At 52.0% G+C, this 461,373-nt stretch carries 424 protein-coding genes, 6 tRNA genes, 1 other RNA gene, 16 pseudogenes and 1 riboswitch (1 of these 448 cut by a window edge); of the genes and pseudogenes, 246 read left to right on the top strand and 201 right to left on the bottom strand.

Going from position 1 to position 461,373, the window contains the following annotated elements:
* From ygjK to ebgR, 6 genes are all read right to left on the bottom strand, one after another.
* Positions 1-674, bottom strand: partial view of an alpha-glucosidase gene (gene ygjK / locus C2U41_RS19060; RefSeq protein ID WP_103848563.1) — the 5' portion only. 1,678 nt of this gene lie to the left of the window's left edge; only the first 674 of its 2,352 coding nucleotides appear in the window; the start codon lies at positions 672-674; its stop codon lies off the left edge, out of view.
* Positions 675-689: 15 nt separating this feature from the next.
* Entirely contained in the window at positions 690-1,751 is a 1,062-nt protein-coding gene (gene ygjJ, locus C2U41_RS19055; protein ID WP_032937326.1) for a protein YgjJ, read from the bottom strand.
* A gap of 207 nt (positions 1,752-1,958) precedes the next feature.
* Positions 1,959-3,392, bottom strand: coding sequence for an amino acid permease (locus C2U41_RS19050; protein WP_016151017.1), 1,434 nt, complete (start codon positions 3,390-3,392; stop codon positions 1,959-1,961).
* A gap of 66 nt (positions 3,393-3,458) precedes the next feature.
* Positions 3,459-3,908 carry a beta-galactosidase subunit beta gene (locus C2U41_RS19045; RefSeq protein ID WP_032937328.1) on the bottom strand — a complete coding sequence of 150 codons (450 nt, stop codon included), beginning with the start codon at positions 3,906-3,908 and terminating at the stop codon, positions 3,459-3,461.
* Positions 3,905-6,997 carry a beta-galactosidase subunit alpha gene (gene ebgA, locus C2U41_RS19040; protein WP_103848564.1) on the bottom strand — a complete coding sequence of 1,031 codons (3,093 nt, stop codon included), beginning with the start codon at positions 6,995-6,997 and terminating at the stop codon, positions 3,905-3,907. The genes C2U41_RS19045 and ebgA overlap by 4 nt, the downstream gene beginning before the upstream one ends.
* A 207-nt stretch (positions 6,998-7,204) precedes the next feature.
* Positions 7,205-8,188 carry a transcriptional regulator EbgR gene (ebgR, locus tag C2U41_RS19035; protein WP_003024771.1) on the bottom strand — a complete coding sequence of 328 codons (984 nt, stop codon included), beginning with the start codon at positions 8,186-8,188 and terminating at the stop codon, positions 7,205-7,207.
* Between the two features lie 209 nt (positions 8,189-8,397).
* Here ebgR and C2U41_RS19030 point away from each other — a divergent pair, with 209 nt between their 5' ends.
* Complete coding sequence (locus C2U41_RS19030; RefSeq protein ID WP_003024768.1) at positions 8,398-8,730, top strand: tRNA-binding protein; 333 nt, start codon at positions 8,398-8,400, stop codon at positions 8,728-8,730.
* Between the two features lie 73 nt (positions 8,731-8,803).
* Here the strand turns inward: C2U41_RS19030 and ygjG are convergent, their stop codons facing one another.
* Positions 8,804-10,183 carry a putrescine aminotransferase gene (gene ygjG / locus C2U41_RS19025; protein ID WP_168150126.1) on the bottom strand — a complete coding sequence of 460 codons (1,380 nt, stop codon included), beginning with the start codon at positions 10,181-10,183 and terminating at the stop codon, positions 8,804-8,806.
* 429 nt (positions 10,184-10,612) lie between these two features.
* Here ygjG and C2U41_RS19020 point away from each other — a divergent pair, with 429 nt between their 5' ends.
* On the top strand, positions 10,613-12,133 hold the full coding sequence (locus C2U41_RS19020) for a methyl-accepting chemotaxis protein (RefSeq protein ID WP_003841468.1): 1,521 nt from the start codon (positions 10,613-10,615) through the stop codon (positions 12,131-12,133).
* Positions 12,134-12,186: 53 nt separating this feature from the next.
* Here the strand turns inward: C2U41_RS19020 and C2U41_RS19015 are convergent, their stop codons facing one another.
* A complete protein-coding gene (locus tag C2U41_RS19015; protein ID WP_162906142.1) occupies positions 12,187-12,864 on the bottom strand; it encodes a PadR family transcriptional regulator in 678 nt (225 codons plus the stop codon).
* 237 nt (positions 12,865-13,101) lie between these two features.
* On the opposite strand from C2U41_RS19015, the gene C2U41_RS19010 reads away from it, so the two are divergent.
* Positions 13,102-13,884, top strand: coding sequence for a siderophore-interacting protein (locus tag C2U41_RS19010; protein WP_103848566.1), 783 nt, complete (start codon positions 13,102-13,104; stop codon positions 13,882-13,884).
* On the opposite strand, the gene C2U41_RS19005 is transcribed toward C2U41_RS19010, so the two are convergent.
* Positions 13,881-14,729, bottom strand: a complete 849-nt coding sequence (locus tag C2U41_RS19005) for a helix-turn-helix domain-containing protein (RefSeq protein ID WP_032941143.1) — start codon at positions 14,727-14,729, stop codon at positions 13,881-13,883. The genes C2U41_RS19010 and C2U41_RS19005 overlap by 4 nt on opposite strands.
* A 67-nt stretch (positions 14,730-14,796) precedes the next feature.
* Here C2U41_RS19005 and cfa point away from each other — a divergent pair, with 67 nt between their 5' ends.
* Complete coding sequence (gene cfa / locus C2U41_RS19000; RefSeq protein WP_003846231.1) at positions 14,797-15,951, top strand: cyclopropane fatty acyl phospholipid synthase; 1,155 nt, start codon at positions 14,797-14,799, stop codon at positions 15,949-15,951.
* Positions 15,952-16,040: 89 nt separating this feature from the next.
* Here the strand turns inward: cfa and C2U41_RS18995 are convergent, their stop codons facing one another.
* The gene (locus C2U41_RS18995; protein WP_003024748.1) at positions 16,041-17,699 is read right to left on the bottom strand and encodes a glycerone kinase; all 1,659 of its coding nucleotides are present in this window, start codon (positions 17,697-17,699) and stop codon (positions 16,041-16,043) included.
* A gap of 108 nt (positions 17,700-17,807) precedes the next feature.
* Between C2U41_RS18995 and C2U41_RS29790 the strand changes: the two genes are divergently transcribed.
* The 3 genes from C2U41_RS29790 to dhaR all read left to right on the top strand — a co-directional run bounded on the left by C2U41_RS29790 (position 17,808) and on the right by dhaR (position 21,374).
* Positions 17,808-18,230 (top strand): hypothetical protein, encoded by a 423-nt coding sequence (locus C2U41_RS29790; RefSeq protein WP_231385724.1) that lies wholly within the window; start codon positions 17,808-17,810, stop codon positions 18,228-18,230.
* Positions 18,231-18,259: 29 nt separating this feature from the next.
* Entirely contained in the window at positions 18,260-19,357 is a 1,098-nt protein-coding gene (locus C2U41_RS18985) for a glycerol dehydrogenase (protein WP_003024745.1), read from the top strand.
* A 91-nt stretch (positions 19,358-19,448) separates the two neighbouring features.
* Positions 19,449-21,374 carry a dihydroxyacetone kinase operon transcriptional regulator DhaR gene (gene dhaR / locus C2U41_RS18980; protein WP_003841455.1) on the top strand — a complete coding sequence of 642 codons (1,926 nt, stop codon included), beginning with the start codon at positions 19,449-19,451 and terminating at the stop codon, positions 21,372-21,374.
* Here the strand turns inward: dhaR and C2U41_RS18975 are convergent.
* From C2U41_RS18975 to C2U41_RS18960, 4 genes are read right to left on the bottom strand one after another with little or no spacing between them, the layout of a single operon-like run.
* Entirely contained in the window at positions 21,352-21,882 is a 531-nt protein-coding gene (locus C2U41_RS18975; protein WP_103848567.1) for a cob(I)yrinic acid a,c-diamide adenosyltransferase, read from the bottom strand. The two genes, dhaR and C2U41_RS18975, sit on opposite strands and share 23 nt — an antisense overlap.
* Positions 21,883-22,236, bottom strand: coding sequence for a glycerol dehydratase reactivase beta/small subunit family protein (locus C2U41_RS18970; RefSeq protein ID WP_003841450.1), 354 nt, complete (start codon positions 22,234-22,236; stop codon positions 21,883-21,885). It lies immediately after the preceding gene.
* Positions 22,237-22,252: 16 nt separating this feature from the next.
* Entirely contained in the window at positions 22,253-23,416 is a 1,164-nt protein-coding gene (gene dhaT / locus C2U41_RS18965; protein ID WP_003024734.1) for a 1,3-propanediol dehydrogenase, read from the bottom strand.
* Positions 23,417-23,438: 22 nt separating this feature from the next.
* Positions 23,439-23,867: a GlcG/HbpS family heme-binding protein gene (locus tag C2U41_RS18960; protein WP_003846242.1), complete on the bottom strand. Its 429-nt coding sequence runs from the start codon at positions 23,865-23,867 to the stop codon at positions 23,439-23,441.
* Between the two features lie 393 nt (positions 23,868-24,260).
* On the opposite strand from C2U41_RS18960, the gene C2U41_RS18955 reads away from it, so the two are divergent.
* The 5 genes from C2U41_RS18955 (at position 24,261) to C2U41_RS18935 (ending at position 29,213) form a co-directional block, all read left to right on the top strand.
* Positions 24,261-25,928 carry a propanediol/glycerol family dehydratase large subunit gene (locus C2U41_RS18955; RefSeq protein ID WP_103848568.1) on the top strand — a complete coding sequence of 556 codons (1,668 nt, stop codon included), beginning with the start codon at positions 24,261-24,263 and terminating at the stop codon, positions 25,926-25,928.
* A gap of 11 nt (positions 25,929-25,939) precedes the next feature.
* The gene (locus C2U41_RS18950; RefSeq protein WP_003024724.1) at positions 25,940-26,524 is read left to right on the top strand and encodes a propanediol/glycerol family dehydratase medium subunit; all 585 of its coding nucleotides are present in this window, start codon (positions 25,940-25,942) and stop codon (positions 26,522-26,524) included.
* A gap of 2 nt (positions 26,525-26,526) precedes the next feature.
* Positions 26,527-26,955: a diol dehydratase small subunit gene (locus tag C2U41_RS18945; protein WP_016151007.1), complete on the top strand. Its 429-nt coding sequence runs from the start codon at positions 26,527-26,529 to the stop codon at positions 26,953-26,955.
* Between the two features lie 10 nt (positions 26,956-26,965).
* The gene (locus C2U41_RS18940) at positions 26,966-28,780 is read left to right on the top strand and encodes a diol dehydratase reactivase subunit alpha (RefSeq protein WP_044700926.1); all 1,815 of its coding nucleotides are present in this window, start codon (positions 26,966-26,968) and stop codon (positions 28,778-28,780) included.
* Between the two features lie 109 nt (positions 28,781-28,889).
* Positions 28,890-29,213 carry a DUF1889 family protein gene (locus C2U41_RS18935; RefSeq protein ID WP_001573898.1) on the top strand — a complete coding sequence of 108 codons (324 nt, stop codon included), beginning with the start codon at positions 28,890-28,892 and terminating at the stop codon, positions 29,211-29,213.
* A gap of 220 nt (positions 29,214-29,433) precedes the next feature.
* On the opposite strand, the gene C2U41_RS18930 is transcribed toward C2U41_RS18935, so the two are convergent.
* Positions 29,434-29,509: transfer RNA gene (locus C2U41_RS18930), tRNA-Ile, on the bottom strand.
* Positions 29,510-29,634: 125 nt separating this feature from the next.
* Here C2U41_RS18930 and mug point away from each other — a divergent pair.
* Positions 29,635-30,141, top strand: a complete 507-nt coding sequence (gene mug / locus C2U41_RS18925) for a G/U mismatch-specific DNA glycosylase (RefSeq protein WP_044700923.1) — start codon at positions 29,635-29,637, stop codon at positions 30,139-30,141.
* Positions 30,142-30,171: 30 nt separating this feature from the next.
* Here mug and C2U41_RS18920 read toward each other — a convergent pair whose 3' ends face one another.
* The 5 genes from C2U41_RS18920 to rpsU all read right to left on the bottom strand — a co-directional run bounded on the left by C2U41_RS18920 (position 30,172) and on the right by rpsU (position 37,792).
* Positions 30,172-32,169: a TonB-dependent receptor domain-containing protein gene (locus C2U41_RS18920; RefSeq protein WP_103848569.1), complete on the bottom strand. Its 1,998-nt coding sequence runs from the start codon at positions 32,167-32,169 to the stop codon at positions 30,172-30,174.
* A 10-nt stretch (positions 32,170-32,179) separates the two neighbouring features.
* Positions 32,180-33,229, bottom strand: coding sequence for a 7-bladed beta-propeller protein YncE (gene yncE, locus C2U41_RS18915; protein ID WP_003846277.1), 1,050 nt, complete (start codon positions 33,227-33,229; stop codon positions 32,180-32,182).
* 160 nt (positions 33,230-33,389) lie between these two features.
* Positions 33,390-35,237 (bottom strand): RNA polymerase sigma factor RpoD, encoded by a 1,848-nt coding sequence (rpoD, locus tag C2U41_RS18910; protein ID WP_003024699.1) that lies wholly within the window; start codon positions 35,235-35,237, stop codon positions 33,390-33,392.
* 359 nt (positions 35,238-35,596) lie between these two features.
* Positions 35,597-37,342: a DNA primase gene (gene dnaG, locus C2U41_RS18905; protein ID WP_103848570.1), complete on the bottom strand. Its 1,746-nt coding sequence runs from the start codon at positions 37,340-37,342 to the stop codon at positions 35,597-35,599.
* A gap of 234 nt (positions 37,343-37,576) precedes the next feature.
* A complete protein-coding gene (gene rpsU / locus C2U41_RS18900; protein WP_001144069.1) occupies positions 37,577-37,792 on the bottom strand; it encodes a 30S ribosomal protein S21 in 216 nt (71 codons plus the stop codon).
* Positions 37,793-38,028: 236 nt separating this feature from the next.
* Here rpsU and tsaD point away from each other — a divergent pair, with 236 nt between their 5' ends.
* A complete protein-coding gene (gene tsaD / locus C2U41_RS18890; protein WP_003024694.1) occupies positions 38,029-39,042 on the top strand; it encodes a tRNA (adenosine(37)-N6)-threonylcarbamoyltransferase complex transferase subunit TsaD in 1,014 nt (337 codons plus the stop codon).
* A gap of 37 nt (positions 39,043-39,079) precedes the next feature.
* Here tsaD and ureG read toward each other — a convergent pair whose 3' ends face one another.
* The 10 genes from ureG to ttdA all read right to left on the bottom strand — a co-directional run bounded on the left by ureG (position 39,080) and on the right by ttdA (position 47,153).
* A complete protein-coding gene (gene ureG, locus C2U41_RS18885) occupies positions 39,080-39,697 on the bottom strand; it encodes an urease accessory protein UreG (RefSeq protein ID WP_003838095.1) in 618 nt (205 codons plus the stop codon).
* 9 nt (positions 39,698-39,706) lie between these two features.
* Positions 39,707-40,378: an urease accessory protein UreF gene (locus C2U41_RS18880; protein ID WP_044700918.1), complete on the bottom strand. Its 672-nt coding sequence runs from the start codon at positions 40,376-40,378 to the stop codon at positions 39,707-39,709.
* Positions 40,378-40,836 (bottom strand): urease accessory protein UreE, encoded by a 459-nt coding sequence (ureE, locus tag C2U41_RS18875; protein WP_044700915.1) that lies wholly within the window; start codon positions 40,834-40,836, stop codon positions 40,378-40,380. The genes C2U41_RS18880 and ureE overlap by 1 nt, the downstream gene beginning before the upstream one ends.
* Positions 40,837-40,845: 9 nt before the next feature.
* Positions 40,846-42,549 (bottom strand): urease subunit alpha, encoded by a 1,704-nt coding sequence (gene ureC / locus C2U41_RS18870; protein WP_003838102.1) that lies wholly within the window; start codon positions 42,547-42,549, stop codon positions 40,846-40,848.
* Positions 42,542-42,862: an urease subunit beta gene (locus C2U41_RS18865; protein WP_103848571.1), complete on the bottom strand. Its 321-nt coding sequence runs from the start codon at positions 42,860-42,862 to the stop codon at positions 42,542-42,544. Before C2U41_RS18865 ends, ureC begins: the two co-directional genes overlap by 8 nt.
* A 9-nt stretch (positions 42,863-42,871) precedes the next feature.
* Positions 42,872-43,174, bottom strand: a complete 303-nt coding sequence (locus C2U41_RS18860; protein ID WP_044700911.1) for an urease subunit gamma — start codon at positions 43,172-43,174, stop codon at positions 42,872-42,874.
* A gap of 10 nt (positions 43,175-43,184) precedes the next feature.
* The gene (locus C2U41_RS18855; RefSeq protein ID WP_197731389.1) at positions 43,185-44,009 is read right to left on the bottom strand and encodes an urease accessory protein UreD; all 825 of its coding nucleotides are present in this window, start codon (positions 44,007-44,009) and stop codon (positions 43,185-43,187) included.
* Positions 44,010-44,130: 121 nt separating this feature from the next.
* Positions 44,131-45,594 (bottom strand): anion permease, encoded by a 1,464-nt coding sequence (locus tag C2U41_RS18850; RefSeq protein WP_032937357.1) that lies wholly within the window; start codon positions 45,592-45,594, stop codon positions 44,131-44,133.
* 48 nt (positions 45,595-45,642) lie between these two features.
* On the bottom strand, positions 45,643-46,248 hold the full coding sequence (gene ttdB / locus C2U41_RS18845; RefSeq protein WP_044700904.1) for a L(+)-tartrate dehydratase subunit beta: 606 nt from the start codon (positions 46,246-46,248) through the stop codon (positions 45,643-45,645).
* Entirely contained in the window at positions 46,245-47,153 is a 909-nt protein-coding gene (ttdA, locus tag C2U41_RS18840) for a L(+)-tartrate dehydratase subunit alpha (protein WP_016150995.1), read from the bottom strand. Before ttdA ends, ttdB begins: the two co-directional genes overlap by 4 nt.
* 212 nt (positions 47,154-47,365) lie before the next feature.
* Here ttdA and ttdR point away from each other — a divergent pair, with 212 nt between their 5' ends.
* Complete coding sequence (ttdR, locus tag C2U41_RS18835; RefSeq protein ID WP_016150994.1) at positions 47,366-48,307, top strand: L-tartrate utilization transcriptional activator TtdR; 942 nt, start codon at positions 47,366-47,368, stop codon at positions 48,305-48,307.
* Positions 48,308-48,338: 31 nt separating this feature from the next.
* On the opposite strand, the gene plsY is transcribed toward ttdR, so the two are convergent.
* Entirely contained in the window at positions 48,339-48,956 is a 618-nt protein-coding gene (plsY, locus tag C2U41_RS18830) for a glycerol-3-phosphate 1-O-acyltransferase PlsY (protein WP_032937472.1), read from the bottom strand.
* 106 nt (positions 48,957-49,062) lie between these two features.
* Between plsY and folB the strand changes: the two genes are divergently transcribed.
* Together folB and bacA are read left to right on the top strand one after the other, a co-directional pair.
* Positions 49,063-49,431 (top strand): bifunctional dihydroneopterin aldolase/7,8-dihydroneopterin epimerase, encoded by a 369-nt coding sequence (gene folB, locus C2U41_RS18825; protein ID WP_003838117.1) that lies wholly within the window; start codon positions 49,063-49,065, stop codon positions 49,429-49,431.
* 86 nt (positions 49,432-49,517) lie between these two features.
* A complete protein-coding gene (gene bacA, locus C2U41_RS18820; RefSeq protein ID WP_003838118.1) occupies positions 49,518-50,336 on the top strand; it encodes an undecaprenyl-diphosphate phosphatase in 819 nt (272 codons plus the stop codon).
* Positions 50,337-50,433: 97 nt separating this feature from the next.
* On the opposite strand, the gene C2U41_RS18815 is transcribed toward bacA, so the two are convergent.
* Both C2U41_RS18815 and C2U41_RS18810 read right to left on the bottom strand, forming a co-directional pair.
* Positions 50,434-51,675 (bottom strand): multifunctional CCA addition/repair protein, encoded by a 1,242-nt coding sequence (locus tag C2U41_RS18815; protein ID WP_016150993.1) that lies wholly within the window; start codon positions 51,673-51,675, stop codon positions 50,434-50,436.
* A 61-nt stretch (positions 51,676-51,736) separates the two neighbouring features.
* Positions 51,737-52,357, bottom strand: a complete 621-nt coding sequence (locus tag C2U41_RS18810) for a TIGR04211 family SH3 domain-containing protein (RefSeq protein WP_103848572.1) — start codon at positions 52,355-52,357, stop codon at positions 51,737-51,739.
* 241 nt (positions 52,358-52,598) lie between these two features.
* On the opposite strand from C2U41_RS18810, the gene C2U41_RS18800 reads away from it, so the two are divergent.
* The 3 genes from C2U41_RS18800 to hldE all read left to right on the top strand — a co-directional run bounded on the left by C2U41_RS18800 (position 52,599) and on the right by hldE (position 58,359).
* Complete coding sequence (locus tag C2U41_RS18800) at positions 52,599-53,900, top strand: CYTH domain-containing protein (protein WP_044700902.1); 1,302 nt, start codon at positions 52,599-52,601, stop codon at positions 53,898-53,900.
* Between the two features lie 125 nt (positions 53,901-54,025).
* Positions 54,026-56,866: a bifunctional [glutamate--ammonia ligase]-adenylyl-L-tyrosine phosphorylase/[glutamate--ammonia-ligase] adenylyltransferase gene (glnE, locus tag C2U41_RS18795; protein ID WP_044700901.1), complete on the top strand. Its 2,841-nt coding sequence runs from the start codon at positions 54,026-54,028 to the stop codon at positions 56,864-56,866.
* 59 nt (positions 56,867-56,925) lie between these two features.
* Positions 56,926-58,359, top strand: coding sequence for a bifunctional D-glycero-beta-D-manno-heptose-7-phosphate kinase/D-glycero-beta-D-manno-heptose 1-phosphate adenylyltransferase HldE (gene hldE, locus C2U41_RS18790; protein ID WP_044700899.1), 1,434 nt, complete (start codon positions 56,926-56,928; stop codon positions 58,357-58,359).
* 92 nt (positions 58,360-58,451) lie between these two features.
* Here hldE and C2U41_RS18785 read toward each other — a convergent pair whose 3' ends face one another.
* A complete protein-coding gene (locus tag C2U41_RS18785; RefSeq protein ID WP_046155099.1) occupies positions 58,452-60,119 on the bottom strand; it encodes a flotillin family protein in 1,668 nt (555 codons plus the stop codon).
* A 23-nt stretch (positions 60,120-60,142) separates the two neighbouring features.
* The gene (locus C2U41_RS18780) at positions 60,143-60,772 is read right to left on the bottom strand and encodes an OB-fold-containig protein (protein WP_044700883.1); all 630 of its coding nucleotides are present in this window, start codon (positions 60,770-60,772) and stop codon (positions 60,143-60,145) included.
* Positions 60,773-61,032: 260 nt separating this feature from the next.
* Here C2U41_RS18780 and glgS point away from each other — a divergent pair, with 260 nt between their 5' ends.
* Positions 61,033-61,239: a cell surface composition regulator GlgS gene (gene glgS, locus C2U41_RS18775; RefSeq protein ID WP_019077704.1), complete on the top strand. Its 207-nt coding sequence runs from the start codon at positions 61,033-61,035 to the stop codon at positions 61,237-61,239.
* Positions 61,240-61,271: 32 nt separating this feature from the next.
* On the opposite strand, the gene ubiK is transcribed toward glgS, so the two are convergent.
* Positions 61,272-61,568, bottom strand: a complete 297-nt coding sequence (ubiK, locus tag C2U41_RS18770) for a ubiquinone biosynthesis accessory factor UbiK (RefSeq protein WP_003024618.1) — start codon at positions 61,566-61,568, stop codon at positions 61,272-61,274.
* Between the two features lie 132 nt (positions 61,569-61,700).
* Positions 61,701-61,850: riboswitch (FMN riboswitch) on the top strand.
* Between the two features lie 106 nt (positions 61,851-61,956).
* On the opposite strand from ubiK, the gene ribB reads away from it, so the two are divergent.
* Positions 61,957-62,610, top strand: coding sequence for a 3,4-dihydroxy-2-butanone-4-phosphate synthase (ribB, locus tag C2U41_RS18765; RefSeq protein ID WP_003838130.1), 654 nt, complete (start codon positions 61,957-61,959; stop codon positions 62,608-62,610).
* Between the two features lie 82 nt (positions 62,611-62,692).
* Here ribB and dsbI read toward each other — a convergent pair whose 3' ends face one another.
* From dsbI to zupT, 4 genes are all read right to left on the bottom strand, one after another.
* Positions 62,693-63,364, bottom strand: coding sequence for a protein-disulfide oxidoreductase DsbI (gene dsbI / locus C2U41_RS18760; RefSeq protein WP_003838131.1), 672 nt, complete (start codon positions 63,362-63,364; stop codon positions 62,693-62,695).
* A 14-nt stretch (positions 63,365-63,378) separates the two neighbouring features.
* On the bottom strand, positions 63,379-64,047 hold the full coding sequence (locus tag C2U41_RS18755) for a thiol:disulfide interchange protein DsbA/DsbL (protein ID WP_003838133.1): 669 nt from the start codon (positions 64,045-64,047) through the stop codon (positions 63,379-63,381).
* 23 nt (positions 64,048-64,070) lie between these two features.
* On the bottom strand, positions 64,071-65,867 hold the full coding sequence (locus C2U41_RS18750) for an aryl-sulfate sulfotransferase (RefSeq protein WP_044700879.1): 1,797 nt from the start codon (positions 65,865-65,867) through the stop codon (positions 64,071-64,073).
* 639 nt (positions 65,868-66,506) lie between these two features.
* The gene (gene zupT / locus C2U41_RS18740; protein ID WP_003024600.1) at positions 66,507-67,280 is read right to left on the bottom strand and encodes a zinc transporter ZupT; all 774 of its coding nucleotides are present in this window, start codon (positions 67,278-67,280) and stop codon (positions 66,507-66,509) included.
* A 147-nt stretch (positions 67,281-67,427) separates the two neighbouring features.
* Here zupT and ygiD point away from each other — a divergent pair, with 147 nt between their 5' ends.
* Positions 67,428-68,216: a 4,5-DOPA dioxygenase extradiol gene (gene ygiD, locus C2U41_RS18735; RefSeq protein WP_044700878.1), complete on the top strand. Its 789-nt coding sequence runs from the start codon at positions 67,428-67,430 to the stop codon at positions 68,214-68,216.
* Positions 68,217-68,301: 85 nt separating this feature from the next.
* Here the strand turns inward: ygiD and C2U41_RS18730 are convergent, their stop codons facing one another.
* The 3 genes from C2U41_RS18730 to tolC form a co-directional block, all read right to left on the bottom strand.
* Positions 68,302-69,462: a glutathionylspermidine synthase family protein gene (locus tag C2U41_RS18730; protein WP_003024594.1), complete on the bottom strand. Its 1,161-nt coding sequence runs from the start codon at positions 69,460-69,462 to the stop codon at positions 68,302-68,304.
* 5 nt (positions 69,463-69,467) lie between these two features.
* The gene (locus C2U41_RS18725) at positions 69,468-70,145 is read right to left on the bottom strand and encodes a DUF1190 family protein (RefSeq protein WP_003024591.1); all 678 of its coding nucleotides are present in this window, start codon (positions 70,143-70,145) and stop codon (positions 69,468-69,470) included.
* Between the two features lie 157 nt (positions 70,146-70,302).
* Positions 70,303-71,781: an outer membrane channel protein TolC gene (gene tolC, locus C2U41_RS18715; protein ID WP_085951568.1), complete on the bottom strand. Its 1,479-nt coding sequence runs from the start codon at positions 71,779-71,781 to the stop codon at positions 70,303-70,305.
* 199 nt (positions 71,782-71,980) lie between these two features.
* On the opposite strand from tolC, the gene nudF reads away from it, so the two are divergent.
* Genes nudF through parE form a run of 5 tightly spaced genes read left to right on the top strand, consistent with a single transcriptional unit; the run spans position 71,981 to position 76,386 of the window.
* A complete protein-coding gene (nudF, locus tag C2U41_RS18710) occupies positions 71,981-72,613 on the top strand; it encodes an ADP-ribose diphosphatase (protein ID WP_003024585.1) in 633 nt (210 codons plus the stop codon).
* A complete protein-coding gene (locus C2U41_RS18705; protein WP_003024582.1) occupies positions 72,610-73,032 on the top strand; it encodes a DUF1249 family protein in 423 nt (140 codons plus the stop codon). The genes nudF and C2U41_RS18705 overlap by 4 nt, the downstream gene beginning before the upstream one ends.
* Before the next feature lie 24 nt (positions 73,033-73,056).
* Complete coding sequence (gene cpdA / locus C2U41_RS18700; protein WP_003838143.1) at positions 73,057-73,884, top strand: 3',5'-cyclic-AMP phosphodiesterase; 828 nt, start codon at positions 73,057-73,059, stop codon at positions 73,882-73,884.
* Entirely contained in the window at positions 73,884-74,465 is a 582-nt protein-coding gene (gene yqiA, locus C2U41_RS18695; RefSeq protein WP_003846314.1) for an esterase YqiA, read from the top strand. Before cpdA ends, yqiA begins: the two co-directional genes overlap by 1 nt.
* 28 nt (positions 74,466-74,493) lie before the next feature.
* Complete coding sequence (parE, locus tag C2U41_RS18690; RefSeq protein WP_003024571.1) at positions 74,494-76,386, top strand: DNA topoisomerase IV subunit B; 1,893 nt, start codon at positions 74,494-74,496, stop codon at positions 76,384-76,386.
* Positions 76,387-76,426: 40 nt separating this feature from the next.
* Here the strand turns inward: parE and C2U41_RS18685 are convergent, their stop codons facing one another.
* On the bottom strand, positions 76,427-77,278 hold the full coding sequence (locus tag C2U41_RS18685) for a helix-turn-helix transcriptional regulator (RefSeq protein WP_044700874.1): 852 nt from the start codon (positions 77,276-77,278) through the stop codon (positions 76,427-76,429).
* Positions 77,279-77,443: 165 nt separating this feature from the next.
* Here C2U41_RS18685 and C2U41_RS18680 point away from each other — a divergent pair, with 165 nt between their 5' ends.
* The 3 genes from C2U41_RS18680 to C2U41_RS18670 are packed head-to-tail and all read left to right on the top strand — an operon-like array spanning position 77,444 to position 81,757.
* Positions 77,444-79,264 carry a DUF2264 domain-containing protein gene (locus C2U41_RS18680; protein ID WP_103848573.1) on the top strand — a complete coding sequence of 607 codons (1,821 nt, stop codon included), beginning with the start codon at positions 77,444-77,446 and terminating at the stop codon, positions 79,262-79,264.
* Between the two features lie 10 nt (positions 79,265-79,274).
* Positions 79,275-80,543 (top strand): oligosaccharide MFS transporter, encoded by a 1,269-nt coding sequence (locus C2U41_RS18675; RefSeq protein WP_103848581.1) that lies wholly within the window; start codon positions 79,275-79,277, stop codon positions 80,541-80,543.
* A 23-nt stretch (positions 80,544-80,566) separates the two neighbouring features.
* Positions 80,567-81,757, top strand: coding sequence for a glycoside hydrolase family 88 protein (locus tag C2U41_RS18670; RefSeq protein WP_003846324.1), 1,191 nt, complete (start codon positions 80,567-80,569; stop codon positions 81,755-81,757).
* A 72-nt stretch (positions 81,758-81,829) separates the two neighbouring features.
* On the opposite strand, the gene C2U41_RS18665 is transcribed toward C2U41_RS18670, so the two are convergent.
* The 4 genes from C2U41_RS18665 to qseB form a co-directional block, all read right to left on the bottom strand.
* The gene (locus C2U41_RS18665) at positions 81,830-82,144 is read right to left on the bottom strand and encodes a putative quinol monooxygenase (protein WP_003024557.1); all 315 of its coding nucleotides are present in this window, start codon (positions 82,142-82,144) and stop codon (positions 81,830-81,832) included.
* 30 nt (positions 82,145-82,174) lie between these two features.
* Complete coding sequence (locus C2U41_RS18660; RefSeq protein ID WP_003838153.1) at positions 82,175-82,756, bottom strand: NAD(P)H-dependent oxidoreductase; 582 nt, start codon at positions 82,754-82,756, stop codon at positions 82,175-82,177.
* Between the two features lie 109 nt (positions 82,757-82,865).
* On the bottom strand, positions 82,866-84,215 hold the full coding sequence (qseC, locus tag C2U41_RS18655; protein ID WP_103848574.1) for a quorum sensing histidine kinase QseC: 1,350 nt from the start codon (positions 84,213-84,215) through the stop codon (positions 82,866-82,868).
* Entirely contained in the window at positions 84,212-84,871 is a 660-nt protein-coding gene (qseB, locus tag C2U41_RS18650; protein WP_032937384.1) for a quorum sensing response regulator transcription factor QseB, read from the bottom strand. Before qseB ends, qseC begins: the two co-directional genes overlap by 4 nt.
* Positions 84,872-85,021: 150 nt before the next feature.
* Here qseB and C2U41_RS18645 point away from each other — a divergent pair, with 150 nt between their 5' ends.
* The 4 genes from C2U41_RS18645 to ftsP all read left to right on the top strand — a co-directional run bounded on the left by C2U41_RS18645 (position 85,022) and on the right by ftsP (position 90,214).
* The gene (locus C2U41_RS18645) at positions 85,022-85,420 is read left to right on the top strand and encodes a YgiW/YdeI family stress tolerance OB fold protein (protein ID WP_103848575.1); all 399 of its coding nucleotides are present in this window, start codon (positions 85,022-85,024) and stop codon (positions 85,418-85,420) included.
* 118 nt (positions 85,421-85,538) lie between these two features.
* The gene (gene parC / locus C2U41_RS18640) at positions 85,539-87,797 is read left to right on the top strand and encodes a DNA topoisomerase IV subunit A (RefSeq protein WP_003024543.1); all 2,259 of its coding nucleotides are present in this window, start codon (positions 85,539-85,541) and stop codon (positions 87,795-87,797) included.
* 195 nt (positions 87,798-87,992) lie between these two features.
* The gene (gene plsC, locus C2U41_RS18635) at positions 87,993-88,730 is read left to right on the top strand and encodes a 1-acylglycerol-3-phosphate O-acyltransferase (RefSeq protein WP_003024540.1); all 738 of its coding nucleotides are present in this window, start codon (positions 87,993-87,995) and stop codon (positions 88,728-88,730) included.
* Between the two features lie 71 nt (positions 88,731-88,801).
* A complete protein-coding gene (gene ftsP, locus C2U41_RS18630; protein ID WP_003024538.1) occupies positions 88,802-90,214 on the top strand; it encodes a cell division protein FtsP in 1,413 nt (470 codons plus the stop codon).
* A gap of 16 nt (positions 90,215-90,230) precedes the next feature.
* Here the strand turns inward: ftsP and C2U41_RS18625 are convergent, their stop codons facing one another.
* Positions 90,231-91,706 (bottom strand): TrkH family potassium uptake protein, encoded by a 1,476-nt coding sequence (locus C2U41_RS18625; RefSeq protein WP_016150983.1) that lies wholly within the window; start codon positions 91,704-91,706, stop codon positions 90,231-90,233.
* Between the two features lie 199 nt (positions 91,707-91,905).
* Here C2U41_RS18625 and C2U41_RS18620 point away from each other — a divergent pair, with 199 nt between their 5' ends.
* Complete coding sequence (locus C2U41_RS18620; RefSeq protein ID WP_003024532.1) at positions 91,906-94,077, top strand: YgiQ family radical SAM protein; 2,172 nt, start codon at positions 91,906-91,908, stop codon at positions 94,075-94,077.
* 103 nt (positions 94,078-94,180) lie between these two features.
* On the opposite strand, the gene C2U41_RS18615 is transcribed toward C2U41_RS18620, so the two are convergent.
* The 4 genes from C2U41_RS18615 to yqhD all read right to left on the bottom strand — a co-directional run bounded on the left by C2U41_RS18615 (position 94,181) and on the right by yqhD (position 98,418).
* The gene (locus C2U41_RS18615) at positions 94,181-94,636 is read right to left on the bottom strand and encodes an HIT family protein (protein WP_003024529.1); all 456 of its coding nucleotides are present in this window, start codon (positions 94,634-94,636) and stop codon (positions 94,181-94,183) included.
* A gap of 43 nt (positions 94,637-94,679) precedes the next feature.
* Positions 94,680-96,134: a DASS family sodium-coupled anion symporter gene (locus C2U41_RS18610; RefSeq protein WP_103848576.1), complete on the bottom strand. Its 1,455-nt coding sequence runs from the start codon at positions 96,132-96,134 to the stop codon at positions 94,680-94,682.
* Positions 96,135-96,322: 188 nt separating this feature from the next.
* Entirely contained in the window at positions 96,323-97,150 is an 828-nt protein-coding gene (dkgA, locus tag C2U41_RS18605) for a 2,5-didehydrogluconate reductase DkgA (RefSeq protein WP_003024520.1), read from the bottom strand.
* A 104-nt stretch (positions 97,151-97,254) separates the two neighbouring features.
* On the bottom strand, positions 97,255-98,418 hold the full coding sequence (gene yqhD, locus C2U41_RS18600; protein WP_003838168.1) for an alcohol dehydrogenase: 1,164 nt from the start codon (positions 98,416-98,418) through the stop codon (positions 97,255-97,257).
* Between the two features lie 194 nt (positions 98,419-98,612).
* On the opposite strand from yqhD, the gene C2U41_RS18595 reads away from it, so the two are divergent.
* A complete protein-coding gene (locus tag C2U41_RS18595; protein ID WP_103848577.1) occupies positions 98,613-99,512 on the top strand; it encodes an AraC family transcriptional regulator in 900 nt (299 codons plus the stop codon).
* Positions 99,513-99,585: 73 nt separating this feature from the next.
* Here the strand turns inward: C2U41_RS18595 and yghB are convergent, their stop codons facing one another.
* Both yghB and metC read right to left on the bottom strand, forming a co-directional pair.
* The gene (gene yghB / locus C2U41_RS18590; protein ID WP_103848578.1) at positions 99,586-100,245 is read right to left on the bottom strand and encodes a DedA family general envelope maintenance protein YghB; all 660 of its coding nucleotides are present in this window, start codon (positions 100,243-100,245) and stop codon (positions 99,586-99,588) included.
* Between the two features lie 131 nt (positions 100,246-100,376).
* Entirely contained in the window at positions 100,377-101,564 is a 1,188-nt protein-coding gene (gene metC / locus C2U41_RS18585) for a cystathionine beta-lyase (RefSeq protein ID WP_003024509.1), read from the bottom strand.
* A gap of 250 nt (positions 101,565-101,814) precedes the next feature.
* Here metC and exbB point away from each other — a divergent pair, with 250 nt between their 5' ends.
* Positions 101,815-102,549 carry a tol-pal system-associated acyl-CoA thioesterase gene (gene exbB, locus C2U41_RS18575; RefSeq protein WP_103848579.1) on the top strand — a complete coding sequence of 245 codons (735 nt, stop codon included), beginning with the start codon at positions 101,815-101,817 and terminating at the stop codon, positions 102,547-102,549.
* A 6-nt stretch (positions 102,550-102,555) separates the two neighbouring features.
* Complete coding sequence (gene exbD, locus C2U41_RS18570; protein WP_003024505.1) at positions 102,556-102,981, top strand: TonB system transport protein ExbD; 426 nt, start codon at positions 102,556-102,558, stop codon at positions 102,979-102,981.
* Positions 102,982-103,058: 77 nt separating this feature from the next.
* On the opposite strand, the gene C2U41_RS18565 is transcribed toward exbD, so the two are convergent.
* From C2U41_RS18565 to C2U41_RS18445, 23 genes are all read right to left on the bottom strand, one after another.
* On the bottom strand, positions 103,059-103,415 hold the full coding sequence (locus C2U41_RS18565; RefSeq protein WP_103848580.1) for a cytoplasmic protein: 357 nt from the start codon (positions 103,413-103,415) through the stop codon (positions 103,059-103,061).
* Positions 103,416-103,424: 9 nt separating this feature from the next.
* Positions 103,425-104,122, bottom strand: a protein-coding gene (locus tag C2U41_RS18560) for an IS1-like element IS1B family transposase (RefSeq protein ID WP_095033700.1) whose coding sequence is annotated in 2 segments (ribosomal slippage) — positions 103,425-103,873 and positions 103,873-104,122 — 699 coding nt in all. Because the reading frame shifts where the segments join, the coding sequence is not laid out codon by codon here.
* 321 nt (positions 104,123-104,443) lie between these two features.
* Positions 104,444-105,688 (bottom strand): capsule biosynthesis protein, encoded by a 1,245-nt coding sequence (locus C2U41_RS18550; protein WP_032170153.1) that lies wholly within the window; start codon positions 105,686-105,688, stop codon positions 104,444-104,446.
* Between the two features lie 86 nt (positions 105,689-105,774).
* Positions 105,775-107,778 (bottom strand): capsular polysaccharide biosynthesis protein, encoded by a 2,004-nt coding sequence (locus C2U41_RS18545; RefSeq protein ID WP_032170154.1) that lies wholly within the window; start codon positions 107,776-107,778, stop codon positions 105,775-105,777.
* Between the two features lie 50 nt (positions 107,779-107,828).
* Entirely contained in the window at positions 107,829-108,377 is a 549-nt protein-coding gene (gene rfbC, locus C2U41_RS18540; RefSeq protein ID WP_016236887.1) for a dTDP-4-dehydrorhamnose 3,5-epimerase, read from the bottom strand.
* Positions 108,378-108,429: 52 nt separating this feature from the next.
* Positions 108,430-109,302 (bottom strand): glucose-1-phosphate thymidylyltransferase RfbA, encoded by an 873-nt coding sequence (gene rfbA, locus C2U41_RS18535; RefSeq protein ID WP_032170155.1) that lies wholly within the window; start codon positions 109,300-109,302, stop codon positions 108,430-108,432.
* Positions 109,303-109,453: 151 nt separating this feature from the next.
* On the bottom strand, positions 109,454-110,341 hold the full coding sequence (gene rfbD / locus C2U41_RS18530) for a dTDP-4-dehydrorhamnose reductase (protein ID WP_032170156.1): 888 nt from the start codon (positions 110,339-110,341) through the stop codon (positions 109,454-109,456).
* Positions 110,341-111,426, bottom strand: coding sequence for a dTDP-glucose 4,6-dehydratase (gene rfbB / locus C2U41_RS18525; RefSeq protein ID WP_016240570.1), 1,086 nt, complete (start codon positions 111,424-111,426; stop codon positions 110,341-110,343). Before rfbB ends, rfbD begins: the two co-directional genes overlap by 1 nt.
* Before the next feature lie 66 nt (positions 111,427-111,492).
* Complete coding sequence (locus C2U41_RS18520; protein WP_032170157.1) at positions 111,493-112,518, bottom strand: glycosyl transferase group 1 family protein; 1,026 nt, start codon at positions 112,516-112,518, stop codon at positions 111,493-111,495.
* Complete coding sequence (locus C2U41_RS18515) at positions 112,506-114,515, bottom strand: glycosyltransferase family 2 protein (protein WP_103849186.1); 2,010 nt, start codon at positions 114,513-114,515, stop codon at positions 112,506-112,508. The genes C2U41_RS18520 and C2U41_RS18515 overlap by 13 nt, the downstream gene beginning before the upstream one ends.
* Positions 114,516-114,585: 70 nt before the next feature.
* The gene (locus tag C2U41_RS18510) at positions 114,586-115,494 is read right to left on the bottom strand and encodes a glycosyltransferase family 92 protein (protein ID WP_032170180.1); all 909 of its coding nucleotides are present in this window, start codon (positions 115,492-115,494) and stop codon (positions 114,586-114,588) included.
* 79 nt (positions 115,495-115,573) lie between these two features.
* Positions 115,574-115,951 carry a hypothetical protein gene (locus C2U41_RS18505; RefSeq protein WP_032170159.1) on the bottom strand — a complete coding sequence of 126 codons (378 nt, stop codon included), beginning with the start codon at positions 115,949-115,951 and terminating at the stop codon, positions 115,574-115,576.
* A 225-nt stretch (positions 115,952-116,176) separates the two neighbouring features.
* The gene (locus C2U41_RS18500) at positions 116,177-117,343 is read right to left on the bottom strand and encodes a nucleotide sugar dehydrogenase (RefSeq protein ID WP_032170160.1); all 1,167 of its coding nucleotides are present in this window, start codon (positions 117,341-117,343) and stop codon (positions 116,177-116,179) included.
* Positions 117,344-117,417: 74 nt separating this feature from the next.
* Positions 117,418-118,197, bottom strand: coding sequence for a glycosyltransferase family A protein (locus C2U41_RS18495; RefSeq protein ID WP_032170161.1), 780 nt, complete (start codon positions 118,195-118,197; stop codon positions 117,418-117,420).
* Entirely contained in the window at positions 118,194-119,501 is a 1,308-nt protein-coding gene (locus C2U41_RS18490) for an alginate O-acetyltransferase AlgX-related protein (protein ID WP_032170162.1), read from the bottom strand. The genes C2U41_RS18495 and C2U41_RS18490 overlap by 4 nt, the downstream gene beginning before the upstream one ends.
* Positions 119,502-119,503: 2 nt before the next feature.
* On the bottom strand, positions 119,504-121,927 hold the full coding sequence (locus C2U41_RS18485) for a glycosyltransferase family 2 protein (protein ID WP_032170163.1): 2,424 nt from the start codon (positions 121,925-121,927) through the stop codon (positions 119,504-119,506).
* A gap of 2 nt (positions 121,928-121,929) precedes the next feature.
* Positions 121,930-124,452: a class I SAM-dependent methyltransferase gene (locus C2U41_RS18480; RefSeq protein WP_103849187.1), complete on the bottom strand. Its 2,523-nt coding sequence runs from the start codon at positions 124,450-124,452 to the stop codon at positions 121,930-121,932.
* A gap of 128 nt (positions 124,453-124,580) precedes the next feature.
* Positions 124,581-125,783, bottom strand: coding sequence for a sugar transporter (locus tag C2U41_RS18475; protein WP_103849188.1), 1,203 nt, complete (start codon positions 125,781-125,783; stop codon positions 124,581-124,583).
* A 14-nt stretch (positions 125,784-125,797) separates the two neighbouring features.
* Entirely contained in the window at positions 125,798-126,448 is a 651-nt protein-coding gene (locus C2U41_RS18470; protein ID WP_032170166.1) for an ABC transporter ATP-binding protein, read from the bottom strand.
* 10 nt (positions 126,449-126,458) lie between these two features.
* Complete coding sequence (locus tag C2U41_RS18465) at positions 126,459-127,259, bottom strand: ABC transporter permease (protein ID WP_032170167.1); 801 nt, start codon at positions 127,257-127,259, stop codon at positions 126,459-126,461.
* A 54-nt stretch (positions 127,260-127,313) separates the two neighbouring features.
* Positions 127,314-129,077 carry a polysaccharide biosynthesis/export family protein gene (locus C2U41_RS18460; RefSeq protein ID WP_032170168.1) on the bottom strand — a complete coding sequence of 588 codons (1,764 nt, stop codon included), beginning with the start codon at positions 129,075-129,077 and terminating at the stop codon, positions 127,314-127,316.
* Positions 129,078-129,094: 17 nt separating this feature from the next.
* Complete coding sequence (locus tag C2U41_RS18455) at positions 129,095-129,469, bottom strand: hypothetical protein (protein ID WP_032170169.1); 375 nt, start codon at positions 129,467-129,469, stop codon at positions 129,095-129,097.
* Positions 129,470-130,132: 663 nt separating this feature from the next.
* Positions 130,133-131,113 carry an IS5-like element ISKpn26 family transposase gene (locus C2U41_RS18445; protein WP_032170067.1) on the bottom strand — a complete coding sequence of 327 codons (981 nt, stop codon included), beginning with the start codon at positions 131,111-131,113 and terminating at the stop codon, positions 130,133-130,135.
* A gap of 167 nt (positions 131,114-131,280) precedes the next feature.
* Here C2U41_RS18445 and C2U41_RS18440 point away from each other — a divergent pair, with 167 nt between their 5' ends.
* The 15 genes from C2U41_RS18440 to C2U41_RS18370 all read left to right on the top strand — a co-directional run bounded on the left by C2U41_RS18440 (position 131,281) and on the right by C2U41_RS18370 (position 139,213).
* On the top strand, positions 131,281-132,144 hold the full coding sequence (locus C2U41_RS18440) for a GTPase family protein (RefSeq protein WP_103849193.1): 864 nt from the start codon (positions 131,281-131,283) through the stop codon (positions 132,142-132,144).
* A 91-nt stretch (positions 132,145-132,235) separates the two neighbouring features.
* Complete coding sequence (locus C2U41_RS18435) at positions 132,236-133,057, top strand: DUF932 domain-containing protein (protein ID WP_103849192.1); 822 nt, start codon at positions 132,236-132,238, stop codon at positions 133,055-133,057.
* Between the two features lie 217 nt (positions 133,058-133,274).
* Positions 133,275-133,976, top strand: a complete 702-nt coding sequence (locus C2U41_RS18430; RefSeq protein WP_001581462.1) for a DeoR family transcriptional regulator — start codon at positions 133,275-133,277, stop codon at positions 133,974-133,976.
* Between the two features lie 40 nt (positions 133,977-134,016).
* Positions 134,017-134,253: a protein YpjK gene (gene ypjK / locus C2U41_RS18425; RefSeq protein WP_001144031.1), complete on the top strand. Its 237-nt coding sequence runs from the start codon at positions 134,017-134,019 to the stop codon at positions 134,251-134,253.
* Complete coding sequence (locus tag C2U41_RS18420) at positions 134,253-134,696, top strand: YfjS/YafY family lipoprotein (protein WP_001547764.1); 444 nt, start codon at positions 134,253-134,255, stop codon at positions 134,694-134,696. Before ypjK ends, C2U41_RS18420 begins: the two co-directional genes overlap by 1 nt.
* 22 nt (positions 134,697-134,718) lie before the next feature.
* Positions 134,719-135,186 (top strand): protein YkfB, encoded by a 468-nt coding sequence (ykfB, locus tag C2U41_RS18415; protein ID WP_001547765.1) that lies wholly within the window; start codon positions 134,719-134,721, stop codon positions 135,184-135,186.
* Positions 135,187-135,262: 76 nt separating this feature from the next.
* Positions 135,263-135,502, top strand: a complete 240-nt coding sequence (locus C2U41_RS18410; protein WP_000194654.1) for a DUF905 domain-containing protein — start codon at positions 135,263-135,265, stop codon at positions 135,500-135,502.
* Between the two features lie 97 nt (positions 135,503-135,599).
* The gene (locus C2U41_RS18405) at positions 135,600-136,058 is read left to right on the top strand and encodes an antirestriction protein (RefSeq protein WP_000211838.1); all 459 of its coding nucleotides are present in this window, start codon (positions 135,600-135,602) and stop codon (positions 136,056-136,058) included.
* Between the two features lie 15 nt (positions 136,059-136,073).
* Entirely contained in the window at positions 136,074-136,550 is a 477-nt protein-coding gene (locus C2U41_RS18400) for a JAB domain-containing protein (RefSeq protein WP_000811693.1), read from the top strand.
* An 8-nt stretch (positions 136,551-136,558) separates the two neighbouring features.
* The gene (locus C2U41_RS18395; RefSeq protein WP_000691994.1) at positions 136,559-136,780 is read left to right on the top strand and encodes a DUF987 domain-containing protein; all 222 of its coding nucleotides are present in this window, start codon (positions 136,559-136,561) and stop codon (positions 136,778-136,780) included.
* An 18-nt stretch (positions 136,781-136,798) separates the two neighbouring features.
* Positions 136,799-137,125 carry a type IV toxin-antitoxin system antitoxin YafW gene (yafW, locus tag C2U41_RS18390; RefSeq protein WP_001548930.1) on the top strand — a complete coding sequence of 109 codons (327 nt, stop codon included), beginning with the start codon at positions 136,799-136,801 and terminating at the stop codon, positions 137,123-137,125.
* 89 nt (positions 137,126-137,214) lie between these two features.
* Positions 137,215-137,592 (top strand): TA system toxin CbtA family protein, encoded by a 378-nt coding sequence (locus tag C2U41_RS18385; RefSeq protein WP_000854726.1) that lies wholly within the window; start codon positions 137,215-137,217, stop codon positions 137,590-137,592.
* The gene (locus C2U41_RS18380) at positions 137,589-138,077 is read left to right on the top strand and encodes a DUF5983 family protein (RefSeq protein WP_001547769.1); all 489 of its coding nucleotides are present in this window, start codon (positions 137,589-137,591) and stop codon (positions 138,075-138,077) included. Before C2U41_RS18385 ends, C2U41_RS18380 begins: the two co-directional genes overlap by 4 nt.
* Before the next feature lie 11 nt (positions 138,078-138,088).
* Positions 138,089-138,286 carry a DUF957 domain-containing protein gene (locus C2U41_RS18375; protein WP_000839269.1) on the top strand — a complete coding sequence of 66 codons (198 nt, stop codon included), beginning with the start codon at positions 138,089-138,091 and terminating at the stop codon, positions 138,284-138,286.
* Between the two features lie 84 nt (positions 138,287-138,370).
* Entirely contained in the window at positions 138,371-139,213 is an 843-nt protein-coding gene (locus C2U41_RS18370; protein ID WP_001548928.1) for a DUF4942 domain-containing protein, read from the top strand.
* Positions 139,214-139,454: 241 nt separating this feature from the next.
* Here C2U41_RS18370 and gss read toward each other — a convergent pair whose 3' ends face one another.
* Positions 139,455-141,314, bottom strand: coding sequence for a bifunctional glutathionylspermidine amidase/synthase (gene gss / locus C2U41_RS18365; protein ID WP_003838200.1), 1,860 nt, complete (start codon positions 141,312-141,314; stop codon positions 139,455-139,457).
* A gap of 153 nt (positions 141,315-141,467) precedes the next feature.
* The gene (locus C2U41_RS18360; protein WP_103849191.1) at positions 141,468-143,756 is read right to left on the bottom strand and encodes an FdhF/YdeP family oxidoreductase; all 2,289 of its coding nucleotides are present in this window, start codon (positions 143,754-143,756) and stop codon (positions 141,468-141,470) included.
* A 217-nt stretch (positions 143,757-143,973) separates the two neighbouring features.
* On the opposite strand from C2U41_RS18360, the gene yghU reads away from it, so the two are divergent.
* A complete protein-coding gene (gene yghU, locus C2U41_RS18355) occupies positions 143,974-144,840 on the top strand; it encodes a glutathione-dependent disulfide-bond oxidoreductase (protein ID WP_003846344.1) in 867 nt (288 codons plus the stop codon).
* A 95-nt stretch (positions 144,841-144,935) separates the two neighbouring features.
* On the opposite strand, the gene hybG is transcribed toward yghU, so the two are convergent.
* From hybG to yghX, 11 genes are all read right to left on the bottom strand, one after another.
* Positions 144,936-145,184 (bottom strand): hydrogenase maturation factor HybG, encoded by a 249-nt coding sequence (hybG, locus tag C2U41_RS18350; protein ID WP_003024459.1) that lies wholly within the window; start codon positions 145,182-145,184, stop codon positions 144,936-144,938.
* A 30-nt stretch (positions 145,185-145,214) separates the two neighbouring features.
* Entirely contained in the window at positions 145,215-145,556 is a 342-nt protein-coding gene (gene hypA / locus C2U41_RS18345) for a hydrogenase maturation nickel metallochaperone HypA (RefSeq protein WP_003024462.1), read from the bottom strand.
* Entirely contained in the window at positions 145,549-146,037 is a 489-nt protein-coding gene (gene hybE / locus C2U41_RS18340; protein ID WP_003024465.1) for a hydrogenase-2 assembly chaperone, read from the bottom strand. The genes hypA and hybE overlap by 8 nt, the downstream gene beginning before the upstream one ends.
* The gene (locus C2U41_RS18335) at positions 146,030-146,524 is read right to left on the bottom strand and encodes a HyaD/HybD family hydrogenase maturation endopeptidase (RefSeq protein ID WP_003024473.1); all 495 of its coding nucleotides are present in this window, start codon (positions 146,522-146,524) and stop codon (positions 146,030-146,032) included. Before C2U41_RS18335 ends, hybE begins: the two co-directional genes overlap by 8 nt.
* Positions 146,524-148,227 (bottom strand): hydrogenase 2 large subunit, encoded by a 1,704-nt coding sequence (hybC, locus tag C2U41_RS18330; RefSeq protein WP_003024476.1) that lies wholly within the window; start codon positions 148,225-148,227, stop codon positions 146,524-146,526. The genes C2U41_RS18335 and hybC overlap by 1 nt, the downstream gene beginning before the upstream one ends.
* Entirely contained in the window at positions 148,224-149,402 is a 1,179-nt protein-coding gene (hybB, locus tag C2U41_RS18325; protein WP_003024479.1) for a Ni/Fe-hydrogenase cytochrome b subunit, read from the bottom strand. Before hybB ends, hybC begins: the two co-directional genes overlap by 4 nt.
* The gene (hybA, locus tag C2U41_RS18320) at positions 149,392-150,378 is read right to left on the bottom strand and encodes a hydrogenase 2 operon protein HybA (RefSeq protein ID WP_003828357.1); all 987 of its coding nucleotides are present in this window, start codon (positions 150,376-150,378) and stop codon (positions 149,392-149,394) included. The genes hybB and hybA overlap by 11 nt, the downstream gene beginning before the upstream one ends.
* Before the next feature lie 2 nt (positions 150,379-150,380).
* Complete coding sequence (gene hybO / locus C2U41_RS18315; RefSeq protein ID WP_003024486.1) at positions 150,381-151,499, bottom strand: hydrogenase 2 small subunit; 1,119 nt, start codon at positions 151,497-151,499, stop codon at positions 150,381-150,383.
* Between the two features lie 188 nt (positions 151,500-151,687).
* Positions 151,688-151,975, bottom strand: coding sequence for a DUF2623 family protein (locus C2U41_RS18310; RefSeq protein ID WP_003838189.1), 288 nt, complete (start codon positions 151,973-151,975; stop codon positions 151,688-151,690).
* An 84-nt stretch (positions 151,976-152,059) separates the two neighbouring features.
* Positions 152,060-153,700, bottom strand: a complete 1,641-nt coding sequence (locus tag C2U41_RS18305) for a methyl-accepting chemotaxis protein (RefSeq protein WP_044713738.1) — start codon at positions 153,698-153,700, stop codon at positions 152,060-152,062.
* Between the two features lie 215 nt (positions 153,701-153,915).
* Complete coding sequence (gene yghX / locus C2U41_RS18300) at positions 153,916-154,803, bottom strand: YghX family hydrolase (RefSeq protein WP_032937394.1); 888 nt, start codon at positions 154,801-154,803, stop codon at positions 153,916-153,918.
* Positions 154,804-154,958: 155 nt separating this feature from the next.
* Here yghX and C2U41_RS18295 point away from each other — a divergent pair, with 155 nt between their 5' ends.
* A complete protein-coding gene (locus tag C2U41_RS18295) occupies positions 154,959-155,999 on the top strand; it encodes an aldo/keto reductase (protein WP_003024497.1) in 1,041 nt (346 codons plus the stop codon).
* A 70-nt stretch (positions 156,000-156,069) separates the two neighbouring features.
* Here the strand turns inward: C2U41_RS18295 and C2U41_RS18290 are convergent, their stop codons facing one another.
* Positions 156,070-156,573 carry an ESA_00282 family adhesion-associated protein gene (locus C2U41_RS18290; RefSeq protein ID WP_003024499.1) on the bottom strand — a complete coding sequence of 168 codons (504 nt, stop codon included), beginning with the start codon at positions 156,571-156,573 and terminating at the stop codon, positions 156,070-156,072.
* Between the two features lie 104 nt (positions 156,574-156,677).
* On the opposite strand from C2U41_RS18290, the gene C2U41_RS18285 reads away from it, so the two are divergent.
* From C2U41_RS18285 to C2U41_RS18270, 3 genes and pseudogenes are all read left to right on the top strand, one after another.
* Positions 156,678-157,082, top strand: a complete 405-nt coding sequence (locus C2U41_RS18285) for a hypothetical protein (protein WP_003024501.1) — start codon at positions 156,678-156,680, stop codon at positions 157,080-157,082.
* A 1-nt stretch (position 157,083) separates the two neighbouring features.
* Positions 157,084-157,149 (top strand): annotated as a pseudogene (locus tag C2U41_RS18280) (cytoplasmic protein); the annotation flags it as partial.
* Between the two features lie 55 nt (positions 157,150-157,204).
* Positions 157,205-157,902, top strand: a protein-coding gene (locus C2U41_RS18270) for an IS1-like element IS1B family transposase (RefSeq protein ID WP_095033700.1) whose coding sequence is annotated in 2 segments (ribosomal slippage) — positions 157,205-157,454 and positions 157,454-157,902 — 699 coding nt in all. Because the reading frame shifts where the segments join, the coding sequence is not laid out codon by codon here.
* A gap of 14 nt (positions 157,903-157,916) precedes the next feature.
* On the opposite strand, the pseudogene C2U41_RS29785 reads toward C2U41_RS18270, so the two are convergent.
* The 4 genes and pseudogenes from C2U41_RS29785 to C2U41_RS18255 form a co-directional block, all read right to left on the bottom strand.
* Positions 157,917-158,144 (bottom strand): annotated as a pseudogene (locus C2U41_RS29785) (tetratricopeptide repeat protein); the annotation flags it as partial.
* A 46-nt stretch (positions 158,145-158,190) separates the two neighbouring features.
* A complete protein-coding gene (locus C2U41_RS18265) occupies positions 158,191-159,456 on the bottom strand; it encodes a tyrosine-type recombinase/integrase (protein WP_103848976.1) in 1,266 nt (421 codons plus the stop codon).
* A gap of 196 nt (positions 159,457-159,652) precedes the next feature.
* Positions 159,653-159,728: transfer RNA gene (locus C2U41_RS18260), tRNA-Phe, on the bottom strand.
* A 105-nt stretch (positions 159,729-159,833) separates the two neighbouring features.
* Complete coding sequence (locus C2U41_RS18255; RefSeq protein WP_003838201.1) at positions 159,834-160,541, bottom strand: DUF554 domain-containing protein; 708 nt, start codon at positions 160,539-160,541, stop codon at positions 159,834-159,836.
* Between the two features lie 468 nt (positions 160,542-161,009).
* Between C2U41_RS18255 and C2U41_RS18250 the strand changes: the two genes are divergently transcribed.
* The gene (locus C2U41_RS18250; protein WP_103848975.1) at positions 161,010-163,145 is read left to right on the top strand and encodes an ornithine decarboxylase; all 2,136 of its coding nucleotides are present in this window, start codon (positions 161,010-161,012) and stop codon (positions 163,143-163,145) included.
* 53 nt (positions 163,146-163,198) lie between these two features.
* Here C2U41_RS18250 and C2U41_RS18245 read toward each other — a convergent pair whose 3' ends face one another.
* The 4 genes from C2U41_RS18245 to mutY form a co-directional block, all read right to left on the bottom strand.
* Positions 163,199-164,455, bottom strand: coding sequence for a nucleoside permease (locus C2U41_RS18245; protein ID WP_003027130.1), 1,257 nt, complete (start codon positions 164,453-164,455; stop codon positions 163,199-163,201).
* Between the two features lie 211 nt (positions 164,456-164,666).
* Positions 164,667-165,752: a membrane-bound lytic murein transglycosylase MltC gene (gene mltC / locus C2U41_RS18240; RefSeq protein ID WP_049001609.1), complete on the bottom strand. Its 1,086-nt coding sequence runs from the start codon at positions 165,750-165,752 to the stop codon at positions 164,667-164,669.
* A gap of 86 nt (positions 165,753-165,838) precedes the next feature.
* Positions 165,839-166,108, bottom strand: coding sequence for an oxidative damage protection protein (locus C2U41_RS18235; RefSeq protein ID WP_003027126.1), 270 nt, complete (start codon positions 166,106-166,108; stop codon positions 165,839-165,841).
* A 27-nt stretch (positions 166,109-166,135) separates the two neighbouring features.
* Complete coding sequence (mutY, locus tag C2U41_RS18230) at positions 166,136-167,188, bottom strand: A/G-specific adenine glycosylase (protein WP_049001615.1); 1,053 nt, start codon at positions 167,186-167,188, stop codon at positions 166,136-166,138.
* Positions 167,189-167,348: 160 nt separating this feature from the next.
* Here mutY and trmB point away from each other — a divergent pair, with 160 nt between their 5' ends.
* From trmB to ansB, 4 genes are all read left to right on the top strand, one after another.
* Positions 167,349-168,068, top strand: a complete 720-nt coding sequence (trmB, locus tag C2U41_RS18225) for a tRNA (guanosine(46)-N7)-methyltransferase TrmB (protein WP_003027117.1) — start codon at positions 167,349-167,351, stop codon at positions 168,066-168,068.
* Positions 168,068-168,394: a YggL family protein gene (locus C2U41_RS18220; RefSeq protein WP_003027115.1), complete on the top strand. Its 327-nt coding sequence runs from the start codon at positions 168,068-168,070 to the stop codon at positions 168,392-168,394. Before trmB ends, C2U41_RS18220 begins: the two co-directional genes overlap by 1 nt.
* 49 nt (positions 168,395-168,443) lie before the next feature.
* Positions 168,444-169,163 (top strand): DUF2884 domain-containing protein, encoded by a 720-nt coding sequence (locus tag C2U41_RS18215; protein WP_003838208.1) that lies wholly within the window; start codon positions 168,444-168,446, stop codon positions 169,161-169,163.
* Between the two features lie 188 nt (positions 169,164-169,351).
* The gene (ansB, locus tag C2U41_RS18210; protein ID WP_003027108.1) at positions 169,352-170,398 is read left to right on the top strand and encodes an L-asparaginase 2; all 1,047 of its coding nucleotides are present in this window, start codon (positions 169,352-169,354) and stop codon (positions 170,396-170,398) included.
* A gap of 115 nt (positions 170,399-170,513) precedes the next feature.
* Here the strand turns inward: ansB and hemW are convergent, their stop codons facing one another.
* Genes hemW through C2U41_RS18185 form a run of 5 tightly spaced genes read right to left on the bottom strand, consistent with a single transcriptional unit; the run spans position 170,514 to position 173,820 of the window.
* Positions 170,514-171,650 (bottom strand): radical SAM family heme chaperone HemW, encoded by a 1,137-nt coding sequence (gene hemW / locus C2U41_RS18205; RefSeq protein WP_103848974.1) that lies wholly within the window; start codon positions 171,648-171,650, stop codon positions 170,514-170,516.
* Entirely contained in the window at positions 171,643-172,236 is a 594-nt protein-coding gene (locus tag C2U41_RS18200) for an XTP/dITP diphosphatase (protein WP_003027104.1), read from the bottom strand. Before C2U41_RS18200 ends, hemW begins: the two co-directional genes overlap by 8 nt.
* A gap of 7 nt (positions 172,237-172,243) precedes the next feature.
* Positions 172,244-172,534: a DUF167 family protein YggU gene (yggU, locus tag C2U41_RS18195; protein WP_003027101.1), complete on the bottom strand. Its 291-nt coding sequence runs from the start codon at positions 172,532-172,534 to the stop codon at positions 172,244-172,246.
* Entirely contained in the window at positions 172,531-173,097 is a 567-nt protein-coding gene (locus C2U41_RS18190; protein WP_003825417.1) for a YggT family protein, read from the bottom strand. The genes yggU and C2U41_RS18190 overlap by 4 nt, the downstream gene beginning before the upstream one ends.
* An 18-nt stretch (positions 173,098-173,115) precedes the next feature.
* Complete coding sequence (locus C2U41_RS18185) at positions 173,116-173,820, bottom strand: YggS family pyridoxal phosphate-dependent enzyme (RefSeq protein ID WP_103848973.1); 705 nt, start codon at positions 173,818-173,820, stop codon at positions 173,116-173,118.
* 17 nt (positions 173,821-173,837) lie between these two features.
* On the opposite strand from C2U41_RS18185, the gene C2U41_RS18180 reads away from it, so the two are divergent.
* Positions 173,838-174,818, top strand: coding sequence for a type IV pilus twitching motility protein PilT (locus C2U41_RS18180; RefSeq protein ID WP_103848972.1), 981 nt, complete (start codon positions 173,838-173,840; stop codon positions 174,816-174,818).
* Here the strand turns inward: C2U41_RS18180 and ruvX are convergent.
* The 8 genes from ruvX to metK form a co-directional block, all read right to left on the bottom strand.
* Positions 174,815-175,231, bottom strand: a complete 417-nt coding sequence (gene ruvX, locus C2U41_RS18175) for a Holliday junction resolvase RuvX (protein ID WP_003027087.1) — start codon at positions 175,229-175,231, stop codon at positions 174,815-174,817. The two genes, C2U41_RS18180 and ruvX, sit on opposite strands and share 4 nt — an antisense overlap.
* A complete protein-coding gene (locus C2U41_RS18170; protein WP_003027086.1) occupies positions 175,231-175,794 on the bottom strand; it encodes a YqgE/AlgH family protein in 564 nt (187 codons plus the stop codon). The genes ruvX and C2U41_RS18170 overlap by 1 nt, the downstream gene beginning before the upstream one ends.
* A 175-nt stretch (positions 175,795-175,969) precedes the next feature.
* Positions 175,970-176,917, bottom strand: a complete 948-nt coding sequence (gene gshB / locus C2U41_RS18165) for a glutathione synthase (protein ID WP_003027083.1) — start codon at positions 176,915-176,917, stop codon at positions 175,970-175,972.
* 19 nt (positions 176,918-176,936) lie between these two features.
* Positions 176,937-177,668, bottom strand: a complete 732-nt coding sequence (gene rsmE, locus C2U41_RS18160) for a 16S rRNA (uracil(1498)-N(3))-methyltransferase (RefSeq protein WP_003027080.1) — start codon at positions 177,666-177,668, stop codon at positions 176,937-176,939.
* A 74-nt stretch (positions 177,669-177,742) separates the two neighbouring features.
* Positions 177,743-178,450, bottom strand: coding sequence for a deoxyribonuclease I (gene endA / locus C2U41_RS18155; protein WP_103848971.1), 708 nt, complete (start codon positions 178,448-178,450; stop codon positions 177,743-177,745).
* A 94-nt stretch (positions 178,451-178,544) separates the two neighbouring features.
* Entirely contained in the window at positions 178,545-179,042 is a 498-nt protein-coding gene (locus tag C2U41_RS18150; RefSeq protein ID WP_003838223.1) for a SprT family zinc-dependent metalloprotease, read from the bottom strand.
* A 77-nt stretch (positions 179,043-179,119) separates the two neighbouring features.
* The gene (galP, locus tag C2U41_RS18145; RefSeq protein ID WP_003027074.1) at positions 179,120-180,514 is read right to left on the bottom strand and encodes a galactose/proton symporter; all 1,395 of its coding nucleotides are present in this window, start codon (positions 180,512-180,514) and stop codon (positions 179,120-179,122) included.
* A 399-nt stretch (positions 180,515-180,913) separates the two neighbouring features.
* The gene (gene metK, locus C2U41_RS18140) at positions 180,914-182,068 is read right to left on the bottom strand and encodes a methionine adenosyltransferase (RefSeq protein ID WP_103848970.1); all 1,155 of its coding nucleotides are present in this window, start codon (positions 182,066-182,068) and stop codon (positions 180,914-180,916) included.
* Between the two features lie 418 nt (positions 182,069-182,486).
* Here metK and C2U41_RS30005 point away from each other — a divergent pair, with 418 nt between their 5' ends.
* From C2U41_RS30005 to speB, 4 genes are all read left to right on the top strand, one after another.
* Entirely contained in the window at positions 182,487-182,624 is a 138-nt protein-coding gene (locus tag C2U41_RS30005) for a hypothetical protein (protein WP_269147429.1), read from the top strand.
* A gap of 91 nt (positions 182,625-182,715) precedes the next feature.
* The gene (gene yqgB, locus C2U41_RS18125) at positions 182,716-182,847 is read left to right on the top strand and encodes an acid stress response protein YqgB (RefSeq protein WP_003027062.1); all 132 of its coding nucleotides are present in this window, start codon (positions 182,716-182,718) and stop codon (positions 182,845-182,847) included.
* Between the two features lie 8 nt (positions 182,848-182,855).
* Entirely contained in the window at positions 182,856-184,832 is a 1,977-nt protein-coding gene (speA, locus tag C2U41_RS18120) for a biosynthetic arginine decarboxylase (protein WP_003027059.1), read from the top strand.
* Between the two features lie 237 nt (positions 184,833-185,069).
* Positions 185,070-185,990, top strand: a complete 921-nt coding sequence (gene speB / locus C2U41_RS18110; RefSeq protein WP_003027056.1) for an agmatinase — start codon at positions 185,070-185,072, stop codon at positions 185,988-185,990.
* 196 nt (positions 185,991-186,186) lie between these two features.
* Here speB and C2U41_RS18100 read toward each other — a convergent pair whose 3' ends face one another.
* Positions 186,187-186,945, bottom strand: a complete 759-nt coding sequence (locus C2U41_RS18100; RefSeq protein ID WP_003027053.1) for a M48 family metallopeptidase — start codon at positions 186,943-186,945, stop codon at positions 186,187-186,189.
* 279 nt (positions 186,946-187,224) lie between these two features.
* Between C2U41_RS18100 and tkt the strand changes: the two genes are divergently transcribed.
* The gene (gene tkt / locus C2U41_RS18095) at positions 187,225-189,216 is read left to right on the top strand and encodes a transketolase (protein ID WP_003027049.1); all 1,992 of its coding nucleotides are present in this window, start codon (positions 187,225-187,227) and stop codon (positions 189,214-189,216) included.
* 59 nt (positions 189,217-189,275) lie between these two features.
* On the opposite strand, the gene C2U41_RS18090 is transcribed toward tkt, so the two are convergent.
* From C2U41_RS18090 to C2U41_RS18070, 5 genes are read right to left on the bottom strand one after another with little or no spacing between them, the layout of a single operon-like run.
* Positions 189,276-189,926, bottom strand: a complete 651-nt coding sequence (locus tag C2U41_RS18090) for an ABC transporter ATP-binding protein (protein WP_103848969.1) — start codon at positions 189,924-189,926, stop codon at positions 189,276-189,278.
* The gene (locus C2U41_RS18085) at positions 189,920-190,597 is read right to left on the bottom strand and encodes an ABC transporter ATP-binding protein (RefSeq protein ID WP_103848968.1); all 678 of its coding nucleotides are present in this window, start codon (positions 190,595-190,597) and stop codon (positions 189,920-189,922) included. The genes C2U41_RS18090 and C2U41_RS18085 overlap by 7 nt, the downstream gene beginning before the upstream one ends.
* Positions 190,585-191,292 (bottom strand): energy-coupling factor transporter transmembrane component T, encoded by a 708-nt coding sequence (locus C2U41_RS18080; protein WP_046670309.1) that lies wholly within the window; start codon positions 191,290-191,292, stop codon positions 190,585-190,587. The genes C2U41_RS18085 and C2U41_RS18080 overlap by 13 nt, the downstream gene beginning before the upstream one ends.
* On the bottom strand, positions 191,293-191,871 hold the full coding sequence (locus C2U41_RS18075; RefSeq protein WP_003027040.1) for an ECF transporter S component: 579 nt from the start codon (positions 191,869-191,871) through the stop codon (positions 191,293-191,295).
* 25 nt (positions 191,872-191,896) lie between these two features.
* Complete coding sequence (locus C2U41_RS18070; protein ID WP_003027037.1) at positions 191,897-192,322, bottom strand: PPC domain-containing DNA-binding protein; 426 nt, start codon at positions 192,320-192,322, stop codon at positions 191,897-191,899.
* 374 nt (positions 192,323-192,696) lie between these two features.
* Between C2U41_RS18070 and epd the strand changes: the two genes are divergently transcribed.
* The 7 genes from epd to srsR all read left to right on the top strand — a co-directional run bounded on the left by epd (position 192,697) and on the right by srsR (position 199,794).
* Complete coding sequence (epd, locus tag C2U41_RS18060; protein ID WP_103848967.1) at positions 192,697-193,725, top strand: erythrose-4-phosphate dehydrogenase; 1,029 nt, start codon at positions 192,697-192,699, stop codon at positions 193,723-193,725.
* A 39-nt stretch (positions 193,726-193,764) separates the two neighbouring features.
* Positions 193,765-194,928, top strand: coding sequence for a phosphoglycerate kinase (gene pgk / locus C2U41_RS18055; RefSeq protein ID WP_103848966.1), 1,164 nt, complete (start codon positions 193,765-193,767; stop codon positions 194,926-194,928).
* A gap of 88 nt (positions 194,929-195,016) precedes the next feature.
* Entirely contained in the window at positions 195,017-196,096 is a 1,080-nt protein-coding gene (gene fbaA, locus C2U41_RS18050) for a class II fructose-bisphosphate aldolase (RefSeq protein ID WP_103848965.1), read from the top strand.
* Between the two features lie 191 nt (positions 196,097-196,287).
* Entirely contained in the window at positions 196,288-197,148 is an 861-nt protein-coding gene (locus C2U41_RS18045) for a small-conductance mechanosensitive channel MscS (protein WP_032937416.1), read from the top strand.
* Between the two features lie 150 nt (positions 197,149-197,298).
* Positions 197,299-197,934, top strand: coding sequence for an arginine exporter ArgO (argO, locus tag C2U41_RS18040; RefSeq protein WP_003027005.1), 636 nt, complete (start codon positions 197,299-197,301; stop codon positions 197,932-197,934).
* Between the two features lie 93 nt (positions 197,935-198,027).
* Positions 198,028-198,774 carry an oxidative stress defense protein gene (locus C2U41_RS18035; protein ID WP_103848964.1) on the top strand — a complete coding sequence of 249 codons (747 nt, stop codon included), beginning with the start codon at positions 198,028-198,030 and terminating at the stop codon, positions 198,772-198,774.
* Between the two features lie 123 nt (positions 198,775-198,897).
* The gene (srsR, locus tag C2U41_RS18030) at positions 198,898-199,794 is read left to right on the top strand and encodes a LysR family transcriptional regulator SrsR (RefSeq protein ID WP_003026999.1); all 897 of its coding nucleotides are present in this window, start codon (positions 198,898-198,900) and stop codon (positions 199,792-199,794) included.
* On the opposite strand, the gene C2U41_RS18025 is transcribed toward srsR, so the two are convergent.
* The 5 genes from C2U41_RS18025 to argP form a co-directional block, all read right to left on the bottom strand.
* Entirely contained in the window at positions 199,791-201,257 is a 1,467-nt protein-coding gene (locus tag C2U41_RS18025; protein WP_003026996.1) for an acetyl-CoA hydrolase/transferase family protein, read from the bottom strand. The genes srsR and C2U41_RS18025 overlap by 4 nt on opposite strands.
* Before the next feature lie 24 nt (positions 201,258-201,281).
* Entirely contained in the window at positions 201,282-202,067 is a 786-nt protein-coding gene (scpB, locus tag C2U41_RS18020; protein ID WP_003026994.1) for a methylmalonyl-CoA decarboxylase, read from the bottom strand.
* 10 nt (positions 202,068-202,077) lie between these two features.
* On the bottom strand, positions 202,078-203,073 hold the full coding sequence (gene meaB / locus C2U41_RS18015; RefSeq protein WP_058842378.1) for a methylmalonyl Co-A mutase-associated GTPase MeaB: 996 nt from the start codon (positions 203,071-203,073) through the stop codon (positions 202,078-202,080).
* Positions 203,066-205,210, bottom strand: a complete 2,145-nt coding sequence (scpA, locus tag C2U41_RS18010) for a methylmalonyl-CoA mutase (protein ID WP_103848963.1) — start codon at positions 205,208-205,210, stop codon at positions 203,066-203,068. Before scpA ends, meaB begins: the two co-directional genes overlap by 8 nt.
* A gap of 232 nt (positions 205,211-205,442) precedes the next feature.
* On the bottom strand, positions 205,443-206,336 hold the full coding sequence (gene argP, locus C2U41_RS18005) for a DNA-binding transcriptional regulator ArgP (RefSeq protein WP_003026988.1): 894 nt from the start codon (positions 206,334-206,336) through the stop codon (positions 205,443-205,445).
* Between the two features lie 170 nt (positions 206,337-206,506).
* On the opposite strand from argP, the gene rpiA reads away from it, so the two are divergent.
* Together rpiA and serA are read left to right on the top strand one after the other, a co-directional pair.
* Complete coding sequence (gene rpiA / locus C2U41_RS18000) at positions 206,507-207,166, top strand: ribose-5-phosphate isomerase RpiA (RefSeq protein ID WP_003026986.1); 660 nt, start codon at positions 206,507-206,509, stop codon at positions 207,164-207,166.
* 271 nt (positions 207,167-207,437) lie between these two features.
* On the top strand, positions 207,438-208,670 hold the full coding sequence (serA, locus tag C2U41_RS17995; protein ID WP_003026984.1) for a phosphoglycerate dehydrogenase: 1,233 nt from the start codon (positions 207,438-207,440) through the stop codon (positions 208,668-208,670).
* A gap of 379 nt (positions 208,671-209,049) precedes the next feature.
* Here serA and C2U41_RS17990 read toward each other — a convergent pair whose 3' ends face one another.
* From C2U41_RS17990 to zapA, 3 genes are all read right to left on the bottom strand, one after another.
* A complete protein-coding gene (locus C2U41_RS17990; RefSeq protein WP_103848962.1) occupies positions 209,050-209,646 on the bottom strand; it encodes a 5-formyltetrahydrofolate cyclo-ligase in 597 nt (198 codons plus the stop codon).
* 19 nt (positions 209,647-209,665) lie between these two features.
* A non-coding RNA gene (gene ssrS / locus C2U41_RS17985) (6S RNA) lies at positions 209,666-209,849 on the bottom strand.
* Between the two features lie 41 nt (positions 209,850-209,890).
* A complete protein-coding gene (gene zapA, locus C2U41_RS17980) occupies positions 209,891-210,220 on the bottom strand; it encodes a cell division protein ZapA (RefSeq protein WP_003026980.1) in 330 nt (109 codons plus the stop codon).
* Positions 210,221-210,387: 167 nt separating this feature from the next.
* Here zapA and C2U41_RS17970 point away from each other — a divergent pair, with 167 nt between their 5' ends.
* From C2U41_RS17970 to C2U41_RS17930, 8 genes are all read left to right on the top strand, one after another.
* On the top strand, positions 210,388-210,966 hold the full coding sequence (locus C2U41_RS17970) for a YecA/YgfB family protein (protein ID WP_003026978.1): 579 nt from the start codon (positions 210,388-210,390) through the stop codon (positions 210,964-210,966).
* A gap of 24 nt (positions 210,967-210,990) precedes the next feature.
* A complete protein-coding gene (pepP, locus tag C2U41_RS17965) occupies positions 210,991-212,316 on the top strand; it encodes a Xaa-Pro aminopeptidase (RefSeq protein ID WP_003026976.1) in 1,326 nt (441 codons plus the stop codon).
* Entirely contained in the window at positions 212,313-213,491 is a 1,179-nt protein-coding gene (gene ubiH, locus C2U41_RS17960) for a 2-octaprenyl-6-methoxyphenyl hydroxylase (RefSeq protein ID WP_103848961.1), read from the top strand. Before pepP ends, ubiH begins: the two co-directional genes overlap by 4 nt.
* Positions 213,492-213,630: 139 nt before the next feature.
* Positions 213,631-214,833: an FAD-dependent 2-octaprenylphenol hydroxylase gene (gene ubiI, locus C2U41_RS17955; protein ID WP_103848960.1), complete on the top strand. Its 1,203-nt coding sequence runs from the start codon at positions 213,631-213,633 to the stop codon at positions 214,831-214,833.
* 452 nt (positions 214,834-215,285) lie between these two features.
* On the top strand, positions 215,286-216,380 hold the full coding sequence (gene gcvT, locus C2U41_RS17945; RefSeq protein WP_003026967.1) for a glycine cleavage system aminomethyltransferase GcvT: 1,095 nt from the start codon (positions 215,286-215,288) through the stop codon (positions 216,378-216,380).
* 25 nt (positions 216,381-216,405) lie between these two features.
* Positions 216,406-216,795, top strand: coding sequence for a glycine cleavage system protein GcvH (gene gcvH / locus C2U41_RS17940; protein WP_003026965.1), 390 nt, complete (start codon positions 216,406-216,408; stop codon positions 216,793-216,795).
* Between the two features lie 131 nt (positions 216,796-216,926).
* Positions 216,927-219,800 carry an aminomethyl-transferring glycine dehydrogenase gene (gene gcvP / locus C2U41_RS17935; protein ID WP_044713822.1) on the top strand — a complete coding sequence of 958 codons (2,874 nt, stop codon included), beginning with the start codon at positions 216,927-216,929 and terminating at the stop codon, positions 219,798-219,800.
* Positions 219,801-219,861: 61 nt separating this feature from the next.
* Complete coding sequence (locus C2U41_RS17930; protein ID WP_016150949.1) at positions 219,862-220,605, top strand: SDR family oxidoreductase; 744 nt, start codon at positions 219,862-219,864, stop codon at positions 220,603-220,605.
* A gap of 94 nt (positions 220,606-220,699) precedes the next feature.
* Here the strand turns inward: C2U41_RS17930 and bglA are convergent, their stop codons facing one another.
* Together bglA and C2U41_RS17920 are read right to left on the bottom strand one after the other, a co-directional pair.
* Positions 220,700-222,133, bottom strand: coding sequence for a 6-phospho-beta-glucosidase BglA (gene bglA / locus C2U41_RS17925; RefSeq protein WP_103848959.1), 1,434 nt, complete (start codon positions 222,131-222,133; stop codon positions 220,700-220,702).
* A 120-nt stretch (positions 222,134-222,253) separates the two neighbouring features.
* On the bottom strand, positions 222,254-222,982 hold the full coding sequence (locus tag C2U41_RS17920; RefSeq protein WP_003838265.1) for a MurR/RpiR family transcriptional regulator: 729 nt from the start codon (positions 222,980-222,982) through the stop codon (positions 222,254-222,256).
* Between the two features lie 52 nt (positions 222,983-223,034).
* On the opposite strand from C2U41_RS17920, the gene yqfB reads away from it, so the two are divergent.
* Both yqfB and trhA read left to right on the top strand, forming a co-directional pair.
* The gene (yqfB, locus tag C2U41_RS17915; protein WP_103848958.1) at positions 223,035-223,346 is read left to right on the top strand and encodes a N(4)-acetylcytidine aminohydrolase; all 312 of its coding nucleotides are present in this window, start codon (positions 223,035-223,037) and stop codon (positions 223,344-223,346) included.
* A gap of 162 nt (positions 223,347-223,508) precedes the next feature.
* Positions 223,509-224,168, top strand: coding sequence for a PAQR family membrane homeostasis protein TrhA (gene trhA, locus C2U41_RS17910; RefSeq protein ID WP_003026947.1), 660 nt, complete (start codon positions 223,509-223,511; stop codon positions 224,166-224,168).
* Positions 224,169-224,261: 93 nt separating this feature from the next.
* Here the strand turns inward: trhA and ygfZ are convergent, their stop codons facing one another.
* Positions 224,262-225,242 carry a tRNA-modifying protein YgfZ gene (gene ygfZ, locus C2U41_RS17905; RefSeq protein WP_103848957.1) on the bottom strand — a complete coding sequence of 327 codons (981 nt, stop codon included), beginning with the start codon at positions 225,240-225,242 and terminating at the stop codon, positions 224,262-224,264.
* Between the two features lie 256 nt (positions 225,243-225,498).
* Between ygfZ and sdhE the strand changes: the two genes are divergently transcribed.
* Entirely contained in the window at positions 225,499-225,765 is a 267-nt protein-coding gene (gene sdhE, locus C2U41_RS17895) for an FAD assembly factor SdhE (RefSeq protein WP_003026938.1), read from the top strand.
* The gene (locus tag C2U41_RS17890; protein WP_003026936.1) at positions 225,746-226,153 is read left to right on the top strand and encodes a protein YgfX; all 408 of its coding nucleotides are present in this window, start codon (positions 225,746-225,748) and stop codon (positions 226,151-226,153) included. Before sdhE ends, C2U41_RS17890 begins: the two co-directional genes overlap by 20 nt.
* A gap of 44 nt (positions 226,154-226,197) precedes the next feature.
* On the opposite strand, the gene fldB is transcribed toward C2U41_RS17890, so the two are convergent.
* A complete protein-coding gene (gene fldB / locus C2U41_RS17885; protein ID WP_003026933.1) occupies positions 226,198-226,719 on the bottom strand; it encodes a flavodoxin FldB in 522 nt (173 codons plus the stop codon).
* Between the two features lie 113 nt (positions 226,720-226,832).
* Here fldB and xerD point away from each other — a divergent pair, with 113 nt between their 5' ends.
* The 5 genes from xerD to lysS all read left to right on the top strand — a co-directional run bounded on the left by xerD (position 226,833) and on the right by lysS (position 232,922).
* Complete coding sequence (gene xerD, locus C2U41_RS17880; protein WP_003026928.1) at positions 226,833-227,729, top strand: site-specific tyrosine recombinase XerD; 897 nt, start codon at positions 226,833-226,835, stop codon at positions 227,727-227,729.
* A gap of 23 nt (positions 227,730-227,752) precedes the next feature.
* Positions 227,753-228,466, top strand: coding sequence for a bifunctional protein-disulfide isomerase/oxidoreductase DsbC (gene dsbC, locus C2U41_RS17875; protein ID WP_003825520.1), 714 nt, complete (start codon positions 227,753-227,755; stop codon positions 228,464-228,466).
* A 5-nt stretch (positions 228,467-228,471) separates the two neighbouring features.
* Positions 228,472-230,205: a single-stranded-DNA-specific exonuclease RecJ gene (gene recJ, locus C2U41_RS17870; RefSeq protein ID WP_016150943.1), complete on the top strand. Its 1,734-nt coding sequence runs from the start codon at positions 228,472-228,474 to the stop codon at positions 230,203-230,205.
* A 91-nt stretch (positions 230,206-230,296) separates the two neighbouring features.
* A protein-coding gene (gene prfB, locus C2U41_RS17865; RefSeq protein ID WP_096878465.1) for a peptide chain release factor 2 occupies positions 230,297-231,395 on the top strand; the annotation gives its coding sequence in 2 pieces (ribosomal slippage) (positions 230,297-230,371 and positions 230,373-231,395; 1,098 coding nt in all).
* 9 nt (positions 231,396-231,404) lie between these two features.
* Entirely contained in the window at positions 231,405-232,922 is a 1,518-nt protein-coding gene (gene lysS, locus C2U41_RS17860) for a lysine--tRNA ligase (RefSeq protein WP_003026911.1), read from the top strand.
* Between the two features lie 77 nt (positions 232,923-232,999).
* Here the strand turns inward: lysS and idi are convergent, their stop codons facing one another.
* Positions 233,000-233,554, bottom strand: a complete 555-nt coding sequence (idi, locus tag C2U41_RS17855; protein WP_032948043.1) for an isopentenyl-diphosphate Delta-isomerase — start codon at positions 233,552-233,554, stop codon at positions 233,000-233,002.
* A 166-nt stretch (positions 233,555-233,720) separates the two neighbouring features.
* Here idi and actS point away from each other — a divergent pair, with 166 nt between their 5' ends.
* The 6 genes from actS to C2U41_RS17825 all read left to right on the top strand — a co-directional run bounded on the left by actS (position 233,721) and on the right by C2U41_RS17825 (position 238,402).
* Positions 233,721-234,479, top strand: a complete 759-nt coding sequence (gene actS, locus C2U41_RS17850) for an amidase activator ActS (protein ID WP_003026902.1) — start codon at positions 233,721-233,723, stop codon at positions 234,477-234,479.
* A 79-nt stretch (positions 234,480-234,558) separates the two neighbouring features.
* Positions 234,559-234,632, top strand: a tRNA-Gly gene (locus C2U41_RS17845).
* A gap of 195 nt (positions 234,633-234,827) precedes the next feature.
* Positions 234,828-236,006 carry a tyrosine-type recombinase/integrase gene (locus tag C2U41_RS17840; protein ID WP_049239070.1) on the top strand — a complete coding sequence of 393 codons (1,179 nt, stop codon included), beginning with the start codon at positions 234,828-234,830 and terminating at the stop codon, positions 236,004-236,006.
* An 825-nt stretch (positions 236,007-236,831) separates the two neighbouring features.
* The gene (locus C2U41_RS29355; RefSeq protein WP_040216727.1) at positions 236,832-236,993 is read left to right on the top strand and encodes a hypothetical protein; all 162 of its coding nucleotides are present in this window, start codon (positions 236,832-236,834) and stop codon (positions 236,991-236,993) included.
* A gap of 234 nt (positions 236,994-237,227) precedes the next feature.
* Complete coding sequence (locus C2U41_RS17830) at positions 237,228-238,007, top strand: hypothetical protein (protein WP_049239072.1); 780 nt, start codon at positions 237,228-237,230, stop codon at positions 238,005-238,007.
* Between the two features lie 77 nt (positions 238,008-238,084).
* On the top strand, positions 238,085-238,402 hold the full coding sequence (locus tag C2U41_RS17825; RefSeq protein WP_103848956.1) for a hypothetical protein: 318 nt from the start codon (positions 238,085-238,087) through the stop codon (positions 238,400-238,402).
* A 41-nt stretch (positions 238,403-238,443) separates the two neighbouring features.
* Here the strand turns inward: C2U41_RS17825 and C2U41_RS17820 are convergent, their stop codons facing one another.
* On the bottom strand, positions 238,444-239,367 hold the full coding sequence (locus C2U41_RS17820; protein ID WP_001118619.1) for an IS5-like element IS903B family transposase: 924 nt from the start codon (positions 239,365-239,367) through the stop codon (positions 238,444-238,446).
* A gap of 297 nt (positions 239,368-239,664) precedes the next feature.
* Between C2U41_RS17820 and C2U41_RS17810 the strand changes: the two are divergent.
* Positions 239,665-239,974: pseudogene (locus C2U41_RS17810) on the top strand (transposase); the annotation flags it as partial.
* 1,251 nt (positions 239,975-241,225) lie between these two features.
* Here C2U41_RS17810 and C2U41_RS17800 read toward each other — a convergent pair.
* The 3 genes and pseudogenes from C2U41_RS17800 to C2U41_RS17790 form a co-directional block, all read right to left on the bottom strand.
* Positions 241,226-241,522: pseudogene (locus tag C2U41_RS17800) on the bottom strand (IS6 family transposase); the annotation flags it as partial.
* Between the two features lie 219 nt (positions 241,523-241,741).
* Entirely contained in the window at positions 241,742-242,959 is a 1,218-nt protein-coding gene (locus tag C2U41_RS17795; RefSeq protein ID WP_074075385.1) for a M24 family metallopeptidase, read from the bottom strand.
* Positions 242,960-243,045: 86 nt separating this feature from the next.
* Positions 243,046-243,999: a LysR substrate-binding domain-containing protein gene (locus C2U41_RS17790; RefSeq protein WP_014837246.1), complete on the bottom strand. Its 954-nt coding sequence runs from the start codon at positions 243,997-243,999 to the stop codon at positions 243,046-243,048.
* Between the two features lie 156 nt (positions 244,000-244,155).
* Between C2U41_RS17790 and C2U41_RS17785 the strand changes: the two genes are divergently transcribed.
* Genes C2U41_RS17785 through C2U41_RS17765 form a run of 5 tightly spaced genes read left to right on the top strand, consistent with a single transcriptional unit; the run spans position 244,156 to position 248,122 of the window.
* On the top strand, positions 244,156-245,004 hold the full coding sequence (locus tag C2U41_RS17785; protein WP_074075384.1) for a transporter substrate-binding domain-containing protein: 849 nt from the start codon (positions 244,156-244,158) through the stop codon (positions 245,002-245,004).
* 23 nt (positions 245,005-245,027) lie between these two features.
* On the top strand, positions 245,028-245,699 hold the full coding sequence (locus C2U41_RS17780) for an amino acid ABC transporter permease (protein WP_042933959.1): 672 nt from the start codon (positions 245,028-245,030) through the stop codon (positions 245,697-245,699).
* Positions 245,696-246,358, top strand: coding sequence for an amino acid ABC transporter permease (locus C2U41_RS17775; protein ID WP_074075383.1), 663 nt, complete (start codon positions 245,696-245,698; stop codon positions 246,356-246,358). Before C2U41_RS17780 ends, C2U41_RS17775 begins: the two co-directional genes overlap by 4 nt.
* Positions 246,359-246,362: 4 nt before the next feature.
* Complete coding sequence (locus tag C2U41_RS17770) at positions 246,363-247,181, top strand: amino acid ABC transporter ATP-binding protein (protein WP_014837252.1); 819 nt, start codon at positions 246,363-246,365, stop codon at positions 247,179-247,181.
* The gene (locus C2U41_RS17765; RefSeq protein WP_014837253.1) at positions 247,178-248,122 is read left to right on the top strand and encodes a DMT family transporter; all 945 of its coding nucleotides are present in this window, start codon (positions 247,178-247,180) and stop codon (positions 248,120-248,122) included. Before C2U41_RS17770 ends, C2U41_RS17765 begins: the two co-directional genes overlap by 4 nt.
* A gap of 580 nt (positions 248,123-248,702) precedes the next feature.
* Here the strand turns inward: C2U41_RS17765 and tnpC are convergent.
* Genes tnpC through tnpA form a run of 3 tightly spaced genes read right to left on the bottom strand, consistent with a single transcriptional unit; the run spans position 248,703 to position 251,022 of the window.
* Positions 248,703-250,280 carry an IS66 family transposase gene (gene tnpC / locus C2U41_RS17755; RefSeq protein WP_042934256.1) on the bottom strand — a complete coding sequence of 526 codons (1,578 nt, stop codon included), beginning with the start codon at positions 250,278-250,280 and terminating at the stop codon, positions 248,703-248,705.
* A gap of 42 nt (positions 250,281-250,322) precedes the next feature.
* Positions 250,323-250,703, bottom strand: a complete 381-nt coding sequence (gene tnpB / locus C2U41_RS17750; RefSeq protein ID WP_014837255.1) for an IS66 family insertion sequence element accessory protein TnpB — start codon at positions 250,701-250,703, stop codon at positions 250,323-250,325.
* Positions 250,690-251,022 carry an IS66 family insertion sequence element accessory protein TnpA gene (gene tnpA, locus C2U41_RS17745; protein ID WP_071886350.1) on the bottom strand — a complete coding sequence of 111 codons (333 nt, stop codon included), beginning with the start codon at positions 251,020-251,022 and terminating at the stop codon, positions 250,690-250,692. Before tnpA ends, tnpB begins: the two co-directional genes overlap by 14 nt.
* A gap of 83 nt (positions 251,023-251,105) precedes the next feature.
* Here tnpA and C2U41_RS17740 point away from each other — a divergent pair.
* Positions 251,106-251,435, top strand: a pseudogene (locus C2U41_RS17740) (IS66 family transposase); the annotation flags it as partial.
* Positions 251,436-251,517: 82 nt separating this feature from the next.
* On the opposite strand, the pseudogene C2U41_RS17735 reads toward C2U41_RS17740, so the two are convergent.
* Positions 251,518-252,218 (bottom strand): annotated as a pseudogene (locus C2U41_RS17735) (IS5 family transposase).
* Positions 252,219-252,427: 209 nt separating this feature from the next.
* Between C2U41_RS17735 and C2U41_RS17730 the strand changes: the two are divergent.
* Complete coding sequence (locus tag C2U41_RS17730) at positions 252,428-252,745, top strand: hypothetical protein (protein WP_014837258.1); 318 nt, start codon at positions 252,428-252,430, stop codon at positions 252,743-252,745.
* A 247-nt stretch (positions 252,746-252,992) separates the two neighbouring features.
* Here the strand turns inward: C2U41_RS17730 and C2U41_RS17725 are convergent.
* Positions 252,993-253,178: pseudogene (locus C2U41_RS17725) on the bottom strand (fructuronate reductase); the annotation flags it as partial.
* On the opposite strand from C2U41_RS17725, the pseudogene istA reads away from it, so the two are divergent.
* Positions 253,177-253,923, top strand: a pseudogene (gene istA, locus C2U41_RS17720) (IS21 family transposase); the annotation flags it as partial. The pseudogenes C2U41_RS17725 and istA overlap by 2 nt on opposite strands.
* Positions 253,924-254,010: 87 nt before the next feature.
* Here the strand turns inward: istA and C2U41_RS17715 are convergent.
* Entirely contained in the window at positions 254,011-254,667 is a 657-nt protein-coding gene (locus C2U41_RS17715) for a hypothetical protein (RefSeq protein ID WP_125295935.1), read from the bottom strand.
* Positions 254,668-254,808: 141 nt separating this feature from the next.
* Between C2U41_RS17715 and C2U41_RS17710 the strand changes: the two are divergent.
* Positions 254,809-255,013: pseudogene (locus C2U41_RS17710) on the top strand (IS630 family transposase); the annotation flags it as partial.
* Between the two features lie 33 nt (positions 255,014-255,046).
* On the opposite strand, the pseudogene C2U41_RS17705 reads toward C2U41_RS17710, so the two are convergent.
* The 4 genes and pseudogenes from C2U41_RS17705 to C2U41_RS17685 form a co-directional block, all read right to left on the bottom strand.
* Positions 255,047-255,520, bottom strand: a pseudogene (locus C2U41_RS17705) (IS66 family transposase); the annotation flags it as partial.
* A gap of 1 nt (position 255,521) precedes the next feature.
* Positions 255,522-255,584 (bottom strand): MbeD/MobD family mobilization/exclusion protein, encoded by a 63-nt coding sequence (locus tag C2U41_RS30185; protein ID WP_071846184.1) that lies wholly within the window; start codon positions 255,582-255,584, stop codon positions 255,522-255,524.
* A 675-nt stretch (positions 255,585-256,259) separates the two neighbouring features.
* Positions 256,260-257,240, bottom strand: coding sequence for an IS5-like element ISKpn26 family transposase (locus tag C2U41_RS17690; RefSeq protein ID WP_032170067.1), 981 nt, complete (start codon positions 257,238-257,240; stop codon positions 256,260-256,262).
* 128 nt (positions 257,241-257,368) lie between these two features.
* Positions 257,369-258,292 carry an IS5-like element IS903B family transposase gene (locus C2U41_RS17685; protein ID WP_001118619.1) on the bottom strand — a complete coding sequence of 308 codons (924 nt, stop codon included), beginning with the start codon at positions 258,290-258,292 and terminating at the stop codon, positions 257,369-257,371.
* A 242-nt stretch (positions 258,293-258,534) separates the two neighbouring features.
* On the opposite strand from C2U41_RS17685, the gene C2U41_RS17675 reads away from it, so the two are divergent.
* The 5 genes and pseudogenes from C2U41_RS17675 to C2U41_RS30180 form a co-directional block, all read left to right on the top strand.
* Entirely contained in the window at positions 258,535-259,092 is a 558-nt protein-coding gene (locus tag C2U41_RS17675) for a fimbrial protein (protein ID WP_044349215.1), read from the top strand.
* A gap of 81 nt (positions 259,093-259,173) precedes the next feature.
* The gene (locus tag C2U41_RS17670) at positions 259,174-259,902 is read left to right on the top strand and encodes a fimbrial biogenesis chaperone (protein WP_042933963.1); all 729 of its coding nucleotides are present in this window, start codon (positions 259,174-259,176) and stop codon (positions 259,900-259,902) included.
* Between the two features lie 75 nt (positions 259,903-259,977).
* Positions 259,978-262,539: a fimbria/pilus outer membrane usher protein gene (locus C2U41_RS17665; RefSeq protein ID WP_103849238.1), complete on the top strand. Its 2,562-nt coding sequence runs from the start codon at positions 259,978-259,980 to the stop codon at positions 262,537-262,539.
* The gene (locus tag C2U41_RS17660) at positions 262,536-263,573 is read left to right on the top strand and encodes a fimbrial protein (protein ID WP_042933965.1); all 1,038 of its coding nucleotides are present in this window, start codon (positions 262,536-262,538) and stop codon (positions 263,571-263,573) included. The genes C2U41_RS17665 and C2U41_RS17660 overlap by 4 nt, the downstream gene beginning before the upstream one ends.
* A gap of 331 nt (positions 263,574-263,904) precedes the next feature.
* Positions 263,905-263,997 (top strand): annotated as a pseudogene (locus tag C2U41_RS30180) (IS5/IS1182 family transposase); the annotation flags it as partial.
* 4 nt (positions 263,998-264,001) lie between these two features.
* Here the strand turns inward: C2U41_RS30180 and C2U41_RS17650 are convergent.
* The 4 genes and pseudogenes from C2U41_RS17650 to C2U41_RS17635 all read right to left on the bottom strand — a co-directional run.
* Complete coding sequence (locus C2U41_RS17650) at positions 264,002-264,589, bottom strand: LuxR C-terminal-related transcriptional regulator (protein ID WP_047683733.1); 588 nt, start codon at positions 264,587-264,589, stop codon at positions 264,002-264,004.
* A gap of 222 nt (positions 264,590-264,811) precedes the next feature.
* Positions 264,812-265,525 carry an EAL domain-containing protein gene (locus C2U41_RS17645; protein WP_042933967.1) on the bottom strand — a complete coding sequence of 238 codons (714 nt, stop codon included), beginning with the start codon at positions 265,523-265,525 and terminating at the stop codon, positions 264,812-264,814.
* Positions 265,526-265,540: 15 nt separating this feature from the next.
* Positions 265,541-265,687 (bottom strand): hypothetical protein, encoded by a 147-nt coding sequence (locus tag C2U41_RS29770; protein WP_014837269.1) that lies wholly within the window; start codon positions 265,685-265,687, stop codon positions 265,541-265,543.
* Between the two features lie 439 nt (positions 265,688-266,126).
* Positions 266,127-266,399, bottom strand: a pseudogene (locus tag C2U41_RS17635) (transposase domain-containing protein); the annotation flags it as partial.
* 24 nt (positions 266,400-266,423) lie between these two features.
* On the opposite strand from C2U41_RS17635, the gene C2U41_RS17630 reads away from it, so the two are divergent.
* Positions 266,424-266,729 carry a HigA family addiction module antitoxin gene (locus tag C2U41_RS17630; RefSeq protein ID WP_042933968.1) on the top strand — a complete coding sequence of 102 codons (306 nt, stop codon included), beginning with the start codon at positions 266,424-266,426 and terminating at the stop codon, positions 266,727-266,729.
* A gap of 106 nt (positions 266,730-266,835) precedes the next feature.
* Positions 266,836-267,162: pseudogene (locus tag C2U41_RS17625) on the top strand (transposase domain-containing protein); the annotation flags it as partial.
* A 118-nt stretch (positions 267,163-267,280) separates the two neighbouring features.
* On the opposite strand, the gene C2U41_RS17620 reads toward C2U41_RS17625, so the two are convergent.
* Complete coding sequence (locus tag C2U41_RS17620) at positions 267,281-267,487, bottom strand: helix-turn-helix transcriptional regulator (RefSeq protein WP_047725194.1); 207 nt, start codon at positions 267,485-267,487, stop codon at positions 267,281-267,283.
* Positions 267,488-267,789: 302 nt separating this feature from the next.
* Positions 267,790-268,032, bottom strand: a complete 243-nt coding sequence (locus C2U41_RS17615; protein ID WP_044350487.1) for a helix-turn-helix transcriptional regulator — start codon at positions 268,030-268,032, stop codon at positions 267,790-267,792.
* Between the two features lie 112 nt (positions 268,033-268,144).
* Between C2U41_RS17615 and C2U41_RS17610 the strand changes: the two genes are divergently transcribed.
* Positions 268,145-269,011, top strand: coding sequence for a hypothetical protein (locus C2U41_RS17610; protein WP_044350485.1), 867 nt, complete (start codon positions 268,145-268,147; stop codon positions 269,009-269,011).
* 342 nt (positions 269,012-269,353) lie between these two features.
* On the opposite strand, the gene C2U41_RS17605 is transcribed toward C2U41_RS17610, so the two are convergent.
* From C2U41_RS17605 to C2U41_RS17585, 4 genes are all read right to left on the bottom strand, one after another.
* Positions 269,354-270,811 carry a YfjI family protein gene (locus C2U41_RS17605; protein WP_014837274.1) on the bottom strand — a complete coding sequence of 486 codons (1,458 nt, stop codon included), beginning with the start codon at positions 270,809-270,811 and terminating at the stop codon, positions 269,354-269,356.
* A 234-nt stretch (positions 270,812-271,045) separates the two neighbouring features.
* Entirely contained in the window at positions 271,046-271,678 is a 633-nt protein-coding gene (locus C2U41_RS17600; protein WP_049238458.1) for an inovirus Gp2 family protein, read from the bottom strand.
* A 629-nt stretch (positions 271,679-272,307) separates the two neighbouring features.
* On the bottom strand, positions 272,308-272,538 hold the full coding sequence (locus tag C2U41_RS30000) for a hypothetical protein (protein ID WP_308457706.1): 231 nt from the start codon (positions 272,536-272,538) through the stop codon (positions 272,308-272,310).
* Positions 272,520-273,500: an IS5-like element ISKpn26 family transposase gene (locus C2U41_RS17585; protein WP_032170067.1), complete on the bottom strand. Its 981-nt coding sequence runs from the start codon at positions 273,498-273,500 to the stop codon at positions 272,520-272,522. The genes C2U41_RS30000 and C2U41_RS17585 overlap by 19 nt, the downstream gene beginning before the upstream one ends.
* 53 nt (positions 273,501-273,553) lie before the next feature.
* On the opposite strand from C2U41_RS17585, the gene C2U41_RS17580 reads away from it, so the two are divergent.
* From C2U41_RS17580 to C2U41_RS17540, 9 genes are all read left to right on the top strand, one after another.
* Positions 273,554-274,387: a DUF932 domain-containing protein gene (locus C2U41_RS17580; protein WP_103849254.1), complete on the top strand. Its 834-nt coding sequence runs from the start codon at positions 273,554-273,556 to the stop codon at positions 274,385-274,387.
* Between the two features lie 23 nt (positions 274,388-274,410).
* The gene (locus C2U41_RS17575; protein ID WP_103849255.1) at positions 274,411-274,641 is read left to right on the top strand and encodes a DUF905 domain-containing protein; all 231 of its coding nucleotides are present in this window, start codon (positions 274,411-274,413) and stop codon (positions 274,639-274,641) included.
* A 79-nt stretch (positions 274,642-274,720) separates the two neighbouring features.
* Positions 274,721-275,164, top strand: a complete 444-nt coding sequence (locus tag C2U41_RS17570; protein WP_049238643.1) for an antirestriction protein — start codon at positions 274,721-274,723, stop codon at positions 275,162-275,164.
* An 11-nt stretch (positions 275,165-275,175) separates the two neighbouring features.
* Positions 275,176-275,655, top strand: coding sequence for a RadC family protein (gene radC, locus C2U41_RS17565; protein WP_049238640.1), 480 nt, complete (start codon positions 275,176-275,178; stop codon positions 275,653-275,655).
* A 13-nt stretch (positions 275,656-275,668) separates the two neighbouring features.
* The gene (locus tag C2U41_RS17560; RefSeq protein WP_049238638.1) at positions 275,669-275,890 is read left to right on the top strand and encodes a DUF987 domain-containing protein; all 222 of its coding nucleotides are present in this window, start codon (positions 275,669-275,671) and stop codon (positions 275,888-275,890) included.
* Positions 275,891-275,914: 24 nt separating this feature from the next.
* Positions 275,915-276,274, top strand: a complete 360-nt coding sequence (locus C2U41_RS17555) for a type IV toxin-antitoxin system YeeU family antitoxin (protein WP_049238636.1) — start codon at positions 275,915-275,917, stop codon at positions 276,272-276,274.
* Positions 276,275-276,330: 56 nt separating this feature from the next.
* Complete coding sequence (locus tag C2U41_RS17550) at positions 276,331-276,720, top strand: TA system toxin CbtA family protein (protein ID WP_049238634.1); 390 nt, start codon at positions 276,331-276,333, stop codon at positions 276,718-276,720.
* 86 nt (positions 276,721-276,806) lie between these two features.
* The gene (locus C2U41_RS17545) at positions 276,807-277,646 is read left to right on the top strand and encodes a DUF4942 domain-containing protein (RefSeq protein WP_049238632.1); all 840 of its coding nucleotides are present in this window, start codon (positions 276,807-276,809) and stop codon (positions 277,644-277,646) included.
* Between the two features lie 337 nt (positions 277,647-277,983).
* On the top strand, positions 277,984-279,174 hold the full coding sequence (locus C2U41_RS17540) for a tyrosine-type recombinase/integrase (protein ID WP_048998164.1): 1,191 nt from the start codon (positions 277,984-277,986) through the stop codon (positions 279,172-279,174).
* A 26-nt stretch (positions 279,175-279,200) separates the two neighbouring features.
* Here C2U41_RS17540 and C2U41_RS17535 read toward each other — a convergent pair.
* The 4 genes from C2U41_RS17535 to silR form a co-directional block, all read right to left on the bottom strand.
* Positions 279,201-280,321 (bottom strand): IS3-like element ISSen4 family transposase gene (locus tag C2U41_RS17535; protein WP_085950818.1). Its coding sequence is split into 2 segments (ribosomal slippage): positions 279,201-280,063 and positions 280,063-280,321, totalling 1,122 coding nucleotides; the frame shifts between segments, so codons are not numbered across the junction.
* Between the two features lie 537 nt (positions 280,322-280,858).
* Positions 280,859-281,290, bottom strand: a complete 432-nt coding sequence (gene silE, locus C2U41_RS17530) for a silver-binding protein SilE (RefSeq protein WP_000790483.1) — start codon at positions 281,288-281,290, stop codon at positions 280,859-280,861.
* A 250-nt stretch (positions 281,291-281,540) separates the two neighbouring features.
* Complete coding sequence (gene silS / locus C2U41_RS17525) at positions 281,541-283,016, bottom strand: copper/silver sensor histidine kinase SilS (protein WP_032433718.1); 1,476 nt, start codon at positions 283,014-283,016, stop codon at positions 281,541-281,543.
* Entirely contained in the window at positions 283,009-283,689 is a 681-nt protein-coding gene (silR, locus tag C2U41_RS17520) for a copper/silver response regulator transcription factor SilR (protein ID WP_038633715.1), read from the bottom strand. The genes silS and silR overlap by 8 nt, the downstream gene beginning before the upstream one ends.
* Positions 283,690-283,878: 189 nt before the next feature.
* Here silR and silC point away from each other — a divergent pair, with 189 nt between their 5' ends.
* The 7 genes from silC to C2U41_RS17480 all read left to right on the top strand — a co-directional run bounded on the left by silC (position 283,879) and on the right by C2U41_RS17480 (position 293,554).
* Complete coding sequence (silC, locus tag C2U41_RS17510) at positions 283,879-285,264, top strand: Cu(+)/Ag(+) efflux RND transporter outer membrane channel SilC (protein ID WP_038633711.1); 1,386 nt, start codon at positions 283,879-283,881, stop codon at positions 285,262-285,264.
* A gap of 28 nt (positions 285,265-285,292) precedes the next feature.
* Positions 285,293-285,646 carry a cation efflux system protein CusF gene (gene cusF, locus C2U41_RS17505; protein ID WP_043016711.1) on the top strand — a complete coding sequence of 118 codons (354 nt, stop codon included), beginning with the start codon at positions 285,293-285,295 and terminating at the stop codon, positions 285,644-285,646.
* Positions 285,647-285,759: 113 nt separating this feature from the next.
* Positions 285,760-287,052 carry a Cu(+)/Ag(+) efflux RND transporter periplasmic adaptor subunit SilB gene (gene silB / locus C2U41_RS17500; RefSeq protein WP_000157620.1) on the top strand — a complete coding sequence of 431 codons (1,293 nt, stop codon included), beginning with the start codon at positions 285,760-285,762 and terminating at the stop codon, positions 287,050-287,052.
* Between the two features lie 10 nt (positions 287,053-287,062).
* On the top strand, positions 287,063-290,209 hold the full coding sequence (gene silA, locus C2U41_RS17495) for a Cu(+)/Ag(+) efflux RND transporter permease subunit SilA (RefSeq protein ID WP_103849176.1): 3,147 nt from the start codon (positions 287,063-287,065) through the stop codon (positions 290,207-290,209).
* A gap of 86 nt (positions 290,210-290,295) precedes the next feature.
* A complete protein-coding gene (locus C2U41_RS17490) occupies positions 290,296-290,736 on the top strand; it encodes a DUF411 domain-containing protein (RefSeq protein WP_000758228.1) in 441 nt (146 codons plus the stop codon).
* A 126-nt stretch (positions 290,737-290,862) separates the two neighbouring features.
* Positions 290,863-293,316 carry an Ag(+)-translocating P-type ATPase SilP gene (silP, locus tag C2U41_RS17485; protein WP_038633697.1) on the top strand — a complete coding sequence of 818 codons (2,454 nt, stop codon included), beginning with the start codon at positions 290,863-290,865 and terminating at the stop codon, positions 293,314-293,316.
* A 40-nt stretch (positions 293,317-293,356) separates the two neighbouring features.
* Entirely contained in the window at positions 293,357-293,554 is a 198-nt protein-coding gene (locus tag C2U41_RS17480; protein WP_043016712.1) for a DUF2933 domain-containing protein, read from the top strand.
* Positions 293,555-293,587: 33 nt separating this feature from the next.
* Here C2U41_RS17480 and C2U41_RS17475 read toward each other — a convergent pair whose 3' ends face one another.
* The gene (locus C2U41_RS17475) at positions 293,588-294,325 is read right to left on the bottom strand and encodes a peptidoglycan DD-metalloendopeptidase family protein (RefSeq protein WP_103849175.1); all 738 of its coding nucleotides are present in this window, start codon (positions 294,323-294,325) and stop codon (positions 293,588-293,590) included.
* 288 nt (positions 294,326-294,613) lie between these two features.
* Positions 294,614-295,063, bottom strand: coding sequence for a hypothetical protein (locus C2U41_RS17470; protein ID WP_004118342.1), 450 nt, complete (start codon positions 295,061-295,063; stop codon positions 294,614-294,616).
* A gap of 234 nt (positions 295,064-295,297) precedes the next feature.
* Here C2U41_RS17470 and pcoA point away from each other — a divergent pair, with 234 nt between their 5' ends.
* The 14 genes and pseudogenes from pcoA to arsC all read left to right on the top strand — a co-directional run bounded on the left by pcoA (position 295,298) and on the right by arsC (position 307,994).
* Positions 295,298-297,115, top strand: a complete 1,818-nt coding sequence (pcoA, locus tag C2U41_RS17465; protein ID WP_049002685.1) for a multicopper oxidase PcoA — start codon at positions 295,298-295,300, stop codon at positions 297,113-297,115.
* Positions 297,116-297,120: 5 nt separating this feature from the next.
* Entirely contained in the window at positions 297,121-298,011 is an 891-nt protein-coding gene (gene pcoB / locus C2U41_RS17460) for a copper resistance outer membrane transporter PcoB (protein ID WP_171861965.1), read from the top strand.
* A gap of 39 nt (positions 298,012-298,050) precedes the next feature.
* A complete protein-coding gene (gene pcoC, locus C2U41_RS17455) occupies positions 298,051-298,431 on the top strand; it encodes a copper resistance system metallochaperone PcoC (protein WP_000025662.1) in 381 nt (126 codons plus the stop codon).
* 55 nt (positions 298,432-298,486) lie between these two features.
* Positions 298,487-299,365 (top strand): copper resistance inner membrane protein PcoD, encoded by an 879-nt coding sequence (pcoD, locus tag C2U41_RS17450; protein ID WP_229692861.1) that lies wholly within the window; start codon positions 298,487-298,489, stop codon positions 299,363-299,365.
* 54 nt (positions 299,366-299,419) lie between these two features.
* Positions 299,420-300,100 carry a copper response regulator transcription factor PcoR gene (pcoR, locus tag C2U41_RS17445; protein WP_001188930.1) on the top strand — a complete coding sequence of 227 codons (681 nt, stop codon included), beginning with the start codon at positions 299,420-299,422 and terminating at the stop codon, positions 300,098-300,100.
* The gene (pcoS, locus tag C2U41_RS17440; RefSeq protein ID WP_009654301.1) at positions 300,097-301,497 is read left to right on the top strand and encodes a copper resistance membrane spanning protein PcoS; all 1,401 of its coding nucleotides are present in this window, start codon (positions 300,097-300,099) and stop codon (positions 301,495-301,497) included. Before pcoR ends, pcoS begins: the two co-directional genes overlap by 4 nt.
* Before the next feature lie 215 nt (positions 301,498-301,712).
* Positions 301,713-302,147, top strand: coding sequence for a copper resistance system metallochaperone PcoE (gene pcoE / locus C2U41_RS17435; RefSeq protein ID WP_038633679.1), 435 nt, complete (start codon positions 301,713-301,715; stop codon positions 302,145-302,147).
* Between the two features lie 96 nt (positions 302,148-302,243).
* A pseudogene (locus tag C2U41_RS17430) lies at positions 302,244-302,483 on the top strand (IS30 family transposase); the annotation flags it as partial.
* A gap of 12 nt (positions 302,484-302,495) precedes the next feature.
* Positions 302,496-303,389: pseudogene (locus C2U41_RS17425) on the top strand (IS3 family transposase); the annotation flags it as partial.
* Between the two features lie 301 nt (positions 303,390-303,690).
* On the top strand, positions 303,691-304,041 hold the full coding sequence (arsR, locus tag C2U41_RS17420; RefSeq protein ID WP_049025755.1) for an As(III)-sensing metalloregulatory transcriptional repressor ArsR: 351 nt from the start codon (positions 303,691-303,693) through the stop codon (positions 304,039-304,041).
* Positions 304,042-304,088: 47 nt separating this feature from the next.
* Positions 304,089-304,451, top strand: coding sequence for an arsenite efflux transporter metallochaperone ArsD (gene arsD, locus C2U41_RS17415; protein WP_048998181.1), 363 nt, complete (start codon positions 304,089-304,091; stop codon positions 304,449-304,451).
* A gap of 16 nt (positions 304,452-304,467) precedes the next feature.
* Positions 304,468-306,219, top strand: a complete 1,752-nt coding sequence (gene arsA / locus C2U41_RS17410; RefSeq protein ID WP_049014748.1) for an arsenite efflux transporter ATPase subunit ArsA — start codon at positions 304,468-304,470, stop codon at positions 306,217-306,219.
* 47 nt (positions 306,220-306,266) lie between these two features.
* Positions 306,267-307,556: an arsenite efflux transporter membrane subunit ArsB gene (gene arsB / locus C2U41_RS17405; protein WP_049014746.1), complete on the top strand. Its 1,290-nt coding sequence runs from the start codon at positions 306,267-306,269 to the stop codon at positions 307,554-307,556.
* 12 nt (positions 307,557-307,568) lie between these two features.
* Positions 307,569-307,994: a glutaredoxin-dependent arsenate reductase gene (gene arsC / locus C2U41_RS17400; protein WP_048998205.1), complete on the top strand. Its 426-nt coding sequence runs from the start codon at positions 307,569-307,571 to the stop codon at positions 307,992-307,994.
* 125 nt (positions 307,995-308,119) lie between these two features.
* Here the strand turns inward: arsC and C2U41_RS29995 are convergent, their stop codons facing one another.
* Both C2U41_RS29995 and C2U41_RS17390 read right to left on the bottom strand, forming a co-directional pair.
* Positions 308,120-308,452, bottom strand: a complete 333-nt coding sequence (locus C2U41_RS29995) for a GNAT family N-acetyltransferase (protein ID WP_326929924.1) — start codon at positions 308,450-308,452, stop codon at positions 308,120-308,122.
* A protein-coding gene (locus tag C2U41_RS17390; protein WP_100216202.1) for an IS3 family transposase occupies positions 308,370-309,538 on the bottom strand; the annotation gives its coding sequence in 2 pieces (ribosomal slippage) (positions 308,370-309,289 and positions 309,289-309,538; 1,170 coding nt in all). Before C2U41_RS17390 ends, C2U41_RS29995 begins: the two co-directional genes overlap by 83 nt.
* A gap of 46 nt (positions 309,539-309,584) precedes the next feature.
* Between C2U41_RS17390 and C2U41_RS17385 the strand changes: the two genes are divergently transcribed.
* Positions 309,585-310,148 carry a hypothetical protein gene (locus C2U41_RS17385; RefSeq protein WP_233901272.1) on the top strand — a complete coding sequence of 188 codons (564 nt, stop codon included), beginning with the start codon at positions 309,585-309,587 and terminating at the stop codon, positions 310,146-310,148.
* A 27-nt stretch (positions 310,149-310,175) separates the two neighbouring features.
* Here C2U41_RS17385 and C2U41_RS17380 read toward each other — a convergent pair whose 3' ends face one another.
* From C2U41_RS17380 to C2U41_RS17370, 3 genes are all read right to left on the bottom strand, one after another.
* A complete protein-coding gene (locus C2U41_RS17380) occupies positions 310,176-310,847 on the bottom strand; it encodes an EAL domain-containing protein (RefSeq protein WP_003033848.1) in 672 nt (223 codons plus the stop codon).
* Positions 310,848-311,099: 252 nt separating this feature from the next.
* Positions 311,100-312,335, bottom strand: coding sequence for a tyrosine-type recombinase/integrase (locus C2U41_RS17375; RefSeq protein ID WP_003033850.1), 1,236 nt, complete (start codon positions 312,333-312,335; stop codon positions 311,100-311,102).
* 149 nt (positions 312,336-312,484) lie between these two features.
* The gene (locus C2U41_RS17370) at positions 312,485-313,021 is read right to left on the bottom strand and encodes a GNAT family N-acetyltransferase (RefSeq protein ID WP_086529874.1); all 537 of its coding nucleotides are present in this window, start codon (positions 313,019-313,021) and stop codon (positions 312,485-312,487) included.
* 136 nt (positions 313,022-313,157) lie between these two features.
* Here C2U41_RS17370 and C2U41_RS17360 point away from each other — a divergent pair, with 136 nt between their 5' ends.
* From C2U41_RS17360 to C2U41_RS17330, 7 genes and pseudogenes are all read left to right on the top strand, one after another.
* The gene (locus C2U41_RS17360) at positions 313,158-314,081 is read left to right on the top strand and encodes an IS5-like element IS903B family transposase (protein ID WP_001118619.1); all 924 of its coding nucleotides are present in this window, start codon (positions 313,158-313,160) and stop codon (positions 314,079-314,081) included.
* A gap of 822 nt (positions 314,082-314,903) precedes the next feature.
* A pseudogene (pgaA, locus tag C2U41_RS17355) lies at positions 314,904-317,367 on the top strand (poly-beta-1,6 N-acetyl-D-glucosamine export porin PgaA).
* Between the two features lie 9 nt (positions 317,368-317,376).
* Positions 317,377-319,398, top strand: coding sequence for a poly-beta-1,6-N-acetyl-D-glucosamine N-deacetylase PgaB (gene pgaB / locus C2U41_RS17350; RefSeq protein WP_103848272.1), 2,022 nt, complete (start codon positions 317,377-317,379; stop codon positions 319,396-319,398).
* Positions 319,395-320,729, top strand: coding sequence for a poly-beta-1,6-N-acetyl-D-glucosamine synthase (gene pgaC, locus C2U41_RS17345; protein ID WP_003033859.1), 1,335 nt, complete (start codon positions 319,395-319,397; stop codon positions 320,727-320,729). The genes pgaB and pgaC overlap by 4 nt, the downstream gene beginning before the upstream one ends.
* A complete protein-coding gene (pgaD, locus tag C2U41_RS17340) occupies positions 320,726-321,232 on the top strand; it encodes a poly-beta-1,6-N-acetyl-D-glucosamine biosynthesis protein PgaD (protein ID WP_003840995.1) in 507 nt (168 codons plus the stop codon). Before pgaC ends, pgaD begins: the two co-directional genes overlap by 4 nt.
* An 82-nt stretch (positions 321,233-321,314) precedes the next feature.
* Positions 321,315-321,545 carry a 4Fe-4S mono-cluster protein YjdI gene (yjdI, locus tag C2U41_RS17335; RefSeq protein ID WP_103848273.1) on the top strand — a complete coding sequence of 77 codons (231 nt, stop codon included), beginning with the start codon at positions 321,315-321,317 and terminating at the stop codon, positions 321,543-321,545.
* Between the two features lie 11 nt (positions 321,546-321,556).
* On the top strand, positions 321,557-321,829 hold the full coding sequence (locus C2U41_RS17330; RefSeq protein ID WP_003033869.1) for a GNAT family N-acetyltransferase: 273 nt from the start codon (positions 321,557-321,559) through the stop codon (positions 321,827-321,829).
* Positions 321,830-321,871: 42 nt separating this feature from the next.
* Here C2U41_RS17330 and C2U41_RS17325 read toward each other — a convergent pair whose 3' ends face one another.
* Positions 321,872-322,801: a LysR substrate-binding domain-containing protein gene (locus C2U41_RS17325; RefSeq protein WP_003033874.1), complete on the bottom strand. Its 930-nt coding sequence runs from the start codon at positions 322,799-322,801 to the stop codon at positions 321,872-321,874.
* A 390-nt stretch (positions 322,802-323,191) separates the two neighbouring features.
* Between C2U41_RS17325 and C2U41_RS17320 the strand changes: the two genes are divergently transcribed.
* The 7 genes from C2U41_RS17320 (at position 323,192) to C2U41_RS17290 (ending at position 331,695) form a co-directional block, all read left to right on the top strand.
* Positions 323,192-323,797 (top strand): ankyrin repeat domain-containing protein, encoded by a 606-nt coding sequence (locus C2U41_RS17320; protein ID WP_003033877.1) that lies wholly within the window; start codon positions 323,192-323,194, stop codon positions 323,795-323,797.
* 126 nt (positions 323,798-323,923) lie between these two features.
* A complete protein-coding gene (locus tag C2U41_RS17315) occupies positions 323,924-324,712 on the top strand; it encodes a DUF2877 domain-containing protein (RefSeq protein WP_103848274.1) in 789 nt (262 codons plus the stop codon).
* A complete protein-coding gene (gene fdrA, locus C2U41_RS17310; RefSeq protein ID WP_103848275.1) occupies positions 324,690-326,237 on the top strand; it encodes an acyl-CoA synthetase FdrA in 1,548 nt (515 codons plus the stop codon). Before C2U41_RS17315 ends, fdrA begins: the two co-directional genes overlap by 23 nt.
* Positions 326,237-327,655 carry a DUF1116 domain-containing protein gene (locus C2U41_RS17305; RefSeq protein ID WP_003033887.1) on the top strand — a complete coding sequence of 473 codons (1,419 nt, stop codon included), beginning with the start codon at positions 326,237-326,239 and terminating at the stop codon, positions 327,653-327,655. The genes fdrA and C2U41_RS17305 overlap by 1 nt, the downstream gene beginning before the upstream one ends.
* A 117-nt stretch (positions 327,656-327,772) precedes the next feature.
* On the top strand, positions 327,773-329,323 hold the full coding sequence (locus C2U41_RS17300; RefSeq protein WP_003840986.1) for a hypothetical protein: 1,551 nt from the start codon (positions 327,773-327,775) through the stop codon (positions 329,321-329,323).
* A gap of 26 nt (positions 329,324-329,349) precedes the next feature.
* The gene (locus C2U41_RS17295) at positions 329,350-330,300 is read left to right on the top strand and encodes a carbamate kinase family protein (protein WP_044713445.1); all 951 of its coding nucleotides are present in this window, start codon (positions 329,350-329,352) and stop codon (positions 330,298-330,300) included.
* Positions 330,301-330,312: 12 nt separating this feature from the next.
* On the top strand, positions 330,313-331,695 hold the full coding sequence (locus tag C2U41_RS17290; RefSeq protein ID WP_103848276.1) for an amidohydrolase family protein: 1,383 nt from the start codon (positions 330,313-330,315) through the stop codon (positions 331,693-331,695).
* A 44-nt stretch (positions 331,696-331,739) separates the two neighbouring features.
* On the opposite strand, the gene C2U41_RS17285 is transcribed toward C2U41_RS17290, so the two are convergent.
* On the bottom strand, positions 331,740-332,630 hold the full coding sequence (locus C2U41_RS17285; RefSeq protein WP_003840982.1) for a nickel/cobalt efflux protein RcnA: 891 nt from the start codon (positions 332,628-332,630) through the stop codon (positions 331,740-331,742).
* A gap of 120 nt (positions 332,631-332,750) precedes the next feature.
* Here C2U41_RS17285 and rcnR point away from each other — a divergent pair, with 120 nt between their 5' ends.
* Positions 332,751-333,023, top strand: a complete 273-nt coding sequence (gene rcnR / locus C2U41_RS17280) for a Ni(II)/Co(II)-binding transcriptional repressor RcnR (RefSeq protein ID WP_003033900.1) — start codon at positions 332,751-332,753, stop codon at positions 333,021-333,023.
* Between the two features lie 751 nt (positions 333,024-333,774).
* Here rcnR and C2U41_RS17265 read toward each other — a convergent pair.
* Both C2U41_RS17265 and C2U41_RS17260 read right to left on the bottom strand, forming a co-directional pair.
* Positions 333,775-335,004, bottom strand: a complete 1,230-nt coding sequence (locus tag C2U41_RS17265) for an amino acid permease (protein ID WP_003840979.1) — start codon at positions 335,002-335,004, stop codon at positions 333,775-333,777.
* Between the two features lie 142 nt (positions 335,005-335,146).
* Complete coding sequence (locus C2U41_RS17260; protein WP_003846445.1) at positions 335,147-335,602, bottom strand: multidrug/biocide efflux PACE transporter; 456 nt, start codon at positions 335,600-335,602, stop codon at positions 335,147-335,149.
* A 101-nt stretch (positions 335,603-335,703) separates the two neighbouring features.
* Here C2U41_RS17260 and C2U41_RS17255 point away from each other — a divergent pair, with 101 nt between their 5' ends.
* The 5 genes from C2U41_RS17255 (at position 335,704) to araE (ending at position 341,729) form a co-directional block, all read left to right on the top strand.
* Positions 335,704-336,588 carry a LysR family transcriptional regulator gene (locus C2U41_RS17255; protein ID WP_003846446.1) on the top strand — a complete coding sequence of 295 codons (885 nt, stop codon included), beginning with the start codon at positions 335,704-335,706 and terminating at the stop codon, positions 336,586-336,588.
* 102 nt (positions 336,589-336,690) lie between these two features.
* Complete coding sequence (locus tag C2U41_RS17250; RefSeq protein ID WP_003033912.1) at positions 336,691-337,869, top strand: acetyl-CoA C-acetyltransferase; 1,179 nt, start codon at positions 336,691-336,693, stop codon at positions 337,867-337,869.
* Between the two features lie 471 nt (positions 337,870-338,340).
* Complete coding sequence (gene kduI / locus C2U41_RS17245) at positions 338,341-339,177, top strand: 5-dehydro-4-deoxy-D-glucuronate isomerase (RefSeq protein WP_003840972.1); 837 nt, start codon at positions 338,341-338,343, stop codon at positions 339,175-339,177.
* A gap of 57 nt (positions 339,178-339,234) precedes the next feature.
* A complete protein-coding gene (gene kduD / locus C2U41_RS17240; protein ID WP_003033923.1) occupies positions 339,235-339,996 on the top strand; it encodes a 2-dehydro-3-deoxy-D-gluconate 5-dehydrogenase KduD in 762 nt (253 codons plus the stop codon).
* A 314-nt stretch (positions 339,997-340,310) separates the two neighbouring features.
* A complete protein-coding gene (gene araE, locus C2U41_RS17235) occupies positions 340,311-341,729 on the top strand; it encodes an arabinose-proton symporter AraE (protein ID WP_003033926.1) in 1,419 nt (472 codons plus the stop codon).
* A gap of 55 nt (positions 341,730-341,784) precedes the next feature.
* Here the strand turns inward: araE and C2U41_RS17230 are convergent, their stop codons facing one another.
* Together C2U41_RS17230 and C2U41_RS17225 are read right to left on the bottom strand one after the other, a co-directional pair.
* Positions 341,785-342,672 (bottom strand): Rpn family recombination-promoting nuclease/putative transposase, encoded by an 888-nt coding sequence (locus C2U41_RS17230; RefSeq protein ID WP_003033929.1) that lies wholly within the window; start codon positions 342,670-342,672, stop codon positions 341,785-341,787.
* A gap of 196 nt (positions 342,673-342,868) precedes the next feature.
* Positions 342,869-343,195 carry a cupin domain-containing protein gene (locus C2U41_RS17225; protein WP_032937452.1) on the bottom strand — a complete coding sequence of 109 codons (327 nt, stop codon included), beginning with the start codon at positions 343,193-343,195 and terminating at the stop codon, positions 342,869-342,871.
* Between the two features lie 141 nt (positions 343,196-343,336).
* Between C2U41_RS17225 and C2U41_RS17220 the strand changes: the two genes are divergently transcribed.
* A complete protein-coding gene (locus C2U41_RS17220) occupies positions 343,337-344,044 on the top strand; it encodes an aspartate/glutamate racemase (protein WP_032937454.1) in 708 nt (235 codons plus the stop codon).
* On the opposite strand, the gene C2U41_RS17215 is transcribed toward C2U41_RS17220, so the two are convergent.
* Positions 344,016-344,951 (bottom strand): LysR family transcriptional regulator, encoded by a 936-nt coding sequence (locus tag C2U41_RS17215; RefSeq protein ID WP_003033937.1) that lies wholly within the window; start codon positions 344,949-344,951, stop codon positions 344,016-344,018. The genes C2U41_RS17220 and C2U41_RS17215 overlap by 29 nt on opposite strands.
* A gap of 118 nt (positions 344,952-345,069) precedes the next feature.
* Between C2U41_RS17215 and lysA the strand changes: the two genes are divergently transcribed.
* Positions 345,070-346,326: a diaminopimelate decarboxylase gene (lysA, locus tag C2U41_RS17210; RefSeq protein ID WP_032937456.1), complete on the top strand. Its 1,257-nt coding sequence runs from the start codon at positions 345,070-345,072 to the stop codon at positions 346,324-346,326.
* A 107-nt stretch (positions 346,327-346,433) separates the two neighbouring features.
* Here the strand turns inward: lysA and C2U41_RS17205 are convergent, their stop codons facing one another.
* Together C2U41_RS17205 and galR are read right to left on the bottom strand one after the other, a co-directional pair.
* Entirely contained in the window at positions 346,434-347,444 is a 1,011-nt protein-coding gene (locus C2U41_RS17205; RefSeq protein WP_032937458.1) for a LacI family DNA-binding transcriptional regulator, read from the bottom strand.
* Between the two features lie 13 nt (positions 347,445-347,457).
* On the bottom strand, positions 347,458-348,486 hold the full coding sequence (galR, locus tag C2U41_RS17200) for an HTH-type transcriptional regulator GalR (protein WP_003033945.1): 1,029 nt from the start codon (positions 348,484-348,486) through the stop codon (positions 347,458-347,460).
* 597 nt (positions 348,487-349,083) lie between these two features.
* Between galR and aas the strand changes: the two genes are divergently transcribed.
* Positions 349,084-351,243, top strand: coding sequence for a bifunctional acyl-ACP--phospholipid O-acyltransferase/long-chain-fatty-acid--ACP ligase (gene aas / locus C2U41_RS17190; protein WP_048217190.1), 2,160 nt, complete (start codon positions 349,084-349,086; stop codon positions 351,241-351,243).
* Positions 351,236-352,429 (top strand): lysophospholipid transporter LplT, encoded by a 1,194-nt coding sequence (lplT, locus tag C2U41_RS17185; protein ID WP_003033951.1) that lies wholly within the window; start codon positions 351,236-351,238, stop codon positions 352,427-352,429. The genes aas and lplT overlap by 8 nt, the downstream gene beginning before the upstream one ends.
* Before the next feature lie 82 nt (positions 352,430-352,511).
* Here lplT and C2U41_RS17180 read toward each other — a convergent pair whose 3' ends face one another.
* The 4 genes from C2U41_RS17180 to mutH all read right to left on the bottom strand — a co-directional run bounded on the left by C2U41_RS17180 (position 352,512) and on the right by mutH (position 355,506).
* The gene (locus tag C2U41_RS17180) at positions 352,512-353,552 is read right to left on the bottom strand and encodes an NADP(H)-dependent aldo-keto reductase (protein WP_003033954.1); all 1,041 of its coding nucleotides are present in this window, start codon (positions 353,550-353,552) and stop codon (positions 352,512-352,514) included.
* 106 nt (positions 353,553-353,658) lie between these two features.
* Positions 353,659-353,877: a lipoprotein YgdR gene (ygdR, locus tag C2U41_RS17175; RefSeq protein ID WP_000758660.1), complete on the bottom strand. Its 219-nt coding sequence runs from the start codon at positions 353,875-353,877 to the stop codon at positions 353,659-353,661.
* 144 nt (positions 353,878-354,021) lie between these two features.
* Positions 354,022-354,735 carry a TerC family protein gene (locus C2U41_RS17170; protein WP_003033961.1) on the bottom strand — a complete coding sequence of 238 codons (714 nt, stop codon included), beginning with the start codon at positions 354,733-354,735 and terminating at the stop codon, positions 354,022-354,024.
* A gap of 75 nt (positions 354,736-354,810) precedes the next feature.
* A complete protein-coding gene (gene mutH / locus C2U41_RS17165; protein WP_003033965.1) occupies positions 354,811-355,506 on the bottom strand; it encodes a DNA mismatch repair endonuclease MutH in 696 nt (231 codons plus the stop codon).
* Between the two features lie 684 nt (positions 355,507-356,190).
* Between mutH and rppH the strand changes: the two genes are divergently transcribed.
* The 12 genes from rppH (at position 356,191) to recD (ending at position 374,578) form a co-directional block, all read left to right on the top strand.
* Entirely contained in the window at positions 356,191-356,721 is a 531-nt protein-coding gene (gene rppH / locus C2U41_RS17160; protein ID WP_003033982.1) for an RNA pyrophosphohydrolase, read from the top strand.
* A gap of 12 nt (positions 356,722-356,733) precedes the next feature.
* Complete coding sequence (gene ptsP / locus C2U41_RS17155; protein WP_003033984.1) at positions 356,734-358,980, top strand: phosphoenolpyruvate--protein phosphotransferase; 2,247 nt, start codon at positions 356,734-356,736, stop codon at positions 358,978-358,980.
* Positions 358,981-359,168: 188 nt separating this feature from the next.
* The gene (gene lgt, locus C2U41_RS17150) at positions 359,169-360,044 is read left to right on the top strand and encodes a prolipoprotein diacylglyceryl transferase (protein ID WP_003033987.1); all 876 of its coding nucleotides are present in this window, start codon (positions 359,169-359,171) and stop codon (positions 360,042-360,044) included.
* A gap of 6 nt (positions 360,045-360,050) precedes the next feature.
* Positions 360,051-360,845 (top strand): thymidylate synthase, encoded by a 795-nt coding sequence (gene thyA / locus C2U41_RS17145; protein WP_003033990.1) that lies wholly within the window; start codon positions 360,051-360,053, stop codon positions 360,843-360,845.
* 183 nt (positions 360,846-361,028) lie between these two features.
* Positions 361,029-361,499 carry a prepilin peptidase-dependent protein gene (locus tag C2U41_RS17140; protein ID WP_003033993.1) on the top strand — a complete coding sequence of 157 codons (471 nt, stop codon included), beginning with the start codon at positions 361,029-361,031 and terminating at the stop codon, positions 361,497-361,499.
* Positions 361,490-362,053 carry a prepilin peptidase-dependent protein gene (locus tag C2U41_RS17135; RefSeq protein WP_032937461.1) on the top strand — a complete coding sequence of 188 codons (564 nt, stop codon included), beginning with the start codon at positions 361,490-361,492 and terminating at the stop codon, positions 362,051-362,053. Before C2U41_RS17140 ends, C2U41_RS17135 begins: the two co-directional genes overlap by 10 nt.
* Entirely contained in the window at positions 362,050-362,457 is a 408-nt protein-coding gene (locus C2U41_RS17130) for a DUF2509 family protein (RefSeq protein ID WP_032937462.1), read from the top strand. Before C2U41_RS17135 ends, C2U41_RS17130 begins: the two co-directional genes overlap by 4 nt.
* Positions 362,442-362,765 carry a prepilin-type N-terminal cleavage/methylation domain-containing protein gene (locus tag C2U41_RS17125; RefSeq protein ID WP_003846470.1) on the top strand — a complete coding sequence of 108 codons (324 nt, stop codon included), beginning with the start codon at positions 362,442-362,444 and terminating at the stop codon, positions 362,763-362,765. The genes C2U41_RS17130 and C2U41_RS17125 overlap by 16 nt, the downstream gene beginning before the upstream one ends.
* A gap of 12 nt (positions 362,766-362,777) precedes the next feature.
* Positions 362,778-366,146, top strand: coding sequence for an exodeoxyribonuclease V subunit gamma (gene recC, locus C2U41_RS17120; protein WP_032937463.1), 3,369 nt, complete (start codon positions 362,778-362,780; stop codon positions 366,144-366,146).
* Between the two features lie 179 nt (positions 366,147-366,325).
* Complete coding sequence (gene ptrA, locus C2U41_RS17115; protein ID WP_048217192.1) at positions 366,326-369,214, top strand: pitrilysin; 2,889 nt, start codon at positions 366,326-366,328, stop codon at positions 369,212-369,214.
* Positions 369,207-372,752 carry an exodeoxyribonuclease V subunit beta gene (gene recB / locus C2U41_RS17110; protein WP_103848278.1) on the top strand — a complete coding sequence of 1,182 codons (3,546 nt, stop codon included), beginning with the start codon at positions 369,207-369,209 and terminating at the stop codon, positions 372,750-372,752. The genes ptrA and recB overlap by 8 nt, the downstream gene beginning before the upstream one ends.
* Positions 372,749-374,578, top strand: a complete 1,830-nt coding sequence (recD, locus tag C2U41_RS17105) for an exodeoxyribonuclease V subunit alpha (RefSeq protein WP_003846475.1) — start codon at positions 372,749-372,751, stop codon at positions 374,576-374,578. Before recB ends, recD begins: the two co-directional genes overlap by 4 nt.
* Positions 374,579-374,702: 124 nt before the next feature.
* Here recD and argA read toward each other — a convergent pair whose 3' ends face one another.
* A complete protein-coding gene (gene argA, locus C2U41_RS17100; protein WP_003034012.1) occupies positions 374,703-376,034 on the bottom strand; it encodes an amino-acid N-acetyltransferase in 1,332 nt (443 codons plus the stop codon).
* A gap of 233 nt (positions 376,035-376,267) precedes the next feature.
* On the opposite strand from argA, the gene amiC reads away from it, so the two are divergent.
* The 10 genes from amiC to C2U41_RS17045 all read left to right on the top strand — a co-directional run bounded on the left by amiC (position 376,268) and on the right by C2U41_RS17045 (position 385,956).
* Entirely contained in the window at positions 376,268-377,521 is a 1,254-nt protein-coding gene (amiC, locus tag C2U41_RS17090) for an N-acetylmuramoyl-L-alanine amidase AmiC (protein WP_032937467.1), read from the top strand.
* A gap of 373 nt (positions 377,522-377,894) precedes the next feature.
* On the top strand, positions 377,895-378,464 hold the full coding sequence (locus tag C2U41_RS17085; protein ID WP_232051974.1) for a fimbrial protein: 570 nt from the start codon (positions 377,895-377,897) through the stop codon (positions 378,462-378,464).
* A 61-nt stretch (positions 378,465-378,525) separates the two neighbouring features.
* The gene (locus C2U41_RS17080) at positions 378,526-379,083 is read left to right on the top strand and encodes a fimbrial protein (protein WP_003840934.1); all 558 of its coding nucleotides are present in this window, start codon (positions 378,526-378,528) and stop codon (positions 379,081-379,083) included.
* A gap of 10 nt (positions 379,084-379,093) precedes the next feature.
* Positions 379,094-379,642: a fimbrial protein gene (locus C2U41_RS17075; protein WP_032937468.1), complete on the top strand. Its 549-nt coding sequence runs from the start codon at positions 379,094-379,096 to the stop codon at positions 379,640-379,642.
* Between the two features lie 12 nt (positions 379,643-379,654).
* Positions 379,655-380,251, top strand: a complete 597-nt coding sequence (locus C2U41_RS17070; RefSeq protein WP_003840930.1) for a fimbrial protein — start codon at positions 379,655-379,657, stop codon at positions 380,249-380,251.
* A gap of 118 nt (positions 380,252-380,369) precedes the next feature.
* Positions 380,370-381,056, top strand: a complete 687-nt coding sequence (locus tag C2U41_RS17065) for a fimbria/pilus periplasmic chaperone (RefSeq protein ID WP_103848280.1) — start codon at positions 380,370-380,372, stop codon at positions 381,054-381,056.
* Between the two features lie 41 nt (positions 381,057-381,097).
* Entirely contained in the window at positions 381,098-383,710 is a 2,613-nt protein-coding gene (locus C2U41_RS17060) for an outer membrane usher protein (RefSeq protein ID WP_032937469.1), read from the top strand.
* Entirely contained in the window at positions 383,707-384,300 is a 594-nt protein-coding gene (locus C2U41_RS17055) for a fimbrial protein (protein WP_003840923.1), read from the top strand. Before C2U41_RS17060 ends, C2U41_RS17055 begins: the two co-directional genes overlap by 4 nt.
* Before the next feature lie 15 nt (positions 384,301-384,315).
* The gene (locus C2U41_RS17050) at positions 384,316-384,900 is read left to right on the top strand and encodes a fimbrial protein (RefSeq protein WP_003840921.1); all 585 of its coding nucleotides are present in this window, start codon (positions 384,316-384,318) and stop codon (positions 384,898-384,900) included.
* Positions 384,901-384,912: 12 nt separating this feature from the next.
* Positions 384,913-385,956: a fimbrial protein gene (locus C2U41_RS17045; protein WP_032937470.1), complete on the top strand. Its 1,044-nt coding sequence runs from the start codon at positions 384,913-384,915 to the stop codon at positions 385,954-385,956.
* Between the two features lie 141 nt (positions 385,957-386,097).
* Here C2U41_RS17045 and C2U41_RS17040 read toward each other — a convergent pair.
* The 3 genes from C2U41_RS17040 to C2U41_RS17030 all read right to left on the bottom strand — a co-directional run bounded on the left by C2U41_RS17040 (position 386,098) and on the right by C2U41_RS17030 (position 386,528).
* Positions 386,098-386,174, bottom strand: a tRNA-Met gene (locus tag C2U41_RS17040).
* A 152-nt stretch (positions 386,175-386,326) separates the two neighbouring features.
* Positions 386,327-386,403 (bottom strand) — tRNA-Met (locus C2U41_RS17035).
* Between the two features lie 48 nt (positions 386,404-386,451).
* Positions 386,452-386,528, bottom strand: a tRNA-Met gene (locus C2U41_RS17030).
* Between the two features lie 205 nt (positions 386,529-386,733).
* Here C2U41_RS17030 and mltA point away from each other — a divergent pair.
* Both mltA and tcdA read left to right on the top strand, forming a co-directional pair.
* Entirely contained in the window at positions 386,734-387,831 is a 1,098-nt protein-coding gene (gene mltA, locus C2U41_RS17025) for a murein transglycosylase A (protein WP_003034021.1), read from the top strand.
* A gap of 134 nt (positions 387,832-387,965) precedes the next feature.
* Complete coding sequence (tcdA, locus tag C2U41_RS17020) at positions 387,966-388,772, top strand: tRNA cyclic N6-threonylcarbamoyladenosine(37) synthase TcdA (protein ID WP_003846496.1); 807 nt, start codon at positions 387,966-387,968, stop codon at positions 388,770-388,772.
* A 77-nt stretch (positions 388,773-388,849) separates the two neighbouring features.
* On the opposite strand, the gene csdE is transcribed toward tcdA, so the two are convergent.
* Both csdE and csdA read right to left on the bottom strand, forming a co-directional pair.
* The gene (gene csdE / locus C2U41_RS17015) at positions 388,850-389,296 is read right to left on the bottom strand and encodes a cysteine desulfurase sulfur acceptor subunit CsdE (RefSeq protein ID WP_032938380.1); all 447 of its coding nucleotides are present in this window, start codon (positions 389,294-389,296) and stop codon (positions 388,850-388,852) included.
* Positions 389,296-390,501: a cysteine desulfurase CsdA gene (gene csdA / locus C2U41_RS17010; RefSeq protein ID WP_103848281.1), complete on the bottom strand. Its 1,206-nt coding sequence runs from the start codon at positions 390,499-390,501 to the stop codon at positions 389,296-389,298. Before csdA ends, csdE begins: the two co-directional genes overlap by 1 nt.
* A 192-nt stretch (positions 390,502-390,693) precedes the next feature.
* Between csdA and C2U41_RS17005 the strand changes: the two genes are divergently transcribed.
* The 4 genes from C2U41_RS17005 to rlmM all read left to right on the top strand — a co-directional run bounded on the left by C2U41_RS17005 (position 390,694) and on the right by rlmM (position 393,709).
* A complete protein-coding gene (locus C2U41_RS17005; RefSeq protein ID WP_003034032.1) occupies positions 390,694-390,921 on the top strand; it encodes a YgdI/YgdR family lipoprotein in 228 nt (75 codons plus the stop codon).
* A 363-nt stretch (positions 390,922-391,284) separates the two neighbouring features.
* Positions 391,285-392,202 (top strand): glycine cleavage system transcriptional regulator GcvA, encoded by a 918-nt coding sequence (gcvA, locus tag C2U41_RS17000; RefSeq protein WP_003034035.1) that lies wholly within the window; start codon positions 391,285-391,287, stop codon positions 392,200-392,202.
* 18 nt (positions 392,203-392,220) lie between these two features.
* Entirely contained in the window at positions 392,221-392,616 is a 396-nt protein-coding gene (locus tag C2U41_RS16995) for a DUF423 domain-containing protein (protein ID WP_003034037.1), read from the top strand.
* A complete protein-coding gene (gene rlmM / locus C2U41_RS16990; protein WP_003034040.1) occupies positions 392,609-393,709 on the top strand; it encodes a 23S rRNA (cytidine(2498)-2'-O)-methyltransferase RlmM in 1,101 nt (366 codons plus the stop codon). The genes C2U41_RS16995 and rlmM overlap by 8 nt, the downstream gene beginning before the upstream one ends.
* A gap of 35 nt (positions 393,710-393,744) precedes the next feature.
* Here the strand turns inward: rlmM and fucR are convergent, their stop codons facing one another.
* The 4 genes from fucR to fucI form a co-directional block, all read right to left on the bottom strand.
* Positions 393,745-394,473: an L-fucose operon activator gene (gene fucR / locus C2U41_RS16985; protein WP_003034043.1), complete on the bottom strand. Its 729-nt coding sequence runs from the start codon at positions 394,471-394,473 to the stop codon at positions 393,745-393,747.
* Positions 394,474-394,530: 57 nt separating this feature from the next.
* Positions 394,531-394,953 carry an L-fucose mutarotase gene (gene fucU, locus C2U41_RS16980; protein ID WP_003840383.1) on the bottom strand — a complete coding sequence of 141 codons (423 nt, stop codon included), beginning with the start codon at positions 394,951-394,953 and terminating at the stop codon, positions 394,531-394,533.
* 1 nt (position 394,954) lies between these two features.
* A complete protein-coding gene (gene fucK, locus C2U41_RS16975) occupies positions 394,955-396,373 on the bottom strand; it encodes an L-fuculokinase (protein WP_103848282.1) in 1,419 nt (472 codons plus the stop codon).
* A gap of 122 nt (positions 396,374-396,495) precedes the next feature.
* A complete protein-coding gene (gene fucI, locus C2U41_RS16970) occupies positions 396,496-398,271 on the bottom strand; it encodes an L-fucose isomerase (protein WP_003034050.1) in 1,776 nt (591 codons plus the stop codon).
* Between the two features lie 464 nt (positions 398,272-398,735).
* On the opposite strand from fucI, the gene C2U41_RS16965 reads away from it, so the two are divergent.
* From C2U41_RS16965 to fucO, 7 genes are all read left to right on the top strand, one after another.
* A complete protein-coding gene (locus tag C2U41_RS16965; RefSeq protein WP_003034052.1) occupies positions 398,736-400,235 on the top strand; it encodes a sugar ABC transporter ATP-binding protein in 1,500 nt (499 codons plus the stop codon).
* Positions 400,236-400,238: 3 nt separating this feature from the next.
* On the top strand, positions 400,239-401,222 hold the full coding sequence (locus tag C2U41_RS16960) for an ABC transporter permease (RefSeq protein ID WP_003034055.1): 984 nt from the start codon (positions 400,239-400,241) through the stop codon (positions 401,220-401,222).
* Positions 401,223-401,295: 73 nt separating this feature from the next.
* The gene (locus tag C2U41_RS16955; protein WP_003034057.1) at positions 401,296-402,246 is read left to right on the top strand and encodes an ABC transporter substrate-binding protein; all 951 of its coding nucleotides are present in this window, start codon (positions 401,296-401,298) and stop codon (positions 402,244-402,246) included.
* A gap of 53 nt (positions 402,247-402,299) precedes the next feature.
* The gene (locus tag C2U41_RS16950) at positions 402,300-403,880 is read left to right on the top strand and encodes an FGGY-family carbohydrate kinase (RefSeq protein WP_103848283.1); all 1,581 of its coding nucleotides are present in this window, start codon (positions 402,300-402,302) and stop codon (positions 403,878-403,880) included.
* A gap of 66 nt (positions 403,881-403,946) precedes the next feature.
* Positions 403,947-404,945, top strand: coding sequence for a LacI family DNA-binding transcriptional regulator (locus tag C2U41_RS16945; protein ID WP_003034060.1), 999 nt, complete (start codon positions 403,947-403,949; stop codon positions 404,943-404,945).
* A gap of 141 nt (positions 404,946-405,086) precedes the next feature.
* Positions 405,087-405,734 (top strand): L-fuculose-phosphate aldolase, encoded by a 648-nt coding sequence (gene fucA, locus C2U41_RS16940; RefSeq protein ID WP_003034062.1) that lies wholly within the window; start codon positions 405,087-405,089, stop codon positions 405,732-405,734.
* 27 nt (positions 405,735-405,761) lie between these two features.
* Complete coding sequence (gene fucO / locus C2U41_RS16935) at positions 405,762-406,910, top strand: lactaldehyde reductase (RefSeq protein WP_032938365.1); 1,149 nt, start codon at positions 405,762-405,764, stop codon at positions 406,908-406,910.
* A gap of 76 nt (positions 406,911-406,986) precedes the next feature.
* Here the strand turns inward: fucO and xni are convergent, their stop codons facing one another.
* From xni to queF, 5 genes are all read right to left on the bottom strand, one after another.
* Positions 406,987-407,742, bottom strand: coding sequence for a flap endonuclease Xni (gene xni / locus C2U41_RS16930; RefSeq protein ID WP_003840372.1), 756 nt, complete (start codon positions 407,740-407,742; stop codon positions 406,987-406,989).
* A 166-nt stretch (positions 407,743-407,908) separates the two neighbouring features.
* Positions 407,909-409,276 carry an L-serine ammonia-lyase gene (locus tag C2U41_RS16925; RefSeq protein WP_003034070.1) on the bottom strand — a complete coding sequence of 456 codons (1,368 nt, stop codon included), beginning with the start codon at positions 409,274-409,276 and terminating at the stop codon, positions 407,909-407,911.
* A gap of 53 nt (positions 409,277-409,329) precedes the next feature.
* Positions 409,330-410,619: an HAAAP family serine/threonine permease gene (locus tag C2U41_RS16920; protein WP_003034073.1), complete on the bottom strand. Its 1,290-nt coding sequence runs from the start codon at positions 410,617-410,619 to the stop codon at positions 409,330-409,332.
* 559 nt (positions 410,620-411,178) lie between these two features.
* Positions 411,179-412,543 carry a nucleotide 5'-monophosphate nucleosidase PpnN gene (gene ppnN, locus C2U41_RS16915; RefSeq protein ID WP_003034076.1) on the bottom strand — a complete coding sequence of 455 codons (1,365 nt, stop codon included), beginning with the start codon at positions 412,541-412,543 and terminating at the stop codon, positions 411,179-411,181.
* Between the two features lie 112 nt (positions 412,544-412,655).
* Positions 412,656-413,504, bottom strand: coding sequence for an NADPH-dependent 7-cyano-7-deazaguanine reductase QueF (gene queF / locus C2U41_RS16910; RefSeq protein WP_048217199.1), 849 nt, complete (start codon positions 413,502-413,504; stop codon positions 412,656-412,658).
* A gap of 68 nt (positions 413,505-413,572) precedes the next feature.
* Here queF and syd point away from each other — a divergent pair, with 68 nt between their 5' ends.
* The 8 genes from syd (at position 413,573) to C2U41_RS16870 (ending at position 421,955) form a co-directional block, all read left to right on the top strand.
* Positions 413,573-414,118, top strand: a complete 546-nt coding sequence (gene syd / locus C2U41_RS16905; RefSeq protein WP_103848284.1) for a SecY-interacting protein — start codon at positions 413,573-413,575, stop codon at positions 414,116-414,118.
* A 633-nt stretch (positions 414,119-414,751) separates the two neighbouring features.
* A complete protein-coding gene (locus C2U41_RS16900; protein ID WP_003034091.1) occupies positions 414,752-415,081 on the top strand; it encodes a YqcC family protein in 330 nt (109 codons plus the stop codon).
* On the top strand, positions 415,081-415,863 hold the full coding sequence (truC, locus tag C2U41_RS16895; protein WP_048217200.1) for a tRNA pseudouridine(65) synthase TruC: 783 nt from the start codon (positions 415,081-415,083) through the stop codon (positions 415,861-415,863). The genes C2U41_RS16900 and truC overlap by 1 nt, the downstream gene beginning before the upstream one ends.
* 19 nt (positions 415,864-415,882) lie before the next feature.
* A complete protein-coding gene (locus C2U41_RS16890; protein WP_003846536.1) occupies positions 415,883-416,332 on the top strand; it encodes a flavodoxin in 450 nt (149 codons plus the stop codon).
* 342 nt (positions 416,333-416,674) lie between these two features.
* A complete protein-coding gene (gudP, locus tag C2U41_RS16885; RefSeq protein ID WP_003034105.1) occupies positions 416,675-418,027 on the top strand; it encodes a galactarate/glucarate/glycerate transporter GudP in 1,353 nt (450 codons plus the stop codon).
* Positions 418,028-418,029: 2 nt separating this feature from the next.
* Positions 418,030-419,370 carry an enolase C-terminal domain-like protein gene (locus C2U41_RS16880; protein WP_003846538.1) on the top strand — a complete coding sequence of 447 codons (1,341 nt, stop codon included), beginning with the start codon at positions 418,030-418,032 and terminating at the stop codon, positions 419,368-419,370.
* A gap of 20 nt (positions 419,371-419,390) precedes the next feature.
* Positions 419,391-420,731, top strand: coding sequence for a glucarate dehydratase (gene gudD, locus C2U41_RS16875; protein WP_048217201.1), 1,341 nt, complete (start codon positions 419,391-419,393; stop codon positions 420,729-420,731).
* Between the two features lie 81 nt (positions 420,732-420,812).
* Positions 420,813-421,955 (top strand): glycerate kinase, encoded by a 1,143-nt coding sequence (locus tag C2U41_RS16870; protein ID WP_016150912.1) that lies wholly within the window; start codon positions 420,813-420,815, stop codon positions 421,953-421,955.
* A 43-nt stretch (positions 421,956-421,998) separates the two neighbouring features.
* On the opposite strand, the gene barA is transcribed toward C2U41_RS16870, so the two are convergent.
* Entirely contained in the window at positions 421,999-424,755 is a 2,757-nt protein-coding gene (gene barA / locus C2U41_RS16865) for a two-component sensor histidine kinase BarA (protein WP_048217203.1), read from the bottom strand.
* Positions 424,756-424,812: 57 nt separating this feature from the next.
* Between barA and rlmD the strand changes: the two genes are divergently transcribed.
* The 5 genes from rlmD (at position 424,813) to eno (ending at position 432,609) form a co-directional block, all read left to right on the top strand.
* Positions 424,813-426,111, top strand: coding sequence for a 23S rRNA (uracil(1939)-C(5))-methyltransferase RlmD (gene rlmD / locus C2U41_RS16860; protein WP_103848285.1), 1,299 nt, complete (start codon positions 424,813-424,815; stop codon positions 426,109-426,111).
* 100 nt (positions 426,112-426,211) lie between these two features.
* The gene (relA, locus tag C2U41_RS16855; protein WP_003034123.1) at positions 426,212-428,446 is read left to right on the top strand and encodes a GTP diphosphokinase; all 2,235 of its coding nucleotides are present in this window, start codon (positions 426,212-426,214) and stop codon (positions 428,444-428,446) included.
* Positions 428,447-428,569: 123 nt separating this feature from the next.
* On the top strand, positions 428,570-429,361 hold the full coding sequence (gene mazG / locus C2U41_RS16850) for a nucleoside triphosphate pyrophosphohydrolase (protein WP_003840346.1): 792 nt from the start codon (positions 428,570-428,572) through the stop codon (positions 429,359-429,361).
* Positions 429,362-429,585: 224 nt separating this feature from the next.
* Positions 429,586-431,223, top strand: a complete 1,638-nt coding sequence (gene pyrG / locus C2U41_RS16845; protein WP_003034127.1) for a glutamine hydrolyzing CTP synthase — start codon at positions 429,586-429,588, stop codon at positions 431,221-431,223.
* Between the two features lie 87 nt (positions 431,224-431,310).
* On the top strand, positions 431,311-432,609 hold the full coding sequence (gene eno, locus C2U41_RS16840; RefSeq protein WP_003034129.1) for a phosphopyruvate hydratase: 1,299 nt from the start codon (positions 431,311-431,313) through the stop codon (positions 432,607-432,609).
* 55 nt (positions 432,610-432,664) lie between these two features.
* Here the strand turns inward: eno and C2U41_RS16835 are convergent, their stop codons facing one another.
* Positions 432,665-433,489 carry a MurR/RpiR family transcriptional regulator gene (locus C2U41_RS16835; RefSeq protein ID WP_003034131.1) on the bottom strand — a complete coding sequence of 275 codons (825 nt, stop codon included), beginning with the start codon at positions 433,487-433,489 and terminating at the stop codon, positions 432,665-432,667.
* A 165-nt stretch (positions 433,490-433,654) separates the two neighbouring features.
* Between C2U41_RS16835 and C2U41_RS16830 the strand changes: the two genes are divergently transcribed.
* The 3 genes from C2U41_RS16830 (at position 433,655) to queE (ending at position 436,643) form a co-directional block, all read left to right on the top strand.
* Positions 433,655-435,211, top strand: a complete 1,557-nt coding sequence (locus tag C2U41_RS16830) for a maltose/glucose-specific PTS transporter subunit IIC (RefSeq protein ID WP_003034134.1) — start codon at positions 433,655-433,657, stop codon at positions 435,209-435,211.
* Entirely contained in the window at positions 435,211-435,900 is a 690-nt protein-coding gene (locus C2U41_RS16825; RefSeq protein WP_003846548.1) for an N-acetylmannosamine-6-phosphate 2-epimerase, read from the top strand. Before C2U41_RS16830 ends, C2U41_RS16825 begins: the two co-directional genes overlap by 1 nt.
* Positions 435,901-435,971: 71 nt before the next feature.
* On the top strand, positions 435,972-436,643 hold the full coding sequence (gene queE / locus C2U41_RS16820; RefSeq protein ID WP_003034139.1) for a 7-carboxy-7-deazaguanine synthase QueE: 672 nt from the start codon (positions 435,972-435,974) through the stop codon (positions 436,641-436,643).
* 91 nt (positions 436,644-436,734) lie between these two features.
* On the opposite strand, the gene queD is transcribed toward queE, so the two are convergent.
* A complete protein-coding gene (gene queD, locus C2U41_RS16815) occupies positions 436,735-437,097 on the bottom strand; it encodes a 6-carboxytetrahydropterin synthase QueD (protein WP_003034142.1) in 363 nt (120 codons plus the stop codon).
* A gap of 305 nt (positions 437,098-437,402) precedes the next feature.
* On the opposite strand from queD, the gene cysJ reads away from it, so the two are divergent.
* The 3 genes from cysJ (at position 437,403) to cysH (ending at position 441,732) form a co-directional block, all read left to right on the top strand.
* Entirely contained in the window at positions 437,403-439,202 is a 1,800-nt protein-coding gene (gene cysJ / locus C2U41_RS16810) for an NADPH-dependent assimilatory sulfite reductase flavoprotein subunit (RefSeq protein ID WP_032938358.1), read from the top strand.
* Positions 439,202-440,914, top strand: a complete 1,713-nt coding sequence (gene cysI / locus C2U41_RS16805) for an assimilatory sulfite reductase (NADPH) hemoprotein subunit (protein WP_032938357.1) — start codon at positions 439,202-439,204, stop codon at positions 440,912-440,914. Before cysJ ends, cysI begins: the two co-directional genes overlap by 1 nt.
* Positions 440,915-440,997: 83 nt before the next feature.
* Positions 440,998-441,732: a phosphoadenosine phosphosulfate reductase gene (gene cysH / locus C2U41_RS16795; RefSeq protein ID WP_103848302.1), complete on the top strand. Its 735-nt coding sequence runs from the start codon at positions 440,998-441,000 to the stop codon at positions 441,730-441,732.
* A gap of 44 nt (positions 441,733-441,776) precedes the next feature.
* On the opposite strand, the gene C2U41_RS16790 is transcribed toward cysH, so the two are convergent.
* Complete coding sequence (locus C2U41_RS16790) at positions 441,777-442,820, bottom strand: aminopeptidase (protein WP_032938348.1); 1,044 nt, start codon at positions 442,818-442,820, stop codon at positions 441,777-441,779.
* 254 nt (positions 442,821-443,074) lie between these two features.
* On the opposite strand from C2U41_RS16790, the gene cysD reads away from it, so the two are divergent.
* From cysD to rpoS, 12 genes are all read left to right on the top strand, one after another.
* Positions 443,075-443,983, top strand: a complete 909-nt coding sequence (cysD, locus tag C2U41_RS16785) for a sulfate adenylyltransferase subunit CysD (protein ID WP_003034152.1) — start codon at positions 443,075-443,077, stop codon at positions 443,981-443,983.
* A 9-nt stretch (positions 443,984-443,992) separates the two neighbouring features.
* A complete protein-coding gene (cysN, locus tag C2U41_RS16780) occupies positions 443,993-445,420 on the top strand; it encodes a sulfate adenylyltransferase subunit CysN (RefSeq protein WP_103848286.1) in 1,428 nt (475 codons plus the stop codon).
* Complete coding sequence (gene cysC / locus C2U41_RS16775) at positions 445,420-446,025, top strand: adenylyl-sulfate kinase (RefSeq protein WP_103848287.1); 606 nt, start codon at positions 445,420-445,422, stop codon at positions 446,023-446,025. Before cysN ends, cysC begins: the two co-directional genes overlap by 1 nt.
* 47 nt (positions 446,026-446,072) lie before the next feature.
* On the top strand, positions 446,073-446,396 hold the full coding sequence (locus C2U41_RS16770) for a DUF3561 family protein (protein WP_003034160.1): 324 nt from the start codon (positions 446,073-446,075) through the stop codon (positions 446,394-446,396).
* Positions 446,397-446,611: 215 nt separating this feature from the next.
* The gene (gene ftsB / locus C2U41_RS16760) at positions 446,612-446,923 is read left to right on the top strand and encodes a cell division protein FtsB (protein ID WP_003034163.1); all 312 of its coding nucleotides are present in this window, start codon (positions 446,612-446,614) and stop codon (positions 446,921-446,923) included.
* Positions 446,924-446,941: 18 nt separating this feature from the next.
* Positions 446,942-447,637, top strand: a complete 696-nt coding sequence (gene ispD / locus C2U41_RS16755) for a 2-C-methyl-D-erythritol 4-phosphate cytidylyltransferase (protein WP_003840328.1) — start codon at positions 446,942-446,944, stop codon at positions 447,635-447,637.
* 55 nt (positions 447,638-447,692) lie between these two features.
* A complete protein-coding gene (gene ispF, locus C2U41_RS16750) occupies positions 447,693-448,172 on the top strand; it encodes a 2-C-methyl-D-erythritol 2,4-cyclodiphosphate synthase (RefSeq protein WP_003034167.1) in 480 nt (159 codons plus the stop codon).
* A complete protein-coding gene (truD, locus tag C2U41_RS16745) occupies positions 448,169-449,218 on the top strand; it encodes a tRNA pseudouridine(13) synthase TruD (RefSeq protein WP_103848288.1) in 1,050 nt (349 codons plus the stop codon). Before ispF ends, truD begins: the two co-directional genes overlap by 4 nt.
* On the top strand, positions 449,199-449,960 hold the full coding sequence (surE, locus tag C2U41_RS16740) for a 5'/3'-nucleotidase SurE (protein WP_003825728.1): 762 nt from the start codon (positions 449,199-449,201) through the stop codon (positions 449,958-449,960). Before truD ends, surE begins: the two co-directional genes overlap by 20 nt.
* Entirely contained in the window at positions 449,954-450,580 is a 627-nt protein-coding gene (locus C2U41_RS16735; RefSeq protein ID WP_003034172.1) for a protein-L-isoaspartate(D-aspartate) O-methyltransferase, read from the top strand. Before surE ends, C2U41_RS16735 begins: the two co-directional genes overlap by 7 nt.
* A 184-nt stretch (positions 450,581-450,764) precedes the next feature.
* On the top strand, positions 450,765-451,847 hold the full coding sequence (gene nlpD, locus C2U41_RS16730; RefSeq protein ID WP_223232897.1) for a murein hydrolase activator NlpD: 1,083 nt from the start codon (positions 450,765-450,767) through the stop codon (positions 451,845-451,847).
* Positions 451,848-451,909: 62 nt separating this feature from the next.
* On the top strand, positions 451,910-452,902 hold the full coding sequence (gene rpoS / locus C2U41_RS16725) for an RNA polymerase sigma factor RpoS (protein ID WP_000081498.1): 993 nt from the start codon (positions 451,910-451,912) through the stop codon (positions 452,900-452,902).
* A 142-nt stretch (positions 452,903-453,044) separates the two neighbouring features.
* Here rpoS and C2U41_RS16720 read toward each other — a convergent pair whose 3' ends face one another.
* Positions 453,045-453,449, bottom strand: coding sequence for a MarR family winged helix-turn-helix transcriptional regulator (locus tag C2U41_RS16720; RefSeq protein ID WP_003034194.1), 405 nt, complete (start codon positions 453,447-453,449; stop codon positions 453,045-453,047).
* Between the two features lie 157 nt (positions 453,450-453,606).
* Between C2U41_RS16720 and C2U41_RS16715 the strand changes: the two genes are divergently transcribed.
* From C2U41_RS16715 to C2U41_RS16700, 4 genes are all read left to right on the top strand, one after another.
* Positions 453,607-454,200 carry a non-oxidative hydroxyarylic acid decarboxylases subunit B gene (locus tag C2U41_RS16715; protein ID WP_103848289.1) on the top strand — a complete coding sequence of 198 codons (594 nt, stop codon included), beginning with the start codon at positions 453,607-453,609 and terminating at the stop codon, positions 454,198-454,200.
* Positions 454,200-455,627 (top strand): non-oxidative hydroxyarylic acid decarboxylases subunit C, encoded by a 1,428-nt coding sequence (locus C2U41_RS16710; protein WP_103848290.1) that lies wholly within the window; start codon positions 454,200-454,202, stop codon positions 455,625-455,627. Before C2U41_RS16715 ends, C2U41_RS16710 begins: the two co-directional genes overlap by 1 nt.
* A 10-nt stretch (positions 455,628-455,637) precedes the next feature.
* Positions 455,638-455,874, top strand: coding sequence for a non-oxidative hydroxyarylic acid decarboxylases subunit D (locus tag C2U41_RS16705; protein ID WP_003840317.1), 237 nt, complete (start codon positions 455,638-455,640; stop codon positions 455,872-455,874).
* Between the two features lie 240 nt (positions 455,875-456,114).
* A complete protein-coding gene (locus tag C2U41_RS16700) occupies positions 456,115-456,267 on the top strand; it encodes a Hok/Gef family protein (RefSeq protein WP_003034202.1) in 153 nt (50 codons plus the stop codon).
* Positions 456,268-456,377: 110 nt separating this feature from the next.
* On the opposite strand, the gene mutS is transcribed toward C2U41_RS16700, so the two are convergent.
* Entirely contained in the window at positions 456,378-458,939 is a 2,562-nt protein-coding gene (gene mutS / locus C2U41_RS16695) for a DNA mismatch repair protein MutS (protein ID WP_032949913.1), read from the bottom strand.
* Between the two features lie 217 nt (positions 458,940-459,156).
* Here mutS and C2U41_RS16690 point away from each other — a divergent pair, with 217 nt between their 5' ends.
* Positions 459,157-460,440 (top strand): tyrosine-type recombinase/integrase, encoded by a 1,284-nt coding sequence (locus C2U41_RS16690; RefSeq protein ID WP_032333284.1) that lies wholly within the window; start codon positions 459,157-459,159, stop codon positions 460,438-460,440.
* The last annotated feature ends 933 nt before the right edge of the window (positions 460,441-461,373 follow it).

Genomic DNA, 461,373 nt, shown 5'->3' with positions numbered 1-461,373 from the left:
GTGACAGATTTATGCACCTGATACTCCGACTCGCCGGAGGTGAGCAGATCCCAGGTTGAACGCACTTGGCCGAAGGTGACTTTCAGGCCGTCGTGCGTGGCGGTGATTTTGCGCTGATAGCCAGGGAATTCGCCATCAATGGTTTTATCCGACAGGGCTGTTCCCTCTTTTGCCTCCAGTTTTTCCAGCAGTTCGCCGTCCCACACCAGATCCAGCGGCGAGTTGCTAGTGATTTTGGTTTCCAGCAGCGAAGTGCGCGGACTGGCGAAGCGTAGCGTCATCTCTACCTGTACATCTTTTGATGACAATTTCTGTACCAGCGCCCCGGGAATGCTGTAAGCCTCAAGGGTGAAATCGACCTTTTTACCGTGCTGATACACCGTCAGTCGGTCAAAATTATTGGCCATAAAGTTGATGTACTCTTCGGTCAGCAGTGCGACGCCAGGAAAGCCGCCCATTGTTGCGGGGCCATCTGGCAACAGATGCCCGTGCCATGAGCCGAGGTCGAAAAATGGATTAAAACGCTGGTGGTCGTCGTGATCGTAGTCATGCATGTAGTCCGGCGCACCGGTGCGATTAATGATGTTTTTGAAGTCATTAACGCTGGCGGCATGCGCAGAGACGTTCATCAGCAGGAGGTAGGCCAGCGGCGTAAGAAGAGGTTTGATATTCATGGGTTCCGGTCCTTGTTACCAATAGAAATATTGCATCAGGAAGATTTGGTCGCTCGGGTCACCAGATGCATTCTGCATATAGAACCGGCTGTCGAAGGCGGTAGCGAAACGTCCGCCGCCGTATTCATACCAGATACCGAACTGCATAAAGGACGTGGTTTCTTCCTCAGCGCGATCCGGTCGGTGTCTGGCGTAGCTATATGCGGTGGAGAGGTAAACGCCTTTTAGCGCTTCATACATCGCGCTGACCATATAGCCGGTCTCGGTGCCGGATACATCCAGCCCGTCGGCGCGACCCGTGTGGTGCCACGCGCGGGCGGCAAAGTTGGGCGAGAGGATGCCGGTCAGGAACAGCTGTCCGGTACCGTCCGTTATCTCCAGACCGTTCATCCAGGTTACGCCTTCAGTCAGGTCGTACTGGATGTAACCGTTCATCATGGCCGGATAGGTATATTTATCGTCGTAGCGATCGTATTTACCAAAGTGCAACCAGGCTTTGCTTTCATCGTGATGTCCGGCGGGTGTAGCGGTCACGCTATAGCGCAGATGGCCGGTCAGGTTTTGCACCTTAATGGCGGTCATGATGTCTCGGGTATTCGGAATAACGTAGCCCAGGTCTGGCGTGAAATCCCCCCACCATTGCAGGTCATCCAGCGAGGAGTCCTGGCGCAGGCTGAGCATCACCTCTGTTCCAGCATCGGTACGGTAACCACCGTAAAAGCGGTTGATCCCGCCTTCGAATCCGCCCCAGCTATGGTCAGGAACCCAGGCATTGCCTTGATGGTCGGCCTGCACGGTCCAGCCCTCGCCGTAGATCAGACCAAACCATGAACCGTGTTTTATCTCCAGGCCACCTTCAATGTAAGTACCGTCGCTGTATTTATGCTTATCTTTTCCTTCTAAATCCATATATCCACCCATGCCCAATTCGCCATAAAAACGAAAAGAGGGGGAGGTTATAGCAGGTGTTTTCGTATCGTCGTGTTCAGCAGGGCGAACTTCTTCTGCACCCACAGAAGAGACGCAGAAAAAGGGCAGGGCAATAATTGCCCTGCAACAATGGCTAATGTTATTCATGCTTCGATCCTAAGCAAATAAAATATAATTTTTATTGTTATATACCCTTCATACTTCAAGCTGCATGTGCGTTAGCTACGTTCGTTCACCCCAGTCACATAGTTATCTATGCTCCTGGGAATTCACTCACTTGCCGCCTTCATGCAACTCGAATTATTTTGGTTATAGCCTTGGAGAATATTGTTTATTGTTATTATGTTTTAGTCATTAATTGATATCTGAAGCGGGAGCAGCCTCAATAGCTTTTTCTTCTTTGGTTAGCCCTTTGATGTATTTACTGTATTTCCACCAGGCAAAACCGAGGAAAATAACAATCCCACCGACGTTATAGAAAATAATGGTTATGATATTCCCGCCGGTCGGGAAGGTAGAGGCAATAAATCCGATGGTGAACAGGACGATCAGCATTGATACCACGATAATGCCAGTTTTTTGCGAACCCATACGGAAGTCGCGCGGTAAGTGGTCCAGTTTTGCGCGCAGATTCAGGTAGGCCAGCATAATAAACAGCGGCGGCAGCATCGATGCGGCGGCGGTCATGTTGATGATGGTGTTCATTAAGTCTTGCACGGTATTGGAACCGAGCGTTGGGATAATCATCAGCGGGATAACGATCAGAAACTGGATCCACGCTGCGCGGGCCGGTACGCCGTTTTCATTCAGTTCGACGGTTTTTTTACCGAAAATACCCGCCGGAATTTCAGAGAAGAAGATCTTCACCGGCGTTGCGGTCCACATCAACAGAGAGCCGAACATCGCGGTAAAGGAGACCAGGCCGACAAAGCGGTTAACGATCAGTTCCGGCAGACCAAAGTATGCCGCCAGACCGTGGAATACCTGCACCGATCCACCGGTAAACTTCAGCTCTTTGCTGCTGACGAAGACGTTGATCAGCACCGAGGAGATGGAATAAAGCACGCCGATAAAAATCCCGGCAATGATAATGACCTTCACGAACGATTTTGACCCGCCCTTGACGTCGTTGACATATACCGCCACGGACTCCGCGCCGCCTGCCGCCATGAATATCCAGGTGGTAATACCGAGGAACGCCCAGTTAAAATTCGGGATCATTGCATCAACGGTGATGGGGTCAGCAGGCTGCACGCCGCCCACCAACGCAGTACCCGCCAGTAAAATGTAAGACAGCGTCAGCAGCAGCATTAACGTGGAGGTGACGGAGGTAATCGGCCCCAGCATTTTTGCGCCGTTGGTCGAAACCCAGGTCGAGAAGGCAAACAGCACCATACTTAACACGGTTGTGGCGAACGGCGTCAGAATGTATTCGTAGCCTAAAAATGCGTACGAGGCATAGGCGATAACGCGCGGGAGTAACGAGGTAAAAAAGAACAGGTTAACGAACCAGTAGGTGTAGGCGGTAATAAAGGCCCAGCGCCCGCCCAGCGAGCTTTTCACCCATGCGTAGACACCGGCTTCGGAGTTTTTATTCAGCGAAACAAATTCGGCGATGATTAAGCAGAATGGAATAAAGTAGAAAATTGTCGCGAGGAAAAACATCGGTGCGGATGCCAGACCAAGCTCAATATTATTGTTGATAACGTTATTAAAACTATAAACCGCGGCAAAGGTGAGAGAAAGTAAGCCGAACTTGCCGATGGTATTACGTTTGGTATCAGACATAGCACATCTCCGATTCCTGATTATTATAGGGTGCTGGCGGCGCAACGTCGGCGCCGCCTGTGTTTTTTATTTATTATGAAAATAACCATCTTCGATGGTGACTTTGAGTACGACTTTCTTCACTACGCTATTACAGATAAAACGATAGGCTTCATGGTTGTCACAAATAACCATTTGTCCTTCGTGCACTTCTACGGTTTTTCCGCAGCCTTTCAAATATTCGCGGTCGGTTTCATCGCGATAATATTCAACCACCTGGAGATCCTCTTTGGCGGCATACTCTATTTTTTGCTGTCCTTGCAGGTAGTAATGGATCTCAAAATAACGACGATGGCCGGTAAACAGCGCATCGGTTGCAGAGTCTGTCTCTACACGGTAGCTCAGAGAATCACCGATAGAGTGAGCGACGCCTGGCTTAATATTGTCAATATTTTCAATGGCCTCGACGCAGCGTTGCCATTTCCGACCCGAAGAATAGCGTTGCTGGAACTGCTCTAAGTTGTCGATGATCCTCATTTTGTATTCTCGCTGTGCATATTCGTGGAAAAGAACCCGGTGCCAAAGGCACGGTTGGCGGTGGTTTGAGCGCCAGACTCACTGCCGGAAACCGGCAACAACGTGAAGCCGTAGCTGAATGACGTAAACCAGACGCGCCAGGAATCAAGTACCTCGCTTCCCCACGAGTTAGAACCTAAGCCCAGTAGCTGATGGTCCAGATTGAGGGTGATGTCATCGCTGTGCTGCAGCTCATTACAGTGCTGTGCGGCAAAGATATTTTCTGGCGTATAGCGCCAGGCGCTCAGGTTGACAGGGCGCTGCGGAATCACTAGCAGACCGTTACCGTGACGATTGGTTAGCGTTGCCCAACGTACGTCCTGACGATTGCCGTTGTTTTGCGGGAACGGATAATTCTCGAACATCTCATCCACGCTGCTGCGCCAAATGTCGATGATGTTGGCCTGCTGACTATCGGCATAGTTTTCACCAGGACCACGTCCGTACCAGGCCACCTGTCCCAAATCACCGCTGATGCCCATCGTGAAGCCGATGCACGGAATAATGTCCCGGTACTCGCCGTAAGGCTGGCCGGAAAGCTCCACATTCAACTGACCGTCTGCGGCAATCCGCCAGCGATAGGTGCAGCGCATACCGAAATCAAATACCGGCGGGGCGATAATCGTCTGGCTGGTTATCAGCAGCGCATCTTCGGTTTGCTCAAAGGTAAAGTCGCGCAGATGCTCCTGCATTATCTGTATATGATTTGGCTGCCAGAGGCCTTCGAACTCTTGCTTGTGGTTATCTATGGTTGGTTTGAAGAAATTAATCTTCGGCTCGCGGGTAATCAGCTCTTCACCATTGACGTTCCAGCTAATGGGTTTACCGGTCAGCTTTGAGAAGATCAGATGGAAGTTATAACCGCGAACGGTGCAGCTCTGGCGGTTCTCTTCCAGCGTCAAAGGGGTGGCGTTTTGCAGACTGAACGGTACGGCAGTCGCCGTTCTGGCCTTCAGCGGGAACTGATAAGTCGCGATGTGATGCCCGGCTTCGCTGTATAACGTGCGGGAATCTTTCGTCACGGTGACGTTGAGGAACGCCTCGCGCGCATCCAGCTCCGGCAGCGTGCATTGCAGCAGCGTATCGCTGTTGGGAGGAACGTCGCGCAGTTTTATCTGCTGAGCAGAAAGCGTATCTCCTTCGGCGCGAACCTCAATATGCAAGGTGTAGTCGTCAAGCGTGGTGAACCACAGTTTGTTTTCTACCCGCAGCTCGCCGCGAGCCAGATCCTGCGCGCGCACTTTCACTGGTGCAATTACCTGCTTGTACTCTTGCAGACCCGGGCCTGGGGTTTGATCGGAATAAATTAGGCCATCAAGGCAGAAGTTGTAGTTGTTCGGGTAGTCGCCGTAGTCACCGCCATAGTTGTACCAGACGTTACCGTCTTCATCTTTGGCCTGAATCCCGTGATCGCACCACTCCCAGACATAGTGTCCCTGAATGCAATCATGCTGATAGAAGACGTTCTGATATTCCGTTAGCCCGCCGGGGCCGTTGCCCATGGCGTGAGCATATTCGCAGATGATGCGCGGTTTAGGATGTGGGTATTCACCAAACTCATTCATCAACGGTACGCGGGTGTACATGGTGGAAATGATATCCACCACTTCGGCGTCACGATCTTCTTCGTAGTGGATCAGACGCGTGTCATCCAGCGCTTTTGCCGCGTGGTACATGGCGCGAATATTACAGCCGTAGCCGGATTCATTGCCGAGCGACCAGATGACGATCGACGGGTGGTTTTTCTGCGCGTGGACGTGGCGTACGATGCGCTCAACGTAGACATTTTCCCACCGCGGATCGTCGGTGATCCGGCTGATATCGCCGATATTAGCGAAGCCGTGAGATTCAACGTCGGTTTCGGCCATGACGAACAAACCGTAGATATCGCACAATTCATAGAAACGTGGATCGTTCGGGTAATGGGCGGTGCGTACGGAGTTGATGTTGTGCTGCTTCATTAACAGCAGATCTTTTTCTACGCGATCCATACCAACCGCGCGGCCCTTGAGATGATCGTTGTCATGACGGTTGACGCCATGCAACATGACATAGCGGTTATTGATGTAAAACAGACCGTTGCGAACGTTGATATCGCGGAATCCGACGCGCTGCGGCACAACCTCAAGGATGTTGCCGCTGGCATCTTTCAGGGTCATCACCAGATGATAGAGATACGGCGATTCCGCTGACCACTGCTGTGGTGCGCTGACCTTGAAATTGAACGCGGTGCGGGTGAGTTTATCCACTGTCAGAGCGTTAATCACGCCGCTATGCAGCGTCTGCTCACCGTCAAACAAAGTGTATTCGAGCGATGCCATCGTTGGCGTGGAGGCGATGTTTTCCAGCACGATGTCGCAGGAGAGGGTGGCATCGCGATAGTCATCATCGAAATCGGTACGAACAGTAAAATCCTGGATATGGGTCGCCTGTTTGCCGACCAGATAGACGTCGCGGAAAATTCCCGCCGACCACCACATATCCTGGTCTTCAACGTAGGTGGAATCAGCCCATTGCATGACGCGAACGCACAGCAGGTTGTCACCTGTTTTCACCACCGCGCTGATATCAAACTCGGCCGTCAGGCGACTGCCTTTGCTGAAGCCAACGTACTGACCATTCACGTAAACTTCGAAGTAGGTTTCTACGCCATCAAATTTAATCAGCGTCTGTTTACCCTGCCAGCCTTCGCTGAGAGAGAAAATACGCTGGTAGGCTCCGGTGGGGTTATTGGTCGGTACGTAGGGGACATCAATCGGGAAAGGAAAACCTTCGTCGGTATACTGCAGCTTGCCGTGCCCTTCCATCTGCCACATACCGGGTACGGTGATGTTGCCCCAGTCGCTCATAAACTGCGACGTAAAGGCTTCCGGCACCTGCAGCGGATGCTCAAAGAACTGGAAATTCCACTGACCGCTCAGCAACTGAAAGAGGCTGCTGGTTTCGCGGGCAAACGAGCGAGCTTGCGCAACGGAGTCGTAAGAGAAAAAATATGCGCGTGGCGCCAGTCGATTTTCGTGGGTGAGCTGAATGTTTTCCCAGCGATTCATAAGGCCTCCCGGTGGAGAAAAATCGGAACCATTCATTTTAATGGTGAGTAAGTGTAATTGATGGTGATTTTAGTAAAAATTTTACTAAAATATAGCGAGTGAGGTGATTTACTTTAACTGGATCACGAAAATAATTCGGGCGCAGAAAAGAATGCATGACAATGCGCGCCCGGCTTCAGCAGAAACCGGACGGATTAACGGGGGATTTTAGCGGGTGGTACCGCGAAGTTTCAGCTTGCTGGGAACAAAAACCAGCAGGGGAAGTGCACGTCCGTCGCGGGCTTTCTCAAACAGCAGGTTGACGCCCTGACTGCCCATCATTTCTGAATGGATGCGTACGGTGGAAAGCGGAGGAAAGGTGAAGCGCGCCGTCGGGATATCATTAACGCTAATCAGCGAAATATCCTGCGGAATGTTCAGTCCACGCTCGTGAATGGCGCGCAGAACGCCAATAGCAATCGAGTCAGAAGCTACAAACAGGGCGCTGGGATAGTCGGCTTTCGCCAGCATTTTTTTGGCCAGTTCATAGCCTGATGAACTGGAGAAGCCGCCGCGATAAATATCCTGTTCTGAAACGACCTGCTGCAGGCGACCGTATTCGACAAACGCGGCTTCGCGGATATCAGCCTTGCCAGGCTGATCTTCGCCGCCGATGAAGCCAATGCGGGTCACGCCCTGGGCGATGAAGTAGTCGATGCTCTCTTTACTGATGCGGGCCAGATCGATATCGACAGCGTCATATTCACTGCCGGGTTCATGAAAATCGATAAAGCAGATGTTGTCGGTAAGCGCTGTTGCCGCCTCGCGCAGCGCAGGAGAAGGCTTGCCGACAATAAGAATGCCGGTAATGTTTTTGCTCTCCGGCAACCCACTGTGCTCATAGCAGTTGGTCAGTTCAATCCCCAGCTTCTCGCACTGGGTTTCAATCCCATGGCGGATCGCGAGATAGTAAGGATCGTTGATTTCCAAATCCTGCTGATAGCTGTAGAGCGCCAGAATATGCTGGGGGCCGAGTGCGCTGGTCTGGTTCTTACGGGCGCTGCTGGTTTTGTACTCCAGCTTTTCCGCGATCTCCAGAATGCGATGCTTGGTCTCTTCTTTTACATTCAGCGTGGGGTCATCGTTTAAAACCCGGGACACTGTCGCCAGGGACACGCCAGCTTCGATTGCGATGTCTTTAAGTGTTGCCATGTTTGCCTTTTCCCTGAGTTACCTGCGCATTGTAAATGAAGTGCTTATCTATTCATCTGTTTTCAGTAAAAAAAGCACGTTTAATTGACATGCTCGGGGTAAAACTGGGCTTGCAGAGTGTGATGGATACGTCATTTCCCCGCTTTTGAGAACAATGCCCGGAAAATAGTTTGCTAGTATTTAGTAAAATTTTACCAAAGGAGAAAACAATGGATACTGTCGCATTTGCTGATTTTGCCCGCATGGAAATACGTGTTGGAAAAATCGCACAGGTTAAGCGCCATGACAATGCCGATAAGCTGTATATCGTACAGGTTGATGTGGGAGAGCGTACGCTGCAAACCGTGACCAGCCTGGTGCCTTATTACAGCGAAGAGGAGCTGATGGGGAAAACGGTGGTGGTGCTGTGTAATCTGCAAAAGGCCAAAATGCGCGGTGAAACATCAGAGTGTATGCTGCTGTGCGCTGAGACGGACGATGGCAGCGAAAGCGTGCTGTTAACGCCAGAACGGGTGATGCCTGCAGGCGTGCGGATTGTTTAAATTGTGCTGATGCCGGATGGCGGCTACGCCTTATCCGGCCTACGTTTGCTCACGCAGGCCGGACAGACATCTGTTACATCTGCTCCACGCTCACCCGTAATGCTGCCAGGGCTTTGCGTGTTGATCGCAACACCAGATCGCATTGCTCGATCGTTAACGTTAGCGGCGGTTCGATGCGGATCGTCTTGGCATTGTTCAGCGTCCCAGCGACCAGCACCCGCTGGCGGAACATCTCACTGGCAAAGTTATAGCCGATTTCATTATCGACAAACTCAATCGCCATCAGCATGCCTTTGCCGCGTACATCATGTACCAGGTCCGGGTATTCCCGCGCAAGCTGACGGAAACCATCCAGCAACATATCGCCTTTCTGCTCCGCCTGAGCCGGTAAATTTTGCTCCAGCAGGACGTTAATGGTGGCCAGCGCAGCCGCACAAGCGAGCGGGTTGCCACCAAACGTGGTGGTATGCAGGAAAGGATTGTCGAACAGGACGGAGAACACCTCTTCGGTGGCAATGGTTGCGCCAATGGGCATCACGCCGCCGCCTAACGCTTTGGCCAGACACATAATGTCGGGCTGCACATTTTCGTGCTCACAGGCGAACATCTTGCCGGTACGCCCCATCCCGGTCTGCACTTCGTCAAGGATCATCAGTGCGCCGAACTCATCGCAAAGTTTACGAACAGCGGTTAAATAGCCTTGTGGCGGCAGGATCACCCCCCCTTCACCCTGGATGGGTTCGAGGATCACGGCTGCGACATCGTCACCGGTCTTTTTACACTCGCTGAGCATGGTGCGCATCGCGTTAACATCGCCAAACGGCACATGACGGAAGCCCGGCAGCAGCGGCATAAAGGGTTTGCGGAAGGTAGATTTAGCCGTGGCGGACAGCGCGCCCAGTGATTTACCGTGGAATGCGCCGCTGGTGGCAATAAACGTAAATTTACCGCGCGGTGATTGATACGCTTTCGCCAGCTTCAGAGCGGCTTCAACCGACTCGGTCCCGCTGTTACAGAAGAAACTGTATTTCAGTTTACCGGGCGCCAGTGCGGCGAGAGTTTTTGCCAACATGGCCCGCAGAGGGTCAAGTAACTCCTGGCTGTGCAGAGGTTGTTTCGCGAGTTGATTCTGTACGGCGGAAACCACGACTGGATTACGGTGCCCCACGTTGAAAATTCCAAAACCACCCAGGCAATCGACGAACTCCTGCCCCTGGGTGTCGACAAGCGTATTCAGGCTTCCCGCTTGCCACTCTACGGCTCCGTAATCCCCGCCTGCAGTTACAGATTTTCGATACTCTAAGAACCCCGGATTGACATGCTCCTTGAAGTACTCAATCACCTCTCGGTTTAACGATTTCATTTCCTCATGATCAAGCGTGCGCTTTTCGATGAGATTCAGTGCGTGTGCGCTGCAGGCCAGGGCCGATGCGCTGGAAGGTAACCTGTTCAAAATATGCTCCCGGAGCTCGCGTATCACATGATACTGATTTAAGTATTGCAGGGATTGCGCCATTCCGGCGCGCTTAGCAAAAATCGGGATAAACACCAGGAAACATCTTATTTACGCAACATTTAATGCCATTATTTAACATTTGCTGGCATTTTGCCCAGACCAGGAGCCTGAAAACAGATCGAATAAACGCAAATTTGCTCTAAAAATGGGCAATATTTGCACTGTGACAGTGCGCTGGTAGAAGTGATATTGAATAGTTACTGGATGAAAGTATTTTAAATCAATGGATTAGAATGCGTACAGTTTTTGAGGTTTAATCGCAAATTGCGATCTAAATCAAATTTAACAACTAAAGATAAAAAATTATCGCCGAAATAACATAAGCCGAAAGAGTTAACAACCAGATAACCTGCACAGGACGCAATCATGTCTTCTCATCCCTACGTTAGTCAGCAAAATACACCGCTGGATGATGATATCACCCTCATGTCGACCACCGATTTGCAAAGCTATATCACCCATGCGAACGACACCTTCGTTCAGGTCAGCGGCTATCAACTGAATGAGTTGCTCGAAAAGCCGCACAATCTGGTTCGTCATCCGGACATGCCAAAAGCGGCGTTTGCGGATATGTGGTACACCCTGAAGCAGGGCGAGCCATGGAGCGGGATTGTGAAAAACCGGCGTAAGAATGGCGATCACTACTGGGTGAGGGCCAATGCGGTGCCGATGGTGCGGGAAGGACGCGTGACCGGGTATATGTCGATTCGTACCCGGGCAACTGACGAGGAAATTGCAGCGGTAGAGCCTTTATATAAAGCGCTGAACGAAGGACGTTGCAACCGGCGTATCCATAAGGGGTTGGTGGTACGCAAAGGCTGGCTGGGTAAACTGCCGGCGATGCCGATTCGCTGGCGGGTACGCAGCGTGATGGCATTCATGTTTGTCCTGCTAGCGGTCGCATTGCAGCAAATGGGTGCTGAATGGCCGTTACTGTTGATGAGTGCATTGGTGATGCTTTTAGGAACGGCTATTTTCGAATGGCAGATTGTGCGTCCTATTGAGAATGTCACCCGTCAGGCGCTGAAAGTGGCGACCGGTGAGCGGAACAGCGTGTCGCATCTTAACCGCAGCGATGAACTGGGACTGATGCTGCGAGCAGTGGGCCAACTGGGATTAATGTGTCGCTGGCTTATTCATGACGTCTCCAGCCAGGTGAGTTGCGTGCGCAGCGACAGCGAAACGCTGGCAAAAGGTAGCGATGATTTAAATAAGCATACGCAGCAGACCGTTGAGAACGTGCAGGAAACGGTGACCACCATGAATCAGATGGCGGCATCGGTAAAACAAAACTCAGAGACCGCCGCGGCGGCTGATAAGCTCTCTATTGCCGCCAGCAGCGCGGCAACGCACGGCGGTGAGGCGATGGATACCGTCATCAAAACCATGGACGATATCGCCAACAGCACCCAGCGGATCGGCACCATTACCACGCTGATTAACGATATTGCCTTCCAGACCAACATTCTGGCTTTGAACGCCGCTGTTGAAGCCGCGCGGGCGGGCGAGCAGGGGAAAGGGTTCGCCGTGGTGGCGGGAGAAGTGCGTCATCTTGCCAGCCGCAGCGCCAGTGCGGCCAATGATATCCGCAAGCTGATTGATGCCAGCGCCGACAAAGTGCAGTCCGGATCCGACCAGGTTCACGCCGCAGGACGCACGATGGACGATATTGTGGCGCAGGTGCAAAACGTCACTCAGCTGATCGCCCAAATCAGCCACTCAACGCTGGAACAGTCAGATGGTCTTTCCAGCCTGACCCGCGCGGTGAATGAGCTGAGCAACATTACGCAGAAAAACGCCGAACTGGTTGAAGAGAGTGCGCAGATTTCCGCAATGGTGAAACATCGCGCGGGTCGTCTGGAAGATGCGGTCACGGTGCTGCATTAATACTAATAATACAGGCGGAACGTCGGGCAAACGGGTTCCGCCTGCTGTGCAGATTAATCCAGCTGAGTAATATCCAGCGCAGCGCGATCGATAATACCGATGATTTTTTTGATCTGCGCATCGCTGGTATCACCATGATTAACGCGTAGATCCAACACGGCTTTGAAATTTTCCAGCGCGCGTTTCATCTGTGGATTTTTGCGTAATTCAAAACCCACGCAGCGGGCTTTGATCCGTTCGTGGATATGGCCCAGATGCTCACGGTTTTCATCCAGCCATTGCTGGCCCTGAGTCGTGATCGCAATCTGTTTACGCCCACCTTCCTCGTCGCTGACGGTGATCAGTGCCTGATCCTGCAAGAAATCCAGCGTCGGATAGATAACGCCCGGGCTCGGGGTATAGTTACCCTGAGTCAGGGTTTCAATCGCTTTTATCAGCTCATAGCCGTGGCTGGCGTCGCGGGTCAAGATATCCAGAATGACCAGGCGTAATTCTCCGTGACCGAAGAAGCGTTGGCGACGACCACCGCCGCCGCGACCATGGCGGTGCCCGCAGCCGTGCTCGTGGTGGTGATCTTTGTTACAGCCTTCATGGCGATCTTCTTCACCTTTGCAGCAGCCTGCATGGTGCTCGTTGTGGCGGCCTTCGTGGTGATGTCCTTCACCCTTGCAGCAGCCTTCGTGTTGGTGCTCTGTATTTTTGCAGCAACCTTCATGATGGTTTTGCATCATCGTATCCTTATGTAGTTTAGATATATCTAATTTATATCTAAAGATTGTCATTTTGCAAGTCTACAAAATAGATGTTGTTTAAGATTATGATTATTTAGTGTTTTTGTTGGTTTTTGATAGCTGTTTAATCAGACGGTGACTATATCAAAAAAGTGCTTGCAATCTTCTTTATTAGCAATCATTATCATTTAAAAAATGAATTTAGATATATCTTATTATTTTCACGAAGGCGATAACATGACAAAAAACACCTCACGCTACCCGCAGCGCGTTCGTAATGAACTGCGTTTTCGAGAACTTACCGTCCTGCGCGTAGAGCGTATTAGCGCGGGCTTTCAGCGCATTGTACTGGGCGGTGACGCTCTGGACGGTTTTAGCTCACACGGCTTTGACGACCATACCAAGGTCTTTTTCCCTGAACCGGGCAGCCACTTTGTGCCGCCTGTCGTCACCGATGAAGGCATTGTCTGGGCTGACGGTGTGCGTCCGCTTTCCCGTGACTACACGCCGTTGTATGACGAAGCGCGCCATGAGCTGGCGCTGGATTTCTATATTCATGATGGCGGCGTGGCGAGTACATGGGCGATGAATGCCCGCGAGGGCGACAAGCTGACAATCGGCGGGCCGCGCGGTTCTTTGGTGGTGCCAGAGGATTATGCGTATCAGGTTTATGTGTGCGATGAGTCGGGAATGCCCGCGCTACGCCGACGCCTGGAGTCGCTCAGCCGTTTAGCGGTACGTCCAAACGTCACGGCGCTGGTCAGCGTGCAGGATGCGGCGTACCAGGATTATCTTGCCCATCTCGACAGGTTTACTATTGAGTGGTTTATCGGCCATGACGCGCAGGCGGTGAATGAACGCTTATCGCGACTAACTGTGCCCGCAGATGATTATTACGTCTGGATTACTGGCGAAGGCAAGGTGGTAAAAAACCTGAGTGCTCGCTTTGAAACCGAGGCGTTTGACCCTCAACGGGTGCGTGCGGCAGCCTACTGGCATCAGCGTAAAGCGGCAGATTAATAATTAGATGGCGGAACGCCAAACGCCTGGCGGAAGGCATAGCTAAATGCCGCGGTGCTTGAATATCCTACGTCGAGCGCCACGGCGGTCACGCTTTTATTTTTTTTCAGCATTAATACGGATTCCAGAATACGCATTTTTTGCTTCCAGACGCTGAAAGGCAATCCGGTTTCTTTTTTGAAATGGCGTGAAAAGGTACGGGCAGACATACCCAGATGATGCGCCCAGTATTCAACTGAATGCTCCAGGGCGGGGGATTCTTGTATGGTTCGGCATACTTTGGTTAATTCGCGATCCTGCGGCCAGGGTAATACAAAGGCGACTTCCGGGAGTTGCAGAATAATATCGACCAGTACGCTAACCAGTTTGCCCTCTTTTGACTGGCTATCATAATGACCTGAAATTGAATTCGTGGCGTAATGAATAAACTCTCTTGCGAAATCACTGATAGCCACAACTTTGCATTCATTGATGTTCTCTTCAAGAAAGCCCGGTTTAATATCCAGATTTTCTAAATACACATCATCCAATGCCCAAACTGCATGCTCAGTATTATTTGGGATCCAGATGCCATAATGCGCCGGGATTATCCAGCACTTACCAGCAACATCAATGCGCATGCTGCCTTTGCGGGCGAAATGAAATTGCATAAAAGAGTGTGAATGCTGCGGTACATGGTGGTTGGCTTCCAGGACATAAGAGCGAAAGAATACGTCCTGCGGCAGTTCGGTCATGGAGTTATCCGGGAAGGAGTTCCACTGTTTTTGCGCCAGAGTTTCCATAAATGAATCGTCAATACTCCCGATGATGTGTCCGCTGCTCGATAGATCTTGTCCGCGGATCATAATACATACACTCTTTTTTCCATAATAATCTTGCGTAATAATTTTTAGCCCACTTTTGGTAAATACCATGAACTCGCTTTGTTCAGATGCTGTCATCGTCAATGAAACAAATGATAACTGGACCCGAATGGGAAAAGAGCTGCTTTCACAAGCGGATATCAGAATTAATGGCTCACGCGCCTGGGACATTCAACTTCATCATACCGGTTTCTTTAAACGAGTATTGCAGCAAGGCTCATTAGGGCTTGGCGAAAGCTATATGGAAGGCTGGTGGGACTGCGAACGGCTCGATATTCTGTTCTGCAAAATCCTGAAAGCAAAACTCGACCAGCAGATGCCAGGTAATCTGAAAGATATTTTACGCATTGCCAGCGCGCGCCTGTTTAATTTGCAGTCACGTAGCCGTGCATGGATCGTCGGTAAAGAGCATTATGATATTGGTAACGATCTCTTTGCGCTGATGCTTGATCCGCATATGCAATATTCCTGCGGTTACTGGAAAGATGCAACCACATTAAACGATGCGCAAAATGCCAAATTAAAAATGATCTGCGAGAAGCTGCAGCTTAAACCGGGTATGCGTTTACTCGATATCGGTTGTGGCTGGGGCGGGTTGGCGGAATATGCGGCGCGTCATTATGGCGTGGCAGTAGAAGGCGTTACCATTTCCAAAGAGCAGCAGAAAATGGCGCAGCAGCGCTGTGAAGGGTTGGACGTTAACATTCTGCTGCAGGATTATCGCGATCTTAATAAACACTACGATCGCATTGTCTCCGTGGGGATGTTTGAACATGTCGGGCCGAAAAACTACGACACCTATTTCAGTATCGCCGACCGTTGTTTAAAACCAGACGGACTGTTCCTGCTGCATACCATTGGTAGCAATAAAAAAGGGATGAGCGTCGATCCGTGGATCAATAAATACATTTTCCCAAATGGCTGCTTACCGGCGATTTCCCATATTGCCGAGGCCAGCGAATCACGGTTTGTGATGGAAGACTGGCATAACTTCGGCAGCGATTACGATAAAACGCTGATGGCCTGGCATGAGCGCTTTAATCAGGCATGGCCGGAGCTGTCATCACGTTATTCCGCCACCTTCAGAAGAATGTTTAATTACTATTTATGCGCGTGCGCAGGGGCTTTCCGCGCCAGAGATATTGAGCTTTGGCAGGTGCTGTTTAGCCGCGGCGTAGAGGGCGGGATCCGCGTTTATCGTTAACGTCCGCCGGATGTCGGCGTTGCCTTATCCGGCCTACAAAGCTTTGCACTCGTAGGCCTGATAAGCGCAGCGCATCAGGCACTTATGGCTTATCCCAGCTCACTCTCTGCCAGCGCTTTAAACACCATCGCTACGGCGTGCGCGCCGGGGTCCATATTTCCGAGCAGGCTTTCGCTGCTGAGATACGATGCGCGACCGGCATTGGCTTTGCTCGACAAACAGGTTCGTTCGGCTCCCGCTTGCGCGGCGTCGAATGCGGCCTGCAGATTTTGCGGCTGCGTGAGCAGCGAAGTCAGGGCCGGTTGCAGCGCATCAATCATGGTGCGATCGCCTTCGTCTGCGCCGCCGTAGAACTTCATCTGCGCCAGTCCCGTATTCAGGGATTCGGCAACGCTAGCTCCCTGTTCCAGTTTCTGCCCCGCAGCGGTAAAGAAAATAGACATCAGTACACCGCTGGAACCGCCCATCACCACGGTCAGACGTTCGCCAATCAGCGCGAACAGCGTGGCAAGGTTATCCAGCGGCAATTGCTGGCGATGCAACAGACTGGCAATTTCACGCGCGCCAGCGGCAAAGGTCGAACCGGTATCGCCATCGCCGACTTTGGCGTCCAGCGCATTAAGATGAGTCTCCAGATCGGAAAGGGTTGTGGTGACTAGTTCCACAATCCCGGCCACCAGGGCGTTCGCCGAAGGCTGGAATTCCACGCGTGCGCTACGCTGAGATGATGGTACACAACTGATTTCACGCGGCGGGACCGGCGTCGGCCAGTTGCTGGTTTCCACCTCGGTGAGTAACGCTTTTTCGATGCTCTCTTCCAGCACGATGGCCGTCAGTGAAAAGCCTTTCATATCCAGCGCGGTGACCAGTGAGGCCGGGCCAATCAGCCAGTCGATACGCGGGTGCAGCGGGCTGCTGGCCAGTTCGCGGGTAATGATGGCCATTTCGGCAACGGAAACGCCGCCAAGATTGTTAACCATCACCGCCAGACGGCCGGTTTCAGGCAGGGCTGCCATCAGTTTATCCACCATCAGGTTCACCACCTGCGCACTGTTCTGGGTGTCGATAACCGATGCGCCTGGTTCGCCGTGAATGCCCATGCCCAGTTCCGCGTGGCCCGGATGATGACGCGGGGCGGCGTCGGCTTCTTGCGGCAGATGACAGCTGGAAAGCGCAACGCCCAGGCTGAAGGTGTTATTGGCCGCGTACTGCGCTTCACGCAGGACGGTGGCGAGGTTGTAGCCGCGTTCGGCAAAATAGCCTGCGATTTTATGCACCAGGATGGTTCCCGCAATGCCGCGTGGGTGTTTGTTATCAGGCAGGGAGATGTCGTCGCCAACAATCAGCATTTCAACGTTGTAACCAAGGCGACGGGCTTTCTCGGCGGCGAGACCGAAATTAAGACGGTCACCGGTGTAATTTTTCACGATCAATAAACAGCCCGCCTCACCGGTTACCGCCTGGATGGCGGTCAGTACCGCATCCACGCTTGGGGAAGCGAAAACGTCGCCGCAAACCGCAGCGGTTAGCATACCTTTACCGATAAACCCAACGTGCGCGGGTTCGTGCCCTGAACCACCGCCGGAAATTACCGCCACGTTATTTTTGTTGAGGTCACGACGGACCACGATGCGAATGGCCGGATCGCTTTCCAGACGCGCCAGGTTATTCCACGGGCTGGCGATAATCGTACCGTCGATGACGTCGCTCACGAGATGGGTGCGTTGATTAAAAAAGAATTGAGACATAACGGCTCCTTGAGGTTGAGTGTAAGACAAACCCCCGGAAGCATGGTCATGGTACGGAGGCGATAGAGAGATTCTGGCGAAGTCAGCGCGGAAAAAAACAACGTTAAAATGAGTTTCATTACGGAACGTTGTCATTGTTTTTTGTTCCATAATGAAACTGAAAAGAACGAGGAACGATCACAATGCGAGCTCGCTCGACTTTTTTCTCTCGCGATGAATGCAGCTGATACGGCACTGTCGGCTTTTTTTGCCGGTTTTTTGGCAAGTGAGTGGGTAAAAAAGAAAGTGAGATTCGTCTGTGCCGGAGATTTGGTGGCAAATGAGCGGATCGGGATCGCAAACCTTATCATTTTTGTGGATAAGCGTTCCAATATGGAACGTACTCCGTTTTTATCTGTTTCATATCAGAACAAAAAGACGAAAGATTTTTTTGTGCACGCCTCGCCATACAGTTATTGCATCGCTCCGGTACCTCCCGTTTTCGCCGTCTGCATCAGGCCAAACAGGTTAACGCCAGGGCTCACCATGTAAAAACATGTACTTATTTGAGGATGAAAGGAATGCTAAAAGTTATTCAATCTCCAGCCAAATATCTCCAGGGTCCTGACGCTTCCACCTTGTTTGGTCAATACGCTAAAAATCTGGCGGACAGCTTTTTTGTGATTGCGGATGACTTCGTGATGAAGCTGGCGGGAGAGAAAGTACTCAACGGCCTGCACAGCCACGACATTAGCTGCCATGCGGAACGCTTTAACGGTGAATGTAGCCATGTTGAAATTAATCGACTGATTGCCATTCTGAAACAGCACGGTTGTCGCGGCGTGGTTGGGATTGGCGGCGGGAAAACGCTGGATACCGCCAAAGCGATTGGTTACTACCAGAAGCTGCCGGTGGTGGTGATCCCGACTATCGCGTCTACCGATGCGCCAACCAGCGCGCTGTCCGTTATCTATACCGAAGCCGGTGAGTTTGAAGAGTATCTGATCTACCCGAAAAACCCGGATATGGTGGTGATGGACACTGCGATCATTGCCAAAGCGCCGGTACGTCTGCTGGTGGCCGGGATGGGCGATGCGCTCTCGACCTGGTTTGAAGCGAAAGCCTGTTATGACGCCAGAGCGACCAGCATGGCGGGCGGACAGTCCACCGTGGCGGCGCTGAGCCTGGCGCGCTTGTGCTATGATACCCTGCTGGCGGAAGGCGAGAAGGCACGCTTTGCTGCGCAGGCTGGCGTGGTGACCGATGCGCTGGAGCGTATTGTCGAAGCTAACACTTACCTCAGCGGCATCGGCTTTGAAAGCAGCGGTCTTGCAGGGGCGCATGCGATCCACAACGGCTTTACGATTCTGGAAGAGTGCCACCATTTGTACCACGGTGAAAAAGTCGCCTTTGGTACGCTGGCGCAACTGGTGCTGCAAAACAGCCCGATGGAAGAGATCGAAACCGTGCTGAATTTCTGTCAGAAAGTAGGCCTGCCGGTAACGTTAGCGGAAATGGGCGTGAAAGAAGACGTTGACGGCAAGATCATGGCCGTGGCGAAAGCGACCTGCGCAGAAGGTGAAACCATCCACAATATGCCGTTCCCGGTAACGCCTGAAAGCGTACATGCCGCTATCTTGACGGCAGATCTGCTGGGACAGCAGTGGTTGGCGCGTTAATCAGTCGTCGGTAGGTTGTTATCCGGCATCTTCTCCCCCTCTGACAGTTTCTGCCGGAGGGGTTGTCTATGGTTAAACAGCGGAAAGGGATATGACGGCGCACACGCATAGCATCGGGAAGGAAGTCTCTTCAGTCATTGCCCAGTCATGGCATCGTTGCAGCAAGTTTATGCAGCGGGAAACCTGGCAGGCGCCGCATCAGGCGCAGGGACTGACCTTTGAGTCGATTTGTCGTCGCAAGACGGCGTTGCTGACGATTGCTCAGGCTGCGCTGGAAGATGCCTGGGAGTTTATGGACGGCCGCCCGTGCGCGCTGCTGATTCTGGATGAATCAGCCTGTATTCTCAGCCGTTGCGGCGATCCGCAGACGGTAGAACAGCTGGCGGAGCTTGGGTTTCGTGACGGCAGCTACTGTGCGGAAAGCATCATTGGCAGTTGTGCCCTGTCGCTGGCGACGATGCCGGGTCAGCCGACAAAAACCTCTGGCGATCAGCATTTTAAACAGGCGCTACATCCGTGGTCGTTCTGCTCGACGCCGGTCTTCGATAACCATGGTCGACTGTTCGGCTCCATTTCGCTGTGTTGTCTGGTGGAACATGAGTGCGTTTCTGATTTATCCCTGACGCTGGCGATTGCCAGAGAAGTCGGCAACTCTTTGCTGACCGACAGCCTGCTGGCTGAATCCAACCGCCATCTGAACCAGATGTACGGGCTGCTGGAGAGTATGGATGATGGTGTGATGGCCTGGAATGAACAGGGCGTATTGCAGTTCCTCAATGCGCGAGCGGCGCTGCTTTTGCATCTCGATGCGCAGGCCAGTCAGGGGAAAAACATTCACGATCTGCTCAATCTCCCCATGCTGCTGCGCCGGGCGATCAAACATGCCCGCGGTCTGAATCACGTCGAAGTTACCTTTGAAAGCCAGCATCAGTTTGTTGATGCAGTCATTACCCTGAAGCCGATTGTTGAGGAGCAGGGCAACAGCTTTATTCTGCTACTGCATCCGGTGGAACAAATGCGCCAGCTGATGACCAGCCAGCTCGGCAAGGTGAGCCACACCTTTGAGCAGATGTCGACTGACGATCCGGAAACCCGCCGCTTGATCCATTTTGGACGCCAGGCAGCGAGGGGGAGTTTCCCGATCCTGCTGTGCGGGGAAGAGGGTGTTGGTAAAGAGCTGCTGAGTCAGGCCATCCACAATGAAAGCGAGCGCGCCAGCGGGCCGTATATCGCCGTGAACTGTCAGCTGTATGCCAACAGCGTACTGGGGCAGGATTTTATGGGCAGTGCGCCCACCGACGATGAAAATGGCCGGTTGAGCCGTCTTGAACTGGCGAACGGCGGCACGCTGTTTCTGGAAAAAATTGAATATCTGGCGCCGGAGCTGCAATCCGCGCTGTTACAGGTGATCAAGCAGGGGGTATTAACCCGCCTGGATGCCCGTCGGCTGATTCCGGTGGATGTCAAAGTGATCGCCACCACCACGGTTGATCTCGCCAATCTGGTGGAGCAAAACCGCTTTAGCCGTCAGCTGTATTATGCGCTGCATTCTTTTGAGATAGTGATCCCACCGCTGCGGGCGCGGCGCAGTAGTATTCCCTCGCTGATTTTTACGCGGCTGAATAGCCTGAAAAAACGCTTTTCATACAGTTTGAAGATCGACGACGACGCGCTGGCGCAACTGGTGGCTTATTCGTGGCCGGGCAATGACTTTGAGCTGAACAGCATTATCGAAAACATCGCCATCAGCAGTGATAACGGCCATATTCGGCTGAGCAATCTACCGGATTATTTGTTTGCCGAACGTCCGGGTCTGGAGACGGCGTCTTCACTGCTGCCTGCTAGTCTGACGTTTACCGCTATTGAAAAAGAGGCGATTATCCATGCTGCCCGCGTCACCAGCGGGCGCGTGCAGGAGATGTCGCAACTGTTGAATATCGGTCGCACTACCTTGTGGCGCAAGATGAAGCAGTACGACATTGATGCCAGCCAGTTTAAGCGCAAGCATCTGGACTAGTTTCTTCAATTCTCGCCATCGAGAACAGCGCGTCTGACAGTCGGTTGATATAACGCCTGGGTTCATCGCGTAACGTTAGCGATCTGCTCATCGCGATGAGGACCCGCTCCAGTCGGCGCGTCAGGGTTCGCGCAACGTGTAGCTGTGCCGATGCGAGATTTTTCCCCGGAATAACAAACTCTTTGAGCGGGCCGCTTTGCGCCATATTACGGTCAATAAGCTGCTCCAGCGCCTGAGTATCCTCTTCACCAATACGCTGTTGTAAGCGAGCGAGTCCTTTCTCATCGCTGGCGAGTTCCGCACCCAGAACAAACAGCATTTTCTGTATGGCGTGCAGATCCTGGCGTAGCCCGGCCTGACGCGTGCTGGCATAGCAGACGCCAAGTTGGGAAATCAGTTCATCCACCGTGCCATTGGCCTCAACGCGGATGTCGTCTTTGTCGATACGGCTGCCGCCAAACAGTGCGGTCGTGCCTTTATCGCCGGTTCGGGTGTAGATGCGGTACATTTATTTTATCTCGCTGAAGGGAAGCACTTTGACCAGTTGACCAGCATTGGCGCCAAGCGTGCGGATCTGCGCAATTCCGGCGGTGATATGACCACGGATCAGCGCCCGATCCTCGGGCAACTGGGCGTGGGTTAAAGCAATATCACCCGTGGCGTTAAGACCCAGACCGACACGTAGCGTTGAGCTTTTGGCCGCAAGTTTGCTCAATGCCAGTGCGCAGTCATGCTCGTTGCAACAGATTGCCCGACAAGGGACGCCTTGCTCTTCCAGTCCCCAGCACAGCTCATCAAGCACGCGAGTATCCTGCCAGCGCGAGTGATAAAACAGATGTACGCCCGGTGATGAAAGTGACATTGCGCCCCCTGTACTATCAGAATGCCTGACGGAAGATCTCGGCAATTTCTTTCTCGTTCCCTTTGCGCGGGTTAGAGAAGGCGTTGCCGTCCTTCAGCGCCATTTCCGCCATGTACGGGAAATCGGCTTCTTTGACACCCAGATCGCGCAGATGCTGCGGAATGCCGATGTCAGCAGAGAGACGAGCAATGGCGTGAATGGCCAGTTCTGCGGCATCCATGGTGGAAAGTCCGTCAGTGTTTTCTCCCATAAACTCTGCAATGTCGGCAAATTTTTCCGGGTTAGCGATCAGGTTATAGCGCGCCACGTGCGGCAGCAGTACGGCATTCGCCACGCCGTGCGGCATGTCGTACAGACCGCCAAGTTGATGCGCCATCGCGTGAACGTAGCCGAGGTTGGCGTTGTTGAAAGCCATACCTGCCAGCAGGGAGGCGTAGGCCATATTCTCGCGAGCTTTCAGGTTGCTGCCCAGCGCTACGGCCTGACGCAAGTTGCGTGCGATCAGGCGAATAGCCTGAATAGCGGCAGCGTCGGTGACCGGGTTGGCATCTTTGGAAATATAGGCTTCTACGGCGTGGGTCAGGGCGTCCATACCCGTCGCGGCGGTCAGCGGGGCGGGTTTGCCGAGCATCAGCAGCGGATCGTTAATGGAGACCGACGGCAGGTTGCGCCAACTGACAATCACAAACTTCACTTTGGTTTTTGTATTGGTCAGCACGCAGTGGCGGGTGACTTCGCTGGCGGTACCGGCAGTGGTATTTACCGCAACGATCGGCGGCAGCGGGTTGGTCAGGGTTTCAATCCCGGCATAGCTGTAGAGATCGCCTTCGTGAGTTGCTGCGATACCGATGCCTTTACCGCAGTCATGCGGGCTACCGCCACCGACGGTAACGATGATATCGCAATGCTCTTTGCGAAAGACTTCCAGACCGTCACGCACGTTGGTGTCTTTGGGGTTAGGTTCAACGCCATCAAAAACCACCACGTCAATGCCCGCTTCACGTAAATGGGCGAGGGTTTTATCTACCGCGCCGTCTTTAATGGCCCGCAGACCTTTATCAGTAACCAGCAGCGCTTTTTTACCGCCTAACAGTTTGCAGCGTTCGCCGACAACGGAAATAGCATTGGGGCCAAAGAAGTTCACATTTGGCACCAGGTAATCAAACATACGATAGCTCATAATATACCTTCTTAGATTTAAATTATAATTCAGAGAAACAATTCAGTGCGGTTTCTGCTAATAATCTGTCTTGTTCCACGGTGCCGCCACTAACGCCAACGGCACCAATTAATTCACCGTTTAATATAACGGGTAAACCGCCGCCGAAAATAACAATGCGCTGTTGGTTGGTAAGCTGCAAACCATATAGCGAAGCACCAGGTTGTACCGCGTCGGTAATTTCATGGGTACCCTGGCGCAGGCAGCAGGCGGTATACGCTTTATTAAGAGAGATATCACAGCTGGTGACAAACGCATCGTCCATGCGTTGCATTAGCAGCGTATTCCCACCGCGATCCACCACGGAAAAGACCACCGGAACGCTGATCTCAAGCGCTTTAGCCTCAACGGCCTGCGCCATTTTTTTTGCAGCCGCCAGCGTAATGGTGGCAATTTGTTGGCTCTTATTCACAGTTTCTCCTGAAAATGTTGTAGGGCTGAGGTCACGAAACATATCGCGCAACAGCTATTTTTATCATTGGCTTTACCTTATTTTCTCGCCGTGCGTTATTAAGTCAATAGGGCGAAAATTTCAAAGATATTAAATTCACCTTCCCGGTTTTGCGTTTATTGATAATGATCATTTAACCTCGTCACAATTCACGATGGATATTCCTGAATTGCGTTTCAATATGAAACGATGCGTTTTTATTAGGTACCAAATTGGAACGAAATTAATTTTATTTTTTTTATTGTTCTGCTCATTTAGAGTTCGACCATTGCTGATGAAAGGCGAATGACGGGTGTTGTGTCCCCGGCAATGCGGCCCGGCGTCCCTATTTTTTATCTTTTGAGTCAATAAATCATGAGAAGATCAAAACGATTCGAAGTACTTGCGAAGCGGCCTGTAAATCAGGATGGGCTGATTGGCGAATGGCCTGAAGAGGGGCTGATCGCCATGGAAAGCCCCTACGATCCAGCGTCGTCGGTGAAGGTGGAAAATGGTCGTATTGTTGAGCTGGACGGTAAGAGCCGCGCCGAGTTCGACATGATTGACCGTTTCATTGCCGACTACGCCATTAACGTGGCTGAGGCCGAGCGCGCCATGCAGCTCGACGCGCTGGAGATCGCCAGAATGCTGGTGGATATCCACGTCAGTCGGGAAGAGATTATTGCCATTACCACCGCCATCACCCCGGCGAAAGCGGTGGAAGTGATGGCGAAAATGAACGTGGTGGAGATGATGATGGCGCTGCAAAAAATGCGTGCCAGACGCACGCCCTCCAACCAGTGCCACGTAACCAACCTGAAAGATAACCCGGTACAGATTGCCGCCGACGCTGCTGAAGCGGGGATCCGTGGCTTTTCCGAGCAAGAAACGACGGTCGGGATCGCCCGCTACGCGCCGTTTAACGCCCTGGCGCTGCTGGTGGGTTCCCAGTGCGGTCGTCCTGGTGTGCTGACGCAATGTTCCGTTGAAGAGGCCACGGAGCTGGAGCTGGGCATGCGTGGGCTAACCAGTTATGCCGAAACGGTGTCGGTGTATGGCACAGAATCGGTGTTTACCGACGGTGATGACACGCCGTGGTCCAAAGCGTTTCTCGCCTCGGCTTATGCATCGCGTGGCCTGAAGATGCGCTACACCTCCGGCACTGGCTCGGAAGCGCTGATGGGCTATTCCGAAAGTAAATCGATGCTATATCTGGAGTCGCGCTGCATTTTTATCACTAAAGGCGCGGGCGTACAGGGGCTGCAAAACGGTGCGGTCAGCTGTATCGGCATGACCGGCGCTGTGCCTTCGGGGATCCGCGCGGTGCTGGCGGAAAACATGATTGCCTCAATGCTCGACCTTGAAGTGGCCTCCGCCAATGACCAGACCTTTTCTCACTCCGATATTCGCCGTACAGCCCGCACCCTGATGCAGATGCTGCCGGGTACCGATTTTATTTTCTCCGGTTACAGCGCGGTACCCAACTACGACAACATGTTTGCCGGGTCGAACTTCGACGCTGAAGACTTCGATGATTACAACATCCTGCAACGCGATCTGATGGTTGACGGCGGTCTGCGTCCGGTGACTGAAGAAGAAACCATCGCTATACGCAATAAGGCTGCACGCGCCATTCAGGCGGTGTTCCGCGAACTGGGCCTGCCGCTGATTAGCGATGAAGAAGTGGAAGCCGCTACTTATGCTCACGGCAGCAAAGATATGCCTGCGCGCAATGTAGTGGAGGATCTGGCGGCCGTGGAAGAGATGATGAAGCGTAATATCACCGGGCTGGATATCGTCGGCGCGTTGAGTTGCATCGGTTTTGAAGATATCGCCAGCAATATCCTCAATATGCTGAGACAGCGTGTTACTGGTGATTACCTGCAAACGTCGGCCATTCTGGATCGCCAGTTCGACGTCGTCAGCGCCGTCAACGACATCAATGATTATCAGGGACCTGGTACCGGATATCGCATCAGTGCCGAACGCTGGGCGGAAATTAAAAATATTGCGGGCGTGGTTCAGCCCGGCTCGATCGAATAAGGCGGAACACTGTGGAATGCACAACTGAACGTAAGCCGGTTTTCACCTTACAGGTGAGCGAAGGCGAGGCGGCTAACGCGGATGAACGCGTGGATGAAGTGGTGATTGGCGTCGGCCCGGCCTTTGGCAAGCACCAGCATAAAACCCTGATTGATATGCCTCACAACGCGATTCTGAAAGAGCTGGTTGCTGGCATCGAAGAAGAGGGATTACATGCGCGGGTAGTAAGGATCCTGCGCACCTCGGATGTTTCTTTTATGGCATGGGATGCGGCAAATCTCAGCGGCTCAGGCATCGGGATTGGCATCCAGTCGAAAGGAACCACGGTGATTCATCAGCGCGATCTGCTGCCGTTAAGCAACCTCGAGCTGTTCTCTCAGGCTCCGCTGCTGACGCTGGAAACCTATCGTCAGATTGGTAAAAACGCCGCGCGATATGCACGCAAAGAGTCGCCTTCGCCGGTGCCAGTGGTCAATGACCAGATGGTGCGCCCTAAATTTATGGCCAAGGCCGCGCTGTTTCATATCAAAGAAACCAAACACGTGGTGCAGGATGCTGCGCCTGTCACGTTGCATATTGCACTGGTAAGGGAATGACCATGAACGACAACATCATGACTGCGCAGGATTACCCATTAGCGACCCGCTGCCCGGAGAAAATCCAGACGCCTACCGGCAAGCCGCTAACCGACATTACTCTTGAGAATGTGCTGGCGGGCCGCGTAGGACCGCAGGATGTGCGTATTTCTCAGCAAACGCTGGAGTACCAGGCGCAGATTGCTGAGCAGATGCAGCGTCATGCCGTGGCGCGCAATTTTCGTCGTGCGGCAGAACTGATTGCGATTCCGGATGCCCGCATTCTGGAGGTCTACAACGCGCTGCGACCGTTTCGTTCTTCGTTCGCCGAGTTGCAGGCCATTGCCGATGAACTGGAACACACATGGCATGCCACGGTGAACGCCGGGTTTGTCCGCGAATCGGCAGAGGTATATCAGCAGAGAAATAAGCTGCGTAAAGGCAGCCAGTGACGGAGGCAGCATGCCGTTAATTGCAGGGATCGATATCGGCAACGCCACCACCGAAGTGGCGTTGGCGCAGGATGGCCGGTTTATCGGCAGCGGGATTGTCGCCACGACCGGTATGAAAGGCACGCGGGATAATATCGCCGGGGTAGTCGCATCCCTGCAGCAGGCGCTGAATAACACGCCGTGGTCGCTGCAGGACGTAGCAAAAATTTGCATCAACGAGGCCGCACCGGTGATTGGCGATGTGGCGATGGAAACCATCACTGAAACCATCATTACCGAATCGACGATGATTGGCCATAACCCGCAAACGCCCGGTGGCGTTGGCGTGGGCATGGGAACCACCATCGCCGTGGAGAAGTTGGCGGCGTTGAGCGAGGATCGATTTGCCCAGGGCTGGATCCCGTTGGTAGGTGAGGAGATGGATTTCCTTGAGGCGGTTTGGTTTATCAATGAAGCGCTGGATCGCGGCGTCAATGTGGTGGCGGCCATCCTGAAAAAAGATGATGGGGTGCTGGTGAATAATCGCCTGCATCGGCCAATGCCGGTGGTTGATGAAGTCACTCTGCTGGAGAAGGTGCCGGAAGGTGTGCTGGCGGCGGTGGAAGTGGCGGCCCCAGGACAGGTGGTGCGGGTGCTGTCGAACCCTTACGGCATTGCGACCTTCTTTGCCCTGACGCCCGAGGAAACGCAAACTATCGTCCCCATCGCCAGAGCGCTGATTGGCAACCGTTCCGCCGTGGTGCTGAAAACCCCGCAGGGCGATGTGCAATCAAGAGTGATCCCGGCGGGTAAGATCTTTATCCGTGGTGAAAAGCGTGGCGGTGAAGCCGACGTAGCGCAAGGCGCGCAGGCCATTATGCAGGCGATGAGCGCCTGCGCGCCCGTGCGCGATATTGCCGGGGAAGCTGGTACGCACGCAGGCGGCATGCTGGAGCGGGTGCGAAAGGTGATGGCCTCGCTGACCGGTCATGACATGAACACGGTGCATATTCAGGATCTGTTGGCGGTCGATACATTTATTCCGCGTAAGGTGCAGGGCGGCATCGCCGGAGAGTGTTCAATGGAGAACGCCGTGGGCATTGCGGCGATGGTGAAAGCCGATCGCTTACAGATGCAGGCCATCGCCAGTGAGCTGAGTGCCCGGTTAAACACGCCGGTTGAAGTTGGTGGCGTGGAGGCTAACATGGCTGTAGCGGGGGCGTTAACAACACCTGGATGCGCTGCGCCGCTGGCAATCCTCGATTTAGGCGCAGGATCTACCGATGCAGCCGTCATCAATAGCGATGGCATAGTGAAAGCGGTACATCTGGCCGGGGCGGGGAATATGGTCAGCCTGTTGATTCAAACAGAGCTGGGCTTAAGCGATGCATTTCTGGCGGAGGAAATTAAAAAATACCCGCTGGCAAAAGTGGAGAGCCTGTTCAGCATTCGCCATGAGAACGGCGCGGTAGAGTTTTTCCGCGAACCGCTCAGCCCGTCGGTGTTTGCCAAAGTTGTGTATTTGAAAGAGGGCGAGCTTATCCCGGTAGATAACCAGACCTCGCTGGAAAAAATACGTCTGGTGCGCCGACAGGCCAAAGAGAAGGTTTTTGTGACCAACTGCCTGCGCGCGTTACGCCAGGTGTCACCTGGTGGATCTATTCGCGATATGACTTTTGTGGTGCTGGTAGGCGGTTCTTCGCTGGATTTCGAAATCCCACAGATGATCACCGATGCGCTGGCGCATTACGGCGTTGTCGCCGGGCAGGGCAATATTCGAGGTACCGAAGGGCCGCGTAATGCGGTGGCAACCGGACTGGTTTTAGCCGGAGATGCAAAAAAATAGCGCAGAAAACAGTCGCGCAAGCGTTTAGCTGCGGGGTAAGTCAAATAAAGGCGATGTTCTCTTTGATATCCCGGCGGAGTTGGGTACATAGTATAAATGTGTCTCTCACGTGGTTAATTTTAAGGATAAGAGCATGCCAACAGCAATTGAGAAAGCATTGGATTTTATTGGTGGTATGAACACTTCGGCGTCAGTACCCCATTCAATGGATGAAAGCACCGCTAAGGGAATCTTAAAGTATTTGCATGACTTAGGTGTGCCAGCGAGTCCGGAAGTTGTGATGGCACGGGGTGAGCAGGAGGGATGGAATCCCGAGTTCACGAAAAAAGTGGCCGGATGGGCAGAAAAAGTTGCCTCCGGTAACCGCATCCTTATCAAGAACCCAGAGTATTTTTCAACCTATATGCAGGAGCAGCTCAAAGAGCTAGTGTGAGCTGACTATCGAATCAAACTCTAACGGACGTTTCCATCTCGGGATGGCGGCGTCCAAATGGAATGCCAGCGATATGGGCTGGCGTATCGCGTGATATATCCTTATTCCCACGCCATCCCCCGCTACGCATCCAGAGCCATCCAATTATTGGCTTTGCCAACAATTGCATATATGTCCAATAACAAAAAGGACCTGCGATTTCTCGCAAGTCCTTGAAATTTGGTGGCCCCTGCTGGACTTGAACCAGCGACCAAGCGATTATGAGTCGCCTGCTCTAACCACTGAGCTAAGGGGCCGTGGCGGTGGATTATAAAGTAACTCCGCGTTGCAATCCAGACATAAGCGTACGGATGCTGTTTTTATAAACAATGTATTTTCAGTCCGTTATACTTGTTCCTCTGATGTATTGTTCGGAGTAATTATGGTTAAGGACATACTGGCACCGGGGCTGCGGGTGGTATTTTGCGGCATCAATCCGGGGTTATCTTCTGCAGGTACAGGATTTCCCTTTGCACACCCCGCTAATCGCTTCTGGAAGGTTATCTATCAGGCGGGGTTCACCGATCGCCAGCTTAAACCTGAAGAGGCACAGCATCTGCTGGATTTCCGCTGCGGCGTGACTAAGTTTGTCGACAGACCAACGGTACAAGCCAATGAAGTGAAGCTACAAGAGATGCGTAGCGGAGGTCGTCTGCTTATTGAGAAAATAGAAGAGTATCAGCCAGCCGCGCTCGCTATCCTCGGGAAGCAGGCATTTGAGCAGGGGCTTAGCCAGCGTGGGGCGCAGTGGGGAAAACAGACGCTGACCATTGGCGCGACGCAAATATGGGTATTGCCGAATCCCAGCGGGTTAAGCCGGATCACGCTGGATAAACTGGTAGAGGCGTATCGGGAAGTGAATGTGGCGTTGAAGGCGCGCGGCCTGTAACTGCCGGAGCCTTAGGCTCCGGCGTCACTGTCAGAACTCGAAGCGTGCGCCCATGTTGTAGCGGCGTCCTTCCAGGATGGAAGACTGGTTATAGGACGTTTTGTAGATTGGGTTCACGTCGAACAGGTTATAAACCCCCGCCATCAATGTGATGCTCTTGTTGAGATGGTAGCGTGCCCCTAAATCGACCAGCGCATAGGCGTCGGTTGACGTTGATTTGCCGATGTCAGGCGTATTGCTGCGCCAGCTGGCTTTGCTCCACAGTTCAAGATCGTTAAGTGCATTCCATGTCAGAGACAGGTTGGCCATGCTCGTCGGGAACTCGTTCAGTGCCTCTCCCTTGTACTGACCACTCTTTTGCTCGCTGTGGGTATAGGTGTAGTTCGCGTTCGCTTTCAGCGCGGTAGTGACCTGCCAGTCGCCGTTCAGCTCCAGGCCATAGATTTCCGCGTCGCTGACGTTGAAATACTGCGAGACTTCTTCCACTTCATACCCGTTGTAAATACACTTCTGCGTGGCCGTTGCGGTACAGATGGTGTAGTCGCTGATCTTGTCCTTGAATTTGGTAAAGAACACGGTTGCATCCAGTGCCAGTGTGTCCTGTTGCCAGTAGACGCCCAGCTCGGTGTTGACGCTCTGCTCAGGTTTCAGGTCATCGTTACCGATCCCAATGAAGGAATACGGATACGAACCGTAGACGCTGGTGAAACCTTCATTGTTCTCACGCAGGTCCGGTTTTTTATAGCCCGCCGATACGCCGCCCTTCAGCGCCCAGCTTTCGTCAATCGTCCAGTTACCGTAGAGTTTTGGCGTGACGTGGTAGCCAAAGTAGCTGTCGTGATCGAGACGCGCCGAGGTGGTGAGGGTGAAGTCCGGAACCATCATCCAGGCATCTTCCGCGAAGATGGCCCAGCCGTCACGGGTGATCTTGCTGACTGGCGTTATGCCCGGCACTTCTTTGTTTTCGATGCCGAAAGTGTCGTCCAGTTCATTACGGGTGAAGTTGATCCCCAGCGTCAGCTTATGGTCGCCCAGCGTAAAGGTGTTCGCGCTGTTGGCTTCATAGTTTTTCTGCTTAATGAACTGCGAACTCATGCCCGGCACACGATACTCGGTTTTAGCGTTTTCGTAGCTGATGAAGTTCTTCACTTCCAGCAGATCGTCGCCGTACCAGGCATGCTGCGCAAGTGAAGCGGCATCGCGGTCAAAGTCCCATTGCCAGGCTTTATCATTGTGTGATTTTACCTGATGCCCTTTGACGACGTTCAAATCCCACAGTTGGGTGTCGGTCGGCGACATGTTGATGGTGGCATCCAGATTGCCAGCCTGGTGCTTCACAAAGCGCTCATCGGAGATGCTGTCGTCATCACGGCGATCAAGATAATCCGCCGCTACGCTCACCCCGAGCTTGCTGGGGATAATTGGCCCCATCAGGAAGACATTAGTCTGGTTGGTGTTACCGTACTCGCTCTTCTCTTGCAGGAAGTAGTTATCTTCCAGCACACCCGTCCATTTATCGAGGTTGTAGCCTTTTTTGGTGATGACGTTGACCACGCCGCCGATGGAGTCAGAGCCATACAGTGAGGACATCGGTCCGCGAATCACCTCTATTCGCTCGATAGCAGCAAGTGGCGGTAAAAAGGCAGCCTCTGTCCCGATATGGTGTCCGTAAGGACGCGATTCGCGGGTGCCTTGTTTGATGCCGTTGACCATGTAGGAGGTATAGGTCGAGTCCATTCCGCGCATCTGCACATCGCCTGTGGCAAGGCTACCGTTGCCATTACCCACCAATACGCCGGGCATCTCGCGAAGGGCTTCGGTGACGTTCTGGTTAGAGCGGGTGTTCAGTTCTTTCTCGCCGACGACGGAGATGGTCGCCGGTGCCTCACGGCGTTCCTGTGCGAAACCGGTGGCGGTGACCACCAGTTGATCTTCATTATCTGGTGTGGTTTCTTCGGCGAAAACGGTCGCCGGGAAGCTGGCAAGGGCGAGCGAAATCGCCAGCGCGGTACGAGTCTGGTTAATCACAACGCATTCCTCAGAACTGGGTTAAATCGAGCTTGAGTACATAGTCAGCCTTGTTGGCTTTTTCATCCTGCTTCACGCTAACGAAGAGCGTTTTGCTGTCAGGAGAAAGCACCATGCTGTTTGGCATTGCTGCCGTTTTGATGGTGTGCTTCAGGCTGTAAGTGTTGGCATCGATAACGCTAATCTGACGGGCATTGCGATGGGTAACATACACTTCGTTGCGGGCAGGGTTATAGACCGCAGCGATAGAGTTTGGCGTGGGAACGCGGTGAACAATTTTACCGCTGTCCAGTTGGACTACCAGCACGTCGGCGGTGTTGGTATCGGCGATAAATCCGATGCCTTTGGCCGTGTTCAACGCGATGTTCAGGAAGTAATGCTTCGGCTCGGAGGGGTCAACCTTCACACGCGACAGAACCTGCGACGTTTTGCCATCCAGGGTAACAAGTTCGCCTTTGCCAGTGACGGCGTAAACTTTATCGCCAGCTTCATCAACGGCGAAACCGACCGGATCCATCCCTTTGAGGGCGTGTAATAGTTTCTGGTTATGCGTGTCGACAACCCACAGCACACCTTTATTTTCACTGCCAATACCGGAGACATACAGACGGTGGTGCTTCTTGTCGAGCACCACTTCACGAACGTGGGCTTTATTTTCTTCGTCTGCAAGCTGAAGCATTTTCACTTCTTTATGGGTGCGGGTATCCAGCAGGGTCAGTGAGCCATCCAGCGCATTACCTAGCCAGAGAATGTGGTTAGGTTCATCCAGTGAGACCGCAAAAGGACGGCGTTCGGTGGCGATCCGCTCATCGACTTTTAATGATTCAGTTGAAAACAGGAACACTTCACCGGCGGTTTTATCTTTGTCGAAAGAGGGGGCAGAGGCTGCATAGATAGCCTGTTGTCCGGCGTCATAAGCCAGTTCGTAAACGCCATGACCAAGCGTCTGAGAGGCGAACTGATCCTCAGTAAAGTCTTTTGCCAGGGCTGAACCGGTATAAAGTGCCAGTGAAATCGCAAGCGCGCAGAGGGACTGATTTTTTAATGTTTTTAAATTCATGTCATTTTTCTTTACAGTTGTTTACGAAAAGAAAATGATAATGAAAATAAATATCATTTGCAATTGCATGTATAGGCAATGCCCCCTACCAATTTTTGTACACTGCGGAAAATCCCAAAAAAAAAGCTCCCCGGAGGGAGCTTCTTAATAACAGAAACGATTAATCGTCGAGGAAGCTACGCAGTACTTCAGAGCGGCTCGGGTGGCGCAGTTTACGCAGCGCTTTCGCTTCGATCTGACGGATACGTTCACGGGTAACGTCGAACTGTTTACCGACTTCTTCCAGCGTGTGGTCGGTGTTCATATCGATACCGAAACGCATACGCAGAACTTTCGCTTCACGGGCGGTCAGGCCAGCCAGAACGTCGTGCGTTGCGGCACGCAGGCTCTCGGTAGTCGCAGAGTCCAGCGGCAGCTCGAGGGTGGTATCCTCGATGAAATCACCCAGATGCGAATCTTCATCGTCGCCGATCGGCGTTTCCATGGAGATAGGCTCTTTAGCGATCTTCAGCACTTTACGGATCTTGTCTTCCGGCATCAGCATGCGTTCAGCCAGTTCTTCCGGCGTAGGCTCGCGGCCCATCTCTTGCAGCATCTGACGGGAGATACGGTTGAGCTTGTTGATAGTCTCAATCATATGTACCGGGATACGGATGGTACGCGCCTGATCCGCGATCGAACGGGTGATCGCCTGACGGATCCACCAGGTTGCATAGGTGGAGAACTTGTAACCACGACGGTATTCAAACTTATCAACCGCTTTCATCAGACCGATGTTACCTTCCTGAATCAGATCCAGGAACTGCAGGCCACGGTTGGTGTATTTTTTAGCGATAGAGATAACCAGACGTAAGTTCGCTTCAACCATCTCTTTTTTCGCACGGCGGGCTTTCGCTTCACCGATGGACATGCGACGGTTGATATCTTTAACCTGCTCGATGGTCAGGCCGGTTTCTTCTTCAATCTGCTGCAGTTTCTGCAGGCCGCGGTGAACGTCATCTGCCACATCGTGCAGTTTTTCAGACCACGGTTTGTTCATCGCGATTGCCGCGTTGAACCAGGTTTCGCTGGTTTCGTTGCCAGTGAACAGGGTGATGAAGTTTTTCTTCGGCATTTTGCACTGCTCAACGCAGAGCTTCATGATCAGACGTTCCTGAGTACGCACGCGGTCCATCATGACGCGCATGCTGTTTACCAGGTAGTCGAACTGCTTCGGCACCAGGCGGAACTGTTTGAACACTTCGGACAGCTTCTGAATTTCTTCCTGCGCGGCAGCATGGCTGCGGCCTTTCGCTTTGATGGTGTCGCGAGTGATTTCGTACTGAGTACGCAGTTCACCGAATTTTTCACGCGCTAACTCAGGGTCGATGCTGTTGTCGTCATCGCTGCTGTCGTCGTCGCCATCTTCTTCATCTTCGTCTTCATCGTCATCCATCTCTTCCTGAGAGAGTTCAGAACCGACGTGGGTCGCCGTGGGCGCCATGTCTTCTTCCGCGTTTGGATCGACAAAGCCAGTGATCAGATCGGAAAGACGTGCTTCTTCAGCTTCTACGCGATCGTACTGCTCAAGCAGGTAGGTGATAGCTTCCGGGTATTCGGCAACGGAGCATTGAACCTGGTTAATCCCGTCTTCGATGCGTTTAGCGATGTCGATTTCGCCTTCGCGGGTTAACAGTTCAACGGTACCCATTTCACGCATGTACATGCGGACCGGGTCAGTTGTACGACCGATTTCGGACTCAACGCTGGACAGAACCTGGGCAGCCGCTTCTTCCGCGTCTTCATCGGTGCTGTTGGAGGTTTCAGCAAGCAGCAGATCATCGGCATCAGGTGCTTCTTCCATCACCTGAATACCCATGTCATTGATCATTTGGATGATGTCTTCGATTTGATCTGAATCGACGATATCTTCCGGCAGATGGTCATTGACCTCGGCATAGGTCAGATAGCCTTGCTCCTTACCACGTTGGACAAGAAGCTTCAGCTGTGACTGCGGGTTTTGCTCCATAAGACGGTATCCACACTTAATTCGTTTGATTGGTGTTGGGCGGTAAAACCGCCAACGGCAAAACGAGGGCATACTTATATTTTGCCGCTGCCTCTCCGTGCGGCTGTCGGGGGCTTCCCGATCGATATTCGGCAGTTAAGCCGTTAAATACTTCATCTTTCACGTTGTCTCTGCGTTAGCTGCGTTCGTTACTCGGCTCATCCTGAGCCTCGCCCCTTACGGGGCCGCCGCAAGCAGCGTTCAAATCCGCTTCCGGCGGATTTGTCATCCTGGTCATGTACTTATGTACACTCCCAGGCGTTCGTTCACTTGCTGCCTTGATACAACGCGAATGATTTTGTCTTTGTTTTGTCTTTCTCTTATTTCTTGGCCAGTTCCTGGTTCAGCGTCCAGAGTTCCCGGCGTTCTTCGCTGCTTAAACCGTGTGTGCGCTCACGAGCTATCAACTCTTCCTGGCGCAGTTCAAGCATCGAATCAAACATATGGTTGAGTGAGTCGGTGAAGGTTTTTTCTGCGATATCTTTATCTGCTATATCGTCCCACATCGACAGTTTTTCAAGGGTCGCAGCATCATTTGTGCCACGGTAGTGTTCTAAAAGTTGCCCGGTGGTCAGACCTGGCTGAGCCAGACAAGTGTTGACCAGTTCTCTGAATAAGCCAAGTCCAGGCAGCTTATTGCTATCCAGTGCGCCTAACGGTGGAACCAGCGGGGCGAGCTCCGGGTTCTGCACCAGCAACCCTATAAGTATACGCATGGTCGTACGTTTTAGCTGTGGAACAGGGCGGGAAGCCCCATTTTCTGCCAGTTTTGGCATTAAACGTTCAAGCTGGCTGTCATCCAGAATGCCGAGCTTGTTTCCCAACTCCTGTCGCAGGTAAATGCGCAACGTTTCGCCTGGTACCTGAGTAATCAGCGGTAATGCCAGCGTGCTGAGCTGTGCGCGTCCGTCTGGGGTACTCAAATCCACCTGCGGCAACAGGCTGTTAAATAAAAACGCAGAGAGCGGCAACGCCTGCTCCATCCGCGCTTCAAAGGCCTCTTTCCCTTCTTTGCGCACCAGCGTATCGGGATCTTCGCCGTCAGGTAAAAACATAAAGCGTAGCTGGCGTCCGTCTGTCATATAGGGCAGTGCGGTTTCCAGCGCGCGCCATGCTGCGTCGCGTCCGGCACGGTCGCCGTCGTAACAGCAAATTACGTTGTTCGTCGCGCGGAACAACAGTTGGATGTGATCGGCGGTGGTCGACGTCCCAAGGGATGCCACGGCGTAGTTAATGCCGTATTGTGCCAGCGCCACCACATCCATATAGCCTTCTACCACTAACAGGCGCTGTGGATCGGCGTTATCCTGCTGGGCTTCATAAAGACCATACAGCTGGCGACCTTTATGGAAAATATCGGTTTCCGGGGAGTTCAGATACTTCGGCAGGGCATCGCCCAGCACGCGTCCACCAAAACCAATGACCCGACCACGTTTGTCGCGGATGGGGAACATCACCCGTTCGCGGAAGCGATCGTAACTGCGTCCCTGATCGTTGGTGACCAACATCCCCGCATCAACCAGCGATTTGCGATTTTCAGCATTGCCGCCAAACCGTTTCAGGACGTTGTCCCAGCCGGGGGGCGCAAAACCAATAGCAAAACGGGTGATAACGTCGCTACTTAATCCTCGCTTTTCCAGGTACTGGCGCGCAGGGGTAGCGGCGGGTTGCATCAAAGACTGTTGATAAAAAGTGTTCAGGCCATCCATCAATTGATAAAGGCTTTGCCGTTGATGGCGCTCTATCTGACTGGTGCCACTGCCTGCTTCATAGGGCACTTCAAGGTTGTGCATTGCGGCCAGTTCTTCGACGGTTTCCACAAACTCGAGCTTGTCGTAGTTCATGAGAAAGTCGACGGCGTTGCCATGCGCGCCACACCCAAAGCAGTGATAAAACTGTTTTTCACCGTTTACGGTGAAAGAGGGGGTTTTTTCGTTATGAAACGGACAGCACGCGTGATAATTTTTGCCCTGCTTTTTCAGCTTTACCCGCGCGTCGATGAGATCGACGATGTCGGTTCTTGCCAGCAGGTCATTGATAAATACACGTGGGATTCGTCCAGCCATATGCCCCGTTATTACACTTCATCCTTCAAACTGTCTCTGCGTTGGCTGCACTCGCTCACCCCTGTCACTTACTTAAGTAAGCTCCGGGGATTCACTCACTTGCCGCCTTGATACAGTGTGAATGATTTTGTGTAATTGCTGATGTATAAACGAAAATAAGCCGCGCATTCCTTCCGGAAGCACGGCCTTACAACTACAACTCAGTCTGAATTGAGAGCTTTGGCTCTCAATGGATTAGTACAGACGAGTACGGCGTGCGTTTTCGCGAGCCAGTTTCTTCGCGTGACGTTTCACAGCAGAAGCTTTAGCGCGCTTACGTTCGGTAGTCGGTTTTTCATAGAACTCACGACGACGAACTTCCGCCAGAACACCTGCTTTTTCGCATGAACGCTTGAAGCGACGCAGTGCTACGTCGAACGGCTCGTTTTCACGTACTTTAATTACCGGCATGTAACTCTCACCTTTAATAAATTCGGTTTGCCGCTGGCATCAACGCCAGCTTATTTCAAAATGGTGCGGAATTTTACTGCAATTGCTGCTGCTTTGTAAAGCACCGACGCGATTTTGAAAGGGACTTTTATAAGGACAAGGAGTATACACGAGCGGAACTCCTGGGGCGAACAAAGTTTTACATCAACCCGCATTGGTCCTACACTGCGCGGTAATAGAGCGAGGTAAAACAAGTCATGCGTGTACTGGGTATTGAAACATCCTGCGATGAAACCGGCATCGCCATTTACGACGATGAAAAAGGTCTTTTAGCCAACCAATTGTATAGTCAGGTGAAATTACACGCTGACTACGGCGGCGTAGTGCCAGAACTGGCCTCGCGCGATCACGTACGTAAAACCGTACCGCTGATCCAGGCCGCGCTGAAAGAGGCGGGACTGACGGCAAAAGAGATCGATGCGGTGGCGTATACCGCAGGTCCTGGTCTGGTTGGCGCGCTGCTGGTTGGCGCAACCGTAGGACGTTCGCTGGCGTTCGCCTGGGGCGTACCGGCAATTCCTGTGCACCACATGGAAGGGCATCTGCTGGCGCCAATGCTGGAAGATAATCCCCCTGCGTTCCCGTTCGTCGCGCTGCTGGTTTCTGGCGGTCACACGCAGCTGATCAGCGTCACCGGTATCGGTCAGTATGAACTGCTGGGCGAATCGATTGATGATGCTGCTGGCGAAGCGTTCGACAAAACCGCCAAGCTGCTGGGGCTGGATTATCCTGGCGGTCCAATGTTGTCAAAGCTGGCCTCGCAAGGCGTTGAAAAACGTTTTGTCTTCCCGCGCCCGATGACCGATCGTCCGGGGCTGGATTTCAGCTTCTCCGGGCTTAAAACCTTTGCCGCGAATACCATTCGTAATAACGAAAATGACGATCAGACGCGCGCAGATATCGCCCGTGCCTTTGAAGATGCGGTAGTTGATACGCTGATGATCAAGTGCAAACGCGCGTTGGATCAAACCGGTTTTAAACGTCTGGTGATGGCGGGGGGGGTGAGCGCGAACCGTACGCTGCGCGCAAAACTGGCCGAGATGATGCAAAAACGTCGTGGCGAAGTATTTTACGCGCGTCCGGAATTTTGTACCGACAACGGGGCGATGATCGCCTACGCGGGCATGGTGCGTTTTAAAGCAGGCGCAACGGCGGATCTTGGCGTAACCGTGCGCCCACGCTGGCCATTGGCGGAATTACCGGCGGCGTGATTTTTTGCCCGGTAGCGCAATGTTACCGGGCAAGACGCTACATCCGCAGCATTCCTTTCTCTTCCAGAAACGCGATAATTTTTTCCAGACCCTCTCCGGATTTTAAATTACTGAACGTCCACGGACGCTCGCCGCGCATACGCAGGGTATCGCGTTCCATCACCTCCAGCGAGGCGCCGACGTAAGGGGCCAGATCGGTTTTATTGATAACCAGAAAATCGGATTTAGTGATCCCCGGACCGCCTTTACGCGGGATCTTCTCGCCTTCGGCAACGTCGATCACATAGATCGTCAGATCCGCTAATTCCGGACTGAAGGTGGCGCTCAGGTTATCGCCACCGCTTTCCACAAAAATCAGATCCAGATTGCCGAATTTCTCGCTCAGCGCCTCTACGGCAGCCAGATTCATCGACGCATCTTCGCGGATGGCGGTATGCGGGCAGCCGCCGGTTTCCACACCGACGATCCTGTCTGGCTCCAGTGCGCCCGCCTCGGTGAGAATGCGCTGATCTTCTTTGGTGTAGATATCGTTGGTGACTACCGCCAGTTGATAGCTACTGCGCATGGCTTTGCATAACGCTTCCAGCAGCGCCGTTTTGCCGGAGCCGACCGGGCCGCCAACGCCCACACGCAGGGGATGCTTGTAGTTACTCATTTTTTTTCCTCAGGAGCGGAATAATCGGGAATATTGGGTTTCATGCCGGGCAGACGCGATAGCGGCCAACGGCGTTGCGGAGCCGAGACTGGCGTCAGGCGTCGCCAGCGCCTGTGCCAGACCCTGCGCATAGCGATCGCAGAGCGCAATAATCAAACGCTGGGCCGCCTGTTGTCCAAAAGGAACCAGCTTGACGCCAGCCATCACAGCGCTCTCAATCCAGCTGTAGCCGAGACTTAACGCCAGTTTGGTCAGGGGAATTCTCCAGCGCACGGCCAGCCAGGCCATGCCGCAGAGTTGGCTGTCGGTGAAGAGAGTGCGCCACTCTCGCGAGCAATCCGCCTCCCAGTCGGTGACCAGCCGCGTAAACGCCGCGCCCCGACTGCGTTCTTCATCCCGCAGTTCGCGAGTTTCCCGGCAGGCCAACAGGTAAGCGCTCCAGCGGCGCGCGGCATCGAGATCGTCCTGCTCGCAGGCGCGATACAGTCTCGCCAGCAGCGGTAGGTCGACGGTAAAAAAGTTCTGCTCCATCTGCTGAATTTGCCAGGCAGAGAAGTCATCGACGCTTTTCACCCAGCCAATCTCCACCGCCCATTCCAGACCCTGGGACCAGGTAAACGACCCCACCGGGAGTGCGCTGCTGGCGAGCTGCATCAGACGCAACTGTTGGGTGTTATGCATCAGTGCGCATGGCCGTGATGATGCCCGTGTGATTCACTGGCATAAGCGCCTGCTTCCGGTTCAAACGGTAGTTGAGCGAACGTCACCTCGAGGTTGAACTGGCGCAGCATGGCGTCCAGCACATGATCGTGGTGGTAGCGCAGTTCATCCGGCAGGATTTGCAGCGGAACGTGGCGATTGCCGAGGTGATAACAGGCTTTGGCGAGTAGGAAAGGATCGGCGCAGCGCACCACGGAAACCGACTCCGGCGCGGCGATCACTTCGATCACCTCGCTGCCATCGTCGGTGGACAGCAGGTCGCCACCGCGTAACAGCAAACCGCGCGGTAGCATCAGCCCGGCTTCGCGACCGTCGTTCAGCGCCACTCTGGCACGACTTTTTACCCGCATATCAATGGGTAGCGTGACGCTTGCGGTGACGCGGTGAGCGTGGTCAAGGCGTTGGGTCAGGTAGATCATCGTCACTCCTCAAAACAGAAAATAGCGTTGTGCCATCGGCAAAACGTTTGCCGGTTCGCTGGTAATCAGTTCGCCATCAATACGCACCTCGTAGGTCTGAGCATCGACGGTGATATTGGGTTGCAGGTCGTTGTGGATCATGTTGGCCTTTTTCACTGTTCTGCAGCCTTTAACGACGGCGATGGCGCTTTGCAGGTTGAGCTGCTGCGCGATGTTTTGCGCATCAGCGGCCTGCGAAATAAAGGTCAGCCGGGTGTGATGCCGCGCTGCGCCAAGTGCGCCGAACATCATGCGGTAATGCACCGGCTGCGGGGTGGGAATCGAGGCATTGATGTCGCCCATCGGCGCACAGACGATCATCCCGCCTTTAACGATCGTCGCCGGTTTTACGCCAAAGAAGGCCGGTGACCACAGCACCAGATCGGCCAGTTTGCCAGGTTCAACGGAGCCGACTTCATGGGCGATACCGTGGGTTAGCGCCGGATTGATGGTGTATTTGGCGACGTAACGTTTAACGCGCAGGTTGTCGTTGTCACCGGTTTCTTCTGCCAACGGGCCACGCTGAACCTTCATGCGGTGCGCCACCTGCCAGGTACGCAGGATCACTTCGCCCACGCGCCCCATTGCCTGCGAATCGGACGAGGTCAGGGAAAAGGCGCCAATGTCATGCAGCACATCTTCGGCAGCGATCGTTTCCCGGCGAATGCGTGATTCGGCAAAGGCCACGTCTTCGGCGATATCCGGATCGAGATGGTGGCAAACCATCAGCATGTCGAGATGCTCGTCGATGGTGTTGATGGTATAGGGCAGCGTCGGGTTCGTAGAGGAGGGCAGGATATTCGGATGCGCGCAGGCGGTGATGATATCCGGCGCATGACCGCCGCCCGCGCCTTCGGTGTGAAAAGTATGAATGGTGCGATCGCCAATCGCCGCCAGCGTATCTTCCACGAAACCGGACTCATTGAGCGTGTCGCTGTGCAGCGCTACCTGGATGTCCATTTCGTCGGCCACGGTCAGCGCGCAGTCGATAGCGGCGGGTGTGGCGCCCCAGTCTTCATGGATTTTCAGGCCAATTGCGCCTGCAGTGATTTGCTCGCGCAAGGCGTCAGGATTTGAGCCGTTACCTTTGCCCAGTAAACCGATGTTAACCGGCAACGCGTCCGCCGCCTGCAGCATGCGTGCGATGTACCACGGACCCGGCGTACAGGTGGTGGCGTGAGTGCCCGCGGCCGGACCGGTGCCGCCGCCGATCATCGTCGTCACGCCGGAAACCAGCGCCTCTTGCGCCTGCTGTGGGCAGATCCAGTGAATATGCGTATCCACGCCGCCTGCGGTGACGATCTTGCCTTCCCCGGCGATGACTTCAGTTCCCACGCCTATCGGGATCGTAACGTTGGGCTGAATATCGGGATTACCTGCCTTTCCGATGGCGAAGATCCTGCCGGCTTTGATACCAATATCCGCTTTCACGATCCCCCAGTGATCGACGATCAGCGCGTTGGTTATCACCAGATCCACACATGCATCGGCGCGCATTTGCCCCTGGCCCATGCCGTCGCGGATCACTTTTCCGCCGCCGAATTTGACCTCTTCACCGTAGGTGGTGAAGTCTTTTTCCACTTCGATCCACAGGTCGGTATCCGCCAGGCGCACTTTATCGCCAGTGGTTGGGCCAAACATGTCGGCGTACGCCTGCCGGGAAATGTCACTCATTATCTGCCTCCAGCGCGCCCATCACTTCGCTGCGAAAACCCACGATCCTTTGTGCGCCAGCAACGCGCACCAGTTCGACATCGCGTTTTTGTCCTGGCTCAAAACGCACCGCTGTGCCCGCAGCAATGTTCAGACGAAAGCCGCGTGCGGCCAGCCTGTCAAAGCGCAGCGCCGGGTTCACTTCGAAAAAGTGATAGTGCGATCCCACCTGGATGGGCCTGTCGCCATGATTTTCCACCACGATCGTGCAGATCTCTCGCCCCTGATTAAGTGCGATACTGCCTTTTACGATCTGATATTCACCTGGGATCATTGTCGCTCCTTAGACGATCGGGTTGTGGACAGTGACCAGCTTCGATCCGTCCGGAAACGTGGCTTCAACCTGAATATCCGGGATCATTTCCGGTACGCCTTCCATCACCTGATCGCGGCGCAGGACGTGACGCCCGTCCTCCATCAGCGCGGCTACAGTTTGCCCGTCGCGCGCCCCTTCCATGATGAAAGCGCTAATCAGCGCCACCGATTCCGGGTAGTTCAGCTTCTGCCCGCGGGCCAGGCGACGTTCCGCCACCAGCGCGGCGGTAAACAGCAACAACTTATCTTTTTCTCTGGGGGTCAGTTCCATAAGGGTTCTCTTAGGTTTGCCAGATTCTCGGTAGTACAGGCGTTTTATGTGTCAGCAGCGGGCGCAAAAATTGCCAGATGTCACGCATAACGCGCTGAACAACCAGGTTGTCGTTAGCAAGAAAACGGATTGTCAGCAGCGAGTCGTTAAGCGTTGCCCCGGCGTAATCGCCAAGCGCCATAAGCCGCTCCCGCGTGCCCTCCAGCATGTGTTCGTTGGCCGGATAACACAGCAACGTGCCGACCCAGGGATGATGCGCGACACCGCTCAGATTCCCCTCCTGCAATATCAAGCGTTCTATCAGCAGCGGCAGCCCATCTCGCCACACTTCCAGGCGATTTTGCAGCATGCCGTGGCTGAAAGTTTCCTGCATAACCGGTCGGCCAAGACACAGCAGATCCCAGGCCAGCAGGCGGCTTGCGGATGTCAGATTAAAGACGGTCTGAATAGCGGCGTTGGCGCCGGGAAAGAGGATCGTATCCTGCGGCAGCCACTCCAGCGTGGCGTGCGAGGCGAGGGTAAAATGCTGGCGCAGCAACGCTTGTGGCCCTCGGCTGCGATAAAACTTGCCCGCGCCGGGCTGGGTGATTAATGTATGGCTGTTTTCGTCGAGCGTGACGGCAATATGAAGCTCATCCCCGCCAACGATCCCCGCAGGTGGATGCAGCAAATAGAGGTGGCAGACGTCCTCTTCCGGGTAAAACGGGCGCTGAACTGTCAATGGACCATGATGACGCGCCGAGGCGAGCACCGTTTTGTGCCCGGTGCAGGAAAAATGCAGTTCCAGTTCGGCCTGCCAGCCTCGTGTGAGTGTCTCGTGCGCAACCGTGTCCAGAGCGTTTCCCCTATCAGCATGAGGGTGTTTGCATACAAAAAAGTATGCCTCAGCGCATCGGGAAATCGATCATATGAGAAGCTTATGGATTAAGGGGCGACAATATGCCGCCCAAGGGAGATTACAGTAAAACGAGGGGCATCCAGATCAGACCGGTGATCACCAGCAGCACGAGGAAAATCAGGCCAAAAATAGCGCCGAGTCGCCAGTAATCCACCGTTGGCAAATAACCGCTGCCGTAGTAGATAGGGCTAGGACCGGTGGCGTACGGGGTCAGAATGCTGCCCAGGCCAATGGCGGCGCCGACCATCAGGCAGAAGACCGGTAGCGGGATTTCCGGCATTGCCAGCGCGGCGGCAATCATCATCGGCGCGAGGGCAGAGGTATACGCCGTGGCGCTGGCAAAGAAGTAGCGCAGCAGATAGAACACCACGATCAGCGCCACCATCACCATCATCGGCGAATAGCCGCTCAGTCCTCCCGCCAGCAGCTTGCCGAACCAGGTAATAAAACCGGTGTTATTGAGCCCGGTGGCGAGCGTTATCAGCGAGGCCAGCCAGAAAAAGACGTTCCATGCGGCTTTATTGCTGACGATGTCATCCCAGCTAATGATGCGTAGTACCAGCATCAACGCCACCACGCTGTATCCGACCATTGCGGCGTCAATGTAGTCGCCGCCGAAGATCCACAGCACTAACGCGCCGACCATCAGTACCAGCATCTTTTTCTCGCGAGCGCAGAGCGGTCCCATCGCTTTTAGCTCTGTATCCGCCCAACGTGGAACCTGATCGCCGGATTTCAGTACCGGTGGATACAGCAGGTACGCCAGCCACGGCACGATCAGCACCAGTAAAATGCTCAGCGGCAGCATGCCTAAGAACCAGTCGCCCCAGCTCAGCGCCGTGTGGGACGCGCCTTTCATCAGGCCGATCAACAGCAGATTCGGTGCCATCGCCGTTAAGAAAATAGCGCTGGTAACGCAGTCAGCGACAATGCCCATCCACATGATGTACGAGCCAATGGAGCGTGAACTGGCGCTATTGGGCTGCGAGTTATACAGCGGCGGCAGGTTGCGGATAATCGGGTAGATTATTCCGGCTCCGCGCGCGGAGTTGGAAGGCGTGACGGGAGCGAGGATAAGTTCGGAGAACATCACCGCATAGCCGAGAAATAACGTCCGGTGCCCCATCTTTTTCACCAGCATCAGCGCGATTCGCCGACCAAGGCCGGTTTTCTCATAGCCAGTACCAAACATAAAGGCCGCGAAGATCAGCCAGATGACCGAGTTTGAGAATCCAGATACCGCCCACGACAGCGATTTGGCAGTAAATTTAAAACCGTCCTGCGCGAGTTGCTCCGGACTGAACAGCAGCCACGGTGAAAGGACGGCGATGATCGAAATGCCAATCATCGCCACCACCGCGCCCGGTACAGGTTCCAGAATAAGCCCGACAATCACACCGGTAAAGACGGCAAAATAGAGCCAGGTGTGACTCTCAAGACCGGTGGGGACGGGCAGAACAGCAATAATGGCGATGACCACCAGCGGAGCCAGGTATCGCCACCAACCAGCTAAAGGTGCCATTGTTGTATCCCTGCAAAGAGGGAGAGGCGTTACGCCCCTCCGGGAGGGTTATTTGATGTAGTGCACGTGCTCGCAGATTTCTTCGACGATAGGATCGCGACGTTCAGCGAACAGCTTTTTGTTTTCGGCGATCAGGTTGTTGCCGTGGGTGTCGATGGACACAATCAGCGGGCCGAACTCTTTGACCCGACACACCCACAGGGATTCCGGCATGCCCAGCTCCGTCCAGTGCACTTCTTCAATCTCTTCAACCTGAGTAGCCGCCAGTACGGCGCAACCTGCCGGGAAGATCACATGCAGTGCTTTAAACTGCTTGCAGCCTTCTTCTGTCAACGGTCCCATACCGCCTTTACCGACCACCAGTTTGACGCCGGTCTGCTCGATGAACTCTTTCTCGAAGGCTTCCATACGCATACTCGTGGTTGGACCGACGGAGACCATCTCCCATTTTTCACCGTTTTTACGGACGATCGGGCCCGCATGGAAAATGGCTTTGCCGTTCAGGTCATAAGGAATCGGGCGCTTCAGTTCGATCAGGCGGCGGTGGCAAACGTCACGGCAGGTCACCAGCGTGCCGGTCAGGTAAATGACATCGCCAACGCGAATGTCTGCCAGATCTTCGGCTTTGATCGGGGTTGTGAGGATCTTTTTCATAACGCGCTCCGGGTGTGAGACAGGTTTTCGAAGGAGAGGTCGGCATGAACCAACAGCGTGCCGCGACGGTGCGCCCAGCAGCCGGTAGAGACGGCAACGCCGATAGTCGACGGGTGGCGCGCGGCGGATTCGATATGCACGCCCATCACTGAGCTATTCCCGGTCAACCCTTGCGGCCCAATGCCCAGACGGTTAAGTCCTTCTTCCAGGCGCAGTTCCAGTTCTGCCGCTTTTGGGTTTGGATGGCGTGATCCGATTGGGCGCAGCACCGCTTTACGAGAAAGCACGGCAGCGGTTTCTACAGAGGTGGCAATACCTACGCCCACCAGCACTGGCGGACAAGCGTTGACTGCCAGCGTGGAGATATTTTCGAAGACAAATTTCACCACGCCTTCGTAGCCTTCAGAAGGCATTAACACTTTCGAGCGCCCCGGCAGCGTACAGCCGCCGCCTGCCATGTAGACTTCGATTTCCGCGTCATCGTTATCAGGGATGATGTCCCATGTGACCCACGGCACACCGGTACCGGTATTTTTTCCGGTATTCACTTCGTCAAAAATCTCAACCGCGTTATGGCGCAGCGGCGCTTTTACCGTGGCATCTTCAACAGCCTGTTTCAGAATGCTTTGCAGTTCGCCAAGTAGCGGAAAACGGGAACCGACCTTCACGAAGAACATAATCTCCCCGGTGTCCTGACAGGCTGGGCGGTTCAGGTCGATAGCTTTCTGCATGTTGTCAAACATGGTGTGGTAGATGATTTTACCCATCGGCGAGGTTTCGCCTTCACGCAGCTGTTTTAATTTATCCACAACATCGTCAGGCATGCGGGTAGAAATCATGGCGGTAAAGTCGGCGACAATGTTCGTCAGCGTAGTTATCGCATGTTGGTTATTTTGATTGCTCATCTTATTAACTCCAGTTCTTTTATTTGTCTGGAAATAAATTCTCCGCCACAAACTACCACTAAAAATGTGGTTTTATATTATTTGGCACTGTGAATATCTAATTAACAGTTCGTGAATGATGTCCAGATAAGGCAATAAAAATTGCGCCAGGGCAGGGTTTAATACGTATGGGAGAATTACACTGCGGTTAATCACATTACGGATTACCGATCATGCTGAATACGTATCCCCTGGCGAAAGACCTACAGGTGCTGGTTGAAATTGTTCATAGCGGCAGCTTTAGCGCCGCCGCTGCGACGCTGGGCCAGACGCCAGCGTTTGTGACGAAGCGCATTCAGATCCTCGAGTCCACGCTAGGGGCTACGTTGCTAAGCCGCTCGGCGCGCGGCGTGGCGCTAACGGAGAGTGGTCAACGTTGCTATGAACACGCGCAGGCGATCCTCGCAGGTTATCAACATCTGGTCGATGACGTTACGCAACTCAAAACGCGTCCGGCAGGGATGATTCGTATCGGCTGTAGCTTTGGTTTTGGGCGCAGTTATATTGCACCGGCAATTACAGAATTGATGCACAGCTATCCTGAATTACAGGTACATTTTGAACTTTACGATCGGCAAATTGATTTGGCGCAGGATAATATCGATTTGGATATTCGTATTAATGATGAAATTCCTGATTATTATATTGCTCATTTGTTAACGAAAAATAAAAGGATATTATGCGCAGCACCGACGTATTTACAAAAATACGGTGAGCCGACGACGTTACAGGAATTAATTCGGCATGATTGTCTGGTCACCAAAGAACGGGATATGACTCACGGGGTGTGGGAACTGGATAACGGTCAGGAGAAAAAGTCGGTTAAGGTGGCGGGACATCTTTCTTCTAACAGCGGTGAGATTGTGCTGCAGTGGGCGCTACAGGGAAAAGGGATCATGCTGCGTTCTGAATGGGACGTACAACCGTTTCTGGCCAGCGGTGAACTGGAGCGGGTGCTGCCGGACTATGCGCAGAGCGCTAATATCTGGGCGGTTTATCAGGAGCCGCTGTATCGCAGCGTGAAGCTTCGCGTGTGCGTGGAGTTTCTGGCGACGTGGTGTCAGAACCGATTAGGCAAACCGGTGGAGGGGTATCACATCCCCGAGGCCGGATAAGACGCCGACGCGTCGCTATCCGACAATAAAATCACTCGGAGTCTTTTTCGCGTTTTTTCTTTAGCTTGGTCCAGATCTTCGGCTCCTGACGACGCCACAGACGCTGAATGTTGTCATGGTGACGAAGCAGAATTAAGCACGACAACATGGACACCGGAAAAGTGAACTGGGGATTGAACCACCAGACGTAAAAAGGGGCGATCAGCGCACTGACGATAGCGCCTAACGACGAATAGCCGCTTAACAGGACGGTTAGTAGCCAGGTTCCGGCCATCACACCAGTTAAGTCCCAGCCAATCGGCGCAATTGCGCCAAAGGCGGTGGCAACGCCTTTTCCACCTTTAAAGCCGAAAAATACCGGCCAAATGTGTCCCAGACAGGCGGCGATTGCGATCAATCCCAGCCAGAAGGGGCTGACGCCTAGCGCATAGGCACCCCAGACGGGTAACATACCTTTCAGGACGTCGAAAATCAGTACCGCGACGGCGGCTCCCTTGCCACCGATGCGCAGCACGTTTGTCGCGCCCGGATTCCCAGAGCCGCTGTCGCGCGGGTCCGGCAATCCAGCAAGGCGGCATACCAGAATAGCACTGGAAATTGAGCCACAGAGGTACGCGAAGATAATCATTCCAGGCGCGATTGCACTCATAAGCTGTTCCGTTTTGAAAATGTCGTGTAAAACGCTACTTCTGTGGATAATACGCATATTTCGCCGGAAGTGGTATCCGGGTTAGCCAAAAAGCAGGCAGGTCGTGATGGATATTGTATTTATAGAGCAACTTTCTGTAATCACCACTATTGGTGTTTACGACTGGGAACAAACGATCGAGCAACGGTTGGTGTTCGATATCGAAATGGCATGGGATAACCGCAAATCAGCTAAAAGCGATGATGTGGCTGATTGCCTGAGCTATGCTGATATTGCTCAAACGGTTGTTAATCATGTGGAAGGTGGGCGTTTTGCGCTGGTAGAACGTGTGGCGGAAGAGGTGGCGGATTTGCTACTTAACCGCTTTAATTCACCGTGGGTGCGGATCAAACTCAGCAAACCTGGCGCGGTAGCCCGTGCGGCAAACGTCGGGGTCGTCATTGAGCGTGGCAATAATCTGAAAGAAAATAATTAATTTAATAATTTCTAAATCAAACGGGTATAAAAGAGTCCTTTCGTCGGCTCTTTTTTGCCGTGTTTTCTCTATCTAGGGGTTTATTAATGAGTGATATGCACTCGCTGCTGGTGGCGGCAATTTTGGGTGTGGTCGAAGGATTGACGGAATTTTTACCCGTTTCCAGTACCGGCCATATGATTATTGTTGGCCACCTGTTGGGTTTTGAGGGTGATACCGCAAAAACATTCGAGGTGGTGATCCAGTTGGGATCTATTCTGGCAGTGGTGGTGATGTTCTGGCGACGTTTGTTTGGCCTGATCGGCATTCACTTCGGCAAGGCCCCGCATGAAGGTACTGGCAAAGGTCGGCTGACGCTGGGGCATATCCTGTTGGGGATGATTCCGGCGGTTGTACTGGGACTGGTGTTCCACGACACTATCAAGTCGCTGTTTAACCCGATCAACGTGATGTATGCGCTGGTGGTGGGTGGTGTACTGCTGATTGCTGCAGAATGCCTGAAGCCGAAAGAGCCGCGCGCGCCGGGTCTGGATGATATGACCTATCGCCAGGCGTTTATGATTGGCTGTTTTCAGTGTCTGGCGCTGTGGCCGGGTTTTTCTCGCTCAGGGGCGACGATTTCTGGCGGCATGCTGATGGGAGTGAGCCGTTACGCGGCCTCTGAGTTTTCATTCCTGCTGGCGGTGCCGATGATGATGGGAGCGACGGCGCTGGATCTCTACAAGAGCTGGTCGTTCCTTAGCGCATCAGATTTACCGATGTTTGCAGTCGGTTTTGTGACGGCGTTTATCGTGGCGCTGGTCGCGATCAAAACCTTCTTGCAGCTGATTAAGCGTATCTCGTTCATTCCGTTTGCGATTTACCGCTTTGTTGTGGCGGCTGCCGTCTATGTGGTTTTTTTCTGATCGCCACTAAATGCCGGATGGCGCTGCGCTTATCCGGCCTACGGGCGTAATATGTAGGCCGGATAAGGCATTTATGCCGCCATCCGGCAACGTCAGTTTAATGGGCAGGTTTAGGACACCGCTTCTCCTTCCAGTTGGCCACCGCCGCAATGCGACGCCGGGTCAGTTCTTCACGAATTGCCTGACCTTTGAATCCCGCTTCCACGACATCTTTCGTGGGAACCGCCTGTGCAACCAGCCAGGCTTCACGCAACAGCCTGCCTTGCGGGTAATCCGCCGCTTCAAAACCGGTTCGCCCACGCACGTCGGCCTCGCTGGTGAGGGCGATTTGCTCCACGCGCTGCGGTTTGCGCCATGCATCGATGGAATCAAACAGCTTAACGATGGTTTTCGGTTGCAGGATCGGGAAGGTATGAATCAGGTCGTGGAACTCGGCCACCAGTTTGGCTAAATCACGGATGTCATTCGGCACGCGCAGGCGCTGACACAGTTGCTCGACCAGCTTAACGCCCGCCGGACCGTGGCCATGATGGCGCGGCCATAGCGCTTTAGGCGTTAATGCTTTGCCAAGATCGTGGCACAGCGTGGCAAAACGCACGTCGACCTCCGGGCTTAACATGGCTGCCATCGACAGCGTCATCAGCGTGTGAATACCGGTATCAATTTCCGGGTGCCACTGCGCGGGCGCGGGAACGCCGAACAGAGCATCCACTTCAGGAAACAGAACGTGCAGTGCGCCGCAGTCGCGCAGGACCTGAAAAAATACCTGTGGGTTGCGGGTGGTTAAGGCGCTTTCCGTTTCTTTCCACACGCGCTCTGGCGTCAAGTGTTCCAGCTCGCCAGCGGCGTTCATATCGCGCATCAGCGTCATGGTTTCGTCGGCAATACGAAAGCCAAGGTGCGCATAGCGGGCAGCAAAGCGCGCTACGCGCAGCACGCGCAGTGGATCTTCGCTAAAAGCCGGGGAAACATGACGCAGCAGGCGGTTTTCCAGATCATCGCGTCCGTTATACGGGTCGATAATCTCCCCGTTGTCATCGCGGGCCATTGCGTTGATGGTCAGGTCGCGCCGCTGAAGATCGGCCTCCAGCGTCACATCTGGCGCGGCGTAGCAGGTGAATCCGGTATATCCCGAACCTGATTTGCGTTCAGTACGCGCCAACGCATACTCTTCCCGGGTTTGCGGATGCAGAAACACGGGAAAATCGCGGCCTACCTGTTGGTAACCCGCGTCGAGCATTCCTTGCGGCGTGGCGCCGACAACGACCCAATCTTTATCTTTAATCGGTAGCCCTAATAACGCATCCCGAACAGCACCACCGACCAGATAAATCTTCACGCCACTTTCCTTTTGAAAAAAACATCCCTTAATCATATGTCAGTGTGGCGGAGAAGGCGATTCAGTTCATCCAGCGATCTTTGCGTTTACGGCTTGGGATCATGTGTGGCAGAACCAGACCGAGCAGCAGACCAAGACCCAGCACGCCGCCGCCATACATAAACCATTGCATGATGATAGTACGCTGCTTGTCATCAAGCTGAAGGTTGGCTGCGCTCACCTTCTTTTGCGCCACGATAAGTTCGTTCTTCAGCTTCTGGTTTTCTTGTTTCAGCCCGTCAATCACGCTGTCGCTCTGCGCTACCTTTTGCTGCATGTTGGCGGTACGCTGATTCCATGTGGTATTGATATTATTGAGCTTATCGGTCAAGATCTTAACCTGGTTTTCCAGGTCGGGAACGCGGGTACGCAGGCTCGGCGTACTGTTCAGCTCTTTCAGTGGGATCCAGGCGGTACGTCCGGTGCTGTCTTTCACCTGGGCGTAGTTGGTGTTGGCATCAGTCTGTAATAGCGTGACTTCCTCGCCGGCGTTAACCGTACCCACGAGGCGATAATTATCTCCCGGACCGCTGCGGACCCAGGTGTTCAGTTCGTCAGAGACATAGCGCTTTTCTTCGGCATGAGAGACTGCAGTGGCGCTAAGTGCGAGTAAAGTTAATCCAATCAGGCGTAATTTTGGCATCAGGCTGTCGTTATTGTCATAGAAAGTGGAACGATAGTAGTGGCATCAGTGTCTCTACGCAAAGCATTCGACATCAATCGGAATCATCTGTGTCCTTTTTGCCACCACTCGAAACTTTTACGCCCGTCAAATTGCTCGTTGCATGGCAATTTGGCGCAAAATACTATCTACTGACCATAAAGAACGAACTTAGTTCGCAGTCAGTTTTCTCAACTGTGACATAACCCATAAGTACAAGACCATGGCCCAGGAAATCGAATTAAAATTTATCGTTAATAGTGACGCTGTCGATGCGCTACGTGAACGTCTGAATACGCTGGGGGGAGAGCATCATGCACCCAGCCAGTTGCTGAATATTTACTACGAAACGCCGGATGCGTGGTTGCGTGGTCACGATATGGGGCTGCGTATTCGCGGTGAAAACGGTCATTACGAAATGACCATGAAAATTGCCGGACGCGTGACGGGCGGCCTGCATCAGCGACCGGAATTTAACGTTGCGCTGGACGCGCCTGAGCTGGATCTCGCCTTGTTCCCAACGGAAGTCTGGCCTGATGGCAAACTGCCCGCTGAACTTGCTTCTCAAGTGCAGCCGTTGTTCAGCACCGATTTTTTCCGTGAGAAATGGTTGGTTGATGTTGATGGCAGCCGGATTGAAATGGCCCTCGATGTGGGGGAAGTGAAAGCGGGCGAGTTTGCAGAACCTATCTGTGAGCTTGAACTTGAACTGCTAAGCGGCGATACCCGTGCGGTACTGAAGCTGGCAAACCAGCTGGTTTCGCAAACCGGTTTACGCCAGGGCAGTTTGAGCAAAGCCGCGCGCGGTTATCATTTGGCCCTGGGGAATGCGCCGCGCGAACTCAAACCGACGCGGATTTTGAAGGTTCCGGCGAAGGCGAGCATTGAGCAGGGGTTGGAAGCGGCGCTGGAGCTGGCATTATCACAGTGGCAGTACCACGAAGAGCTGTGGGTACGCGGCGTTAAAGGGGCGAAAGCCGAGGTGCTGGCGGCAATGGGGCTGGTGCGTCACATTCTGATGTTGTTTGGCGGTAATGTGCCACGAAAAGCGAGCGCTCACTTACGTGATTTGCTGACCCAATCGGAAGCGATCATTGCGTCGGACGTTTCTGCTATTTCGGCGGTTTACAGTACGCAAACGGCAATGGCCAAGCTGGCGCTGACCGAATGGCTGGTGACCAAAGGATGGCAGCCGTTCCTGGATGCGAAGGCGCAGGGCAAAATTGCCGACTCCTTTAAGCGCTTCTCTGATACCCATCTTTCACGCCATGCCGCTGAGCTGAAAACCGCTTTTGCGCAGCCGTTGGGCGATCAGTACGCCGATCAGCTTCCACGTTTGACGCGCAACATTGATAGCATGCTGATGCTGGCGGGATACTACGACGAAAATGTCGCATCAGAATGGATCGCTACTTGGCAGGGCTTACGTCGCGCCATTGCGGCCAACCAATATATTGAAATTGAACACTTCCGCAACGAGGCGATCGCGCTGGAACCGTTCTGGCTGCACAGCGGAAAACGATAATCAGGGCCGAGGCCGGGATGCCTGATGGCGCTGCGCTTATCAGGCCTACGCGATGTGTGTAACTGTCATGTAGGTCGGATAAGGCGAAAAGACGCATCCGGCACCATTCAAAGGATAACCCGTAAATGAAGCAGCTCTCTTCACCGTTACAGCAGTACTGGCCGACCGTTGTTGAGCGGCTGCCAGCAGCAATATCTGAGTCCTCGCTTAGCGTTCAGGCGAAGTCAGTACTTACATTCAGTGATTTTGTCCGTGACAGCATTATTGCCCATCCCGAATGGCTGGCTGAGCTGGAAAGCACTCCACCCCTGGCGGATGAATGGCAACACTATGCCAACTGGTTACAGCAAGCATTGGCTGACGTTAGTGACGAAAACACACTGATGCGTGAGTTACGCCTGTTTCGTCGTCGCATTATGGTGCGTATCGCCTGGGCACAGACGCTGTCGCTGGTGACCGAAGAGAGTATTTTGCAGCAGCTAAGTCATCTGGCTGAAACGTTGATCGTTGCCGCGCGCGACTGGTTGTACGCAGCCTGCTGTCGCGAATGGGGAACGCCGTGTAATCCTAAAGGTGTGGCGCAGCCGCTGCTGATTTTAGGCATGGGGAAACTGGGCGGCGGCGAGCTGAATTTTTCCTCCGATATCGACCTGATTTTTGCCTGGCCGGAACACGGCAGCACACAGGGTGGGCGTCGCGAGCTGGATAACGCGCAGTTCTTTACCCGTATGGGCCAGCGGCTTATCAAAGTGCTGGATCAGCCCACAATGGATGGGTTTGTCTATCGGGTGGATATGCGTTTACGCCCGTTTGGCGACAGCGGCCCGCTGGTGCTGAGCTTCTCCGCGCTGGAGGATTATTACCAGGAACAAGGGCGCGACTGGGAACGCTATGCGATGGTTAAAGCCCGCATTATGGGCGATGCCGACGGTACATACGTCAGCGAGCTTCGTGCCATGCTGAGGCCTTTTGTCTTCCGTCGCTATATTGATTTCAGCGTGATCCAGTCGCTGCGTAACATGAAAGGGATGATTGCGCGTGAAGTACGCCGTCGTGGCCTGAAAGACAACATCAAGCTGGGGGCGGGCGGCATTCGTGAAATCGAATTTATCGTGCAGGTATTCCAGCTGATTCGCGGTGGGCGCGAGCCATCGCTGCAATCCCGCTCGCTGTTACCGACGCTTAGCGCCATCAATGCGCTGCACTTGCTTTCTGATACCGACGCGGAACAACTGCGCGCAGCCTATCTCTATTTACGCCGCCTGGAAAACCTGCTGCAAAGTATCAATGATGAGCAGACCCAGACGCTGCCGGGTGATGAACTGAATCGCGCGCGGCTAGCGTGGGGGATGAACGTTGATGACTGGCAGCAGTTAACCGATGTGCTGACCAATCATATGGACAACGTACGCCGGGTATTTAACGAGCTGATTGGCGATGACGAGGCCGAAACCCAGGAAGAGTCGCTCTCAGAACAGTGGCGCGAATTGTGGCAGGATGCCTTACAGGAAGATGACACCACGCCAGTGCTGACGCATCTGGCGGATGACGATCGGCGGCGCGTGCTGTCTCTGATTGCTGATTTCCGCAAAGAGCTGGATAAACGCACTATTGGCCCACGCGGACGACAGGTGCTGGATCATTTAATGCCGCATCTGCTGAGCGATGTCTGTACGCGTGACGACGCCTCAGTCCCGCTGTCACGCATTACACCGCTGCTGGTGGGTATTGTGACTCGCACGACCTATCTGGAACTGCTGAGCGAATTCCCCGGGGCGCTGAAGCATTTGATTTCGCTCTGTGCGGCTTCGCCGATGGTCGCCAGCCAGCTGGCGCGGTATCCGTTGTTGCTCGATGAACTGTTGGATCCGAATACCCTGTATCAACCTACCGCGACGGACGCCTACCGTGATGAGCTGCGCCAGTATTTGCTGCGCGTGCCGGAAGATGACGAAGAGCAGCAACTGGAGGCACTGCGCCAGTTTAAGCAAACGCAGCTACTGCGTATTGCCGCGGCTGATATCGCCGGCACGCTGCCGGTGATGAAGGTGAGCGACCATTTAACCTGGCTGGCGGAAGCGATTATTGATGCGGTAGTCCAGCAGGCGTGGACGCAGATGGTTGCTCGCTACGGCCAACCTACCCATCTTGGCGAACGTGAGGGGCGCGGTTTTGCCGTCGTCGGCTATGGCAAACTGGGCGGCTGGGAACTGGGTTACAGTTCGGATCTTGATTTGATCTTCCTGCATGATTGTCCGATGGACGTGATGACGGACGGTGAGCGTGAGATTGACGGGCGACAGTTCTATCTGCGTCTGTCGCAGCGCATTATGCACCTTTTCAGCACCCGCACCTCGTCCGGTATTTTGTACGAAGTGGATGCGCGGCTGCGTCCATCCGGCGCGGCGGGAATGCTGGTGACATCAACCGACGCTTTCGACGATTACCAGCGCAACGAAGCCTGGACATGGGAGCATCAGGCGCTGGTGCGTGCTCGTGTGGTATATGGCGACCCGCAGTTGACCTCTCAGTTTGATGCGATTCGTCGCGATATCATGACCCTCGTCCGTGATGGGAAAACCTTGCAGACCGACGTGCGTGAAATGCGTGAGAAAATGCGCGCCCATTTGGGCAATAAGCATCGGGATCGTTTTGATATTAAAGCGGATGAGGGTGGCATCACAGACATTGAGTTTATTACGCAGTATCTGGTGTTGCGCTATGCGCATGAAAAACCGAAGCTGACGCGCTGGTCGGATAATGTGCGCATTCTGGAATTACTGGCGCAAAACGACATTATGGACGAGCAGGAAGCGCTGGCGCTTACCCGTGCTTATACGACGTTGCGTGATGAACTTCACCATCTTGCGTTGCAGGAACTTCCGGGCCATGTGGCGCTGGAGCACTTTGACGCTGAACGTACGCTGGTGCGTGACAGCTGGCAGAAGTGGCTGGTTGCCGAGTGAAGTGTGCTATTATCGCGCGCAAATTTTAAGACCCTCAGAGAATCTCTCAGGAGACAGAAATGAAAGTAACGCTGCCAGAGTTTGAACGTGCAGGAGTCATGGTTGTCGGTGATGTGATGCTGGATCGCTACTGGTACGGCCCTACCAGCCGTATTTCACCTGAAGCGCCGGTTCCGGTGGTGAAGGTCGATACCATCGAAGAACGTCCCGGTGGCGCAGCAAACGTGGCGATGAACATTGCCTCTCTGGGCGCAAATTCCCGTCTGGTGGGTTTGACCGGTATCGACGACGCGGCGCGTGCGCTGAGCAAAACGCTGGCGGATGTGAACGTAAAATGCGACTTCGTGTCCGTGCCGACGCATCCGACAATCACCAAACTGCGCGTGCTTTCCCGCAACCAGCAGTTGATTCGTCTGGATTTTGAAGAAGGTTTTGAAGGCGTAGATCCGCAACCGCTGCACGAGCGTATTAACCAGGCGCTGGGTTCTATCGGCGCTCTGGTGCTCTCTGACTATGCCAAAGGCGCGTTGGCAAGCGTGCAGCAGATGATTGCTTTGGCGCGTAAGGCTGGAGTTCCGGTGCTTATCGATCCGAAAGGGACCGATTTTGAACGTTACCGCGGCGCAACGCTGCTAACGCCGAACCTGTCTGAGTTTGAAGCGGTAGCCGGTAAATGCAAAAGCGAAGATGAACTGGTTGAGCGCGGCATGAAATTGATTGCTGATTTCGACCTTTCCGCACTGCTGATTACCCGTTCAGAACAGGGGATGACGTTGCTGCAACCGGGCAAATCGCCACTGCATATGCCGACGCAGGCGCAGGAAGTGTATGACGTGACCGGTGCGGGCGATACGGTAATTGGCGTGCTGGCGGCGACGCTGGCGGCGGGTAACACACTGGAAGAGGCGTGCTATTTTGCCAACGCTGCAGCCGGTGTTGTGGTCGGTAAACTGGGAACCTCCACCGTTTCCCCGATTGAACTGGAAAACGCGGTGCGTGGTCGGGCTGATACTGGTTTTGGCGTGATGAGCGAATCTGAGCTGAAACAGGCCGTTGCCAGCGCCCGCAAGCGCGGTGAGAAAGTGGTGATGACTAACGGCGTGTTCGACATCCTGCATGCGGGCCACGTTTCCTATCTGGCAAATGCGCGCAAGCTGGGCGATCGCCTGATCGTGGCGGTAAACAGTGATGCGTCGACCAAACGTCTGAAAGGCGAAACGCGTCCGGTCAATCCGCTGGAACAGCGCATGATCGTGCTGGGCGCGCTGGAATCCGTCGACTGGGTGGTCTCTTTTGAAGAAGATACACCGCAGCGTCTGATCGCCGGCATCCTGCCGGATCTGCTGGTCAAAGGCGGTGACTATAAGCCAGAAGATATTGCGGGCAGCAAAGAGGTATGGGCGAACGGCGGTGAAGTGCTGGTGCTGAACTTCGAAGATGGCTGCTCAACGACCAATATCATCAAGAAGATCCAGAAAGACAGCGATAAATAGCAATTGGAATGTTTGTCGGATGGCGGTGTCCGGCCTACGAGGTTGTAGGCCGGATAAAACGCGTAAGCGTTGCCATCCGGTATTTCTGTTTCTTATTCTTCAGTCGTTTTCTCAACAGGCTGTGGACTGTTTTTCAGCGGATCGGCCAGTGCCGACAGCGAACCACCGGACAAACCAATTTCATTTAACAGCGAGTCAATCAGCGGCGCTTGTGTACGATAGGCAAGGGCGGCGGATAATGCCTGCTCAGCCAGATTCCCTCCGGTTACGTTACCTGCGGTCACTTCACCGACGGCGCCGCCACGATTCAGACCATCAACCTGGATAATCTTGATCCCATCGATAGATTTCATTGGCTCAACGGATTTCTCAATGACTGCTGGCAGGGACTGCAGCAGGGCCAGCTTAAATTTCAGACTGGTCTGTTCGTCGGAAAGCACGTTGATGGCATCGTTCAGCGCACGCTGGGCTTCGGCTTCCGCCAGACCTTTTTTTCGCGTGGCTTCGGCCAGTTCCACAATTGCCGCCGCCTGCAATTCTGCGGCTTCTTTTTCCGCTTTTGCCCGGACGGTCAGTTCAACCGCCTGGGTTTCTGCATCCTGCGCTGCGGCAATCAACGCCACCTGTTTGGCACGATCCGCTTCTGCGGTCTGGCGGGTGGTTTCTACGTTCTGCTGGGCGCGAACCGCTTCGGCTAGCGCATCGTTAGCGCGTGCTTCAGCCTGAGACTGCTGTTCAGACTTGGCGGCAATGGCGATGGACTTGGTCTGGTTGGCGATCTCCGTTGCCTGTTGCTGTTCGATCTCTTTGATGCGAACTTCACGCTCGGCCTCGACTTTTCTGGATCGCACCGCCTGTTCGCGCTCGATTTCTGTTTCCTGAATCTGCCGTTCGGCAAGAATGCGCGTCTGCTCAGCTTCACGATGACGTTCGGCTTCGAAGGCGGCAATTTTGGCGTTTTGCTCGGCCGTGCGGGTCTTCACCTGCTGCTCCTGCTCGAGCGTCATGAAGGCTTCCTGCTGTTCGATTTCCAGCTTGCGTGCCAGCGCATCACGGTTTTTCTCACGAACGGCAACTTCTACGTCCTGCTCGACTTCGTTACGTTCGCGACGACGGCGTTCTGTTTCCTGGGTCAGCTTGGTCAGACCCTCGGCATCAAAGGCGTTATTCGGGTTGAAATGGACTTTTTCGGTCTGGTTAAAGTTGGTGAGTGAAACGCTCTCCAGTTCCAGGCCGTTTTTGGACAGGTCTTCCGCGACGGTATTTTGTACGCCCTGAACGAAGTTTTCACGCGTATCCTGCAGTTCATGCATGGTCATCTGCGACGCGGTGGCACGTAGGGCATCAACAAACTTATCTTCTATTAGCACACGTAAATCCTCTGGTGACAGCGTCCGCTGTCCCAGCGTCTGTGCGGCGGTAGCAATCCCTTCAACAGACGGTTTTACACGCACGAAAAAGGCGACGACGACATCCACGCGCATACGGTCTTTGGTGATGAGACTGTCGACAGTTGAACGGCTCACCTCAAGTTTGAGGGTGTTCATGTTGATAGGAATAATTTCGTGGAAGATAGGCATGACAATTGCGCCGCCGCTCATCACCACTTTTTGTCCACCAAGGCCGGTACGCACAAACGCCTGTTCAGCAGATGCGCGGCGATACAGGCGGGCAAAAATAATCCCGATAATTACTAAGACGACCACCGCCACAATGGCGGTAAACATCCATGAAGGTAACATGCCAAAAACATCATCCATCTATAAGATCCCTCTGTATAAAATTATAAAACAGTCGGCCAGGGGTTTAGCTCGGCCAGGTAACGCGTAGCGGAGAGTCGGCAGATAATCAGCACCTTGTCTCCTTTTTTGAATTCTTTGCCAACTTCAGGCTCCAGCAGCACATAGTGAGTCTGCCCGAACTTGTCGGTAAATTTGCCTTCGCAGGGAGTTCCGGCACTTGCGGAATGTCCGGTAATAATCGCCATGCTGCCGATAAATTCATCTTCAGCGAGGGCGGTGGTTTCATCCCGCGGCAGCCAGGGAGCAATGATTTTTCCGCTGTAATGCACGGCGAAGACGGCAAGAATAAAACTCACCGGAGCAAGCAGCAGGTTGCTGAGCGGTGCTTGCCACAGCGTGACCCAGCCATGCTGAAGGAGGATGCCGAAGAGTCCAAAGAAGCCAGCGAGTAAACACAGCACGATCAGTGCCGGGATCCGCCCGATATTGAGATAGTGAAGCGCCTGGCCGATATTGCCGGAAGTCAGGGCATCGTAATGTTCGAGGTGAGCATCAAGCGCACCTGAAAGAAAATGGCCAAAAATAAGAGAGATGATTTCCAGTAGGCCAATCAACAGTACAAATGAAATAGCAAACAGGTAGAGGCTGTTGTAATCCGTGAATAATGCCAAGTTGTTTCCTCCTGTTACTGCGTTCCCTGTCCGTGTCAAAAGTAATGGTTTTACCTCTTACTTTTACATGACGTTACAATAACATGCGTTACCCTGGTCTTTAATCCGAAAAGGGGCTCATCCCCCTCTTAGATTTCGTAGGAAACTGTGAAGCAGGCGGTTTTTTTGCGCACAATATGTACAGAATAACTTCGTATCTAGGGAAATACTGAAATTAGAAAAAGCATATGGCCTTAGCAGATATTCAATAACTGGAGGGTATGCTCATGAACAGCAATATGTATTCAATGAACAATTTCGATTTCCTGGCCCGTAGTTTTGCCAGAATGCAGGCTGAGGGCCATCCCGTTGATATCCAGGCGATAACCGGGAACATGGATGAAGAACATCGAAGCTGGTTTTGCAAACGCTATGCGCTGTACTGCCAGCAGGCGACGGAAGCCAGGAAGCTAGAACTGGAACACTAACAGAAAAACGGGCCTTGCGGCCCGTTGTCGTTTTACTCTTGCGGATCGACTGACGGGATCGCGGGGGCAGGTTTAACTTCTGCCGTTTTTTCACGCGATTCCAGCTCAGTCAGACGTTGCTCAAGCAGCGCCAGCTTTTCACGTGTGCGCAATAAAACCTGAGTCTGTACATCGAATTCTTCACGGCTTACCAGATCCAGACGGGTCAGCTGTGACTGCAGCGTTTGACGAATTTTCTTCTCGACGTCTTCGCCAAACTCGCGGATCCCTTTCGGCATCGACTCGTGAACCTGACGAGCAATCTGCTCAATTTTTTTCGGGTCAATCATTGTGGTTTCCCTGAACTGGTACGTGTTGCTGCCTATTGTAGTGCGAACTGGCACAGGCATAAACCAGAATTGTGTGAAGCTAAGACGAGTAAAGGCGTTGATGAAGGTAATCAATAGCGTTATAGTTAACCCGCTTATTCTCAGGGCGGGGCGAAATTCCCCACCGGCGGTAAATCAACTGATGTTGAAAGCCCGCGAGCGCTTTTTGTTACGGCAAAAAGGTCAGCAGATCCGGTGTAATTCCGGGGCCGACGGTTAGAGTCCGGATGGGAGAGAGTAACGATCCAGTCGGGCATGGACCCGCTCACGTTATTTTTTTGCCGCTTAGACGGTACTCCTAAGACTGCCCTGATTCTGGTAACCATAATTTTAGTGAGGTTTTTTTACCATGAATCAGACGCTACTTTCCTCTTTTGGTACGGCTTTCGAACGTGTTGAACATGCGCTGTCTGCGCTGCGTGAAGGACGCGGTGTGATGGTGCTTGACGATGAAGATCGCGAAAACGAAGGCGATATGATTTTCCCGGCAGAGACCATGACCGTAGAACAGATGGCGCTGACCATCCGTCACGGTAGCGGTATTGTATGCCTGTGCATCACTGAAGACCGACGCAAACAGCTCGATCTGCCAATGATGGTGGAAAATAATACCAGCGCTTACGGCACCGGTTTTACCGTGACCATTGAAGCAGCAGAGGGCGTGACCACCGGTGTTTCCGCTGCGGACCGTGTGACTACGGTGCGTGCGGCAATTAAGGATGGCGCCAAACCTTCCGATCTTAACCGTCCGGGGCACGTTTTCCCGCTGCGTGCTCAGGCTGGCGGCGTGTTGACCCGCGGTGGTCATACTGAAGCGACCATCGACCTGATGACGCTGGCAGGGTTTAAACCGGCAGGCGTGCTGTGCGAACTGACCAACGACGATGGCACCATGGCGCGTGCGCCAGAGTGCATCGAATTTGCCGGCAAGCATAATATGGCGGTGGTGACTATCGAAGACCTGGTGGCTTACCGTCAGGCGCACGAGCGCAAAGCCAGCTAATAGACTATTACCACGTTAGTTGTGGTAAGCATAAAAAACCGAAGCCATCTTCCAGGCTTCGGTTTTTTTATTTTTGCTCAAATTATTTGGCCCTGGCCAGTTTCAATGCCCATGCGCCGCTCATTATCACCAACAGCAATAAACATAAGCCAAAGGCTAGCAGGCATGCCTGCGCCATGTTCATAAATTGCCACGGTGGAAGCAGATACCAGCCTTCAGACTGTTGGTATAGATCGATAAACCACTTTTGCGTACTGCTGAGTGCCACGCCATCAGGCACTATGGGGGCATCATAGCCGCAATCTCCAGTGGGTTTAAACCACTCCGGAGCCCAGTTTGCCAGCGGCAAATTGAAAGGGAATGTCGGATCGGTGGAACACCCCTGGACGCCAAACAGCGAATCCGGGCTATGTACCGCATGATGAATATCATTGAGTTTGAGCGAGAACTTAATGCCCATGATGCTGCCGTAAAATGCCGCAATGCAGCCAATAAGCTTCAGAACAACATTTTTAGGGTTTATTGCCGCGATCAATCCACCGAAAACCATCACAAACATGGCAAAGCGAATGTAGACACACTGCTCGCAGGGGGCCATATAGAGATAGATTTGGAAAAACGAGTGGGCCAATATTATTAACCCGCCCATCGCGCAGGCCATCAGTAGCCACAGAAAGCGCCGTTCCTGCCATCTCACCAGCGTATCAACCGGCGTGGTACGTAAGTCCCGCCACAATCCTTTTATGAAAACCATAGCCTCGTCCCTGTTTATTTTGTTGCCAGCTCTCTGACAAGCTCAGCCATGGAGTCAATGGATTTGATACTCTTGGTGTAGATCAGGTATTTACCGTTAACGACGTAAGCCGGAACCCCCTGAATTTTGGCGACGTCGTATGCCGCTTTCCATTTCTCCAGCGTTTGCTGAACGGTGGGATCTTGCAGCGCGGCGTCAAAATCTGCCTGGCTCATGCCTGCAGCATCCAGGCCTGTTTTAATGAATGCGGCCGGATCTTTACCATCTGACCAGCGCTCTTTCTTGTCGTGGTAAGCAGCGTAATAAGCGAATTTCGCTTTTTTGAACTGTGATTTGGCATCAAATAATGAAATCCCTGCTGCCTGATCTTTAGCAATCATTACTGCAAAAACTTCACTGGCCTGTTTACCATATTCCCCTTTGGTTTCCAGATGAAATGGTGTGAAGGTGACGAGATCGGCAACTTTTTCAGAAACCGGGCCAGTCACGGCTTTATCATATTTGTAACAGAACGGACAGGCGTAGCTGAATACTTTTATTAACGTCTTATCAGCATTAGGAATCGGTTTCTCTAAAACCATATAATCAGTGCCTTCTGTAAAAGCGGAGGCGGCAAACGACGAGGCAAGTGCGGCGGTTAATATCACGCTTTTAAATAATGAAGTAATCCATTTAGATGACATAATTAATCCTTAATCTAACGCGATTATTTAAACATGTGTTGTGGGCGGACCAGTAATGCACGGTAGTGAGTTTGGTTCGGCTTATCTGAAAGAACATCAATCTCAACTTTGACTTCTTTGGTCTTATAATCAATTTCGTTGATCTTGCCGATGGTTGGTTGTCCAACGTCAAATAAATTAATTGAGCCACCAAAGCCAAACATGGTGTCACGGTCTTTCTGATATTCGATAACCGAGGTGATGGGACTATAGAAATCGTAGCCGCGTTCTTTTCCGTATTCCCAAATTTGCTGAACGGTTCCTTTTTTCTCGTCAACTTTATATTCGACGAAACGGGAATATTTCATCGTCGGCAATGCCGGTTGTTCGAGCCCACGACCATCGCCGTTGTCAAAGATGGTTAATGTCCCTTTGCTCGAGAGCCATGCGGTGTGTTGGGTGTAGGTAAAATCGAAATCAGTATTCTCGCACTTACCGTTTTCGTCACATTTTAGCGCGTTGCCCTTATCATCAACCGGTTTTAACAGCTTGCTTGCCAGCGCCTTATTCCAGCCTTTCGACGGTGCCAGAATCCACTTCACCTGTTTATCGCGACCGATTTTGACAACACCCTGATGGCGGGAAGAGATAATAATGGAGTCATCTTTGGCATCATAGGCAATGGAGTTAACGTGCGCCCAGTTACGACCAGCACCCACTCCGAGGGCGTCACCGTAAGGAGTATCTGGCTCCAGTTTCGCCTGTTGACCGGCATGAGCGAGGTCAACGTTGACGCATACCGCGCCTGCGTCCAGTGCACCCAAAAGCGCATCACGCATCGGATCGAGTATCTTTGTCAGATCCCACACATCAACCACACGACCGGACTTGTCTACTTCAATTATCTGATCGCGGATGGTTTGCACATGGATGCCATCTTCTTTGCGATAATCGCGTTTGCCCACGCGAAGCAACACGGTGTCGTTGATTGTTTCGATCGATTCATGCGACGCGTCGAGGAAGCCGCGCGGTAGCTTATGATCGGCCAGAATCTGCCCCATCATATCGAATTCGTACCAATGCTGACCCTGAACGGCTGTGAAGGTGCCGCGCGGCGTTTCCCGGATACCCATCAAGTAACCGCGCTTATTGATATCCATGTCATGGCCATCGTAAAAGGTATCTTGATCCAGCCACCAGCGGTATTCACCTTCCGTATCGACGATAAAGGTGAAGGGGGCAATGTCAAAGGGTAATGCCCCGCCCGCAGGACCCGCATCCAGGATACCGGCATTTTTGTCTTTTTCACCATGCCAGTGGAATTCTGCCCCCTGAGCGGTGAAAGTATGGGTATTCACCAGATAGAGACGGTCTTCAAAGCCAGGCGCTACCTTAATAACTTTCGTTTGCTGTAAATCGGAAATAGAACGGTTATCCATGTAGTGATTAACGATGGCGGATGTTTGCACCACATAATCATCCTTCATGGCTTTGCCATTTTCTTTATATTCAACGGTGACCTTATTGGCAAACTTTTGATAAAGGCCAAAAATAGGTATGCCATCGTAGGTAGCGAGTGACTCTTTGCCCACGGCATATGTCACAGGAATCCCTTTTTCACCTTTACCATGAACGGTGACTTTGACATCTGAAATAACGTGACTATCTAATTCAACCAGTGCGGTAAGCGGGGCGTTTCCATAAGGATCAACGACTATAGCGCCCAGTTTCCCTGCGGGTTGGGCGGGTTGAAAACCCGCGGCAAAGGAATTTCCAACCGTTAATCCAAACGTCAGTGCCAGAGTTCCTGCGAGAAGTGTTTTTCGATATTGTCTAAACATGGATATATCTCCTTATATTGCCTATAAATATAATCTCAATAAATATATTATGTTTTTACGATATGGCTAAAAATGAAAATGGTACTACTGATGTCACTTTTATTGTGGGTATATAAATATTGATGAAGTGTATTATTCTACAAAATCTAATTTTTATTGTTTTCTGGATAGTATGAGTGAGGTATTTTAAGGACAATGTTTATTATTGCTTAGTGTGATCTCGTCGACAGAGTTTTATTTTTTATAACTGTTTTAGCTATTGGCATAGCTGCTGGTTTATATGATCGAAATCATATATTTGTTTCTGAAATATGCCACTATAGGGGTATGTCAGAATAAGTTTATGTAAAATTTTAACGTTAAATGTTTAATGATGTTAAATGTTAAGGGTAAAAGAATGTTTATTGCCTGGTATTGGATCGTATTAATTGCACTCGTTGCATTGGGTTATTATTGCCATATGAAGCGTTATTGTCGGGCATTCCGACAAGACAGAGACGCATTGCTTGAGGCGCGAAACAAACTCTTCCGACGTTCTGGTGAAGATAACAGCGTGATTAAGGAACAGGAATAGTCCTTCACGTTCTGCTATGGATGAGCGGATGCTGTAAAATAGCAGGGTGGCATCCGCCCTCTGGATTATCCGATTCCCATGGACTGGAGGATGACGAGACTTAACCCCATCACCGACATTCCGCACAGGACCCCATAGCTGGGATTATTATTTGGGTCGATCTCTTTTGCCAGTGGCATCAATTCATCGACTGACAGCGCCACCATAATACCCGCGACTGCCGCCATTATTGCCGCCATCACCACAGGCGAGATGAGACTCCCCAGAATTAACCACGCCAGTACGCCGCCCAGTATTTCTGCCATGCCCGAGATCCCGGCCCAGAATATCGCCGTACGTTTGGAGCCCGTTGCTGCATAGACCGGACCTGCAACGGCTAATCCTTCTGGAATATTGTGTAATGCGACGGCAAGCGCAATACCAAAGCCCAGCTCGAGGTTGCTGCTGGCGGTAACAAACGTCGCAATCCCTTCCGGAAAATTGTGCAGGCTGATGCCGAGCGTTAATAAAATCGCGGTGCGTTTAATGGATCCGGGTAGAGGCTGCGTTGTTTTTTGTACCAGATCCTGAGGGTGCGCGTGCGGCAATAGACGGTCCAGGCCAAAGTAGCCCAGCAAGCCGACGATAAACATTCCGTAGCCCAGAACTGGCGACATGCCTTCAGCGGCCAGCGCAGCAGGTAGCATTTCCATTAGAGAGATCAGTAGCATAATCCCGGCAGCGAAGCCTAAAGAAAAGGCGAGAACGCGGTTGGAAGGCTTTTGCCCTAACACGCCGAGAAATGCGCCGATAAACGTGGCGGCACCTGCCAGTAAAGTCAGAAGTAAAGGTACTGACATCGACAAATAAAACTCCTTATCAATCTGCTTTCCGGACTGGATCGTCAAAATAACTGATGATCTTCATCATGGTTATCTGAGTTCTTCATCAACCGAATAAGCGTATTGTAATGGTATCAAAATGACTCCCTCAGTAAGGATATCATCATGTCTTCAACTCGTATGCCAGCATTGTTTTTGGGCCACGGTAGCCCGATGAATGTTCTGGAAGATAACGTTTATACCCGTGCCTGGCAGCAACTGGGGGAAACGTTGCCGCGTCCGAAAGCCATTGTGGTGGTCTCGGCGCACTGGTTCACCCGTGGAACGGGTGTGACAGCGATGGAAGCGCCTAAAACGATCCACGATTTCGGCGGTTTTCCGCAAGCGCTGTATGACACCCATTACCCGGCTCCGGGCTCGCCAGAACTGGCGCAGCACCTGGTTGATTTACTTGCTCCTGTATCCGTCGCGTTAGACAAAGAGGCGTGGGGTTTTGACCACGGTTCCTGGGGCGTACTGATCAAGATGTATCCGAATGCCGACATCCCGATGGTGCAGTTAAGCATCGATAGTACAAAACCGGCGGCCTGGCATTTTGAGATGGGCCGCAAACTGGCGGCACTGCGTGATGAGGGTATTATGCTGGTGGCCAGTGGTAACGTGGTGCATAACCTGCGTACTGCGCGTTGGCACGGTGAGAACACGCCATATCCGTGGGCAACCTCATTCAATGATTATGTTAAGGCTAACCTGACCTGGCAGGGACCGGTTGAGCAGCACCCGCTGGTGAACTATCTCGATCATGAAGGTGGATCGTTGTCGAACCCGACGCCAGATCACTATCTGCCGCTGCTGTATGTTCTCGGGGCATGGGATGGTAAAGAGTCTGTTACGATCCCTGTAGATGGTATCGAGATGGGAAGTTTAAGTATGTTGTCGGTGCAGGTTGGGTGATGAACGCCCGATGGCGCTACGCTTATCGGGCATTAAGTTCGTGCCGTAGGCCGGGTAAGGCGGAGCCGCCACCCGGCACTCTCAATCATTCGACAAAAATATGCGGATAGAAACGTGAAAGATCCTGCGTGATCAACGCACGGTCTTCACGAATGCCGATCCCTGCGGGTTGATCGTTGATCAGCCAACTGCCAATCAGCATATAGCTGTCGCCAAACTTCGGTAGCTGATGGAACTGCTGCACGATCATGCCTTCTTCACCGTACGGTCCTTCCACAGATTCGATCGTTTTACCGTTCTCAATGATGGAGACGTTAGCTCCCTCGCGCGAGAAGATCGGTTTGACAACGAATTTATCCATCTGTGGGTAGTCGTCTTCGGCGAAATACGCTGGCAGCAGGTTCGGATGATTCGGGAACATTTCCCATAACAGCGGTAACAGTGCTTTGTTGGAAATAATGCTCTTCCAGGCGGGTTCCAGCCAGCGAACGCCAGCGTCTTCCAGCTTGGTGGAGAACATTTCACGCAGCATGAATTCCCACGGATAGAGCTTGAACAGGTTAGCGATCACCTGATCCTGCATATCGGTGAATTGGCCTTTTTCACCAAGACCAATATCTTCTACATAGAGGAATTCTGTAGCGATCTCAGCTTCGGCCGCGCAATCCTGCAGATACTGGATCGTGCCGCGATCTTCCACCGTATCACGACAGCAGGTCAGATGTAGCAGTTGAAAACCATACTGTTCACGCAGCTCGGTGAAACGCTCGATAAGCTTTTCCTGCAGACTGTTGAACTGATCGCTGCCTTCCGGCAGGTTGCCCGCATTGAGCTGATCTTCCAGCCAGATCCACTGGAAAAACGCGGCTTCGTACAGCGAGGTTGGCGTATCAGCGTTGTTTTCCAGCAGTTTGGGTTCACCGGTTCCATCCCACGCCAGATCGAGACGTGAATAGAGCGACGGTTGCTGTGTCAGCCAGGACTGGCGGACAAAACCCCAGGTATGCTTCGGAATGCGAAACTTGGTCATCAGCTCATCGCTGGCAATGACCTTTTCCACCACTTTGAGGCACATTTGATGCAGCTCTGCGGTGACCTCTTCCAGCTTTTCAACCTGAGCAAGGGTGAGTTTGTAGTACGCGTCTTCACACCAGTACGGCTCGCCGTACATAGTGTGAAAATTAAAACCGTATTCGGTGGCTTTATCGCGCCAGTCCGGGCGCTCAACAATACTGACTCTTTCCATGACGATCAGCCACCCATTGAACGTGTGGTGGTGCCGCTTGCGCTACGCTGCATGGTGCTCTGTTTGGCCACAGACTCACCAAATCCGCCGCGGGTTACGGTAGAGGTGGTGGCTGGTTTCGGTGCCATAGCGGTTTTCGGTACGGTCATGGTGCGACCCGGCGTTGCTGCGCCGTAGTTTTTACCGCTGGCATCTGTGTATTTGCCGTAAGCCGGGCTGGCCGGGTTTTTCGAGCTAAACAGCGGTTGCTGAGCGCCCATTCCGCCACCCATCAGTCGGCCCATCATGTAGCCTGCCATCAGTGGCATCCAGAAGCTGCCGCTGCTTTGATTCTGCGCCTGAGCCTGACCTTCACCGGTCGGCGCCATACCTGCTTGCGCAGGAGCCTGCTGGCACTGGCCTTCGCCGAATTCAGCGATACAGTCTTCACGAGTGGCGTATTTTGGTGCGGTACGTTCAGCTTCTTTCAGCGCATTGTTAAACGCGGTAGTACATTCGGCGCTTTTACCTGGATTCGCTGCAGAGCAGTCGTCAGCGTTCTGATAAAGCGAAACCGTTTCGTCACTCTTTTCACAGCCCGCGAGCATAAACACTGCGGTAACTGCCAGGGCGACAGGAGTCAGATGGCGCGCGCTCCAGCTTTTGCGGAACGAGGCGTGATGTATAGATTTTGTCCGTTTCATTTTTGTCTTCCAGGACCCAGTGGTAAACACAGTAAATAATGCTCAGGATAGAGGATGACTGGTCGAAATTGAAGCGGGAAGAGGCGAGAATGCGCAGGAAGGGGCGGATCTTTACGTTGTCTTACGTTCAGACGGGGCCGAAGCCCCGTCATCAGCATCAGTTACGGAACGGGTTGTTGCCGTTGCTGCTGGTTGAACGTGCTGCTGTCGGCTGAGCCGCAGGCAAATTGCCAGTGCCGTTAAAGTCATTCACGGCGGCATCTTGTTGTGGATTTTGCGGTGCCACGGTATCCGGCGTTGTGGATACCGGTTTACCCAGCGTATTGTTCAGTGCCACCAAATCCTGCTCGTTCAGCGTACCGAGCGCAGATTTGACGTTTAACTGATTGATAAGATAGGTATAACGCGCATTTGCCAGTTGTTGCTTGGCGTTGTACAGCGTGGTGGTGGCATCCAACACATCCACAATGGTACGTGTACCTACGGAATAACCGGCTTCCATCGCATCCAATGAGCTTTGAGCAGAGACAACCGCTTGTTTGTACGCGTTAATGCTACTAATAGAAGCATTAATGTTGTTGAATGAAGAACGAACGGTCTGCACCACGCTACGGTGTGCGCTTTCCAGTTGTTCACTCGCGCCAACAAAGTTGTACTGCGCTTGTTTCACCTGCGAGTTAACCATCCCGCCCTGGTACAGCGGCAGCGAGAAGCTCAGACCGATTTTGTTCTGGCCCATGTTGCTGTCGTCATACTGGGAGCTGTTGGTTTTAGATCCGCTGTACGAGGTGTCAGATACCCCGGTAGAGGCGGTTAAATCCAGCGTTGGTAAGTGACCATCCTGTGCCTGACGAATCTGCTCACGCGCCAGATCCTGGCTTAAACGCGCCTGCAACAAAGTCAGGTTGCGGTTTTCCGCTTCTTTCAGTAGCGCATTCACCGCCTGCGGTTTGTTGGTTTTGAAACCATCAACGTTCAGCGAAGCCAGTTCCGGGTAATAGTTACCGGTCACCTGACGCAGCTGTTCTACCGCGTTATCCAGATTGTTACGCGCGGTCACTTCGTTCGCCAGCACGGTGTCGTATTGTGAACGGGCGTTCTGCACGTCAGTGATGGCGACCAGACCAACGTTAAAACGCTGAGTGGTCTGATCTAACTGACGATAAACCGCATCTTTCTGTGCCTGGGTGTAAGACAGCACATCAATCGCGTTCAGTACGTTAAAATAGGCCGTAGCGGTATTCAGGATCAGCGTTTGCTGATCGGTCTGATACGTTACGTCCTGGATGCCCGCTGATTTTTCTTGCAGCGTCAGGGCACGCCATTTAGACATGTCGAACAGCGTCTGAGTCAATTGTAATGACGCGCTGGTGGCGTTGGAGTTGACGCCGTTTGCATCACGGTAGCCATTGCTGTAGGTGTAATCGGCACCTAAACCCAGTTGCGGCAGTAATGGACTACGCGCTTCGTTAATTTTTTCGAATGCAGCATCGCGATCGGCGGCGGATTTACGCAATTCCGGGTTGCTCAGGCGTGCTTGCTGATAAACCTGCATCAGGTTTTCTGCCTGGCTCAAAGTACTGAACCCCGACAGGCTCAGGCCGATAAGGATGGGGAGCAATTTCTTCATTTGCATTCCTTGTTGTGAAGCAGTATTTAGCGCTGATCAAATTGTAAAAATATTTGCTGATTCTAGCAGAATCCGCCACTGCAAAAAGTTGGCGTTACGTGCCATACGGCGTTAATTTGCATCAATTTAACACAAGGGCGTTCAAACATCAGTCAAACGACCTTGAAATTCACATTTTAATCACTATTGGTTTCAGGACAGCACAATGCGTAAACCAGACAACTTGCCAATGACTTTCACTAAAAATGATGTAGAAATTATTGCACGAGAAACGCTATACCGCGGTTTTTTTTCACTGGATCTTTATCGGTTCCGCCATCGCTTGTTTAACGGTGGTATGAGCGGTGAGGTAAAGCGCGAAATTTTTGAGCGCGGACACGCGGCAGTCTTGCTACCCTTTGACCCTGAGCGGGACGAAGTTGTACTGGTCGAGCAGATCCGTATCGCGGCGTTTGATACCAGCGAAAGCCCGTGGCTACTGGAAATGGTAGCCGGAATGATCGAAGAGGGCGAAACCGTTGAAGATGTGGCACGTCGTGAAGCGATGGAAGAAGCCGGACTGGACGTTAAACGTACGAAACCCGTTCTGAGCTATCTGGCAAGCCCTGGCGGCACCAGTGAGCGCCTGTCTATTTTAGTTGGCGAAGTGGACGCTACGACCGCGAGCGGAATTCATGGTCTGGCTGATGAAAACGAAGATATTCGTGTTCATGTGGTGAGCCGGGAGCAGGCTTATCAATGGGTAGAAGAGGGGAAAATCGACAACGCGGCTTCTGTCATCGCCTTGCAATGGTTACAGCTGCACTATCAAGAGTTAAAAACTGAGTGGAAAAAATGAAGCGTTACACACCTGACTTCCCTGAAATGATGCGCCTGTGCGAAACCAACTATTCGCAATTGCGCCGCCTGCTGCCACGTAATGATGCAGCCGGTGAAACAGTGAGCTATCAGGTAGCAAACGCACAATATCGGTTAACGATCGTTGAATCGACCCGATACACTACGCTTGTCGCGATCGAACAAACGGCGCCGGCTGTCACATACTGGAGCCTGCCGTCATTGACCGTGCGCCTGTATCATGACGCGAGGGTGGCTGAAGTGTGTTCAAGTCAGCAGATCTTTCGCTTCAAAGCGCGGTATGATTATCCAAATAAAAAGTTGCATCAACGCGACGAAAAGCATCAAATTAATCAGTTTCTGGCCGACTGGCTACGGTACTGTTTAGCACATGGAGCGATGGCGATTCCGGTTTATTAGCGTCGTGAAACCTAAGGACACCATTTGGAAAGCCTGTTAACCCTTCCTTTGGCTGGTGAGGCCAGAGTCAGGATCTTACAAATTACAGACACTCACCTGTTTGCCGAAAAGCATGAAACGCTGCTGGGTGTGAATACCTGGGACAGTTATCAATCCGTACTGGATGCCATACATGCAGAGTCGCCTGAGTACGATCTGATCGTCGCGACGGGTGATTTGGCGCAGGATCAATCCGCTGCGGCCTATCAGCATTTTGCTGAGGGCATCGCAAGCTTTCGTGCGCCCTGCGTTTGGCTACCGGGCAATCACGATTTTCAGCCGGCAATGTACAGCGCGCTGCAGGACGCGGGAATTTCCCCTGCCAAGCGTGTTTTCATCGGTGAACAGTGGCAAATATTGTTGCTCGACAGCCAGGTGTTCGGCGTTCCCCACGGTGAATTAAGTGAATTCCAGCTCGAATGGCTGGAGCGTAAACTTGCTGATGCACCAGAGCGTAATACCTTGCTGCTTCTGCATCATCATCCTCTGCCTGCGGGCTGTAGCTGGCTCGATCAGCATAGCCTGCGCAATGCCGCTGAGCTGGATAACGTGCTGGTGAACTACCCGCGCGTGAAGTATCTGCTGTGCGGGCATATTCATCAGGAACTGGATCTGGACTGGAACGGACGCCGCCTGCTGGCGACGCCGTCGACCTGCGTGCAGTTTAAGCCGCACTGTTCCAACTTCACATTGGATACCATCAGCCCCGGCTGGCGGACGCTGGAGCTTTTTGCTGACGGGACGTTGCAGACTCAGGTACGTCGTCTGCAGGGTAATCGGTTCCACCCTGATACCGCTTCAGAAGGCTACTGATGTCTACGCTTCTCTATCTTCACGGATTTAATAGCTCTCCTCGTTCGGCGAAGGCGTGTTTGCTGAAAAGCTGGCTGGCGGAGCACCATCCGCACGTTGAGATGATCGTACCGCAGCTGCCGCCGTATCCGGCCCAGGCCGCAGAGATGCTGGAATCGATCATTCTTGAACATGGCGGAGAGTCGTTGGGGATTGTCGGCTCCTCATTAGGTGGTTATTACGCCACCTGGCTGTCGCAATGTTTTATGCTGCCGGCAGTGGTGGTGAACCCTGCTGTACGGCCTTATGAACTGCTGGTCGACTATCTCGGTCAAAACGAGAACCCCTACACGGGGCAGCAATATGTGCTAGAGTCACGCCATATTTACGATCTTAAAGTCATGCAGATTGACCCGCTGGAAGCGCCGGATTTGATCTGGCTGCTCCAACAAACGGGCGATGAAGTGTTGGACTACCGCCAGGCGGTGGCGTATTACGCCTCCTGCCGTCAGACAGTTATTGAGGGCGGAAACCACGCATTCACGGGCTTCGAAGATTATTTCAACCCGATTGTCGATTTCCTTGGACTGCACAGTTTCTGACGATCAATTCGAATTGCTTATTTAAACCATGACGCAAACTTATAACGCTGATGCCATTGAGGTACTCACTGGGCTTGAGCCGGTACGCCGTCGCCCTGGGATGTACACCGATACGACCCGTCCGAACCATCTTGGACAGGAAGTGATTGATAACAGTGTGGATGAAGCACTGGCGGGCCACGCGAAACGCGTGGACGTGATCTTACATGCCGACCAGTCTCTGGAAGTCATTGATGACGGACGCGGCATGCCAGTAGACATTCACCCTGAAGAGGGCGTTCCGGCGGTTGAGCTGATCCTCTGTCGTCTGCACGCGGGCGGCAAGTTCTCCAACAAGAACTACCAGTTCTCCGGTGGTCTGCACGGTGTGGGGATCTCCGTTGTTAACGCCCTGTCCAAACGTGTGGAAGTGAACGTACGCCGCGATGGGCAGGTATACAACATCGCGTTTGAGAATGGCGATAAAGTGCAGGATTTACAGGTTGTCGGTACCTGCGGCAAACGCAATACCGGGACCAGCGTGCACTTCTGGCCGGATGAAAGCTTCTTTGACAGCCCGCGTTTTTCTGTTTCGCGCTTAACGCACGTACTGAAAGCCAAAGCGGTACTGTGCCCGGGCGTTGAAATCACCTTCAAGGATGAGGTCAACAACAGCGAACAGCGCTGGTGCTACCAGGATGGTCTGAATGACTATCTGAGCGAAGCGGTGAATGGCCTACCGACGCTGCCGGAAAAACCGTTTATCGGTAATTTCAGCGGTGAGACGGAGACGGTGGACTGGGCGCTGCTCTGGCTGCCGGAAGGCGGTGAGCTGCTGACCGAAAGTTATGTGAACCTGATCCCAACTATGCAGGGCGGGACGCACGTCAACGGTCTGCGTCAGGGTCTGCTGGATGCGATGCGCGAGTTCTGCGAATACCGCAATATTTTGCCGCGCGGCGTGAAGCTGTCGGCGGAAGATATCTGGGATCGCTGTGCTTACGTGCTGTCGGTAAAAATGCAGGATCCGCAGTTTGCCGGACAAACCAAAGAACGCCTCTCTTCGCGTCAGTGTGCGGCGTTTGTTTCTGGCGTGGTGAAAGATGCCTTCAGCCTGTGGCTGAACCAGAACGTACAGTCAGCCGAACTGCTGGCTGAGATGGCGATTTCCAGCGCCCAGCGTCGTCTGCGTGCGGCGAAAAAAGTGGTGCGTAAAAAGCTGACCAGCGGTCCGGCGCTGCCGGGTAAACTGGCGGACTGTACTGCACAGGATCTTAACCGCACCGAACTGTTTCTCGTCGAAGGTGACTCCGCAGGTGGTTCCGCCAAACAGGCGCGCGATCGTGAATATCAGGCGATCATGCCGCTCAAAGGTAAGATCCTCAATACCTGGGAAGTATCTTCTGATGAAGTTCTGGCGTCTCAGGAAGTGCACGATATTTCGGTGGCGATCGGTATCGATCCGGACAGCGACGATCTGAGCCAGTTGCGTTACGGTAAGATCTGTATCCTGGCGGATGCGGACTCCGATGGTCTGCACATCGCCACGCTGCTGTGCGCACTGTTTGTGAAGCACTTCCGCACGTTGGTGAAACACGGTCACGTGTACGTGGCGCTGCCGCCGTTATACCGTATCGACCTCGGTAAAGAGGTGTATTACGCGCTGACGGAAGAAGAGAAAGCGGGCGTACTGGAGCAGTTAAAGCGCAAGAAAGGTAAGCCGAACGTGCAGCGCTTTAAAGGACTGGGTGAAATGAACCCGATGCAGCTTCGTGAAACCACGCTGGATCCGAACACCCGTCGCCTGGTGCAGCTCATTATCGATGATGAAGACGATCAGCGCACCAACGCAATGATGGATATGCTGCTGGCCAAGAAGCGTTCTGAAGACCGTCGTAACTGGTTGCAAGAGAAAGGCGACCTGGCGGATCTCGAAGGCTAATTGACCGTTGAATGCCGGAAAAGCAACGTGCTTTCCGGCGTTATTGTTTATGCCGCTTGCGATACTGCAACGGCGTCTCGCCAATGCCTTTACCGAAGGCGCTGATGAAGTATGTTACCTCTGAAAATCCCACCTTTTGAGCAATCTCCCGCACGCTGATTTCACTGTGTAACAGCGCTTCACAGGCTTTGCGTAACCGCAGCGTATTGAGATAGTCGAGAATGCTCTCGCCCGTTTCCATCTGGAAGCGGCGGGATACATAGCTTTTGGATTTATCCAGTTCCTGCGCCAGCGCCGCCAGACTAAATTTGTGGGTGTAATGCTCATCCAGCCAGAACATCACCTGACTGGCAATTCCGCTGCTAATTTCCGGCATATTGCCATTATCGTCAGGTAACAGGCTGAATAAATTGACTAACAGACAGGCAACCTGCTCAGTGCTCAGCGGTTTCTGAGCGGCCATTTTTTCATAACGGCTGAAGAGAAAATCAACATGTGGATGAACATCCGCCGCGTCGACGACCCATGCTTCACTGCCGCGAATGCTCAGATTTTGCAGATGCTGTTGAGTATGCGGCAAGTCGCGTAGCACCTTCAGTACCGCATGTTGATCGAGATGAATAATGGTACGTCGATAACCATCCCGCGCCTGCTCATCGACCCAGATCTTGTGTAGGGTAAACGGCGGGAAAAAGAACATTCGTCCCGGTCGCATGGTGTATTGCTTATGGTCAACCGTAACCACGCCAAAGCCTTCTTCCACATACAGCACTTCCAGACACTGATGCCAGTGGTGATAACGCACCGTATTGGCGAATAAACGGCTGAACGACGCAACCGCATCATTAAGGGCGATCAGCTCCAGACGTTCTTGCGGTGAGGATAAAGTCATAGTGCAATAAATTTAAATTTTTGCCGCCGAATGGTAATTTATAAACCCTATTTTTAAATTTTCTCAATCACTGTTTTACTTTAATTCTGGTGCTGTGATTGACGTAACATTTCTGCTGCTCTGCGATTCACTATTCTTTAGCCACTTAATTCAGAGGGGCAGATTATGTGGTCAGCAACTGAAGAAAAATCAAATCCATTGTCATCACGCGAAGACGTAACGTGTGCGGTTAACGCCATTTTACGTGCGCTGGATCGGCAGTTTCCGGCGGGACAGGCTCAGTTTTCTCTTGGCAATACCTGTTCTCACTACAGCGCGGATATTGCCTGTATGGAAGGGCTTTCCCGGGCGTTGTGGGGGCTATTTCCTCTGATGGCAGGCGGGGCTAAAGTGCCGTTTGCCGAAAAGTACATTCAGGCGATAAAACTCGGTACTGACCCACAAAGCCCACATTACTGGGGAGACACCGGTCCTTATGATCAGCGTCTGGTTGAGATGGCTGCTTATGGCCTGGGTCTGGCATTGTTACAGACGCAATTAACGCAGCATTTCTCCCTGAGCGAACGCGAGAATCTGCACCGCTGGCTGAATCAGATAACCGACTCGCAAATGCCGGACAGCAACTGGAACTACTTTGCGATTATCGTTCAGCTTGGTTTCAAGCGTGCAGGTCTGCCTTACGATCAGGCAGCTATCGATCGCCGCTTTGAGCTGATGGAAGCCTACTATCTTGGTGACGGTTGGTATTCCGATGGTCCCGGTCGACCGAAAGATTACTACATCTCAATGGCTTTTCACTTCTACGGTCTGTTGTATGCCACCCTCAGCCCGGATGACACCGAACGCGCTGTCGTTCTGCGTGAACGTTCGCGCTTGTTTGCCGAAGATTTTATTTACCTGTCCGCCGCTGACGGCGCATCGGTGCCGTTTGGCCGCAGCCTGACCTACCGCTTTGCCATGGTTGCCTTCTGGAGCGCGGTGGCGTTTGCCGAACTGGATGTTCTTTCGCCAGGCATAATCAAAGGGGTGATCCTGCGTCATTTGCGCTGGTGGCAGAAGCAGCCGATTTTCGATCGTGATGGCATTCTGACGCTGGGGTTTGCCTACCCGAATCTGGCGATGTGTGAAGACTACAACTCGCCGGGATCGCCTTATTGGGCATTGAAGGTTTTTTTGATTCTTGCACTGCCGGAGGATCATCCATTCTGGCAGGCTGAAGAGCTGGCGCTACCGCAACTCGTTGAAAAACGCGTTATCCCCCATGCTGCGCAGATCCTGCAGCATAGTGAGCATTCTGAGCATGTCATGATGTTGACCTCAGGCCAGCTTGAACTGAACAACTACGTTAATACCGAAGCCAAATACACCAAATTTGCCTACTCCAGCCGCTTTGGTTTCACCATTGAGCGCGGCCGTTACGGCATCAAACATGCAGCCTGTGACTCTATGCTGCTGTTGGCGGACGGCGATGGCTACTATCGTGGCCGTCGTCAGTGCGACGAGGTTCGGGTCGATGAGAATTTTATCTGGTCCCGCTGGGCTCCCTGGCATGACGTGATGATTGAGACCTGGCTTGTCCCGTTTGGCGAATGGCATCTTCGCCTGCACCGTATTAACAGTGCGCGAATGCTGCAAACGGTGGAAGGGGGATTTGCGGTGATGAAAGCCGAGCCCCGGTTATGTGAGCGTGGATGCCTCCTCGCGGCATGCAACGGAACCAGCGTTATCGTTGATCTGTCGCCGTCCATAGTTCGCCAGCCAGACAGCGTGGTCACGCCGCCGAACAGTAGCATCATGTTCCCTGAATGTGCGTCGATTCCTGTGTTGACCAGCGAAATCCCGCAGGGCGAAAGCTGGCTTTGCTGCGCCGTGAGTGCCAGCGGGCAGCAAAGACAGTACTCAGCCGTTCCGCAGCTATCCATCAACAATAACCAGGTTGTTATTCAGCAACCTGAAAATGCACGCCAGTTGTCGTTCTTTTTATAGCGAGGGTGGTATGAAAAATAATTCAACGGGAAATCGGACTGAATATTATAAAATAAGCAGTTTTATATTCCTTTATTTCTTTACCTGGTCCGCAAGTATTGGTTTGTTGGCTATCTGGTTGGGGCAAAAAGCGCAGTTGAGCGGTACAGTGATTGGCACCGTATTTGCTGTGAATGGTATTTTCTCGGTTATTCTGAAGCCTATTTATGGTTATATCCTCGATAAAATAGGTATGAGCAAATATCTGCTCTATTTCGTCGTAGTGATGTCAGCGTTAATGGCACCGTTTTTTATTTATGTCTATCAGCCATTATTACTCTCCAATACCATGCTGGGTATTATAGTTGGCGCGATTTACTTGAGCTTTGCGTGGTATGCCGGGGTGGCGGCCTGTGAATCTTATTCTGACCGCTACAGCCGTCTGAACGGCATGGAGTTTGGGCAGATCCGTATGTGGGGGTCGCTTGGCTGGGCGGTGGCGTCATCGTTCTCTGGCCTGCTGTTTAACCTCTCACCGGCCTATAACTTTATGCTCGGCAGCCTGACGTCAGTGGTGATGCTGGTTGTTCTGGTGAGTCTGAAAGTCAATGTCAATGCGGCCAACGCCTCGGAGGTGATAACTAAAGAGAAAATCTCCCCGACGGATGTTTACGCCCTGCTGCGTAATCGCAAATTTTGGGCATTCTGCCTGTACGTTGCGGGCGTGGCGTGGATGATGTTTATCGCGGAGCAGCAGTTCTCCCGCTACTTCGTCACTTTCTTTGCCGATGTACATGAAGGGAACGCCGTCTTTGGTTATCTGGGCACCGTGCAGTCGGGAATGGAATTTGTCATGTACATGGTCATTCCGCTATTCGTCAATTATATTGGCGCGAAGCGTTGTCTGCTGATTGTTGGGGCGCTGGTGGGTGCGCGATTGGTGATATCTGGGCTATGTGACTCTCATTTATTAATTTCTGTGCTGAAGCCGCTATACGGTCTGGAGATCTGTTTATTACTGGTTTCCGTCTTCAAATATATTGCCGAGCATTTTGATAAACGTGTCAATGCGACCATGTATTTACTGGGTTATCAGGCGATGCTGTATGTCGGTAACGTGGTGGTTTCCTCTCCTGCCGGATTAATGTACGACCGGATAGGCTTTGAGAAGACATATATCATTATGGGCATTGTGGCGCTGACCTTTACATTGATATCGGCATTTACTTTATCAGCCTGTCAGAGCAAACGTGGCAAAAATATCGCTCTCGATATTGCTGAAAATACCCCTGCAAAATAATTTACGTCATAAGGAACCGAAATATGTTAAATCATATCGTTGAGGAATCGTTGCGCGTATTTCCTGGCAGTCCGGTTAATCCCGGCAGTTTTCAGGATCAAATAAGTTGCGCCCGAGAAGATGTCCTCGAATTGATTAGCCGTCATTTAACGGAATTCGGTGAACAATTTCCTGCCGAAACCTGTGTGCAAGGTTATTACCCACTGACAGAGAATGTGGAATGGACGACCAGCTTCTGGACCGGGCAATTATGGCTGGCGTGGGAAATGAGTGGTGAGAGCAAATTTCGTGAGATGGCGGAGAAGCATGTGCGTTCGTTTGGTCTGCGTATTGCCGGACGCCACGATACCAACACCCACGACCTGGGATTCCTCTACACGCTTTCCTGTGTGGCGGCCTGGCGATTGACCGGCAATCGCGATGCTCGAGGGTTTTCCCTGATGGCGGCAGAAGCGCTGTTGGAGCGTTTTCATGAAAAGGCGCAGATCATCCAGGCGTGGGGCGATCTTCGCGATCCCGATCAGGCCGGACGGATGATCATTGACTGCAATATGAATCTGCCGCTGCTGTACTGGGCTAGCGAGCAAACGGGCGATCCGCGTTTTGCGAATGCGGCGAAGGCCCACGTTGCGCAGGCAGCCAAATATCTGATCCGCCAGGATGCGTCGACCTTCCACACCTACTATATGGACGTGCAAACCGGAGCACCGCGTTACGGTAATACGCAGCAGGGCTATGCTGATGATTCTTGCTGGTCGCGTGGGCAGGCATGGGGGATCTATGGTTTTCTGCTGAGCTATATTTACACTGGCGATACACAAATGGTGCAGCTGTCGAAAAAGCTGGCCAACTACTTTCTTAATCGCCTGCCGGAAGATGCCGTTTGCCACTGGGATCTGGCATTAGTCGGAACCGATGCGCTGCGCGATTCATCTTCGGCGGCGATTGCCGTCTGTGGTCTGCTGGAGCTGATTAAACATCTGCCGGTGACCGATCCGGATCGCGAGTGCTACCAGCAGTGGGCGATGGGGATCATGTCTTCGCTGACCAGGCATTATCTGATGGGTAAAGATGAACAGGGGAACGGGCTACTGAAACACTCGGTGTATCACCTGTCGAGCAACAAAGGGGTCGATGAGTGTGCAAGTTGGGGGGATTATTTCTACGTTGAAGCGTTAATGCGCTTCACTCAGAGCTGGAAGCTCTACTGGTAAGGAGTGCCCGGTGGCGCTGCGGTTGAATGCCGGATGGTGGCCTAAAACGCCTCATCCGGCAAATCGACAACCTTATATACCCGACTCCAGAATTCGAATATTCATGTCCAGCACGTCACCTTTCACGGCTTCGCTGTAGGCTTTCATATGCGGGGTCTGCAAATGCGCTTCAAGATGCGCGATGCTTTCCCACTGCTCAACCATCACGATTGAATCTGGCGCTGTGGTCTGAAAACTCACACCTGCGGCATGATCCACCATCGGCGCATAGCCGTGGCAGCCTTCTTCTTTCAGTACGGTCGGAACGATTTTAGCAAACTGATCCAGTACCGCCTGGCGGTGATGTTGACCTGGACGTGTACGGATTTCTGCAATAACGGTAAGCATGGTTAACTCCTTCTAATTCCAGGTTACCAGTTAACCAAAAATTTCGGTCAGATGCTTGCGATATTCTGCGATATAGCGCGGGACGTCCGGCATTTTAATCACATCATTGGTGATAAAGGTCGGCAGCGCTTCCATTCCCAGGAACTGGTTTGCTTTATGGAACGGGAGATAGACGCCATCAACACCAACGCCATGGAAGAACTGGTCTTTTTCAGTGAAGGCTTCCATCGGTGCGTTCCAGGTCAGGGACAGCATGTATTTTTTGCCCTGAATCAGCCCGCCGGAGCCATATTTTTTAGAGGCATCTGAACGTGTGCGGCCATCGCTGGCGTACAGCGTGCCGTGACCTTCGGTAAACACGTCATCGATGTATTTTTTCACGGTCCACGGTGCGCCCATCCACCAGCCTGGCATCTGCCAGATAACTGCATCGGCCCAGACGAAATTCTGCACTTCTGTTTTTACGTCATAATCGCTGTCCGCGCGTACGACTTTAACATCATGCCCGAGGTCGCGCAGGATACCGTCCGCGACCTCGGTCAGGGTGTCATTCAGTTGGCCATTAGAATGGCCGAATTTTTTCGCCCCGTTGATAATCAGAATGTTGCTCATTTTGTGTCCTCAAGGAAATACGTTTGAGGACGATTTTACCCCCACCAGCGGTGCGGTGAAATTAGCAAAATGTGCAAAGTCTTTTGCTATTTGAGCAATAATAATGCAGTTACCAACTGACCTTAGCTTCAAACCCGCCTTCCGAAGCGTTGCCAAACGAGGCTGACATTCCATGCAATGTTGCGATACGGCGGACAATTGACAGGCCGAGACCGCTGCCGGTCACGCTTTGTCCCGGTGGACGATAAAAACGTTCACCGATGTGTGTAAGTACCTCCGGCGCAACGCCTGGACCATTATCTTTGACGCTGAAATTGCGGGCGTTGAGCGTCACTTCCACAATGCTCCCCTGCGGACTGTAGCGAATGGCATTATCCAGCAGATTTCGTACCATCAGACTCAGCAACAGCGGCTGTCCTGTGCGCATAATATTGTGTGCGTTAATCTGCAAACGTACGTCAATGTGCGCCTGCTGGGCCGGGTGGTAGATATCCATCACCGCGGATTGCAGTAGCTCCTCCAATGAAATTTCCGCCACATCCTGAAGATTATCGAGGGAGTCGAGGCGCGAAAGCGTCAGGAGCTGATCGACCAGTCGGGTGGCGCGTTCAATTCCCGCATGTAGCTGCGCCAGCGCTTTTTCCCGCGTTTGCGGGTCGTCGTCTGACAGTTGCACCACTTCGGTTTGCACCTTCAGCGCGGTCAACGGACTGCGCAGCTCATGGGCGGCATCAGAAGTGAAGCGGCGTTCACGCACCATCATTGAGTGGATGCGGATAAACAGCTGATTTAGCGATTCAACCAGCGGGCGCACTTCGCTTGGCACACCTTTCGGGTCGAGCGGCTCTTCTGATTCCGGGGCGCGCCAGCGCAGAGCTTGCGCCAGTTTTTTTAGCGGCCTGAGTTCGCGACTCAGCATGACCACCAGGATCAGCAACATCAGCGGCAGCGCAACCAGCCACGGGGTTAATTGTGCAGTAAGGATCGACAGCGCCATATCCTCCCGATATTCCCACTCCTGGCCCACCACAATGCGATATTTCCCATCAGCGGAATTTAGCCACAGGAAGCGCCAGGAATCGCTGTCGCCCCTGAGTTGGCCGTCGCTAAACCCTTCCCGGCTGTAGCTGTAGGGAATATCCTGGCCATTATCGCCATCGTGTAGCACCATTTTGCCGTCGGTGGAGTAGATGGCAAACGCCAGTGCGTCGTCATCAATATGGCCATGCTTCAGTTTCTTTGGCGTGCGGGCCATATTGCTTGAGGTGGTGACATCGCTGATATCCAGCGTGCTAAGCCGCTTGGCGAACAGCATCAGTTGGGTATCAAACAGCTCATCGACATTATCGGTAGTCTGCCTCCAGGCCACAAAACTGGATACGGCCCAGGTGGCTGATGCCAGAATCAGAAAAATAAGCGTTAGCCTGACGCGCAGGCTGAGGCGTTGTGTGAGTTTCATGCGTCACCCAGGGTGTAGCCAATGCCATGCACGGTACGGATAAAGTCGCTGCCGAGCTTACGGCGTAAGTGATGAACGTGGACCTCAACCGCATTGCTGGAGACATTTTCGTCCCAGGTATACAGTTTTTCTTCAATCAGTTTGCGGGGCAGGACGCGACCTTTGTTGCGCATCAGCAGTTCCAGCAGTGCGAACTCTTTAGGTTTGAGTGACAAAGGTTCACCCGCCGCCGTGGCGACCAATGCGCCAGGATCGAGCGTTACCTGGCCATGGCGCAATGTGTTGCTGGCCTGGCCGCTGGCACGACGCACCAGCGCCTCCAGTCTGGCAGCAACTTCGATCAGCGCAAAGGGTTTACACAGATAGTCATCTGCGCCCAGGCGCAGGCCTTCAACGCGTTCCGCCAGCGCGTCGCGAGCGGTCAGAATCAGTACCGGCTCCTGCTTCCCGTTAGCTCGCCATTCTCGCAAAATGTCCCGTCCGTCTATGCCTGGCAGTGTCAGGTCGAGGATTATCGCATCATAAGGTGCGCTGTAGAGTGCTTCTTTCCCCTGGCGGCCTTCGGTAAACCAGTCAATGCTGAAACCCATTTTACTCAGACCTGTTTTCAGGCCATCGCCAATCAACGTGTCATCTTCGATCAGTAAAATACGCATATGTTCTTCCCTGCGATAACTCATTTGCAGTCAGTAAACCTGTGGCTACAGTCTCTGTACAGTAAAAAAAGTATCTTTTTTTGCCTTAAGAAATTGTTAAGGATTAACTTATTTAATAGTCGTAAACCAACATGAAAGGGAGACATGACGATGAAAAAATTAGCTGCAATGGTTGCCGTAATGGCACTGTGTTCCGCACCTGTTCTGGCAGTTCAGCAGGGCGGCTTCTCTGGGCCAACGACAACCACTACGCAGAGCCAAAACGGCGGATTTGTCGGCCCTAACGGTAGCAGCACGACAGTAGAAAGCGCCAAATCACTGCGTGATGACACCTGGGTTACCCTGCGCGGGAACATCGTTGAGCGTATTTCCGACGACCTGTATGTGTTTAAAGATGCGACCGGCACAGTGAATGTGGATATCGACCACAAGCGCTGGAACGGCGTAACCGTCACACCGCAGGATGTGGTTGAAATCCAGGGTGAAGTGGATAAAGACTGGAACTCCGTTGAAATCGACGTGAAACAGATTACCAAAGTTGCTAAGTAATCCCCATCAGGGCCGCATTCGCGGCCCTTTTCTTTGTGACTCAACACGCCAGATAGGGTAGTATCTGCGGCAATATTGCCCTTCAATAGAGGGGTACAAAGTTGAGGAACCACGATTAATGAGCGATATGGCAGAGCGCCTGGCGCTGCATGAATTCACGGAAAACGCCTATCTGAACTATTCCATGTACGTCATCATGGACAGGGCGTTGCCGTTTATTGGCGATGGTTTGAAACCCGTTCAGCGTCGCATCGTGTACGCGATGTCCGAACTGGGGCTGAATGCCAGCGCCAAATTTAAAAAATCCGCCCGTACCGTCGGTGACGTGCTGGGTAAATACCATCCGCACGGCGACAGCGCCTGCTATGAAGCGATGGTGCTGATGGCGCAGCCGTTCTCTTACCGTTATCCGCTGGTTGACGGGCAGGGGAACTGGGGGGCGCCGGACGATCCGAAATCCTTCGCGGCGATGCGTTATACCGAATCCCGCCTGTCTAAATATGCGGAAGTCCTGCTGGGTGAACTCGGTCAGGGCACGTCGGACTGGGTGCCGAACTTCGATGGCACCATGCAGGAGCCGAAGATGCTGCCTGCGCGTCTGCCAAATATTCTGCTCAACGGTACGACCGGTATTGCCGTTGGTATGGCAACGGACATTCCGCCGCACAACCTGCGTGAAGTGGCAAAAGCAGCGATTACTCTGATTGAGCAGCCGAAAACGACGCTGGATCAGTTGCTGGATATCGTGCAGGGGCCGGATTACCCGACCGAAGCGGAGATCATTACCTCGCGCGCGGAGATTCGTAAGATTTACGAAAACGGACGCGGCTCCGTACGTATGCGTGCGGTATGGACGAAAGAAGACGGCGCGGTGGTGATTTCCGCGCTGCCGCATCAGGTTTCTGGGGCAAAAGTGCTTGAGCAGATCGCTGCTCAAATGCGCAATAAAAAGCTGCCGATGGTAGACGACCTGCGCGACGAATCGGATCACGAAAACCCGACTCGTCTGGTGATTGTCCCGCGCTCCAATCGCGTGGATATGGAGCAGGTGATGAACCACCTGTTTGCCACCACCGATCTGGAAAAAAGTTACCGCATCAACCTGAATATGATCGGTCTTGATGGTCGTCCGGCGGTGAAAAACCTGCTGGAGATCCTCACCGAATGGCTGGCGTTCCGCCGCGATACCGTGCGCCGCCGCCTGAATTATCGTCTGGAAAAAGTGCTCAAGCGCCTGCACATCCTTGAAGGCTTACTGGTGGCGTTCCTCAATATTGACGAAGTAATCGAAATTATTCGTCATGAAGATGAACCTAAGCCAGAGCTGATGTCGCGGTTTGGTATTTCTGAAACCCAGGCTGAAGCCATCCTTGAGCTGAAATTGCGCCATCTTGCCAAACTCGAAGAGATGAAAATCCGCGGCGAGCAGGATGAACTGGCGAAAGAGCGCGATCAGTTGCAGGCCATTCTGGCTTCTGAACGTAAAATGAATAACCTGCTGAAGAAAGAGCTGCAGGCTGACGCTGAGGCCTATGGCGACGATCGTCGTTCTCCGTTGCAGGAGCGCGAAGAAGCGAAGGCGATGAGCGAGCACGACATGCTGCCGTCTGAGCCGGTGACTATTGTGTTGTCCCAGAGTGGCTGGGTGCGTAGCGCGAAAGGCCACGACATCGATGCGCCGGGATTAAGCTATAAAGCGGGCGACAGCTTTAAGTCGGCAGTGAAGGGTAAGAGCAATCAGCCGGTGGTGTTCGTGGACTCGACCGGCCGCAGCTATGCCATCGATCCGATTACGCTGCCGTCGGCGCGCGGTCAGGGTGAACCGCTGACCGGGAAGCTCACTCTGCCGCCGGGCGCGACGGTTGAGCACATGCTGATGGAAGGCGATGATCAGAAACTGCTGATGGCATCGGATGCGGGCTATGGTTTTGTCTGCACCTTCAATGACCTGGTAGCACGTAACCGTGCAGGTAAGGCATTGATTACGCTGCCAGAGAATGCGCGTGTCATGCAGCCGGTGGTGATTGAAGATGAAACCGATATGCTGCTGGCGATTACTCAGGCTGGTCGCATGTTGATGTTCCCAGTGAGCGATTTACCGCAGTTGTCGAAAGGCAAAGGGAACAAGATCATTAATATCCCTTCAGCGGAAGCGGCGAAAGGCGAGGATGGTCTGGCGCAACTTTACGTGCTGCCGCCGCAGAGCACGCTGACTATCCACGTCGGTAAGCGCAAAATCAAACTGCGTCCCGAAGAGTTGCAGAAAGTGACCGGCGAGCGTGGCCGTCGCGGCACGCTAATGCGTGGTCTGCAGCGTATCGATAGCATTGAGATTGACTCGCCTCGACGCGCCAGTCACGGCGACAGCGAAGAATAACGCTACCGTCCGGCTCTCCCTGTTAAAGCCCAGGGAGAGCCAACGTTAAAAATTCCCGTGAAACCGTTGTTTATTCGTGCGTTGCGATTAACAATACGCTTTTCCAGAGAGCCGCCCTTAACAAAGCCCTAACCTGATACCGCGTGATGAATCAGGTGACGTAAAATGCCAGGCTCTTAGGCCTTAGAGGTTGTTATGCTATATATTTTTCGTTTAATTATTACTGTTATTTACTGCGTTCTGGTCTGTATTTTCGGTTGCATATACTGTCTGTTCAGCCCGCGAAATCCAAAACACGTTGCAACGTTCGGTCATATGTTTGGCCGCCTGGCTCCCCTTTATGGTCTGAAGGTCGAGTGCCGCATGCCGGCAGACGCGCAGAACTATGGTAATGCTATCTATATTTGTAACCATCAGAACAACTATGACATGGTTACTGCTGCGAATATCGTTCAACCGCCGACGGTGACGGTGGGTAAAAAAAGCCTGCTGTGGATCCCTTTCTTCGGGCAGCTGTACTGGTTAACCGGTAACCTGTTGATTGACAGAAATAACCGCGCAAAAGCGCACAGCACCATTGCTGCCGTGGTGAATCATTTCAAAAAACGCCGCATTTCTATCTGGATGTTCCCGGAAGGAACGCGTAGCCGCGGTCGCGGTCTGCTTCCGTTTAAAACCGGCGCGTTCCATGCAGCGATTGCTGCTGGTGTCCCGGTCATTCCGGTATGCGTTTCCACAACCTCGAACAAGATAAAATTAAACAGACTCAATAATGGTCTGGCGATTGTCGAGATGTTGCCGCCGGTGGATATTAGCCACTTTGGCAAAGATCAGGTTCGTGAACTGGCAGCACATTGCCGCACGTTGATGGAACAAAAAATCGCAGAGCTCGATAAAGAAGTTGCTGAGCGGGAAGCCGCCGGTAAGGTTTAATCCGCGCAATTCGGGTTTTTTACAGGAAATGACTTCCTGCGTGTTAATAGCCAGTTTTTTATGGAGTTTATATGTCATTCAGTCGGCGTCAGTTCATTCAGGCATCGGGGATCGCACTGTGTGCAGGTGCTGTTCCGCTGAAGGCTAATGCTGCCGGTCAGCAACAACCGTTACCTGTGCCTCCGCTGCTGGAATCCCGCCGGGGGCAGCCGCTATTTATGACGCTGCAACGTGCGCACTGGTCCTTTACACAAGGCACGCGCGCACCTGTCTGGGGAATTAACGGCCGCTACCTGGGACCGACAATTCGCGTCTGGAAAGGGGATGACGTCAAGCTTATCTACAGCAACCGTCTGACTGAGAATGTCTCGATGACCGTCGCCGGGTTACAGGTACCAGGCCCGCTGATGGGCGGCCCGGCGCGCATGATGTCCCCGAATGCTGACTGGGCGCCGGTGCTACCGATTCGCCAGAATGCCGCCACGTTGTGGTATCACGCCAATACGCCAAATCGTACTGCTCAGCAGGTCTATAACGGCCTTGCCGGGATGTGGCTGGTTGAAGATGAAGTGAGTAAATCACTGTCTATTCCCAACCACTATGGCGTGGATGATTTTCCGGTCATTATCCAGGACAAGCGGTTGGACAACTTTGGCACGCCGGAATACAGCGAGCCCGGCAGCGGTGGCTTTGTCGGTGATACGCTGCTTGTCAATGGGGCGCAAAGCCCGTATGTCGAAGTCTCCCGCGGCTGGGTGCGCTTGCGTTTACTGAACGCTTCAAACTCGCGTCGTTACCAGTTGCAAATGAGCGATGGCCGTGCGCTGCATGTGATTTCCAGCGATCAGGGCTTTTTACCTGCGCCCGTTTCGGTGAAACAGCTCTCGCTGGCGCCTGGCGAGCGTCGTGAGATCCTGGTGGATATGACGAACGGTAATGAGGTCTCTATCACCTGTGGCGAGGCAGCCAGTATTGTCGACAGGATCCGCGGGTTCTTTGAGCCTTCCAGTATTCTCATCTCCACGCTGGTGCTGACTCTGCGTCCAACGGGGCTTCTGCCGCTGGTGACTGACAGCCTGCCAATGCGCCTGCTGCCAACGGAAATCCTCAGCGGTTCGCCGATTCGCAGCCGTGATATCAGCCTGGACGATGACCCTGGCATCAACGGTCAGCTGTGGGACGTCAATCGTATGGATATTACCGCTCAGCAGGGCTCCTGGGAGCGCTGGACGGTGCGGGCGGATATGCCCCAGTCCTTCCATATTGAAGGCGTCTCGTTCCTGATCCGTAATGTGAATGGCGCGATGCCGTTCCCGGAAGACAGAGGCTGGAAAGATACCGTCTGGGTTGACGGCCAGGTTGAATTACTGGTTTATTACGGACAGCCTTCCTGGGCCCATTTCCCGTTCTACTTTAATAGCCAGACGCTGGAAATGGCAGATCGTGGCTCAATCGGACAGATGTTGGTGAACCCGGCGCCGTAATGCGCCGGGATTTCCGTTATGCCCGCCAGAACATGCGCGAGAACAGGATCAGAATGGGGTAAATCTCCAGACGCCCCATGATCATAGCCGCGCACATCAGTAGCTTTGCTTCCTCATTTAAGGTGCCAAATGTTGTGGCGGTGACGCCAAATCCTAGCCCCATATTGTTGATGCAGGCGGCGACGGTGGCAAAAGAGGAGAAGAGATCGTAGCCCATCAGATTGAGCGCCCAGATAAAAAAGCTGGTGAACAAAACGTAGAGAAAGAAAAAGCTCCATACCGAACGCACCACCCGGTCGCTTACCACGCTATTGCCCACTTTAATGTTCAGCAGGGCACGGGGATGCGCGAGCTGGTGTAACTCCTGACGGCACTGCTTGAACATAATCAAAAAACGCAGCACCTTAATCCCCCCGCAGGTCGATCCCACACAACCGCCGAAGAAACTGGCGCTGAGCAGCATGAAGATCGTGTGCGAAGGCCACTGCGCATAATCCGCCGTCGACAGGCCATTATCTGTCAGCATCGAACTTGCCAGAAAAAAAGCATGCACCAGGCTGTCCGTTAATCCGTACATGCCTGCCCGCCAAACTTGCCAGGTGGCGATCAGAGTGACAACCAACGCAATAAGCAAAAAGAAACGCAGTTCGGCATTACGACGAAAGGGTTTGAAGGTACGTTTCACGATAGCCACGTACCAGAGGGTGAAGTTAAACGCAGACAACAGGGAAAACACCCCAGCGACCAGCTCGATCGCATGGCTGTTATAGAAGCCGATGCTTTCACTGCGAGTGGAAAATCCGCCGAGAGAAACCGTCGACAGCCCGTGGCATAAGGCATCGAAGAACGACATCCCGGCAGCCCAGTAGGCCAGAGTACAGATTAGACCCAGAATGACATAGGTCAGCCACAGCGTACGTGCAGTATCAGCAAGTCTTGGCGTGAGTCGTTCTTCTTTGAAGGGACCCGGCATTTCAGACTGATACAGCTTCATGCCGCCGATACCCAAAAGCGGTAATACCGCCACGGCGAGGACAATAACACCCAGGCCACCAATAAAATTAAGCTGGGCCCGATAGTAGAGATACGACTTCGGCATCGCGCTGACGTCGCCAATTACCGTTGCGCCCGTGGTGGTAATCCCGGAAACCCCTTCAAACAGGGCATCCGCAAAGGAGAGGTTTAAGCCATCGTCCATCCACATCGGCATCGCGCTGATAAACGAAAACAACAGCCAGAACAGGACGATAATAACGAAACCATCTCGTGTTCGCAGTTGAATACCCGCATGTTTGGTTGCCAGCCACGCCCCGCCGCCGAGGGTGAAGAAAGTCATAAATGTGCTGAAAAAAGCGAACAAGCTCCGCTCTTTGTTTAACAAAGCGATGGTCATCGGTGGCAGCATAGAAAAGCTGTAGAGAAGAACCAGAAACCCACACAGGTGAACAACAACCCGTAGCTGGGAAATATGCAGTGAATCGTTGAGTCGCAATGAAAAATCCCCCGCCGAAAAAGAGTTATCTCAGCTGGCCGGCATGGTGTTAATTATGATTGATAAAAATGAGCGTCGTAAAATTTAACAATTTATATAACTTTCTACTGCCCTGGTTCAGACTCCACTTCATTTCTTGTCGACATACAGCGTATAATCCCCGGCCTTTGATTATTTTTTTACCATTTTTGGAAGCATTATGAGCGCAATATCCCTGATCCAGCCGGACAGAGACCTTTTCTCCTGGCCGCAGTACTGGGCTGCCTGTTTTGGCCCGGCACCGTTTTTGCCGATGTCACGCGACGAAATGGACCAACTAGGCTGGGATAGCTGCGACATCATTCTGGTTACCGGCGATGCATACGTCGATCATCCGAGCTTTGGCATGGCAATATGCGGTCGTATGCTGGAAGCGCAGGGCTTTCGTGTAGGGATTATCGCCCAGCCGGAGTGGAACAACAAAGACGATTTTATGCGTTTGGGTAAACCGAACCTGTTCTTTGGTGTGACCGCAGGCAACATGGACTCGATGATCAACCGTTACACCGCCGATCGCCGACTGCGCCATGACGATGCCTACACACCAGACAACGTAGCAGGTAAACGCCCGGACCGCGCCACGCTGGTCTATACCCAGCGTTGTAAAGAAGCATGGAAAGATGTGCCGGTTATTCTCGGCGGCATTGAGGCCAGCCTGCGCCGTACCGCGCACTATGACTACTGGTCTGATACCGTTCGTCGCTCTGTTCTGGTGGATTCCAAAGCCGACATGCTGATGTTCGGCAACGGCGAACGTCCGCTGGTAGAAGTGGCGCATCGTCTGGCGATGGGCGAAACCATCGATCAGATCCGCGACGTGCGTAACACCGCTATTATGGTTAAAGAAGCGCTGCCGGGCTGGAGTGGGGTGGATTCCACGCGTCTCGACACGCCGGGCAAGATTGATCCGATCCCGCATCCGTACGGCGAAGATCTGCCGTGTGCTGACAACAAACCGGTCGCACCGAAAAAGCAGGAAGCGAAAGCGGTAACCGTACAGCCGCCGCGTCCGAAACCGTGGGAAAAAACCTACGTGCTGCTGCCGTCCTTTGAAAAAGTGAAGGGCGATAAAGTGCTGTATGCGCATGCGTCGCGTATCCTGCACCACGAAACCAACCCTGGCTGCGCGCGTGCGCTGATGCAAAAGCACGGCGATCGCTACATCTGGATCAACCCGCCAGCCATTCCGCTGTCTACCGAAGAGATGGATAGCGTCTTTGCGCTGCCGTACAAGCGCGTGCCGCATCCGGCGTATGGCGACAGCCGCATTCCTGCCTATGAGATGATCCGTTTCTCGATCAACATTATGCGTGGCTGCTTTGGCGGCTGTTCGTTCTGTTCGATCACCGAGCACGAAGGCCGCATCATCCAGAGCCGCTCTGAAGACTCGATCATCAATGAAATCGAAGCCATTCGCGACACCGTTCCGGGCTTTACCGGCGTGATTTCCGACCTCGGCGGCCCAACGGCGAACATGTATATGCTGCGCTGTAAGTCACCGCGTGCGGAGCAGACCTGCCGTCGTCTGTCATGCGTCTACCCGGATATCTGTCCGCATATGGACACTAACCACGAACCGACGATTAACCTTTATCGCCGGGCGCGTGATTTGAAAGGCATTAAAAAGATCCTCATTGCTTCCGGTGTGCGCTATGACATCGCGGTTGAAGATCCGCGCTATATCAAAGAGCTGGCGACCCACCACGTTGGCGGCTATCTGAAGATTGCGCCAGAGCATACTGAAGAAGGTCCGCTGTCGAAGATGATGAAGCCGGGGATGGGCAGCTACGATCGCTTTAAGGAGTTGTTCGATACCTACTCTAAACAGGCGGGTAAAGAACAGTACCTAATCCCGTACTTCATCTCCGCGCACCCGGGTACGCGTGACGAGGATATGGTGAATCTGGCGCTGTGGCTGAAACAACGTCGTTTCCGTCTGGATCAGGTGCAGAACTTTTATCCATCGCCGCTGGCGAACTCCACAACCATGTATTACACCGGGAAAAACCCGTTGGGTAAAATTGGTTATAAGAGTGAAGACGTGGTGGTGCCGAAAGGTGATAAGCAGCGCCGTTTGCATAAAGCCCTGCTGCGTTACCACGATCCAGCTAACTGGCCGTTAATCCGCCAGGCGCTGGAAGACATGGGTAAAAAGCATCTGATCGGCGGTCGTCGTGAATGTCTGGTTCCGGCGCCTACGCTGGAAGAGATGCGCGAAGCACGTCGCCAGAATCGTCATACCCGTCCGGCGTTGACCAAGCACACCCCGGTGGCGCACCAGCGCCAGACCCCTGCCGCAAACAAAAAACGCGGGAAAGTAGCGGGACGTTAATTTGCTTTGCCCGGTGGTGAAATGCTTATCAGGCCTACGAATAGCACGATTTTGTAGGCCGGATAAGGTGCTTGCACCGCCATCCGGCAGAAATGCTCAGTATTTATGCCTCACGAATTCTGGCCGCTAATGCGGCCAGTTTTGCATCATCCGCCCGTTCATGATCGTGTGATGACAGATACCCTTCATATTGCTCGAAAAATTTGGTCTGCCGCGACTCAATCGGTTTCCAGTGAGTTAGATCGCCAGTGCCGTGCATGGGGCTTAATTTGCTGTGCACATGGTCTACGCCGAAACCTTCGAAGAACATCCCCGTACGACTGACATCCGGGAAAGCCTTATCCAGTTTCTTAGCCACTTTTTGGGTTGCCATCATCAGGTCAGCCAATGCCTGCGGCGGCATATCGAAGGCATAGCTGGGGTAATGCTTTTTCGGGATCACCACGGTAAAACCGTCGGTGTTCGGGAAAATTGACAGAAAAGCCAGATGGTGCTCGTCTTCCCAGACCTTATGGCAGGGTGCTTTACCTTCAACAATTTGACAGAAAATACAGGTCATTCCTTTTCTCCGTAGGTAAGGTATTCGTCAGGACGCAGTCAGTTTAGTACAGACCCAACACCTTCCACCACATTAGACCCACGGTAATAAAGACCGCCTGATTAAACAGGCTGATGATAAATCCTGTGCGCCACCAGACGCCCGTTGGAACGTACCCGGCACCAAACAGGATTGGACCGCGAGCGTGGGTGTACTGGGTGAGCGAGCAGTACAAACTGCTGGTGAAGGCCAGCATTAACGCCGTGGGGGCTGCGGGGATATTCAGATGCAGTCCGACGCCGAGGAAAACGGCGTACAGCGCGGCAATCTGTGCATTACCGCTGGCAAAAAAGTAGTGGGTATAGAAGTAGGCGGCATTCAGCAGCAACAGGACGATCACCCAACTGGTACCGTGCATAGTACTGCTCAGGCTATCGCCGATCAGATTGCCAAACCAGGTAGTGAAACCTAGTTTTTTCAGCTGGTTCGCCATCATCAGCAGTGCGGCAAACCAAATCAGCGTGTCCCATGCGCCTTTCTCGCTTTTCACATCTTCCCAGCTCAGAACGCCGCTTAGCAATAAAATGGACAGTCCCACGAACGAGGCTGTAGTGGCGTCGACGCCTAACGTATCGCCAAAAATCCACAGCACCAGCAGTACGCCGACGGTAACCAGCATTAGCCATTCGCCGCGAGACATACTGCCCATTTCCGCCAGCTCTTTGCGCGCCAGGTTCGGGGCATCCGGCGTGTGCTTTATTTCCGGGCGCACGATCCAGTAGACCAGCAGTGGAACCAGCAGTAAGGACACAAGGCATGGCAGCAGCGCCGCCATAAACCAGCTGCCCCAGGTCAGCGTGACGCCCGCATTGGCCGCCAACTTCACCGCCAACAGGTTGCCGGTATAACCGGTCATAAAGAGCGCGGCGGTGACGTCGTTGACGTTGCCAATGCAGGTGATAAGAAAGGTACCGATTTTACTGCGGGACTCATCTTCCGGGTTCGAATGGAAACTGCGTGCCAGAGAGTCGGCAATCGGATAGATGACGCCGCCGCAGCGTGCTGTATTACTCGGCATTGCCGGGGAGAGGATCAGATCGGCAAAAGCCAGACCATAGGCGAGTCCCAGCGTGCGCTTGCCGAGCAGACGGATCATCTGCAGCGCAATGCGTCGTCCGAGGCCAGTTTTGATAAAACCGCGGGCAATCATAAAAGCCACGACGATAAGCCAGATAAGTGAACTGTTCAGTTCGCTTAGCGCTGTGGTGATAGCGCCGCTGGCGGTTTTATCCCCGGCCGCATAGGCGAGTGCAAAAACCGTAATCCCAATAATGCCGACCGCGCCGATGGGTAAAACTTTTGCCACGATAGAAGCAATCGTCGCAACGAAGATAATTGCCGAATGCCAGGCTGGCGCACTTAACCCGGATGGAGGGGTAAGTTGCCACAGCCCGGCAGAAATGAATGTTATAAAAATTAATGGGAGCCATTTGACTCCGCTACCTTTTTTCTCAGTCACGGTTACGCACCTATGGATATGGTGAATACATTCATCAAATAAATATATTTATTTGATAATTAACAGGTTATGTTGCGCAATGCTGCTCCAGTGACTGCAAGAAATACAACAATATATGTGCGTGAATTGTTTCCTGATATTTCAAATCAGTAAAGGCCCGACGAGAGTGTCGGGCTGGAGGGAAGGGGTTAACCGCCGAACTGGTCCGGGTCTGGCCCCAGACGCTTGCCCTGATCGAGTTTCGCGATTTCGCCTAATTCATCTTTATCCAGGCGGAAGTCCCAGACGTTAAAGTTTTCTGCGATACGCGCAGGGGTGACCGATTTCGGAATCACCACCAGGCCGCTATCCAGATGCCAGCGGATGACAATCTGCGCCGGTGATTTGCCATATTTCTCTGCGAGGTCACGGATTATCTTTTGATCGAAGACGTCTTTGCCGCCCTGCGCCAGCGGGCTCCAGGATTCGGTCTGGATTTTATGTGTGGCGTTCCAGGCGTGCAGCTGGCGCTGCTGCATGAGCGGGTGAAGTTCTATCTGATTAATCACCGGAGGTACGCCGGTTTCATCCATCAGCCGCTGGAGATGGTTGATCTGAAAGTTGCACACGCCGATGCTCTTAATCAGCCCTTCTTTTTGCAGGTCGATCATGTTTTCCCACGCTTCAACGTAGTGGTCGATCGCCGGAACTGGCCAGTGCATCAGGTACAGATCGAGGTAATCAAGCTGGAGTTTCTCCATGCTTTCGAGCAAGGCTTCCCGGGGGCGTTTCTGGTCATCATTCCACAGCTTGGTGGTAATGAATAACTCTTCCCGTGGCACGCCTGCGTCACGTATTGCTTTGCCGACACCTTCTTCGTTTTTGTACGCTGCCGCGGTATCAATTGAGCGATACCCCACTTCCAGCGCTTTATGAATGGCAGTGATGACTTCTTCGTTGCTTGCCTTCCAGACCCCCAGGCCCAGTTGCGGCATGACATTACCATCCTGTAGTTTGATAATGGTTGGAGTGGTCATAATTCCTCCCCTTAATGACTGTCACCGGAACATACTCCGGTGACATAGGTGTGACTTAAGTCTGGTATAAATACCCAAAAACGAAAGGCGGAGGTTAAAAAACCTTAGCGGGCAGCTTCGTAAATCCGACGGCTGACCTCAAGCGTAATGTCCTGATGTTCGCCCAGTTTCGTACCGCCATGCGCTTGCAGTTTTTCCAGCAGCGCCGGGATGGAGCTACCGTCCAGACCGTAGTCAGACAGGCGAGTCGGTACGCCCATTTGTTCGAAGAAAGCACGGGTTGCGGCAATGGCGGCGTCGATGCGCTGGTCATCGCTTCCTTCGGTGATATTCCAGATACGCTCTGCGTATTGCAGCAGTTTGGCACGCTTGGTATCACGTTTTTCATTCCACAGCGCAGGCAGAACGATGGCCAGTGTTTGAGCATGATCCAGACCGTGCATTGCAGTCAGCTCATGGCCCAGCATATGCGTTGCCCAGTCCTGCGGTACCCCTGCGCCAATCAGACCGTTCAGCGCCTGGGTTGCCGCCCACATGACGTTCGCACGCACGTTGTAGTTTTCCGGTTCCTGCAAGGCTTTCGGACCTTCTTCTACCAGTGTGAGCAGAATGCCTTCGGCAAAGCGATCCTGAATTTTCCCGTCGACCGGATAAGTCACATACTGCTCAACGGTATGAACGAACGCATCCACGACGCCGTTTGCAACCTGACGTGGCGGCAGGGTGTAGGTGTAAACCGGATCCAGTACGGCAAATACTGGCTGCACAAACGGGGTCATAAAGGCCAGTTTATCGCCGGTGGTTTTACGCGAAATTACCGCGCCGGAGTTAGATTCAGAGCCGGTTGCAGGCAGGGTTAATACGGAGCCCATCGGGATGGCACTTGTTACGTCGTTGCCGTGGGTTTCCAGAATACGCCATGGATCGATGCCGTCAGCGTACTGTGCAGCAGCCGCGATGAATTTGGTGCCGTCCAGCACGGAACCGCCGCCTACTGCCAGCAGAAACGTCACTTTCTCATCACGCACGATTTTTACCGCGTTCATCAGCGTTTCATAAGATGGGTTTGGCTCGATACCGCCAAACTCCAGCACGTCCAGACCTTTCAGCGCGTCCTGAACTTGTGCCAGGACACCTGTTTTTTTCACGCTGCCGCCGCCGTAAGTAACCAGTACGCGAGCGTCCTGAGGAATTTGATCGCGCAGCTCAGCAATCGCGCCTTTACCAAACAAAATACGTGTTGGGGTATGGAGATTAAAGTTGTTCATTGCTCGTTCCCTTTGGTGGGTAATAAAAGAGGGCAGGAGAGTGTCTGCCGGATGATGAACATTGTGGTCGCCCGCCGCGCTGCTCTCAATGCTCATTTCTGCCGATGTCTTGCCCATTTCTACAGACTGCTGGAGAAAACGGATAAATCTGCGCATTATGACAGGGTCGAAAAACGATAATGAAATGGTGCCCCATGAACCGTGATGAGATCTGCCTTCTGCTGACAGATAAAATTAAGCATCTGAAAAACAATGAAAATAAACTTAGCGAACTGCTGCCAGATGTCCGCCTGCTACACGGTACGGAGCCGGCGGCGCGTACACCAGTCATGTATCAGCCAGGCATCATATTTCTCTTTTCGGGACATAAAATTGGTTACATTAATGAGCGCGTATTTCGCTATGACGCCAACGAATACCTGCTGCTAACCGTACCTTTACCCTTCGAATGTGAAACGTATGCGACGCCGGAGATTCCTCTGGCCGGTATTTACCTGAATGTCGATATCCTGCAATTGCAGGAGCTGTTGATGGACATTGGGGAAGACGAGCTGTTCCAGCCCGCTATGGCTGCCAGTGGGATTAACTCTGCGATGCTCTCAGACGAAATTCTCTGTGCTGCTGAGCGCCTGCTGGATGTGATGGAGCGACCGCTGGATGCGCGTATTCTGGGTAAACAGATCATTCGCGAAATCCTCTACCATGTGCTGACCGGGCCGCGTGGTGGCGCGTTACTTGCGCTGGTAAGTCGCCAGACGCATTTCAGTTTGATAAGCCGGGTACTCAAGCGGATTGAAACCAAATACACCGAAAACCTCAATGTAGAACAGCTGGCGGCAGAGGCGAACATGAGCGTATCGGCGTTTCATCATAATTTTAAAGCGGTGACCAGTACCTCGCCGCTGCAATATCTGAAGAGCTATCGCCTGCATAAAGCACGGATGATGATGATCCACGATGGAATGAAGGCCAGTGCGGCTGCAATGCGCGTCGGCTATGAGAGCGCATCGCAATTCAGTCGGGAGTTCAAACGTTTCTTTGGCGTAACGCCGGGGGAAGATGCGGCAAGAATTCGTATGATGCAGGGGAGTTGATTTCTTGTCGGCTTTAAAGCTAGCTGTGCGCCATCAATGAAATGCCGGAGTGACTCCGGCATACGGCTAATACTCAGGCGCTACAGTATTTTTTTTTAATCACCACGAACAGCGTTCCCAACAGACCTGCGGTTAACAGGGCAATCGGCAGGATCATTAAAAAGGTCATCACCTGATCTTCATGACGTTTGACGAACGGGATCATACTCAGCGCATAGCCGAAACTGGTAACGACGGTGACCCACAGCAGTCCGCTCAGCCAGTTAAAAAACTGGAACCGACGGTTAGGAAGCCCTGAAATGCCCGCCATCGTTGGCAGCAAGGTACGGACGAACGCCAGGAAACGCCCGGCAAGCAGCGCCATCAACCCGTGTTGGTCAAACATGCAGGTAGCGCGTTGATGGTATTTTTCAGGTAATTGCGCCAGCCAGCCTTTCACCGTGCGCGTGTTGCCCAGCCAGCGTCCCTGAATGTAGCTCAGCCAGCAGCCCAGACTGGCTGCGGCAGTCAGAATAGCTATGGTAGGTAAAAAACTCATCACATCCTGAGCGATCAGCGCTCCTGCCAGTAATAACAGGCTGTCTCCGGGTAAAAAGGAGGCGGGCAGCAGGCCATTTTCTAAAAACAGTGTGGTGAACATGACGAAGTACACCACGCTCACAACGTGCGGATCCGCCAGTGCGGCAAAATCGTGTTGCCAGAGCGCGGAGACAATATCTTGAATGACTACCATGGACTTTCCTGTGGAACAGCGTTTATATGTGGATTGTACTCCTGAATTGCCCGGGATGCCTTGATCCCGGACGCAACAATTGCAGACTTTTCCACCAGAAGTGTCTGCATATATGTCCATCTGTGGCAATTTTACTCGATTCGGGCAAATCCTGCGGCCAAATCGGCAATCAGATCGTCAACATTCTCTAAACCAATATGTAAACGGATGAGCGTTCCGCTGAAGTCAACCTCGCCTTGCGGACGGATTGCCGCAATGTGCTCCGGCTGGTTGGCGAGAATCAGCGACTCAAAACCGCCCCAGGAGTAGGCCATGCTGAACAGGCTGAAGTGATCCAGATACGCGGCCAGCTCCTCATTATTGAGTTTCTTATTCAATACAAAGGAGAACAGGCCGCTGCTGCCGGTGAAATCACGCTTCCAGAATTCATGCCCTTTACTGCCGGGCAGTGCCGGGTGGTTCACGCGGGCGACCTGCGGATGGCTGGCCAGCCACTCGGCGACCTTTAAGCTGCTTTCATGGTGCTGACGCAGGCGCACACTCAGCGTACGCAGCCCACGACTGGTCATATAGGCGGTATCGGCGTCCAGCATTTGCCCCATCAGATACGCATTTTCGCGAAGTTGATCCCAGCAGCGGGCGTTAGATACCGCCGTGCCGACCATGCCGTCGGAATGGCCAATCAGATATTTGGTGCCTGCCTGAATAGAAATATCGATACCAAAATCCAGCGCTTTGAACAGCACCCCGGCAGCCCAGGTGTTATCAATCATGATGATTGCGTCAGGTGCTACGCTTCTGACTGCGGCAACAATAGCCGGAACATCATGCACTTCCATGGTGACAGAACCGGGCGACTCCAGAAATACGACTTTGGTGTTCGGCTGCATGTGCTTCACAATATCGGCGCCAATCAGCGGATCGAACCAGCCGGTGGACACGCCAAGCTTGCCGAGAATTTTGGTGCAGAAATCCTGACTGGGTTCATAGGCGGTATTGGTCATCAACACATGATCGCCTTGCTCCACAAAAGCGAGGATGGTGTTGGCAACGGCAGCCGCACCGCAAGGGAACAAGGCGCAACCCGCGCCGCCTTCCAGTTCGCACATCGCTTCCTGCAGAGAGAAATGCGTCAGGGTTCCGCGACGTCCATAGAAAAGCGCACCGTTGGCACGGTTGTGTGTGGCCTGCTTTTTGGCCTCCACGGTGTCAAACACCAGCGAAGAAGCACGCTGGATCACGCTATTTACCGAGCCCAGCGTGTATTTTTTACTGCGTCCTGCGTGAACGAGCTTGGTTTCAAGTTGCTTATCTGCCATGTTGTCTTACCTGTTTTTATACGTCTGGATGTCTAAACTACCATGAATCAAAGATGACGCATCCTGCAGAACGGTCATACAGTAGAAAATAATCTCAAAATGCTTCTGGTGACTTTTTTACTGCGTAAGCGCAAGGAAAAGAAACCAAAGGTGCGGCAATATGTAAATAGTAATGAGAACGACTATCAATTCGACGTCTTTTTGATATCATTACGCTCAGATTTTGTGATTTGCGTCCTGGAGATACAGAGTGGGTAATAATTTGATGCAGACGGATCTTTCCGTCTGGGGTATGTATCAGCACGCCGATATCGTGGTTAAGTGCGTGATGATTGGGCTGATTTTGGCGTCAGTGGTCACCTGGGCTATCTTCTTTAGTAAGAGCCTTGAGTTCTTTACTCAGAAACGCCGCCTTAAGCGTGAACAGCAACTGCTGGCGGAAGCCCGCTCTTTAGATCTGGCAAGTGAGATTGCCGCAGGATTCGATGGCAAAAGCCTGGGCGCACAGTTGATTAACGAAGCGCAAAACGAGCTGGAACTGTCAGAAGGCAGTGACGATAACGAAGGCATTAAAGAGCGTACCGGCTTCCGTCTGGAGCGTCGTGTGGCGGCGGTAGGTCGTCATATGGGACGTGGTAACGGATACCTGGCCACCATCGGGGCTATCTCTCCATTCGTCGGTCTGTTCGGTACCGTATGGGGCATCATGAATAGCTTCATCGGGATTGCACAAACTCAAACGACCAACCTGGCCGTTGTTGCGCCGGGTATTGCAGAAGCGCTGTTAGCGACCGCAATTGGTCTGGTCGCAGCAATTCCAGCGGTTGTTATCTACAACATTTTCGCACGTCAGATTGGCAGCTATAAAGCGATGCTGGGTGACGTCGCGGCACAGGTGCTGTTACTGCAAAGTCGCGATCTGGACCTGAACGCAAGCGCATCCGCGCATCCGGTACGTGCAGCGCAGAAATTACGTGTAGGATAATGTTCCATGGCAATGAGCTTTAATGAAAACCTGGACGATAACGGTGAAATGCATGAAATCAACGTGACGCCGTTTATCGACGTTATGTTGGTTTTATTGATCATTTTTATGGTGGCCGCACCGTTAGCAACGGTGGATGTGAAAGTGAATCTTCCTGCCTCCACCAGCACGCCGCAGCCGCGTCCGGAAAAACCGGTTTACCTGTCTGTTAAAGCCGATAAAAGTATGTTTATTGGCAACAATCAGGTGACGGATGACACCATGATTAGCGAGTTAAATGCACTGACAGATGGGAAGAAAGACACCACCATTTTCTTCCGGGCAGATAAAACCGTTGATTATGAAACCATGATGAAGGTTATGGATACGCTGCATCAGGCGGGCTTCCTGAAGATTGGTCTGGTTGGCGAAGAGACTGTGAAAGCGAAGTAATCCTCCTCATTGCCGGGTAATGGTTGCCGCCTTACCCGGCGTGCATCTCCTGATTCAACTCTCTCGCATACCTGTTCTTATCTGTTCTCGTCTAACGCGACCGTGGTTATCCTGGTGGGTTCGTAGTTCCCTTCAGACAGCTTTCGTGTCAGGCGTAAGGTGGCTGTTTCCCGCGCGAGTATATGCTGGTAGGTGCTTTCCAGTCGGGCCATGATTTTGTCCCGCAGTTCTGGTTGCTGCTCCATAATGGCTTCGATCGCGGCACCGTAGATCTCTTCTTTAGCCTGTAGCGTGTAAATTTCACGCCGATTTTGCCATTTCATCCGCACCAGTGCAGCGGGAATAGAGACTATCTCCTGAGCAACGCTTTCCAGCGTCGCGTTTTTATTGGCAATTAACACGGCTAGATTTTGCTTTAAGACAAACTCGGTAATGACTCCAACTTATTGATAGTGTTTTATGTTCAGATAATGCCCGATGACTTTGTCATGCAGCTCCACCGATTTTGAGAACGACAGCGACTTCCGTCCCAGCCGTGCCAGGTGCTGCCTCAGATTCAGGTTATGCCGCTCAATTCGCTGCGTATATCGCTTGCTGATTACGTGCAGCTTTCCCTTCAGGCGGGATTCATACAGCGGCCAGCCATCCGTCATCCATATCACCACGTCAAAGGGTGACAGCAGGCTCATAAGACGCCCCAGCGTCGCCATAGTGCGTTCACCGAATACGTGCGCAACAACCGTCTTCCGGAGCCTGTCATACGCGTAAAACAGCCAGCGCTGGCGCGATTTAGCCCCGACGTATCCCCACTGTTCGTCCATTTCCGCGCAGACGATGACGTCACTGCCCGGCTGTATGCGCGAGGTTACCGACTGCGGCCTGAGTTTTTTAAATGGCGGAAAATCGTGTTGAGGCCAACGCCCATAATGCGGGCGGTTGCCCGGCATCCAACGCCATTCATGGCCATATCAATGATTTTCTGGTGCGTACCGGGTTGAGAAGCGGTGTAAGTGAACTGCAGTTGCCATGTTTTACGGCAGTGAGAGCAGAGATAGCGCTGATGTCCGGCGGTGCTTTTGCCGTTACGCACCACCCCGTCAGTAGCTGAACAGGAGGGACAGCTGATAGAAACAGAAGCCACTGGAGCACCTCAAAAACACCATCATACACTAAATCAGTAAGTTGGCAGCATCACCTGAAGCTCCAGCAGAATATCAACCAACCTTTCAGCCGAGCGACTCCTGGTCGGAATTGTCATATTAGCTTTCCTGTTATTTAAGCCATTGCTGTGAATTATGCCGGTGCGGCTGACAAAATATGTCAGTGCAAAATTCGGCATGAAAATTTGTCTTAGGTTATAACGGCAAAATTTGGGATAAACATTAGGGATTTTTACAACGGAGGGATAAAAGCGCGGAGTCGATCGGATCCGCCGGGGTAATTTCCCCGGCGTAGTGAGGCATTATCGTTCGAGTTCAGAATCGGCAAGCGGTGCCGGCAGAGGGACTTCCGTCGGGATGTTGAGCCAGTCGGACTTGCCGTAAAAGACGGCGTTGATCTGCGTGTGATAGAGCAGGTGGGTCCGAAAACGCTGGAATAACTTTTTATCGGGAGCGAAATCCGCCTGCCAGAACTGGTTTAGCGGCCCCTGCCAGGTTAATCCTTCGATGTCGTACAGCGCTTTGCCCATCACCTTGAGCGGCTTGTTGTGGATCAGCGCCGACAGGCCGGCGGTGCTGTTGACGGTGATCACCCCCCGGGTGTGGGTCAGCAGGGCGGGCAGGGAGAGATCGTGGACGTAGATCACCCGGCCCGTAATGCCGTACTTTTCGGTCAGCTTGTTGATCAGGGTGCCGTAATAGCGGTGACCACGATCCATCGGGTGATGCTTGAACACCAGATGGCGCTCTTTTGACGCATGGCGGGCAAAGGAGCGGATCACGGTTTCAATATAGTCACGTACGTCTTTATAGGGGCTGTGGTGAATAATCTGGCTGTCGTTGTAGACCTGCAAAATCGCCAGGTAGTACTCGTTATCCAGCGCGCCGGTAATATGGCTCAGCATATGGCGCTGCTGCCAGCGGTACCACAGTTTACGGCGACCGGCGCGGAACCAGCACTGCATCTCGTACCACGGAGAGAACGACTTGTGGTGACGGTAGCCCCGGTAGCGATGGCGGCCAAACCAGCCCGCCGCATAGTAGAGCATGGCATGGGCGGCACGGTTAAAGGCGCTCGGTTTCCACGGCGTCGGGGTTTTCACCTCCGGCAGCGGCTGTTCGCGATAATACTTCGCATCGATGGGCATCGAGGAGAAGGCGTTCACGCCCCCTTTTTCCAGGGTGATGTAGAACGGCCTGAAATAGCCCTCTTCAAACGCCAGGAAATCGATGGCTTTGCTGCGCGCCCACTTCTTCGCTTCGATGTGCATCGGACGGCAGTCACCAAAGCAGACGATGGTATCGAAGGGGTAGGTTTTGTGTAACTCGCGCAGCCAGAAGGCAAAATTTTTCACTGAGCCGGTGTAATGCAGCGCGGTCTCTTTCGCGGCATACCATGAGTCTCCGGCATTGAAGCAGACCTGCTTCACTTCACGGTGGCTGCTCTGCAGCCAGCTTGCCAGACGTGAAAAGCAGGGGCCCATCGGTCCTTGTAGTAAAAGATATCGACGGCCATTCAGCAGATGGCGAATAGCTTGCTCTTCCATTATTTTTCCCAGATCGATCCGTTGATGAACAGTGAGTTAACGGCTTGATGACCGCTTTTCTTAAATAAATCAGGACAAATAGTTTTCTAGCGAAGTGTCTGCGCGAGATAGCTCAGCTTGAGCTGCCAGCGCTGCCAGCGGCTGGCCTTTTGCGATGAGGAGTTCCCTTGTACCGCCAGCTGGCGAATTAACTGCTCCGGGCTCATCCACAGGCCGCTCTGCCAGTCGATATAACGCGGATAGGCCACCAGCGTCAGGTAGACCAGTGCGGCCAGCGGCAGGGCGCGCTGACGGCGCTCCGCTGGATGAATATCTTCAGTCAGCCCCCAGCCGCTGTAGAACGGCTGGCCCCAGGTGGTGACCTTCACCCCTTGCACCAGCGCCTCGAACCCGCTGAGGGAGGTCATGGTGTGCAGCTCGTCGACATGGGGATAGAGACTGGTCAGGCCGAGATCCAGCACCTGGCTGTCCACGCAGCTCGTCAGACATTCGGCCGAGATCGCCCCGGCCCGGTTGCCCGCCACCACGTCCGGGTGCGGTTTAAACAGGATATGCGCCTCAGACCGGGCGGCGCGTACCGCCCACAGCAGCTGCTCGTTGCTGCGGATCACCGGGCTGCCGGTTAGGATCGAGGCATCGCCATCGACCTGGCCCACCACCAGCACCAGCGTTCGACCGTCACCGGGCGGCGTGAAGGGCTGCACGGTGCCGACGTTGTATTTGCTGACCCCATGCTGGCGGAGCAGATCCACCAGCGCCGCACCGCGTGCCAGTTCTTGTTCGCTGAGCGCCTGCTGATTCAGCAACTGCTCCAGCCCGCTCGGACGGCGGCTGTCGAAGTAGATCCCCACCGGATCGATGGAGAGCGAGGAAGGGCGGCACAGGTTCGATCCCAGCCCCCGGGAGCGGATAAAGCCATCTTCCACCCGGATCGGATTTTTCAGCTCAGGATGGCGGCTGCCCCAGACCAGCACCTGCTCGTCGGCGGCCAGCTGTGCCGGTGGAGTGCGTACAAAACAGAGCTCCGTGGCCAGCGGCTGGCAGAAGGCGCGCATAAAGGCGCGCTTCCACAGCGAGAAGCCCACCATATACAGGCGGCGATAGCGCGGGGCCGGGTTCAGCTGACCTGCGATGACCTCGAGCACCTGCTCCACTTCGCAGCGCTGGCCCAGGACCGGATCCAGATAGCGGGGATAGAGGATCAGCGCCGCGGCTACCAGCTGCGACAGGCTAATTTGTGTCTCGCGACGTGCACACTGTTTGCTGTCGTGGGTCAACCCCCAACCGGCGTAGAACGGCATGCCGAAGCAGTACACCGCCTTGCCCAGCAGCAGGGCTTCAAACCCCATCTGCGAGGAGACGGTATAGACCGCTTCCACTTCCTTCAGCAGGGCATGAGGATGGCAGTGATCGGTGACCAGCTCCACGTCATCCAGCTGCATCTGCGCCAGCACGCCGCGCTTCTTGCCCAGCCGGGTATCCGGATGGGTGCGCAGCAGCAGACGAGCGCCAGGATGGTTACGCCGCGCCGCCGCGACCATCGCCACAAAATCGTCATTGCTGGCGAGCGCGCCGGGAATAGAGAGATCGCCGGCAACCTGGTCGATCAGCAGCACCTTAGGGCGAGCGTCGTGGTGCAGACGAGCGGTCAGCGCCTCGGACAGGCCGCTGTCGGCGGCATAACAGTTGTATTTGGTGATGCCCAGGCGCAGCAGTTCAGAGACGAGTGCCTCAGCGCGCGCCAGCATTCGGGCATCGCACGGCGTGGCGATCAGCTGCTCAAGGCGGCTCGGCTGGCGAGCGTCGTAGTAAATGCCCACAGGGTCGGCGATCAGGGAGACGGCTTTGCCGCCTCTGGCAGGGTGGCCGATATAACCGATAAAGCCATCTTCCAGCTGCCAGTACGGCAGCCCGAGTTCCTGGGCTTTCTGTTTGATCTGTCGGGTATTGGCTTTCTGGCCCCAGCCGACCAGCACGTCGTCCTGCGCCAGTTCCATGCCGCTTTTGAAGGCGTGTAACGGGCGGCCAAGCATTGGCTCGAGCTGGGCTTTTCGGGCCAGGATCCCGGCTGAACCTGTGTAGAATTTCATGTGCGCTCTGTGCATCAGAAAACGCCCCGCGTCACTGCGGGGCGTGTGACTCAGAAGTACTCTGCGTCAGGGAAGGATTTGGCAACGCTGTCTTTGGCAGAGGTGAGGATCTCGCTGTCGATTTCCGGCCAGGTAATCCCAATGGTCTCATCGTTCCAGCGGATGCCGCGATCGCTCTCCGGCGCATAGTAGTTAGTGGTTTTGTACAGGAATTCTGCGGTGTCGCTCAGGGTCATAAAGCCGTGGGCGAAACCTTCCGGGATCCACAGCTGACGCTTGTTCTCGCCGGACAGATGCACGCCGACCCACTGACCAAAGGTCGGGGAGCTTTTACGGATATCCACCGCCACGTCGAACACTTCGCCGGCCACGCAACGCACCAGTTTACCCTGCGCATGCGGCGCCAGCTGGTAGTGCAGGCCACGCAATACGCCCTTAGAGGATTTGGAGTGGTTGTCCTGCACGAAGTTTACGCTGCGGCCAATGGCGGCTTCGAACTGCTGGTGGTTAAAGCTTTCGAAGAAGAAACCACGATCGTCGCCAAACACTTTTGGCTCAAAGATGAATACGTCGGGAATTGCGGTCTGAATTACGTTCATGATGTCGGCCTGATTCATAAATGGGGCTTTACGCCCCAGGAGTTAATAATGATTACTTGAGCATTTTCAGCAGATATTGCCCGTAAGCATTCTTCGCCAGCGGCGCGGCTAACTTGCGCACCTGGTCGGCATCGATAAACTTCAGACGGTAGGCAATCTCTTCAGGACAGGCCACTTTCAGCCCCTGACGGGTTTCGATGGTCTGGATGAAGTTGCTGGCCTCAATCAGGCTCTCATGGGTGCCGGTATCAAGCCAGGCATAACCACGGCCCATCATGGCGACCGAGAGATCACCTTGCTCAAGGTAGATGCGGTTCACGTCGGTGATTTCCAGCTCGCCGCGCGGCGACGGTTTCAGGCTTTTGGCAATCTCAACCACGCGGTTGTCATAGAAGTAGAGGCCGGTTACTGCATAGTTGCTCTTCGGTTCCAGCGGCTTCTCTTCCAGGGAGATCGCGGTGCCTGCATGGTCAAACTCCACCACGCCATAACGCTCAGGATCGTGTACATGATAGGCAAAGACGGTGGCGCCCGCAGGTTTCGCCGCGGCGGCTTCCAGCTGTTTCTGCAGATCGTGGCCGTAGAAGATGTTGTCGCCCAGCACCAGCGCGCAGTCGTCGTCGCCGATAAACTCTTCGCCGAGGATAAAGGCCTGAGCCAGACCGTCCGGGCTTGGCTGCACTTTGTACTGCAGGTTCAGGCCCCACTGGCTGCCGTCGCCCAGCAGCTGCTCAAAGCGCGGTGTGTCCTGCGGGGTGCTGATGATCAGAATATCGCGGATACCGGCCAGCATCAGGGTGCTCAACGGGTAGTAGATCATCGGCTTGTCGTAGATGGGCAGCAGCTGTTTGCTCACCGCCATGGTGACCGGATAGAGACGAGTCCCTGACCCACCGGCCAGAATAATACCTTTACGCTTGTTCATAATCCTTCATTCTTCTGTTTTGCTCTGGAGGGAGGCGAGACGCCACCCTCTGAGATGTGTTTGATTGCTGTAAAAGGGGGGCAAAACGCCGCGCCCTGACAAAAGTCCGTGTCGCGAAAGCAAGGCACGCATAGCATACCTTGGTTTGCATTTACTTCCCGAGAATTTCAGCCAGCATGCGATCGACGCCGATGGTCCAGTCCGGCAGCGTCATCCCGAAGGTACGCTGGAACTTGCTGGTATCGAGGCGTGAGTTATGCGGACGCTTGGCCGGAGTCGGGAAGGCGCTGGTCGGAACGGCATTCACCTGGGTTACGGCCAGCTCAACGCCCGCCGCACGCGCGGTAGCGAACACCCGCTGGGCATAGTCGAACCAGGTGGTGGTGCCGGAGGCGATCAGGTGATACAGCCCGGCAACCTCAGGTTTGTCCTGCGCGATACGGATCGCATGGGCCGTGCAGTCGGCCAGCAGTTCTGCCCCGGTCGGCGCACCAAACTGATCGTTGATCACCGACATCTCGCTGCGCTCTTTACCAAAGCGCAGCATGGTTTTGGCGAAGTTAGCGCCGCGGGCGGCATAGACCCAGCTGGTGCGGAAGATCAGGTGACGGGAGCAGAGCGCGGCGGCCTGTTCGCCCGCCAGCTTGGTTTCGCCGTAGACGTTCAGCGGGGCAGTCTGGTCGGTCTCCACCCACGGCTTTTCGCCGCTGCCGTTGAAGACGTAGTCGGTGGAGTAGTGCACCAGCCACGCGCCCAGCGCTTCGGCTTCTTTGGCGATAGCGGCCACGCTGGTGGCGTTGAGCAGCTCGGCAAAGTCGCGCTCGCTCTCGGCTTTGTCCACCTCGGTATGGGCGGCGGCGTTGACGATCACGTCCGGCTTCAGCAGACGCACGGTCTCGGCCACGCCTTCCGGGTTGCTGAAGTCACCGCAGTAATCGGTAGAGTCAAAATCCACCGCCGTGATACGCCCCAGCGGCAGCAGCGCGCGCTGCAGCTCCCAGCCCACCTGGCCATTTTTGCCGAACAGCAGAATATGCATCAGTTACGCTCCTGATAGTTCTTCGCGATCCAGTCCTGATAACTGCCGCTTTTCACGTTGTTGACCCACTGCTGGTTATCCAGATACCACTGCACGGTTTTGCGGATGCCGGACTCGAAGGTCTCCTGCGGCTGCCAGTTCAGCTCGTGGCTCATTTTGCTGGCATCGATGGCATAGCGGCGGTCGTGGCCCGGGCGGTCAGTCACGTAGGTGATCTGGTCGCGGTAAGAACCGGTTTTCGGCACCATCTCGTCGAGCAGATCGCAGATGGTGTGCACCACGTCCAGGTTCTGCTTCTCGTTGTGGCCGCCGATGTTGTAGGTCTCGCCCACCACGCCGGTGGTGACTACGGTGTAGAGCGCACGGGCGTGATCTTCAACGTACAGCCAGTCGCGGATCTGATCGCCTTTGCCGTAGATTGGCAGCGCTTTGCCGTCCAGCGCATTGAGGATCACCAGCGGGATCAGCTTCTCAGGGAAGTGATACGGGCCGTAGTTGTTGGAGCAGTTGGTGACGATAGTCGGCAGGCCATAGGTACGACGCCATGCGCGCACCAGATGATCGCTGGAGGCTTTCGATGCCGAGTACGGGCTGCTCGGCGCGTACGGGGTGGTCTCGGTGAATAGCGGTAACTCGGTGCCTGCGCTCACTTCATCCGGGTGCGGCAGATCGCCATACACTTCGTCGGTGGAGATGTGGTGGAAACGAAACGCCTGCTTACGGGCTTCATCCAGCTCGCTCCAGTAGGCGCGGGCCGCTTCGAGCAGCGTATAGGTGCCGACAATGTTGGTTTCGATAAAATCGGCCGGGCCGGTAATGGAGCGATCCACGTGGCTTTCGGCAGCCAGATGCATCACTGCATCCGGTTGATGGGTGGCGAAGACGCGATCCAGCTCGGCACGGTTGCAGATGTCCACCTGCTCAAAGGCGTAGCGGTCACTTGCGGCCACGTCGGCCAGCGATTCAAGGTTGCCCGCATAGGTGAGCTTATCAAGGTTGATCACCGCATCCTGAGTGTCACGGATGATATGGCGAACAACAGCAGAACCGATAAAACCGGCTCCACCGGTTACAAGGATTTTCATAAGCGTTTTTTACTTTTTCTATTGGATGAAATGGTCACCAGAACACAGTCTCTGCTCCGTCCTGTGTTAATACATTAACGAATACGTATATTCCTTCGCATTATTCGCCAGCGTTTTACGCTTTTGCCCGGAATTAACCAGCAGCGACAACGCCTCGATCCATTTTTGCGGATCGTTGTTCAGCAGCACGCCATTGACGTTTTGTTCGATAAAGTCGCTGTACGGGGCACAATTGCTGTAGACCCCCACCGCGCCCATGCGCACGAAATCATAAAATTTTACCGGCCCGCGCGCCATATTAAATTCCGACTCCAGTAACGGGGCCAGTCCAATATCAACCCGGTGATGCTGAGTGTAATCCAGATAGTTCTGCCAGGTCATCGGGTGTAATACCGTCACGCGCGGTAAGTTACGGTAAAGCTTATAAATTTCGTGCTCACCAAATATTTCGAAGCTGGCCTGCGGACACTGTTTCAGCACGCCTTCAACCACTTCCCGCAGCCAGTACTTTTCTGCCTGGTGCGAGCTGGAACCGTGATAGGCAATTTTTACCGGCCGGGTGACGGCCAGCAGCCGCGGCGTAGGCTGGGCGGGCACCACATCGGGATTCAGGTGCGCATATTTGTTGGCCAGGTACGGCGTCGAGACCCAGATGGTGTCGCAATGGGTGGTGATCCAGCGGTGCTGGGCCGCAGATCGTCGCATGATCTTCGTCCGGTAGGCCTTGGGCAACGCAGTTAAGGCTGACGGATCGAACAGATCGTCATCCATAAAATAGACCACCTGGGAGAGGTCATCGATATTGCGCACAATCTCGCGCTGCCACTCGGAGGAGATAAAGCGAATGACCACGATGGCGGTGCCTTTATCCACTTCGATAGACGGCGTGGTTAAGGTATCCACCAGCTGGCACACCGCGCCGGGAAAACGGCTTCTGATCGCCGCTTCAAAATAGGCCAGCGTCGGGGAATCTCCCTCATGCAGGATCAACAGCGAGCGGCATTCTGGCCAGCTGTCCTGCGGCGTCTCGCTGCTCTGCTTATTCAACTTCAGATAGGGTTTAAAGAGTGCCTTTCTGATCAGTTCGTCCATGGCAACACCACATTAGGAGTATGACTTAACGAGAAATCGGGTCGGTCGTAGCTCAGGTTGGGATTGTATGCGGGATCGTGCCTGAGCCGCTGGGCCCAGCGTTTTTTCATATAGCGCAGCTCACCTTGGGAGCGCGCCAGCTGTTCTGGCGTGACGTCTTTGCCGCGGGAGACCGACTCATGGTGGTACAGCTCGGCAAAGGGGGTCCAGACAATCCGCCAGCCCGCCTCGCCGACGCGCAGACAGTAATCCACGTCGTTGAAGGCCACCGGCAGATTCACTTCATCTAAGCCGTTCAAAGATAAAAAGAGCTGGCGAGGGGTGAGCAGGCACGCCGCCGTCACCGCCGACAGCTCCTGAGCGCTTACCGCCCGGCGCTGGTAGCCAGGCTCATCGGCGGCCAGCCCGCTGTGAAAGTGATCGGCACAGCCACCCGGTCCGACCGCGTCGCCCGCATGCTGCACCCTGCCATCGCCGTAAAAGAGCCTTGCACCGACGATCCCGACGCCCGGACGCAGCAGGTGCGAGACCATCTCATCCAGCCACAGTGGGTTAATCACCTCGGTGTCGTTATTGAGCAGGCAGATAAGCTCGCCCGTGGCCTCGCGTACCCCGGCGTTGTTGATGGCGGAGTAGTTAAAGGGACGATCCCAGGCGATAACCCGGACCCCGTACGCCTGAGTGATATGTTCAAAATAGGCCAGGGTTTCCGGGTCGTCGCTCTGGTTATCCATCACCATGATTTCGATATTCGGATAACGGGTGTGCTGCACCAGGCTTTCAATGCACGGCCTGAGATGCGCCAGGCCATTGCGGGTGGGAATAATCACCGATACCCGCGGCAACTCTGCCGGGAGCGGCCAACGCCAGCGGCAGATGCCGTGCGGAGCCGACTCCAGCGTCACCCCAACGGGCAGGTCCTGCAGCAAGCTTGCCAGGGTTTCATACCCGTCCTGCTGCGGCAGCGCGTCCGGGACGTGCATCAGCAGGGCAGGGATGTGCGCAATATCCTTCGGGGCGAGCTGGTGGGCCAGCTGCAACCACCCGCGATAGCTGTCGGCCCCATCCTGCGGGATGGCAGAGGTGCCCTGTTCACGCCAGAGGCCACACCAGCCGATATAGTTCTGACTGTGCAGCAGGGTTTCGTTCCAGTCCGGCTTGAAGTCCGGCGAGTGGCGTTTGCCTTTCTCATCCAGCAGATCGTGATCGCCGTAGATCCATTTTGCGTCCGGAGTCTGGCGCAGCTGGTGCGCCAGCCACACTAACGCGGCCGGGGCCAGTTCGGCGCCCACAGGAATGGCCCATTGCCATTCACCCTCAGGCCTGGCAGCGTCAGACGGCTGTTCCAGCACGGTGATATGCGTTGCCGGATAACAGAGCGCCGCGATACTGGCCAGCGTGCGCTGGCGTGCCGCCTCATCGCCGCCGTTCACCAGATGCAGACAGACGCGGGGCAGGTTGCCCCAACGGGCCAGCAGACGATCGATCAGCCGGCGCTCACCGGGCTGCACGGTATCGAAATTCGCCAGCCAGTGTTCATAGGCGTGCAGCGGCCTGTCGTCGCGGATCTTGCCCACCAGATCGTAGGCCTGCTGTAAATCGGTAAACCACAGGTGCCAGGACAGCCCCAGACGCTTGCGCTTTTGCGCATTCAGGCGCTGATAGAAAGGCCACACCCGGCGCAACCGGCGCCAGAGGCTGTTGCCCGCAGACACCTGCGCAAAGCGGGCAATATTCAGTTCGCATTCCGCCCCTTCGCTGCTGGCGAGCAGCCCCACCTGGCTGGCACCCACCGGCAGCCAGATCAGCTCCTGCAGGGTGCCGCGGCGGGTAATCGGGAGGATCTGTTCATGCCAGACGCCCTGACACTGCCAGCGCAGACGGGTTTCACCCCGCGGCTGGCGGGCACGCAGGGTGCCCTGGATCAGGAACCAGCCCGCGCGGGATAAAGAGGTGTCTGGCAGCGCCAGAGGGTGCCAGTGGTAATCGCTATGCATTAGAGGATTCACAACCCGGAAGTGGGGAAGGCCACTTCTGACTCCTGTCGAATATGGGGAAAAACGTCGATTAACCGATTAACTTTTTAACGCGGGTCGCCAGCCAGGAGTCGCTCTTCTGCGGACTCACTTCTTCTGGCAAGGCATCCAGCTGCGCCTGCAACGCTGCCATCTCTGCTTTGACTTTCGGGGCCAGGGCGGCCGCCAGCAGGCAGGTTTCGTCGTTGCGATCGTGGGCTTTGAAATAGGCTTTGTGTTTTACGCGATTTGCCGAGGCGGCGCTGCCGCGCAGATGTTTACCGAGCAAGAACTCTTCCAGCGATTTAACCGCGTAGTGGTTAACCCGCACGCCGTTCCAGACCACTTCGGCACTGACGCCGTGACCATGTTTAGGGTGTAAAACCAGGTCGTTGCCCAGCGCATCGATGTAGCGGCCAAAGCGCAGATCGGCACAGTGTGGATTATGAAAATGGTTCACGCGCTCAGGTTTCACCACGCTTTTGAAGTTGTGGTGAACATTAAATTTTATAGGTGCATGGCGAGTGAAACGTTCTGTGACCAGGCCTTCCTCGGCAAAGAGTTCGCCGCTTGAGCCAAAAATGGCCCAGTTAAGGGCAATGGCGCTGACGCTTTCATCAGTAAACTGTGACGCGAAGAAATCGGCGACATTTAAGTCGGGCGATAAGGGCAATAAAAACTCATCGGCATCGATAAAGGCAAGCAGATCGATGTTGCGATCGCAGCTACGTAAAATGCGCTCGTAGGCCGGAAGCTGCGGTTTTTGATTTACTACATCCGGTTGATCGATAACCGTCACAATCCCCAGACGCGCCAGGGAAGCGAGCAACTCGCGGCTTCCGTCACGACTGCCATTATCTGCAATTACAAATCCATTCACGCCTAAAACCCGGTGATACGCTATCCACTCAAGCAGGCCTGCAAATTCATCTTTAACGATGGCGGCAATATAGAGGTTCAAATTTTTATCCAACCGATTATCAGAACCGTGCCAGCCTCAGTAGAAACGCTGCAGGCTGGGCACGGTGAAGCATTGCTTATCAGGCTGGGGAGAAGTTCAGCTCCGTCAGCCAGGTAATCAAGCCATCAGACTCCAGTCCAATGGTGATTTGAGACGAGAAGGGTACATTAATCCTGAAGCCACAGCCTAAGCGGGAATGATTATCCGCGGGTTCCTGCAGGATGGCAGCTATTACATCAGGGCGTTTGACATTGAACGGATAGCTATAGGTAGCATAATCGTTCTTGATGGCGAGACGTGGAGAGCGTTCGCCATCTGCCAGTAGCCAGCCACAAACTTCAACGCGACCATGAGTCAGCGTTAAGGGCGCCTGGTTGGACGATGTATCAATGTTCCAGCGCAACTGCGCATTGGACGTAATCAGTGGCGTTGCAGAAAGCGTGTAACGGTTTGTCATTCGGTTTAAACACTCAGGTTATTATTAGTATTGTTAGGTTGGACGCACTACTTACATAGTAAGCGACCAAATTATAGAAAACTTTAATAATTCATAAGGCCCGATTAAAGCTCCGTTACTCGCTTAATCATGCGGAACAGCTGTATGCGTTTCCCTGGGACACAAAGAAATTAATGTAACCCAGAGGTTGTAGGTACAGCTTTTTTTTGAAAATTCAAATATAAATCAATCGGATCCAAATAGATCTCTTGTATAGACCTTATCCGCTACGTCACTTAACTCGCTCGCCATCCTGTTGCAAAGTATCACGTCGCTAATGGCTTTAAATTCATTCAGTTCACGAATGACGCGGGAGTTAAAGAAACTGTCTGCTTTGATGGTGGGCTCAAAGACTACCACCTCGATCCCCTTCGCTTTGATGCGCTTCATGATCCCCTGAATCGCTGAGGATCGGAAGTTATCGGAACCCGCTTTCATCACCAGACGGTGGATACCCACAACTTTAGGCTTGCGGGCGATCACGCTGTCGGCAATAAAATCCTTACGGGTGGTATTAGCATCGACAATGGCGCGGATCAGGTTGTTCGGTACTTCCTGGTAGTTAGCCAATAACTGCTTGGTATCTTTCGGCAGGCAGTAGCCGCCATAGCCAAACGAAGGATTGTTATAGTGCGTTCCAATACGCGGATCCAGACCAATACCTTCGATAATCTGACGGCTATCTAACCCATGAGACTGAGCGTAGGTATCCAGCTCGTTGAAATACGCGACGCGCATAGCGAGATAAGTATTAGCAAAAAGCTTAATGGCCTCGGCTTCGGTACTACCGGTTAACAGCACCTGGACATCTTTCTTGATGGCACCTTCTTTCAGCAAATCGGCAAAACGCTGCGCACGTTCGCTGCATTCACCTACCACAATGCGTGATGGATGAAGGTTGTCATACAAAGCACGCCCTTCACGCAGAAACTCAGGTGAGAAAATCAGATTTTCGGTACCAAACTCCTGCCGCATCCGCTCGGTAAAGCCCACTGGAATGGTGGACTTGATGACCATAACGGCATGTGGATTAATACTCATCACATCGCGGATAACGGCTTCGACGGTATTTGTATTGAAGTAATTGGTCTCAGGATCGTAATCAGTTGGTGTAGCAATAATGACAAATTCTGCACTCTCATAGGCTTCGAACTTATCCAGGGTGGCACGAAGATTGAGTGGCTTGTTGGCTAAATACTCTTCGAGTTCTTTATCAGCAATGGGGGAATGTCGTTGGTTAATTTGCTCTACTTTCTCAGGCACGACGTCAAGGGCTATGACTTGATGATGTTGTGCAAGAAGAACGGCATTGGAAAGGCCGACATAGCCGGTTCCAGCGATGGTAATATTCATTTATTTTGCATTATACCATTCTAAACAAAGGAATATGTTGTATATTCCTTTTGGTTAAATATTTATTTTGATTTTTAAGAAATAACATTAGAAAAATGATGTTGTTTTTCTTCTTCATCCTTCCACGGGGTAAGGACTCTATTATCAAAACCACGCTTTAACATCTCATGGAATAGTTGTGAGTTTTTACTAAGCTCATCATTGTTTTTATGAGAGGGAGATGGTGGGGCTACAATCCCACCTCTAATAGCCATATAGTAACCCTCTCCATTGATAAAGTAGCCACCTTGCTTTTTAGCAATTAATCTATTTGTCCATTCAACGTGCCCACATCCAAAGCCAAGGAAACGTGGGTCTAGATAACCTACAGTTTCTTTAATAAGGGATGATTTTACGCTAGAACATTGACCAGTGACCACTTTAAATATATGAGGGGTATTAGAATTACCTTCCCCTGAAACCAAATGATGTTTTAAAGATTCGTGAAGGAACCATGGTGCTGAATAATTCATATGTCCATGTTTTTCTGTTGCATCTACCCATTCTTCTAACCAATCCGCTTTATCAACATAAACATCTTCTTCGAGAAGAATAATGTATTTTTTTGGACTGGTTTCAGTAAAGTAATGAAGAGCTCTGTTTTTATTCCTAACAACACCGCCATTTGACTGAGGACTAACTACCTTGCCATATTTTTTTGCGATAAAAAAACTATTATCTTGACTATGATCATCAAATACAACTACCTCAGCACCATTGATATTAGAGTTATATATGCTTTTTAAACATTTCTCAAGGTATTCAGAGCGGTTGTAAGATATAATACCAATTCCAACATCACTAAAATTTGTCATTCTGAAGTCTCTAGCTCAAAATTTAAAAGGGTTTTATTCAGGAAGAATAAATAGTTATCTGTAGTGCTGTCGATTACATTTTTTATATAATCTTTTTTCTCACTTTCTGGCATACTGTCAATTTTTCTAAAACAATCATCTGAAACTGAGTAATTCAAGTCTGGGGGTTGAATCAAAAATCTAGTCGTTATTTCACTAATAATAATGTCTGGCAATTCCTGCTCAAGAATATCATAGTCTATTCTAGCACCCGATAAAACATGTATCACTTTTTTAAAATTTGTGACTAAATAAGGCACCATATTTACCGAAAATGAATCCCCAAAAATAATTACTTTTTCTTGGTTAGCCGCGCTCTCATTTTCATAAATTTGGATCCAGCCTCTATTGACAATTTTATTGTCGAATTTCTTAAGGTTTTTTGCAGGCGAAAAATCTGCCATCAATATATCTTGTGTAGTAAGTTGAGGTAATTTACTTCCTAGATCACCATTTAATCTTTTAACTTGGAAATGGAAAGGGAATGGATTTTTTTGTGGTTTTTGTAAACGTTCTATTATGTTTTTTACTACTAAGCCTGCACCATAATCAGTCCAGTGTGTATCTAATTTCCAATATGAAATGTCACCGGCTTCGCGTAGGGCATCTAATGGGTAGAATATATTAAATTTATTTAGGTGTACTAAAAATTGTTCAACAGGTGTGACATTGCTTTTTGTATGAGGATATAAATCAGGGAATACAAGTTCCTTAGCTGGAGCTAATGTGAAAAGATATTTTGCATTTCTGTCTTTTGTATATTTATCTATTCTTTCAAAATATTTTGACCATAGTGATAAACACTCTTCTGATATAAGTGTGTGGCCTCTAAATTGTTCAACGCTTTTATTTGTGTCATTATCTAAAAATAAATGACCATTAGAGCCGTATAAGACTTTTGATGCTTGTTTGATTTTAACTGAAGCGACCCAGATAGGCGCGTCGTTTATTAAAAATCCAATTTTGAAATCAATAGGATGTACGATCGGTATAATGAATCCACATCGTGCTTCTGCATCTTTTTTAAGTAATGCAATAACATCGTTTCTAATTACTTTACAGGAATGGACCGATTCATGATCATTGTATTGTAAAATCACATCTAAAGATTTATTTTCATATAAAACCCACCCAGATAACTTTAACATGGATGAGTTAAATATTTTTATTTCTTCTGTTTTGGGAGTGTCTATGGAATGAATTAGATTTGGTATTTTGTGTTGGAGCTTTGTTACTTGAACTTGCCTAGTTATAAAATGCGACACAGTTACACTCCCATTGAAAAGTCTTCTTTACTTAAAGTGAGGTTCTGATTGTAATATGGATCAACTTCAAGTTGCTTGCCCCACTTGCACTTCATGAAATTCACTTCTTGAGCAAAACGGGCAATTTTCTCTGGTGAATCTTCCGCGCCGCGGCTAATTGATTCGTAGTGATATAGCTCCGCATATGGAGTCCAGAGATTCCGATATCCCGCCGCCCTTACTTTTAGACAAAAATCTACATCGTTAAATGCAACTTTGAGGTTTTCTTCATCCAGGCCGGAGACCAGATTAAAGACTTCTTTACGAATAAGAAGGCAGGCAGCAGTGACAGCAGAAAGAGACTGAGTCAGTACAAGACGGCTGAAATATCCAGGGTGATGACGAGTGAAGTATTTATGAGAGTGTCCACCCACACCACCTATTCCCAGAATAACGCCACCATGCTGTACTGTATCGTTGCTGTAATAGAGTTTGGCACCAACACAACCAATCTCAGGTCGTAGGCACTGACTCACCATTTCGGTCAACCAATCCGCATTAATCACTTCAACATCATTATTGACCAGGCCAATAATGGACCCTTTGGCATGTCGCGCACCAAAGTTGTTGATCGCTGAGTAGTTAAATGGGAAGTCGTATGCGAGCACTTTGACGCGACTATCTTCCTGTTGGATCTGCTTGAAAAACTCCAGCGTTTCGGCTTCTACGCTGCCGTTATCTAGGATAAGAATCTCGTAGTTGGTATAGGTGCTTTTCTCAAGAATACTGCGCACAGCAGTTTCGGTCAGTGAACGTCGATCGCGGGTAGGGATCAGCAAGCTAACAAGTGGTGCGGGTTCCGGTATCGGATAACGTACCCGATAGGTATTAGGCACCAACCCGGCAACAACTTCCACGCCTGCTTGCTGGGTAGCAAAATAGTCGCGCAAAGCTTTGATGCCCGCATCGGTGGTATAGCTTTTTTCGCCAGATGCCAGCGCGGTAGAGCCTTCAATGGTGCGCCAATGGTATAGCACGCGGGGGATATGCACAATCTGCTCGGCCTGCACATGAGGCAAGCAGCGCAGCAGCAGATCCTGATCCTGGCTACCTTCAACACCCAGACGGAAGCCACCAATTTGCTGAAGCAGAGTGCGGCGATAGACCCCGAGGTGAGAAACGTAGTTTTGTGAGAAGAATAGATCCGGGTTCCAGTCGCTTTTGAAATGGGGATCAAAACGCTCGCCGCGACCGTTGAGCTTGTCTTCATCGCTGTAGAGAATCTGAATTTCTGGCTGCGCACAAATGGCCTGTGCCATAAACAGCAGGGCATGTTCCGGCAGGGCATCATCGTGATCCAGTAAAGCCACAAAATCGCCCTTGGCAATTTCCAGGGCGCTATTAGACGCTGCCGAAATATGACCATTCTGTGGGCGGTAGACCACGTTAATGCGAGGGTCTCTAGCTTCATATTCACGTAGCACACGCTGAACATGTTCTTTTGGCGATTTGTCATCTGCAATGCACAGTTCCCAGTGCGGGTAACTTTGCGCGATCACAGAATCTAAGCATGCACGTAAGTAGATCTCTGCCGGGTTATATACCGGCATTACTACTGAAATCACGGGAGGTTTAGCCATTGCGGCCAATATCGCGCTAACTTTTTCCCGATCTGGCAGTGAAGGCGTTTCAACGGTTTCGATCCACTCTTCATAGTCCACTGACGGCAATGTGAAGCTAAAGGTCTCGTTATAAAGTGCTACCAGGCGATCCATTAAAAGCGTACCGCTTTCAGCGGCAATGGATTCCTTCATCATCGTTAATTCCATATCACGATAACTTTGGTGTTCCTGCTGAATACGAGCCAGTAATGCGGGTTCTATTTGGCTATCACTAATTGACGTAATTTCAAACTGGGTAACAGAGAATGTGTCCTCTTGCTCCAGTGGATCAAAACGCAATGCCACGAGCGGGGATTCCAAATAGAACAGGCGGCTGGCCGTTACTGCTTTTTTATAGGGTAGGGTAACGGTTTCAAATTCATTGAATCCTTTTCCAGTATCCAGATATAACTTGGCTAACGATTGTTTTCCTGAACATTCCAGCGTCAGATTAAACTGATACCACCCTTTATCTGTTTGCGGCAGATGCTTTAAATCAAGAATAAAGTACGGATCGTTCCCTTCTGATTTCCATCCATGCAAACGGTCAGGATCCACGGAAAGTTGGTTCAAGGTGATCCATGGTAAATGTACCGCTGATGGAACCGGGTTTATCACTGATGTTGTCAGCCAGTCAGCACAGGGTTTACGGCCCAGCAGCGAACCATAGCGTTTAAAATGTTCTTTTGCAGGTAATCCAGTCAGGCTTACGTCCTGATAGGTCTGTAAATACCATTTCTCATCAAAATGCGTGAGCAGTTCGTCTTTGTTGAATTCAACTGTCATTGTTATTTTCTCATGTTGTCCGACAGGCAATGACGCTGTTCTGCCTTTCCGTGCAGTATGTAATGAAGTAATGGATTGATAGAGCCCTGCGCCACATCCGCGTAAGTTTGCAGGTACCAGCGCGTATCAAATAACGCGCTTGGGCTATACCCTTTATCAGCGCCAATCTGGATAAAGTGCTCAATGGCCGACAGGCCGGAGTCCGCAACTTCCGGATAACGGTGCAAATACCACAACTCGTCGAACAGGCCAGACGCAGCGATACGTTCTGCATTGCTCATGGAAAATTTTGGTGTGGTTGCTGGAATGTCTTTAAAAGTGCGTCCCAGTGCGCGCACAGGGGCGGTCAGTTTCCATGAAACGGTCTGCTTCAGGTTCTGCGCACGATCTTTTGCTTTTTGCAGTTGCTGTTCTTTTTGGTGCAGTTCACGAGTTAACTGTTCGGTATGACGAGTCATGATTGCCAGTTCACGGAAACGCTCACTGATGTTGGCTTCCAGTGATTCGTTTAGCTTGGCCAGTTCACTGACACGGTTACCGAGTTGGGTCTGCTCAGCGCGCCATGTTTGCTGATGCAGATGATGTTCTTCAGCCGCTTTTGCCTGGGCTTGTTCACGCTCTTCCAGTTTATGGGTGAGTGTGACGATTTCATTAACCTGTTCACTCAGCTTTTTCTGTTCGTTTGCTGAGGCTTGTTCGCGCTCTTCCAGCCATTGTGTCAGCGTGGCGATTTCAGTAAAACGTTCACTCAGGCTTTGATTCAGCTGACTCAGCTGTTGCTGAGATTCTGCTTGTTCTGCATGGTGCCGCTGAAGCAAAGAAGCCAGTTGGTCACGCGTCTGCTCAAGCTCAATGTTCTGCTTATCAATCTCCTGAGCGCTTTCTGCCAGGGTCTGATTCAGATAAGTAACTTCGCCAGCACGAGCATCTAAGATACTGATCAATTCCTGCTCACGCGTCTGCCAGGTTTGCTGAGCCGATTCATACTGCTCCAGCTTAGCGTGACTTGCCGCGAGGTCTGTGGTTAAGGCATCACACTGAGCCTGGAGCTGAGTCTGGGCTTCAGTCAATGTTTGTTTTTGCTGTTGCCAGTGGCGGGATTCAGTCGCCAGAGTCTGGCTTAATTCATCTTGCTGCTTATGCGCCGTAGTCAATGAGGAGGTCAGCTCATCAACCTGCTGCTGCAACTCGCTGAGCTGTTGTGAATACTCGGTAAGCACTACGTTATTTTTACCGAGAGCGAGGGTTAGCTGCGCGGCACGCTGGGTCTCTTCATTAAGATGCAGCGCTTGCTCATGCAGTTGCTGTTGCAGAGCGCTCTGCTGCTCCTGCGCTTCTGTTTGTTGCTCCAGCAGTGACTGCTTTTCTTGCGCAATCATGTCACGTTCTGCAACCGTCTGGGTAAATTGCTCCTGGGTTTCTGCGAGCAGAGTTTGCAGATTTTGCTGGCATGCCAGACTCTCGTCACGCTGTTGCTCGCAAAAGCTAAGGGTCGTTTGCAGTTCGGAGACGTGTTGAGTGGACTTTGTCAGCTCTACAGTTAACGCGCTAACCTGCTGCTTCTGAAGGCTGAGCTCGGCATTTTGATCGGCGTGTTGTGCAAGTTTACCTTCCAGCTCTTTTATAGCGTGGTGTTGGGCGGTGATCTTCTCTGCCAGGCGACCCCTTTCCAGGGCCTGTTGCTCCATAATATCCTGGGTTTCTGCTTGCTGGTTTTCTTGTAGAGCGACCATCTGGCGCTTTATTTCACTGTTTTCCCAGCTATAACCGCAGTCTTTACCCAGACGAGAGAAGACTTCCTGAACTTGTCTTGTCGCAGAGGCATTACCAGAAAGATCGTACAGGTTCATCATCTCTGGTGATTGCTCGCTGCCTACACCAATCACACCCAACCCGTGACCATGGGCGAACTCAAAGTGAGGATACTGCTGCTTAAGCTCATCCAGAAGCTGGAATACCCCAAAGCCGCGTTCGCGCACATTGGTGTCATGCATGATGACAACGGCTCTGTCAGAAAGCTTCGGCAGCCAGCTTTCAAAATCATGGCGCACGGCTTCGAGGGTATGCAGGCCATCAATATGCAGCAAATCAATACTGCCTTGCGGGAAATGTTCCAGAGCCTGGTCAAATGTGCTGCGCACCAGCGTAGAAAAATCGGAGTAATGCTGCTGGTTGTGTTCAGAGACCTGCCGATAAACCTCTTCACCATACTGGCCTGCATGCTCATCGCCACCCCAAGTATCTACTGCATAGCATTGGGTTTCGAGATCTAACTTCGTTATTGCCTGACAGAAAGAAAAATAGGAGCTGCCGTAATGGGTACCCAGCTCAACAATTTTACGGGGTTGCAGGGTGTCGACTAACCAGAAAGCAAATGGAATATGTTCTAACCAGGCGGATTGTGCAATGTAAGAAGGGCGCCAAAAAATAGAGCGCTTGAAAATGAAATCCAGCTCGGTATTTATTTGTTTCATTGATGCTTGCTTGTTGTTTGCCTGTGAACGGCTGCTTTGCTGAGTGCCCATGGGGAGATCCCTTCAATATGAGAACAATGATTAATTAGCGTGATCGGCAGGGCGACCACTTTATGATTAGGTTGCGAAAGGCCAGAGCCGCAGATAGGCTCTGGTCCGGGTATTAACGCAGGATGTTGTTAGTCCTGATGCTCGCGCAGGGTTGCAAGGCCCATTACGATCAATCCGTATAACAGGCACAGCAAAACGCCGATAGTGGCCAGATTATAAAGACGGCGTGGGTATTCGGCATCTTCAGCCAGCGTCGGCTGGCTAATAACCAGCAGATGCTTAAGTTTGCGGTACGCCTCTATTCTGGCTTGTTCCAGGCTAATAAGACCGGTTTTGTAGAGGTCAGCCGCGAGCGTGGCTTGAGTTTGTACATCCATATAGCTGGCGGTAACTTCGTTCATCGCATTTTTATCCGCACCGGTCAGTCTGGCTTGCTCCTGTGCCAGCTGCTCGGTTAAAGCATCGACTCGGGCTTGTACAGAAACAACAGCAGGTGCGGTTGCTTTCATATAGCTCTGCAGTTGTTTTAATTGGGCCTGTTGTTGTGCCAGTTGACCTTCAATCTGGCTAACCACCCCCATGCGGGCCGTGCTGGTAGATTCTGGACTAATAAGGTGATGGGTGTTTTGAAATTCCAGAACTTTGGCTTTTTCAGCCTGTACACGCTGGTAGGCGCGATCGACTTCTTTCTCGACAAAGACCAGCTGTTCCAGTGCGACCTGATGCCCCAGTTTATTGATAAAACCTTCGGACTCTTTCAGCATCACACCAACCACTTTCTGACCATAGGCAGGGTCAAACGCCTGCAACTCAATCGTCAGTACACCGGAGATATCATCAAGGCGCAGTGTAAGGTGTTCACGGTAATACTTCAGAAACTCTTCCCGGCTGACATTGTCAGGCAAACGGGAGAAGTAATCGACTTTATGGCTCTGATAATGGGCTTTCAGGCCAAGCTCCTTATCCAGCTTGTTGAGCAGATCAGCAGACTTGAGATAGTCCTGAATGAGCAGCACATCCTGATGATTGTTGCCTCCTATTCCCAGCATGGAAAGAGCATCGGGAAGCATTTTAATCTGATCTGCTTGCTTAACCACTAACTCAGCCCGGCTCACATAGCGGTCCGAGGCAATCAGTCCAAAGTAAATGACAGCAATAGCGAAACACGCCACTACCCACTGAAAACTGCCGAGTTTGAGACTTTTTTTCCATGAACGGTGGGCAAGCTTGTAACCACTGGAATCGACAATAAAATGTTTTGGTTTGGTTTTTAATTTGTGCAGCTTGCGCATCAAACCGGAGGATTTGTTAGAGCGGGTTGGCTGGGTCATGATTTTTGGGCTTGTTATAGTTTCTGATAAATACTGATGGCATCTTCGATATTGTCGAATATTTCAAGGGTGCTGTTACGCAGCAAAATACCCATATCGCACTGTTGACGTAAGTTCTTCATATCGTGCGACACCATGATCAGGCTGGCGGTCTCACGTTTTTGGTTGAAGACATCGATGCATTTTTGTTTAAAGCGGGCGTCACCTACGGAGGTGATTTCATCGGTCAGATAGATTTCAAAATCGAAGGCCATACTGACGGCAAAAGAGAACTTTGATTTCATCCCGCTGGAGTAGGCTTTAATCGGCAGTTCGAAATGCTGCCCGATTTCCGAGAACTCTTTTACCCATTCTTCAATAGCCTGCGTATCGCGAACGCCATGGATACGGCAGACAAAGCGAGTGTTTTCCCTTCCGGTCATGCTGCCTTGAAACCCACCCCCTAATGCGAGTGGCCAGGAAACACGACAGTGACGGGTTACTTTTCCTTTGCTTGGTGTATCCATGCCACCCAGCAGGCGCAGCAGGGTTGATTTACCCGCCCCGTTGGCACCCAAAATACCTATGTTGCGATCGCGAGGTAGCGTAATGCTTACGTCACGCAGCACGTAGTTACGGCCAAACTTGGTGGGGTAATACTTTGAGACGTTATCTAAAATGATCATCGTAATTCGCTTAGCTGGCGATCAGGCGGCGATGGCTCAACCGGTAGCAACTCATCGCAAAAGTCAGCAGCACTAATGTGACGCAGAACAAATATACTCCGCTGACATTTGGACTTTCATATCCAGCAATCCACCCTGATCGAATCAACTCAATGGCATGTACCAGAGGGTTCCATAAGAACCACTGCTGAAACTGTGAAGGTACAGTCGCCAAGGGATACATGACGCACGAGATAAACATAAGTGGCATCATCAACAAATCGAGAAACTTATTCGCTTCTTTAAATAAACTGCCCAGTACGCAAAAAACGATCCCTAATGAAAATGAGAAGATCATCAGCAGGAAATAGATAATGATGACTTCTAAAGGATCGCTGGGAATGGCATCAAAACCAAACCACAGTAACCCTAGTACCAGAATGCAGCCCACCACCAGACCAATAATGGCTTCAAGAATAAAACGTGCAATAAAGGTAGCAAATGGAGTCACTTGTCTATAACAAAACAATCCCATATTGGCACCCACTGCTGATTTCAGTTGGCCGACCACTTTGTTAAAAAACATATAAGGCAAATAACCCGCTGTAATGAAAACCTGCACTGGAACGCCGCCAAAACCGCTTTGGCTACGCATCCCAAACACAACACTAAACAGGCTAATCATCAACAACGGATCCAGCAACGCCCAGGCATACCCCAGCCGGTAACTCCCAAATCGTGTTTTCAGTTCACGGATAAGCAGGCCAAAGGTCACATCCCGCAGCACCTGAAACGAGCTGCGGGGCGTTTGGTTGAGAACAGGTTTAAGCATGAGAAGGCCGATATAACAGAACGGGCCCGCCGTTAAGCGAGCCCGCTATGAGGGTTAGTTCAGGACCACGTTGGCCGCCACGGCAACCTGATAGATGACCTGGGTAATGTCTTTGATGGACTGCATCATTTTGCTGTCCACTTTCGGCATGACCAGAATCTGGTCGCCCGGCATCACATCACCGCCGTCTTTAAACTCCATCAGCCCGTTGGCATGCACCACGGCAATACGCTTGTCGTTCGCACGATCTGTATAACCACCTGCCCAGGCCACATAATCCTCCAGGCTGGCGCTTTTGTTGAAGACCACCGCCTGCGGCATCATCACTTCGCCACCCACCTGAATCAGGTCGGTCTTGTTAGGGATCACAATCTGGTCGCCCTGTTCCAGCAGGATGTTGGCAATCACGCCTTTATCCGACACCACCACTTTGCCCAGCGGCTGGATCTTCCGGGCTTTTTCCACGAAGCGCATCACCAGTTCGGCTTCTTTAGTGCGAATGGAGGCCTCACCGTCGGAACTGGCAGGCGCGGTAAACACGCTGCGCTCCAGGCGGTTGAGGGAATCTTCCAGCATCTCTTTCTGCCGCGCGGCCACGCTCTTACGCATGATGTAGATCGAGCCGTAATCCGCCATGTTCGGGTCAATCGGAATGTGGTTCAGCAGATCGTGCAGACGGGTCTCTTTACGCACGGTGAAGTAAGATGGCCCACGGTAGCTGCCCATCACCTGCACGTCGTAAACCTGCGCATGCATATCGTCGTTAAACAGCACTTTGTCGCCGTCGCTCAGCTGAATGCGGTCAAAATCTTTATATGGCATGTAGACCGAGAACGGGCCGTTGGAGCGATCGCCAATCACGCCTACGTGACTCACCTTGGCGAGCGGCAGGGCATAGTCGATCAGCTCCGAGCCGAGCGCGGTGCTGTTTTTTAACTCGAAGCGGAACGGGTTACGCACTTTACCGGCCACGTTGATCATCGGGCCCTGCGGTTCAACCAGGATCACGTCCTGATCCTTCAGCGACAGCTTCGGCATTTTGCCCTGCTGCATAAACTCGTACAGGTCGATCTGTTGGATAACACGGTTCTGGCGTAACACCTTAATATGACGGTAGCTGCCGCGGTCGGAGTCGATGCCGCCTGCGCGTTTCAGGAAATATAAAACGCTATCGGAAGACTGCCCGGCATATTGTCCTGGACGGATCACCGGGCCGGTGACAAATACGCTCACCGGGGTCGCGGTAAGTAAATTAACGTAAACATTAACGTTATTGGTGAATACTTCACTGATGTGGCTGGTGACTAAGTTATTGACTTTACTTGCCGCCACGTTTTTGACATTTATTGGGCCGACATCAGGAATGAAAATATTGCCCTGATTATCAACGGTGACCACGTTGGAGAAATTGACCGCGCCCCAGATCCAGATATTTAGCTTATCGCCGGGGGCGATCAGGTAATTGTCGTTTAACCCGTCGCTGCGCTCGGTTTCATAGCCGCCGGCAAACAGGTTAGCACCGTAAGGAGGGGGCAGGCCGGACTCGGATTGCGGGAGGAGTTTACGCACATCGGACTCGCCCGGCAGTAACATGCCCTGGCGGTTTTGCTGGGCAAAGGTACCGGTGGTAGAGGAGGTGTTCGCCTGGCCGCTCATCGCCTGTTCACCGCCGAGCTGCAGTCGGCCATCGCCGGTATCTGCCGGGGTGTTCATGCCAAAGGCCTGGGCTTCTTCTTTAGTCGGGGCAGCAAAGGCCGCGCAAGAGGCGCAGGCCAGCAACAGAATGGCACTCAATTGCCGAAATTTCGTTATCTTCACAACATTTCTCTTCAAAATTATTGCACGGCAAGCAGATTGCTGGCGGATGCCTGTTCCAGTTGCGGTACCAGATACCAGGTATCACCGTTCTTGCAGGTCACGCCATGCTGCGACTGGTTGTAGTTCCTGTTTCGCAGCAGTTCAATGCATTCCAGACCCAGGGCGGAAACATAACGCTGGCCCAAAATATAGGTATTGCCGTTGGCGCTAAGCGCAGCGCCCTGAGGCAGGGTGTTCAGAGGTTGTTGCAGGTTTGCAGCCATAGCGTGGAGGTCGGTTGAAGCGGCCGGATTAACAAGCGGTCGGGAGGCTTCAACCTGCTTCGGGGAATATGCACAGCCACTCAGGATGAGGGCGAGCGAAATCACCAGAAGGCGAGTTGCGTTCTTCATAGCTCAATATTTTCCAACAATCAGTAACTGGAATGCGAAATAAAATGTCGATGGTAGTCAGCGGTCTTTAATAGATAAGCCACTGAGATGTCGTGCAGGCGCAGGAAAAGCAAAAAAACGCAGAAGTGAAGCAAGGAAAGTCAAAAAAAAGGGTAGGCTACCGCACGGAAATGAACGATTCCGGTTAAAAGATGCGCAGAATTTACTGTAATGTCGCAGGGGGACTATTCAGTAAACAACTAATGTGGTTTTTATTATTCACTAAAATGTTTGTGTGCCGAAGATTACATAATTACGTGGTATCTGTCATCTGAATTTTATTCAAATTTGTCATTAAGCATCATCCGAAAGCGCACAACTATTAACTCTGGTGGGGGTAAGAAAAGCACGGTTAGCTAAAACAGTATTCCTGCTGGTGATTATTTCTAAGTGAAATTAAATCGAATAAAAAAACGCCAGCTGCGGGTGCGACTGGCGTGAGGGAGTTTATTAGGCGGTCACTTCTTGTTCAATTAGGGAAGGTGCGAATAAGCAGGTCATTTCTTCCCAAGCTGACTCGCTGATTAAAATTTCGCGGATCTGGGCCGATTTTTTTCCCGCAAACACATCGAATCAGCCTATTTAGGCTATTTTTTCCACCATTTCTGGCGTTATTTCCGGTTTTTACTGAGATCTCTCCCACTGACGTATCATTTGGTCCACCCGAAACAGGTTGGCCAGGGTGAATAACATCGCCAGTTGGTTATCGTTTTTCAGCAGCCCCTTGTATCTGGCTTTCACGAAGCCGAACTGCCGCTTGATGATGCGAAACGGGTGCTCCACCTTGGCACGGATGCTGGCTTTCATGTATTCGATGTTGATGGCCGTTTTGTTCTTGCGCGGATGCTGCTTCAAGGTTTTTACCTTGCCGGGACGCTCGGCGATCAGCCAGTCAACATCCACCTCGGCCAGCTCCTCGCGCTGTGGCGCTCCTTGGTAGCCGGCATCGGCTGAGACAAATTGCTCCTCTCCATGAAGCAGATTACACAGCTGATTGAGGTCATGCTCGTTGGCCGCGGTGGTAACTAGGCTGTGGGTCAGGCCACTCTTGGCATCGACACCAATGTGGGCCTTCATGCCAAAGTGCCACTGATTGCCTTTCTTGGTCTGATGCATCTCCGGATCGCGTTGCTGCTCTTTGTTCTTGGTAGAGCTGGGTGCCTCAATGATGGTGGCATCCACCAAAGTGCCTTGGGTCATCATGACGCCTGCTTCGGCCAGCCAGCGATTGATGGTCTTGAACAATTGACGGGCCAGTTGATGCTGCTCGAGCAGGTGGCGGAAATTCATGATGGTGGTGCGATCCGGCAGGGCGCTATCCAGGGATAATCGGGCAAACAGGCGCATGGAGGCGATTTCGTACAGGGCATCTTCCATGGCACCGTCGCTCAGGTTGTACCAATGCTGCATGCAGTAAATACGCAGCATGGTCTCCAGCGGATAGGGCCGTCGGCCATTGCCCGCCTTGGGATAAAACGGCTCGATGACAGCGGTCATATTCTGCCATGGCAGAATCTGCTCCATGCGGGAGAGGAAAATCTCTTTTCGGGTCTGACGGCGCTTAGTGCTGAATTCACTATCGGCGAAGGTGAGTTGATGGCTCATGATGTCCCTCTGGGATGCGCTCCGGATGAATATGATGATCTCATATCAGGAACTTGTTCGCACCTTCCTTAATAATTTTCAGATATATATCATCCCTTTGAACATACCAGATTAACGGTGGAATCTCACGATTCTGCCGTTTTTTATTATTTTTCAGAGGAGTAGTGATGAACAATTCTGAAGGATTGAAGCCGTTTCAGCAATCGCTCGCTGGTCTGCCACAGTGGGTGTCTGAACGTATATTGCAGCAGATAAATCAGTTAACCCGCTACGAGCCAGTGATCGGCATTATGGGTAAAACCGGTGTTGGGAAGAGCAGTCTGTGCAATGCCCTGTTTGCCGGAGATATATCACCGGTCAGCGATGTGGCTGCATGTACCCGTGAGCCACTGCGCTTTCGCCTGCAAGTCGGCGACCGCTATATGACGCTGGTGGACCTGCCCGGCGTGGGCGAAAGTGGTGCTCGCGATACCGAGTATGCTGCGATGTACCGCGAACAACTCCCCCGGCTCGACCTGGTTCTGTGGCTGATTAAGGCCGATGACCGGGCGCTGGCGGTGGATGAACATTTTTATCATCAGGTGATTGGAGAGGTATACCGGCATAAGGTGCTGTTTGTTATCAGCCAGTCGGATAAGGCCGAACCCACCAGCGGTGGGGGACCGTTGTCCACGGCGCAGAAGCAGAATATCAGCCGTAAAATCTGTCTGCTGCATGAGCTGTTCCAGCCCGTACATCCGGTGTGTGCCGTGTCGGTCCGTCTTCAGTGGGGACTGCGGGTGATGGCCGAGCGAATGATTAAGTGCCTGCCACATGAGGCCACCAGCCCGGTGGTGTCGCAACTCCAGTCTTCCTTTCGCACGACGGTAGTCCGGGAACAGGCTCGTAGCGATTTTGGTGAAACCGTCGGGGCCGTACTCGATAGCATCAGTGCCTTTCCCCTGATACCCGCCCCGGTACGGGCTGTCATTCAGGCCGTGCGCACCACGGTGGTGTCAGTGGCCCGCGCCGTCTGGGATTTCTTCTTCTGAGTATTTAACCCATCCCTGTTACTTCCCTGCCCCTGTCGCAGATGCGACGGGGATCCCTTTTATTTGTTTTCCCGTTATGAGGAGTCTGCTTATGACCCGTCTGGCTTCGCGCTTTGGCGTAGCAAATCTTATCCGTCGCGACCGCCCGTTAACCCGCGAAGAGCTGTTTCGCGTGGTGCCCAGTGTATTCAGTGAGGACAAACACGCATCCCGTAGTGAGCGTTATACCTATATACCCACCATATCCCTGCTGGACAGCCTGCAGCGCGAAGGCTTCCAGCCGTTCTTTGCCTGTCAGACCCGGGTACGCGACCCGGGTCGACGCGAGCACACAAAACACATGCTACGCCTTCGTCGGGAGGGGCAGATTACCGGTAAACAGGTACCAGAAATTATCCTGCTCAACTCCCATGATGGCACCAGTTCGTACCAGATGTTGCCGGGTTTATTTCGTGCGGTTTGTCAGAACGGGCTCGTCTGCGGTGAGTCATTTGGCGAGGTGCGTGTGCCGCACAAAGGCGATGTAGTGCGTCAGGTGATTGAGGGGGCCTATGAAGTGCTGGGCATTTTTGACCGTGTGGAGGAGAAGCGGGATGCGATGCAGTCGTTGCTGTTGCCACCACCTGCGCAGCAGGCACTGGCAAAAGCCGCGCTGACGTACCGCTTTGGTGAGGACCACCAGCCGGTGACTGAGTCGCAGATCCTCTCCCCGCGCCGCTGGCAAGATGAGAGTAGCGACCTGTGGACCACGTACCAGCGTATTCAGGAGAACCTGATTAAGGGTGGGCTCAGTGGCCGTAATGCCAAAGGAGGACGGTCACATACCCGTGCCGTTCGCGGTATCGACGGGGACGTGAAACTTAACCGGGCACTGTGGGTGATGGCGGAAGCGATGCTCACGCAACTGCAGTGACCGTTTAATGTTGCCGCTTTGTTAATATCGGACACCACCTGTCCGCATCGCACCGTGCTGGCGGTCCTCACTCACTGAGTGAATGGCCTGTAACCCCCGCTGCCTCTGGCTTTTGCAGAAATGAAAAATAGTTTCTGTGATGTCCATACCCTGTCCGACACCCTCTTTAAAGTAATCACATCATTTTCAGTCAGTTAACTTTCACGGAGAACGTCTCATGACACAGGCAGAACGCCGCCATGACCGGCTGGCTGTCAGGCTGTCACTGATAATCAGCCGTCTGGTGGCAGGGGAAACACTGAGTGTGCGTAAGCTGGCCGCTGAGTTTGGTGTGTCGGTGCGCACGCTGCGGCGTGATTTTCGTGAGCGGCTGATGTATCTGGACCTGGAGTATCAGTCCGGATATTGCCGCTTACGTACTGCGGGCAGTGAGACGCAGATGGTGCCCGACGTGCTTATCTTTGCCCACCGCAGCGGGATGGCCGGTCTTTTCCCTGGCTTTGACCGTCGTCTGGTAAACGCACTGCTGATGTGCGATGAGTCTCCCTGCGTAATCGCACCCGCCAGTCCGGCTCCTTCGCCATCAGGCGCATTGTCTTTCTGGCGACTGATTCAGGCCATTACCGGGCGCAGGCGGGTGACGCTGATTGCCGAGGGGCAGCGCTGTGAGCGGCTGGCTCCCTGCCGGTTACTTATCCACCAGCAGGCCTGGTATCTGGTGGCAGAGCACGACGGACATATCGCCGTATTCTCCCTGGATGAAATCCATCTGGTTCAGCCCCTGCAGGAGACTTTCCGGCGTAACGACAGTCTGTGTCGTCTTGTTGAAGACCCGGGCTTTATTCAGTCCTTACCCCATTTTCGCTTTATCCAGCAGTCACTGCTTACGTTTGTTCCGGCCGACAGCCCACCAGAATAGCGTAAGCGTTGTTATCAACCCGGCAACAGGGAGGAGCCCTATGCCCGTTATTGCCATTATCGCCATTGTTGTCATCGTCATCATTCTGAACAAAACCGGGGTGTCCGACAGTCTCGCGGCCCTGACCCTTGCCACTGTTGCCGCACTGCTGACGGGAGGTGGCGCAGCCGGTGCTGCCAGTGTCGCGCTGACACCGTTCGTCGGCGTGCCGGTGGGTATTTTCGTGGGCATTTATGTCTTTGCCAAAGTGGTTCGTCTGATTTCAGGAAAAAAATAATGAAACGTAAAACACTGCCTCTGCTGGCGCTGGTTGCCACCACTCTGTTTCTCATCGCATGCGATGACAGAAGTGATGACCTGAAGGCCATCAGTAAATTTAAGGACCTCACCCCACCGCGTTTCAGTGATGTGGTCAGCCACCAGGATGATGTCAGCGAAGAATGGTCACAGGTTGACTACTTATCCGGTCCCACCTTGCAGGTTTTACGTACCCGCCAGTCGCCCGATGGCTGCGAGGATGGCAGTTACTACTACCTCGTGGATATGCAGGAAAAAACCGTCCAGCCACTGATGAATGCGCTGTGTATTGCCGATAACATCAAACTGGAATACCAGGAGGTGACGGACCCGTATACCAAAGAAAAATACTTTGAGTACGCCCATGACGGCAAACTGATGGGGCGACTGCTGATACCCTCAAACCCTGAGAACCAGGAATAAAACAACGACAAAGGAGACAAGAATGACAATACTTTCACTAAGTCGGTTTATGCTGGCGGGTGTACTGCTCGCGAGCTTTAATGCCTCTGCTATCCCGGGGTTCTGGCAGCAGGGTTACGGTCAGGGCAATACGGAATACAGCGTGACCGAAGCCAGCGGAAAGACGTTTACCATCAACTGCACAGGGAACCCGGACCAGAATGGTTTCTATCAGCATTCAGTCTTTCTTACCCTTGCCGATGACAAGATGGTCAGTTCGCACGATGACGACACTACTATCACCGTAGTGATGGATCACCAGCAGTACATTATTCCGTCCAGCCTGGGCTGGCGTAACGGCGATAACGCCTGGTTTGACTTCATCAGCAATATCTCTGAGGCCGGGCAGTTCGACGTCTACGTCAATGACCACAAAGCAGGGACCTTCACTGCGGACCGGAAGAACGCTGAGAAAGTTCTGTCCACTCTCGGAGACTGCAGCAACGACTGATAGTAGTATCTTCCCCAGCAAATCCACCCCGACAGCTAGCAGGCTGCCGGGGTTTTCTTTTATCAGGAGCCCGAAAATGACCCAATCCGTGTTGCTGCCACCGGGGCCTTTCACCCGGAGACAAGCGCAAGCGGTCACTACCACGTACAGCAATATCACACTCGAAGACGACCAGGGCAGTCACTTCCGTCTGGTGGTTCGTGATACTGAAGGCCGGATGGTCTGGCGGGCATGGAACTTTGAGCCGGATGCCGGTGAAGGTCTTAACCGCTATATCCGCACCTCAGGCATCCGTACAGACACGGCCACCCGCTGATCGCGAAGCATTTACCCGCATTCACCTCCCCGAACACACTTTATATCCCCATACGCCAGCCATCGCCGCTGGCGTTTTTATTGACGGAGACATACCCATGACAACACAGACGCAGCACGACCTCGCACCCGCTAACCAACCCGAATTTGAACTGACCGTCACGCCGGTCCCCGATGAACAGCGTATCGATTTCTGGCCACAGTACTTTGGCGCTATCCCGCAGTGGCTACTCCTGGAGCCGCATATCTTCGCCTGGATGGACCGCTTCTGTGAGGGCTACAGCGGTGGTATCTGGTCGTTCTACACCCTCAGCAATGGCGGCGCATTTATGTCCCCCGAGCCTGACAACGATGAGACATGGCGTCTGTTTAACTGCCTGAACGGTAACGATGCCCAAATGAGTGCAGAAGCAGCAGGTATTGCTGTCTGCCTGATTGCGTATAGCCACCATGCCTGCCGTACAGAATGTGACGCGATGACCGCACACTATTACCGCCTGCGGGAGTATGCCATGCAACATCCAGAGGCTCACGCCATTCTGCGTATTATCGACTGACCGAAGGAGCAACAGATGAAACAGCTTTCCTTTTTACCCGGCGAGATGACGCCACAGGACCGGCGTCTCATTCAGCGGGCGCTCAGGGCTCTGGACCGCCACCTGCATGAGCCCGGCGTAGCCTTCACCTCTACCCACGCCGTACGTGAATGGCTGCGACTGCATATGGCCGCGCTTGAGCGGGAAGAGTTCCGGGTGTTGTATCTGGACAACCAGAATCAGTTGATTGCCCATGAAACGCTCTTCACCGGCACGATTAACCGCACCGAGGTGCATCCCCGGGAGGTGGTCAAACGTGCTCTGCACTTCAACGCGGCGGCGGTGATACTCGCGCATAACCATCCTTCCGGCGAGACGACACCTAGCCAGGCCGACAAAACCCTCACGCAGCGACTGGTTCAGGTGCTTCAGCTGGTGGATATCCGTGTCCCTGACCATCTGATTGTTGGTGGCAGGCAAATCTATTCGTTCGCAGAACACGGTCTGCTTTGAGGTATTACATGAAAATTATCAGTAAACGCAGGGCAATGACGATATACCGCCAGCATCCTGAGTCCCGAATCTTTCGCTACTGCACCGGCAAATACCAGTGGCACGGTAGCGTCTGTCATTACACCGGCAGGGACGTTCCGGATATCGCCGGAGTCCTCGCGGTATACGCCGAACGCCGCCAGGACCGCAATGGGCCCTATACCTGCCTGATGAGCATCACCCTGAACTGACAATAGTGGAGAACTGTAATGAGCAACCCTACCAGGGGCCTGCAGCGGGAGATTACACTGCGCCTGGGAGCCCGTCTGGTGCAGGAAGGCAACCGACTGCATTATCTGGCTGACCGGGCCAGCATCACCGGCAAGTTCAGTGACATCGAATGCCGGAAGCTGGATGAAACATTCCCGCACTTTATCCGCCAGATGGAATCGATGCTGACCACCGGTGAACTCAGCCCCCACCATGCCCACTGCGTTACCCTGTACCACAACGATTTAACCTGCGAAGCCGACACCTTCGGCTCCTGTGGTTACGTTTATCTGGCTGTTTATCCGACGCCCGAAACGAAAAAGTAAATCATCAGAATAATCTTCTGCTCCGGCCTGGTGTTTTCACCACGCCACTTTTCCATTTTTCATCTCTGCATATCAGGAAAATCTTCAGTATGAAAACATTACCCGACACACACGTACGGGAGGCATCGCGCTGCCCGTCTCCCGTCACCATCTGGCAGACACTGCTGTCCCGGTTGCTGGACCAGCATTACGGCCTTACGCTGAATGACACACCGTTCGCCGATGAACGTGTGATTGAGCAGCATATTGAAGCTGGCATTTCACTGTGTGATGCGGTGAACTTTCTCGTTGAAAAATACGCACTGGTACGTACCGACCAGCCGGGATTCAGCGCCTGTACCCGCTCTCAGTTAATAAACAGTATTGATATTCTCCGGGCTCGCAGGGCAACCGGCCTGATGACCCGCGATAACTACAGAACGGTAAATAACATTACCCAGGGGAAGCATCCGGAGGCGAAACAATGAAACTGGCCCTGACGTTGGAAGCCGACAGCATTAATGTGCAGGCACTGAACATGGGGCGAATTGTCGTTGATGTCGATGGTGTTAATCTCACTGAACTGATTAACAAGGTCGCTGAAAACGGTTATTCACTCCGCGTGGTGGAGGAATCCGACCAACAGTCAACCTGCACACTACCACCGTTTGCAACCCTTGCCGGCATACGCTGCAGTACCGCACATATCACGGAAAAGGATAACGCCTGGCTGTACTCGCTGTCACACCAGACCAGTGACTTCGGTGAATCAGAATGGATTCATTTCACAGGTAGCGGATATCTGTTACGTACCGATGCGTGGTCATATCCGGTTCTGCGGCTTAAACGCCTGGGGTTGTCAAAAACGTTCCGTCGTCTGGTTGTCACACTCATCCAACGTTATGGCGTCAGTCTCATTCATCTGGATGCCAGCGCTGAATGTCTGCCGGACCAGCCCACTTTCGATTGGTAACCAGGAACAACATGAAATCATTAACCACGGAAACCGCACTGGATATTCTGATTGCGTGGCTACAGGACAATATCGACTGCGAATCGGGAATTATCTTTGACAACGATGAGGATAGAACGGATTCAGCAGCACTGTTGCCCTGCATCGAACAGGCCCGGAAGGATGTCCGTGCTCTTCGTCATCTGCAGCTTCTGCACCAGAACCGGTGAATATCACTCACCATACTTCATTCCCCTGACGCCAGCCTGAATACAGCTGGCGTTTTCGTTTATAAACCAAAAGGAAAACCGATAATGTCAGACATCACAATCTCCCGTCCGGAAGTGGTCACCGGGCATACGGACGTTATCTGCTCCACCAGTATCCAACACGTTGTGACGGTACGGAATGCAGCACTGCAACAAACCGAAACGCTTATCCGGCAACTGGCAGAAATCTCAGTGCTGACAGCAGGCATTGGCGGCAAAACCGCCCTGGACTGGGCGATGAAACAGAATTTTCGCTGTGGCTGCTGGCTGATGGAAAAACCGGAAGCAGCAATGAAAGCCATCACCCGCAATCTCGATCGAGAAATCTGGCGTGACCTGATGCAACGTTCCGGGATGCTGAGTCTGATGGATGCGCAGGCCCGGGACACATGGTACCGATCACTGGAATATGATAATTTTCCGGAAATCAGTGAAGCGAATATCCTGAGTACATTCGAACAACTGCACCAGAATAAGGATGAGGTGTTTGAGCGAGGGGTGATCAACGTCTTCAGGGGACTGAGCTGGGATTACAAAACCAACTCACCCTGTAAATTTGGCAGTAAAATTATCGTCAACAATCTGGTGAGGTGGGACCGGTGGGGGCTTCATCTGAACAGCGGGCAACAGGCCGATCGACTTGCCGATCTGGAAAGAATGCTACACCTGTTCAGCGGCAAACCGATCCCCGACAACCGGGAAAACATCACTATTCGTCTGGATGGTCACATCCAGTCCGTTCAGGGTAAAGAGCGCTATGAAGACGAGATGTTCATCATTAAATACTTTAAGAAGGGATCTGCACACATCACTTTCAAAAGGCTGGAACTGATTGACAGAATTAACGATATAATAGCCAGGTACTTTCCTTCTGTGCTCTCAGCCTGATCCCGAGTGTGATTCCCTTTCGATATCAAAAGGGACTGCGGGTATAATTGAGGGTACATTTTTAATCAAACCAAATAAATTATATTAATATCAATATGATAAAAGAAATTTTCGATTCCGAGTCCGGCACCACTATTCAAAGAACCCGCCCAAAAGGCGGGTTTTTGCTTTGGAGTATTTCTAAAATTATTCCCATCAAATAACCCCGTGGTAGTAACATCACCACCACAGGGGGTTGCGATTATTCCTTCACCACAATCAGCGGTTCGATATCGCTCTCTTTTTTAATCACCAGTGATTCATCGCCGCGCAGGCAGGTACCGCCGTAGTTACCGCCTACGGTGAAGGTACAAACCTGAATATATTTACCGGCAATGTTTGGCAGACACCAAAGCTGCTGATAAATGTTCTTCTGCTCGGCAAACTTACCGCTGGTTTTATCCAGTAGCTCTTCCTGATGGCTCACCAGATCGATGTTGCTGCCACAACGTCCTGCAATGGGTTTCACCGCATAACCGGTTTGTGCCAGCTCTTCATTAACAGTGAAATCGGTATCAAGCAGATAGCGGTGGTGCGGGAATAGCTGCCAGAGGATTGGCAATATCGCTTTGTTGCCTGGGATCACCGTCCACAGAGGTTCGAAGACCAGCACTTCCGGGCGCAGCAACACGTCGATTAAACGCACTTCCTGATTCGTATGCCCGGTACGAATTGGTACCGCGGCGTACTCTGTTTCGCTGACCTCTCGCACCTGCTCAATCGCGGTTTCCCACGCCCAGGTTTTCCAGACACAGTTCACCAGGCGACCGTCACCGTCAATCAGTTGACCAGCATCATCCCAACGTAGCTCATCGAGGCCACGCAGAATTTTGCTGTCAAACCCGGCCTGACGCAGCGCCTGCTGCATAAACTGCGCGTGATAGTTTTCTTCGATATCCTTATCCTGCATGATGTGGACAAACGGACGTGCGCGGCTGTGCTTCCAGGCACCCGCCAGTTCGTTGATCAACCCTTCAGCCGGATTGTGTCCCTGCCCTGTGTAGCCCCGCTCAGCCCATCTTTCGAGAATCAAGCCAGCTTCGGTATGGCACGAGGCGGAATCGGCGTTGTACTCATACACCTTCAGTCCGCGTTCATCCATACAGAAATCCATACGACCCGTGATCATATGATGCCGGCGACGCTGCCAGGAAAGGCGCAGGCGCGGCCAGAGGATTTTCGGAATATCGAAAAGCGCCAGCAAGTTATCGTCTTTCAGCACCTTGTCGGTCGCGTGCAAGTACATCAGGTGCAGCTCGTTGGTGGCTTTGATCAGCTCCTGCTCGGCACTCTCGGTAATAGTGAAGTACTGATGCGGATCCTGATTAATCACATGCCCATTCGCCAGCACGTAGGCTTTTTGCAGCGGATCCTGTTCATCCAGCCATTTACCGTCAAACTGCCCGTTATCTTCCAGTCGCGCGCCGCCAATTTTCAGCGAGTCACTGGCGATCTCCGGCTGCGGCAGGCTGTAACGAGTATCCTCGGTCTGGATCATCCAGCCAAGGATGGTGGTGTCGTCAAAGGTATCCCGCAGGGTGTAGCAACCGTTTTCAACCACCATCTCCAGCTCGCGGGTCCACTGCTGTCCGGGAGGCAGCGGCGTATGGAGCACGTTCTGTTCGGCAATACGGATTTTGTTTTCCAGCAACTGGGTAACGACCGCCACATGCCCGGTATCTTTAAATTCGCCGCCTTTTTGCCAGATAAGCAACGCGCCTGCTACCGGTGCGCGGGGTGAACCATTGGGAAATGCCTGTAACGGCAGGATATTGTCATTCACCACTTCACGTAGGAAGCGTAAGGAGAAGATCTCCCAGGCCATGCCTACATCGGTGAAGACCACGCCATAGTTAAGGAAGAGAAAGCGGCGTGCGAACTCTACGCACTGCCATTTGTGGCCCATGTATTCGTCGTCGATATAGCTGCGAAATGCCGCATCATCGTCGTAGTCCCGTGGGTCGAGGGAGCTGTAATCTGAAGAGTAGATTGCTACGCCACCTGGGGCGTAGCCCAATAATGTCCCGAATGGGGCATCCTGACTGGTCGTTCCTTTGCTCATGCACCTTACCTCAAAACAATACAGCCTGAGCAGGTTGGCGTGAATTTTTCGCTCTGATTGCCTGCTCTGCGACACTAACCGGACAGAGGTCAACATCATCATACACCTCAACGCAGCGACTGGCGCTCAGAGGCGAAAAATTCACAACAGGAACTACACCTGGGTAAGGATTACCGGCACGCTTTTATAGGCCGGAGTCAAACTTTGTGTATCCACCGCCTCCAACGAGAGCAGGACATTCGCTTCAGGCAGATACGCGCCAATTGAGCCCGCCGCCATGTTGTAAATCACCACCGTTAAGCCGTACATGATGCGATCCGCGCAGGGCTGACCGTTGTCGTCCAGCGCCTGAACGTTGACCACATCACCCTGGCTCAGACCGCGGCTCATCGCTTCTTCGGCGCTTAAAAACACCACATCCCGACGACCGGTAATGCCACGATAGCGATCGTTCATACCATAAATCGTGGTGTTGTACTGATCGTGGCTGCGGAGCGTCGCCAGTATCAGCGTATCGGCAGGCTGATTTTCCCGCTCTACCGCCCGCTGATGGCTGACGATAAAATTGGCTTTGCCATTCTCCGTTCGCCATTCACGGCGCGAAGCAGGCATATCCATACGAAATCCGCCCGGCTCGGCAATACGTGCGTTGTAGTCGTGGAACGCCGGGATCACGGCTTCAATGGCATTACGGATCAGCGCGTAGTCCCCGGTCAACGCTTCCCAGTTTACCGGCGAAAGCGGCAGCGTTGCGCGCGCCATGCCCGCCACAATCGCGGGCTCGGATTTTAGCCAGCGGGAAGCCGGCTTCAGCGCGCCACAGGACGCGTGGACCATCGACATTGAGTCTTCGACGGTCACAGACTGAATGCCCGTAGCTTGCAGATCGCGCTCGGTTCTACCCAACGCGGGGAGCAAATAGTTGTGTTTTGCCAGCAGCAGGTGTGATCTGTTCAGTTTGGTCGCCACATGGACCTGCAGATCCAGATTTTTCATCGCCGCAAAGGTACGCTGCGGCTGGGGCATCGCCACCGCCAGATTGCCACCCATGCAGATGAGTGCTTTTGCATCGCCCCGCTCGATGGCCCGAATACTCTCCACGCTGGAACGACCATGTTTGCGCGGAACACGGATAGAAAAATACGTCTCAAGGCGTTGCAGGAAATCTTCGGACGCCGCTTCGTTGATTCCCACAGAACGATCGCCCTGCACATTAGAATGACCGCGCAACGGGCTGATCCCCGCCCCAGGCTTACCTATATTGCCTTTCAGCAGCAGCAGGTTTACCAGTTGCTGGACGTTCTCAGTGCCGTTTTTATGCTGGGTGATGCCCAGGCCGTAACAAACAATCGTGGCGCGGGATTTACTGTAACTGTGCGCCAGATCTTCCATCTGACTGCGCGTCAGACCCGAGTCCTGTTCCAGCTCCGCCCAGCTACGCTGGCGTAAGTCATCATACAACGCGGCATATCCAGCGGTATGCTCTTCGATAAACGCATGATCAAGCGTCGGCTGCTGATCCAATAAGATCCGCGCTTCGTCCATTTCGATTAGCGCTTTCATGATGCCTTTGAGCAGCGAAGCGTCACCGCCCATTTTTACCTGGTAGTAGTCGTTGCTCAGCGCCGTCGCCTGACCAGTGAACATCTCTTTCGCGCTTTGCGGGAAGCTAAAGCGCTCAAGCCCCCTTTCGTTCAGCGGATTAATGGAGATAATTTTAGCCCCGCGTTTGGCAACGTCGCGTAAGGTGGTCAGCATGCGCGGATGGTTAGTGCCAGGGTTATGCCCGATACAAATCACCAGATCGCAGTGGTCAAAGTCCTCAAGTTCAACGGTTCCTTTTCCAAGGCCAATGGCCGGCGTTAGCCCTGCGCTGGTCGGTCCGTGGCACATGTTTGAGCAATCAGGGAAGTTGCTGCTGCCATATTCGCGGGCAAACAGCTGATACAGGAACGCTGCCTCATTTGACGTTCTGCCGGAGGTGTAAAACTCAACCTGCTGGGCTGAATCATAACTGCGCAGACGCTCCCCGATTTCCTGGAAGGCGATATCCCAATCCACCGCCTGCCAGGTGTCTGTTGAGGCATCGTATTTCATTGGATGCGTCAAACGACCGATATTTTCCAGTTCATAATCGCTGTAATGCCAGAGTGTAGAAACCGGATGACGGCTGAAAAATTCCGGTGACGCTTTCTTGTTGGTTGTCTCCCAGGAAACCGCCTTAACGCCATTTTCGCACAGCTCCATCGGTGCCCGATGGCCAGGGTCCGGCCATGCACAGCCCGGACAGTCGAACCCTTTCACCTGGTTCATTTTAAACATCGCGATAATGTCGCGGGCGACAGCCTTTTGCGAAAACAGCGAAGCAGTGACGGCTTTTACCGCGCCCCACCCACCCGCCGGGCCCTGATAACCGCTTACTCCTGGAACACCCTTTTTCATTATTACTGCTTATTCACCGCCAATTTTTGATGGTGAATACGGTAGCAATTTCCGTGCAACAATGATTTCCTCTTCATGGAGTACGGGCCAGGTACAATGAACGGGTTAGATTTATCTTCCCCTTTCAGCACAAAACGGCATAAAGTCCCAATCTGTTAAATTCAGTTCTACCTGGCTGCTACACTGCATCAAACAACCACTCAGAAGGCAGGTCACTATGTCAGACAATACCTATCAGCCCGCGAAAGTCTGGACGTGGGAAAAATCGAACGGCGGCGCATTCGCCAATATCAACCGCCCTGTTTCCGGCGCTACACACGAGAAAACGCTGCCGGTTGGCAAGCATCCCCTGCAGCTCTATTCGCTGGGTACGCCAAACGGGCAGAAAGTGACGATTATGCTGGAGGAGTTGCTGGCGCAGGGCGTGAAGGGCGCGGAATACGATGCCTGGATTATCCGCATCGGCGATGGAGATCAGTTTTCCAGCGGCTTTGTTGAGGTGAATCCGAACTCGAAGATCCCGGCACTGCGTGACCACTCGCAAAACCCACCGGTTCGCGTATTTGAATCTGGCGCAATCCTACTCTATCTGGCGGAAAAATATGGTTATTTCTTGCCGCAGGATTTGGCAAAACGTACTGAAACGCTAAACTGGTTGTTCTGGTTACAGGGTGCTGCTCCGTTCCTTGGCGGTGGCTTTGGTCACTTCTATAATTATGCGCCGGTTAAAATTGAATACGCGATTAATCGCTTCACCATGGAAGCCAAGCGCTTACTTGACGTGTTGGATAAACAGTTAGCGCAGCATCAGTTTGTCGCCGGAGATGAATACACCATTGCCGATATGGCAGTCTGGCCGTGGTTTGGCAATGTGGTTCTGGGTAACGTGTACGACGCGGCAGAGTTCCTTGATGCAGGAAGCTACAAGCACGTGCAGCGCTGGGCAAAAGAGATTGCGGCGCGTCCGGCGGTTAAGCGTGGTCGTATTGTGAACCGTACCAACGGACCGCTGAACGAGCAGCTTCATGAACGCCATGACGCCAGCGACTTCGATACCAATACCGAAGATAAGCGCCAGGCTTAAAATGCCTGATGGCGACGCCGGGGCGTCTTATCAGGCCTACAAAGATGTCATGCCGTAGGTCGGATAAGGCATTTGCGCCGCCATCCGGCACAAAATCACGCGCTGGTGACGTCGTACTCCATACGGCGAAGTGCGTCTAACGTGGCTTTAGCTTCATCTTCATCAATGATGCTCATGGCGAACCCTACGTGCACCAGCACCCATTGCCCGACCAGCTCAGCCGTATCACCTTCACAAATCAGGGCAATATTGACATCACGTTTGATGCCGCACACTTCAACCTGCGCAAGCTGGTGAATATCTTCACCAACGGCCAGAACCTGACCAGGGACTCCAATACACATATCTGACTCCGCCCCATAGCAACCTATGGGTTATTCGACTTCAATACTTTTCACTTTCAGTGAATCGCCCGCATCAACTCGCAGACGATCCCCCTGACAATGTGGACACTGCGCATCATGCTGGGTGATTTCCACAACCTGACTGCAATCCCAGCACCATGCCTGGGCTGGCTTGTAATCAATATGCAGCTCACACCCTTGCGCCAGCGTCCCCTGACAGACGATGTCGAAACTGAAACGCACGGCGCTCTCTTCAACGCAGGAGAGCGCCCCGATTTCCAGCCAAACGCCGGTTACACGTTTGACACCGTGCTGCTCTGCCTGCTGTTGAACAATCTCAACCGCGCTCTGACAAAGGGACAGCTCATGCATTTTCGCAGTTCCGACGACCCAGCAGCAGCGCGCGGCGATTGAGCTGCGGCGCATTTGGATCGCTCACCGGCAGCGATAACAGCATTCGCGCACAATCGTCAGTCAGGCGCACTCCTTCTTGCGCAGACATGCTGTGCGAAAGCGGCGACATCAGTGAACAGGAAAGGTATTGTGATACGCCCTCCAGTTCACCAACGGTAAAGGTCATCTCGCCATACGGCAGACGCAGCCCGATTTTTTCGCTGACTTTACGTACCGGCCAGACCTGGTCTGGTCCAGGGAAAATCAGTGCGCTGAGCATCCAGGGTGTGATAACACACCCCGTCCACTGCCCTTCAAACAGCGTAAAATCAGAGACATATACCGGCATATTCGGATGCAAGAAAGAGAGATCGTGCATCGAACGCCGGGCAACCTCTTCAAACGCTGCCTGAATCTGCATCTTCGGGGCCGTCTGAAAACCGACAAACTCCTCAGACATGAGCCGCCTCCCGAGGGATCGCTTCAACACCTGATTCGCGAAGCGCAGCAAGAACCTGCTCAAGTGCAGGTTCAATCATCGCTTCGACCGTTGGCGTTAGCCCGATATGCGGCTCCAGTGATTCCGGAATAATGCCGACTAACGTCAGCTTTTTCGGAAACTCGCCGGTGAAACGCAGGGCCGACAAAACGTCGGCCAGGCCAAGCTGGTGCGGTGAGATTTTGTTGGTAAACAGCGCCGGGATCTCTTCATCCCGCAGGACCATCATCGTTCCTGGCGTGTTTTTCTTCGACACAATGGCGTCAGCAATGATCAGATGATCTCTGTTCGCCATATCGCCGAGAAGCTCCATCCCAGCCGTACCGCCGTCCAGAACATCAACAAAGTCTGGCAGGATGTACCGTTGCTCTAATGCCTCAACGATACGTACTCCGATGGCTTCGTCGGTCAGCAAAATATTGCCGACCCCTAAGACTAATATCCGCATTACAGAACCTTAACTGAGACCACTTCGTTCCCGTCAACGTCCACCACATGCACCGCACATGACATACAAGGATCGAAGGAGTGAATGGTACGAACCACTTCCAGCGGTTTGTTTGGATCGGCAATCGGCGTTCCTACCAGCGAGCGCTCATACGGTCCCACTTCATCATTAAAGTTACGTGGGCCAGAGTTCCAGGTTGACGGTACAACCGCCTGGTAGTTGCTGATAATGCCATCTTTAATCACCATCCAGTGAGACAGCATACCGCGCGGCGCTTCGAGGAAACCAACACCTTTGAATTCGCCCGTTGCCGGAATATCCGGTTTCACGAAGGTGGTATGGTCGCCTTTACCGATGTTCACGATCAGCGCGTTGTACTGATCCTGCAGAACATTCTGCAGTTCACAGCAGTGAACGGTACGGCCAATAATACGACCCAGCGTAGAGTGCAGCTGAGACACTTCGATAGTTTTACCGGTCAGCTTGGTGTAAATCGCGATGATTTCATTCAGCTTGGCATGAGTAGACTCGCGTTTGGCCGCCAGTTTACACAGCATGTTGGCCAGCGGACCCACTTCAACCGTTTTACCGTAGAAGGTCGGTGCTTTAACCCAGGAGTACTTGCCGTCATCTGACCAACCGGTGTAATCAGGAACCGTTGTACCTTCCCACGGAGCCTGCGGCGCTTCGTCTTTGTACCACGCGTGTTTCGCGCTCTCCTGAATCCCTTTGATCAGGTACTCATCGGAGTGAGAGGTGATCGGACGATAGGTCGACAGATCTTCATTAGTAATGTAACCACCCGGGAACAGGAAGCTGCCGTTTTTACCGTCAGTCGGGAATTCCGGCGCGCTCAGGTAGTTAACCGCGCCCTGACCACGTTCCAGCCATTCAGGGTAGAATGCAGCAATGACCGCGGTATCAACCTTGTAAACCTGCTCAACGAAGTCGCTCAGCTTATCAATGAAAGACTTGATGTACATCAGGCGTTCAAGGTTCAGCACACCAAGACCGTCGAGGTTAATCGGGTTAGCAACCCCACCTACCGCCAGGTTCTGGATGTGCGGCGTTTTACCACCCAACAGCGCCACAACGCGGTTGGCATCACGCTGGCATTCCAGCGCCTGCAGATAGTGAGCGACCGCAATCAGGTTCACTTCCGGCGGCAGCTGCATTGCCGGGTGCCCCCAGCAACCGTTAGCAAAAATGCCTAACTGACCGCTGGCAACAAGATCTTTGATCTTGTTCTGAACCTTGGTGAACTCTTCTGCGCTGTTCAGGTGCCAGGAGGACACGCCGTTCAACATGGCAGATGCTTTCGCTGGGTCAGCTTTCAGGGCAGAGGTGATATCCACCCAGTCCAGCGCAGACAGCTGATAGAAGTGAACAATATGGTCATGCGTGGTGTGCGCGGCCAGAATGATGTTACGGATATACTGTGCGTTCACCGGAACATCAATATTCAGCGCACTTTCTGCTGCACGAACGGAAGAGATAGCGTGAGTGGTCGTACAAACGCCACAGATACGCTGCACAATCATCCAGGCATCGCGCGGATCGCGGTTTTTCACGATCTCTTCCATGCCGCGCCACATGGTACCGGAAGCCCATGCTTTAGATACCACGCCATTTTCGATTTCGCAGTCGATGCGTAAATGACCCTCAATACGGGTTACCGGATCAATAGTAATTCTCTGGCTCATGCTTTGCTCGCCTCATGACGATTTTGATCGTTTTGTTTTAAAGGAGGAAGTATCGGCAGTAGACGAATGAGTACGATGTATGCACAGATCTCAATAGCCACAAAACCAATAGAAATCAACAGTTCTTCCCAGGTCGGGAAGTAGTGGTAGCCACCACCAGGATTGAACGCCACCAGCGAATAGGACAGACGCCATGTTGCACAACCCAGCAATGCGCTCAGCGCAGACAGATACAGCATGCGCGAGTCATTACGCAGCTTAGTGACGCGCAGCACCACCAGCGGGAAGACCATCAGCACGACCTCAAGCCAGAACATGGCTGAGTAGAAATCGCCTGCAAACGCATACGACAGCTTGTCGCGATAGATCAGTTCGCCAAAGCGCAGAACCACGAAAATCGCCAGCAGCACGCTGATGGTGTTCGTCAGCTTGATGAACAAACTTTTCTCGTCCGGACCGTTACCTTTCAGACCCGCTTGTACCAGTGAGCCTTCAAAGATGACGATCGAGAAGCCCATAATAAAGGCGGTTAATACCGAGAAAAGCGGCAACATTTCATAAGCTTGCCAAAGCGGATGCACCTTATAACCCGCAGAAATCATCAATGAACCCATTGAAGACTGGTGCATGGTTGGCAGCAGCGCGCCGAGGGCAATAACAAAGAACATCACTTTATTCAAACGCTTGAGAGAAACTTTCCACCCCAGACGTTCAAACAGAGCCGGAGCAAATTCCAGCGCCATGATGCCGATATAGATGGTCATACAGACCGCCGTTTCGAACAGTACCGAATTCACGTTGAAGTGACCCGGAATGTAGAAATACGGCAGGTTCCAGTAACGACCGACGTCGATGGTGATTGACAGACCACCCAGCGAGTAGCCAAACAGGCTCGCCAACAGCGCCGGACGTACCAGCGGATGGTATTGTCCTCTGTTGAAAACATACACCGCCCACGCCAGCGCCCAACCGCCGCACGCAAAGCCAGTACCAATCAACAGGTCAAACGCGATCCATACACCCCATGGGAAACCGCCGTTCAGATCGGAGACTGAGCCCAATCCGAAGACCAGACGTTTCACGATCAGGAGCATACACAGGACGATAAGCGGCCCAAAAATAATGACCGGTTTGCTGATTATTTTTCCGCCCAGCGGTTTAGGATCATGACTCATGATCGTCTCCTCCATCGTGATGGTCGTTTTTCGTGTTACGACGAACCAGCACGGTTAAGCCCGCCAGCGCAGCCAGGGGTAATATCATGCCCTTGTACAGGGAATGTTGAACATGTTCGGAACGCGCACCAGTTGAAAGATCATCCAGCTTCGGCAGATCCAAATCCTCGTAAGGAACACCCGTCAGCACCATAACCTGCGTACCACCACCTTCTTTCTCACCGTACAGGTGTGGGTAGTACTTCGGTACCGTATGCAGATAGGTATCGCCTGCTTTCACCGTTTGACGCGGATAGTGGTATTCGCTGCCAGGCTTCAGCGCGAGACGTTTTTTCGCCTCAGCCATCAGCTCTTCACGGGTACCAAAAATCACCGCACCGGCTGGGCACACTTCAACACAACCCGGCAAACCGCCTTTGTCCAGACGCTCAACGCCTTTCTGGTTACACAGTTCACATTTGTGAAGCGCACCAAACGGGTTGTTGTAGTCGTACTTAGGCACGTTGTACGGGCAGGCGACCATGCAGTAACGACAGCCCGTGCAGACGTCTTTGTCATAATGGACGATGCCGGTTTTCGGATCTTTCTTCAGCGCGGAGACCGGGCAAACGGAAACGCAGTTCGGATCAACACAGTGCATGCACTGTTTCTTGATGTATGCGTAGCCATTTTCTTCCTGGTCTTTGTTCACGCCTGTTCCGCTACGCCACACCTGGATGATGTTATTGGTATACGGAGACAGTTTGTCGTTGTTCGACCAGGTTTGCTCGCCTTCCGGGTTACGGGCCGGGAAGTTGATATCCTGACACTTGGTGACACAGGCCTGGCAGCCTACGCACAGCGTCGAGTCATAGAGCATCCCAAGAGAACCCGGGATCGGCGGACGGTTTTCTGCAGCCGCATGACTGATGGACGGCGCTGCGCCCAACAGCAATGCCCCGCTGGAGGCTGCTTTAATAAAGTTACGTCTGTTCACGGTTATTCTCCCCGTGAGTCAGCGTTATCTTTCTTTTGCTGACGCCCCAGTTCACGTACCGCCATCACGCTGACGCCGGCAACCAGTCCTACTACGCCACCCAGCAGTCCAATCGCTCCGGCAGATACATTACCGCCTTCTTTCATATTGACGTCAGGCTTCTCGGAACGCGGCGTTTGGTTTTCCACATGAGCAAGCTGGTGAATACCTTTATGGAAACCGACGCCTTCTTCGTTGCAGCCGTAGCAAGGGTGACCAATAGCCACCGGCCACACGCCGCCAACGTCGCAGAATTGCAGCGTTGAACAGTTGCCGTAGGTTTCTGGCCCTTTACAGCCCAGATGGTAGAGGCACCAACCTTCACGGTGGCCTTCATCGCCAAACTCTTTCGCAAAACGACCAGCATCGAAGTGCGGGCGACGTTCGCAGTGCTCGTGAATCAAACGGCCATAGGCGAATGTCGGACGGTTTTTGGTATCCAGCTTCGGCGGCTTACCGTAAGTGATGATATGGGCGACCGTTGCGAGGAAGTTATGCGGGTTCGGCGGACAGCCGGGGATGTTGATGATGGTTTTGCCTGGCAGAACTTCTTGCAGGCCGACGGCACCCGTTGGGTTAACGCCAGCGGCAGCAACACCACCCCACGCGGCGCAAGAGCCGATGGCAATGATAGCGGCTGCGCCCTCTGCGGCCCGGCGGATGTGATCCACGATCGGCTCACCGGCAACCATGCAGTAAATACCATTATCTTTCAGTGGGATAGATCCATCTACTACCAGAACATATTGCCCTTTGTACTTCTCCAGAGCGTTATGTTTGTTCTCTTCAACCTGATGGCCGAAGGCGGCAGAGAGCACCTCATGGTATTCCAGAGAGATTGTCTCCAGAACGAGGTTTTCCACTGTAGGGTGTGTCGCGCGAAGCAGCGATTCAGTACAACCCGTACACTCCTGGGCACCAATCCAGATAACCGGTGGGCGCTGAGGACGAGAAACTGATTCGGCCATTTCTGCGGCGGCTTTGCTACTGAGCCCCATGGTAGCGGCCAGTGCTGCACAAAGCTTCATGAAATCACGGCGATTAATGCCGCTCGAATTGATGAGAGAGTTATCTCCAGTCATTTTATAGTTATTCCGTTGCGAAGACCTGGCTTTTATTTTGCACCATTCGCATGTTGCATATTGCGATCGGCGCGCCATTACCACACTTTTTATATGGTTATGTGCATTATAATACTTCGACGGAGCAACAAAACGAAGGCGTAGGTCAATAGTGTAATTAATTAAAGCAAGATAATACCCCTTTCGGATCAAGCTTCGAGTCGATAGCCAGCCATGAAAAAACGAATTGTTGTACTGGATTGATTCTCTCTAAAGAAATCCATAACCATCTCTTTATCCAGTCCATAGCGACGCGTGAGGATGCCCGCTTCCCACGCGCTAAGCTGTCGATCGCCCGTTTTTTCAAACATGCGATGTGAAAATCCCAACACAAAACCACGCTTATAATCCGCACAAAAATTCGCCACTGAGCGTGCGCTGTCCGCACTTGAGGCGTTTAATCCGGCCATCAGGCCTTTTCCAAAATGGTTGTCCATGCATAACCTCCAATCGCCATATAATAAATTATATAGCGATTTTTTGAGCAAAGACCAGAGGTATCACGAACTTTTTATGCCAGCTTAAAAGGACACCCATTCATCCGTTTTAGCTGCCGCAGACGTTTTGTTGTCTGCTGAAGGGGAAGCAGTATTAGCAGCGGCGTATTGCACATCATTCGCTGAGAGGCGGAACTGTTGCACCGAGCGTTGCAGTTCCTCTGTTTGTCTTTCCAACGCCACGGCAGCGGCGGAGACTTGCTCTACCAATGCAGCGTTCTGTTGCGTTACGCTGTCCATCTGCGTGATCGCCACGCTCACCTGCGAGATGCCCTTATTCTGTTCTTCCGAGGCTGAGGCAATTTGCTTCATGATGACCGTCACTTCGGTGGCACCGCGCAGAATTGCCTCCATGGTTAATCCCGTTTCTTTAACCAGACGAGCCCCCTGGTCGACACGACGCGATGACTCGCCAATTAGCGTCTCAATCTCTTTCGCCGCTCCGGCGCTGCGACTGGCAAGGTTGCGTACTTCACCGGCAACGACGGCAAAACCGCGCCCCTGCTCGCCTGCCCTGGCAGCTTCAACTGCGGCGTTCAGCGCCAGAATATTGGTCTGGAAAGCAATACTATTAATAACTGACGTGATTTCCGCGATCTGTTTAGAGCTGGCGGCAATACCATCCATCGTCTCAACCACTTCTGAAACCAGCGTGCTCCCTTTACCTGCCGTTTCTGTGGCCGTATCGGCAAGCTGGCTGGCTTCACGCGCATTTTCAGCGTTCAGTTTTACCGTTGCGGTCAGTTGCTCCATGCTGGCAGCGGTCTCTTCCAGCGCCGCGGCCTGCTCTTCAGTACGTGAGGAGAGATCGTTATTACCGGTGGAAATTTCCGTCGCCCCTCGCCAGATGTTGTCACTACCTGAACGGATGGTACTGACGGCTTCGCGCAGGCTGTCCTGCATCGCGCACAGTAACGGCACCAGTTGACCCACACAGTTACGACCAAAATCTTCAATGGGATGGCTGAGATCGCCCTGCGCAATCTGCTGGAACTGCTGACGGATGCGTCCCAGAGGTTTCACCATCATGGCGACGAGGTAACGGTCGGTAAAGAACAGTAGGGCAATACCGAGGATAACAGCAGTAATAATTAACGTTCGGATGATAGACGTTTTGCCATCGACCATCACGCGGGTGGTATCAAGCCGCTCTCCTGCCGTGGCGTTAAAACGCTCGGCACTGGCGCCAAATTCACGGCTCAACGCTGGCGTAACGGTACTGGCATGTTCCGCAAAGGCCGTGAGCGTGCCCTGCTTTGCCAACTGCATTTGCGGGATCACGCCATTGTCCAGCAGCGCCTGCCACTTCGTCAGTACCGCCGCGGCAACTTCCGGATCCATGGGGCCTGGAGACAATGTTTTCATCTCCTGGAGTTTTTTACTCATATTCTCCAGGGACTGCTGCGCCGGCGCAAAATCAGGCGTTCCGCCGCTCATTTTGACATCCATGGCGCGACTTAAGCGCGTTACGAAGCGAAAGTACTGATCGTTACCCTGACTGAGAACCGTCATCTGATGGACAAGATGGCGGTCAATATCATTGCCTTCAGATATTTTTGATAACGAATGAAGACTGAATAAACCCACGCCCGACCAGAGCAGGCAGAAAAGTCCCAGTATTGCCAACATGACAATACGAATAGTGAAGTTTTTCAGCAAACGCATAATAATTTCCTTGCCGTTGATGAGGAATTCGCCATCAGGCGATACTTATCCTTGTTATCGGCAGGCAGTAGAGAAGATATAATGCGTTCTTTATTTTTTTACTTTCTTAAGTACATCCACTATCTCTCCACCCTATATCAATATGAATGCTAATGAAATTAGGTAGCATTATTATTCAGGTAATTAATTAAAAGCATTAAATAATCTATTGTTTTCTATCGCAAATATTTATCAAACCACGCAAGGGTACGTTCCCAGGCTAATTCAGCGGTAGCTTTATCATAACGAGGGGTAGAATCATTGTGAAAGCCATGATTAACACCGGGGTAGATATATGCTTCATAGACTTTCTTATTCGCCTTTAGCGCCGCTTCATATGCAGGCCATCCCTCATTAATTCGGGTATCTAATTGCGCATAGTGCAGTAATAAAGGCGCGCTTATTTTAGGGACATCTGATGCAGGAACCTGACGCCCATAAAAAGGCACCGCGCAGGCCAGTTCAGGGAAAGCCACAGCTGCGGCATTCGACACACCACCACCATAGCAAAATCCGGTGATACCTACCTTTCCCGTCGTCCCTGAATAATGCTGCATAAATTCAATGGCGGCAAAAAAGTCGTTCATTAACTTTACGGGGTCAACCTGCTGCTGCAATTCCCGACCTTTATCATCATTGCCTGGGTATCCCCCTACCGAACTTAACCCATCAGGCGCGAGTGCCATAAAGCCCGCCTTCGCCACCCGTCGCGCCACATCTTCAATATACGGATTCAGCCCACGATTCTCATGCACTACCACCACCGCCGGAACTTTCCGCGTCACCTTCGTTGGTTTAACCAAATACCCCCGCACATCACCATGTCCTTCAGGCGAGGGATAGGTAATATATTCCGCCAGAATATCGGGATCGGTAAATTCTACCTGCATTGCGAGAGCGTAGTTGGGTTTCAATAAATTGAATAAGGCCAATGCCGTCATGCCACCCACTGCATATTTCGCTGCCATATTGAGAAACTCGCGTTTCGTTATTTTGCCATGAGCGTAATAGTCATAGTAGTCGAGCAGTTCTTGCGGAAAATCTTTGGCAGTCAAACGCGGCATCGTCGCACTCCTGATTGATGTTTTTTTAAGCAAAGCACAGTGACCTGTTTTTGCCCAGTTTTTCATCTCAGTGTGACCTGGTGAACGGGATATTCACCGTGAACCCGCTAGAATAGAAACGTTGTTTCGAAATTCACCTGCACTAAGGAGATCTCATGGCCTGGTTTGCCAATCCTGAACGTTACGAACAGATGCTCTATCGCTACTGTGGGCGCAGCGGTTTGCGCTTACCCGCTCTATCGCTGGGTTTATGGCACAGTTTTGGGCACGTTCAGGCGCTGGATTCACAGCGAGCCCTGTTGCGTAAAGCATTTGATTTAGGCATCACGCATTTTGATTTAGCCAATAACTATGGGCCGCCACCAGGCAGCGCAGAAGAGAATTTTGGCCGATTACTGCGCGAGGATTTTGCACACTATCGCGATGAACTGATTATCTCCACCAAGGCAGGCTATGACATGTGGCCAGGGCCATACGGTTCTGGCGGTTCGCGCAAATACCTGCTCGCCAGCCTCGATCAGAGCCTGAAACGCATGGGCCTCGACTATGTCGATATCTTCTACTCGCACCGCGTCGACGAAAATACGCCAATGGAAGAGACCGCCTCAGCCCTGGCCCACGCCGTACAGAGCGGCAAAGCGCTGTATGTCGGCATCTCATCCTATTCGCCAGAGCGTACGCAGAAAATGGCCGAGCTGATGCGGGAATGGAAAATTCCCCTGCTGATCCACCAACCGTCTTACAACCTGCTTAACCGCTGGGTAGACAGCAGCGGCCTGCTGGATACGCTGGAATCCAATGGCATGGGCTGCATCGCCTTTACGCCACTGGCTCAGGGACTGCTGACGGGGAAATACCTCAACGGCATTCCGGAAGGTTCACGCATGCAGCGTGAAGGGAAAAAAGTTCGTGGGCTGACGGAAAATATGCTGACGGAAGAAAATCTTAACAGCCTGCGGTTGCTCAATGAGATGGCGCAACAGCGTGGACAGTCGATGGCACAAATGGCCTTAAGCTGGCTGCTAAAAGACAACCGGGTGACTTCGGTATTAATTGGCGCCAGTCGACCGGAGCAACTGGAGGAAAACGTTCAGGCGTTGGCGAACCTGACGTTCAGCACCGAAGAACTGGCGCAGATCGATAAGCACGTCGCGGACGGTAAGCTGAACCTGTGGCAGGCCTCATCTGACAAATAGCCGTATGTAACATCGTGCCGGGTGACAGCGTTAGCCTCCCCGGCACGTAATACGGGCCAAACAGTCCCCTTCACACCTCTTCCGCTTTGATCTCCGGGCGTTGATACTCCGGCCACACCAGCGCGACAAGCGCGGGATAAGCCTCCAGACTGAACTCCCTGAAACACTGACGCAGGTTGAGCACGTCCAGGTCGGCATGCGGGACCTTCTCACCGCTCAAACAGCGCTTTTTAATATTGTCGTAATATTTATACACCGCAGAGTTGAGATCGCTACAACGCCGCTGCGCATCAAATAATCCAGGTGTCTCATTCAACTCCACCATTGTCATCCGCTTGATCGTGGAGTGGATAAAATCGATATATTCGTGATTAACGCGCCAATACCAGACCGGCGTAATCGAATTCATCAATACCGAGAAATGGTCCTCGCCTTCTTCTTTACTCAGCATTTCCGGCTGGTTTTCAGAGTGCCCATTTTCGGCATGTCGGTTTTTATTTGCACTGCGCATTAACAAAAGTACCCCGCAGGTCAGCAATAGCAGGGTAATAACAGAATAAAATATACTGTTCATATACTGGCTCCATTTTTTTTGATTTTAAAATTACGCCATGCTATTGTCAACGCGGCCTGGTTTATTTAAAACAACATATCATTGGCATCAAAGGATATTTCAACATGCTTCCCGAGCATCTTGTTCCCTCGCACTTTCACTTATCCAGCCCCGCTACCAATACCAATCCCGTAGATAATAGTGAAAATTTGACTCAGGGAAAGAGAACATTAAGCGATTACGAATCCGATATTTTGATTAGCTCAACGGCTACCGGTCAGTCACGAAATATGCTATTTGAAGAGTGCGACCGTCATTTAAAAGAGCGTCTGTTTCGTGCAGCAAAAATTGAGTCATTCTCTCGCCTGCTCAATTCACTACAAGCAGAAGGCGATATTAACGCACAAGAATTAAGTAAAATTTTGACTCAAAAAACAGCCATCATAAATGAACAGGGCAACAAAATTTGGCTTAATTTAATTACGCGTGAAACCAGCGACCCTATTTTTTATTCTCTGGAAGAGAAATAAAATGAAAGATGTTGAGGATAACAATGTTTATTTGGCTTTAGACAACCATAAAAGCGATGAGTTTGTCGGTGATGCTGCCAACTTACTGATTTAGTGTATGATGGTGTTTTTGAGGTGCTCCAGTGGCTTCTGTTTCTATCAGCTGTCCCTCCTGTTCAGCTACTGACGGGGTGGTGCGTAACGGCAAAAGCACCGCCGGACATCAGCGCTATCTCTGCTCTCACTGCCGTAAAACATGGCAACTGCAGTTCACTTACACCGCTTCTCAACCCGGTACGCACCAGAAAATCATTGATATGGCCATGAATGGCGTTGGATGCCGGGCAACCGCCCGCATTATGGGCGTTGGCCTCAACACGATTTTCCGCCATTTAAAAAACTCAGGCCGCAGTCGGTAACCTCGCGCATACAGCCGGGCAGTGACGTCATCGTCTGCGCGGAAATGGACGAACAGTGGGGATACGTCGGGGCTAAATCGCGCCAGCGCTGGCTGTTTTACGCGTATGACAGGCTCCGGAAGACGGTTGTTGCGCACGTATTCGGTGAACGCACTATGGCGACGCTGGGGCGTCTTATGAGCCTGCTGTCACCCTTTGACGTGGTGATATGGATGACGGATGGCTGGCCGCTGTATGAATCCCGCCTGAAGGGAAAGCTGCACGTAATCAGCAAGCGATATACGCAGCGAATTGAGCGGCATAACCTGAATCTGAGGCAGCACCTGGCACGGCTGGGACGGAAGTCGCTGTCGTTCTCAAAATCGGTGGAGCTGCATGACAAAGTCATCGGGCATTATCTGAACATAAAACACTATCAATAAGTTGGAGTCATTACCGATTTTGTGGTAAAACCGTGGCGAAAAGCTATCGCACCTTTAATGTATTCTCCATTCAGAAAATACAGAAGACTAAGTTCATACCAGTAAGGTGAAAATTCAACTACATGCACCATCAGTACATGGACTGCCCCTCATGGTCGCCATGAGCGTAACAATTCCGGTCCTATCAATCAGCGTGCTCCCTGATTATCTTCGGGGTTGTACGCCAGTATTTTATCAATGAGTGCTCTTCCCCTGTGAGGGAAGAGCATGTGTGTGTATGGAGTTCTGTCACCTTCTCAAAGGATTATTAATTTTTGCATAGTCAAAAGGGCTGACACTCTGTTCCCTGTTAGCATCCAGAAAATCAGCCCACCACTGCAACATCAGCTTTCGCTCATCCAGATGTTCCGCTTTATGGATATACGCAGCCCGCACTGTGTTACGTTCCATATGGCTCATCTGACGTTCGACCGCATCTCTGGACCAAAGACCTGACTCAATCAACGAACTACAGGCCATTGCCCGGAAGCCGTGACCACAGACATCGACCTTTGTATCATAGCCCATCAGACGCAGTGCGTTATTTACAGTGTTCTCACTCATGGGTTTCCATGGATTGTGATCGCCGGTGAAAATCAGTTCATGTTCTCCGCTGATAGTGTGGATCTGCTTCAGTATATTCACCGCCTGAGTAGATAGTGGCACAAGATGCTCTGTTCGCATTTTTGAGCCACGATGGGAATACTTGACCCCTTCAATAGGTTTCCGCTCAGGAGGAATGGTCCACATGGCTTTCTTGAAGTCGATCTCAGACCACCTGGCAAAGCGTAGTTCGCTGGAACGGATGAAGATAAGCAGGGTGAGTTTAGTTGCCTGCCGGGTGAGAGGTTGTCCTCTGTAGGCATCCAGTCGTTCAAGAAGCTCTGAAATGCGATTTAAGGCGAGGGCAGGGCGGTGCTGGCGTTTCACTGTGGTTAACGCGCCAGCCATATCCAAGGCAGGGTTATAGGTGATAATGCCTGACTGGGCAGCATAACGCATGATTGCAGTGATACGCTGCTGAAGGCGCGCTGCGATTTCATATATCTCCTTTGCTTCGGCTGCTTTAACGGGAACAAGTAAATCGGGAGTCCTGAGGGTGGTAATGTCACGTGAACCAATAAAGGGGAAAACATGAGTTTCGAGGCTTTTCAGTATCCTCTCATTGTGTGAGGCTGACCATTTTTTGTTGCTCTTATGCCACTGTCTTGCGATGCCTTCAAATGTCTGAGCTGTTTCGGGTACCGACTTTTTGATCCTTTTCTGTTCGCATGGGTCAGTTCCCTCAGCTATCAGCTTTCTCGCCGTATCGCGTTTTTCCCTTGCTTCTGATAACGAGACTTCAGGATAGACCCCCAGAGCGAGCGTTTTCTCTTTGCCCAGAAACCGATAGCGGAGCCGCCAGTAGCGAGAGCTGTTAGGGTGAACGAGCAAGAACATGTTGCCGCTGTCGGCAAGTTTATAAGGTTTTTCATCCGGTTTAGCGGCACGGATTTTAGCGTCAGTGAGCGCCATTGGCGGTATCTCCTGATAGTAAAAAGGGGTATAAATTTTATCGAATCAGACTATACCCTCAGTTGTACCCTCGCAAGGGACTTGATGCGGGTTGAAGTTGATTGAGTTGGGTGGAGTTAAGGGATTGTAGGAATGTTGGTTTTGGCGGGCTTAGAATGCAAAAACGGACCTCCGTGGAGGTCCGTTGATATGAATTTGGTGCCCGGACTCGGAATCGAACCAAGGACACGGGGATTTTCAATCCCCTGCTCTACCGACTGAGCTATCCGGGCAACGAGGCGCATTAAACCCGATTCACTTCGTTTCGTCAACGAAATTTCTTCAAATCAATGCAGACTGCACAATCTATCACCACATTGTTGCTATTGCACGCATTCTCAGGCAAAAAAAGCCGTCCACGCTGCGGAAAGCGGCATTGCCAGTAGAAGGGCAGGAAGCATATTCACCACCGCAAACATTTTAATGCCACAAATCCGCAAACCGGTTGCAAGTAGCAACAGTCCGCCTACAGCGCTGAAATCGGCCATCATGGCTGGGGTTGTCAGCGGTAAAATCAGAGCCGCACAGGTGGCAAGCGTCAACTGAATTGCCAGCATCGGTATGAAAATGGCAGACACGGCGATCCCTAGCGAGCAGGCGAAGATAATAGCGGTGAAGAAATCGAGAAATGACTTGGCGATTAAAATATTAGGATCGCCGGTCATCCCTTCATGGATCGCCCCGAATATCCCGGTCCCGCTGGCGCAAAACAACACGATGATCGCCACATAGCTTTGGATAAAGGATTCGTGTGTTGCATTGGCATCCGATTTGGTGAAAAGCTGTTGCGCTTTGGCAACCGCGGCATTGATTCCTTTTTCCAGATGGCAGAATTCGCCAATTAATGCACCGATCAGTGTCGCCAGAACCATCACCGGCAAGTTAACGCATTTGATAACCAACAAGATACCAATTCCCAACGAGCACAACCCGAATATTGAGGTCATTGAGATCCGAATACGTTCGGGTAAGTGCTGACTGAGCAGCGCGCCGAGAACACCGCCTAATAAAATGGCGCTGGCATTAATAAAGGGTCCGATTACCACGTTTGCTCCTGCATACCCATTATCGTCTTGATGTTAAAGGCAACTGTTTGGGTGAAATTATGTTTCAGATTGCATTATTATGCCGCTATTGTCAGACGAAATGCTTGTTTATCTGTGAGGTTTAAGCACAGGATTTTATCTTGCGCCAGTAGGTGAAAGGTGCCATGATTGCGCGAATTTTCTCCTGTCTGAATGGGGCTGCCTGGGATGACATTACTCCCCCTACATCGCCTTCAACATCGCCTTTTTGCGCGACGTTCGCCCCTTCCTGCGACTTATCTTCACGCTCTCACCATGCGGTGAGGGCAGCGTACGCTCACTGCAGGATAACAGTAAGATCAGAGGCTATCTGCTTTTACTGATGTCTGGCGGTCGGGGCTGGTAACCAGTTTGACCCGTCATTTCGTGGGCAAAGCAATGCGGCTTTGCCCGGGACTTTTGATTTTCCCGAAACGGGTTATTGCGCTTATGAAATCAATGAAAATTGCCGCCAGTGGTGAACTGGCTTCTCGTCTTTCCAGCCATCGCCAGGTGGTTGCGCTGGACAGCACCGATTTTACTGACGTCGCGGCAGTCGTCATTACCGTTGCGGACAGCCGCAGTGGGATCCTGGCTTTGCTGAAACGCACTGGTTTTCATATACCGGTGTTTTTGTTCGCAGAGTCTGATGTCGATGTACCTGCGGGCGTTAACGCGGTGATTTGCGGTCAGGCTCAGGACTGGCTGGAGCTGGAGTCTGCTGCCTGTCAGTATGAGGAAGATTTGCTGCCGCCGTTCTATGACACGCTTACCCAGTATGTCGAAATGGGGAACAGCACGTTTGCCTGCCCGGGGCACCAGCACGGTGAGTTTTTTAAGAAGCATCCGGCGGGCCGACATTTCTATGAGTTCTTTGGCGAGAACCTGTTCCGCGCGGATATGTGTAACGCTGACGTTAAGCTGGGCGATCTGCTGATTCATGAGGGATCAGCGAAACATGCGCAGAAATTTGCCGCGAAAGTTTTTCACGCGGATAAAACCTACTTTGTGCTGAACGGAACCTCTGCGGCGAATAAAGTGGTCACCAACGCGCTGCTGACGCGCGGCGATCTGGTGCTGTTTGACCGCAACAACCATAAGTCCAACCACCACGGTGCGCTGATCCAGGCAGGCGCGACGCCGGTTTATCTGGAAGCGGCGCGTAATCCGTTTGGCTTTATTGGCGGTATTGACGAGCACTGCTTTGATGAGGCGTATCTGCGCCAGCAACTGCGTGACGTTGCGCCGCACAAGGCTGACCAGCCGCGCCCGTTCCGTCTTGCAATCATTCAGCTTGGTACCTATGACGGTACGATCTACAACGCCCGGCAGGTGATCGACAAGATCGGTAGCCTGTGCGATTACATCCTGTTTGATTCTGCCTGGGTTGGCTACGAGCAATTTATTCCGATGATGGCCGATGGGTCACCGCTGCTACTGGAGCTCAATGCTGACGATCCGGGGATCTTTGTCACCCAGTCGGTACACAAACAGCAGGCCGGATTCTCGCAAACCTCGCAGATCCACAAAAAGGATAACCATATTCGCGGTCAGGCGCGGTTCTGTCCGCATAAACGTCTGAACAATGCATTTATGCTGCATGCTTCCACTAGTCCGTTTTACCCGCTGTTTGCGGCGCTGGATGTTAACGCCAAAATCCATGAAGGCGAGAGCGGGCGTCGGCTATGGGCGGAGTGTGTAGCGCTGGGCATTGAGGCCCGTAAAGCGATTCTTACCCACTGTAAGATGATTCAGCCGTTTATTCCTCCGGTAGTTGATGGTAAGCCGTGGGAAAGCTATCCGACGCAGGTGATTGCCAGCGAGCGCCGCTTCTTTAGCTTTGAACCGGGTGCTAAATGGCATGGTTTTTCCGGCTACGCGCGCGACCAGTACTTCGTTGATCCCTGCAAGCTGTTGTTAACTACTCCGGGCATTGATGCGCAAACCGGGCAATATACTGAGTTTGGTATTCCGGCGACGATTCTGGCGCATTACCTGCGTGAAAACGGCATTGTTCCGGAGAAATGCGACCTTAACTCGATTCTGTTCCTGCTGACCCCGGCAGAAAGCACCGAGAAACTGGCGCAACTGGTGGCGATGCTGGCGCAGTTTGAGCAGCATATTGAGGACGATACGCCGCTGGCAGATGTGCTGCCCACCATCTTCAACAAGTATCCGGTACGCTATCGGGATTACACGCTGCGTGAACTGTGTCAGGAGATGCACGATTTATACGTCAGCTTTGATGTGAAGGATCTGCAAAAAGCGATGTTCCGACAGGAGAGTTTGCCTGCCGTGGCGATGAACCCGCAGGATGCCAACAGCGCCTTTATCCGTGGTGATGTCGAACTGGTGCGTATTTGTGATGCCGCAGGTCGCGTTGCGGCAGAAGGTGCGCTGCCTTATCCTCCAGGCGTTCTGTGCGTGGTACCGGGCGAAATCTGGGGCGGGGCGGTGCAACGTTATTTCCTGGCGCTGGAAGAGGGTGTTAACCTGCTGCCGGGCTTCTCGCCGGAGCTGCAAGGTGTTTACAGTGAAACGGATGCAGACGGTATTAAGCGTCTGTATGGATATGTTGTGAAGTAAGCGCAAAAAAAAACGGGTTACCTTTTGGCAACCCGCTTTTCTCTGCGTAAATGTTAGTGCGCGATAGTTTGGGTGCCTGCCGGAACGCGTACGTGTTTGTATTTAAACAGCGCAACGAAGGCAAAAGCCAGAACCAGCGAGTAACCTGCGAAGATCAGCCACACGGTCTGCCAGTCGGTAATACCGTTCAGCGTATAGTGTTCAACTACTTTACCGCTCACCAGTCCGCCCAGAATACAACCGAAGCCGTTGGTCATCATCAGGAACATACCCTGTGCGCTAGCGCGGATTTCAGGGCGAACTTCTTTCTCCACGAATACCGAGCCAGAGATGTTGAAGAAGTCGAAGGCGCAGCCGTAAACAATCATCGACAGAACCAGCAGCACGGTACCGAACGGTGTCGGATCGCCGTAGGCAAACAGGCCGAAACGCAGCATCCACGCCACAATACTGATAAGCATTACATTCTTAATACCGTAACGGCTCAAGAAGAACGGGATGGTCAGGATAAACAGCGTCTCGGAAATCTGCGAGATCGACATCATCACCGAGGCGTGTTCAACGATGAAGCTACCGGAGAACAGTGGGTTGTTATCGAAGCTGTGCAGGAAGGTATTACCGAACATATTGGTAATCTGTAGTTCCGCGCCCAGCATCATTGAGAAGATGAAGAAAATCGCCATGCGCTTGTTTTTAAACAGCGCGAAAGCATCCAGGCCCAGCATGGACGACCAGCTCTGGTTTTTCTGCTGGTTAGCCACCGGAATATGCGGCAGCGTCAGCGTGAACAGCGCCAAAACAACGGACAGCGTTGCACCGATATACAGCTGCATATGACTCAGCTCGAAGCCGGAGAAGCTCACGCCCCACATCGCCATGATAAAGCCGATAGTGCCCCAGATACGGATTGGCGGGAAGTCCGTTACGATATCCATCCCGGCTGACTGCAGGCGATAGTAAGAAATGGTGTTGATTAACCCCAGCGTTGGCATATAGGCCAAAGAGTTAAGCAAGATCACAAAGAACATCGCGCCTGGGGTGGTGACTTCGGCTGCGGCGAACAGCGTTGCTGCACCGACCAGGTGACAAATGGCGTACACCCATTTCGCACTGATCCATTTGTCGGCCACGATCCCTAACAGCGTAGGCATAAACACGGCGGCGATCCCCAGCGAGCTATACACTGCGCCAATGGATGCACCATCGAATTTTAGGGTGACAAACATATAGGAGCCGAGGGTAGTGAGCCAACTACCCCATAAGCAGAACTGCAGAAACGAGAGCACTTTCAGCTGCAGCTTAAGATTCATGTTAATTTCCTCACACCGTAATGCGGATGAATGTTTTAAAAGGCACATTTGCCGGGGCTTGATGATGTGATTCTATCAACGAGGGACACTCTTTTTTTGTTACCTGTGACAAATATTTGCAAACAATTTCTGATTGCAAAGCAAAAGAGTGATGGAGTTAACACTTTACCCTCTTCCGGGCCCCGTTTACCGGGGCAGAAGAGGGGATATATTAGCGGCGTCGATATGATTTTTGTGCGGAATTGACCTTGTAAAGGTATCGGCGTGATTCAGCCGACGGATGTCGGGTAGTCAGCGTTTGATAAACGTCCCCCGGGGTCATGCTGTTGATAATATTCGCGGCCTGGATTTTATCGTTCGAGAAAACGCGCAGCACGCTGCCCGCACCGCCGTTATATGCCGTGATCACCGCGTAGCGACGGGACGTTGGATTATCAATGCCGCCTAAATAGACATTGTTGAGCATAGCCAGATAGGCGGTACCGGTATCAATGTTGCTGGCCGGGTCAAACAGGAAGCTACGGCTCGGTGTGCCGGAGCGCCCTTGCGAGCGAAACACATCTTTCCCGGCGCTGTGCTGTACCACCTGCATCAGTCCCAGCGCATCGGCATGGCTGACCGCATATGGGTTAAATGAGGATTCGGTTTGCATGATGGCCAGAATCAGCGACTCATCGACGCCATACTTACGCGAAGCCTGACGCACCATGCCGACGTATTTATGCGCGCGCTTATCAAGGTGGTTCGGTACCAGGTTGATCGTCACGCTATAGATGATGCGAATACCATTGCTGCGGCTTTTCAGGCGTGTTTTCAGCAGATAGTCAGCGAAATTGGTGGCACGCCCCTCCCAACGAATGGGCTGGCCGGTATTATCGACCACCTGCCCGTACAGGAACGGCTCTTTGGAAATCTTAATGTCGTCGACATCGGAATAGAGATCGATAGAACCCGGATCATCGCCCATCAGCAATGTCTTGATAATCGCCCGACGCAGGTGTCCGGCGGGATCTGTCCCGGCAATGGTCTCGACGGTTATCGTACCGTCATCAAAGTTGATATGGCTGCGGGTTTGATACTGATCGGTATACTTTACGTAGTCCTTTGGACCCGCAATCAGCACTTCCTTAAATCCCCACAAATTCTCAATGTTATGGGCAAATTGCCCCATCAGAATATCAAAACCGTTGGTATCCTTGACCCAGGCTTCGTTATAGGAATCGCCTTTTTTGGTCGAACTGGAACAGGAGATGAGCAACGGCGCAATAACGGCAAGCGCGAGAAATTTTTTCATCATTCCGGGAGTGCGTGTTGTGTTTGTTATTTGCAAGGACCAGAGTAAATCGTAGGCCGGATAAGCGTAGCGCCATCCGGCAACGGTTCTTAAGACTCTGGTGTATAGCCTTCAATATGCACGTCTTTGCCTTCAAACAGGAAGTTGATCATCTCCTGCTCAAGCAGTTTACGATGCTCAACGTTCATCATATTGAGCTTCTTCTCGTTAATCAGCATGGTTTGCTTATGCTGCCATTGCGCCCATGCTTCTTTAGAAATCTCGTTGTAGATGCGTTTCCCCAGATCGCCCGGGTACAGCTGAAAATCCTGGCCTTCTGCTTCGCGTTGCAGGAAAGTGCAAAAAATCGTTCTGCTCATAAAAAATCCTCTCTATCGACCGGTACGTTAAACGTGTGTACCGGCACGTAATTGCTGTAACAAACGCTCCACGGGAGCCGCCAGTCCGACCGACGGCGGTTGCGCTAAGTTATACCAGAGCGCGTTGCCTTCATCCATGCATGAGCCGAATGAAGACACAGGAAGCCACATAGGCACAATGTCTAAGTGGAAATGGCTAAAGGTATGGCGAAACGCATTAAGTTGGGTCAGATTATCTGCGTTAATTTGCCGTTGCGCCAGCCAGTTGCGCAGTCCATCTTCGTCGTCAAACTGTGGAAAACAGTATAAACCACCCCATAAGCCGCTGGGCGGTCGCTGTGCGAGCAGCACTTCGTCATTATGCTGCATCAGTAAAAAATAGCCCGTTCGTTCTGGCAGCGTTTGCTTGGGTTTTTTACCCGGGTACAACGCCCAGCTTGCATTGGCGCTGGCCACACAGCCATTTTCCAACGGACACAGCGAACATTTAGGTTTTGAGCGCGTACAGACCATGGCGCCTAAATCCATCATCGCCTGATTAAAACGTTCAACGCCATGGGCGGGCGTCACCTGCTCGCTCAACTCCCACAGCTTCTTTTCGACCTCTTTTTTACCCGGCCAGCCGTTTACAGCATAACAGCGAGCCAGCACGCGTTTGACGTTACCGTCGAGAATCGGAAAATGCTGACCCAGAGAGAGGGAAAGGATCGCGCCTGCGGTTGAGCGACCGACGCCAGGTAGGGCGGCCACCTCATCAAAAGTTTGCGGAAATATACCGCTATGTAGCGTGACAACCTGCTGCGCGGCTTTATGCAGATTACGCGCTCGGGCGTAATAACCCAGCCCGGTCCACAAATGCAGAACCTCATCCAGCGGCGCATGGGCTAAATCCGTTACCGTTGGGAAGCGCGCCATAAAGCGCTCAAAATAAGGGATAACGGTCGCAACCTGAGTTTGTTGCAGCATTACCTCAGAGAGCCATACTTTGTAAGGCGTCTTATCAATTTGCCAGGGCAGCGTTTTCCGCCCGTATTTGTCGTACCAGCTCAATACCTGAGCCGAGAATTGAGACGCTTGCATGATTACCGTTTCATTATTGCCGGGGGCAAGATTGCAGCACAGCGGCAACAGGGTGTAAACCGGAACTTTCCGCTGCTCACTTTCTTCCTTTACTTGCATCCGGCAACTAACTTTGGATAATGCCCGTTTTCAGAACTCAAACACAGCAGACTAAACTTTTATGAAGAACGACGTCATTTCACCGGAATTTGATGAAAACGGCCGCCCTCTGCGCCGGATTCGTAGTTTTGTTCGTCGCCAGGGGCGACTGACCAAAGGGCAGGAGCACGCGCTGGAAAACTACTGGCCGGTGATGGGCGTTGAGTTCAGCGAAGAGCCTGTAAATTTCGCAGAACTGTTTGGCCGTGATGCGCCAGTCACGCTGGAAATCGGTTTTGGTATGGGAGCGTCGCTGGTCGCAATGGCGAAAGCGCGTCCGGAACAGAATTTCCTTGGCATTGAGGTTCACTCGCCGGGCGTTGGTGCGTGTCTGGCTTCAGCCCATGAAGAGGGTGTCGAGAACCTGCGCGTCATGTGCCATGATGCCGTTGAAGTCCTGCATAAAATGATTCCTGACAATTCTTTATCTATGGTTCAGCTGTTTTTCCCTGACCCGTGGCATAAAGCACGTCATAATAAACGCCGTATCGTTCAGGTACCGTTTGCTGAGCATATCTTAAGTAAGCTGAAGCTGGGCGGCGTATTCCACATGGCAACCGACTGGGAAGCTTATGCGGAACATATGCTGGAAGTGATGTCCTCCATTGACGGGTATAAAAACCAGTCCGAGAGTAACGATTATGTACCGCGCCCACAATCGCGCCCGGTAACCAAATTTGAACAACGTGGTCATCGTCTTGGCCACGGCGTATGGGACTTAATGTTCGAGAGGGTGAAATAATGGCAAAGAACCGTAGCCGTCGTCTGCGTAAAAAGATGCACATCGAAGAATTCCAGGAAGTAGGATTTTCGGTTGCATGGCGTTTCCCGGAAGGTACATCTGGAGAGCAGGTCGATCAAATCGTTGATGACTTTATCAATGAAGTTATCGAACCGAACAAGCTGGCTTTTGACGGCAGCGGCTATCTGGCCTGGGAAGGTCTGATCTGTCTGCAGGAAATCGGCAAATGCACCGAAGAACACCAGGCAATCGTGCGTAAGTGGCTGGAAGAGCACAAACTAGAAGAAGTGCGTACCAGCGAACTTTTCGATATTTGGTGGGACTAAGTAGCACAGGGTCGGCAAATGCCGGCCCGATTTGTCTTGAGGGAAAGATATGATGCGCAAAACGCTGCTGGCGGCAGTCCTAACGTTCACGGCGATGGCCGCACATGCAGATTACCAGTGCAGCGTCACCCCGCGTGACGATGTGATTTTGAGCCCACAAACGGTGCAAGTGAAGGGTGAGAACGGCGACCTGATTATTACCCAGGCCGGCGATGTCACCTTCAACGGTAAACAGTACAGCCTGAACGCCGCACAGCGTGAGCAGGCCAAAGATTATCAGGCGGCGTTGCGTAGCAGCCTGCCGTGGATTGACGAAGGTGCCAGAGCGCGCGTAGAGAAAGGTCGCGTGGCGCTGGATAAAATCATCGCCAAAGAGGTCGGTGAAAGTAGCAACATGCGTGGCCGCTTAACCAAGCTGGATGCGCAATTGAAAGAGCAGATGAACCGTATCATCGAGCATCGAACTGATGGCCTGACCTTCCATTATAAGGCGATTGATCAAGTCCGCGCGGACGGACAACAGCTGGTTAATCAGGCGATGGGCGGTATTTTGCAGGACAGCATCAACGAAATGGGTGCCAAAGCCGTACTCAAAGGCGGTGGTAATCCGTTGCAGGGTGTGCTCGGTAGCCTTGGTGGCTTGCAAACCTCAATTCAAAACGAATGGAAGAATCAGGAACAAGACTTCCAACAGTTTGGCAAAGATGTTTGTGCCCGCGTCGTGACGCTGGAAAACGATCGTAAAACGCTGGTTAGCACTCTGAAATAATCTTCACCTCTTTTTAACGGCGCAGAAACATTCTGCGCCGTTTTATTTTGTATATTTCTGTTTTTTTGATATCCATCTCTAAGAATGGCAATTTGGTGGAGATATAAATCTGGTTAATTGGAACTCGTCACATTATTCATCTGTAGGATAGACATAATGCTGCAAATTCAAGTAACTGGAGAAATAACATGGAGTTTTTCAAGAAAACGGCACTTGCCGCACTGGTTATGGGTTTCAGCGGCGCGGCGCTTGCACTGCCAAACATCACCATTTTAGCGACCGGTGGGACGATTGCCGGCGGTGGTGATTCCGCGACAAAATCTAACTACACGGCAGGCAAGGTTGGCGTAGAAAATCTGGTTGAGGCCGTACCTCAGTTGAAAGATATCGCTGTCGTTAAAGGCGAGCAGGTGGTGAACATCGGCTCCCAGGATATGAATGACGAAGTCTGGTTAACGCTGGCCAAAAAGATTAATACCGAGTGTGATAAAACCGACGGCTTCGTGGTGACACATGGTACGGATACCATGGAAGAAACCGCCTATTTCCTCGACCTGACCGTCAAGTGCAACAAGCCGGTCGTGCTGGTCGGCGCCATGCGTCCATCTACGGGTATGAGCGCTGATGGCCCGTTCAACCTGTATAACGCAGTGGTAACTGCCGCAGACAAAGCCTCTGCCAACCGCGGAGTGCTGGTGGTGATGAACGACACCGTTATGGATGGTCGCGACGTGACTAAAACTAACACTACCGACGTTGCTACCTTCAAATCCGTTAACTACGGCCCGTTGGGTTACATTCATAACGGTAAAATCGACTACCAGCGTACGCCTGCGCGTAAGCACACCACGTCTACTCCGTTCGATGTTTCTAAGCTGACCGAGCTGCCGAAAGTTGGGATTGTTTACAACTATGCTAACGCCTCCGATCTGCCGGCAAAAGCACTGGTAGATGCGGGTTACGCAGGGATCGTTAGTGCAGGTGTAGGTAACGGTAACTTGTATAAAACCATTTTCGATACGCTGGCAACCGCCGCGCATAAAGGTACCGTTGTGGTGCGTTCATCTCGTGTACCAACGGGTGCCACCACGCAGGATGCAGAAGTTGATGATGCAAAATACGGATTTGTGGCTTCAGGTTCCCTGAACCCGCAAAAAGCACGTGTTCTGCTGCAGCTTGCGCTGACTCAAACCAAGGATCCTAAACAGATCCAGGAAATGTTTAATCAGTATTAATGACTGAAGGTGGCTGCGCTCATCGACCTAACCCTGTAGGCCTGATAAGCGCAGCGCCATCAGGCAATTTGCCGGATGCGGCTCAAGGCCTTATCCGGCCTACATCGTTACCGTATTACTCCGCCAGAAACAGCTCCAACAGAGAGTTCAAAAACAGCTTACCGTGTTGAGTAATCTGCCAGTATTCATCGCATTCACTCAGGTAGCCCTGGGAAATAGCCTCATCGATCTGTCGACGAATAACGTCCTCGGTAAGCCCGGTATATTGTCTGAACTCCGCGCGAGGCGCGGCCTCAAGCAACCGGAAACGGTTCATAAAGAACTCGAACGGCTTATCGGCTTCGGCGACATCACGCTGGCTTTCGAGATAACGCCCTTGCATGTAGCCACGCGGATGCCGCGTTTTGGTGGTACGCAGAATGCGCCCGTCCGGGAACGTAATTTTGCCATGCGCGCCGCAGCCAATACCGAGATAGTCGCCAAAACGCCAGTAATTAAGGTTGTGCTGACACTGATAGCCCGGCTTTGCATAGGCTGAGGTTTCGTACTGTTGATACCCGGCGGCGGTCAGCAACTGGTGGCCTTGCTCAAAAATATCCCACAGCGCATCATCGTCTGGTAAAACAGGCGGTCGGGAACCGAACAGCGTGTTGGGTTCGATGGTCAACTGATACCAGGAAAGATGCGGTGGGTTGAGCGCGATGGCCTGCTGTAAATCGCCCAGCGCCTCTTCCAGCGTCTGATCTGGCAAACCATGCATCAGGTCGAGGTTAAAGCTGCGTAGCCCCAGACCGCTCGCCAGGTGTGCTGCTCGGTTGGCTTCTTCCGGCCCGTGAATACGTCCCAGACGCTCGAGTTTGGCGGAGCTAAAGCTCTGTACGCCAATCGAGATACGGTTTACGCCAGCGCGTTGATAATCAACAAAGCGATCGGCTTCCACCGTCCCGGGATTCGCCTCCATTGTGATTTCTGCATCTGCGGCCAGATTCAGCCGTGCACGCACGCCGTCGAGCAGCGTTTGCATTGCCGGGCCAGAAAGCAGGCTCGGCGTACCACCACCGATAAAAATTGTCTTTACTTCCCGCCCCTGGGCGTGGGCCACCTCAGTATCCAGATCGCTCAGCAGGTGCTGAACATAGTCGTCATGAGGAACCTCGCCCTTAAGCGCATGCGAGTTAAAGTCGCAGTACGGGCATTTCTGCACGCACCAGGGGATGTGAATATAAAGACTTAGCGGCGGAAGGTTAACCATTGCGCAGGGCATCCAGCAGCAGCTTCAGTGCCTGTCCGCGGTGAGAAATCGCACTTTTTTCTTCGCGGGTCAGCTCAGCAGCTGTTTTTCCTTCGGACGGCACAAAAAAGATTGGGTCGTAACCAAAACCACCGTTTCCGGCCGGTTCACGGGTAATCACGCCCGGCCAGCTTCCGTGGCACACTAAAGGCGTGGGATCGTCCGCATGGCGCATATACACCAGCACGCAGTGGAATTGCGCCTGACGCTGGTCATCCGGGACATCCCGCAGGGTGTGCAGCAGTTTTTCCAGGTTCTGCTGATCGGTCGCATCTTCGCCGGAATAGCGGGCTGAATAGATACCCGGCGCGCCGCCAAGGGCATTTACTGCCAGGCCGGAGTCATCAGCAATGGCTGGCAAACCCGTAATTTGCGCGGCATGACGCGCCTTCAGAATGGCGTTCTCAATAAACGTCAGTCCGGTCTCTTCTGCAGAATCAACTCCCAGATCCGTTTGGGCAACAACATCAAGACCGAAATCACTCAGAAGAGAGGCGAGTTCACGCACTTTACCGGCATTGCCGGTCGCGAGGACAACTTTTTGCATGGGATACCTAATCAGTTAGCGCCGCAATTTCGGGCGGGATCTGTTGCGGATGAATAATTTTAACCTGTTTGTGACGACCAAGCTCGCCCTTCTCAATAACGACCTGGCTTTTCGCTACGCGGAACTGTTTGCCGAGAAACTTCACCAGATGGCTGTTGGCTTGTCCATCGACCGGCGGGGCGGTAATGGCGACTTTAACTTCGTCGCCATGTAAACCCACAATACTGTCACGGCTGGCTTTCGGCTGAATATAGAGCCGTAAAACCAGACCGTCGTCGCAGGGTGTAACGGCACTCATAGCGCCATCCACAGCCCCGGCAGCAGCATGTTGCCTGTCGCCTGCAACACTTCCGCGATACCCATGTTAATGACATAGAGCAGCAGAACCAGAATCATTGGGGAGAAATCGATCCCGCCCATGCCTGGAAGTATGCGACGGATAGGACGCAACAGCGGATCCGCCAGTTGAATCAGCACGTACTCCACCGGGCTGCGACCCTGGCTGACCCAGCTCATAATCGCCATTACCAGCAGCACCCAGAAAATCAGCAGCCCAATGGTCTTCAGGACAATCAGCACGGCGGCGATCCAGATGATCGGCTGGAACGTGACCACCTTAAATAGCACGATGGCTTTGATAAAGCTGAGAACGAGCGCGACTAATGCTGATGCGCTGTCAATGGGCCCCATTGGCGGAATAATACGGCGTAACGGCCCAATAATGGGCTGAGTGATTTTCACAATAAACTGCGAGAACGGGTTGTAGAAATCGCAGCGAGACCATTGCATCCACACGCGCAGCAGCAGCGCCATGGTATACAGCTCAATTACCGTTGAGAGCAGGAAGGTCAACGTATTCATGGTGTTCCTTAATTTTCCTTATTTTTTAGTGTAATCACGAGCACCAAAAATGGCAGTGCCGATGCGCACCATCGTGCTACCCGCCGCGATAGCGGCATCCATATCATCAGACATCCCCAGCGAGAGCGTATCGATATTTGGATAGCGTGTTTTCAACCCGGCAAATGCTACAGCCATTTGCTGTGCAACTTCAAACTGCCTTACATAATCTGACTCAGGAGCGGGAATAGCCATCAAACCACGCAGGGTAATGCGCGGCAGCGCATCGACTTCAGCGGCCAGGGCATCAAGCTCTGCCAGCGGAATCCCTGACTTACTGTTCTCATCGCTGATATTAATCTGGATCAGCACATTCAGCGGCTGCAGGTCTGCCGGGCGCTGTTCGCTCAGACGGGCAGCGATACGTAGACGGTCGATCGTATGGCACCAGTCAAAGTGCTCGGCGACCAGACGACTTTTGTTGGACTGCAGCGGGCCGATAAAGTGCCACTGCAGATCGTTGACGCCTTTTTCCTGAAAGTAGCGGATTTTATCCACCCCTTCCTGGACATAGTTTTCACCGAAGGCACGCTGCCCTGCGGTAATGGCTTCTTCGATGGCGCTCGCAGGTTTGGTTTTGCTGACTGCAAGCAACATAACTTCTACTGAAGACCGCCCGCAACGCGTCGCGGCGGCTGAGATTTTGTCCCGGACATGTGCCAGGTTATGCGCGATATCGTTCATTTTCCGAGGATGTTCATATGAATATGGAAGAAATAGTGGCCCTTAGTGTAAAGCATAACGTGTCGGATCTACACCTGTGCAATGCATGGCCCGCGCGTTGGCGCAGGCGTGGAAAAGTCGAAAGCGCACCGTTTACCACGCCTGACGTAGAGAATCTGCTGATGTGCTGGCTCAGTGAGCAACAACAGGTACAGTTGCAGGAGCAAGGGCAGATTGATTTTGCCGTTACCCTGACGGACTCCCGGCGGCTGCGCACCAGCGCATTTGTCCATCAGCAGGGAACCTCGCTGGCGCTAAGACTGCTACCGCTGGATTGTCCTCATTTAGACGATCTTCAGCCTCCCGCGGTCATACCTGAACTGCTTCACAGTGAAAATGGGTTGATTCTGGTGACAGGCGCTACCGGCAGCGGTAAATCTACGACCCTGGCGGCGATGGTGGAGTATCTTAATCAGCATATTGAGGGGCACATTCTGACGCTGGAAGATCCTATTGAATATCGCTACACCAGCCGACGTTGTCTGATTCAACAGCGGGAGGTGGGCGCACACTGCGCCTCTTTCGCCGCCGGTTTGCGCGGTGTGCTACGCGAAGATCCCGACGTTATTTTGCTGGGCGAGCTGCGCGACGTGGAAACCATTCGGCTGGCATTAACGGCGGCGGAAACCGGACATCTGGTGCTGGCAACGTTACATACGCGAGGTGCGGCGCAGGCCATCGCGCGGCTGGTGGATTCCTTTGCAGCAACAGAGAAAGATCCTGTGCGTAACCAACTGGCAGACAGCCTGCGGGCGGTTCTTTCGCAAAAACTTGAGGAGGATAAGCAGGGGGGACGCGTGGCGCTATTCGAACTACTCGTCAACACGCCCGCCGTGGGCAATTTGATCCGCGAAGGGAAAACGCATCAGCTACCCGGCGTGATTCAAACCGGGCAGCAGACAGGTATGCAGACATTTGCACAAAGTTTGCAGCAGCGACAGGCGCAGGGGCGGCTTTAATAGCCCTGCTCGAAATAGCTTTCCAGGATAATAACGGCAGAAGCGGAGTCCACTTTGCCTTTATTCAACGCCCGGTAACCGCCTTGCTCAAACAGGCCTGAGCGGGCTTCGACGGTGCTCAAACGTTCATCGTGCAGCGTTACGGTTACGCCAAAGCGACCATGAATGCGATTAGCGAATTTACGTGCGCGTGCGGTAAGGGGCTGCTCGGTGCCATCCATGTTGAGTGGCAGGCCGACAATGATTTCATCCGGTTGCCACTCTTTCAGCAGGCGTTCAATCAAATTCCAGTCTGGCGTACCGTCCTGTGCTTTGATGGCGGGCAATGGCCTTGCCGTACCGGTAATGCGCTGACCCACGGCGACGCCGATACTTTTCGTACCAAAATCAAAAGAGAGTAATGTTCCGTTCATCATGCGTGTCCCGCCACGCCGGGCATGGTCTGAATATCTATCCCGATAAGCTTCGCCGCATCGCGCCAGCGGTCGGCAATCGGTGTTTTGAATAAGATGTTGAGATCGGCAGGGGCCGTAAGCCAGGCGTTATCCAGTAACTCTTGTTCCAGTTGGCCCTTTTCCCATGATGAATAACCCAGCGCAACCAGCACTTCGGACGGTTGTTCCTGCGTACCCAGGGTTTCTAATACATCGCGGGAGGTTGTGATGATGGTGTTATCAGAAATGCGAATACTGGACGCAAAGCGCGACGGTGGGGTATGAAGTATAAATCCACGGTCTTCTGCCAGCGGGCCGCCGAGCATCACGGGCTTATCCAGACGAATGGCCGGATCGCGTTCTTCTGGAGTAATCTTCAGCTTTTCCAGAATCCCTTCAATTTGTAAGTTTTCCAGAGGCTTATTGACGATAATCCCCATTGCTCCGTTCTCATTATGTTCGCAGATATACACCACGGAACGGCGGAAAATTGGATCCTGGAGAGCAGGCATGGCAATTAGAAAGTGATGCTGTAAATTCATTGTCAGAGGTTCTGTTTCCTGGTTCAAAAAAGCAACAGCGCCCAGTATGTGGGCAAAGTGCGAAGATGTCACCCTCTGAAAATAGCTTGCCGGATGTCGGCTTTGCCTAATCCGGCCTACGGGGTGCAATTGTAGGCCGGATTAGACGCGAAATCGTCGCCATCCGGCAACGTATTTACTTCTGCAGACGGGCCTCAATGGCATCCATCAGCATACCGGTAATCGAAACCGGGAACTCCGCTTCAATTTCACGAATACAGGTTGGGCTGGTGACGTTAATTTCCGTCAGACGATCGCCAATGATATCCAGACCGACAAAAATCAAACCTTTCGCTTTCAGCGTTGGCCCAATGCGACGGGCAATTTCCCAGTCACTGTCGGTTAATGGACGCGGCTCGCCACGACCACCTGCGGCCAGGTTGCCACGGGTTTCGCCGCCCTGCGGAATACGCGCCAGGCAGTAAGGAACGGGTTCGCCATCGACCACCAGCACGCGTTTATCGCCGTCTTTAATGGCTGGCAGATAGTTCTGCGCCATGCAGTAGCGGGTACCGTGCTCGGTCAGCGTTTCCGCAATAACGCCGAGGTTCGGATCGCCTTCCTTCACGCGGAAAATAGAGGCCCCGCCCATGCCGTCCAGCGGTTTGAGAATGATGTCGCTGTGTTTTTGCCAGAAGGCTTTCAGCTGCGCTTTATTACGCGTGACCAGAGTTTCCGGCGTCAGATCGGCAAACCATGCGGTGAACAACTTTTCGTTGCAGTCGCGCAGGCTCTGCGGTTTGTTGACGATCAGCGTTCCTTTCTCTTCTGCACGTTCCAGAATATAGGTCGCGTAGATGAACTCGGTATCAAACGGCGGATCCTTACGCATCAGAATAACGTCCAGGTCTGCCAGCGGGAGATCCTGCTCGCTCTTAAATTCATACCATTTGTCGTAGTTCTGCTCTACGCTCAGGGTACGCGTATGGGCGCGGGCTTCACCGTTGATCAGATAAAGATCGGCCATCTCCATATAATGAATTTCGTAACCGCGGCGTTGCGCTTCCAGCAGCATTGCGAAGCTGGAATCTTTCTTGATGTTGATGCTTGCGATGGGATCCATCACGATGCCGAGCTTGATCATGTTCTTCTCCGTTTATGCCTTAGCCCAGATCGCCAAAACGCACCTGAAGCGCGGTAATGGCGGTGAGCGCAGTTGTCTCAGTACGCAGAACGCGAGGTCCTAACAGAATATCAGTAAACTGATACCGTGCAGTCATGGCAATTTCATCTGCCGACAACCCACCTTCCGGGCCAATCAGCAAGCGGATGCGCTCCACCGGGAGCGGCAGCGTGTTAATGCTGGCGCTGGCGCGAGGATGCAGATTGAGCTTCAGTCCTTCGTCCTGTTCTGCGCACCATGCTTCCAGATCCATTGCCGGGCGAATTTCAGGCACCCGATTACGACCGCACTGTTCGCAGGCGGCAATAGCGATTTTCTGCCACTGCTGGAGCTTCTTGTTCAGGCGTTCATTGTCCAGTTTAACGCCGCAACGCTCAGAAAAAAGTGGCGTAATGAGGCTTACACCCAGTTCAATCGATTTCTGGATAGTAAATTCCATTTTTTCACCGCGCGACATTACCTGGCCCAGGTGGATATGCAACGGTGATTCCCGATCGTCGAGTTCAGCGTTAAGCACCTTCACTTCCACACTTTTCTTACTGGCATGGGTAATTTCGGCGTCGAATACCTGATTGCTGCCATCAAACAGCTGTAGCGGCTGGCCTGGCCCCATACGTAGTACGCGGCCGATATGGTTGGCAGCATCTTCACACAGTGAAATTTGGCTACCGGAAGCGAGTGGCTCTGGGTGATAAATGCGAGGAATGCGCATAGTTAAACATCCGCGTCATGGCCCTGGGCTGCAACAGGCCAGGGCATGGTTAAAAATATTGCCGCTAGTGTAGGTTAGCTCTTTTGCGCCTGGCAAGCGCGTTGCACATAGGGGTTATGATTCCCCTGTACCTTCGCGACGCGTTCGTCGCGCTCACACTCCCAGTCGGTGACCGGATACTGCTTATTCCAGGCATTAAAAAGCTGGGTTTGCTGGCGAGAGAGCGTCAGGTTGTATTGGTCGCGCATATAAAAATAGGTACGCGCGATGGCGCCACGGGCGCGGGCAGGCGGCTCGGCAACTTTCTCTTTGAAATCAACCTTCATCGCGCACTGTCCATACTGGCCTTCGCCACCGTTCCACTGGCTGTACATGAAGTTAGCGCGATCGCCATTCACTTCACCTACCGCAGGCTGCAGGTTATGCATATCGCTTTCCATTTTGCGATAGACCGGATCTTTAGCGCAGTTTTTACGCCCTCCGTCCTGCCAGCACTGGCGCTGATGACCAAACTGCCAGGCGGGAACAACGTGCTCCCATTCAATTCGACTGGCGCGGTTTTCGTTTTTTCGCACTTTATAGCCGCAGGATTCGAGGTCCACGACCCCTTTTTTGCCTTGCCAGTTAATTTTACAACCGCAGTAGAAATCGCTTGGTGCATCGGCGTTAACTTTGACGCCCGCCGCTTTTGCCTGAGAAAAACTGTTGATGCCTTCGGCTAAAGCCGGGCCTGAAAATGCTGCGGCTAACAAGGCCGCAGCAAAAGAAAAATTACGGTACATCACGAACTCCGTGTCAAAACGAGCCCGCAACGTAGCGAAAGTCATTCCTGTATGCAATCAGTTAGATCAGAAAAGTTCCTGATAATTCTGAAGATTATTCTGCAATCAGTGGTTCGCCGCAGTGAACGCAGCGGTAGGTGGCTTCGCCGCGTATCACGCGGTTATGGCGGCGTACGGTCAGTTGGTGTTCCTGACACTTGCAGCGGTAAGTAAAGGTCTTACGCTGCACGGATTGCAGTTCGAACTGATGCGTACGTCGGGCTGGCACGCCCAGCACGCTTTCCATCATCCATTTCCACTCTTTGCCGTGCGGCGGCACGCGGCCAAAGTATTTCCACACCAGTAAATGCGCCAGTTCATGGGGCACCACTTCGTTAACGAACGCGTCAACGTTCTCCATCAGCAGGACGGGATTCAGACGAATTTCGTAGGTTTGTAGCCACGCGGTACCCGCGGCGGTTCCGCGCTGTTGGTAAACCAGCTTTGGCTCCGGGTAATTGCGTTCTAGCTTGAGATTGGCCTGAGCGAGTTTTTCCCGCAGGCTGCGCATAACGGCTTGCTGGATGGCGATAGGGAGACGGGAGGTTTTCATAACGCCAGAGGATAGTGCGACAGGGAAGGGACTGCAAGAGGAAGGCTTCCTCCCGCGGGGGAGGAAGCTTTTCGTGATTAGTCGTGTGCGCCAATTTCGCGCAGTTTACGACCTTTCATCAGGTTACGTTCAATGTGTTCCAGAGAGACATTTTTAGTTTCAGGTATCAGCCACAGGGTCAGGAAGATGAACAGGACGTTCAGACCACCGTAGACCCAGAAAGTATTGGCGCTTCCCAGCGAGTTCAGCATCGTCAGGAAGGTTGCACCGACGATCATATTGGCAATCCAGTTGGTTGCGGTAGAGCAGGTGATACCGAAATCGCGGCCTTTCAGCGGTTGGATTTCAGAGCACAGAACCCAAATCAGCGGACCGGCGCTCATGGCAAAGCCAACGATAAACATCAGCAGCATCAGTACAGCGAAGTATTGCGCGGCCGCCGAGTGAATACCCACGTGCATCATCGTACCCAGCACGCCCATACCGACGGCCATGACGATAAAGCCGAGGATCAGCGTAGGCTTGCGGCCCCAACGGTCAACCAGGCCAATGGCGATAAAGGTTGCCAGCACGTTGGTCAGACCGACGATAACAGTCCCCCACATCTGCTCGGTGGTGTTGGTGTAGCCCGCCAGCTCAAAGATTTTCGGTGCGTAATACATAATGACGTTCATCCCGGTGAACTGCTGCATCACCTGTAACAGGACGCCAAGGAATACTGCGCGGCGGAAGTTGCTGTTTTCTTTAAACAGCGCCCAGCCGCTCTGCTTCACCTGCAGACTTTCACGAATTTCATCCAGCTCGCGTTTGGCTTCTGCGCTGGTATCACGCAAACGCAACAGAACACGTTCAGCATCGACAAAACGACGTTTAGCAGCAAACCAGCGTGGGCTGTCCGGCAGGAAGATAACGCCAACCAGCAGCAGCAGGGCAGGGATGATGATCACGCCCAGCATCCAGCGCCATGCGCCGCTGTAGCTAAACGCCGTATCGGAAAGATACGCACCCAAAATACCGATGGTGATCATCAACTGATACATAGAGATCATGCTGCCACGAATTTTTTCCGGGGCAATTTCAGACAGGTAAAGCGGCGCGGTATAAGACGCAACGCCTACCGCAAGGCCGAGCAGCACGCGGGAAACCAACAGCACTTCAACGTTTGGTGCCGCGGCGGAGAACAGTGAACCGGCAACAAACAGGATTGCGCCGATCATCAAACTCTTTTTACGCCCCAGTTTGAAGGAGAGCCAACCGCTGCCGACGGCACCCACGGCTGCACCAAACATCATCGAACTCACCACCCATTCCTGAGTATGGGGGGTAATTTGGAACTCGTCGGTGATGAACGGTAAAGCTCCGGCAATAACACCGATATCCAGGCCAAAAAGTAATCCAGCCAGGGCTGCAAGAAAGCAGACAAAAAATGTCATAGCTTTGTTGGAACGCCCCGTTTTTTTATTGTCAGGCATGATGCCCTCCGGTTGGGTAGCTAGTTTTGTTGATGTTAAGGGTAGGTGAGTACGGGGTAAAAAAATGCGAATCACATCACATTAGTGTAATCGGTTACACTAGCATTCATGTAAGTTATTGGTTATTTTTTTGAAAAATAACGTTATTTATTTCGCATGAATAACATTGATTGTCTGGGTTTAAGATAATGCTGAAATATAATGTAACACTGATGCAATCATAGGGGCGAAGAGAAGTTAATTCAGTTTGGGTTGAGGTGCTGTGGTATGTAATCGCTTTCATTTGTTGTTTACAACAAGGGAGGTTAGCGTAGCTTTGGCTATGGGGTATGGAAGAGAAAAGGACATAAAAAAGACCAGCGCGAGGCTGGTCTTCATAAGCGTTGAACCGTGAGGGAATTACTTCAGACCGGCAGCTTCACGCAGCAGAGCGGCTTTGTCGGTTTTTTCCCATGGGAAATGTTCGCGACCAAAGTGACCGTAAGCAGCGGTTTCTTTGTAAATCGGGTGCAGCAGATCCAGCATCTGAATCAGGCCATACGGGCGCAGGTCGAAGAACTCGCGCACCAGCAGGGTCAGTTGCTCAGAAGGCACTTTTTCAGTACCGAACGTTTCCACCATGATAGAGGTCGGTTCAGCCACGCCGATTGCGTAGGAAACCTGAATCTCACAGCGATCAGCCAGACCAGCGGCAACAATGTTTTTCGCGACGTAACGGGCTGCATAGGCTGCGGAACGGTCAACTTTAGACGGATCCTTACCAGAGAATGCACCGCCGCCGTGACGCGCCATGCCGCCGTAGGTATCAACGATGATTTTACGACCTGTCAGTCCACAGTCGCCCATTGGACCGCCGATTACGAAACGACCGGTTGGGTTGATGAAGAACTTGGTCGAAGCAGTCAGCCATTCAGTCGGCAGTATCGGCTTGATGATCTCTTCCATAACGGCTTCTTGCAGCGATTTCTGATCGATGTCTTCAGAGTGCTGAGTCGACAGAACAACCGCATCAATACCGACGATTTTGCCGTCGTCATACTGGAAGGTAACCTGGCTTTTTGCATCCGGACGCAGCCAGGATAAAGTGCCGTTTTTACGCACTTCAGCCTGACGCTGCACCAGACGGTGAGCATAGGTAATTGGAGCTGGCATCAGCACGTCGGTTTCGTTGGTTGCATAACCAAACATCAGACCCTGGTCGCCTGCACCCTGTTCCAGCGGATCGGCGCGGTCAACACCCTGGTTGATGTCCGGAGACTGTTTACCAATTGCGCTCAGTACCGCACAAGAGTTGGCGTCAAAACCCATGTCGGAATGCACATAGCCAATTTCGCGCACCGTGTTGCGGGTGATCTCTTCGATGTCGACCCATGCGCTGGTGGTGATCTCACCGCCAACTAAAACCATACCGGTTTTGACGTAGGTTTCGCAGGCAACGCGTGCTTTCGGATCCTGCTCGAGGATTGCGTCCAGTACGGCGTCAGAGATTTGGTCAGCGATTTTGTCAGGATGCCCTTCTGATACGGACTCGGACGTAAAAAGGTGTTTTGCCATATTTAATTTCACCTAAGGAGAATTTGGTTAGCTCAAACTGTCGAGTGGAATAGCCATGTGTAGAAGATTCTACCATGAGTCTGCAGATGACGGACACTGGCAGTCTGAGTGTTAATCGGTATAGATGGATTAACATCTGGACGGCTATTTTAGGACAGTTCTTCGCCTGATTTCCAGCTTTTTTTGATTGAGGTCGCATTGTACTGAAAATGTAACTGGAAATTTTTCCTGACGGTGCTGGCAATGCGCGCATTTATCTTTTGCTTTTTGACTTCCTTATGGGTATAAAACGCGGCGCGCGGCTCATACAAAAGCACACGACGTTTTCATCGTGTTGCCACTTCCAGCCGGGTTAAGACTTTAGCTTTGGCTTGTGGGTTCGTTCCGTAAGGAGCAACCGTGGAGGTGATACGAGATAATGAACCGTTGTATTCTGCTGAATCTGTCGCACCGTTCTGGTGTACATATGTTCCCCGCAATCTGCATCTTGCATACCTGCCGATGTTATACCCATCTCGGCGCTTCTCAGGACTCCAGGGCCGGTAACGGTCACTAAGAACTGAACAAGGGCGCTCTTGGTAAACAAGAGTTTTCTCGTGGTTTCGCCGAACCGTCAGCATTAAGTTCGGTTACGTGTTTACATTGATATGAAAAAGAAACCGGTCGCACAGTCGGAGCGTCAGCACTATCTGCTGCAAATTCTGCCTGTATTTGGGTTGTTATCGCGTCTTCGGATTGCGATAGTAGTCAACTGTTTTACACTTGTTAATAAAATTTGAGGTTCGCTATGTCTGACGACATTTCTTTGGGTTCGCCTTCGTCAGCAGGCGAACACGGTGTACTACGCTCCATGCAGGAGGTTGCAATGAGTTCCCAGGAAGCCAGCAAGATGCTGCGTACTTACAATATTGCCTGGTGGGGTAATAACTACTACGACGTCAATGAACTGGGCCACATCAGCGTGTGCCCGGATCCGGACGTACCCGAAGCGCGCGTTGACCTTGCTGAGTTGGTGAAAGCCCGTGAAGCGCAGGGCCAGCGTCTGCCTGCATTGTTCTGCTTCCCGCAGATCCTGCAACATCGTTTGCGTTCGATTAACGCCGCGTTTAAACGCGCCCGTGAATCCTACGGCTACAACGGTGACTATTTCCTCGTTTACCCGATCAAGGTCAACCAGCATCGTCGCGTGATTGAATCGCTGATCCACTCCGGCGAACCGCTGGGGCTGGAAGCTGGTTCCAAAGCTGAATTGATGGCCGTTCTGGCCCATGCCGGAATGACCCGTAGCGTGATCGTGTGTAACGGTTATAAAGACCGCGAATATATCCGTCTGGCGCTGATTGGCGAGAAGATGGGCCATAAGGTCTATCTGGTCATCGAGAAGATGTCTGAAATCGCTATCGTGCTGGATGAAGCTGAACGCCTGAATGTCGTTCCGCGTCTGGGCGTGCGTGCGCGTCTGGCGTCGCAGGGCTCTGGCAAGTGGCAGTCCTCCGGCGGTGAAAAATCAAAATTCGGCCTGGCGGCAAACCAGGTGCTGCAACTGGTAGAAATTCTGCGCGAGCGTGGTCGTCTGGACAGCATCCAGTTGCTGCACTTCCATCTCGGCTCCCAAATGGCGAACATTCGTGATATCGCCACCGGCGTACGTGAGTCGGCGCGTTTCTACGTTGAGCTGCACAAGCTTGGCGTCAATATCCAGTGCTTCGACGTGGGCGGTGGTCTGGGCGTGGATTACGAAGGTACCCGTTCGCAGTCTGACTGTTCCGTAAACTACGGTTTGAACGAATACGCCAACAACATCATCTGGGCTATTGGCGACGCCTGTGAAGAACACGGTCTGCCGCATCCGACGGTAATCACCGAGTCTGGCCGCGCGGTAACCGCGCACCATACCGTGCTGGTATCTAACATTATCGGCGTTGAGCGTAGCGAACACACCGAAGCCACGCCTCCGGCTGACGATGCGCCACGTGCCCTGCAAAGCATGTGGGAAACCTGGCAAGAGATGCATGAACCGGGAACCCGTCGTTCGCTGCGTGAATGGCTGCACGACAGCCAGATGGATCTGCACGATATTCACGTTGGGTACTCTTCAGGCACCTTTAGCCTGCAGGAGCGTGCGTGGGCAGAGCAGCTGTATCTGAACATGTGCCATGAAGTGCAGAAACAACTCGACCCGAGCAACCGTGCGCACCGTCCGATTATCGACGAGCTGCAGGAGCGTATGGCGGATAAGATTTACGTCAACTTCTCGCTGTTCCAGTCGATGCCGGATGCGTGGGGGATCGATCAGCTGTTCCCGGTAATGCCGCTGGAAGGGTTGAATCAGGTGCCTGAACGCCGTGCGGTGCTGTTGGATATCACCTGTGACTCTGATGGCGCTATCGACCACTACGTTGATGGTGATGGCATTGCGACCACCATGCCGATGCCGGAATACGACCCTGAGAACCCGCCGATGCTGGGCTTCTTTATGGTGGGTGCGTACCAGGAGATCCTCGGCAACATGCACAACTTGTTTGGTGATACCGAAGCGGTTGACGTGTTCGTCTTCCCTGACGGCAGCGTAGAAGTTGAGCTGTCCGACGAAGGGGATACCGTGGCGGATATGCTGCAATACGTGCAGCTGGATCCGAACACCCTGCTGACGCAGTTCCGTGACCAGGTGAAAAACACCGATCTGGACGCTGAGCTGCAACAGCAGTTCCTCGAAGAGTTTGAAGCCGGTCTGTACGGTTATACTTATCTGGAAGATGAGTAACGATAAATGCCAGGTGGTGCTGCGCTTACCGTTCCTACGAAAGTAGGCCGGATAAGGCGAAGCCGCCATCCGGCAGTCGGAATCCGCGGGGGCAGCATTTGTGGCACTCACTTGAATCCGTACAAAATAACGGCGATAATTTGCCGTAAATATGCAGTTACCAAATCAATCCCTTCCTCGTCGGGCTTAACGACGCGGAGGGGATTTTTTTTCATCGATTTTTAAAGAGGTCAGTACATGAGCACCTTAGGTCATCAATACGACAACTCCCTGGTTTCTAACGCCTTTGGTTTTTTACGTCTGCCGATGAACTTTATGCCGTACGATAGCGACGCCGACTGGGTGATCACCGGTGTACCGTTTGATATGGCAACGTCTGGTCGTGCGGGCGGGCGTCATGGTCCGGCGGCAATCCGTCAGGTGTCCACCAACCTGGCCTGGGAGCACAACCGATTCCCGTGGAACTTCGATATGCGCGAGCGCCTGAACGTGGTGGACTGCGGCGATCTGGTTTATGCGTTCGGGGATGCGCGTGAAATGAGTGAAAAACTGCAGGCGCATGCTGAGAAGCTGCTGTCTGCCGGTAAGCGCATGCTCTCCTTTGGCGGCGACCACTTCGTCACGCTGCCGCTGCTGCGCGCGCACGCTAAGCACTTTGGTAAAATGGCGCTGGTGCACTTTGATGCCCACACCGACACCTACGCGAACGGCTGCGAATTCGACCACGGCACCATGTTCTACACTGCGCCGAACGAAGGTCTGATCGATCCGAATCACTCTGTGCAGATCGGTATTCGTACCGAGTTCGACAAAGACAACGGCTTTACCGTACTGGATGCGTGCCAGGTTAACGACCGCAGCGTTGATGACATTATCGCTCAGGTTAAGCAGATTGTCGGTGATATGCCGGTATACCTGACTTTTGATATCGACTGTCTGGACCCGGCGTTTGCACCAGGAACCGGTACGCCAGTGATCGGCGGTCTGACTTCCGATCGTGCTATTAAACTGGTACGTGGTCTGAAAGATCTGAACATCGTCGGGATGGATGTTGTTGAAGTGGCTCCGGCCTACGATCAGTCAGAGATCACCGCACTGGCGGCGGCAACGTTAGCATTAGAAATGCTCTATATCCAGGCGGCGAAAAAAGGCGAGTAACGGTTTCGGGCTATTTTACTCGCCATTTTGAACCCGGGCAGTGCTCGCCATCCTCACGTACTACGTGTACGCTCCGGTGGCTGTGCGCTGTCCGGTCTCAAACTGGCTTCGCCAATAACGCCCGATCGCTGGACTAAATTTGTAATTCTGTAGGCCGGATAAGGCGTTCACGCCGCCATCCGGCACTGTTCGAAGATTATTTGATCCCGTCTGCGCTCATGCGATCGCGAATATGTTGCGCACGTTCTGCGGATGCCGGATGATCGTCAAACATTGAGCTTTGACGTCCTGCTTCCAGTTTTGCCAGTTTCTCAAAACTGGTGGCTAAGCCAGCCGGATTGATCCCACGTTTGCGCAACAGATCATACGAGTAATCATCCGCCTCGGATTCCTGACGCTGGGAGAACTGCGAGTTCACCAGTTTCTCGCCAAGATCGCCCAATTGCGATTGCGACAGGCTGCCGACAATCCCGCCAGCGGAAGCCGCAGCTGCCCGCACGGCGTTCGTACCCAGCGCAACCTGCATCCCTTTTTTCACGTGACCCAGCGCAACGTGACCCATTTCGTGGCCGATCACCGCTTCGACTTCGTTGTCGGTCATCATATCCATCAGGCCGCTGTATACGCGGATACAGCCGTTCGCCATGGCAAAGGCATTTACATCTTTCGCCATATAGACTTTGTAGTTCACCGGCTGGCCGTTAATGTTATCGCCAAGCGCGGCGGCGATTTTGCCAAGACGCGTTGCATACTCGCTGCCAGCCGGGGCGATGGTAGCTTTGCTGTCCATATCCTTACAGGCCTGATCGCTCAGCGCTTTTACCTGCGCATCGCTCAGACTGTAGGCCTGGAAAGCCTCTGCGCCTGAGGAAAGCAGTCCGTTTGAGTCCATGTTCTGGCAGCCGGTCAATGCCGCCGCCATGCTCGTAGCAAGCAGTAAAGCGCGAATTTTCATTTTTTCTCTTCCGCACAAAGTCAGGATTATTCTAAAAAATGCGTCGTTTGCAGGTGAACCGACGCTCGGCATAAGTATAAAGAAAAGAACAATAAGCGGGCGAGAAGATTGCGCAACTTGCGCGCATGATCCAGAGATTTCTGAAGCGGTAAAAGGATGCTCCATGTACATGACACGCGGCTTGGGTTACATTGTTGGCACTTTTTTCCGGCGTAGCCCAAAACGCGCTGTCGTCAAGTCGTTTAGGGCGTGGCCTTCATTATCCGATCTGGAGTCAAAATGTCCTCACGTAAAGAGCTTGCCAATGCTATTCGTGCGCTGAGCATGGACGCAGTACAGAAAGCCAAATCCGGTCACCCGGGTGCCCCGATGGGTATGGCTGACATTGCCGAAGTCCTGTGGCGTGATTTCCTGAACCACAACCCGACTAACCCGTCCTGGGCTGACCGTGACCGTTTCGTGCTGTCTAACGGCCACGGTTCAATGCTGATTTACAGCCTGCTGCACCTCACCGGCTATGATCTGCCGATGTCCGAGCTGCAGAACTTCCGTCAGCTGCACTCCAAAACGCCGGGTCACCCGGAAGTGGGTTACACCGCGGGTGTTGAAACCACGACCGGTCCTTTGGGTCAGGGCATTGCGAATGCAGTGGGTATGGCTATCGCTGAAAAAACGCTGGCGGCGCAGTTTAACCGTCCTGGTCACGACATCGTTGACCACTTCACCTATGCTTTCATGGGCGACGGCTGCATGATGGAAGGTATCTCTCACGAGGTATGTTCCCTGGCTGGTACGCTGAAACTGGGTAAACTGGTTGCGTTCTACGATGATAACGGCATCTCTATCGATGGCCACGTTGAAGGCTGGTTCACCGATGACACCGCGAAGCGTTTCGAAGCTTACGGCTGGCACGTGATTCGTGGCGTAGATGGTCACGATGCTGACGCGATTAAACGCGCTGTTGAAGAAGCACGCGCAGTGACCGACAAACCGTCCCTGCTGATGTGCAAAACCATCATCGGTTTCGGTTCTCCGAACAAAGCCGGTACCCACGACTCTCACGGTGCACCGCTGGGCGATGCAGAAATCGCACTGACCCGCGAACAGCTGGGCTGGAAATACGCGCCGTTCGAAATCCCGTCTGAAATCTACGCGCAGTGGGATGCGAAAGAAGCCGGCCAGGCAAAAGAAGCCGCATGGAACGAGAAGTTCGCTGCTTATGCCAAAGCTTTCCCGCAGGAAGCTGCTGAATTCACCCGTCGTATGAAAGGTGAAATGCCGTCTGACTTCGACGCGAAAGCCAACGAGTTCATTGCTAAGCTGCAGGCTAACCCGGCGAAAATCGCCAGTCGTAAAGCGTCTCAGAACGCGATTGAAGCCTTCGGTCCTCTGCTGCCTGAATTCCTCGGCGGCTCTGCTGACCTGGCACCGTCTAACCTGACTCTGTGGTCTGGTTCTAAGGCCATCAACGAAGATACTGCCGGTAACTACATCCATTACGGTGTACGTGAATTCGGTATGACCGCTATCGCAAACGGTATTTCCCTGCATGGTGGTTTCCTGCCGTACACCTCCACCTTCCTGATGTTCGTGGAATATGCCCGTAACGCGGTGCGTATGGCTGCGCTGATGAAACAGCGTCAGGTGATGGTCTATACTCACGACTCCATCGGTCTGGGTGAAGATGGCCCGACTCACCAGCCGGTAGAGCAGGTTGCTTCTCTGCGTGTGACCCCGAACATGAGCACATGGCGTCCGTGTGACCAGGTTGAATCCGCAGTAGCATGGAAATACGGTGTTGAGCGTCAGGACGGCCCGACCGCGCTGATCCTCTCCCGTCAGAACCTGGCGCAGCAGGAACGTACTGCAGAGCAACTGGCGAACATCGCTCGCGGTGGCTACGTGCTGAAAGATTGCGCGGGTCAGCCGGAGTTGATCTTCATCGCCACCGGTTCTGAAGTTGAACTTGCCGTGGCTGCCTGGGACAAACTGACCGCTGAAGGCGTGAAAGCGCGCGTGGTTTCCATGCCGTCTACCGATGCATTCGACAAGCAGGATGCGGCTTACCGTGAATCCGTACTGCCGAAAGCCGTCTCTGCTCGCGTCGCTATCGAAGCTGGCATTGCTGACTACTGGTTCAAATACGTGGGCCTGAACGGCGCTATTGTTGGTATGACTACCTTTGGTGAGTCTGCACCGGCGGAACTGCTGTTTGAAGAATTCGGCTTCACCGTAGACAACGTGGTCGCGAAAGCAAAAGAACTGCTGTAATTTCGATTACAGGTGAAAACGGGTCGCTTAGGCGGCCCGTTTTTTGCTTCTCAGGGTAGTTACGTGCGTAGCTGACCTGCTTCAAGACGTACTATGCGCGAAAAATGGCGCTGCGTAAATGCAGCGTCATGACTGATCGCTACAACGCTGGCGCCACGTGTACGACACACTGCCAGCCAGTTTTCGAAGACGCCAAGCCAGTGTGCATCAAAGTCCCGACTGGGCTCATCCAGCAGTAGAATAGCGGGTTTGAGGGCTTCCAGACTGGCGACGGCAACCATACGTCGTTGTGCCGTATGCAGATCGAGCGGGTGCGCGTCGGCGACATCCTCTAACTGACATAATCGCAGCGCCGCCATCGTGCGTTGCGCAATTTCAGTCGCCGGAAGCTTCTGTAGCCGTAATCCGAAGGCCACTTCCTCTGCAACCTTGCTGTGAAAGATTTGATTCTCCGCCTCCTGAAACAGTACGCCGAGCACCCTGGCGCGCTCCCGGTTTTTCAGTTGCGCAATCGCACGATTTTGAACGGTTATTGTGCCGGATGAGGGCGTCAGTAGCCCGGCCATGATGCGCAACAGCGTGGATTTTCCTGCGCCATTATCGCCCGTTAGCGCCAGCCATTCCCCCTCCTGGAGTTCCAGCGAAATATTGCGTAAACAGTCATCGGCGGCGTTCGGCCAGCGATAGCTGATCTGGTTTAGCGTCAGCATAGTGATGACAATGCTCCGTCGCGCAGCTGCCATGCCTGCTGGCAGTAGCTGAGAAAAGGTGAAGGGTTGCGTTCGAAAAGTATCACCAAAGCATGCTGTTCCTGTGCCCACTGTTGCAGTCGCGCCAGCAGCATTGCCGTGGCTTGCGCCGTCAGGCGACTGAACGCTTCATCCAGAATCAATATTTTCGGCTGCATGGCGAGTGCGCTGGCAATGACTACCCGCTGGGTTTCCCCGCCGGAAAGGGTGCCGGGATGACGATGGCGCAGAGGCTGACATTCCGTCAGCGTAAGGGCGGCATCTATGCGCTGCATAATTTCAGTCTCGGTAAGGCAGAGATTTTCCGGGCCAAACGCCACTTCTTCCTCCACGCTGAAAGTACAACCTGAAAGCTGCAGGTAAGGTGACTGCTGCACAAGCTGGATGGTACTCGACTGCTCGACCAGCGATAGTTGCCCGATGGGATTACCCAGTAGCGTGCCTGTGCCCTCAATTTCTCCCGGAAGGAAGTCGGGGTACCAGCCAGCCATCAGCTGTGCCAGCGTACTTTTCCCGCTGCCGTTCTCACCAAAAATAGCCACCATACCAGGCCCGGCGTAATGGAAATCGTAACAGGCGGATGGCCGCATAGCGTGCGTCGGAATATAGCGAAACTGCTCTAACGTAACCATATCCAGATTCCTGTCTCAACTGCCATCAGAACCACCATACCGTAGCGGGCCAGACGTTGTAAGGTGCTGTCTGGTGGCGCCCACAGCGTGGTGCGAGTGCGATGCAGGCGAAATCCCCGCATATCGAGCGCTGCACCGCGAACGGCCAAGTCATTGAGCGCGTTATGGGTGAGCGGCACAATTAATGCCGGCATAGCGCGTAAACGTTGGTACCAGGACTCATCCAGCGGTACGCCGCGTGCGCGCTGAGCCTCGTGAATAATCGCCAATTGGTGTTTGAGCTGTTCAACCACCAGCAGCGGGCCTGCGAACAGATAGGCAACGCCTGGCGGCAGGCGTGAAGCAAACAGGGCGCGCATAAAGCGCGCAACCGGCACGTACTGCATCCACATCTGCGATGTCGACACAATGGCGAGGATCCGCAGCCAGAGCGTAACGGCATCGGCCCAGCGTTCTGGTGTGCGCGGCTGCCCGCTAATCCACTCGGTAAGCCATCCGCCGTGTACCAGCCATAGCCCCAGTCCTAAGGGGATCATCAGCCAGAGTACGTATTTCGCCCGCGACCGCGTAGCCTTCATACATAGCAAACCGACAAACGTCGCGGCGCTGTACAAGCTGAGCGGCACTCCGGCTGGCAGCAGGAGCGTGGAGCAGGCGGCAAGCACCCACAGAGTTAACGACGTAAACGGATGCATTTAGCGCACGGCAGACATCGTAGGGAAATGGCGCGTTGTGCGCAGCGGAAGTTGTCGCAGCAGCACCCAGACGATGATTGCCGTGAGGATTTTATCGACCAGATTCGCTCCGATGACGGTGATGGCGACGGACTCAACCAGGTTCTGACCGACCGAGTGCATCCAGGCGACAAAAAGATCGGCGCCGCTGCCGGTGACACCCCCGAACAGAGTCGTGCGAATCGGCACGGCAACGAGGGTCACGGCAAGCGTGATAATTACGCCGCTGACCACGACTTTGGGTAAGGTGCGAAACCATCCCGCCCGTGCCAGCCAACCGGCGACCAGTCCAATAACCATGGCGACGGGCGCAAAGGCGGCGGCGATCGGATCGGTCAGCAACCCCCACAACAGGTTAGTGAGTAATCCGGTTAGCATCCCCACAACCGGACCTAACAGCACCGCGCTGATCAACGTGCCAATCGAGTCGAGAAAAATAGGTAATTTTAACATGCTGATAAGCTGCCCACCGACCATGTTGATGGCGATAGCAATGACAATAAGAACCAGAGACTGGCTGGAAAATTGGCGACGCGCCATATAAAGACCTCGTATAAGTGAAGCGTTAGCGGGATGAAATAACCAGTTCGTCATAACCGGAAACGGCGCAGGGCTGACGGCTGAATGCCAGAGACGTCAACTCGCCAATCACCAGTTCCAGCGTAGTTCGCACGGTACAGCCCGGCATCATGTGCCCGCCCAGCATCGCGCCGTGTGGGTCAGCAACCGCCAGATGGAGATGCTCGCCGGTAAGTTCCAGCGTGCCGTTCAGAGAGATAATTTCCCACGTACCCGTAAGTAATGTGGTTTCTTCACGTCCGGCGAAGCGCAGAGCAATGTTGGTCAAACTGCCGGTGCAACCCGCTATCCAGGCTGCCTGTAGTTGATGCTGCTGGATAAAAGCGTGTAGCGCTGAAAAGACTTCCTGGCCCGGTAATAAACGCAGCGCATGAAAGCGAGCTTCAGATGGTTGGGGATAGAATGTTGCCATAGTTGAGGGACTCCGAGACTCGGACGTTGCGCTGATAATATAGACACGGGTTAGGGAGCTTTCTGATATAAATCAGGATTTGTGACATGGCAACGAAATAATCTTGCTACGGTTATTCGTAATTCTGGAATATGGAATAAAAGTCGCGTTGAAGGACGTTAAAATGTGACGTAAGTCAGATAACTGTGTTCTGTTGCTGGACAATCATTCCTTTTATTCCGCGTTTCGCTTATTCTAGCTGAAGCGTTTCAGTCGATTAAATGTTCGACAATTAACCAATTAGTCGCAGTTTGCGACAGGTAAGGTTTCCCTGAGCGATTTGCTGCATTACTCTGTCTGCCACATCGTTTCTGAGAAATCCTTGCAGGAGACCTATGACCGTACGCGTAGCGATTAATGGTTTCGGTCGCATCGGACGCAACGTGGTTCGTGCTTTGTATGAATCCGGGCGTCGGGCGGAAATCACCGTGGTGGCAATCAACGAACTGGCGGATGCTGCAGGCATGGCGCATTTGTTGAAATATGACACCAGCCATGGGCGTTTTGCCTGGGATGTTCGTCAGGAACGAGACCAGCTCATCGTTGGCGATGACGCGATCCGCATTCTGCATGAGCGAACGCTCGATGCGCTTCCGTGGCGCGAACTGGGTGTCGACGTTGTGCTGGATTGTACGGGGGTCTTCGGCAGCCGCGAACACGGCGAGGCGCATATTGCCGCCGGCGCAAAGAAAGTGCTCTTTTCACATCCTGGTAGTCACGACATCGACGCAACCGTTGTGTTTGGCGTTAATCAGGATCAGCTGCGCGCTGAGCACCGGATCGTTTCCAATGCCTCCTGCACCACGAATTGCATAATACCCGTCATTAAATTGCTGGATGATGCTTACGGCATTGAGTCTGGTACCGTCACCACGATCCACTCCGCGATGCACGATCAGCAGGTTATTGATGCTTATCATCCTGACCTGCGTCGCACGCGAGCGGCCAGCCAGTCGATCATTCCGGTTGATACCAAACTGGCGGCGGGCATCACGCGAATTTTCCCGCAGTTTAACGATCGTTTTGAAGCGATAGCGGTGCGTGTACCGACCATAAATGTGACGGCGATCGACTTAAGCGTGACGGTGAAAAAACCAGTAAAAGCCAGTGAAGTCAACCAGTTGCTGCAAAAAGCAGCACAAGGTGCATTTCATGGTATAGTTGACTATACGGAATTACCGTTGGTCTCAATAGATTTTAACCACGACCCGCACAGCGCCATCGTTGATGGTACGCAAACGCGCGTGAGTGGCGCTCACCTGATCAAAACGCTGGTCTGGTGTGATAATGAATGGGGCTTTGCTAACCGTATGCTCGATACGACGTTAGCGATGGCTGCTATTGGTTTCAGGCTCGACGCTTGAGCGTCGACAAAACTTTATGAATCAACGAGAGGATTCACCATGTCTGTAATTAAGATGACCGATCTGGATCTGGCTGGTAAACGCGTTTTTATCCGTGCGGACCTGAACGTACCAGTTAAAGAAGGGAAAGTAACCAGCGATGCGCGTATCCGTGCTTCCCTGCCAACCATCGAACTGGCCCTGAAACAGGGTGCTAAAGTGATGGTAACTTCCCACCTGGGTCGTCCTACCGAAGGCGAGTACAACGAAGAATTCTCTCTGCTGCCGGTTGTTAACTACCTGAAAGACAAACTGTCTGCTCCGGTTCGCCTGGTAAAAGATTACCTGGACGGCGTTGAAATCGCTGCCGGTGAACTGGTTGTTCTGGAAAACGTTCGCTTCAACAAAGGCGAGAAGAAAGACGACGAAGCGCTGTCCAAAAAATATGCTGCTCTGTGCGACGTATTCGTTATGGACGCTTTCGGTACTGCTCACCGTGCGCAGGCGTCCACCCACGGTATCGGTAAATTCGCCGATGTCGCTTGTGCAGGTCCGCTGCTCGCTGCCGAGCTGGATGCACTGGGTAAAGCACTGAAAGAACCTGCTCGTCCGATGGTTGCTATCGTTGGTGGTTCTAAAGTTTCTACCAAACTGACCGTTCTTGATTCTCTGTCAAAAATCGCTGACCAACTGATTGTTGGCGGTGGTATCGCGAACACCTTCGTTGCTGCTCAAGGTCACAACGTGGGTAAATCCCTGTACGAAGCTGACCTGGTTGACGAAGCTAAGCGTCTGCTGACCACTTGCGACATCCCGGTCCCAACCGACGTTCGCGTAGCGACTGAATTCTCTGAAACCGCACCGGCTACCCTGAAATCCGTTAGCGATGTAAAAGAAGACGAGCAGATCCTGGATATCGGCGACACTTCTGCACAGCAGCTGGCTGACATTCTGAAGAATGCGAAAACCATTCTGTGGAACGGCCCGGTTGGCGTGTTCGAATTCCCGAACTTCCGCAAAGGTACTGAAATCGTTGCTAATGCCATCGCAGACAGCGAAGCATTCTCTATCGCAGGCGGCGGTGACACCCTGGCAGCAATCGACCTGTTCGGCATTGCTGACAAAATCTCCTACATCTCTACTGGCGGCGGCGCGTTCCTCGAATTCGTGGAAGGCAAAGTACTGCCAGCAGTAGCCATGCTCGAAGAGCGTGCTAAAAAGTAAGAATTTAATGGGCAGGGAAACCTGCCCTTATTTTAGCGCGCTTTAGGGCGCGCGCCCTTTCCAAGGCCGAAGATACAGGACTCGTAAAATGTCTAAAATTTTTGATTTCGTAAAACCAGGCGTAATCACTGGTGATGACGTACAGAAAGTTTTCCAGGTAGCTAAAGAAAACAACTTTGCTCTGCCAGCTGTTAACTGCGTGGGTACCGACTCCATCAACGCCGTTTTGGAAACTGCTGCAAAAGTTAAAGCGCCAGTAATCGTACAATTCTCCAACGGTGGTGCTTCTTTCATCGCGGGTAAAGGCGTGAAGTCCGACGTTCCTCAGGGCGCTGCAATCCTGGGTGCTATCTCTGGCGCGCATCACGTTCACCAGATGGCTGAACACTACGGTGTTCCGGTTATCCTGCACACTGACCACTGCGCGAAGAAACTGCTGCCGTGGATCGACGGTCTGCTGGACGCGGGCGAAAAACACTTCGCAGCAACCGGCAAACCGCTGTTCTCTTCTCACATGATCGACCTGTCTGAAGAGTCTCTGGAAGAGAACATCGAAATCTGCTCCAAATACCTGGCGCGCATGTCCAAAATGGGCATGACTCTGGAAATCGAACTGGGTTGCACCGGTGGCGAAGAAGATGGCGTGGACAACAGCCACATGGACGCTTCTGCACTGTACACCCAGCCGGAAGACGTTGATTACGCATACACCGAGCTGAGCAAGATCAGCCCGCGTTTCACCATCGCAGCTTCCTTCGGTAACGTACACGGCGTTTACAAGCCGGGTAACGTCGTTCTGACCCCGACCATCCTGCGCGACTCTCAGGACTATGTTTCTAAGAAACATAACCTGCCGCACAACAGCCTGAACTTCGTCTTCCACGGCGGCTCCGGTTCTACTGCTCAGGAAATCAAAGACTCCGTAAGCTACGGCGTAGTGAAAATGAACATCGATACCGATACCCAATGGGCCACCTGGGAAGGCGTTCTGAACTACTACAAAGCAAACGAAGCTTACCTGCAGGGCCAGTTGGGTAACCCGAAAGGCGAAGATCAGCCGAACAAGAAATACTACGATCCGCGCGTATGGCTGCGTGCTGGTCAGGCAAGCATGATCACCCGTCTGGAACAGGCTTTCAAAGAACTGAACGCGGTTGACGTTCTGTAATTTACGCCGTTCCACGTGACATGAGGCCCGCAAATGCGGGCCTTTTTTATTGCTATGTCAACGCTCTGCTGGCAGAGAATTCTGTGATCTGTTTGGCAAAATCCAGGTTTATTGTTTACCCTTGTCAGGTTGCCAGTCCCGTCAGGGCGGCTTTATTTCTCCCGTTTGGGTAAGCAAAAAAGGAATATTGAATGGAAGATTTGAATGTTGTCGACAGCATAAACGGTGCGGGCACCTGGCTGGTGCGCAACCAGGAACTGCTGTTGAGCTATGCCGTCAACATCGTTGCGGCCATCGCGATTGTCATTATCGGTATGATCGTGGCGCGCATTGTATCAAATACCGTTAACCGCCTGATGCTGGCGCGTAAAATTGATGCCACTGTTGCCGACTTCCTCTCTGCACTGGTGCGTTACGGTATTATCGCTTTCACGCTGATTGCCGCTCTGGGCCGTGTTGGGGTGCAAACAGCCTCCGTGATCGCCGTTCTCGGTGCCGCAGGTTTAGCCGTCGGTCTGGCGCTGCAAGGTTCGCTGTCCAACCTCGCCGCAGGTGTCCTGCTGGTAATGTTCCGTCCGTTCCGTGCGGGTGAGTATGTCGATCTCGGCGGCGTGGCTGGAACCGTGCTCAACGTGCAGATTTTCTCCACCACCATGCGTACCGTGGATGGCAAGATTGTTGTGATCCCAAACGGCAAAATCATCGCCGGGAACATCATTAACTTCTCTCGTGAACCGGTTCGACGTAACGAATTTATTATCGGTGTGGCTTACGACTCCGATATCGATCTGGTGAAAAAAATCCTCACCGATATCATTCAGTCGGAAGATCGCATTCTTAAAGACCGTGAAATGACGGTGCGCCTGAATGAGCTGGGGGCTTCCTCAATTAATTTTGTGGTACGCGTCTGGAGCAATAGCAGCGACCTGCAAAGCGTCTACTGGGACGTACTGGAGCGTATTAAGCGCGAGTTCGATGCCAACGGCATCAGCTTCCCTTATCCGCAGATGGATGTGAACTTCAAGCGTGTGAAAGAGCGCGCGGCAGAGTAATTACGCGCCCGGAGGCGCTTTTGCTTTCCGGGCCGATAAAAACTTTCTTTCCATTAATTTCCCTAATCTGCGATTAAAATTATCCATTTCCGCTAATGTTTTCCCCGCGCTATAGTCTCCTCCTAAGAGAAACAGTTCGGGATGATTAACGTGTTATCGTATTACTTTCAAGGGCTTGCACTTGGTGCGGCCATGATTCTTCCGCTTGGTCCGCAAAACGCCTTCGTGATGAACCAGGGCATTCGCCGCCAGTATCACATCATGATTGCTTTACTCTGTGCTATCAGCGATTTAGTGCTGATTTGTGCGGGGATCTTTGGCGGTAGCGCCTTGCTGATGCAGTCACCATGGCTAATGGCGCTGGTCACCTGGGGTGGGGTGGCTTTTTTACTCTGGTACGGTTTCGGGGCGTTAAAAACGGCGATGAGCAGTAATCTGGAACTGGCCAGTGCCGAGGTGATGAAGCAGGGGCGCTGGAAAATCATCGCCACCATGCTGGCGGTGACATGGCTCAATCCCCATGTTTACCTGGATACCTTTGTGGTGCTGGGGAGTCTGGGGGGGCAACTGGACGTTGAGCCGAAGCGCTGGTTTGCGCTGGGAACCGTCAGCGCTTCGTTCCTGTGGTTTTTCGGTCTGGCATTGCTGGCGGCCTGGCTGGCTCCGCGTCTGCGCACTGCTAAAGCGCAGCGCATCATCAATACGTTGGTAGGATTAGTGATGTGGTTTATTGCTTTTCAACTGGCAAAAGAAGGTGTTGCGCACGTTCATGCGTTGTTCAACTAAGTGTTGTCTGATGGACAACGCAGCGAGATCGTCTAAGCTTGCCTGCATGTGCCCTGAGTTTCGGGGTAATTATTGAAACATGGAGGAACGACCGTGAAGTTCAAAATAATGGCCCTGGCGGCATTAGTCGGATTCAGCGCACTATCGGTACAGGCAAATGAGTTGCCAAATGGACCGCACATCGTGACTTCCGGAACAGCAAGCGTGGATGCGACACCAGACATAGCTACGCTGGCAATTGAAGTGAACGTTGCTGCCAAGGATGCGGCTTCAGCGAAGAAGCAGGCCGATGAGCGCGTGGCGCAATATCTGTCCTTCCTTGAACAGAACCAGATAGCGAAGAAAGACATTAGCGCGGCCAACCTGCGTACCCAGCCGGATTACGACTACCAGAACGGTAAAAGTATCCTCAAAGGGTATCGTGCGGTGCGCACCGTTGAAGTCACGCTGCGTCAGCTGGACAAACTTAACGCTCTGCTCGATGGCGCGCTGAAGGCTGGTCTGAATGAGATCCGTTCGGTATCGCTTGGTGTTGCCCAACCGGATGCTTACAAAGATAAAGCGCGTAAAGCGGCAATTGATGATGCTATTCATCAGGCAGAGCAACTGGCTGCGGGCTTCAATAGCAAACTTGGCCCGGTGTATAGCGTGCGCTACCACGTTTCCAATTATCAGCCGAGCCCGATGGTACGGATGATGAAAGCAGATGCCGCACCTGCTGCTTCTGCTCAGGAAACCTACGAACAGCCGGTTATTCAGTTTGACGATCAGGTTGATGTCGTCTTCCAGATTGAGCCGACGGCGGGGCAATCAGCCGCAACGCCAGCCAAAACTCAGTAATTGTTGCAGACCCGGCTTTCCAGCCGGGTTTTTTCTGTGAGCAACTGTAAAAATGAGACTTCACATCCGGTCTTTTTTTTCGCCGTAATGAGGATAGGCCATAGCGATTTTTAAGGGGACGCTATGGATATTTTTATCTCGAAAAAGATGCGTAATTTCATTCTGCTGGCGCAAACCAATAACATCGCCAGAGCGGCAGAAAAAATACATATGACCGCATCGCCCTTCGGTAAAAGCATTGCTGCACTGGAAGATCAAATCGGCTATACGCTGTTTACCCGCAAAGATAACAACATCAGCCTGAATAAAGCAGGACAAGAGCTGTATCAGAAGCTGTTTCCCGTTTATCAGCGCCTCTCTGCCATTGATAACGAAATCCATAACGCCTCTCGCCGCTCGCGGGAAATCGTTATCGGCATCGACAATACCTACCCAACGATTATTTTTGACCAGTTGATTAGCCTTGGTGACAAGTATGACGGTGTGACGGCTCAGGCCGTTGAATTCAGCGAGAATGGGGTGATTGATAACCTGTTCGATCGCAAACTGGATTTTATTATCTCGCCGCAGCACGTTTCCCCCCGCGTGCAGGAGCTGGAAAATCTGGCGATCAGCGAACTGCCTCCGCTGCGTCTGGGGTTTCTCGTTTCCCGGCGCTATGAAGAAAAACAGCCGCAGGATCTGCTGCGCGAGCTGCCCTGGCTGCAAATGCGCTTCCAGAATCGCGCCAACTTTGAGGCGATGCTGGATGCATACATGCGACCCTGCGGGATCAACCCGACGATTATCTATCGTCCGTACAGCTTTATGGCCAAGATTAGCGCGGTGGAGCGCGGGCAGTTTTTGACGGTGATCCCTCACTTCGCCTGGCGGCTGGTGAACCCGTCGACGCTGAAATATTTCGACGCGCCCGGCAGTCCCATGTATATGCAGGAGTTTCTCTATTCGCTGAAAAATCATCGCTATACCGCCACCATGCTCCAGCATATTGCTGAAGATCGTGACGGTAGTGCAAGTTAACCTAGCATCGAGCCTGTTTCGAGAAGGTTGCGATGCAGATCGAACGCATGGCTGAGATCGTGATGGATATGCCCGCCGGGCGCTTTCTCCAGATAGCGGTGCAAGTAATCTCTGTAAAGCGGATGCGCACAGTTATTGATAATTGTGTGCGCCCGCTGCATCGGAGATAACCCACGCAGATCGGCAATCCCTTGTTCGGTCACGATCACTTTAACGCTATGTTCGCTGTGGTCGACATGGCTGCACATCGGTACGATGGTTGAGATTTTCCCGCCTTTGGCAATCGACGGCGCCATAAAGATAGACAGGTAGGCGTTGCGCTCGAAATCTCCGCTGCCGCCGATGCCGTTCATCAGGTTCACCCCCGCAACGTGCGTGGAATTGGCATGACCGTAGATATCAAACTCCAGACCGACGTTGAGCGCAATAACCCCCAGTCGACGGATGATTTCCGGGTTATTGGAGATCTCCTGCGGGCGCAATACAATCCGGCTGGCGAAGAAGTCCATGTTGTCGTAAATCTTCTGTAGCGACGGGGCTGAAATGGTCAGGCTGGAGGCGCTGGCACCGCTTATCTTGCCCGTTTCCAGCAGATGCACCACCGACTCCTGCAACACCTCCGAATACATCATAAAGGGCGGGATATCCGGGTTCTCGCCCAGTCGAGCCATTACCGCGTTGTTGATATTGCCCACCCCGCTTTGTAAGGGCAGAAACTCAGCTGGAATGCGTTTGTGCGCCATTTCTGCCAGCAGAAAAGAGACTACGTTATCGGCAATTTGTTGGCTGACCGGATTGGTTTTATCCGATGCATTTCCTGCATCGGGCAGTTCGGTATCCACCACCGCAACCACCTTTTTGGGGTCTATCTGTACGCACTGACTGCCTACGCGATCCATGGTATGAAAAATGGGTACGCTGTTACGCCGCGGCGGCGCACCGGGTATCACGATGTCGGCAAACTCCGCCACACGCGGATTATGGTAATGATTCAATTCAATGATCACTTTTTTCGCCCGCAGCAGCCAGGTGGGGGCATTACCGATACCGCTGGACAGCCAAATCCGGCCATCCGGCGCGATGGCTGAGGCTTCAATGACGGCAACATCGATCTCGCCAAAAAAGCCGTAATTAACCATTTGCGCCACTTCGCTCAAATGGAGATCGACAAACCTCACCTGGCCCTGATTAATTTTGTCGCGCAGGCCCGATGACGTTTGATAAGGCGCACGCCAGGAAACGGCATCCGCCGCGGATAGTACGTCATCAGCGGCGGCGCCAATTGATGCTCCGGTCAGCAGGCGGATCTGAAAAGGCTGTCCGTTCTGATGCTGTTCGCAGGCACGTTGGGCAATTGCGGTGGGTAACGCTTTTGGCGAACCCGCGGGGGTAAAGCCGCTAAACGCCACCATATCATCGTGCTGGATAATTTCTGCCGCCTGTTCGGCGCTCATCCGTTTCATGGCCGTCTCCTTCCTCAGACGTGATTAATGGCCGACAAAATTAGGTTTACGTTTTTCCATAAACGCGTTCATCCCTTCCTGATAATCCTCGCTGTCGTACACCGCGCGGCGCATGCCCTGAATGCGCTCGAACTCATCGGAATTCATGGTGTGCGCTTCACCCAGCACGCGCAGCTCTTCTTTAATGACGGCGATCGCCAGCGGCGCTTTCTCCGAGATGTGGTGCGCCATTTGCAGAGTGAAATCCTCCAGTTCGTCTACAGGAACCACATGGTTGAGGATCCCGACGGCCATCGCACGCTGAGCGGTAATCGGTGAGGCGGTAAAGATCAGCTCTTTCACGATGTGAAAACCGGCGTCGCGAGTCAGGTTGTGGATGCCGACCAGGTTATACGGCACGCCGAGGTTGACCGGGGTCATCGAGAAGGTGGATGTTTCAGCGGCGATGATCAGATCGGAACTCATGATCATCTCAAATGCGCCGCCCCAGACGCTGCCTTCAACCATAGAGATCACCGGTTTTGGATATTTTTGGATCATGCGGGTTATCTGACGCAGCGGATCGTCATAGGAGAGCGGATCGCGACGTCCGGTCGGGAGTTCATGAATATCATGCCCGGCGGAGAAAACTTTGGCTCCACTCGGAGCGCGCAGAATGATGCAGCGAATGTCCGCACGATTGAGATCGCTCAGCGCCTGCATCAGATCGTCAATAAACACTTTACTCAGGGCATTGAGCTTGCGGGCGTAATTGAACTCAATAACCGCGACTTTCTGGATGATGACCACGTTGACGTATTGATAAGACATAATGTTCTCTTTATTGAAAGTAATGATGCTGGATAAATTCGCTGATGTGCCGCAGACCGGTGCGCGGCGACAGATCGTTATTTTTGACAGCCTGTAGCGTCTGCTGGAAATAGCGGTCGAAATCAGTCCGCGCAAACAGCAGATGTAGGGCTTCTTCTTCAGCCTGCTGGTGTAACCAGTCCACCGCCTGCTGCTGGCGGACTTTTTCCAGTCGACCGCTGGCAGTAAGGCACGTTTTAAAGTCGGTTATCGCCTGCCAGACCTCCTCAATACCGCGTTTTTCCAGAGCGCTACAGGTCAGAACCAGCGGCTGCCACTCGTCATATTTACGGCGCAGAATATGCAGGGCGGATTCGTACATATGGCGGGCGATGGCCACGCTGGCATGGTTCTCACCGTCGTCCTTGTTGATGACGACCAGATCCGCCATTTCCATCAGACCTTTCTTGATGCCTTGCAAATCGTCGCCACCGCCAGCGATTTGCAGGGAGATAAAGCAATCCACCATGCCTGCGACTTCGGTTTCTGACTGCCCAACGCCGACGGTTTCTACAATCACCACGTCAAAGCCAGCCGCCTCGCACAACAGCATTAATTCGCGGGCGCGCTGGCTGGCTCCGCCTAAATGACCGCTGGAAGGGACCGGGCGAATAAACGCATATTCGGCGCGAGACAGCTCCGTCATGCGGGTTTTATCGCCAAGAATGCTGCCGCCGCTGACCGGGCTGCTGGGATCGACGGCGATCACCGCCACCCGTAATCCGTGACGGATTAACAGCATGCCGAATGCTTCCAGAAAGGTGCTTTTGCCCGCGCCCGGCGTACCGGTTATCCCCAAACGCAGGGCGTTACCGGTGAACGGCATAATTGCGTCCAGCAACTGCGTACTCAGCGGCTGGTGGCGCGGGTGGCTGCTTTCGACCAGCGTCATCGCCTGGGCGAGCGTAGCCCGTTCGCCAAGTCGCAAGCGGCGGACGGTATCCTCAAGCGTGGCGGCGTTAATCATGATGCTGACTGATACGGGTTAACACATCGTGGACACTGTCGAGCATTGGCGTGCCGGGGCCATAAATGGCAGCCACACCATGCTCGTGCAGGAAGGCGTAATCCTGTGGCGGAATAATGCCTCCTGCTACCACGCAGATATCTTCACGCCCCCATTTTTTGAGCGCGGTAACCAGTTCCGGGATCAGCGTTTTATGACCTGCCGCCAGTGACGATGCGCCTATTACATGCACATCGTTTTCTACCGCCAGACGGGCAATTTCCTCCGGAGTGGAGAACATCGGACTGAGATCGACATCGAAGCCGAGATCGGAGTAGGCGCTGGCGATCACTTTCGCGCCGCGATCGTGACCATCCTGGCCCATCTTGGCGATCAGGATCCTCGGTCGGCGACCATTTTCCGCGAGGAACTGTTCGGTTTGCGCAACAATGGCGTCGAACTCATCGGCGGATTTGTCGGACTGGTGATAGCTTTGCGCAATCACGCCGGTGACGCACTGGCTGGGAACCAGATAGCGGTCAAAAGCGGTTTCCAGCGCGTCGGAGATCTCACCGAGCGTGGCGCGAACGCGGGCGGCGTTAACGGCGGCGGCCAGCAGATTTTCATTATGCTGCGCGGCGTGGGTCAGCGCCGCGAGCGCGGCATTGACGGCATCTGTGTCACGAGTTGCGCGGATATGCTGCAACGAGGCAATTTGCTCGTTGCGTACCTTCACGTTGTCGATTTCCAGTACCGACGTTTCGTCTTCTTTATCCAGCTTGTATTTGTTCACGCCGACGATAACGCGTTTACCCTGGTCGATCAGCGACTGCTCGCGCGCGGAAGCTTCTTCGATCATCCGTTTAGGGAGCCCGGCTTCGATCGCTTTCGCCATGCCGCCTGCCTCATCAATTTGTTTGATGATCGTGCGCGCCTGCTTCACGATTTGATCGGTGAGCGACTCGACGTAATACGATCCGGCCAGCGGATCGACGGTGCGGCAGATCTCTGACTCTTCCTGAATGATGATCTGTGTATTACGCGCGATGCGGGCGGAGAAATCGGTGGGTAGCCCGAGCGCCTCATCAAAGGCGTTGGTATGCAGAGACTGGGTGCCGCCAAGCGTAGCGCCGAGCGCTTCAATGGTCGTGCGGATCACGTTGTTGTAAGGATCCTGCTCGGTCAGACTCCAGCCGGAGGTCTGGCAGTGGGTACGCAGAGCGAGAGATTTCGGGTTGTTTGCGCCAAAACCGCTGACTGCTTCGCTCCACAAATAGCGAGCCGCGCGCAGCATGGCGACGTTCATAAACAGATCCATGCCGATGCCGAAGAAGAATGACAGGCGCGGCGCGAAGTCATCAATTTTCAGCCCGGCAGACAGCGCGGCTTTGATGTACTCAATGCCGTCAGCCAGCGTAAACGCCACCTGCTGGATGCAGTTCGCCCCGGCTTCCCCCATGTGATAACCACTTATACTGATGGTGTTATAGCGCGGCATATTGGCGGAACACCAGGCGATGATGTCGGCGATGATGCGCATTGAAGGTTTTGGCGGGTAAATGTAGGTATTGCGGCACAGGTACTCTTTCAGAATATCGTTCTGAATGGTCCCGGTGAGTTGCTCCGGCGTTACGCCTTGTTCTTCTGCAGCCACGATATAAAACGCCAGTACCGGCAGCACCGCGCCGTTCATGGTCATTGATACCGACATCTTATCCAGCGGAATTTGGTCGAACAGCACCTTCATATCTTCGACAGTATCGATCGCCACGCCCGCTTTGCCGACGTCACCTGCCACGCGCGGGTTGTCAGAGTCATAGCCGCGATGGGTGGCAAGGTCAAAGGCGACGGAAAGTCCTTTTTGCCCGGCGGCGAGGTTGCGGCGGTAAAAGGCGTTGGACTCTTTAGCGGTAGAGAAACCAGCGTACTGGCGAATGGTCCACGGCTGCGCGGTATACATGGTGGCGCGCGGGCCACGCACGTAAGGCGGTAGGCCGGGAAGAGTGCCCGTGACTTCCAGATTATCGAGGTCCGCTTCAGTGTACAGCGGCTTGATGGCAATTCCTTCCGCCGTCTGTCTTTCCAGCGATTCGACGGTTTTTTCCCGTCGACTGAGTTCTTTATTAGCGAGTGTTTGCCACTCCTGCACGTTTGCCATTTTTTGCTCCGTATTACGCAATAAGTTGAATCTTTGCGGATACGGTGAGCTTTTTCATTTGGCTTGTCGCCAGCAAAAAATAGCCAACAGGGCGTCGTTTTTTGCCGCATGGCGTGTTTGATTTTGTGATTTATTTCAAAGACGTGGCGGGAATAGCATGAATAGAGGGTAAAGGCTTGTCGGCCGGATAAGGCGTTACGCCGCCATCCGGCACTCTGGAGCAATAAACGGTTTAATCCTGACGCAACACCTTGTGCCCGTATTCCAGCAGCGCGTCGGTAACGTTGCGCATCATGCGGCTTTCCGGTGCAAAACGGTGCCAGTACAGCATCCGACGCTGGAACAGACCTGGCGTTAAGTCGATCAGCTCGCCGCTTTCCAGCTCTTTCTCAATCTGTAAGTGCGGGATCATGCAGCAGGTGGTGCCCTGACGCGCCAACTGGACGAAGGCTTCAGACGAGTTAACGATGTGGCACGGCACGCTGCCCGGCGGCAGGTCGAAGTTTTGTTGCAGGAACGCCTGGTGCATATCATCAAGATGGTCAAACGCTACCGCCGGGGCTTTCAGCAGGGCGGAGCGGGTGACGCCGTTAGGGAAATAACGTTCGGCAAAAGGTTTGGAGCCAACAAACAGGTAGTCCAGCGCGCCAAGTTTATCCACCAGACAGCTTGGCAGCGCCTGATGTTGGATACTCACCGCACCGACCACTTCACCACGACGCAGACGTTCCTGGGTGCGCGTTTCATCCTCAACCTGCAGGTTCAGCCGAATCGGTGAATTGGCCAGTACCGGGGCTAACGCCGGAAGCAACCAGGTCGCCAGACTGTCGGCGTTCACTGCCAGTGAGAGCAGCAGCGGCGTCGATCCGGTTTGTTCATCACCCAGCCACTCGTCTTCCAGCAGTTCAACCTGACGCAAAAGTGCCAGTAGTTTCTGCCCCTGTTCGGTTGGGCGTGGTGGTACGGTACGCACCAGCAGCGGTTGTCCGAACATATTCTCAAGCTGTTTTATGCGCTGTGAAACCGCGGATTGCGTGATGCACAGCTTTTGCGCCGCGCGCTCAAATCCTCGTTCACGAATAACCGCATCCAGTGCTTGTAGTGTTCTGTAGTCCGGACGTTTCATTGCTTTGACGCACTCCTGAAAATTTTGCTTGTTCTGCACTATGACACAAATTTAGGTTGGGTAAAGACGAAATCCGCCGCTTGCGAGCGGGTGTGGGGACATTTTTCTGCACAATGTTCTATAATGCGCGTGAATTTTCCCACCATATTCACACCACAGGCGAAACGATCATGACGCAGGATGAACTGAAAAAAGCAGTAGGATGGGCGGCACTTCAGTATGTACAGCCCGGTACCATTGTGGGCGTAGGTACAGGTTCAACAGCCGCACACTTTATTGATGCGCTGGGCACAATGAAAGGTCAGATTGAAGGTGCTGTGTCCAGTTCGGACGCTTCAACCGAAAAACTCAAAAGCCTTGGCATCCACGTGTTCGATCTTAACGAAGTTGATAGTCTCGGCGTATACGTTGACGGCGCGGATGAAATCAACGGCCATATGCAGATGATCAAGGGCGGCGGTGCAGCGTTGACCCGTGAAAAAATCATTGCTTCCGTGGCGAAGAAATTTATCTGCATCGCGGATGCGTCCAAAGAAGTCGACATTCTCGGCAACTTCCCGCTGCCGGTTGAAGTGATCCCAATGGCGCGCAGCGCTGTGGCTCGCCAGTTGGTGAAGCTGGGCGGTCGTCCTGAATACCGTCAGGGCGTAGTGACGGACAACGGCAACGTGATCCTTGATGTACACGGTCTGGAGATCCTTGACGCCGTGGCCATGGAAAACGCCATCAATGCGATTCCGGGCGTGGTAACCGTCGGTCTGTTTGCCAACCGTGGTGCGGATGTCGCGCTGATCGGTACCCCTGACGGCGTGAAAACTATCGTAAAATGATCTGATGGGAGTGTCTTCTCCCGTTAAAAAAATTTTGGCAGGGCAAATTTGGTGACTTGTGTCACGTTTATAATATTGTCCTGCCGATCTCTCCAAAGAAAAAGTTATCGCCAGTATTTTCCTCTGACATTTCTCTCTGAATGACATTTCTTCAGCACGGCGACGCAAACGTTCATATTGCCGCAATATTATTTTTTGATATGTTGAAGAGGCGGATGAAAATCCCACACACAACACATCAGTTTGAACAAAAAAAGACAGGGTCGGGGAAATGGCAAAGGTATCACTGGAGAAAGATAAGATTAAATTTCTGCTGGTAGAAGGCGTGCATCAAAAAGCACTCGAAAGCCTTCGTGCAGCAGGTTATACCAACATCGAGTTTCACAAAGGTGCTCTGGACACTGAACAACTGAAAGAGTCCATCCGTGATGCCCACTTCATTGGCCTGCGATCCCGTACCCATCTGACTGAAGATGTGATTGACGCCGCAGAGAAACTGGTCGCGATTGGCTGCTTCTGTATCGGCACCAACCAGGTTGATCTGACCGCTGCGGCAAAGCGCGGGATCCCCGTGTTTAACGCGCCATTCTCTAACACGCGTTCCGTTGCGGAACTGGTGATTGGCGAACTGCTTCTCCTGCTACGCGGTGTACCCGAAGCGAACGCCAAAGCACACCGCGGCGTGTGGAACAAACTGGCTACCGGCTCCTTTGAAGCGCGTGGCAAAAAACTGGGGATCATCGGCTACGGCCACATTGGTACTCAGCTAGGCATTCTGGCGGAATCGCTGGGGATGCATGTCTATTTCTATGATATAGAAAATAAACTCCCACTCGGCAACGCCACGCAGGTGCAGCATCTTTCCGACCTGCTCAATATGAGCGACGTGGTCAGTTTGCACGTACCGGAAAATGCCTCCACCAAAAATCTGATGGGCGCGCGTGAGATTGCGTTGATGAAACCAGGCGCGCTGCTGATTAACGCCGCACGTGGTACGGTTGTTGATATTCCTGCGCTGTGCGACGCGTTAGCGACCAAGCACCTGGCAGGGGCGGCAATCGACGTATTCCCAACCGAGCCGGCAACCAACAGCGATCCTTTCACTTCGCCGCTGTGTGATTTCGACAACGTGATCCTGACGCCGCACATTGGTGGTTCAACGCTGGAAGCGCAGGAAAACATCGGTCTGGAAGTGGCTGGGAAACTGACCAAGTATTCCGATAACGGCTCTACGCTGTCTGCAGTTAACTTCCCGGAAGTTTCGCTGCCGCTACACGGCGGTCGTCGTCTGATGCACATTCACGAAAACCGTCCGGGCGTACTGACCGCGCTGAACCAGATTTTTGCCGAGCAGGGCGTCAACATTGCCGCACAGTATCTGCAGACTTCCGCACAGGTAGGTTACGTGGTTATTGATATTGAAGCGGATGAAGATGTGGCGGAGAAAGCGTTGCTGGCGATGAAAGCCCTCCCGGGTACTATTCGTGCTCGTCTGCTGTACTGATTTCCTCTACATGGGCAGGCGGTTGACCTGCCCATCTTTCCTCTGATTTTCCTGCCTTACTATCTCTTTGTGTAACGCATGCATTCCGTTTTCGACCCTTGCCGCAATTGGTAATTAAAGGCTGCGCTCTGCGTTGTACATCAATAAAAGGAATTTACGATAGGGGCTCAGCATCGTGCTGAAACGGGAAAGCCCCTACCGAAGCAGGGGCTTTAAAAAGGAAAGGGACGATGATGAGATACGTCATCATGCTGCTGATCCTGTTAATCATCGCTTCGCCAGCATATTAACAGAGAGTACGCAGGAGGGAGGTTCGCCTCCCTCACCCTTCACCGAGAAAGTTAGTTTAAAAAAACGGCGCTGTCAATCGACAAAAAAGTTACCATTCCCATACTTTTGATGGCGTCACCACCGCAGGCAGCGGGATATCCCATTCTTCAACAGGCAGCTTTTCTACTCGCTGACAATCGTGGGCGTAGCCTACGGGCTGGATCTTATGCTGCTGCCAGTTTTGTAGCGTGCGGTCATAAAATCCGCCGCCCATGCCCAGGCGTTGCCCATATTCATCAAACGCCACTAACGGCGTAATCAGTACATCCAGCTGTGGCAGCGGTAATACGTTACGTACATCAAGTCGTGGTTCCTGGATCTTTAAGCGATTGGTTACCAGGTCGCTATGCGGATGATAGTGCAGGAACAGCAAATTACCGGCGCTGAAGGGATGAAGAACCGGAAGATAAACGCGCTTGCCCGCTCGCCACAGCTGATCTATTAGCGGCTGGGTATCGAGTTCGCCATCGAACGAGAGGAATACTGCCACCGTATGAGCGAGTACAACAGGAGGAAAGCTGAGCATTCGGGTCGCGGCTTGCTGACCGTATTGTCGTTGCTGTTCGGAGGTAAGCGCACGACGACGCTGCCGAATCAGTTGACGAATTTCTTGCCGGGATAAAGGGAGTTCAGAAAGTAATGTCATGGCTGTTGCCAGGTAGAAGGGAATCTCCGAGATGCCGCCGCAGGCTGTAACCCTTGAACCCTTGGTTCAAGGTGAATGTGTCGTCACAGTTTTAAGGCTTCTCGGACGGGCCGAGCATGCTCACCAACCGTGGAGCGCCACATTCTTGTGGTATGAAATATCGGCTCAGGGGACTGGCCCGCTTGCAAACATCTCAGAGAAATTTTGTCTTCACGGTCACTCTACCACAGTAAACCGAAAAGTGTTATTCAAAGTTTTGGCCCGTTTTTTCGGTTATGCGACCCTGATCAAGCAACGCCTGTTCGATGGTCTGTTGTAGCATCCGAATACGTTGTTCCATGCTCGCCGCGTACTCACGCGTCTTCGCTTTTTCCTGAGTTAATTCATAGCTGATGTTCAACGCGGCGATGAAAACCAACTGCTCAGTATTTGTGACTCTAGTGCGAACTTTTAGATCTTGCAATCGCTGATTGAGATCGTCCGCAGCCTGATTCAACGCATCCCTTTGTTCAGGCGGGCAATTCACTCGCAGTGAACGGCCAAATATTTGGATATCGACGGGTTGTGCAGACATGCCACCTTCCTGCTGATTGACTGCGCTGCCTTCGTCTCCAGACCGTGGGTCCGCGAAGGGGCGACACTATAGCTACCCTGGTATCAAGATACAAGCCCTTTTCTGGTCCACCAGGGTCCAAAGTGGTAGCATACCATGAATATTCCTCCCTTTGATGACGAATGCTTATGTCTATACAGAACGAAATGCCTGGTTACAACGAAGTTAGCCAGTTTTTGAACCAACAAGGGGCTGGATTAACCCCGGCCGAAATGCACGGCTTGATAAGCGGAATGATTTGCGGTGGAAACAACGACAGCTCATGGCAGCCGCTGTTGCACGACCTGACGAACGAAGGTCTGGCCTTTGGTCACGAGCTGGCTCAGGCGCTGCTGAAAATGCACTCTGCCACCAGCGATGCCCTCGAAGACGACGGCTTCCTTTTTCAGCTTTATCTGCCTGAAGGGGATGACGTCAGCGTGTTCGATCGCGCCGATGCGCTGGCGGGATGGGTAAACCACTTTTTGCTGGGCCTTGGCGTCACGCAGCCGAAGCTCGACAAAGTAACCGGCGAAACCGGGGAAGCGATTGACGACCTGCGCAATATCGCGCAGTTAGGGTATGACGAAGACGAAGATCAGGAAGAGCTGGAAATGTCGCTCGAAGAGATCATCGAATACGTGCGCGTAGCCGCTTTGCTGTGTCATGACACGTTTACGCGTCAGCAGCCGACTGCGCCGGAAGTTCGTAAACCGACTCTGCACTAAGAACGAAACGCAAAGGAGAGTGTGATGAGCGAGATATCTCAGCAAGAATTCCAGCGTCGTCGCCAGGCTTTACTGGCACAAATGCAGCCCGGCAGCGCCGCGCTGATTTTTGCCGCGCCTGAAGCGACGCGCAGCGCGGACAGTGAATACCCGTACCGCCAAAGCAGTGATTTCTGGTACTTCACCGGTTTTAACGAACCTGAAGCCGTGCTGGTGCTGATTAAAAGCGATGACACTCATAACCATAGCGTTTTGTTCAATCGGGTTCGCGATCTGACGGCGGAGATCTGGTTTGGTCGCCGTCTGGGCCAGGATGCTGCCCCGGCAAAACTTGGCGTTGACAGGGCGCTGGCCTTCAGTGAAATCAACCAACAGCTGCACCTGTTGCTCAATGGCCTGGACGCGGTGTACCACGCACAGGGCGAATATGCCTGGGCCGACGAGATTGTGCACACGGCGCTGGATAAACTGCGTAAAGGCTCCAGACAAAATCTGCACGCACCTGCCGCGATTATCGACTGGCGTCCAATGGTGCATGAGATGCGCCTGTTCAAATCACCGGAAGAGATTGCGGTCATGCGTCGTGCCGGAGAAATCACCGCGCTGGCGCATACCCGTGCGATGGAAAAATGCCGTCCGGGAATGTTTGAATACCAGTTAGAAGGGGAGATTCACCACGAATTTACCCGCCATGGTGCGCGTTATCCGTCCTATAACACGATTGTCGGCAGCGGTGAAAACGGCTGTATCCTGCATTACACCGAAAATGAAAGTGAAATGCGCGATGGCGATTTGGTGCTGATCGACGCTGGCTGTGAATACAAAGGCTATGCGGGCGACATTACGCGTACCTTTCCGGTAAATGGTAAATTTACCCCAGCACAGCGTGAAATCTACGATATCGTGCTGGAATCCTTAGAGACCAGCTTGCGTCTGTATCGTCCCGGAACGTCCATTCAGGAAGTCACTGGCGAAGTGGTGCGCATCATGATTACGGGTCTGGTGAAACTCGGTATTTTGCACGGTGATGTCGATCAGTTGATTACCGAAAATGCACATCGCCCATTCTTTATGCATGGTCTAAGCCACTGGCTTGGGCTGGATGTGCACGACGTCGGCGTTTATGGTCAGGACCGCTCACGTATTCTTGAGCCGGGAATGGTGCTCACCGTCGAGCCGGGACTGTATATCGCGCCAGACGCCGATGTACCGCCGGCTTATCGTGGTATCGGCATTCGTATTGAGGATGACATTCTCATCACCGAGGACGGCAATGAAAACCTGACCGCCAGCGTAGTGAAGAAAGCGGATGACATTGAAGCCTTAATGGCTGCGGCGCGACTGCAATGAGCGTGATTATCGTTGGTGGTGGTATGGTTGGCGCGACGCTGGCGTTGGCCATTTCTCAGCTCAGCCATGGGACTCTGCCGGTTCATCTGATAGAAGCGAGCGAACCTGAAACTGACCGCCATCCCGGGTTTGATGCCAGGGCGATCGCTCTGGCGGCAGGAACCTGCCAACAGCTGGCGCGAATTGGCGTATGGCAGGCGATTGCCGATTGCGCAACGGCCATTAAAACGGTTCACGTCAGCGATCGCGGTCATGCCGGATTTGTGACGCTGGATGCGCAGGAATACCGTATTCCGGCTCTGGGCCAGGTGGTAGAACTGCACGACGTCGGGCTGCGTCTGTTTGCGCTGCTGCGCAAAGCGCCGGGCGTCACATTGCACTGCCCCGATCGCGTAGCCAGCGTGTCGCGCACACAGGAGCGCGTAGAAGTTACGCTGGAAAATGGCGAAGTGATTGATGGTCGCCTGCTGGTGGCCGCCGACGGTACGCGCTCCGCACTGGCTACCGCCTGCGGTGTTGACTGGCTGCAACAGCCTTATGAGCAACTGGCGGTAATTGCCAATGTCACGACCTCTGTACCGCACGACGGGCGAGCGTTTGAACGCTTCACGCAATATGGTCCGCTGGCAATGCTGCCGATGTCTGACGGTCGCTGCTCGCTGGTGTGGTGCCATCCGCTGGAGCAGCGTGATGAGATTATGGCCTGGTCCGACGAACAGTTTTGCCGTGAACTACAAACCGCTTTTGGCTGGCGACTGGGACGTATTACCCAGGCCGGTAAACGCAGCGCCTACCCGCTTTCGTTAACTACAGCGCTGAAGGCGATTACCCATCGTACCGTGCTGGTAGGGAACGCCGCCCAGACGCTGCATCCCATTGCCGGGCAAGGTTTCAACCTGGGCCTGCGTGACGTAATGAGCCTGGCTGAGACGTTGACGCAGGCGGAAAACGGCGCGGAAGATGTGGGTGATTATGCGGTGCTGGCACGCTATCAGCAGCGCCGCGAAAGCGATCGTAATACGACGATTGGTGTGACCAATAATTTAGTGTATTTGTTTGCCAATCCCTGGGCCCCGCTGGTTGTTGGGCGTAATGCCGGGCTGATGGCGATGGAATTATTCACCCCTGCGCGCGATGCGCTGGCGGAGCGGACCCTGGGCTGGGTTGCGCGCTAAATATAACCTGTAGGCCGAATTAAAGAAGTAGGCCTGATAAGCGCAGCGCCATCAGGCAATGTCGCAGAATTGATGCCGGATGGCGGCTTTGCCTTATCCGGCCTACGGTTTTTGATTGTCCTATTTTCAGGAGCAAACAGTGCAAAGTGTTGATGTAGCAATTGTTGGTGGCGGCATGGTAGGACTGGCGGTTGCCTGCGGCTTACAGGGCAGCGGGTTGCGCGTTGCTGTATTAGAACAACATGTTCCGCAGCCGTTGGCGGCGGATGCACCTCCTCAGCTTCGTGTTTCGGCCATTAATGCCGCCAGCGAAAAACTGCTTACCCGTCTTGGCGTCTGGTCCGACATTGTTGCCCGTCGCGCTTGCTGCTACCACGGCATGGAAGTCTGGGACAAAGACAGCTTTGGACGTATTGCGTTTGATGACCAGAGCATGGGCTACAGCCATTTGGGGCACATTGTCGAAAACTCAGAGATTCATTATGCGCTGTGGCAAAAGGCGCAGCGTTCAGCGGATATTACGCTGATGGCACCCGCTGAATTACAGCAGGTGGCCTGGGGTGAGAACGAAGCATTTCTGACCCTGAAAGATGGCGCAATGCTGACGGCCCGCCTGGTCGTCGGTGCTGATGGTGCTAACTCCTGGCTGCGCAACAAAGCGGATATTCCGCTCACCTTCTGGGATTATCGTCATCATGCGCTGGTGGCGACTATCCGTACGCAGGAAGCGCACGGTGCGGTTGCGCGTCAGGCGTTTCACGGCGAGGGGATCCTGGCATTCCTGCCGCTCAGCGATCCACACCTGTGTTCTATCGTCTGGTCGCTCTCGCCGCAGGAAGCAGAACGTATGCAGCAGGCAAGCGTTGACGAGTTTAATCAGGCGCTGAATATCGCTTTTGATAATCGTCTGGGGCTGTGCAGCCTTGAAAGCGAACGTCAGGCGTTTCCGCTGACGGGACGTTATGCCCGTCAGTTCGCCGCCCATCGTCTGGCGCTGGTGGGGGATGCGGCGCATACCATCCACCCGCTGGCGGGTCAGGGGGTTAACCTTGGCTTTATGGATGCGGCGGAGCTGATCGATGAACTTAAGCGGCTACAACGTCAGGGTAAAGATATTGGGCATTATCTCTATTTACGCCGCTACGAGCGCAGCCGTAAGCACAGCGCAGCGCTGATGCTGGCAGGGATGCAGGGATTCCGTGAACTGTTTGCAGGCGAGAATCCGGCGAAAAAACTGCTACGCGATATTGGGCTGAAACTGGCCGATACCCTCCCGGGCGTAAAACCACAACTGATCCGTCAGGCGATGGGACTGAACGATCTTCCCGAGTGGTTACGTTAGTGTCCGTAAGGACAATCTTAAGAGTTTGAGACCCGTCACACTTTCCTCTCCCGGCCTGCGCGCCGGGGTGCTTCTCTCATTTGAAATAATCTAATTCCACGCCTTTTTTCGCATTAGTTTTTTTGATATTACGTTTTTTTCATAACGCCATTTTTGACATTTTTCCCACATTTAATGTGGATTAGTGCTGTAAGTTTGCGCTTATCTTTGTTTGTTATTCTGATTTCTTACTACATATATGGAGTTTTATTCTGTTGGCGATCTGGCTGTTTTTCGCCATAAGCTAATGTGATGGTTAATTTTGACTTATGGTTTAGCGTCTGTTTCGGTGGTAAGTTCAGGACAAAGAGAACGTTTGCGTCGTAGCCCCTGGAGCGGCTGCGGTGCTGGGTTTCGTGGCGAAAATTTCACCGCGAAAGAGTTGGTAGCCCCGCTTATTCAACGAGGAAAAGATGGCTCAACAGACTCCTTTGTACGAACAACACACGCTATGTGGCGCGCGCATGGTCGATTTCCATGGCTGGATGATGCCACTGCATTACGGTTCTCAGCTCGATGAACACCATGCTGTTCGCACCGATGCCGGAATGTTTGATGTGTCGCATATGACCATCGTCGACCTGCGCGGTAGCCGCACCCGGGAGTTCTTGCGTTATCTGCTGGCAAACGACGTCGCAAAGCTAACGAAGACGGGTAAAGCCCTCTACTCCGGTATGCTTAACGCTTCGGGCGGCGTGATAGATGACCTGATTGTCTACTACTTCACTGAAGATTTCTTCCGCCTCGTTGTAAACTCCGCCACCCGCGAAAAAGACCTCTCCTGGATTACCCAACACGCTGAACCATACGCTATCGACATCACCGTTCGTGACGACCTGTCGCTGATTGCGGTACAGGGTCCAAACGCTCAGGAAAAAGCAGCTACGTTGTTTACTGACGAGCAGCGTCAGGCGGTAGCAGGCATGAAGCCGTTCTTCGGCGTTCAGGCGGGCGACTTGTTTATCGCAACCACCGGTTATACCGGCGAAGCAGGCTATGAAATTGCCATGCCGAATGAAAAAGCGGCAGATTTCTGGCGTGCGCTGGTACAGGCTGGTGTCAAACCCTGCGGTCTCGGCGCACGTGACACGCTGCGTCTGGAAGCCGGTATGAACCTGTACGGTCAGGAGATGGACGAAGGCATTTCTCCGCTGGCGGCCAACATGGGCTGGACCATCGCATGGGAACCGGCTGACCGCGACTTTATCGGTCGTGAAGCGTTGGAAATGCAGCGTGAAAAAGGCCACGAACAACTGGTCGGGCTGGTGATGACCGAGAAAGGCGTGCTGCGTAATGAACTGCCGGTGCGCTTCACCGATGCTTCCGGCAACCAGCAGGAAGGCATTATCACCAGCGGGACATTCTCTCCAACTCTTGGTTACAGCATCGCGTTGGCGCGAGTCCCTGCGGGTATCGGTGAAACTGCGATCGTGCAGATCCGTAACCGCGAAATGCCGGTAAAAGTGACTAAACCTGTTTTTGTGCGTAACGGCAAAGCCGTCGCGTAATTCATCCTTTTTTGGAGATTGATTGATGAGCAACGTACCTGCAGAACTGAAATACAGCAAAGAACACGAATGGCTGCGCAAAGAAGCTGACGGCTCTTACACCGTTGGTATCACCGAACACGCTCAGGAGCTGTTAGGTGACATGGTTTTCGTTGACCTGCCAGAAGTTGGCGCAACCGTCAGCGCGGGCGATGATTGTGCCGTTGCGGAGTCCGTAAAAGCGGCATCCGATATCTATGCGCCAGTAGGTGGTGAGATTGTGGCGGTTAACGACGCGCTCAGCGACTCCCCGGAACTGGTCAACAGCGAGCCGTATGCGGGCGGCTGGATTTTCAAAATCAAAGCCAGCGATGAAAGCGAAATTGAATCGCTGCTGGATGCGACCGCATATGAAGCATTGTTAGAAGACGAGTAAATACGCTTTTGCCGGATGGCGCTGCGCTTATCCGGCCTACAAAGCATGCGTAGACCCGGTAAGCGCTAGCGCAGCCGGGCTCGTAGACAGAGACAATCACGATTCACTGCACGTTTCAGGAACCATCGCCCATGACACAGACGTTAAGCCAGCTTGAAAACAGCGGCGCTTTCATTGAACGCCACATCGGACCGGACGCCGCGCAGCAGCAAGAGATGCTGAATGCGGTTGGCGCCGAGTCGTTAAACGCGCTGATCGGCCAGATTGTGCCGAAAGACATTCAGCTCGCAACCCCGCCGCAGGTGGGCGAGGCGGCGACCGAATACGCTGCGCTGGCTGAATTAAAAGCCATCGCTGGGCGTAACAAGCGCTTCACGTCCTACATTGGCATGGGCTACACCGCCGTGCAGTTGCCACCGGTTATCCTGCGCAACATGCTGGAAAACCCGGGCTGGTACACTGCGTATACGCCGTATCAGCCAGAAGTTTCTCAGGGGCGCCTGGAAGCGCTGCTCAACTTCCAGCAGGTGACGCTGGATCTGACCGGTCTGGACATGGCCTCCGCCTCTCTGCTGGATGAAGCCACCGCGGCGGCTGAAGCGATGGCGATGGCAAAACGCGTCAGTAAACTGAAAAACGCCAACCGCTTCTTTGTGGCCGCTGATGTCCATCCGCAAACGCTGGATGTTGTGCGTACTCGTGCACAAACCTTTGGTTTTGACGTGATTGTTGATGACGCGGCGAAAGCACTGGATCACCAGGATGTGTTTGGCGTGCTGTTGCAGCAGGTTGGCACCACCGGTGAAGTGCATGACTACAGCAAACTGATTACCGAGCTGAAATCCCGTAAAGTTGTGGTCAGTGTCGCTGCCGACTTTATGGCGCTGGTACTGCTGACTGCTCCGGGCAAACAGGGCGCGGATATCGTTTTCGGTTCTGCACAACGCTTCGGCGTACCGATGGGTTACGGTGGCCCACACGCGGCATTCTTCGCCGCTAAAGACGAATTCAAACGCTCCATGCCAGGCCGTATTATCGGCGTCTCCAAAGATGCGGCGGGCAATACCGCACTGCGCATGGCGATGCAGACTCGTGAGCAGCATATCCGCCGCGAGAAAGCGAACTCCAACATTTGTACCTCGCAGGTCCTGCTGGCCAACATCGCCAGCCTGTATGCCGTTTATCATGGTCCGGTTGGCCTGAAACGCATTGCTAATCGCATCCACCGCCTGACTGATATCCTGGCAGCCGGTCTGCAACAGAAAGGATTGAAGCTGCGTCATGCGCATTACTTCGACACCCTGTGCGTTGAAGTAGCCGATAAGGCCGCAGTGCTGGCGCGTGCCGAAGCGGCAGAAATCAACCTGCGTAGCGATATCCATAACGCGGTAGGTATTACGCTCGATGAAACCACCACCCGTGAAAACGTGGTGCAGTTGTTCAATGTACTGCTGGGCGACAGTCACGCTCTGAACATCGATACGCTGGATAAAGACGTGGCGCTCGACAGCCGTTCTATTCAGGAAAGCATGCTGCGTGACGATGCGATCCTCAGCCATCCGGTGTTCAACCGCTATCACAGCGAAACCGAGATGATGCGCTACATGCACTCACTGGAGCGTAAAGATCTGGCGCTGAATCAGGCAATGATCCCGCTGGGTTCCTGCACCATGAAGCTCAACGCCGCTGCCGAGATGATCCCTATCACCTGGCCTGAATTCGCTGAGCTGCATCCGTTCTGCCCGCCAGAGCAGGCTGAAGGTTATCACCAGATGATCGGCCAGCTTTCCGAGTGGTTGGTTAAACTGACCGGTTATGATGCCGTCTGCATGCAGCCGAACTCCGGTGCGCAGGGCGAGTATGCGGGTCTGCTGGCGATTCGTCATTATCACGAAAGCCGTAACGAAGGTCATCGCGATATCTGCTTGATCCCGGCTTCTGCCCACGGTACCAACCCGGCGTCTGCACAGATGGCGGGTATGCAGGTAGTGGTTGTCGCCTGTGATAAGAACGGCAACATCGACCTGGACGATCTGCGAGCAAAAGCAGAACAACATGCCGACAACCTTTCTTGCATCATGGTGACCTATCCATCCACCCACGGCGTTTATGAAGAAACGATCCGTGAAGTGTGCGACGTTGTGCACCAGTTCGGCGGCCAGGTTTACCTTGATGGCGCGAACATGAACGCTCAGGTTGGGATCACCACGCCGGGCTTTATTGGCGCAGATGTCTCGCACCTCAACCTGCATAAAACATTCTGCATTCCGCACGGCGGCGGCGGCCCAGGTATGGGACCGATCGGCGTGAAATCACATCTGGCGCCGTTTGTACCGGGCCACAGCGTAGTGCAGATTGAAGGGATGCTGACCCGTCAGGGCGCAGTTTCTGCGGCGCCGTTCGGTAGCGCATCCATTCTGCCAATCAGCTGGATGTACATCCGTATGATGGGCGCAGAAGGTCTGAAGCAGGCAAGCCAGGTGGCGATTCTTAACGCTAACTACATTGCCAGCCGTCTGAAAGATGCTTATCCGGTATTGTATACCGGTCGCGATGGTCGCGTGGCGCATGAATGTATTCTCGACATTCGCCCACTGAAAGAAGAGACCGGCATCAGCGAACTGGATATTGCCAAGCGCCTAATCGATTACGGTTTCCATGCGCCGACTATGTCATTCCCGGTCGCGGGTACCCTGATGGTTGAACCGACTGAATCTGAAAGCAAAGTGGAACTGGATCGCTTTATCAATGCGATGCTGGCAATCCGCGCTGAGATCGATCGCGTGAAAGCCGGTGAATGGTCACTGGAAGATAACCCGCTGGTTAACTCACCGCACACGCAAAACGAGCTGGTCGCGGAGTGGAATCACGGTTACAGCCGCGAAATCGCCGTCTTCCCGGCGGGTGTGGCGAACAAATACTGGCCAACCGTGAAACGCCTTGATGACGTTTACGGTGACCGTAACCTGTTCTGCTCCTGCGTACCGATGAGCGAATATCAGTAATCTGCTGATTCAACTATCTTTTAAAGGCGCTTCGGCGCCTTTATTTTTTGGGAGAAACGTTATGGCTATAGCATTGGTGACGGGCGGCAGTCGTGGCATTGGTCGAGCAACCGCGCTGCAACTGGCGCAAGAGGGTTACACGGTCGCCGTGAATTTTCATCACCATATTCGTGCGGCAACCGAGGTGGTGAACAACATCGTCGCTGCAGGCGGTAAAGCATTTGCTTTGCGTGCGGATATCAGTGATGAAAGCCAGGTGGTGGCAATGTTTGAGTCTATTGACCGTGAAGGCGAGCAACTGACTGCCTTGGTGAATAATGCCGGGATCTTGTTTGAGCAAAGCACGGTCGAAAACTTAACCGCCGAACGAATTAATCGCGTACTGGCAACCAACGTTACCGGCTATTTTCTGTGCTGTCGGGAAGCGGTAAAGCGCATGTCGTTCAAGCACGGCGGTCAGGGTGGATCGATTGTAAATGTCTCTTCGGCGGCATCGCGGCTTGGTGCGCCATTCGAATATGTTGATTACGCGGCCTCGAAAGGCGCTGTGGACACGCTCACCACCGGCCTGGCGCTGGAGGTTGCGGCGCAAGGGATCCGCGTAAACTGCGTGCGACCAGGTCTTATCTACACTGAAATGCACGCATCAGGCGGCGAGCCGGGAAGAGTCGATCGCGTGAAATCACTGTTGCCTATGCAGCGTGGCGGGCAGCCGGAAGAAGTCGCGCAGGCAATTACCTGGCTGTTGAGCGAGAAGGCATCTTACGTAACGGGCAGTTTTCTGGAACTGGCAGGCGGGAAGTAGGGATTTAATTGCCGGATAGCGCTGCGTTTATCCAGCCTACGGGAGTATAACCTGTAGGCTGGATAAGGCGTTTACGCCGCCATCCGGCAAAAAATTACAGATTCTCGCCGTTGCTGGCAATCACCGCTTTATACCACTCAAAACTCTTCTTTCGTGAACGCGACATATCGCCGGTGCCGTCGTCATGTTTGTTCACGTAGATAAAGCCGTAACGTTTGCTGTACTGACCGGTGGTAAACGATACGCAGTCGATGCAGCCCCATGGCGTGTAGCCCATTAGGTCTACGCCATCATAGGTCACCGCTTTCATCATTTCTTCGATGTGGGCGCGCAGATAGTCGATGCGATAGTCGTCGTTGATGCTGCCGTCTTCTTCTACTTTGTCATAAGCGCCAAACCCGTTTTCAACGATAAACAGCGGCTTCTGGTAGCGTTCATACAGCTCACATAAGGCATAGCGTAGACCGACGGGGTCAATCTGCCAGCCCCAGTCGGAGGCTTTTACGTGCGGGTTCGGTACGCTGCCCTCAAAACCAGAAATGGCATCGCCGCTGCCGCCTTCCGCTTTTACCGCGTTGGTCATGTAGTAACTGAATCCGAGATAGTCACAGGTGCCTTCACGCAGGATTTGCTCATCGTCGGCCTCCATTCGGATGTTGAATTCGCGGCGTTCCCACTCGTTCAGTACATATGATGGATAGTAGCCGCGCAGCTGAACGTCAGTGAAAACGTAGCGCTCACGCATCGATTCCTGCGCGAACATCACATCCTCAGGCTTACAGGAGAACGGGTACAGTGGCACCATCGCCAGCATGCAGCCGACTTTCATTTCCGGGTTGATGCGACGTGCCGCCTTTACCGCCAGCGCGCTGGCCACGAACTGGTGGTGCAGCACCTGGTACATAGTCTCTTCCGGGTTTTTATGCTCGGTATACACCACGCCGGAGCAGCAATAACCAAACAGCGGTGCGCGCCAGTTACGCTGGTTGTTGATCTCATTGAAGGTCATCCAGTATTTGACCTTGTGCTTATAGCGCTCAAAAACGACTTCAGCAAAACGGACAAAGAAATCGACGACTTTACGATTGGTCCAGCTACCGTACTGTTGAACCAGGTGCAGCGGCATTTCAAAGTGGGAAAGGGTGATGACTGGTTCAATGTTGTACTTCAGCAGTTCATCGAACATGTCGTCGTAGAACTTTAGCCCTTCTTCATTCGGTTGGGTTTCGTCCCCTTTGGGGAAGATACGGGTCCAGGCGATTGAGGTACGGAAGCATTTGAATCCCATCTCGGCAAACAGCTTGATGTCTTCTTTGTAATGACTGTAAAAATCGACAGCTTCGTGGTTGGGGTAGTACTTACCGGACTCAACTTCCTGAGTGATTTCTCGCGGAACGCCGTGTGCCCCTCCGGTCAGTACGTCGCAAATGCTGGGGCCTTTGCCACCTTTGTTCCAGCCGCCTTCAACCTGGTGCGCCGCAACCGCGCCGCCCCATAAAAAATCGTTTGGTAAGGTAAGTTTTTTCATCTGCGCTCAGTCTCAAATTAATACAATCTGATTTTGAGTCTAACAAAGGAAAGATAAATGTCACGATATAACAAAATAGCGTAAATGTGATTTGTTACATCAAAAAAACAGATTGTTTTTTTACGCTATTCTTTTCGCCAGCTTGCGACCGAGTGATTCCAGAATATAAATAACGGGGATCTGCGTGGTTATATCGTATACCCCGGCAATACGTGTTTGTGGAACATGCCAGGAGAGGTTAAAGTCGGCGAGTTTCGCCAGGCGAGAGTGTTCATGGCTGGTGACCGACAGAACCTTACAGTTGTGCAGACTGAACTGGCTGGCAAAGCGCAGGATCTCTTCTGTTTCACCAGATACGGAAAGCACGATCGCCAGCGCGTTTCTGGCCATGTCGTTAGTGACCGGGAAATAAGGATCGTCAATGTGATTACTGAATTTACCGACGTTTGAGAAAAAACGTGCGCCATATTTTGCCAGCGCTCCAGACGTTCCCGCTCCGACGAATATAATACGTTCGGACGATAATATAATATCAACAGCCTGATCGAGCAGTTTATCGAATTCGTCGTTATTGACGCCTTTAAAGAAACTGATAATTTCGCTGGCACCGAAATTAGCCTGTTGCGGTTCATTCTGCTCTAAATATAATTTGAAGCGCACGCGAAATTCTGAGTAACCTTCACATTTAAGCTTGCGGCAAAAGCGCAGTACGGTGGTAGTAGAAACACCCACGGCATCGGCCAGCTCGCGAATGGTCATGTACATGACTTTGTCACGGTTTTTGATGACATAGTTGTAGACCAGCATCTCAAGATTGTTGAGACTGGCGATGGCAGCGTGGGAGAACATACTCACAATGGCAAAACTCACTCATCAGACTTCATCTACAGGGAATAATAACATGCAGCCAAATGACATCACTTTTTTTCAGCGTTTCCAGGATGACATTCTGGCCGGACGCAAGACCATCACCATTCGTGACGAGTCCGAATCACACTTCAAAGCCGGGGACATTTTACGGGTTGGGCGCTTCGAAGATGACGGTTACTTCTGCACGATTGAGGTTGTTGGCACCTCAACCGCCACGCTGGATACGCTAACGGATAAACATGCCCAGCAGGAAAACATGACGCTTGAAGAACTTAAACATGTGATTGCCGAGATTTACCCGAATCAGACGCAATTTTATGTGATTGATTTTAAATGCCTTTGATTTAAAGAAACATCTGTTAGTTGAAAAATCACTTACAACACAATGATTTTAAAGGGTTAATATTAATGTGATATTTATTTTAGCTAACAGGTGTTCACTGGAACCATTCTCAGTTACGCTAGAGGCGCAATAACGAAAGTGTTCGTTTCTGGGGAGTAACTTATGGTTCAGAAGCCATTAATCGCGCAGGGATATTCGTTGGCAGAGGAAATAGCCAATAGCATCAGTCACGGTATCGGGCTGGTGTTTGGGATTGTCGGACTGGTGTTATTACTGGTCCAGGCAGTAGATACCAACGCCAGCGCTATGGCCATTACCAGCTATAGCCTGTACGGCGGCAGCATGATCCTGCTGTTCCTCGCCTCAACCTTGTATCACGCGATCCCCCATCAGAGAGCGAAAGTCTGGCTGAAAAAATTTGACCACTGTGCGATTTATCTGCTGATTGCCGGGACCTACACGCCATTTCTGCTGGTGGGGCTTGATTCGCCGCTGGCACGTGGACTGATGATTGTTATCTGGAGCCTGGCGCTGATCGGTATTTTATTCAAACTGACCATTGCGCACCGATTTAAGGTTCTGTCGCTGGTAACCTACCTGACAATGGGCTGGCTATCGCTGATTGTGGTGTATCAACTGGCGGTTAAGTTGGCAGCGGGAGGCGTGACGTTGCTGGCTGTTGGCGGTGTGGTGTATTCCCTGGGCGTAATTTTCTACGTCTGTAAGCGCATTCCTTATAACCATGCGATCTGGCACGGCTTTGTGCTGGGCGGCAGCGTTTGCCACTTCCTGGCGATCTATCTGTACGTTGGTCAGGCGTAATCACTGACGCCGGATGGAGGCTAGCGCCTTATCCGGCCTACAAAACAAAAGCCAGCATGCCTGATAGACGCATCGCAATCAGGCATTATTCATTTACTCTTCCAGCGAATACGGCAGCGGTACGATTTGCAGCGTTTTTGCGTCGTCACGAACGCGGAACACGCTGTCGGCCTCCATGTCGTTATTCATCACAACCTGCACCAGTACCTGACCATCGGCCAGTTTTACTGCGGCAAGTACGGTACCGGTACGACGCCAGTTCTCGCCCATTTTTAATTCAAGGTCTTCGCCAGCTTCCGGTACTCGACCGGCGGCACCCGCCAAAGTCCACATGGCGCGTTTATTGGCTCCGCGGAATTTTGCACGAGCAACCATTTCCTGACCGGTGTAGCAGCCTTTTTTAAAGCTGATCCCGCCCAGAGCCTGCAGATTGGTAGCCTGTGGAATAAACTGTGCACTGTTGGCTGTATCAATAACGGGGATACCCGCTTCGATATCCAGCGCCAGCCACTGCTGGCTGTTATTTAACTCTGCTTCGCCACGCAGCTTTTCAACCAAGGTTTCTGCTGTGGTGGCATCAACGATCAGCAGAAAACGTTCAGCAGGGTGTTCGAACCACAATATCGTGGAGGCACCTTCGGTAATGACCTGCTTATCACTGTTCGGTAATTCGCTAAAGAGATTGGCCAGCGCTGCACGTGCCTGGAATCCCGCTACGCCCAGCAGGACACGCTCGTCATCCGGGGCAATCGCCACCTTCGAGAAGACCGCGTATTTTTTCAGCTCGGTGAGCTGCGCATCACGCAGGCTACGGCGCTCAAGCCATGCAAAACCGTCACCCTGTCGGAACAGACGCAGGTTGCTCCACATTTTACCTTTGGCGTCACAATGTGCAGCTAACAGGTGCTGATGCTCGGTCATCTGGCTGACATCCGCTGTGACCTGACCCTGAATATACTTATCACTGTCGACACCGGTGATGGTGGCGAGCGCCCAGTCATCGAGCGTCATTAGCGTCAGAGGCAAACGCGTTGACGCGAAAGGCTGGCGAGGAGGAAAAGATGTAAAAGCCATAATAATGTCCTGATTTGCTTAACGCAGTGATAATGACTAATGGTAAAAGAGCTATGGCCCATTGCAAGCGGTTTAAACAGGCTATTTGTGCCATATATTGCGCTTTGCGAGGAAACATCAAAAAATGGTGAATCCTTTGGCTTAATAAGGTTTTATTTAGCGAGCGAGCTTCAGTTTACTGATATTCCCGTAAAAGAGCGGGAAAAACACGTTACAATAGCGGGATACTTCGTTTTCGCGAGACAGGGAGAAGAACATGGATATTAACAACAAAGCACGTATTCATTGGGCATGCCGCCGCGGTATGCGCGAGCTGGACATCTCGATCATGCCGTTTTTCGAACATGAATATGACAGCTTAAGTGACGAAGAAAAACGTATCTTTATCCGTCTGCTAGAATGTGATGATCCAGATTTATTTAACTGGTTGATGAATCATGGGAAACCAGCTGATGCTGAGCTGGAGCAGATGGTGCGACTTATCCAGACACGGAATCGGGAACGTGGTCCAGTGGCAATCTGATTTACGCGTATCATGGCGCGCGCAGTGGCTTTCACTGCTAATTCATGGGCTGGTCGCGGTGTTTATTTTATTGATGCCCTGGCCATTGAGCTACACCCCATTATGGCTGGTTTTGCTCTCTCTGGTGGTATTCGATAGCGTTCGCAGTCAGCGTCGAATCAACGCCTGTCAGGGTGAGATTCGGTTGTTGATGGATGGTCGTCTGCGCTGGCAAGGGCAAGAGTGGTCTATCGTTAGCGCCCCCTGGATGGTTAAAACAGGCATGATGCTGCGTTTGCGCTCTGATGCCGGAAAACGTCAACATTTGTGGCTGGCGGCAGACAGTATGGATGATGCTGAGTGGCGGGATTTACGGCGGTTGATGCTGCAAAAGGCGAAGCAGAAGTAGTACTGACGGTAAGGTTGCGACCTTAGCCGTCAGTCGGCAGAAATTCAGGACCAGTGCTCGGCCATTTCGCCAAGAATTTGCTCGCACCAGGCCTGAATGCGTTCATCGCTGAGATCGTACTGGTTCGTTTCATCCAGCGCCAAACCAACAAACAGCTGTCCATCGGCAATGACGGGTTTATCGCTGGTGAATTCGTAGCCTTCGGTGGGCCAGTAGCCGACAAACTTTACACCTTTGGTGATCAGTTTATCGTGCAACATACCCAGCGCATCCAGGAACCATTCACCGTATCCCAACTGATCGCCCATACCGTAAAGTGCGACAATCTTTCCTTCCAGGTTGAGGTCGTCCAGTTGCTCCCAGACAGCTTCCCAGTCCTCCTGAATTTCACCGAAATCCCAGGTTGGGATGCCCAAAATGAGCACGTCATACTGCTCCATTAGGGTCGGGGAATCGTCTTTGAGGTTGTGCAGTGTCACCAGTTCGGGACCCAGGATATCGCGGATTTTTTCTGCTGCCATTTCGGTGTAGCAGGTGCTGGAACCGTAAAAAAGACCCATGTTCATGACGTAAACATCTCAATTCTGCTGTAGCGTTGCGGGTAGTGTAACAGAATCGCCGCAATCCCGGCACAATGAGGCATAATGCATCAAAAATGAGAGTGGAATAAGGGGCGCGAGTGGAACAGGATCTGGCGCGCATCGAGCAGTTTCTTGATGCCCTGTGGCTGGAACGAAATCTGGCGGAAAACACATTAAGTGCGTATCGTCGCGATCTGACCATGCTTGTGGAATGGTTACATCACCGCGGCGCTTCGCTTGCGACCGCGCAAAGTGATGATCTGCAAGCCTTGCTGGCTGAGCGGATGGATGGAGGGTATAAAGCCACCAGTTCTGCACGTTTGCTCAGTGCGACGCGACGTTTTTTTCAGCATCTGTACCGCGAAAAATATCGCGAAGATGACCCCAGCGCCTCGCTTGCATCACCTAAACTTCCGCAGCGTCTGCCCAAAGATCTCAGCGAAGCGCAGGTAGAACGACTGCTGCAGGCGCCGCTTATCGATCAACCGCTGGAGCTACGCGACAAAGCCATGCTGGAAGTGTTGTATGCAACGGGCCTGCGCGTGTCTGAACTGGTAGGACTGACGATGAGTGACGTCAGCCTGCGTCAGGGCGTGGTACGGGTGATCGGTAAAGGTAACAAAGAGCGCCTTGTCCCGTTGGGTGAGGAGGCAGTGTACTGGCTGGAAACATACCTGGAGCATGGGCGTCCATGGTTGCTCAACGGCGTATCGATTGATGTGCTGTTTCCTAGTCAGCGGGCGCAACAGATGACCCGTCAGACCTTCTGGCATCGTATCAAACACTATGCTGTGTTGGCGGGAATCGACAGCGAAAAGCTGTCACCGCACGTCCTGCGGCACGCATTTGCTACGCATCTGCTCAACCATGGCGCAGATCTGCGCGTGGTGCAGATGCTACTGGGGCATAGCGATCTCTCGACAACGCAAATTTATACTCATGTCGCAACGGAGCGCTTGCGGCAACTACATCAACAGCATCACCCGCGAGCGTGAGTGCTGACAGGATAGGATAGGCTATGAAAAAACGTTTTATGATGTTCACCCTGCTGGCGACGGCGTTTTCCGGCATGGTACATGCAGACGACGCGGCAATTCGCCAGTCATTAGCAAAGCTGGGTGTGCAGAGCACCGAGATTCAACCTGCTCCGGTTGCGGGCATGAAAACCGTACTAACCAATAGCGGTGTGCTGTACGTAACTGAAGACGGTAAACATATTATTCAGGGACCGATGTATGACGTGAGCGGCGCAAGTCCGGTGAACGTCACCAACCAACTGCTGATGAAGCATCTGAACGCGCTGGAAAAAGAGATGATCATCTACAAAGCGCCGCAGGAAAAACACGTCATTACCGTTTTCACCGACATCACTTGTGGTTACTGCCACAAGCTGCATGAAGAGATGAAAGATTACAATGCGTTGGGGATCACCGTACGTTATCTGGCCTTCCCACGTCAGGGGCTGGACAGCCAGGCTGAACAGGACATGAAGTCTATCTGGTGTGCTAAGGACAAAAACAAAGCCTTTGACGACGCGATGACTGGCAAGGGTGTAAAAGCGGCGACCTGTGATGTGGATATCGCTAACCACTATGCGCTGGGCGTACAGTTTGGCGTCAGCGGTACACCGGCGATTGTGCTGAGCAATGGCTATGTCGTACCTGGTTATCAGGGCCCGAAAGAGATGAAAGAATTCCTCGACGCACATGCAAAACAAACCAGCGGTAAATAATTCGCGTGAAACAACAGATACAACTTCGTCGGCGTGAGGCCGACGAGACCGCCGAGCTACCTGCAGACTTGCCGCCACTGCTGCGCCGTTTATACGCCAGCCGTGGTGTACGTAGCGCGCAGGAGCTTGAGCGTAGCGTGAAAGGCATGCTGCCGTGGCAACATTTGAACGGCGTCGAAAAAGCGGTTGAGATCCTCTACAACGCCTTTCGCGAAGGAACCCGAATCATCGTTGTCGGCGATTTTGACGCTGATGGTGCGACCAGCACGGCGCTAAGCATCCTGGCGATGCGCGCGTTGGGCTGCAGTAACGTTGACTACCTGGTGCCAAATCGTTTTGAAGACGGTTATGGTTTAAGCCCGGAAGTCGTTGATCAGGCCCATGCCCGGGGCGCTCAGCTGATTGTCACCGTAGACAACGGCATCTCGTCTCACGCGGGTGTCGAACATGCCAGAACGTTGGGGATCCCGGTCGTTGTGACCGATCACCACCTGCCAGGGGATACGCTGCCGGGCGCAGAGGCAATCATTAATCCTAACCTGCCCGACTGTGAGTTCCCGTCGAAATCGCTGGCAGGCGTTGGTGTAGCCTTCTATCTGATGCTGGCGCTGCGTACTTTCCTGCGTGACAAAGGCTGGTTTGATGAACGCGGCATTGCACCGCCGAACCTGGCAGATTTGCTCGATCTGGTTGCACTTGGCACGGTGGCGGACGTGGTCCCGCTGGATGCCAATAACCGTATTCTGACGTGGCAAGGCTTAAGCCGCATTCGTGCCGGAAAGTGTCGCCCTGGTATTAAAGCGCTGCTGGAGATTTCCAATCGCGACCCCCTAAAGCTGGCAGCCAGTGATTTAGGTTTTGCCCTAGGGCCACGGCTGAATGCGGCGGGCCGTCTGGACGATATGTCCGTTGGTGTGGCGCTGTTGCTGTGCGACAACATTGGCGAAGCGCGTGTGCTGGCCAATGAGCTTGATGCGCTCAACCAGACGCGCAAAGAGATCGAGCAGGGTATGCAGGCCGAAGCACTGACCTTGTGTGAAAAGCTGGAACGCAGTAGTGATACACTACCGGGCGGCTTGGCAATGTATCATCCCGAGTGGCATCAGGGCGTTGTGGGGATTCTGGCATCGCGTATTAAAGAGCGATTCCATCGTCCAGTGATAGCGTTTGCCCCGGCAGGTGACGGTACTCTCAAAGGGTCCGGGCGTTCGATTCAGGGGCTACACATGCGCGATGCGCTGGAGCGCCTGGACACCCTTTATCCGGGCATGATCCTCAAGTTTGGCGGTCACGCCATGGCGGCGGGTTTATCGCTTGAAGAGGCGCAGTTTGAGCGTTTCCAGCAGCGTTTTGGCGAACTGGTAACCGAGTGGCTGGATCCTGCCTTACTGCAAGGTGAAGTGGTGTCGGATGGCCCACTGAGCGCGGCGGAGATGACCATGGAGATCGCACAAATGCTGCGCGATGCCGGACCGTGGGGGCAAATGTTCCCGGAACCGCTGTTTGACGGGCATTTCCGTTTGCTCCAGCAGCGTCTGGTCGGTGAGCGTCATCTGAAGGTGATGGTCGAGCCCGTGGGCGGTGGTCCGCTGCTGGACGGTATTGCGTTTAATGTCGATACCACCTGCTGGCCGGACAACGGCGTGCGCGAAGTTCAGCTTGCCTACAAACTGGATATTAACGAGTTTCGCGGCAACCGCAGCTTGCAGATTATAATCGACAATATCTGGCCACTTTAGCGTCACTAATCGCTATAAAAAAGGGCGTGGATTAGTTACAATCCCGCTCTTATCACCGCATTTTGACTAGTCCAATAAAAGAAATCAGACAATGTTTGAAATTAATCCGGTAAATAACCGCATTCAGGACCTCACGGAGCGCTCTGACGTTCTTAGGGGGTATCTTTGACTATGATGCCAAGAAAGAGCGTCTGGAAGAAGTAAACGCCGAGCTGGAACAGCCGGACGTGTGGAACGAACCCGAACGCGCTCAGGCGCTGGGCAAAGAGCGTTCCTCCCTTGAGGCCATCGTTGATACGCTCGATCAGATGAGCCAGGGCCTGGAAGATGTCTCCGGCCTGTTGGAACTGGCTGTAGAAGCCGATGACGAAGAAACCTTTAACGAAGCCGTAGCAGAACTCGATACGCTGGAAGATAAGCTGGCCCAGCTGGAATTCCGTCGTATGTTCTCCGGTGAATATGACAGCGCGGATTGCTATCTCGATATTCAGGCAGGTTCTGGTGGTACGGAAGCGCAGGACTGGGCAAGCATGCTGATGCGCATGTATCTGCGTTGGGCTGAAGCGCGCGGCTTTAAGACTGAAATCATTGAAGAGTCTGAAGGTGAAGTCGCGGGTATTAAATCCGTGACCATCAGAATTGCTGGTGAATATGCTTACGGTTGGCTGCGTACTGAAACCGGCGTACACCGCCTGGTACGTAAGAGTCCGTTCGACTCCGGCGGACGTCGCCATACGTCGTTCAGTTCGGCGTTTGTTTATCCGGAAGTTGACGATGATATTGATATCGATATCAACCCGGCGGACCTGCGCATCGACGTTTACCGTGCCTCCGGTGCAGGCGGTCAGCACGTTAACCGTACGGAATCTGCGGTGCGTATTACCCACATCCCGACCGGGATTGTGACGCAGTGTCAGAACGACCGTTCCCAGCACAAGAACAAAGACCAGGCCATGAAGCAGATGAAAGCGAAGCTTTATGAACTGGAAATGCAGAAGAAGAATGCCGAGAAACAGGCGATGGAAGACACCAAGTCAGATATCGGCTGGGGTAGCCAGATTCGTTCTTATGTCCTTGATGACTCCCGCATCAAAGATCTGCGTACCGGGGTTGAAACCCGTAACACGCAGGCGGTGCTGGATGGCAGCCTGGATCAATTTATCGAAGCAAGTTTGAAAGCAGGGTTATGAGGAACCAACATGTCTGAACAACACGTACAGGGCGCTGACGCGGTAGCCGACCTTAACAATGAACTGAAAACGCGCCGTGAGAAGCTGGCGAGCCTGCGTGAGCAGGGGATCCCGTTCCCGAACGATTTCCGTCGCGATCATACCTCAGACCAACTGCATGCTGACTTCGACGCGAAAGAAAACGAAGAGCTGGAAGCGCTGAACATTGAGGTATCCGTTGCTGGCCGTATGATGACCCGTCGTATTATGGGTAAAGCATCATTCGTTACGCTGCAGGACGTTGGCGGCCGTATTCAGCTGTACGTTGCTCGCGATGACCTGCCGGAAGGCGTCTACAACGAGCAGTTCAAAAAATGGGATCTGGGCGATATCCTCGGCGCGAAAGGTAAGTTGTTCAAGACCAAGACCGGTGAGCTGTCTATCCACTGCACCGAACTGCGTCTGCTGACCAAAGCGCTGCGCCCGCTGCCGGACAAATTCCACGGTCTGCAGGATCAGGAAGCGCGCTATCGTCAACGTTACCTGGATCTCATCTCTAACGATGAATCCCGCAATACCTTTAAAGTGCGTTCACAGATTATGGCTGGCATTCGTCAGTTCATGGTTGCTCGCGGCTTTATGGAAGTCGAAACCCCTATGATGCAGGTGATCCCAGGCGGTGCGGCAGCGCGTCCGTTTATCACTCATCATAACGCGCTGGATCTGGACATGTACCTGCGTATCGCGCCGGAACTTTACCTCAAGCGTCTGGTAGTTGGCGGCTTCGAACGCGTATTCGAAATTAACCGTAACTTCCGTAACGAAGGCATCTCTGTTCGCCATAACCCAGAGTTCACCATGATGGAACTCTACATGGCTTATGCGGACTACAAAGATCTCATCGAACTGACTGAATCTCTGTTCCGTACGTTGGCGCAGAACGTTCTGGGAACGACTGAAGTGCCTTACGGTGAAGAAGTCTTCGACTTCGGTAAGCCGTTTGAAAAACTGACCATGCGCGAAGCGATTCAGAAATACCGTCCGGAAACCAACATGGCCGATCTGGATAACTTCGACTCTGCAAAAGCGATTGCTGAATCTATCGGCATCAAAGTTGAGAAGAGCTGGGGTCTGGGTCGTATCGTGACCGAGATCTTTGAAGAAGTTGCAGAAGCGCACCTGATTCAACCAACCTTCATTACCGAGTACCCGGCAGAAGTTTCTCCGCTGGCGCGTCGTAATGACGAAAACCCGGAAATCACCGATCGCTTCGAATTCTTCATCGGCGGACGTGAGATCGGTAACGGCTTCAGCGAGCTGAACGATGCCGAAGATCAGGCGCAGCGTTTCCAGGATCAGGTTAACGCCAAAGATGCGGGTGATGACGAAGCGATGTTCTACGACGAAGACTACGTTACCGCTCTGGAACACGGTCTGCCGCCGACTGCGGGTCTGGGCATTGGTATCGACCGTATGGTTATGCTGTTCACCAACAGCCACACCATCCGTGACGTGATCCTGTTCCCGGCGATGCGCCCGGTTAAGTAAGATGTGAAATGCCGGATGGCGGCTGACGCCTTATCCGGCCTACGATTCGTTATGTAGGCCAGATAAACGTAGCGCCATCAGGCAATAATTTGTTGGCAGTAATTCTGCAACAGCGCACGCGCTTCTTTGTTTGCAACCTGCATTACCATCCACGGGCTGAAAGCCCACGGCGTCGCGTCAATCCCGCTTAAGACATCCTCAAGATTGCTCCACTGGCAATCCATCACTTCATCTGGGTTTAGCTGTAGCTCACTGACGATATGTGCGGCATAAACCGGACATACTTCGTTTTCAACTATTCCACTCGGGTCCGTGGCGCGATAACGAAAATCAGCGTATACGGGGGTGAGCAAGTTGATATCTGCACCCAGTTCGAAGCGAGCCCGGCGGACAATAGCAGCTTCGTTGGTTTCGCCCAACTGCGGGTGACCGCAGACAGAGTTGGTCCAGACACCTGGCCAGGCTTTTTTGTGCAGCGAGCGGCGGGTGACCAGCAGTTGGCCCTGCTCGTTAAATATCCAGCACGAGAAAGCGGAGTGCAGAGGGGTTGTGGCGGTATGCGCCGCATACTTTTCCAGCGTTCCGCAGGGTTGGTCCTGCTCATTCAATAAAATGACATGTTCCTGTCGCATAGCGTCCACCATCAATCTTAAGCACTCACATTATATGCTTAATTAAGTCAGAGTGATTAACAGAGGGTGTGAAATGCCAGAGCCGCCGGTTCGTTGCGCGATATGATTTGGCATCCGGTTTCTGGCTGCTATGATAAAGCGTCTGAAAATGTTGCGAGGTATTGTTTTGAGTGCAGGACGCCTGAAGAAAAATGGCCTGGGTATCGTGATGCTGCTGTGTGTCGGTCTGCTGTTAGCGGGCTGTTCCGGGAGCAAGTCGTCTGATACAGGAAGTTATTCCGGCTCCGTGTATACCGTGAAGCGGGGAGATACGCTATACCGTATTTCGCGCGCCACCGGTACCAGCGTGAAAGAGATCGCTCGCCTGAATAATATTTCACCGCCCTATACCATTGAAGTGGGGCAAAAGCTGAAGGTCAGCGGCGGCGCGAAAACCAGTTCTGGATCTGGCAAAACAACCAAGAAATCCTCAACCAAAACGGCGGCGGTCAGACCATCTTCTTCTGTGCCGCAGTCGTCCTGGCCACCAGTAGGGCAACGTTGCTGGCAGTGGCCTGCCAGCGGTAAGGTGATTCTGCCTTATTCTACGGCGGACGGCGGCAATAAGGGCATCGATATCTCGGCTGCGCGCGGTACGCCGATTTATGCGGCCGGAGCAGGGAAGGTGGTTTATGTCGGTAATCAGCTGCGGGGCTACGGTAATCTCATCATGATTAAGCACAGTGAGGACTACATCACTGCGTATGCGCATAATGACACCATGCTGGTGAACAACGGTCAAAACGTGAAGGCCGGGCAGAAGATAGCGACAATGGGCAGCTCGGATGCGACGACGGTGCGCCTGCATTTCCAAATCCGCTACCGGGCAACGGCTATCGATCCGCTGCGTTATTTACCGCCGCAGGGGAGTAAGCCAAAATGCTGACGGTGAATTAATCGCCAGTCAGTCGGTTAGTCCCTTGCCAAGAAGAGCGTAAGGTTTATAATCCCTTACGCACTTCAATGCGGGCGTAGTTCAATGGTAGAACGAGAGCTTCCCAAGCTCTATACGAGGGTTCGATTCCCTTCGCCCGCTCCATTTTCAACTCTCCAGAACTCCACTAAATTAAACTACCTCATGATTTAACTGGTTTTTTTGGCATTTTCTTGTCAACTGAACTCTACTTGGCTTACCCCAAATCAATAGCCTGTGTTGCATAGAAATGTGTATAGGCTCTCCTATACACTCTGGAACTATACACATAGCGAAATTTCAGAGGAGAAAACTATACATATGCCTCTTACTGACCTTGAGATCCGCCGCGCGAAGCCTGCGGAAAAAACGTATACCAAAGCCGATGGCAACGGTCTGTCTCTACAAATTGAGCCCAACGGTTCAAAGGGATGGCGATTCCGTTACCGCTTCGAAGGTAAAGCTAAAATGCTTTCTTTAGGGACATACCCGAAGGTTTCCTTATCCGAAGCGCGTAGACGGCGAGATGAGGCTCATGATCTGCTGGCTACGGGTATCAATCCCAGTGATTCGCGTAAAGAGAAGAAACTGGCTCAGCAGGACAGGCTGGGGAATACCTTTGAGGCGATTGCCCGTGAGTGGTATCAGCGGCGTTACGATCTTTGGGCCGAGTCGTACCGCACTGAAATGATCGCTACTTTTGAGAAGGATGTCTTTCCTCATATCGGTCATCGTCCAATAGATTCGATTACGCCTATGGAGCTGATGGCAGTTTTGACCCGCCTTGAGAAACGAGGTGCAACGGAGAAAATGCGCAAAGTACGTCAGCGCTGTGGTGAGGTATGGAAATATGCAATCGCAACAGGGCGTGCTCTATCTAACCCTGCGCCAGATCTTGCCAGCGTGATGATGCCCCATAAGAAAGAACATTATGCGCACCTGGAAGTTTCGGAGTTATCAGACTTCTTTACCGTGTTGCAGGCGTACACGGGAAATATACTCGTTAAGCTGGCTATGAGGCTTCTGATACTGACGGGGACTCGTCCCGGTGAGCTACGTAAAGCGGAATGGTCAGAGTTCGACTTTGAAAATAACCTCTGGAGCATTCCTGAAGAGCGAATGAAAATGCGACGACCACACCTCGTTCCGCTATCCCGACAGGCGCTGGCTATTCTGGAAGAACTGAAAACGATGACGAGTGGTTATCAATACGTTTTTCCCGGTAGGCTTGAGAAGGTTAAGCCAATCAGCGATATGTCTCTTAACGTGCTAATTCGTCGTGTCGGTTACGGTGGCAGGGCTACCGGGCATGGTTTCCGCCACACGATGAGTACCATTTTGCATGAGCAGGGCTTTAATTCAGCATGGATTGAGCTACAGCTTGCCCATGTGGATAAGAACAGCATTCGCGGCACTTACAACCATGCGCAGTATCTGGATGGCAGGAGAGAGATGATGCAGTGGTATGCGGATTATCTAGACTCACTGAAAGCTTCGTAAGTAAAGCTGTAATCAAATAGTAAAGGCATCTGTCCATTAACGTTCGGGTGCCTTTTTGTTTTTTAACAACCGAAAATCAGGAGATTTTATCAATGACTACAACATGTCCTATATGTGGTTCTGAGCGCGTCAGCGAACGTAACATTGGGAGGAAGGCAGGAAGTATCGCTGGAGGTGTGGCAGGAGCACTTAGCGGCGCAGGTACGGGGGCTACAATTGGCTCTGTCGTGCCGGTAGTAGGGACAGCGGCCGGGGCAGTTATTGGTGCTGTGCTAGGGAGATTTGTGGCTGGTGCAACTGCGGGAGCGGTTACCGGCTCAGCCCTTGATGGACTCCTGTTTGACAGATATGAGTGCGACGATTGTGGTCATACCTTTGACTAGAAGGTTATGCTAAATGTCATATATTTATGATTTTAATGAATAAAAAATATCCACTACTGCCTCATCAATTTTAATACACCACATCCCCCGCATAAACTGATCTACAAAAACGATCGATATCATTGCAATGATAGTTATAAGCTATTAAATATAAGTAATTGATCGTTTTTATCGATAGATTTTGCAGATCAATTATTGAAATTCGATCGGTAATAACAATTTTACCTGCACTCATAACCTCCCTATCTTAGAGAGGATTTAATTAGAATCAGGCCAGGATTCTTACCGGGTGACAATAAGGAGATGCACCATGTGCCTATAGCAAGGATGTTTCAATGCGGCAGGTATAAGTCTGCCCATCCATTCAACATGCTTACCGGACAAAGTGACGGTTTTAAACCACCACTTCAATCATTTATTGCTATTTTTCAAGGAGCCAACGATGGCATTTATTCTTTTACTTTTGTGGATCGGAGCATCGATAGTTATTGGTAAATTGGCTCAGGCCAGTGGCCGTTCGTTCTTCATATGGTTTGTTATCAGTATGCTTATAGACCCCATATTTGGTGCTATTCTTTTTGCTGTAGTCGTGAGGTCAAAATGAAACCAGAAAGAATTAAGAGGCTTTTTAAAGCCTATCTTGGCATTGGTTTTTTATTCATGTTACTTGTTTGTATAGGGATTGTTTTTTTGTTATGTCAATAAGGGAAATGATTACGTATTTTAATAATTATTTTATATCTACCGCCATACTCCCCTCCTGTTCAATACTCTTGAAGTATACCAGTTTAACGTTCTCTGTAATATTTCGGCTATTATGTAAAGATAAGGAATTATCATGATAAACTATTATGAATATCTTGAGCTGGATATGAATGCCAGCGTTGATGAATTAAACCATGCGATACAAAAAGTAAGTGAGCGTGATGATGCAGATTTAAAATTCATCCGTGAAATGAAATCCATTTTGTTAAACGATGAAGCCAGGTCACTGTATAATAATAAATTGATTTCTTTTATTGTTGGCGATCGTAAAAAGTCTGATTTGGTAAGCGCTGAGAGTATCCGTAAATTATTAAACATAGACAACTCGTCGTTACATGAAAAATATATCTGGATTGCAACGGGATTGTTTCTTATCGGCGTTTTATCCGCATGTTTGTTTAGTTTAGCTGTCAACTATACGGTTAATCTGTTCGTTATGATTGCCCTGATTATCTTGTTCTATATGGACTGGAAGCTACTGGATAAACATGGTAAGGCAAGTTTTTCAAAATGGTGGATTCTTTTTTCGCCAGTTTATATTGCTAAACGTTGTAAAGCCGTTGGTCAGGGGAAAATGCTGTTGCTGGTCTGGCTTGGGATATGGGTTGTATATGGCATCGGGAACTTTGCATTCAACAGTAGCAAAACAATGCTGGAGCGCTCAGCATGTGAGGTGGTAACGGATATCTATCATAAGCAACTACGCCAGTACTCACAGCAATGTGAGAACGTAACGTTAACTGAAAGTGAAGGAAAACGGCACTATGGATTTGCTCAGATTAGTGATGGGACAACTAAAGATATTACCGTGACAGAACAATCAGATGGTAAGATTGTTGTATATATTGAATAGGCATTTTTGAGGCAAAGCACTTACCTTTGGGGTAAGTGCTTCTTATATATATTTTTTTATTTTTAGAGGAGGTTTGTATGAAATTTTTAAAGAAACTGAAATATGTAATCACTCTGGGGGTAATAACCGCCTCCTGTTCAGTAATGGCATCACCTTATGGAGATTCAGATGTTCTGTTCGGGTGTATCATAAAAGGTAAAACCACTAAAGAAGTGGCTGTGTTGAGGAATAATAATGAGGTCACTTATTTATTCGGTAAATCGGATATTAACGGAGGGGGTGGGGTGATTCCTGAAATCACTTTGGTAAAAAATGTGAGCCAGTTAAGTCAGGCCTGGAATTACAGTAGGGCTGAGGGCGTGTCGATACATACATTGAACGGCTTTGTTGAATAAATCAGATTTCGGGTAAGTCTCCCCCGTAGCGGGTTGTGTTTTCAGGCAATACGCACGCTTTCAGGCATACCTGCTTTCGTCATTTTGTTCAGCGCTCGTACCAGGGCCATAGCCTCTGCAACCTGACCATCGTAGTCACGCAGTGTCAGTGAACCCCCGAACAGCTGTTTTACCCGGTACATCGCCGTTTCCGCTATCGAGCGACGGTTGTAATCTGTTGTCCATTTCCACCGCGCATTACTCCCGGTCATTCGCTGATTAGCCACTGCACGGTTACGGTCTGCATATTCACCGGGCCAGTAACCCGCACCTTTTCGGGGAGGGATAAGCGCGCTGATTTTCTTACGCCGCAGTTCATCGTGACATAGCCGGGTATCGTAAGCGCCATCGGCGGCGGCTGACCTGATTTTCCGGTGGGTTTGCCGGATTAACCCGGGGAAGGCCTCTGAGTCCGTAACGTTGTTCAGCGACAGGTCAGCGCAGATGATTTCATGTGTTTTACTGTCAACGGCGAGATGCAGCTTACGCCAGATACGGCGGCGTTCCTGGCCATGCTTTTTGACTTTCCACTCGCCTTCACCGAAGACCTTCAGCCCGGTGGAATCAATTACCAGGTGTGCGATTTCACCCCGGGTGGGCGTTTTGAAACTGACATTAACCGACTTTGCCCGCCTGCTGACACAGCTGTAATCCGGGCAGCGTAGCGGAACGTTCATCAGAGAAAAAATGGAATCAATAAAGCCCTGCGCAGCGCGCAGGGTCAGCCTGAATACGCGTTTAATGACCAGCACAGTCGTGATGGCAAGGTCAGAATAGCGCTGAGGTCTGCCTCGTGAAGAAGGTGTTGCTGACTCATACCAGGCCTGAATAGCTTCATCATCCAGCCAGAAAGTTATGGAGCCACGGTTGATGAGGGCTTTATTGTAGGTGGGCCAGTTGGTGATTTTGAACTTTTGCTTTGCCACGGAACGGTCTGCGTTGTCGGGAAGATACGTGATCTGATCCTTCAACTCAGCAAAAGTTCGATTTATTCAACAAAGCCACATTGAACATACCAGAAAACGAGTATACTTACTCTGTTTCCTATATCGATGATGGGAAAAATACTGATGGGGAAATAACTGTTTTAAAACAGGGGAAAGAAATCAGTACGATAAAATGCGATGATGTCTGGGAACAACATCTGGGTGACAGCAATATGATGCATGGTATCCCCGACGAATCAGAGTGATGTATCTGATACGTACTGTACCAGTTCACACTCCACCAGCCTGAAAGTTTTCGGGGAGGGCGAGTGGAAAGTCAAACAACACGGCAAAGAGCGCCGTCGTATCAGGCGAAAACTGCATCTGACCGTTGATGTGAACACGCATCAAATTATCCGCCCCCCCCGTCGACCTGTCGCTGAACAATGTGACAGATGCAGAAGCTTTCCCGGGTCTTATCAGGCAGACCCACAGAAAAATCAGATCAGCCGGAAGGACTGGCCAGGTAGCAGAGGCTCTGGTCATGGCGCACGCGTTGAGCAAAATGACGAAGACGGGTATGCCAGAAAGCGTGCGTATTGCCTGAGAACCTGACCAGCCACAGAGACGCTCGCCCCGAGTCTGAGTTAATCATTAAGCCGATTGCCCAGACAATATTTTCCAAAAGGAACTGGCTTATGTCCATTTTGATACAACTGAGGCGCTGATCTTCAATGTGACCAGCAGTATGGTGGCAAAAGCCATATCAGCCCTTTCTCTTTAGCATCAACCGATGTTTCGTATCCTTGCATAAATATCTCCTAAAAAATTGAGGCGACAACTATGCTGATACAGGGGACGAATAGCTGATCGACGTTCCACGCGAAAACATGATCGATCAGAGCAGAATACGCACTTGCACAAACAGAACTGCCAGAAAAAATAACGACAGCCCTTGTGTGGCGCGGCATTGAAGGGGATTAAGGGGTTTTGCACTGATTCAAAAAAATGCGAAAAAATGATAAATTTTGATTTAATTTTGCATTAAAGTGAGAGGGGGTTGATCGTTTTTAAAAGGATTTTAAATATTTATGAGTGCAATAAAATAAATTAATAAAAATCATAAAGTTACATATTTAAAAGGAAAATGGACGCTTTTCATGTGATGCTTATCGCTGCTAAATATTCAGACCTTTTCCTGTTGGAATAAAAGGAACATTAATTCCGATAGTTCCTCTTGGAGCCTTTTCGGTAACTTTATGAAAATGATCTTGTTTTTTTGATTACAAGCTGATAAAGGACGCATCAAATAGGAACGGACAAAGCGACATATTAGCTAAAAAAACTGCTACGCAAACTGGTTTATGATTGCATTCGAGTTGTATAGAGGAACCCGGATGAAAGGAAATTGCCTTTCATCTTCACCCGACATCCCGTAACATATTGTAAAAATTGATTTTTCATATTGGCATCAATGACGTATTCAGGTTAAACATGGATGAACTGACCGTTCACCTTTATGTGATTCGCTTTCAGGTTGAAAGGCCTGTATCTGAACATTTGACACGTTTGATTCTGCTTTTTCATATTCGGCTTAAGTGCTTGTTTTTAGGTAAAACAATCGCAAACACAATTCAAATAATGAAAAATAACCCCGAAAACGAGTCAATTAAGGTTGTTTTCAGGTTTGTGGCGTAGATATCAGGCCTGGTGCCAGTCGCAGAAACGCTCCATGCGCCAGCAACATCTCGCCGGTGAAAAATGTTTTATCGACTACTGCGGGCCCACAGTGCCGGTTATCTCACCGGAGACGGGTGAATGCTGGCAGTGGCAACAGGCCAGCGTTTTCACTTACCCCTGTATCCACTGCGCGGTACAAATATTTCCACTGGCCTCTGACCCAGATGTAGGTTTCATCCATTCGCCAACGATACCCTGTGGGGCGTTTATTCTGGCGAAACGCTTTCTCCAGTAACGGCACCAAACAAATAACCCAACGATGAAGCATGGAATGGTCAACGACAATCCCCCTCTCAGACATTATCTCTTCCAGATTTCGCAGGCTGAGTGAGTAAGCTAGGTACCAGCGTACACATTTAGCAATAATACCGACGGGATAATGCAGGCGTTTGAAGGCTTTTCGGATTAAAGGTATGGGAATATAATGTAAAAAAAACAGTATATTACCTGAGCTAGCGCTTAATGCGACAGAACCGTTTTGAATGGCGAGGCGAGTCATTATGCAGACGCTAGTCGCCTGCCGTCACAACACATTGTGAACGTTGATTAGTGAATATTGATTAACCATCAGCGTGGAGAAACCGCCGCCCTTAGTGGTTCTTATTACGGGCGGCGCAGGTGTTAACCGACATGTTTATTGATTGACGGCGATAATATTGTGCTCTGGGCCATAGGGGAAATGGGTGATGTTCTCTGCGGCTGATTCGTTGACAACCAAGATATCGTGTTCACGATAACCGCCGTGTCCCGGCATGCTCTCTGGCAGCATGATCATCGGCTCCATTGAGACAACCATTCCCGGTGCTAAAACAGTTTCAATATCCTCGCGTAATTCTAAACCGGCTTCGCGGCCATAATAGTGGCTCAGTACGCCGAAGGAGTGGCCATAGCCAAAAGTCCGATACTGCAGCAGGTCATGCTCGCGATAAATCTCATTGAGCGAGGCGGCGATATCGCAACAACGGGCGCCTGGGCGGATAAGTTCCTGACCACGGCGGTGTACTTCGCAGTTGATCTCCCAGTGACGCAATTGCTCATCGCTGGGCTGACCGAGGAACAGTGTTCGCTCCAGCGCGGTATAGTAGCCGGCAATCATCGGAAAACAGTTCAGCGATAAAATATCTCCTTGCTTCAGGCGACGGGTAGTCACCGGATGGTGGGCGCCGTCGGTATTCAGGCCAGACTGAAACCACGTCCAGGTATCGCGTAATTCAATATGTGGCAGGCGTTTCGCTATTTCCCGGGTCATCGCCGAGGTGGCCGCCAGGGCAACTTCATACTCCGGAACGTCCTCGGCAATCGCTGCGACGCATGCTGCGCCGCCGAGGTCGGCGACCTGAGCACCAATTTTAATCAGTGCAATCTCTTCTGCGGACTTAATCATCCGCATCCGCATCGTCGCCGGGGCAATATCCATAAACTCTGCCTGGGATAAGTAATGGCAAAATTTAGCGCGCTGTTCGATTGTCACATGATCGCCTTCAAGGGCAATCCTCCGGCTATCTTCAGGAACCACTTTACACACTGCCCGGTAATAATTATCACGCTGCCAGTCTGTGTAAACAATATTTGCACCGTAGCTACGGCGCCATCCCTGACCTCCGTCAATATTGGTGGTAATTAAAAATGACTGGCTCGGCGTCACCACCAGGGCATACTGGCGGCCAAAACTACAATATAAAAAGTCGCCGTAGTAATTAATATTATGAATCGAGGTTAAAATAACTGCATCAATACTGTCTGCTTCCATGATGGCGCGTAATCCCGATAGTCGGCGCTGCATTTCATGGGTGCTGAAGGTTCCCTTAACTTTTTGTCCATTAGCTAATTCAATAATATCTGGCATGCTCATAATAAACTCCGTCGTTGATAATGGCGTGTTGCCATCATCTGGAAAACGATATCTTGCGACAAACGGAGATTATTAATTTGCCGTCATTAGCCGGACTTATGCAGCGTATATTCGCCGAGAATTTGCGTTCGCTCTGCAATATGATGTGCGGTTTCTTCTGTCAGCCAGTTAATCAACGCCTGAACGCGTGGCCGTTTCTCATTATTACGTGGGCTGGTTAACCACACCTGCCCGTCTTCGACGATATCGGTAAAAGGGCGAATCAGTGCGCCATTGCTCACTTCCGTCGCACACAAAGAGTGACGGCTTAAGGCGATTCCTTGGCCGGCGCAGGCGGCCTGGAGCACGAGGTCGGCGCGGGAAAAGCCGGTTCCTGCCTCGACATTCAGGTCATACAGCCCGAGGCGGGCAAAATAGGAGCGCCAATGGGTGCTATAGGCATTTTGCGGCATGGAATCATGCAGTAAGCGCAAACCACAGAGTTCGCTGTAACTGTGTAGATGCCGGGTTTTCAACAAATCCGGGCTGATCACGGGATAGATCACATCGTTGAACAGATGCCGTTGAATTAGATTTTTATCATCAACCCAAAAAGGGGTAATGGCGATATCGACCGCGTCAGATTTAAAATTGGCGGGCGTCATATCGGCATCAATTTCCAGGCTGATAGGGTACTGCTCATAAAACTGATGCAATCGGGGAAGCAGCCATTTGGTGGCAAAGGACGGCATAACCCGAATCTTTATGGTGCCCTCAAGGGTTTCTTCACCGGTTTGGTGCAACGTAGTTTCGAGGATGGCAAAGGCCTGGCGCACCCCGATAAACAGCTGTTCACCCTGCGGAGTTAAGCGTAGCCCTGCGGGCGTGCGGTGAAAGACCAGGTAGCCAAGCTGTTGCTCAAGCGATTGAATTTTCTGGCTTACTGCACTCTGAGTAAGAAAAAGATCCTGTGCGGCACGGGTAAAACTGAGATTACGCGCTGCGGCATCAAAGTAGCGCAAACCGTCGAGGGACGGCAAACCTGGTTTACGTTGCATCATCGGTTTCCCTGTTGCTAAATAACCTGCAATAAGCACTATTCATGCCAAAAGCATCATTAGCCGTGCTAATAGTTATCAGTTAGAAACCACCGTTTGTCGCCGCTAAACGAATGAATAAATATTATCAGCGTCATTCAAACTCGCGGAGAAACTCTGATGAAAAATAAACTGTGGCTGTTACTTTCAATGTCTGTCTTACAACTTTCGCCATTATTGATATCTACGGCCCAGGCTGATTTACTGGATGATATTAAGCAAAAAAAAGAAATAGTGATTGCCACCGAAGCACGCTATGCCCCTTTTGAAATGCTTGAAGATGGCAAAATAGTCGGTCTGGGAAAAGATATTCTCACGGAAGTGATGAAAGGATTACCCGGGGTGAAAGTGGTTCAGCTGGATATTCCATTTCAGGGGGTTTTACCCGGTCTGGAAAGCAAGCGATTCGATTTTGTGGCAACTTCTTTAACCATCACCCGCGATCGTGAAGCAAAATTCGCCTTTACCGCTCCCTTTTCTGACGCCAGCGTGGCCATTCTGAAACGCAAAGGGGATAGCCGCATTAATAGCGCCAAAGATCTCCAGGGCATGATTGTCGCCAGCCAGGCCGGGGCGCCGCAAATTGCGGTGCTAAAAGAATATGAAGCATCGGTACTTAAACCCACCACCGGTCACGGCGTTAAAGAAATAAAAGCCTTTATTGATTATAACGAAGCCTACGCGGCATTAGCGGCGCACCGTGTTGATGCGGTTGTACAATCGTTGCCGAACCTCGCGCCGTTGGTGAAGACCCGTGGTGATACGTTTGAAATTGTACGCCCGCCGTTTGGCCCGGCGACCTGGTATGCATGGGCCGGAAGAAAGGATGCGGATAGCGCCTCACTGGTCAAATTTATCAGCGACGGCATTGTGCAGTTGAATAAATCGGGAAAACTGGCGCAGCTACAAACGAAGTGGCTGGGTTTTTCTATGGCCGTTCCTGAGCAAGTGCCGACCCCGGCAAATTAATTTGATGGATACTGGAGGGCAATATGTTTGATATTTCAGTGGTGTTTCCCTATTTCCCTCAGCTATTAATCGGCGTGCTCAGTACTCTGGCGGTATCGCTGAGCGCGATTGTCATAGGATTGATTCTCGGTTGGTTAATTTGTCTGGGGCTAAACTCTCCGAGACGCCTCGTGCACTGTTTTTGCAAAACCTATGTCAGTTTTTATCGTGGCACACCGCTACTGGTTCAGTTGATATTAATATTTTATGCTTTGCCCGCCGTAGGGATCACCCTTTCACCATGGCTGGCAGCGGTTGTGGCTCTCTCATTAAATACCGCTGCCTTTCAAGGAGAGATTCTTCGGGCCGGCTTTAAAATGTTGCCCAAAGGCCAACTGGAGGCGGCACGAGATTTTGGTTTTTCAGCGGCGCAAACGCTGTTTTATATTCAGATGCCGCAGGTGTTGCGCACCATGATGCCGGCTTTGATTAATGAAACCATCGATATTATCAAAAATTCGGCATTGGTCTCGGTGGTGGCGGTCCATGAGTTGATGAGAGTTACTCAAACGCTGGCCTCAACCACCTATCGGCCGCTGGAGTTTTATACGGCATGCGGGCTCCTTTATTTTCTGACCTCGTGGGGGCTGAGTATTGTTGGCGCCAGGTTAGAGAAAAACCGCTCATCTTCGGCTCAAAGGGTATTAGCACAATGAATGTTGAAATACTTTTTACCTATAAAGATGCCATTGCCGCCGGTATTTTAATGACCCTAAAAATGAGTCTCGGCGGCATCCTGCTGGGGCTGGCGATCGGGCTGTGTTTTTTTCTTCTCGAAAGACAAAAACCGGCGTTATTTAATGTGATATATCATGCATGGATTAATGTGTTTCGCGGCACGCCGTTACTGGTGCAGCTCTTTTTAGTCTTTTATGGTGGTCCCTATATTGGTATTAATCTCGAGGCGCAACAGGTCGGGGTACTGTGCCTGGGATGTTATGGTTCCGCTTATTTTGCGGAAATATTCCGTGCGGGCCGTAATGCTGTCTCTGGCGGGCAAGTTGAAGCGGCGGCAGACCTGGGGTTAAGTCCATGGAAAATATTTACTTTCATTGTCTGGCCGCAAATGCTCGCGAGAATTATTCAGCCATTGATTGGTCAGAGCGTTATTCTGGTAAAAGAGTCGTCGGTGCTATCCATTATTACGGTCGGTGAACTTACCAATACCGCCATGACCATTGCCAACCAGACCTATGCGATGGTTGAAATCTACGTCTTAATGGCCATTGTCTATTGGGGGATCGCGGTCGGTATCTCCCGTTTGGGTAACAAAATGGAGCGCCATTATTCTTATTCTCAATTAAGCCGAGGTTAATACTATGCGTGATTACGCCATTGAGATTAACAATCTCAATAAACATTATGGCGAAAACCATGTTTTACGTGGTATCGATGTCAGCATTACTCCCGGAGAAGTCATTTGCGTGATTGGCGGCTCAGGGTCGGGTAAATCTACGCTGTTACGCTGTATTAACTTTTTGGAGGATTATAGCTCCGGCGGCATTGTGGTGAATGGCGAGTGCGTCGGCTATGAATCTCTCGGCGGCGAAAAACGCCGGCGTTTAAGCGACAAGGAAAATCGTCAGGCGTTACGCGACGTCTGTATGGTCTTTCAGCAGTTTAATCTGTGGCCGCATATGACGGTACTCGATAACGTAGCCACGCCGTTGCGGCGGGTTAAAAAGGTCTCCCGTGAAGCAGCCTACGCCGAAGCGAAAACGCAACTGGCACGGGTTGGTCTGGCAGACAAAGCCGATAGCTGGCCCGCGATGTTATCCGGTGGTCAGCAGCAGCGCGTTGCCATCGCCCGGGCATTGACCATGAAACCCGCCATTATGCTGTTCGATGAACCGACTTCAGCGCTTGATCCGGAGCTGGTCGGGGAGGTGCTAAAGGTCATCCGCAATCTTGCCGATGATGGTATGACCATGATGATTGTGACCCATGAGATGGGGTTTGCCGCTAAAGTCTCCGATCGGGTGCTGTTTCTTGCCGATGGCTGCATTGAAGAGCAGGGACCGCCAGCGCAACTGTTCCATCAGCCAAAAAGCCCGCGGCTGCAGTATTTTTTGTCGTCGTGGAGTGAACGCCAGTCGGGGGCGAGATTGCCTGAAACGGCGTTGCAGGAGTCAGCATGAAGCAGGGGATTGCTTGCGGCGCACTGGCAGGTGCATGCTGGGGATTCATTTTCCTGCCACCGATGTTGTTACCCGAGATCTCACCGCTGCTGCTAACCTGCGGACGTTTTGCAACCTACGGCGTACTGGCGGCAATTTTACTTATTCCGCAATGGCGCAGCATTGCCCGCGTCTGGCATCATCGCGATCTGCTGACGCTGATCCGTCTTTCACTACTGAGCAATGTGCTTTATTTTCTGCTGGTCGCGGCGGCCGTACAGCAGGTTGGCATCGCTGCGACCTCGTTAGTGATTGGCTTGATACCGGTGATGGTTCCGTTGCTTAGCCGCAGAGACCAGCATGCGCCGCCATTCCGGCAATTAATGCTGCCAATGGCGGCGATCGTCGCCGGAGTGGTGCTGATTAATCTGCATGCGCAACTGTCGTCCGCACACCCAATAACGGGTGGGAAACAGCCGATGCTGGGGATGCTTTGCGCCTTCGCCGCATTGCTGTGCTGGAGCCGTTACGCAGTCGAGAACTCCCGTAGTCTGAAAACGCTCCCTTACAACAACAACCAGTGGTCGCTGCTGATTGGCTTGTGTACCGGAAGCCTCTCGCTATTGCTGTGGCTCATCGTCAGTATTTGTGGGTTTTCCAGTGTTGATTTATCGTTACCGGAGGATGTCCAAACGATCTTTTGGGCGATGAACGTGGTGCTGGCCGTGTTTTCTTCGTGGCTGGGGTATATGGCGTGGAATCTCTGCTCCCGGCGCCTTCCGGTATCGTTGACGGGCCAAATGGTGGTTTTCGAAACCCTTTTCGCGCTGTTATACGGTTTTATTTATCTCAGGCGTGTCCCGGATCTGCTGGAAAGTGCCGCTATCCTGCTGTTACTGGGCGGGGTTCTGGCCGCGGTGCATTGCCATCATCACTGCCGTTGCGTTCAGGCGACGGTATAGAACACCGTCGTCGGTTAATATGATAATGAATCGTGACATTATTCGTAGGGTAAGATAATTACTGGGTGAGCACAGGTTCAGATAATCATATATTTATCATTTGCTAAATTTACCCGCTGGTATAAAGCAGAGGCATGGCTAACAAAACCAAAAAACAGGTTTTATATAGCTTTCGTTGTCGTTATAGCGAAGATGAATATGAGCGTTCTATAAGCAAAATTATTATGTGTGCCTTGCAAGGCACACACAATAATGCCGCAGAGCGGGCCATTAGAGCCGTCGCGGTTGGCAGAAAAAACTCTTATGACCTTTGTCAAATATTTCGGCCATACTTGTCCTGCACAGCCTGATTTTTCGTAACGTTCCGGTGAACTCATATTGATAGGTCCTGTGAAGCCGATCGCAGATTTCTCCGGGGAACGTTCGTCAGGTGGTGAAGTGCTGAGTTCAGCTGTTTCGCGATTGTGGCGCAGGAACTGAGTCAGTTGTATTGTGGCTCTAAAGCTACGTGGGACGCGGGTTGTTGCTGTTTACGTTGTCAGGGGCGCAAGTCCTTAGTGCGGATATCGGGCGCTTCCTGTCAGGCTCCTTCGCCCCCGAAGGCGAACCCCGGCAGCGGCAGCAACGCGTCCAGCTCCTCTTCCGGCCAGCCCGGTAGCCGTTGCAGCACATCCGTCAGCCAGGCATGGGGATCAAGACCGTTCATCTTCGCAGTTTCCAGCAGACTCATTATTTTCGCTGCACGCTCACCCGCCGCAGCCGAACCTGCGAAGAGCCAGTTTGAACGTCCCATGACCACCGGTCGTATCGCCCTCTCACAACGATTGTTGTCCAGCGGCAACGCGCCATCCTCCAGGAAGCGGCTGAGCGTCACCCGTCGTTTGAGTGCATACGTGATTGCTTTACCCAGCGCGGAGCTCTCCGGGCACGCATCCTTCTGCTGCTCAAGCCACTGCCACAGTTTTTCCAGCACGGGTCGCGCATAACGCTGCCGCCACTGGCGGATCTTTTCCACTGGCCGGTGTCGGATCTTCTTTTCCAGCCGGTATAGCCCGGCTATCTGCCGGACCGCCATCGCCGCCCGCGGATCCTTGTTAGCTTTATAAAGGTCGGCGAAGTTTCTGCGGGCATGTGCCCGGCAACCTGTCAGCATGAGCCCTTTGTTCTGCCCGACCAGGGTTTCATACGCCGGATACCCGTCAACTACCAGGTTTCCGGCCCAGCCTTTCAGGTATTCCGCCGCGTACTTGCTGCTCCGCCCTGGTTGACTGTCGAAGCAGACGACAGACGGACCACTTTTTTCACCGCTGACGTAAGTCCACAGATAGCCGGAACGGGCTTTACCGCCTTTTTTCGTGTCCAGGATTTGCAAAGGCGTTTCATCGGCATGAAGCACATCACAAGTCAGCAGTATCCGGTGCAGTGATTCCGCCAGTGGCGTCAGCACCGCCCCCGCACGGCCGACCATATCTGCCATCGTGCTGACGGGCAGATGGATATCTGAACGGGCCAGAACCGGCTGCTGGCGGTACAGGGGCATATGGTCGCAGTGTTTGCTGATCACCAGCTGGGCGATGAGTGACGGCTCTGCCACACCTTTCGGGACAATGTGCGCAGGCATATCACCGCTGACCACCCGCTGGCAGCAGGTGCAGCCATACTGCGGGCGAACGTACCGGTTAACCACGACGCGGGCCGGGATATATTCCAGCTTTTCGCTCACTTCATCGCGGATGTGGCGCAGCGCACCCTGGCAGTCAGGACAGCTTTCGGTTGAGGCCGGTTCGATTGTTTTTATGACCCGCGGAAGATGGGCCGGTAGCGGTTTTCGCGCCGGACGTTCCGGAGCGGCTTTTTCTTCGGCAGGAAGCAGCGTGTCCAGTTGCGCTTCAACAGCCGCGATATCCGCATCCATATCCTCTTCGAACAGGGAGCGCTGCATGCCGGCCAGTGTTTCGCTCTTTTTCCCGAAGCGCTGCTGGCGTGCCAGCTTCAGCGCCTCTTCCAGCAGAAGGATACGTTGCTGTAGAGTGGTATTCTGCTGGCGAAGTTTTTCTTCTTTTTCAGCATTCTCAGACACGGCGTTTTGCACCATGGCAAGCGCCAGAGTACGAAGCTGTTCAATATCGTTTGTGGTGGAGAGAAGGGAGATATCCATGCGGGTAATTATATCGCACCCGGCATGGATAATCATTATTCTTCATAAAGTTATGGTGGTTTTTGATGCGGTTCCGGATGTATCCCGGAAGACCCATTTTGTGAGGTCGTGGCCTTTTACCTGTTGCCAGTCAACACCGCTGACAAGCCAGCTGAACTCATCGGGCGTGAGGGTCCAGGCGGCCTCATTTGCCCGGGGCCAGCGAAAGTGGCCTTTATGCAGACGGCGAACGCACAACCAGACGCCGTGTTTATCCCAGCGCAGCACCTTGATGCGCGAACGGGCTTTATTGGTGAAGACGAAGGCGGCGCCTTCGTGCCACGACGATTTGAGCTCATCCTGGACATACTGCGTCAGCGTGTCGATGCCACGTCGCATATCCACGGGCTTCACGGCGAGGAAGACATTTTCAGGCATCAGCATATTTGAGCGCCCTGAAGACATCGTTCAGCTGTGAAGGATGGCAGCACATGCGTATTCCACCGGGCAGAAAGAGCGTAACGGGTTCATTCACTGCAGGTGAAAAGGATCCAGCAGGTGGTGATGCTTCGGTGATATGAACAGGCAGTACCGCAGGTTCGCTGGCACGTCGTTCAGCCTTTGCGACATCCTGGGGCCATTCACGAAAGGAAGTGAAGGGAATGTCGTGAAGTTCACAGTATTGCTGGCGGGTAAGACCACTGGCCCGCCAGCTGGCAACATGTTGTTTTTTCTGTTCAATGAACCATCGCTGTTTCATCAGCAAGCATCCTTCATCAGTTAAAGATGGCGCTGATATTACCTGCTGAAATAATTATGAAAATATGAGTTCACCGGAACGTTACGGTTCACGCTGAGATGGCAAAGGCGTTCGCGTACCTGCTGAAACAGTGGGATGGGCTGAACGAATACTGCCGCAACGGTCAGGTGGAAATCGACAATAACATCGGTGAAAACGCGCTACGCTCAGTGGCCGTGGGGCGAAAAAATTATCTGTTCTTCGGCTCTGACAACGGTGGAGAGGCTGCGGCGATCATCTACAGTCTGCTCGGCACCTGCAGGCTGAACGGTGTGGAGCCGGAGAACTGGTTGCGTGAGGTGATCGGCAAAATCAACAACTGGCCCTCAAACCGGGTACACGACCTGCTGCCCTGGAACCTCTCTCCTGTAAAATAATCCTTACGCCACGTTCAGGACGGGGCGCTTACCAACGCACAACATCGGTAATATTATGACCGCCAACCGGGTCGCCGTCTCCCTAGTAACTGAGTGTCACTACCACTGTATCCTGATAATCCCCTGGCTTGGGCCAGTTCTGGACGGGAATAGCGCCATACACTACCAGAGACTGAGCGCTGCCCGTTGTGGAGATTTGGGACTGTACTTCGGTAGTGTCATTCCAGACCGTACTGTGGCTGGCATCCTGGTAAAGGCCATAGGGCACACAGATTGGGCCGTTACACATGCGTCGGCTGTTGCCGTCGGGAGTATCTGCGACCAGCTTTATGTCGTCGACAACCACAGCGAGTGGCAGCCCGTACGCATCCGTCATCAGGCTGCTCTTCCTCCCTGTTTCCCGCGGTCCGTGGGGTTTCGGCCTGTTTTTTTTAGCCAGACAGCGGTGATTTGGTCATGCTGCCATCCATCGACAGCCACGACCAGTCAATAGCATCCAACTGCTCACAGGCAAGCAGTCCATTCTGTCAGAAGCGTTCAAATACTCCGGCATCCCGCCACTCCTGGAAGAGGCGGTGGGCTGAGCTTGACGAGCATATTCCTGTAGCATTCAAATCATTCCACTGGCAATCTTTCTGAACATAAAGAAAATGGCATTCATGCCGCACGATTATCAACGCGCTTGCGATGCGTACACAGTGGGGGCTGAATTTTGTGTTCCAAGGTGAGTCGGGCCATTTTCTCCCAGAGTTCATCGCTGATCTGCCACTTGTTGCCCGCCATACTTTGCTCTCAGCAATTTCCATCATTTATTACCTGACAATCCCTTTTGGGATGGGTTCTTAGCATCATTAACACTTTGTTAACTTGAACTGGTTTAAGTTAATTCAAATTTGATAAAAACATAAGGGTGCATTACCTGTATGGACGCTAACCCGGTAACGTCTTTTGACGAATAATGCATGTTACCGGCTGGCAATATGAGAATATAAATGAAAATTCTGATTAACTGGCCTCCTTTGCGCCAACTAATAAATTACATACAAGAGCGTTTCACCTTTCTGGTTTTGCTCTGCTGGCCAGCGATTATCTGGTTGGTTTGTCGGGTAATTGTATGGCTGACGGATGGCATCATGACGCTACTGGGAAAGCCGTTAGAGCACTCATTCACCGTGTATCTTCAGCTCTGTATGACGCTAAGTACCCTGCTGAAAATCTCGGTCACCTGGGTGCTGCTGCTGTTTATTCTGTTCAGCATGGTAATGGGGTTTACCTGGCTGCTGCGGCGTGTTATGAACCGTAATAAGTAAAAGACCACCTTCTAAGAAGGTGGCTTCTGTAAGTTGATTTTCCCCTGTAACTCCAGACTCACCGACTCTCTTATTTAGGCCTACCGTATCGACAAAGTACCCTCGGGACCAAAAAATGGTTACCCCAAAGCTTCTTTCTTCGATTGTAGAGCCTGATTGCGCCGCATACGCATGATAAAGACGGCGGGTGATGTCATTGTGCAGTAAAAAGTCTTCGCAAAGAAACTGTTTCATAAGATCTCCGGGATTACAGTGCGGCGACGGCCTGACGGGCACCGGCATCAAGTAACCGCTGATACGCACGTTTTACCGCATCAACAAAACCCTGCTGCTTCGTCAGGTGGTCACCGAAAATGGATTCAATCGCCAGCAGCTCATCCGTGCCGCTGACATAACGCATCCAGCCTGCCACACCCAGTGCCAGATGACGATACCAGTTGCAGCACGACTGGGGCGAAATCGAAGTGGAGGTTGCAGGACAGCGATGCAAAGTTAACTTCGCGGTAAATATGCTGGGGTTCTCCCGTCGCTTCCATGTCTTCGCGGCACCAAAACAGGATGCTGAACACACCTATGAGTCGCTGGTCCGCGCCTTCCGGTACTTCGGTGGCAGTGTGAAAACCGTGCTGGTTGATAACCAGAAAGCTGCAGTAATGAAGAATAACAACGGAAAGGTGGTGTTCAACTCCGGGTTCCTGTTGCTGGCCGACCACTATGGCTTCCTGCCACGGGCCTGCCGTCCGCGCAGAGCCAGAACCAAAGGCAAAGTGGAGCGGATGGTGAAATATCTTAAGGAGAACTTCTTCGTCCGGTACAGCAGATTCGACAGCTTCACCCATGTAAACCAGCAACTGGAGCAGTGGATGGCTGATGTTGCTGATAAACGGGAGCTTCGCCAGTTCAGACAAACACCAGAGCAGCGCTTCGCGCTGGAACAGGAGCATCTGCAGCCGTTGCCGGATACGGACTTCGATACCAGCTACTTCGACATCCGCCATGTGTCCTGGGACAGCTATATCAAGGTTGGCGGCAATCGTTACAGTGTTCCCGAGACTCTGTGCGGGCAGCCGGTCTCGATACGGATCATCACTGGATGATGAGTGCTGGTGGCGCCACACCGGCTGTGTTCAGCATTATCTGGCTGGCAAACCGTCCCGGCGCACCATGCCCTTCTATGACAGCAGGTGAGTATGCTAAGTGCCTATGAGGGATTGCTGTGATGCATGAACTTGAAGTACTGCTGAGTCGTCTGAAAATGGAACAGTTTAATGAAAATGCAAGGAACCACGGCGATACTGAAAAACAGCCATCAGTACCAGAAGAGGCAAAGAAAGCTCAAGAAACTCTTCCTGAGAAGTCTGCAGTGCAATCAGCCATGCAGGGCCATGCCAGCCTAAGACTTCTTTCAGAATACCAAGGGAGCGATCAATAATATTAGTCACGATGATAAGTAAAATAAAAGTCACAACAGTGATTGCGTACCCTTCATGTGCTTTTGCCGCCGACCAGACCCTACGCCCGTGGCAGGATAAAATATGTAAACAGGCCAGAACAATCGGCAGCAAAATCACCAGTGCCATAATTTTATCCTGCCAGGGCAGTTCACCGGTCCAGAAACGGAGTTTAAGCATACTCATTCCATTAATCGATTTATGCAAATCAGATTCACGAGCCATCATTGTAAATAATACACAAATGACTGACCACCGGGTCCATTTTCTACCTGCGAATGAAGGGGATAGAGTTATAACTATCAGAGCAATAGCATAAAAATACAATGTCAGACTCTCAATGAACTCTCCTTCCTGAACAAGATGAATCAACGTCTGGACAGGCATAAAACACCACAAAATGAACGTAAAAACTGAAACCAGAACAGTAAATTTAACAGCAATAAACGGGGTGTTAATAAACGACATCATTTCTTCCTGAAAATATTTTATTATACATCTGGATCTGTAAATATTTTTATTAATTTATGCTCAATTTCAATCTGTAGGGTATATACCCGTGATCATTGAAGATGCTTGATTTTCAAGCAAGAGGGGATCATGCCGTTCACCATAAAAATCTTTATCACTGACCAGTAAAAAGCTGAACTTGAACGTCTTCATGGCTCCAGTCGTGATAAGCGCGTTTGCGATCGTATTAAAGCCATTCTTCTGACCTCCGAGGGCTGGAGTTCAGCCATGATTGCTCAGACTTTACTTGCATCAGACGACGGTTGATCGCCATATCAGCGAGTTTCTGAACAAATGGAAGCTGAAGCGTAAGCGCACCGTGAAGGACGTGGGGTAAAAATTAGTTTACAGAGAGAGTTACGTTCCAGGGCAACAGTTCTTTCACGCGGTTGGCAGGCCATGTATTGATGACGCTGACCACGTGCCGCAGCCAGGCCTCCGGCTCAATGCCGTTAAGTTTACAGCTACCGATCAGGCTGTACATCACTGCTGCACTGTCGCCACCACCATCAGAACCGAATAACATATAGTTACGCCGCCCCAGCGCAACCACCCGGAGGGCGTTTTCACACAGATTATTGTCTATCTCCACCCAGCCATTGCGACAGTATTCGTTCAGGGCATCCCATTGTTTCAGCAGGTATGTGAACGCTTTCGCCGTATCTGAGTGACGCGACAGCATGCCCATCTGCTGCTGTATCCAGTCGTACAGTGACTGCATCAACGGCATGTTTCTGGCTTTCCTGGCGGTCAGTCGCTCTTCTGCCGGACTGCCGCGGATCTCCGATTCGATAGCGTACAGAGCCCCGATACGGTTAGGGGTAGTGACCGGGTAACTGCTCTAATGCGCTCAGCAACTGTGTTTCCAGCTCTGTCATCCTGCTCTACTCCCGTACCAGCTTCACCGCGTTCCGCTTCCCGTTGCCCGCCGTCCAGCCCGCTTCGGCTTTCATTCCCTCCGGCAGCGCCGGTGGCAGAGTGGCAGACAAGTCGTTATCCGGCAGGCGAAGGGGCGAGAAGACCTTACAGGAGACAATATGAATCAGGGCAAGGCCTCTGACGTACCAGTTACGGACATGCTGAATTTTTTACGTGGTGGTGTGGGGGCATGCTTTTTGTCTTAGGGAATAAACATAACCACGATGCTACAGGGCTGAAAAAATTTGAAGATGTGAGTTCACTAGGCGTTACTTACGAAGCGTGTTGGCAGACCATTTAACGTGCAATTCGTGATAAAGTCGAAACATTTAAACATGTTGCTAAATGTAAAATATTGGAATATTATTCTTACCTTTATGTATTTTCGCAAAATACAGGACGATTAATCTTGTTTAAAAGCAGATTGTTCCTATTTTTGCTATTGCAATTCCAATCAATAGTCATTTCTTGATAGGCCCCCCCCCTAAGGAAGGTGCGAATAAGCAGGTCATTTCTTCCCAAGCTGACTCGCTGATTAAAATTTCGCGGATCTGGGCCGATTTTTTTCCCGCAAACACATCGAATCAGCCTATTTAGGCTATTTTTTCCACCATTTCTGGCGTTATTTCCGGTTTTTACTGAGATCTCTCCCACTGACGTATCATTTGGTCCACCCGAAACAGGTTGGCCAGGGTGAATAACATCGCCAGTTGGTTATCGTTTTTCAGCAGCCCCTTGTATCTGGCTTTCACGAAGCCGAACTGCCGCTTGATGATGCGAAACGGGTGCTCCACCTTGGCACGGATGCTGGCTTTCATGTATTCGATGTTGATGGCCGTTTTGTTCTTGCGCGGATGCTGCTTCAAGGTTTTTACCTTGCCGGGACGCTCGGCGATCAGCCAGTCAACATCCACCTCGGCCAGCTCCTCGCGCTGTGGCGCTCCTTGGTAGCCGGCATCGGCTGAGACAAATTGCTCCTCTCCATGAAGCAGATTACACAGCTGATTGAGGTCATGCTCGTTGGCCGCGGTGGTAACTAGGCTGTGGGTCAGGCCACTCTTGGCATCGACACCAATGTGGGCCTTCATGCCAAAGTGCCACTGATTGCCTTTCTTGGTCTGATGCATCTCCGGATCGCGTTGCTGCTCTTTGTTCTTGGTAGAGCTGGGTGCCTCAATGATGGTGGCATCCACCAAAGTGCCTTGGGTCATCATGACGCCTGCTTCGGCCAGCCAGCGATTGATGGTCTTGAACAATTGACGGGCCAGTTGATGCTGCTCGAGCAGGTGGCGGAAATTCATGATGGTGGTGCGATCCGGCAGGGCGCTATCCAGGGATAATCGGGCAAACAGGCGCATGGAGGCGATTTCGTACAGGGCATCTTCCATGGCACCGTCGCTCAGGTTGTACCAATGCTGCATGCAGTAAATACGCAGCATGGTCTCCAGCGGATAGGGCCGTCGGCCATTGCCCGCCTTGGGATAAAACGGCTCGATGACAGCGGTCATATTCTGCCATGGCAGAATCTGCTCCATGCGGGAGAGGAAAATCTCTTTTCGGGTCTGACGGCGCTTAGTGCTGAATTCACTATCGGCGAAGGTGAGTTGATGGCTCATGATGTCCCTCTGGGATGCGCTCCGGATGAATATGATGATCTCATATCAGGAACTTGTTCGCACCTTCCCTAAGGCTTTGTTGAATAAATCAGATTTCGGGTAAGTCTCCCCCGTAGCGGGTTGTGTTTTCAGGCAATACGCACGCTTTCAGGCATACCTGCTTTCGTCATTTTGTTCAGCGCTCGTACCAGGGCCATAGCCTCTGCAACCTGACCATCGTAGTCACGCAGTGTCAGTGAACCCCCGAACAGCTGTTTTACCCGGTACATCGCCGTTTCCGCTATCGAGCGACGGTTGTAATCTGTTGTCCATTTCCACCGCGCATTACTCCCGGTCATTCGCTGATTAGCCACTGCACGGTTACGGTCTGCATATTCACCGGGCCAGTAACCCGCACCTTTTCGGGGAGGGATAAGCGCGCTGATTTTCTTACGCCGCAGTTCATCGTGACATAGCCGGGTATCGTAAGCGCCATCGGCGGCGGCTGACCTGATTTTCCGGTGGGTTTGCCGGATTAACCCGGGGAAGGCCTCTGAGTCCGTAACGTTGTTCAGCGACAGGTCAGCGCAGATGATTTCATGTGTTTTACTGTCAACGGCGAGATGCAGCTTACGCCAGATACGGCGGCGTTCCTGGCCATGCTTTTTGACTTTCCACTCGCCTTCACCGAAGACCTTCAGCCCGGTGGAATCAATTACCAGGTGTGCGATTTCACCCCGGGTGGGCGTTTTGAAACTGACATTAACCGACTTTGCCCGCCTGCTGACACAGCTGTAATCCGGGCAGCGTAGCGGAACGTTCATCAGAGAAAAAATGGAATCAATAAAGCCCTGCGCAGCGCGCAGGGTCAGCCTGAATACGCGTTTAATGACCAGCACAGTCGTGATGGCAAGGTCAGAATAGCGCTGAGGTCTGCCTCGTGAAGAAGGTGTTGCTGACTCATACCAGGCCTGAATAGCTTCATCATCCAGCCAGAAAGTTATGGAGCCACGGTTGATGAGGGCTTTATTGTAGGTGGGCCAGTTGGTGATTTTGAACTTTTGCTTTGCCACGGAACGGTCTGCGTTGTCGGGAAGATACGTGATCTGATCCTTCAACTCAGCAAAAGTTCGATTTATTCAACAAAGCCCTTCCCTAACAATGAGTGGTTTTCGATTGTTTTAAACGATTTAACATTCTGAATACACTTAGAGTATATTCTGTCCAGCAATGGATTCATCGTGCTTCATTCCTGACAAGGAGTAGCATCGCTGAATGTACTTTATAAGCGTATTAATTCATCGAGAGTCTAAATATGAAAATCTCTAAACTGTCTGCTGTATTGGCATTGGCTGTAAGCACTGCTGCAATTTCTTCTTTCTCAGCTCAAGCTACTGACGGGACTATTACTTTCAATGGTAGAGTGACTGACCAAACTTGTACTATATCCACCCCAGGCGGTAAAGATTTCACCGTAACTCTGCCAACTGTTTCTGCCTCTACTCTGGCAGCTCAGAGCGCAACTGCTGGCCGTACTCCGTTCGCGATCAATCTGAGCGACTGCTCTAAAGGCAATGTGGCTACTTATTTCGAGCCGGGCGCTACTGTTGATTTCAATACTGGCCGTCTGAATAACCAAGCGCAGACTGACGCTGCAACTAACGTACAGATTCAGTTGCTGGGCAGCAACAACCAATTCCTGCCAATCCTTGCTGCTGGTACTAATGGCGCGCAGGAGAACTCCCAGTGGGTTACCGTTGCTAACGAAGGTGACTCTGCTGACCTGAACTACTACGCTGAATATTACGCTACCAGCGCTGCCGGCGCCGGTGATGTAACTTCTACCGTCCAGTACACCATTATTTATCAGTAAGTAATATTTCTTTAAGAAATATTCTTATCCCGGTGGGGATGTTATGTCCCCACCGTTTTCCCTTACTGTAGCGATAATATAATGAAGAACTCATTTAAAAAATACAGCCTATTGCTGAGCGCCATGTTGTTCAGCAGCAGCGTTTTTTCCAGTGTCATTATTAACGGTACTCGTATTATTTATCCGGGGAAGCAACGGGAAGTTACCGTCCAATTATCAAATAATGGTGCTTCACCGGCACTTATTCAGTCTTGGATTGATGAAGGCGACGCAAAAACCACACCAGAAAACAGCAAAGCGCCATTTATCATTTCACCGCCAATCAGCCGTGTTGAACCGACTACCGGCCAAGCGCTGCGTGTTTCATTGACCACGGCGAGTTTGCCGCAAGACAAAGAATCCTTGTTCTGGTTGAACGTACTGGAGATCCCGCCAGCACCAACCGGGGCTAACAATAGTGCACCTGAAAACTATTTACAGGTGGCATTCCGTTCCCGCGTAAAACTGTTATATCGGCCTACTGGTCTGCCGGGGGAAGCGAATGATGCACCCGAAAAACTGCAGTGGCGTTTCAGCACTGCGGGCGTCAGCGTGAAAAACCCAACGCCGTACTATGTGTCATTTACCGAGATTAATGCAGTCGTAAATCAAAAACGTGTGCCATTGGCCCCGAACGGTGACATGCTGGCACCTGGGCAGGAAAAAACATTGTCCTTCTCCGGTGACATCACGCGTATTGCTGATATTGCTTACACCACCATTAATGATTTTGGCGGACGCGTGTCCCGTACTAAGAATAAGCAAAAGTAATTCTTGGAACAGAGTTTCAGGCCCAGAACAATTTATTTCAGAGAGCGGGCTTAATTTGGTAAAGGAATGCTTTATATGAAAGAGTTACCTATCTCTGCAGCGATTAAAATGGCGTGGCCCAATTATAAATCGATTCTACTGTTAAGCGGCAGCGCGCTCTGTATGGCGGCCCCTGCAGCGTCTTGGGCGAATGGAGGGGCTGATAGCAAAAAGCCTACGGCACCGGTTGAAGCGACCTTTAACAGTAGCTTCCTGGTTGGGGAAGCGCAAGGTGTGGATCTTTCACGCTTCCGTGATGGTAACCCGATCTTAGCGGGAAAATATTCGCTCGACGTGTATGTGAACGGCGAGTGGAAAGGCAAAAAAAACATCGACTTTAAAAACGTGCCGGGAAAAAACAGCGCTGATACCTGCTTTACCCTACTGTCGTTGGATGAGTTTGGTGTAGACACCGCGACAATGAGCGGGGACCCTGCGGTTAATACCGAGACGTGCAAAACTCTGGCTCAGTGGGTGCCTGAAGCCTATTACCGTTTGGACACCAGTACACTGCGCATGGATATCAGTATCCCCCAAGCGGCGCTGCGGCGCAGCGCTCGCGGCTATGTAGATCCGCGCTTCTGGGATCGTGGCATTACCGCCGGCAGCTTGTTGTATAACTTCAATGCGTTCAATACTCACAGCTCCGCCAACGGCAGCAATTCTGATTCAACTAATGCATACTTAACTTTGAACGCCGGGCTGAACGTGGCTGGTTGGCAACTGCGTCATGACTCCAACGTGAACTGGCGTTCTAACGACAGCACTCATTGGCAAAATACCGCGACTTACGCGCAGCGGGCAATGCCGTCTATCCGCGGCATGCTGACATTGGGTGACAGTTACACCAGCGGTGATTTCTTCAACTCCATAGGTTTTCGCGGTGTTCAGATCGCCACGGATGATCGCATGCTGCCTGATTCCTTGAACGGGTATGCGCCGGTTGTGCGTGGGGTCGCGCAAAGCAATGCTCTGGTGGAAATACGCCAGAATAACCAGCTAATCTATCAAACTACCGTTGCTCCGGGCGAGTTTATCATCAACGATCTCTATCCTACGGGTTACGGCGGCGATCTGAATGTTACCATAAATGAGGCCGATGGCAGCAAACGCCAGTTCAGTGTTCCCTATGCTTCGGTAGCGCAGATGCTTCGTCCAGGCATTCAGCGTTATGCAATAACCGCGGGTCGAGTACGCGATGATAATTTAAGCAAGGAACCCGATATGTTCCAGGCGACTTATCAGCGCGGTTTTACCAACATTATTACGGGATACACAGGTGGGATCGTCAGTGATGGCTATGGCGCAGTGCTGGTGGGCAGCGCGGTTGCGACACCGATCGGCGCATTTACGTTCGACGTAACGCAGTCTAATACCCGACTGAAGCAAGGTGATCAGACAGGACAGAGTTATAAGCTCAGCTATAGCAAACTGATGGCCGAAACTAATACCAACTTCACTATCGCCGCTTATCGCTATTCAACTTCCGGCTACCTATCTTTGCAGGATGCCGTCTACTCCCGAGACAATGAACGCAAGGGATTGAGCGTAGATGCGGTTAACCGCCAGCGTAGCGAATACCAGCTGACGCTGAACCAAGGGCTGGGGGACAATTACGGTTCCTTGTACATCACCGGTTCGGTGCGTGATTACTGGAACCGTGGTGGGAGCACCAAGCAATACCAGGTGGGCTATAACAACTATTACAGTCGTGTGACCTATGGCCTTTCCGCTATGCGTACCACGGATATGTATAACCGAGATGAGACTCGTTATTACCTGACATTGTCGGTTCCATTCAGCGTCGGTTCGCAGACCCTGAGCCTGAATAGTTCACTAGGCTATACCGACAACGGCTACGACAGCAGTCGTGTGGGCCTGAATGGTTCAACCGGCGAAGACAACAACATCAGCTATAGTGCCACGTTGGCCAACGATCGTTCCGGCGGGACTAACAGTAGTGTGAGCGGTGAATACCGTAGTCGTTTTGCCACGATGAACGGGTCCTACAGCTATGGTAAAGATTACCGTCAATCTTCGATCGGCGTATCGGGTAGCGTCGTTGCCCATAGCGGTGGTGTCACACTGACACCGCAACGCGGGCAGACCATGGTGTTGGTGGAAGCCCCGGACGCCGCCGGCGCGATTGTGACCAACTCGTCAGGCGTTCGTATCGATGATAACGGTTATGCAGTGGTTCCTTATGTTGCGCCATATCGCATGACGAGCGTAACGCTCGATCCGAGCGGCATGTCGCGCGACGTTGAATTGGAAAGCAGCAGCCAACAGGTTGCACCCTATGCCGGTGCGATTGCCCGGTTGGAATTCAAGACAACGAAAGGCCAGGCGTTGATCATTCATGCACTCGGCCCTGATGGCAACGCGTTGCCGTTTGGCGCCGAAGTGCTGGATACCCGTAATCAGGTGGTCGGCATTGTTGGGCAGGGCAGCCGTATCTACTTGCGTACCGAAGCTCAGAAAGGTTTGTTGCAAATTAAGTGGGGCACACAGCCAACGCAGCAGTGCTCTGTCAGCTACAGCGCTAAGGCGCAAATTAATAATACTGACTACGAAATTATTGAAGCGAGTTGCAAATGATAAAGTATACATGTGTTCCATCGCTGAATAAAACGGCAGCGAAATGCCTGATGCTGCTCGGACTGCTAATGGCAGGTGGTCAGAGTGCTTATGCCGCCTGTTACGTCAATAATGGCTACAAGGCGCAAGTGATCAACATGAATCTTGGGCGTGTGCTGGTTACACCAAGCAGCCAGGTTGGGGATACTTTGGTCACCGCTCAGTTCACGATTAACCCGGTCTCTAGGTATGGCAGTTGTACTAATGGCGGCAACGCGATTGGGGAGATCCTCCAGGGCAGCCCGACGAGCTTCAGCAATGTGTGGAGTACCAATATTCCAGGTATCGGGATTCGTTTATACCGAGAAGCGGGGAGTATAAGTACCTATTATCCCCATACCTTGCGGTTGAACGGCAACATTGCTGTCAACCTGAACGGTGGTTATTTCAAGATCGACATTGTTAAAACCGCCGCACAAACCGGTTCTGGGCAACTGGTCCCTGGAAAGTACACGACTTATTATATGGATGGCTCTGGACGGAACTTACCGATGCTGGAATCGATCGTCGACGCCAACAGTCTGACAATCGTTACATCGACTTGTAACGTGGACAGCGGTTCCAAGAACAAGGTGGTTAATCTGGATACCGTCACCGCAGCCTCATTTGGTGGTGTAGGTTCAACGCAGGGCGAAAAGGCATTTGATATCAATATTAATTGCGTTGGTGGCATTGGCGAGGATCTGTTGCCGGGCAATGCGGGGCAAGGGATCGTCAATGTACGTTTTGACTATACGCAGGATGCTTCCAATGCTCCTGGCGTGATCAAATCCGAACCTGGTGCCAACACCGCATCCGGCGTTGCCATCCAGCTGTTGACTGGCAATACGACCCAGCCGATCAAGAATGGTGATGCGGTCAATGCCGGACGTACCATTCCTAACCAGTCCAATACGCTAACGTTGCCGCTGAAGGCGCGTTACTATCGCACTGGCTCGACAATTAAAGGCGGCAATATAAAATCGACCGCCACCTTTACCATCGAGTACAACTAAGCCGCGTTCAGACGAAAAAGCCAATGGAGTTACCCATTGGCTTTTTTGTTACGGAATCCCATGAATAATCTAAAAAAATCAGAAAGAGATTATCTCGCCTGTCACATCGGGGCAGGAAACAGGCGCTGATGCCGCCTGCCTATTCCGCGTTAATCCTTCCACCGTGGGGTTGATACCGGATGACGGATATAAATCTATGCGGGGGATTGATAGCAGAGCATGGTCCGCAAATCTGACAGCGTTGAATTATTGGCAGTGTGGGCAGAAAATGCCAAACACTCTGATTTTAAATTACATCGTCGGGTTGCCTAAAGAACTACTTTCGCCGGATCTGACCCGATGGGAAAAGAAGGGCAAAAATGACGAAGCCTTGTTACATTTTGCATGTGGTCTCGTCGTCTGGAATAAAGTCATATTGAGATAGATTTTTATTCAAAATTTAATTCATCATCGGCTTTTAACTTGACCATAAAATTATATAAGTCATGTGTGTTTTTTAATTTAAGTTTACTTACGATTTTCAACCTATGAGAATATACTGTCTTAAAATTAACATCTAAAATTGAAGATATTTTTTTACAATCATATTCGCTGGATATTAAGTCGAAAATAATTAATTCCCTTTGTGTTAAAGTATGAATGTAAATATATCGATGATATACTCCGTCAAGTATTTTTTGATAATCTGAAAGCGGAGATTTAAGATCTATAACAATTATTTTTGAAAAGAGGATTAGTCGATAATATGGAAAGGACTGAACATTATCAACTATGAATACAGGTACAGAATCAACAGGATTCAATAAATTATTATTGATAAACTTGATCTTCTCATAGCAGGACAAGTTATCTTTTGCTAAATTAAAAAAAATTATACTGCTGGTGTGATTCTCTATTTTAAAGTTACAACTTTCAGAGAAAGGTAATACATCAATATTTTTATTGATACTGCTGATAAATAACTGGATTGCCATTCCTGAAATATTATCTTCAGTGTAGATTTTTATTTTCTTCATCCGTATATCCTACGTATGGTCTACATTTCTTAAATATTTATCCTAGTGCATATCTCACACAACCCGATCTTTTATTCCGAGATGTTCCGAACTTACTTCCCTGTTTAATTTGAGCACAAATTCACGGTTTACTACGGCCAGATTCGACCATCATAAGCTCCGTTAATAAACATGTTTACTTCTGTGATCAGGAGTGAACTATAAACGGAGTAGAGTTAACACTCATAGTGTAATTTCTGTTTTTACCCTCTGTGGTGTCGTGATAAGTTCATCAATCCTTTTCTCTGGCCACAGATATCCCTGTAAAGCGAACCATGGCATATCTTTTAACCATGAAACATAGTGCAAAGTCTCAACACCTTCAATGACCACTTTATAATTATTTACATGGAAGTAATTTAATAATGCACACATCAGGTCCTGCCCGCCGTTCTGCGCAGATAAATTCCACAGAAGGTTTTTACTAATCTTTATATTTTGAAATGAATTATTTTCTAATGCCATAAAACCTGCATACCCTGCACCGAAATCATCCATCCAGAGTGAATACTCTTTATTTAGAGTGTTAATGATTGACCCGGATTTCACCAGCGATTCAGAAAACTCATTCATTTCAAAATGCAGACAACCGATTTTTCTTACCCATTGTATTATAGCGTCATCAGTCAGTATCTGTAATGTTGATTCATCAACATTCACTGTAGCAATAATATCATTCTGATGAAACCACGACCGATGCTTTTCAACAAGCGAAATCTGCTGCAGAAGGATCTGCGAGCGTAGTGTGACAGATATCTGACGAAAAAATTCCTCCATGGGCAAGGGGGCGTCCGTTAGACGGGTCAGACACTCTACGGCAACAATATTTCCGTCACGACCGAACATGGGTTGAAAAACATAATATACATCAGCCAGCATATTGGGTGTAGTGAGCATTAATAGCCCCTTAGGTTATTTGAAGGTGACATCAACATTAGCCGATGCATTAAAAGCACCTATTCTGGTCAGAGCTGCGTAGGTGCGCCATTTCAGGCTGGCCAGAAAATGACTTTCAATGACGCTGCCGTTGACACAGCCAAGAGTGGCCGGGTTGTTCATCGGGATCCAAGCTGTTGGGGCTGAAGAAGATATCAATATCCCAAAACCTCTGTCAGAAGTGTGCAAAATAACCGTTGCATCCTAGATGAGATTAATAATGCTGAAGGTAACCATCAGTGTTTGCCCCCCACCCTTGGTCAGTTCAGCCCTGATACTGAACGGAACCTGCTTTTCCCACTACTGCATTTCGCGCCAGAATTTTACTAAAATCCACCGCGGAATCATTATTGACTAAAAACATTATATTTTGACACATAATATATAAAATTTAGCCAAAATGTATAATCGTTATAAACGATTTATTTAACACTTTTCTTTGTTTATACCTATTGATTATGGTAATCAATAATTCTCAAACAATAGGATCAGGCTATTGAATGTAACGTTCCGGTGAACGCACATTGACGACAGTGACCGGTTCTGCATTCCACAGTTCCAGTCAGTCGATCAGGAGATTTTTCGCGAAGGGTAACAGTTCGTGCAGCCTCTCCTGCGGTAATGAAGGCAGGCGCTCCAGCACCGATTTCAGCCAGCCATACGGCTCCACGCCGTTCAGCCGCGCTGTTTCCAGCAGGCTCATGATGGCAGCAGCACGATGCCCCGCCTGCAACGATCCGGCGAACAGCCACGTATTCCGCCCCATCACCACCTGCCGGATCGCCCGTTCGCACCGGTTATTATCCAGCGGCAGCGCGCCGTCATCCACGAACCTTCTGAACTATGAGGATTATCATTGATGAGACAGTTTAAAATCTCCCACCCCGGAGAGATGATCGCCAGGGATTTAGCTGATATGGGGATTAGCGGTTGTCGATTTGCTCTCAATATTGGGGTTACGCCAGCAACCGTATCTCGCCTTCTGGCTGGAAAAACTGCATTAACTCCCGCACTTGCCATTCGAATATCTGCTGCGCTAGGCAGTACGCCTGAGTTTTGGCTCAGACTTCAAAGTGCCTTCGACTTACGCCAGCTTGAAAGCGAGATAGACACCTCAAATATCGTGCTGTATGGCACAGGAAGCGACGCAAAGACCAGCGCATAAAAGAAACCCGCCACTATCGGCGTAATGCCGATCAGTTAAGGATCGGTTGACCGATCCAGTGGCTGTGTAAGAATCCGGAAATGTTCATTCGTTTCCGGATTTTTTTATGCTTCTCAGTCAGGTACTCAACACCGTTCATAATTTTACACCGGAGGCGTTTTCTGCGCTTTCTGAACTGCTTTCACCTGAACTCATTGATGAATGCCTCGCCGATACAGGTATCGTCACTATTCGCAAACGTCGGCTTCCGATGGAGATGATGGTCTGGGCCGTGACCGGAATGGCATTGTTTCGTTCCCTGTCCATGAACCAGATAGTCTCACACCTTGATATTCTTCTGCCTGGTAAACGTCCCTTTGTGGCACCCAGCGCCGTTGTTCAGGCTCGTCAGCGACTGGAAGCCGATGTCATCCGTCTGGTCTTTGAAAAAACACGCCTGAACCGCCCCGGTTTTCCTGGAGTGAGTTAAGTTCGGGAGTTCAGGCTGCCAGATCCTTGTTCCCGATGGAAGCGTAATACGCTTTTTCTGCCTCTACGTTTTGCATGCATGGTTAGTTTCCTCTTGATTTTTCCATACGCTGTTTTAACCATGTCTTTACTTCACTTTCAGTCCAGCGGGAGCTACGGCCCAATTTAATCGGCTTCGGGAATTCACCGTCCTTGATGAGTTTATAAAACCATTTGTCTGTTAATCCAGTGTAAGCAGTAATAAAGGCCATATTAACGAGGCGATCTTTTGTGAGGTCTGTATCTGACATGTGATTATTATTTTTATGATTAAATACTGATGCATGTTCTTTCATTATTAATTCTCTTTCGGTAAATATACAATATCTGGAGTTGTTTGAAGTTTAGACTGATTTTTTTCTAAACTTTACCTTTAAAATATAACTGTGCGAAGAAAAATCACCTTCGGATATTATAAGTATCATCATTCAGGATGGATCATGAATTAATAGCGATTTTTTATATATCGTTAACTTACCTATATGCTGACATGAGTTGATCTGGCAACAGCAATAAATATTGAATAGATGGTATTAGCATTACAGCTACAATATCAGATTGACATCGGGCGATTATTTATCCAGTCGTCCAGTTCTGACTCCAGCCAGCCAACTGATTTAGTGCCCAGGCGACGTTGGATGGGAAAAGTTGGATCATATCGTGGTGATTTGGTGTTTAACCAGTCATAGATGGTCGCACGAGCGATGCCTAGCTTTTCCATGACATCTTTGATCCTGAGCATTTTAGCTGGATTTACATACTTTACTGTCTGCTGTGTTGAGTTACTTTGAGACATAATCAATACCTTTTTTGCGTTTTAGACAGGGACTATGTTGCCAACAAATGCCAGGCTACAATAGGCCTTAAGTAAATGAGCAGTTAAATCACTTCAGGGGGCTTTACTTTTTATGGATAATGTGAGTTGCGATTCTTTGGATGAAATATATCAAGACATACGCAAGGCTTTTGAAGAGAAGCTTGAAGCGTTAGTAACAAAGCTGAAAGGTTCAGTCCAATACGATGAACTGATAACAATGCGTGAAAAAGCTTATGAGGTTATTGAGGAATTTAAGACCATCGAGGAGGTACTGCCGGAGAGAATTGTTGATGAATCCCATCCAGATAATTTCCGTTTACTACAGGAATTTAATGATGTTAATGGAATTATTGTGCCAAAACCGTATGTCTATAAAAAAACTTACGCTGAGGCTCGGGCCAGTATACAGAAAGAAATGTTTGACGGTCGAATTTCTGGAATTATCAAATTAGTGGATGAAAACTTCTGGTTACATTATCTTTTTATGGGGTTTAAGGATTTTTACTGGAGTGAGTATATTTTATCAAATGGCAATAAAAAAGATAGTTGCGAGTTTTTACTTTATGCACTACTTTATATCACCTACGCCGCAGACAGAAATGATAAAGCAAAGACTGGTGATTGGCTTAGATTAAATGAAAGGTTTGATAGAATTAAAAGAAAATCAGCATCAAGCCTTGGCGGAAAGAAAAAATTAAAAGATCTCGATTATCTAAAGCCATATATATCTTCAGCGCTGTCCGATCATTCCCCTGAAGGTGGTTGGGAAAGCAAGAGGCAATTCATTGATACCATTATCCCACTCGTTGTAAAACTTGATGGAGAACACAATTCCGAAAAATGGAAGGGAGATCCAATAAAAAGGGAAAACACATTACGTAATAGAATCGATAAATGGTTATTGGACGACCTGCGGGACAATTATGATAAATTTATTCGAAATAAGAATAAGCGTTAATTAATTGATTTAAAAATAACTTTTTGCATCTCCAATGCCCTTCCATATCTCATGTATTCACAAGTATGCTTAACACTTGACCAGGGAAGGGCATTATTTTTCTTTGCAAACTTAGAATAGTATAAAATTAATATGATAATGTCCGGAGGTGACAGTGATAACTGATGTTTTTCCCGCCTGGAACACCATCCCTGAAAATAATATTTTTATAAAAAAAGTTTTTATATATTTTCAAAAACATCATATATATCAATTTATTGCCACTCCATTTGAAATATTCAACATATCTTAATCACTGCTATCAGTTGCTACTGGTAGCAACTGATAGCAGTGCAGTTGACATCAATGACGATGGATATGTATTATTTCGCTGGTGCTGCCATTACTATTTTTAATTTTTTCAATTCTTATTTTCTCATCTTCTTCCAGATAAGCTAGCGCATCGTTAAGTTTTCTTGAGTTTCTTAGAGCATATGGGCCTTTTCTCCTTACTATCATTTTATTCAGAATGGTGGGAGTGTTTAATATTTGAGGGTAATTAACATCAGGATCCTTGTATTTTAATAACCATTTGTACAATATATCAGCGTTATGCTCTATTGAATCTGAGCATGATGAGATAGCATCAAGAGCCTGTTGATAATAAAAATACGCTGTTTTCGCACCTGCCTGAATGGTTCTTTCAGATATTTCATTTCCGTGCTCATCACTAAAAAGATGAAAAACCCCAGCCAGTCTGACAATATTTTCAGGCATCTTAGACAACATGCCTTCTACAACAGGATGTTTCTCTCTGTCTTTAAGTATACGTGATTCAATATGTTTATATACTAAACCGAGTGCTGACTGAGCCTCTTCGGATAAGTATAGATATTTATGCTTTTTATTATTTTTGTACCTCTCTTCAGAAAGCAGCAGTAGTTCCTTTATTCTGTCATGAAACCTGATGGTGTTACTTTTACTGTTATTCTTAACAGAGCTGCGGTGACCTCTTTTTGAAGTTACTCCGGTTATCATAAAACGGGACAGAAACCCTGAGCCTACTGCATAATCCCCCTGAAGTTTGATATATTTTTTAAACTCACTGGACTGAATCATTAATAACATTGTAAACATACATTCATCCATACTACACCTGCCACTTTTTCGTTCTATATCAAACGGAGCTCCATCCCATAAAAGGTTTAAAAATCCCAGGTTATTCTTTGCACGTCCTTTGAAGAAAATACCGGCCTCATCCGACATAAGACTCGATGAAGGCACATGACTGCAGAGTCCCTGCTGTAGCGCTTCTGGTGTCGTATCACTGTAGATCAACTTATGCAATGCGGGTGGTTGCGGTTTTTTTCGGTAAAGCTCTTTCATGCTCTGAGTATCGTATTCAACATCAATTCCTTTCTCGGTTTTTTTACTAATCACTTTCAATAGTGCTTTCTCCTGACTTTTCCATGACTGAAGTTCTGCATTGTAATCCAGCATTAATAACGTATATTTTTGACGTGATTCCTTTTCAAAATCAAAAAATGGTTGTGTGACTAATTTAAATACGGCACTTTTTCTCTCTCCAGAGTCAGCAATAACGGTGTAATACATTGGGCAAGGGCTCACTCTCCCGTCTGGATGTTGTATTTTTATTACCCCCTGGCATGCCAGTGATACAGCAGCCAGAACAACTGTTTCAATGAGTTCTACCGGAGCCTGTAGTTCTCTTTCTATCTCCTCCACGGCATCTCTTAAAATGGGAGGAAAAAAATTTACAGGATTGTTATTTCTATCATTAAGCGAACATCCAACACTCATATCTTATCTCTCATGTCAGGTTTATTTAAAGGATATCTCCTTCCGGTAATGAGAATATGCTACCTGGCTGCTATTTGGAATACACCAGAAAACCATCAGGCCAAATTAGCTTTATTTGGATTGATATTTTTTAGTCAGGATTGTTTTGCTACCTGATACTGTACAGATATGAGTCATGAACAGCCCTGTACTGGTCTGTTTTGCTCATGGGGAAATAGATAATTTGTGATGCCATTATTTAAAGCTACATCCAAAATTACGTTCACCATCTGTAAAGCATTTGCTTTTCTTTTTTGCAAAGTAACTTGTCCGGTAAATCAGCGAGCCATATGACTCACTTTTCTTGCCATCCTTTGCATTCAGGTAATAACAAGGATTCCTGGGTGTGTGGACTAACTCTTTATCGGGGGGATATATGAAACTGACAGCACTCATCCATGACTCACGTATAAGGCGGAGGAGTGTACCTTTTTTACTATCGTACGCTCCCAGTGTATTGAAAGTGTCCCCGTTGAGTAACAGTAATACGTGATAATGTTTCTTATGTGAATCAGGTACAAACTCTCTGGCCCAGACAACGCGTAATGATGTTTTACGAACGCGTTTACCCTCTTTCTCCCGTTTGTTAAGATGATGTGAAATTTTTGCTTTCAGAGAATCCGTAAAGCGGGATATTACTGATGAATCTGTCCTTGCGAAATTAGCCTCATCAGGCATGTCATTTAATGGTTTGAGAACAGGAGTATGTAAATCTATTCTTACAGCCAATACTCTTGGGTGTTCACTTAATGCTTTATCAATAGTTTGTTCTATTTTCTTTAAATGGTATTGATTCAATTTTCCGTGAGAGGTGATATATTCGTACATACTATTTATTTCCTTTTTATATTTCGAAAGTGTTAGTCGTAGTAGAGTTGATTATTTAATTAAATCACTTTCTCTACGCTTGTATTGTTCATATGCATTATGCATACGGTATATGTTTACTTACCGAGTTATATACATGAGCGTTGTTGTATTAGTGATGGAATGTTTTTTTGTTTCAATGTATTGAATTACATATGTTCTCATGTTTATTAATCTACAGGCATTGTTTTATATGTGTCGATATGTATCATATAATCTATATACACATCTATATACACATCTATATACACATCTATATACACATCTATATACACATCTATATACACATCTATATACACATCTATATACACATCTATATACACATCTATATACACATCTATATACACATCTATATACACATCTATATACACATCTATATACATACATAGACAAACGCCACTGTTCTTTAGTCCGGGGTTGAAGTTGCAATAAAGGAAGGAATTAACGATATTCATGATTTTTATACCTTTTTAGCCATCAAATTGCTCTGGAGTTATCACATATAATGTTTGGGATTTTTTTATTAAGTTATGGGTAAATTTGAACCTATATTACTTTGGTGAAAATCCGTTATTCCTCGAAGCATATATCTATTCTTCTGAGGTTAAGCCGTTTGGTGCAAAGAGATAAATTAAGGAGCTCATCATGAAACTAGGGAAGGTGCGAATAAGCAGGTCATTTCTTCCCAAGCTGACTCGCTGATTAAAATTTCGCGGATCTGGGCCGATTTTTTTCCCGCAAACACATCGAATCAGCCTATTTAGGCTATTTTTTCCACCATTTCTGGCGTTATTTCCGGTTTTTACTGAGATCTCTCCCACTGACGTATCATTTGGTCCACCCGAAACAGGTTGGCCAGGGTGAATAACATCGCCAGTTGGTTATCGTTTTTCAGCAGCCCCTTGTATCTGGCTTTCACGAAGCCGAACTGCCGCTTGATGATGCGAAACGGGTGCTCCACCTTGGCACGGATGCTGGCTTTCATGTATTCGATGTTGATGGCCGTTTTGTTCTTGCGCGGATGCTGCTTCAAGGTTTTTACCTTGCCGGGACGCTCGGCGATCAGCCAGTCAACATCCACCTCGGCCAGCTCCTCGCGCTGTGGCGCTCCTTGGTAGCCGGCATCGGCTGAGACAAATTGCTCCTCTCCATGAAGCAGATTACACAGCTGATTGAGGTCATGCTCGTTGGCCGCGGTGGTAACTAGGCTGTGGGTCAGGCCACTCTTGGCATCGACACCAATGTGGGCCTTCATGCCAAAGTGCCACTGATTGCCTTTCTTGGTCTGATGCATCTCCGGATCGCGTTGCTGCTCTTTGTTCTTGGTAGAGCTGGGTGCCTCAATGATGGTGGCATCCACCAAAGTGCCTTGGGTCATCATGACGCCTGCTTCGGCCAGCCAGCGATTGATGGTCTTGAACAATTGACGGGCCAGTTGATGCTGCTCGAGCAGGTGGCGGAAATTCATGATGGTGGTGCGATCCGGCAGGGCGCTATCCAGGGATAATCGGGCAAACAGGCGCATGGAGGCGATTTCGTACAGGGCATCTTCCATGGCACCGTCGCTCAGGTTGTACCAATGCTGCATGCAGTAAATACGCAGCATGGTCTCCAGCGGATAGGGCCGTCGGCCATTGCCCGCCTTGGGATAAAACGGCTCGATGACAGCGGTCATATTCTGCCATGGCAGAATCTGCTCCATGCGGGAGAGGAAAATCTCTTTTCGGGTCTGACGGCGCTTAGTGCTGAATTCACTATCGGCGAAGGTGAGTTGATGGCTCATGATGTCCCTCTGGGATGCGCTCCGGATGAATATGATGATCTCATATCAGGAACTTGTTCGCACCTTCCCTAGCCAGTCGTTTTGGACGGGTAAATCAGGTACGGCGCGACCGCCCGTTAACCCGTGAAGAATTAATGCAATACGTCCCCAGTGTTTTTAGTGAGAATAAACACGAATCCCGCAGTGACCGATATACCTGGATACCGACCATCACTATTCTTGATAATCTGCAGCGGGAAGGTTTTGAGCCTTTCTTTGCCTGCCAGACCCGCGTACGTGACCAGGGCCGACGGGAGCACACCAAACATATGTTGCGCCTGCGTCGTACCGGGCAACTTACCGGACATCAGGTTCCCGAAATTATCCTCCTCAATTCACATGATGGCTCACCCAGCTATCAGATGTTGCCGGGATTGTTTCGTGGCGTCTGCACCAACGGGCTGGTCTGCGGGCAGTCATTCGGCGAAGTGCGGGTGCCACATAAAGGGGATGTGGTGGAGAAAGTTATTGAAGGGGCTTATGAGGTACTGGGGATATTTGACCGGGTTGAGGAGAAACGTGATGCCATGCAGTCGGCTCTGTTACCGCCACCAGCGCAGCAGGCGATGGCGAGGGCTGCTCTGCACTATCGTTTTGGTGAAGACCACCACCCCGTAACTACTGCTCAGATACTGACGCCACGTCGTTACGAAGACCGCAGTGATGACCTCTGGACGGTGTATCAGCGGGTGCAGGAGAACCTGATGAAGGGAGGACTCTCGGGGCGCACCGCACAAGGGCGAAGCAACCGTACCCGTGCTGTGAACGGTATCGACGGCGATGTGAAGCTTAACCGTGCGCTGTGGGTGATGGCAGAGAATATGCTCGAACTGCTGGGACAGGCATGACTTCGACGAGGAGAAACATACCCGTGAACACAGAAAGCCACCCACACCTTCCCTCCGGCCCGTTTACGCGTGAGCAGGCCTCAGGCATTGCAGCACAATATGACAATATCGCCATTGAAGACGACCAGGGGATGCATTTTCGTCTGGTTATCCGTTGTGAAGGTGTGATGGTCTGGCGGGCATGGAACTTTGAACCTGAAGCCGGAGTGATGCTGAATCGCTACATCGCACGTTATGGCATCCGCAGGTCCTGACCGGTCTTAACAGACTTTAGTCTCAGCCTTTCCCGCCAGCTCTGACCGGCTGGTTTTTTTATTTCCGGAGTTATTAATCATGAACAACGCATTAACGGATAACACCATTCCGACAGACACTCTTTGTGCCACACCTGTTAAAGATGAACAGCGCCTTCGTTTCTGGCCTCAGCATTTTGGCCGTATCCCGCAGTGGATAACCCTCGAACCCCACATTTTTGCCTGGATGGACCGGTTGTGTGCGGATTACAACGGTGGCGTCTGGGCCTTTTACACTCTCAGCAACGGTGGTGCTTTCATGGCTCCGGAAGAGAATGAAGGTCCCTGGTCGCTGTTTAATATCCTGAGTGGTAACGGCGCTGATATGAGTGCTGAAGCTGCCGGGATTGCATCCTGTCTGATGGCTTACAGCCACCATGCCTGCCGCACGGAGTGTGATGCCATGACGGAGCATTATTACCGTCTGCGGGATTACGCGCTGAACCATCCTGAACGCAACGCCATTATGTACATCATCGACTGAGGTCCTGCACCATGGAAAAACAGTTACCGTTGTTTGCGTATGAACTGACAGCCTCCGCACAACAGACCATCCGCGAGGCGCTGGCTCTGCTGGAGCGCCAGTTACGCGAGCCCGGCGCGTCATTTACCTCCAGCAGCTCAGTACGTGACTGGTTACGTCTTCAGCTGACAATGGAGGAAAGAGAGGCATTTGTTCTGCTGCTGCTGGATAACCAGCACCGGCTGATTACGCACGAAACGCTGTTCAAAGGCACCATCAGCCATACCGAAGTCCATCCACGGGAAGTGGTGAAGGCCTCCCTGAAATACAATGCAGCAGCGCTGATTGTTGCTCACTGTCATCCTTCAGGCCATGCCGAACCCAGCCAGTCTGACAGACGGGTGACAGAGCGTCTGAAGAACGCTCTGGACCTTGTGGATGTGCGTCTCCTGGACCACCTCGTCATCGGCGGAATGGATATCGTCTCGTTTGCTGAACGGGGCTGGTTATAAGGGAGGAGTATTAATGAAAATTATCAGTAAACGTCAGGCAATGGCGATATACCGCCAGTATCCACAGTCCCAGTTGTTCCGCTTCTGTACCGGCAAATACGCGTGGTCCGGCAGCATCTGCCACTATGCCGGTCGCGAGGTGGAAGATATCAGCGGTGTACTGGCCGTATTCGCAGAGCGCCGCCAGGACCGCAACGGCCCCTATGTCGTATTGCGCAGCGTTACGTTGAATTAATCCACGTTTAAGGAGAGCTACATTTTGTCGAAGAAAACCACGATAACAACGCATGATATCAGCGAACCCTGGTGGGGGCTCAGACGCAGTGTCTCCCCGTGTTTTGGGGCCCGTCTGGTCCAGGAGAGAAACTCCCTGCATTACCTGGCTGACCGTGCGAACTTTGATGGTCAGTTCTGCGATGCGGATTTGCGCTATCTTGACCAGGCCTTCCCGGTACTGATGAAACAGCTGGAGTTAATGCTCACCAGCGGTGAACTGAATCCCCGTCATCAGCACGGCGTCACACTGTATGCAAAAGGTCTGACCTGCGAGGCGGATACGCTCGGTTCGCACGGCTACGTTTATATCGCGATTTATCCCACTCCCGTCACCACGGCATAACACTTTAATACTTCGCCCTTCAACGCACATATCTTCCCACTAAAGAGATAACGTTTATGCAAACCAAATTATCCCCCCTCATGCGGGCGGCATCGTCACGCCCGTCTCCCGTGGGTGTCTGGCAGACCCTGCTGACCTGCCTGCTGGAACATCACTATGGTCTCACGCTTAACGATACGCCGTTCAGTGATGAACAGGTGATTCAGCAGCATATCGACGCAGGTATCTCGCTGTCCGATGCCCTGAATTTTATTGTAGAAAAGTATGAACTGGTCCGCACTGACCGGCCAGGCTTCAGCATCAGGGAGCAGTCTCCGTTTATCACACCCATTGATATCCTCCGGGCCAGAAAGGCTGCGGGGCTGATGAACCGTGGCACGTATAAAGAGGTGACGGCTATTACCAGAGGACAACATCCGCAGGCCAACGCTTCAGGCAAGCGATGATTCGGATAAAAAGAACCGCATCCCACAAGTACATAAACACCAGCCCTGAGCGGCTGGTGTTTTTCTGACTATAAAGGAGAGAAATAATGGCCGGAAATAATGTTAATGAACCCGAAGTGTTAACCGGGCACACTGATGTGATTTGCTCCACCAGCATTGAACGTATTGTTACAGGCCGTAATGCTGCGCTGACACGGATTCAAAGCCTTATCAGTGAACTTGATGATATCTCCATTCTGACCCACGATATCGGCGGTGGTACAGCACAAGAGTGGGGAATGCGGGATGGCCATCGCTACGATTGCTGGTTCACGGAAAAAACCGATAAAGCAATGAAAGCGATGACCCGCAATATTGATCGCCGCATCTGGCGCGATATGATGAATAAATCAGGCATGCTGACCCTGATGGATGCTCAGGCGCGTGACGAGTGGCACAAAAGCCTGGAGAAAAACGATATCCCCGCGATCTCTGAAAACAATATCCTTAGTACCTTTGAGCAACTGAATCACGACAAACAGGCCGTTTTTGAGCGTGGTGTTATCAACGTTTTTAAAGCGTTATCGTGGGATTATAAAACGAACTCACCCTGTAGGTTTGGAAAAAAGATCATCATGGATGGTCTGGTTTCTTACAACCGCTGGGGGTTTAGCTTCACACATGGCTATCGACGCGACCAGATTGTTGATCTGGAACGTATGCTGACACTACTTGATGGTAAGCTGCTTCCGGACAATCGGGCTGACATTGCCTGTCGGCTGAGTGACCATATCGGCCAGCAGCGGACTTCTGAAGTGTATGACGATGAGCTATTCAGGATTAATTATTTTCAGAAGGGGAGTGCGCACATTGCGTTCAAGCGTCCCGAGCTGATTGAGCGGCTCAACGATATTATTGCCAGACACTATCCGGGGATGCTAGCTTGATTATGTTGTGGTAGTTGGGTTCCCTGTTTGGCAACCAAACTATGTGCAGTTCTGTGAAAATCCAAGCAGAAGAATTACTGTATACGAATGTGTATAGCTATTGATGTAATGTAATAAAAATAATTTAATTACAGTGAGTTAAGTTCTTTGTTCGATTCCCTTCGCCCGCTCCAAACTCAAGTCTTCTGAAGTCTACCAAACTCAATTTTCCCTTGATAAATCAGCAGTTATAGCATTCTATTAGTCTATTGAACTCAATTGTACTCCCCCAGGGTCAAGCTCAATGTGGGGGTATGGATGGGGGTATAATTGTACCCCCTGCTGAGAGGTACCCCCAATGAAGCTGACAGCTCGTCAGGTTGAAACTGCAAAACCTAAAGATAAGCCCTACAAACTCGCTGATGGTGGTGGTCTTTACCTGCTGGTTAATCCCAACGGTAAAAGATACTGGCGTCTCAAATACCGTTCGCTAGGTAAAGAGAAGCTGCTCGCTATTGGCGTTTACCCCGATGTTTCTTTAGCTGAAGCCAGAAATAAGCGTGAGGATGCAAAAAGGACATTAGCGGCTGGCAACGATCCTTCTCTTGAACGGAAAATTGAGAAACTTAGTCGTCAACAAGATGCAGAAAACTCTTTTGAGGCTATCACGCGGGAGTGGTATCAGCGTCGCTATGACCGCTGGTCTGTCTCCTACCGCGAAGAAATGTTGAGAACCTTTGAAAAGGATGTGTTCCCTTATATCGGTCACCGGCCAATCAAAGATATCAAACCGATGGAGTTGCTTGCTGTTCTTTCAAAGATAGAAGTTCGAGGAGCAACTGAGAAGGTCCGTAAGGTTCGCCAGCGTTGTGGAGAGGTCTGGAAGTATGCCGTTGTGACTGGCAGGGCTGAGTACAATCCAGCTCCTGATCTAGCCAGCGCAGTAGCTCCCCATGAGAAAGAGCACTATGCTTTTTTGACCCAGGATGAATTGCCAGAGTTTCTTCAAACTCTGAACACCTACGCAGGTAGTGTACTTGTTAAAATAGCGATGCAATTACTTATTTTGACTGGAGTAAGGCCTGGGGAATTGAGGCAAGCGGAGTGGCAGGAGTTTGATTTTGAGCGGAAGGTTTGGAACGTGCCAGCAGAGCGCATGAAAATGCGCCGCCCTCATCTGGTTCCGTTATCAAGCCAGGTAATTGACTTGCTTAATCAGCTTAAACCCATGACGGGAGCGGGAACGTTGCTGTTCCCAGGACGTAATAATCCAAAGAAACCGATGAGTGATATGGCATTGACTGTGCTGGTCAGGCGTATCGGCTATGCCGGGCGTGTTACGGGGCATGGATTCCGCCACACGATGAGTACTATTTTGCATGAGCAGGGATTTAACTCAGCTTGGATCGAGCTACAACTGGCTCACGTCGATAAGAACTCAATTCGTGGAACGTATAACCATGCTCAGTATCTAGAGGGAAGGAGGGAGATGATGCAGTGGTATGGCAATCTAATCATTGATTTGAATTCAGCAGTACGGTCAGGCTGACCTGCCCCCACGATTAGATACAACACTCAGTTAGTAACGTCGGAATCTTCATTCTCAGAATGACCCTTTCTCCAGCCCGCTGCAAATTCAGACGGTGTCTGATAATTCAGCGTGGAGTGCGGGCGGCATTCGTTATAATCCTGCCGCCAGTCATTAATAATTTTCCTGGCATGAACGATATCGCTGAACCAGTGCTCATTCAAACATTCATCGCGAAATCGTCCGTTAAAGCTCTCAATAAATCCGTTCTGCGTTGGCTTGCCCGGCTGGATTAAGCGCAACTCAACACCATGCTCAAAGGCCCATTGATCCAGTGCACGGCAAGTGAACTCCGGCCCCTGGTCAGTTCTTATCGTCGCCGGATAGCCTCGAAACAGTGCAATGCTGTCCAGAATACGCGTGACCTGAACGCCTGAAATCCCAAAGGCAACAGTGACCGTCAGGCATTCCTTTGTGAAATCATCGACGCAGGTAAGACACTTGATCCTGCGACCGGTGGAAAGTGCGTCCATGACGAAATCCATCGACCAGGTCAGATTGGGCGCCGCCGGACGGAGCAGCGGCAGACGTTCTGTTGCCAGCCCTTTACGACGTCTTCTGCGTTTTACGCCCAGGCCACTGAGGTGATAAAGCCGGTACACGCGCTTATGATTAACATGAAGCCCTTCACGGCGCAGCAACTGCCAAATACGACGGTAGCCAAAACGCCTGCGCTCCAGTGCCAGCTCAGTGATGCGCCCTGATAAATGCGCATCAGCAGCCGGACGGTGAGCCTCATAGCGGCAGGTCGACAGGGATAAACCTGTAAGCCTGCAGGCACGACGTTGCGACAGACCGGTCGCATCACACATCAACATCACGGCTTCCCGCTTCTGGTCTGTCGTCAGTACTTTCGCCCAAGAGCCACCTGAAGCGCCTCTTTATCCAGCATGGCTTCGGCAAGCAGCTTCTTGAGTCTGGTGTTCTCTTCCTCAAGCGACTTCAGGCGCTTAACTTCAGGCACCTCCATACCGCCATACTTCTTACGCCAGGTGTAAAACGTGGCATCGGAAATGGCATGCTTGCGGCAGAGTTCACGGGCGGGTACCCCAGCTTCGGCTTCGCGGAGAATACTGATGATCTGTTCGTCGGAAAAACGCTTCTTCATGGGGATGTCCTCATGTGGCTTATGAAGACATTACTAACATCGGGGTGTACTAATCAACGGGGAGCAGGTCAATCACAGAAGGAAAGCAGACAGAGCTGCGCGGCAAAGCAACAAAGGGAGGATATACTGTATGGAAAATGAAATCTGGGCATCCTACCCCAATTTATGTGGCGGATTTAGACAAAGCTGTTAGGGAATGTCTAAAATAGCGAAGCCATAGCATAGAATTTTTAATGGCATTATGATCAGGACATAAAGGACTTCATGCAGGGAAAAAATATCCCAAAAGAAACTGGTCATGTCAGCACACCAAAGGATCCTCGCCGGATCCTTTGGTTTTTCTCAGCCACAATCGCTTAACGTGAGTTTTCGTTCCACTGAGCGTCAGACCCCTATAATAATTCCTTTCAGACAGGTACCGGTTAAGTGTAGCTGAGTCAGACAAAAAAGCCCCCTGACGGGGGGCAAAAATGTAGCAACGTTGTTTCAGGAAAATCTATCAGGGAAAAGGTAACAGCACGGATACTACCGTCGCATTCAGCCTGCATTGATCATGCGGCGGTGCGCTTCGGCCATGGCCTGATGTGGGCCGGATTGCCCGTTATTCATGAATTCATGGGCAACCGCTGCTCTTTCATGCTCATTCATCGCCGCGTAAGACGTTGACGGGACGGTCGTGGATACCGTGTTATTTCCCATCATCTTCTGATGACTTTCCACCATTTTCTGGTGCGCATCCGCCGAGCCGTTCGTCATGGTTTCATGAGCAATAATGGCCTGTTCATGCTGGTCCATACCGGTCATACGAGGAGCAGTCCCCTGGATCCCGACAGGAGCCGCAGCAGACTGCATCTGGTGAGCAGGAGCCTGTGCATTGTTGACGCGATCATGGATATTCACGGTTTCAGTGGCCCAGGCCGATGAAATTAAACCAAAGCCCAGCAAAGATGCTAATACGATATTTTTCATGATAACTCTCCATTTCTGAATTAGTGATGTCCGGGGAAGTACAACCGGTGTTTTCAGTTCCATAACTGAAACAAGTTCGGCAGCGTTTATTTCTCCGGAAGAGGGCTGGATATTCATTTCCTGGCGTACTCTGACGCCGGGTATTGATGAAGCAATCCAGCCTTCCTGATAAGTTGCACTAATTATATCGAATGGCTTCTGTTTGCTGCATGACAGGCTAATGACATCTTTGTCATTTACATCTTTATTTTCAGCATTGGGTTTCCGGGATCATTTTCTCCAGTCTGGGCACGGATAAGATAAAACGCGTGGAGCGTACGTCTGATTCCACCTGCACTCTTCCGTGATGTGCTTCCACGATTGACTTCACAATCGCAAGGCCGATGCCGCTGCCTTCTCCTTTTCGTTGTCTGGATGGATCCACCCGATAAAAACGGTCAAACAGCCTTGATAAATGTTCTTCAGGGATCGGTTTCCCTGGATTTTCAATCACAAGGTCAAAAAAGCTCTCCTGCTTTCTTATTGAGACGGTGATGGCCTGTCCCTCCGGGGTATAACGCAGGGCATTGGATAACAGATTATTGATCGCTCTTCTGAACATTTGTGGATCTCCCTCAACCAGGCAGGGCATCCCGTTAAATTTGAGCGTGATATTGCGTTCTTCGGCCCAGGCTTCGAAAAACTCGAAGACTTTCATGACTTCTGCTCTGAGGTCAAAACGGACCCTGTCAGGTATAAGCTGGTTATTGTCCGCCTGTGCCAGAAACAGCATGTCGCTGACCATTTTGGTCATCCGGTTATACTCTTCAAGACTGGAGTAGAGGACATCCTCAAGTTCCTTCTGGGTTCGATCCTGACTCAGTGCGATTTCAGTCTGCGTCACCAGATTGGTGATGGGCGTTCTGATCTCATGCGCGATATCGGCAGAGAAATTGGCCTGGCGGGTAAAGACGTCCTCAATCTTTCCAATCATATGATTGAACGAGATAACCAGTTGCTCCAGCTCAATGGGAACGCGTGTCGGTTCCAGCCGCGCATCAAGATTCTCGGAGGTGATGTTTTTAATGGCATTGCTGACATTACGAAGGGGCAGGTGCCCCTGACGGACAGCGATGCGAATGATCAGAACAATCAGCAGGCTTATCACGACGGCGATCGCAATCAGATTTTTTTTCAGCGCATCGAGGTAATGGAGATGGAAATTAATGGAGAGGCCAGTCAGCATGACATAATTCTGCTGTTTGCCCTGAAATATCGCCTGGCCAGAGGAGGCGATAATCCGGTATGTTTCCATCTTCATTTCAGACCCGGTATCCATCGGTCTCGCAGGATCCTCCACCGTCCAGAGAAAGACATCCCGTGCGCGGCTGTGCTCGCTAAAATCTGCGGAATTCACGGCCGGGTGTAGTGCCGCCCCCTGCGCTGAACTAAAGAGCACTTCCCCCCTGGGATTGAGGAGCAAAAGGGCAACGTTGCGGTAGCTGGCAATCGACTCCTTTATTTTGCTTACTTTTTTTTCATCCGGATCCACCGGGGACTGCAGTATACGGTTCAGGGTAGTGCTGATTTGTTGAAGATCGCTGACATCCTGCTCGGCAAAATGATTTTCAACAGAATGCAGCATAAACCAGGTGAAGGCGATAAAAGCCAGTATCGTGGACAGGCTGATAAAAAAGGTCAGCCGCAGGGCGAGTGAGAAAGGGCGCCTGGAAGGTTTGCTATGCATCCGGGGCCTCCAGCATATAGCCCACGCCCCGGACAGTCTGGATCAGCTTTGTCCCGTAATCGTTGTCTATTTTAGCGCGGAGTCGCTTTACGGCGACATCAATCGCGTTAGTGTCGCTGTCAAAATTCATGTCCCAGACCTGAGAGGCAATCAGGGAACGGGGAAGAACCTCGCCCTGATGGCGAATGAAAAATTCCAGCAGGCTGAACTCTTTACTGGTGAGCACAATGCGGTTTCCGGCGCGACTGACTTTTCTGGATACGAGATCCATCGAGAGATCAGCCACCCTAAACTGGCTTTCCGTGATCATCGCGTTTCCCCGCCTCAGAAGGGTTCTCACCCGGGCCAGCAGTTCGGCAAACGCAAAGGGTTTAACCAGATAATCGTCCGCACCCAGTTCCAGTCCTTTGACCCTGTGTTCGATCGTGCCGAGGGCCGTCAGTAGTAAGACCGGCATACCCTTTCCGGCAGTGCGCAGCATGCGGATGATATCCCAGCCGTTCACATCAGGCAGCATGATGTCCAGAATGACTAAATCATACTCGGCTGTCATGGCGAGATGATATCCGGTAAGACCATTATCAGCGTGATCCACTACGAACCCTGCCTCTGTAAGCCCTTTGCTGAGATATTCACCTGTTTTAATTTCGTCTTCGACGATCAATATTTTCATCTTGCTCCCCGTCTGGCTGCTAATGTCATTCTATTGCGCACACGATCGTAATCAACGAATTACCGTAAAAATGACAACATTGTCATTATTCTGTCACCCGACAAACAGAGTGCATTCTGTAAAGTAACCCTGGTAATACTCTGAACTTCATTTGAACCATTTACCAGGTCTGCCTGGACGAGAAGCAATATGTTCAAATTAAAACTACTCAGCATCAGCACAATCTTCATTCTGGCTGGTTGTGTCTCTCTGGCGCCTGAATATCAGCGTCCGGCAGCACCGGTACCCCAGCAGTTTTCACTGTCCCGTAACAGCCTGACGCCAGCGGTGAATGGCTATCAGGATACGGGCTGGCGTAACTTTTTTGTCGATCCCCAGGTCACCCGGCTGATTACTGAAGCCCTGACTAATAACCGTGATTTGAGAATGGCTGCACTGAAGGTTGAAGAGGCCCGGGCCCAGTTCAACGTCACGGATGCAGATCGTTATCCCCAGCTGAATGCCTCATCCGGGATCACATACAGCGGTGGTCTGAAAGGTGACAAGCCGACCACACAGGAGTACGACGCAGGTCTGGAGTTCAGTTATGAGCTCGATTTTTTCGGCAAACTTAAGAACATGAGTGATGCTGATCGCCAGAACTACTTTGCCAGCGAAGAAGCCCGTCGGGCCGTACACATCCTGCTGGTATCCAACGTTTCACAAAGCTATTTCAGCCAGCAACTGGCGTACGAACAACTTCGTATTGCGCGGGAAACGCTGAAAAATTATCAACAGTCCTATGCTTTCGTTGAGCAGCAGCTCGTGACCGGGAGTACGAACGTTCTGGCACTTGAACAGGCGCGAGGACAAATCGAAAGTACCCGCGCCGAAATAGCCAAACGAGAAGGCGATCTGGCTCAGGCAAACAATGCCCTGCAACTGGTGCTGGGAACGTACCGCGCACTTCCGTCAGAAAAAGGGATGAAAGGCGGGGAGATAGCCCCAGTAAAATTGCCACCAAATCTGTCTTCACAAATTTTGCTGCAGCGACCGGATATTATGGAAGCGGAATATCAGCTGAAAGCGGCTGATGCCAATATTGGCGCAGCGCGAGCGGCCTTTTTCCCCTCAATTACCCTGACCAGTGGTCTTTCCGCAAGCAGTACGGAGCTGTCCAGCCTGTTTACGTCAGGAAGTGGAATGTGGAATTTTATCCCTAAAATTGAAATTCCTATATTTAATGCTGGCAGGAATAAAGCCAATCTGAAGCTGGCTGAAATTCGCCAGCAACAGTCGGTGGTTAATTACGAACAAAAAATTCAGTCAGCCTTTAAGGATGTTTCCGACACGCTTGCGCTGCGCGACAGCCTTAGCCAGCAACTTGAGTCACAGCAGCGTTATCTTGATTCACTTCAGATAACTCTCCAGCGTGCCAGAGGATTATATTCCAGTGGTGCTGTCAGTTACATTGAAGTGCTGGATGCAGAGCGTTCTCTCTTCGCTACGCAGCAAACCATTCTCGATCTTACCTATTCCCGGCAGGTTAACGAAATTAATCTGTTTACCGCACTGGGTGGCGGTTGGGTAGAGTAAATTTATTTCATTAATCAGGAAATTTAAAATGCGTAATTCACTTAAAGCCGTTTTATTTGGTGCCTTCTCTGTCATGTTTTCTGCCGGTCTTCATGCTGAAACACATCAGCATGGCGATATGAATACTGCCAGTGATGCTTCGGTACAGCAGGTTATCAAGGGCACCGGTATCGTTAAAGAAATTGATATAAATAGTAAAAAGATCACCATTTCGCACGAAGCAATCCCTGCGGTGGGCTGGCCTGCAATGACCATGCGCTTCACTTTTGTTAATGCAGACGACGCTATCAATGCCCTGAAAACCGGCAACCATGTCGATTTCTCGTTTATTCAGCAGGGTAATATTTCTTTACTTAAAAGCATTAACGTGACGCAGTCCTGATTGGCTGTCCGGAGCGATTACATCCTGTGCGCCTGTACATTCACATAGGTATATGTGTGAGTTAACCGTCAGGTGCATATGCCAGGTGTTTTGATTTTTTAGCGGAAAATTGTATGGCTTCTTTAAAGATAAAATATGCTGCAATAATTATCAGCAGCCTCATAGCAGGGGGGCTGATATCGGTTACTGCCTGGCAGTATGTAAACTCAGCACAAAAGACAGAAAAAACAGAACAAAAGGCACCGGAACGAAAGGTGCTTTTCTGGTATGACCCAATGAAACCGGATACCAAATTTGATAAACCCGGAAAATCGCCCTTTATGGATATGGACCTGGTGCCAAAATATGCTGATGACAGTGGCGATAAAAGCAGTGGCGGGATCCGTATCGACCCAACCCAGGTTCAGAATCTGGGATTAAAAACGCAAAAAGTCACGCGAGGAATGCTGAATTATTCTCAGACAATCCCGGCTAATGTCAGCTATAACGAGTATCAGTTTGTTATTGTGCAGGCGCGTTCTGACGGGTTTGTCGAAAAAGTCTACCCCATGACGATTGGCGATCATGTGAAGAAGGGGACGCCACTTATCGATATTACCATTCCGGACTGGGTGGAAGCACAGAGTGAATTCCTTCTGTTATCCAGCACCGGTGGTACTTCCACGCAAATTAAAGGCGTTCTGGAACGGCTTCGCCTGGCAGGTATGCCGGAAGAGGATATTCAGAGACTGCGTTCTACCCGGAGCATTCAGACCCGTTTTACCATTAAAGCACCTATTGATGGTGTCATTACTGCATTTGACCTGCGCACCGGCATGAATATTTCGAAAGATAAGGTGGTGGCTCAGATTCAGGGAATGGACCCGGTCTGGATCAGCGCTGCAGTGCCAGAATCTATCGCCTATCTGCTGAAAGATACGTCGCAGTTTGAAATTTCGGTACCGGCTTATCCGGATAAAACATTCCATGTCGAAAAATGGAATATTCTTCCCAGCGTGGATCAGACAACCCGTACGCTTCAGGTCCGTCTCCAGGTTTCTAATAAGGATGAGTTTCTCAAGCCGGGCATGAATGCCTATCTGAAACTGAATACCAGAAGCCAGGAGATGCTGCTGATACCAAGCCAGGCCGTTATCGATACCGGCAAAGAACAGCGCGTGATTACTGTTGATGATGAAGGCAAGTTTGTGCCGAAACAGATCCACGTTCTGCATGAGTCACAGCAACAGTCCGGCATCGGCTCCGGCCTGAATGAAGGCGATACCGTGGTGGTCAGTGGCCTGTTCCTCATTGACTCTGAAGCCAATATTACGGGCGCACTGGAACGTATGCGCCACCCTGAAAAAACAGAAAGCAGTATGCCAGCAATGTCTGACCAGCCTGTAAATATGCATTCAGGGCACTGAGGAGACGACGATGATTGAATGGATTATCCGGCGCTCTGTCGCCAACCGTTTCCTGGTCATGATGGGGGCCCTGTTTCTCAGCATCTGGGGCACATGGACGATTATTAACACGCCTGTCGATGCCTTGCCTGACCTGTCAGATGTGCAGGTCATTATCAAAACCAGCTATCCCGGCCAGGCCCCGCAGATTGTAGAAAACCAGGTCACCTATCCACTTACCACCACCATGCTGTCCGTGCCTGGCGCAAAAAACGTGCGTGGTTTTTCACAGTTCGGTGATTCGTATGTGTATGTCATTTTTGAAGACGGCACCGATCTGTACTGGGCCCGTTCCCGCGTGCTGGAGTACCTGAACCAGGTACAGGGAAAACTGCCCGCCGGTGTGAGTTCTGAAATCGGTCCGGACGCCACGGGGGTGGGCTGGATATTTGAATATGCCCTTGTCGATCGCAGCGGAAAACACGACCTTTCAGAACTGCGTTCTCTGCAGGACTGGTTCCTGAAATTTGAGCTGAAAACCATCCCGAACGTGGCTGAGGTCGCTTCGGTTGGCGGCGTGGTGAAACAGTACCAGATTCAGGTCAATCCGGTAAAACTGTCTCAGTATGGTATCAGCCTGCCCGAAGTGAAACAGGCCCTTGAATCGTCTAACCAGGAGGCCGGTGGCTCATCCGTTGAAATGGCCGAAGCTGAGTATATGGTCCGTGCCAGCGGTTATCTTCAGAGCATTGATGATTTTAATAACATCGTCCTGAAAACAGGCGAGAACGGCGTGCCGGTTTATCTGCGGGATGTTGCCCGCGTGCAGACCGGGCCTGAAATGCGGCGTGGTATTGCCGAGCTGAACGGCCAGGGCGAAGTCGCTGGCGGCGTGGTGATCCTGCGGTCGGGTAAAAATGCACGCGACGTTATCACGGCAGTGAGGGATAAACTTGAGACGCTGAAGGCCAGCCTGCCGGAAGGCGTTGAAATCGTGACCACCTACGATCGCAGCCAGCTCATCGACCGGGCGATTGATAACCTCAGTTCCAAACTTCTGGAAGAGTTTATCGTGGTGGCCATCGTCTGTGCCCTGTTCCTGTGGCACGTACGTTCTGCCCTGGTGGCGATTATCTCTCTGCCGCTTGGTCTGTGTATCGCCTTTATCGTCATGCACTTCCAGGGACTGAACGCCAATATCATGTCGCTGGGAGGGATAGCGATTGCCGTCGGTGCGATGGTGGATGCCGCCATTGTGATGATTGAGAATGCGCATAAGCGGCTTGAGGAGTGGGATCATCAGCATCCTGGTGAGCAGATTGACAACGCCACCCGCTGGAAGGTGATTACCGATGCCTCCGTTGAAGTGGGACCCGCACTGTTTATCAGCCTGCTGATCATCACCCTGTCCTTTATTCCTATCTTTACCCTGGAAGGTCAGGAAGGACGTCTGTTTGGCCCGCTGGCATTCACGAAAACGTACTCCATGGCGGGCGCGGCCGCGCTGGCCATCATCGTCATTCCGATTCTGATGGGATTCTGGATCCGGGGGAAAATTCCTGCAGAGACCAGTAACCCCCTGAACCGGGTACTGATCAAAGCGTATCATCCATTGCTGTTGCGGGTTCTCCACTGGCCAAAAACAACCCTGCTGGTTGCGGCCTTGTCCATTTTCACCGTTATCTGGCCGCTGAGCCAGGTGGGCGGTGAGTTTCTGCCGAAGATTAACGAGGGCGACCTGTTGTATATGCCGTCGACCCTGCCGGGTGTCTCTCCGGCTGAAGCTGCAGCGCTCCTGCAGACGACGGACAAGTTAATCAAAAGCGTTCCTGAAGTGGCCTCTGTATTTGGCAAGACCGGTAAAGCAGAGACCGCCACGGATTCCGCACCGCTCGAAATGGTTGAAACCACGATCCAGCTCAAACCTGAGGATCAGTGGCGTCCAGGCATGACGATTGACAAGATTATTGAAGAACTCGACAGGACCGTCCGTTTACCGGGGCTGGCAAACCTCTGGGTGCCGCCAATCCGTAACCGTATTGATATGCTCTCAACCGGGATCAAAAGCCCGATAGGTATCAAGGTGTCCGGAACGGTTCTGTCCGATATCGATGCAACGGCGCAGAGTATCGAAGCGGTCGCCAAAACCGTACCCGGCGTAGTGTCTGCTCTCGCAGAGCGACTGGAAGGCGGGCGCTACATTGATGTGGATATCAACCGGGAAAAAGCCTCCCGCTACGGAATGACGGTGGGCGATGTGCAGCTGTTCATCTCATCAGCCATCGGTGGGGCTATGGTGGGTGAGACGGTTGAAGGCGTGGCCCGGTACCCGATTAATATCCGCTATCCGCAGGATTACCGGAACAGCCCGCAGGCCCTGAAACAGATGCCGATCCTGACCCCGATGAAGCAGCAGATCACGCTGGGCGATGTTGCGGATATTAAGGTCGTTTCCGGGCCGACTATGCTGAAAACGGAAAATGCCCGTCCAGCCAGCTGGATTTACATTGACGCGCGCGGCAGGGATATGGTGTCGGTGGTTAATGACATTAAAACGGCGATCAGTCAGAAAGTGAAACTGAGACCGGGTACCAGCGTGTCATTCTCCGGACAGTTTGAACTGCTTGAGCATGCCAACAAGAAACTGAAGCTGATGGTGCCGATGACGGTGATGATCATCTTCATCCTGTTGTATCTGGCATTCCGCCGGGTTGATGAAGCCCTGCTGATCCTGATGAGCCTGCCGTTCGCCCTGGTTGGCGGGATATGGTTCCTGTACTGGCAGGGCTTCCATATGTCTGTCGCAACCGGAACGGGGTTTATCGCTCTGGCCGGGGTGGCAGCAGAGTTTGGCGTGGTCATGCTGATGTATCTGCGTCATGCCATTGAAGCGCACCCGGAATTGTCCCGTAAAGAGACGTTCACACCGGAAGGCCTTGATGAAGCCCTCTATCATGGTGCCGTACTGCGTGTCCGGCCGAAAGCCATGACCGTGGCGGTGATCATTGCGGGTCTGCTGCCAATACTCTGGGGAACCGGTGCAGGTTCAGAAGTCATGAGCCGTATCGCGGCACCCATGATTGGTGGGATGATCACGGCTCCGCTGCTGTCCCTGTTCATTATTCCTGCCGCCTACAAATTAATCTGGCTGCGCAGACATAAAAAAAGCGTGTCCTGAACCTGAAAGGGCACCCCCTGTGGGTGTCCTTCTTTACTGATTCACCCTGACGTCAGGGTTTAAATCGATAATATACAGAGGTGAGTATGAAAAAAGTGGTTCTGATGGCGCTGGCTCTCGGCCTTTCACTGCCCGCGATGGCGAGTGAAAAAGTGATTGATATGTACAAATCTGAAAACTGTGGCTGTTGTTCCCTGTGGGGCAAGGCGATGGAAAAAGACGGGTTTGAAGTACGAACTCACGTCATGAATGATCAGGCGCTGTCAGCCCTGAAAGAAAAGCATGCTATTCCTGCAGGACTGCGAAGTTGTCATACCGCGGTTGCCGGTAATTTGATCATTGAAGGCCATGTGCCTGCGACAACGATACATAAGGCAATGCAGTCTGGTTCAGGTATATACGGTCTCGCCACCCCCGGTATGCCAGCAGGAAGTCCTGGAATGGAGATGGGAGCCCGAAAAGAGGCTTACGATGTTATCGCATTCTCACCGGATGGAAGTAAAAAAGTCTTCCAGCGAATCGAATAGTCAGCGGAACGGCTGATAACGGGACGCCGGCAGCAGGCACTCTTATGCCGGCGGCATTCGTGGTAATCGCATCCATGACATACCCTGAAGACAGAAGATGCTTCGGTATGCATAAGGAGAGTTACTGTGAAAAATGACAATGCAGTGCAACACAACAACCAGACTGCTTCTGAGCAGACATTATCCCCGGACGAGGGCCACGTATTGCATAAGGTGAGAGATCCCGTGTGCGGGATGGACATCCTGCCCGACAGGGCGCACAGCAGCATTCGATACCAGGACCATCAACTTTATTTCTGCTCCGCCAGCTGTGAGAGTAAATTTAAAGCCCATCCCGATCGTTATCTTACCGAAGATGCCAGTGAACATTCCCATCACCATCACCATCACCACGATCATCACGAAGTCAGCCCTGATCAGATAAAACAGCCTCACCACCAGGCGGAGAAAGAGAATTCTGAAGGTGTGTGGACATGTCCGATGCACCCGGAGATACGCCGCAGTGGTCCCGGAAGCTGTCCTGTCTGTGGAATGGCACTGGAGCCGCTCGTAGCTACGGCATCCACGGGGCCAAGTGATGAACTTCGCGACATGACAAGACGCTTCTGGCTGGGGTTGTTGCTGGCGTTTCCGGTTCTGGTACTCGAAATGGGATCTCATCTGTTTCCCGCCTTGAGGAATACAGTACCGCCACAGCACAACACATGGCTGCAGCTGCTTCTGGCCTCTCCTGTCGTGTTGTGGTGTGGCTGGCCATTCTTCGCCCGGGCCGGAATGTCGTTACGTAACCGCTCCCTGAATATGTTTACCCTTGTTGCAATGGGCACCGGCGTAGCCTGGGTGTACAGCGTCATTGCAACCGTCTTCCCCTCCTGGTTTCCTGCATCGTTCAGAAACATGGATGGCCTGGTGGCCGTTTATTTTGAAGCCGCAGCAGTTATTACGGTGCTTGTTCTGCTGGGACAGGTTCTTGAGCTGCGGGCACGGGAACAAACCTCAGGTGCCATTACTGCACTACTGAATCTTGCCCCCAAAACCGCCAGGCGGCTGGATCATGACGGTCATGAAACGGATATTAATGCGGAAGATGTTCTGCCTGGCGATAAGCTCCGCATCAGACCAGGAGAGAGTATTCCGGTCGACGGTATTGTGATCGAAGGCAAAACAACCGTTGATGAATCGATGGTGACCGGGGAATCTATGCCGGTTACCAAAACGGAGGGTGACCCTGTCATCGGGGGGACCATTAATCAGACAGGGAGTCTCATCATCCGTGCAGAGAAAGTCGGTGATGAAACAATGCTCTCACGAATTGTTCAGATGGTCGCTGATGCACAGCGTTCGCGTGCCCCCATCCAGAGAATGGCTGACAGCGTTTCAGGCTGGTTTGTTCCTCTGGTGATACTTATCGCGGTTGTTGCTTTCGTGATCTGGTCTGTCTGGGGGCCCGAGCCCAGGATGGCGCACGGTCTCATTGCGGCTGTGTCGGTCCTGATTATTGCCTGTCCCTGCGCGCTGGGGCTGGCCACGCCGATGTCGATAATGGTGGGGGTGGGCAAAGGAGCCCAGGCCGGGGTGTTAATCAGGAATGCCGAAGCCCTTGAGCGTCTTGAAAAAGTGGACACGCTGGTTGTCGACAAAACAGGCACGCTCACGGAAGGTTCGCCTACGGTGACAGGGATTATCAGTCTCAATCCGGGTGGGGAAACATCTCTTTTGCGTGTAACAGCCGCAGTGGAAAAAGGCTCGCAGCATCCGCTGGGTATGGCAGTAGTTAAAGCAGCACAGGAAAAGGGGATCGCAATACCCGCAGTCACTCATTTCGATGCACCGTCGGGTAAAGGTGTCTCAGGCGATGTCGAAGGTCAACGGGTTGTTATTGGTAATGAACTGGCTATGCAGGAAAACAGTATCGTTATTGATAATCAAAAGGCCGTTGCGGATACGTTGCGGATGGAAGGCGCTACCGTTATCTATGTGGCCACAGACGGGGACCTTGCAGGCCTGATAGCTATCTCGGATCCCGTGAAAACAACCACGCCGGATGCGCTTAAAGCTTTGCGTCAGGCGGGGATCCGCATTGTTATGCTCACCGGGGATAACCAGCTTACTGCTGAAGCAGTCGCACGGAAACTGGGAATAGATGAGGTTGAAGCCGGAATTCTGCCGGATGGCAAAAAAGCAGTGATAACCCGACTGAAAGAGTCTGGCCATGTGGTTGCGATGGCCGGAGACGGTGTGAATGATGCCCCGGCGCTGGCAGCGGCTGACGTGGGTATAGCCATGGGAACGGGTACAGATGTGGCAATTGAAAGTGCCGGAGTCACCCTTCTCAAAGGCGACTTGATGATACTGAACAGGGCCCGTCATCTGTCAGAGATCACCATGAAAAATATCCGTCAGAATCTGTTTTTTGCATTTATCTACAACGCACTTGGCGTGCCTGTGGCTGCAGGTCTGCTTTATCCTGTGTATGGAATACTGCTGTCGCCAGTTATTGCGGCGGCGGCCATGGCTCTTTCCTCCGTCAGCGTCATTGTGAATGCGTTGCGTCTGAAAAGTGTCAGGCTCGGGAAATAACACTGAGTGAAGGGTCAGTTACGAACAGAAGGAGTCCAGTATGAAAAGTACCACCTATGCGCTTATTGCTGTCGCCGCGACCGCGGCATTTGCCCTCCTGCGCGAACACTGGTCACATGTGGCAGGTTACTGGCCATATCTGTTATTGCTGGTCTGCCCGCTAATGCATCTTTTCCACGGCCACGGAGGGCATGGAGATCATCAACATCACGGAAGTGAAAACGATAAAAAAAATTAATCCGGCAGACGGGGCCGCGTCGCGGTCCCGTTATCAGTCCAGGTATCGTTCGTAGTCTCTGGCATGCGCAAAGGCATGCTGTTCGAGTTTGTTATCAGCGGGTGCCGCTGCCCGGAACGCCAGAGAGTTAACAGGGTTGTTATTGATGACCAGCTCGTAATGCAGATGAGGACCGGATGAACGTCCGCTGTTACCGGATAACGCAATAGCACCTCCCCGTGTAACCCTGGCCCCTTTAGTAACGAGTATTTTATTGAGGTGGAGATAGCGAGTTTTAACACCGGCTTTTCCCGTTACTTCAACAAAATATCCCATGGTACTGTTGTATTCGGCCCGGGTGATTTTTCCGTCGATGACGCTGACTATTTTCGTGTTCATGGGCATGGAATAATCAATGCCATTATGGGGACTCACTTTTCCCGATACCGGGTTAAGTCTTGCAGGATTGAAAGGCGAACTGAGTCTTGCTGTGGCCGGTAACGGATAATCGAGACTGACTTTCCCGGAAGTATCGGAAAGGTTATAGAACTTTTTATCTGATATACGATACGCCGTGTAATTAAATGAACCGGACGTAAATTTATAGGCCACGACACGTGATTTTCCCGCTTTCTTTTGCAGTACGAGTTTTAATGATTCATTTTTTTTCAAATGCCGCAGATTAAACCGGGAAGGCAAGGAGCGCTGAAGAGTAGCGATCTCGTTCGATTCCAGCCCCGAGCGGGTGGCTGAAAGGTAGGCATTTTCTTTTACGACATCGGTAGAATACATTTACTGGAATTCGCCGTTAGCATGAACACTGCGGCGTATGCTAGGGGTTTTCAGGAGGCGTGTCATCTGTCAGTTAATCGGGAGCACCGTTGATGGTCGTCATTTTTGTAACATATCTTGTTTCCCGTTTGCTCCTGAAGCTCTGGGAACTGTATGACCAGCCCGACGGTGATGATTAACGGGACTGAAACAGGTTACGGCAGAGCAATATGGGGCTCATGTCCTGCTACGTAACCCGTCAGTAAAGCCCTGCTGCGCACCTGACGCTAAGCACTAACCCGCCTGCAGTTACCTGGTCGAATACAGCCCGCGAAGCTTTCTTGCCTGCGTCTGATGTGCTTCCGCACCGGCATTATTGACCTGCTCATGCACGAGAGCGGCTTTTTCTCCGGCATTCAGTTCGTTAAAAGAAGAATACGAGGTCTTTGAATTTGCATCACTGCCGGACAGCATTTTTTTATGTTCCTCAATCATTTTCTGATGCGCATAGGACGCGCTGTTGTTCATAAATGAATGAGCAACAATGGCCCTTTCATGTTCATTCATTTCAGAGAATGAGGGCGTGTTGTTTTTATTAACCCTGTCCGGTAAGTTTTCATGCGTCGAGGAATTCACATGACTGACGGCTGAGGCATTATTAACAAATCGATGTGCTTCATGGGCAATATCACTGGACTGAGCAAAAGCTGCCCCACAAAATAAAGCTGTAAACGCAGTGGTCGTGATTAATATATTCATGTGTAATTACCTTCTGAGGTACATAAAAGATGTCCTTATGATCATATATAAAAATAATCAACCTGTGGGGAAGATGACGTAAATGTAATACAGCTATGTACATTACACGATTGTAATGAATTTGTTTCTTAAGGTGTGCTAGATTCATTTCATTGTAAGTGGATGAACCAGTAATTTAATTTAAATCGGTTCTCGAATTCTGTCAGTAACCATACTTTAAATAAGGGAATGCGCATGCTGTTGAAAACGTCTCGACGAACTTTCCTGAAGGGGTTAACCCTCTCTGGCGTAGCCGGAAGTCTTGGCGTATGGAGTTTCAATGCGCGTTCCAGTCTGAGCCTGCCAGTTGCCGCATCCCTGCAGGGTACTCAGTTTGACCTGACCATTGGTGAAACGGCCGTCAATATCACGGGCAGTGAGCGTCAGGCCAAAACAATCAATGGAGGCCTGCCGGGGCCCGTTCTTCGCTGGAAAGAAGGTGACACCATTACCCTGAAGGTCAAAAACCGTCTTAATGAACAGACGTCCATTCACTGGCACGGCATTATTCTTCCGGCCAATATGGATGGTGTTCCGGGGCTGAGTTTTATGGGCATAGAGCCTGATGATACCTACGTTTACACCTTTAAGGTTAAGCAGAACGGGACTTACTGGTACCACAGCCATTCCGGTCTGCAGGAACAGGAGGGGGTATACGGTGCCATTATCATCGATGCCAGGGAGCCAGAACCGTTTGCTTACGATCGTGAGCATGTGGTCATGTTGTCTGACTGGACCGATGAAAATCCTCACAGCCTGCTGAAAAAATTAAAAAAACAGTCGGATTACTACAATTTCAATAAACCAACCGTTGGCTCTTTTTTCCGCGACGTGAATACCAGGGGGCTGTCAGCCACCATTGCCGATCGGAAAATGTGGGCTGAAATGAAAATGAATCCGACTGACCTCGCGGATGTCAGTGGCTACACCTACACCTATCTCATGAACGGGCAGGCCCCGCTGAAAAACTGGACCGGACTGTTCCGTCCCGGTGAAAAGATACGCTTACGGTTTATCAACGGCTCGGCAATGACCTATTTCGATATCCGTATCCCCGGGCTGAAAATGACGGTCGTGGCTGCAGATGGCCAGTATGTAAACCCGGTTACCGTTGACGAATTCAGGATTGCCGTTGCCGAAACCTATGATGTCATTGTGGAGCCTCAGGGTGAGGCCTATACCATCTTCGCACAATCCATGGACAGGACCGGTTACGCTCGAGGGACACTGGCCACGAGAGAGGGGTTAAGTGCTGCCGTTCCCCCCCTCGATCCCCGTTCTCTGTTGACCATGGAAGATATGGGTATGGGGGGAATGGGACATGATATGGCAGGAATGGACCACAGCCAGATGGGAGGCATGGATAACAGCGGAGAGATGATGTCTATGGACGGTGCTGACCTTCCGGATAGCGGGACATCCTCCGCGCCCATGGATCACAGCAGCATGGCCGGTATGGATCATTCCCGGATGGCCGGAATGCCGGGTATGCAAAGTCATCCTGCGTCAGAAACGGATAACCCACTGGTTGATATGCAGGCGATGAGCGTCTCTCCGAAATTAAATGATCCGGGTATTGGTCTTCGAAATAACGGAAGAAAGGTTCTCACGTACGCGGATTTGAAAAGCCGCTTTGAGGATCCTGACGGACGTGAACCTGGCCGTACCATAGAACTGCATTTAACCGGCCACATGGAAAAGTTTGCCTGGTCATTTAACGGAATCAAGTTTTCAGATGCCGCACCGGTGCTGCTGAAATACGGTGAGCGGCTCAGGATCACGCTGATCAACGATACCATGATGACTCACCCCATTCACCTGCATGGTATGTGGAGCGATCTGGAAGATGAAAACGGTAATTTCATGGTTCGTAAACACACAATAGATGTTCCCCCTGGTACAAAACGCAGTTACAGAGTGACAGCAGATGCGCTTGGCCGCTGGGCGTATCACTGCCATTTGCTCTATCACATGGAAATGGGAATGTTTCGTGAAGTCCGGGTGGAGGAATGATGCGAATGAAGAGAAATTTGAAGGCCATACCTGTTCTGGTCGCCGGTTTCTTTACCTCACAGCTTTCTATTGCGGCGGGCTCCGTCTCTGCAGATCCCCACGCCGGGCACGACATGTCTGCCATGCAGATGCCAGCAGATGAGAATTTCACTGAGATGACGTCAATGGAGCCCATTGTAACTGAGAGCAGAACGCCAATTCCGCCTGTTACCGATGCCGACCGGAAGGCTGCATTCGGCAATTTACAGGGGCATGCGATTCACGACAGTGCGATTAATTATCTGGTTCTGCTGGATCAACTGGAATGGCAACGGTCGGATAACACCAACAATTTCAGCTGGAGTGTTAACAGCTGGATTGGAGGCGACACAGATCGGATTTGGCTAAAGAGTGAAGGTGAACGAAGCAATGGGGAAACGGAGGCGGCTGAAGCGCAGTTACTCTGGGGACATGCGGTTGGCCCATGGTGGGATTTGGTTGCGGGTGTCAGGCAGGATTTCAGACCTGCTTCTGCCCGGACCTGGGCTGCTGTCGGTTTTCAGGGGCTGGCACTCTATAATTTTGAGTCTGAAATTACGGGTTTTGTCAGTAATGGCGGAAAAGCAGCCCTTCGTCTGGGAGGAGAATACGACGTTTTACTGACTAACCGGCTCATACTCCAGCCATCCTATGAGGTGAATTTCTACAGTCAGGATGATGAATCGCGGGGTCGCGGCAGGGGACTGACTGACACAGAGCTGGGGCTCCGGCTGCGCTATGAAATACGCCGTGAGTTTGCACCCTATATAGGCGTTTCCTGGAATCAACTTTACGGGAAAACATCCGATATGGCGAAAAGAGAAGGTGAGAAAGACCATCAGGTAGTATTCCTGGCGGGAGCCAGAATCTGGTTTTAACGCACTGATATAAAACACTCAACTAAACAGGTAAATAAAATGTCGATTTTAAATAAAGCCATTCTTACAGGTGGCCTCGTTATGGGCGTTGCTTTCTCTGCTATGGCCCATCCGGAATTAAAAAGCTCTGTGCCACAGGCAGATTCAGCCGTAGCGGCCCCGGAAAAGATTCAGCTTAATTTCTCGGAAAATCTGACCGTGAAATTCTCAGGTGCAAAATTAACGATGACGGGTATGAAAGGCATGTCATCACATTCTCCGATGCCGGTCGCGGCAAAAGTGGCGCCAGGCGCTGACCCTAAATCGATGGTCATTATTCCGCGAGAGCCTTTACCCGCTGGCACTTATCGTGTTGACTGGCGCGCGGTTTCTTCAGATACGCACCCTATTACCGGTAATTACACCTTTACAGTGAAGTAATATTATGAACGACCTGATTATGATTGTTATTCGTTTTCTTCTTTATCTGGATTTGATGGTAATATTTGGATTGCCATTTTTTCAGATATATGGAATAAGCGGTGTCAGACATGAAACCTATAACCTGACTAATTTCAGGTCGTTTATAACCTTTGCTGTTGTTACAGGCATCATTCTTACTGGCATTAATATGCTCCTGGTATCTAATGCCATGAGTGGAGTAACTGACCTCAGAGAATTATCCATCCATGTTATCGAGATGGTGATAGAAGAAACTGATGTGGGTATTAGCTGGATTGTCAGGCTCTGTGCCCTGTTTACCACACTCGGTGCTTTGTTCCTTTACACTAATAAGAGAGTATTGTCCTGCCTGCTGATGACGATGAGTGGGGGCGTGGCGCTGGCTACACTTGCCTGGGGAGGACACGCCGTTATGCATGACGGTCTGCATTACTATCTCCATTTACTGAGCGATCTGACCCATCTCGGCGCTGCAGGTGCCTGGACAGGTGCTCTGGTTGCATTTGCTATCCTGCTGATGCGCAGAAACGAGCATAATGCACAGAGCGTCATTGTGATATCTGACTCCCTGGCAAAATTTGCCACGGCAGGAACGGTGATTGTTGTAGCCCTGATCCTGAGTGCGCTGGTCAACTATCTGTATATTGCTGAGGGTAACTTAACTCCCTTATTCAACAGTTCCTGGGGGAGGATATTGCTTGCCAAGACGGCTCTGTTTGTTCTGATGCTTCTTCTGGCTGCAGCAAACCGGTTTCACCTGGGTCCCCGGCTTGAAGTTATGGTCAGGGAAGGGAATTATGATCGCAGCGTTGCCCTGATGCGAAACAGCATCCTGACAGAATTCGTTGTTGCGATTATCATTCTGGGCGCCGTAGCGTGGCTCGGAATGCTTGCTCCGTCTCAGGTCAGCTAGGGGACAGCCAAAGCTCATGCGTGAGATTTTTACTTTCATATCAGCGAGTTGACCATGCAGCGTATTTTAATCGTTGAAGACGAACAAAAAACAGGTCGTTACCTGCAGCAGGGACTGGTTGAGGAAGGCTATCAGGCCGATCTCTTTAATAATGGCCGCGATGGTCTCGGGGCCGCGTCGAAGGGACAGTATGATTTGATAATACTGGACGTGATGCTGCCTTTCCTCGACGGGTGGCAAATCATCAGCGCACTGAGGGAGTCCGGGCACGAAGAACCGGTCCTGTTTTTAACCGCAAAGGACAACGTGCGGGACAAAGTGAAAGGACTGGAGCTTGGCGCAGATGACTACCTGATTAAGCCCTTTGATTTTACGGAGCTGGTTGCACGTGTAAGAACCCTGCTGCGCCGGGCACGCTCGCAGGCCGCAACAGTCTGCACCATCGCCGATATGACCGTTGATATGGTGCGCCGGACCGTGATCCGTTCGGGGAAGAAGATCCATCTCACCGGTAAAGAATACGTTCTGCTTGAGTTGCTGCTGCAACGCACCGGAGAAGTGTTACCCAGGAGTCTTATCTCGTCCCTGGTCTGGAACATGAATTTTGACAGTGATACGAATGTGATTGATGTCGCCGTGAGACGTCTGAGAAGTAAAATTGATGATGACTTTGAGCCAAAACTGATCCATACCGTTCGCGGTGCCGGATATGTCCTGGAGATCAGAGAAGAGTGAGGTTCAAAATTTCCCTGACCACACGCCTGAGCCTGATTTTTTCTGCGGTGATGCTTACGGTATGGTGGTTATCAAGTTTTATCCTGATTAGCACCCTTAATGGCTATTTCGATAATCAGGACCGCGATTTTCTGACAGGTAAACTTCAGCTCACCGAAGAGTTTCTTAAAACAGAGACGTTCCGGAACAAAACGGATATTAAGTCATTATCAGAAAAAATAAACGATGCGATGGTAGGGCACAATGGTTTATTCATTTCTATAAAAAACATGGAAAATGAAAAAATTGTTGAACTCTATGCCAAAAATTCTGTTGTTCCAGCGGTCCTGCTTAATAAGTCGGGTGATATTCTCGACTATATGATCCAGACGGAAGAAAATAACACCGTGTACCGCAGTATCTCGCGGCGGGTTGCCGTGACGCCGGAACAGGGTAAAAGCAAACATGTCATCATTACGGTTGCCACGGATACTGGGTATCATACCCTGTTTATGGACAAACTCAGTACCTGGCTGTTCTGGTTCAATATCGGTCTGGTCTTTATTTCTGTTTTTCTGGGCTGGCTGACCACACGTATTGGTCTGAAACCGTTACGGGAAATGACCAGTCTGGCTTCCTCCATGACTGTACACAGCCTGGATCAGCGTCTAAATCCCGATCTGGCTCCGCCGGAAATCTCTGAGACCATGCAGGAGTTCAATAATATGTTTGATCGCCTGGAGGGGGCATTCCGGAAACTGTCAGATTTCTCGTCTGACATCGCGCATGAGCTGCGCACACCAGTCAGTAATCTGATGATGCAGACGCAGTTTGCACTGGCTAAGGAAAGGGATGTTTCGCATTACCGCGAAATTTTATTCGCTAACCTGGAAGAACTGAAAAGGTTGTCACGAATGACCAGTGACATGCTTTTTCTGGCACGTTCAGAGCATGGTCTGCTGCGGCTGGATAAACATGATGTGGATCTGGCAGCCGAACTGAATGAATTACGTGAGTTGTTCGAGCCCCTGGCAGACGAAACAGGAAAGACAATCACGGTTGAAGGAGAGGGCGTTGTTACCGGAGACAGCGATATGCTCCGACGTGCTTTCAGTAACCTGCTTTCCAATGCAATCAAGTATTCTCCCGATAACACCTGTACAGCGATACACCTTGAGCGTGACAGTGACTGTGTGAACGTGATGATTACGAATACGATGTCCGGCCAGGTTCCCGCTAATCTGGAACGTTTGTTTGACCGGTTCTATCGCGCAGACTCATCAAGGTTCTACAACACGGAAGGCGCGGGGCTGGGATTATCAATTACAAGGTCGATCATTCATGCTCACGGCGGCGAGCTGTCAGCAGAACAGCAGGGGCGGGAAATTGTGTTCAGTGTGCGTCTGTTAATGGATTAATACCGTTATTCAGGAGAAACCCGGAAGGTGACAAAAATGTCATCGTTCAGTCACGCGATAAACAGAGTCGGTTTTTTATAATCAGCCATAAATCAGGACAGCGTGATAATTCAATCGCCCGGTTCCTGGCGTGATGATCAACCAGCCCTGAGATCAAATGCTTTCTCTGTTATAAGCATTGATTGTTCGGGTATGAAAACACCGGAGACCCAACCATGAAAAAGATCCTTGTATCCTTTATTGCCATGATGGCTGTCGCTTCATCTGCCTGGGCTGCAGAGACAATGAACATGCATGACCAGGTAAATAATGCCCAGGCGCCTGCCCATCAGATGCAATCATCCGCTGAAAAAAGTGCAGTTCAGGGGGAGAGCATGAAAATGATGGATATGAGCGGTCACGATCAGGCCGCAATGTCCCATGAAATGATGCAAAACGGCAATTCTGCTGCCCATCAGGACATGGCTGAAATGCATAAAAAAATGATGAAATCCAAGCCAGCAGCTTCTAACGAAACAGCAAAATCATTTTCCGAAATGAACGAGCATGAGAAAGCCGCTGTTATGCATGAGAAGGCGAATAATGGTCAATCTTCCGTTATTCATCAGCAGCAGGCTGAAAAGCATCGCAGCCAGATCACCCAGAATTAACCCGCAGCTCCACTTGTTAGACCCTCATTTGACGCCGAAGTCACTGGCTTATGCTCCCGTCCGGGAGCGTTTTTTTCCCATTGGACTGCCCCCACGACCGTAGCCACAGATATTCAGGTTTACTTCTGCGATCCTCAATCTCCCTGGCAACGCGGCTCAAATGAAAATACAAACAGATTACTCAGACAGTATTTTCCAAAAGGAACTGACTTATCAGTTCACAGCCAGCAAAGACTAAACAGTGTTGCCAGGCAGCTCAACGAGAGGCCAAGAAAAACGCTAGACTATGAATCACCCGCAGAGCGTTTTAACCAATGTGTTGCATCCACCTGTTGAACTCACAGCGGCGTACTTCGCAAAGCTGTCCGACTGAGGTACGCCTTTATCCGTGACAACTCCTGTTGCTGGCCTGTTCGCCTGCTCTGTCGGGTGCTGGATGTTCATCCTAGTGGTTTTTACGCCTGGCTTCAGCAGCCGCATTCACAACGCCATCAGGCAGACCTGAGACTGACAGGACAGATTAAACAGTTCTGGCTGGAATCGGGATGCGTCTATGGTTATCGCAAAATCCATCTGGATCTGCGGGACAGCGGGCAACAGTGCGGAGTGAACCGGGTCTGGCGACTGATGAAACGTGTCGGGATAAAGGCTCAGGTCGGATACCGGAGCCCGCGGGCACGTAAAGGCGAGGCCAGTATCGTGTCGCCCAACAGGCTCCAGCGACAGTTCAATCCGGATGCTCCGGATGAGCGTTGGGTAACGGACATAACCTACATCAGGACCCACGAAGGCTGGCTGTATCTTGCCGTTGTTGTTGATCTGTTCTCACGCAAAATTATCGGCTGGTCCATGCAATCCCGGATGACAAAGGACATTGTCCTGAACGCACTGCTGATGGCTGTATGGCGGCGTAATCCCCAAAAACAGGTGCTGGTTCATTCGGATCAGGGCAGTCAGTACACAAGCCATGAGTGGCAGTCGTTCCTGAAATCACACGGCCTGGAGGGCAGCATGAGCCGTCGCGGTAACTGCCATGATAATGCGGTTGCAGAAAGCTTTTTCCAGTTGTTGAAACGCGAACGGATAAAGAAAAAGATCTACGGAACGCGGGAAGAAGCCCGCAGCGATATTTTTGATTACATCGAAATGTTTTATAACAGTAAGCGTCGGCATGGTTCTAGCGATCAGATGTCACCGACAGAATATGAAAACCAGTATTATCAACGGCTCGGAAGTGTCTAGATTTTCCGTGGCGATTCAATACCCATACAAGTAAAACCTTTAGTTCAGTTTAGCATCGGCGTAACGCCATAAGAAGTTTGTTCTATCAACATTTCTTGAATCCCCAAATATTTTATTTGCATTCAGAATGGGAGTTACACCCTTTAAGGAAACGTATAAAAATATGAATATCAATAAGTTAACCAAGTTTCTGATATCAGGATAAAATGTTCCACGACAACAGTTACATATGTTTTTTCGAATGTATTGTTGCGATTGTAAACCTACAGAGTATCCTGTTATTAAATCAACCGGAGGACAGATGCTACTAACTTCCCTACGACTCTTCAAAAATCTCTCCGATGAAACCCGCTTGGGCATCGTGTTACTGCTCAGGGAAATGGGAGAGTTGTGCGTGTGCGATCTCTGTACGGCGCTGGATCAGTCGCAGCCAAAGATCTCCCGTCATTTGGCAATGCTCCGGGAAAGTGGACTATTGCTGGATCGCAAGCAGGGCAAGTGGGTTCACTACCGCTTATCCCCGCATATTCCTTCCTGGGCCGCTCAGGTGATTGAGCAGGCTTGGTTAAGCCAACAGGACGACGTACAGGCCATCGCCCGTAAGCTCGCATCAACCAACTGCTCTGGCAGCGGTAAGGCTGTTTGCCTCTAAAAATTTTGCCTGCACATATATGCTTTTCCGGATATGAGGTGTTAAAGATGAAAACGTTAACGGTGTTTGACCCGGTAATGTGCTGCAGTACCGGCGTATGTGGCTCAGATATCGATCAGGTTCTGGTTGATTTCTCTGCTGATGTGCAGTGGCTGAAAGGACGTGGCGTACAGGTTGAACGTTACAACCTGGCGCAGCAGCCCATGAGCTTTGTTCATAATGAGAAAGCGAAAGTATTCCTCGAAGCATCTGGAGCAGAAGGGCTTCCGCTACTGCTGTTGGACGGTGAAACGGTGATGGCAGGGCGGTACCCAAAACGTGCTGAGATAGCTCGCTGGTTTGGTATACCGCTGGAGAGGGTAGGGTTAGCTCCCACCAGCTGCTGTGGTGGTAATACTTCCTGTTGCTGATATGTCAGGAGGACATATGAAATTCTTACAGAACATCCCGCCTTATCTGTTTTTTACCGGTAAGGGAGGCGTAGGAAAAACTTCCATTTCCTGCGCGACGGCTATCCGCCTTGCCGAACAGGGTAAGCGGGTTTTGCTGGTCAGTACCGATCCTGCCTCGAATGTCGGCCAGGTATTCGACCAGGCTATCGGTAACACCATTCGCCCTGTGACGGCAGTTCCTGGGCTTTCTGCTCTGGAGATTGACCCGCAGGAAGCCGCCCAACAATACCGCTCCAGAATCGTTGATCCTATCAAAGGTCTTCTGCCTGATGACGTTGTTAACAGTATCAGCGAACAGCTTTCAGGAGCCTGTACGACTGAGATTGCGGCGTTCGATGAGTTTACTGGCTTACTGACCGACGCTTCTCTGCTGACCCGCTTTGATCACATCATTTTTGATACAGCGCCGACGGGCCACACGATTCGCCTTCTCCAGCTTCCCTGTGCCTGGAGTAGCTTCATTGAAAGTAATCCAGATGGTGCTTCCTGTCTTGGCCCAATGGCCGGGCTGGAAAAGCAGCGTGAGCAGTATGCTCATGCAGTAGAGGCGCTATCCGATCCTGAACGTACCCGCCTGGTTCTGGTTGCACGACTGCAAAAATCTACGCTGCAGGAAGTCGCCCGCACTCATGAAGAACTGGCTGCAATTGGCCTGAAAAACCAGTACCTGGTTATTAATGGTGTGCTGCCTAAAGCAGAAGCTGAACATGACGCCCTTGCCGCTGCGATATGGCAACGGGAACAGGAAGCACTGGCAAATCTTCCTGCCGGTTTATCTGAGCTATCGACAGATACCTTATTACTCCAGCCAGTCAACATGGTTGGCGTGTCTGCATTGAAGGGACTACTGGACACCAGTGCAAGAGCATTACCGCTGCCTGCAAGGAACGTCCTGTACACGCCTGAAAACTTATCGCTCTCTGTCCTGGTTGATGATATCGCTCGCAGTGAACACGGTTTGATTATGCTGATGGGCAAAGGTGGCGTAGGTAAAACCACGATGGCTGCTGCCATCGCCGTCAGGCTGGCGGATATGGGATTTGATGTCCATCTCACCACCTCAGATCCCGCTGCACATCTCAGTGCAACGCTCAATGGAAGTCTTAAAAATCTGCAGGTCAGCCGAATTAACCCTCACGATGAAACTGAACGCTATCGGCAGCATGTTCTTGAGACGAAAGGCAGGAATCTGGATGAGGCAGGGAAACGGCTGCTCGAAGAGGATTTACGTTCTCCTTGCACGGAAGAGATTGCGGTGTTCCAGGCGTTCTCACGCGTAATCCGTGAAGCAGGCAAACGGTTTGTGGTCATGGATACGGCACCTACCGGGCATACGCTATTACTGCTTGATGCTACCGGGGCTTATCACCGTGAGATTGCCAAGAAGATGGGGAATAAAGGTCATTTTTCCACTCCGATGATGCAGCTTCAGGACCCGGAACGCACCAAAGTCCTGATGGTCACTTTGCCTGAAACCACACCGGTACTGGAAGCGGCTAACCTGCAGACTGACCTTGAAAGAACGGGGATTCATCCGTGGGGCTGGATTATCAATAACAGCCTTTCCATTGCGGATACGTGTTCTCCGTTGCTTTGCCAGCGTGCCCGGCAGGAAGTGCCTCAGATTGAGGCTGTTAAGAATCAGCACGCTGACCGTATAGCGCTTGTTCCGGTGCTGGCGTCAGAGCCCGCCGGTATTGAAAAGCTCAGAGAGTTGATGAGTTAATTTTTTGGCATATACAGGGCGACAAAGTCGCCCTGTCAGGAGGTTTTATGTTACTGGCAGGCGCTATTTTTGTCCTGACCATCGTGTTGGTTATCTGGCAACCGAAGGGATTAGGGATTGGCTGGAGTGCGATGCTGGGTGCGGGGCTGGCTCTGATATCTGGTGTTGTGCATGTAAGCGATATTCCGGTGGTGTGGAATATCGTCTGGAACGCGACAGCGACCTTTATTGCCGTGATTATCATCAGCCTGCTGCTTGATGAATCAGGTTTTTTCGAATGGGCAGCGCTGCACGTATCTCGTTGGGGGAATGGTCGTGGTCGTTTGCTCTTTACCTGGATCGTCCTGCTCGGCGCAGCGGTAGCGGCACTGTTTGCCAACGATGGTGCGGCACTTATTCTGACGCCGATAGTCATCGCCATGCTGCTGGCATTAGGGTTCAGTAAAGGTACTACGCTGGCATTTGTCATGGCCGCCGGGTTTATTGCCGATACAGCCAGTCTGCCGCTTATCGTGTCGAACCTGGTGAATATCGTCTCGGTGGACTTCTTTGGTCTGGGATTCACCAAATATGCGTCGGTAATGGTGCCGGTTGATATTGCAGCCATTTTTGCCACGCTGGTTATGCTGCATCTGTTCTTCCGCAAAGATATTCCGCCTACTTACGACCTGGCTCTCCTGAAAGCACCGGCAAAAGCGATTAAAGATCTGGCAACCTTCAGAACCGGCTGGATCGTGTTGATCCTTCTTCTGGTTGGCTTTTTCGTTCTTGAGCCGCTCGGTATTCCCGTTAGCGCGATTGCGGCTGTTGGCGCTGTAATCCTGTTTGCGGTGGCGAAACGAGGCCATGCCATTAACACTGGCAAAGTGCTGCGTGGTGCGCCATGGCAGATCGTCATATTCTCGCTGGGGATGTATCTGGTGGTCTATGGTCTGCGTAATGCCGGACTAACAGAATACCTCTCCGGTGTGCTGAACGTGCTGGCAGATAAAGGACTTTGGGCCGCGACGTTTGGTACCGGCTTCCTGACGGCTTTCCTGTCTTCCATCATGAACAATATGCCTACCGTGCTGGTTGGCGCTCTCTCTATTGATGGCAGCACCGCAACAGGCGTTATCAAAGAGGCGATGATTTATGCCAACGTGATTGGCTGCGATCTGGGACCGAAAATTACACCGATTGGTAGCCTGGCAACGCTGCTCTGGCTGCATGTCCTTTCACAGAAGAACATGACCATCACCTGGGGATACTATTTCCGCACCGGGATCGTCATGACTCTGCCTGTGCTGTTTGTAACGCTGGCCGCGCTGGCGCTACGTCTCTCTTTCACTTTGTAATGAGATACTGATATGAGCAACATCACCATTTATCACAATCCAGCCTGCGGCACGTCGCGTAATACGTTGGAGATGATCCGAAACAGCGGTACTGAACCGACCGTTATTCTTTACCTCGAAAACCCACCTTCACGCGATGAGCTGGTCAAACTCATTGCGGATATGGGCATTTCCGTCCGTGCTTTGCTGCGTAAGAACGTCGAGCCGTATGAGGTACTGGGTCTTGTAGAAGATAAATTTACTGACGACCAGCTAATCGACTTTATGCTGCAACATACGATTCTGATTAACCGTCCGATTGTGGTGACGCCACTGGGAACTAAACTGTGTCGCCCTTCCGAAGAGGTACTGGATATTCTTCCGGAACGTCAGAAAGGAGCGTTTACCAAAGAGGATGGCGAGAAGGTCATTGGCGAAACGGGGAAGCGTGTTAAGTAATCTGCCCACTTCAAAATATCGGACGCCTGTTAACGCTATGCGGGCGTCCACCTTTCGCTCATAGCAGACCTCGCAACGCTTCAGGCGGTCCGCTTTGGGCCAAAAGCGGACGTCAAAATGTGTGTTCAGCTAGCGTAAGTTGAGCGTTTCATAATGATATCTCTCTGCGGGTCTGACCCAACCTGAAAGATATGCTCACCCACCTCGGTAAACCCAAGCTTACGGTAAAAAGAGATGGCCCTTGGGTTATGTTCCCAGACACCTAACCAGACAGGATCCGATCCCTTTGCCTCAAATTCAGCAAAGCACTTTTGCATCAGTGCCTGTGCAAATCCTTTACCATGGTAGGGCTCATCGACATACAGACTGTAGTGGTCAACTAAAACTGGCCACGGCTTTAGAGTTTTTCCAGTATCGGTTTTCCGATTCGTTTGGGGGCAACCCACCGTTATAGTCATGCGGCCTTAGCGAGCTGTAATACCCGACGATATAGTCTGTGATCGCATGAGCAGCATCGCTAAAGTTTATATAACCTGTCACTGGCACCCACTCGTTTTTCAGACTACGGAAGAAGCGTTCCATCGGGCTGTTGTCCCAACAGTTTCCACGTCGGCTCATACTCTGCCTGATCTGGCAACGCCACAGTAACTGCCGGAACTGCCTGCTTGTATAGTGGCTACCCTGGTCACTGTGGAACATCACTCCGGCTGGTTTACCGCGAGCTTCCCACGCCATTTCCAGCGCTCTGATGGTCAGCTTGCTATCCGGCGAGAATGACATTGCCCAGCCCACTGGTTTCCTTGCGAACAGATCGAGAACAACTGCAAGGTAAGCCCAACGCTTGCCTGTCCAGATGTACGTCACATCGCCGCACCACACCTGGTTAGGTTCTGTCACTGCGAACTGTCGCTCAAGGCGATTCGGGATAGCGATGTGTTCATGACCAACACGTTTATACCGGTGGGTAGGCTGCTGACAACTCACCAGCCCCAGTTCTTTCATGAGCCTGCCAGCAAGCCAGCGTCCCATTCTGAAGCCTCTCAGGGTTGCCATAATGGCGATACTTCTTGCGCCAGCAGAGCCATGGCTGATGTTATGCAGCTCCCGAACCTGGCTGCGTAACACAGCTCGCCAGCCGTCTGGCTTTTCGGCGCTTTTCTCCCAGTATTTGTAGCTACTGCGATGAACCCCGAACACGTGGCAGAGTGTGACCACAGGATACTGCGCTCTGAGTTTCCCGATTAACGAGAATTGTTCAGGGAGTCTGACATCAAGAGCGCGGTAGCCTTTTTTAATATGTCGTTTTCCATTTCAATGCGTTGTAGCTTTTTCTTCAGCTCACGTATTTCAATCTGTTCCGGGGTTATAGGGGAGGCTTTAGGTATTTTGCCCTGTCGTTCATCCCGCAACTGCTTTACCCATCGCGTCATGGTAGAAAGACCCACATCCATAGCACTGGCCGCAGCTGCAACGGTGTAGTTCTGATCAAGGACCAGTTGAGCGGATTCACGTTTAAACTCTGCGCTGAAATTTCTTTTTTTCATTGAGGCACCTGTAATGTTCTGAGGTGAGCATATCACCTCTGTTCAGGTGGCCAAATTCAGTAAACCACTACAAATGCTTGGAGAGGGATTAGGAGATCTGACTAAACAGGTGACGGGCTTTGTTGGTGAGATTTCCGGCGTAGTGTCTGATCTGAATGAAGGGCTTCGCTCCCGTTTCCCTCAGTGGTTCACTAATAGCGATAAGCCAGCGGCCCAGGCCCTCTACGATGGTGCTGTGGGTGGTTCTGCGAGTGCTACAGCGGATTGGATTCAGGATAAGACGGGCTTCAATACTCGTTCAGTGGGGCCAGCTATCATGGATTGGTTGGGCGTTGGTGGCGGTAATGCTGGAACAGCGGCAAATCAATACAGCCTAAATGGTGATTCTCTTCGTGGTTCCGCAATGTCACTCAGCAGCGGCAATGCGCCAGTGTACACGGTGAATCCTACATTCAATCTAAATCTTGAGGCATCCGTACCGCTCACTATCGCCAGCGATAGCTCAAGATTAAGCGATTACATTGATTTCCAGGCGAGAGCTTCTCAAGCCAGCTTTGCTCAGTCGCTAACGCTGCAAATGTCGTCCGGTCAATCGTCTACAGGTGGGTGATACATCAAAGGGGTGATGGTTTCAACACTACAGCAATGAATCCACATTTTTAAAAGGGACAGATTTAATAAGATACCCCTGTAATCCCCAAATCCCCACCTCACGCAGTATTCCCAAATGTTCTCGATTCTCAATCCCTTCGATAATAACTTTGCCGCAGTGTTTTTGAATGGAAGCAATCAGCGGGTAGAAGGTTGGTTTCTGCACCTGCTGATTAAAGAAGCAGCGATCTACTTTTACAACCTCAAAGTATCCTTCCATCAAACTAACTACATTCGCGTTTCCTGCGCCAAGGTCATCGAGCCATAGCCCATTTACACCCTGGCTCAGTGCCTTTAACAAGGGGTTTTTTAATCCTTTATCTAAACCTAGGAAATTCTCAGAAAGCTCAAGTTTGATGAATGGCATCGATTCGAAAGTTTGTCTAAGTATGTAGTCATGACGTATCAGAAAAGCCATTTGCTGATCAATGTTCAGTGTACAAAATAGATTCTTTCGTTCGAACCACTTTTGCATACTGGCAATGTTTCCGCATTGTTCGTATAGGAAAAGCCGTTTCCTATCTAAATCCCAAGATGAAATTACGAACTCAGGATGAAGGGGGCGTCCATCTGGGGAAATGAAGCGAGTGAGAAGCTCAACGCCCAACAACTTTTCGTCAATGCTTACTATAGGTTCAGCAATGAATGTAGTATCCATAACAAACACCTTAAATTTCTACATAGGTTCATTCATAATGTGGTCTTTGTAACAAAAAATCAATAATGGTTTCTGTTATTTAAGTGTGTAACCTACTGAATTTGGTGGGTTTTTTTTTGTGGTTTTAGTGTTATGGCTTTGATGCTTTTTGTTACTGTTTTAATCTTGCTTTGTTCGTAAAGCAAGAATTAGCGTGTATTATTCATAAACAATAGCTTATTAATCTAATCAATTTGTTTATAAATAAGGGGCTTACGCCCCTTTTTCCGTTTCAGGGAAGATGATCTCTGGATAATCCACCATTTCCACATAGTCGGACAATTCTTTCATGGAACACCCCGCGCTGTATGTCTTGAATGCTTCTGTGGCTGCGGCTTGGGAAGAGTGCCCCGTGATGTAGCCTATACGCTGTTCGGGTACTCCGGCACGGTCAAGACACGTGATAAAATGCCCCCTCAAACTGTGAAAGCATTGGCGATCTGTAGCCATAGGCACTACGCGACGCCGTAAGCGGGTGAATGCCTGGGAATAGAACGGCCCCTTTTTCCCGTCTTTGCGTTCAATCTTGTTAGCCTGTGGTAACAGGTAATCTCCAGTGTTCAAACTCAGATAATAATCCACCATACCGATCAGAAAAGCGTGGATCGGTATGTGCCTAACCCCTGCTTTCGTTTTCGATTTGCTAATGAAGAAAGTCTGTATCCCTTCCACTATAACAACATCTGATTTTTTCAAGCTGGCGATTTCGTCCAGCCTTGCACCAGAGAACAAACCGATCAGAATGACGGCTCGTAGTTCTTCGTCTGCTTCGTTGAGCAGGGTAGATAGTTGATGCCATTCAAACGGCTGGTAGCTCTCAATAGTGCGCCGTGCTTCGAGGTTCATGCCGTGAAACGGATTAAGCGGCGCTATAGCGTCGTAGCGACGTTTGGCAAACTCATAGAGGCTTCCCAGTGACGTTAACCAGTTTTGCAGCGTCTGCCCTGCTACGTCGCGTTTCTGCTGTTCTTCGATGAAATCCGTAACCAGCCGCCGTCCTATCTGATCCAAACTGATATCAACTTTCCCGATACTCTGGAGAAAAACCTCCACGGCTCGCGCCGATTTGCTCAGTGTGGACAGTGAACGCCGATCCCGGTAAGCAGTGGCGTATTCGTCACGTAATAGGCACAGATGAGGAATAGAACTGGCTCGCTCCTCAATCAGGGGTTTGTTTTTATTCTTGCGGATCTGTGAGTGCAGGGAAGTGATCGCAAGCTGGATGCGCCTGTCCTCTGTATCTGGCTTGAATTGTTCTTTCAGGTTGTTCCACTCTACCAGCATGTGATTGCGGAAGTGTCGAGCCTTGTAAATGTCTCTTGTACCAGTGCTTTTCCGGTAGAGGCGCTTCCCGCCGAACATGTGGCGCATGTAAGCAGGAACGTAGATTTGAAACTGCCAAACGCCGTCCGGTGAAAGATAAAGATACTCCTGGCCCTTGATTGTCATGAGATTGATCCTCTAAAATCTCGCAATCAAGTATCAATAATAGTTACTATGTTGATTCTATGACCGTCGCGTTATGGAAAAATGAAACAGAGTTTCGATTCCCTTCGCCCGCTCCAAAACTCTCTCCCTGTAGTTATTCTTTATAAATGTTAAATAGCGACACCGAAATCCGGTGGTAGTGTGCTGTTACCTTCACCCAGATTACGTTGTAGCAATACCGTGTCGAGCCATAGTCCATGTTTGAAGCCAATGTTTTTCAGTGTGCCGATTTCCGTAAATCCGGCCTGCTGATGGACTTTTAACGATCCCTGATTATTGCTGTCGCCGACGATGGCAATCAGTTGCCGATAGCCCTGTGCTTCAGCCCAGCCGATCACATGACGCAGTAAAGCCTTTCCTACACCCTGACGCTGAGCCGTTGGAGCAATATAAATCGAATCCTCAAGGGTATAGCGGTAGGCATAACGCTCGCGATAGTGGGTGAGGTAGCAATACCCGATGACCTTATCTTCCTGTAGCGCGACGACCCACGGCAGCCCGAGGCTGCGGATTTTTTCCAGACGAGCAAACATCTGGTGAGCATCCGGCGGGTCGGTTTCAAAGCTGCCGGTACCGTGAAGAACATGATGTGCATAAATATCGCGTATGGCGGGGATGTGCTTTTCTTCTGCGTTAACGATTTTCATTGACCGGCTCCCATTGGCGTCTTTGCCCAGATTATCTGAAAGACTGAGGGGAAGGTAAGGGCTTTGTTGAATAAATCGAACTTTTGCTGAGTTGAAGGATCAGATCACGTATCTTCCCGACAACGCAGACCGTTCCGTGGCAAAGCAAAAGTTCAAAATCACCAACTGGCCCACCTACAATAAAGCCCTCATCAACCGTGGCTCCATAACTTTCTGGCTGGATGATGAAGCTATTCAGGCCTGGTATGAGTCAGCAACACCTTCTTCACGAGGCAGACCTCAGCGCTATTCTGACCTTGCCATCACGACTGTGCTGGTCATTAAACGCGTATTCAGGCTGACCCTGCGCGCTGCGCAGGGCTTTATTGATTCCATTTTTTCTCTGATGAACGTTCCGCTACGCTGCCCGGATTACAGCTGTGTCAGCAGGCGGGCAAAGTCGGTTAATGTCAGTTTCAAAACGCCCACCCGGGGTGAAATCGCACACCTGGTAATTGATTCCACCGGGCTGAAGGTCTTCGGTGAAGGCGAGTGGAAAGTCAAAAAGCATGGCCAGGAACGCCGCCGTATCTGGCGTAAGCTGCATCTCGCCGTTGACAGTAAAACACATGAAATCATCTGCGCTGACCTGTCGCTGAACAACGTTACGGACTCAGAGGCCTTCCCCGGGTTAATCCGGCAAACCCACCGGAAAATCAGGTCAGCCGCCGCCGATGGCGCTTACGATACCCGGCTATGTCACGATGAACTGCGGCGTAAGAAAATCAGCGCGCTTATCCCTCCCCGAAAAGGTGCGGGTTACTGGCCCGGTGAATATGCAGACCGTAACCGTGCAGTGGCTAATCAGCGAATGACCGGGAGTAATGCGCGGTGGAAATGGACAACAGATTACAACCGTCGCTCGATAGCGGAAACGGCGATGTACCGGGTAAAACAGCTGTTCGGGGGTTCACTGACACTGCGTGACTACGATGGTCAGGTTGCAGAGGCTATGGCCCTGGTACGAGCGCTGAACAAAATGACGAAAGCAGGTATGCCTGAAAGCGTGCGTATTGCCTGAAAACACAACCCGCTACGGGGGAGACTTACCCGAAATCTGATTTATTCAACAAAGCCGAAGGTAAGTGCAAAAAATTATGCTTCGAACAGTTGCTTGCAATGCTAATAGGCTTTCATATTGTAAGGGGAAATAATTGATTGTGGTTGATGTTGTCAATAATACGCAAGGTTGGTAAATACATTAACGCGCAGAGTAATACACAATTATTCGTGCACGTCTTCGAGCGTGTATCCAAATACCAATTATGGTAGGTTTCGAAAAATGATGAAGAAAGTTATTTGATTTCAATGTGTTGTTTCTGTATCTAATTCTTCTTGCGCCTGTACTCTTATTTTCATTTCATTGGCCCTGTTTGAGCCCTAAAAATTAAGTTATATTTTGTTGTTAGCAGAGAGCCTATTATCAGATTTTTCTCTATTCATCTCTCAAAATAGTTACCATGCAAACAGTTGCGCGGTGTAGCTATGCTAACCAGCAATAGTAAGCATCGTCACATTATGTCACCGGGCAAACTTTGTTTAAATCCAGAATTCAATCCCAAGAGTATTAGGATTATTTAGTCTAAAATACTTTTTTGACTAAGACTTTTCTTATTACGTAGCCATGAACTACATGGAGTGATAAAATTCCCGAGTTTATGCCTCCTGCTCAACGATTAGAGGACGCGGTGCGGGTAGTCAATAAGACGAAAGAATTAATTGCTTTATAACCCTATTACGAAATAAGCGGCAGTGCATCTTACATGGTCGGCAATCGTCAGGGATTGACCTTAACTTATTGAAAACGCTTATTTTTACTCTGATGTAAGATATAAGGGCAGATATGTTCAGTATGCGTCGACATGCCAACTTCATTAAACGTTTTAAGTCCGTAAGCTGTTTATTTACGGCCAGCATTCTTTTCCCTATGCAAATCTCTGCTGCGGTATCTGATTATGATGCTTTGGTTATTGAAGCGCGGGGGGGGGAATAGTGCGCCGCTATTGCGCTACCTTGAGGATCAGGGAAAGAAAAGCGCGCTAACGCCAAACCAGGTTGCCGACTGGCTGCAAGTTTCTAGTTGGGTTGAGAACAACGATAAAACAACAATTGAAATCTGGCAGCGGTATCGTGGTCAGATGGATGTGCCTGCACGGGGAAAAGTCGCCGCAGCGCGTGCGTATCGTAACCAGAAAAACTGGAATGATTCATTGGCGGTGTGGGAACGCGTTTTACAGGAAGAACCTGATAACGTGGATGTACGCACCGGCTGGATAATGACGCTGGCAGATGCGCGCTACAATCAGCAAGCCCTTACCGAAGCGAATAAATGGGCTCAGGCGCATCCGGGGGCTGATTCCGATGCGCTACTTGCCTATGTCTATCACTCTCAGGGGAAAAACTGGGACGCGCTGTTGGTTGCCAGCCAGGCGGATGACGTCGATCCTGGCAACAAAAATGCAAAATCCACGCTGCTGTCTGCGCTGTCAGCGAACCGTGTTTCCGGACCAGCCTTAAATATGGCGGAAGTCGTACCCACGGCAGATCCGGTGAAGCGTCGCCTTGAGCTTGATGCGGCGGCTGAAATGGTCCGATCCTCTTATACGTCCGCACGTAATGAAGAAGAACGTTTTATCGTAGCAGATAAAGCGCTGGCCCGTTATGACCAGTTGTTGGCGGCCTGGAAAGATGAGCCGTCTGCGCAGAATGATGTCCGCCGGGCGAGAATAGACCGTATGGGTGCCCTGTTGGTGCGTAAACGTACTGCCGAAGTGATCGAGGAATATGAGTCCCTTTCCGCAAGCGGCGAAGTACCAAACTACGCAAAACGTTGGGTGGCATCAGCATGGTTAAGCGAGCGTCAGCCGGAAAAAACCGAAGCGATGTTGGCGAGCATCTACTACCCAAATGGGCCTATCCCGGTGACGCCGCTCAGTCCAGAGGATCAACAAGATCTGTTCTATGCACACATTGATAATGAAAACTTCGATGCTGCCAAAAAACAAGTCGATGATTTGATCAAAGAAAGTCCGTATCTGCGGCGTATCTATGGCTCGCCAACGCCGCAGCCTAACGATAACTGGCTGCTCGGACAGTCGCTGCTGACGCAATATCATATCGCTGCCAATGAACTGCCAGAGGCAGAAAAGCTCGCAGAGCATCTGGCACGAACAGGCTCCGGTAACCAGGGACTGCGCATTTCCTATGCCTCTGTGCTTGAAGCGCGTGGATTGCCGCATGCGGCGGAGAAAGAGCTTAAGCTGGCGGAAGTGATTGAGCCAAGCAATCTGGAGCTGGAGCGTCAGCAGGCTTACGTTGCGCTGGATCTCCAGGAATGGAAGCAGGCCGATGAACTGACGGATGACGTTATTGCCCGTAGCCCGGATGATGAAGCGACGCTGCGCCTCGCGCGTATTCGTGATGTCCACAAAATGTCGGAAGTGCGCATTAGCGGCACGCAGGGGATCTCGTCCGATAGCCCGGTCAGCGGTAAGAATGACTTCAACATCAACACGGCTATTTACAGTCCGCCGATTAATGACAACTGGCGACTGTTTACTGGATTCAACTTCGCTACCGGTGAATTTGAGGAAGGGAAGGGCATCAGCCGCGATCTGGCGGCGGGTGCAGAATGGACTTCCCGTGATTACTGGGCGGAAATGGAAGTGTCTGGCCGAAATTATGGCGATGGTCAGAAGATTGGTGGGCGTCTATCCGGCTGGCATGACTTCAATGACAACTGGCGCGTAGGCGGTTCGGCCGAGCGCTTGTCGCGTAATACGCCATTGCGCGCGCTGCGTAGCGGTGTGTATGCCAACGGCGGCGATATGTTCGTTCGCTGGTATCAAAACGAACGACGTGAATATCAACTGTCGTTTGCTGCATCACATTTCTCAGACGGTAACGATCGCATCGAATACGGACTCAGCGGAAAAGAGCGCATCTGGACCACGCCTCGCTTCACGCTGGACTTTACGCCGGGCATTGGCGGGAGCACCAACACCAAAGAGAATGTGCCGTATTACAACCCGAAGAGTGATTTTTCGGTTGTCCCTGGCCTGAGCGCTGAGCAGGTTCTTTACCGCCACTATGATACCGTCTGGACGCAGCAAGGTCTGGCAGGCGTAGGTGGCTACTGGCAGCAAGGTGAAGATGCAGGCGCTATCGTCCAGGTAGGATACGGACAACGGCTTAAATGGAACAACGTCGTAGATGGCGGGGTGATGCTGATTTGGGATAAACGCCCCTATGACGGTAAACGTGAGCGGAATATCTCCCTCGCTTTCGATTTAAATGTCAGGTTTTAAGGATTGTTCATGCTGAAAAGATGCCTGTGGCTTAGCGCATTAATCGCTGGCTGGTTGATGATTACCGCGTGCAGCAGCGCGCACAATACAACGCCTCGCTATGTTCCTCCTGGGGAGAGAACACCGCTGACGGCGGATCATCAGTGGCCGAAAAATAGTTTCCTGGTACTGGGTTATCACGATGTTGAAGATGGTGCTGCCGACCAGCGTTACCTCTCTGTGCGTACCAGCGCGTTGAGTGACCAAATGGCCTGGCTGCGTGATAATGGCTATCAGCCGATCAGCGTGCAGCAAATTCTGGATGCCCATGACGGTAAAATTGTACTGCCGGAAAAAGCGGTATTACTCACCTTTGATGACGGGTATAGCAGTTTTTATACCCGCGTCTGGCCATTGCTGAAAGCCTACAACTGGCCTGCTCTCTGGGCGCCAGTAGGCAGTTGGGTTGATGCGCCAGCCAACAAAAAAGTCGATTTTGGCGGCTTAATGACAGCGCGAGATAAATTCGCCACCTGGAAAATGGTCGAAGAAATGGGGAAATCGCCGTTGGTGGAAGTCGGTGCGCACACCTGGAACTCGCACTTTGGCGCTGAGGCCAATCCGCAGGGGAGTAAAGAGCCAGCTGTAGCGAACCGCCTGTATGATAAGAAAACCGGCACTTACGAAACGGACGAACAGTACACGCGACGTATAAACACGGATATTTCTCTGATCACTAACAAGATCAAATCGGTGACAGGGAAATCGCCGCGCGCGTGGGTATGGCCGTACGGCGCAGCCAACGGCACGACGTTAAACCTGGCCAAAGAGCATGGCTATAAGATGGCCTTTACGCTTAATGAAGGGTTGGCGAATGCCGCGTTTCTCGATGATATTCCGCGCGTGCTGATCTCTGATAACCCATCCCTTAAGCACTTTGCCAGTCAGGTCGCTCAGGTCCGTGAGCCACAGACGATGCGCGTGATGCATGTCGATCTGGATTACGTATATGACAAGGACCCTGCTCAGCAGAAGCGAAATATCGATAAGCTGATCCAGCGCGTTTATGACATGCGTATTTCTCATGTCTTCCTGCAGGCGTACGCCGATCCGCAAGGCGACGGGAATATTCGTGAGGTCTATTTCCCCAACCGCTGGCTGCCGATGCGTGCCGATCTCTTTAACTATATCTCCTGGCAACTACAAACGCGGGCAGGGGTGACGGTATATGCCTGGATGCCGGTTCTGGCTTTCGATCTCGACGCGTCTATTCCACGCGTAACCGCATGGGATCCGAAAACGGGACGTACTGCTATCAATCACGAGAACTATGTCCGCCTTTCACCCTGGAGCAGCGAAGCGCGTCAGCGCATCACTGAAATCTATGAAGACCTGGCGAAACACGCCAGCTTCAAAGGTATTTTGTTTCATGACGATGCTTTCCTGACGGACTTTGAAGATGCGTCACCGGATGCGTTAGCCGCCTACCGTGCCGCAGGGCTTCCGGGCAGTATCGAGCAAATACGTAATAATCCTCAGGCGTTCGAGCGCTGGACGCGCCTGAAAAGTAAGATGCTGATCGACTTCACCAAACAGCTGACTCAGTCTGTGCGTAATATTCGCGGTCCACAGGTGCAAACTGCGCGCAATATTTACGCCATGCCGGTACTGGAGCCTGAAAGTGAAGCCTGGTTTGCACAAAACCTGAATGATTTCCTCAATACCTATGACTGGACGGCGCCGATGGCGATGCCATTCATGGAACAGATCCCGGTCAATGATGCCAACGCATGGCTTGACCGACTGGTGAATGCCGTTGCACAAAACCCTGGGGCGCTGGATAAAACCGTGTTTGAACTGCAGGCACGAGACTGGCGTAAATCCGGGGATCAGGCTGAAATCAGCGGAAAACAAATAGCCGAATGGATGCGCCAGCTGAAATTAAGCGGTGCAGGTAACTACGGCTATTACCCGGATGATTTCATCAGCGACAAACCTGAGATGTCAGAGATTCGCTCGACGTTCTCCTCATACTGGTATCCGCAAAAATGACCGATCGCATTATTGCTTTCCTGATACTTTGCCTGATGTTCAGCCTGCCGTTTGGCGTGGCTGTCATCTTTACAGGTGAAGTGATGTTGAACTTCGTCTTCTTCTGGCCTTTGTTCATGTCTGCTTTGTGGATAAGCGGCGGAGTCTATTTCTGGTTTTACCGTGAACGTCACTGGAAATGGGGAGATGACACGCCACCACCGACCCTGCCGGGGAATCCACTGGTTTCCATTCTGATCCCCTGTTTTAACGAAGGGATCAACGCGCGTGAAACCATTGAGGCCGCACTGGCACAGCGATATAAGAATATCGAAGTGATTGCTATCAACGATGGTTCAACGGATGACACTCACGACGTGCTGGAACAACTGGCAGTGGAATACCCCAGCCTGCGGGTGATTCATCTGGCTGAAAACCAGGGCAAAGCGCTGGCGCTCAAGACCGGTGCGGCCGCGGCGCGCAGCGATTACCTGGTGTGCATTGATGGCGATGCGTTACTGGATCGTGATGCCGTTGCCTATATTGTGGCTCCGCTGATCCAGTTCCCGCGTGTTGGCGCAGTGACGGGGAACCCGCGTATTCGAACCCGCTCTACGTTAATCGGTCGTGTGCAGGTCGGTGAGTTCTCTTCCATTATCGGTTTAATTAAGCGTACTCAGCGAGTCTATGGACAGATCTTTACCGTTTCAGGCGTAGTTGCGGCGTTTCGTCGTCGCGCGCTGGCCGAGGTCGGTTACTGGAGCCCGGACATGATCACTGAAGATATCGATATCAGTTGGAAGCTGCAATTGCGCCACTGGTCGGTATTCTTTGAGCCGCGCGCACTGTGTTGGATCCTGATGCCTGAAACGTTAAAAGGGCTGTGGAAGCAGCGTTTGCGCTGGGCGCAGGGTGGTGCAGAGGTGTTTATCGTTAACATGCGTCGTCTGTGGTCGTGGGAGTTCCGTCGCATGTGGCCGCTGTTTCTTGAGTTTTGTTTTTCTACCGCCTGGTCGTTTGCCTATGCGATCAGTATCGTGCTGTTCCTGTTAGGGCTGATGATCCCGATGCCGGACTCGCTGTATGTGCAGCATCTGTTCCCGCCAGCCTTTACCGGACTTATCCTCGGCGTGGTGTGCTTGCTGCAGTTTGCGGTGAGCCTGATGATTGAACGACGTTATGAAAAAGGCATTGGCGCCTCGTTGTTCTGGATTATCTGGTTCCCGGTGGTGTACTGGATGCTAAGCCTGTTCACCACGCTGGTCGCGTTCCCGAAAGTGATGCTCAAACGCAAACGCGGCAGAGCGCGTTGGGTGAGTCCTGACCGTGGAATTGGGAGGATCGAATCGTGAATCAGCCACTGATCTTTACGGAGCGGCGTCTGCTGCCTCGCATTATCGATGTGTTGTTGACGCTCATCGCCTGGGTTGGTTTCTTATACCTGATCTATAAAGGGTTGATCACGGCCCTGGCGCATTCGCCGTATATGGGGGTGCGACCTTTTTTCACCACGCTGGATACGGTCACGTTTTATATCCTTGTCGCCCTGGTCAACGGCCTGGTGCTGATTGGCTGGGCTAAGTACAACCAGTTTCGTTTTCGGGTGGAACGCCGCAGTCGCAGACCCGGGCTGGAAGACCATGAGCTGGCAGAAAGTTTGCGTATTACCCGGGAGCTGGTTACGGAACTGAACAAGGCGAGGGTGCTGACGGTCCACCATCATGAGAATGGCGAAATCAGTCATATCGATGTGGACAGGGATATTGCCGATAACCGCCTCCCGCCGCCAACGCCTGCGATGCTGGAGTATTTGCCACCAGAGCAGCAGCCGTTGTTGCAGAAAAGGCCCGAGTGATATTTCTGCTTTCAGCAGCTTCCTTCAGCCTCGCATAGGTCTATGATTAGACCCAGACAATAAAAAAATGTGAGGCAATGTCGTGGATAAGGAACTACTGTATGCAGGTTACCGGGCCTATACCGGCGAGAAGATTGACGTCTATTTCAACACGGCGATATGTCAGCATTCGGGCAATTGCGTGCGGGGAAGCGCGAAACTGTTTAACCTGAAACGTAAACCGTGGATCATTCCGGATGAAGTGGATGTCGAGACGGTCATCAAGGTCATCGATACCTGTCCGAGCGGTGCGCTGAAATATCGCCAGAAATGAGTGAGGGGACCATGGAAATTCTTGCAGGCCACAACAAGTTTTATGTCAATGATGCTGAGGGCAACCAGGTTGCCGAGATTGTATTTGTGCCGACGGGCGAGCATCTGAGCATCATTGAACATACCGATGTCGACCCCAGCCTGAAAGGTCAGGGCGTCGGCAAACAGTTGGTGGCGAAAGTGGTAGAGAAGATGCGCGCTGAAAACCGCAAAGTTATTCCGCTGTGCCCGTTTGCCAAACATGAATTTGATAAAACCCGCGAGTACGACGATATCCGCGCCTGATCATCTTATGTGTACCGGAAGGTATAACAGCCATCCGGTTCATCACTCCCGATGCAGCAGATCCTGATAAATCCCCGTCAGTATCCCTTGTGGCCCAAACTCTTTTTTAATCCACTGAGTTACACGACCGGTTGCCGAATGCTGGGTTGCCAACAGCATTCGTGAATCCTGACGCGGGTTGTGGATCTGCCGCGTCACCAGCAACGACTTTTCCATCGCCTCGCGCACCATGTAGTCCGGCAGAAAACCGATGCCTTCACCCAGGATCTGGCACTGGCACTTGGTATTAAAATCGGGAACCAGAATCGACTCCTGTCCGTGTAACAGCCAGCCGACCTTCTTGTTGATGGTGTGTGCGGTGTCTTCCACCATGATGTTCGGGTACAGGCGTAACTGGCTCTCAGAAATGGGTTCCGGCATAAAGGCGAGGGGATGATCCGGGGCAATCGCAAACGACCAACGGATCGCGCCGATCTCGGTGTAATCAATTCCGCCGCCATCCAGTAACGTATCGGGTGCGCCAATGGCGATATTAGCCAGGTTGTTGATGATCGAATCCCAGACGCCGTTATACACCTCGGTGGTGACGGTTATCTGGCAGGTTGGAAACTGTTTCTTGAGTACCTGCAGCAGCCGCGCTGTATGTTGAGGGGTATACAACAGCTGGTTAATGCAGATGCGTACCCGGGCTTCAATGCCCTGAGCGATGGTATCAATGCTGCGCTTGATGGCGTGGAAATCGTTGAGCAGGTCGGTCGCCTTGCGAAACAGGTAGCGCCCGGACTCGGTCAGTTCAATGCTGCGAGTACTGCGGGTAAACAGCACCACGTCGAGACCCATTTCCATGCGCTTAATGGTGTAACTAATTGCCGATGTGGTTAAGCCTAGCTCTTCAGCCGCCTTGCTAAAGCTGCTATAGCGGGCAGCCATCGTAAACGCCAGCAGGTTTTCCTCGGTAAATATTGAATTCATCTTTCTCCCCTCCGGCGACAATGCGCATCCGCAACACGATGATTGTTGAATGTATTTGTAATCCTTATACAGAGCAATCAGTTTTGAACAAAATTTAACACTAGTTTTACATTTGATTTGAAGGCAATCACACTTCTGTATTTTAATTGCAGGCCGCTATCCGTGCAGCATACCGCCTGATTCCCCGGACTACTGATTAGTGGCTGAAAGGGCCCCAGTCATAAGGGAAAGATTGCACTACAGCACGTTTTGTTCTCATTGTTAAAATTGATTCAATAATCGATGCACTAACGATGAATGAAATTTAAGCGGATGTTATTCTCTGCACTCTGTTGCTATTCTCAGGTTATCGGATATTTAAAAAGTCTAAAAAACTGCAGGAGAGCGATTATGTCAGAGAAAGAACTCATTACTGAATTTCTGCTGGCGGCAGAACAGGGCAATGCCGATGGATTAAAATCCTGTCTGGCAAAAAATGTGGATATTAATGCCACTAACCGCCAGGGGCGTACTGCCATTATTATTGCCAGCCTGAATAAACATTATGACTGTGTTTCTTTATTGATTGCTGAGGGTGCCGATATTAATAAACAAGATCAAACTTGTTTTAACCCCTTCCTGATTAGCTGCCTGACGAATGATTTAACGCTGTTGCGTACGGTATTACCGGCTAACCCTGACCTTAATTGTCTGAGCCGTTTTGGCGGTGTCGGTATTACGCCAGCCAGCGAAAAAGGCCATGTTGAGATCGTGCGTGAGCTGCTGCTGCGTACCGATATCAATGTCAACCATACTAATTTTGTTGGCTGGACGCCGCTCCTGGAAGCCATCGTACTTAATGACGGTGGCGCGAAGCAGCAGGAGATCGTTAAGCTGCTGCTCGACCATGGCGCAAATCCGCACATGACGGATAAATACGGTAAAACCCCGCTGGAACTGGCGCGAGAGAAAGGGTACCACGAAATTGCCGAGCTGCTGATTGCGGCCGGAGCCTGACACAGGAGCGCCATTATCGCTACGCCATCACGGCGATGCGTACGGGCGCTAACCGCAGACAGCGCGTTTCTCACTTTCCGGGGAACGGGGCGGGTTGAACAGGTTTTTTCCCACGCGGTAAACCTGTTGATACCTGAACAGCAGCGGTTGCTGACGTTACTGAGTGAAGATTGTGATAACGCACCTAACAGCTGTCGGCTGGCGCTGACGCATTGTGAAGACCTGTTTCATCCCGGTGAGCTGGTCAATTTTAGCGGGTCGGGAATAGTTGTTGGCAATGATAAATGGATAGAAACCGCCGGTTGCCTGCTGTGGCGAATACCACGGTGGACATCTGATGCAGCAAGTCTTGCCGCAGTCGGCTGGCAGCATTGGGAAGAGGTTATCCGCCAACAGCTAAGAAGCGACGACACATTATTTCTGTATCAGGGTGACAATCCGTTTTTTCAGGAAATCACCCGTCAATTACACAACCGCCGACAAACATTACTGACGGCGTTGCGTACAGGAGAAAATATCTCTACAGCGGTCAGCCATTTAATTGGTCTGGGGATTGGTCTGACGCCCTCATCGGATGATTATTTAGTGGGCCTAAGCACTATTCTATTTATTCCCGGACATCCGCTGAGGAAATATCGTGAAGATTTTTTAGCAGCTTTACAATGTGCCGGAAATAATACGACGCTACTCAGCAAAATAACATTAGAGGAAGCTTTTCATCAGCGTTATCGGGAAAGCGTTGGACGGCTGCTCAACCATATTATTACTGAGCAACAACCCGTTTCTACACAATATATTACTGACATTAAAAATATTGGCTCAAGTTCTGGCTGCGACATGCTGTATGGCATGGCGGATGCCTGCGCCCTGAGCCACAGGTCTGGAGGGAATTATGTCGATCAGGATAGTTGTTAAAAAGAACACGTATTTTGATTCTGTCTCACTGATGTCTATCTCCACGCGCGCAAATAAGCTCGATGGTGTTGAGCAGGCGTTCGTGGCTATGGCGACAGAAATGAATAAGGGCGTGCTGAAGAATCTCGGCCTGCTCACGCCTGAGCTGGAAGAGGCGAAGAGTGGCGATCTGATGATTGTCATTAAAGGCGCGAGCGACGAAGCAAACGCGCAAACGCTGGTGGCGATTGACGATCTGTTTACGCATAAAGAGCAGGGTGGCCAGCACGAAGCGCGCTATGCCACGCTGGCCAGCGCGAAGAAGCACGTTCCCGACAGCAACCTGGCGGTGATCTCGGTCAACGGCCTGTTTGCCGCGCGTGAAGCGCGTCAGGCGCTGCAAAATAACCTCAACGTGATGTTGTTCTCTGACAACGTCTCTATTGAAGACGAGCTGACGCTTAAGCAACTGGCGCACGAAAAAGGGCTGTTAATGATGGGGCCAGACTGCGGAACCGCCATCATTAACGGCGCGGCGCTGTGTTTTGGCAACGCAGTGCGTCGCGGCAACATCGGAATTATTGGTGCGTCCGGTACCGGTAGCCAGGAGCTGAGCGTACGCATTCACGAGTTTGGCGGCGGAATTTCCCAACTGATTGGCACCGGTGGACGCGATCTGAGTGAGAAGATTGGCGGCCTGATGATGCTTGACGCGATTGGCATGCTGGAGGCCGATCCGCAAACTGAGATCATCGCGCTTATCTCCAAACCTCCTGCGCCAGCGGTGGCGCGCAAGGTGCTGGAACGTGCGCGCGCCTGTCATAAGCCCGTGGTGGTGTGTTTCCTCGGACGTGAAGCCGCGCCTGCGGATGAAAAAGGCCTGCAGTTTGCCCGCGGTACTAAAGAGGCGGCGTTGAAAGCTGTACTACTTACCGGCGTGAAAAAAGAGAGCCTGGATCTGCATCCGCTCAACTGGCCGCTGATTGAAGAGGTTCGCGCCCGTCTGACCTCGCAACAAAAGTACATCCGTGGCTTGTTCTGCGGTGGCACGTTGTGCGATGAGGCGATGTTTGCTGCCATGGAAAAACATGCCGAAGTTTACAGCAACATTCATCCGGATCCGGCGTTCCGCCTGCAAGATCTCAACCGCAGCGTGGCGCATACCTTCCTCGATTTCGGTGATGACGATTTTACCAACGGTAAACCGCACCCGATGATCGATCCCACCAACCGCATTAGTCGTCTGTTGCAGGAAGCGCGCGATCCTGAAGTCGGCGTGATCGTGATGGACTTCGTCCTTGGTTTTGGATCGCATGAAGATCCGGTTGGCGTGATGCTCGACGCGATCGTTGAAGCCAAAGCGATCGCCGCCGCAGACGGTCGTCCGCTTGAGATTCTCGGCTATGTGCTGGGAACCGATCTTGATACGCCGTCGCTGGAAAAACAATGTCAGATGCTGACTGATGCGGGCGTTATCTGGGCGAGCAGTAGCACCAACACCGGATTGCTGGCGCGTGAATTTATCTGTAAAGGGGAGGAAGCCTGATGAGCCAGACACTGTTTAACCAGCCGCTGAATGTGATTAATGTCGGTATCGCGATGTTCAGCGATGACCTGAAAAAGCAGAACGTTCCCGTGACCCAACTCGACTGGACGCCGCCGGGCCAGGGCAACATGCAGGTGGTTGCTGCACTGGACGAGATTGCCGATTCGCCGCTAGCAGACAAAATCGCTGCCGCTAACCAGCAGGCGCTGGAACGTATTATCCAGTCGCATCCGGTGCTGATTGGCTATGACCAGGCAATCAATGTCGTGCCGGGGATGACCCGCAACACCATCCTGCACGCCGGGCCGCCAATCCGCTGGGAAAAAATGTGCGGTGCAATGAAGGGCGCGGTAACCGGGGCGCTGGTGTTTGAAGGACTGGCGAAAGATCTGGATGAAGCTGCCGAACTGGCCGCCTCGGGTGAAATTATCTTCTCACCATGTCACGAGCATGACTGCGTTGGCTCGATGGCGGGTGTGACGTCAGCGTCGATGTTTATGCACATCGTTGAGAACAAAACCTACGGCAACCGCGCATATACCAATATGAGCGAGCAGATGGCGAAGATCCTGCGTATGGGCGCGAACGATCAGAGCGTTATTGATCGTCTGAACTGGATGCGTGATGTGCTGGGACCGATGCTGCGCGACGCCATGAAGCTGGCGGGAGAAATAGACTTGCGCCTGATGCTGGCGCAGGCGCTGCACATGGGCGATGAGTGTCATAACCGCAATAACGCCGGGACGGCGCTGCTGATTCAGGCGCTGACGCCGTGGATTATTCAGACCGGCTATCCGGTTGAGCAGCAGCGTGAGGTGTTTGAATTTGTCCTCAGCAGCGATTACTTCTCCGGACCGACCTGGATGGCGATGTGTAAAGCCGCAATGGACGCCGCCCACGGCATTGAATACAGCACCGTGGTGACGACGATGGCGCGAAACGGTGTTGAGTTCGGTTTGCGCATCAGCGGCTTACCGGGTCAGTGGTTTACCGGTCCGGCGCAGCAGGTGATTGGCCCGATGTTTGCGGGCTACAAGCCGGAAGATTCCGGACGTGATATTGGCGATAGCGCGATCACCGAAACCTACGGCATTGGCGGTTTCGCTATGGCGACGGCGCCGGCCATCGTGGCACTGGTGGGGGGTACGGTCGAAGAGGCCGTTGATTTCTCTCGCCAGATGCGTGAAATCACTCTCGGCGAAAACCCCAACGTCACCATTCCACTGCTGGGTTTTATGGGCGTACCGACCGCTATCGATATTACGCGCGTGGGCAGCACCGGCATTCTGCCGGTGATTAACACCGCAATTGCGCACAAAGATGCGGGGATCGGCATGATCGGCGCCGGAATAGTCCACCCGCCATTCGCCTGTTTTGAAAAGGCGATCCTCAACTGGCGCGACCGCTACTGCCAATAACAACAATCGGGGCTAACGCGGTTAGCCCCACAGTAGCGAAGCGAAAAACGTTGCTTACCTGCAGGGCTGGGCGATCTCCGCGATCGCAAACGATGCTTAACCTGTTAAGGATATTCCATGAACAGCATAAAACTAGAATGGAAACGTGGTGACTGGGCAGCTTACTTTGGGCTGATGACCAACAACCTGACTAACCTGCTGACAATGATGGGGCTGCTCATTTTTGTTGTCGGGATCCCTACCGAAATTGTCTATGGTCGCATTGCGCCTGCCTTTGGTCTGGCGGTGCTGGTGGCCAGCGTCTGCTACGCCTGGTTTGGCCTGCAGATGGCAAAACACACCGGGCGTAAAGACGTGACGGCGCTGCCGTCCGGACCGAGCGCACCGTCAATCTTTACCGTAACCTTCCTGGTACTGATGCCGGTTTATCAGCAAACCAAAGATGCCAACTTTGCTATCCAGATAGCCCTGGTGTGGTGCTTTGTCGAAGCGTTGATCCTGGTCGGCGGCTCCTTCCTGGGCGAGACCATCCGCAAGATGATTCCACGTACGGTACTGCTTTCTTGTCTGTCCGGCCTGGGACTGTTGCTGCTGGCGATGAACCCGATGCTGCAGGCATTCGAAGCGCCGACCGTCTCCTTCATCGTCCTGTTGCTGATCTTCATTAACTGGTTCGGTAAGAAGCCGATTTTTGCCCGCATTCCTACCGGCTTGCTGCTGCTGATTGCCGGTACGGCCCTGGCGTGGATCTCCGGTTTACAAAGCCCGGAGGCCATTAAAGCGTCGATGTCTTCCTTTGGCTTCAACCCGCCGGAAATTCATGTCGACAGCTTCCTGCAAGGTTTGCCGCATGCACTGCCGTATCTGGCTTCTGCGGTTCCTCTGGGTCTGGCGAACTACATTTTCGACCTTGAGAACATTGAAAGTGCGCACGCGGCGGGGGATGAGTACAACACCCGTAAGGTGATGATGGCGAACGGCTTTGCCTCCATGCTTGGCTGCATGCTGGGCAACCCGTTCCCGGTGACCGTGTATGTTGGGCATGCGGGCTGGAAAGCGATGGGCGCCAGCATCGGCTATACCCTCGCTTCAGGCATCACCATGTTCCTGGTACCGCTGTTTGGCCTGGGCGCGTTTATGCTCGCCATTATTCCGATGACTGCGATAGTGCCGATTCTGGTGTTTATCGGTGTGGTGACCGCCAACCAGGTGGTGCGAGAAACGCCCAAAGTCGAGGTTCCTGTCATCTTCATCTGCCTGTTCCCGTGGATCGCTAACTGGGCATTGACCATCGTTAACAGCGTGATGGGCGCCGCCGGAACATCCGCGGGGAAACTGGGTAGCGACTTACTGCACAGCAAAGGTGTCTATTACGACGGACTGGTGCATCTGGGAAGCGGTGCGCCGCTGGCCAGCATGCTGTGGGGCTGCGTCGCTATCTTCGCCATTATGAATAAGCCGCTGCGTGGGGCGATTGCCGCAGCCTTTGGGGCACTGTTATCGCTGTTTGGCGTGATCCACTCCCCGGCAGTTGGCTTTGCTGAGGGCAGCTCGATGATGTTTGTTGTGGCCTACCTGATGATGAGCGGCATGTTTGTCCTCAAGCATGTTCTTGATAGCCGTGAAGCGGTGACTGCGCCTGAGCAGGAACCGACGAAAACGACCTGAATCGCCTGTAAGCGGAAGATAACACTATGAAAGAACTTGTGGTCGTTGCCATTGGCGGCAACAGCATTATCAAAGATAACGCCAGCCAGTCGATTGAGCACCAGGCTGAAGCGGTGAAGGCGGTGGCGGATACGGTGCTGGAGATGTTGGCATCGGACTACAACATTGTGCTGACACACGGTAACGGGCCGCAGGTGGGGCTGGATCTCCGACGTGCGGAAATCGCGCACGAGCGTGAAGGGTTGCCGCTTACCCCGCTGGCAAACTGCGTCGCCGATACGCAGGGGGGCATCGGCTATTTGATCCAACAGGCGCTGAACAACCGTCTGGCACGACGCGGCGAGCAGAAGGCGGTCACGGTGGTCACGCAGGTGGAGGTCGACAAAAACGATCCCGGTTTTGCTAACCCGACCAAGCCTATCGGGGCGTTCTTTAGTGCAGCGCAGCGCGATGAGTTGCTGCGGGTCAATCCAGGCTGGCGCTTTGTTGAGGATTCGGGGCGTGGCTACCGCCGGGTTGTGGCTTCCCCTGAACCAAAACGTATTGTTGAAGCAGAGGCGATCAAAACGCTGACCCAGCAGGGGTTTGTAGTGATTGGTGCGGGTGGTGGTGGCATCCCGGTGGTGCGTAGCGATCAGGGGGATTACCAGAGCGTGGATGCGGTGATTGATAAAGATCTCTCCACGGCGTTGCTGGCACAGGAAATCCGTGCCGACATTCTGGTGATCACCACCGGCGTCGAGCAGGTCTGTATTCATTTTGGCAAACCTAACCAGCAGGCGCTGGATACGGTGGATGTCGCCACGATGACCCGTTACATGCAGGAGGGACATTTCCCGCCGGGCAGCATGTTACCCAAGATTGTTGCCAGCCTGGCGTTTCTGGAGCATGGCGGTAAACGAGTGATCATCACCACGCCGGAATGCCTGCCCGCCGCACTGCGCGGCGAAACGGGCACCCATATTGTCCATTCCTGAGAGGAGATGCGAATGAAGGAAAGTAACAGCCGCCGTGAATTTTTAAGCCAGAGCGGAAAAATGGTCACTGCTGCCGCGCTGTTTGGCGCAGTCGCCCCGGTCGCGTATGCTGCTAATCCTGTCGGGAACACCTGCGGGTCGAAGAGCACAATGACGATTAACGATAAGCACTATTACCTGGATAACGTCCTGCTGGAAGCGGGGTTTGATTACGAAAACTCAGTGGTGGTGCACACCCGTACCGCGCTGCAAACCGTTGAAATCCAGGACGGGAAAATAGTTGCGCTGCGCGAGAATAAGCAGCATCCGGATGCGACGCTGCCGCACTACGATGCGGGTGGAAAGCTGATGCTGCCCGCCATGCGCGACATGCATATCCATCTGGATAAAACCTTTTACGGCGGTTCCTGGCGTTCGCTGAACCGTCCGGCGGGTACCACCATTCAGGATATGATCCGCCTGGAACAAAAGCTGCTGCCTGAACTCCAGCCTTATACCCAGGAGCGGGCGGAAAAGCTGATCGATTTGCTGCAATCAAAAGGCACCTCGATTGCCCGCAGCCACTGCAACATAGAACCGGTTTCCGGACTGAAAAACCTGGAGAACCTGCAGGCGGTGCTGGCGCGTCGCCAGCCGGGTTTTGCCTGTGAAATTGTGGCATTTCCACAGCATGGTCTGCTGTTATCAAAATCTGAACCGCTAATGCGTGAAGCGATGCAGGCGGGAGCGCATTATGTCGGCGGTCTGGACCCAACCAGCGTGGATGGGGCGATGGAAAAATCCCTCGACACCATGTTCCAGATTGCGCTCGATTACAACAAAGGCGTGGATATCCATCTGCATGAAACCAGTCCGGCGGGCGTGGCGGCGGTGAATTACATGGTAGAAACGGTGGAGAAAACGCCGCAGTTAAAGGGCAAACTGACCATCAGCCACGCGTTTGCGCTGTCTACGCTGAACGAACAGCAGGTGGATGAACTCGCAACCCGCATGGCGGCGCAGCAGATTACCATTGCCTCGACGGTGCCGATTGGCACGATGCACATGCCGCTCAAGCAGCTGCGTGACAAAGGTGTGGAAGTGATTACCGGAACCGACAGCGTGATTGACCACTGGTCGCCGTACGGGCTGGGAGACATGCTGGAGAAGGCGAATCTGTACGCGCAGCTCTATATTCGCCCGAATGAACTTAATCTGTCGCGGGCGCTGTTCCTCGCTACCGGTGATGTGCTGCCGCTTAACGATAAAGGTGAGCGCGTCTGGCCGAAAGCGCAGGATGAAGCCAGCTTTGTGCTGGTAGATGCCTCATGCTCAGCGGAAGCGGTCGCGCGAATCTCCCCACGCACTGCGACCTTCCATAAAGGGCAACTGGTGTGGGGGAATGTCGCAAGCTAGTTTGGTTTTCCGCGCAGCGGCTATCGCTGCTGCGCTCCCATATATTAACCGACGATCCCCATATAGCCGTGAATCCCCATATATAAGCCGACCATTGCAATGAGCACGCTGGAAAAATAGGGCGCTTTGCGTGCCAGTGTGTTAAATCCGCTCCAACGCTTGGCCGCCTGCTGCACGCTGATTGCCGCACCCACGCCCACCGTTACCAGTGTCAGCGCCAGCCCGAGGCTGAAGCACAGCACCATGGTGGCGCCCAGCGTGAAGGCTTTGAGCTGGATGCATATCAGCAGCACCGTAATGGCAGCTGGGCACGGGATCAGCCCGCCAGTCAGACCGAACAGTAATATTTGGCCGTTGGTGACCTCTTTGCCCGCAAAGCGGCGCTGAATATCGGTGGCATGCGCCCGTTCGTGGGCATCCTGATACTCTTTCGAACCCTCGCTCAGCCCTGCTAACGCGGCATGGTTATGATCGTGGTCATGATGATGGTGATGATCGTCATCGTGATCATGATGATGGTGGTGATAGTCGTCATGAACATGGTGGTGGTGATGTCCGTGATCGTGGTCGTGATGCGTCTGGGCCAGCCAGTTCTGCTCTCCCTGCCAGGTTCGCCAGAACATCCAGAATGCGGTCCCGAGAATAATTATCGCCGAGACAAATTGCAGCCAGGGCTCAACGGCCTGGGCGGTAAACGCTTTGCTGATATACATCCCACCGAGCGCAATCAGCCATACTACGGCGGTATGCGACAGCGTTGCTGCCAGCCCCAGCATCACCGCCTGTTTGATGGTCCCCTTAATAGCAATAATAAAGGCCGCCATCATCGTCTTGGAATGCCCTGGTTCCAGACCGTGCAACACCCCTAATAGAATCGCACTGGGAATGAAAAACCAGGCGTTGCCTTGCTGAAGTAGCGTAGAAAACTCACCCATGAGAATGATTCTTAGTTGTTTAATTTCGCCTGATTCTACTCCCCCCCAGTATCAAATACTACCCCCCAGTAGAATGTCGATGGTATTGTCCTTATAGCCAGACGTTAAAAAGGTAAAGTTATGTCACATACGATCCGCGACAAACAAAAGCTGAAAGCCCGAACCAGCAAGATTCAGGGGCAGGTAGCGGCGTTGAAAACCATGCTGGATGAACCGCATGAATGCGCGGCGGTATTGCAGCAAATAGCGGCGATCCGCGGGGCGGTAAATGGATTAATGCGCGAAGTGATTAAAGGTCATCTGACCGAGCACATTGTGCATCAGGGCGATGAAATAAAGCGCGAAGAAGATTTGGATGTGATTCTGAAAGTACTGGATTCGTACATCAAATAAGCCAGTTTAACGGCTCATCCACGTTCAATACCGTCCAGTTAAGCATGTAGGGTGAACATGTGATTCTTTCTCAGGGTTCCGTTCACCTCAGCAGTGTTATTTTTCTGAAGCATCGATACCCGTGAACGTGTAAAGGGCGTTCTTCGCCACGCCCTTTACAATCCCGGCTCCCGGCGGGAAAATTGCCGCTCCGCGGTCCCCTCCGCTTATTCCTCCAGGCTACCGGGTCGGGCGCGAGGTAGCGTCCCTGCAAAGCGCGCCCTGAGCCAGCATCCATGCTGGCTCTCCCGGGCTTACGGAAACACGTCGGCAATTTTCAGCCGGACCAGCCAACACCTGACCATCCGCGCTTTTATTTGAATATCTCTGAACAGCAAAACAGATTTAACTGGAAGTCAGAGCGCTGAAGCGACACCCTGGCCCGGCTGAAAATCGATGAGGCGTTGACGGCTGACCGGGTCTGCCCGCAGGGATGCGGGCAGAGGGGGCGGCCTGCAGGGACGCAGGCTCGGCCCCGACCAGACAGGCAGACGGAATAAGACGAATGAATCGCGCAGCGACGATTTTCCCGCCGGGAGCCTGGGTTGCAAGGGAGGCGGCGGTGAGCCTCCCTTGCACGTTCACAGGAATCTGTGCTTCAGAGAAACGATTAATATGAGGTGAACGGAATCCTTTCTCTGAGATAACATGTTTATTACCTCCGCCAACACTGGTTGATGCTTTCTGAAAATGAGCCGTTAAGCAACACGTTCTAGCCAAAAAACATCACAGATACGCACAGCAGACCGACAATCAACGTTATCAGGTTACCCACTGAACGGTATGGCTTCAGCGCCGGGATCAGATAGGTAGACAATGTCGGCATGATAAACAGAATCATGGCAATCAGCGGCCCACTAATCGCGTAAATCATTGAAATAGCATTAGGATTAATGCAGCAGATGATAAACGTGATAGCCGAGACCAGCATGATGGACAGGGCGCGGTTAAAGGCCCGGCTTTTCTTCACACCCACCTGATGCAACGATGTTTTTACTACCTCCGTTGCCCCTTCAATCACGCCAAAGTAGGTGCCAAGGAACGATTTTGACATCGCTACGACGGCAACGATGATCCCGGAAATCGACAGCCATGCCGGTGCGTTAGGCATCATCGACAGCGCGGAAAGAATGGTCACGCCTTCATTTTTTGCATCCTCGATATAGTTTGTCGGAATCGAAAGCAAACAGCTGAAGACGAAAAACAGTACGCTCAGGCAGATGATAACGTAGGCCACCTTCATGATTTTTTTGCATTTACCCATGGCCTGCTCGCCATATTTCTCACGTCGATCAATGGCGAACGTGGAGATAATTGGCGTATGGCTAAAAGCGAAAACCATCACGGGAATAGATATCCAAACCTGATGAAGCGTGTGCTGATCGACAGACATCTGGCCGGTGAGTAGCGTTGGCTGCCAGCTTCCGGTCAGGTAGAGCGAAAGGAACAAAAAGTACGCGATGAGCGGGAATACCAAAAAGCCCATGACCCGGATGGTGGCTTGTCGACCCATCAGAAAAATTAAATTCAGCACCAGTACCACGCCCAGACTGACCAGCATACGCACGCGAAGATCTATCTCGATATGTTTTGCCAGCTGTTCGGTGAGTGAGTTGGTTATCGCCACGGCGTAGATCAGTACCACCACAAAGAAGGCAATAAAATAGAGGGTGGTGATCAGGCTGCCAATCTTCTTGCCGTAGTAGTGTGTAACCGCGCCAGTGATCCCCTCACCAGCCGACGTTTTTGAAGACAGGATAAACTGGCACAGCGCCTTGTGCGGCCAGTAGGTTAAAGGCCAGGCGACGAGAGCGGTGATAAACAGCACCACCGCACCTGCAGAACCCAGCTGTATGGGGAGGAATAGGGTTCCTGCGCCGACGGCAGTCCCATATAGTGCGAAGCTCCAGAGAGTCTCTTCTTTTGACCAAAATTTCGACATTATTTGAACGTATCAACTATAAAATAAACAAAAAGAAGCGCAATTTACCACAAATGGCAGGGGCTGGGGGAGGTGTGAACAAGCGGGCAGGTGAATGGATGAATAGCCGGAACCGAGAAAATTCCGACTATTATTTTAATTATCAGGCAGTAACGCGCTGCTGGCGACGCTTCATAACACGCTCGCGTAACGTGTCATAAGCCCAGTTATAGAACATGGTATACGGCAGGAAGAACAGGAAGAAACCTATTTCCAGCGTGAATGCCTGAAGCAGGCTGACGTTCAGCACATACGCCACGATGCTCACCCCAATCACAATAAAACCACTCTCAAAACCTAAGGCGTGAAATGCTCGCACTTTCGCCGTACGTTTTACCAGGTGTGACGGCCACAGACGGTCAAACAGGGCGTTATAAATGATATTCCAGATCATCGCTGTAGTGGCGAGAAGAATGGTCAGTCCGCCCATTTCCAGCACCGAGCGCTGCATCAACCATGCGGTGGTTGGTGCGAGAACAGCGGTGGCAATGCCTTCAAAGCAGACGGCATGAAAAATACGCTCTACTAACGAGCGGCGTTGGACAGTATCGTGTTGCATAACCTAAAACCTTCTTTGATGCCCGGATAACGGAATGGTGGCAATTTTATCGTTTTATGTGATATCTAAAAGATAGTATCCATCGATAAAGTAGATAGTTCATGCGTTACTCTCCTGAAGCATTAACGGCATTTGTGGAGACCGTTTCCTGCGGTTCATTTTCTGCGGCAGCCCGGCGGCTGCGCAAAAGCCAGTCCACCATCAGTACAGCCATTGCGCATCTGGAAGCCGACCTTGGTTTTGCGCTGTTTGACCGTTCATCGCGCCAGCCAACGCTGACCGAAGAAGGTAAGCGGGTGCTGGGTTATGTGCAGGCCATTCTGTCAGCGAGCGATCGTCTGGACGAGGCGGCGATTTCGCTGTCGGGTGAAACGGAAGCGCGTCTGACCTTCGTGTTGTCAGACACGCTGCATCCGGATGTGCTGGAAGAGTTGATGGTGCAGTTTGACCGCAAGTTTCCCCATACCGAGTTTGAATGTCTGATTGGCGAAGACGAGGACGTGATCGATCTGCTGCAAAAAGGACGTGCTCAGGTGGGGTTGATCGAAGCGCGGGAGGATTATCCGACAGACATGGGCGTTACGCGTCTGCCGATGCAAACCTGGATGGGATTATACGTGGCGGTATCGCATCCTTTGGCGGCTCAAGAAAAACTGCAGTGGGAGCAGCTACACACCTGGCGCGAGCTGCGTCTGAATACCTATCTGGAAAGCGGGACTAACGTGGCGCGCGGTCCCGTCTGGTCGGCTCCTAACTACCTGTTATTGCTAAGTATGGCTGTTCAGGGATTCGGCTGGTGCGCGCTCCCGTGTGCGCTGGTGGAGGAGTTTGCGGCAGAAAAACCATTGGTTCAATTAAAGCTGCCCGGCTGGCCAAAGGCTATCTCTATCGATCTGTTGTGGAATAAGAAATCACCGCCTGGCGTGGCGGGAAGTTGGCTGCGCGACCATTTACAGCAGAGTGGCGTTCAGATGACCAATAAATGATACGAATTTCCTTTGTGATAAAAATCACCGTTTTTAAACAACCTTGATAACTCTTTTTAACAATCATCTACTATTGCGGTGTTATTTTGCGCTGAGGTGGTGATGAAAGAGGTTGTGATAGTCGGGGCGTTAAGGACACCGATTGGTTGCTTCCAGGGGACGCTGGCGCGCCATTCTGCCGTTGAATTAGGCAGCATGGTGGTCAGGGCTTTACTGGAACGCACGGGCGTGGACGTTCATGCTGTGGATGAAGTGATCCTCGGTCAGGTGCTTACCGCAGGTGCCGGGCAGAATCCGGCGCGTCAGTCTGCCATCAATGGTGGGCTACCCAATACCGTTTCCGCCATCACCATTAACGATGTCTGCGGTTCGGGCCTGAAAGCGCTGCATCTGGCGACCCAGGCTATCCAGTGCGGCGAAGCCGACATTGTGATTGCGGGCGGGCAAGAGAATATGAGCCGTGCCCCGCATGTCCTTACCGATAGCCGCACCGGTGCACAGCTGGGGAACAGCCAACTGGTCGACAGCCTGGTACATGACGGTCTGTGGGATGCCTTCAACGATTATCACATGGGCGTTACCGCGGAAAACCTGGCGCGAGAATACGGCATTAGCCGCGAATTGCAGGATGCCTACGCGCTGCACTCGCAGCACAAAGCGCGGATGGCAATTGATGCTGGACGCTTTAAAGATGAAATCGTGCCGGTGGTAACACAGCGTAATGGGCAATCATTGGTGGTGGATACCGACGAGCAGCCGCGTACCGATGCCAGCGCCGAAGGGCTGGCGCGTCTGGATCCTACCTTTGACAGGCTCGGTTCGGTAACGGCAGGTAACGCGTCATCCATCAATGACGGCGCCGCTGCGGTGATGATGATGAGCGAGGCCAAGGCGCAAGAGTTGAACTTACCTGTACTGGCCCGTATTCGCGCCTTTGCCAGCGTCGGGGTCGACCCTGCGCTCATGGGGATTGCGCCAGTGTATGCGACGCGCCGCTGCCTTGAGCGTGTGGGCTGGCAACTGGCAGATGTTGATCTTATCGAAGCTAATGAGGCCTTCGCCGCGCAGGCATTATCCGTTGGGAAAATGCTGGAGTGGGATGAACGGCGGGTGAATGTTAACGGCGGAGCCATTGCGCTCGGTCACCCGATTGGCGCATCTGGCTGCCGAATTCTGGTTTCGCTGGTGCATGAAATGGTGAAGCGTCGGGCGCATAAGGGCCTGGCAACGCTGTGTATCGGTGGTGGTCAGGGGGTGGCGCTCGCTATCGAACGAGATTAACGATCTTACATTTACCGTCTTAAACGCCTTTCTAAGTGTTTTCCCTGCACCTGTAAAAAAGCCCTCCAGCAGGAGGGCAAGGCCAGTTACAGAAACATACACTCTAAACACAGTTAACTTATCAAAACATTGTTTCATTTCATGTGATTAACTGCGCACTTTGTTAGAAAAGGTGTCTTTTCGACTGATCATCTCGGCTGAATTTTCCATTTTTTATCCCCGCCCCTAATGAATAAATAAATTTATCGTATTGTTATTCAATCATTTTATTAAGGTCCATTTCGCTATTCATACGCGCTAGCGTGATCGCACTTACACTTTTGATAATAAGATGCGAAAAAAGTGAAACATCGTTTTATTTATAATTGAAAACACATTCAGGGAGGAATATCATGAGTGCATAAGATAAAACGGAACAGCGTTTTGCTATTCGTTTAAGCATTCACGGTCAATTTATCACTGGAGGTAAATGTGGACGTAAGACAAAGCATCCATAGTGCGCATGCGAAAACCCTGGACACTCAGGGGCTGCGTAATGAGTTTTTGGTCGAAGAAGTGTTTGTCGCAGATGAATACACCATGGTCTACAGCCACATCGACCGCATCATTGTTGGCGGCATTATGCCAGTGGCCAAAACCGTCTCTGTGGGTGGCGAAGTCGGCAAACAGCTGGGCGTAACCTATTTCCTCGAACGTCGTGAACTGGGTGTGATCAATATCGGCGGCCCGGGCACGATTACCGTTGACGGCCAGTGCTATGAAATTGGCCATCGCGACGCGCTGTACGTCGGGAAAGGGGCAAAAGAAGTGGTATTCGCCAGTATTGATACGACAAAACCGGCGAAGTTTTACTACAACTGCGCGCCGGCCCACACGACTTACCCAACTAAGAAAGTCACGCCTGCAGACGTTGCGCCAGTGACGCTGGGCGATAACCTCACCAGTAACCGTCGTACCATCAACAAATACTTTGTGCCGGATGTTCTGGAAACCTGCCAGTTGAGCATGGGTCTGACTGAACTGGCACCGGGTAACCTGTGGAACACCATGCCGTGTCATACCCATGAACGTCGTATGGAAGTCTATTTCTACTTCAATATGGAAGAAGATACCTGCGTCTTCCACATGATGGGGCAGCCTCAGGAAACGCGTCATATTGTGATGCACAACGAGCAGGCGGTGATTTCTCCAAGCTGGTCTATTCACTCCGGTGTCGGCACAAAAGCGTATACGTTCATTTGGGGCATGGTCGGCGAAAACCAGGTCTTTGATGATATGGACCATGTTGCAGTAAAAGATCTGCGCTAGTTGCGGGCGACAGCCGTGCCTGCTGCGGCGGGCATTATAAAAAATTAAGGATTTACAATGATTTTGAATGCATTCTCTCTTGAAGGTAAAGTCGCCGTTGTGACCGGTTGTGATACCGGTTTGGGTCAGGGTATGGCGCTGGGCCTGGCTGAAGCGGGCTGCGATATCGTCGGTATCAACATTGTTGAACCGACAGAAACCATCGAACGTGTGACCGCACTGGGCCGCCGTTTTTTAAGCCTGACCGCCGATCTGCGTCAAATTGACGGTATTCCGGCGCTGCTGGAGCGCGCAGTGGCAGAATTCGGCCATATCGATATTCTGGTCAACAACGCGGGTCTTATCCGTCGTGACGATGCGATCGACTTCAGCGAAAAAGACTGGGATGACGTGATGAACCTGAACATTAAGAGCGTGTTCTTTATGTCTCAGGCCGCGGCGAAGCACTTTATCGCCCAGGGTAACGGCGGTAAAATTATCAACATTGCCTCTATGCTTTCCTTCCAGGGCGGGATCCGCGTGCCGTCTTACACCGCGTCTAAAAGCGGCGTAATGGGTGTTACCCGTCTGATGGCGAACGAATGGGCAAAACATAACATCAACGTCAACGCGATTGCACCGGGTTACATGGCGACGAATAACACTCAACAGCTGCGTGCTGATGAGCAGCGTAGCGCAGAAATCCTCGATCGTATTCCGGCGGGCCGTTGGGGTCTGCCGAGCGACCTGATGGGGCCTGTCGTGTTCCTGGCGTCCAGCGCATCTGACTATATCAACGGCTATACCGTTGCGGTAGACGGCGGTTGGCTGGCGCGTTAATTGCTTTCCAGAGCCAACAACCCTGCTAAATGGCAGGGTTTTTTTTACTTTTGAATCATTAAAATCCATATTGTGGTTATAAATTATTCCATATTAAATTTCATGCGTATCAATTTATTGTTTTTAATATTCTTTAATATCAATAAATTAAATTTAATTGAGTGATTGTCGGTAAATTTTAAAATTGGAATATCCATCACATAACGATGTGGTGTAGCTATTTAATCCATGTTTTTGCCGTTTCCCGCCTGACGCTTCCTGCAAGGGATCCCTTACTTTCAATGGCATGGTTACTCTGTATCTGGCAGGAAAAAATGGTCTCAATAAATAATGATGCTGCTTTAGCGCCGCGCCCAGTGCGCGATACGCGACGTATGAATATGTTTGTTTCTATCTCTGCGGCTGTCGCAGGGTTGTTATTCGGCCTGGATATTGGCGTGATTGCCGGGGCGTTGCCTTTCATCACCGATCACTTTGTGTTGACCAGCCGCCTGCAGGAGTGGGTGGTCAGCAGCATGATGCTGGGCGCGGCAATTGGTGCGCTGTTTAACGGTTGGCTGTCATTTCGCCTGGGACGTAAATACAGTCTGATGGCGGGGGCGATCCTTTTCGTCGTCGGATCTCTGGGCTCGGCGTTTGCCTCCAGCGTAGAAATGCTCATTTTTGCCCGCGTGGTATTGGGCGTTGCGGTGGGGATCGCCTCTTACACCGCACCGCTTTATCTCTCCGAAATGGCCAGTGAGAACGTACGCGGTAAGATGATCAGCATGTATCAGTTGATGGTTACGTTGGGTATTGTGCTGGCCTTTTTGTCTGATACGGCATTTAGTTACAGCGGAAACTGGCGCGCCATGTTGGGAGTGCTGGCGCTTCCGGCGGTGTTATTGATTATCCTGGTGGTTTTCCTGCCAAACAGCCCGCGCTGGCTGGCGGAAAAAGGTCGCCACATTGAAGCAGAAGAAGTATTGCGCATGCTGCGCGATACGTCAGAAAAGGCCCGCGATGAGCTGAACGAAATCCGTGAAAGCTTGAAGCTGAAGCAGGGTGGTTGGGCGCTGTTTAAAATTAACCGTAACGTGCGCCGCGCAGTTTTTCTTGGGATGTTACTGCAGGCGATGCAGCAGTTCACCGGGATGAACATCATCATGTATTACGCGCCGCGCATTTTCAAAATGGCGGGTTTTACCACCACAGAGCAGCAGATGATTGCCACGCTGGTGGTTGGCTTAACGTTTATGTTCGCTACCTTTATTGCCGTCTTCACGGTCGACAAAGCAGGACGTAAACCGGCGCTGAAAATTGGGTTCAGCGTAATGGCCATCGGGACGCTGGTGCTCGGATATTGCCTGATGCAGTTTGATAACGGCACGGCTTCCAGTGGACTATCCTGGCTGTCAGTTGGCATGACGATGATGTGTATTGCAGGCTATGCGATGAGCGCCGCGCCGGTGGTGTGGATCCTGTGTTCGGAAATTCAGCCGCTGAAATGCCGTGATTTTGGTATTACCTGCTCCACCACCACCAACTGGGTGTCGAACATGATCATTGGTGCAACGTTCCTGACGCTGCTCGATAGCATTGGCGCCGCCGGTACGTTCTGGCTATATACTGCGCTGAACGTCGTGTTTATCGGTATTACGTTCTGGCTGATTCCAGAAACCAAAAACGTCACGCTTGAGCATATCGAACGTAAGCTGATGGCAGGTGAGAAGTTAAGAGATATTGGGGTGTAAGTGAGCAGGGAGCCCGATAGAACAACTGATTATCGGGCTCTCATTACTACTTATTTCAGTGTGGAGCCGCCTGCCTTGCGAGGAGATCCTTAGCAGACAGCCCGGTTATCTTTAGTATAATTTCATGGCTAATACCATTCGCTAACATCATCTGGGCAATGCGTAACGCTTCTTGTTGTTTGGCTTCTTGTTGCAACACTTCCGCAATAGTCATCAGACTTTCCTTTTGCTGTGGTACCCGCTGAGCGACTTCACGGATAAATTTATCTACGTGAGGCGTATTTCCAAACTGCATCATGTAATTAAATAGCGTTTTGAGCTGGCTGTCATTAGCGTATCCCGTAGCCAGCAACGAGACCAGTTGTTCCACTAATCCCATTAAATCACGCTTGCGGATATGTTTTTGCATCAATTCCAGCAGTGCTATACGGCGATGTTGCATAATTTCGTCATCGGGTATTACGGTGATATCTACCAGCGGAAATGTTGCTGAGTATAGCTGTCGTGCCACTATGGGGTCGTCAAACTCATCCAGCCAGCAGAGTGAAAAGGGGTAGGGGCTGAGTGCACCATGATAAAACAGCATCGGTATCACCAAAGGTAATGTTTTATGGCCAGCATCCAGATGGCGTTGCATTGCGGCCATTGCATAGCGCATTAGCCGAAATGCCATGTGAGCGTCTGGCGAACTCTGATGCTCGATAACAACATAGATATACCCATCGCCTTCATTTGTTTTTAATGACCACAGTACGTCGGAGTAGCTGGCTCGCAGGCTATCCTCAATAAAACTGCCTGATTCCAGTTTTAGTGTTTGCAGATCACATAGCTCCCGCAAGGTTGATGGAAGATAGATATCCAGAAAATCTCTTGCGGTATCAGGATGGTACAAGAACTGTTTGAAGACTGCGTCATGTGGAGTGGATGTTGTCATTTTTGTCATGGCGATCCGTCACCGTTAATTAAGATAACGTGACTGTAATCGCCCACATGGCGAGACACATCGGGTGATTAATGCTTATGCGAATTGGTATCGAAGGAAAATGCCCCACATTGTAACGTATTCATTTTTAGGGAACTGAGTACGCATTTTAGCGTGTTCTCAAACCGGTCAGTAGCACGGCTTGAGAACAACGAAATTACCCGTGTAGAAAATCTTCGCGTATGGGCGTAAAGGTATCCAGCAGCGTTCCCGGTTTTAAACAGACGCAGCCATGCATAATGTTGGGTTGTTTATACAGGGTATCGCCCGCCCTAACGACATGCTTTTCTTCGCCGATGGTAAATTCAAACTCACCGGACAACACGTAAGTCAGCTGCTCGTGCGGATGATTGTGCATCGGGCCTATCGCGCCTTGCCCGAAGTTCACCTCAACCGCCATCATGTTACCGTCGTGAGCAAGAATGCGCCGGGTAACGCCATTGCCCAGATCGTCAAGCGTGGTCTCTTTATGAAAAATAAACATCCGGCCTTCCTGTAATTAATTAAAACAATGTTTCATTAAACCTATATCAGAAAATTAAAAAAAGAAATGCACGCCAACAGATGTGGAAAGTTGATCACATCTTTGGTTCACTGGAGAGACAACAACGAGTCAGGGGAAATGATGAAAACGATCGGTCTGTTAGGCGGTATGAGCTGGGAATCTACCATTCCTTATTATCGACTCATTAATGAAGGGGTAAAACAGCGTCTGGGTGGCCTGCATTCTGCGCAGATTCTGTTGCACAGCGTGGATTTTCACGAGATTGAAGTCTGTCAGTCAAGCGGTGACTGGCAGCGAGCCGGTGAGATCCTCGCGCAGGCCGCCACAGCGCTACAGCAAGCCGGAGCGCAAGGGATTGTGCTGTGTACCAACACCATGCACAAGGTTGCTGAGGCGATTGAAAGCGCCTGTGATGTGCCGTTCCTGCATATTGCCGACGCGACGGGGCGGGCGATACAAAAGCAGCAGATGAGCAACGTGGCGCTACTGGGTACGCGCTACACCATGGAACAGGATTTTTACCGCGGTCGTTTACAGACTGAATTTGGCATTAGCACGCTGATTCCTGAAGCTGATGACCGTCAGAAAATAAACCAGATTATTTTCGATGAGCTGTGTCTCGGTGAGTTCAGCGAGGCTTCCCGCGATTATTACCTGGGCGTCATCGACCAACTGGCGAAACAGGGGGCGCAAGGGGTGATATTTGGCTGTACTGAGATTGGTCTGCTGGTTCCCGCCGAGCTAAGCCCACTACCGGTTTTCGACACCGCGGCAATCCATGCGCAAGATGCGGTGGCATTTATGCTTTCGGTTGTGGATGCAAAATAGCCTCCAGCGGGTCAATAAGACTTGGTAGATGGTCCTGCAGATGCGCCGTAAAAGCATCAACCAGCGCCGAGGCGGGGCGATGAAGTGGGTGAATCAGGCTGACCGTAAAGGGTACCGAAATACTGAAGCGGCGGATGACGACCCCGCTACTGGCGTAATCCAGCGCGGTCAGTGGGTTTACCACCGAGATCCCCACGCCTGCCCGCACCATTGCACAAATTGAAGCGGCGCTATGGGTTTCAATCACCATACGGCGCTTCACCTGGTGCTCATTAAACAGGGTATCCAGTAGCTGACGGTAACTGTCGGTCCGTGACAGGCTGATGTAGTTTTCCCCCTGAAAATCCTGCGGCGTTAACACCGCTTTCTTAGTCAGCGGATGCCCCTGGGGCAGCACGCACACTTCATCCAGCGCCAGCAATTCGGTGCGTTTTGTTCCGGCAGGCGTATGCAGCGTTTCCGTTAGCCCCAGATCGTGGCGCTGCGCTGACAGCCACTCTTCCAGTAGCGGTGACTCCTGCGGCACTATCTGAATATTGACCTGCGGATAGCGTGCGAGGAATGGCTGCAGTAGTGGCGGTAAAAAGGACTGTGAGAATACCGGCAGGCAAACAATCGACAATTCGCCCTGGCGGAACTCGCGCAGGCTTTCGGCGGCGCTCACAATTCTGTCCAGGCCATACCACGAACGTTGCACCTCTTCAAACAGACGTAACCCTTGCACGGTTGGGTGCAGCCGGCCACGCGTGCGTTCAAACAGCGTTAATCCCAGTACTTTCTCGAATCGGGCCAGTTCCCGACTGACGGTGGGCTGCGAGGTATGTAGCATGCGCGCGGCTTCCGTCAGATTGCCTGCCGTCATGATGGCGTGAAAAATTTCGATGTGTCGCAGGTTAACGGCGGGCATGGGCAATCCTCGAATGAACCAATCCATATCATTTTTGCATAGACTCACGATAAAACGATATTTTTTATTCTTTTCGGGCTGTGGCGTAATCATAAAAAAGCCAATACCGGAGTACACCATGCCACGCCCACTCAACAACACAGACACGGACCTGACCGCCGACAACCTGCTGCGCCTGCCTGCCGAATTCGGCTGCCCGGTGTGGGTCTATGATGCGCAGATTATACGCGCCCAGATTGGCAAACTGAGTCAGTTTGACGTGGTGCGTTTTGCCCAGAAGGCATGTTCGAATATTCATATTTTGCGCCTGATGCGCGAGCAGGGCGTAAAGGTTGATTCCGTCTCGCTTGGCGAAATTGAACGTGCGCTAGCGGCAGGTTTTGTACCGGGGAAAGATGAAATCGTCTTTACCGCCGATATGATTGATGAAGCGACGCTTGCGCGGGTGCATGAATTGCGCATTCCGGTAAATGCCGGGTCGGTGGATATGCTGGAACAACTGGGTCAGGTCTCGCCGGGCCATCGCGTGTGGCTACGCGTAAACCCTGGCTTTGGGCATGGACACAGTCAGAAAACCAATACCGGCGGCGAAAACAGCAAGCACGGGATCTGGTATAGCGATCTTCCCGCGGCGCTGGAGGTGATTCAGCGCTACAAGCTGAAGCTGGTGGGGATTCATATGCATATTGGTTCTGGTGTGGACTACGCGCATCTGGAGCAGGTGTGTGGTGCGATGGTGCGTCAGGTAATTGAATTTGATCAGGATCTGGAGGCGATCTCTGCGGGCGGCGGTTTATCAATCCCGTATCGCGAAGGTGAAGAGGCGATCGATACCAATCACTACTTTGGATTGTGGAACGCTGCGCGTGAGCAGATTGCTAAATACCTGGGTCACCCGGTCGCGCTTGAGATAGAGCCGGGTCGTTTTCTGGTCGCAGAAGCCGGCGTGCTGGTAGCACAGGTACGCAGCGTAAAAGAGATGGGTAGCCGTCACTTTGTACTGATCGATGCGGGCTTCAACGATCTGATGCGCCCGGCGATGTACGGCAGCTATCACCATATCTCCGCGCTGGCTGGGGATGGTCGCTCTCTGGAACACACCCCGCAACGGGAAACCGTGGTGGCCGGGCCGCTGTGCGAATCTGGCGACGTGTTTACCCAGCAGGAGGGCGGAAATGTGGAAACCCGTCTGTTGCCTGCGGTGGTGCCGGGTGATTATCTGGTCTTGCATGATACCGGGGCGTACGGCGCGTCTATGTCGTCAAACTACAATAGCCGTCCTCTGCTGCCGGAGGTTTTGTTCGATAACGGCGTGGCGCGGCTGATTCGCCGTCGCCAGACCATTGATGAGCTGTTAGCGCTGGAATTAATCTGATTACAGCGTGGTGAAATGCCGGATGGCGCTACGCTTATCCGGCCTACGAAATTAACTGTGGGCGCTGTTGGCCGGATAAGGCACTTGTGCCGCCATCCGGCATTTAATTACTTAAAATACGGCCCGAGCGTTACTGAGTCACGTAGTACCAGTTTGCCGGTAAACGGTGGGATTGGCTCGACGCTCTCGCCGTTGGCCAGCCGGATAGCCTGGTCGATTGCCGTGGTTATCATGGTATCAATCGGCAGATAAACGGTAGACAGCCCCGGCTCCAGCCATTTGGCGCTGGGTGCATCATCAAAACCAAACAGTGAGACGTCCGTTGGGATCCTCAGCCCGGCCTGATGTAACGCTTTTGATGCGCCCAATGCCATGTCATCGTTACAGGCGAACAATGCGCTGAATTTCACCCCTTCCTCCAGCAGTTCACGACAGGCTTCATAGCCTCGTGTCATCGTGGAGTCGCCGTATTTGACCTTGTCGGGATCCCAGGGAATACCGTTTTTTTCCAGCGCTTTACGATACCCCATCAGGCGGGATTTACCGGTCGGGGTATGGCCTGGCACAGTGATACAAGCAATATCGCTATGGCCCTGGGAGATAAGATAATTGACCGCCTGATAGGCCGCGTCTTCCTGTTCAAAGAAAATCGCGCGATCGCGGGCCTGGCTTACATCACGGTTGATGACCAGCAAGGGCATAGCGATGCTGTTCATCAGCGACATTATCTCTTTTTCACTCATATAGCGGGTATAGAGAATAATGGCGTCGCACTGCCTGTCCGCCAGCATTTGCACGGCTTCCTGCTCACGCTCTGGTGTGTCGTGTCCGTCGGTGACGATCAACTGCTTGCCGTGAGATTCCGTCTGGCGTGAAGCCTGTTGCAGCAGCCGGCCAAAGTAGAATCCATCAAATGTAGAAACCACCAGACCAATGCTGTTGCTGGTGCGGTTTGCCAAAGATCGTGCTAGAAAATTAGGCCGATAATCAAGTGCCTGCATGGCCTTAAACACTTTCTGGCGCGTGCTCTCTTTTACCTGACCCGTGCCATTCAGTACGCGCGAAACGGTCGCTTTTGAGACGCCTGCGCGTCGTGAAACGTCCAACATCGTAGTCATAACGCTATCCTGGTTAATCGTTTGACGATGAATTCCCCGGCTCTGTCAGCGTCGAAACGGAATGGCGACGCACCAGAGTTGGGTTAAAAACGTGGGTAATTTCAGGCACGGGGCGCTTCTCCGCCAGCGCGAGCGCCAGTTCGGCAGCCTGGGTTGCCATCGTCACGATCGGATAGCGTACCGTGGTCAGACGCGGGCGCACGTAGCGGGAAACCAGCACATCATCAAAACCAATCAGCGAGATTTCTCCCGGTACATCAATGCCGTTATCATTTAATACGCCCATGGCACCAGCCGCCATTGAGTCGTTGTAGCAGGCTACCGCAGTGAAGTTTTTGCCACGACCAAGTAACTCGGTCATCGCCTGTTCACCGCCGCTTTCATCCGGTTCACCAAACGTTACCAGGCGATCGCTGACCGGTATATTGCTCTCTGCCAGCGCGTCGTAATAGCCTTGCAGACGATCTTCCGCATCTGAGATTGTGTGATTGGAGCACAGATAGCCAATGCGCGTATGGCCCTGTTGAATGAGGTGGCGGGTCGCCAGCCATGCGCCGAAACGGTCATCAAGGGCAACGCAGCGTTGTTCGAATCCTGGCAGAATTCGGTTAATTAATACCATGCCGGGGATTTGCTTCATTAGTGATGCCAGCTCAGCATCCGGGATGATTTTTGCGTGGACAACAAGGGCTGCGCAGCGGTGGCGAATGAGCTGTTCAATCGCCTGTCGTTCCTTCTGTTCGTTATGGTAGCCGTTGCCAATCAGTAAAAAATTACCGGTGTTATAGGCCACCTGCTCGACAGCTTTAACCATTGCCCCAAAGAATGGATCGGACACATCACCAACGACCAGACCGATGGTCTCTGTGGATTGTTGTGCCAGCGCACGCGCATTGGCGTTGGGGTGGTAGCTGAGAGATTCCATTGCACTCGTTACAGCCAGGCGCGATGCTTCGCTGGCTTTAGGGGAATCATTAATCACTCGAGAAACGGTGGCGACTGATACACCTGCTAGTCGGGCTACATCCTTTATGGTCGCCATGATAGTACCTGTTGTGGGTAAACGCTTACATTCCGTCAGTGTTACGGAAAATGGCTGGCTGTTCAAGCAGATTGCCCGTCAGAACGTCGCAAATGTGAGCGCACACGAGCGAAGTAAGACAGAAAATAGAAAATGCTAATTTTTGCTTACACTTTGCGATGTGCTGTTGCGATTGTTCGCTGGTGAGGGAACTGAGCAGATTGCTAGAGTTGAGATCCCAGAGGTATTGATAGGTGAAATCAACTTTCGGGTTGATCACTAGAATTACACCAGCCTGCGCAGATGCGCAGGTTTTTTTTTACCTTCAGCCTATCTGTAACAGTAACCGATAATTTACACAACTCGTTGCATTTGGGTTCATTCCTTTGCGTTTTCGCACTGGCGTATCTGGCTGCTGACGACCACAATCAAGATCCCAGAGGTATTGATTGGTGAGATTATTCGGTACGCACTTCGTACCTGTCTCTTGCACCAACCTGCGCGGATGCGCAGGTTTTTTTTCGAATTGTATTTAACAGTTACCTGTCGCGCCTATTCCCCAACTCGTATACTCTCCCACCATTGATGTTTATATAATTAATGGCACAGGGAGTTGAGATGCTATTTGGCTTTTTTCGTAATCTGTTTCGCGTGCTTTTCCGCGTTCGCGTCACGGGCGATGTCAGCGCGCTACAGGGAGAACGCGTTCTAATCACTCCCAACCATGTCTCATTTATAGACGGCATCCTGTTGGCGCTCTTTTTACCGATTCGTCCCGTCTTCGCTGTTTACACCTCGATCAGCCAGCAATGGTATATGCGCTGGCTAACCCCGCTGATTGATTTCGTACCGTTAGATCCAACCAAACCGATGTCGATTAAACATCTGGTTCGTCTGGTCGAACAGGGCCGCCCGGTGGTTATCTTCCCGGAAGGGCGTATTTCGACCACCGGTTCGTTGATGAAAATCTATGACGGTGCCGGGTTTGTCGCCGCTAAGTCGGGAGCGACGGTCGTACCTGTGCGCATTGAGGGCGCAGAGCTTTCCCGCTTTAGCCGCCTGAAAGGTTTGGTTAAACAGCGATTCTTCCCGTGCATCCGCTTACACATCCTACCGCCGACACAACTGCCGATGCCGGAAGCACCGCGAGCTCGCGATCGCCGTAAAATCGCCGGAGAGATGCTGCATCAAATTATGATGGAAGCACGCATGGCGGTTCGTCCGCGTGAGACGCTCTACGAGTCGCTGCTGGCGGCGAAATACCGTTTTGGCGCAGGCAAAAACTGCATTGAAGATATTAATTTCACTCCGGACAGCTACCGCAAACTGCTGACGAAAACGCTGTTTGTCGCGCGTATTCTGGAAAAATACAGCACCGAGGGTGAAAGAATCGGCCTGATGCTGCCAAATGCGGGAATCAGCGCGGCGGTCATTTTTGGCGCCATTGCGCGTCGACGCATTCCAGCCATGATGAACTACACCGCGGGTGTGAAAGGATTAACCAGCGCCATTACTGCGTCTGAAATAAAGACGATCTTCACATCCCGACAGTTTCTCGATAAAGGCAAACTCTGGCATTTACCGGAACAGCTCACCCAGGTGCGTTGGGTGTATCTGGAAGACTTGAAAGCTGATGTGACCTTTAGCGATAAGCTGTGGATTTTCTCACATCTGCTGGCACCGCATCTGGCGCAGGTGAAGCAGCAGCCGGAAGACGCTGCGGTGATCCTCTTTACCTCCGGTTCAGAAGGCCATCCGAAAGGCGTGGTTCACAGTCATAAAAGCATTCTGGCGAACGTTGAGCAGATTAAAACGATTGCCGATTTCACCGCCGATGACCGCTTTATGTCGGCGCTGCCGCTGTTCCACTCCTTTGGGCTAACGGTGGGATTATTCACGCCGCTACTGACTGGCGCAGAAGTGTTTCTTTATCCCAGCCCGCTGCATTACCGCATTGTGCCAGAGCTGGTATACGACCGGAACTGCACCGTGTTGTTTGGTACGTCAACGTTCCTAGGCAACTACGCGCGTTTCGCGCATCCATACGATTTCCATCGCCTGCGCTATGTGGTTGCGGGAGCGGAAAAACTGCAGGACAGCACAAAGCAACTGTGGCAGGAGAAATTTGGCCTGCGTGTCCTTGAGGGCTATGGGGTGACGGAATGTGCCCCGGTGGTGTCGATTAACGTACCGATGGCGGCAAAATCGGGAACGGTAGGGCGCATCTTGCCTGGTATGGATGCTCGACTGTTGGCCGTTCCGGGAATTGAGGACGGTGGGCGTTTACAGCTGAAAGGCCCTAATATTATGAGCGGCTATTTGCGCGTCGAAAAACCTGGGGTGCTGGAGGTGCCAACGGCAGAGAATGCGCAAGGTGAGATTGAGCGCGGCTGGTATGACACCGGAGACATCGTGCGCTTTGATGAAAACGGCTTTGTACAGATTCAGGGGCGCGCTAAGCGTTTTGCTAAAATTGCCGGAGAGATGGTGTCGCTGGAAATGGTTGAGCAACTGGCGTTGGCCGTGTCTGCAGACAAAATGCATGCTACTGCGATCAAGAGTGATGCCAGCAAAGGTGAGGCGCTGGTGCTGTTTACCACCGATAGCGAACTCACGCGTGAAAAACTACAGCAGTATGCGCGGGCGCACGGCGTACCTGAACTCGCCGTACCGCGTGATATACGCCACCTGAAGCAACTCCCATTACTCGGCAGCGGTAAGCCGGATTTTGTTACGCTGAAAAGCTGGGTCGATGAGCCGGAAAAACAACATGAGTGAGTCAGTGCACACTAACACGTCAATCTGGTCCAAAGGGATGATGTCCGTTATCGCCGCGCAGTTTCTGTCGGCGTTTGGCGATAACGCGTTGCTGTTTGCTACGCTGGCGTTGCTGAAGGAGCAATTTTATCCGGACTGGAGCCAGCCTATCCTGCAAATGGTGTTTGTGGGTGCTTACATTCTGTTTGCGCCGTTTGTTGGACAGGTGGCGGATAGCTTTGCCAAAGGCAGAGTGATGATGTTCGCGAACTCCCTGAAACTGCTGGGTGCGGCAAGTATTTGCTTCGGCATTAATCCGTTTCTCGGGTATACGCTAGTGGGGATTGGCGCGGCGGCGTATTCACCGGCCAAGTATGGCATTCTCGGTGAACTGACCACCGGCGACAAACTGGTGAAAGCCAACGGCCTGATGGAAGCTTCCACCATTGCCGCGATTTTGCTCGGTTCTGTCGCCGGCGGCGTTCTGGCCGACTGGCACGTGATTGCCGCGCTTTCTGCCTGTGCGCTGGCCTATGCTGGCGCAGTGGTCGCTAACCTGTATATCCCGAAACTAGCCGCGGCTCGCCCTGGCCAGTCCTGGCATCTGGGGAAAATGACGCGCAGTTTCTTCTGTGCCGCCTCTTCGCTGTGGCGCAACGGTGAAACACGCTTCTCGTTGGTGGGAACCAGCCTTTTTTGGGGGGCGGGCGTTACGCTGCGTTTTCTGCTGGTACTGTGGGTTCCGGTGGCGCTCGGCATCACCGATAACGCCACGCCGACCTATCTCAATGCCATGGTAGCGATCGGGATTGTCGTCGGCGCGGGGGCGGCTGCGAAGCTGGTGACGCTGGAAACTGTGTCGCGCTGTATGCCTGCGGGGATCCTGATCGGCGTCGTGGTGCTGATTTTTTCTCTTCAACATTCGCTGCTTCCGGCCTACGCATTGCTGATGCTTATCGGCGTGTGTGGTGGGTTCTTTGTGGTGCCGCTGAATGCGTTACTGCAGGAGCGGGGTAAGAAAAGCGTCGGCGCAGGTAATGCGATTGCGGTGCAAAACCTGGGTGAAAACAGCGCGATGCTGTTGATGTTGGGTATTTACTCACTGGCGGTGCTGGTGGGGATTCCGGCGGTAGCAATTGGTATTGGGTTCGGTGCGCTGTTTGCGCTGGCGATTGCGGCGCTGTGGATTTGGCAGCGCCGCCATTAGTCTGTTATATGCTGTTGCAACCAGGCCTACAGGGAACGCTGTCTGTAGGCCTGATAAGCGCAGCGCCATCAGGCGCTAACTGTTAAGGTGCAGGATAGGTATACACCTGATGCACCGCTTCAATCTCTGCCAGCACTTCCTCGCTCAACTCCAGATGCAGACTTTCAACGTTGGTTTTTAGCTGCTCCATGGTCGTGGCGCCCAGCAAAGTGCTGGCGACAAACGGCTGACGACGCACGAATGCCAGCGCCATTTGCGCAGGATCCAGATTATGGCGTTTCGCGATATCCACATAGGCCGCAACGGCTTTCTGCGTCTGCTCGCCGCTGTAGCGCGTGAAACGGCTAAACAGCGTATTGCGTGCACCGGCAGGTTTCGCGCCGTTCAGGTATTTCCCGGTTAATGTACCGAAGCCCAGGCAAGAGTAGGCCAGCAGCTCAACGCCTTCATACTGGCTCACTTCTGCCAGTCCAACCTCAAAGCTGCGGTTCAGCAGGCTGTAGGGGTTCTGGATGGTGGCGATGCGTGGCAGATCGTGTTTGTCCGCCAGGTGCAGATAGCGCATCACGCCAAAAGCGGTTTCATTAGAAACGCCGATGTAGCGAATTTTCCCGGCGCGCTGAAACTCGGCCAGCGCGTCCAGCGTATCCAGCAGGGAAACGACCGGCGCGGAGTCTGTCCAGCTGTAGCCTAACTTACCAAAGCAGTTGGTCGGGCGCTGCGGCCAGTGAACCTGATACAGATCCAGGTAATCGGTTTGCAGTCTTTTCAGGCTGTCATGCAGCGCTTCACGGATATTTTTTCGATCCAGCGCCTGATTCGGGCGGATGCCGCTGTCGTTGTTGCGTGATGGTCCACTGACCTTAGAAGCGACGATCAGCTTTTCGCGGCTGCCGTGTTTGGCGAGCCAGTTACCTACGTAGGTTTCGGTGAGACCCTGGGTTTCAGGACGCGGCGGTACCGGATACATCTCGGCAACGTCGATCAAATTAATGCCCTGTGCTACGGCATAATCGAGCTGTGCATGTGCGTCGGCTTCGCTGTTTTGTTCACCAAACGTCATTGTGCCCAGCCCCAGTGTACTGACTTCCAGCGAGCTGTGGGGTATACGGTGATATTGCATAGCCGTTTCCTTTTTATAATCACGACATAAGGATTATAAAAATGGCTGAGGGAAGCGAAAAAGGAAAGTAAAATTGTTAAGGCCAGCGCGCTGCTGACCTCAACCATCAGCGTTCAATGATTTGGGACACATCATCGCGGTTAATCTGCATCGCATTGCCCTGCTGGTCGTGATAGCTCACAAGACCGGTATCATCGTCAATTTCTGGTTTTCCATCGGTCAGGATCATTCGACCATCTTTTGTTGCCATTACATAATCGCTGCTGCATCCGGAAACGGCAAAAGCCAGTCCTACGGCGGAAATCAAAACTGCCCATTTTTTCATCTGCTTATCCTCACATGGCCTGCGTCTGACAATAGTTTAGTAATAACGCGAAGTTGTGCAGGGTGAAAGCAGTAAAATCTTAAACTGTGAGAAGGGGTAGGTGTGGTGGGCATTCGCTCCCCTTGCGGGGAGCGATGAATTTTATCAGAGCGGATTTTTTTTATTACGCCACAGATTCAGGGTCTCTACCGCGATAGAGAAGAACATGGCGAAATAGATATATCCTTTCGGAACGTGGACGTCGAAACTTTCCAGAATCAGCGTAAAACCGACCAGAATCAGGAACGAGAGCGCCAGCATTTTTACTGAAGGGTGGCGATCGACAAACTCACCAATTGGGCGAGCAGCAAACATCATCACGCCTACGGCAATCACTACTGCCGCCATCATGATAAACAGATGATCGGACAAACCAACCGCAGTAATCACGGAATCCAGACTGAAGATAATGTCTAACAACATGATCTGCACAATCGCGCCCAGGAAAGAAGATACGCGGGTTTTTAACCCCTCTTCCTCACCTTCAATGGACTCGTGGATCTCCTTGCTGGCTTTCCAGATCAGGAACAATCCCCCCAGCAGAAGGATCAGGTCGCGTGCTGATATTGCCTCGCCAAACAACTCGAATAGCGGGTTTGTCAGTCGCGTTACCCAGGCGATAGAAGCCAGCAGAGCCAGACGCATGATCATCGCCGCCGCCAGCCCAATACGTCGGGCATGATTGCGTTGCGCTGTCGGGAGTTTGGCTACAACCAGAGAAAGGAAAATAATATTGTCGATCCCAAGAACGATCTCCAGCAGCGTCAGCGTACCGAGCGCAAGCCAGGCGTTAGGATCGGTTATCCATGCAAATAACATCGAACAAAGTCCTGCCAAAAAAAAGAAGCGGTAATTATAGGCCCGTAACGCGGCGGGTGAAAGGCCGGGCGGTGCCTATTGCGCCTGGAACAAGAAATGTCGCTCAAGCAATGCGCGGGTGAAGTTCTTTTTCAGATAAAAGCCGCGTGGCAGGGTCAGGATGGGCTCGCCGTTGGCACCAATGGCCTCGGTTAGCGCGCGGGCGTTAGCGGCTTTAGGACGCAGTTGCAGTACTTCCCCATGGCGAGCGGTGATGCGTTCGACGTGACCTAACACAATCATGTCCATTAATTCTTCCCAGTCCAGACGCAATTGCCGGTCCTCTTCTTCATTCGGGCTCCACAGCAAGGGAGAGCCGACGCGGCGCTCAGCCAGCGGGATGCTGCGTTCGCCTTCTACTGGGATCCACAGAACGCGTTTGAGTTTGTGCCGTACATGGCTGGTTTCCCAGGTGACGCCGGTATTGCCGGTTAACGGTGCCACGCACACAAAGGTGGTTTCCAGCGGTCTGCCAAGACTGTCCACAGGGATCGTTTTCAGCTCCACGCCCAGCGCCGCAAAATCCTGCTCTGGTTTACTGCCCGCGCTGGCACCGAGCCAGATTTCCAGTAGCACGCCAATCCAGCCTTTATCGCGCTTAAGATCCTTCGGCGTAACGATTCCCGCCATTGCCGCTAATTCTCCTAACGCGTAGCCCGAAAGCTGTCGTGCCTGGCTCAGCAACTGGGCTTCAGATTCAGGGGGAGAAAGCAACGGACGGAGTTCTGGCATCGGGTTAACCCTTAGGTGAAAAAATAAGCAATGATTTTATACCGTGTGGACAGAGTTTATCTTTTTCCACATGCTTTATTCAATTATATGATTTATATTGGTTTTTAGATTCACGTTTGCAGAGTTGCGCAACAGCGAAGCGGGTTTTCCAATTCTGGTCACTGACAATGAACAGGATCTTACACCATGTTATCCACAGAAAGATGGGATAACTGTGAAAAACCCCCACTACTGTTTCAATTTACAGCCTTGACGTGCGACGAAAATCGAATTTTCACACAAATTGTGCCTAACTTATTGGCATAATCTGTGGATAAAACCGACGCTGGTCGATCTTTCATCAACGTGAAGATCGTATGAGTGATGTACATCACATTTCTGTGTGTTTATCTGCGTGGATCAGTTTTAACTTTATGAATGTATAAGACTATTTTTACTCTGTGACGAATGTCTTATTCGGACTGTTCTGGGTTTTCCCATAGTAATTCCGTACTTCTTCACAACTATATCCACAGAAAAGGTGAATAAAATCGCCTTGCTTGCCCTTCTTCTGTTTATAACTCGGCCTTTAACTGTGAGTTATTCAATTGTTATTAGAATATCGCACCCTTAACAGAGTGGTTTACCGCCCCTCAGGAGTGTGAAACAATCGTTTGTATATAAGGTTTATGTTGAGGTAGTCCGGTGATTGATGACGATGGCTACCGCCCGAATGTAGGGATAGTAATTTGTAACCGCCAGGGGCAGGTCATGTGGGCCCGGCGATTTGGTCAGCACTCCTGGCAATTTCCACAAGGTGGGATCAACGCAGGAGAGACAGCAGAGCAGGCGATGTACCGGGAACTCTTTGAAGAAGTGGGTCTCAGTCGTAAAGATGTACGGATCCTTGCTTCTACTCGTAACTGGTTGCGTTACAAGTTACCGAAACGTTTGGTGCGTTGGGACACGAAGCCGGTTTGTATCGGCCAGAAACAAAAGTGGTTTCTTCTGCAATTGGTCAGCAGCGATGCTGAAATCAATATGCAAACCAGCAGTACACCTGAGTTCGACGGCTGGCGCTGGGTGAGTTACTGGTATCCGGTTCGACAGGTGGTGTCATTTAAACGCGATGTCTATCGCAGGGTGATGAAAGAATTCGCAAGTGTTGTCATGGCGCTTCAGGAGAGCACTCCTAAGCCGCAAAGCACACCTGCGTACAGACGTAAAAGAGGTTAAGCTACGCAAATTATGCTCACCCGCCTGCGCGAAATAGTCGAAAAGGTGGCCAGTGCTCCGCGTCTGAATGAAGCGCTCAATATACTGGTTACCGACATCTGTCTTGCGATGGATACAGAGGTCTGTTCGGTTTATCTGGCCGATCACGATCGACGTTGTTATTACCTCATGGCGACCCGGGGACTGAAAAAACCACGTGGTCGCACTGTCGCACTCGCGTTTGATGAAGGTATCGTTGGCCTGGTTGGCAGGCTGGCGGAACCTATCAACCTCGCCGATGCGCAAAAACATCCCAGCTTTAAATACATACCTTCGGTAAAAGAAGAGCGTTTTCGTGCATTCTTAGGCGTACCGATCATTCAGCGTCGCCAGCTTTTAGGTGTGCTGGTGGTGCAGCAGCGTGAACTGCGTCAGTACGATGAAAGTGAAGAGTCTTTCCTCGTCACGCTCGCCACGCAAATGGCGGCCATACTTTCGCAGTCGCAACTAAACGCGCTGTTCGGTCAATACCGGCAAACGCGCATCCGTGCATTGCCTGCCGCCCCCGGCGTGGCAATAGCTGAAGGCTGGCAGGATGCGACGCTGCCGCTGATGGAGCAGGTCTATCAGGCTTCAACGCTGGATCCGGTGCTTGAGCGCGAGCGACTGACCGGTGCGTTGGAAGAGGCGGCGAACGAATTCCGCCGCTACAGCAAGCGTTTTACCGCTGGGGCGCAGAAAGAAACGGCGGCGATCTTTGATCTTTACTCGCACTTGCTTTCCGATACCCGTCTGCGCCGCGAGCTGTTTGCGGAAGTGGATAACGGTTCAGTGGCCGAGTGGGCGGTTAAAACGATCATTGAAAAGTTTGCCGAACAATTTGCCGCGCTGAGCGATAACTACCTCAAAGAGCGGGCCGGAGATTTACGCGCGCTCGGCCAGCGTCTGCTGTTCCACCTCGACGACTCTATCCAGGGGCCGAATGCCTGGCCGGAACGCTTCGTACTGGTGGCGGATGAACTTTCGGCGACCACGCTGGCGGAGCTTCCTCAGGACCGGTTAGTCGGCGTGGTTGTCCGGGACGGCGCAGCCAACTCTCATGCGGCAATTATGGTTCGTGCGCTGGGTATCCCTACCGTTATGGGGGCCGATATCCAGCCGTCGGTGCTGCATCGTCGCACGCTGGTGGTGGACGGTTATCGCGGTGAACTGCTGGTCGATCCGGAACCGGTATTGATTCAGGAATACCAGCGTCTTATCAGTGAAGAAATTGAGCTGAGCCGCCTGGCGGAAGACGACGTCAACCAGCCAGCACAGTTGAAAAGCGGCGAGCGCGTGAAGGTGATGCTCAATGCGGGTCTCAGCCCGGAACATGAAGAAAAGCTGGGTAGCAGGATCGACGGTATTGGCCTGTATCGCACCGAAATCCCGTTCATGCTGCAAAGCGGTTTTCCTTCGGAAGAAGAACAGGTTGCGCAGTATCAGGGCATGCTGCAAATGTTTAACGACAAGCCGGTGACCCTACGTACGCTGGATGTCGGTGCCGATAAACAGCTGCCCTACATGCCGATCAGTGAAGAGAACCCGTGCCTTGGCTGGCGAGGGATCCGCATAACGCTCGATCAGCCAGAGATCTTTTTGATCCAGGTTCGCGCCATGCTGCGTGCCAACGCGGCAACCGGCAACCTCAGCATTTTGCTGCCGATGGTAACCAGCATTGATGAAGTGGACGAAGCGCGACGTTTGATTGAACGCGCCGGACGCGAAGTGGAGGAGATGATCGGTTACGAGATCCCGAAACCGCGCATTGGCATCATGCTGGAAGTTCCGTCGATGGTGTTCATGCTGCCGCATCTGACAAACCGGATTGACTTTATCTCAGTCGGAACCAACGATCTTACCCAGTACATACTGGCCGTCGATCGTAACAACACACGGGTAGCCAGCATTTATGACAGTCTGCATCCGGGGATGTTACGTGCGCTGGCGATGATTGCGCAGGAAGCCGAAAGAAGCGGTATCGATTTACGCCTGTGTGGTGAAATGGCGGGCGACCCGATGTGCGTGGCTATTCTGATCGGCCTGGGTTTCCGTCATTTGTCGATGAACGGTCGTTCTGTCGCTCGCGTAAAATATCTGCTGCGTCATATCGATTTTGATGAGGCGCAAACGCTGGCGCAGCGCAGCCTGGAAGCGCAGATGGCGGCTGAGGTACGCCATCAGGTAGCGGCCTTTATGGAGCGCCGCGGCATGGGGGGATTGATTCGCGGAGGATTGTAGGCCTGATAAGCGTAGCGTCATCAGGCATTACGGGGTAAAGATTACTTATACAGATCTTTTACATCTTCCCGGCATCCGCTTCTAACCCCTTGTGCTATCATTCGCACCTTTGGAGCGCCTGCATTATGCAGGCGCGCTTATCAATTGCTGTCTGACTTCAGCGAAATAACAAGAACTTGTGGTGACAGATGACCAGTAGCTATCTGCATTTTCCGGATTTCGATCCGGTCATTTTCTCAATCGGACCCGTCGCGCTTCACTGGTACGGCTTAATGTATTTGGTGGGGTTTATTTTTGCGATGTGGCTGGCGACGCGCCGCGCGAATCGCCCGGGCAGTGGCTGGACCAAAAATGAAGTAGAAAACTTACTGTATGCGGGCTTCCTCGGGGTTTTCCTCGGTGGGCGTATTGGTTACGTACTGTTCTATAACTTCGAGTTATTCCTCGATAATCCCCTGTATCTGTTCCGCGTCTGGGACGGCGGTATGTCCTTCCACGGTGGACTTATCGGTGTGATCCTGGTGATGATTATCTTCGCCAAACGCACCAAACGTTCGTTCTTCCAGGTTTCTGATTTCATTGCCCCGCTGATTCCGTTTGGCCTGGGTGCAGGGCGTCTGGGTAACTTTATCAATGGTGAGCTGTGGGGACGCGTTGACCCGAACTTCAAGTACGCCATGCTGTTCCCGGGCTCCCGTACCGAAGATATTTTACTACTGCAATCTAACCCGCAATGGCAGTCTATTTTTGATACCTACGGCTCGCTGCCGCGCCACGCCTCACAGCTTTATGAGATGGCGCTCGAGGGTGTTGTGCTGTTTATCATTCTCAACCTGTACATTCGTAAGCCGCGTCCAATGGGCTCGGTATCCGGTCTGTTCCTGATTGGTTATGGCGCGTTTCGTATTATCGTTGAATTCTTCCGCCAGCCGGATGCGCAGTTTACTGGCACCTGGGTACAGTACATCAGCATGGGGCAGATCCTCTCTATCCCGATGATTGTCGCAGGCATTATTATGATGGTTTGGGCGTACCGCCGCAGCCCACAGCAACACGTTTCCTGAGGAACCATGAAACAGTATTTAGAACTGATGCAAAAAGTGCTGGATGAAGGCACACAGAAAAACGACCGTACCGGAACCGGAACGCTTTCCATTTTTGGTCATCAGATGCGTTTTAATCTGCAGGAAGGGTTCCCGCTGGTTACGACGAAACGCTGCCATTTACGCTCGATCATTCATGAGCTGCTGTGGTTTTTGCAGGGCGACACTAACGTTGCCTATCTGCATGAAAACAACGTCTCAATCTGGGACGAATGGGCGGATGAAAACGGTAATTTAGGCCCGGTTTATGGTAAACAGTGGCGCGCGTGGCCTACGCCAGATGGTCGCCATATTGACCAGATCACCACCGTGTTAAACCAGCTTAAAAATGACCCGGACTCTCGCCGCATTATCGTTTCTGCATGGAACGTCGGTGAGCTGGATAAAATGGCGCTGGCACCGTGCCATGCGTTCTTCCAGTTTTACGTCGCGGATGGCAAGCTCTCCTGTCAGCTGTATCAGCGTTCGTGCGATGTGTTCCTCGGCCTGCCGTTTAACATTGCCAGCTACGCTTTGCTGGTACACATGATGGCGCAGCAGTGTGATCTGGAAGTGGGTGATTTTGTCTGGACCGGTGGCGACACGCACCTGTACAGCAATCATATGGATCAAACGCATCTGCAGCTTAGCCGTGAACCTCGCGCGTTGCCGAAACTGGTTATTAAACGTAAGCCTGAATCTATCTTTGACTATCGCTTCGAAGACTTTGAAATTGAAGGCTACGATCCGCACCCGGGTATTAAAGCGCCGGTGGCTATCTAACCAGCTTCATGCTGACACAACCGACGCCCGTGAGCGTCGGTTTTTTTTGTCTAAAATCACGTTCTTCGGCGAACATTCCTGAAATAGTGCAACGGTCTGCAACGCGACAAATATTTCCTGTAGCTCGCCGTAGAAACCGAATTTCCCGCTCGTTATTCATTTTCCTCACGCCATACTGGCGACATGAAAAAACAACAAGGTTACACGCTTCTCGAAACCCTGATTGCGATGCTGATCGTCGCGGCGCTTGGTGCATCTGGGCTGTATGGTTGGCAGCGCTGGCAGCAACAACAGCGGCTGTGGCAGACCGCCTGCCAGGTGCGGGACTACCTGCTGCAACTGCGTGAAGATGCTAACTGGCGTAATCGTGATCACGTCATCAACGTACTCCGCGAAGGGGGGACATGGTGTCTGGCAAGCTCAGCGACATCACAAGCTTCGTGTCAGCCTGTTTCACCGTTGATATTTGCGCCACTCTGGGCTGATGTCGAAATGGCAGATATCACGCCTTCACTGGCTTTTTTTGGACTGCGCAATACGGCATGGGCCGGACATATACGCCTGAAAAATGCGGCAGGGGAATGGCGCGTGGTGGTGTCTGGCTGGGGGCGAATCAGGCTTTGTGAGCGCGATGAGGCCAGATTATGTCAGTAAACGAACGGGGATTTTCACTGCTGGAGGTGCTCATTGCCATGGCGATTAGCAGTATTTTATTACTTAGCTCGGCACGATTTTTACCGGCGCTACAGCGAGAGATTCTGCGTAACACGCGCCAGTTAGCGCTGGAAGATGAAATATGGCAGCGGGCCTACACCGTGGCGAAGCATCTTCAACGGGCGGGGTATTGCCGGGGAAACTGTGTCGGAGAGGGACTGGTGATATCGGCTAAGGGGGACTGTGTCATTGCACGCTGGGATGCCAACGGCAACGGCGTTTGGGAGAGCAGTTCCGCGAAAGAGGCTGATGCTATCGGGTTTCGTTTACAGGACAAGGTATTGGAAACCCTGCGTGGAGCCACCGGCTGCACTGGAAAAGGATGGGAGAAAATGACCGATCAGACTACCATCCAGATTGAGGCATTCCAGGTTGAACGGCTGAATTTTAGCGGATATTCCCCGCTTCTTACGCTGCGTTTGCGTGGAGTGAGCAATGACGAACCACAAAAAGTTGTTGAAGCGGTCTACAGCGTTACGGGATTCAACCTGTGAACCGTGAGCGAGGCGTATCCTCTCTGGCAATGGTCCTGTTGCTGCTGGTGCTCGGTAGTCTGCTGCTGGAAGGCGTTAGCAGACAGGAGGCTAGTTTTGCTGCGCGTGTGGTCACACAAAGTCAGGCGCTGCAGCGTCAGGCGGTAGTGCAATCCGCGATGGAATGGGGGCGTATACAACCCTGGCGCTTACAACCCGTCGTACAGTGTCGGCGCGATCCCACGCAGAATGCCGCGGTTTGCCTGCGCCTGCTTACCAATAATTTCGTGCTGCTAATCGCCCACTATGAAGGAGTATTTTTATGGCGTCAGGGGGCGGTTATTGATGGCAACATAGAATTCTCGGCGCATGGCTGGAGCGATTTTTGTCCGCTTAAGGAGCAGACGTTATGCCAGATCCCCTGAACAGTCAGCGTGGCTTTAGTCTGCCGGAAGTGATGCTGGCAATGGTACTGATGATCATGATTGTGACCGCGTTGTCAGGATACCAGCGGGTGCTAATGAACAGCTTTATTATCAGAAACCAGTATCAACAACTCTGGCGTCACGCCTGGCAGCAAAGCCAGCTGTACCAGTTTTCATCGCCTGTGAACTGGCAGGTTAACCGAATGCAGACAACGAGAGCGGGATGTGTCAGCATCAACGTCATAATTTCTTCACCCCTCGGCAGGCAGGGTCAGATGACGCGTCTGCATTGCCCGAATCGTCAGTAGTCAGGAGTCGCTATGTTAAGGGTCTACCACTCCAACCGTCTGGATGTGCTGGAAGCGTTAATGGAGTTTATCGTTGAGCGCGAGCGGCTGGACGACCCCTTTGAGCCTGAGATGATCCTGGTTCAAAGTACCGGTATGGCGCAGTGGTTACAAATGACTCTTGCACAGAAGTTTAGTATTGCCGCCAATATCGATTTTCCGCTGCCCGCGAGTTTTATCTGGGATATGTTTGTGCGCGTGCTGCCGGATATCCCGAAAGAGAGCGCGTTCAGCAAACAGAGCATGAGCTGGAAGTTGATGACGCTGTTGCCGCAATTACTGGATGGCGATGACTTTGCATTGCTGCGCCACTATCTGACGGACGACACCGATAAACGTAAGCTTTTTCAGCTTTCCTCGCGCGCGGCTGACCTTTTCGACCAGTATTTAGTCTACCGCCCTGACTGGTTGACCCAGTGGGAAGCGGGGCGACTGGTTGAGGGACTCGGCGAGTCTCAGGCCTGGCAGGCACCGTTGTGGAAAGCGCTGGTGGAATACACCGCGGAGTTGGGCCAGCCGCGTTGGCATCGTGCCAATTTATACCAACGATTTATTCAGACGTTGGAAAACGCGTCCGAGTGCCCGCAGGGACTGCCTTCTCGCGTCTTTATTTGCGGCATTTCGGCGCTGCCGCCGGTTTATTTGCAGGCATTGCAAGCGCTGGGTAAGCACATCGATATTCATCTGCTGTTTACCAACCCTTGTCGCTACTACTGGGGAGATATTAAAGATCCTGCCTGGCTGGCGAAGCTTATGGCGCGTCAGCGTCGGCACAGCTTTGAAGAACGGCACCTGCCGCTGTTTCGTGATAACCAGAAAGCCGAAGGATTATTTAACAGCGATGGGGAACAGGATGTGGGCAACCCGATGCTGGCCTCGTGGGGCAAGCTGGGGCGTGATTACATTTATTTGCTTTCGGAGCTGGAAAATAGTCAGGAACTGGATGCGTTTGTCGACATTACGCCTGACAACCTTTTGCATAATATTCAATCGGATATTCTGGAACTCGAAAGCCATGCCGTGGCGGGCGTCACGCTGGAAGAATATTCCCGTAGTGACAATAAACGCCGGCTTGATCTGAACGATACCAGCGTGACTTTCCATGTCTGCCATAGCCCACAGCGCGAGGTGGAAATTCTGCATGACCGGCTGTTGGCCATGCTGGAAGCGGACCCAACGCTGACGCCGCGCGATATTATCGTGATGGTGGCGGACATCGACAGCTACAGCCCATTCATTCAGTCGGTCTTTGGCAGTGCACCAGCCGAGCGTTACTTACCTTATGCGATTTCCGACCGTCGGGCACGCCAGTCCCATCCCGTCTTACAGGCTTTTATTAGTCTGCTGTCTCTACCGGATAGCCGTTTTGTCTCAGAGGATGTCCTGGCGTTACTGGATGTCCCCGTGCTGGCGGCGCGTTTCAACATTGATGAAGAAGGGTTGCGCTATCTTCGCTTATGGGTCAATGAATCCGGGATTCGTTGGGGAATTGACGACGATAACGTGCGTGAACTGGAACTTCCGCCTACAGGTCAGCATACCTGGCAATTTGGTTTAACGCGTATGCTGCTCGGCTACGCGATGGAAAGCGCGCAGGGCGAGTGGCAATCGGTATTGCCTTACGATGAGTCCAGCGGTTTGATTGCCGAGCTGGTAGGACATCTGGCCTCGTTGCTGATGCAGCTTAATCTCTGGCGTAGAGGGTTAGCGCAGGAACGACCGCTGGAAGAGTGGCTACCTGTTTGTCGGGAAATGCTTAATGATTTCTTCCTGCCGGACGCGGATACCGAAGCGGCGATGACGCTGATTGAACAGCAGTGGCAGGCTATTATCACCGAAGGTTTAGGGGCCGAGTACGGCGATGCTATACCGCTCTCTCTGTTACGTGATGAGCTGGCCCAGCGCCTTGATCAGGAACGCATCAGCCAGCGCTTCCTGGCGGGTCCCGTTAACATTTGTACGCTGATGCCGATGCGCTCCATTCCGTTCAAAGTGGTGTGCCTGCTGGGTATGAACGATGGCGTTTATCCACGCCAGCTTGCGCCGCTGGGCTTTGATTTAATGAGTCAAAAACCGATGCGGGGCGATCGCAGCCGTCGTGATGATGACCGCTATCTGTTCCTCGAAGCATTGATTTCGGCACAGCAGACGCTCTACATCAGCTACATTGGCCGCTCGATTCAGGATAACAGCGAGCGCTTCCCGTCGGTGCTGGTGCAAGAACTGATGGACTACATTGGGCAAAGCCATTATCTGCCGGGTGACGAATTGTTGACCTGCGATCAAAGCGAGACAAGGGTAAAAGCGCACATTACCCGTTTGCATACCCGTATGCCCTTTGATGCGCAAAATTATCTCCCGGGCGAACAGCAAAGCTATGCCCGGGAATGGCTACCTGCGGCGAGCCTGTCAGGAAAAGCGCACACGGATTTTGTGCAGCCTCTTCCTTTTGAAATGCCAGAAACACTGACGCTGGAAACACTGCAGCGATTTTGGGCACATCCGGTACGCGCCTTTTTCCAGATGCGTTTGAGGGTCAACTTCCGCTCTGAAGAGAGTGAGATCCCGGACACGGAGCCTTTCACCCTTGAAGGATTAACCCGCTATCAGCTTAATCAGCAATTGCTTAATACACTGGTTGAAGAGAACGACGCTGAACGACTGTTCCGCCGTTTTCGCGCGGCGGGCACGCTACCCTATGGGCCGTTTGGCGAAATTCTGTGGGATACGCAGCGTCAGGAGATGCAGTCGCTTGCTGAGCGTATTATCGCCTGTCGTCAGCCCTGTCAGAGCATGGAAATCGATCTTAACTGTAACGGCGTACAAATCACCGGTTGGTTGCCGCAGGTACAAGAGGACGGTTTGTTGCGCTGGCGCCCATCTTTGATCAGCATTGCGCAGGGCGTGCAACTTTGGCTGGAACATCTTGTCTATTGTGCGAGTGGCGGTACGGGAGAGAGCCGATTATTCCTGCGTAAAGACGGGGAATGGCGTTTTCCGCCGCTGGATGCAGAACAGGCGTTGCTATATCTGTCGCAACTCATTGAGGGGTATCGGGAAGGCATGTCGTCACCATTGCTGGTATTGCCCGAAAGCGGCGGTGCATGGATAAAAACCTGTTATGACGCCGCAAATGATGCCATGTTAGATGACGATGCAACGTTGCAAAAAGCGCGCAGTAAGTTTCTGCAAGCCTATGAAGGCAACATGATAATACGTGGCGAAGGTGATGATATCTGGTATCAGCGTCTTTGGCGTCAACTGGATGCTGATACGCTGGAGACTATTGTTTTACAGTCTCAACGCTACCTGTTACCGATTTTTCGCTTCAATCAGTCATGATGGTTGTATAAAAATTGCGCAATTCGATAGCTTCCACTATGATGCGCATTCTGTCACGGACTGATTCTTACAAAGAGAAGATGCTGGCTCGTTCAGCACATAGTCTTGCCCTGTTCAGACCATGTATTTATGCGTGGTTTGTAGTGAACAGGTGAATACGTTAATGATGAGGTTTGTGAATGCCCCGCAGCACCTGGTTCAGCGCATTACTGTTGTTCGTCGCCCTTTGGGTTCCCGTAAGTCAGGCAGATACCGGTTGGCAGCCTTTAGCTGAAACCATCCGTAAAAGCGAGAAAGATACCCGTCAGTATCAGGCCGTGCGCCTTGATAACGGCATGGTTGTGCTGCTGGTATCCGATCCTCAGGCCGTGAAATCCCTTTCTGCACTGGTAGTCCCCGTGGGCTCGCTGGAAGATCCGGACGATCATCAGGGGCTGGCGCACTATCTCGAACACATGTGCCTGATGGGCTCGAAAAAATACCCGCAGCCGGACAGCCTGGCTGAATTTCTGAAAATGCACGGCGGTAGCCACAATGCCAGCACTGCGCCTTATCGTACGGCCTTCTATCTTGAAGTCGAAAACGACGCGTTGGTGGGGGCGGTGGATCGCCTGGCGGATGCTATTGCCGATCCATTGTTGGATAAAAAATATGCCGACCGTGAGCGTAACGCGGTTAACTCCGAGCTGACGCTGGCGCGTACCCGAGACGGGATGCGTATGGCGCAGGTGAGCGCTGAGACTATCAACCCGGCGCACCCTGGCTCGCGTTTCTCTGGCGGGAATCTAGAGACATTAAGCGACAAACCGGGCAACCCGGTGGTACAGGCGTTACAAAAATTTCATGAAAAGTACTACTCCGCGAACCTGATGAAGGCGGTGATTTATAGCAATAAACCGCTGCCAGAGCTGGCGCGGATAGCGGCTGACACCTTTGGGCGCGTGCCGAACAGAAATATCGAAAAGCCTGAAATTACCGTACCGGTCGTCACTGATGCGCAAAAGGGCATCATCATCCACTATGTTCCGGCAATGCCGCGTAAAGTATTGCGCGTCGAGTTTCGTATCGATAACAACAGCGCGCAGTTCCGCAGTAAAACCGATGAGCTGGTGACCTACCTGATTGGCAATCGTAGTCCGGGCACATTGTCTGACTGGCTGCAAAAGCAGGGCCTGGTTGAAGGTATTCGCGCAGACTCCGATCCGGTGGTCAACGGGAACAGCGGCGTGTTAGCCATTTCCGCGACGTTAACCGACAAGGGGCTGGCGAATCGCGATGAAGTTGTCGCGGCAATCTTTAGCTACCTCAATTTGTTACGCGAGAAAGGCGTCGATAAACGCTATTTTGACGAGCTGGCGCATGTGCTGGATCTCGATTTCCGTTATCCCTCCATCACCCGTGATATGGACTACGTGGAATGGCTGGCTGATACCATGATCCGCGTTCCCGTCGAGCATACGCTGGATGCGGTGAATATTGCTGACCAGTACGATGCGAAAGCTGTTGAGCAACGTCTGGCAATGATGACGCCGCAGAATGCGCGTATCTGGTATATCAGTGCGAAAGAGCCGCATAATAAAACCGCTTATTTTGTCGATGCGCCTTACCAGGTGGATAAAATCAGCGACAAAACCTTTGCCGACTGGCAGCAAAAAGCACAGGGCATTGCGCTGTCGTTACCGGAGGTGAACCCCTACATTCCGGATGATTTCACGCTGATTAAGACGGATAAAAAATATGCTCATCCGGAGCTGATTGTTGATGAGCCGGATTTACGCGTGGTGTATGCCCCGAGCCAGTACTTTGCCAGCGAGCCGAAGGCTGACGTCAGCGTGATCCTGCGTAACCCGAAAGCCATGGACAGCGCCCGCAACCAGGTCTTATTCGCACTTAACGATTACCTGGCGGGGATTGCGCTCGATCAGTTAAGTAACCAGGCATCGGTAGGTGGAATTGGTTTCTCTACCAACGCTAACAATGGGTTGATGCTTAACGCCAACGGCTACACCCAACGTTTGCCGCAGCTTTTTCAGGCGCTGCTGAGCGGCTATTTCAGCTATACCTCAACGGATGAACAACTGGAACAGGCGAAATCCTGGTATGCCCAGATGATGGATTCCGCAGAAAAGGGTAAAGCCTACGATCAGGCTATTATGCCGGTGCAGATGCTTTCTCAGGTGCCTTATTTTTCACGTGATGAGCGCCGTCAGCTGCTGCCTTCCATCACCCTGAAAGAGGTGATGACCTACCGCGACGCTTTAAAAACCGGTGCGCGACCTGAATTCCTGGTCATTGGCAATATGAGCGAAGCTCAGACAACGAGCATGGCGCGGGATATCCAAAAACAGCTTGGTGCGAACGGGTCACAGTGGTGTCGCAACAAAGATGTGGTGGTGGACAAGAAGCAGTCCGTCATCTTTGAAAAAGCAGGCAGCAGCACGGATTCAGCACTGGCGGCGGTATTTGTGCCAACCGGATACGATGAATACACCAGTTCAGCCTACAGCGCCATGTTGGGGCAGATTGTTCAGCCGTGGTTCTACAATCAGCTGCGTACTGAAGAACAGTTAGGTTACGCCGTATTTGCTTTCCCGATGAGCGTTGGCCGTCAGTGGGGAATGGGGTTCTTGCTGCAAAGCAGTGATAAGCAGCCGTCTTACCTCTGGGAGCGTTATAAAGCGTTCTTCCCGACGGCGGAAGCGAAGCTGCGGGCGATGAAACCTGAAGAGTTCGCGCAAATTCAGCAGGCGATTATTGCGCAAATGCTGCAGGCGCCGCAAACGCTGGGGGCAGAAGCCTCACAGTTAAGCAAAGATTTTGATCGCGGCAATATGCGCTTCGATTCACGTGATAAAATAGTGGCTCAGATTAAACTGCTGACGCCGCAAAAACTTGCCGACTTCTTCCATCAGGCGGTGGTTGAGCCGCAAGGCATGGCGATATTGTCACAGGTTTCCGGCAGTCAGAACGGGCAAGCAGAATATGTGCACCCGGAAGGCTGGAAAGTGTGGCAGACCGTCAGCGCGTTGCAGCAAACCTTACCCCTGATGAGTGATAAGAATGAATGATGCCGCTGAGTCCCTTGATCCACTGCGTTTGCCCCTGACGGGCGAGCGTCTGATTGAAGCCTCTGCGGGCACCGGTAAAACCTTTACCATCGCCGCCCTGTATTTACGTTTACTGCTTGGACTGGGCGGCTCTGCCGCCTTTCCTCGTCCTCTGACCGTCGAAGAACTGCTGGTAGTCACCTTCACTGAGGCGGCTACCGAAGAGTTGCGCGGTCGAATTCGTAGCAACATTCATGAACTGCGAATTGCCTGCCTGCGTGAAACCACCGACAACCCGCTATATGCCCGTTTGTTAGATGAAATTGCCGATAAAAAACAGGCTGCTCAGTGGCTGTTATTGGCTGAAAGACAGATGGATGAAGCGGCGGTGTTTACCATCCACGGTTTTTGTCAGCGTATGCTCAGCCTTAACGCCTTTGAGTCTGGCATGCTGTTCGAACAGCAGCTGATAGAGGATGAATCGCTGCTGCGCTATCAGGCCTGCGCGGACTTCTGGCGTCGGCACTGCTACCCGTTGCCCCGCGACATTGCGCAGGTGGTTTTTGAAACGTGGAAAGGGCCGCAGGCGCTGCTGAGAGATATCGATCGCTATCTGCAAGGGGAAGCACCGGTTATCAAGGCTCCTCCGCCCGATGACGAAACGCTGGCCTCCCGGCATGAACAAATTCTTGCACGCATTAACCAGATCAAGCAGCAATGGCGTGATTCTGTTGATGAGCTGGATGGTCTGCTGGAAGCCTCCGGGATCGATCGGCGTAAATTTAATCGCGCTAACCAGGGTAAGTGGATCGAAAAGATCAGCGCATGGGCGCAGGAAGAAACCCAAAGCTATCAGTTGCCTGATGCGTTGGAGAAATTCTCCCAGCGCTTTTTAGAAGAGCGAACCAAAGCGGGCGGGATAACTCCTCAGCACCCGCTTTTCGTTGCTATTGATGAACTGCTTAGCGAACCGTTAACCCTGCGCGATCTGGTGATCACCCGGGCGCTGGCGGAGATCCGCGCGGCGGTTGCCGAGGAGAAACGCCGCCGCGGCGAGCTGGGTTTTGACGATATGCTCAGCCGTCTGGATGCAGCGTTGCGCAGTGAAAGCGGCGGTGCGCTGGCGACGGCTATTCGCACCCGTTTTCCGGTTGCCATGATCGATGAATTCCAGGATACCGATCCGCAGCAGTACCGTATTTTTCGTCGGATCTGGCAGCATCAGCCGGATACCGCACTTCTGCTGATTGGCGATCCAAAACAGGCGATTTACGCGTTTCGCGGCGCGGATATCTTCACCTATATGAAGGCGCGCAGCGAAGTCAGCGCACACTATACGCTTGATACCAACTGGCGTTCGGCCCCTGGCATGGTCAATAGCGTGAATACGCTTTTCAGCCAGATGGACGACGCCTTTATGTTCCGCGAAATCCCCTTCAGCCCGGTAAAATTCGCAGAAAAAAACCAGTCGCTTCAGTTTGTTTTACACGGTGAAACGCAGCCAGCCATGAGTATGTGGCTGATGGAAGGGGAAAGCTGTGGCGTCGGCGACTATCAGAACTACATGGCGCAGGTGTGCGCCACGCAAATTCGCGACTGGCTTAAGGCCGGACATTCTGGCGCTGCGCAACTGGTCAGTGGCAAAGCATCCAGCCCGGTACGCGCGTCGGACATCAGCGTACTGGTACGTAGCCGCCAGGAAGCGGCGCTGGTCCGCGATGCGCTGACGCAACTGGCCATTCCCTCCGTCTACCTCTCTAACCGTGACAGCGTATTTGAAACGCTGGAAGCGCAGGAGCTGCTGTGGGTGCTGCAGGCGGTGATGACGCCGGAGCGTGAGAACACGCTGCGTAGCGCGCTGGCGACCTCAATGATGGGGCTGAATGCGCAGGATCTTGAAGCGTTAAATAATGACGAAAATGCCTGGGATGCGGTGGTCGAGGAGTTCGATGGTTATCGTCAGATCTGGCATAAACGCGGCGTGATGCCGATGCTGCGCGCGCTGATGGCTGCCCGCCAGATTGCGGAGAACCTGCTGGCGACGGCGGGGGGCGAACGTCGACTGACCGACATTTTACATATCAGCGAACTGTTGCAGGAAGCGGGCTCGCAGCTGGAAAGCGAGCATGCGCTGGTGCGCTGGTTGTCCCAGCATATTCTTGAACCCGACAGCAATGCGTCCAGTCAGCAGCTCAGGCTCGAAAGCGACAAGCATTTGGTTAAAATCGTCACCATCCATAAATCGAAAGGGCTGGAATATCCGCTGGTCTGGCTGCCATTTATCACCAATTTCCGCGTCCAGGATCAGGCTTTCTACCACGATCGCAGCTCCTTTGAAGCGGTGCTGGATCTCAGCGATGCCGAGGAGAGCGTTGAGCTGGCAGAAGCGGAACGTCTGGCGGAAGACCTGCGTTTGCTGTATGTCGCGCTAACCCGTTCGGTATGGCACTGCAGCCTTGGCGTTGCGCCGTTGGTACGACGTCGGGGCGATAAAAAAGGGGATACCGATGTGCATCAGAGCGCCCTTGGTCGCCTGTTACAAAAAGGTGAGCCGATGGATGCCGCGGGTCTGCGTGGCGCGATTGAAGCGCTGTGCTGCGACGATATTGCCTGCCAGATTCCCGCGCAGCCTGACGGCGAACCCTGGCAGGTTGCGCAGTCTGTTAGCAATGAACTGAGTGCAAAAATACTGCAGCGTACGCCCGGCGACAGCTGGCGCGTGACCAGTTATTCCGGTCTGCAACAGCGTGGACATGGTATTGCGCAGGATCTGATCCCGCGATTGGATATCGATGCCGCAGGCGTCGGTGAGGTTATTGAAGAATCAGGACTCACACCGCATCAGTTCCCGCGCGGCGCTTCGCCGGGTACGTTCTTGCATAGCCTGTTTGAAAATCTCGATTTTACGCAACCGGTGGATCCGCATTGGGTCGAGGAGCAACTGGCGTTGGGCGGTTATGACGCGCACTGGACGCCGGTTTTGACCGAATGGCTGGACGCCATTTTGCAGGCACCTCTCAACGAGACGGGCGTGAGTTTGAGTCAGCTTTCCGCGCGAGAAAAACAGGTGGAGATGGAGTTTTATCTGCCGATTTCGCAGCCGCTGATGGCCAGCCAACTTGATGCGTTGATTCGCCAGTACGATCCGCTCTCGGCGGGGTGCCCTGCGTTGGACTTTATGCAGGTGCGCGGCATGCTAAAAGGCTTTATTGACCTGGTATTCCGCCATCAGGGGCGCTATTACCTGCTCGATTACAAATCGAACTGGCTGGGTGAAGACAGCTCCGCCTATACGCAGCAGGCGATGGCCTCTGCCATGCAGGCGCATCGCTACGACCTGCAATATCAACTTTATACCCTGGCGCTGCATCGCTACTTGCGCCATCGCATTGCTGATTACGATTATGAACGCCATTTTGGCGGCGTTATCTATCTCTTCCTGCGTGGCGTTGACCGTGAAAATCCGCAGCAGGGAATTTATGCGACCCGACCTGACGGAGAGTTGATCGCTTTGATGGACGAGTTGTTTGCCGGTGTGCCGCTGGAGGAGATGTCATGACAATCCAGAAACGATTACTGGAAGCCGTTGAGCAAAAGCAGCTCCGCCCTCTGGATGCCCAGTTCGCGCTGGCGGTTGCCGGAAATGATAACCCTGCCGTTGCGCTGGCAGCGGCGTTGCTCAGCCGTGAAGCAGGAGAAGGGCACGTCTGCTTACCGCTTTCGCGTCTATCCCGAAGTGAGGACGCCCATCCTCTGTTAAGCGCCTGGCTCGCTGAAGCGGGAGAGCCCGAAGACTGGGCGGAATGCCTGCTGGCCTCCGGGGCGGTAAGCCGTGGCGAGCAGCCCACACCGCTGGTGCTGTACGGCGATCGTTTGTATCTGAACCGGATGTGGCATAACGAACGCGCGGTGGCGCGCTTTTTCGGTGAAGTTAACTACGCCATTGAGGTGGATGAACAACGGCTGACCCACACGCTGGCAGCGCTGTTTCCGCCCGTTGAAGGCGTTAACTGGCAAAAAGTGGCCGCTGCTGTCGCGCTGACCCGTCGTATATCGGTGATCTCCGGTGGGCCGGGGACCGGAAAAACAACAACGGTGGCGAGGCTTCTGGCGGCGTTGATTCAGATGGCGGACGGTGAACGCTGTCGTATTCGTCTGGCGGCGCCCACGGGAAAAGCGGCAGCACGTCTGACCGCCTCGCTGGGCGCGGCGCTGCGAGAACTGCCGCTGACTGATGAGCAAAAGAAACGCATTCCCGATGATGCCAGTACGTTGCACCGCTTATTGGGCGCTCAGCCTGGTAGCCAACGCTTGCGGCATCATGCAGGAAACCCGCTGCATCTTGACGTGCTGGTAGTGGATGAAGCCTCGATGATCGATTTGCCGATGATGTCGCGCCTTATCGATGCGCTACCGCCACACGGGCGGGTGATTTTTCTGGGCGATCGCGACCAGCTCGCTTCTGTTGAAGCGGGGGCGGTACTGGGGGATATCTGTGCTTTCGTCGGTGATGGTTTTACCCCGGAGCGTGCCCGCCAGCTTAGTCGCCTGACTGAAACCACTATTCCGGCTGGTTCGGGAACTCAGGCGGCTGCTCTGCGCGACAGTTTGTGCCTGCTGCAAAAGAGCTACCGTTTCGGTAGCGATTCCGGGATCGGTCAGTTGGCTGCGGCGATTAATCGTGGTGACAAAGCCGCGATAAAAACGGTCTTCCAGCAGGGATTTAGCGACATCGAAAAACGCGCTCTGCACAGCAGCGAAGATTACGCTGCGATGCTGGAGGAAGCGCTAGCGGGTTATGGTCACTATCTGGATTTACTGCGCGAGCGCGCCGAGCCGGATGCTGTCATTCAGGCCTTCAATGAGTATCAGCTATTGTGTGCCCTGCGGGAAGGTCCGTTTGGCGTGGGTGGTTTGAATGAACGCATTGAGCAGGTGATGGTGCAAAAACGCAAAATTCACCGTTCGACGCATAGCCGCTGGTATGAAGGAAGGCCAGTGATGATCGCGCGCAATGAGAGTTCGCTGGGATTATTTAACGGTGATATTGGCATTGCCCTGGATCGTGGGCAGGGTCTGAGGGTGTGGTTTGCGCTGCCGGACGGTTCTATCAAATCGGTTCAGCCCAGCCGCTTGCCTGAACATGAAACCACCTGGGCAATGACGGTGCATAAATCGCAGGGATCTGAGTTTGACCACGCGGCGTTGATTTTACCCAACCAGCATTCACCTGTGGTGACTCGCGAACTGGTCTATACCGCCGTTACCCGCGCGCGCCGTCGTTTGTCGCTGTATGCCGATGAGCGGATATTGAGTGGCGCCATTGCCACCCGAACCGAACGCCGCAGCGGATTGTCGGCGTTGTTTAATGATGGCATGATGTAGGCCGGATAAGCGTCAGCGCCATCCGGCTGTGTGCCTGATGGCGACGCTATCGCGTCTGATCAGGCCTACGATCTGCATACCAAAGATGTGCCAGCGAATTTTATGCCGCATCCGGCAACCACGCCTATGCCAAATCCGCCATCAGCACTTTTGACCGCCGCTGATAGTTGTACATCTCTTTTTTGCTTTCCGGCAGCAGGTCGATATCTACCGGCGTGAAGCCTCGCTCCTGAAACCAGTGAATGCTGCGCGTGGTCAGCACGAACAGCTTGCTCAGCCCCATTTGCCGGGCCTGCGCGGCGATCCGTTCCAGCAACACTTCCCCGCGCGACGAGCTACGGTAGTCCGGATGTACCGCTACGCACGCCATTTCGCCAATTCTCTCTTCCGGGAAAGGGTACAGAGCGGCACAGGCGATAGTCAGGTTATCACGCTGAATAATCGTGAATTTGTCGATCTCCATTTCCAACTGCTCGCGCGAGCGGCGGACCAGAATACCTTGCTGTTCCAGCGGGCGGATAAGCTCCAGAATCCCGCCGATATCGTTAATGGTAGCGCGACGGATCTGCTCGGCGCTTTCCATCACGATCTGCGTACCGATGCCGTCGCGGGAGAACAGTTCTTGCAGCAATGCACCATCTTCCTGATAGCTGATCAGATGGCAGCGGCGTACGCCACTGCGACAGGCTTTCACTGCTCCGCGCAGGAAGCGCACCGTACCGGAGCTGTAATCGCCTTTCTCTTCCTGCAACTCAACGCGAGCCTGAGCTTCGTTAGGAAACAACTCGGAAATAATATCGCCATCATCGTTGGTTACACCCTGAGACGAGCAAAAACCGATCATTTTCTCTGCCTTCAGTTTGATAGCCAACTGCGTGGCGACCTCTTCTGACGTCAGATTAAAGCTCTCACCAGTGACGGAAACGGCGACCGGGCCCATCAACACAATCGCGCCGCTATCTAACTGGCGGTGAATGGCATCTTCATCGATGCGACGAATACGCCCGCTATGGCAGTAATCTACGCCGTCATCAACGCCCAGCGGCTGGGAGATAATAAAATTACCGCTGACCACATTGATGTGTGCACCCTGCAATGGCGTATTATTCAGGCTCATCGACAGGCGGGCGGTAATATCAAGCTGAAGTAGCCCTGCAGCCTGTTTGACCAGCTCCAGGGTTTTCGCATCGGTGACGCGCGTGTTTTTGTGGTACACCGGCTCATGATGATGCGCCGCAAGATTGGCATCAATCTGCGGTCGAGCGCCATAGACCACGACCAGGCGGATGCCGAGGCTATGAAGAAGACCAATGTCATTGACGATACTGGAAAAGTTTTCATGCTCGATGGCTTCACCGCCCAGCATAATGACAAACGTTTTTCCCCGATGGGTATTGATATAGGGAACAGAATGGCGGAATCCCTGTACCAGTTCGGTTCTACGCTCCTTCACCACGGCACACCCTCATTGCATGATTATTCGTAATTTTTGTATTTTTATTCTGTTTTGGTTCTGTGCGCAAGCGTAATTTTTACCCATGCTGAAGATTTTTATCAGTAATACCGTGAATATAAAAAGAATGTTTACCCTTTTATAGATGACAGATTATGCGTCATTCGCTAAAGTTTCCGGTCAATTCGGACGTTTTACGTATTACTCATTACAGATTTCTTTTGCTCGGGAGAAGCATGTCGGGATCCAACTCAGCAATCAGTCGCCGCCGTTTACTGAAAGGTGCGGGTGCTATGTGGCTTTTAAGCGTCAGCCAGGTTGGTCTGGCTGCCGCGAGTCAGGTCGTTGCCGTACGTATCTGGCCTGCGTCCAGCTATACCCGCGTCACGGTAGAATCTAACCGTCTGCTGAAATACAAACAGTTTGCCCTGAGTAATCCTGAGCGTGTGGTTGTGGATATTGAAGACGTTAATTTGAATTCGGTGCTCAAGGGCATGGGAGCGCAGATTCGTCCTGACGATCCGTATATTAAGTCGGCGCGCGTTGGCCAGTTTGATCCAAAGACTGTGCGGATGGTGTTCGAGCTAAAACAGAATGTGAAGCCGCAACTTTTTGCGCTGGCTCCGGTGGCAGGCTTTAAAGAACGTCTGGTGATGGATCTCTATCCCGCGAATGCCCAGGACGTTCAGGACCCGCTGCTGGCATTGCTGGAAGATTACAACAAGGGCGATCTGGATAAACAGGTGCCACCTGCACAAAGTGGCCCGCAGCCGGGTAAAGCGGGGCGCGATCGTCCCATTGTCATTATGTTGGATCCGGGCCACGGCGGAGAAGACTCCGGTGCGGTGGGGAAATACAAGACGCGTGAAAAGGATGTGGTGCTGCAGATTGCCCGCCGTCTGCGAGCTCTCATCGAGAAAGAGGGCAACATGAAGGTCTTTATGACGCGAAATGAAGATATTTTCATTCCGCTTAAAGTCCGTGTGGCAAAAGCGCAGAAGCAGCGCGCAGACCTGTTTGTCTCTATTCACGCCGATGCCTTTACCAGTCGACAACCCAGCGGTTCTTCGGTGTTTGCGCTCTCGACCAAAGGCGCGACCAGTACCGCAGCGAAATATCTGGCGCAGACCCAGAACGCCTCGGATCTCATCGGTGGCGTCAGTAAGAGCGGTGACCGTTACGTCGACCACACCATGTTTGACATGGTGCAGTCGCTGACCATCGCCGACAGCCTGAAGTTTGGTAAAGCGGTATTGAATAAGCTTGGTAAAATCAACAACCTGCATAAGAATCAGGTTGAACAGGCCGGGTTTGCGGTACTAAAAGCGCCGGATATCCCGTCCATTCTGGTAGAAACAGCGTTTATCAGTAACGTTGAGGAAGAGCGCAAACTCAAAACGGCGACCTTCCAGCAGGAAGTTGCAGAGTCGATTCTGGCAGGGATTAAAGCCTATTTTGCCGATGGGGCGACGCTGGCGAGAAGGGGATAAATACACGTCCTGGCATTCTGATGCGATATAACGAATGATTGTCCAGGACGAAATATTATAGTAGGACTATTTACAGGTTCATTTATTATTATCGGATAAATTACCGATAACATATATTCATAAAGTATCTTGTTGATTATATAATTTTAAAATTAATACATCTGTTTGAAGTTTATTTTTAATTATTTGGCGGTGTTATTTTATTTATTAACTGATAATTATTTCATATTGATGTTTTCCTAAAAATAAATCTGATGATGTTTTCTGGCACATAGTGTCTCTTCACTTGGGATATAATTTTATCGCATCACCTCTGGTAGGAATGCAGACACCATAAATTATGGTATTGGATATTTATCACCAAGGGAAAAAAATGAAAAAATTTACTATTGCAGCCATTGCTATGGCATTTGCAGGAAGCGCTTTTGCGGGCGATCAGGACTCTGCGGATATTCACTTTGCCGGTGAAGTACAGACTAACATCTGTACGGCAGCGCTTTTAGGGGGAGGAACTTCAGTGCAACTGGATCCGACTGACGTTAAGACCGTCTCGGCAGCCACCACTGACTCGGTAATGAAAAAAGACTTCACAGTCTCTCTGGATTGTACGGCCCAGGGTTCCAAAGACAAAATTACCGGTGCGAGCTATGCCACTGTAACAGGCTATCTGGCGGCTGCAAAAGGAACAGTGGTTAATGCCAGCACTTCTGCGCTGGATAACACCGACGTTTCTGCTGCGGGTGCGCAAGGGGTTGGTTTCCAGGTGCAAAACAAAGACAGCAGCAATGCAGTCCAGACGTTTACCACCGCGGATCGCCAGGCGAAAGTGATCGATACTGCGGCGCCAATGCTGTTTAACTACAACGTTGGCTACCTGAAAACCGGCACCGTCAGCGGCGGTCTGGTTGCAGCTGACGCCATGTTTATCGCAACGTATCAGTAATATCAAAATAATGTCAGGCAGGGCCGTTGAGCCCTGCTTTTTCATCCAGGAGAGAGGGCGTATGCGTAAAGGAAAACCGTTATTGTTGCTCCTGATGATATTCGGTCTGTTAAACGGGCAAGGGGCGCTGGCTGCGGTTGCCCCTGATGCGGAACTTATTGTGCAGGGGCGTATTTATAGCACAACCTGTACCGTACAAACGCCGGGAGACGGTACTTCGATAGCGTTGGAGGAGGTGACCACACAGGCATTACATGATGCACGAAGCTTTCCTGTTTCGCCGAAGGAATTTACGATTAATGTCAGTTGTTCTTCACCTTCAAACTGGCATGAAGTGACGGGAAAATTTACCACTGACGGGGAGATCGAAGGTTCCAATTTTTCTGTTCATTTAAAAAATACGATTACCGATACGACTGGCGCAAAATATGTCGGCCTACAAATTAAAGATAAAATTACCGATACTGTTGTTGATTTCAGTGCAACGCAGCAGTTCACGTTAGCTTTTAGCAATGAGGACAGCGCCTCATTTAAGTTTGAAGTGGGTTATATGCCTTATGGTGTGCCGGAAAAGGGCGACGTACATGCGGCGGCGACCTTTACCCTGACCTATGCCTGACGGAGCGTCTGTGAATAAATTAATTGTTCTGCTGCTGTCTGGGCTGGCGTGGGTTAATTCAGCGCGTGCTGCCGATACGGTGGAATATGAATTTACCGGTCGGGTGACGGAGTTAACTTGTAAGGTGGAACTTTATTCCTACACGGGAACACCATTAAGTGCTCTTTATGTCGGCGGGCTCGTGATCGATACTCTGCCAGCCATAGGTGATATTACTTGGATATCGAATGCGGGAGATTATTATTTCCGCGTTTCCTGCCCGTCCGGATATAAGGCGTCAACAGTGACAGGAAAAATAAGTACATCGCAGGAGGTTGATGCCGCCACCCTCGCAATAAAATCTGAAGATAGAAATAATCAGTTTGGCTTCGTTTTTAAAGATACCGATCAGAATATGATGATTGATTTTAGCACGGCGGAAAATACGCAGACCCTTGTCCAGGATGGCGATGTAAAAAGGGCTGATTTTAATTTTATAGTGGGTGTCGTGCCTTACGGTGTGAACGTGAACTACGGTTTCCTGCAAGCTTCTATTATGTTTACTGCCACATTTGAGTAACAGGGGAAGAAAATGAAATATTTACCATTCCTTTTGTCTCTGATGGCTTTCTGTGTTTATGGTGCAGCGCCGGTTTACGACACGGTACAGACGCCTGAAATTGTTGTTTCGGCTTTCGTCGAGCCTATACCCACACAATGTAAAGTATGGGTCGAGGTGGATGGCGTGAGCAGCACCACTATTGCGTTAGAGACGGCTTCCCTGAAGGAACTTCAGGGGGCGACTTCAGGCGCGCTGCATCAAAAGAGTTTCGCTATACGTTCTGAGTGCACTCAGGCCGAGCAATATTATCCGAATATTCGTTGGGTGACGAGCGGAGAGACCGACCCTGCAACCTATGCATTAAAAAATACCGCCTTATCAGGCGCGGTAAACGTTGGTTTCCTGGTACAGGATCAATCAACACCACCGGGCTCAGTCGTGAATTTCCAGACGGGTAGCCGAAAAGATTATGAATATGTAGATCGCGGCCGTTGTTATAAATTAGAGGAAGGTGAACGAGTCTGCTTTAACTGGGCGTCAACCTATTCAGTCGGTTATATCGCCTACGGTACGCCCGGCGCGGGCATTGTTACTGCCGATGCTACCGTAATTATTAATGTTGAATAAAATAGCTAAAATATATTTGGTTGGTTTATATATCAGATTTGCATAGTGTAAAAATATTGTTTCTGTCAAAGGGATTTATATGAAAAGGTATTCATGTTCGCTATTTATTGCGTGTTTGATGACGCTCACTACAACTTCATCACTGGCCAGCGTGGTGATTCAGGGAACGCGGGTCATTTACCCTGAATCGGCGAAAGAAGTAACGGTAAAAATGGTAAATGAGGGCAGGTCGCCTTTATTGGTCCAATCCTGGCTGGATGACGGTAATGAAAACGGCGATCCGGCCAAAATGAAGCTACCGTTTATTGTCACTCCCCCCGTCTCGCGTCTTGATCCACAAAAAGGCCAGAGCGTGCGTATTACCTGGACCGGTAAGGCGTTAGCGCAGGATAAAGAGAGTATTTTTTGGTTTAACGTGCTGGAAATTCCACCTAAAGATAAGAATGCGGAAGGGAAAAGCAAACTTAATCTGGCTTTACGTTCGCGGATTAAATTCTTTTATCGTCCGGCCTCATTGAAGGGCAGCTTTATTGATGGTTTAAATAATGTTAAGTGGTCGCTGGTCAATGACGTGGGTAACGTGGCGATCGTCCTGAAAAACGACTCGCCTTATTATCTCTCACTGATTGGCGGCGCGGTGTGGGCAGGGGCGAAAAAATATGACTACAAACCGAAAATGCTGAGTCCTTTTAGTGAGGAACGCTTTGTCGTACCGCAATTAACCACGACTTCCGTTAATAAAGTGTCATGGGTTGCGTTGAATGATTACGGCGCGGATGCGGAAGTCGTCAAAACGGTTAAATAAAAAAGTACCCGCAGAGTAACAGGATTATTAATTAAAAGGGAATGATGGTGCGCCGATTATCGCGATCTATTTATTTATCGACGTTTCTGACTGGCTTTTTTTCGCTGACATCCGCACAGGCAGATGAAGGTACGCCCGATGAAAGCGCCAGCACCGAAATGGTGGAGTTTAGTGACGCCTTTTTAATGGGTGATGCGGGCAGCCAGCTTGACCTGAAGCGTTTTTCACGTGGTAATCCTGTTCTTGCCGGAACATACAACGTTAAAGTTTTCCTTAATGGCAAGGAAATGTTCAAAACTCCGCTGACTTTTCACGAAAACAATACGGATTATGCGTCGGCGTGTTTTACCCATGCGCTGCTGGAACAGCTCAGTGTGGATCCCGAGCCGCTAAATCAGGAGGATGAGGATGGCTGTTATGATCTGGCCACCACCCTGCCGAAGTCATCCAGCCGCTACGACCCATTGACGCAGGAGCTGAATGTAACCATCCCGCAGGTCTATCTGGTCAGTCATCCTGCCGGCTATATTCCTCCTTCGCGTTGGGATTCCGGGATCCCGATGGCGCTGCTCTCCTATAACGCCAACGCCTGGCATTCCAAAAGCGACAATACCACGCAGGACACCTTTTACTCCGGGTTGATGTTGGGTTTGAACCTTGGCGCATGGCGTTTACGCTCAAATGGCGCATACAACTGGGATAACGATAACGGCGGAGAGTACAGCAGCTACGATCTGTTTATTGCACGCGACATTGTGCCGTTGCGCGCAAAACTGGAAGCGGGGGAGGTACGCACCAACGCCAACATGATGGATTCCGTTTCGCTGGACGGTGTGCACCTTTACAACGATGCACAGATGGATCCGTCGGCTAACAGCTATGTGCCGGTGATTCGCGGCGTCGCGAACAGCAATGCCAAAGTGACGGTACGCCAGGAAGGTCGTATTGTTACGCAGATCACCGTCCCTCCGGGGCCGTTCGCCATCAGCGACTACTATGCTGCACAAAACGGCAGCGATCTGGATGTTACCGTTGAGGAGTCTGATGGCAGTACGCGCGTATTTTCTATGCCCTATGCCTCTATTGCCCATTTACTGCGTCCTGGTGAAGTGGACTGGGATATCGGTATCGGCACGGTGGATAAAGACACGGTTGATGAAACGCTGTGGGCGGGAGTCGCCACCGCCTCTTACGGTCTGAGCAATATGTTTACCGCCTACGGCGGTGTGCAAATGGCAGACAACTTATACACCGCCGGAATGCTCGGCGTAGCAATGAACACCAGCATTGGGGCGTTTTCATTCGACGTGACGCACTCACAAACCACCGCCGATGACGTTGGCACCTTAAAAGGGCAGAGTTACAGCCTTAACTACAGTAAAAATTTCACGGCGACGGGGACCACCTTCAGCGTGGTCGGCTATCGTTTTTCCTCTGAAAACTACATGTCGATGAACGATGCGCTATCGCTCAAAAATACGCTGAATAATTATGCTTCCGATAAAAACACCACGACGCAGGAGGCATATCATGCCTATACACGCACGCGCAATGAGATACAGGCCAACGTCTATCAGGATGTGACTATCAATGGTGAAAGTTATGGCTCGTTTTATCTGAACGGGACCTGGCGTAGCTATTGGGGCGATGATGGCAATACCTCGCAGTATTCCGTAGGTTATAGCAACTCTGTGGGGAGCGTGAGTTACAGCATTTCCGCCCAGCGCAGCTATGATGAATTTGGCGAAGAAGACGATAGCATCAACCTGGGTTTCTCTATTCCGTTGGGGTCAGGCTCCAGCGTGGACTATCGTCCGTTCTCCAGTATGAGCGTCAACAGCAGTAGCGACTTTAAAGGTAATGACAGCGTCAGCGCGATGGCGACAGGGAGTTCTCGGGACAATATGTATAACTACTCCCTGAACACCACGAGCAGCCGCAACAAAGACAGCGAAGACCTCACCACGATAGGCAGTTGGGTGACGCGCAACGGCGCGTACAGCACCACCTCATTATCGGCGACGCAGGGGCTTAACGGCGATCAACAGTACTCGCTAAGTACAACCGGTGGCGTGGTGCTGCACAGCGGCGGGCTGACGCTGGCCTCCGGCTATTTAACGCCAGACTCGACGATGGCGCTGGTGCACGCCAGCGGGGCGAAAGGCGCGTCCGCCTCAATGGGCAATGGGCAGATAGACGGTTTTGGCAATATGGTCGTCACCAGCCTGAGTCCCTACCGGGAAAACACCGTCGGTCTGAATATTGACACGATGGAAAACGATGTGGCGATTAGTAATACCACCGGTGTCGTGGTGCCGACCAGCGGGGCGCTGGTGCGTGTGGATATCGAAACCGACGCTCGTAAAGCGTTTATGCTGGAACTGATGCGCGACGATGGCGGGTTTATTCCGCTGGCGGCAGATGTGCAGGATAGTGCTGGCAGCTCGGTCGGCACCGTAGGCCAGGCGGGGATTGCCTTTGTGCGCGGCATGGATGACAGCGGTACGCTCTCCGTCATTTGGGGCAGCGGCGCAGAAAGCCGCTGTCAGGTGAGCTATCAGTTAGATGGCAATGCCAGCATGATCGGTAAAACGCCGCTTATCTCCGGTCTGCGCTGCCGGATGTCCTCAACCAGCGTGAAGGTGACGCCATGATCCATCATCGAATTTTTCGCCATGTAGTATTAGGCCTGTGTTCATTTTGCTTTAGCGCTGCTGCTTTTGCTGATTGCCTGGCAAAAAGTGATCCGTTGAAATGTATGGGGAGTACCAAGACGGTTGATGTAACCTTTACCGCAACTCTTCAAACTCCTTCGTGCAATGTTTCTTTAGGGGGAGAGAGTAATCTGGGAGGAAAGTCTCTCGTTATTGATTTTGGTCAGATTATAGCGCGTGATCTGGATTTGAATGATGAACGTTATAACCGTCCTTTAGGTATATTTTTAACTGGTTGTGACAATATGCTTAATAAAGCAAAGGTGACTTTTTCCATAAATAGTGCTGATCTCTGTTCAGATCCCCATAAAACATGCCTCGGGATGGGGACAATGTTGGGATTAAAAATTAAGGATCGAGTCAAGGGAGATTTTATTACATTCAACAGCGAGAGGGATATGACGTTGAATAGTAATGGTGAGGGGTATTTCACGATTTACGATATATATATTATGGCAGCCTTTGGGGGGGCTACAATGAGCTCTGGTTATTTCGAGGAATCGTTTCAAATCATTGTCCGTTATAACTAAATACTTGGGGTTATCATGCGCTATTATCTTCCTTACCTGTTCACGTTAATCCTGTCTTCTCCAGCGCTGGCGGCAGAAACGTTTATTGCTGCACCCACGATGGATGTTACTGTAACGGCAACAACCGTATTACCCGTATGTAATGTTAGTGTTGCACAGGAGATAACCCTTCCTGATACACATATAAGCCAGTTTGCTGCCGGCGGTGTATTGAACGCTTTAACCCCTACTGATTACAGTGGAGGAGATATCTATACGCCGTTTAATATTACGCTCACCAACTGTGGCAGCGAAACGGCGTCAATATCCAGAACAATGCGTTTAACGCTTCGTAATATAGGTGCCGGACCTATTATCGATGGCGTATTCAGCGATTATTTACAAAACAGTACCAACGTTGGCATTGTTATTTTTAATACGGATGGCGCCAGCGCAAGAAATGTCCTGCTGGATGAAATTATATTCACTAATCAAATTGCTACGAATAGTGAACAAGTCTTCCATTTCGCGGCGCGTTTTCAGAAAGTGGGCAACGGTGAAAGTGGCGTCGCAAGCGGATTGTATGCAGCGAAAGTTTCCGTGACCGCAGCGTATGAATAAAAAGGATATGTCATGCTGAAAAAATATGGATTTATCATGCTGTTATTGCTGGGCTTATGTGGCGTTCGCAGCGCATTGGCGAGTTGTGCATTTACCACGCCAACGGGAACATATATTGATCAAACTATGGCATCGTCGCCCGTAACGGCGGTCACGCTGACAAGCACAAATTTGCAGCAGTTATTCCAAAGTTCGGTGCTGGTTGGCGGACCGGTCATTTCCACCTGTAATCCGTCCACGGGAACCGCCATCACCGTATCGGGGGATGGTTTTTCTTCGGGTTCACTGCCTGAAACGATGCCTGATGGTGGTTTGCTGATAGGCGGCATCGCCGATGGATTTGGTTATGGATTCTGGTACACCGTGACCTATGGTGATGGCAGTGGAAGCGTTTCGGGGCATCTTAAAAAAGGGGGGATGTTCACCGCGACGCCTGCCCAGCTTAATGGCGCAAGGTGGGAGTTTCAGGCCGAATTATGGTATGCGGGGGGAAGCTATGGTGATAAGGTAAAAAAGAGCCAGATCGTGGCAGTGAACACTACGTATTTTAAAGTGGGCTTTAGTAATGTTATGAAAGGGTTTCGTTTTAATTCCCCTGCCATTCCGATTACGCCAACCACTTGTAACTTGTCTATTGACAGGTCAAAAGTCGATTTTGGTTCGTTTAACTTTTTGCTCTATGGCGGAACGGGGGGAGTTAAAAATGGGCCGTATCAAGAGATACGTGTTAGTAACAATAACTGCAAGATGACGACTAAAATTGAGACTCGTATACTGAGTAATGGGAATCCGGTGAGTTCTGACCAGCATTTGTTGCTAAACAAACTGGCTGGTGATGATGCCGCCAGCGGTTTTGGTGTGGCGCTTTATACTTTTTACAATCCCCTTATCATTGATGCTCTTTCGGGGAACGGAGACATTAGTGGCCCGTACACTTCCGCACCGAAAGAGTTTGATACCTCTGATCGTATTTACTTATATCTTGAGCCCGACGGTACGCCGCTAAGGAATGGGAAATTCGAGGCTACCGCTACTATTAACGTCAGCTACTATTAACCCCAATGAACGACCACTGCCTGTGCCTTTGATCGATACGGGCGGATGACAGAACGGCAGACACAAAAAAACCGCATAAAGCGAAACGCTTTTGCGGTTTTATTTTTTAAGGTCTTATTTAATAGCCTTAACAAACTATGTTGGTTGCGGGGGCCGGATTTGAACCGACGACCTTCGGGTTATGAGCCCGACGAGCTACCAGGCTGCTCCACCCCGCGTCCGTCTTTTCGCTTCGTATTTCAAACCACATCTGCGTTGGCTTTCCTCGTTCACCTCAGTCACTTACTGGAGTAAGCTCCTAAGGATTCACTGCGTCGCCGCCTTGCTGTGATTTGAACTACTTTGCAAAAATATTACATCAGATTTTAATTGGTTGCGGGGGCCGGATTTGAACCGACGACCTTCGGGTTATGAGCCCGACGAGCTACCAGGCTGCTCCACCCCGCGTCCGTCATTACTCTTCCATCGAGTAACGTTACTGCTTCTGATTTTAATTGGTTGCGGGGGCCAGATTTGAACTGACGACCTTCGGGTTATGAGCCCGACGAGCTACCAGGCTGCTCCACCCCGCGTCCGTGGATGCGCACTATACTCTGCTAATGATTTCATGCAACCCTTTTTTCACCTTGATCACGTTTTTAGGGTGAAAACGAACAAAAACAACGCATTCTGGACTGTTTTTTGCGCAAAATTTGCGTTCGGGTAGGTATACGCATTTCATTAGGTTCGGGGGTTTGTTATCTTCGTCTCGCATTCAGGCAACATAAGACGAGAACAATGAAAGGACGTTGGGCAAAATATCTTCTGGCGGGAGCAGTAGTCGCGATGCTCGCCGCGTGTTCCTCAAAACCCACCGATCGTGGGCAGCAGTATAAAGACGGGAAATTTACCCAGCCTTTCTCACTGGTGAACCAGCCTGATGCGGTTGGCGCACCAATCAATGCCGGTGATTTCGCCGAGCAGGTTAATCAAATTCGCAGCGCTTCGCCACGTTTGTACGGTAACCAGAGCAACGTCTACAACGCTATCCAGCAATGGTTACGCGCGGGCGGTGATACGCGCAGTATGCGTCAGTTTGGTATTGATGCATGGCAAATGGAAGGGGCTGATAACTACGGTAACGTCCAGTTTACCGGTTACTACACGCCGGTTATCCAGGCGCGGCATACGCGCCAGGGCGAGTTTCAGTATCCTATCTATCGTATGCCGCCAAAACGTGGGCGCTTACCATCCCGTGCCGAGATCTACGCGGGCGCGCTAAGCGACAATTATATTCTGGCATACAGTAACTCCCTGATGGATAACTTCATTATGGATGTTCAGGGCAGTGGTTACATCGATTTTGGCGATGGCAGCCCGCTCAACTTCTTTAGCTATTCCGGGAAAAACGGCCACGCCTATCGCAGTATCGGTAAAGTGCTTATCGACCGTGGCGAAGTGAAAAAAGAAGATATGTCGATGCAGGCTATTCGTCATTGGGGTGAAACGCACAGCGAAGCCGAAGTGCGTGAGCTGCTGGAGCAGAACCCATCGTTTGTCTTCTTTAAACCACAATCTTTTGCTCCGGTGAAAGGGGCCAGCGCGGTACCGTTGATTGGCCGCGCATCCGTGGCTTCTGACCGCAGTATCATTCCTGCGGGCACAACGTTACTGGCGGAAGTCCCGTTACTGGACAATAACGGCAAGTTTACCGGCCAGTACGAACTGCGTCTGATGGTGGCGTTGGATGTGGGCGGGGCGATAAAAGGACAGCACTTCGACATCTATCAGGGTATTGGCGCAGACGCCGGACACCGTGCAGGGTGGTATAATCATTACGGTCGCGTATGGGTACTAAAAACAGCGCCGGGTGCGGGTAACGTGTTCAGCGGTTAATTGCCGGATGGCGCTTCGCTTATCAAGCCTGAATTATTGAGTAGGCCTGATAAGGCGTAGCCACCATCAGGCAGTGATGCAGTCATCAAGGGCGGTATTTGTCCGCTCTTTTTGTTTTCTATATCTGAGGTTCTATGTCTGTGGTTATAAGTGATGCCTGGCGTCAGCGTTTTGGCGGTACGGCGCGTCTGTATGGCGAAAATGCGCTGCAACTGTTTGCCCAATCGCACGTTTGCGTGGTTGGGATTGGCGGAGTGGGGTCATGGGCGGCGGAAGCGCTGGCACGAACCGGCATTGGCGCCATCACGCTCATCGATATGGATGATGTGTGTGTCACCAATACTAACCGCCAGATCCATGCTTTACGCGATAACGTCGGCCTGGCAAAAGCTGAAGTGATGGCTGAACGTATCCGCCAGATTAACCCGGAGTGCCGGGTGAACGTGGTCGATGATTTTGTCACGCCGGATAACGTTGCTGAATATATGAGTGCAGGATTTTCGTATGTCATTGATGCGATTGATAGCGTGCGCCCAAAAGCGGCACTGATCGCGTACTGTCGGCGTAACAAAATTCCGCTGGTGACCACCGGTGGTGCGGGCGGACAGATTGATCCTACGCAGATTCAGGTCGTTGATTTGGCAAAAACCATCCAGGATCCGTTGGCGGCCAAGCTACGTGAGCGGCTGAAAAGCGATTTTGGCGTGGTGAAAAACAGCAAAGGCAAGCTGGGCGTGGACTGTGTGTTCTCGACCGAAGCGCTGGTGTACCCGCAGGCAGATGGCTCGGTATGTGCGATGAAAGCGACGGCGGAAGGGCCGAAACGTATGGATTGCGCATCCGGGTTTGGCGCGGCCACGATGGTGACCGCCACCTTTGGTTTTGTTGCCGTCTCCCATGCGCTGAAGAAGATGATGGCCAAAGCGGCGCGCCAGCCCTGATTGTGTCGGATGGCGCTATGCTTATCCGACCTACGGTTTGTGCGGTGTTGTAAGCCGGATAAGACGTATCAGCGCCGTCATCCGGCTTTCTGAGCAACCTCAAGAATCGCCTCGTTAAGAGCATGTAGCCCCTGGCTACGCGAGGCGCTAAGCTGCGCGCGTAAACCCAGCTCGTCAAATAATTCCATTGGTGAATGCGCCAGTAACTCGGCGGCCGTTTTACCTTCGACCGCGGTGAGTAATACCGCCAACAGCCCGCGTACTATTCGACCTTCGCTGTCACCAAAGAAATGCAGAGTGCCATTCTCATGAAGAGTATGCCCCAGCCAGACGCGGTTTTCACAGCCCGCGATTTCTTTGGCCTGTGCTTTTAGCGCATCCGGAAGTGCCGGCAACTGCTTACCCAGCAGTATCAGCTGACGATATTTATCTTCCCACTGAGTGAGCGGGATAAAGGTATTGCATAACGTCTCTTCGGTTACGGTTGTGCCAAACGGGTGTCCGGCGAACAGAGGGCTTGTCATTAATCCACCAATATTTCCAGCGCGCGGTCGACGGCTGCGACCAACGCATCCACATCGCTTTGTGTATTATAAGGGGCAAATGAGGCGCGTAGTGTCCCGGATACGCCCAGTTCTGCCAGTAGCGGTTGCGCGCAGTGTTGCCCCGCGCGCAGCGCAATGCCATATTCGGCCAATAGCGTAACCATATCGCTGTGATGAACACCCGAGAAATCAAAGGCTAACAGACTGGAATCCTGGCAGCGGAAGGACCGAAAGCCGGGGCGTTTCGCCAGCGCTTCTTCTGCCAGCGTCGCCAGACCCCGGCTCCAGTTTTCGGCCTGTGCAACGTCGACGTCCGCCAGCCATTCGAGCGCTGCGCTTAGCCCGATAACGCCAGCAACGTTAGGCGTACCGGCCTCCTGCTTCCATGGGGCTGCCTGGGTGGTGAAACCGTCGAAGCTGACTTCGCTAATCATCTTTCCGCCGCCGAGCCACGGTGACATAGCTTCCAGTAATTCAGGCTTACCGTACAGCACGCCAATACCGGTTGGGCCATACAGCTTGTGGCCAGAGAACGCATAGAAATCAATATCTAACTGTTGTACGTCGGCAGGAAAATGGACAATCCCCTGGGCACCATCAACCATCACCACCATGCCAGCCGCATGGGCGAGCGTGATGGCGCGGGCCAGATCCGGGCAGCCACCGGTGACGTTCGACATTTGCCCGAGTGCCAGAATGCGGCTGCGCGGGGTAATGAGTTGCGTAAGGCGCTCAACGTCTGGCAATAAATCGGGGGTGAGTGGGAGTTTGACGACCTTAGCCCCCGTTTGCTCCGCGACCATCAGCCAGGGCACGAGGTTGGCGTGATGTTCCGCTGCGCTAACGATAATCTCATCACCCGGCTGAAGGCGTGGACGCGCATAGCTTTGAGCAACCATGTTGATCGCTTCCGTTGTGCCGCGGGTCCAGACGATGGTTTTGTCATCCGGCGCATTAATCAGGCTTGCGACTTTTTCCCGCGCGGCTTCATAGCGTGCGGTCAGGCGCTGGGCTTCAGCAAACTGGCTGCGATGGACGTTTCCGGCGCTCAGGCTATAAAACTGGTGGGTAGCCTCAATCACCGCCTGTGGCTTCAGCGCCGTAGCAGCGCTGTCGAGATAGACGCCAGCATCGTTGAGTGCGGGAAATTGTGCGCGAAACTGCGCGGGGTTAAAAGCGTTCATGGTATTCCTCAGTTCAGTAAACCGATCGTGGCGCAAAAAGGGCATTGATACAAGGGTTGCGCTAACCATCGGAATACTCTGGATATCCTGGCAAAGCCCGCTCAGTGTCTTATGCTAAATAGCGTTAGGTGAACAATTTTGCCTGTTACGGAGTGTGTTTTTAATAGCATAAATCGCTTTAAGGAGAAGAAGATGAAAAAGACTGCCGCCATAATTTCTGCCTGTATGCTGACTTTTGCCCTGAGCGCCTGTTCCGGTTCGAATTACGTGATGCACACCAACGATGGTCGATCAATCGTAGCTGACGGTAAGCCACAGACCGATAGTGAAACGGGGATGATTTCGTATAAAGACGCTAACGGCAACAAACAGCAGATTAACCGCACTGACGTGAAAGAGATGGTAGAACTGGATAACTAACCGGTCATCCATCGACAAAGAGTCGGACAAAAAAAAGCACCGCAATTTGGCGGTGCTACATTAATCACTATGGACAGACAGGGTAAATGTACAGGAAGTGAAAAAGGGTAGCTTTGCTACCATGGTCTGAATCGCAGACCAATTGCAAACACAACAACACAACATCACAACCGTAAGCCAAAAGCCCACCAGAACACGCATTCCGATAAAACTTTTCGTTCCGGCTTCAGGAAGTGCCGCCACTATAGGTATTTGCTGGTAGAACCTCAACGGACAATTTATAATGGCTCAGATAAAAAAAACTAATAGGTTACAGCCTGTTAGCTAATTGTTAAATTCATTTAACATCAAAGCCTAAAAGTCATGTCAAAACGATTACCACCCTTAAATGCGTTGCGTGTTTTTGATGCTGCAGCGCGTCATTTGAGCTTTACTCGCGCAGCAGAAGAGCTTTTTGTGACGCAGGCCGCAGTAAGTCATCAAATCAAGTCTCTTGAGGATTTCCTGGGGCTGAAGCTGTTTCGTCGACGCAATCGATCTTTGCTGTTAACGGAAGAAGGTCAAAGCTACTTCCTCGACATCAAAGAGATTTTTTCGCAATTAACCGACGCGACGCGTAAACTTCAGGCACGTAGTGCAAAAGGTGCACTTACCGTCAGTTTATTGCCCAGTTTTGCGATCCAATGGCTGGTGCCCAGACTCTCTAGCTTTAACTCAGCTTATCCGGGAATCGATGTCAGGATCCAGGCGGTGGACCGTCAGGAAGACAAACTGGCGGACGATGTAGATGTGGCGATTTTCTACGGACGCGGCAACTGGCCGGGTCTGCGCGTTGAAAAATTGTACGCAGAATATTTATTGCCGGTCTGCTCGCCGCTATTACTCACCGGTGATAAACCGTTGAAGACGCCCGACGATCTGGCTAAACATACATTATTGCACGATGCGTCGCGCCGTGACTGGCAAGCCTATACGCGCCAGCTTGGCCTGAATCATATCAACGTACAGCAGGGACCTATCTTCAGCCATAGCGCCATGGTGCTACAGGCTGCTATCCACGGACAGGGGATTGCGCTGGCGAATAACGTCATGGCGCAGTCCGAAATAGAAGCCGGACGTCTGGTCTGTCCGTTTAACGATGTTCTGGTCAGCAAAAACGCATTTTATCTGGTTTGTCATGACAGTCAGGCAGAACTGGGTAAAATAGCCGCCTTCCGTCAGTGGATTTTGGCTAAAGCGGCCACGGAACAAGAAAAATTCCGCTTTCGTTATGAACAATAATTTACGTAGGGTATTCACATGACCAGCCGTTTTATGCTGATTTTTGCCGCCGTAAGTGGCTTTATCTTTGTGGCGTTGGGTGCCTTTGGGGCACATGTTCTGAGTAAAACCCTCGGTGTCGTTGAGATGGGGTGGATCCAGACTGGCCTTGAGTATCAAGCGTTCCATACGTTGGCTATCTTTGGCCTGGCCGTCGCCATGCAGCGACGCATTAGCATTTGGTTTTACTGGAGTAGCGTGTTTCTGGCATTAGGAACGGTGCTGTTTAGCGGCAGCCTGTATTGCCTTGCACTCTCTCATTTACGCCTGTGGGCGTTTGTTACCCCCGTCGGCGGTTTCAGCTTCCTTGTGGGCTGGGCGCTGATGTTAGTGGGTGCTATTAGATTGAAACGTAAGGGCGTTAGCCATGAATAAGGTTGTGTTGTTGTGTCGCCCGGGTTTTGAAAAAGAGTGCGCCGCAGAAATTACGGATAAAGCAGGGCGCCGGGAAATCTTCGGTTTTGCCCGCGTGAAAGACAATGCGGGTTACGTCATCTTCGAATGCTATCAGCAGGATGATGCCGAAAAGCTAGTGAAAGAGCTGCCGTTTAGCTCACTGATTTTTGCCCGTCAAATGTTTGTGGTGGGCGAACTGCTGCAATATTTACCGCCGGAAGACCGCATTACGCCGATCGTTGGCATGCTGCAGGGCGTGGTGGAAAAGGGTGGCGATCTGCGTGTCGAAGTCGCCGACACCAATGAAAGCAAAGAGCTGGTTAAGTTCTGCCGTAAATTTACCGTACCGCTGCGCGCGGCGCTGCGTGAAGCGGGCGTACTGGCAAAATATGAAACGCCGAAACGTCCGGTGGTTCATGTTTTCTTTATCGCCCCTGGCTGTTGTTATACCGGTTATTCCTGGCCTGACAATAACTCACCGTTCTACATGGGTATTCCGCGACTGAAATTCCCGGCCGATGCGCCGAGCCGCTCAACGCTGAAACTGGAAGAAGCGCTGCACGTGTTTATCCCTGCCGATGAATGGGATGAGCGTCTGGCGAACGGAATGTATGCGGTGGATTTAGGGGCCTGCCCGGGCGGATGGACCTATCAGCTGGTTAAACGCAACATGTGGGTTTACTCCGTGGATAACGGTCCAATGGCACAAAGCCTGATGGATACCGGACAGGTCACCTGGCTGCGTGAAGACGGATTTAAATACCGTCCGAATCGCAACAATATTTCGTGGATGGTCTGCGATATGGTGGAGAAGCCGGCGAAGGTCGCCGCGCTGATGGCACAATGGCTGGTCAACGGCTGGTGTCGTGAGACAATATTCAACCTCAAGCTGCCAATGAAAAAACGCTACGAAGAGGTATCACAGAACCTGGCTTACATTCAGGCCCAGCTTGATGAACATGGCGTAAATGCCCAAATTCAGGCGCGTCAGCTGTATCATGACCGTGAAGAAGTAACCGTTCACGTACGTCGTCTGTGGGCGGCCGTCGGCGGTCGTCGCGACGAGCGATAAGGCTACAATCCTGGTCGGATGGCGGCGAAATCGCCCTATTCGGCCTGGATTGATTCAATCAGCTGTGTATCTGAAACAATATGCGTCACATCATCCAGATGCCCAATTCTGGCCTCTCCCGAACGATTAAATTTACTTTTATCGATCAACAATAAAGATTGCGATGCGCGCTTAAGCAGAATGGATTTGAAGTCTGCGTTGGTTGCATTTGAGTCCCAGAGCGCACCGTCGCTATTGATCCCTTCGCAGGAAAAAATAAACAGGTCAATATCGAGGGATTTAAGCTGCGAGATAAGCGAGGGATTAACGTAGCAACCGTATTTGCGCTCAAGGCGACCGCCGGAGCTGATAAGCTGAATGTGTTCACGTTTAGCCAATTCCTGGCAGATGGGCTGGCTGTTGGTAAAAACGTGAATGTTGATGTCCGGTAGCTGTCGCGCCAGGTACCAGCAGGTTGAGCTGGCGTCTAAAGCTATCACCATACCTTCTTCGATCCATGCCAGCGCTTCGCGGGCAATATTTGCTTTGTGGGCATAGTGGCTTTTTAGTCGTATATGGAACGGGTCGCCACTGTCCTGATTTTCCCGATGAATAGCCTTGGCCCGCCCATGATTGCGTAGCACCTTGCCCTGGGTTTGTAATTCACTGAGATCGCGGCGGATGGTCTCTTTGCTAACGTTTAGCTGCAAAGACAGGGCTTCAGTTGTCAGGCTTTTGTGGTGGGTAAGCAGATCTACGATTGCCTGCTGGCGCGCCGCTTTCATGTTCAGATCCTCATCTGATGATAAATGCCCGTACCAGACGGGCATTCTGACCAGAGATTACGGCGTTACCCCTTTTTTTAAAAGAATATTCCCGTACTTTGCCCGCTCTCCTGTGATAACGATCGCAAACGCCTTTTGCGCTCGTTCGTAAAAGGCATAACGGTCAATACGCGTGATGTCTGGACAGGGGGCCTGCAATGAAAGCGCCTGTCGATAGCGAGCCTCGACGTCAGGATCGAGAGCGTCGCCTTCTACTGCGGCCATCATCACCAGCGGTGGGGCGTAGCTGTCCAGTTCAAAAAGCGGAATAATCGCCTGCAGCAGGTCACTGACCAGCAGACCGTCGGCGCGAATCACCTGCGGTCCCATGCTATGAGCCGGAAAATGAGCATCGGAAAAGATAATCTCATCGCCGTGACCCATTTCAGCCAGCACCTTCAGCAGGTCGGGGGAAATTAAGGGGGATATTGTTTTGAGCATGTTACTCGACTCCTGTCTGTTCGGATTCGGTTTGCGGATAGAAGTAACGGTACTGGTAGCGCACCTGTGCACGGGCCTGTTCCGGTGAGGTAAATTCCTTAATGCCTGACCAGGCAAACATCGCGGCACCTGCGACGGTGGTTTCGGCGTCATCCAGCACTTTGACAGGGATCCCGAGAACGTTAGCTTTAATCTGGTTCCACAATGCGTTACGGCTTCCCCCGCCAACCAATAACAATTCAGTGGCCTGGAAATGACCGATTTTTTCCAGCGTGTGTAAATTCCGCTGCAACTGTTCTGTCAGTCCTTCCAGTGCGGCGCGATAAAAATGCCCGCGGGTGGTATTGAGCGTAACCCCTTGCCAGCCCGCATTCTGAGAGGTCAGCAGGTCGCAGTGCATCTTGACGCCTTCTGCGCCAGCAGGAATGGACCGGGCTTCGTCAATCAGCGTCTGCCAGGGCGATTCGGCAGTCCAAAACAGCTTACGCACCCATTCAAGCACGCCGGAAGCCAGCCACTGCATGCCGGGATTATACAGACCGACCTGACTGTCTAATTCACAGGTGGAACCCGCATAATGGCTGAGCAGAGAGGTGTCCACCTGTGCGCTGCGTACCATCAGAATTTCCCATGTACCGGAAGAGAGCACCGGTTCGTCTGGCTGAGCTCCTGCGCCAAAGAGCGCAAACTGCGTGTCGTGCCCGGCAGATATCACAGGAATACCCACTGGTAGCCCGAGCAGGCTGGCGGCCTCGTTTTGCAGTACCCCAATCTGTTCGCCCGCTTCCACCAGCCGCGGAAACAGTCGGCGCGGTATGCCGGTCGCCTGCAAAATGTCATCACTGAAATCGCGCTGCTGGATGTTCAGCATCTGGCTGGTGCCCGCCATGGTGATATCTGTGGTGAACTCGCCGGTTAAACGGTGGTTGATAAGCGATGAGATAAACAGCCAGGCGTGCGCCTGTTCCAGTAATTGTGGATGGTTTTCTTTCAGCCACACCAGTTTATACAGCGTGTTAAAGCTAAACGCGCCGACGCCGGAGATTTCCTGCAACTGCTGCGGTGACATGTAGCGATGGATATTTTCCATTACTGCTGCGGTGCGTGGGCACTTCCAACTGATTACCGGATATAACTGCCTGCCGTGTTGATCGACCAGCGCACCGTCTACGCCGAAGGTGGTGACGGCGATCCCGCAGATACGGCAATTGGCCAGTTGCGTGGAGAGCCGCTGACAGCAGTCGGCGAAGCGTTGCAAAATGGCTTCCAGCGACCACTGATGCCAGATACCGTTCTCCGCGGCAATATCACTGGCGTTGGGCGTAGAGGCGCGGGCGATAATTTTTCCCTGACGGTCAACGGCTATGGCCCGCACGTTGGTCGCGCCACAGTCGAGGACCAGGATAACCTCTTGTTTCATAATTGCTCCTGGGAGATTACCTATTGCCGGATGGCGGCTTCGCCTTATCCAGCCTACAAAACCGTGCGCTTCGTAGGCCTGATAAGACGCGTAAGCGCCACCATCAGGCAATTGCTCGATGTTTAACGCTTATACAGCGGACCGTAGTTCTGGCAGGCACGATAATCCTGGCCTTCCGTATCCATTCCGTGGGCTGCCCAGGCTGAAGGACGGTAAATTTTCTCGTCTTCCACGTTGTGCATGCAAACCGGGATACGCAGCATGGCGGCCAGAGTGATAAAGTCTGCGCCCACGTGACCAATCGTCAGCACTCCGTGGTTTGCGCCCCAGTTAGCCATAACCGAATAGACATCGCTGAACGGGCCTTTACCGGTTAAGCGCGGGGCAAACCAGGTGGTCGGCCAGGTAGAGTTGGTGCGCGCATCGAGCTGGTCATGCATATCTTCCGGTAATTCCACGCTCCAGCCTTCTGCGATTTGCAGTACCGGCCCCAGGCCCTTGATGATGTTGATGCGAGTCATGGTGAACGGCACGCCGCCCTCGGTCAGGAAGCGAGAGGAGTAGCCGCCGCCGCGGAAGTATTCGTGAATAGCCGGACACCATTCGGTTGCCGCCAGGCAATCATCGACCTCTTTTTGCGAGATTTCCCAGTGCGGTTTCATGGTCGGTTTCCCTGCGTCGTCGCGCTGTTTGCAGGAGCCGTCCAGTGCTGCCGAGCCGGAGTTAATCAGGTGAATAATGCCGTGCTCAGCAAGGCCGGTCAGCGGTTTACCCGTGACGCGCTCTACCGCTTCTGGCGACCAGTAGGTGCGCACATCGGCAAAGACCTGCGCCGTGCCGGTGAGTTGATGGCCGAACAGCATCGCCACGCCGTTCAGGCTGTCGTTTTCGGTGGCGACAACGAACGGTTCGCGTATGCCATTCCAGTCAAAGGAGCTGTTGAGCAGCGCTTCGGCGGTATCACCATTCGGATATTGATCGGTCCAGTGACGCTGGCCCTGGAAGCCTGCGGCAATCGCGTTGTATCCCAGCGACTCTTCAACCCGACCTTTGTCGGCCAGCTTCTGGTTACCCTGCATCATGTCGCGAATGCACATGGCCATTAGCAGACTCTCTTTCAGCACCGCACGGCTCTGTTCTGCATTGCGCTTATATTGCTGCGCGTTCTGATCCTCGCCGTAGCGGAAGTTTTTGTCCGCCCATGCCAGCGCCATTTCCAGCTCAGCTTCGTCATAGATTTTTTGGTCGATGCGACGACGCAGTTCGGTCATATCAACGGGTTGAACTTTCATTCCCAGCCAGGATTCAAAGAAGTTATGATCGACAATAGAGCCGGCAATGCCCATTGAAACGCCGCCTACGGACAGGTAGGTTTTGCCTTTCATACCGGCGACGGCTAAGCCCGCGCGGGCAAAGCGCAGCAATTTTTCTTCCACATCGGCAGGGATCGTGGTGTCGCCGGCGTCCTGTACGTCATGGCCGTAAATAGAGAAGGCAGGAAGTCCTTTTTGATTATGCGCAGCCAGCGCGGCGGCCAGATAAACGGCCCCCGGACGTTCTGTACCGTTGAAACCCCAGATAGCTTTCGGCCGCATTGGATCCATGTCGATGGTTTCGCTACCGTAGCACCAGCATGGGGTCACTGTGATGGTCACGCCCACATTCAGGCTGCTGAATTTTTCTTCGCAGGCGGCAGATTCCGCCATCCCGGCGATACAGGTGTCGGCAATGACACATTCAATTTGCGCGCCGCAGGCGTGACGAAGTTTCTCAGCGATCAGCGCAGCGGTGGCTTTAGCCATATTCATGGTTTGCTCTTCGAGCGATTCACGAACACCCATACGGCGCCCATCAATCACCGGACGAATGCCAATTTTCGGTAAGCTATTTTTTTTCATTCGAGGTTCCTCATCTCACTTTATGCCGTGCTGCAAAAGCGGATGTTGAACACCACCGTCGCAGTTGGCTGAATAACTCATTTTTGCTAACTCGAGTTAGCTTAGGTATTAGAGAGTTTTTTGCACAACTTTTTTGTTGTGGAACTGTGAGAGGCTTCACGAGAAGTGGTTAAAATTCGATCTGCGTCAAATAAACCATAACGCATATTTTTGTATAAATCCTTTTAAATTAAGTATTTGCAATAAAATGTTTGTTCAGCGTCACAGATTTAAACCAAATGATTTGGCTAATTTGAGTAGCTAAAATAGCTTTAAAAGGCACTTCGCTAACTCGAGTTAGCATGATTGATAAAACGCATATGAACGTATAGGTAGTATTCGCATTAACGGTGACGATGGCTTCCTGGCAACGTTTTTTCGCCTGATTCACTGATTGCAGTTTCTGTATATTGAGGAAAGCAGCAATGTCTGAAACATTTTTACAGATGAGTCATATTACGAAACGTTTTCCCGGCGTATTAGCGTTGAGTAATGTGGATTTTGCTTTACGCAAAGGCGAGGTTCATGCGCTGCTGGGTGAGAATGGCGCAGGAAAGTCTACGTTGATGAAGATTTTATCCGGTGTTTATCAGCCTGATGAAGGAGATATTATTTTTGAAGGGCAATCTGTTTCTTTTGCGAACCCGTTGAGCGCACAAAGCGCAGGTATCACGATTATTCACCAGGAATTTAATCTTTTCCCTGAACTCACGGTAGAAGAAAATATTTTTATTGGCAGGGAGTTTTGCAAAAATAACCGCTGGCGTCTGGATGAAAAACAACAGCGACAGGCTGCTATCGATATTTTGCAAAAATTAAACCTGAATATCTCCCCAGAAACGCTGGTGGCCGATCTGACCGTCGCGCAACAACAAATGGTTGAGATTGCTAAAGCGATATCGGTGAATGCTAAGATCCTTATTATGGATGAACCGACGGCGGCACTGACGGAAACGGAAATCGACAGCTTATTTCAGGTGACCCGTTTGCTGAAAGAACAGGGAACGGGCATTGTTTATATCTCGCACAGACTGGAAGAACTGGCGCTGATAGCCGATCGCGCTACGGTGATGCGTGATGGTCAGTTTATTGCCACTGTAGATTATGATGCGGTTAAAATTAGCGACCTGATTGCCATGATGGTTGGGCGGGACCTCGGCAATATCTATCCTCGCCGTGGACCTTTGGCTCAACGTAAGCCGGTGTTGGAAGTCAGCGGTCTGACTCGCAATGGTGTACTGAACAACATTGATTTCACCCTGTATCAGGGCGAAATATTGGGCTTTGCCGGTCTGATGGGCGCAGGGCGTACCGAGCTGGCGCGGGCGATTTTTGGCGCGGATCCCATTGATGGCGGTACCCTCAAGCTAAACGGAAAAGTGACGGTAATTAAAGATATTCCTGATGCTATCCAACAGGGTATCAGCTATTTAACCGAGGACAGAAAAAAAGAGGGGCTGGCATTAGGACTGTCCGTTGAGCGTAATATTATGTTGGGCAATTATCCTGAATATTCTGACCGCTATGGCAATGTGGACAGCAAACGTTGTCAGAAAACCAGCGAGGAACAGGTTAAAGCTCTACGGATTAAAACACCACATTTAGAGCAGGCTGCACTGAATTTAAGTGGCGGTAATCAGCAGAAAATTATTATTGCCAGATGGGTATGTAAAGATACCGATATTCTCATCTTTGACGAACCCACTCGCGGTATTGATGTGGGGGCCAAACTTGAAATTTATGAATTAATGAATCGACTGGTGGCAAAAGGGAAGTCAATTATCATGATTTCCTCTGAATTACCGGAAGTGCTGGGTATGTGCGATCGCATTTTGGTTATGCGTAATGGACGTATTACCGGGGAGTTAGCTTCTGATGACGCCACACAAGAAAAAATCATGCAATACGCGACGTTAGAGGACTAATTTATGACTATCTCTGTAACCTCTTCAGACAGCAATAATAAGAAAATAAAAATTAACAAAGAACTTTTAATGCGCCTTGCGCCGCTTTTGAGTCTGATTATTTTAGTAATATTTTTTAGTTTTGGTTCGCCATTTTTCTTTAACACTGAAAACATCATGACAATTGCCTTGCAAACGTCAGTGATTGGCATCATGGCGATTGGCGTTACCTTTGTCATTATCACTTCAGGAATCGATCTTTCTCTTGGCTCGGTAGTGGCCTTTTCTGGTGTTGCGGTAGGCATCAGCGCCACGCTGGGATTGCCTCTGCCCGTATGTATTCTGGCGGGGGTGCTGGCCGGGGGATTATGCGGCTATATCAACGGCCTGCTGGTCACCAAAATGACTATCCCGCCTTTTATCGCCACGCTGGGCCTGATGATGTCAGTCAGAGGCATCAATATGGTGATGACCGATGGTCGTGCGATTTATTTCGCTGATTACCCCACCTTCAAAATGCTGGCCCAGGGACGTTTGTTTGATGTGCTGCCTTATCCCGTTTTTTACCTGGTGGTGGTGGCGTTAATTGCCGCCTACATCCTGAAGAAAACGGTGATTGGTCGCTATGTTTACGCCGTGGGTAGCAATGAGGTAGCCGCACATCTTTCCGGTATTAAAGTTCAGCGCGTCAAAATTTTCGTCTACGCCTTTTGTGGTCTGCTGACTGGGATTGCCGGGGTGATTCTGGCTTCTCGTTTGAACTCAGGACAACCAACGGTCGGCGTGGGGTATGAGCTGGAAGCTATCGCGGCGGTTGTTATTGGTGGTACGAGCCTGATGGGCGGAATTGGCACCATCGGCGGCACGATCATCGGCGCATTCATTATGAGCGTGTTGAAGAATGGTCTGAACCTGATGGGCGTCTCCCAGTTCTGGCAAATGGTAGCCATGGGTGTGGTTGTCATTGCCGCGGTTTATCTCGATACATTACGCAAAAAAATTCGTTGATTTACGCTCCCGGAAGTCACGGGGCATCATAACCCTGACGTTTAGGGTGACTCACTCAGAACGGAGTAAAACAATGAGAACCAGGAATTTTGTCTATGCGTTATCCCTGCTGGCCTGTATGACATCCAGCGTATTGGCTAAAGATATGAACCTTCCGGTGGTCAGTAAAGGTTTCCAGCATGAATTCTGGCAAACCGTAAAAATGGGGACGGAAGCAGCAGCAAAAGAGTTGGGCGATAAAACCAGCTATGTTGGCCCGGCGGATGAAACTCAGATTGCCGAGCAGATTCAGCTAGTTGAAAACGCGATGGCGCAAAAACCTAATGGGCTATTACTGGCCGCGTTAGATGCCAATGCGCTTGCGCCATTAGTTGAGACCGCAAATTCACGCGGTATTAAAGTTGTGACGTTTGACTCCGGCGTGAATTCCGATATTCCGGTGAGCTTTGTCGCCACGAATAACCGTAAAGCCGGTGCAGAAGCCGCAGACGCGCTGGCAGCGGAAGTGGGCAGTAAAGGGAAAGTGGGCATTATTGCGCACGTAGCAGGGACCTCTTCTGCGATTGAACGTTCGGAAGGGTTTATTGCCCGTATGAAGGAGAAATATCCGGATATTCAGGTGCTACCGGTCCAGTACAGCGATGGCGATCCGCAAAAAGCAATGGATAAAACCATCGATATGATCCAGGCCAACCCGGATATTGCAGGAATTTATGGCACAAATGAAGGCTCAACGCTTGGCGTAGCAAACGCTATTGATAGCCAAAATCTGAAAGGCAAAGTGAAGGTGATTGGTTTTGATAGCACCGAGGCAATCATTGCCTTCCTGAAGTCCGGAGTGATTCAGGGATTTGTGGTACAGGACGCTTATCAGATTGGCTACCAGGGTATCAAGACGCTGAATGCAGCGGTATCGGGTCAGTCTGTACCGAAAGAGATTGATATTCCGGTGAAATTTGTCAGTGCGAAGAACATTGATACCCCAGAAATTGACAAATTGTTACACCCATTCGGTAAAAAATAAGACCGTTGGGGCGAGGTGCTCGCCCCATCATTAGCCAGCGTCAGGGAGTTACTATGGGCAGTGGATATTTCCTCGGTGTGGATGTCGGTTCCGCCAGCGTCAGGGCTGGTGTCTTTGATGCCAGTGGCACACGGCTGGCTTTTGCGACACGCCCCATCTCGCAGTTTCGACCCGGTCCTGAGCGGGTTGAGCAGTCATCTGCAGAAATCTGGCAGCAGGTTTGCCATGCGGTGAGAGGAGCGGTGTCGTCAGCGGGGGTTCCCGTCGAGGAGATTCGTTCACTGGGATTTGATGCCACCTGCTCCTTAGTTGCCCTCGATGAACACGGGCAGGGACTGGCGGTTTCGCCTGGTGAATCGCCAGACCATAACATCATCATGTGGATGGATCATCGCGCGGTAGATGAGGCCAAACGCATTAATGCCACGCAAGATCCGGCTCTACGCTACGTTGGCGGTGAAGTCAGCGTAGAGATGGAACTTCCCAAGGTGCTGTGGCTGAAAAATCATTTTCCCGCAACGTGGCAGAGTGCACATCGTTTCTATGATCTTGCGGACTTTCTGGTCTCTAAAGCTACCGCCACTGATGTTGCCGGTTTGTGCACGTTGACCTGTAAATGGAACTATCTGGCACATGAACAACACTTTAGCCACTCCCTGCTCGACGCCGTTGAATTAACGGATTTGTTGGGCAAAATCCCGTCGCGTATTCTTCCGCCAGGCGCTGGCGTTGGAACGCTTAGCAGCGATTCGGCCCAGGCGCTGGGGCTGACGACTGCAGTGGTCGTCGCCAGCGGTATAATTGATGCCCATGCCGGCGGAGTTGCGCTTGCCGGGGTTGAGCCTGAGGGGACGTTGGCGCTGATTAGCGGAACGTCAAATTGCCATATGCTGTGCAGCGAGCAGGAAATTCATACGCCAGGTGTTTGGGGGCCTTATTGGTCAGCCATGCTGCCAGGCTACTGGCTGACGGAAGGGGGGCAGAGTGCTGCTGGGGCGTTAGTCGACTGGACGCTTCAGGAATCAGGAGCCAGTGCTGAGCTGTTTCACAAAGCTGAGGCCCGGGGCTGCCATCCCATTGTTTTAGTTAATGAATGGGTTGCCGCACTTGAGGAGCAGGAGTCTGAGCCTGGTCGTTATCTGCATGTGCTTGCCGATCACCACGGTAATCGTTCGCCGCGCGCACGGCCCGATGCTCGAGGCAGCATCTGTGGTTTGACGCTGGAACGAGGTGAGATGCAGGTAGCTCGCCTGTACCTGGCGACATTACAGGCGATCGCCTGCGGTACGCGGCATATTATGGAAGTGATGCGTGAAAACGGTCACACCATTTCCCGACTGACGCTGTGCGGCGGCGCAACGCATAACCCACTGTGGATGAGAGAATATGCCGATGCTACCGGATGCGATATTCATCTTATGCAGGAAGAGGATGCGGTGACGTTAGGTGCGGCTATCACTGGCGCGGTAGCATGCGGCGCGTGGGCAACTATACCGTCCGCATGCCGGGCGATGGTTCGATCGGGCGAGGTGATTAAGGCGAACCCGGCGCGGCGGAACTTCTATGATCGCAAATACCAGGCTTATCTGATGCTGTGGGATCAGCAGCAGGCGATTAACCAACTTATGCAGTAAGACAAAAGTTTAAAATACTTTTATGATTGTAGATTGACGTTTTTGGATGTGGACTGGGGCATATAGATGGCTAAAACAGTAGAACAGATAGCCAGCGATCTGAATTTATCGGTTACGACCGTACGACTGGTGCTGAACGGGAAAGCAGAGCAATATCGAATCAGTGTCAAAACCCAAACGCGTATTAATGAATATGTCGAGCGCTATGGTTACGTCATTAACCATTCAGCACGTAGCCTGAAATTAAATAAAACGGATACTTTGGGATTGATTGTACCCAATATTTCCAACGTCTTTTTTGCCACACTCGCAGAAAAACTTGAGCAACGCTGTCGTCGTTCAGGTTATCAGTTAACGATTAGCTGTACCTATGACGATGTTGATTACGAAAATAAACTGACCAAAGCGTTAATCGCCCGTAATGTCGATGGCCTTTTTATTGTTCCCTCAACGTTAGAGAATCAGCAACACCATTTACGTCAGGTCAGAAAACCGATGGTGTTACTTGACCGTGATTTTAAGTATACCGATAACGCACTGGTAGAAAGTCATAACATCTTGGGCGGCGAGAAATTGACGCAGAGTCTGTTTGACGCTGGAAAGTCGCCAATCTGGTTTTTAGTGGGGGATACTGGATTACCCAGCATTGGTGATCGTTTGCAAGGTTATCTTAATGCATTGAACAATAATGGCATTTCACATAGAGATTGGGTGCGCGAAGGTCCGGACAACACACCTGAAGGTGGTTATCGACTGATGGATGAGTTGATCGGCGAACAGGGCTGTCCGCAGGCGTTTATCGCCTCATCATTACCGGTACTGGAGGGGGCCATTAACGCTATTCGTAATCGTTTAGGCACAATTCCACCGGAAATTAATATTGGGACATTCGATGAACACCCAATGCTGGGATTCCTCGCCAATAATGTCTGGTCAATGCAACAGGATGAAAATGTTTGGGCGGAAAAAGCATTCGATATGATGATGAGTGCTATTGATGATCACCCAATTAAAGAAACTGTAAAAGTTGAGATGAAACTTATTAAGCGCGTAAGACAACCTTAATATGTCGCTATAAATAAATCGGCCAACTGAATCTGAATAAATACGTTCAGTGGCTGCCTGTACCTAAAACCTGACCCGTCTTATTCTGCGGCTGCATTTTTCGCAATAAAGACGAGGGGAAACTGTACCCGGAGAATCATTATGGAAAGAATGCGTTTGTCGCGAGAAATCATTGAAACCTGTCTGGAAATGACCAGCCTTGGATTGAATCAGGGGACGGCGGGAAATGTGAGTGCGCGTTATGAAAACGGGATGCTGATCACGCCCAGCGGTATTCCTTACGAAAGACTTACTGAAAACATGATCGTGTATGTAGATAACGACGGGAAATATGATAAAGGACAATTACCCTCCAGTGAATGGCGTTTTCACCTGGCGGCATACCAGACGCGTCCGGATGCCAATGCGGTTGTCCATAACCATGCCGTACACTGCACGGCCGTTTCAATTCTTAATCGCCCTATCCCGGCAATTCACTACATGATTGCAGCGGCGGGGGGGAACTCTATTCCGTGTGCGCCTTATGCGACGTTTGGTACACGAGAGCTGTCAGAGCATGTGAGCGTCGCCCTGAAAAACCGTAAGGCAACGCTTTTACAGCACCATGGGTTGATTGCTTGCGAAGCGAATTTGGAAAAAGCACTGTGGTTGGCGCATGAAGTGGAAGTTCTGGCCCGTCTGTACCTGAGCACGCTGGCGATTGTTGATCCGGTGCCGGTGCTGGATGACGAGGAGATCGCTATTGTGCTGGAGAAATTCAAATCTTACGGATTACGCATTGAAGAGTAATTTCGCATAGCGAAAAGGAGAAATACAATGGCGAACAGAATGATTCTGAATGAAACGGCATGGTTTGGCCGGGGGGCTGTTGGCGCATTAACCGATGAAGTTATTCGTCGCGGTTATCGCAAAGCGTTGATTGTGACTGATAAAAATCTGGTGCAGTGCGGCGTTGTTGAGAAAGTGACTACCCGAATGGATGCTGCAGGTCTGGCATGGGAAATCTATTCAGGCGTTATTCCTAATCCAACCATTGCGGTAGTGCAGGAAGGATTGAGTGTCTTTCAGCAAAGTGGCGCAGACTATCTGATAGCAATCGGCGGAGGCTCCCCGCAGGATACCTGTAAGGCGATTGGCATTATCAATAATAATCCTGAGTTTGCTGATGTACGCAGCCTTGAAGGGTTATCGCCGACGCGCAGCCCGAGCGTGCCGGTTATGGCTATCCCAACCACCGCGGGAACGGCGGCGGAAGTGACCATTAACTACGTGATCACTGACGAAGAGAATCGGCGTAAGTTTGTTTGTGTCGATCCACATGACATCCCGCAGGTGGCGTTCATCGATGCTGACATGATGGACGGCATGCCTGCTGCATTAAAAGCGGCTACAGGTGTAGATGCACTGACTCATGCCATTGAAGGGTACATCACGCGGGCGGCGTGGGCATTGACCGATGCGCTGCACATCAAAGCCATTGAAATTATTGCCGGGGCATTACGCGGTTCGGTTGCGGGCGAAAGCCAGGCGGGTGAAGCGATGGCGCTGGGCCAATACGTAGCCGGGATGGGCTTTTCCAACGTAGGTCTGGGATTAGTGCATGGCATGGCACACCCGTTAGGCGCGTTTTATAACACGCCGCACGGCGTAGCGAATGCTATTTTGCTGCCGCACGTGATGCACTATAACGCCGAATTCACTGGGGAAAAATTCCGCGATATCGCCCGGGTAATGGGGGTTAAGGTTGAAGGACTGACGTTGGCGCAAGCACGTAAAGCGGCAGTGGATGCTGTCTTCGCCCTTAATCGCGATGTAGGGATCCCACTGCATTTACGCGATGTTGGTGTCCGTAAAGAGGATATTCCTGCGCTGGCGCAGGCCGCATTTGACGATGTTTGTACCGGGGGAAATCCGCGTGAAGCGAGCCTTGGGGATATCGTCGAGCTGTACCATACTGCCTGGTAATCACCTGGCGTTTATCTGGCCTACAGGGTTATACGTTAAGTAGGCCGGATAAGCGCAGCGCCATTCGAAAATAAGACTACCGTGCCAGCCGTAGCTGCTGTAGGTTTCCGTCGATATGTAAGTCCGTTTGCAGCCGCGCGATATCGCGGCACAAAAACGCCATCTCCCGATGTTCTTCGAGTTTCTTACGCCATTTCTCCGGTACGTCATCCAGATGTTCATACAGTGCTTCCAGCGTTGGAAACTGCGTCAACAATTGTGTGGCGCTTTTAGGACCAATACCGGCAACCCCAGGTATCTTAGAACTGCTGATCCCTGCCAGTCCCCAGTAATCAGGCAACTGTTGCGGCAGTACGCCGAACTCTTTCTCGATAAACGGCGCATCCAGCCAGCGTTTCTGGAAATAATCGCGAATACGCAGTGTTGGGGAGAGTAGCTGACAATAGCCTTTATCGGTTGAGACGATGGTTGCCTGATGTCCGGCCTGGCTAACTTTCACCGCCAGAGTTGCGGCTAAATCATCGGCTTCATTCCCGCTGGATTCCCAGCAGCAGACACCGCGCTGTTCAAAAGCGGCGCGTAAGGCGGGCATTTCCTTGTGTAAATCGTCAGGCATTGGCGGGCGACCGGCTTTGTAGTCAGGTAAGCGTTGGTGACGCCAGCCGCTGTTGCGCGCTTCGTCATCAAATACCGCCACGGCGTGTGTGGGCTGACTGTGCACAATCAACTGATCGAGCGCGTGCTGGCACGTCTCCACGCAGGGGGAGCCCTGTACGGCGTGAATTCGGCGGATAAGATTCAGTGCATCGACAATGAGCAGATGGACGGCCACGGTGTTCTCCCTAACAAATCAGTCTGTAGGGTAACATTCACGGCGAGTGGAGGCGAAGATCTGATACAACATTTTGCCGGATAGCGGCTGAAGCCTTATCCGGCCTACAAATGAATACGGCACTGTAGGCCGGATAAGCTTGCGCCATCCGGCAATGGAGTGGGACTTAATCGCAGGTGACAATTTTCATTGCCAAACCGCCGCGAGATGTTTCGCGGTATTTGGCATTCATGTCTTTACCGGTTTCGTACATGGTCTCGATAACTTTATCGAGGCACACGCGTGGCTCACTGGTACGGCGCAGCGCCATACGTGCGGCGTTCACCGCTTTCACGGACGCGATCGCGTTACGCTCAATGCACGGTACCTGTACCTGGCCGGCAACCGGATCGCAGGTCAGACCCAGGTTATGTTCCATACCGATTTCTGCCGCGATGCACACCTGCATTGGACTACCACCCAGCAGTTCAGCCAGACCAGCCGCTGCCATGGAGCAGGCCACGCCAACTTCACCCTGACAGCCGACTTCGGCACCAGAGATAGAGGCGTTCATCTTATACAGTGAACCAATGGCGCTCGCGACCAACATATAGCGTGCCAGAGAGTTAGCGTTCACTTCACGGATAAACTTGTCGTAATACGCCAGTACGGCAGGAACAATCCCGCATGCACCGTTGGTTGGCGCGGTAACCACACGTCCACCAGCAGCGTTTTCTTCGTTCACGGCCAGCGCGAACATGTTGATCCAGTCAACAACCGCCATCGGGTCAGTGGTGGTTTTGTCGCTGCTGACCAGCATGCGACGCAGCGCAGCAGCACGACGCGGGACGCGCAGTTTGCCCGGCAATACACCTTCGGTGGTGATGCCGCGCTCAATCCCGCTACGCATCACTTCCCAGACGTTAGCAAAGTGCTGTTCCAGCTCTTCTTTGCTGTGCAGCGCCAGTTCGTTTTGCATCATCAGACCGGAAAGTGACAGGCCGGTTTCCTGGCAATGACGTTGCAAATCAGCTGCGGATTTATACGGATACGGCACGTTTACCGGAGAGTTGTTCGGTAAACCAAAATGTTCTTCATCAACGATGAACCCACCGCCAATGGAATAGTAAGTCTGGCTGTAAATGGCTTTTTCGCCCGCCAGTGCGGTAATACGCATCCCGTTTTCGTGCAGGGACAGATTGTCCGCATGGAAATTCATGCACTTGTCGACCGGGAACTCGACCTCATGTTGACCGTCTGCCAGCAGCAAACGCCCATGAGTATTCACATCCTGGATAAAGGAAGGGATGGCATCAATGTCTACGGTATCCGGCAGATTACCCGCCAGGCCCATAATAATCGCGATGTCGGTATGGTGACCTTTCCCCGTCAGAGATAAGGAGCCATAGACATCAACCACTACGCGGGTTACGTCAGTGAGAATTCCGCGTGCAATCAGGTCATCCGTGAATTGTTTGCCTGCTTTCATCGGGCCAACAGTGTGGGAGCTGGAAGGGCCAATGCCGATTTTGAAAATATCGAATACGCTAATCATGAGGCGTCCATTGTGTATCGAGATGCGCCGCCCCGAAGAGCGGCGCAGGGGAATTAACTGAACAGAGAGTAGAAAATAGCGGAGATAGCGATCAGGCCCATAATCACAACGAAGACGTTGCTGATATGGCCGCTGTACTTACGCATTGCCGGTACTTTCTGGATGGCATACATCGGCATCAGGAACAGAATCATCGCGATGATTGGGCCACCCAGGGTCTCAATCATACCGAGGATGCTCGGGTTCAGTGTCGCCACAATCCAGGTGGTTACCAGCATGAACAGTGCAGTGATTTTGTTCAGTTTGTTGATTTCGATGGATTTGCCTTTGCCGCGCAGAGACTTAATCACCATCCCGTTGAAGCCTTCACGTGCGCCCAGGTAGTGGCCGAGGAAGGATTTGGTGATAGCGATAATCGCGATGATCGGTGCCATCCAGGCAATAATCGGCGCGTTAAAGTGGTTCGCCAGGTAAGACAGAATCGAGATGTTCTGCTCTTTTGCTGCTGCCAGGTCCGCCGGGGTCAGGCTGAATACGCAGCTGAAGACGAAGAACATAACGGTCAGTACCATCATGATGTGAGCGAATGCCAGAATCTTGGAGCATTTCTTCTCAGCTTCATCACCGTACTCTTCACGCTTCGCCACGGCGAAGGAGGAGATGATCGGGGAGTGGTTGAAGGAGAACACCATTACCGGAATCGCCAGCCACAGGGTCAACAGCAGGCCGTTCCCGGTGGTTGCCGCAGAGTCAAAAGACATGGTTTCCAGAATCGCACCGCTCCACTGAGGGATCAGATACAGCGCCAGCAGCATCAGAGCCGCAACGAACGGGAATACCAGGATGCTCATCGCCTTAACGATCATCTGCTCACCGAAGCGCACGATGGTCATCATGCCGACAATCAGGATCAGAGACAGGATTGCACGCGGCGGAGGAGTAATCGCCAGCTGATGGGTCAGGAAGCTTTCAACGGTATTGGTGATTGCTACGCTGTAAACCAACAGAATCGGGTAGATAGCGAAGAAGTAGAGCAGGGTAATCAGTTTACCTGCGCCAACGCCGAAGTGTTCTTCTACAACTTCGGTGATGTCTTCACCCGGATTTTTACCGGACAGCACAAAGCGAGTCAGACCGCGGTGTGCAAAGAAGGTCATTGGGAAGGCAAGGATCGCCATGATGATCAGCGGGATCATACCGCCTACGCCTGCGTTGATCGGCAGGAACAATACACCCGCGCCAATCGCCGTGCCGTAAAGGCCCAGCATCCACATGGTGTCTGTCTTGCGCCATGCGCTGCGGGTCTGGCCCGTAACGATAGTGCTGGTTTGAGTGTTTTCCATCTATTTCTCCTGGAGGAAGCTTAAAAAGCCGGGTTTGAGGTCAATCCAATGAGAAAGTACCCGGCTGTAAATCGAAATTCGTTGAGCGATTTTTATATAATTTTTCGCCGTAATAATTTTCGGGCGGAAAGATACATTTTAGTAATGAATGTATCAGTGATCGGGATCCCAAATGCAATAATCCACCTTTTATGTGGATAAATTTGGGCCATTAATCTGTTAAAAAATAGTCAAAGCGAATTTACGGGCGCGAAGGCTAACATTAACGACATATCTCATGAAAGCGAAGGCGCGAAGATAGGCGTGTTCAGCTGTAAAAACTGTTGTTTTTAGATGATTTCGGCGACTAATAATAATTTACTAAGATAAATCACGGTTGGTTTTTCAAGGTAATCGTTTGCGTGGCACGCTGTTTTTAATGAATTATCACTGGTATTTATGTGATTGTCAGAGCTATGTGACTGGTATCACTTAAAAAGCCGGGAGGCAAATGCGCCAAACCCGGCTTTGATATGGACAAAACTGTCATCGCTATAGTGCTGCTAGCGGGTGTAGAAGGTTAGGCGCAGATCTCGTAACAAGGGATATACGCAGTGCCCGGTAACTTCATACGATGTTGTGCAACAAAGCCCTGCAGGAGATCGTCCATGCGGCGCATCATTTCGCGGTCACCGTGGATTTTGTACGGGCCAAACTCTTCAATAGCGCGGATGCCGACTTCCTTCACGTTACCAGCCACAATACCAGAGAATGCGCGACGTAGATCGGCCGCCAGTACTTCAACGGGTTGATCCGGGTACAGCTTCAGGTTGGCCATGTTTTCATGGGACGGTTCGAACGGCATCTGCAGATCGGGCGCGATACGAATCGACCAGTTAAAGCTGTAAGCATCACCTGTGTCGCGACGGTTTTCTTTCACCAGCGGCATCGCTTTTTTCATCAGACGCGCCACTTCCGCTGCATCGTCAATGATAATGCGATAGTGGCGACGCGCATCTTCCCCCAGCGTGTGCACGATAAATTCGTCAAGCACGCGGAAGTAATCCGCACTCTCTTTTGGTCCGGTCAGGATCAGTGGTAGAACCTGATCTTTGTTGGCCGGATTCATCAGGATCCCCAGCAGATACAGCAGCTCTTCTGCTGTCCCTACGCCACCCGGGAAGATGATAATACCGTGGGCGATACGCACGAACGCTTCCAGACGTTTTTCAATGTCCGGCATGATGATCAGTTCGTTTACCAGCGGGTTAGGCGGTTCAGCGGCGATGATTGACGGTTCGGTCATGCCAATAAAGCGGCTGTCTTTGTATCGCTGCTGGGCGTGGCCTACCGCAGCGCCTTTCATTGGCGCTTCCATCGCTCCTGGACCGCAGCCGGTACAGATGTTCAGTTCGCGCAGGCCCAACTGGGTGCCGACGCGACGGGCGTACAGGTACTCATTTTCGTTGATTGAGTGACCGCCCCAGCAGACGACCATGTTCGGCGCTTCACCGACGTGCAGCGCCCGGGCATTACGCAGGATCGAGAATACCAGGTTGGTGATATGGACCGAGCTTTCGAGATCCAGATGCTGAAAACGACCGGCGTTATGGATCTGGCCATTGACGAACAGAATGTCGCGCAGCACGGCAAACAGGTTAGCCTGTAGCGCACGAATAATGCGTCCATCAACAAACGCATCTTCAGGTGGGTTGATCAGTTCCAGCTTCACGCCCCGTTCGCGGCGCAGTACGTTAATATCGAAACTTTCAAAGCGTGACAGCAGTTCTTTACTGTTGTCGGTCAAACTGCCGGAGTTCAGAACGGCAAGCGAACAGTTACGAAACAGTTGATACAGGTCGCTGCTGGCCGTGCGTTTAAGCATATCGACTTCCAGCTGCGACAACATGTCCATTGAGCCAAGCGGGCTAATATGTGTAATCAAGTAAACTCCTTATGGGACGCAACACGTCATTCCCTGTGATTACAATAGCCCTGGCTTATGACCTTTCACAACCTTGTGCGCGGAATCCGACACGCAAAATTGAGAAAAAAGATTACTGACGCACCAGACGACCGGTTGCCGGAGTGAAATCGGTGTTGGTGCGCCATGGGTTAATGTCCAGGCCACCACGTCGCGTGTAGCGTGCGTAAACGCTCAGTTTCTCCGGCTGGCAGAAGCGCAGAATGTCATTGAAAATGCGTTCCACACACTGTTCATGAAACTCGTTATGGTGGCGGAAGGAGACCAGGTAACGCAGCAGCTTCTCTCTGTCGATTTTACGTCCGCGATACTGAATTTGTATGGAGCCCCAGTCTGGCTGGTGGGTGATTAAACAGTTGGACTTCAGCAGATGGCTGACCAGTGTCTCTTCCACTGCCTTTTCACCGCTCACGGCATTTTCCAGATACGCAGTGCTGAACTGGTAGTTATCGATGACGATATCCTGATTGTCGATACAGGTGCCGTTAAAGTGGGCTATCGGCTGCCCTTCCAGTTCGTCAAGGCGGTACAGCGCCACGCTGACATCGCCCTGAGCGCAGGCGCGAAGATCGTTTTCCAGTGTCTGACGTACCGCATCCCAGGAATCAAAACGCGTCTGATTAAAACTGTTCAGGTAAAGCTTAAAGCTTTTCGATTCAATCAGATTTACGCTGGTGTAATCCAGTTCCACGTGACCGACTGCGACCTGCGGTAAGCCGTTGGCATTCAGCCACGACAGTTCATACAGCGTCCAGATATCCGCACCGTGAAAAGGCAGGGCATCGGCCTTTAAATCCAGCGGATCGCGGTTCAGGCTGCGCGGAACACCCTGCAACAGACTTGCATCGTAATTGTCTCGGTAATCCGTTGATTTACCGAGAGTCAGGCCGTCAAGCGCCTGATGATTTTCATAAGAGGACATGTTTCACCGTCATAAACCAGATACACTATGCGACAAGTGTATCCTGGCTTTTGTGAAGAGAGAAATCAGTGGACGAATTGACAGCGCAGGCGTTGGTAGCCTTTACGACGCGTTATTGCGACGCATGGCATGAAAAAAACAACAGTTGGCCACTCAGTGAAGAGCTGTATGGCGTACCTTCTCCGTGCATCATTTCTTCCACAGACGATGCGGTATGTTGGCAGCCTCAACCTTTTGTCGGCGAAAAAAACCTCAATGCGGTTGAACGGGCATTTGATATTGTGATACAACCTGCCGTTCACGCTTTTTACACCACCCAGTTTGCCGGGGATATGCACGCGCAGTTTGCGGATGAAAAGCTGACGCTGCTGCAGACCTGGAGTGAAGATGACTTCAGGCGCGTTCAGGAAAACCTGATTGGTCACTTGGTTACGCAAAAGCGACTTAAGCTTTCGCCTACGCTTTTTATTGCCACACAAGATAATGAGCTTGACGTCATTTCGGTGTGCAATCTGTCCGGTGAAGTGTGCAAAGAAACGCTGGGAACCCGTAAACGAACGGTGCTGGCGGCCTCACTTGCGGAATTCCTCACTCAACTTAAGCCAGTTCTGTAATCCTGTTTGCCCTGAATCTTGTGAGAGATCTCTTACATACCCTGTAGGACATTGCCAGGTGATAAGTAAAGACTTAATGAATTGATAAAATAATAATTTATTATTATTCAATTGGTTAGTCTTTTATTGTCAACTTTCATACGAAAATAATCGTAAGGGTAAGCCTGTAAGCATCTTGTAAGACAAAGCGAAACAGGCGATTCTATATCTGTCGACAAGGAGTCGCACAACGAAGAGAACATCAGGATGATGGCTCTTCGCCTGGACACACCAGGACGGTGTTGCAAGGACAGGCTTCAGGACGAAGCAAAGAGGAAGACGCTGGATGCGTTAAAGGACACCTCCAGGACGGAGAATGAGAGCCGGTCAGGATGTTCGGCGGGTCAGGATGGCCAGGATACTTCAGGATGAAGTTTTCACATCGGGGTGATGTGAGCAGGATGCAAAAGTTCAGGATGAACAAGGTCGCAAGACCACAGGAAAAGTTGTCACGGATGAGCAGGGAGCACTAAAAGTAGCTGGAATGCTGCGAAACGAACCGGGAGCACTGTTTTTTTACAGTGCTCCCTTTTTTTATTTCCCTCCACTAGTGCTATTCTTCGCGCCAGATTTTTCATCATTGAGGTTTATTTCATGACGACTCATGACCGTGTGCGCCAGCAGTTACACGCACTTGAAGCGCTACTGCGTGAACATAATCACTGGCGGATGGATGAGCCAGCAGAGCATCTGTTTACCAGTACGCAGCCTTTTTGTATGGATACCATGGAGCCGGTCGAGTGGCTGCAGTGGGTGTTGATTCCCCGCATGCATACGCTACTCGATAACGCGCAGCCGCTTCCGCAGGCTTTTGCCGTTGCACCGTATTACGAAATGGCGCTAGCAGCCGATCATCCGCAACGCGACATTCTCCTGGCGGCATTGCAGGAGCTGGATGCGCTGTTTACCAGTGATAACGCCTGATGCTGGAAATTCTTTATCAGGACGAATGGCTGGTTGCCGTCAATAAACCTTCGGGCTGGTTGGTTCACCGCAGTTGGCTCGACCGGGATGAGAAAGTGGTGGTGATGCAAACGGTGCGAGACCAAATTGGTCAGCACGTTTTTACCGCCCATCGACTCGACAGACCAACCTCCGGTGTGCTGCTGATGGGACTGTCCAGCGAAGCCGGGCGTTTGTTGTCTCAGCAGTTTGAACATCATCAAATTCAGAAACGCTATCATGCGATTGTGCGTGGCTGGCTGATGGATGATACCGTGCTGGATTACCCGTTGGTCGAAGAGCTGGATAAGATTGCCGATAAGTTTGCCCGCGATGATAAAGGCCCGCAGCCTGCCGTCACCCATTATCGCGGTCTGGCAACGGTAGAAATGCCGGTAGCGACCGGACGTTATCCGACCACCCGTTATGGACTGGTGGAGCTGGATCCTAAAACCGGTCGGAAACACCAGCTCAGGCGCCATCTGGCCCACTTACGCCATCCGATAATTGGCGACAGCAAGCACGGTGATTTACGGCAAAACCGCAGCGCCGCGGAGCATTTCGGTTGTCAGCGATTAATGCTGCATGCCAGCCAGCTTGCGCTGACACATCCATTCACCGGTGAGCCTCTGGTTATTCGCGCCGGGCTGGATGACGTCTGGATGCAGGCATTGTCACAATTTGGCTGGCGTGGACTTCTCCCTGAGAATGAAAGGGTTGAGTTCAGCGGGATGTCAGGTCAGGATGAGCAGATAGATTCTTAAGTCCCAGGAGATTACGGTTATGGCGGAAATTGGAATTTTTGTCGGCACAATGTACGGAAACGCGCTGCTGGTTGCCGAAGAGGCCGAGGCCATTTTGACGGCACAGGGTCATAAAGCCACGGTGTTTGAAGATCCGGAGCTTAGCGACTGGCAGGTATATCAGGATAAATATGTGCTGGTGGTGACCTCAACGACCGGGCAGGGCGATCTGCCCGATAGCATTGTGCCGCTGTTTCAGGGGATCAAAGATAATCTCGGTTTCCAGCCAAATCTGCATTACGGAGTCATTGCGCTGGGCGACAGCAGCTACGTTAATTTCTGCAATGGTGGCAAACAGTTTGATGCGCTGTTACAGGAGCAAAGCGCACAGCGCGTGGGTGAAATGTTGCTGATTGACGCCAGCGAACATCCTGAACCGGAAAGCGAATCCAACCCTTGGGTAGAAAACTGGGGAACCTTGCTCAAATAATCTCTCGCCCGTACGGGCATACAACCCCCATTTGAACCGTAGGCCGGGTCAGGCGAAGCCGCCACCCGGCAATAAAACCCCAATTACGTGAACTAACTTCCACTGCTTTGGGCTTATGCCCCAAACAACTTCTTACTGCCTCCCGAATGTTGTGTTCATGCACGGTGAGGGTAAGAGCCACTCCTTCATATACTTTTCCCGTCAGTTCCCGAAAAGGCAGCGAGTCAGAATAAAACGGCCCTGAGCTGTACCAAAACTGCCACACACTAACCTCTCATTCTGATCACCCTACAGGTGCTGTACAGAATGAACTGGCGAAAGCCAAGATTCAGGAGTGCAACAATGAGTTCATTAAGTCAGGCGGCGAGCAGCGCGGAAAAACGCACTAACGCTCGTTACTGGATCGTGGTGATGTTGTTTATCGTCACATCCTTCAACTACGGCGATCGCGCCACCTTATCCATTGCCGGTTCGGAGATGGCCAAAGACATTGGTCTGGATGCGGTAGGGATGGGTTATGTATTCTCCGCTTTCTCATGGGCCTATGTTATCGGCCAGATCCCTGGCGGCTGGTTGCTCGACCGCTTCGGTTCAAAACGTGTTTATTTCTGGTCCATCTTTATCTGGTCCATGTTTACCCTGCTGCAAGGCTTCGTCGATATCTTTAGCGGCTTCGGCATTATCGTTGCGTTGTTTACGTTGCGATTCCTTGTCGGTTTAGCTGAAGCACCTTCCTTCCCCGGTAATAGTCGTATAGTTGCGGCATGGTTCCCGGCACAGGAGAGGGGCACGGCGGTCGCAATCTTTAACTCTGCGCAGTACTTTGCCACCGTTATTTTTGCGCCAATCATGGGGTGGCTGACCCACGAAGTGGGCTGGTCGCATGTGTTCTTCTTTATGGGCGGCCTCGGGATTGTTATCAGCTTTATCTGGCTGAAGGTGATTCATGAACCAAACCAGCACCCGGGCGTAAACCAAAAAGAGCTGGAGTACATTGCTGAAGGCGGGGCGCTGATCAATATGGATCAGGCGGCCGCCAAAGCTAAAGTGCCGTTCAGCGTGAAGTGGGGGCAAATCAAACAGCTGCTGGGCTCACGGATGATGATCGGTATTTACATCGGGCAATACTGCATTAACGCGCTGACCTACTTCTTTATCACCTGGTTCCCGGTTTATCTGGTGCAGGCTCGCGGTATGTCGATTTTGAAAGCTGGTTTTGTCGCTTCGGTCCCGGCCATTTGCGGATTCGCCGGCGGCGTGCTCGGCGGCATTATTTCCGACTGGCTGATGCGCCGTACCGGTTCGCTAAATATCGCCCGTAAAACGCCAATCGTACTCGGCATGCTGCTGTCGATGGTGATGGTGTTCTGTAACTACGTCAACGTGGAGTGGATGATCATCGGCTTTATGGCGCTGGCCTTCTTCGGCAAAGGTATCGGTGCGTTGGGATGGGCGGTGATGGCTGATACTGCACCTAAAGAGATCAGCGGTCTGAGCGGCGGTTTGTTCAACATGTTTGGCAATATCTCCGGTATCGTCACGCCAATTGCTATCGGCTACATCGTAGGGACCACCGGCTCGTTTAACGGCGCGTTGATTTACGTCGGGGTGCATGCGTTGATTGCGGTGGTGAGCTATCTGGTACTGGTGGGCGATATTAAACGTATCGAACTGAAACCTGTCGCAGGACAATGATGATGACAACACAATCGAGTCCCGTTATTACCGATATGAAGGTCATCCCGGTGGCCGGTCATGACAGCATGCTGCTCAATATTGGCGGTGCGCACAATGCATATTTCACCCGCAATATTGTGGTTCTTACCGATAACGCCGGCAATACCGGCGTCGGTGAAGCGCCGGGCGGCGAAGTGATTTATCAGACGCTGGTTGACGCTATCCCGATGGTATTGGGTCAGGAGGTTGCGCGCCTGAATAAGGTGGTACAGCAGGTGCATAAAGGCAACCAGGCCGCTGATTTTGACACCTTCGGCAAAGGCGCCTGGACGTTTGAGCTACGGGTAAACGCGGTAGCGGCGCTGGAAGCGGCGCTGCTCGACCTGCTGGGCAAGGCGCTGAACGTGCCGGTTTGTGAACTGTTAGGGCCGGGCAAGCAGCGCGATGCGGTCACCGTACTCGGCTATCTGTTCTACGTGGGTGATCGCACAAAGACCGATTTACCGTATCTGGAAAGCACGCCGGGAAACCATGAGTGGTATCACCTGCGTCACCAGCAAGCGATGAACAGTGAGGCGGTGGTACGTCTGGCTCAGGCTTCGCAGGATCGCTACGGCTTTAAAGATTTCAAACTCAAAGGTGGTGTACTGCCTGGCGAGCAGGAAATCGACACCGCTCGTGCGCTGAAAAAATGCTTCCCGGATGCGCGTATTACGGTTGATCCCAACGGTGCCTGGTTGCTGGATGAAGCCATCTCCCTGTGTAAAGGGCTGAACGATGTTCTGACCTACGCCGAAGATCCATGCGGCGCTGAACAGGGTTTTTCTGGCCGCGAAGTGATGGCCGAGTTCCGCCGTGCAACCGGTCTACCGGTAGCAACGAACATGATAGCCACCAACTGGCGTGAAATGGGCCATGCGGTGATGCTGAACTCAGTAGATATTCCGCTGGCCGATCCGCACTTCTGGACCCTTTCCGGCGCGGTACGCGTGGCACAGTTATGCGATGACTGGGGCCTGACCTGGGGCTGCCATTCTAACAATCATTTTGATATTTCGCTGGCGATGTTCACCCACGTTGGCGCCGCTGCGCCGGGCAACCCGACGGCTATCGACACCCACTGGATCTGGCAGGAGGGCGATTGCCGTCTGACCAAAAATCCGCTGGAGATTAAGAACGGGAAAATTGCTGTTCCTGACGCGCCTGGACTGGGCGTAGAGCTGGACTGGGATCAGGTTAACAAGGCTCATGAAGCCTACAAGAGACTGCCCGGCGGCGCGCGTAATGACGCAGGCCCAATGCAGTATCTGATCCCCGGATGGACTTTTGACCGTAAACGTCCCGTTTTCGGCCGCCACTAATTTTGAATAAGGACTTAATTATGAGCGCACAATTTTCTACCCCATTGGTTACCTCTATGCAGGTTATTCCGGTTGCGGGTCATGACAGTATGCTGATGAACCTGAGCGGCGCACATGCTCCATTCTTCACGCGCAATATTGTGATTATTAAAGATAACTCCGGTCATAGCGGCGTGGGTGAAATTCCCGGCGGAGAAAAAATCCGCAAAACGCTGGAAGATGCGATCCCGCTGGTGGTAGGCAAAACGTTAGGTGAATACAAAAACGTGCTGAATGCGGTACGCAATACTTTTGCCGATCGTGATGCGGGCGGTCGCGGTTTGCAGACCTTTGATTTACGTACCACTATTCATGTGGTTACTGGGATCGAAGCGGCCATGTTGGATCTGTTAGGTCAGCATCTGGGCGTAAACGTCGCCTCTCTGCTGGGTGATGGACAGCAGCGTAGCGAAGTTGAAATGTTGGGTTACCTGTTCTTTGTCGGTAACCGTAAGGCAACGCCGCTGCCGTACCAGAGTCAGCCGGATGAGAAGTGCGACTGGTATCGTCTGCGTCATGAAGAGGCGATGACCCCGGATGCGGTAGTGCGCCTGGCGGAAGCTGCGTATGAGAAGTATGGTTTCAACGACTTTAAACTGAAAGGCGGCGTGCTGGCCGGGGAAGAGGAAGCGGAATCTATCGTTGCGCTGGCGAAGCGTTTCCCGCAGGCCCGCGTCACGCTGGATCCGAACGGTGCGTGGTCGCTAAATGAAGCGATTAAGATCGGCAAATATCTGAAGGGTTCTCTGGCCTATGCGGAAGATCCGTGTGGCGCCGAGCAGGGCTTCTCTGGTCGTGAAGTGATGGCGGAATTCCGCCGCGCTACCGGTCTGCCGACCGCCACCAACATGATCGCCACCGACTGGCGTCAGATGGGGCATACGCTGTCGCTGCAGTCCGTGGATATCCCACTGGCGGACCCGCACTTCTGGACCATGCAGGGTTCTGTCCGCGTGGCACAAATGTGCCATGAGTTTGGGTTGACCTGGGGATCGCACTCCAACAACCACTTTGATATTTCGCTGGCGATGTTTACGCATGTCGCGGCAGCGGCTCCGGGCAAAATTACCGCGATTGATACCCACTGGATCTGGCAGGAAGGCAATCAATGCCTGACCAAAGAGCCATTTGAAATCAAAGGCGGCATGGTGCAGGTTCCGGCAAAACCGGGTCTGGGCGTGGAGCTGGATATGGATCAGGTCATGAAAGCGCATGAGCTGTACCAGCAACATGGATTGGGGGCGCGTGATGATGCGATGGGAATGCAGTATCTGATCCCGAACTGGACGTTTGATAATAAGCGTCCGTGCATGGTACGCTAAGCGAACTGGGACCGCTCCCATTAAGGGGCGGTTTTTATCCTGGTATATGCTTAACACAGTCAACATGCGTAAGGATGCTTTATGAAAATAGTAATCGCACCGGATTCCTATAAGGAAAGTTTGAGTGCGCTTGAAGTGGCAACGGCTATTGAGCAGGGGTTTCGTGAGATCTGGCCCGATGCGGATTACGTGAAGATTCCGGTTGCAGATGGCGGTGAAGGAACGGTCGAAGCGATGGTTGCCGCAACGCAAGGTCACCTTGTGCATGTTGATGTTACCGGCCCTTTGGGCAACACAATTCAGGCATTTTATGGTTTATCCGGTGATGAGCGCTCGGCCTTTATCGAAATGGCGGCCGCCAGCGGACTGGAACAGGTTCCTGCGGGGTTACGCGATCCGCTGAAAACGACATCCTGGGGAACCGGGGAGTTAATCCGTCATGCGTTGGACGCTGGCGTTGAGCATATCATCATTGGAATTGGCGGAAGCGCCACCAATGATGGCGGTGCCGGGATGGTGCAAGCGCTGGGAGCAAAATTGCTGGATGCGCAAAATAACGATATTGCCCATGGCGGGGCTGGCCTCGAATCGCTCGCTCGGATTGATATTTCTCAGTTAGACCAGCGACTTGCTGCGTGTCGTATTGAAGTGGCTTGCGACGTGACTAATCCGTTGACCGGTGAAGAGGGCGCTTCTGCGGTTTTTGGCCCGCAAAAAGGGGCGACGCCGGAGATGATTACCCGCCTGGATCGGGCACTCACGCACTATGCGCAACTCATTGCCCGCGATCTGGACGTCAACGTGCTGGATCTGGCCGGCGGTGGCGCCGCTGGTGGTATGGGGGCGGCGCTATATGCGTTTTGCGGCGCACAGTTGCGCTGCGGTATTGAGATAGTAACGGATGCGTTGCACCTTGACGCCTGCGTTGCGGATGCGGATTTAGTGGTCACGGGTGAAGGGCGCATTGATAGTCAGACCATTCACGGTAAGGTTCCGGTTGGCGTGGCGAAGGTCGCAAAGCGTTACAACAAACCGGTTATCGGCATTGCCGGTAGCCTGACGGCGGATGTCGGTGTGGTCCACGAGCATGGGCTGGATGCGGTTTTCAGCGTCATCTATACCATCTGTACCCTGGATGAGGCGCTAAAGAACGCGAGCGACAACGTACGAATGACGGCGAGAAACGTTGCCGCAACGCTTAAAGCCGGGCAGCAATTACGCTGAGTTGTAGGTTGGATAAGGCGGTCACGCCGCCTTCCTGCGAATATTACCCCAACAACTTCTTCGCTTCGCGCGCAACGTTGTCCATTTCATCCAGAAGCTCTAAAAACTCAGGCTCCAGCTCTTCTTCCTTGGTCCCGCTACGTAATTGCTGCTCAATAAGCTGACACAGGTTTTTCATGCGGGGAACGCCGCTATAACCGCAGCTACCGTGCAGCTTGTGGATCATATCCACCAGACCTTCAGGGTTTTCACCGACCAGCTGTTCTTCAATTTTGTTACGTACTTCGGGCAGAAAATCGAGCAGCATTTGCAGCATATCCCACGCCAGATCGTTTTTACCTGCGGCTTGTCTTAATGCTAACTGCCAGTCGAGTGTGGTATTCGGATTGACTACCGGCTCAACGGGTTCAACGGCGATCGCCCTAAGCGCTGTGCTTGCGCCGGGTTTGTAGCGTAACAGCAGATTATGCAGCTTATCTTCTTCGATAGGCTTCGCCAGGTAATCGTTCATCCCGGCGCTGAGCAGCTTCTCTTTCTGCCCAGCCATGGCGTGTGCGGTGACCGCAATGACCGGTGTCTGCTGTTGATGAGGAAGCTGGTGGATTAGTTCACAAGCGCGAATGCCGTCCATGTCTGGCATCTGAATATCCATCAGGATCAGATCAAATTGCATTTGTCTGGCGCGATCCACCGCTTGATGCCCACTGTCGCAGAGCACGACGTGCTGCACCTTATCTTCCAACAGTGCGCCAATCAGCTTGAGGTTCGCAGGGTTGTCGTCTACCGCCATAACGGTCATCGCAATTTTGCTATCGTCTAACAGCAGCGGATCCGCGCTGTGATTCACCTGACAATACTCTGTCAGCGCAGGCAGTAAGCGAGTTGAGGTGAGAGGTTTCAACAGACATGCCGCCGCGCCGCCCTGTTTTAACTTCTCGGCGTTAATCTGCGCATGGCAAGGCAGGGCCAGTAACAAAAAGTCGGTCATCGCCGCAGCGTTTGCCAGCCGCTCATGCTGCATGGTGAGCGGTTCGCGTAAAGTAACCGGAATGCCGAGCAGCAGAATATCGTAGTGATCCTTCGGCAGCCCGGAGAATGAAGGGCTGTAAATCACCTCCAACGGCGTTTCGCTCAAGATATCTAATGTGCACTGTGCGGCAGTGGCGTTCGGTTCGACGTAGGCCAGTCGTTTACCGGCCAGGCAGAGCGTGGTTGAGCGGTCAACGAGAACGTTAGGGTTAAGATCGAGGCTGATATGGAACCAGAACGTGGAACCCCGGTTCGGTTGACTATGGAAGGAGATGTCCCCGCCCATTTCGTTGACCAGTTTTTGCGTAATGACCAGGCCCAGCCCGGTACCGCCGTGGCGGCGGGAAATACTGGCATCCGCCTGGCGGAAGGCCTGGAACAAGCGTGACTGATCGCGCTCAGGAATACCAATTCCGGTATCGCGGATTTGTACTTCAATCTGCACTTTCGTGTTACTAAGGGCGCGCTTCTCGACCAGAATGTCGATATTGCCGCCTTCGGTAAATTTGATGGCATTGCCAACCAGATTAGTGATTACCTGCTGTAAGCGTAGCGGATCGCCGATGACGTTGTCCGGCACGTCATTCTTAATATTCAGCGTCAGCTCAAGCCCTTTATCATGGGATGAATGCGCTAACAGCGTAACGACGTCATCCAGCGTGCTGCGCAGCGGGAAGGGAATGCTTTCCAGAATCAGCTTGCCCGCCTCAAGTTTGGAGAAGTCGAGTACATCATTGATGATAGCCAGCAGATTGTTAGCCGAGCGTTCAATGGTATTCAGGTGATCGCGCTGCGTGGTGTTGAGCTCGGTTTTTAGCGTAAGACGGGTGAAGCCAATCACGCCATTCAGCGGTGTTCGCAGTTCGTGCGACATGTTAGCCAGAAACTCAGACTTAATACGCGCCGCTTCCTGGGCGCGTTTCTTCGCCAGATCCAGTTCGACGTTCTGGATTTCCATCTGCTCCAGCGTTTCACGCAGGTCAGAGGTGGCCTGATCGATGTTGTGCTGCATCTCTTCATGGTAAGCCGCAAGTGACATCGCCATCGAGTTGATACCATTTTTGAGCATATCCAGCTCGCCCAGCATGAAACCTTCCACGCGGCTGTCGAGCTGTCCTCTACGAATTCGGTCAACGGTATTCACCATATTGCGAATCGGGCCGGTTACGTCTCGCATCAGACGCCAGCCAAAAATTAACGCAATACCAATACAAAACAGCATCATTACACTGGAGATAAAGATCTCTTTGTACTGCTGCAATCGCACGGACTTAAGATCCAGCTCAAGCGCCACATACCCCAGCATATTTTTGGTGTTTTTCGCATCGCTTACGGCGGATTCATCTGGTGAATAGCTTTCCGATATAATCGGGGTACGCAGGATCATGATATCCCCGTGCCGGGTGACGCTTAGCTTACGGGGAAACGGTGAACCTGTCGCCAACTGCATTTCAGACGGATCGAGATGAAAATTAGAGGTGACGAACAGTCGGTTATTTTCGTCATAAACAGAAATTGCCCGCACGATATCGGAATGGCGACGATGCAGCACGCTGATAAGCTGGCCGATAGATTCCCTGTTTTGCAGGTTCATGCCATATTCGCTGGAGACCGCGAGTGGTTCTATGATGCTGGCACCAGCATCTTCCAGTTGACGCTGCAAGTCGTTATAGCGATGCACAACAAAAAAGATACTGAGCAACAAACCTATCAGGACGGTCGGGGCCAGGATCAGAATCATCATGCGTGCGCGCAGGCTGTAGTTGGTCATGGAGTTCCGTTATGGGACAATTAGGGTCACACTGTTAAATAGAGAAATATCTCGTCGATGGCGCAATTCTACTCTGCAAAACGACGCGTGACGACGCGTCAGATCATAACCGTTACCGTCAATGACCTCGATCCTTTTGGTCAGGGCGTCGCTCGCCATAACGGAAAAGCGTTGTTTATACCGGAATTGCTACCCCAGGAAAGCGCCGAGGTGGTGATTACCGAAGATAAAAAACAGTTCTCCCGCGCGCAAGTAAAACGACGTTTGAACAACAGCCCTGAGCGTGAAGTGCCACGTTGCCCGCATTTTAGCGTATGCGGCGGTTGCCAGCAGCAGCATGCCAGCATCTCGTTACAGCAGCGTAGTAAAAGCGCGGCGTTGTCGCGTTTAATGAAATGTGACGTGTCGGATGTTATAGCTGATACGCCGTGGGGCTATCGTCGTCGTGCCCGATTGAGCCTGAACTATCGGCCAAAAGAACAAAAATTGCAGATGGGGTTTCGTAAATCAGGCTCCAGCGACATTATCGATGTCAAACAATGCCCTGTTTTGGTGCCCCAGCTTGAAGCGTTATTGCCCCATCTCAGGGCGTGTCTGGAAAGTCTTCAAGGGTTACGCCACCTTGGACATGTTGAATTGGTGCAGGCAGGGAGCGGAACCCTGATGATTTTGCGCCACACGGCGCCATTAAGTGCAGCGGATAAAGAAAAACTGGAATGCTTTTCGCATTCTCTGGGGCTGTCTTTGTTTCTGGCCCCGCAAAGCGAGATACTGGAATCAATATCAGAAGAATCACCCTGGTATGACTCAAATGGACTACGGTTAACCTTCAGCCCGCGTGATTTTATTCAGGTCAATGAAGGGGTAAACCAGCAAATGGTGGCCCGTGCGTTGGAATGGCTCGATGTTCAACCTGAAGATCGCGTACTCGATCTGTTCTGCGGAATGGGCAATTTTACTCTGCCGCTGGCAACTCGGGCAGCAAGCGTGGTTGGCGTGGAAGGTGTTCCGGCGTTGGTGGAGAAAGGTCGGGAGAACGCGCTGAATAACGGATTACACAATGTGACGTTCTTTCATGAAAACCTTGAGGAAGATGTTACCCGGCAGCCGTGGGCGAAAAACGGATTCGACAAAGTATTGCTCGATCCTGCGCGTGCGGGGGCTGCTGGTGTGATGCAACATATTATAAAATTAGAACCTATACGCGTTGTTTATGTATCCTGTAACCCGGCAACGCTGGCTCGTGACAGCGATGCTTTGCTCAATGCGGGATATGCCATCCGGCGGCTGGCGATGCTCGATATGTTCCCGCACACTGGACACCTGGAATCAATGGTCCTGTTTGAGCGTTTGTAATGAACTTAATACCCATTGGATTTCGCCTTGTAATGCTGTGTGAAAGACAATGGGTTCGGCTTGTCGACTTCGACAGGCCATGCCCCTTAAGGAGAGGACGATGGTTGCGGTAAGAAGTGCACATTTAAATAAAGCTGGTGAGTTTGATCCCAAGAAATGGATCGCGAGTCTGGGGATCTCCAGCCAGCAGTCGTGTGAACGCTTAGCCGAAACCTGGGCGTACTGCCTCCAGCAGACACAGGGGCATCCGGATGCGGATCTGCTGCTGTGGCGTGGCGTGGAGATGGTAGAAATTCTCTCCATGTTGAGCATGGATATCGACACGCTGCGTGCAGCAATGCTGTTCCCTCTGGCTGATGCCAACGTGGTAAGTGAAGACATCCTGCGCGAGAGCGTGGGCAAATCCATTGTTCATCTTATCCACGGCGTGCGTGATATGGCGGCGATACGCCAGCTTAAAGCCACGCATACCGATTCAGTTTCTTCCGAGCAGGTCGATAACGTCCGCCGCATGCTGCTGGCAATGGTGGATGACTTTCGCTGTGTGGTCATCAAGCTGGCAGAGCGGATTGCCCATCTGCGTGAAGTGAAAGACGCGCCGGAAGATGAACGCGTTCTGGCGGCAAAAGAGTGCACCAATATCTATGCACCGCTGGCCAACCGTTTGGGAATCGGGCAATTAAAATGGGAGCTGGAAGATTACTGCTTCCGTTATCTGCACCCGGCTGAATACAAACGCATTGCCAAGCTGCTGCATGAACGTCGTATCGACCGGGAGCATTACATTGATGAGTTCGTTGGTCATTTGCGCTCAGAGATGAAAACGGAAGGCGTCAAAGCTGAAGTGTACGGGCGTCCGAAGCATATCTACAGCATCTGGCGCAAAATGCAGAAAAAGCAGTTGGCCTTCGATGAACTGTTCGATGTGCGCGCAGTGCGTATCGTGGCAGAGCGTTTACAGGACTGCTATGCCGCGCTCGGGATAGTACATACTCACTATCGCCATCTGCCGGATGAGTTTGATGACTACGTCGCGAACCCGAAACCCAACGGCTACCAGTCAATCCATACGGTTGTGCTGGGGCCGGGTGGGAAAACTATTGAAATTCAGATCCGTACCAAACAGATGCACGAAGATGCCGAACTGGGCGTCGCGGCACACTGGAAGTACAAAGAGGGCACTGCTTCAGGCGCCGCGCGCTCTGGTCATGAAGATCGTATTGCATGGCTGCGTAAGCTGATCGCCTGGCAGGAAGAGATGGCAGATTCCGGTGAAATGCTGGATGAAGTTCGTAGCCAGGTCTTTGATGACCGCGTGTACGTCTTTACACCGAAAGGCGACGTTGTGGATCTGCCAGCAGGCTCCACGCCGCTCGATTTTGCTTACCACATTCATAGTGATGTGGGGCATCGTTGCATTGGCGCGAAAATTGGTGGACGCATCGTACCGTTTACCTACCAACTACAGATGGGCGATCAAATTGAAATTATCACCCAGAAACAGCCAAACCCAAGCCGCGACTGGTTGAACCCTAACCTTGGCTATGTAACCACCAGTCGTGGGCGTTCGAAGATCCACGCCTGGTTCCGTAAACAGGACCGTGATAAGAACATTCTTGCAGGTCGCCAGATCCTCGACGATGAACTGGCGCATTTAGGCATCAGCCTGAAAGAAGCGGAAAAACATCTGCTGCCGCGCTACAGTTTCAATGAGCTGGATGAACTGTTGGCGGCGATTGGCGGAGGTGACATCCGCCTCAACCAGATGGTGAATTTCCTGCAGGCGCAGTTTAATAAGCCAAGCGCTGCCGAACAGGATGCCGCCGCGCTGAAACAGCTTCAGCAGAAAACGCACGCACCGCAGAGTCGCCGTAAAGACGACGGTCGTGTCGTGGTGGAAGGGGTAGGTAACCTGATGCACCACATCGCTCGCTGCTGCCAGCCGATTCCAGGCGATGAGATTGTCGGGTTTATTACCCAGGGACGCGGTATTTCTGTGCACCGGGCTGATTGTGAACAGCTGACTGAGCTGCGCTCCCATGCGCCGGAACGTATTGTTGATGCGGTCTGGGGCGAAAGTTACTCTGCAGGGTATTCGCTGGTGGTTCGCGTCCAGGCCAACGATCGCAGTGGCTTGTTACGTGATATCACCACGATTCTCGCCAACGAGAAGGTAAACGTGCTGGGAGTTGCCAGCCGGAGTGATACCAAACAACAGCTTGCCACCATTGATATGACCATCGAAATCTACAACCTGCAGGTGCTCGGGCGCGTGCTCGGCAAGCTGAACCAGGTACCGGATGTGATCGACGCACGTCGTCTGCACGGTAATTAATCATTATGTAGGCCGGATAACCTTGTAGGCCTGATAAGACGCGTTAGCGTTGCCATCAGGCATTGCTATGTTGCCTGATGTCGCCTTATCCGGCCTACCGTATTGAAATTTCAGGATATTCCAATGAATCAAATCGACCGACTGCTCGGTATTATGCAGCGCCTGCGCGACCCGGAGAACGGCTGTCCGTGGGACAAAGAGCAGACATTCGCCACTATTGCTCCTTATACCCTCGAAGAAACTTATGAAGTGCTGGACGCGATTGCGCGAGAAGACTTCGACGACCTGCGTGGAGAGTTGGGGGATCTGCTGTTCCAGGTGGTGTTTTACGCCCAGATGGCTCAGGAAGAAGGACGCTTCAACTTTGATGATATTTGCGCTGCGATAAGCGATAAGCTTGAACGCCGCCACCCGCATGTTTTTGCTGATGTTTCTGCAAGTAACAGCACCGAGGTGCTTACCCGTTGGGAGCAAATCAAAACCGAAGAACGTGCTGAGAAGGCACAGCATTCCGCGCTCGACGATATTCCCCGTAGTTTACCGGCATTAATGCGCGCCCAAAAAATCCAGAAACGCTGCTCAAATGTTGGCTTCGACTGGAAAACATTAGGACCGGTTGTCGACAAGGTTTACGAAGAGATCGACGAAGTCATGTTTGAGGCGAAGCAGGCTGTTGTCGACCAGGCTAAACTGGAGGAGGAAATGGGCGATCTGCTGTTTGCCACGGTCAATATGGCCCGGCATTTAGGCACTAAAGCAGAGACTGCTTTGCAAAAAGCGAACGAGAAATTTGAGCGACGTTTTCGTGAGGTTGAGCGAATTGTGGCTGCTCGCGGTCTGGAAATGACTGGTGTTGATCTGGAAACTATGGAAGAAGTCTGGCAACAGGTAAAACGGCAGGAAATTGATCTCTAAGGGATTTCGTCGGTCAAGGGCGATTTGTGTGATTTTTTAAATAACAAGCGCTTGATTTACGTCAAAAACATTTACCCCAAAGGGGCTATTTTCTCACTCCCGATGTTAATGTGAGCCTGGTGAAGAGGAGGAATAATGAAAGTTTGTGGCGCTCGTCATGTTCGGGTATACTACTTTCCCGTCTTGGTAATTCCATCGTTTCACCCTAACTTCTCAGGTCCAGCATGACAACGAACTATATTTTTGTGACCGGCGGGGTCGTATCCTCTCTGGGAAAAGGCATTGCCGCAGCCTCCCTGGCAGCCATTCTTGAAGCCCGTGGCCTCAATGTAACCATGATGAAACTGGATCCGTACATCAACGTCGATCCAGGTACTATGAGCCCAATCCAACACGGGGAAGTGTTCGTTACCGAAGACGGCGCTGAAACCGACCTGGACCTGGGTCACTATGAGCGCTTCATTCGTACCAAAATGAGCCGCCGCAACAACTTCACTACGGGTCGTATCTACTCCGACGTTCTGCGTAAAGAACGCCGTGGTGACTACCTGGGCGCGACCGTTCAGGTTATCCCGCACATCACGAATGCCATTAAAGAGCGTGTTCTGGAAGGCGGTGAAGGTCATGATGTTGTTCTGGTTGAAATCGGCGGAACCGTTGGGGATATCGAATCTCTGCCGTTCCTTGAAGCGATTCGCCAGATGGCCGTAGAAATTGGTCGCGAGCACACGCTGTTTATGCATCTGACGCTGGTTCCGTACATGGCAGCGGCAGGTGAAGTCAAAACTAAACCGACTCAGCACTCTGTAAAAGAGCTGCTTTCTATCGGTATTCAGCCAGATATCCTGATTTGCCGCTCCGATCGCGCAGTTCCGGCTAATGAACGTGCAAAAATTGCATTGTTCTGTAACGTTCCGGAAAAAGCGGTGATTTCTCTGAAAGATGTCGATTCCATCTATAAAATCCCGGGCCTGTTGAAATCTCAGGGCCTTGACGATTATATTTGTAAACGATTCAGCTTGAACTGTCCGGAAGCTAATCTGTCAGAATGGGAACAGGTTATCTACGAAGAAGCGAATCCGGCAGGCGAAGTGACTATCGGTATGGTCGGCAAGTACATTGAACTGCCGGATGCCTATAAATCAGTTATCGAAGCGCTGAAGCATGGCGGTCTGAAGAATCGTGTCACCGTCAATATCAAGCTGATCGATTCACAAGATGTCGAAACGCGTGGCGTTGAGATCCTGAAAGGTCTTGATGCAATCCTGATCCCTGGCGGCTTCGGCTACCGTGGTGTTGAAGGTAAAATCGCGACGGCGCGCTTTGCGCGTGAGAACAATATTCCTTATCTGGGCATTTGCCTGGGTATGCAGGTTGCGTTGATTGAGTTTGCACGTAACGTAGTGGGTATGGACAACGCCAACTCCACGGAATTTGTGCCAGACTGTAAGTACCCGGTGGTGGCCCTGATTACCGAATGGCGCGATGAAGACGGCAACGTCGAAGTCCGTACCGAGAAGAGCGATCTGGGCGGCACTATGCGTCTTGGTGCGCAGCAGTGTCAGTTGAGCGACGATAGCCTGGTTCGTCAACTGTACGGCGCGCCGACAATTGTTGAACGCCACCGCCACCGTTACGAAGTCAACAATATGCTGTTGAAACAGATTGAAGCTGCGGGTCTGCGTATTGCAGGCCGTTCCGGTGATGATCAGTTGGTCGAGATCATTGAGGTACCGAATCATCCGTGGTTCGTGGCCTGTCAGTTCCACCCGGAATTTACTTCCACGCCACGTGATGGGCACCCGCTGTTTGCCGGCTTTGTGAAAGCCGCCAGTGAACATCAGAAGCGTCAGGCGAAGTAAGAAGTAAATAAGTTAGAACGGCAATGCACCCATCAGGGTGCATTGTTTGTCTGGAGTTTTAGTTTAACTTGTACTGAGGAAAATCTAATGTCCAAAATCGTTAAAATCATCGGTCGTGAAATCATCGACTCCCGTGGTAACCCGACTGTTGAAGCCGAAGTACACCTGGAAGGTGGTTTCGTTGGTATGGCAGCAGCTCCGTCAGGTGCTTCTACTGGTTCCCGCGAAGCACTGGAACTGCGCGATGGCGACAAATCCCGTTTCATGGGTAAAGGCGTACTGAAAGCTGTTGCAGCTGTTAACGGCCCAATTGCTCAGGCTCTGCTGGGTAAAGATGCTAAAGATCAGGCTGGCATCGACAAGATCATGATCGATCTGGACGGTACTGAAAACAAATCCAACTTCGGTGCAAACGCCATCCTGGCTGTGTCCCTGGCGAACGCCAAAGCAGCAGCTGCTGCTAAAGGCCTGCCGCTGTATGCACACATCGCTGAACTGAACGGTACTCCGGGTAAATACTCCATGCCAGTTCCGATGATGAACATCATCAACGGTGGTGAGCACGCTGACAACAACGTCGACATCCAGGAATTCATGATTCAGCCGGTTGGCGCTAAGACTCTGAAAGAAGCCGTTCGTATGGGTTCTGAAGTGTTCCACAACCTGGCTAAAGTTCTGAAAGCTAAAGGTATGAACACTGCAGTTGGTGACGAAGGCGGCTACGCGCCGAACCTGGGTTCCAACGCTGAAGCTCTGGCTGTAATCGCTGAAGCGGTTAAAGCAGCTGGCTACGAGCTGGGCAAAGACATCACTCTGGCGATGGACTGTGCAGCTTCTGAATTCTACAAAGACGGTAAATACGTTCTGGCTGGCGAAGGCAACAAAGCATTCACCTCCGAAGAATTCACTCACTTCCTGGAAGAACTGACCAAACAGTACCCGATCGTGTCCATCGAAGATGGTCTGGACGAGTCTGACTGGGATGGTTTCGCATACCAGACTAAAGTACTGGGCGACAAAATCCAGCTGGTTGGTGACGATCTGTTCGTAACCAACACCAAGATCCTGAAAGAAGGCATCGAAAAAGGCATCGTTAACTCCATCCTGATCAAATTCAACCAGATCGGTTCTCTGACCGAAACTCTGGCTGCGATCAAAATGGCGAAAGACGCTGGCTACACCGCTGTCATCTCTCACCGTTCTGGCGAAACTGAAGATGCTACCATCGCTGATCTGGCTGTTGGTACCGCTGCAGGCCAGATCAAAACTGGTTCTATGAGCCGTTCTGACCGCGTTGCTAAGTACAACCAGCTGATTCGTATCGAAGAAGCTCTGGGTGAACAAGCACCGTATAACGGTCGTAAAGAGATCAAAGGTCAGGCGTAATCCTGTTCTTTAACTCTTAACGTAAAAACCCGCTGCGGCGGGTTTTTTTATGCTTTTAAAGCAGTAGAGGAAGTGTTGCGCTGGCTGTTTGCTGGCTCACATCACTGTACTTTTCATCCAGCGCAATCAGCGACGTGGTGAGAAGTTCAACCAACAGCATCACACCCACCTTGGCGTTTAGCGCACCAGCACTCAACGGACCTTCTGGTTTGGCTGCGACCAGTTGAATATCGCTCAGCGAAGCCAGCGGACTGCGCGGCGTATTACTCAGCGCCAGTACGCGCACGCCTTGCTTACGCGCCAGTTTCACGACATGCAGCAGATCGCGCGTGGAGCCTGAACTGGAGATCGCTACCACGAGCGTATTTTTGCTAAGCGTAGTGGCATTCATGGCTGCGCGGTGCATGTCGCTGAACAGTTGCGCGGGTTTGCCGAGGCGCAGGAGTTTGTAATGTAAATACTCCCCCAGAATAGCGCTGGCCGCTACGCCATAAATCTGTACCGACTGAGCCTGATGTAGCGCCAGAGCGGCGGATTCCAGTAATGTCCTGTCGAGTAACTTTGCTGTGTCCTGCAGCGCTTGCACGGATTCATTGACCACATTGTCAATTTCATCCCCGCTGTGCTCTACCGGCTGTCCTTGCTGGAGATCGAGAGCCAGCGCCATTTTGAATTCGTTATAACCCTTACACCCAAGCGTGCGGCACAGACGTGTGACGCTCGCCTCGCTGGTGTCGCTTTCACGCGCCAGTTCGGTAATCGTCAGGTAGACAACTTTTGCCGGATCACTAAGCACAAACTCTCCCAGCTTCTGCTGTGTTCGGCTATATCCGTCAACGCCCTGGCGCAATCTCAGCAGCAGGTTTTCATTTTCTGACATGCAAAATCCTTAATGCGTTTCTCTGCTGATAGTGTGGCGGAAAGCAGGGGAGAGATGCCAGTCATTTTAAAAAAGTATGATCGGCTTCCTGGTTTTTGATGATAATTTTCATTTATAAAATTAATTATGGTAAAAATTTTCATCATTAATCGGGGAGATGAAAAAATGATGCAAATGTTTAGCGGCGCCTCATCGGGCGCATGGTTTGAAAAGGCACAGCGGTTTGGCAAATCGTTCATGCTGCCGATTGCGGTACTGCCCGCTGCGGGGCTGTTGTTAGGGATTGGCGGTGCGCTGTCGAATCCAAACACATTGACGGCGTATCCGTTTTTGGACGTTGACTGGTTACAGGCAATCTTCACGATCATGACCAGCGCAGGTTCTATTGTGTTTGCCAACCTGTCGGTACTTTTTGCGGTGGGTGTGGCAGTAGGATTGGCGAAAACGGACAAAGGCACCGCCGGGCTTGCTGCATTGCTGGCATTTCTGGTGATGAACGCCACCATCAACGCTTTATTGACACTCAACGGAACGCTGGCGCACGAGAATCCCGGTGCCGTAGGCCAGGGGATGACGCTGGGTATTCAGACGCTGGAAACAGGCGTATTTGGTGGGGTGGTGATTGGGCTTGTCACCTGCGCGCTGCATAGCCGTTTCAATAAAGTCTCGCTGCCTCAGTTCCTTGGTTTCTTCAGCGGTTCGCGCTTTGTGCCGATTATTAGCTCCCTTGCCGCGATTGTAGTGGGTGCGGTCATGACGGTGGTTTGGCCGCATTTCCAGAAACTCATTTTTGGACTGGGTGGTCTGGTGGATGCGACCGGTTATCTGGGTACGCTGTTGTACGGCTTCATCCTGCGTATGCTTGGCCCACTGGGGTTACACCATATCTTTTATTTACCGTTCTGGACCACAGCGCTTGGCGGGAGTGAAATCGTCAACGGCCAGTTGGTTGAAGGCACGCAGCGTATTTTCTTCGCTCAACTTGCCGATCCGAATACGCAGCAGTTCTATGCGGGCACCTCGCGCTTTATGTCCGGGCGCTTTATCACCATGATGTTTGGCCTGCTTGGCGCATGTCTTGCGATGTACCATACTGCAAAACCAGAGAACAGAAAGCTTGTCGCCGGACTGCTGTTGTCTGCGGCCCTGACCTCTTTCCTGACGGGGATCACTGAGCCTATCGAGTTCTCCTTCCTGTTTGTCGCACCTGTGTTATACGTCATTCACGCCTTCTTCGATGGTCTGGCGTTTATGATGGCGCATATTTTACATATCACCATCGGGCAAACCTTTTCGGGTGGGCTTATCGATTTCCTCCTCTTCGGTGTGCTACAGGGGGAAGCTAAAACCAACTGGATGTACGTCCCTATGGTGGGGATCCCGTGGTTCTTCCTTTACTACTTCACCTTCCGCTATTTGATTAACCGCTTTAACTGGTTGACGCCTGGTCGTGAAAACGCAGCACCGACTGAATCCGGCCTGCCGCAAAGTGAGCGTGCTGCGGCTGTGATTGCCGGACTGGGAGGTAAAGAGAATCTGGAAGAGGTGGACTGTTGCGCCACACGTCTGCGCGTGACGGTAAAAGAGAGTAGCAAGGTCGATGAAGCGGCGCTGAAAGCGACCGGAGCGCGTGGCGTAATTATTCGCGGCAACGGGGTTCAGGTGATTTATGGCCCGCATGTCACCATCATCAAAAACGAAGTCGAAGAGATCTTATCGTAATGAAAACTGTACTGGATTCCCTGAAAGGTAAATTAATCGTCTCCTGCCAGGCGCTGGAAAATGAGCCCCTGCACAGTCCGTTTATTATGTCGCGTATGGCACTGGCGGCAGCGCAGGGAGGTGCTGTAGGTATTCGTGCGAACAGCGTGGTGGATATTCGCGCGATCAAAGAGAGCGTCTCCCTGCCGGTGATTGGGATTATCAAGCGTGATTATCCGGGTAGCGATGTGTTTATCACGGCCACGCTCCAGGAAGTGGATGAGCTAATGACCGTTGAGCCGGAGATTATTGCTCTGGATGCGACAGCGCGCCCGCGCCCAGGTGGACAAACGCTGGAAGAATTAGTTATGCAAATCCGCGCTCGCTACCCGTCTGTGCTGCTGATGGCGGATATCGCCACCATAGACGAGGCGGTGACAGCTGAGCGTCTGGGTTTTGACTGCGTGGGCACCACGCTCTACGGCTACACCGCTGACACTGCCGGGCATGTGCTGGCGGAAAACGACTGCGGTTTTTTACGTGAGGTATTGGCGGCGGTCAGCGTACCTGTCGTGGCAGAAGGAAACGTCGATACTCCGGAACGTGCCGCACGATGCCTGGAATTAGGTGCCCATACCGTGGTGGTTGGTGGCGCAATCACGCGTCCGCAGCAGATAACGGCACGCTTTGTCGCGGCGATCGCCTCGTAAAGCATCGATGGGGCATGATACTTTGGCGGGGATCTGCGATAATTATCGTTTATCCCCATATTGAGAGCGCTATGCAGTACCCGATTAACGAGATGTTCCAGACCCTGCAAGGTGAGGGTTACTTTACCGGCGTCCCCGCCATTTTTATTCGTTTACAGGGATGCCCGGTTGGCTGTGCCTGGTGCGATACCAAACACACCTGGGATAAGCTTGAGGATCGGGAAGTCTCCCTGTACAGCATCCTGGCCAAGACCAAAGAAAGCGACAAATGGGGGGCGGCGAGCAGTGAGGATCTGCTGGCGGTCATTTCGCGTCAGGGGTATACCGCCCGTCATGTGGTGATCACCGGCGGCGAGCCCTGCATTCATGACCTGATGCCGCTGACTGACCTGCTGGAAAAGAACGGCTTTAGCTGCCAGATTGAGACCAGTGGTACCCACGAAGTACGCTGTACGCCGAATACCTGGGTGACCGTATCGCCGAAGGTAAATATGCGTGGCGGTTATGATGTGCTGTCGCAGGCGCTGGAGCGCGCGAATGAAATCAAACATCCGGTTGGTCGCGTTCGCGATATTGAAGCGCTGGATGAACTGCTGGCAACGTTGAGCGACGACAAACCACGAATCATCGCCTTACAGCCAATCAGCCAGAAAGAAGATGCGACGCGTTTGTGTATTGATACCTGTATTGCGCGCAACTGGCGTCTGTCGATGCAAACCCATAAATATCTGAATATTGCCTGATAACTGTGCCGGGAGCGTTTCGCTTACCCGGCCAGAGTTTGTTGCTTGTTGCAGGCCGGATAAGACGCATTGCCATCCGGCAAGCCTACAATCACTCGCCGCGGTACACGCAGCCTGCTGTGCAGGTTTCTTTCACCATTACAGCACTTAGCAGAGGGACCACAGGTTTAATCTGATCCCAAATCCATTTGGCCAGCACTTCACTGGTTGGATTTTCTAAGCCAGGAATATCGTTCAAATAGTAGTGATCGAGTCTGTCATAAGTCGGCTTAAACGCGGCTTTTAACTCAGCAAAATCCATGATCCAACCGGTATGCGGATCGACTTCACCGGTAATTTCAAGACGCACCATAAATGAGTGACCATGCAGGCGGCCACACTTATGCCCTTCCGGTACGTGCGGCAGGCGGTGAGCGGCTTCGAAGGTGAAATCTTTAAACAAGGTGGTGGACATTATTTACTCTCAAGAATGCGAAAAACCGCCGTAGGGTACCGTAAAGCACAATTTTTATCATTAGTTAAAAGGGCGCTAAGCATCAGAACGTCATATTTACGCTGTTAATGTTTGATAACTATTTATATATCATATAGTTATTAAATCGTTTTTGTCGTTAATGACTATAACTAAAACAGGTTAGTCCATTTGGTTATTTGTTATTTCTATCCCTTCTTTAATTGTTACTATCCCCGCCGTTAACCTTATCTTCAGTTTGGGTTTTATTGCTGAAATCCGCTTTGCTTACTGGAACATGACAACGCATGACGACACAGGCCCCACCTTCCGCTCTGCTACCGCTAAACCCGGAGCAACTGGCACGCCTTCAGGCTGCCACGACCGATTTCACTCCCGCACAGCTTGCGTGGGTTTCTGGCTATTTTTGGGGCGTGCTGAATCAGCAGCCTGGTAGCAATGCAGCGGCGCTTGCGCCTGTCGCTGAAATGCCTGGCATTACGCTTATCTCCGCCTCGCAAACCGGTAATGCGCGTCGTGTGGCGGAAGCCCTGCGCGATGATCTGATCGCCGCGAAGCTCAACGTCACTCTGATCAACGCTGGCGACTATAAATTCAAACAAATCGCCAATGAAAAACTGCTGATCGTGGTGGCGTCGACGCAAGGGGAAGGTGAACCGGCGGAAGAAGCTGTGGCGTTGCATAAATTCCTGTTCTCGAAAAAAGCGCCAAAGCTCAATAACACCGCTTTTGCCGTGTTTGGTCTTGGCGATACCTCCTATGAATTCTTCTGCCAGGCCGGGAAAGACTTCGACAGCAAACTGGCCGAGCTGGGCGGTGAACGTCTGCTCGACCGCGTCGATGCCGACGTCGAATACCAGGCCGCCGCCGCTGAATGGCGCGCGCGTCTGGTCGAGGTACTGAAAGCCCGCGCGCCGGCGGCGCCATCGGTGCAGGCCGTGGCGGGCGGCGCGGTGAACGAGATTCACTCCAGCCCCTATACCAAAGAAGCGCCGCTGACGGCGTCGCTTGCGGTGAATCAGAAAATTACCGGCCGTAATTCGGAAAAAGATGTCCGCCATATCGAAATCGACCTTGGCGATTCCGGTCTGCGCTATCAGCCGGGCGACGCGCTGGGCGTGTGGTATCAGAACGACCCGGCGCTGGTCAAAGAGCTGGTTGAACTGCTGTGGCTGAAAGGTGATGAACCGGTGACGGTTGAAGGCAAAACCTTGTCGCTCGCTGAAGCGTTGCAGTGGCATTTCGAGCTGACGGTGAATACCGGCAATATCGTGGAGAACTATGCCACCTTAACCCGCAGCGAAACATTGCTGCCGTTAGTGGGTGACAAAGCACAGTTGCAGCATTATGCCGCCACCACGCCCATCGTCGATATGGTGCGCTTTTCCCCGGCGCAACTGGATGCTCAGGCGTTAGTTGATCTTCTGCGTCCGTTGACGCCGCGTTTGTACTCCATTGCCTCTTCTCAGGCGGAAGTGGAAAGCGAAGTGCACGTCACCGTGGGCGTGGTGCGTTATGAAATAGAAGGTCGCGCCCGTGCTGGTGGTGCTTCCAGTTTCCTCGCCGACCGCGTGGAAGAAGAAGGTGAAGTCCGCGTGTTCATTGAACACAACGACAATTTCCGCCTGCCGTCAAACCCGCAGACGCCGGTGATTATGATTGGCCCGGGTACGGGAATTGCACCGTTCCGTGCTTTCATGCAGCAGCGTGCGGCTGATGGAGCCGAAGGCAAAAACTGGCTGTTTTTCGGTAACCCGCACTTTACCGAAGATTTCCTGTATCAGGTGGAATGGCAGCGTTACGTCAAAGAGGGCGTACTGAGCCGTATCGATCTCGCCTGGTCCCGCGATCAAAAAGAAAAAGTCTACGTACAAGATAAACTGCGCCAACAGGGCGCGGAACTGTGGCGCTGGATTAACGACGGTGCCCACATTTATGTCTGCGGCGATGCCAATCGTATGGCGAAAGACGTTGAGCAGGCGTTGTTGGAAGTGATTGCCGAATTCGGTGGTATGGATATCGAAGCGGCGGATGAATTTTTAAGTGAGCTGCGCATTGAGCGCCGTTATCAGCGAGATGTCTACTAATGAGCGAAAAACATCCAGGACCATTGGTGGTCGAAGGCAAACTGTCCGACGCTGAGCGTATGAAGCTGGAAAGCAACTATCTGCGCGGTACCATTGCCGAAGATTTAAACGACGGCCTGACCGGCGGGTTTAAAGGCGACAACTTCCTGCTGATCCGTTTTCACGGTATGTACCAGCAGGACGACCGCGATATCCGCGCCGAACGTGCCGAGCAAAAGCTGGAGCCGCGTCACGCGATGCTGCTGCGCTGTCGTCTGCCGGGTGGAGTGATCACCACCAAACAGTGGCAGGCGATCGACAAGTTCGCCCATGACAACACTATTTACGGCAGCATTCGTCTGACCAACCGTCAGACCTTCCAGTTTCACGGCATTCTGAAGAAGAACGTTAAACCGGTACACCAGATGCTGCATTCCGTCGGCCTGGACGCACTGGCGACCGCCAACGATATGAACCGTAACGTGCTGTGCACCTCCAACCCGTATGAATCTGAGCTGCACGCCGAAGCCTACGAGTGGGCGAAAAAGATCTCCGAACATCTGCTGCCGCGCACCCGCGCCTATGCAGAGATCTGGCTTGATCAGGAAAAAGTTGCGACCACCGACGAGGAGCCGATCCTCGGTCAAACCTATCTGCCGCGTAAGTTTAAAACCACGGTGGTGATCCCACCGCAGAACGACATCGATCTGCATGCCAACGACATGAACTTCGTGGCGATTGCGGAAAACGGCAAGTTGGTGGGCTTTAACCTGCTGGTGGGCGGCGGTTTGTCAATTGAGCATGGCAATAAGAAAACTTACGCCCGGACGGCAAGCGAATTTGGTTATCTGCCGCTTGAGCATACACTGGCCGTGGCGGAAGCGGTGGTGACGACTCAGCGTGACTGGGGTAACCGTACCGATCGTAAAAACGCCAAAACCAAATACACGCTGGAACGCGTAGGCGTTGAGACCTTTAAAGCTGAAGTTGAGCGCCGCGCGGGGATCAAGTTTGAGCCTATCCGCCCGTACGAGTTCACCGGTCGCGGCGATCGTATCGGCTGGGTGAAAGGGATCGACAATAAATGGCATCTGACGCTGTTTATTGAAAACGGCCGTATCCTGGATTATCCGGGCCGTCCGTTGAAAACCGGTCTGCTTGAGATCGCGAAGATCCACAAAGGTGAGTTCCGTATTACCGCGAACCAGAACCTGATCATTGCAGGTGTTCCTGAGAGTGAAAAGGTGAAGATCGAGAAGATTGCGCAGAAGAGTGGCTTAATGAATGCGGTCACTCCGCAGCGTGAAAACTCGATGGCCTGCGTGTCGTTCCCAACCTGTCCGCTGGCGATGGCGGAGGCCGAGCGCTTCCTGCCAACGTTTATCGACAACATCGACACGCTGATGGCGAAGCACAGCCTGAGTGATGAAAATATTGTCATGCGTGTGACTGGCTGCCCGAACGGTTGCGGCCGCGCGATGCTGGCGGAAGTTGGTCTGGTGGGGAAAGCGCCCGGACGTTACAACCTCCATTTAGGGGGCAACCGTATTGGAACTCGCATTCCCCGGATGTTTAAAGAGAACATCACCGAGCCGGAAATTCTGGCATCGCTGGATGAACTGATTGGGCGCTGGGCGAAAGAGCGCGAAGCGGGTGAAGGCTTCGGTGACTTTACGGTGCGTGCGGGCATTATTCGCCCGGTGCTCGATCCTGCCCGGGATTTCTGGGAATAATGTGAAATTGACTTATCGGGTCTACTGAATTGGTAGATCTGATAAGCGCAGCGCCATCAGGCAAGGCAAACAGTGAGGAACTTATGTCCAAACTCGATCTCAACGCGTTGAACGAACTGCCGAAAGTTGAACGCGTTATGGCGTTGGCGCAAACCAACGACCAACTGGAAAAATTGAGCGCCGAGGATCGCGTGGCGTGGGCGCTGGAAAACCTGCCTGGCGAATATGTACTGTCATCAAGTTTTGGTATTCAGGCGGCAGTGAGCCTGCACCTGGTAAATCAGGTTCGCCCGGATATCCCAGTGATCCTCACCGATACCGGTTATCTGTTCCCGGAAACCTACCAGTTTATTGACGAGTTAACGGACAAGCTCAAGCTTAATCTGCAAGTCTACCGGGCGAAGGAAAGTGCGGCCTGGCAGGAAGCGCGCTATGGCAAACTGTGGGAGCAGGGCGTTGAGGGCATTGAAAAATACAATGACATCAACAAAGCCGAACCGATGAACCGGGCATTGCTGGAGCTGAACGCGCAGACCTGGTTTGCCGGTCTGCGCCGTGAGCAATCGGGCAGTCGTGCGCATTTACCGGTGCTGGCTATTCAGCGTGGTGTGTTTAAAGTTCTGCCGATCATCGACTGGGACAACCGTACGGTTTACCAGTATCTGCAAAAGCATGGTCTGAAGTACCATCCACTGTGGGATCAGGGCTATCTGTCAGTCGGCGATACCCATACCACCCGCAAATGGGAGCCGGGAATGGCGGAAGAAGAGACGCGGTTCTTTGGGCTGAAAAGAGAGTGCGGGCTGCACGAAGGCTAACTGTTAAAAGCCCGGTAACGTTTATTTATTACCGGGCTTCTTCTTCAGGATTTACCTGCTTTCGCCAGTTCTTTTACCAGCGGCAGCATAATGCGTACTACGTCGCGGCTACGGCGCTCTATCCGGCCCGGTAAGGCTTTATCGATATGCTGCTGGTTATCCAGTCGCACATCATGCCAGCTGTTGCCAGACGGGAACGAGGCGCTTTTGGCGCGCTGTTGGTAGCCATCTTTCTTGCCCAGGTTCCAGTTGGTCGCTTCAACGGAGAGCACAGCAATACCCGCGTCGTCGAAGACCTCCGCATCGTTACAACATCCTGTACCCTTCGGATAGTCTTTGTTCAGGCCTGGATTGGTGCTGGCTACAATGCCGCGACTATGCGCGATAGCCAGTGCCCGGTCGCGCGTTAGTTTTCGCACCGCTTCCGGGGTTTTCTTACCGCTGTTGAAATAGAGCTTATCACCGACAATCAGGTTATCGAGGTTGATAACCAGCAGCGTGTTTTTCTTCTCGGCGGCGCTCATTCGCTTCAGGATGTTCTCCGCGCCCAGTTTGCCTTCTTCCTCGCCGCTGGTGGCGATAAATCGGATGCCGTACTGCGTCGGCACGTCTTTGAGTTTTTCCGCCAGTTCCAGCATCACGCCAACACCTGCGGCGTTGTCGTCGATCCCTTGCAGGGTTAATCCACCCAGATTGGCATCTGAATCGGCATCGCTTTGTGCGGCGTAGGTGTCGAGGTGCGCCATAATAATAATCTGCTGCGGCGCTTTGCCTTCATGTGCTGCAATAACGGTGCTTCCCGTTACGTTATGCCAGTTTTTTCGGTTATCTTTGGCGGTATAAACATAACGGCTATTAAACGTCCGAATATCACTGCTGTAGCCCATCTGCTGAAATTGCTGACGTATATAATCAGCAGATAACATTTCAGCCGGAGATCCCGTCACGCGGCCCGGGAAAAACGTTGCGATATATCGAGCCTGGGTATTTGCGATATCGCCAGGTTTGGAGGATGTTGCCTGTGCAGGAAGGATAAAACACGCGCCGAGCGCCATGGCAGCAATAAGGTGGCGCGTTGCGGAAAACATAATGAGTCCTTAAATACCAAGCAGAAATTTTCAGCCGCTAGTATGAAACTGTGATCGAGGTAAAACAATTTCATTTGCTCCTAAATGCCCGAAATCCGGTAGCTTAAGCACTTTTTGATATTTGCTTTTCCGGATCGTTATTCCTTTGAGGAACTACTCATTCCAATTCGTAATTTCATTCGCCCTCTTGCCCTCCCTATAGTCAGGTTATCTGAGCATCGTTAGCAAAATAACGGCATTACATAGGAACGGTTATGGATCAAAAACGACTTACCCACCTGCGGCAACTGGAAGCGGAAAGCATCCATATCATTCGTGAGGTGGCCGCCGAGTTTTCTAATCCGGTGATGATGTATTCCATCGGCAAAGATTCCAGCGTAATGCTGCATCTGGCGCGTAAAGCGTTTTATCCTGGCACGCTGCCGTTCCCATTACTGCACGTTGATACCGGCTGGAAATTCAGCGAAATGTACGAGTTTCGTGACCGTACGGCGAAAGCCTACGGCTGCGAACTGCTGGTGCATAAAAACCCGGAAGGGGTGGCGATGGGCATCAACCCGTTCGTCCACGGCAGCGCCAAGCATACCGACATTATGAAAACCGAAGGGCTGAAGCAGGCGCTTAATAAATACGGTTTTGATGCCGCGTTTGGCGGTGCTCGTCGTGACGAAGAGAAATCGCGTGCCAAAGAGCGTATTTACTCTTTCCGCGATCGTTTTCATCGCTGGGATCCTAAAAATCAGCGCCCGGAGCTGTGGCACAACTACAACGGACAAATTAACAAAGGCGAAAGTATTCGCGTCTTCCCGCTCTCCAACTGGACCGAACAGGATATCTGGCAGTACATCTGGCTGGAAAATATCGACATCGTGCCACTGTACCTGGCGGCGGAGCGTCCGGTGCTTGAACGCGATGGCATGTTGATGATGATTGATGACGACAGAATCGATCTGCAACCCGGGGAAGTGATTAAAAAACGCATGGTACGTTTCCGTACGCTCGGCTGCTGGCCGCTGACAGGCGCGGTGGAGTCGAATGCGCAGACGCTGCCGGAAATTATCGAAGAGATGCTGGTCTCAACCACCAGTGAACGTCAGGGCCGCGTGATTGACCGCGACCAGGCGGGCTCCATGGAGCTGAAGAAACGTCAGGGGTATTTCTAAGGAGCCGCCATGAATACGACACTTGCACAACAAATTGCTAATGAAGGCGGCGTTGAAGCCTGGATGGTTGCCCAGCAACACAAAAGTCTGCTGCGCTTTTTAACCTGCGGTAGCGTGGATGACGGGAAAAGCACCCTGATTGGTCGCCTGCTGCACGACACGCGTCAGATTTATGAAGACCAGCTTTCATCGCTGCACAATGACAGTAAACGTCACGGCACTCAGGGCGAAAAGCTTGATCTGGCGTTATTGGTTGACGGCTTACAGGCCGAGCGCGAGCAGGGCATCACCATCGACGTGGCTTACCGTTATTTCTCTACCGAGAAGCGCAAATTTATTATTGCGGACACTCCCGGGCATGAACAGTACACCCGTAACATGGCGACCGGTGCGTCGACCTGCGACCTTGCGATCCTATTGATCGATGCGCGTAAAGGTGTGCTGGATCAGACTCGTCGTCACAGCTTTATCTCCACGCTGCTTGGGATCAAACACCTGGTGGTGGCGATCAACAAAATGGATCTGGTGGACTTTAGCGAAGAGACATTTAATCGCATTCGCGAAGACTATCTTACTTTTGCTGAACAACTTCCGGGCAACCTGGATATCCGGTTTGTGCCGCTCTCTGCGCTGGAAGGCGATAACGTGGCTTCGCAAAGCGCCAGTATGCCGTGGTACAGCGGTCCGACGCTGCTGGAAGTGCTGGAAACCGTTGAGATCCAGCGCAGTATTGATACTCAGCCGATGCGCTTCCCAGTGCAGTATGTGAACCGACCGAATCTGGATTTTCGTGGTTATGCCGGAACGCTGGCCTCCGGTAGCGTGAAGGTCGGGCAGCGCGTCAAAGTACTGCCGTCCGGCGTTGAGTCCAGCGTAGCGCGGATCGTGACCTTTGATGGCGATTTACAGGAAGCGCATGCAGGTGAAGCGATCACCCTGGTGCTGAAAGATGAGATCGATATCAGCCGGGGCGACCTGTTACTTGATGCCGGTGAGGCGTTGCCGGCGGTTCAAAGCGCTGCCATTGATGTGGTTTGGATGGCGGAACAACCGCTGTCGCCTAGACAAAGCTACGACATCAAAGTCGCAGGCAAGAAGACCCGCGCACGCGTTGATAGCGTGCAATATCAGGTCGATATAAACAACCTGACCCAACGTGACGTTGAAGCGCTACCGCTAAACGGCATCGGTCTGGTTAATCTGACCTTTGATGAGCCGCTGGTGCTGGATACCTATCAGCAGAACCCGGTGACGGGCGGGCTGATAATTATTGACCGCCTGACCAACGTTACCGTTGGCGCGGGACTGGTGCGTGAGCCACTTGTTCAGGAGCACGCCGCGGCTTCTCAGTTCAGCGCGTTTGAGCTGGAGCTTAATGCACTGGTGCGTCGCCACTTCCCACACTGGGGTGCGCGCGATCTGCTGGGAGGAAAATAATGGCGCTGCATGACGAAAACGTCGTCTGGCATGCCCATCCTGTTACACCGCAACAGCGGGAACAACACCACGGTCATCGTGGTGTTGTACTGTGGTTTACCGGGTTGTCTGGTTCCGGTAAATCCACGGTAGCAGGGGCGCTTGAAGAAGCGTTGCATAAGCTGGGGGTGAGTACTTATCTCTTGGATGGCGATAACGTGCGTCACGGCTTGTGCAGCGATCTTGGATTTAGTGATGCCGATCGTAAGGAGAATATTCGCCGGGTTGGTGAAGTGGCTAACCTGATGGTGGATGCGGGGCTTGTGGTGTTGACCGCCTTTATCTCACCGCATCGCGCTGAGCGCAAAATGGTTCGTGAGCGAGTTGGCGAAGGGCGTTTTATTGAAGTTTTTGTCGATACGCCATTAGCAACGTGTGAAGCACGCGATCCAAAAGGGCTGTATAAAAAAGCGCGGGCGGGTGAGTTACGCAATTTCACCGGAATTGATTCGGTATACGAAGCGCCTGAATCGCCAGAGATTCATCTTGATGGTGAACAATTGGTAACAAATTTGGTACCCCAATTATTAGACCTGCTGAGGCAGGAAGATATTATCAGATCCTGAGACACCCGAGCTCACATGCCCGGTCAGTCACGGTCACAGGATTAGATATGCGTAACAGCCATAACATTACTATTACAGAGTCAGATACCTTCGCCGCCGACGACGAAACCACCTGGTCACTACCGGGGGCCGTGGTCGGTTTTATCGCGTGGTTGTTGGCGCTGGGATTCCCGTGTCTGATGTATGGCCCTAATACACTGTTTTTCTTCATTTATACCTGGCCCTTTTTCCTCGCATTGCTGCCCGTGGCGATTGTCGCGGGTATTGCCTTGCACTCGCTATTGAAGGGGAGGTTGCTGCTGAGCATTACCTGTACCCTGCTGGTGGTTGGGGCGATGTTTGGCGCACTATTTTTATGGTTATTGGGTTAGGCAAACGCCTTTTTTTAACAATCGCCGACGTTGTTCACTCTCTGGTCATAATTCAAACCGTAACCAACAATGAGATTATGTTCTCCTTACACGGGGTATACGTAACAACGGGCAAATGTGGTACATTTGCCCGCGTTGTCGCGGCATTCCCGACCGTTGATGTAAAGTTGTCTGCGGAAGTTATGGGATATTAATGCCGTTTTTCAGGGGGCAGGATGGGTAAACTAACGCTGCTGTTGCTGGCTTTATTAGTCTGGCTGCAGTATTCGCTGTGGTTCGGTAAGAACGGCATACATGACTATAGTCGCGTCAACGATGATGTTGCTGCGCAGCAAGCTACAAACGCGAAACTTAAAGCGCGTAACGATCAGCTCTTTGCCGAAATTGACGATCTCAATGGCGGACAAGAGGCTATTGAGGAGCGTGCGCGCAACGAACTCAGTATGACTAAGCCGGGCGAAACCTTTTATCGTCTGGTGCCTGACGCGTCTAAACGCGCTCAGACTGCAGGGCAAAACAATCGATAAACCGTCCAGGGATTTAACATGGCAGCCACTTTATTGGACGTTTGCGCCGTGGTGCCGGCTGCCGGGTTTGGCCGCCGAATGCAAACAGAGTGTCCTAAGCAGTACCTCTCTATTGGCAATAAAACCATTCTTGAACACTCGGTTGATGCGCTGCTGGCTCATCCCCGGGTGACGCGAGTCGTCATCGCTATCAGCCCAGGCGACAGTCGCTTTGCCCAACTTCCACTTGCTGCGCACCCGCAAATTACGGTGGTGGATGGCGGCAACGAGCGTGCCGATTCTGTCCTTGCCGGTTTGCAAGCCGCAGGGGAGGCCCGTTGGGTGCTGGTGCATGACGCCGCGCGTCCGTGCCTGCACCAGGATGATTTGGCCCGTTTGCTGGCAATCAGCGAGTCCAGCCGTACCGGCGGGATCCTTGCCGCACCGGTACGCGACACAATGAAACGTGCGGAGCCGGGGCGAACAGACATCGCCCATACGGTCGATCGCACCGATTTATGGCATGCGTTGACGCCGCAGTTTTTCCCGCGCGAGTTATTGCACGATTGCCTGACACGTGCACTCAACGAAGGTGCAACTATTACAGACGAAGCTTCGGCGCTGGAATATTGCGGCTTTCATCCGCAGCTGGTCGAAGGACGTGCTGACAACATCAAAGTCACCCGCCCGGAAGATCTGGCGCTGGCGGAATTTTATCTGACCCGAACTATCTAGATACATCATACTTCAGGCTGCCTGGAGGACGCTGTGTATATCAGGAGAAGGCATAATGCGAATTGGACACGGTTTCGACGTACACGCTTTTGGAGGAGTTGGCCCAATTATCATTGGTGGTGTGCGCATCCCGTATGAAAAAGGATTGCTGGCGCATTCTGATGGTGACGTGGCGTTGCACGCGTTAACCGATGCTCTGCTGGGCGCGGCTGCGCTGGGGGATATCGGTAAGCTATTCCCGGACACCGACCCGGCCTTTAAAGGTGCAGATAGTCGTGAATTATTGCGTGAAGCCTGGCGGCGTATTCAAGCCAAAGGCTATACGCTTGGTAATGTGGATGTGACAATTATTGCTCAGGCGCCGAAGATGCTGCCGCACATTCCACAAATGCGTGTGTTTATTGCCGAAGACCTCGGCTGCCATATGGATGATGTTAACGTGAAAGCGACCACCACGGAAAAACTCGGTTTTACCGGGCGTGGGGAAGGGATTGCCTGTGAAGCGGTGGCGTTACTCATTAAGGCAACGAAATGACTGCGTTTGAAGATCTGACGTATATCCATGGCAAACCACAAGGCCATGGCGTTCTGAAAGCGAATCCGGAAGACTTTGTCGTCGTCGAAGATTTAGGCTTCGAACCCGATGGCGAAGGCGAGCACATTTTGGTGCGTATCCTGAAAAACGGTTGTAACACCCGTTTTGTGGCTGACGCGCTGGCGAAATTCCTGAAAATTCATGCCCGCGAAGTGAGCTTTGCTGGTCAGAAAGACAAGCATGCGGTCACGGAACAGTGGCTGTGTGCGCGTGTGCCGGGCAATGCGATGCCTGATTTAAGCAAATTTGAGCTTGAAGGCTGTAAAGTGCTGGAGTACGCACGCCACAAGCGTAAGCTGCGTTTAGGGGCGCTGAAAGGCAACGAATTTACGCTGGTGCTGCGTGAAGTGAGCGAGCGAAATGATGTTGAAGCGCGTTTGCAGGCAATTAACGAGCGCGGCGTTCCGAACTATTTTGGCGCTCAGCGTTTTGGTATCGGCGGCAGCAACCTGCAAGGGGCGCTGCGCTGGGCGCAAAGCGATGCGCCGGTGCGCGATCGCAATAAACGCAGTTTTTGGTTGTCGGCGGCCCGTAGCGCGTTGTTTAATCAGATAGTCAGTGAACGCCTGAAAAAAACAGACTTTAATCAAGTTGTTGACGGCGATGCGCTACAATTATCGGGGCGCGGAAGCTGGTTTGTCGCCGCACAGGAAGAACAAACTGAATTACAGCGTCGCGTCGATGAGAAAGAATTGATGATTACAGCGGCATTACCGGGCAGCGGTGAGTGGGGAACTCAACGCGACGCGCTGGCGTTTGAAGAAGCCGCTGTTGCTGATGAAACCGCGCTGCAGTCTCTGTTATTGCGCGAGAAAGTCGACGCGTCGCGTCGCGCTATGTTGCTGTATCCACAACAATTAAGCTGGAACTGGTGGGATGACGTAACCGTTGAGTTACGTTTCTGGCTACCGGCAGGTAGCTTCGCCACCAGTGTTGTAAGGGAACTTATTAACACTATGGGTGATTATGCGTATATTGCTGAGTAACGATGATGGGGTTCACGCACCCGGTATACAAACGCTGGCGAAAGCGCTGCGTGAGTTTGCTGACGTACAGGTGGTTGCCCCGGATCGTAACCGCAGTGGCGCGTCCAACTCGCTGACGCTGGAATCCTCACTTCGCACGTTCACCTATGATAACGGTGATATCGCCGTACAAATGGGTACACCTACCGATTGCGTCTATCTGGGCGTTAACGCATTAATGCGTCCGCGTCCGGACATTGTCGTGTCTGGTATTAACGCAGGTCCTAATCTCGGCGATGATGTTATCTATTCCGGTACCGTTGCGGCAGCGATGGAAGGTCGTCACCTGGGCTTCCCTGCGCTGGCTGTCTCACTTGATGGGCATAAACACTACGATACTGCTGCCGCAGTAACCTGCCGTATCTTACGGGCGCTGAGTCGTGAACCGCTGCGCACCGGGCGCATTTTGAATATCAACGTGCCGGATTTACCGCTGGATCAGATTAAAGGTATCCGCGTCACCCGCTGCGGTAGTCGCCATCCTGCAGATCAGGTGATACCACAGCAGGACCCGCGCGGTAATACGCTGTACTGGATCGGGCCACCGGGCGAAAAGTGCGACGCCGGACCGGATACTGATTTTGCCGCCGTCGATGAAGGCTATGTTTCCATCACGCCGCTGCATGTCGATTTAACCGCATACGGCGCGCATGAAGTTGTTTCTGACTGGTTAGACAGCGTGGGAGCCGACACGCAATGGTAAGCAGACGCGTACACACTCTTCTTGAACAATTACGTGCGCAGGGCATCAGAGATGAGCTTGTTCTCGATGCACTTGCCGCCGTGCCGCGTGAAAAATTCATTGATGAGGCGTTTGAACATAAGGCCTGGGACAATATTGCCCTGCCGATTGGTCAGGGGCAGACGATTTCGCAGCCCTATATGGTTGCGCGGATGACCGAGCTGCTGGAGTTAACGCCACAGTCCCGGGTGCTGGAAATTGGTACTGGCTCTGGCTACCAAACGGCGATTCTGGCGCACCTGGTGCACCATGTGTGCTCTGTTGAGCGCATTAAAGGTTTGCAGTGGCAGGCGCGTCGTCGACTTAAACAGCTTGATTTACATAATGTTTCTACCCGTCATGGTGATGGATGGCAAGGCTGGCAAGCGCGAGCCCCGTTTGACGCTATCATTGTTACGGCAGCGCCGCCTGAGATCCCAACCGCATTGATGATGCAGTTGGATGAAGGCGGCATTCTCGTCTTACCCGTGGGTGACGAGCACCAGTTTCTGAAACGGGTGCGTCGTCGGGGAGGCGAATTTATTATCGATACCGTGGAGGCCGTACGCTTCGTTCCCTTAGTAAAAGGGGAGCTTGCGTAGATACAGGCTCTGAATACCTGGAGTTTTCCTGGATATTCTGGAATTAGTAAGCGTATCGTGGTCACATTTCCAGTGCCCAGTCCGATGCCTTGCACGGTGATTACGTCACTGGTTTTAACCAAATTTTCCTGGGGGATAAATGAGCGCGGGAAGCCACAAATTTACCGTTCGCCGTATTGCGGCATTGTCACTGGTTTCATTATGGCTGGCAGGTTGTTCAAATACCTCGAATCCACCTGCACCGGTCAGTTCCGTTGATGGCGGTGCATCAACGAACACCAATTCCGGTATGCTGATTACGCCTCCACCAAAAATGGGCTCGACGTCGACAGTACAGCAAACGCCGCAGATCCAGCCGGTGCAGCGTCCGACCACACAGTCAACACAGATCCAGCCTGTTGCGGAACAACCTGTGCAGATGGAAAACGGTCGTATTGTGTACAACCGTAAGTATGGGAACATTCCGAAAGGTAGCTATACGGGCGGCAGTACCTATACTGTTAAGAAAGGCGATACCCTTTTCTATATTGCCTGGATTACCGGGAACGATTTCCGTGATCTCGCACAACGCAATAACGTTCCGGCCCCGTATGGCCTGAATGTCGGTCAAACTCTGCAAGTGGGCAATGCGTCTGGCGCACCGATTACCGGTGGAAATGCCATCACCCAGGCGGATGCAGCACAGCAAGGAGTTGTGACCAACCCTGCACAAAATTCCACCGTTGCTGTTGCTTCGAAACCAACAATTACGTATTCTGAGGATTCAGGTGAACAAAGTGCTAATAAAATGTTGCCGAACAACAAGCCTGCTGGGACTGTGGTCACAGCGCCTGTAACGGCTCCGGCAGTTAGCGCAACCGAATCAACTGCAAGCTCAACGTCAACCAGCTCGCCAATCTCTACCTGGCGCTGGCCGACCGACGGCAAAGTGATCGAAAACTTTGCGGCTACCGAAGGTGGCAATAAAGGGATCGACATTGCAGGCAGCAAGGGACAGGCTATTGTCGCGACCGCAGATGGACGCGTCGTCTATGCCGGTAACGCGCTGCGTGGTTACGGTAATCTTATTATCATCAAACATAACGATGATTACCTGAGTGCCTACGCCCATAACGATACAATGCTGGTCCGGGAACAACAAGAAATCAAGGCGGGGCAGAAAATAGCTACCATGGGTAGTACCGGAACCAGTTCAACACGCTTGCATTTTGAAATTCGTTACAAGGGGAAATCCGTAAACCCGCTGCGTTATTTACCGCAGCGATAATTCGGCGGAACCAGGCTTTCACGTGCTAGTTCCGTTAGGGATCACGGGTAGGAGCCACCTTTATGAGTCAGAATACGCTGAAAGTTCATGATTTAAATGAAGATGCGGAATTTGATGAGAACGGAGTAGAGGCTTTTGATGAAAAAGCCTTGAGTGAAGAGGAACCCAGTGATAACGACCTGGCTGAAGAAGAGCTGTTATCGCAGGGGGCCACACAGCGTGTGTTGGACGCGACTCAGCTTTACCTTGGTGAGATTGGTTATTCACCACTGTTAACAGCCGAAGAAGAAGTTTATTTTGCGCGTCGCGCACTGCGTGGGGATGTCGCATCCCGCCGTCGCATGATTGAAAGTAACCTGCGTCTGGTGGTGAAAATTGCTCGTCGTTATGGCAATCGTGGTCTGGCATTGCTGGACCTGATTGAAGAGGGCAATCTGGGACTGATCCGTGCAGTCGAGAAGTTTGACCCGGAACGCGGGTTCCGCTTCTCAACATACGCAACCTGGTGGATCCGCCAGACGATCGAACGGGCGATTATGAACCAAACCCGTACGATCCGACTGCCAATTCACATTGTAAAAGAGCTGAACGTCTATCTGCGTACCGCGCGTGAGTTGTCGCATAAACTGGACCACGAACCGAGCGCAGAAGAGATTGCTGAACAACTGGACAAACCGGTTGATGACGTCAGCCGTATGCTACGACTCAACGAGCGTATTACCTCGGTAGACACCCCGCTGGGTGGCGATTCCGAAAAAGCGTTGCTGGATATTCTGGCCGATGAAAAGGAAAACGGCCCGGAAGACACCACGCAAGACGATGATATGAAACAGAGCATCGTCAAATGGCTGTTCGAACTGAACGCCAAACAGCGTGAGGTACTGGCACGTCGCTTTGGTCTGCTGGGGTATGAAGCTGCGACACTGGAAGATGTAGGCCGCGAAATTGGCCTCACCCGTGAACGTGTTCGCCAGATTCAGGTTGAAGGTTTGCGTCGTCTGCGTGAAATCCTGCAGACTCAGGGACTGAATATCGAAGCGCTGTTCCGCGAGTAAGCACAAGTTCTATCAAGAAAGGCCAGTCTCATTGAGACTGGCCTTTTTCTATGTTTGTTGCCTGATGGCACTGCGTTTATCAGGCCTACGGGGAGCAGGACTTTGTAGGCCGGATAAGACATTTATGTCACCATCCGGCAGATTAGTTCATCATCTTACGCACCAGACGTATGAACTGCTCACGTTCTTCATCAGATAATCGCCCCAGAAACTCATCATCCACGCTATCGCCTAACGGGGTTGCGCTGGTCAGTAATGCTTCTCCTTGCGCGGTCAAATAAACAAACCGCCGACGCTTATCCGCCGGGTCGTGTTCACGTCTGACCAACTCCCGTTTTTCCATCCGGCTCAGCATTTCCGCAAGCGTTGCCTTGGTACAGACTGCGGCTTCGGTCAGGGCGACCTGCTCAATGCCGGGATGCTCGGCAATGGCGCGCATCACCGCATACTGCGGTTTGGTCAGATCCGGTAATTCATGTTGCCAGCGAGCCGTATGTTGCTGAAAAAGCTGACGTAAAAGGTGAAAGGCTGTGTTTCTTAACGGCATGAGAGCTCCGGAATATCTGTCAGTCTCTATCTTAACGGGTAACGCGTCATAGTTTAACCATTGCTGCTTTAGCAATCTGTGCGAGGTGCTCTTGTCCGGAATGCATCGAGGGAGTATTTTAATAAAATGTTCGTATACGAACAAAATTGAGGGCGAAATGAGACTGATTGTAGGAATGACCGGGGCGACCGGCGCACCGCTTGGTGTGTCGCTATTGCTGGCGCTGCGGGAAATGCTGGGGGTAGAAACCCATCTGGTGCTGTCAAAGTGGGCCAAAACCACCATTGAACTGGAGACGCCGTACAGCGTCCGTGATGTGTCGGCGTTGGCCGATTATTGCCACAACCCGGCGGACCAGTCGGCGACTATATCCTCAGGATCGTTTCGTACTGACGGCATGATCATTATCCCCTGCAGTATGAAAACGCTGGCCGGTATTCGAGCAGGCTACGCGGAAGGACTGGTGGGGCGCGCTGCTGATGTGGTGCTGAAAGAAGGGCGCAAGCTGGTTCTGGTTCCGCGTGAAATGCCGCTTAGCACTATTCATCTGGAAAACATACTCGCACTTTCCCGCATGGGCGTGGCGATGGTCCCGCCGATGCCCGCGTTTTACAACCACCCGCAAACGGTCGATGACATCACTCAGCATATCGTTGCGCGTGTGCTCGATCAGTTTGGTCTGGAGCATCCAAACGCCCGTCGCTGGCAGGGTTTACGGCAGGCGCAAAATTTTTCACAGGAGAATGAATAATGGCATTTGATGATTTGCGCAGCTTTTTACAAGCGCTGGACGACCAGGGACAATTGCTGAAAATCAGTGAAGAAGTCAACGCTGAGCCGGATCTGGCTGCGGCGGCTAACGCGACCGGACGTATTGGTGATGGTGCGCCTGCGCTGTGGTTTGACAATATTCGTGGTTTTACCGACGCCCGCGTGGCGATGAATACTATCGGCTCATGGCAGAATCATGCCATTTCATTAGGCCTGCCGCCCAATACGCCGGTGAAAAAACAAATTGATGAGTTTATTCGCCGTTGGGATAAATTTCCGGTTACGCCGGAGCGTCGTGCCAACCCGGCGTGGGCTGAAAACTGTGTTGATGGTGAGGAGATCAACCTGTTTGATATTCTGCCGCTGTTTCGTCTGAACGATGGTGACGGCGGTTTCTATCTTGATAAAGCCTGCGTGGTGTCGCGCGATCCGCTGGATCCGGACAACTTCGGCAAACAGAACGTCGGCATTTATCGTATGGAAGTGAAGGGCAAACGCAAGCTTGGCCTGCAGCCGGTGCCGATGCATGATATCGCGCTGCATCTGCATAAAGCTGAAGAGCGCGGTGAAGATCTTCCGATTGCCATCACGCTGGGTAACGATCCTATCATCACCCTGATGGGGGCCACGCCGCTGAAGTACGATCAGTCGGAATACGAAATGGCGGGAGCGCTGCGTGAAAGCCCGTACCCGATCGCTACCGCACCGCTCACCGGCTTTGACGTATCTTGGGGTTCGGAAGTGATCCTCGAAGGGGTCATTGAAAGCCGTAAGCGTGAAATCGAAGGGCCGTTTGGCGAGTTTACTGGGCACTATTCCGGTGGACGTAATATGACGGTCGTACGTATCGATAAAGTCTCTTATCGCACCAAACCAATTTTTGAATCGCTATATCTGGGGATGCCGTGGACGGAGATTGACTACCTGATGGGGCCGGCAACCTGCGTACCGCTGTACCAACAGCTGAAAGCCGAGTTCCCGGAAGTGCAGGCGGTGAATGCCATGTACACCCACGGTTTGCTGGCGATTATCTCCACCAAAAAACGCTACGGCGGCTTTGCCCGCGCGGTGGGGCTGCGCGCAATGACGACGCCGCATGGCTTAGGGTACGTGAAAATGGTGATTATGGTTGATGAGGATGTTGACCCGTTCAACCTGCCGCAGGTGATGTGGGCGCTGTCTTCGAAGGTCAATCCGGCGGGCGATCTGGTGCAACTGCCGAATATGTCGGTGCTGGAGCTTGATCCGGGTTCCAGTCCGGCGGGGATTACCGACAAGTTAATTATTGATGCCACCACGCCGGTCGCGCCGGATAACCGTGGGCACTACAGCCAGCCGGTATGTGATTTACCGGAAACGAAAGCCTGGGCAGAAAAACTGACCGCCATGCTGGCCAACCGTAAATAAGGAGTAGCAGATGATTTGTCCACGTTGTGCCGATGAACATATTGAAGTGATGGCAAACTCGCCGGTAAAAGGTGTCTGGACGGTATATCAGTGCCAGCATTGCCTGTACACTTGGCGTAATACCGAACCGCTACGTCGTACCAGTCGCGAGCACTACCCGGAGGCGTTTCGTATGACGCAAAAAGATATGGATGACGCACCGATGGTGCCGAGTATCCCACCGCTGCTGGCGGAAGGTAAGCGCTAATACTGAAGGCCCGGGATTCCGGGTCTTTTTTGCGAGCAGACTCGTAACGTATTGATAAATTGATTTGTTACAGCGGCATCGGGAATAGAATAGCTGCGGGTGCTTGAGGCTTTCTGGGCTTTGAGCATTTGTAAGGTCCCGGAAAGACAAAAGCCCCAGGAGATAGTTCTATCAACCTGAGGCTAGCGTACAAACCTAGACCATTTGGATGTTAGTCTCTTCTTTGCAGGGAGGCAAGACATGCTGACAAAATATGCCCTTGTGGCAATTGTAGTGCTGTGTTTCACGGCGCTGGGATTCACGTTAATGGTACGAGATTCGTTGTGCGAGTTAAGTATTAAAGAACGTGGTATGGAGTTTAAAGCTGTTCTCGCTTACGAACCGAAGAAGTAGCAACAACGCGGGGGAAACCCCCGCGTTTTGATGGTCCGGTTTCGTCCTCTTGCACCCATTCTCGCGTTGCCGTAGGCGCGATAAGCAAAGCGCCATCGGGCATTACAACGTTACACCAAACTTTTCAACCGGTAGATCCACTCCAGCGCCTGGCGAGGCGTTAGTGAATCCGGGTCGAGGTTTTCCAGCGCTTCAACGGCGGGCGAGGTTTCTTCAGGCACTGAAAGCAGCGACATCTGTGTTCCATCGACCTGGGTCGCAGCAACGTTTGGCGCAATGCTTTCCAGTTCGCGCAGTTTTTGCCGCGCGCGTTTAATAACCTCTTTCGGCACACCAGCCAGGGCTGCTACTGCCAGACCATAGCTCTTGCTCGCCGCACCATCCTGTACGCTGTGCATGAAGGCGATGGTATCGCCGTGCTCTAACGCATCCAGATGCACATTCGCGACGCCCTCCATTTTTTCCGGTAACTGAGTCAGTTCGAAGTAGTGGGTGGCAAACAACGTTAATGCTTTGATTTTATTGGCCAGGTTTTCCGCGCACGCCCATGCCAGCGACAGGCCATCGTAGGTGGAGGTGCCGCGTCCAATCTCATCCATCAGTACCAGGCTGTTCTCGGTGGCGTTATGCAGAATGTTGGCGGTTTCGGTCATTTCTACCATAAAGGTAGAACGACCGGATGCCAGATCATCCGCCGCGCCCACGCGGGTAAAGATCCGATCGATCGGGCCTATTTCCACTTTCTGCGCCGGAACGTAGCTGCCGATGTAGGCCAACAGCGCAATCAACGCGGTCTGGCGCATATAGGTACTTTTACCCCCCATATTCGGACCGGTGATGATCAGCATCCGTCGCTGAGGCGAGAGGTTAAGCGGGTTGGCGATAAACGGCTCGGTTAGCACCTGTTCAACCACCGGATGACGTCCCTCAGTAATACGAATGCCGGGTTTATCGGTGAAGGTCGGGCAGGTGTAATTCAGGGTATAAGCGCGTTCTGCAAGGTTGACCAGTACGTCCAGCTCCGCCAGCGCGCTGGCGCTCTGTTGCAAATCAGCCAGATGCGGCAACAGCATGTCGAACAGCTCATCGTACAGCTGTTTTTCCAGCGCCAGTGCTTTGCCTTTTGACGTCAGAACTTTGTCTTCGTACTCTTTCAGTTCCGGAATAATGTAGCGTTCGGCGTTTTTCAGCGTCTGGCGACGCACATAGTTAATCGGCGCCAGATGGCTCTGCCCGCGACTGATCTGAATGTAGTAGCCATGAACGGCGTTAAACCCAACCTTCAGCGTATCCAGACCGGTGCGCTCGCGCTCACGGATTTCCAGTCTGTCCAGATAGTCAGTTGCGCCATCAGCCAGCGCTCGCCACTCGTCCAGTTCTTCGTTATAGCCCGGGGCGATGACGCCACCGTCGCGAACCAGCACTGGCGGAGCTTCCACAACGGCGCGTTCCAGCAGTTCGCGCAGCTCTGCAAACTCACCCATTTTCTCGCGCAGCATCTGCACGGGGGCACTGTCTACACTTTCCAGTTGCGCGCGCAGTTCCGGTAATTGCTGGAAGGCATGACGCATACGGGCCAGATCGCGCGGACGCGCAGTACGCAGGGCCAAACGCGCCAGGATACGTTCCAGATCGCCGACCTGACGCAGCACGGGTTGCAATTCGCTGGTGGCATCCTGCAGCGCGCCGATGGTTTGTTGGCGCTCGATGAGGACTTTGGTGTCACGGATCGGCATATGCAGCCAGCGCTTGAGCATACGGCTGCCCATCGGCGTCACGGTGCAGTCGAGGACTGACGCCAGCGTGTTTTCAACGCCGCCCGCCAGGTTCTGCGTGATCTCCAGATTGCGGCGTGTGGCGGCATCCATAATGATGCTGTCCTGCTGACGTTCCATGGTGATGGAACGAATATGCGGCAGCGAGGTACGCTGGGTATCTTTGACGTACTGCAGCAGACAGCCGGCGGCGCATAATCCGCGCGGGGCATTTTCTACGCCAAAGCCAATCAGATCTCGCGTGCCAAACTGCAGGTTCAACTGCTGGCGGGCGGTATCAATTTCAAATTCCCACAGCGGACGACGACGCAGGCCGCGGCGCCCTTCAATCAGTGACGTTTCAGCGAAATCCTCGGCATACAGCAATTCAGCAGGGTTGGTGCGCTGCAGCTCTGCGGCCATGGTTTCGCGATCGGCGGGTTCACTGACGCGAAAACGCCCTGAGCTGATATCCAGCGTGGCGTAGCCGTAACCTTTACTGTCTTGCCAGATGGCAGCCAGCAGGTTGTCCTGGCGTTCTTGCAACAGCGCTTCATCACTGATGGTGCCAGGCGTGACAATGCGTACCACTTTGCGCTCAACCGGACCTTTACTGGTTGCCGGATCGCCAATCTGCTCACAAATAGCGACAGATTCACCCTGATTAACCAGCTTGGCGAGGTAGTTCTCGACCGCATGGTGAGGAATGCCCGCCATCGGGATTGGCTCGCCAGCAGATGCACCGCGTTTCGTCAGGGAGATATCAAGTAGCTGAGATGCGCGTTTCGCATCGTCATAAAACAGTTCGTAAAAGTCGCCCATGCGGTAAAAAAGCAGTATTTCCGGATGCTGAGCCTTCAGCTTGAGATACTGCTGCATCATTGGGGTGTGAGAGTCTAGATTTTCTATTGTACTCATCGGTTTGTGATGTCCGTTTTCTTAATTTTTAATGAGTTAGTGGTTTTTGTGGTTATCGTTAGGTTTCACTATGTCTCATCGAATATCATGAAATCCTACATTTAAATGTAGGTTAAAGTGTAGCTTGCCAACCTGTGACTTGGTAAAATATGGGCACACACAGTGCAACCTACATTTATGTTCATGACTGCATAAGGTGCATGATAACGGAGTCTTTATGGTAGGAAAACAAGAGGGAAAGCCACTTTCGTTTAAAGCGGTAGAAATGATGAAGCCTGGCGACAAAGATAAGGCTGATGTAGGCGAAAATCGTGGCTTACGTGTCTCCTGCGGTGCAACTGGGGTTAAGTCTTTTTTCTACCGTTACACAAGTCCTCTGACTGGCAAGCTTGCTCAGGTTAAAATTGGTAACTTTCCGCAGACTTCTCTAGCTGCTGCACGTCTCAAACTCCACGAATTAAAGCTCCTCCGACAGGAAGGTCGGTGCCCTGCGACTGAACTCAAACAAGATAAGCTCCAGCGTGCGATTGAAGCTGAACAGGCTAAGATCCCTGAATTGACCGTACAGGGATTGGTTGAACTGTATCTTACCGAACGTATTGAGGATCGTAAAACGAAGGACGGGAAGGTCATTCCCGGTGCCAGAAAGCCGAAAGGGCAGGCTGAGGTTCGTCGTACTCTCTATGGTGACGCTGTTAAAAGCTTAGGAACCCGGAATGCTGCTGAGATTACGCGCCAGGATGTCATTAATTTAATCAATAACATTGTAGCTCGAGGTGCAACCGTACAGGCTGGGAATGTACTGAGGGAGCTTTCACTCGCATATGAATTTGCAATCGGCCTTGGGCGATTTGATGATAATTTCGCGAATCCGGCGCTGTTAGCAAAATCCAGCTTACGACAGACCAGAATCAAGCTCACAAACGGACGTGGAACACGAGTACTGAGCGAGGACGAGCTTGCAAAATTCCTTAAATGGCTTCCGGGTTCGGCTTACACGCCAACGATCAAAAACGTGTTACGTCTGACTCTCTGGACCGGGTGTCGTACCGGTGAAGTCTGCAATATGGCATGGAAGGATGTTGACCTTGAAAAGGGGACAATACACCTACGTGAAACAAAAACAGGCATTGAACGCTATGTGCAGCTACCTAATCAGGCCATTGATTTTTTAAAGGTTTTACGACTCAATTCCGATGCTTATTTGTTCCCTTCATCCCGTACGAAGTTGCCAATACAGCAGAAATATCTCACTGAGAATGCTTGGCGTATGCGGGAATCAGGAAAAATGCTAGATATACCCGGTTGGAGGCCACATGATTTAAGGCGGACGGTACGAACAGGGTTATCACGGTTACAATGCCCTAATGAAGTCGCTGAGGCTGTTCTTGGGCATACCAAAGGCGGGGTAGAAGGTATTTATAATCTATATAAATATGATGCTGAGTGTAAAAAATGGTTGCAGATATGGGCTGATTATTTAGATACCCTTCTGGATTAATTACATCAGGGGGCTGTGGCGTATTTGCCACGTTGTAACTGGTGTTGCCATCCGCTTGGTATAATCACTCACAGATTGCGATTGTGATGATAACTATTTGCACAAAGGAAATGATATAACCGAAGGCCCACTTCTCGCTCAAAGCGGATCTCCAACCCAGTTAACAAGTCCGCTTCGTGCCAAAAGCAGAACTTGCTTACATTGTGCTATGTTAATTTGTTGGGAGCAGGTCACAAAATCCAGCCAGGACGAAAATAAATAATTGCCATACATTTAGTGTTGATTATTTCGGGATTGTTCATCTATTCTGATTGTATCAGCGAGCAGGCCGGAGTCACTCTTCGTGGATCATCCCATACTTCAGAAAACAATCGTTCTCTTTATTCTTGCCCTATGGGTAATTGATCCATTCAGGACAAAGAGAAGAAAGCATACTGAATCCACCATTGAAGAAGCCGATGCCAGAGAACGTCATAAATGGCGATATCTCAGATGGGGAGTGCGAACAATACAAATTGCAGCGACAGTATATATGTTTGCTATGCTGATTCAGTTTTTACTGAAGTAGACGGCTCAGGCAGGTACGACCGGACGGAATTGGCAGCCAATTCAGCGGAGGCCGGACGGGGTTAAACGTCCCCTCTGTGCCAGTGACCTGCTCCTCGTTGATTCACACGGAAGGCTGTTAGAAATGTGCAATTTTTGCTCACAGCAGACTGTAAGAGTTGATTGTGTGTTGCACTGTGAGATCAAATCAAAACCAATATATTCAGGCATCTTCCCACAGCGCACCCCATTCAACAGGCAATTGCTCCTTATCAAATCCCTCAAACCAGTAAACACTACTTTTTGCCCAACAATAGGCACTTCTCCCCAACCCTAATGAAACAATGCGCGACTCCAGTCCGGCTTGAGACGACCATGCCGTTTAAG

It is taken from the genome of Citrobacter freundii complex sp. CFNIH4, from assembly GCF_002934505.1.
Lineage (GTDB): Bacteria > Pseudomonadota > Gammaproteobacteria > Enterobacterales > Enterobacteriaceae > Citrobacter > Citrobacter freundii.
Note: the sequence above shows the minus strand (reverse complement) of the source record. Positions and strands in the feature narration are given on the sequence as shown.

What these genes read in the sequence shown, in the direction of transcription:
- ygjJ (WP_032937326.1), bottom strand. Translation starts at nt 1,751, where the DNA reads ATGAATAACATTAGCCATTGTTGCAGGGCAATTATTGCCCTGCCCTTT.
- C2U41_RS19050 (WP_016151017.1), bottom strand. Translation starts at nt 3,392, where the DNA reads ATGTCTGATACCAAACGTAATACCATCGGCAAGTTCGGCTTACTTTCT.
- C2U41_RS19045 (WP_032937328.1), bottom strand. Translation starts at nt 3,908, where the DNA reads ATGAGGATCATCGACAACTTAGAGCAGTTCCAGCAACGCTATTCTTCG.
- ebgA (WP_103848564.1), bottom strand. Translation starts at nt 6,997, where the DNA reads ATGAATCGCTGGGAAAACATTCAGCTCACCCACGAAAATCGACTGGCG.
- ebgR (WP_003024771.1), bottom strand. Translation starts at nt 8,188, where the DNA reads ATGGCAACACTTAAAGACATCGCAATCGAAGCTGGCGTGTCCCTGGCG.
- C2U41_RS19030 (WP_003024768.1), top strand. Translation starts at nt 8,398, where the DNA reads ATGGATACTGTCGCATTTGCTGATTTTGCCCGCATGGAAATACGTGTT.
- C2U41_RS19020 (WP_003841468.1), top strand. Translation starts at nt 10,613, where the DNA reads ATGTCTTCTCATCCCTACGTTAGTCAGCAAAATACACCGCTGGATGAT.
- C2U41_RS19015 (WP_162906142.1), bottom strand. Translation starts at nt 12,864, where the DNA reads ATGATGCAAAACCATCATGAAGGTTGCTGCAAAAATACAGAGCACCAA.
- C2U41_RS19010 (WP_103848566.1), top strand. Translation starts at nt 13,102, where the DNA reads ATGACAAAAAACACCTCACGCTACCCGCAGCGCGTTCGTAATGAACTG.
- C2U41_RS19005 (WP_032941143.1), bottom strand. Translation starts at nt 14,729, where the DNA reads ATGATCCGCGGACAAGATCTATCGAGCAGCGGACACATCATCGGGAGT.
- cfa (WP_003846231.1), top strand. Translation starts at nt 14,797, where the DNA reads ATGAACTCGCTTTGTTCAGATGCTGTCATCGTCAATGAAACAAATGAT.
- C2U41_RS18995 (WP_003024748.1), bottom strand. Translation starts at nt 17,699, where the DNA reads ATGTCTCAATTCTTTTTTAATCAACGCACCCATCTCGTGAGCGACGTC.
- C2U41_RS29790 (WP_231385724.1), top strand. Translation starts at nt 17,808, where the DNA reads ATGAGTTTCATTACGGAACGTTGTCATTGTTTTTTGTTCCATAATGAA.
- C2U41_RS18985 (WP_003024745.1), top strand. Translation starts at nt 18,260, where the DNA reads ATGCTAAAAGTTATTCAATCTCCAGCCAAATATCTCCAGGGTCCTGAC.
- dhaR (WP_003841455.1), top strand. Translation starts at nt 19,449, where the DNA reads ATGACGGCGCACACGCATAGCATCGGGAAGGAAGTCTCTTCAGTCATT.
- C2U41_RS18975 (WP_103848567.1), bottom strand. Translation starts at nt 21,882, where the DNA reads ATGTACCGCATCTACACCCGAACCGGCGATAAAGGCACGACCGCACTG.
- C2U41_RS18970 (WP_003841450.1), bottom strand. Translation starts at nt 22,236, where the DNA reads ATGTCACTTTCATCACCGGGCGTACATCTGTTTTATCACTCGCGCTGG.
- dhaT (WP_003024734.1), bottom strand. Translation starts at nt 23,416, where the DNA reads ATGAGCTATCGTATGTTTGATTACCTGGTGCCAAATGTGAACTTCTTT.
- C2U41_RS18955 (WP_103848568.1), top strand. Translation starts at nt 24,261, where the DNA reads ATGAGAAGATCAAAACGATTCGAAGTACTTGCGAAGCGGCCTGTAAAT.
- C2U41_RS18945 (WP_016151007.1), top strand. Translation starts at nt 26,527, where the DNA reads ATGAACGACAACATCATGACTGCGCAGGATTACCCATTAGCGACCCGC.
- C2U41_RS18940 (WP_044700926.1), top strand. Translation starts at nt 26,966, where the DNA reads ATGCCGTTAATTGCAGGGATCGATATCGGCAACGCCACCACCGAAGTG.
- mug (WP_044700923.1), top strand. Translation starts at nt 29,635, where the DNA reads ATGGTTAAGGACATACTGGCACCGGGGCTGCGGGTGGTATTTTGCGGC.
- yncE (WP_003846277.1), bottom strand. Translation starts at nt 33,229, where the DNA reads ATGAATTTAAAAACATTAAAAAATCAGTCCCTCTGCGCGCTTGCGATT.
- rpoD (WP_003024699.1), bottom strand. Translation starts at nt 35,237, where the DNA reads ATGGAGCAAAACCCGCAGTCACAGCTGAAGCTTCTTGTCCAACGTGGT.
- dnaG (WP_103848570.1), bottom strand. Translation starts at nt 37,342, where the DNA reads ATGGCTGGACGAATCCCACGTGTATTTATCAATGACCTGCTGGCAAGA.
- rpsU (WP_001144069.1), bottom strand. Translation starts at nt 37,792, where the DNA reads ATGCCGGTAATTAAAGTACGTGAAAACGAGCCGTTCGACGTAGCACTG.
- tsaD (WP_003024694.1), top strand. Translation starts at nt 38,029, where the DNA reads ATGCGTGTACTGGGTATTGAAACATCCTGCGATGAAACCGGCATCGCC.
- ureG (WP_003838095.1), bottom strand. Translation starts at nt 39,697, where the DNA reads ATGAGTAACTACAAGCATCCCCTGCGTGTGGGCGTTGGCGGCCCGGTC.
- C2U41_RS18880 (WP_044700918.1), bottom strand. Translation starts at nt 40,378, where the DNA reads ATGCATAACACCCAACAGTTGCGTCTGATGCAGCTCGCCAGCAGCGCA.
- ureE (WP_044700915.1), bottom strand. Translation starts at nt 40,836, where the DNA reads ATGATCTACCTGACCCAACGCCTTGACCACGCTCACCGCGTCACCGCA.
- ureC (WP_003838102.1), bottom strand. Translation starts at nt 42,549, where the DNA reads ATGAGTGACATTTCCCGGCAGGCGTACGCCGACATGTTTGGCCCAACC.
- C2U41_RS18865 (WP_103848571.1), bottom strand. Translation starts at nt 42,862, where the DNA reads ATGATCCCAGGTGAATATCAGATCGTAAAAGGCAGTATCGCACTTAAT.
- C2U41_RS18860 (WP_044700911.1), bottom strand. Translation starts at nt 43,174, where the DNA reads ATGGAACTGACCCCCAGAGAAAAAGATAAGTTGTTGCTGTTTACCGCC.
- C2U41_RS18850 (WP_032937357.1), bottom strand. Translation starts at nt 45,594, where the DNA reads ATGGCACCTTTAGCTGGTTGGTGGCGATACCTGGCTCCGCTGGTGGTC.
- ttdB (WP_044700904.1), bottom strand. Translation starts at nt 46,248, where the DNA reads ATGAAAAAGATCCTCACAACCCCGATCAAAGCCGAAGATCTGGCAGAC.
- ttdA (WP_016150995.1), bottom strand. Translation starts at nt 47,153, where the DNA reads ATGAGCAATCAAAATAACCAACATGCGATAACTACGCTGACGAACATT.
- ttdR (WP_016150994.1), top strand. Translation starts at nt 47,366, where the DNA reads ATGCTGAATACGTATCCCCTGGCGAAAGACCTACAGGTGCTGGTTGAA.
- plsY (WP_032937472.1), bottom strand. Translation starts at nt 48,956, where the DNA reads ATGAGTGCAATCGCGCCTGGAATGATTATCTTCGCGTACCTCTGTGGC.
- folB (WP_003838117.1), top strand. Translation starts at nt 49,063, where the DNA reads ATGGATATTGTATTTATAGAGCAACTTTCTGTAATCACCACTATTGGT.
- bacA (WP_003838118.1), top strand. Translation starts at nt 49,518, where the DNA reads ATGAGTGATATGCACTCGCTGCTGGTGGCGGCAATTTTGGGTGTGGTC.
- C2U41_RS18810 (WP_103848572.1), bottom strand. Translation starts at nt 52,357, where the DNA reads ATGCCAAAATTACGCCTGATTGGATTAACTTTACTCGCACTTAGCGCC.
- C2U41_RS18800 (WP_044700902.1), top strand. Translation starts at nt 52,599, where the DNA reads ATGGCCCAGGAAATCGAATTAAAATTTATCGTTAATAGTGACGCTGTC.
- glnE (WP_044700901.1), top strand. Translation starts at nt 54,026, where the DNA reads ATGAAGCAGCTCTCTTCACCGTTACAGCAGTACTGGCCGACCGTTGTT.
- hldE (WP_044700899.1), top strand. Translation starts at nt 56,926, where the DNA reads ATGAAAGTAACGCTGCCAGAGTTTGAACGTGCAGGAGTCATGGTTGTC.
- C2U41_RS18785 (WP_046155099.1), bottom strand. Translation starts at nt 60,119, where the DNA reads ATGGATGATGTTTTTGGCATGTTACCTTCATGGATGTTTACCGCCATT.
- glgS (WP_019077704.1), top strand. Translation starts at nt 61,033, where the DNA reads ATGCTCATGAACAGCAATATGTATTCAATGAACAATTTCGATTTCCTG.
- ubiK (WP_003024618.1), bottom strand. Translation starts at nt 61,568, where the DNA reads ATGATTGACCCGAAAAAAATTGAGCAGATTGCTCGTCAGGTTCACGAG.
- ribB (WP_003838130.1), top strand. Translation starts at nt 61,957, where the DNA reads ATGAATCAGACGCTACTTTCCTCTTTTGGTACGGCTTTCGAACGTGTT.
- dsbI (WP_003838131.1), bottom strand. Translation starts at nt 63,364, where the DNA reads ATGGTTTTCATAAAAGGATTGTGGCGGGACTTACGTACCACGCCGGTT.
- C2U41_RS18755 (WP_003838133.1), bottom strand. Translation starts at nt 64,047, where the DNA reads ATGTCATCTAAATGGATTACTTCATTATTTAAAAGCGTGATATTAACC.
- C2U41_RS18750 (WP_044700879.1), bottom strand. Translation starts at nt 65,867, where the DNA reads ATGTTTAGACAATATCGAAAAACACTTCTCGCAGGAACTCTGGCACTG.
- zupT (WP_003024600.1), bottom strand. Translation starts at nt 67,280, where the DNA reads ATGTCAGTACCTTTACTTCTGACTTTACTGGCAGGTGCCGCCACGTTT.
- ygiD (WP_044700878.1), top strand. Translation starts at nt 67,428, where the DNA reads ATGTCTTCAACTCGTATGCCAGCATTGTTTTTGGGCCACGGTAGCCCG.
- C2U41_RS18730 (WP_003024594.1), bottom strand. Translation starts at nt 69,462, where the DNA reads ATGGAAAGAGTCAGTATTGTTGAGCGCCCGGACTGGCGCGATAAAGCC.
- C2U41_RS18725 (WP_003024591.1), bottom strand. Translation starts at nt 70,145, where the DNA reads ATGAAACGGACAAAATCTATACATCACGCCTCGTTCCGCAAAAGCTGG.
- tolC (WP_085951568.1), bottom strand. Translation starts at nt 71,781, where the DNA reads ATGCAAATGAAGAAATTGCTCCCCATCCTTATCGGCCTGAGCCTGTCG.
- nudF (WP_003024585.1), top strand. Translation starts at nt 71,981, where the DNA reads ATGCGTAAACCAGACAACTTGCCAATGACTTTCACTAAAAATGATGTA.
- C2U41_RS18705 (WP_003024582.1), top strand. Translation starts at nt 72,610, where the DNA reads ATGAAGCGTTACACACCTGACTTCCCTGAAATGATGCGCCTGTGCGAA.
- yqiA (WP_003846314.1), top strand. Translation starts at nt 73,884, where the DNA reads ATGTCTACGCTTCTCTATCTTCACGGATTTAATAGCTCTCCTCGTTCG.
- parE (WP_003024571.1), top strand. Translation starts at nt 74,494, where the DNA reads ATGACGCAAACTTATAACGCTGATGCCATTGAGGTACTCACTGGGCTT.
- C2U41_RS18685 (WP_044700874.1), bottom strand. Translation starts at nt 77,278, where the DNA reads ATGACTTTATCCTCACCGCAAGAACGTCTGGAGCTGATCGCCCTTAAT.
- C2U41_RS18680 (WP_103848573.1), top strand. Translation starts at nt 77,444, where the DNA reads ATGTGGTCAGCAACTGAAGAAAAATCAAATCCATTGTCATCACGCGAA.
- C2U41_RS18675 (WP_103848581.1), top strand. Translation starts at nt 79,275, where the DNA reads ATGAAAAATAATTCAACGGGAAATCGGACTGAATATTATAAAATAAGC.
- C2U41_RS18670 (WP_003846324.1), top strand. Translation starts at nt 80,567, where the DNA reads ATGTTAAATCATATCGTTGAGGAATCGTTGCGCGTATTTCCTGGCAGT.
- C2U41_RS18665 (WP_003024557.1), bottom strand. Translation starts at nt 82,144, where the DNA reads ATGCTTACCGTTATTGCAGAAATCCGTACACGTCCAGGTCAACATCAC.
- C2U41_RS18660 (WP_003838153.1), bottom strand. Translation starts at nt 82,756, where the DNA reads ATGAGCAACATTCTGATTATCAACGGGGCGAAAAAATTCGGCCATTCT.
- qseC (WP_103848574.1), bottom strand. Translation starts at nt 84,215, where the DNA reads ATGAAACTCACACAACGCCTCAGCCTGCGCGTCAGGCTAACGCTTATT.
- qseB (WP_032937384.1), bottom strand. Translation starts at nt 84,871, where the DNA reads ATGCGTATTTTACTGATCGAAGATGACACGTTGATTGGCGATGGCCTG.
- C2U41_RS18645 (WP_103848575.1), top strand. Translation starts at nt 85,022, where the DNA reads ATGAAAAAATTAGCTGCAATGGTTGCCGTAATGGCACTGTGTTCCGCA.
- parC (WP_003024543.1), top strand. Translation starts at nt 85,539, where the DNA reads ATGAGCGATATGGCAGAGCGCCTGGCGCTGCATGAATTCACGGAAAAC.
- plsC (WP_003024540.1), top strand. Translation starts at nt 87,993, where the DNA reads ATGCTATATATTTTTCGTTTAATTATTACTGTTATTTACTGCGTTCTG.
- ftsP (WP_003024538.1), top strand. Translation starts at nt 88,802, where the DNA reads ATGTCATTCAGTCGGCGTCAGTTCATTCAGGCATCGGGGATCGCACTG.
- C2U41_RS18620 (WP_003024532.1), top strand. Translation starts at nt 91,906, where the DNA reads ATGAGCGCAATATCCCTGATCCAGCCGGACAGAGACCTTTTCTCCTGG.
- C2U41_RS18615 (WP_003024529.1), bottom strand. Translation starts at nt 94,636, where the DNA reads ATGACCTGTATTTTCTGTCAAATTGTTGAAGGTAAAGCACCCTGCCAT.
- dkgA (WP_003024520.1), bottom strand. Translation starts at nt 97,150, where the DNA reads ATGACCACTCCAACCATTATCAAACTACAGGATGGTAATGTCATGCCG.
- yqhD (WP_003838168.1), bottom strand. Translation starts at nt 98,418, where the DNA reads ATGAACAACTTTAATCTCCATACCCCAACACGTATTTTGTTTGGTAAA.
- C2U41_RS18595 (WP_103848577.1), top strand. Translation starts at nt 98,613, where the DNA reads ATGAACCGTGATGAGATCTGCCTTCTGCTGACAGATAAAATTAAGCAT.
- yghB (WP_103848578.1), bottom strand. Translation starts at nt 100,245, where the DNA reads ATGGTAGTCATTCAAGATATTGTCTCCGCGCTCTGGCAACACGATTTT.
- metC (WP_003024509.1), bottom strand. Translation starts at nt 101,564, where the DNA reads ATGGCAGATAAGCAACTTGAAACCAAGCTCGTTCACGCAGGACGCAGT.
- exbD (WP_003024505.1), top strand. Translation starts at nt 102,556, where the DNA reads ATGGCAATGAGCTTTAATGAAAACCTGGACGATAACGGTGAAATGCAT.
- C2U41_RS18550 (WP_032170153.1), bottom strand. Translation starts at nt 105,688, where the DNA reads ATGGAAGAGCAAGCTATTCGCCATCTGCTGAATGGCCGTCGATATCTT.
- C2U41_RS18545 (WP_032170154.1), bottom strand. Translation starts at nt 107,778, where the DNA reads ATGAAATTCTACACAGGTTCAGCCGGGATCCTGGCCCGAAAAGCCCAG.
- rfbC (WP_016236887.1), bottom strand. Translation starts at nt 108,377, where the DNA reads ATGAACGTAATTCAGACCGCAATTCCCGACGTATTCATCTTTGAGCCA.
- rfbA (WP_032170155.1), bottom strand. Translation starts at nt 109,302, where the DNA reads ATGAACAAGCGTAAAGGTATTATTCTGGCCGGTGGGTCAGGGACTCGT.
- rfbD (WP_032170156.1), bottom strand. Translation starts at nt 110,341, where the DNA reads ATGCATATTCTGCTGTTCGGCAAAAATGGCCAGGTGGGCTGGGAGCTG.
- rfbB (WP_016240570.1), bottom strand. Translation starts at nt 111,426, where the DNA reads ATGAAAATCCTTGTAACCGGTGGAGCCGGTTTTATCGGTTCTGCTGTT.
- C2U41_RS18520 (WP_032170157.1), bottom strand. Translation starts at nt 112,518, where the DNA reads ATGGACGAACTGATCAGAAAGGCACTCTTTAAACCCTATCTGAAGTTG.
- C2U41_RS18515 (WP_103849186.1), bottom strand. Translation starts at nt 114,515, where the DNA reads ATGCATAGCGATTACCACTGGCACCCTCTGGCGCTGCCAGACACCTCT.
- C2U41_RS18505 (WP_032170159.1), bottom strand. Translation starts at nt 115,951, where the DNA reads ATGACAAACCGTTACACGCTTTCTGCAACGCCACTGATTACGTCCAAT.
- C2U41_RS18500 (WP_032170160.1), bottom strand. Translation starts at nt 117,343, where the DNA reads ATGAATATTACCATCGCTGGAACCGGCTATGTCGGCCTTTCCAATGCC.
- C2U41_RS18495 (WP_032170161.1), bottom strand. Translation starts at nt 118,197, where the DNA reads ATGACAAATTTTAGTGATGTTGGAATTGGTATTATATCTTACAACCGC.
- C2U41_RS18485 (WP_032170163.1), bottom strand. Translation starts at nt 121,927, where the DNA reads ATGACAGTTGAATTCAACAAAGACGAACTGCTCACGCATTTTGATGAG.
- C2U41_RS18480 (WP_103849187.1), bottom strand. Translation starts at nt 124,452, where the DNA reads ATGGGCACTCAGCAAAGCAGCCGTTCACAGGCAAACAACAAGCAAGCA.
- C2U41_RS18475 (WP_103849188.1), bottom strand. Translation starts at nt 125,783, where the DNA reads ATGACCCAGCCAACCCGCTCTAACAAATCCTCCGGTTTGATGCGCAAG.
- C2U41_RS18470 (WP_032170166.1), bottom strand. Translation starts at nt 126,448, where the DNA reads ATGATCATTTTAGATAACGTCTCAAAGTATTACCCCACCAAGTTTGGC.
- C2U41_RS18465 (WP_032170167.1), bottom strand. Translation starts at nt 127,259, where the DNA reads ATGCTTAAACCTGTTCTCAACCAAACGCCCCGCAGCTCGTTTCAGGTG.
- C2U41_RS18455 (WP_032170169.1), bottom strand. Translation starts at nt 129,469, where the DNA reads ATGAAGAACGCAACTCGCCTTCTGGTGATTTCGCTCGCCCTCATCCTG.
- C2U41_RS18445 (WP_032170067.1), bottom strand. Translation starts at nt 131,113, where the DNA reads ATGAGCCATCAACTCACCTTCGCCGATAGTGAATTCAGCACTAAGCGC.
- C2U41_RS18440 (WP_103849193.1), top strand. Translation starts at nt 131,281, where the DNA reads ATGAACAATTCTGAAGGATTGAAGCCGTTTCAGCAATCGCTCGCTGGT.
- C2U41_RS18435 (WP_103849192.1), top strand. Translation starts at nt 132,236, where the DNA reads ATGACCCGTCTGGCTTCGCGCTTTGGCGTAGCAAATCTTATCCGTCGC.
- C2U41_RS18430 (WP_001581462.1), top strand. Translation starts at nt 133,275, where the DNA reads ATGACACAGGCAGAACGCCGCCATGACCGGCTGGCTGTCAGGCTGTCA.
- ypjK (WP_001144031.1), top strand. Translation starts at nt 134,017, where the DNA reads ATGCCCGTTATTGCCATTATCGCCATTGTTGTCATCGTCATCATTCTG.
- C2U41_RS18420 (WP_001547764.1), top strand. Translation starts at nt 134,253, where the DNA reads ATGAAACGTAAAACACTGCCTCTGCTGGCGCTGGTTGCCACCACTCTG.
- ykfB (WP_001547765.1), top strand. Translation starts at nt 134,719, where the DNA reads ATGACAATACTTTCACTAAGTCGGTTTATGCTGGCGGGTGTACTGCTC.
- C2U41_RS18410 (WP_000194654.1), top strand. Translation starts at nt 135,263, where the DNA reads ATGACCCAATCCGTGTTGCTGCCACCGGGGCCTTTCACCCGGAGACAA.
- C2U41_RS18405 (WP_000211838.1), top strand. Translation starts at nt 135,600, where the DNA reads ATGACAACACAGACGCAGCACGACCTCGCACCCGCTAACCAACCCGAA.
- C2U41_RS18400 (WP_000811693.1), top strand. Translation starts at nt 136,074, where the DNA reads ATGAAACAGCTTTCCTTTTTACCCGGCGAGATGACGCCACAGGACCGG.
- C2U41_RS18395 (WP_000691994.1), top strand. Translation starts at nt 136,559, where the DNA reads ATGAAAATTATCAGTAAACGCAGGGCAATGACGATATACCGCCAGCAT.
- yafW (WP_001548930.1), top strand. Translation starts at nt 136,799, where the DNA reads ATGAGCAACCCTACCAGGGGCCTGCAGCGGGAGATTACACTGCGCCTG.
- C2U41_RS18385 (WP_000854726.1), top strand. Translation starts at nt 137,215, where the DNA reads ATGAAAACATTACCCGACACACACGTACGGGAGGCATCGCGCTGCCCG.
- C2U41_RS18380 (WP_001547769.1), top strand. Translation starts at nt 137,589, where the DNA reads ATGAAACTGGCCCTGACGTTGGAAGCCGACAGCATTAATGTGCAGGCA.
- C2U41_RS18375 (WP_000839269.1), top strand. Translation starts at nt 138,089, where the DNA reads ATGAAATCATTAACCACGGAAACCGCACTGGATATTCTGATTGCGTGG.
- C2U41_RS18370 (WP_001548928.1), top strand. Translation starts at nt 138,371, where the DNA reads ATGTCAGACATCACAATCTCCCGTCCGGAAGTGGTCACCGGGCATACG.
- gss (WP_003838200.1), bottom strand. Translation starts at nt 141,314, where the DNA reads ATGAGCAAAGGAACGACCAGTCAGGATGCCCCATTCGGGACATTATTG.
- C2U41_RS18360 (WP_103849191.1), bottom strand. Translation starts at nt 143,756, where the DNA reads ATGAAAAAGGGTGTTCCAGGAGTAAGCGGTTATCAGGGCCCGGCGGGT.
- yghU (WP_003846344.1), top strand. Translation starts at nt 143,974, where the DNA reads ATGTCAGACAATACCTATCAGCCCGCGAAAGTCTGGACGTGGGAAAAA.
- hybG (WP_003024459.1), bottom strand. Translation starts at nt 145,184, where the DNA reads ATGTGTATTGGAGTCCCTGGTCAGGTTCTGGCCGTTGGTGAAGATATT.
- hypA (WP_003024462.1), bottom strand. Translation starts at nt 145,556, where the DNA reads ATGCATGAGCTGTCCCTTTGTCAGAGCGCGGTTGAGATTGTTCAACAG.
- hybE (WP_003024465.1), bottom strand. Translation starts at nt 146,037, where the DNA reads ATGTCTGAGGAGTTTGTCGGTTTTCAGACGGCCCCGAAGATGCAGATT.
- C2U41_RS18335 (WP_003024473.1), bottom strand. Translation starts at nt 146,524, where the DNA reads ATGCGGATATTAGTCTTAGGGGTCGGCAATATTTTGCTGACCGACGAA.
- hybC (WP_003024476.1), bottom strand. Translation starts at nt 148,227, where the DNA reads ATGAGCCAGAGAATTACTATTGATCCGGTAACCCGTATTGAGGGTCAT.
- hybB (WP_003024479.1), bottom strand. Translation starts at nt 149,402, where the DNA reads ATGAGTCATGATCCTAAACCGCTGGGCGGAAAAATAATCAGCAAACCG.
- hybO (WP_003024486.1), bottom strand. Translation starts at nt 151,499, where the DNA reads ATGACTGGAGATAACTCTCTCATCAATTCGAGCGGCATTAATCGCCGT.
- C2U41_RS18310 (WP_003838189.1), bottom strand. Translation starts at nt 151,975, where the DNA reads ATGGACAACCATTTTGGAAAAGGCCTGATGGCCGGATTAAACGCCTCA.
- C2U41_RS18305 (WP_044713738.1), bottom strand. Translation starts at nt 153,700, where the DNA reads ATGCGTTTGCTGAAAAACTTCACTATTCGTATTGTCATGTTGGCAATA.
- yghX (WP_032937394.1), bottom strand. Translation starts at nt 154,803, where the DNA reads ATGCCGCGTTTGACTGCCAAAGATTTTCCGCAAGAACTGCTCGACTAC.
- C2U41_RS18295 (WP_003024497.1), top strand. Translation starts at nt 154,959, where the DNA reads ATGGCCTGGTTTGCCAATCCTGAACGTTACGAACAGATGCTCTATCGC.
- C2U41_RS18290 (WP_003024499.1), bottom strand. Translation starts at nt 156,573, where the DNA reads ATGAACAGTATATTTTATTCTGTTATTACCCTGCTATTGCTGACCTGC.
- C2U41_RS18285 (WP_003024501.1), top strand. Translation starts at nt 156,678, where the DNA reads ATGCTTCCCGAGCATCTTGTTCCCTCGCACTTTCACTTATCCAGCCCC.
- C2U41_RS18265 (WP_103848976.1), bottom strand. Translation starts at nt 159,456, where the DNA reads ATGGCGCTCACTGACGCTAAAATCCGTGCCGCTAAACCGGATGAAAAA.
- C2U41_RS18250 (WP_103848975.1), top strand. Translation starts at nt 161,010, where the DNA reads ATGAAATCAATGAAAATTGCCGCCAGTGGTGAACTGGCTTCTCGTCTT.
- C2U41_RS18245 (WP_003027130.1), bottom strand. Translation starts at nt 164,455, where the DNA reads ATGAATCTTAAGCTGCAGCTGAAAGTGCTCTCGTTTCTGCAGTTCTGC.
- mltC (WP_049001609.1), bottom strand. Translation starts at nt 165,752, where the DNA reads ATGATGAAAAAATTTCTCGCGCTTGCCGTTATTGCGCCGTTGCTCATC.
- C2U41_RS18235 (WP_003027126.1), bottom strand. Translation starts at nt 166,108, where the DNA reads ATGAGCAGAACGATTTTTTGCACTTTCCTGCAACGCGAAGCAGAAGGC.
- mutY (WP_049001615.1), bottom strand. Translation starts at nt 167,188, where the DNA reads ATGCAAGCGTCTCAATTCTCGGCTCAGGTATTGAGCTGGTACGACAAA.
- trmB (WP_003027117.1), top strand. Translation starts at nt 167,349, where the DNA reads ATGAAGAACGACGTCATTTCACCGGAATTTGATGAAAACGGCCGCCCT.
- C2U41_RS18220 (WP_003027115.1), top strand. Translation starts at nt 168,068, where the DNA reads ATGGCAAAGAACCGTAGCCGTCGTCTGCGTAAAAAGATGCACATCGAA.
- C2U41_RS18215 (WP_003838208.1), top strand. Translation starts at nt 168,444, where the DNA reads ATGATGCGCAAAACGCTGCTGGCGGCAGTCCTAACGTTCACGGCGATG.
- ansB (WP_003027108.1), top strand. Translation starts at nt 169,352, where the DNA reads ATGGAGTTTTTCAAGAAAACGGCACTTGCCGCACTGGTTATGGGTTTC.
- hemW (WP_103848974.1), bottom strand. Translation starts at nt 171,650, where the DNA reads ATGGTTAACCTTCCGCCGCTAAGTCTTTATATTCACATCCCCTGGTGC.
- C2U41_RS18200 (WP_003027104.1), bottom strand. Translation starts at nt 172,236, where the DNA reads ATGCAAAAAGTTGTCCTCGCGACCGGCAATGCCGGTAAAGTGCGTGAA.
- yggU (WP_003027101.1), bottom strand. Translation starts at nt 172,534, where the DNA reads ATGAGTGCCGTTACACCCTGCGACGACGGTCTGGTTTTACGGCTCTAT.
- C2U41_RS18190 (WP_003825417.1), bottom strand. Translation starts at nt 173,097, where the DNA reads ATGAATACGTTGACCTTCCTGCTCTCAACGGTAATTGAGCTGTATACC.
- C2U41_RS18185 (WP_103848973.1), bottom strand. Translation starts at nt 173,820, where the DNA reads ATGAACGATATCGCGCATAACCTGGCACATGTCCGGGACAAAATCTCA.
- C2U41_RS18180 (WP_103848972.1), top strand. Translation starts at nt 173,838, where the DNA reads ATGAATATGGAAGAAATAGTGGCCCTTAGTGTAAAGCATAACGTGTCG.
- ruvX (WP_003027087.1), bottom strand. Translation starts at nt 175,231, where the DNA reads ATGAACGGAACATTACTCTCTTTTGATTTTGGTACGAAAAGTATCGGC.
- C2U41_RS18170 (WP_003027086.1), bottom strand. Translation starts at nt 175,794, where the DNA reads ATGAATTTACAGCATCACTTTCTAATTGCCATGCCTGCTCTCCAGGAT.
- gshB (WP_003027083.1), bottom strand. Translation starts at nt 176,917, where the DNA reads ATGATCAAGCTCGGCATCGTGATGGATCCCATCGCAAGCATCAACATC.
- rsmE (WP_003027080.1), bottom strand. Translation starts at nt 177,668, where the DNA reads ATGCGCATTCCTCGCATTTATCACCCAGAGCCACTCGCTTCCGGTAGC.
- endA (WP_103848971.1), bottom strand. Translation starts at nt 178,450, where the DNA reads ATGTACCGTAATTTTTCTTTTGCTGCGGCCTTGTTAGCCGCAGCATTT.
- C2U41_RS18150 (WP_003838223.1), bottom strand. Translation starts at nt 179,042, where the DNA reads ATGAAAACCTCCCGTCTCCCTATCGCCATCCAGCAAGCCGTTATGCGC.
- galP (WP_003027074.1), bottom strand. Translation starts at nt 180,514, where the DNA reads ATGCCTGACAATAAAAAAACGGGGCGTTCCAACAAAGCTATGACATTT.
- metK (WP_103848970.1), bottom strand. Translation starts at nt 182,068, where the DNA reads ATGGCAAAACACCTTTTTACGTCCGAGTCCGTATCAGAAGGGCATCCT.
- C2U41_RS30005 (WP_269147429.1), top strand. Translation starts at nt 182,487, where the DNA reads ATGAACCGTTGTATTCTGCTGAATCTGTCGCACCGTTCTGGTGTACAT.
- yqgB (WP_003027062.1), top strand. Translation starts at nt 182,716, where the DNA reads ATGAAAAAGAAACCGGTCGCACAGTCGGAGCGTCAGCACTATCTGCTG.
- speA (WP_003027059.1), top strand. Translation starts at nt 182,856, where the DNA reads ATGTCTGACGACATTTCTTTGGGTTCGCCTTCGTCAGCAGGCGAACAC.
- speB (WP_003027056.1), top strand. Translation starts at nt 185,070, where the DNA reads ATGAGCACCTTAGGTCATCAATACGACAACTCCCTGGTTTCTAACGCC.
- C2U41_RS18100 (WP_003027053.1), bottom strand. Translation starts at nt 186,945, where the DNA reads ATGAAAATTCGCGCTTTACTGCTTGCTACGAGCATGGCGGCGGCATTG.
- tkt (WP_003027049.1), top strand. Translation starts at nt 187,225, where the DNA reads ATGTCCTCACGTAAAGAGCTTGCCAATGCTATTCGTGCGCTGAGCATG.
- C2U41_RS18090 (WP_103848969.1), bottom strand. Translation starts at nt 189,926, where the DNA reads ATGCTGACGCTAAACCAGATCAGCTATCGCTGGCCGAACGCCGCCGAT.
- C2U41_RS18085 (WP_103848968.1), bottom strand. Translation starts at nt 190,597, where the DNA reads ATGGTTACGTTAGAGCAGTTTCGCTATATTCCGACGCACGCTATGCGG.
- C2U41_RS18080 (WP_046670309.1), bottom strand. Translation starts at nt 191,292, where the DNA reads ATGCATCCGTTTACGTCGTTAACTCTGTGGGTGCTTGCCGCCTGCTCC.
- C2U41_RS18075 (WP_003027040.1), bottom strand. Translation starts at nt 191,871, where the DNA reads ATGGCGCGTCGCCAATTTTCCAGCCAGTCTCTGGTTCTTATTGTCATT.
- C2U41_RS18070 (WP_003027037.1), bottom strand. Translation starts at nt 192,322, where the DNA reads ATGGCAACATTCTATCCCCAACCATCTGAAGCTCGCTTTCATGCGCTG.
- epd (WP_103848967.1), top strand. Translation starts at nt 192,697, where the DNA reads ATGACCGTACGCGTAGCGATTAATGGTTTCGGTCGCATCGGACGCAAC.
- pgk (WP_103848966.1), top strand. Translation starts at nt 193,765, where the DNA reads ATGTCTGTAATTAAGATGACCGATCTGGATCTGGCTGGTAAACGCGTT.
- fbaA (WP_103848965.1), top strand. Translation starts at nt 195,017, where the DNA reads ATGTCTAAAATTTTTGATTTCGTAAAACCAGGCGTAATCACTGGTGAT.
- C2U41_RS18045 (WP_032937416.1), top strand. Translation starts at nt 196,288, where the DNA reads ATGGAAGATTTGAATGTTGTCGACAGCATAAACGGTGCGGGCACCTGG.
- srsR (WP_003026999.1), top strand. Translation starts at nt 198,898, where the DNA reads ATGGATATTTTTATCTCGAAAAAGATGCGTAATTTCATTCTGCTGGCG.
- C2U41_RS18025 (WP_003026996.1), bottom strand. Translation starts at nt 201,257, where the DNA reads ATGAAACGGATGAGCGCCGAACAGGCGGCAGAAATTATCCAGCACGAT.
- scpB (WP_003026994.1), bottom strand. Translation starts at nt 202,067, where the DNA reads ATGTCTTATCAATACGTCAACGTGGTCATCATCCAGAAAGTCGCGGTT.
- meaB (WP_058842378.1), bottom strand. Translation starts at nt 203,073, where the DNA reads ATGATTAACGCCGCCACGCTTGAGGATACCGTCCGCCGCTTGCGACTT.
- scpA (WP_103848963.1), bottom strand. Translation starts at nt 205,210, where the DNA reads ATGGCAAACGTGCAGGAGTGGCAAACACTCGCTAATAAAGAACTCAGT.
- argP (WP_003026988.1), bottom strand. Translation starts at nt 206,336, where the DNA reads ATGAAACGTCCGGACTACAGAACACTACAAGCACTGGATGCGGTTATT.
- rpiA (WP_003026986.1), top strand. Translation starts at nt 206,507, where the DNA reads ATGACGCAGGATGAACTGAAAAAAGCAGTAGGATGGGCGGCACTTCAG.
- serA (WP_003026984.1), top strand. Translation starts at nt 207,438, where the DNA reads ATGGCAAAGGTATCACTGGAGAAAGATAAGATTAAATTTCTGCTGGTA.
- C2U41_RS17990 (WP_103848962.1), bottom strand. Translation starts at nt 209,646, where the DNA reads ATGACATTACTTTCTGAACTCCCTTTATCCCGGCAAGAAATTCGTCAA.
- zapA (WP_003026980.1), bottom strand. Translation starts at nt 210,220, where the DNA reads ATGTCTGCACAACCCGTCGATATCCAAATATTTGGCCGTTCACTGCGA.
- C2U41_RS17970 (WP_003026978.1), top strand. Translation starts at nt 210,388, where the DNA reads ATGTCTATACAGAACGAAATGCCTGGTTACAACGAAGTTAGCCAGTTT.
- pepP (WP_003026976.1), top strand. Translation starts at nt 210,991, where the DNA reads ATGAGCGAGATATCTCAGCAAGAATTCCAGCGTCGTCGCCAGGCTTTA.
- ubiH (WP_103848961.1), top strand. Translation starts at nt 212,313, where the DNA reads ATGAGCGTGATTATCGTTGGTGGTGGTATGGTTGGCGCGACGCTGGCG.
- gcvT (WP_003026967.1), top strand. Translation starts at nt 215,286, where the DNA reads ATGGCTCAACAGACTCCTTTGTACGAACAACACACGCTATGTGGCGCG.
- gcvH (WP_003026965.1), top strand. Translation starts at nt 216,406, where the DNA reads ATGAGCAACGTACCTGCAGAACTGAAATACAGCAAAGAACACGAATGG.
- gcvP (WP_044713822.1), top strand. Translation starts at nt 216,927, where the DNA reads ATGACACAGACGTTAAGCCAGCTTGAAAACAGCGGCGCTTTCATTGAA.
- C2U41_RS17930 (WP_016150949.1), top strand. Translation starts at nt 219,862, where the DNA reads ATGGCTATAGCATTGGTGACGGGCGGCAGTCGTGGCATTGGTCGAGCA.
- bglA (WP_103848959.1), bottom strand. Translation starts at nt 222,133, where the DNA reads ATGAAAAAACTTACCTTACCAAACGATTTTTTATGGGGCGGCGCGGTT.
- C2U41_RS17920 (WP_003838265.1), bottom strand. Translation starts at nt 222,982, where the DNA reads ATGTTCTCCCACGCTGCCATCGCCAGTCTCAACAATCTTGAGATGCTG.
- yqfB (WP_103848958.1), top strand. Translation starts at nt 223,035, where the DNA reads ATGCAGCCAAATGACATCACTTTTTTTCAGCGTTTCCAGGATGACATT.
- trhA (WP_003026947.1), top strand. Translation starts at nt 223,509, where the DNA reads ATGGTTCAGAAGCCATTAATCGCGCAGGGATATTCGTTGGCAGAGGAA.
- ygfZ (WP_103848957.1), bottom strand. Translation starts at nt 225,242, where the DNA reads ATGGCTTTTACATCTTTTCCTCCTCGCCAGCCTTTCGCGTCAACGCGT.
- sdhE (WP_003026938.1), top strand. Translation starts at nt 225,499, where the DNA reads ATGGATATTAACAACAAAGCACGTATTCATTGGGCATGCCGCCGCGGT.
- fldB (WP_003026933.1), bottom strand. Translation starts at nt 226,719, where the DNA reads ATGAACATGGGTCTTTTTTACGGTTCCAGCACCTGCTACACCGAAATG.
- dsbC (WP_003825520.1), top strand. Translation starts at nt 227,753, where the DNA reads ATGAAAAAACGTTTTATGATGTTCACCCTGCTGGCGACGGCGTTTTCC.
- lysS (WP_003026911.1), top strand. Translation starts at nt 231,405, where the DNA reads ATGTCTGAACAACACGTACAGGGCGCTGACGCGGTAGCCGACCTTAAC.
- idi (WP_032948043.1), bottom strand. Translation starts at nt 233,554, where the DNA reads ATGCGACAGGAACATGTCATTTTATTGAATGAGCAGGACCAACCCTGC.
- C2U41_RS17840 (WP_049239070.1), top strand. Translation starts at nt 234,828, where the DNA reads ATGCCTCTTACTGACCTTGAGATCCGCCGCGCGAAGCCTGCGGAAAAA.
- C2U41_RS29355 (WP_040216727.1), top strand. Translation starts at nt 236,832, where the DNA reads ATGGCATTTATTCTTTTACTTTTGTGGATCGGAGCATCGATAGTTATT.
- C2U41_RS17830 (WP_049239072.1), top strand. Translation starts at nt 237,228, where the DNA reads ATGATAAACTATTATGAATATCTTGAGCTGGATATGAATGCCAGCGTT.
- C2U41_RS17825 (WP_103848956.1), top strand. Translation starts at nt 238,085, where the DNA reads ATGAAATTTTTAAAGAAACTGAAATATGTAATCACTCTGGGGGTAATA.
- C2U41_RS17795 (WP_074075385.1), bottom strand. Translation starts at nt 242,959, where the DNA reads ATGAGCATGCCAGATATTATTGAATTAGCTAATGGACAAAAAGTTAAG.
- C2U41_RS17790 (WP_014837246.1), bottom strand. Translation starts at nt 243,999, where the DNA reads ATGATGCAACGTAAACCAGGTTTGCCGTCCCTCGACGGTTTGCGCTAC.
- C2U41_RS17785 (WP_074075384.1), top strand. Translation starts at nt 244,156, where the DNA reads ATGAAAAATAAACTGTGGCTGTTACTTTCAATGTCTGTCTTACAACTT.
- C2U41_RS17780 (WP_042933959.1), top strand. Translation starts at nt 245,028, where the DNA reads ATGTTTGATATTTCAGTGGTGTTTCCCTATTTCCCTCAGCTATTAATC.
- C2U41_RS17775 (WP_074075383.1), top strand. Translation starts at nt 245,696, where the DNA reads ATGAATGTTGAAATACTTTTTACCTATAAAGATGCCATTGCCGCCGGT.
- C2U41_RS17770 (WP_014837252.1), top strand. Translation starts at nt 246,363, where the DNA reads ATGCGTGATTACGCCATTGAGATTAACAATCTCAATAAACATTATGGC.
- C2U41_RS17765 (WP_014837253.1), top strand. Translation starts at nt 247,178, where the DNA reads ATGAAGCAGGGGATTGCTTGCGGCGCACTGGCAGGTGCATGCTGGGGA.
- tnpC (WP_042934256.1), bottom strand. Translation starts at nt 250,280, where the DNA reads ATGGATATCTCCCTTCTCTCCACCACAAACGATATTGAACAGCTTCGT.
- tnpB (WP_014837255.1), bottom strand. Translation starts at nt 250,703, where the DNA reads ATGCTGATGCCTGAAAATGTCTTCCTCGCCGTGAAGCCCGTGGATATG.
- C2U41_RS17730 (WP_014837258.1), top strand. Translation starts at nt 252,428, where the DNA reads ATGAAAATTCTGATTAACTGGCCTCCTTTGCGCCAACTAATAAATTAC.
- C2U41_RS17715 (WP_125295935.1), bottom strand. Translation starts at nt 254,667, where the DNA reads ATGATGTCGTTTATTAACACCCCGTTTATTGCTGTTAAATTTACTGTT.
- C2U41_RS17690 (WP_032170067.1), bottom strand. Translation starts at nt 257,240, where the DNA reads ATGAGCCATCAACTCACCTTCGCCGATAGTGAATTCAGCACTAAGCGC.
- C2U41_RS17675 (WP_044349215.1), top strand. Translation starts at nt 258,535, where the DNA reads ATGAAAATCTCTAAACTGTCTGCTGTATTGGCATTGGCTGTAAGCACT.
- C2U41_RS17670 (WP_042933963.1), top strand. Translation starts at nt 259,174, where the DNA reads ATGAAGAACTCATTTAAAAAATACAGCCTATTGCTGAGCGCCATGTTG.
- C2U41_RS17665 (WP_103849238.1), top strand. Translation starts at nt 259,978, where the DNA reads ATGAAAGAGTTACCTATCTCTGCAGCGATTAAAATGGCGTGGCCCAAT.
- C2U41_RS17660 (WP_042933965.1), top strand. Translation starts at nt 262,536, where the DNA reads ATGATAAAGTATACATGTGTTCCATCGCTGAATAAAACGGCAGCGAAA.
- C2U41_RS17650 (WP_047683733.1), bottom strand. Translation starts at nt 264,589, where the DNA reads ATGAAGAAAATAAAAATCTACACTGAAGATAATATTTCAGGAATGGCA.
- C2U41_RS17645 (WP_042933967.1), bottom strand. Translation starts at nt 265,525, where the DNA reads ATGCTCACTACACCCAATATGCTGGCTGATGTATATTATGTTTTTCAA.
- C2U41_RS29770 (WP_014837269.1), bottom strand. Translation starts at nt 265,687, where the DNA reads ATGAACAACCCGGCCACTCTTGGCTGTGTCAACGGCAGCGTCATTGAA.
- C2U41_RS17630 (WP_042933968.1), top strand. Translation starts at nt 266,424, where the DNA reads ATGAGACAGTTTAAAATCTCCCACCCCGGAGAGATGATCGCCAGGGAT.
- C2U41_RS17620 (WP_047725194.1), bottom strand. Translation starts at nt 267,487, where the DNA reads ATGTCAGATACAGACCTCACAAAAGATCGCCTCGTTAATATGGCCTTT.
- C2U41_RS17615 (WP_044350487.1), bottom strand. Translation starts at nt 268,032, where the DNA reads ATGTCTCAAAGTAACTCAACACAGCAGACAGTAAAGTATGTAAATCCA.
- C2U41_RS17610 (WP_044350485.1), top strand. Translation starts at nt 268,145, where the DNA reads ATGGATAATGTGAGTTGCGATTCTTTGGATGAAATATATCAAGACATA.
- C2U41_RS17605 (WP_014837274.1), bottom strand. Translation starts at nt 270,811, where the DNA reads ATGAGTGTTGGATGTTCGCTTAATGATAGAAATAACAATCCTGTAAAT.
- C2U41_RS17600 (WP_049238458.1), bottom strand. Translation starts at nt 271,678, where the DNA reads ATGTACGAATATATCACCTCTCACGGAAAATTGAATCAATACCATTTA.
- C2U41_RS17585 (WP_032170067.1), bottom strand. Translation starts at nt 273,500, where the DNA reads ATGAGCCATCAACTCACCTTCGCCGATAGTGAATTCAGCACTAAGCGC.
- C2U41_RS17570 (WP_049238643.1), top strand. Translation starts at nt 274,721, where the DNA reads ATGAACAACGCATTAACGGATAACACCATTCCGACAGACACTCTTTGT.
- radC (WP_049238640.1), top strand. Translation starts at nt 275,176, where the DNA reads ATGGAAAAACAGTTACCGTTGTTTGCGTATGAACTGACAGCCTCCGCA.
- C2U41_RS17560 (WP_049238638.1), top strand. Translation starts at nt 275,669, where the DNA reads ATGAAAATTATCAGTAAACGTCAGGCAATGGCGATATACCGCCAGTAT.
- C2U41_RS17550 (WP_049238634.1), top strand. Translation starts at nt 276,331, where the DNA reads ATGCAAACCAAATTATCCCCCCTCATGCGGGCGGCATCGTCACGCCCG.
- C2U41_RS17545 (WP_049238632.1), top strand. Translation starts at nt 276,807, where the DNA reads ATGGCCGGAAATAATGTTAATGAACCCGAAGTGTTAACCGGGCACACT.
- C2U41_RS17540 (WP_048998164.1), top strand. Translation starts at nt 277,984, where the DNA reads ATGAAGCTGACAGCTCGTCAGGTTGAAACTGCAAAACCTAAAGATAAG.
- silE (WP_000790483.1), bottom strand. Translation starts at nt 281,290, where the DNA reads ATGAAAAATATCGTATTAGCATCTTTGCTGGGCTTTGGTTTAATTTCA.
- silS (WP_032433718.1), bottom strand. Translation starts at nt 283,016, where the DNA reads ATGCATAGCAAACCTTCCAGGCGCCCTTTCTCACTCGCCCTGCGGCTG.
- silR (WP_038633715.1), bottom strand. Translation starts at nt 283,689, where the DNA reads ATGAAAATATTGATCGTCGAAGACGAAATTAAAACAGGTGAATATCTC.
- silC (WP_038633711.1), top strand. Translation starts at nt 283,879, where the DNA reads ATGTTCAAATTAAAACTACTCAGCATCAGCACAATCTTCATTCTGGCT.
- cusF (WP_043016711.1), top strand. Translation starts at nt 285,293, where the DNA reads ATGCGTAATTCACTTAAAGCCGTTTTATTTGGTGCCTTCTCTGTCATG.
- silB (WP_000157620.1), top strand. Translation starts at nt 285,760, where the DNA reads ATGGCTTCTTTAAAGATAAAATATGCTGCAATAATTATCAGCAGCCTC.
- silA (WP_103849176.1), top strand. Translation starts at nt 287,063, where the DNA reads ATGATTGAATGGATTATCCGGCGCTCTGTCGCCAACCGTTTCCTGGTC.
- C2U41_RS17490 (WP_000758228.1), top strand. Translation starts at nt 290,296, where the DNA reads ATGAAAAAAGTGGTTCTGATGGCGCTGGCTCTCGGCCTTTCACTGCCC.
- C2U41_RS17480 (WP_043016712.1), top strand. Translation starts at nt 293,357, where the DNA reads ATGAAAAGTACCACCTATGCGCTTATTGCTGTCGCCGCGACCGCGGCA.
- C2U41_RS17475 (WP_103849175.1), bottom strand. Translation starts at nt 294,325, where the DNA reads ATGTATTCTACCGATGTCGTAAAAGAAAATGCCTACCTTTCAGCCACC.
- C2U41_RS17470 (WP_004118342.1), bottom strand. Translation starts at nt 295,063, where the DNA reads ATGAATATATTAATCACGACCACTGCGTTTACAGCTTTATTTTGTGGG.
- pcoA (WP_049002685.1), top strand. Translation starts at nt 295,298, where the DNA reads ATGCTGTTGAAAACGTCTCGACGAACTTTCCTGAAGGGGTTAACCCTC.
- pcoB (WP_171861965.1), top strand. Translation starts at nt 297,121, where the DNA reads ATGAAGAGAAATTTGAAGGCCATACCTGTTCTGGTCGCCGGTTTCTTT.
- pcoC (WP_000025662.1), top strand. Translation starts at nt 298,051, where the DNA reads ATGTCGATTTTAAATAAAGCCATTCTTACAGGTGGCCTCGTTATGGGC.
- pcoD (WP_229692861.1), top strand. Translation starts at nt 298,487, where the DNA reads ATGGTAATATTTGGATTGCCATTTTTTCAGATATATGGAATAAGCGGT.
- pcoR (WP_001188930.1), top strand. Translation starts at nt 299,420, where the DNA reads ATGCAGCGTATTTTAATCGTTGAAGACGAACAAAAAACAGGTCGTTAC.
- pcoE (WP_038633679.1), top strand. Translation starts at nt 301,713, where the DNA reads ATGAAAAAGATCCTTGTATCCTTTATTGCCATGATGGCTGTCGCTTCA.
- arsR (WP_049025755.1), top strand. Translation starts at nt 303,691, where the DNA reads ATGCTACTAACTTCCCTACGACTCTTCAAAAATCTCTCCGATGAAACC.
- arsD (WP_048998181.1), top strand. Translation starts at nt 304,089, where the DNA reads ATGAAAACGTTAACGGTGTTTGACCCGGTAATGTGCTGCAGTACCGGC.
- arsA (WP_049014748.1), top strand. Translation starts at nt 304,468, where the DNA reads ATGAAATTCTTACAGAACATCCCGCCTTATCTGTTTTTTACCGGTAAG.
- arsB (WP_049014746.1), top strand. Translation starts at nt 306,267, where the DNA reads ATGTTACTGGCAGGCGCTATTTTTGTCCTGACCATCGTGTTGGTTATC.
- arsC (WP_048998205.1), top strand. Translation starts at nt 307,569, where the DNA reads ATGAGCAACATCACCATTTATCACAATCCAGCCTGCGGCACGTCGCGT.
- C2U41_RS29995 (WP_326929924.1), bottom strand. Translation starts at nt 308,452, where the DNA reads ATGACTATAACGGTGGGTTGCCCCCAAACGAATCGGAAAACCGATACT.
- C2U41_RS17380 (WP_003033848.1), bottom strand. Translation starts at nt 310,847, where the DNA reads ATGGATACTACATTCATTGCTGAACCTATAGTAAGCATTGACGAAAAG.
- C2U41_RS17375 (WP_003033850.1), bottom strand. Translation starts at nt 312,335, where the DNA reads ATGACAATCAAGGGCCAGGAGTATCTTTATCTTTCACCGGACGGCGTT.
- C2U41_RS17370 (WP_086529874.1), bottom strand. Translation starts at nt 313,021, where the DNA reads ATGAAAATCGTTAACGCAGAAGAAAAGCACATCCCCGCCATACGCGAT.
- pgaB (WP_103848272.1), top strand. Translation starts at nt 317,377, where the DNA reads ATGCTGAAAAGATGCCTGTGGCTTAGCGCATTAATCGCTGGCTGGTTG.
- pgaC (WP_003033859.1), top strand. Translation starts at nt 319,395, where the DNA reads ATGACCGATCGCATTATTGCTTTCCTGATACTTTGCCTGATGTTCAGC.
- C2U41_RS17330 (WP_003033869.1), top strand. Translation starts at nt 321,557, where the DNA reads ATGGAAATTCTTGCAGGCCACAACAAGTTTTATGTCAATGATGCTGAG.
- C2U41_RS17325 (WP_003033874.1), bottom strand. Translation starts at nt 322,801, where the DNA reads ATGAATTCAATATTTACCGAGGAAAACCTGCTGGCGTTTACGATGGCT.
- C2U41_RS17320 (WP_003033877.1), top strand. Translation starts at nt 323,192, where the DNA reads ATGTCAGAGAAAGAACTCATTACTGAATTTCTGCTGGCGGCAGAACAG.
- fdrA (WP_103848275.1), top strand. Translation starts at nt 324,690, where the DNA reads ATGTCGATCAGGATAGTTGTTAAAAAGAACACGTATTTTGATTCTGTC.
- C2U41_RS17305 (WP_003033887.1), top strand. Translation starts at nt 326,237, where the DNA reads ATGAGCCAGACACTGTTTAACCAGCCGCTGAATGTGATTAATGTCGGT.
- C2U41_RS17300 (WP_003840986.1), top strand. Translation starts at nt 327,773, where the DNA reads ATGAACAGCATAAAACTAGAATGGAAACGTGGTGACTGGGCAGCTTAC.
- C2U41_RS17295 (WP_044713445.1), top strand. Translation starts at nt 329,350, where the DNA reads ATGAAAGAACTTGTGGTCGTTGCCATTGGCGGCAACAGCATTATCAAA.
- C2U41_RS17290 (WP_103848276.1), top strand. Translation starts at nt 330,313, where the DNA reads ATGAAGGAAAGTAACAGCCGCCGTGAATTTTTAAGCCAGAGCGGAAAA.
- C2U41_RS17285 (WP_003840982.1), bottom strand. Translation starts at nt 332,630, where the DNA reads ATGGGTGAGTTTTCTACGCTACTTCAGCAAGGCAACGCCTGGTTTTTC.
- rcnR (WP_003033900.1), top strand. Translation starts at nt 332,751, where the DNA reads ATGTCACATACGATCCGCGACAAACAAAAGCTGAAAGCCCGAACCAGC.
- C2U41_RS17265 (WP_003840979.1), bottom strand. Translation starts at nt 335,004, where the DNA reads ATGTCGAAATTTTGGTCAAAAGAAGAGACTCTCTGGAGCTTCGCACTA.
- C2U41_RS17260 (WP_003846445.1), bottom strand. Translation starts at nt 335,602, where the DNA reads ATGCAACACGATACTGTCCAACGCCGCTCGTTAGTAGAGCGTATTTTT.
- C2U41_RS17255 (WP_003846446.1), top strand. Translation starts at nt 335,704, where the DNA reads ATGCGTTACTCTCCTGAAGCATTAACGGCATTTGTGGAGACCGTTTCC.
- C2U41_RS17250 (WP_003033912.1), top strand. Translation starts at nt 336,691, where the DNA reads ATGAAAGAGGTTGTGATAGTCGGGGCGTTAAGGACACCGATTGGTTGC.
- kduD (WP_003033923.1), top strand. Translation starts at nt 339,235, where the DNA reads ATGATTTTGAATGCATTCTCTCTTGAAGGTAAAGTCGCCGTTGTGACC.
- araE (WP_003033926.1), top strand. Translation starts at nt 340,311, where the DNA reads ATGGTCTCAATAAATAATGATGCTGCTTTAGCGCCGCGCCCAGTGCGC.
- C2U41_RS17230 (WP_003033929.1), bottom strand. Translation starts at nt 342,672, where the DNA reads ATGACAAAAATGACAACATCCACTCCACATGACGCAGTCTTCAAACAG.
- C2U41_RS17225 (WP_032937452.1), bottom strand. Translation starts at nt 343,195, where the DNA reads ATGTTTATTTTTCATAAAGAGACCACGCTTGACGATCTGGGCAATGGC.
- C2U41_RS17220 (WP_032937454.1), top strand. Translation starts at nt 343,337, where the DNA reads ATGAAAACGATCGGTCTGTTAGGCGGTATGAGCTGGGAATCTACCATT.
- C2U41_RS17215 (WP_003033937.1), bottom strand. Translation starts at nt 344,951, where the DNA reads ATGCCCGCCGTTAACCTGCGACACATCGAAATTTTTCACGCCATCATG.
- lysA (WP_032937456.1), top strand. Translation starts at nt 345,070, where the DNA reads ATGCCACGCCCACTCAACAACACAGACACGGACCTGACCGCCGACAAC.
- C2U41_RS17205 (WP_032937458.1), bottom strand. Translation starts at nt 347,444, where the DNA reads ATGACTACGATGTTGGACGTTTCACGACGCGCAGGCGTCTCAAAAGCG.
- galR (WP_003033945.1), bottom strand. Translation starts at nt 348,486, where the DNA reads ATGGCGACCATAAAGGATGTAGCCCGACTAGCAGGTGTATCAGTCGCC.
- aas (WP_048217190.1), top strand. Translation starts at nt 349,084, where the DNA reads ATGCTATTTGGCTTTTTTCGTAATCTGTTTCGCGTGCTTTTCCGCGTT.
- lplT (WP_003033951.1), top strand. Translation starts at nt 351,236, where the DNA reads ATGAGTGAGTCAGTGCACACTAACACGTCAATCTGGTCCAAAGGGATG.
- C2U41_RS17180 (WP_003033954.1), bottom strand. Translation starts at nt 353,552, where the DNA reads ATGCAATATCACCGTATACCCCACAGCTCGCTGGAAGTCAGTACACTG.
- ygdR (WP_000758660.1), bottom strand. Translation starts at nt 353,877, where the DNA reads ATGAAAAAATGGGCAGTTTTGATTTCCGCCGTAGGACTGGCTTTTGCC.
- C2U41_RS17170 (WP_003033961.1), bottom strand. Translation starts at nt 354,735, where the DNA reads ATGTTATTTGCATGGATAACCGATCCTAACGCCTGGCTTGCGCTCGGT.
- mutH (WP_003033965.1), bottom strand. Translation starts at nt 355,506, where the DNA reads ATGCCAGAACTCCGTCCGTTGCTTTCTCCCCCTGAATCTGAAGCCCAG.
- ptsP (WP_003033984.1), top strand. Translation starts at nt 356,734, where the DNA reads ATGCTCACCCGCCTGCGCGAAATAGTCGAAAAGGTGGCCAGTGCTCCG.
- lgt (WP_003033987.1), top strand. Translation starts at nt 359,169, where the DNA reads ATGACCAGTAGCTATCTGCATTTTCCGGATTTCGATCCGGTCATTTTC.
- thyA (WP_003033990.1), top strand. Translation starts at nt 360,051, where the DNA reads ATGAAACAGTATTTAGAACTGATGCAAAAAGTGCTGGATGAAGGCACA.
- C2U41_RS17140 (WP_003033993.1), top strand. Translation starts at nt 361,029, where the DNA reads ATGAAAAAACAACAAGGTTACACGCTTCTCGAAACCCTGATTGCGATG.
- C2U41_RS17135 (WP_032937461.1), top strand. Translation starts at nt 361,490, where the DNA reads ATGTCAGTAAACGAACGGGGATTTTCACTGCTGGAGGTGCTCATTGCC.
- C2U41_RS17125 (WP_003846470.1), top strand. Translation starts at nt 362,442, where the DNA reads ATGCCAGATCCCCTGAACAGTCAGCGTGGCTTTAGTCTGCCGGAAGTG.
- recC (WP_032937463.1), top strand. Translation starts at nt 362,778, where the DNA reads ATGTTAAGGGTCTACCACTCCAACCGTCTGGATGTGCTGGAAGCGTTA.
- ptrA (WP_048217192.1), top strand. Translation starts at nt 366,326, where the DNA reads ATGCCCCGCAGCACCTGGTTCAGCGCATTACTGTTGTTCGTCGCCCTT.
- recB (WP_103848278.1), top strand. Translation starts at nt 369,207, where the DNA reads ATGAATGATGCCGCTGAGTCCCTTGATCCACTGCGTTTGCCCCTGACG.
- recD (WP_003846475.1), top strand. Translation starts at nt 372,749, where the DNA reads ATGACAATCCAGAAACGATTACTGGAAGCCGTTGAGCAAAAGCAGCTC.
- amiC (WP_032937467.1), top strand. Translation starts at nt 376,268, where the DNA reads ATGTCGGGATCCAACTCAGCAATCAGTCGCCGCCGTTTACTGAAAGGT.
- C2U41_RS17085 (WP_232051974.1), top strand. Translation starts at nt 377,895, where the DNA reads ATGAAAAAATTTACTATTGCAGCCATTGCTATGGCATTTGCAGGAAGC.
- C2U41_RS17080 (WP_003840934.1), top strand. Translation starts at nt 378,526, where the DNA reads ATGCGTAAAGGAAAACCGTTATTGTTGCTCCTGATGATATTCGGTCTG.
- C2U41_RS17070 (WP_003840930.1), top strand. Translation starts at nt 379,655, where the DNA reads ATGAAATATTTACCATTCCTTTTGTCTCTGATGGCTTTCTGTGTTTAT.
- C2U41_RS17065 (WP_103848280.1), top strand. Translation starts at nt 380,370, where the DNA reads ATGACGCTCACTACAACTTCATCACTGGCCAGCGTGGTGATTCAGGGA.
- C2U41_RS17060 (WP_032937469.1), top strand. Translation starts at nt 381,098, where the DNA reads ATGATGGTGCGCCGATTATCGCGATCTATTTATTTATCGACGTTTCTG.
- C2U41_RS17055 (WP_003840923.1), top strand. Translation starts at nt 383,707, where the DNA reads ATGATCCATCATCGAATTTTTCGCCATGTAGTATTAGGCCTGTGTTCA.
- C2U41_RS17050 (WP_003840921.1), top strand. Translation starts at nt 384,316, where the DNA reads ATGCGCTATTATCTTCCTTACCTGTTCACGTTAATCCTGTCTTCTCCA.
- C2U41_RS17045 (WP_032937470.1), top strand. Translation starts at nt 384,913, where the DNA reads ATGCTGAAAAAATATGGATTTATCATGCTGTTATTGCTGGGCTTATGT.
- mltA (WP_003034021.1), top strand. Translation starts at nt 386,734, where the DNA reads ATGAAAGGACGTTGGGCAAAATATCTTCTGGCGGGAGCAGTAGTCGCG.
- tcdA (WP_003846496.1), top strand. Translation starts at nt 387,966, where the DNA reads ATGTCTGTGGTTATAAGTGATGCCTGGCGTCAGCGTTTTGGCGGTACG.
- csdE (WP_032938380.1), bottom strand. Translation starts at nt 389,296, where the DNA reads ATGACAAGCCCTCTGTTCGCCGGACACCCGTTTGGCACAACCGTAACC.
- csdA (WP_103848281.1), bottom strand. Translation starts at nt 390,501, where the DNA reads ATGAACGCTTTTAACCCCGCGCAGTTTCGCGCACAATTTCCCGCACTC.
- C2U41_RS17005 (WP_003034032.1), top strand. Translation starts at nt 390,694, where the DNA reads ATGAAAAAGACTGCCGCCATAATTTCTGCCTGTATGCTGACTTTTGCC.
- gcvA (WP_003034035.1), top strand. Translation starts at nt 391,285, where the DNA reads ATGTCAAAACGATTACCACCCTTAAATGCGTTGCGTGTTTTTGATGCT.
- C2U41_RS16995 (WP_003034037.1), top strand. Translation starts at nt 392,221, where the DNA reads ATGACCAGCCGTTTTATGCTGATTTTTGCCGCCGTAAGTGGCTTTATC.
- rlmM (WP_003034040.1), top strand. Translation starts at nt 392,609, where the DNA reads ATGAATAAGGTTGTGTTGTTGTGTCGCCCGGGTTTTGAAAAAGAGTGC.
- fucR (WP_003034043.1), bottom strand. Translation starts at nt 394,473, where the DNA reads ATGAAAGCGGCGCGCCAGCAGGCAATCGTAGATCTGCTTACCCACCAC.
- fucU (WP_003840383.1), bottom strand. Translation starts at nt 394,953, where the DNA reads ATGCTCAAAACAATATCCCCCTTAATTTCCCCCGACCTGCTGAAGGTG.
- fucK (WP_103848282.1), bottom strand. Translation starts at nt 396,373, where the DNA reads ATGAAACAAGAGGTTATCCTGGTCCTCGACTGTGGCGCGACCAACGTG.
- fucI (WP_003034050.1), bottom strand. Translation starts at nt 398,271, where the DNA reads ATGAAAAAAAATAGCTTACCGAAAATTGGCATTCGTCCGGTGATTGAT.
- C2U41_RS16965 (WP_003034052.1), top strand. Translation starts at nt 398,736, where the DNA reads ATGTCTGAAACATTTTTACAGATGAGTCATATTACGAAACGTTTTCCC.
- C2U41_RS16960 (WP_003034055.1), top strand. Translation starts at nt 400,239, where the DNA reads ATGACTATCTCTGTAACCTCTTCAGACAGCAATAATAAGAAAATAAAA.
- C2U41_RS16955 (WP_003034057.1), top strand. Translation starts at nt 401,296, where the DNA reads ATGAGAACCAGGAATTTTGTCTATGCGTTATCCCTGCTGGCCTGTATG.
- C2U41_RS16950 (WP_103848283.1), top strand. Translation starts at nt 402,300, where the DNA reads ATGGGCAGTGGATATTTCCTCGGTGTGGATGTCGGTTCCGCCAGCGTC.
- C2U41_RS16945 (WP_003034060.1), top strand. Translation starts at nt 403,947, where the DNA reads ATGGCTAAAACAGTAGAACAGATAGCCAGCGATCTGAATTTATCGGTT.
- fucA (WP_003034062.1), top strand. Translation starts at nt 405,087, where the DNA reads ATGGAAAGAATGCGTTTGTCGCGAGAAATCATTGAAACCTGTCTGGAA.
- fucO (WP_032938365.1), top strand. Translation starts at nt 405,762, where the DNA reads ATGGCGAACAGAATGATTCTGAATGAAACGGCATGGTTTGGCCGGGGG.
- C2U41_RS16925 (WP_003034070.1), bottom strand. Translation starts at nt 409,276, where the DNA reads ATGATTAGCGTATTCGATATTTTCAAAATCGGCATTGGCCCTTCCAGC.
- C2U41_RS16920 (WP_003034073.1), bottom strand. Translation starts at nt 410,619, where the DNA reads ATGGAAAACACTCAAACCAGCACTATCGTTACGGGCCAGACCCGCAGC.
- queF (WP_048217199.1), bottom strand. Translation starts at nt 413,504, where the DNA reads ATGTCCTCTTATGAAAATCATCAGGCGCTTGACGGCCTGACTCTCGGT.
- C2U41_RS16900 (WP_003034091.1), top strand. Translation starts at nt 414,752, where the DNA reads ATGACGACTCATGACCGTGTGCGCCAGCAGTTACACGCACTTGAAGCG.
- truC (WP_048217200.1), top strand. Translation starts at nt 415,081, where the DNA reads ATGCTGGAAATTCTTTATCAGGACGAATGGCTGGTTGCCGTCAATAAA.
- C2U41_RS16890 (WP_003846536.1), top strand. Translation starts at nt 415,883, where the DNA reads ATGGCGGAAATTGGAATTTTTGTCGGCACAATGTACGGAAACGCGCTG.
- gudP (WP_003034105.1), top strand. Translation starts at nt 416,675, where the DNA reads ATGAGTTCATTAAGTCAGGCGGCGAGCAGCGCGGAAAAACGCACTAAC.
- C2U41_RS16880 (WP_003846538.1), top strand. Translation starts at nt 418,030, where the DNA reads ATGACAACACAATCGAGTCCCGTTATTACCGATATGAAGGTCATCCCG.
- gudD (WP_048217201.1), top strand. Translation starts at nt 419,391, where the DNA reads ATGAGCGCACAATTTTCTACCCCATTGGTTACCTCTATGCAGGTTATT.
- C2U41_RS16870 (WP_016150912.1), top strand. Translation starts at nt 420,813, where the DNA reads ATGAAAATAGTAATCGCACCGGATTCCTATAAGGAAAGTTTGAGTGCG.
- barA (WP_048217203.1), bottom strand. Translation starts at nt 424,755, where the DNA reads ATGACCAACTACAGCCTGCGCGCACGCATGATGATTCTGATCCTGGCC.
- rlmD (WP_103848285.1), top strand. Translation starts at nt 424,813, where the DNA reads ATGGCGCAATTCTACTCTGCAAAACGACGCGTGACGACGCGTCAGATC.
- relA (WP_003034123.1), top strand. Translation starts at nt 426,212, where the DNA reads ATGGTTGCGGTAAGAAGTGCACATTTAAATAAAGCTGGTGAGTTTGAT.
- mazG (WP_003840346.1), top strand. Translation starts at nt 428,570, where the DNA reads ATGAATCAAATCGACCGACTGCTCGGTATTATGCAGCGCCTGCGCGAC.
- pyrG (WP_003034127.1), top strand. Translation starts at nt 429,586, where the DNA reads ATGACAACGAACTATATTTTTGTGACCGGCGGGGTCGTATCCTCTCTG.
- eno (WP_003034129.1), top strand. Translation starts at nt 431,311, where the DNA reads ATGTCCAAAATCGTTAAAATCATCGGTCGTGAAATCATCGACTCCCGT.
- C2U41_RS16835 (WP_003034131.1), bottom strand. Translation starts at nt 433,489, where the DNA reads ATGTCAGAAAATGAAAACCTGCTGCTGAGATTGCGCCAGGGCGTTGAC.
- C2U41_RS16830 (WP_003034134.1), top strand. Translation starts at nt 433,655, where the DNA reads ATGATGCAAATGTTTAGCGGCGCCTCATCGGGCGCATGGTTTGAAAAG.
- C2U41_RS16825 (WP_003846548.1), top strand. Translation starts at nt 435,211, where the DNA reads ATGAAAACTGTACTGGATTCCCTGAAAGGTAAATTAATCGTCTCCTGC.
- queE (WP_003034139.1), top strand. Translation starts at nt 435,972, where the DNA reads ATGCAGTACCCGATTAACGAGATGTTCCAGACCCTGCAAGGTGAGGGT.
- queD (WP_003034142.1), bottom strand. Translation starts at nt 437,097, where the DNA reads ATGTCCACCACCTTGTTTAAAGATTTCACCTTCGAAGCCGCTCACCGC.
- cysJ (WP_032938358.1), top strand. Translation starts at nt 437,403, where the DNA reads ATGACGACACAGGCCCCACCTTCCGCTCTGCTACCGCTAAACCCGGAG.
- cysI (WP_032938357.1), top strand. Translation starts at nt 439,202, where the DNA reads ATGAGCGAAAAACATCCAGGACCATTGGTGGTCGAAGGCAAACTGTCC.
- cysH (WP_103848302.1), top strand. Translation starts at nt 440,998, where the DNA reads ATGTCCAAACTCGATCTCAACGCGTTGAACGAACTGCCGAAAGTTGAA.
- C2U41_RS16790 (WP_032938348.1), bottom strand. Translation starts at nt 442,820, where the DNA reads ATGTTTTCCGCAACGCGCCACCTTATTGCTGCCATGGCGCTCGGCGCG.
- cysD (WP_003034152.1), top strand. Translation starts at nt 443,075, where the DNA reads ATGGATCAAAAACGACTTACCCACCTGCGGCAACTGGAAGCGGAAAGC.
- cysN (WP_103848286.1), top strand. Translation starts at nt 443,993, where the DNA reads ATGAATACGACACTTGCACAACAAATTGCTAATGAAGGCGGCGTTGAA.
- cysC (WP_103848287.1), top strand. Translation starts at nt 445,420, where the DNA reads ATGGCGCTGCATGACGAAAACGTCGTCTGGCATGCCCATCCTGTTACA.
- C2U41_RS16770 (WP_003034160.1), top strand. Translation starts at nt 446,073, where the DNA reads ATGCGTAACAGCCATAACATTACTATTACAGAGTCAGATACCTTCGCC.
- ftsB (WP_003034163.1), top strand. Translation starts at nt 446,612, where the DNA reads ATGGGTAAACTAACGCTGCTGTTGCTGGCTTTATTAGTCTGGCTGCAG.
- ispD (WP_003840328.1), top strand. Translation starts at nt 446,942, where the DNA reads ATGGCAGCCACTTTATTGGACGTTTGCGCCGTGGTGCCGGCTGCCGGG.
- ispF (WP_003034167.1), top strand. Translation starts at nt 447,693, where the DNA reads ATGCGAATTGGACACGGTTTCGACGTACACGCTTTTGGAGGAGTTGGC.
- truD (WP_103848288.1), top strand. Translation starts at nt 448,169, where the DNA reads ATGACTGCGTTTGAAGATCTGACGTATATCCATGGCAAACCACAAGGC.
- surE (WP_003825728.1), top strand. Translation starts at nt 449,199, where the DNA reads ATGCGTATATTGCTGAGTAACGATGATGGGGTTCACGCACCCGGTATA.
- C2U41_RS16735 (WP_003034172.1), top strand. Translation starts at nt 449,954, where the DNA reads ATGGTAAGCAGACGCGTACACACTCTTCTTGAACAATTACGTGCGCAG.
- rpoS (WP_000081498.1), top strand. Translation starts at nt 451,910, where the DNA reads ATGAGTCAGAATACGCTGAAAGTTCATGATTTAAATGAAGATGCGGAA.
- C2U41_RS16720 (WP_003034194.1), bottom strand. Translation starts at nt 453,449, where the DNA reads ATGCCGTTAAGAAACACAGCCTTTCACCTTTTACGTCAGCTTTTTCAG.
- C2U41_RS16715 (WP_103848289.1), top strand. Translation starts at nt 453,607, where the DNA reads ATGAGACTGATTGTAGGAATGACCGGGGCGACCGGCGCACCGCTTGGT.
- C2U41_RS16710 (WP_103848290.1), top strand. Translation starts at nt 454,200, where the DNA reads ATGGCATTTGATGATTTGCGCAGCTTTTTACAAGCGCTGGACGACCAG.
- C2U41_RS16705 (WP_003840317.1), top strand. Translation starts at nt 455,638, where the DNA reads ATGATTTGTCCACGTTGTGCCGATGAACATATTGAAGTGATGGCAAAC.
- C2U41_RS16700 (WP_003034202.1), top strand. Translation starts at nt 456,115, where the DNA reads ATGCTGACAAAATATGCCCTTGTGGCAATTGTAGTGCTGTGTTTCACG.
- mutS (WP_032949913.1), bottom strand. Translation starts at nt 458,939, where the DNA reads ATGAGTACAATAGAAAATCTAGACTCTCACACCCCAATGATGCAGCAG.
- C2U41_RS16690 (WP_032333284.1), top strand. Translation starts at nt 459,157, where the DNA reads ATGGTAGGAAAACAAGAGGGAAAGCCACTTTCGTTTAAAGCGGTAGAA.